Origin of the sequence: Pukyongiella litopenaei, assembly GCF_003008555.2 — a bacterium.
Lineage (GTDB): Bacteria > Pseudomonadota > Alphaproteobacteria > Rhodobacterales > Rhodobacteraceae > Pukyongiella > Pukyongiella litopenaei.
The window spans coordinates 2348028-2795417 of record NZ_CP027665.1 but is presented as its reverse complement, the minus strand read 5'-3'; the positions used below and the strand labels follow the sequence as shown (position 1 = coordinate 2795417).

Sequence of the window (447390 nt, the reverse complement as noted above, 5' to 3'; positions counted from 1 at the left end):
TTTCGGATTCCGTGCTAGGATCGCCGGGCAATGTGATCACATGCCGCCCGGGTCCGAGCCGGTGCAAGGGCCTCGGACTCCCCGGTAATCATGGCCGGGGCCATGTTCCGTCCGGGCCATTCCCCGCATTGCACGGTCGTTATTTCAGCGAGGTCATTTATCATGAGTAATTCAACGCATCGGGACGGCGATATTTCCAGGCTTCATCCCGTGGTTCGCGACAAGGTGCAGAAGATCCGCGCGCAGCTGCACAAGGAAAAGATTCCCTTCGAGGTGTTCGAAGCCTGCCGCACACCGCAGCGGCAGGCGGCGCTTTACGCCCGGGGCCGGACCCGGCCCGGCACCAAGGTCACCTGGGTCGGACCGTGGAAATCGATCCACCAATACGGGCTGGCCGTGGATTTCGTGCTGTGCCCCGGCGGCAACTGGAGCTGGAACGACAAGGGCGCCGAGGCGGCGCATTGGAAACGCATGCACGAACTGGCCGAACAGCACGGGATGCAGCCGATCCGCAACAGCAGGGGGCACCTGGTCGAGAAACCGCATATCCAGCTTGCGGGCGTGTCGGCGGGCGATCTCTACCGGGGCAACTATCCCGATGGCGGCGACACCGCCTGGGCCGAATACCTGGCCGAGATGATCGACAACTGGTCGGGCCCGACCGTCCCGCCGCCGAAACCGGCGCTGGCACCGGAACCGCCGGGCCTGCCCGACGACATCGTCGCCGGAATGGAGGCCGAGGCCGACGCGGCGGGGCTGGGCACGGATATCGTGGCCGCCAAGGCCGCCGCCGCCATCGAGGCCGCCGAGGCGGATGCGCGGTTCCAGCGGCTGCACGCCTTCGTCCGGCTGTGGGAGGGTGACAGCTTCGTCGATCATCCCGAGGACAAGGGCGGGCCGACGAAATACGGCATCACCCAGGCGACGCTGGCCAACTGGCGTGGCCGGGATATCGACGCGGGCGACGTGCGCCGGCTGACCCGCGAAGAGGCCGACGCGATCCTGCGCGCCAACTACTACAACATCTGCCGCTGCGGCGAGATGCCGGAACGCACGGCGGCGGTGGTCTATAACGGCGCGGTGCTGCACGGCCCGAGGCGCAGCATCGAGTTCCTGCAAAACGCGTTCAACGATCTCGGCATGACCGTGGATGGCGCACCGCTCGAGGTGGATGGCGATATCGGCCGCCTGACCATCGCCGCCGCCCGCCAGACCGATGCCGGCGCGCTGGCCAAGGCCTACATGGACATCCAGGACACCTATTTCCGCCAGTTGTCGAATTTCGACACGTTCGGCGCCGGGTGGCTGAACCGCCTGGCGGCGCTGCGCGATTTCGTGTCCTCGCTGCCGCAAGGGGCGGGCAAGCGCCCGAAGACCACGATGGAGATCTCCGACCGCAAGCGCGATCCCGACCTGGATACCGGCAAGCTGCTGGGGGCAGTCCTGGCCGGGGCCGACACGGCTTCGGGCGGCAAGACGGCCCGGCGCGCGGCGCTGGCCAGCGTGCTGGAGGCCGTGCTGGACAATGCCGGATCGGGCGGCGACAGCCGCGACCGCACGCGCCGGACATTGCTGCGCGTTCTCGTCAAGCAACTGACCGACGAAACCCCCGCACCGGCCCCGGCGGATGGCAGCGGCGAGAAACCGCCGCTGACGCCGGTGAACGCCGCGCTGGGCGACACCATCGGCTATGCGCTGGACGGCAAGAAATCGGTGATCGGCGTCGTCGGGCTGGTCCTGACCGTGCTGCTGCCGAAAATGGGCCTGCCGGCGACGGCGGCCAACCTGATCATCGACAACACGCCGATGCTGATCACGCTGTTGGCCACCTTCACCGGCTGGGGGTTCCTGGGCAAGATCGACAAGGCCATCGCCGCGGCCACGAAAGCGTCGGGCTGACCGGGGAAGCCCTGTCACTCTGGCCTGTCACTCTGGCCTGACAGACCGGCCCCGGCCCGAAATGTCAGTCGCCGATATCCATCGACAGGGCATGGATACGGCCGACGATGTCGGGGCCGAGCGCGTCATGCACCGCCCGGTGCCGTTGCAGGCGGCTCTGCCCGGCAAAGGCGCTGGCGCGGATGCGCAGGTTGAAATGGCTCTCGCCGCCCTCGCGGTAACCCGCATGGCCGCGATGGCTTTCGCTGTCATCCACGATCTCGAGTTCGCGCGGCTCGAACGCGGCCTGAAGCCGTGCGCGCATGTCGTTTGCTATCGCCATATGTCTGCTCTGTCCTTCTGCTTCGGGTGACGATTTTTTCGCGCCGCCCTCTTCTATCTCGCGCCGCATAGATTAAACTCCGGCTTCCGAGTCGAACAGGGGCCCGAAATGACACGACCAGATCCATTCGGTTTCGATATGTCCGTATCTTCCGCAAAGAAGAAGAACCCGCGCGGGCGGCGTTCGATGTCGGGCGCATCGGAGACATCGGTCCGCGTCTGCGATCACGACGGCTGCAACGAAGCGGGCAAGTTCCGCGCGCCCAAGGCCCCGGACGTGCTGGATGATTTCTTCTGGTTCTGCCAGCAGCATGTGCGTGAATACAATCAGAAATGGAATTTCTTCGACGGCACCACCGAGGCCGAACTGAACGCGCAGATGTCCAAGGACAAGGTCTGGGAACGCCAGACCCGGCCGCTGGGCGACCCCGAGGCGCGGGCTTGGGCGCGGCTGGGCATCGAGGACCCGCATCAGGTGCTGGGTGAGAAGGCGACCCAGAACCCCGGCCGCAGCGCCGGACGCCGCCTCCCGGCCACCGAACGCCGGGCCATCGAGATCCTCGAGGCCGAGGACCGCTGGACCAAGACCGAGATCCGCCGTGCCTACAAGAAGCTCATCAAGGTCCTGCATCCCGACATGAACGGCGGCGACCGCAGCCAGGAGGAACGCCTGCAAGAGGTGGTCTGGGCCTGGGATCAGGTAAAGATCAGCCGCAATTTCAAGGACTGACGGCCACCGCCCCGGTCAGGTTTCACTCGTTTCGCCGGAATGGCGGCTGGCGGGTTTTCACGGCTGGTCGCGGAACAGGCAGATCGGGCTGGTCCAGACCCGGTTGCCATCCTCCGGCGTCGCACGGATCCGGACCGGCGTGTCACCGGTCGCCGCGACAGCCACCCATTCCCGAAACGTGCCGCGGTGTCACGGGCCGGAGATGCTCACAGCGAAACGGCGGGCGGGCGGCCCGAAATGATATCGGCCAGAACGCGGCTGGTGCCGCAGGCCTGTGTCCAGCCATTCGATCCGTGGCCGATGTTGAGATAGAGGTTTTCATGGCCGCGCTGACCGACGATAGCCGGCCCGTCCGGCGTCATCGGCCGAAACCCGCACCACTGGCTGGCGGTCCCGTAATCCGCCGCGCCCGGAAAGATTGCACTGGCCCGGCGGGCAATGGCCGCCAGCGCACCGCTGTCCAGCCGCGGGTCGTGACCGGCCAGTTCCGCCACGCCCGCGACGCGGATCCGGCGGCCCAGGCGGGTGATCATCAGCTTGCTGTGTTCGTCCATCACCGACGACCGCGGCGCGCGCGCCTCATCGGTGATCTCGGCCGTCAGAGAGTAGCCCTTGACCGGATAGATCGGCACGTCGATCTTCAGCGGCCCCAGCAGCTCGGGCGCGCGCGATCCGGTGGCAATGACAAAGCCGTCCGCCTGCAGCACCTCGCCCCGGTCCGTGCGCGCCGCGCTGATCCGGCCGCCGGACTGTTCGAGCGCGGCGATGCAGTTGCCGAAACGGAACGAACACCCCAGGGATTTCAGCCGCGTGACGAGCTGCTCGGTGAACAGGCGGCTGTCGCCGGTTTCGTCATCGGTCAGGTGAAGCCCGCCCGCAAACGACGCCTCGGCGACGGCCAGTGCCGGTTCCACCTCGGCGATCTCGCCGGGACCCAGCAGCCGGTGCGCGATCCCCAGTTTCCGCAGGACCTCGGCCGACCGCCTGCCACCGGCCAGTTCGCTGTCATCGGCGAACAGCTGCAACACGCCGAGCGAGGCGTGATCATAGGCAAGGCCCAGCTGGTCCCGCAACTCGACGAGACAGGCCTTGCTGTAATGTGCCGAACGCTGCATGCGTTCCTTGTTCGCGGCGAACCGGGCAGCGGTGCAGTTGCGCAGGAATGCGGCCAGCCAGCGCCACTGCGCCGGATCGAGGCGCGGCCGAATGCGCAGCGGGGCGCCCTGGACGAACATCCAGCGCAGCGCCTTTTGCGGCATCCCCGGCGCGGCCCATGGCCCCGCGAAACCCGGACAGACGCCGCCGGCATTGCCAAAGGACGCCCCTTCGGCCGGGCCGGGGTTCTGATCGACCACCGTGACCTGGTGGCCGTCCTGCACGAGATACCAGGCAGTGGTGACACCGACAACACCCGCGCCGATGACGAGGATCCGCATCCCGTCCTTCCTAGAAGGTGCCGGGATAGCTGCCGCCATCCATCAGCAGGTTCTGACCGGTCATGAAGCCGGCCTTGTCGCCACAGATCCACGCGAACAGCGATCCGAGCTCGTCCGGGCGGCCATAGCGACCCGCCGGATTCTGCCGCGCCCGGCGCGCCCGGATTTCCTCGAAACTGCCTTCGCCCGCCTTGACCAGCCCTTCGATGTGATCGGCCTGCGCTTCGCTGTCGAAGATGCCGGGCAGAATGTTGTTGATGGTGACGCCATGCGCGATCGTCTGGCGCGCGAGACCGGCCACGAACCCGGTCAGGCCGGACCGCGCCCCGTTCGACAACCCCATCTCGACCTGCGCGACCTTCACCGAGCGCGAGGTGATGTTGACGATACGGCCAAAGCCGCGCTCCATCATGCCATCGACGGTGAGACGGATCATGCCGATCGGCCCCAGCATCATGCGGTCCAGCCCGGCGACCCAGTCGTCATGCGTCCAGTCGCGGAAATCGCCGACCGGCCAGCCGCTCGCATTGTTCAGCAGGATATCCGGCGCCGGACAGGCCGCCAGCGCCGCCGCCCGCCCCTCATCGGTGGTGATGTCCGCGACGACGTAACGCACCGGAACCTCCAGCCGCGTCGACATCTCGCCGGCTGCCGCGGCCAGGGCGGTTTCGGTCCGGCCCGCGATCGTGACGCGGGCACCCTCGGCGGCGATGGCCTCGGCGCAGGCACGGCCAAGCCCGCGGCTGCCGCCGAATATCAGCGCCTGTCGCCCGTTCAGTCCCAGATCCATGCAATCACTCCTCTGTTCGTGCCGCGGTTACCGGCGGATCCCGGCGTGCAACGCGCACCAGAACGGATTGCGCGGCACTGCCTTGGCCCAGCCGCGATGTCCGGCGGTCGGCGGTCAGGACATTGGGATTTCCGTTCTGTTCGACGCCCGAGCCGTCGGTGCCGGGCGCATACCATGATCCCGTCGGCATGATGGCAACACCTTGGCGAAGACCGCAATCCTCGTCGAGGCGCGCCAGACAGGCGCCGCGCCCGTTGAACACCCGCACGATATCGCCATCCCGAAGACCACGCGCCGCCGCATCGCCGGGGTTCAGGCTGATCGGCGCGGGCGCATTGTGCCGGCGCGCCTGGTAGAGCTGGCCATGCAGCTGTTTCGCAGGCTGGGACGACAGCAGATGCAGTTCATCGGGCGCGGCGGCACCCAGCCATTCCTCCGGTTCGATCCAGGCGGGCCTCGGCGGGCAGTCTTCGTCATACCCGAACCCCGCGATGGTTTCGGAATACAGCTCGATCCGGCCACTGGGCGTGCCCAGCCGATTGGCTTCGGGATCGCTGCGAAAACGCTCCAGCAGAATCTCGGGTTCGTCGGGGGCGGGCACATGGAAATGCCCGGCCCGGCGCAAACCGTCATAGTCGGGGGCGTCTATGCCATCGCGCGCGGCGCGTGTCCGGGTTGCCGACCACAGATGGCGCAGCCAGGCCTCTTCGTCGCGGCCCTGCGTGAACCGGTCGTGACAGCCCAGGCGCCGGGCAAGCTCGGCAAAGATGGCGTAATCGTCACGGCTTTCGCCGACCGGTTCGATCAGTTTGGGCATGAAGAACACGAAAGGGTCGCGGGACGATCCGCCGATATCGTTGCGTTCGAGCGTCGTCGTCGCGGGCAGCACGATATCGGCGCGTTGCGCCGTTGCGGTCCACCACGCGTCATGCACGATCACCGTGCGTGGACGTTTCCACGCGGCCTCCAGCCGGTTCAGGTCCTGGGCATGGTGGAACGGATTGCCGCCGGCCCAGTAGATCAGGCGGGTATCGGGATATGTGCCGCGCCGGCCGTTGAATTCGAAGGTTTCACCGGGGCGTTCCAGCATGTCGAGAACCGAGGCCGCCGGGATCGACGATGCCGCGGGATTGGCAAGCCCCGGCATCGCCGGCACATATCCGCGCCGCGCCGACATGCCGACGCCGTTCAGCGACCCGAAGCCGAAGCAGAACCCACCACCGGGAAGGCCGATCTGCCCCAGCATCGCCGCCAGCGCGATCAGCGCCCAATAGGGCTGTTCACCGTGGCGGGCGCGCTGCAGCGACCATGCGGCTGTCAGCATGATCCGGCCCGAGCGGACGATCCGCCACAATTCCCGCAGGCTCCCGACCGGGACCCCGGATATCCCGGCGGCCCATTCCAGCGTCTTGGGCTGATTGTCGTCCGCGCCGCGCAGATAGGCGATGAACCGGTCGGCCCCGACCGTGTAGCGGTCGAGAAACGCGCGGTCGGCGCGATCGTCGCAGAGCGCCTCATGCGCGAGGGCCAGAATCAGGGCCGTGTCGGTATTTGGCAGCGGCTGGATCAGCAACGCATCGATGCCCGGCGGGATGTCCGCCGAGATGGGAGAGATGATCACGAAGCGAACGCCGCGATCCGCCGCGCGGCGAACCAGCTCTGGCATATGGTGATAGCCCGCCCCGCCGGAGGTGACGCGCCAGTTCTTCGGGTTCAGCCCGCCGAACGCGATGAGCGCGTCGCTGTGTTCGGCAATCGAGTCCCAGCCCGTCGCGGCATGGGATACCGCCGAGGCGTCGCCCAGCACATGAGGCAGAAGGGCGGCGGCGGCGCCCCAGCTGTAATTGCCCGACTGGTCGGTGAACCCGCCCGCGGCGGCCAGAAAGCGGCGGACCTGGGTCCGCGCGTGGTGAAAGCGCCCGGCGCTCGACCAGCCATAGGATCCGCCGAACACCGAGGCCGCGGGATGGTCGCGATAGACCGCCTCCAGCTCCGATGCGACTAGATCGAGCGCGGTGTCCCAATCCACGGGCACCATGTCTTCGCATCCGCGTCCGGCGCCACCGGCCCCGGCGCCCCGTTCCAGGCAGGATCGGCGGACATGCGGTCGCCGGATGCGCGCCCGGCCATAGGCCAGCTCCGGCCAGGCCCCGATCATGTCCGGGTCCGCCCCACCGCCCGGCCAGGGGCGCGCTTCGGTCAGGCGGCCGTTCTCGACGACCGCCTCGAAGGCGCCCCAATGGCACAGGCTGGTGGCGACCCGCCGCTGCATCAGGCGACGAGGCGCCCGAGCTGGACATCCAGACCGTATTCCCGGTCCAGTTCGAGCGCGCGGAACACGTCGATGCCGCGTTGCAGGGCGGCGCCGTCCATCGGCTTCAGCGGCTTGCGCAGCGGCCCCGACGGGAGACCGACCACCTGCATCAGCGACTTGATCGCGACCGGGTTGATCGCCGAATAGGCGAAATGCAGCATCGGCAGGTTCCTCAGATAGGCCTCGCGGAAGGCAAACGCGTCCTCGCCGCCCGCCCAGGGGGTGGAAATCGCCGCCATCGCGCGCGGTATGATGTTGCCCGTCATGTTCGCGGTGCCATGCCCGCCCAGCGACATGGTCGGAACGATGAGACCCAGGTTGGGCGAACAGCAACACATCACCGACATGTCCTTTTTCGCGGCGCAGACCTGCGCCACCTGGCCGACGCGCGTGGTCGATTCCTTCAGCACCGCCATGTTCGGGTGATCGGCCAGCCGCAGGAGGTTGTCCCAGTGCAGGTCGGTCTTGACCCGGGGCGGGTTGTTGTAGAACCCCATCGCCAGTTCGGTGCTGTCCAGCACCTCGCGGACGTAATCCTCGATCGCGTCATTGTCCGCGCAGATATAGGCGGGCGCTGCGATGATCGCGCCGTCGCTGCCCTCGTTCTTCGCGAACCGGACGAGATCGATCGTCGCCTGCGTGTTGTTGCCGGTGCAGCCATGCCAGACCTGCATCTTGCCGGTCTTCATCCGGGAGGTTTCCGAGATGATCATCCGGCGTTCCTGCTGGTCGAGCATCGACACCTCGCCGGTCGAGCCCATGATGAGCACGGCGCTGGTTCCGTTTTCCTCATGCCAGCGCATCAGGGTGCGGAACCCCTCGATATCTACTGAGCCGTCGGCATTCATCGGGGTCACGAGGGCAACGAAGGAACCGATAGGTTTATTGGTCATCTTAACCACCATTTTGAAAGAGTTCGGGAGAGAGGTATTTCGGCAGCCCCAGGATGATGTCCGGGAACCACAGCGACAGCACCGCCACCAGCACGGTCAGCACGCAAATCGGCAGCGCGGCCCACATCGCCGCGCCGATCCGCACCTCGCCGATCTGGGCCGCGATGAGAAGACAGATCCCATAGGGCGGCGTGATCAGCCCGACCGACAGCACGATCACGGTCAGCACGCCGAGATGCACGGCGTTGAACCCCGCCAGCGTGCCCAGCGACTGGATGATGGGAAGAAAGATCAGGATCGCCGAAATGGGGTTCAGCACCATCCCGATCAGCAACAGGAACCCGATCAGCATCAGCATGATGCCATACCGATTGTCGGTTACCGAGGTGATGAAACCGGTCACGATCTCGGCCGCGCCCAGATAGGCGATCAGCCAACCGAAGATCCCGGCGCCCGCCACGGTGAAGAGCGGCACCGCGAAATCGACCGTTCCGCGCGCCAGCAGGGCCGGAAATTCCCGCAACGGCACATCGCGATAGACCACATAAGTCAGGAACAGCGCCCAGAGCACGGCGATGATCGAGCCTTCGGTCGGCGTGAACACACCGCCGATGATCCCGCCGAGCACGAGCACCGGGATCATCATCGGCGCGATCCCCTTGATCAGCGCCCAGCCGAGGCTGCGAAAGCCGGGGAACGGATTGGCGGGATACCCGTGCCGAAGCGCCTGGATGTAGGTATAGCCCATCATCAGCACCCCGACGAGAACGCCCGGCACGACACCGCCCAGAAACAGCGCCCCGATCGACACGTTGCCGAACGCGCCATAGATGATCAGGATGATCGAGGGCGGGATGATGACGCCCAGCGTCGATGAGGCGGCGGTCAGCGCGACGGCAAAGGCCGGGTCGTAACCGGCCTTTTTCATCGCCGGTATCAGGATCGAACCGACGCTGGCGGTATCGGCGGCGGCAGACCCCGACAGGCTGGCGAACACCATCGACACAAAGACGTTCACATGGCCCAGCCCGCCGCGCACATGGCCCACCGTGGCATCGGCGACCGACAGCAGCCGCCCGGTGATGGACCCGGCATTGAGGATGCGCCCGAGGAACATGAAGAACGGGACCGCGAGCAGCGTGAAACTGTCGATGCCGGAATACATCTGGTTCACCGCGGACGCCAGCGGCAGCCCTTCGACCAGCATGACCGCGACCGACGAGATGATGAGCGCGAAACCGATATTGACCCGCAACGCGATCAGCAGAAAGAAACTGCCCAGCAAGAGGACGAGCGGGTTCATTCCGTCTCTGCCTCCGTTTCGGGGGGGACGCCGCCGGTTGCGAAAATCACCGCATGTTCGATCGTGTAGAGCGCCATCAGCGCCCCCGACACCGGCAGCGCCAGGAACAGCCAGAACATCGACAGGCCGAGCGAGGGGATCACCGCCGTCGACCGCAGCGAGGCGAGCTGCCAGCCGGGTATGACCAGCACATAGATGACGACCGCCGCCGCGACGATGCCCAGCGCCGCCAGCGGTCTCGTAATGACCGTCCAGCGTTCGGGCAGGATGTCGACGCTGTAATGGGCGTGGCGACGCAGGGCGACGGCGGCGCCGACGAAGATCAGCCAGGTGAACAGCAGCTGGGCCAGATCAAGGGTCCAGATCGCGGGCAGCGACAGCAGCGCCCGCCCGATGACCTGGTAGGCGACGGTGACGATCAGCAGGAAGAAGCCGATGGACAACAGTATTTCGACCAGCCGTGTCACGGCATCGCAGAACCGGACGAGCATGGCAATTCTCCGGGTGGCCGGTCGCCCGTTCGGGACGACCCTCAGGTGAACGGGCCCGGCGCGATCGCTGTCACGCGGCGGGTGCTGTCCGCGGCTAGTCGGAAGCGGCGGACTTGATGATCTGGTATTCCTCGACGAGATCGAGATCCTGGGCCAGCTGTTCCTGAACCGGTTCGAGGATCGCGATGAATGCCTGCTTGTCGGGCCGCGTCACCGCCACGTCATGTTCGGACACCAGCCCGTCGACCAGTTCGGAATCGTATTTCTTGGCCATGTCGATGCCATGATGGTTGGCATCCTGCGCAACGTCCCAGACCAGTTTCCGGAGATCCTCGGGCAGCCGGTCCCAGGATACCTGCGACATCGAGGTGTGGTTCACCTGGATCGTGTGCCCGGTCAGCGCGAGGTTCGGGGCTACCTCGTAGAGCTTCGATCCGTCATAGCCCGGCAACGAGCTTTCCATCGCCTGGGCAACCCCGGTCTGCATCGCGGCGTAAAGTTCGCCCCAGGAAACCGTCACCGGCAACATCTCGAGCGCGGACCAGACCGCGGCATCCATCGGTGTCGGGGGGGTCCGCATCTTCAGCCCCTTCAGGTCGCCCGGCCCGTTGACGGCGACACCATCGGTCGCCACGTTTCGCGTGCCCGACGCGCCCAGCGCCAGCAGTTTCAGACCTAGGCCGCGCTCCTCGTAAACCTGTTCGAAATGCTCGAAGATCGGCTGGTCCGGCGCGAGAACGGCCTTCATCTTGTCCATGCTGTCAAAGATGTAGGGCATGGTGAAGATCGCGTATTCCGGCACCTGCTGGACCGCGTTGCTCGTCGTCGATACCATCAGGTCGATGGTCCCGAGGCTCATCTCGCTCATCACCGCCGGATCCTGGCCCAGCTGGCCGGCGTTGAAGACGCGAACCTCGATCCGCCCGTCGCTCTGCGCTTCGAGCTGTTCCTTCATGTAGTCGGCGATGTCGTTGTAGGGATGCGGCGACTGGACCAGCGTGTGAATGCGCAGGGTCACATCTGCCGCAAATGCCGGCGCCGCCAGCAATGCCGCCGTTGCGGCCGAAACGAGAAGTCGAGCGAAGCCTGTCATCCGAGAGCCCATCCTTGGAAGGTTGCTTGAATGCCATACATCTACAACCCGCCGACCCATGAGACAAATTAGATTATCTCTCCTTGGCATAAATGAATGTTATGGCTCAGATGGCCACGACATCCTCCATCCTGGCGATCGTCGCGATCATGCGGTCGCGAAACATGGCCCCCGCGCGCGACAGCGTCTGGTTCGCCGGTTTCAGCACATGAAAATCAAACGGCACGACCGGGGTGAACGGCACCCGCACCAGCGCATCGCCAAAGCTGATCGGCGTCAGCGGATCGACGATGGCAACGCCGATGCCGGCCGCACTCAGCGCGCAGGCGGCAAAGGATGGCTGGCTTTCGATGATGACATCGGGAACGGCGCCCACATCGGAAAATGCGCGGTCGACATGCCTGCTGGCCAGCGATTCACGCGTCAGGGCGACCATCGGCACCCCGTCCAGGTCACCCGGCCCCAGTTCGGACCTGCCGGCCAGCGGGTGGTCCGGCACCATCACGCAGACGCAATGCGTGCGAAACGACGCCAGGATCTCGATATCCTGCCTCGCACCCTGGACCTGCGCGATCCCCAGTTCATACTGGCGCGACGCCACCAGGTCGATGACGCGCGGCGACGTGTGGACGTTATGCGTGACCCGCACCCCTTCGAACGCGCGGACAAAACCGCTGAGCACGGCGGGCAGGATCCGGAAGCTGACCATCGGCATGGTCGCGACACGCAGATCCGCCCGCCGCAGCTGCCGGATTTCGGCCGCGACCCGTTCCAGCCGCTCCATGCCGTAATACATGCGTTCGACCTCGCCATAGAGCTCCATCGCCTCGCGTGTCGGCAGCAGCTTGCCCCCCCGCCGTTCGAACAGCGCGAACGATACCGAATGTTCGAGATCGGCGATCAGCCGGCTGACCGCGGGCTGGGTCACCCCGATCGCCCGCGCCGCGGCCGTGATCGATCCGTATTGCATCACGGCCCGGAAGGCCTGAACCTGTCGTTGCTTCATCTGCGTCTCCTGCCGGGTCCGCCACACCGTCCTTCGACCGGCACGCGGCGGCCGCGGCGGGATCGGTCCTTTCGTGGTGCCCGGCTCATGCAAGGTGTTTCCAGATCAACCGGATATACACAATGGTGATCGATCGGCCAAACGGGCCGTATCTACCCATATGCGGGCGGTGCGGATCACACTGGCCAGCGGTTTTCTCCGAAAGAACAGGCGCGGCGGATCCCAACGCGTGTCATTCACTGCCCGGCGATTTACCTCATCCGGCCCTTCCGATAGGTTGCCCCGGAACCAGGGGACGGCCGGAGACATCATGGCGGAACGGTCAAAGAAGGAACCGAAGGTCGATTCCACGCTGTCCAAGGGATTGTCCGTTCTCGAGAACCTGGCGCGGGCCCGGCGGGCCAAGGGTGTGACCGAACTGGCCAGGGAACTGGGCCTGACCAAGTCCAACACGTTCCGGCTTTTGCAATCGCTGTGCCGGCTCGGCTATGTCCGCCAAGAAACCGGGGGCGGCTATGCCGCCACGCTAAAGATGTGGCAGGTGAGCCGCGCCAGCGTCGACACCCTGAACCTGCGCGAATTCGCGGCGCCCGAAATGGCCTACCTGGCGTCAGAGACCGGCGAAACCATATATCTGGCGGTGCCGGAACAGTTGTCGGTGGTCTATATCGACAAGATCGACAGCCGCAAACCGATCCGGACCTGGAACCCGATTGGCGGGGCCGCGCCCATCCATTGCGTGGGCACCGGCAAGGCCATCCTTGCCGCCGATTATGACCGGCTGCGCGACAAGCTGGTCGAACCGCTGCCGTCCCATACCGACCGGACCCTGACCACGCTGAATGCGCTGGACGCCGATATCGAACGATCCCGCGCGCGGGGCTATGCGCTGGACCGGGGCGAGTTCCGCGACCGGATCTACAGCTTCGGCGCCGCGATCCTGCTGCCCGATGGCGAACCGGTGGGGGCGCTGGGCATTTCCGTTCCGAACGTGAACCTGCCTGATGGGGGCGAGGACCGGTTCGGCGCGCTGCTGGCCCATGCCGCCGAAGCGGTGTCACGGAAACTGAACCGCGCCTGAGCCTCACCGTTTCGCGTCGGCAAAGGCAACCGGGCCACCCTGTTGTTCCCAGGTCGAGAACCCTTCCCTGAGATGGGCGGCGTCGAACCCCATCTCCGCCAGCGTGACCGCCGTCAGCGCCGAACGCCAGCCCGAGGCGCAATGCAGGACGAATTTCCTGTCCTGGCCAAACACCTCCTTGAAATAGGGGCTGTCGGGGTCGACCCAGAATTCGATCATGCCGCGCGGCGCGTGAAAGCTGCCCGGGATGAACCCGCTGCGCTGGCGTTCACGGATATCGCGAATGTCCACGATCACGACATCAGGGTCATCCAGCATCGCTATCAGATCTCGGGTTTCGATCTCTTCGATCCGCGCGCGAGCGTCGGATACCATTTCCGCAGATGTTTTCCTGAGCCGGGCCATGCCTCGCCTTTGTGCTGTTATATGGAACATTCTTTCCGATATTGACACCGACACGGGCTTGCCGCAAGTAATCATCCGCAGACCCGACGCCAATTTGGCCCGCTCAGAAGGACTGGCAGGAATGACACGATCCGACCCGATCTCGCTGTGGGATGCCACGGCCGCCGAACAGGTTCGCGACGCAGATTTCGCCGGAACGGCGCCGGTCGATGTGGCCATCGTCGGCGGCGGATATACCGGGCTGTCGACGGCGCTGCATTGTGCCGAGGCCGGGCTGCGGGCGCATGTGCTGGAGGCGCGGTGCCTGGGCTATGGCGGGTCGGGACGGAACGTGGGGCTGGTCAATGCCGGTATCTGGCTGCCGCCGCGTCAGGTTCGCGAGAAGCTCGGGCGCACCTACGGCCCGCGGTTCCTCGACCGGTTTTCGAAGGGACCGCAACAGGTCTTCGACCTGATCGAGAAGCACCAGATCCGCTGCGAAGCCAGCCGCAACGGCACCATCCATGCCGCCCATGCGCCCTCGGGGCTGCGCGATCTCCAAGCCCGGCAAAAGGAATGGGCGGAAATGGGCGAACCGGTCGACCTGCTGGATCGCGCGGAAACCGCGCGGCATGTGGGAACGGACGCGTTTTGCGGCGGGCTGCTCGATCATCGCGCGGGAACCGTGAATCCGATGGGCTATTGCCGCGGCCTGGCACGGGCGGCGGTCGGCGCGGGCGCGACCGTCAGCACCGGCGTCACGGTTACCGGCCTGAAGAAGGACGCCGGCGGCTGGATCGTCGAAACCGACCACGGGCACATCGTCGCCCGGGCGGTGGTGATCGGCACCAACGCCTATTCCGATACGCTCTGGCCGGGGCTGGATCGCAGCTATACCACCATCCATTTCTTTCAGCTGGCAACCGCGCCGCTGGGCGATCGCATCGCCGGGATCCTGCCGGGGAAACAGGGGCTGTGGGATACCGCGCCGGTCATGTTCTCGCTGCGGCGGGATGCGCAGGACCGGCTGATCATCGGCAGCATGGGCCGGCTGATCGGATCGGCGGAGAGCGGGCTGTCGCAACGCTGGGCCCGCAAGCAACTCGCGCGGCTGTTCCCGGCGCTCGGGCCCGTGACCTTCGACGAGGCCTGGGACGGCCGCATCGCGATGACACCGGACCACCTGCCCCGCATCCATGTGCTGGATGACAACCTCTATACGCCGATTGGCTACAACGGGCGGGGGATCACCACCGGCACCATCTTTGGCCAGGGAATGGCCGGGCTGCTGACCGGCATGGACGCCGCGGACCTGCCATTGCCCGTGACCGGGATGTCCGCCGTCGCCACCGCGCCGCTGATGTCCCGGTTCTACAACATCGCGTTCGCCGCGAACCAGTTCGCAAAGGGTCTCTGAGGCCGATGGACCGCCGCCCGATCCGCGTGGGTGTCGATATCGGCGGCACCTTTACCGACGTGGCGCTGGAGCATCCGGGCGGTCTCGCCACCTGCAAGGTGCTGACGGATTATGCCCAACCCGAGCGCGCGATCCTCGACGGGATCGAAACCGCCGCCGCGCAGGCCGGGATCGCGCCGACCGCGATCGTGCAGGTGATCCACGGCACCACGCTGGTCACCAACGCGCTGATCCAGCGGCGCGGGGCACGCACGGCGTTCATCACCACCGAAGGGTTCCGCGACGTGGTGGAAATGCGGTCGGAAAACCGGTTCGAACAATATGATCTGAACCTCGAGCTTCCGACACCGCTGGTGCCCCGCAAGGACCGGTTCACCGTCCGCGAACGGATCGGCCCCGGAGGCGAGGTGCTGCTGGCGCTCGACCCCGCCGAGGCCGAAGCCATGGCCCGGCGTATCGTCGAGGGCGGATACGAGGCCGTCGCCATCGGGTTCATGCACGCCTATGCCAATGACAGCCACGAACGTCTGATGCAGGCCGCGCTGAGCCGGATCGCCCCCGACCTGTCCAGTTCGATCTCGTCGGTGGTTTCGCCCCGGATGCGCGAACTGCCCCGCTTCAACACCGTGATCGCCAATGCCTATGTGCAGCCGCAGGTCGCGGCCTACCTGCGCCGCCTGGCGGACCGGCTGCGCGGGGCCGGTATCGCGGCGCAGGTTTTCATGATGCATTCTGGCGGCGGCCTGATCCCGATCGAAACCGCTGCCGATCAACCCGTGCGATTGCTGGAATCCGGTCCGGCGGGCGGCGCGATCTTTGCCGCCGAATTTGCCCGGTCGCACGGGATCGACAAGGTGCTGTCCTTCGACATGGGCGGCACCACGGCCAAGATCTGCCTGATCGAGCACGGCACTCCCAGAACCGCCAACACGTTCGAGGTCGCCCGCACCTACCGGTTCAGGAAAGGCTCGGGCATGGTGGTTTCGACGCCGGTGGTCGAGATGGTGGAAATCGGCGCGGGCGGCGGGTCGATTGCCTGGATCGACGCGATGGGCCGCATCCAGGTCGGGCCGCGATCCGCGGGCTCCGAACCCGGCCCCGCCTGTTACCAGCGCGGCGGCACCGACCCCACGGTGACCGATGCCAACCTGGCGCTGGGCAGGATCGACCCCGACAATTTCGCCGGCGGCGCGATCCCGCTCTCCGCCGAAAAATCCGAAACCGCGCTGGGCTCGAGGCTGGCCGGGATCCAGGGCATCACCGTGCCCGAGGCCGCCTTTGGCGTGACCGAGATCGTCGACGAGAACATGGCCAATGCCGCCCGCGTGCACACGGTCGAGAACGGCCGCGACATCGAGCATTTCACCATGATCGCCTTTGGCGGCGGTGCACCGCTGCATGCCTGCCGGCAATGCGAGAAACTGGGGATCGAGCGGCTGCTGATCCCGCCGGGCGCCGGCGTGGGATCGGCAATCGGGTTTCTCAGGGCGCCGTTCAGCTACGAGGCGACGCGCGGGTTGTTCCAGAAACTGGCCGATTTCGACGCGGTCGCGACGAATGGCGCGCTGGGATCGATGGAGGCCGAGGCCCGCGCCTTTGTCGAGGCGGGCGCCGGCACTGCGGCGACCCACACCCGCCTCACCGCGTTCATGCGCTATTCGGGCCAGGGCTGGGAAATCCCGGTCCCGCTGCCGCACAGGGTGTTTTCGCCGGGTGACGCGCATATGATCGCAGATGCGTTCGAACAGGCCTATCGCACGCTATTCGGCCGCGTCATCGACGGCCTGGCGGTCGAGATCACCAACTGGTCGCTGGTCGTCGCCACGACCCTGCCCGACCCGGACCCGGTCACGCGGCTCGACGGCGATGCAACCGCCGGGGCCACGCGCCGCCGCCGGTTCTACGACGCCGCGCTGCGCGAGGCGGTCGAGGCGCGCGAGATCGATCGCGCGGCGATGGGACCGGGCGTGGCGGTCGACGGCCCCGCGGTGATCGTCGAGCGTGAAACCGCGACCGTGGTCACCTCGGCCTTTCGCGCGGTCGGCCAGCCCGATGGCTGCCTGCTGCTGCTGAGGAAAGGAGCCACCGCGTGAGACCCACCGGCATCGACTATCAGATCATGTGGAACCGCCTGGTCGCCGTGGTCGAGGAACAGGCGACCACGCTGATCCGCACCGCGTTCTCGACCTCGGTGCGCGAAGCCGGCGACCTGTCCGCCGGGCTGTTCGACCGGCAGGGACGGATGATGGCGCAGGCGGTGACCGGCACGCCGGGCCATGTGAACGCGATGGCCGAAAGCGTTCCCCATTTCATCCGTGAAATCGGGATGCAGAACATCCACGACGGCGACGTGCTGATCACCAACGACCCGTGGATGGGCACCGGCCACCTGCATGACTTCACCGTCGTGACGCCGGTGTTCCGCGCGGGCGTGCATGTCGGGTTCTTTGCCGCGACCGCCCATGTGGTCGATATCGGCGGGCGCGGCTTTGGGCCGGATGCGGGCGAGGTCTATGAGGAAGGCCTCCTGATCCCGATCACCAAATTCGCCGAGCGCGGCGTGGTCGACCCGCTGCTGATCCGGCTGATCCGCGCGAATGTGCGCACGCCGGACCAGACCGTAGGCGACCTGTATTCGCTCGCCGCCTGCAACGAGGCCGGCAACCGGCGGCTGCAGGCGATGATGACCGAATTCGGCATCGCCGATCTGGACAGGCTGTCGGAATTCATCATCGAGGCCAGCCGCAAGGCGACGCTGGCGGCGATTTCCCGGGTTCCCGCCGGTATCTACCGCCATTCGATGACGGTCGACGGCTATGACGCGCCGGTCGACATGGTGGTGACGCTCGACATATCCGCCGATCGGATAACCGCCAATTTCACCGGCACTTCGGGGATGAGCCGGTTCGGCGTGAACGTGCCCGAAGTCTATACCCGCGCCTATGCGTGTTACGGGCTGAAATGCGCCATCGCGCCGGAGGTGCCGAACAACTCGGGTTCGCTGGCCCCGTTCGAGATCACCGCACCCGAGGGGTGCATCCTCGCCGCACGGCGCCCCGCGCCGGTATCGGTGCGCCATGTCCTGGGCCATCTAGTCCCGGACGTGGTGCTGGGCGCGCTGCATCAGGCGCTGCCGGGGACGGTGCCCGCCGAAGGGGCCTCGGCGCTGTGGAACATCCAGATCTCGGCGCGCGCCTCCGATCCCGCAAGCGGGCTGGCCGGGGCCGAGGTGCTGATGTTCAACTCGGGCGGGACCGGCGCGCGCCCCGGAGCCGACGGGCTGTCGGCAACCGCCTTTCCCTCGGGCGTGTCGACCATGAGCGTCGAGGCCACCGAACATGTCGGCCCGATCACGGTCTGGCGCAAGGATCTGCGGACCGGGTCGGGAGGTGCCGGCGCTCGGCGCGGCGGGCTGGGCCAGGTGATCGAAATCGAGGCGCGGCAGGGCTATGATTTCTATTTCAACGCGATGTTCGACCGGATCGACCATCCGGCCCGTGGCCGCGAAGGCGGCGGTCCGGGCGGCGCGGGAAAGGTCGGGCTCGCCGATGGCACGCCGCTGAGATCCAAGGGCCGGCAGTTCATCCGCAACGGCGAACGGCTCAGGCTGTGCCTGCCGGGCGGTGGCGGCTATGGCGACCCGCGCAGCCGCGACCGCGCGGCGGTGGCCGCCGATCTCGAGGCCGGGCTGATCACCCCCCGGCAAGCCGGTGACGACTACGGGTATGACGGCTAGCGGCTGCGCCTAGAGGCCCAGCGCCTGCCTGCGCTCCTCGGCAAAGCCCTGCACCACCCGGTCGGCGATCAGCGCCAGGATCGCCATTGCCGCCCCGGCCGAAATCCCCAGCCCCACATCGGCCTGCCCCAGCGCCAGAAAGATCGACTGCCCCAGCCCCGTCGTGCCGATCAGCGCGGCGATCACCAGCATGGCAAAGGCATAGAGGATGGTCTGGTTCAGCCCCAGCAGGATCGACGGCGCCGCATAGGGCGCGCGCACGTCGCGCAGCATCTGCCAGCCGGTCGCGCCCGCGGCGGTCGCGGCCTCGATCATCTCGGGCGGGGTCGAAACCAGCCCGTGGCGGGTGTAGCGGATCATCGGCACGACCGCATAGGCGCAGATCGCCAGGAACGCCGAGAACTCGCCGATCTGGAAGAACATCAGCACTGGGATCAGGAACACGAACAGCGGGATGGTCTGCAGCATGTCGCAGACCGGGCGCATCAGCTTCCATGCCAGCGGGCTGACCGCGCAGAGCAGCCCCAGCCCTCCCCCGGCCACGGCGCAGGCAAACACCGCCGCGCCCGACAGGTAGAGCGACAGCAATGCCCGGTCCCAGAGCCCCGAGACCAGGATGGTCGCCAGCAGGATCAGCGACAGCACCGCCAGCCGCCACCCGCCCGCGACCCGGCCCAGCGCCGCCGTCCCCACCAGCACGAAGGGCCAGGGCAGTTCGGCGATGCCGGTTTCCAGAATCCCCGCCCCGATCACCACCATCAGCCCCGCGGTCAGCGAGACCCGCCAGGCCACCAGCGCCCCGATCGCGACCGCCGCGGCCAGCAATCCCGCGCTCATCGCCGGGGTCCAGGCGAAGCCCCAGGTAAAGGGCAGCACCGCCTGATCCAGCCCGATCCTGAGCGGCAGCAGCCCATAGAACATCGCCGTGTTCTTGATCGCGTCCAGCGCGGCACCGTTGGCGGCCGTGAACGCGCTCAGACCGCTGTCCACCCGATCGGCCAGCGGGGTCAGCCACGCGAAATCGCCCGGCGCGGGCAGGTGCTGCCAGAAGACCAGCGTCAGGACCGCCGCCAGCGCCGCGAGACCCAGCGACACCCGCCCGTCGCGGGGCTCCCACTCGGTCGCCAGCACGCCGCTCATCCGGTCGATCACCACCGCAAAGACGACGATCACCAGCCCGGCCAGCAGCGAGGCGCCGAACTGCGCCTTGCGCATGGTCAGCAGGACCTCCCAGCCGATGTCGTTGAACCCGCCGATCACCGCGGCGATGATCACCATCGACAGCGCCGCCATCAGGCATTGATTGACCCCGACCATGATCTGCGGCGCGGCCGAGGGGATCTCGACCTGGAACAGCTGCTGGGCGCGGGTGCCGCCGGTCATCACCGCCGCTTCCTTGATCTCGGGCTCGACCCGTTCGAGACCCAGCAGCACGTTGCGGGCCATCGGCGGCGCGGCATAGATCGCGCTGGCGATCAGCCCCACCACGGGGCCAAAGCCGAACAACAGCAGCAGCGGCGTGAGATAGGCAAAGGTCGGCACGGTCTGCATCACGTCCAGCACCGCCTGCACCGCCGGGCGCAGGCGCGGCCATTCATTGGCCAGGATACCGATGCCACCGCCGATCACCAGCGCCAGCGGCACCGACACCGCCACCAGCGCCAGCGTGTTCATGCTCTCGACCCAATAGCCCGAGGCCAGAACGAAGCCGAGGCCGAGAAAGCCCAGCGCCGCCATCGACGCGCCGCCCAGATACCAGCCCAGCGCGGTGACAAACCCGATCACCAACGGCCAGGGGGTCGCACCGAGCGCGAGGTTGGCCCAGTCCATCGGATACCGCATCAGGGCCGAGAACAACCGCGCCGCAGGCTTGATCGCCTCGAGCAGCCAGGTCACACCGGTCCCGACCCAGTCGGTCGCGGGCAGGCTCCACGCGGCGGGCCATTTCACCAGCCACGGCGCGACCGGCTCCAGCGCCAGGCACAGCGCCCCCGCCAGCAGCGCCACCAACGCTGCCTGCGCCCCGACGCCCGGCCGCGTTGCGCGCGGGTCCGGCCGGGTCATGCCTCCTCGACCTGCAGCGCGGCGGCGAGATCGGCGGGATGCACGGTGCCGACGCACTGGCCCGCCCTATCCCAGACCGGCACCGGCTGGTAGAGATCCATGCAGCGCGCCAGCGCGGCGTCGAGCGTCATGTCGGGCCGCAGGCCGGGATCGTCGGGGCCCCGTTCGCCGTCGCCGGCCTGCATCACCGATGCCACCCGCGCGTGCTGCCCCTTGGCCACGTCACGGGAAAACTCGCGCACATAATCGTCCACCGGTTTCAGCACGATCTCGGCCGGCGTCCCGATCTGCACGATCCGCCCGTCGCGCATGATCGCGATGCGGTCGGCCAGTTTCAGCGCCTCGTTGATGTCATGGGTGATGAAGACGATGGTGGTCTTCAGCTTGGTCCGGATGGCCAGGAATTCGTCCTGCAACTGCCGCCGGATCAGCGGGTCCAGCGCCGAGAACGGCTCGTCCAGGAACCAGACCTCGCAATCGGTGACCAGCGACCGGGCGATGCCGACCCGCTGGCGCTGCCCCCCCGACAGCTGGCGCGGATAGTGATCCTCGCGCCCGTCCAGCCCCACCAGGTCGATCACCTGCTGCGCCTTGGCCCGCCGCGCCGCCCGCCCGATGCCCTGCACGCGCAGCGGATAGGCGACGTTGTCGGCAACCGTCATATGCGGAAACAGGCCGAAATGCTGGAACACCATGCCCAGTTTCCGGCGGCGCAGCTCGATCAGGCGCTGCCGGCCGGCCCGCATGATGTTCTCGCCGTCGACCAGCACCTCGCCGGCCGTGCCCGGCAGCAGCTGCGAGATACAGCGGATCAGCGTGGACTTGCCCGACCCGGACAGCCCCATGATCACGAACAATTCGCCTTCGCGGACCTCGAACCCGGCATCCTGCACCGCCGGGACGAACCCGTCGGCCTGCAGGTCGGCGGCGGCGCGGGCGGCATCGCCCCCCGCCCTGTCCAGTGCCGTGGCCAGCGCCGTCGCCAGCGCCCGGTCGGCACCGGCCCCGAACACCTGCCACAGGCCGCGGCAGGCGATGGCCGGATTGTCGCTGCCGCTCACCGGAGCGGGCTCACCTGGTCGCGGCATCCACGACCGGGCGCCACTTGTCCTCGTTATCCGACATCCAGCGGGCGACCACCTCGTCGACAGCACCGCCATCGACATCGATCGCGCCCATCATCGGCTGCTGGTCCCCGACCGCGAGCTGATAGGCCGCGAGGATCTCATAGGCCGCCGGCCATTTCTCGGCGAAGCCCGCCCAGCCGGCCTTGAAGATCCGCGACGGCGCGAAATCGCAGTCATGGGTCGCGTTGGGGTTCGACCCCCAGCCCGGATCGTTGAAACACGCCTCGTTGCCGACCGGAAGATCGACGAATTTCACGTCATAGGCTGACATTGCCCAATGCGGCTGCCAGAAGGTGATCAGCAGCGGCGATTTCTTCTCGGTCGAGGCGCGCAATTCGGTGATTAGCGCGCCTTCGGACCCGGCCGGCACCGCCTTGAACGGCAGGTCGAACCCGGTCATCCGGTCCGCGCCCGGCGTGCCCCAGTCGGCGGGGTAATCCACCAGCCGCCCCATCGGAATGGTTTCGGCGGTGGCAAAGACCTGGGCGCAGTCGCGCAGCGCGTCGAGCGCGGGCAGCCCCGGGCACAGATCGGCCACATGCGCCGGATAGGCGATGCCTTCGCGTGCCTCCAGCCCCAGGTCGCCGATTTCGACCACGGTGCCCTCAGCCACCTTCTTGGCATATTCCTCGGACACGTTCGACGACCAGATTTCCAGCGTGGCGTGGATGTCGCCATCGGCCAGCGCCTGGAACTGGTTCATCATCCCCGCGGTCACATAGTCCACCTGATAGCCGGCGGCCTCGAGCATCTCGCCCGCGACATGGGTGGTCACATGCTGACCGGTCCATTCATTGATCGCCAGCTTGATCGGCTCGTCCACCGCGCCCATCTCGGCGGCCTGGACCGCCCCGGCCAGACCCCCGGCCATAACAGTGACGGCCAGCCCCGTTCCATAGCGTTTCATCGCCTTACTCCCCGTATTGATCTTGTTCGCCCGGAGTATTCGGGAAATCCCGTCTGCTGTCACCCGGATTATCCGGCTTTTGTGGACAGAAACACCCGAAAAGACTAAGCTCGGAACATCTTTTGATTGAGTATTCCTGTCGCAGGTTATTGGTGCGATGAATTCGAACGGGCATGATCCGCCGGTGCTGGAAACATCGGAAGGCGGCCAGTCGCTGACAAGCCGCATTGCGGCCGTCGCCTTTGCGGATGTCGCCGATTATTCACGGCACATGGCCGATGACAGCGTCGGCACCATCAGGCGCTGGGCGGCGCTGCGCGAAGATATCCTGCTGCACGAATTGCGCAAGGCCGGTGGCCGCTACGTCTCGAGCGCCGGGGACGCGATGCTGACCGAATTCACCTCGGCCACCAGCGCGGTGAACTGGGCCGTCGCGGTGCAGACCCGGCTGCGCGACCGCCCGGCATCGGACCGCGACCTGCAACTGCGCATCGGGATCAATATCGATGACGTGGTGGATGACGGCGACACGCTGCAATCGGACGGCGTGGTGATCGCCGCGCGCATCCACCAGATCGCCGCCCCGGGTGAAATCGTGGTGACCCAGATGGTGCGCGACATCGTGCGCGGCCGGATGCCGGTCACGTTCCGGGACCGGGGCGCGCCGTTGCTGAAGAACATCAAGCGCACGCTGCGGATCTATACGGTCGAAACCCGCGACGGCGACGAACAGCTGACCCGCCCCCATGCGTCCTGGACATCGCGCCCGACGATCGCGGTGCTGCCGTTTCACGATCCGTCCGGGCCGGACGATGACCGGTATTTCGGCGAAGGCATCACCGAGGACATCATCACCGGGCTGTCGCGCAGCCGCGCCATGTTCGTCGTGGCGCGCAATTCGACCCTGCACATCGCCCAGAACGGCAAGGGCTATCGCGCGATCGCCAGCGAACTGGGGGTCCGCTACCTGCTGACCGGCTCGATCCGCCGGGCCGCGAACCGGCTGCGCATCCATGCCGAGCTGGTCGAAGCGGACCACAGCCGCGCGCTGTGGGCGTCGAATTTCGACGGCGCGGATGCCGACCTGTTCGACTTCCAGGACAGGATCGTGTCGGGCATCGTCTCGGAAATCGAACCGCAGGTGATCGAAACCGAGATCGCGAACCTGGGCAACCGCCCCACCGACAGTCTCGACGCCTATGACTGCGTGCTGCGGGCGATGTCGGGGATCTATACCGGCGAACGCGCCGGTTACGCGTCGGCGCTGAACATGCTGGACCGGGCGATCACGCTCGATCCGGCCTATGCGCAGGCCCATGCCAACCTGGCCTGGACGCTGAATTTCTGGATCACCGACCGCCACAGCACCGACCCGGCGACCGACCGCGACCGGGCGATCCGCCATGCCCGCAAGGCGGTGAACCTGGACCCGGATGACGCGTTCAGCCTGGCCATCCGCGCCCATATCCTGTCCCTTCACGAAGGCCACCCGCATGAGGCGCTGGACCTGCTTGAAGACGCCCTGCGGCAGAACAGCAACCTGCCGCTGGCCTGGGCATTGAGCGCGGTCAGCCTGTGCTATATCGGCGATGCCGAAGAGGCCCGCGACCGCCTGCTGAACGTGTGGCGGCTGTCGCCCTTCGATCCGATGAACTATTTCTTCTGGTCCGCCGCCGGCCTGGCCGAACTCGTGGCCGGAGACTATGCCGAGGCCAGCCGCTACCTGTCCAAGGCGCATCTGGCCAAACCGAACTTCGTGGCGGCGCTTCGGCTGCTCTCGGTCGCACAGGCGCTGGATGGCGAGATCGAAAGGGCACGGGCGACGGCGCGGGACTATCTGCATCTCGACCCGGATTTTTCGATTTCACAATTCATGAGCCTGTACCCGGTCGAACAGACCGAACATCGCGAACGCCTGATCCTGGGCCTGAGCCAGTCGGGATTGCCCAAGTAACCGGCGCCGAGGGGTGGCGCGCGGCAATCCGGATATCAACGCGCCCCATGGCACAGTTCTTGAACCGCCAATTGCAGGAAGGAGATTTGACATGACGACGTTTGATACATCCGCCGGACGATCGGCTTCGCCGGGGCTGGGACTGGGATTGGGTCTGGGATTGGGCGCATCGCGCGGGCTGGGGCTGGGGCAGAGCAACGGGTTGGGGCTCGGGCTGGGCCTCGGGTTGGGCAACGGGTTGGGGCTGGGCAACGGGTTGGGGCTGGGCAACGGTCTGGGGCTGGGTCTGGGTCTCGGCAACGGGCTGGGGCTTGGCAGCGGGCTGGGACTGGGCGACACGCCCTATCCGCCGGGGGCGATCCCCGAGGGCGCGGGTGGCGGCATCGGGCTGATCCGCAGCTATTACGGCACGCCGATCGAACTGGCGCTGCTGCCCTGGGCGCTGGATTTCACACCCGACAATGCCGGCAACCAGCCCTTTCCGCTCGAATTCATCATCAACCCCTACCAGCCCGGAAGCCCGCCGCTGGAATGGCGGACCGAGGACTGGGACCCGGCGCTGCGGTTCTGGTCGCTGCCCTTCGACCCGCATCTGGGCGAATGGCTGCGCGCCGCCGACCGTTCGGAACCGGCGACGCTGGCGGCGCTGGAACTGGCCGGGGAATGGGAGAAATGGCATCCCACACGGATCAACCCCCTGGCGCTGGGCTGGCTGGAACGGTCTGACCTCGACTGGAATATCGGTCTCAACAGCCCGGCCGATGCCTTCCAGAGCATCAGTGACGAAATCGCGGCGCTGAAGGTCTATATGGAAAACGACCGCCAGAATTATCTGGTCGAGGCGGATGTGCAGGCCGACGGGATGCCCGCCTACCTGATCCATTTCTGCCAGATCAACGCCTGGGAACACCCGCGCACGCTGGAGCTGATCAACGTGGGCCTGTCGATGGCCAACGTGGTCTACATGGCCTACAAGGCCCATTACAAACGGGTGCGGCCGTCGGTGCTGTGTCCCGGCCTGACCGTGCCGTTCGGGCCGCCCTCGCATCCGGCCTTTCCCAGCGGTCATTCCTTCACCGCGCATTTCCTGTCGCTGCTGCTGCTGGAGATACCCGGGCTCTACTGCCGCTACGGCGTGCAAAAGTCCAACGCAGCGCCACCGCCGCCGCTGGTCGAGCCGGGGTCCGGCGCGCTTTTGCGCAAACCGATCTGGTCCGACCTGAACGGCGACGGGCCGATCCCGTCGCCGCTGCTGGACATCGCGCAGCGCATGGCGGTAAACCGGGAACGGATCGGCGTGCATTACCCGTCCGACAGCTATGGCAGCCGCCACCTGGCCGCCGGGCTGTGGGATGCGCTGATCAACCGGCCGGGGCAGCAGAACCCCGCCGCCACCGGGCCGATCGCCTGCCCGACGCTGCAAACGGTGCTGCAACAGGCCAAGGCGGAATGGCCGGTGCCCGATCTCTGGGTCTGAGGCCGGACGCGCGGGGATCAGACCCCGCCCACCAGCAGGCCCAGGTTGTTGTCACCCGCCACCAGGTCGGCCAGCGCCCGCGGGGTGCCGGGCAGCCCATCGGTGCCGGTTACGGCGCAGGCCAGCCCGGCCGCCGGGTCGGTATTGGCGCGGTCGAAGGGGCAGGAAAGCTCTACCAGCAGGAACGCCACTTGCGGCGCCACCTCGAATTCCGCCAGCGCATCGGTCAGGATGTCGTCAGGCAATACGAGGCTGTCGCCCGGCGCGATCGGGTTGGCGATCGTGAACGTGACGAGGGCCGCCCAGACAATCGACGCGCTGTTTTCCCAATCGGCCGAACCAGGACCGATGGCCAGTCCCACCCAGGCCCGCAATTTGATCCCGGTTGCCGGAAACTGCCCGCGATTGCCGATCTCGAAGGGCTCGGCCATGGTCCAGTCCATGTCCGCGCCAAAGTGCAGCGAGACCGGGCGATAGCTGCCGGGGCCGTAGCGCACCGGCCCGGCCTCGGTCGTTTCGCTCTCGGGACGGCGGTCGCGAATGTAGATATCCACCGGCGGCGCAAGGCCGGGGCCATGCTGGATCTGCGTGGGGTCGCCCGGGAACATCCCCTGCGCCTCGAACGCCCAGCGCACCACCTTGTGCGCCACCCCGCCCTGCCAGGGCACCGGGGTCGGCGCCGGTTGCGGGGCCGAGCCCTCCGGTTGGTGTGGCACCGGGATCAGTTCGCCATCCCCGCCAGCGAGGGACCAGATCTGCGATTGGGTCATGGTCAGGCTGACATCCTCCATGCCCAGTTCCAGCGCCTCGGCCCGCGACGGCGACTGCGCCAGCCCGGCAATGGCGCGGATCAGCAGGAACAGGGTCACCGCCGCCGCCCGCCGCCGCACGAGGTGATCGGGGTCGCCCGCCGCGTTCAGCGTGTCGCCACCCAGCGCGCGATACAGCCGGAACACGGTCGTGGACAGGATCTGTTCGCTCAGATAGCCCTTGGTCACCCCGCAGCGACCGGGCACTTGTTCGATCACCGCCCGGTTCAGGTAGCCATACCAGCCCCAGCCCTGCAGCGGCGAACGGTCATGGCGGCGCGGTGCGAACACGAAGGGATAGGTAAAAAAGCGCATGTCCGCGTTCACCCCGCGGCGCGGGTCGGCCAGCCGCGAGGTGGGATCATGGGCCACCGCCGCCAGCGCGTCGCCGGGGCTGTGCGCGAAATCGAACTCCAGCTGCCCGATCCGCGCCGCCAGCAGGTAATGCCCCGCCTCGTGCAGCATCCAGCGCCCGGAGGCGGCGATCCCCAGCGGCTGCGCCCATTGTTTGCCCGGCGACCCGGCCGGCCGCGCCCGGCGCGCCAGGTCGGCCAGCGCCAGGTTCAGGTTGATGAACGGCAGTTCGTCGGCCGTCGTGCAGTCATAGGCCACCTGGGCGTTCACCGTGTTGCCGCTGCCCCCCGGCCCCGGCGTGATCCCGGCGCGGTAGAACACCTGCAGTTCCTGCTGCGCCCGCACCACATAGGTTGACGGCGGCAGGCCGAATTCCGCCATCAGGTCGAAGAACGCGCGCGCGTTGTAGAACGCGCTGATCGCCGAGAAATCGTCGCGCCGCGGCTGCGGGTTCCCTGTGCCGTCGAGATCCACGACCTTCGTGGCGTTCCCGTCGGTATCCGTATGCACGAGACGGGGGCATTGCCGCACCCGGAACCCGGTATCCTTCAGTATCGCGTTCACATGGCCCGAGATGCGGCGGTATTCGCGAAACTCGTCCAGCACCGGATCGGGTGCCGCCGGGCGGCGTCGGCTGAACCTGTAGCGCGCGCCGGCCTTCTTGACGAACGGGCTGTCCGCGGGGGTGCGCACGAATACCTTGGCCTCACCCACCGCGTGCGACACCAGCGGGCAATGCCGGATGTGACGGGCCGTGAAATCGTCGCCCTCGGCGGTGAAATCCAGCCGTGTTTCCAGTCTCAGGCTCGGCGGGTTGATCCCCACCGCGCCGCGCGCCCTGCCAATCGTCGTGACAGTGAAAGGTTCCCCGATCAGCCCGGCCGTATCGGCAAAGTGGATCTCGTCTGTGCTCAGGGTGCCGGGCTCGACCGGTGCGGTCGCCTCGATCCGGGCCCGGCCGTAACCGTCTTTCAATGCGCCAAGCATCCGTCCGAGGGTATCGAACAGAACGGTGCGTTCCGACACGCTGATCCCGGCCGCGATCTCGGACAGGCTGATTGTGCCGGGCTGCGGCAGTTCGGCGGTCAGCGAGCGGATGGTGACCCTGAACCCGCCGCGATCGCGCGGCGACACCTGCATCGGCACCCGCAATCCCACATTGGGCGACAGCAGGACGCCCAACGGGGTTTCCGCCGCCACCATCACCACCGTTGCCGGCAATTCGTGATCGGATTCCCGCGACAGGTTCCACGATGCCAGCGGTGGCGGCAATCCGGGTGAGGTCTCACCCACCGCGGGCCAGACCGGCAACCAGTTCAGAATGTCACCAGCCGCCAGCGCCGCCGCCCATCCCGCCGGAAGGTTCAGCGGCATCCCGGCTGATGCCATGAAGGTCGTCAGCCTGTGCAGGTAACGCGACGCCGCCAGGGCCAGCTTGTCATTGGGATCGTCGCCCACCGGATACTCGGCCACATAGGGCGCGGTCCAATGCGCCACCAGCCGCGAATTGCGGCCCGATCCGGGATACTGGTCTTCGACGCGCAGCCAGTGCGGCGCGGTGGCGGGATCGTCATAGGGCGGAAGCGGCCAGTCAGGGTCGTCATCGGACATCGAGACATCCTTTCGAAACGGGCGATGCAAACGGCATGGCAACAGGCATTGAAATCAATGCCCCGATCCTACACGAAAATGCCGATTCCCGACAGGTCGGCTCAGAACGCCAGCCCGGCGAACACCAGCGCCAGCCCGGCCAGCCCCGCCGCCAGCCGCGCGGGCAGCGCGCGAAACCCGATCAGCCCATAGCTGATCAGCGTCAGCCCCGCACCGATCCGCACCGCCGCGAACAGGGCGGCAACGGGCATCTCGGCCAGTTGCAGCAGCTCCGGGTTTGCGACCATGCCCAGCGGGATCACATAGAGCCCGACCCCCAGCGCCATCGCGCTGGTCGCGACCCTGATCCAGTTCTCGCCGATCATGCCCGCGGCGATGAACACCGCGCCGCAGACCGGCGGCGTGATCGTGGACAGAAGCGCGAACCAGAACACGAACAGATGCGCCTGCAACGGCTCCAGCCCCTGGCTGATCAGCGCAGGCCCGGCAACCGATACGCAGATCACATAGGCCGCGGTCGTGGGCACCTCCATGCCCAGCACAAGGCAGGCCAGCGCGGTCAGCAGCAGCGACGCCCAGAGCATCCCGCCGGATCCGGACAGGATCAGCGAGGTGATCTTGACCCCCAGCCCGGTCACCGCCAGCACGCCGATCACGATCGACGCGCAGAAGATGATCGCCGCGATCATCGACACCTGCCGCGCGGCGGTCAGCAGCGCGGTCACCAGCCGGGCGGCGATCTCGGCCCGTGTCAGCCGCCCCTTGCGCCCCACGAACAGCAGCGCCGTGCCGGAAAGTATCGCCATGCAGGCCGAATACTGCGCGGTGTAACCCGCCCCGAACATGCCCCAGAGCAGCACCGTGAAGGGGACCAGGAAAAAGGCCGAGGTGATCACGACATCACGCGCGCCGGGGCGATCTTCGGGGGCGATGCCGCGCAGTTCGACGCGGCGGGCCTGGGCATTGATGCCCATCCAGACCGCGAGGAAATAGAGCAACGCGGGCAGGATCGCGGCGGCGACGATCCCGGTATAGGGAACCCCGGTCAGTTCGACCATGACAAAGGCCCCGGCTCCCATCAGCGGCGGCATGATCTGCCCGCCCGACGAGGCCACCGCCTCGACCGCCGCCGCCAGCCGTTTCGGATAGCCCAGCCGGGTCATCGCCGGCAGGGTGATCGCCCCGGTCGAGGCGACATTGGCCGAGGCCGACCCCGAGATCGACCCGAACAGCGCCGACGAGATCACCGACACCTTGGCCGCGCCGCCGGTCAGCCGCCCCGCCGCTGCCGCGGCCACGTTCATGAACCCCTGCCCCGCCTCGCCCGCGTTCAGCACCGCGCCGAAGATGACGAAGATCGCCACCACGCCCACGGATACGGCGGTCAGGCTGCCCCAGATGCCGCCTTCGGCGATGGTCATGGTGCCCAGGAAACTCGCCAGCGGCGTGCCGGAATGGCCGAACTCACCGGGTATGTGCTGCCCCCATATGGCATAGGCCAGCGCCGCCACCGCGACCAGCGGCAACGGCCAGCCGATCGCGCGCCGGGCGGCTTCGATCACCACCGCCAGCAGGGTGACGGCCACGGCGAACTGGAACCCGCCCTCGAGAAACCCGTACTGGTCGCCCAGCCGGTCGTGGTTCAACGCCACCCAGATCGCCGCCGCCATGCCCAGCGCCGCCAGAACCGCCCCCGACGCCCGCACCGCCGGCGAGCCGGCCGGCAAGACCAGCACGAAGGGCAGGACAAAGGCCAGGTGCAGCGGCCGGCTGACCAGGTTCGGCACCAGCCCCCAGAAGATCAGCCCGAGGTGATAGAGAACCAGCGCGGCGGCCAGGACGATCCAGGCCGCCCGCACCGGGCCGCGCGCCGCAACCGTATCCGTCATGTGGCCCGGATTACTTCTGCCCGTCGGTCAGGGTGAACCCGGCCTCTTCGTAATAGCGGACGGCGCCGGGATGCAGCTTGCCCGAAATATTGGCCATCAGCGCCTCGTCCACACCGTTCCACCACGGCGCGGCCTCGGCCATCGCCGCCCGGCCTTCCCAGAAGGTCCTGGTCAGCGCATAGGCGGTGTCGTCATCCATCCTGGTGGTGGCAAAGGCGACCACCGGCAACGAGGTGGTCTGGATGTCGGTCTCCTGCCCCGCATAGGTGCCCGCCGGGATCACCAGCAGCGCCCGCTTGGTCATCTCGATCTGTTCATCTGTCAGCGACAGCACCGTGACCCCGGTCGAGGCGGCGGCCTCGATCACGTTCGGCGCGGGCCAGGACCCGGCGGTGACGAAGCCGTCGATCTGGCCGTTCTTCATCGCCGGGACCGCCCCCGACAGTTCCACATCCGCGATCTGCACCTTGTCCATCAGCCCGAACAGGTCGAGATATTTCTCGCCTTCGCGCGCGCCGAACGACCCCTTGCCCAGCAGGATCGTCTTGCCGTCCAGGTCGTCGATCGAGGCCACGCCGGAGTCTTTCGACATCACGAAATGCATGGTCAGCGACGGGATCGGGAACAGGGCGCGGATCTCGTCAAAGGCCGGATCCCCCTTGCCCTCGAACATCGCCTTGCCCTGCTGGGCCAGCCCGACCAGCGCCGGCGGCGTGGTGAACACATAGTCGCCGCCACGGGCGCGCACCTCCATCACGTTCTGCACCGAGCCCTGGCTTTCCTCGACCGTGACGATGATGTCTCCATCCGAGCCCGCCTTCATCGCCTCGGCGATCTGCACGCCCATCTGGTAATAGGACGAGGTCGATTTCGCCGACTTGTAGGTGACGCGCGTTTCCGCCGCGAGCGGTCCGGCCGCCAGCCCCAGCGCCATCGCTGCTGTGAATGTCGCACAGATGAAATGTCGCATTGTTACTCCTCCGCGAATCCGTAACTGCATGGGCTACATGGGTGGCAGATCGGCCCCCGCAAGAAAAGGAACAATTCCCCGCAACAGCGCGGCTGGCAGCCTGCAGGAGGCGCCGGTAGCGCTGGCAACTCGCCAATGAGTTGTGATAAGGGGACGCCGACGATGAAACATCGGACGACGAAGCCGGAACCGCCTGATTTCAGGGCGATTCGCAGCCACAAGGATTGAAGGGTCCACATGATCAGCCAAGAACAAGAAAACGTGGCGCGTGGGTCGCTGCTGCTCAGGACGATGCCCGAGGCGATCGCACGGGAACTGCTGCAGGCCTCCTCGACGCGCAGCTTTGAACGCGGTCAGACGATCTTCATGCAGGGGGAACCGGCCCGGTGCATCCATGTCGTGCTGGACGGCTGGATGAAACTGTTCCGGATCGCCCCCAACGGCAACGAGGCGGTGGTGCATGTCGGCGCGGCCGGCAGCAGCTTTGGCGAAGCCGTGGCAATCCGCGACCAGGATTACCCGGTTTCGGGCGAGGCGGTCACGGATTGCACGCTGCTGCAGATCCCGGCGCGGGCGTTCACCTCGCTGATGATGAACCGCCCCGAGATCTGCATTTCTGTCATGGCGGCGGCGTTCCAGCACCTGCATGACCTCATCGGCCAGCTGGAGCAGATGAAGGCCAAGACCGGCGCCCAGCGCGTGGCCGAGTTCCTGCTGAAACTCGCGCCCTGCGACCAGGGCAGCTGTGTCGTCACCCTGCCCTATGACAAGATCCTGATCGCCGGGCGGCTGGGCATGAAGCCCGAAAGCCTGTCGCGGGCGTTTTCCAAGCTGCGGTCGGTCGGCGTGCGGATCACCAAGAACCACGCCGCCATCGACGATATCGAAAGACTGCAGTATTATTCCGACGAAGACCCGGCAATGGCCTGGAACAAGGCGCTATGACCCGGTTTGAACGGGTGATCGCGACGATCGACGCGGCCAACGCCGCCGATCCTGACCGGTCCGAGGGCACACCGGCCGCGCTGCTCTACGGGCAGCGCATGACCGCCGAGCTCGAACGGCTGTTTCCCGATGCGTCCGAACCGCTGCGGATCGCCGCGCGGGGCCAGCACATCGAACGCTGGGTGCTGAAACGCGCCGACTATCCCGAAGGCCGTGCCGGGTATCTCGGCTGGCGCAGCGACCTGGCCCGGCACCATGCCGAACGGGTTGGCGCCCTGATGGCCGATGCCGGGTATGACGCCGCCGACATCGAGGCCGCGCAGCGCATGTTGCGCAAGGAGGGGATCAAACGCGACCCCCGGGTTCAGGCGCTCGAGGACGTGATCTGCTTTGTCTTTCTGAAATGGTATTTCGCGCCGTTCTCGCAGACCCAGGACCCCGCGAAACTGGACCGCATCGTCGCCAAGACCGCGCGCAAGATGTCAGCCGACGCACGCGGGCGGGTGCTGGCCGAGTTCGACCTGCCGGAGCAGCTCGCCGCCGCGTTCAGAGCGTGATCGCGATCAGATAGAGCACCAGCAGCACCACGCAGAAAACACCCAGCGCGATGCCGAAGCCGCGCGCCCAGAACGGCGCGGCGGCCAACCCCAGATAGCGGGCAAGGATGACCCGCGCCTTGGCCCAGGCCAGTATCAGGATGGCCGCGCCCGCCGCCGGCTGCCATGCGGGCGGGATCGCGCTGACCGCCAGGGCGGTGGACCCGAGGCTGAGCGCGATCAGCGTCGCCCAGGCGCGTATGAGATCGGACATTGTCATCGCAGCAGGTAGATCACCGGGAACAGCAGCACCCAGATCAGGTCGACCATGTGCCAGAAGGCGCTGCCCACCTCGATATTGCGCGCGTTCGCCTTCCACGCCACCAGCAGCAGGATCAGCACGCCCGCGACCACATGGGCCGCGTGAAACCCCGTCAGCAGATAGTAGAAGGTGTAGAACGGATGGGTATCCCAGGCGATGCCCCGTTCGGCCTTGTCGGCGTATTCGGCCCCCTTGATGACCAGGAACAGCACCCCCAGCGCCGCCGCCGCGACCAGGGCTGCACGGGCGCGGAGCAATTGCCCGCCGGCCAGCAGCGGCCCGGCGATGGCGGCGAGAAACCCGCTGGTGACCAGGACCACGGTGTTGATCCCCGCCCCGGTGCGATGCAGCGCGTCCTGCGCCGCGGCAAACCCGGCGGGATCGGTCAGCCGGACAGCCATGAAGGCCGCCAGCCCGGCACCGAAGACCAGCAATTCGCTGACGATGAGCACCCACATCATCAGGTCACCGGGCAGTTCGTCCAGCGCCCCGGGTTCGGTCATGTCGCTCATGCGCCCACCAGTTCCCGATAGATCTGCGGCAACGCCTCGGTCAGCCGGTCCGGATGCGGGATCACATGGAAGCCGCCGCGCCCGAACAGCCGGGGAAACCAGCTTTTCGCGCGGCGGTCGACGGTGACGCCGAACACCGAATGGCCCGCGCGGCGCGCCTCGCGCACCGCCATGGCGGTATCCTCGATACCGTGGCGGCCTTCGTAGTGGTCCAGATCGTTGGGTTTGCCGTCGGTGATCACCAGCAGGAGCCGGCGTTTCTTCGACTGTTCCGCCAGCCCGGCCGAGGCATGGCGCACCGCCGCGCCGAGCCGGGTGTAGAACCCCGGTCGCAATCCGCCGATCCGGTCCTCGACCGCCGCGCTCATCGGTTCGCCGAACCCCTTGCATTGCTGGATATAGACGCGATCGCGTTTCAGCGACGAAAAGGCGTGGATGGCGAAATCGTCGCCGCAGGCGTCCAGCCCCCAGCCCAGCGCCGCCAGTGCCTCGCGCTCGATATCTATCACCGCGCGGCCGTCGACCGCGCTTTCGGTCGAGCGGCTGACATCCAGCAGGATCGACACCGCGAGGTCGCGTGCCTGCGGCACCGCCTGCCGCCAGATCCGGTTCGATCCCTGCCCGTTGGCGCGGATATCGGCCTGCGCGCGGACCACCGCCTCCATGTCCAGCTCGTCGCCGTCGAGACTGGCGGGAACGAACACGCGGCCCGGCCGCAGCGCCTCGAACTGGCGCTTGACCTGCCGGATGCGCCGCTGCGCGCGCGGGTCGGCGCGGAACGAAGGCACCTCGTCGCCCGGCTCGGCGGCCGAATAGAGCACCCGGACGTGATCGGGCAGATAGACCCCGGCGCGGGCGTCCCATTCGGGATAGGTGGATTTGCCGGCCAGCCGTTCGCGGTCCACGTCCTCGGGCGCGAGGTCGAGATGCAGCTTCAGCCGCGTGGCCGGCGCCTTGGAAATCTGGCCCAGCCCGATCTCGTCCTGGTCGTCGGCGGCCTTCTTGGCATTGTCGGGGTCGTCGTCATCGACCCGGCGGTTCAGGTTCAGGAACTCGGCCCAGCTCAGGATCGCCTCGAACTTGTGCAGGATCAGGCTGTCGGCGCGTTCGGCCTGGTCGGCCTGCCGCCGCCGGGCGCGGTGGGTCTTGTCGCTGCTTTCCTCGGGGGTGCCCTCGGTGTCGCGGCTTTCCACCGTATCGGCGGCGGAAAAGGTCATCTCGCGCAGGTCCGGCCAGAGCGGCACCGGCTGGAACGGCTGATAGCCGCGCGGAGCCCGCGCCGCGCCGGGATCGGCGGCCAGCGACCGCGCCAGCGCGGGCAGCGGCGCGGGATCGCCCAGCGCCTGGGCGACCAGCGCCTCGATCGCCGCCTCGTATCGCGGCAGGCCCGCGCTCCGGCGGCGCCCGTGCAGGCAGGCGGCACAGAGCGTGTCATGCAGCCCGCGCAGACCCGGAGCCGCCGCCAGCGTGGTCTCGGTCATCGCGCGGGCGGCGACGATCGCGGCCAGATCGGCCTGCAACAGATCATCGGCCGGAGGCGGTGACGCGGGCGCATGGGCCGCCGCCGCGGCGAGCCACAGATAGAGCGCGCCATTGGCCCCGCGGGTGGGAAACACCGCCAGCCGTTCGGGCAGGCGCAGGCATTCACCGTCGAAACTGGCACGCGGGACGATCTCGGCCTCGGTGCCCAGCCGGCGCAGGAAACTCAGCCGGTGGCGGCTGAGTTCAGGCGACACGGCGCGCAGTTCGACCGACGGCGCGCCGCCCAGGCCGCGGAAGAACACCGCCAGCCGGCCCGACAGTTCGGACAGGTCGACGCCGGCATCCTCATATTGCGCGGGCGCGTCCAGCCGGCTGGCAAAGGCATGCCACAGCTTGCCGACGGTTTCCTCCGGCTCCCACGGTTCGATGTCGAGATCGCGCACCGCCATGGATCACCCGTAGACAGCCGTCACCAGGTCGAGCAGCCCGCGTTTGACTTCGGCATCATCCGTGAGCGGCTCGATCATCGCCGCCTCGATGGCGCGTTCGACACCCATGCCCTGCGCGATCAGCGTGGCGGCATAGACCACCAGCCGGGTCGAAACGCCTTCCTCGAGGTCCTGGCCCTTGAGCGCACGCAGCTTGCCCGCCAGCCGGACCAGCGATTTGACCTTGTCCGCGTCCAGCCCGCTTTCGCGCGCCACCACGGCAATCTCGGCCTCGGGCGCGGGGAAATCGAATTCCATCGCCACGAACCGCTGCCGCGTCGACGGTTTCAGCGTCTTGAGGATGTTCTGGTAACCGGGGTTGTAGGAGGCCACGAGCATGAAGCCGGGCGCGGCTTCGAGTTCCTCGCCGGTGCGGTCGATCGGCAGGATGCGCCGGTCGTCGGTCAGCGGGTGCAGCACCACGGTCACGTCCTTGCGGGCCTCGACCACCTCGTCGAGATAGCAGATCGCGCCTTCGCGCACCGCCCGCGTTAGCGGCCCGTCCACCCACACGGTTTCGCCGCCCTTGAGCAGGTAGCGCCCGATCAGGTCGGCCGCCGACAGGTCGTCATGGCAGGCCACGGTATAGAGCGGCCGGCCCAGCCGTGCCGCCATATGGGCGACGAACCGGGTCTTGCCGCAGCCCGTCGGCCCCTTGAGCAGGACCGGCAGGTTGTTGGCACTCGCCGCCTCGAACAGGGCACATTCGTCCCCCTGTTCGAGATAGAAGGGGGCGTCCGCCGCCCCCTCCGTCAGGTTCGCATAAGCGTTCATTCCGGTCACTCCGCCGCTACATGGTCAGGGTCGTTTTCGAGCCGTTCACGTTCGAGACGACCCGGCCGCACCACTTCCTTGCGCGGCACGAAGATCGCGTAGAGGAACAGCAGCACACCCAGCAGGACCACCAGCCCGGCACCGAAGCGCATCCAGTAGAACACCGCGATGCTGTCCTGCACGTCCATGTAGTAGTCGCCCACCACGCGCTGCATATGCGTCTGCACGGTCCCGGCGAAGGTCAGCGTGAAGGTCATGAACACCATGCCACCCGCCATCAGCCAGAACGACGCCATGTTCAGCACCTGGTTGTAGGGATCGCGGTGCTTCAGGATCGGCATCGCGTAGGAGAACACCGCCAGGTTCAGGCAGACATAGGCGCCGAAGAAAGCCAGGTGCCCGTGCGCGGCGGTGATCTGGGTGCCGTGGGTGTAGTAGTTCACCCCGTGCAGCGTGTGCAGGAAGCCCCAGATCCCGGCGCCGAAGAAGGCCAGCACGGCACAGCCGAGGCTCCACAGCAGCGCGGCCTTGTTGGGATGGTCCCGGCGGCCCTTCCAGACCATGACGAAGGCAAAGCTCATCATCGCGAAGAAGGGGATCACCTCGAGCGACGAGAAGATCGAGCCGATCCACTGCCAGTATCCCGGCGCGCCGATCCAGTAATAGTGGTGCCCGGTGCCGAGGATGCCCGAGAACAGCGCCGCAGCGACGATGACATAGAGCCATTTCTCGACGATCTCGCGGTCCACGCCGGTCAGCTTCAGCATCAGGTAGGCCAGGATCGACGCCATGATCAGTTCCCACACGCCTTCGACCCACAGGTGGATCACATACCACCAGTACAGCTTGTCGAGGCTGAGGTTGGCCGGGTTGTAGAAGGCGAACAGGAACAGCAGCGCCAGCCCCCACAGGCCCAGCAACAGGATGTTGCTGATCGCGGTCTTGCGGCCCTTCAGCACCGTCATCGAGACGTTGTAGAGGAAAATCAGCGCCGCAACGACGATCCCTGCCTTGACCCATTTGGGCTGTTCCAGGAACTCGCGGCCTTCCTTGCCCAGCAGCCAGTGGCCTTCGAACAGGTTGAACACATAGGTGAGCACCACGCCCAGCGTGCCGACCACCAGGATGATCAGCTGCAGATAGGCCAGCGTCGGCGAATGGATCTCGCGTTCGGCCTCTTCCGGGATCAGGAAATAGGCCGCCCCGAAGAAGCCCAGCAGCAGCCAGACGACCAGGCTGTTGGTGTGCAACATGCGGATGATGTTGAACGGCAACAACTCGGACAGCGTGTTCGGCATCACATAGACGAAGCCGGCCAGCAACCCGCCAAGGATCTGGATCGCGAACAGCCCCAGCGCAACGGCGAAATAGGCATAGGCGATCTTTTGTGATTCGTATTTCATCGGTTCTCTACCTTCCTCAGCCCGCGTCGTTGGGCGGCCAGCCCTGGGCGTCGATTGTATTGGTCCAGAGCAGGAAATCGCTCAGGGCGCGGTATTCCTCGTCGGACAGGTCGAACAGGGGCATCTGCCGGCGGCCCTCGATGCCGGTGGGCATTGCCTGCATCCATGCCTTGAGCGTTTCGAACGCCGCATCGGGATCGTCCTCGACCCCCCAGCGCGCCATCACGTTCATCAGTTCCGGCGCGAAATAGGCGCCTTCACCCATGATCGAGTGGCAGTTGATGCAAGCATGCCGTTCCCAGACATGCTTGCCCTTGATTACGCTTTCGGTCAGCCCCTCGGCATCGGTCGAGGTGGTCACCATGTAGCGGTGCGAATGGGCGGTCAGGCCCACGAATATGATGATGAAGAACAGGGACCCGCCGAAAAAGATGTTCCGGGCCATGCTCTTGGTCATGACTTCGCGCATTGCGCTCTCCTTTTGCGCTGCGTGTGTGATGTGATTTCGCTACGCCCCGTGGGGGGCAGTCGCCTTAACTAAAGTCAAGATCGGCGTTTTTCGCCCGCCATCAGCGGGTTGCGCCGGGTGGCCGGGCATCAGGCGGCGGCCCCCTGTTCGCGCGGCGGGCGCGGGGTGCAGATGATCGGCCCCAGCGCGGTCAGAAACAAGGTGAATCCCGCGATCCACAGCGCGCCGGCGCCCAGCATCAACGGGAAATACAGATCACCCGCCAGTTCCGATCCCAGCCAGCGAATCAACGCCGCCGCCGCGACCAGCGCATAGGCGACCGCGACCGGGCGCGGCGCCACCAGCGCGCGCCCGGAATGACCGAGGATCGCGCGGCTCATCACCGCCAGCGTCATGCCACCGACCGCGCCGATGCCCAGAATGTGCAGCGCGCCGACCTCGCTGCCATATCCCAGCGCCGCCAGCCCCCATGTCACCAGCCCCGCGCCCAGGAACGCGATACCCAGGTGCAGCGACCAGAGAATCGGCTGGTTCCAGGTCCAGCGCCCGGCCCAGGTGGCGAGGCGGGCGAATTGCAGCAGGCCCGCGATCACCGCGACCGCGCCGGTCAGTGCCGCTGGCGCCTGCGCCAGCAGCAGCACCGGCACGGCGGCGACCAGCAGCACGGCGGGGCGTTCGACGGCCGGGTGGCTGACGGGCCAGCGGGCCTCGTCCACGCCCGCGCGTTTCATCGCGTTGCGGGTAAAGGCCGGGGTGACGCGTCCGCCCAGCACCGCGATCATCGCGCACAGGCCGAACAGCCCCGCGCGCATGCCCGTCGCCAGCGTATCCCCGGTCAGGCCGGTCCATTCCAGATGGACCAGCAGGTTGCCGACCCAGATCAGGGTGATGAAGGCCAGGAACACCATGTTCTGCGGCTTGGGCCGGCGCACCAGCTGCAGCGCGATCTTGAACGCCAGCAGCGGCAGGAACGCCAGGTCCGCAACCGCCACCAGGACCGGCGGCAGGTAGCCGGCGAACCAGACCGCGATCCGCCCCGCCAGCCACAGCCCGGTGGCCAGCGCGATGAACCGCTGCGGCGCGGACCGGGCGCCGGTCCAGTTCGGCACCGCGGTCAACAGGAACCCGCCCAGCGCCGCGGTCGCATAGCCAAAGATCATCTCATGCCCGTGCCACAGATGCGGCGGCACCCCGAAGGGCAGGCCGGTCACCAGGCCGCCGGACGCGTGAATGCCCAGGTAGAGTTCCCAGACCAGCAGCGAAAACACCGCATACAGGCCCGCCGCGCCGAAAAAGGCGCGAAAGCCTTCGGAAAACACCGTTTTCATGACCGACATCCTCATGTCTTTGCCGGGGCGGGGGCCTTGCGCTGCCGCCGCTTCAGCACCGGGCAGGTGCCCGGATCGTTCATCACCACCTGGCAGCGCAGGCACAGGACGCATTCGTTCGGGTTGATCCGCCCGATCGGGTCGATCGCGCCGACGGTGCATTTGGTTTCGCACAACCGGCATTCGCGGCCGCATTGCGGGCGGCGGTGCAGCCAGTCAAAGACCTTGAGCTTGGCGGGTATCGCCAGCGCGGCCCCCAGCGGGCACAGGTAGCGGCAATAGAACCGCTCGATGAACAGCCCCGCCGCCAGCAGCGCCAGCACGAACAGCACAAAGGGCCAGGCCCGGATCATCCGCATGGAAATCGCGGTCTTGAACGGTTCGGCCTCGGCCAGTTTCAGCGCCAGTTCCATCGAATAGAACGACAGCGCCAGGATCGCCACGAACAGCGTGTACTTGATCATCCACAGCCGTTCATGCACCGCGTGCGGCACCGCAATCTGCGGCACGCCCAGCCGCCGCGCGGCGGCGTTGGACAGCTCCTGCAGGGCGCCGAAGGGGCAAAGCCAGCCGCAGAACACGCCGCGCCCCCAGAACAGCAGCCCCAGCGCCACGCCCGCCCAGAGGGTGAAGATCACCGGTTCGATCAGGAAGGTTTCCCAGCGGAACCCGGTCAGCAGCGATTGCAGGAATGCCACCACCTGGACCACCGACAGCTGGCCGTTCAGCCCCCAGCCCAGCCAGACCAGCGTGATCGTCAGAAACCCGAGCCGCAGCCGCATCCACAGCGCCGGATGGCGGACCAGCTGCTCCTGGAACAGCAGGATCAGCGTCAGCAGCCCCATCATCGCCAGCACGCTCAGCACCAGTGGCCATTTGCGTTCCCAGGTCTGCTGCCACAGCGGCGCGGCCTCGGGCGGCGGCGGCAGGATATAGGTTTCGGGCAGCGCGTAGGGAACCGGCAGGACAAAGCTCACGTCGCCGCCATCCGACGCCGGGCGCGATGCAGTCAGTTCGAGCGTGAACGGCCGCGCCGCGTCGAACCCGTCGGCGGGGATGCGGAACAGGCTGCGCTCCTTCAGGTCGGGCGCCAGCGCGATGGCCAGCTCGTCGACGCGCACATAGCCCTCGTCGGTCAGCGCGATGCGGTTGCCGTCCTGCACCAGCGTCAGCCGGTCGAACACGCCGGACCGCCGCCAGCCGGTGCCGCGGTGGGAATAGAGACCGCGCGACCCGACGAACAACACCACCTCGCCCGGCCCCAGCGTTCCGACCGCGCGGCTGAACTGCTGCTGGCCCAGGATGTTGCGCCCGATGGTGGGCGGGTCGATCAGGGCCAGCCACAGCTCGACGAACGGGCCGTCGCCGTCGGGGATCGGCGTCTTGGCGCCGTCCAGCCGCGCGCCGGCATCGCTCATCGACATCCGCGCATGGGCCAGCGCCCCCTCGGCCTCGAGTTCGGCCCAGGTGCGCGGCTCGAAACCGATTCGGTCGATCCCGCCGCCGGGCAGCAGACCCCGGCCGATGGCCAGCGTGCGCGCCGTGCGCAGGATCGAATCGCGAATCACGCCGGTCGACACCGTGGCCCGCGAGATGATGTCGGGCATGTCCGGGCCGTCGCCGCCATCGCCGGCCATCAGGTCGACCCCGGCAAAACCGCCGACGAACCGGGCGATATCCTCGTCGGACAGGCCAAGCGTCAGGATCGGCTCATTGTGCCGCATCAGCCGCGCGCCCGCGATCCGGCCCGAGGGATCAACCGCCACCAGCACGTCCAGCGGCCGGCCGGAATATCCCACGGAACGGGCGATTTCCCAGGTCGAACCGATATAGCCCGCGGCCTCGCCGTCGGCCCACACGGTCCAGCCCGGCGCCGCGCCCTCTTCGCGGGTCAGTTGCAGCGGCGGTTGCAGCCCGAACAGCCCGGCCGCGATTTCGGCCGTGGGCACGCTCGGCGCGATTTCGACGCTGAAATCGGACGGCAGTTGGTCGGCCGTGGCGGGCTGGAAGGCAAGACAGGCGGTCACCGCCCATAGGAACAAGGCGATACAGCCTGAAACCGGGTTTGTGGCGCGCGAGATCATGCTGCGTTCTTGCGCGGCGGACGATCCGAAAGCCTTGATTGAAGTCAAGGTGCGGCCGCGCGAAATGATTCAGGTTCCCCCTGCCTCACCAGCGAACGGAGTATTCCTGATGAATCCCACGAAAGCCAAACGACGCACAGCGCTTCTTGCAAGCGCCGCTGTCGCCTTGGGTCTTGCCGTCGGCCCCGTTTGGGCGCAGGACAGCACGGCCGAACAGGCGGAAAACAGCGACATCAAGGAACATGCCACCACACCGGGTGATATGTATGTGCCTTCGATGACGACCTTGGGTGAAATCCGGGTCGAGATACCGGGCCGCAAGCCCGGTGATCCGGTGATGACGCCCGCCGAGTTCCAGAAGGCCACGACGCTCTATTTCGAACGTTGTGCCGGCTGTCACGGCGTGTTGCGCAAGGGCGCGACCGGCAAGGCGCTGACACCCGACATCACCCGGGAACGCGGGTTCGAGTATCTTCGGGATTTCATCACCTTCGGTTCGCCGGCCGGCATGCCCAACTGGGGCACCTCGGGCGACCTGTCCGAGGAAGAAGTGGACATGATGGCACGCTATGTGCTGCTCGAGCCGCCCGCGCCGCCGGAATTCGGCATGAACGAGATGCGCGCCAGCTGGAAGGTGCATGTCGCGCCGGAAAACCGGCCCACCGAGAAGATGAACGACTGGGACATCGACAACCTGTTCTCGGTCACGCTGCGCGACGCGGGTGAAATCGCCCTGATCGACGGCTCGACCTACGAGATCAAGACGGTGATCCAGACCGGCTATGCGGTGCATATCAGCCGGATCTCGGCATCGGGCCGCTACCTGTTCGTGATCGGGCGCGACGCCAAGATCAACATGATCGACCTGTGGATGGAAAACCCGGACACGGTGGCCGAAATCAAGATCGGCGCCGAAGCGCGTTCGGTCGAGACCAGCAAATACGAAGGCTATGAGGACAAATATGCGATCGCCGGCGCCTACTGGCCGCCGCAATTCGTCATCATGGACGGCGACACGCTGGAGCCGCTGCGGATCAAGTCCACCCGCGGCATGACCTATGACGAACAGACCTATCACCCGGAACCGCGCGTGGCCGCGATCCTGGGGTCGCACTACAAGCCCGAGTTCCTGGTCAACGTCAAGGAAACCGGCAAGATCATGATGGTGGATTATTCAGACATCGAGGCCCTGAAGATCACCGAGATCAACGCCGAACGGTTCCTGCATGACGGCGGGCTGGACCTCAGCAAACGGTACTTCCTGACCGCGGCCAACGCCCGCGGCAAGGTCGCCGTGGTCGACACCAAGGAAAGCAAGCTGATCGCGGTCGTCGAAACCGATGGCGAGACGCCGCATCCGGGCCGGGGTGCCAATATCAACCACCCGACCTACGGGCCGGTCTGGGCCACGTCCCACCTGGGCGACGACACCGTCGCGCTGATCGGGACCGACCCCGAAGGCCACCCGGAGAACGCCTGGAAGATGGTGCACCAGCTCTACGCGCTGGGCGGCGGGTCGCTGTTCGTCAAGACCCACCCGGAATCCGAGCATCTCTATGTCGATGCGACGCTGAACCCGGATGCCGAAACCTCTGGTTCGGTCGCCGTGTTCAAGGTCGCAGACCTGGCGCAGGAGGAACCGGAATACACCGTTCTGCCGATCGTGGAATGGGCCGGGATCGCCGAAGGCCAGCCCCGCGTGGTGCAGGGTGAATTCAACCGCGAAGGCAACGAGATCTGGTTCTCGGTCTGGAACAGCGCCGACCTTGAATCGGCCATCGTGGTGGTGGATGACAAGACGCTCGAACTCAAGCATGTGATCAAGGACGAACGCCTTGTCACGCCGACGGGCAAGTTCAACGTCTACAACACCCGGACCGACACCTACTGAGGCCATGCCTCGCCCCGGGGGCCGGCCTGTCCGGCCCCCGGTTCACCCCGACACGACACGCCAGGCAGCCAGGGAGCCACCCGCATGTCCACCAATGGCAAGGTTTATCTGATCGGCGCCGGACCCGGCGACGCGGAGCTTCTGACGCTGCGCGCGCTGAGGATGCTGAAGGAAGCGGACGCGGTGGTCTATGACCGGCTTGTCTCGCCCGAGATACTCGACCTTGCCCCGGCGACCGCGCAGATGATCCCGGTGGGCAAGGCCCCGAACTGCCACACGGTCCCGCAGGACCGGATCAACGAAATTCTCGCCGAACTGGCCGCGCAGGGGCTGACCGTCGCGCGACTGAAGGGCGGCGACCCGCTCATCTTCGGGCGCGGCTCGGAAGAGGCCGCTTATCTGACCGAACGCGGTCTCGCGGTGGACTATGCCCCCGGCATCACCGCCGCGCAGGGCACCGCCGCCGCCACCGGCGTGCCGCTGACCCATCGCGGCCTGGCGACCGGCGTGCGCTATGTGACCGGCCATCGCGCGGCCGACCAGCGCCTCGACCTGGACTGGAAGAGCCTCGCCTGCCCCGACACCACGCTGGTGGTCTATATGGGCGCGGCCAACATCGCCGAGATCGCGCTGCGCCTGATGGGCGAAGGCATGCCCGCCGCGCTGCCGGTGATGGCCATTTCCGCGGCAACCACGCCGCGCGAGCAACGGCTGGTCTCGCGGCTGGACCAGATCGGCGTCGACATCAGCGCGATGCCGATGCGCGCGCCGGTCCTGTTCGTGATCGGCCATGTCGTTTCGCTCTATCGCGACGACACCGCCAGGCCCCTGCCGCGGGTGCTGACCGAACCGACGGTGATGGCCGGTGAATAGGATCCTGATCGGCCTCCCGTTGCTGGCAGCCGGCGCCGTCGCGGCGGCCGGCATCGCCGCGACGGAAAAACCGGACGCGGCCGCGCTCGAGCAGCTGGTGCTGCAGGATTGCGGGTCGTGCCACGGGCTGTCGCTGAAAGGCGGGCTGGGCCCCGACATCCGCCCGGACGCGCTGGCGCATTACGATGCCGACACGCTGGCCACCGTCATCCTCGACGGCATCCCCGGCACCCCGATGCCGCCCTGGCGACCGCTGTTGTCCGAGGCCGAGGCCGCCTGGATCGTCGAATATCTGCTGACCGGAGATACCGAATGAAACAGCTCATCCTTGCGGTGACGCTCGCGCTCGCCGCCCCGGCGACGGCGCAGCCCACCGGCGACCTGGGCCTGATCGTGGAACGTGCCAGCGGGTCGCTGCTGGTGGTGGACCAGTCCGACCGCGCCGCGCTGGGCCGGATCGAGGGGCTGGGCGACCTGTCGCATGCCTCGCTGGTCTATTCGCCCGACGAACGCTTTGCCTATGTCTTTGGCCGCGATGGCGGGCTGACCAAGGTGGACATCCTGGAACAGGCCGTGGTCAACCGGGTGATGCAGGCGGGCAATTCCATCGGCGGGGCGATTTCCGACGATGGCCGCCTGGTCGCGGTCTCGAACTACGAACCTGGCGGGGTGCGGATCTTCGACGCCGACACGCTGGACATGGTCGCCGATATTCCCACCGGATCGAAAACCATCGGGCTGGTGGACATTCCCGGCCGCCGTTTCGTGTTCACCCTGTGGGACGAGGGTGAAACCTGGATTGCGGACCTGTCGGGCGGAACCCCCGAAATCACCCGGATCGAGGGCATCGGGGACCGCCCCTATGACGCGCTGGTGACGGCGGACGGACGGACCTATATCGCCGGGCTGTTCGGTGCCGACCACCTGACCGCGCTGGATCTGTGGCAGGACGCGCCGCAGCCGCGCCCGATCCTGCCGGGCTATGCGGCGGGCCGCGAGGACCTGCCGGTCTACAAGATGCCGCATCTCGAAGGCTGGGCGCTGGCGGGGCAGGATTTCGTGCTGCCGGCGGTCGGCCAGCACGAGGTGCTCTGGGTCGATGCCCGCAGCCTCGAAGAAACCGGGCGCACCGCGACCCACGGCCAGCCGGTCTTTGCCATGGCGCGGCCGGACGGGCGGCAGGTCTGGGTGAACTTCGCCCATCCCGACAACGACACGATCCAGGTCATCGACAGCGTGACCAAGCAGGTCGTGCACCAGTTTGCGCCCGGTCCCGGCGTGCTGCACATGGAGTTCACCCCGCGCGGTCACGAGGTCTGGTTGTCGGTGCGCGATGCCGGCAAGGTCATGGTCTACGACACGCAGAGCTTCGAGAAGCTGCGCGAGATCGACGCCGAAAGCCCCTCGGGCATCTTCTTTACCGCGCGCGCGCACCGGACGGGGTTGTAATCCGATGGAAGGCGTAAGCGATCCGATCGACCAGGCGCTGCTGAACGACTGGCAACGCGGCTTTCCGGTCGAATCCCGGCCCTTTGCCAGCCTGGCCCATGCGCTGGGGGTCGGCGAGGCCGACGTGATCGCCCGGCTGGAGCATCACCGGCAGACCGGGCGCATCACCCGCGTCGGCGCCACCTGCGCGCCCAACACCGTGTCGGCCAGCACGCTGGCGGCGGTGGCCGCACCCGACCACCGGATCGGCGAGATCGCCGAGGTGATCGGCGCGCAGCCCGGGGTCAATCACAACTACCAGCGCGAACATGACTGGAACCTCTGGTTCGTGGCCACCGGCCCCGACCGCGCCCATGTCAACGCGACGCTGGCGCGGATCAGGGCGCTGACCGGGCTGCGCGTGCTGGACCTGCCGCTGGTGCGCCCGTTCAACGTCGATCTCGGTTTTACCCTGAAGGGGCAGATCGGCGGCGCGGCGCCGAAACCGCCGGTGGACATCGCCGCGTTCCGGCCCGACGACCGGCCGCTGCTGCAGGCGCTGACACGCGGGCTGCCGCTGCTGCCCCGCCCCTTTGCCGAACTGGCCGGCCAGCTGGGCATGACCGAGACGCAGGTGCTGGACCGTGTGCGCGCGCTGGTCGCGGCCGGGATCGTCTCGCGGCTGGGCGTGATCGTGCGCCACCGGGCGCTGGGATGGCGGTCGAACGCGATGGTGGTCTGGGACATGGACCACGACACGATCACCGCCGCCGGCCCGCTGCTGGCTGCGCAGCCGGGTATCACCCTGTGCTATGAACGCGCGCCTGTTCCCGGTGTCTGGACCTACCGGCTCTATTCGATGATCCACGCCCGCAGCCGCAAGGACGCGATGTCGGTCCTGACGCGGGTCTGCACCCTGCCCGAGTTTCGCGACGTCCGGCACCAGGCGTTGTTTTCGCTGCATTGCTTCAAGCAAACCGGCGCGATGGTGGCTGCCTGCGCGCCCGAGGCCAAGAGGATCGCATGACCCCCGACGACACCGACCGGCGCATCCTGAACCACCTGCAAGAGGGGTTTCCCATCGCGACCGACCCGTTTGCCGTGGCCGCCGCCGAACTGGGGCTCGAGGAATCCGACCTGATCGCCCGGCTGCAGGCCATGCGCGACGCGCGGATCATCACCCGGTTCGGCCCGTTCTTCGATGCCGCGGCGCTGGGGGGCGATTTCTGCCTCTGCGCGATGGAGGTGCCCGAGGACCGGTTCGACGCGGTCGCCGGGATGGTCAACGCCCGGCCCGAGGTGGCGCATAACTACCGGCGCGACCACCGGCTGAACATGTGGTTCGTGCTGGCCACCGAGACGCCCGAGGAAATCGACCGCGTGGCAAGGGACCTTACCGGCCAGACCGGCTGCGAGGTGCTGTGCTTTCCCAAGCTGCGCGAGTTCTTCGTCCGGTTCCGGGTGGCGGCATGATCATCGACGCAACCGACCGCCGCATCATCGAGGCCACGCAGGCGGGGCTGCCGCTGGTCCCGCACCCCTATGCGCAGATCGCGCGCGACCTCGGCCTGAGCGAGACCGACCTGCACGACCGCCTGCGGGCGATGCAGGACAGCGGCATCATCCGCCGCATCGCGGTGGCGCCGAACCACTACAAGCTGGGCATGACCGCCAATGGCATGTCGGTCTGGGACGTGGCCGACGACCGCATCGCGGACCTGGGCCAGAAGGTCGGCAATCTCGATTTCGTCAGCCATTGCTACGAACGCCCGCGCGCCCTGCCCGGCTGGCCCTACAACCTGTTTGCAATGCTGCACGGGTCGAGCCGCGCCGAGGTCGAGACGCTGCGGGACCAGGTCGCCGGCCTGCTGGGCGATGCCTGCCGGGGGCACGACATTCTCTATTCGACGCAAATCCTGAAAAAGACGGGGCTGCGGCTCCGCCAGAACAAGGCCTGACCCCATGTTCCGCATGACCGAATACATGCACCAGCTGGCGCATCCCACCCCGGTCCGCACGCGCCGAGGATCGGGCGCGGTCAAACCGGTGGTGATCTGGAACCTGACCCGGCGCTGCAATCTGCGCTGCCGCCACTGCTACACGGTATCGGCGGATGTGCAGTTTCCCGGCGAACTGACCCATGAACAGGCGATGGCCAATGTCGAGGACATGGCCCGGTTCGGCATCTTCGCGCTGATCTTGTCGGGCGGCGAGCCGCTGGACCGGTTCGATTTCTTCGACATCGCCCGTGCCGCGCGGCCGCATACGCGGATGCTGGCGCTGTCGACAAACGGCACCAAGATCCACGGTGAAAACGCCGACCGGATCGGCGAGATCGGGTTCGACTATGTCGGCATCTCGATCGACGGGATCGGGGCGACCAATGACTGGTTCCGCGGCGTGGACGGCGCCTTTGACGAGGCCGTGCGCGGGGTGCGCGAATGCAAGCGGCGCGGCATCAAGGTGGGACTGCGGTTCACGCTGACCCGTGACAACGCGGCGCAACTGCCCGACCTGCTGAAGCTGTGCGACGACGAAGGTGTCGACAAGTTCTATCTCTCGCACCTGGTCTATGCGGGCCGGGGCGACAAGAACCGGGGCGAGGACGCGGTGCACGACCACACCCGCGCCGCGATGGACCTGCTGATCGACCGGGCCTGGGGCGATGTGCAGGCGGGGCATCCGCTGGAAATCGTGACCGGCAACAACGATGCCGATGCGGTCTACATGCTGCGCTGGGCCGAACGGCATTTCGACGCCGCGCGGGTGGCCAACCTGCGCGACCACCTCGAGGCCTGGGGCGGCAATTCCTCGGGCCTGGGCGTGGCCAATATCGACACCCAGGGCAATGTGCACCCGGATACCTACTGGTCCGACTACACCGTGGGCACCATCAAGGATACGCCGTTCTCGGATCTGTGGACCGGCGACGACCCGATGCTGGCGCAGCTGCGCCGCCGCCCGCGCCCGCTCAAGGGGCGCTGCGGGGCCTGCGCGTTCCAGTCCGTCTGCGGCGGCAACACCCGTATCCGGGCGCTGCAACTGACCGGCGACCCCTGGGCCGAGGACCCGGCCTGCTACCTGTCCAACGCCGAGATCGGCGTGAGCGGCGATGCCGACCGCCTGACCACCACTCCTTTCCGGGGCAAGAGACATGATCCGGCTCATCAGTTTTTCTAGCGCGCTGCTGTTGGCGGCGAGTGCCGCCATCGCCGATCCCGCCGCCATCTACCGCGACAACTGCGCCGACTGCCACGGGGCCGGCCGGCTGGGCGGCATCGGCCCGGCGCTGATCCCCGAGACGCTGAAACGGATGCGCGGCCCGAAGATCGAGGCGGTGATCGCCGACGGACGGCCCGCCACGCAGATGCCCGGCTTTGCCGATACGATGGACGAGGCGGCCATCACCGAACTCGCCGCCTGGCTGAAAACCCCGCTTGATGCGGTGCCCGACTGGGGGCCTGCGCAGATCGCGGAAACACTGACGCCCGATCCCGGCTATGTCGCCGCCGACGCCCCGGTATTCGACGCCGACCCGATGAACATCACGCTGGTGGTGGAAACCGGCGATCATCATGTCAGCGTGCTCGACGGCGACACGTTCGAGGTGCTGGACCGGTTCGAGACCCCCTTTGCCGTCCATGGCGGGCCCAAGTTTTCGCCCGACGGACGGTTCGTGTTCATCATGTCGCGCGACGGCTGGGTGCAGAAATACGATATCTGGTCGCTGCACCAGGTGGGCCGCGTGCGCGCCGGTCTCAACAGCCGCAACATCGCTATCAGCCGCGATGGCAAGCACCTGGCGGTCGCCAATTACCTGCCGATGGCGCTGACGCTGCTGTCCACCGCCGACCTGTCGGTGGAAAAGGTGATGCCGGTGATCTCCAAGACCGGCATGCACAGCCGGGTATCGGCGGTCTACCAGGCGCCGCAGCGCGACAGTTTCATCCTCGCGCTCAAGGACGCGCCCGAGATCTGGGAGGTCGCCACCGACCCCGACGCCGAGCCGGTCTATGAGGGGTTCGTCCATTCCCGCGAAAAGGACATGGTCGAGGCGATCCCGTCATCCGAGGGGCTGTTCGCGCGGCGGCGGATCGAGATTGCCGAACCGCTCGACGATTTCTTCTTTACCGACGATTACCGCCACCTGATCGGTGCCGCGCGCGACGGGGCGCGCGGTGTCGTGGTGAACCTGAACGTGGGCCGCGAAATCGCGGAACTGCCGCTGCCGGGGATGCCGCATCTGGGATCGGGCATCAGCTGGGAACTCGACGGGCGCCGGGTGATGGCCACGCCGCATCTGAAAGAGGGCAAGCTGTCGATCATCGACACCACCGACTGGACCGTGCTGAAAACGATCGACACGCAGGGGCCGGGGTTCTTTCTGCGCAGCCACGAAGACAGCCCCTATTTCTGGGCCGACGTGTTCTTTGGCCCGAACCGCGACCTGATGCATGTGATCGACAAGCAAAGCCTCGAAATCGTCCGCACCCTGCGCCCCGAACCCGGTGCGACCGTGGCGCATGTGGAGTTTACCCGCGACGGGCGCTATGCTCTGGTTTCGGTGTGGGAGGACGATGGCGCCGTGATCGTCTATGACGCCAACACGCTGGAAGAGGTTCGCAGGCTGCCGATGCGCAAGCCATCCGGGAAATACAATGTCTTCAACAAGATCACCTTTTCAGAAGGCACCAGCCACTGATCTGGCCACTGACCGGGCCACCGACCCGGTGGCCGTGATCGTCAGCCACGGCCAGCCGTCCGAACCGGACCCGCCCGAGGCGGAACTGGCCGGGCTTGCCCGCCAGGTGGCGGCGTTGCTGCCGGGGCGCGACATCCGCAGCGCCACGCTGGCAAAACCCGGCGCGCTCGACGCGGTGCTGGCCGATGCCGGGCCCGCCCCGCTGATCTATCCGCTGTTCATGACCGATGGCTGGTTCACCCGGTCGGCCCTGCCCAAACGCGTCGGCAATCCGGCAGCGCATATCCTCGCGCCGTTCGGCGCCGATCCGTCACTGCCGGCGCTGGCCCGCGACATTCTCGCCGAAACGCTCGCCGGCCGGGGGTGGCGGGCGGATGACACCTGCCTGGTGATCGCCGCGCACGGATCGGGCCGCAGCCGCAACTCGGCCCGCGCCACCGAAGCCTTCGCCGAGGCGCTGGCGGCATTGCTGCGGTTCCGCGAGGTCCGGCTCGGCTATGTCGAGGAACCGCCCTATCTGGGCGACGTGGTGTTCGACACCGGCGCGCAGGCGATCTGCCTGCCCTTCTTTGCCGCGTCGGGCGGCCATGTGCAGGAGGACCTGCCCGAGGCGCTGAACCTCGCCGGTTTCCCCGGCGCGCGGCTCGACCCGCTCGGGATCCATGCGCGGGTGCCGCAACTGATCGCCGCGGCGCTGGCCCGCGCCATGCAGGAGCAAGCAGCATGACCACAGACCCCACGTCCCACCGCCAGAGCGGCTGGCCCTTCGGCAAGCTCTATGCCCTGCTCTATGTGTTCACCGCCGGGGCGGTGGCGATCAACCTGTTCATGCTGGGGCTGATGTGGCAGGCGCTGGGCCTGCCCGCCATTTCGCCCGTCGCCGCGATCTTGCTGGCGATCCCGCTGGGACTGCCCGCCAACTGGCTCGTCACCCGCTGGGTGCGCGGGATGATGGACGAGGCCGACGGGGTGAAATGAAAACGCCCCGCCAGATCGGCGGGGCGCTGTGAACATGGTCTGGAGCGGTTCGTAACCGGTTCATGACGTGTTCCTACTGGAACGTCTTGAGGTAGGCGATCACGTCGGCGATATCCTGTTCCTTGCGCAGACCGGCAAAGGACATCTTGGTGCCGGGCACCACGTCCTTGGGCTTGGTCAGATAGGCGCCGAGGGTTTCCTCGTCCCAGACCAGTCCTTCCTCGGCCTTGGCCTTCATCCCGTCCGAATATTTGAAATCGGCGTTATGCATGGCGTTGGCGCCGATGATGCCGTTCAGCACCGGGCCGACCTTGTTCTTGGCGTCCTCGCCAACCGCATGGCAGGCCTTGCACTTCTTGAATACCTTCTCGCCCTTCTCGGCGTCGCCCTCGGCAAATGCCGGCGCGGCCAGCGCGAGAACGAGTGTAGCAGAGCTGAGGATGTGTTTGATCATGTTGGTTTCTCCTGTAGCTGTTCCAGAGTTTCTAGTCTTGCACCCGAAAAGGCAAGCAGGGTTTGCCCGGCTTCCTCCTTGGACAAAAGACACAACGCGGTCGACAATCCATCGGCCACCGCGGCACGATCGGCCGATACTGCGACCAACCCGTGTTTGGGCGCACCCGAGGGGGCGCGCGGATCGAGAATATGGCCCTGATTTGCCCCCAGCAGCGTGCCTTCGGGCGCGGATGTGGCCAGCGCCCGGTCGCGCAGCGCCACCCGGTTCACGATCCGGCCATCGGGCCGGGCGATGCCGGCGGTCCAGTCCGCCCCGTCGGCGCGACGGCCCAGTGCGGCAATTTCGCCCATGTCGACCAGGACGTCATGCAGCCCGCGCCCGCGCAGCAGCGCCGCGATTCGGTCGGTCACGAAACCCTGGGCGACACCGTTCAGCGTCAGCGCCATGCCGGGGGCGAGCCGGACCGACCCGGCATCGAATCGCACCTCGTCCCAGCCCACCAGCGCCCGCGCCGCGTCCAGTTCGCCCGGCGTGGCCGCGCGACCCTGCGCGGCGGTCCGCGCCCGCAGCAGCCATAGCGGTTGCAACGAGGGATCGAAGGCACCGCCCGAGGCCGCGTTCAGCGCATCCGACAGGCTGAGCACCTCGAGCAGCTCCGGGGCCGGGGACTTCAGGATGCCGGTGGCGTTGAGCTGCGACAGCTGGCTGTCGGTGACATAGAGGCTGAAGATGCGTTCCAGCCGCGCCAGTTCGCGTTCGACCGCGTGAAACGCCCGCCGCGCCCCGGTATCGTCCAGCCCGACCAGAACCATGCCGGTCTGCGCGCCCATCGCCCGCCCGCGCCATCGCGCCACCGGTGTCGAGGCGGCGGCGGGCAGACCGGAGCAGCCCAGCGCGGCGGCCGAGATGGTCAGGAAACGACGGCGAGAGGTCAAATGTGGTCTAGAACAGGTCATGCGGGTGTCTCCAACGGCGTATCGAGATCGACGGGGGCCAGCGCCGCATCGTCGGGAATGTCGTCGAGCCGAACCGACGTGCCGCCATAGCGGGCGATGAAGGCAGTGGCGGCGGCCTCGTCGGCAAAGGGCACGATCTCGGGCGCGCCCATGCCGCCCGCGACACCGGCCCCGATCACGAAATGGGCCGCGCCGGCGTCGATCCAGTTCTCGGCCCCCGGGTCAGCCCAGTTCGCGGCCACGCCCATGTCGCTGACATAGATCGCGGTGATCTCGGCATCGCGTTCGGGGCTCTTGAGATAGGCCACCAGATCGCGCACCTGCGCGAAATAGATCGGCACCGGCAGACCCTTGAGATGGATCTGCCCCTTGGGTCCGCCATGTTCGGCCACGTTCATCTGGCAGAAATGGCTGAGCGCATCCTCGGTCAACGGGACCGGGTCGGGCGCTTCGGCGACCTCCTCGCGGCAGGCGGTCAGCGCCAGCAGGGCACAGAGCAGCAGGCGTTTCATGGCTCGACCCTCGCAAAGACATAGCGCGCGGCGGCCAGCGCCAGCACCGGCCAGAGGACCAGCGACAGCGGCGCGGCCCAGGCCGGCAGCGCATGCGCCGCCCCGGTCAGGCCCGTCGCCATCGCCACGCCATCGGACGCGGCGACGTTCCACAGCCTGAAGGCATCGGCGGGGTTGGCGGCCATGACCCAGGGGAATACCGACCGGGTGAACCAGCCGCCCGCGTCCCAGACCACCGCGCCCAGCAGGCCCAGATCGTAGAGCACGACGAAAACCAGCCACAGCCCAGCCCCGAGCCCCGCGGCCCCGGCCGTCGATCCGGCCAGCGCCGAGACCAGGTAGCCCAGCGCCAGGAACGCGGCGCCGAGCAGGATCGAAGTCAGCACCAGGCGCGCCAGCGCGGCCAGGCTGGCGGCATCGGCACCGCCATAGGCGGCCGCCACCGCGCCGGCGGCGCCGAACCCGACGATCATCGCGATCGCCAGCGCGGCCAGGTGGGCGGTGAACTTGCCCAGCAGGATCTCGGCCCGGCTGACCGGGTAGGACAGCAGCAGGCCCAGCCCGCCGCGTTCGGATTCGCCGGCAATGGCATCGAACCCCATCATCAGCGCCAGCAGCGGCGCCAGGTAGACCGACAACGTGGTCATCGACGCCACCGACACGGTCAGCATGTTGACGCCCAGCGTCCCCGTGGGCGCGCTGCCTGCGAAACTCAGCGCCAGCGCGAAGAGCAGCATGATCCCGGTCGCCAGGATCAGCCAGCGGTTGCGCCGGGTGATGGTGAACTCGATCCGGGCAACGGCGAGGATACGGGTCATCATTGCGCCTTCTCCCCCGAATAGTGGCGGTAGAGGTCTTCCAGCCGCGGCGGATGCATCTCGATATCGGCCACCGCCTCGCCCATCGCGGACAACCGGCGCAGTTCGGCCATCTTCGCCTCGGGCGCGCAGAGCAGGTCGACCGACGCGCCGTTGACGCGGGTGCCGCCGGTTTCCGCCGCGATCCGTTCGGCGGCGTCGGCAGGGTCGGCGGCGGCGCGCACGCGCAGCCGGGTCGGCAGGCCCGCGCGCAGCGACAGGTTTTCCAGCGTGTCATCCGCCACCAGGCGCCCGTCGCGCAGGATCGCGATACGGTCCGTGCGCGCCTCGACTTCGGTCAGGGTATGGCTCGCGATCAGCACGGCGGTGCCCTGCGCGGCCATCTCGTCGATGATCGCATAGAGCTCATGGCGCGAGATCGGGTCCAGCCCGCTGGTCGGCTCGTCCAGCAGAGCCAGCGCCGGGCGGCCCAGCAGCACCTGCGCCAGCCCCAGCCGTTGGCGCATGCCCTTGGACCAGGTGCCGATGCGCCGGTCGGCGGCCTGCGCCAGCCCGACCCGGTCGAGCAGGCCGGCCACTGGCGCGGTCCCCTCCCCGGCCAGCCGCGCGAACAGCGACAGCTGTTCCCGCCCGGTCAGCGCCTTGTGGAAGGCAACCGCCTCGGGAAGATAGGCGGTCATCGCGCGGGCCCGGGTGCTGCCCGGGGCGGCACCGCCGACGGTTATGCGCCCGTTACTCAGCGGGATCAGGCCCAGCACCGCCTTCATCAGCGTGGATTTGCCCGCGCCGTTATGACCCAGCAGTGCGATGCGCTGGCCCGGCGCGGCGCGCAGGGTCACATCCTGAAGCACCGGCAGCCGCCCGCGCAGCTTGCCCGCACCCTCGATCAGCAGAACGTCATCCATGAGCGTCCTCCTCTTCCGGCCAGACCGGCGGCGTCACCGGCTCCGGCCGCATCAGCGGCGCCCCATCGGTCACCCCTCCCGGCAGCAGCGCGGGAAAGGCCGATTGCGACCAGCGCACCAGCTGCACCGCGGGCGAGCCCAGCAGCAGCTTGGCCGCGGGCTGGGTCCACAGCACATGATCCATCGCGTCATTGGGCCGATAGGGCACATCAGCGATGCCGTCGCCGTCGAGGTCATAGGCGGCAAAGTCGCTCCAGTAATTGCCGCGCCCGTCCTCGGACCATTCGGCCCATTTGGTGGAAACGTATTTCACCTGCGTGCGGTTGCCGACAAAGGCATTGCCGGTGATGGCGTTGTCCTGGCTGCCGGCGGTGAAATGGATGCCGATCTCGCAGCCTTCGAACCGGTTGCCGGCGAACCGGTTGCGGTTGGCGTTGTAGAGGAACGCACAGCGGTTGGCCCCGTTCACCACGATGTTCCCGGTGATCTCGGAGTGATTGGCATAATTCAGCATGATGCCGTGTTCACGGTCATCCACCGACAGGTTGTTCGCCACCTTCACCCGTTTGGAAAACATCACCGCATAGCCCAGGTCGTTGCCGATCGAGATATTGCCGGTGACCTCGGACTGGTTGGCATACATGTAATGCACGGCAAAGCGCAGGTCGCGGAACCGGTTGTCGCGAAAGATGTTCCGCTTCGACGAATTGACGAAGATCCCGTCCCGACCCCAGCGCACATCATTGCCCTCGACCACCGCGCCGGGGGCGTTCCAGACATAGATGCCGTTGCCGCGGTCGTTCATCCGGCGGTCCTGCCGGCCGTCGATCCGGTTGGCGGCAACCCGCGCGTCAAGCGCGCCGTGAATGTCCACGCCATAGAGATTGCCGGTCAGGCGGTTCTGTTCGATGACCGCGCGGTCGGCACCCTTGAGCAGCCGGATGCCGGAATCGATGCCCTGGTGGTCCGATCCCGACCCGATGATGGTCAGCCCGCGCACGGTCACGTCCGGCGCGGTGACGGTGATCACGCTGCCCGTGCCGCCGCCGTCGAGCGTGGCCGCGCCGCCGCCGTCCAGCACCAACGGCCGGTCCAGCGAGACCGGCCCGTCATGGATGCCGGGGGCCAGGCGCAGCGTATCGCCCGGCGCGGCCCGGTCCAGGTAGTCGGCGATGGCCCCCGGTCGCGCGGGCACGTCCCATTGTGCCGCCCCGAGGGGCAGCGCAACGGCGCAGAGCGCGAGGATCAGGGGCCAGCGCATCGGGTCTAGGCCGAGCGGGGCTCGACCAGCATCCGCCCGCGCATCTCCATATGCAGCGCATGACAGAACCACTGGCAATAGAACCAGTGCACCCCCGGCCGTTCGGCCTTGAACGTGACCGAGGCGGTGGCCTGCGGCGCGACCTCCATGGCGACGCCGTAATTGGCCATGCAGAAACCGTGGGTCACGTCATCCACATCGTCCATGTTGGTGACATAGACCGTCACCTCGTCACCCTGGCGCACGGTGAATTTCTCCATCGAGAATTCCGGCGCCACCGAGGACATGTAGACCCGCACCTTGTTGCCGTCGCGGATGACCTCGTCATGGCCCCAGTCGAGATCGACGCCGTCGGCCTCGGCCTGTTTTCGGGCGTCCTCCCACATCGGGTCGGCGCGATCCCAGACATTGACCGGGTTCACGATATCGGCGCGCACGATGATGCTGTCATGCGGTTCGGCAAAGGTCGGGCCGTCATGCACGACGCGCAGTTCATCCTCGCTCAGGTCGATGATCTGTTCGTTCTCGGGCTTCAGCGGGCCGACATTGAGGAACCGGTCCTTCGAGAACTTGTTCATCGAGATCAGCCACTTGCCGTCGGCTTCCTTGGTTTCGCCCATCGAGGTCGAGTTGTGACCCGGCTGGTAATGCACGTCGATCTTCTGTTCGATCGGATCGACCTCTTCCCCGGCATAGGCGCGTAGCGCCTTGTCGATGTTCCATTTCACGATCTGGCTGTCGAGGAACAGCGTGGTAAAGGCGTTGCCCTTGCCGTCGAAGGCGGTGTGAAGCGGCCCCAGCCCCAGCTGCGGCTCGGCCACGATGCACGACCGCGGATCGGCGTCGCCGTCGAACAGCGCATCCACCTTCTCGACATCGATCACCGACACCGTCGGCGACAGTTTGCCGTTGATCATCACATGCTTGCCATCGGGGGCGGTGTTGCAGCCATGCGGGCTGTTGGGGATCGGGATGTAGCGGGTGAACTGGCTGCCCGCGTCCTTGCGCCCATCGACCACCGGAACGCCGTTGAGTTCCTGGTATTCGCCCGCGGCCACCGCTTCCTCGATCGCCTTGATGTTGAACACCACGACGTGATCCATCTCGTTGGCGGTCATCTCGGCCAGGTTCATCCCCATTTCCGAGTTGTAGGAGGTCGAGAACGCGTATTTGCCCTGGTAATCGCAGTCGGTGTTGTCGAGGTTGCCCGACACGATCACCTGCCAGGCGACCTTCATCTCGTCACCGTCGATGGCGGTGAAGATGTTCACATACTCCTCGGGCTTGTCGAGGATTTGGCCGTCATTGACCAGCGGCGCCTCATGTTCGCCATTGGCAAAGACATAGCCGGTGCGCGGATATTTCTGCGGCCGCATCCCGTGGATGTCATGGGCGTTGGGGATCTCGATGATTTTGTCGCATTTCATCACGTCGCAGCGCACCCGCGCGACGCGGGTGTTGGCCTTGTCGTTCATGAACAGGTAGCGCCCGTCATAGGTGCCATCGGTGAACGACATATGCGGGTGGTGGAGGTCGCCATTGTCATAGGTAACCTTGCCATGCGCGGCCAGGAACGCCTTGGTTTCTGGCAACAGCCCCTCGGTCAGCACCTTGAGGCTTTCGTTGGTCTGGCCCCAGCCGGTGGCCGAGCAGCGGTTGAACACCGGCACCCGCATCAGTTCGCGCATCGACGGGAACCCGAGAATGCGCAGTTCGCCGGTCTGGCCCGAGGACCAGAACCCGTAATACTCGTCCAGTTCGCCGGGTTCGAGATTGATCTTGCCCGCGGCGCGGGCCGAGCTGCCCTCGCCGTTCAGCAGCGCGCCGCCGACCCCGGTGCCTGCCAGCACCGCGCCGGTGGCGGTGGCACCCAGCATCCCGCGGCGTGTCAGCGCCAGTTTCTTGAAAGCTTCCGACATGTCCCATGTCCTCCTTTACGGTTTCGTTCCCCCGGTCGCCGTCTGCGGCTGGGCCTTTCTGAGCCGGTCGGGCGTCACCTTGCCGACGGCGGCGCGGCGCTTCAGCTGCCGGATCACCACCGGGCATTTCGCCTCGGATTGATAGAGCACCTGGCAATGCAGGCAGTTCACGCATTCGTTCGGGTTGATCTCGCCGGTCGGGTGGATCGCCTGCACCGGGCATTCATTGGCGCAGGTCTGGCAGGGGCTGCCGCATTCCTTGTAGCGCTTCAGCCAGTCGAACATGCGGATCCGCGCGGGGATCGCCAGCGCGCCGCCCAGCGGGCACAGGTAGCGGCAATAGAACCGCTCGACGAACAGCCCGGCCACGATCAGCAGCAGCGCGAACACCACAAAGGGCCAGTCGCGGACGAATTTCAGGATGATCGCGGTCTTGAACGGCTCCACCTCGGCCAGCTGTTCGGCCATCGTCATCGACACCAGAGAGGTGCCGAACAGCCCCAGGAAGATCATGTATTTGATCGGCCAGAGCCGTTCATGCAGCCCCCAGGGCAGTTCCCATTGCGGCACTTTCAGCGCGCGGGCGATCTGGTTGGTGATTTCCTGCAACGCGCCGAACGGGCACAGCCAGCCGCAATAGGCCCCGCGCCCCCAGAACAGCAGCGCGGCGGCAATGGCAAACCACTGGATGAACACCAGCGGGTCCATCAGGAACGCGTCCCATGTGAACCCGGTGCGCAGGCTGCCCGCCAGCGCCAGCAGGTTGACCACCGACAGCTGCGCGTTGGCATACCAGCCGATGAAGACCAGCGTCACGGTCAGGAAACCCATCCGGAACCAGTAGAACAGCCGCGCATTGGCGGTGGCCTGGAACTGGAAGAAGAACACGCCGGTCAGCACCATCAGCATGACGCCCAGGGCGGCGATTTCCACCACACGGTCGCGCCAGATCCGCTGCCACAGGGCCGCCTTGGCCGCCGCCTCGTCGGCGGGGTCGTCCACCAGCGGCGGCGCCGCGGCCGCGACCGGCAACAGATAGCTTTCGGGCAGCTTGTAACCCAGGTCGAAGGTCAGGAAGGTCTTTTCCACCGCGCCCACCGCCCGCTGCGCGAGAAGCTGGACCCGGAACGGCGCCGTGGGATCGAACCCGATATCGGCGGGTATCTTGAAGATATCGAGCTCGGTGAAGCTCGGCGCGTCCGGCGCGGCCACCTGGCGCAGGCGCTTGTGCTGCTTGTCGGTCCAGCGCACGGCGGTGTCGCCCTGGATCAGCTGGATCCGGTCGAACAGGCCGCCGCGCACATAGCCCGAGCCCTTGAAGGAATACTTGCCGCGCCCCAGCAGCAGCAGCGCCTGTTCGCCCTCGCCCAGCCAGCCGGTCAGGTTCCGGTATTCCTCGTCGCCCAGCAGGCTGCGACCGATGGACGGCACGCTGACCAGCGCCGCGTGCATGTCGATATAGGTATCGTCGGGCGCGCCCTTTTCCGGGCGTTTCGCGGCGCGGTCATCGCCCGAGGCCTCGAACGCCGCGTTGATCTGGCCCACATCCAGAGTCAGCCGCCGGATCGAGCCGTCGCCCGACAGGGTGGCCCAGTCGGCGATATCCGTGCGGGCCAGGTCGATTTCGCGTTTCGGCCCCTGCGCCACGTTCTGCGCCAGCCCGCCCAGCCCCAGCGCGCGGGCCACCTTCAGCCCGGCGCGCACGAGGCTGTCGTCGATGACCATGATGGTGACCGTGGCCCCGGAGATGATGTCGAGGTCATGCGCACCGCCTCCGGTGGCCGCCTCGGCCTTGAGATCCAGCCCGGCATAACCTTCGGTCAGCTCGACCATGCGCGCATTGGGGATGCCGATCAGCACGATCGGTTCGGAATGGGCCACCAGCTCGACCCCGGTCAGCACCGCATCGTCGTCTATCGCGGCGACCACATGGATCGGCTTGCCGGAATAGCCGGTGGTGCCGACGAAATCCGAGGTCAGGAACGCCCATGCAATGGTCTCGCCGCCGCGCAGCACCGGCGCCACGGGCACGTCGTTGCGTATCGGGCCGAACCCGTCGGCGCCCTCGGCGAACAGCGCCGGGTCGAGATCGGGCAGGAAACTGGCCAGCGTATCGGCCTGCAGGGGCAGGGCCGCGAACAGGGCCAGCAAGAGGCCGAGTATCGGGCGCAGGACGGTCGCAAGCCCATGCCGGGCGCCATTTGTCAGAGAACGGGGAATGCTCATAGCCTGTCGTCTCATCCGGGCCGGGCCGGCGGCACGATCGGGATCAGCGGCACACCGGGAATTCACGAAACGGGGATCCGCAACAGCGGGCGAATCCGTTCCCGTCCAGCCTAACGGCTGCGGTCACGACCGGATTTGACGATAGTCAAGACGACCGCACCGGTCAATCAGGATCCGGTCGCGCCGGTCCCGTCCATGCGCTCACCGGCGGCCTCGTCATCCTCGGCGGGCAGGTCGTGCACCGCCCAGCGGCGATCCTCGCCCGGCGGGGGCAGGTCCGCTTCGGGCACGACCAGGTGCAGGTGCATCTTGGCGATGAAATAGGCGGTCACCGGCGCGGTGAGGAACAAAAACAGCGAGATCAGCAATTCGTGCAGGCTGAGATAGCCATACGCCGCCACCGAGTAGAGCATCGAGGCGATCAGAACCCCGCCCACGCCCAGCGTCGTCGCCTTGGTCGGCGCGTGCAGCCGCGACATCGGGTCGCCCAGCTTGATCAGCCCGTATGACCCGACCAGCCCGAAAAAGCCCGAGATCAGCAGGGAGGCGGCGATCAGAATTTCCAGCAGCCAGTGCATGTCCGCCTCACTCGATGATGTTGCCGCGCAGCACGAAACGCGCATAGGCGACGGTTGAGACAAAGCCCAGCATGGCGATGATCATGCTGGCCTCGAAGAAGATCGTGCTGTTCACCCGGATGCCGTAAAGCACGAGCAGGGCAATGGCGTTGATCACCATCGTGTCCAGCGCCAGCACCCGGTCGCCGATATGTTCGGCGGTCCCGATCTTCCAGAGGTTCATCAGGATCCCGATGGTGAAACAGGCAAAGGCGAAATAGAGGGCGAAGGTGATCATTCGAATATCTCCATCAACCGGCGCTGGTATCGTTCGGTGATCTCGTCGCGCACCACGTCCGGGTCGGGCGCGTGCAGGCAGTGGACCAGCAGGCTGTGCCCTTCGGCGGACAGGTCGCAGGACACGGTTCCGGGGGTCAGGGTGATCGTGCCGGCCAGCGCGGTGATCGCCTCGGGCGTGCGCAGTTCGAGCGGCACGCAGATCAGCGCCGGGCGCAGGTCGCGGTTGCGCCGGAACAGCACCAGCTGCGCCACCACGATATTGGCCACGATGATGTCGAAGATCGCGATGAGGATATACTCGGCACATTTCAGGGGCTTGCGCAATACCGGCCGGTCCGGCCAATAGGGACCGGTGAGAAAGGGGATCACGCTCCCCAGCAGAATCCCGAACAGCATCGAGTTGAGCGACAGGCGGTTGACCAGCAGCTGCCACACCAGGAACAGCAGCAGCGTCATCAGCGGGTGCGGGAACAGGCGTTTGAGCAGGCGCATGGTCACGGTCCCTTCAGCACGGCGTCGATATAGCCGGTCGGGTCATAGAGCTGCTCGACCGTGGCCGCGGCATAGGACGACATCGGCCCGGCCAGCACCGTCAGCAGCACCAATGCGCCCAGCAGAGCAAACACCGCCACAAAGGGCAACCCCGGCGCGCGCGGGCCGGGGTCGGCCGCCGCCACGTCGTCTCCGGCCGCCTCGGCATCGAGTGCCAGCCCCAGCGCCGCGTCATGGGGTTTCCAGAACAGCAGCGATCCGACCCGGCCCAGGCCGATGATCGCCACCAGCGACATGACCAGCAGCACGGCCCAGATCAGCCGCATGTCGGGATCCGCGCGCGCCGCGTCCAGAACCAGCAGCTTGCCGATGAAGCCCGACAGCGGCGGCATCCCGGCCACGGCGATGGCCCCGGCAAAGAACAGCGCCGCGATCAGCCCGCCCTGCGGCATCGGTGCCGTCGGCTCCAGCCCGTCGCCCCGGCGTTCGATCACCAGGTCGGCGACCAGGAACATCAGCGCCGTGGCAAAGGTCGAATGCACGACATAATAGAGCGCCGCCGCCGTGGCCTGCGGCGTGAACAGGGAAATCGCGGTCAGCAGCGTCCCCATCGACCCGATCGCGGCAAAGGCGGTCATGCGGCTGACCTGCCGCGCGCCCAGGATGCCGACCATCCCGACCACCAGCGTCAGCAGCGCCGCCGGCAGCAGCCACTCGCCCACCAGCCCGGCGGTGACCCCGAGATCGGGCGGAAACACCAGCGTGTAGAACCGCAGGATCGCGTAGGCGCCCACCTTGGTCATGATCGCGAACAGCGCCGCCACCGGCGCGGGCGCGTTGGCATAGCTCGCCGGCAGCCAGAAATGCAGCGGCAGCACCGCCGCCTTGATGGCAAATACCAGCAGCAGCAGAACCGCGCCGACCCGGATCAGGGCGGTGTCCTCGGCCGGCAACTGGCCGATCTTCACCGCCAGGTCGGCCATGTTCAGCGTCCCCGTCACCGAATAGATCGTGCCCAGCGCGAACAGGAACAGCGTCGATCCGAGCAGGTTGTAGACCACATATTGCACCCCCGCGCGCAGCCGCGCCGAGCCGCCGGAATGGATCATCAGCCCGTAGGACGCGATCAGCAGCACCTCGAAGAACACGAAGAGGTTGAAGGCATCGCCGGTCAGGAACGCGCCCAGCACGCCCATCAGCTGGAACTGGAACAGGGCGTGGAAATGCCAGCCGCGCGCGTCCCAGCCGGAACCGACCGCATGAAGCAGCACCACCAGCGCCAGCAGCGCCGTCAGCAGCACCATCATTGCCGACAGCCGGTCCAGCACCAGCACGATGCCAAAGGGCGCGGGCCAGTCGCCCAGTTCATAGACCTGGATCGCGCCGCCCGCCGCCTGCCAGGTCAGCACCAGCGCCACCGCCAGCAGGACAACGGTGCCGCCGATGGAAAAGATGCGCTGCAGGTCCAGGTGGTGCCGCAGCACCATGATGATGAACGGCGCCAGCAGCGCCGGCAGCACGATCGGAAGGATGATCAGGTGGCTCATGCGCCGTATCCTTCCTCGGTCTCATCGGACAGCTCGTCACCGCCATCGGCGGCGATGTCGATACGGTCGGTGCGGGCGGACAGATAGGCGCTCAGCGCGATCATCACCACCAACGCGCTCATGCCAAAGGAAATCACGATCGCGGTCAGCACCAGCGCCTGCGGCAGCGGGTCGGTATAGGCCTTCGCGCCATCATGCAGCACCGGCGGCAGGTTGACCGCCAGCCGGCCGGTCGCGAACAGGAACAGGTTCACCGCGTAGGACAGCAGCGACACCCCCAGGATCACCGGAAAGGTGCGCTGCCTCAGCACCAGGTAGACGCCCGTGGCGGTGAGCACGCCGACGGCGCTGGCCAACAGCAGTTCCATGCTCAGCCCTCCGTCCCGTCGTGCAGCGCGTCATCGCGCGCAGGGTTGATATCCATCGCGTGGAGCTGGTCCCGGTGCGGCTGCCATGCGTAGCGGGCGAGGCTTTCCAGCGCCAGCGTGACCGCCCCCAGCACCGCCAGGAACACGCCGAGGTCAAAGAACATCGCCGTGGCCCATTCGATCTTTTCCAGCCCCGGCGGGTAGAGGTAGCCGAAATCCGAGGTCAGGAACGGTTTCTCGTTGAACCATGCGCCGATCCCGGTGACGGCGGCGACCAGGACGCCCGAGCCGATGATGCCGTGGAACGGGTAGCGCTGCCGCGCCGTCGCCCATTCATAGCCGCTGGCCATGTATTGCATGATCACGGCGATGGCCACGATCAGCCCGGCGATGAACCCGCCGCCCGGCGCGTTGTGGCCCCGGAAGAAGATATAGGCCCCGACCATCAGCGCGATGGGCATCATCACACGGGTGATCACCACCATCATCAACGGATGGGAATCACCGGCCAGCGGCGCGTCGGGCTTGCGGTTCAGCAGGCGCGCGCGCACCCGGCTGCCGAGGATCGCCTCGGTGATCGCGTAGATCACGATGGCGGCGATGCCCAGCACGATGATCTCGCCGAACGTGTCGAAGCCCCGGAAATCCACCAGGATCACGTTCACGACATTGTCGCCGCCACCGCCCTTGTAGGAATTCGCCAGGTGGAACCCCGAAATCGACGGAAAGGCGAAATCGCGCAGCATCAGCGCATAGATCAGCCCGCCCGTGCCCGCCCCGGCCCCGATCGAGATGACCAGGTCGCGCAGGCGGCGCCCGGAGGAACTCTCGCGCGGGGTTTCGCGCGGCATGAAGTTCAGCGCCAGCAACAGCAGGATGATCGTCACCACCTCGACCGAGATCTGCGTCAGCGCGAGGTCGGGCGCCGAGAGATAGTTGAAGGTCATCGACACCATCAGCCCGGTGACCCCGATCAGCACCAGCGACAGCAGCCGGTTGCGGTGGAACACCACGATGGCCAGCGCCGATCCGACCAGGCAGATCCAGCCCGCCACCAGCAGCCAGTGCATCGGCAGCGCCGTGCGCGTCGGCAGCCCGATCGCGCCGGTGGCATAGCCATAGCCCGCCAGTGCCAGCGTGAACACGACGAAGATCGCCGCGTAGCGGGTCAGGGATCCGTCATGCAGCGCGTCGGTGACGGCAGCGCTCAGCCGGGTCAGCCGCGCGATGGCCGCGTCATAGATGGCCTTGGCCTCCGGGCGCGGCGCCGCGAGCCATGCCCGGTTCAGCCCGCCATGGCCCGACAGCAGCAGCAGCCCGCCCGCCACCGCGATCGCCGACAACAGCAGCGCCGCGTTCAGACCGTGCCACAGTTTCAGGTGCACATGCGGCGCGTGCCCGCCGGTCACCGCATTGGCGGCGGTCTCGACGATGCCGCCGGCGAACAGCATCGGGAACAGCCCGATCAGCACGACCAGCGTGGCGAGAAAGGCAGGCGGCAGCCACATCCCCGCCGGCGGGTCATGCGGATGCGACGGGTAGTCATCGCGCACCGGCCCGAGAAAAACATGCGCCACATAGCGGAAGGAATAGGCCGCCGAGAACGCGGCGGCCAGGGTCGCCACCACCGCCACCATCAGCGGGTGCAGGAACAGATGCGTGTGCAGCGCCTGCTCGAGCATCATTTCCTTGGACAGGAACCCGTTGAGCGGTGGTATCCCCGCCATCGACAGGGACGCCACCGTGGCGATCACGAAGGTGACCGGCATCAGCCTGCGCAGCCCGCCCAGCAGCTTCGCGTCCCGGGTGCCGGCCTCGTGATCGACGATCCCGGCGGTCATGAACAGCGCCGCCTTGAAGGTGGCGTGGTTGAGAATGTGGAACACCGCCGCCACCGCCGCGTATTCGGTGCCGAACCCCAGCAGCATCGTGATCATGCCCAGGTGGCTGACGGTGGAAAAGGCCAGCAACGCCTTCAGGTCGTCCTTGAAGAAGGCAATCACCGCGGCGATCACCATCGTGACCAGCCCCGTGGTGGCCACCAGATAGAACCACGCTTCGGTCCCGGCCAGCACCGGCCACAGCCGCGCCATCAGGAACAGCCCCGCCTTCACCATCGTCGCCGAATGCAGGTAGGCGGATACCGGCGTTGGCGCGGCCATCGCGTGCGGCAGCCAGAAATGGAACGGGAACTGCGCCGACTTGGTGAACGCGCCCAGCAGGATCAGTATCAGCGCCGGCAGGTAGAGCGGGCTGGACTGCACCAGCTCCTTCTGCGTCAGGATCACGCTCAGGTCATAGCTGCCGGCGATATTGCCGAGGATCAGCATCCCCGCGATCAGCGCCAGCCCGCCGCCCCCGGTGACCGCCAGCGCCATGCGGGCGCCCTGGCGCCCTTCGGGCAGGTGCCGCCAATACCCGATCAGCAGGAAGGACGACAGCGAGGTGAGTTCCCAGAACACCAGCAACAACAATATGTTGTCGGACAGGACGATCCCCACCATCGCGCCCTGGAACAGCAGCAGATAAGCATAGAACTGCCCCATCGGGTCCTGCCGCGACAGGTAGAACCGCGCATAGATGATGATCAGCAGTCCGATCCCCAGGATCAGCCCGGCAAACAGGAACCCCAGCCCGTCCAGAAAGAAATTCGCGTTCAGCCCCAGCCCCGGCAGCCAGTCGATCCGCGCGGTAACCGTTTCGCCGCGAAAGACGGCGGGCGCGTTCAGCAACAGGCCGATCAGCGCGATGAGCGTCACCGTGCCTGCGGCCGATGCCGAGGCCGTGCGGCCCGCGCGGACCAGCAATGCCGGAAAGACCGCTCCGATAAAGGGAAGAGCCGCGATCAGGAACAGGGACAAATGGGCAGCCTCCATTTCTTCGGCAGGGGGGAACACATCCGCCCTGCGTAAGCAATTTTTGACCGCTGTCCAACCCTGTCGGGCAAGAATTTGTCGTTGATCGTCGGCGGATCCCCGCAACCGGCGATGCTGACGCGGTTGTGATTGCCGCCGGCGTCGCCGGTGCGGCATGGTGTGGGCCAACCGCCGCAACCCGGTCGATGCCCGTGCCCGCCGACACCCGCCTCCTGATCGCCCCGACCACGCGCCGCGCGGTGATTCTGGCTGGCGCCGCGGCGCTGGCCGGTTTCGGCTGGCAGGCGCTGGCCCCCGACCGGCCACCGGCACCGCCGTCGATCGACCCGCAGGCAGCGCATCAGCGGGCGCTGGCCGGGGATCTGCTGCTGGTCGACATCCGCCGCCCCGACGAATGGCGCGCTACCGGCATCGGCGCGGGGGCGCGGCCGGTCGACATGCGGCGCGCGGATTTCATCGAAACGCTCACCGGGCTGGCCGGGGGCGACAGCGCCCGTCCGGTGGCGCTGATCTGCGCACGCGGCGTGCGCTCGGCGCGGCTGGCACGGCGCCTGAAAGCCGAAGGCTTCACCCGGGTTCTGGATGTCTCCGAGGGCATGGCGGGCTCGGCCGCCGGCCCCGGCTGGCTGGCGCGTGGCCTGCCGGTGGCACCGCCGACCGGCGCGGGCAATCCGTGATCCGGCTGGCGGCCCTGGCCTGCGCGGCGCTGCTCGCGGCAGGGGTGGCAGGAGGGGCTCAGGCCGGGTGCGGCGCCCGCCCCGACCCCTGCCGGATCGCGGGCGGCGAATACCACGCCGCATTGCCGCCGGGCGGCGGACCGGCGCCGCCCGTGGTCCTGTTCCTGCACGGCGCGGGCAGCACCGGCGCCGCGGTGATGCGCAATGACAGCCTGGTGAAACCGGTGCTGGAACGCGGCTATGCGGTGATCGCGCCCACGGGGTCGCGCCGGTTCGGCGGCGGGGCCGGGCGCAGCTGGAATTTCTATCCGGGCTGGGACGGGCGCGACGAAGCCGCGTTCCTGCACGCAACCGTCGCGGATGCCGCCGAACGGATGGGCACCGCACCGGACCGGGTGCTGCTGGCGGGGTTTTCGGCGGGCGGGTTCATGGTCACCTACCTGGCCTGTTCGAGCCCCGGCGCCTTTGCCGCCTTCGCGCCGGTATCGGGCGGGTTCTGGCGGCCGCACCCGGCGGGCTGCGCCGGGCCGGTCCGGCTGTTCCACACCCATGGCTGGCGCGACACCACCGTGCCGCTCGAGGGCCGCTTCCTCGGCGGCGGCCGCTATCAGCAGGGCGATATCATGGCCGGGCTGGAGATCTGGCGCCGGGCCAATGGCTGCGCCGACCAGCGCCCGGACGGGTTTGACGAAACCGGCATCTTCCTGCGCCGCCGCTGGGACAGCTGCGATCCGGGCAGCGCGCTGGAACTGGCGCTGTTTCCGGGCGGTCACATGGTGCCGCGCGGCTGGGCCGACATGGTGCTGGACTGGTTCGAGGGGCTGCCCCCGCCCCCGTGACCGGCGCCAGCGCTATTCCGCCGCGCTGACCGATGCGCCGCCGTCCAGCGCCTGCCTGAGCCCGGCGCGGCAATGCCGGGCCGCCCGCGCGATCGCGGGCGGGCGCAGGTCCTCGCGGGTGCCCAGCCAGCGCGTGGCCTCTATCCGCGCCCCGCTGAGCGCCGACAGCGGCACCGCCAGCACCAGGCTCAGCGCGATCGGCAGCAGCCAGAGCGACACCAGCCCCGCGACCATCCCCGCCAGCAGCACGACACCGCCCACGGTTTCCAGCGCGTGGCATTTGACCAGATCCTGCAGGCTATAGCGGCCACCGTCGCGCGCCTGCGGCTTCCAGCCCCGCTGCAACCCCAGCAGCGACCGGAACACGGCCACCATCTGCTGCACCATCAGGACCGGCGCATAGGCGACCGACAACACCAGTTCGACCAGCACCGACAGCGCCAGCCGACCGGGGCCGCCATAGTCCGAGACCCGCGCACCGCTCAGCGGCAGCGCGACCAGCCCCAACAGCTTTGGCATCAGCAGCATCGCATAGACCAGCAGGATCATCAGGAACGCCCGCGTTTCGGTCATCGCGGGCCAGTCCGGGAACAGCGGGTTGGTGTCGCTGAAATAGCGCAGCACGCTGGCATCCCCGCCCTGCCCGATCAGCGCCCACATCACCAGCAGCGCGAACCAGACCGGCGACATCAGATAGCCCACCGCCCCGTGCAGCAGGTGAAACCGCGACATCGACGCAAAACCCTGCGCCCCCAGTAGCCGGATATGTTGCAGGTTGCCGTGGCACCAGCGCCGGTCGCGCAGGATATGGTCGATCAGCGTCGCCGGGGTTTCCTCGTAGGATCCGGCTATGCGCGGCAGGAACCGCACGCCCCACCCGGCGCGGCGCAACAGCCCGGCCTCGACGAAATCATGGCTCATGATCTCGGACCGGCGCCCGCGCAGGCCGCGCAGCGGCGGCAACCCCGCGCAGGCGGCAAAGGCGCGGGTCCGCAGGATCGCGTTGTGACCCCAGTAATTGCCGTCATGCCCGCCGATCCGGGCCAGCCCCTCGGCCAGCACCGCGCCATAGACCCCGTTGGCGAATTGCTGCATCCGGGCGAACACGGTCTGCGCCCCGATCAGGTGCGGAAAGCTCTGGATCAGCCCGGCGCCGGGATCGGCGGCCAGCGCATCGGCTAGCCGCGCCACCGCGCGGCCGGTCATCAGGCTGTCGGCGTCGAGCACCAGCATCGCGTCCCAGTCGCCGCCCCAGCGCCGCACCCAGTCGGCGATGTTGCCCGCCTTGCGGCCGGTATTCTCGGTCCGGCGGCGGTAATGGATGCGCAGCCCCGGTGACAGCACCATCAGCGCGCGCAGGCTGTCCTGTTCCTTGGCGGCGGTGTCGGGGTTGCGCGTGTCCGACAGCACGAACATGGCATAGTCGTGACGGCCACCGCGCGCGCGCAGGTCCTCGAGCATGGATTGCGCATTGCCCAGCACGTCCCAGGGCTGTTCGTCGCAGACCGGCAGCAGCAGCGCGACCCTCAGCGGCGGCACCGCCCCCTGCGGCAACGGACGCTGCGGCCGGCGTCCGGCGCGTGCCAGCGACCACAGCCCCAGCAGCACCGTGCCGACCGACAGCGCCAGCCAGAACACGTTGAACCCGACCAGCGACAGCAACAGCGCCTCGACCCAGGTCAGCCCGCGGTCGGAAAACCAGTCATGCATCACCCACAGCAGCAGCGCGGTGGCCGCCACCGCCGGCGTGAACGCGGCGATGCGCCAGCGCCGCTGGCCGGCGATACGCTGCGGCCCCGGCGCGTGGCCATCGCGAAAGCGGGCATGGAAATCCTGCTCGGGCATCGGCAACGGCGCGTCGGGGGGCATCATGTGCAGGTCGTTTCTCATCTCGTCCACCGGTAGAGCCAGACCTCGGAGGCCGGCATGTCGCCGCGGCGCAGTTGTGCCCGCAATTCGACATGGTCCCGGTCTCCGGGTTCGAAGCGGAACGCCAGCCGCAGACCGCCGGTTTCCGGGTTGCGTTCCAGCACGCCCGGGCCGGGGTCGACCTGAACCGACGAAATCAGCGCGTCGAGCGTATCGGGGTCTTCGTCCAGCAGCGGGTGCGGTTCGAATTCTACCATGACCACGCGCCCCCCGGACAGGCCCGCGCCCATGCGCGTATCCATCACCCGCGGCAGGCCGTCGGCCAGCGGCGCGCGGTCGCACCAGGTCAGGCGATAGGCCAGGTCGACCCGCTGCCCGGCCGCATAGGGCGTGCGCGGGCGCCAATAGGCGACGATGTTGTCATAGATTTCCTTGTCGGCCGGGATCTCGACCAGCGTGACCGCCCCGTCCCCCCAGTCGCCCCTGGGTTCCACCCACAGGCCCGGGCGGCGGTGATAGAGCGATTCGAGGTCGTGAAAATCGCCATAGCGGCGCGACCGCTGCATCAGCCCGAACCCGCGCGGGCCCCGGTCGACGAAGGACGACACCTGCAACGCCCGCGGGTTGGCCAGCGGCCGCCACAGCGTTTCGCCCGCGCCATTGGCGATCAGCAGCCCGTCGCTGTCATGCACGGCGGGCCGGAAATCGTCGAACCGGGTCCGGTCGGTGGCATCGAACAGGAACATCGAGGTCAGCGGGCCGATCCCCGCATGGGTCAGGTCCACGCGCGGGAACAGCGTCGCCTCGACCTCCATCACGCAGGACGGGCCGGGCGTGATGTCGAACCGGTAGGCGCCGGTGACGGACGCGCTGTCCAGCAACGCGTGAACAACCATGTTGCGCTGTCCCGGCGCCGGGGTCTCCAGCCAGAACCGGGTGAATTCGGGGAATTCCTCGCCATCGGGATCGCCGGTTTTCAGCGCCAGCCCGCGCGCCGACAGGCCATAGGCCTGCCCGATCCCGATGGCGCGGAAATAGCTGGCGCCCTGGAAGACGCAGAACTCGGTCTTCTTGCCCGGCAGGTCCAGATCGGTGCGCAGCCGGAACCCCGACCAGCCGAGGCTGTCATCGGGGGCGAGGTCGGGCATCTCGACCTCGGTCCCGATCTTGAAGCGGCCGAGATCGAACGGCACCGGCGCGGTGGCCCCGTCCTGCACCGTGTCGATCTGCACCGGGCGCGGAAAATAGAGACCGGGGGCAAAGAAATCGACCTCGTAGGGCCTGTCGGTGCCACGCCACAGCGACCGGTCGGTGCGAAACCGCAGCGCCCGGTATTGCGGGTAGGTCAGGTCCAGCCAGTCCTGCGGCACCGTCGCCCGCGGCGCGTAATCCTGCCCCGCCAGGTCACGGGCCAGCGCGATCACCGTGTCGCGGCTGAACCCGGTTCCGGCCCGCAGGGGCCCCGTCATCGCCAGTGCCGTCGAACTGGCCAAAAAAGCGCGTCTCGTGAATGTCATGCCCGCCTGCTCCGCCAGGGTTGGGATTTGAACCAGCCGGCGGTGTAGGCCACCGCCGTAATCATCGCGAACCCGGCCAGGTTCACCGCCGACACGGTCAGGTTGTTGCGGCCGACCACGTCGAGCACGGCCCCCAGCAACTGCGCCAGCGCCATCGAGAACACGAACACCGCCAGCGATTGCTGACCGACCTTGGTGATGATCCTCAGCAGGAACCGCGCCGCCGTGCCGCCATGGGCCGCCGCGTGGGTCAAGCGTTGCCCGCCCTGCCCCGCCGCGACCCAGCCGAGATAGGCCAGCGACAGGAAATGCAGGTAGCGCAGCAGCCCCTGTTCGGTCTTGTTGCGCAGCTCGCCGGTCAGCGGCCAGGTCTCGCGGATCGCGCTGGCGAGATCGGCATTGGCCGCCCCCAGCCAGGTCAGCGCCTTGAACGACCCGAACGGCGCCGACAGAATGACGAAGGCGGCACAGATCCAGATCAGGGTTTTCGACACCGGCGGCGCGGGCAGCCAGCCACGCATGAAGGCAAAGCCGGTAAAGAACAGCAGCTGCCAGCCGAACGGGTTGAAGAACCATTGCCGGTCCGACCACGGCTCGGCCGGCAGCGGCAGGCGGCCCAGATTGGCGACCAGCCAGACCGCGACGCAGGCCACCGCAACCAGCCACGGGCTGACCCGCGCCAGCGCCATGACCACGGGCATCATCGCCAGCACCACCAGGTACATCGGCAGGATGTCGAAATAGTTGGGCACATAGCTCAGCGTGAACAGCCCCACCATCTGCGGCGCCGGATCGTCAAAGAAATGCTGCAGGTTCAGCGACGACACATAGCTCTTGTCGAACGCGCCGGTCAGGTCGAGCGCGGCCATCGAAGCGGCCACGAAGAAGAACAGGCAGATATGCGCCCAATAGACCTGCCAGACCCGGAACACGACCCGCGCCGTCCCCATCAGCCAGCCCTGCCGCGCGAAACACCCGCCAAAGGCGATGGCCGAGGCCATGCCGGAACAGAACACGAAAATCTCGGCGGCATCGGAAAACCCGAACCGCGCCGGGATCCAGTTCGCCCAGCGGTTGGACGGGATATGCGCGACCAGGATGATGAACATCGCGATCCCCCGGTAGAAATCGAGCCGTGGATCGCGGCGCGACGCCACCGACGCCACGGATGCCACCGGCGCGGCTCTGCGCTCCGGGGCTTCGGCGGCGGTTGAAAATCCCGCTGCGGCTGCAACCGTTGCCGTCTGGTTCAGCATTCCCTCAGCATACTCCTTGATGTGTTGTTCCGTCTGGCCGGCGGGTTACTGGTCGAATCACTGGGCCGGGATATCGAGCGCCGCGCCACGGCCCGCCGCGATCATGTCGCGCCGGGCATGGGCATAGCCGTCATCCCGTGAACGGCGGCGGGACCGGTCGTTCAGGATGGCCTCGGCGGCATCGAACTGTCCTGCCCGGATGCCCGCATCTATGGTCATGCGTTCGAACAGGTCGCGCTGGGCGTGACTGCCCCCCACCCGCTGCATGTCGCCGCGCGCGGCGGAAAGATGCGCAAAGGCCGACGCGAACCGGCCCTCGGCAAAGTCGCGCAGCCCCGCCGCCGCCGCCCGGCCCGGATGCGCCATGTTGCGCCCGGTCCGGGTATCCGACCTCGCGGCATCGCGGCCGATACGCCGGATCAGCCGATGCGCCGCCGCGTCGCGGCTGTCGCCGTTCAGCGCGAGCAGGTAATGCAGGTCGGCAAAGATCAGGCATCCGTCCTGCGTCCGCGTCTCGGCCAGATCGGCCAGTTCCTGCCAGCGGTCGGCGACATCGACGCCTTCGAGGTCCAGCCGCATCAGCAGCGCGGTCGCGTTGGCGATATCGCGGTAGTCGTCGGTGCGCTCGGCCCGGATCTCGCGATCGTAGAGCGCCAGAACGGCGTCGATCCGGCCCAGGTCGAGATACATCAGCGCCTTGTGCCAACAGACGTGGAACCGGAAATTGTTGCAATGCGCCCAGGCGCCTTCGCGGCCCTCCAGCCAATCGAGCCCGCGCCGCGCACAGCCGGTCATGTCATGCACATGGGCTACCGCGTGCAGCCCCCAGGCATCGTCGGGCGCCAGCCACAGCGCATGGCGGCCCGTGGTTTCGGCGCGGGCGTAATCGCCGGTTTCCTCGAGCGAAAACGCGTGGCACCCGAGCAGATAGCCATAGCCGGGATGGGACCGGTCATAGGCCGGCAGCACCCGTTCAACCGACCGGCGCATCCCCGTCGCATCGCCCAGCACAAAGCGGATCGCATGGCCCAGCTTCATCGCCAGTGCATCGCCGGGATCGGCGCGCAACACCTGTTCGAGCCGCTGCACCGCCGCGCCGGGATGGCCACCGATCCAATCCGCCAGCGCATCGATATAGAGCCGTTCGCGCGGCAACACCGCGCCCTGCCGCTCGATCCGCTGCGCGCGGGCCAGCGCCGACACCGCGTCAGCCACCAGTTCGCGCCGCCCCATCAGCATCAGGAACAACCCCTGCACCGCCTGAGCCAGCGCAAAGTCCGGGTCCGTACGCAGCACCGCGCCCAGATGTTCGGGGGTGCATGCCGAATGGGCCAGAAACCCCTGCATCGTCGCATTCCAGGCGGCGATCGCGGCGGGGTCGCTCAGGCTGGTCGTCTGGCCATAGAGGTCGTGGGACATACCGGCTCGGTTCCTGCATCTGTCGGTTTCGCTGCGGCTGCAGCATTGACGTCAACTGCATTAACAGACTGCGCGGAAAGGGAATATCACATCCTTTCGTGCTCTCGTATTGGTGACCCCCCGTGTGCCCGCGATGGGAAGAACTTTGCCGATGGCCCAGCCAGATCGGCAAGGTTTCGCACGGATGCCTCAGATCCGGCCGTCATAGGCCCGCGATCCGATCCCGGCGGCGATCACGGTGAACCGGTCTGATTCGAGCGCCCGGCGCAACGCGGCCCGCAAACCGCCCCGGTCCCGCACCGAAACGCCGTGCCCGCCCAGCGCGCGGGCCAGCGCGGGCAGGTCGTGGCCGGGAAAATCGACGCCCGCATTGCGCAGCTGCCGTTGCCGCTGTTTCAGTTCGATCAGCGCCAGGCTGTCATCGACGAACACCACGAAGATCGGCGCCACGCCCAGGTCCGCCGCCGTCGCCAGTTCGCCCGCCACCATCATAAACCCGGCATCGCCGGAAAAGCTGACCACCGGGCGGGCGGGCGCGGCCAGCTTCATCCCGATTGCCAGCGGCACCGCGCAGCCCATGGTGCAGAACCCCGAGCTCTGCACCAGCCCGCGCGGTTCGGTGCAGCGCCACATCTGCGACAGCAGGATCCGGTGCGCGCCGCTGTCGGCGCTGGCCAGCGTGTCGGGCGGCAGCACCGCCCGCGCCTCGGCGATCACCGCGGCGGGCCCCCAGTCGTCATCCGCCGGGAACGCCGCCGCCAGCGCCGCCCGCACCCGCGCGGGCTCGCCGCCCGGCCAGGTGGCGCGCGGCGCGACCCCGTGGCCCAGCGCATCGAGCGCGGCGCCGGTATCGGCAACGAAGGCCAGCCCCGCGCGGTGCATGCCGTGATCATTCGGCTCGGCGGCGATGTCGATCACGCGCTGGGTGTCGGGATCCCAGGCATCGCGCCACCCGGACCGCATCTCGATCGGGTCATAGCCCAGCGCCAGCACCAGGTCGGCGGCGCCCACCAGCGGCAGCAGGTGCCGGTCGGCCAGCGGCGACAGCCCCGCCCCGCCCAGGCACAGCGGATGGTCCTCGGGGAGGATGCCCTTGGCCTTGTAGGTGGTCACGAACGGCACGCCGAACCGCTCGACGAAACCGCGCAGCGCCGCCCCGCAGCCATCGCGCAACGCATCCAGCCCGATCAACGCCAGCGGCCGGTCGGCCCGCGCCAGCCAGTCCCGCGCCTGATCCAGCGCCGGGCCATGCGGAGCGGCGGCGGCCTCCGGGGCGATCAGGGGCGCAGGCGGCGCGGGGGCGTCCGCCGCGCCGATCGGCACGTCGATATGCACCGGCCCCTGACGCGGGCGCAGCGCGATCCGCACCGCCTTGTCGACGATCAGCGCCGCCCCGCCGGGGCTCAGCCGGAACGTGGCCTTGGTCACCGCGCCCAGCACCGCCTTGTGATCCACCACCTGGTGGGTGTAGCGCAGCGCCTCATCAGCCTCGACACATCCGCTGAGCACGATCATCGGCACCCGGTCCTGCATCGCGTTGGCCACCACGTTGACCGCGTTCAGCACCCCCGGCCCGATGGTGCCGACGAGGATCGCGGGCGCGCCGTCGCGGTGATGCACGCCCTCGGCGATGAACCCGGCGGCGTTCTCGTGCCGCGCGAGGTGGAACCGGATGCCCGCCGCTTCGAGCGCATCCACAAGCGTCAGCACCTCGCCTCCGGGCATTCCGAACGCATGGCGGCAGCCCGCGGCATACAGCCGCCGCGCGAGGACATCCGCGGCACGCAGGGGTTCAGATCTCATCCCGGTCCTTTCCTGCCAATGTCGCCGATCATGCCGCACCGCCCGCCATCGGCAAGGGCACTCACACCCATGTGACCACCATCCGGCGCTTGTAACCCCGCCCGGAGCGCTTAGAACGGCGGGCATGGACAACATGCAGCTTCCCCTCACCCGCGACCTCGTCCTGATCGGCGGCGGCCACGCGCATGCGCTGGTACTGCGGCGCTGGGGCATGAACCGGCTGCCCGGCGCCCGGCTAACGGTGATCTCGCCCGAACCGATGGCCGCCTATTCCGGCATGTTGCCGGGCTATGTCGCCGGTCATTATGCGCGCGCGGCGCTGGATATCGACCTGGTGCGGCTGGCCCGCTTTGCCGGGGCGCGGCTGGTTCTGGGCGCGGCGACCGATATCGATCTCGCCGCGCGGCAGGTGACGGTGCCGGGACGGCCTCCGGTCGCCTTCGACATCTGTTCGATCGATGTGGGGATCACCTCGGCCATGCCGGACCTGCCGGGCTTTGACGACCATGCGGTTCCGGCCAAGCCGCTGGACCGGTTCGCCGACAGCTGGCGCGCGGTGATCGGGGGCAGCACCCCGGTGCAGGTGGCCGTGATCGGCGCGGGCGTTGCCGGGGCCGAACTGGCCATGGCGATGGCCCATGCGCTGCGCGCGCGCGGACGCAACGGGCAGGTCACGCTGATCGACGCCGCCGGTGCCCTGCCGGGGCTGGGCGCACGGGCGGCGCGGGCCGTCCGCGACGGGCTGGCCGCGCAGGGCGTCACGCTGATCGAGCGGACCGGCGCGACGGCCGTCGAACCCGGCGCCGTCCTGCTGGCCGATGGCCGCCGGGTCGAAGCGGATTTCGTCACCGGCGCCGCCGGCGCGCAGCCGCATGGCTGGCTGGCGCAGACCGGGCTGGTGCTGGAAAATGGCTTCGTCGCGGTGGACGACCGCCTGCAAACCAGCGATGCGGCGGTGTTCGCCGCCGGGGATTGCGCCCATATGACCACCAGCCCGCGCCCCAAGGCCGGGGTCTATGCGGTTCGACAGGCGCCGGTGCTGTTCGAGAATCTGCGCGCGGCGCTGTCGGGGGGACGGATGCGGCGCTATCGGCCGCAGCGGGACTATCTGAAACTGATCTCGCTGGGCGACAAGGCGGCCGTCGGCGAACGGTTCGGCCTGGTGAAAAGCGGCCCGGCCATGTGGCGCTGGAAGGACCGGATCGACAGCAGGTTCATGGACAGGTTCCGCGACCTGCCGGTGATGGGCCTGCCCGATCTGCCAGAACCACGCGCGCAGGGCATGGAACAGGCCCTGGGCGGCAAACCCCTATGCGGCGGCTGCGGGGCCAAGGTCGGCCGCGGCGCGCTGCGCGCGGCGCTGGTGCCGCTGGCGACCGGCGCCCACACCGACATCACCCCGTTGCCGGGCGACGACGCGGCGCTGTTGCACACGGGTGGCGCGCGGCAGGTGCTGAGCTCGGACCACCTGCGGGCCTTCATCGACGATCCGGTGGTGATGGCCCGGATCGCCGCCGTCCATGCGCTCGGCGACATCTGGGCCATGGGCGCCGCGCCGCAGGCTGCGACGGCCAACCTGGTCCTGCCCCGTCTTTCGGCGGAGTTGCAGGAACGCATGATGCGCGAGATCATGACCGCCGCCACCGGGATCATGCGCGGCGCGGGTGCCGAGATCGTCGGCGGCCACAGCTCGGTCGGGGCGGAACTGACCATCGGCTTCAGCGTCACCGGCCTGTGCGGGCACGAACCGGTCACGCTGGCCAAAGGACGTGCGGGCGACGCGCTGATCCTGACCAAGCCGATCGGCACCGGCGTGGTGATGGCCGGTGAAATGGCCGGGCGGGCACGCGGAGATCACGTCGTCGCGGCGCTGGAACAGATGGCCAGACCCCAGGCCGAGGCCGCGCGGGTGCTGGCCGGCGCCCACGCCATGACCGACGTGACCGGGTTCGGCCTCGCCGGGCACCTGCTGAACATCTGCGAAGCATCCGGGACCGGCGCGGTGCTGTGCCCCGAGGCGGTGCCGCTGCTCGACGGGGCGGCGGATCTGTCCGCGCAGGGGGTGCGCTCATCGCTCTGGGCCGACAACCGCGCGGCGGTGCCATCCCTGCCCGATGGCGGCATCGCCGAGTTGCTGTTCGACCCGCAAACCGCAGGCGGGTTGCTGGCCGCCGTGCCGCGCGGCGAGGTCGATCGCATCCTGGCCGCGCTGCACTGGCTGGGCTTTGCCGCCGCCCGGATCGGCGCGCTGACCGACGGGCCGCCCTATCCGGTTACGGGGCCGCTGCCGGCATAGGCGGTGACCGCCGCCTCGATCCGCGCGGCGGCCTCGTCCAGCCCCGCCGGGTCGAGCCGTGCGACCGGGATCCGTTCGAGCACCTCGGCCCCGATGGCGCGGCGCGATTTCTCATAGGCCGGGTCGTAATGCTCGACCATGAGCGCCCGGGTCAGCCCGGTCTTGTCACCCGCCGCGATCCGGTCGAACCACCCGTCGATCACCGCCCCGCCCCGATGCGCCTTCAGCGGCGCCAGCCGTTGTTGCAGCCGCGCCGTATCCGACAGGATGTCGTCATAGGCCCGCGCCAGATACCCGGTCCGCGCCTCCAGCGGCGCGGCGATTTCGATCCGCGGCGCGGATTTCATCGCCGACCACAGCGACGGCGGAATGATCCGCGCCCCGATCTTGCTCGATTCCGCCTCGACCACGACCGGGCGGGTCGGGTCGAGATCATGCAGCGCCACCGCCAGGGCCGTCTCGAACGCTTTCTGCGCAGGCTGCGGCGCCGGCATCTCGCCCAGCAGCGACCCGCGATGCCCGGCGAGCCCTTCGAGATCCAGCACCTGGACGCCGCGCGCCGCCAGCAGGCCCAGCAGCTCGGTCTTGGCGGTCCCGGTATAGCCGTCCAGCAACAGCAACCGGTGCGGCAGGCAGTCGTCATAGAGCGCCCGGTTCACCAGCCGCCGGAAACTGCGATAGCCGCCGCGGATCACCCCCGGGCGCCAGCCGATCTGACCGAGCATCCAGCCGAACGCCCCCGACCGCTGACCGCCGCGCCAGCAATAGACCAGCGGCCGCCACCCGCCCTCGTGATGCGCCAGCGGACCGGCCACATGGTCGGCCGCGTTGCGAAACACCAGCGCGGCCCCGATCTTGCGCGCCGCAAACGGGCTCTGCTGCTTGTAGATGGTGCCGACCTCGGCCCGCTGCGCATCGTCCAGCACGGGCAGGTTGATGGCGCCGGGCAGATGATCCTCGGCATATTCCGACGGGCTGCGCACGTCGATCACGGTGTCGAACCCGTGGCGGAACAGATCGGAAAGCGAGTCGAATGTCTGCAACATGCCCCGGTCTAACCCGTGGACCCCGACAGAGAAAGCACCACCTTTCCCGCCGCCACGCAGCGGCAGGCGCCAGGTCACTTCTGACCTGCCCGCCGCGAAATCCCTCACCATGATGTAGGGTCTGCCCAGCCCTGAAGGAGCAGGCGAAGGCGAAAGAGCCGTTTCACCGAGGCGCAGATCATCGGGATGATCAAGGAACAGGAGGCGATCTACCTCGACGAGATCACTGACGGCTTCCGGGCCCGCAGGGTCGTCAAAAACTGGATGGCATTCTACAACGCCGAGCGACCCCGTTCCGCGCTTGATCGGCAAACGCCGGACGACGCATATTGGACCGGCGTGGAAGAGCAAGAAGCAGCATGAAACCTAAATCCGATACACCTTAGCAAAGCCGCAAAACTGTCCGGAAAGGTGGGACCGCTTCACTTTGTGATCCTCAATGCCAAATCGCACCTCGCGCCATCCTGTCTGTCTCCAACCGCAGCGCTGACCTCCACAGCGGTGTTTTCATGAATGGCGCGTCGTCGAAGCGCGACTGGCTGGCGTGATCGATGCGGAACAGGAAGAACGGGGCGATCATGCCGAAGATGCGACCGGGATGTCCGACCAGCGCTTGACCGCTCTTGGTCAGGCGGAACTCGCCCTTGTAGTGCCGGCCGAGCTTCATCGCGATCATCAGGTTGTGCAGGATTTCAAGCGGCGGGAAATCCCATTCGTTAAGCACCTTGTTGACGGCCATCAGATCTGCCTCGGTATGGCCGGGCCAGTCGAACTCGGCTGCCGCCCAATGCACGAACACCCGCTTGAACGCCTTGGTGGGTGTCAGGGGAATGCCGCCGTGCTCGCCGATCCAATCGATGGTCTTCTCGATCCCACGCACCAGGGGCGAGAAAGCCAGCGCCGGGTCGGCATCGTCGATCTCCCGAAACGCGCTCACCTGAAATCTCCCGCGCGAACCAACGAATGCGGCCGACGATGTGGATTTCGTCGGCCGTTCGTTCACAGGGGCTGTAGACGGGATTGTCGGAGATGACGCGCACAGCGGGCGGGTCGCTGTTGGGGATGTGCTCTAGCCGCTTGGCCACCAGCCCCATGCCGTCGTCCAGCACGAAGATGCCGGGCGGGTTGGGGGTGCAGCGGGCCATGTCGACCAGCACCGTGTCGCCGTTCAGGAGCGTCGGCGCCATGCTGTCGCCCTCCACATGCATGATGCGCAACTGCGAGGGGCTGGCGCCGAGGCTGCCCTTTATCCAGGAGCGGCGGAAGTGATAGGCGCGGCCGGCTGTGTCCTCGTGCTTCTGAACCACCGCGCCGCCGACACCCTCGGCGCCGGGCTGGGCCTCAATAGCTCATCGCCGCCTGCACCGCCCGTTTCCAGCGGTCATTGGCGGTTTCGCGGTCGGGTTCGCTCATCGCGGGCACGAATTGCCGGTCCAGCGCCCAGGTCGCGGCAAAGCCCTCGGCATCCGGGTAGACGCCCGCCTGCATCCCCGCCAGCCACGCCGCGCCCAGCGCGGTGGTTTCCTGCATCACCGGCCGGTCGACCGGGGCGCCGAGAATGTCGGCCAGCGCCTGCATGGTCCAGTTCGACGCGCTCATCCCGCCATCGACGCGCAGCACGGTATCGGCCTCGGCCCCCCAGTCGGCGCGCATCGCCTGCCACAGGTCGCGGGTCTGGAACGCCACGCTCTCCAGCGCCGCGCGGGCGAATTCGGCCGGGCCGGAATTGCGCGTCAGCCCGAAGACCGCGCCGCGGCAATCGGGCCGCCAGTAGGGCGCGCCCAGCCCGGTGAACGCGGGCACGATGGTCACCGATTGCGCCGGATCGGCCTTGCGCGCCAGATCGCCGCTCTGGTTCGCGGCCTGCAGCACGCCCAACCCGTCGCGCAACCATTGCACCACCGCGCCGGCGACAAAGATCGACCCTTCCAGCGCATAGGCGCGTTTGCCGTCCAGCTGGTAGGCGATCGTGGTCAGCATCCGGTTCTGCGAGGTCACCGGCGCGTCACCGGTGTTCAGCAGCGCGAAACAGCCCGTGCCATAGGTGGATTTCATCATCCCCGGCGAGAAACAGGCCTGCCCGATGGTGGCCGCCTGCTGGTCACCCGCCACCCCGCGTATGGATATCGGCCCGCCCAGCAGCTCGGGTTCGGTCTCGCCGAACTCGGCGGCGCAATCGCGCACCTCGGGCAGCATCGACATCGGCACGCCGAGCAGGTCGCAGATCTCGGGGCTCCACCGGCCCTCGTTGATATCGAACAGCAGCGTGCGCGCGGCATTGGTGGCATCGGTCGCATGCACCCGGCCGCCGGTCAGCCGCCAGATCAGAAAGCTGTCGATCGTGCCGAACAGCAGCTCGCCGCGATCCGCTCGCGCCCGTGCGCCATCGACATTGTCCAGGAACCACTTGACCTTGGTGCCCGAGAAATAGGGGTCGAGCAGCAGGCCGGTGGCGGCGGTGACGGCCGGTTCGTGGCCGGCGTCGCGCAGCGCGGTGCAGATATCGGCGGTGCGGCGGTCCTGCCAGACGATGGCCCGGTGCAGCGGCCTGCCCGATGCGCGATCCCAGACCAGCGTGGTTTCACGCTGGTTGGTGATGCCGATGGCGGCGATCCCCTCCGGTCCGATGTCCCGCGCCTGCAGGACCTCCCGGCAGACCGCGACCGTGGTTTCCCAGATCTCTTCCGCGTCATGTTCGACCCAGCCCGCCGCCGGGAAATGCTGGGTGAACTCGCGCTGCGCCACGCCGGCAACCTTCATGGCGCCGTCGAACAGGATCGCCCGGGTCGACGTGGTTCCCTGATCGATGGCCAATATATGGGCCTTTGGTGCGGTCATCCCCGTTCCTCCCGTTTCCGCGATCCCGGCAGAGCCTAACCCGCCAGCCGGTCCGGGTTCCAGCCCTACATGCGAAAGGGTCTTGTTTCCCGCCTGTTATCGGCCAAGACTGTCGCGACAACGCAGGGAGATACATCCATGAAACACTTTGCCAGGCTGGCCGCCGTCAGCGCCCTTGCCCTGAGCGCCGGGATCGGCGCGGCCCGGGCCGAGGGCGGGATCACCGTGGCGATGCAGCTCGAACCGCCGCATCTGGATCCGACCAGCGCCGCCGCGCAAGCCATCGATTCCGTCGTCTATTCCAATATCTTCGAGGGCCTGACCCGGTTCATGGGCGATGGGTCGGTCGTGCCCGGCCTGGCCGAAAGCTGGGAGATCTCCGATGACGGGCTGACCTATACCTTCAGCCTGCACGAAGGCGTGACCTTTCACGACGGCACCGCGATGGATGCCGAAGACGTGGTGTTCAGCCTCGACCGCGCCCGTGCCGAGGACAGCGTGAACGCGCAGAAGGCCCTGTTCGACGGGATCGAGAGCGTCGAGGCGGTGGATCCGGCCACGGTCCGGATCACGCTGGCCGAACCCAACGGCAACCTGCTGTTCAACCTGGCCTGGGGCGACGCGGTGATCGTGGCGCCCGAGAGCATCGAGACCATCAAGACCAACCCGGTCGGAACCGGCGCGTTCAGGTTCGCCAACTGGGTGCAGGGCGACCGGATCGACATCGAGAAGAACCCCGATTACTGGGGCACGCCGGCGGTGCTGGACAAGGCGACCTTCAAGTTCATCTCGGACCCGACCGCCGCCTTTGCCGCGATGATGGCCGAGGATATCGACGCGTTCGCCGGGTTCCCCGCCCCCGAGAACCTGCCGCAATTCGAAGCCGACCCGCGGTTTCAGGTTCTGGTGGGGTCGACCGAAGGCGAAACCATCCTGTCGATCAACAACAAGCAGCCGCCCTTTGACGACATCAAGGTGCGCGAGGCCATCGCCCACGCGATCGACCGGCAGGCGATCATCGACGGGGCCATGTTCGGCTATGGCACCCCGATCGGCACCCATTTCGCGCCGCACAACCCGGCCTATGTCGATCTGACCGGGACCTCGGCCTACGACCCCGAGAAATCGAAGGCGCTGCTGGCCGAGGCCGGGCTGGCCGACGGGTTCGAAACCACGCTGCACCTGCCCCCCCCGTCCTATGCCCGCCGTGGCGGCGAGATCATCGCCGCGCAGCTGGCCGAGGTGGGGATCAAGGCCGAGATCATCAATGTCGAATGGGCGCAATGGCTGGAATCGGTGTTCCGGGGCAAGAATTTCGGCCTGACCATCGTCAGCCATACCGAACCGATGGATATCGGCATCTACGCGCGGCCGGATTACTATTTCCAGTATGACAACCCGGATTTCCAGGCCCTGATGGACACGCTGAACCGGACCACGGACCCGGACAAGCGCACCGGGCTGCTGCAACAGGCGCAGACCGTCATCGCCGAGGATTTCGTCAACGGCTACCTGTTTCAGCTTGCCAATCTAGGTGTCGCCAAGGTTGGGCTCGAGGGTCTCTGGGCCAACGCGCCCACGGCGGCCATCGACCTCACCGCGGTGAGCTGGGCACAGTAACCCGCGCCCGCGACTGGACCGACAGGCCCCCGCCCCGGCGGGGGCCTGTTTCGCACCCCACCCGGCCCGCGCAAGGCGCGAAAACCGATTCATCCCGAAACCGAAACAGGTTAACGTCGCTGCGATGCTGCGCTATTCACTCAAACGCCTGCTTTCCCTCGTCATCAGCCTCGCGGTCGCGTCGCTGGTGATCTTCTTCGTGATCGAGGTGGCACCCGGCGATCCGGCCAGCTTCATGCTGGGGATCAACGCCCAGCCCGACACGGTGGCGGCGCTGCGGTCGGAGCTCGGGCTCGACGTGCCGAAATGGCAGCGCTATCTCGACTGGCTCGGCGGGATGCTGACCGGCGACTTCGGGACCTCCTACACCTATCGCACGCCGGTATCCGACATGGTGGCGGAACGGGTGAAGGTTTCCCTGCCGCTGGCTCTCTATGCGTTGACCCTGTCCACGGCGCTGGCCTTTCCGGCCGGTATCTATGCGGCGGCCCGGCGCGGGCGCCCCGGCGACATGGCGGTGATGGGCGCGACCCAGCTGGGCGTGGCGATCCCGAATTTCTGGTTCGCCATGATGCTGGTTCTGGTCTTCGCCATCAACCTGCGCTGGTTCGGGGCCGGCGGCTTTCCGGGCTGGGACAACGGGGTCTGGGCCGGGCTTCATGCCCTGACCCTGCCCGCGATCAGCCTGGCGCTGCCGCAGGCCGCGATCCTCGCCCGCGTCATGCGGTCGTCGCTGATCGACATACTGGGCGAGGATTTCATGCGCACCGCCCGCGCCAAGGGGTTGAGCCGCCGGCAGGCGCTGTGGCGGCACGGCGTGCGCAACGCGCTGATCCCGGTGCTGACCATCATCGGGCTGCAATTCTCGTTCCTGCTCGCGGGCGCGATCATCATCGAACAGGTGTTCTACCTGCCGGGACTGGGACGGCTGGTGTTCCAGTCGATCTCGTCGCGCGACCTGATCGTGGTGGAATCGGTGGTGATGCTGCTGGTCTTTGCGGTGATCGTGGTCAATTTCCTGGTCGATCTCGCCTATGCAGTGGTCGACCCGCGGCTGAGGGCGCGCACATGATGAGCCGGAACCTCCTGATCGGCGGCGCCCTGTCGTCGCTGGTGCTGCTGGCGGCGCTGCTGTCCTTTGCCTGGACCCCGTTCGACCACGCGGCCATGGACATCCCCGCCAAGCTGCAGCCGCCCGGCGCCACGCACTGGTTCGGCACCGATCATTTCGGGCGCGACATGTTTTCGATGATCATGGTCGGCGCCCGCACCTCGATCACCGTGGCGCTGGTGGCCGTCGGCATCGGCATCGCGCTCGGCGTGCCGCTGGGTCTGGCGGCGGCGGCGCGGCGGGGCAGCTGGCTGGACGAACTGATCATGCGCGGCAACGATCTGGTCTTTGCCTTCCCGTCGCTGGTCATCGCCATCCTGATCACCGCCGTGTTCGGCGCGGGCGCGGTGAATGCCATCATCGCCATCGGCATCTTCAACATCCCGGTCTTTGCCCGCATCACCCGCGGCGCGGCGCTGAGCCTGTGGGAACGCGATTTCATCCTCGCCGCGCAGGTGGCGGGCAAGGGCAGCGCCCGGATCTCGGCCGAGCATATCCTGCCCAATGTGCTGAACCTGCTGATCGTGCAGGGCACCATCCAGTTCTCGCTGGCGATCCTGGCCGAGGCGGGGCTGAGCTATGTGGGCCTCGGCGCCCAGCCCCCGACCCCCAGCTGGGGCCGGATGCTGGCCGACGCGCAGACCATGGTCGGGCTCGCACCGCACCTGGCGCTGGTGCCGGGCGTGGCGATCATCCTCACCGTTCTGGGGCTGAACCTGATGGGCGACGGGCTGCGCGACTGGCTCGACCCACGGCTGCGGGTGGCCCGGACATGAGCCTGCTCGAGATCAGCGACCTGAACCTGTCGATCCTCGGCACGCCGATCCTGCGCGACATGTCGCTGACGGTGGCGCCCGGCGAAATCGTGGCCGTCACCGGCGAAAGCGGATCGGGCAAATCGATGACCGCGTTCACTGTGATGCAGCTCCTGCCGCCCTTCGCCCGGACAGCCGGCAGCGTGCGCCTGTCGGAGACCGAACTGCTGGACGCCTCCGAACCCGACATGTGCGCGATCCGGGGCCAGCGGGTGGGCATGGTGTTCCAGGAACCGATGACCGCGCTCAACCCGGTCAGGACGATCGGACAGCAGGTGGCGGAAACCATCCTGGTGCACAAAGCGATGTCGCCCGACAGGGCGGAAGAGCGCGCGCGCGAGGTCCTCGACCGCGTGGGCCTGCCCGCCGACCGCTTTCCGCTCACGCGCTACCCGCATGAACTGTCGGGCGGCCAGCGTCAGCGCGTGGTGATCGCGATGGCCATCGCGCTGCGCCCCGAACTGCTGATCGCGGACGAACCCACCACCGCGCTCGACGTCACCACCCAGGCGCAGATCCTCGACCTGCTAAAGGGGCTGGTGGCCGATTTCGGCATGGGCCTGCTGATGATCACCCATGATCTCGCCGTGGTTGCCGATATGGCCGACCGCATCGTGGTCATGCGCCACGGCGAGGTGGTCGAAACCGGCCCCACACGGCAATTGTTGGCGGCGATGAAACATCCCTATACGCGGATGCTGTTCGAGGCGTCGAACCATCAGGTCGCGCTGCCGCCCCTGCCCGAACCCGCGCCGCTGCTCGAGGTCAGGAACGTCGTTCGCGACTACCGCCTGCCGCGCAGAAAACTGCTTGCGCCCGCGGGCCATTTCCGTGCCGTGAACGGGGTCAGCTTCACCCTCAACCGGGGCGAACGGCTGGGGCTGGTGGGTGAATCCGGCTGTGGCAAATCCACGCTCACCCGCGCGCTGCTCGGGCTCGAACAGGTGCAGGGCGGCGAAATCCTGCTGGATGGCGAGCCGGTCTTTTCCGGGCACCGGCCCAACCTCGCCGTGCGGCGCAAGATGCAGGTGGTGTTCCAGGACCCGTTCGGATCGTTCAACCCGCGCCACCGGGTGGACCGGCTGGTGACTGAACCCTTTCACCTGCTCGACGATCCACCTAAGGGGGCAGACCGCCAGCGCGTGATCGACGAGGCGCTGACCGCGGTGGGGCTGAAACCGGCGGACGCGCTGAAATACATCCACGAGTTTTCCGGCGGCCAGCGCCAGCGCATCGCCATCGCTCGCGCCCTGATCATCCGCCCCGACCTGATCCTGTTCGACGAGGCGGTGAGCGCGCTCGACGTGTCCGTCCGCGCCCAGATCCTCGACCTGCTGGCCGAGCTGTGCGCGGCCTATGCGCTCACCTACCTGTTCATCTCGCATGACCTGTCGGTGGTCCGCACCGTCACCGACCGGGTGCTGGTGATGAAATCCGGCGAGATCGTCGAACAGGGCGACACCGAAACCGTCTTCACCGACCCGCAACACCCCTATACACGCGACCTGATCGCCGCCGCGCCGGTGCTGCCCGATCGCGAAAGCCTGAAAAGGATGGCCTATCATGACTAACGCTCTCTGGTTCGACCCCGCGCTGTGCCTGATCGGAGGCCAGTGGACGGCGCCCGCCGACGGGCAGACCCTGCCACTGGTCAACCCGTCCGACGGATCCGAGATCTGCCGGATCGCCCGTGGCGGGGCCGACGATGTCGATGCCGCCGTGGCCGCCGCGCAGACGGCCCGCGACGGCGACTGGGGCCGGATGACCGCGACCGAACGCGGGCGCATCCTCACCCGGATCGGGCAGCTGGTGCTGGACCGGGTGGAGATTCTGGCCGCGCTGGAGGCGGCCGATGTGGGCAAGCCGCTGACCCAGGCCCGGGCCGACGCGGTGGCGCTGGCCCGCTACATGGAATTCTACGGCGGCGCGGCCGACAAGGTGATGGGCGAGACCATTCCCTATCTCGACGGCTACACTGTCTATACCCTGCGCGAACCGCATGGCGTCACCGGCCATATCGTGCCCTGGAACTACCCGATGCAGATCATCGGGCGCTCGGTCGGCGCGGCGCTGGCGATGGGCAACGCGGCGGTGCTGAAACCCGCCGAGGAAGCCTGCCTGACCGCGCTGGCCTTTGCCCATCTGGCGGTCGAGGCCGGGCTGCCCGCCGGGGCGCTGAACGTGGTGCCGGGGCTCGGCGCCGAGGCGGGCGCGGCGCTGTCGGGCCATCCCGGCATCCAGCATGTCAGCTTTACCGGATCGGTCGCCACCGGGGCGCTGGTGCAGGCGGCGGCGGCCCGCAACGTGGTGCCGGTGACGCTGGAACTGGGCGGCAAGTCGCCCCAGCTGGTATTCGACGATGCCGACCTCGATGCCGCCCTGCCCTTTCTCGTCAACGCGGGCATCCAGAACGCGGGCCAGACCTGTTCGGCCTCGTCCCGGATCCTGGTGCAGCGCGGGATCTATGACGCGGTGCGCGACCGCATGGCGGCGGCCTATGGCGAGCTGACGGTGGGGCCCGCCACGGATGACCTGCGCGTGGGGCCGCTGATCTCGGACCGGCAGAAGGACATCGTGCAGGGGTTCCTCGACCGGGGCAGAGATCTGACCGTGGCCGGGCGCGGCGTGATCGCCGATCACGCCCCCGACACCGGCGCCTATGTCCGCCCCACCCTCTTTGCCGATGTGCGCCCCGACCATCCGCTGGCGCGGGACGAGATTTTCGGCCCGGTGCAGGTGATGATCCCCTTCGACGACGAAGCGCAGGCGCTCGAGATCGCCAATGGCACCGAATACGGGCTGGTCGCCAGCATCTGGACCCGCGACGGCGCGCGGCAGATGCGGCTGGCCCGCGCGCTGCGGTCGGGCCAGGTGTTCATCAACAATTACGGCGCGGGCGGCGGGGTCGAGCTGCCCTTTGGCGGCATTGGCAAATCCGGCCATGGCCGCGAAAAGGGGTTCGAGGCGCTCTACGGCTTTTCGCAGCTCAAGACCGTGGCTGCGTTGCACGGATAGGGGTCAGGGCCGCAGCGGCACCCGGCCCCGGTCGGTCAGCAGCCAGCACGCGCGGCCCTCGAACACCGCCGGATGCAGCGGGCGGCCATAGCCCGCCCCGCCATCGAGATCGACCCGGTTGCCGAAATGCTGCGGCGCGTCCAGCGCGGTGTGGCCATGCACGACCAGCCAGGGATGCGGCGTGCGATGCGAGAGAAACGGCTCGCGGATCCAGATCAGGTCATCCTCGACCTGCAGGTCCAGCCGCACATTGGGATAGATCCCGGCATGGACGAACAGCAATTCGCCCGCCTCGACAAAGAGCGGCCGGTTTTCGAGGAAATCCACATGCGCTGCCGGCACTGCCGCGCGCGCCGCCGCGACCACCACCGGGTCGGGGTCGTCGGTCAGTCCGGTCACGCCATAGGACCGCAGCGTTTCCGCCCCGCCAAGACGCCGGTTGGCCCAGGTCAGATTCGAGCGGATATTGGCATCGCGGGTTTCGCCCAGCCGCAGGAAGTTCAGGAACAGGCGGTCATGATTGCCCCGCAGGACATGCCAGTTCCGCCCGGCCGCCGCGCCCTGTGTCAGACGGTCGATCACGCCGCGGCTGTCCGGTCCCCGGTCCACGAGATCGCCCAGGATCACCACCTCGGCGGCGTCACCGCCATCCCGCGCGATCAGCTCCAGCGCCCGGTCCAGCGCCCCGAGCTGGCCGTGCACATCGCCTATGGCATAGATCGGTCGGGACATCTGCGGGCTCCGGCGTTGCGTGGCGGCCCCCGGGACACACCGGGACAGGCCTGCGACACTCAGTATCGCCAATGACCAGCGGGCGCAAAGCGTGACGGCGAGGGCAATCCGGGTTTCCGCGAAAACGCCCGCGTCACGCCCTGCAAACGGAAACGGGCCGCCGGTTGCCCGGCGGCCCCGGTGCTGCGCGGCGCTCAGGCCACGTCGAAGGCCAGCGGCTTGATCTGGCGGAACATGCCCGTCCCGCAGAGCTTTTCTATGACCGGCGCCGGCACCGGCTCATCCACATAGAGCAACGCGATCGCCTCGCCGCCCGCCTTGGCCCGGCCGAGGGTGAAGTTGGCGATGTTGACGCCGTTTTCGCCCATGGTCTGCCCCAGCGTGCCGATGATGCCCGGCACGTCCTCGTTGGTGGTGTAGAGCATGTTGGCCCCGACCTCGGCATCGATGTTGATGCCCTTGATCTGGATGAACCGCGGCTTGCCGTCGGTGAACACCGTTCCGGCGATGGACCGTTCGCGGACCTCGGTCACCACGGTGACCTTGATATAGCCCTCGAAGGCGCCGGATTTGTCCTGACTGGTGGTCGAGATCTGGATACCGCGTTCCTTGGCCACCACCGGGGCGGACACCAGGTTCACGTCCGGGTTCGATTTCTTCATGATCCCGGCCACCACCGAACAGTTCAGCGCGTCGAGGTTCATTTCGGCCGCCGCCCCGTCATAGAGGATGTTGATCGCCTTGATCGGCTCATCGGTCATCTGCCCGATGAAGCTGCCCAGATGCCCGGCCAGCTTGACCCACGGCCCCATCACGCGGGCCTCCTCGGCGGTCACCGACGGCATGTTCAGCGCGTTGGTCACGGCCCCGGTTAGCAGGTAATCCGACATCTGTTCGGCCACCTGCAGGGCGACGTTTTCCTGCGCCTCGGTGGTGGCCGCGCCCAGATGTGGCGTGCAGACCACGTTGGGCAGATCAAAGAGCGGGTTGTCCGTGGCCGGCTCGACGCTGAACACGTCAAAGGCGGCGCCCGCCACATGGCCCGATTTCAACAGGTCGGCCAGCGCCTCCTCGTCCACCAGCCCGCCACGGGCGCAGTTGACGATCCGCACGCCCTTGCGGGTCTTTTCCAGCGCCTCGCGGGACAGGATGTTGCGGGTCTGGTCGGTCAGCGGCACATGCAGGGTGATGAAATCGGCGCGCGACAGCAGGTCGTCGAGCTCGACCTTTTCCACGCCCATCCGGGCGGCCTTTTCATCGCTCAGGAACGGGTCATAGGCCAGCACCTTCATCTTCAGGGCGCGGGCACGTTCACAGACGATGCCGCCGATGTTTCCGGCGCCGATCACGCCCAGCGTCTTGCCGGTCAGTTCCACCCCCATGAAACGGGATTTCTCCCATTTGCCGGCATGGGTCGAGGCGCTGGCCTCGGGGATCTGGCGGGCCACCGCGAACATCATCGCGATGGCATGTTCGGCGGTGGTGATCATGTTGCCGAACGGCGTGTTCATCACGATCACGCCCTTTTTCGACGCCGCGTCCTTGTCCACGTTGTCGGTGCCGATCCCGGCGCGGCCGATCACCTTGAGCCTGTCGGCATGTTTCAGGATGGTCGGCGTCACCTTGGTGGCCGAGCGGATGGCAAGTCCGTCGTAATTGCCGATGATCTCGGCCAGCTTGTCCTTGTCCTTGCCCACATCGGGCAGGAAATCCACGTCGATGCCGCGGTCGCGGAAGATCTGCACGGCGGTTTCGGAAAGCTTGTCGGAGACGAGCACTTTGGGAGCCATGTTTCTGGTCCTTCTGAGAAATCGGGGACAGGCGGGCGGCCCCGCCTGCTGTCAGGTCATTCGGGATCGGGCAGGGCTGGGCCCGCCCCGGTCAGGCGGCTTCCGCCTGCGCGGCGATCTCGGCGCGATAGGCCCAGTCGATCCAGGGCAGCAGCGCCACGACATCGGCTGTTTCCACCGTGCCGCCGCACCAGATGCGCAGGCCCGGAGGCGCGTCGCGATAAGCGCCGATATCCAGCGCCACGTTCTCGGCCTCCAGCCGCTTGGCCACCGCCTTGGCGAATACCGCCGGGTCGGTGATCGCCGGGTCAGTGAATTTCAGGCAGACCGAAGTGTTCGACCGCGTGGCCGGGTCCGTCGCCAGGTTGTCGATCCAGTCGCGCGCCGCGCAGAAATCATGGATCGCCTGCGCATTGGCATCGGCCCGCGCGATCAGGCCCGCGACGCCGCCGACCGAGCGCGCCCAGTCCAGCGCGACGAGATAATCCTCGACCGCCAGCATCGACGGCGTGTTGATCGTCGCCCCGGTAAAGATACCCTCGATCAGCTTGCCCGCCTTGGTCAGGCGGAAGATCTTGGGCAACGGCCAGGCCGGGGTATGGCTTTCCAGCCGTTCGACCGCGCGGGGGCTGAGAACCAGCATTCCGTGCGCGGCCTCGCCGCCCAGAACCTTCTGCCAGCTGAAGGTGGTCACATCCAGCTTGTCCCAGGGCAGGTCCTGCGCGAACGCGGCGCTGGTGGCGTCGCAGATGGTCAGCCCGGTGCGGTCGGCGGCGATCCAGTCGCCATCGGGAACGCGCACGCCCGAGGTGGTGCCGTTCCAGGTGAACACCACATCACGGTCGAAATCGACCGATGCCAGGTCGACGATCTCGCCGTAACCGGCGGTCTTCACCACCGCGTCCAGCTTCAGCTGCTTGACCACATCGGTGACCCAGCCCGCGCCGAAGCTCTCCCAGGCCAGCATTTCCACGCCGCGTGCGCCGAGCAGGTTCCACAGCGCCATCTCCACCGCGCCGGTATCCGAGGCGGGCACGATGCCGATCCGGTAATCGGCGGGGATGCCGAGAAGCTCGCGGGTGCCTTCGATCGCCGCTTTCAGCTTGTCCTTGCCGATGGCGGCACGGTGGCTGCGGCCCAGCGCGGCACCGGACAGGCGGTCAAGCGAGAATGTGGGGGGCTTGGCACAGGGGCCAGAGGAAAAACGCGGATTGGCCGGCCGCGTCGCCGGTTGCACAGTAGTCATGTCTGCTACCCTTCCAGATACATGCCCCTCGTTGGGGAGGGGTGTCCCACGGATGCAGGTAGCGGTCGGCGCGGGTGGTCACAAGCCGGAAAATGCACCATCCGCGCCGCATGGGATCATATTTGCGACATCGCTGTAGCCGATCGGAAACCGCGTGCCCCGATCAGCCGGTCAGCTGCCCAGCCGCCGCAGCAGGTCCAGCGACGGCTGCCCCGTCGCCGGCAGCCCGAGGCTGCGCTGGTAATCGGAAATCGCCGCCTCGGATTTCGACCCGATCACCCCATCGGCCCCGCCGGTATCGTAACCCGCCGCGGTCAGCCGCCGTTGCAGGTCCTTGCGGTCGTCCAGCGTCATGCCCTGGGCATCGGCGCCGAACGGTGTCTTCAGCGGCCCGCCCCCGGCGATCCGGTCGGCCAGGTGGCCGACGCCCAGCGCGTAGCTGTCTGAATTGTTGTATCGCTTGATGACCTGGAAGTTCCGGAACACGGCAAATTTCGGCCCCGGCACCTGCGGCTGGATCACCGCGACCGGCGTCCCCGACCTGGCCGCCGCCGATCCGACCTCGCCGCCCCAGGGCTGGCCGGGCACCCAGCCCGAACGTTTCAGGTAGGCCGCGGTCGAGGCCAGCGCATCGGCGGGGTTTTCCGACCAGATGTCGCGCCGCCCGTCGCCGGTGAAATCCACCGCATAGGCGAGATACGAGGTCGGAATGAACTGGGTATGGCCCATCGCGCCGGCCCAGCTGCCCACCATGTTGCCGGGCGTGGTGTCGCCCGACTGCAGGATCTTCAGCGCCGCGATCAGCTGTTTTTCAAAGAACGACCCGCGCCGCCCGTCATAGGCCAGCGTGGCGGTGGCCGAGATCACCGGCACGTCGCCGCGCCGTTCGCCATAGCGGCTCTCGAGCCCCCAGACCGCGGTGACGATATGGCGATCCACGCCATAGCGGCTCTCGATCTGCCGCAGCAGGTTTTCGTGGCGTCTCAGCGCCGCGCGCCCCTTGGACACCCGTTCGTCCGAGGCGGCAATGGCGAGATAATCCTCCAGCGTGCGGGTAAACTCGGTCTGGTTCCGGTCGCGTTCGATCACGTCCGGCAGGTAGCCCGCCCCGCGAAAGGCCCGGTCCAGCGTGGCCTGGCTGATCCCCTGCGCCCGCGCGCGCGGCTGAAACCCGGCCAGCCAGGCGTCGAACCCCGCATTGGGCACCGGCCGCATGCTGGTCTGCGACCGCGTGGTGGCCGCACCGCCGCCGCCGCATCCGGAGACCCCGGTCATGGCCACGGCTGCCAGCCCCAGCGCCATCGTTCGTCTGTTGATGATCATCTGCCCGCCCTCTGTTTTCGGCTTTGCGACAGCTTATCCGAATGGGCACCCGCCACAAGATGCCGGTGCGTGCGACAGCAAAGACCCGCCGCGCGGCGGTGGTGTCGAAAATCTGCCTCTCTGCCCCGCATGGCCGTCATTCGCGGTTCCAATCCATCGCAAGCTGCCCCAAATCTAGCACATGCAGGATTCGACACCCAACAACGTGATCGGAGTGGACGGCGGCGGCACCTCGTGCCGGGCCGCGCTGGTGCTGGACGGGCAGCGCCACGAGGTGCAGGCGGGCGCCGCCAATGCCACCACCGATCTCGACGGAACCATCCGCACCCTTCGCGATGCGCTGGCGCAGCTGCGCGGCGCGACCGGGATCAGCGGCGACCGGCTGCAGGCGCTGCCCGCCTATCTGGGCCTTGCCGGGGTGCTCGATCCCCGCACCGGCGACCGGATTGCGGCGGCGCTGAACCTGTCGCGGGCGCAGGTCGGGGACGACCGGCGAACGACCGTGACCGGGGCGCTCGGCGGCGGGGACGGGGCGGTGGCCGGTCTCGGCACCGGGTCCTTCATGGCCCGGCAGACGGGGGACCGGCTGCGGCTGATCGGCGGCTACGGGTTGACCATGGGCGACGAGGCGTCCGGCGCCTGGCTCGGGCGCGGGCTGCTGTCCCACACGCTGCATGCGCTGGACGGGCTGATCCCGCATTGCCCGCTGACCGACGCGATCGCCGCCGAATTCGGGGATGCGGTCGAGATCGTCCGGTTTGCCAGCACCGCGGGCGCCGCCGATTTCGCGGGCCTCGCCCCGCGGGTGATCGCGGCGGCAGAAAATGGCGACGCAACGGCGCTGACGCTGATGCGGGCGGGGGCGCGCTATGTCGAACAGGGCCTGCACGCGATGGGCTGGCAACCGGCGGAACCGGTCTGCCTGACGGGAGGCGTCGGCCCGCATTACGCGCCCTACCTGGCCGACGATATCGCCAATGCGCTTCGCGACCCGGCGGGCACCGCGCTCGACGGGGCGCTGCGGCTGGCGGCCGGGATCGGGGACGCGCCGTGACCGGGCGGGAACGGATCGCGCTCACGGGGGCAGAGATCTTCGACGGCGAGCGGATACATCGCGGCCGGGCATTGCTGCTGGATGGCGATCATGTGGCCGCCATCGCGGATGAGGTGCCCGGCGGCACCGAAACCCGGCGACTGGACGGCGGCATCCTGTCGCCCGGTTTCGTCGATCTTCAGGTCAATGGCGGCGGTGGCGTGATGTTCAACGACGCGCCCACGGTGGAAACGCTCGGGGTCATGGCGGAGGCCCATGCGGGGCTCGGCGCGACCTCGATCCTGCCGACGCTGATCACCGACCGGCCCGATATCACCCGCGCGGCCATCGCGGCAGTGCGGGATGCACGGGCCGAGGGGGTGGCGGGCATTGCCGGATTGCATCTGGAGGGGCCGCATCTGTCGCTGGCCCGCAAGGGCGCCCATGACCCGGCGCTGATCCGTCCGATGCAGGCGGACGATCTGGACCTGCTGCTGGCGGCCGCGCGGCAGGTGCCGGTGCTCAAGGTGACCATCGCCCCCGAGAGCGTGACGCCCGCACAGAAGCGGGCGATGGCGGAGGCCGGTATCCTGCTGTCGCTCGGTCACAGCGATGCCGGGTTTGCCGCCTGCGCCGATGCGGCCGGGCATGGCGTGCGCTGCGTCACCCACCTGTTCAACGCCATGAGCCAGCTGGGCAGCCGCGAGCCGGGGCTGGTCGGCGCCGCGCTGGAATGCGGGGCGCTGTCGGCCGGGCTGATCGCCGACATGATCCATGTGCATCCGCGAACCATCGCCGCCGCGCTCCGCGCCAAGCGAGGTCCGGGGCGGATATTCCTGGTCAGCGACGCGATGGCCACGGCGGGGTCGGAGATCGCCGCCTTTACCCTCAACGGCCGCGAGATACGCCGCGCCGATGGCCGGCTGACGCTGGCCGACGGCACCCTCGCGGGCGCGGACCTGGACCTGGCGCGCGCGCTGCGCAACGTGATGGCCGCCACCGATGCCGACCTGCCCCGCGCCCTGGCGATGGCAACGGCGATCCCGGCGGCGCTGATCGGCTGCGACGACCGGATCGGGCGGCTGGTGCCGGGTGCCCGCGCCGATATCCTGCACCTGTCGGACGATCTGCGCCTGCGCGCGGTCTGGCGGGGCGGCGCGCCGCTCTGACAGCGGTTTCCCCGGCGCCGGTTGCGCCCTATACCAACGCCAGACTGTCCTCATGCCCGGAGCCGCCATGTTCGTTGCCACCCTGATCACCGCCCCTGCCCGTCCGGCGCTGGACCTGGCCCTGGCCGAATCGCTGCGCAATGCGTGGGGCGGCGGCGACGTGACCTGGCTGGCCCCGGACGAGGCCGCCGAGTTCACCCTGCCGGCCCGCCCGGACAACCTGTGGCATGTCTGGGAGGATCTGCAGCGGCTGGGCGTGGATCTGGTGGTGCAGCCGCAAGACGGGCGGCGCAAGACGATGCTGCTGGCCGACATGGACAGCACCATGATCGAACAGGAATGTATCGACGAACTGGCCGACGAGGCGGGCGTAGGCGACCGGGTCAGGGACATCACCGCCCGCGCGATGAACGGCGAACTGGATTTCGAGGGCGCATTGATCGAACGGGTCGGCCTGCTGCGCGGGCTGGACACGGGCGTGATCGACCGGGTGCTGGACCAGCGCATCACGCTGATGCCCGGCGGGCACGAACTGGTGGCGACGATGAAGGCGCGGGGCGGTCACGCCGCGCTGGTCTCGGGCGGGTTCACCGCGTTCACGCAGGCGGTGGCGTCCCGGCTGGGCTTCGATGAAAACCGCGCCAACACGCTGCTGGTGGCCGATGGCCGGCTGACGGGCGAGGTCGCCCGCCCGATCCTCGGCCGCGCGGCCAAGGTCGAGGCGCTGGACGCGATCACCGCGCGGCTGGGCCTGTCGCAGACCGACGTGATCGCCGTGGGCGACGGCGCCAACGATCTGGGCATGTTGTCGCGCGCGGGCACCGGGGTGGCGCTGCATGCCAAACCGGCGGTGGCCGCGCAATGCGAGGTGCGCATCAACCACGGCGACCTGACCGCGCTGCTGTTCCTGCAGGGCTATGCCAAAGAGCAGTTCGCCGGCGCTGCGGCCGCCTGATCAGAACAGGTCGAGCCGCACCGGGTTCATGGCCCAGTAGACCCGCGCGGCCTGCAACAGCCGCGCCGTCGGATCGGAGCGGGCCGCGGACGGCACCTGCATGCCGTATTCGGCGCTCGCCGCCTCCAGCGCGCCCAGCGTGGCCGGGCCGATCTGGCCATCGACCGCCACGGTCTGGCCGACCTCGTTCAGCACCATCTGCATGGCGCGGTTCACCGCCTCGGCCGGCAGCGACTGCAGCGTCTCGCGGGCCTTTTTCGCGGCGCCTTCATCGGTCAGGCCGACCGCCTTGGCGGCCCGCACCGCCGCATCCGCCGGGCCGCGTCCGGGCACGTCGCCCTTGCCGATGATGATGGCGCCATTGGCCCCGCCCCAGCCGTCGCCGCGTTCTAGCGCAAGGTCATACCAGCGCAGCGCCTCGACCGTGTCGCGCCCGCCGACCTGGCCGCGCAAGATCATCCGCGCGATATTGGCCGGCGCCGTCGGATGCCCGCCCTCGGACGCGGCCTGGAAATAGCCCAGCGCCCTGTCATAGTCGGTCGGGTTTCCATCCAGCCCGTGCAGCGCCACGAAGCCGAGGTTGTTGTAGCCATAGATATCCTCGCGCAGTTCCGAGGCGCGCAGGTATCGCATCCCGCGTTCGGGGATGTAGTGGTCGGTGTCCCTGGTCAGGAAATAGACCCCCAGTTCGTTCATCGAAAAGGTATGGCCCAGTTCGACCGCGCGTTCGAGCAGTTCGAAACCGCGCTTGCGTTCGGTCTCGGTTTCGCCTTCGCGCATCAGCCGCTTGCCCAGCCGGTGCAGCGCATAGGGGTCCTGCTGGGCGACGCCCTCTTCGAGCAGCGCGAGCGCCAGTTCCGGATCATGAGGGATCCCGGTCACGTCGCGGTCCAGCCGATCGGTGTCCAGCAGCACCGACAGCGCGTGTTTGGCCCGCATGTGTCCGGCGTCGGCGGCGGCGCGGAAATTGTCATAGGCCGCGTCGAACTGACGGGCAGCCTGTTGCAGGCGGCCCAGCTGATAGCGGAACCGCACGACATCCGGGTCACGCTGCAGCGCGGCCTCGCAGATCGGCAGGCCTCTGCGCAGATCCAGTTCGTTGGGCAGGCGGAACACGCCGACCCCGTCGAGATCCAGCGTGTCGCCCGCTTCGAGATCGCAGGCATCCAGCGTCAGCTCCAGCGCCACCGAAACCAGCCGGGACGGACCGGAACCGGGCGTGACCTCGATGGTGAACCGGTCGCTCATGCTGCGGTCGGTGACATCCAGCGCGCGTATATCCGCGATCTCGGGCGCATAGGTCACCATCCCGTCCCGTTCCGGGTCGTTCAGCGCGACCACCCCGTTTGCGGGGGCCTCCACCAGCCGCGCCGCGCCGATGGGCTGGCCCAGTTCCGCCGCGATCGCCGCGTCCAGCGACACCGCGCGGTCGAACCGGCCGGCATAGGAGACCGCAACCGGTGCCGCGTCGGCCACGGGATCCGGCGTGGCATCGGAGGCGGGATCCGGCGTGGCATCGGAGGCGGGATCCGGCGTGGCGTCAGGGGTCAGCTGGGCGAGATGGAACGGACGCACCAGCGTCGAGCTTTCCCACGGAACCTGCCGGCCCTCGGTGGCGGTATGCACCCGTTCGCGAATCAGCGGGAACAGCTGCTGGATGTTTTCGGTGGGCGCCTCGCGCGCGATGCTCAGCACCGCCGAGGTATAGGGGCTGTTCTGGCCGATCTCGCCGTCCATCGCGGTGGCGCCGGGCGAGGTCGAATAGGCCACGATCGAATTGATCGGGGTGCGAAACACGTCGAACCCGACGCGAGTCTCGAACAGGTTGGCATCCAGGTCGGCGGCCAGACGGATGTTCTCGAACGGGTTGTCCCGGCAGGAATCGAGGATCGCCAGATGCGCCGCGCCCCGCGCCGCCAGGGTGTCGATCACCCGGTCCAGCGTCATGGTTTCCAGCGGCACGTCATAGATGCTCTCGAATTTCGCATCCACCGGCAGCAGATAGTTGCGCCGGCCGATCTGGATGCCGTGGCCGGCATAATAGAACACCACATCCGCATTCTGCGGGATGTTCAGGACCGCGGTCCGCAGCAATTCCTCGAATTCCCGCTTTTCCAGGTCGAACCCGTCGAAGACGTTGAACCGGAACTCGCGCAGCAGAGCGGCGATGTCTTCGGCATCCTTGCGCGCATTGCCCAGGTCGGCAACGTTCTCGTAGTCCTGGTTGCCGATCACGATGGCGATCTTGGGATGCGCGGCGGTGCCCGGCGCCTCGGCTCCGGCGCCTGCCGGGAAGATATGGGTCAGGCCGATCAGGGCGACAGCGGCGGCCGCCCCGCGAAACCTGTTCATTCGATGTCCGATCGTCATCGGCTTACCTGCCGCCTAGCCCCAACTGGAGCCGCCACCATCATCACCGCCGGTGCCCGAGTCACCGCCCGAGTCGCCACCGGAATCACCGCCGGCATCACCACCAGCGTCACCGCCGGAATCACCGCCGGCACTACCACCGCCGCCGCCGCCACCGTCACCGCCATTATAGCCGACGCCGGCACCGCCCGCACTCGTGCCGCTGCTGCCACCGGTGCTTGCGCCTGAACTGCCGCTGGAACCACTGCCAGTGCCGCTGCCGGCGGACACTTGCGCGGCGGGCTCGGGCGGCTGCGGAGGCGTGCATCCCGCCAGGACAAGAAGCGCCCCGAGGGTCGAATAAACTAGGCTCCGCAACATGACGGGTTCTCCTGCAAATTAGTCAAAAAAACGAATCAAGCATGCTTATTTTAGCGGCAAGGCCCGAATCAAGTCTACACGGCACCGCGCCGGGGCGGTCGCAAATGGGCGTTGCTTTATTTAACAATCATGTTAAATAGAGACATGACGACTTTGCCCAAGCTGTTCTCGGCGCTTGCCGACGACACCCGCCTGTCGATTGTCGAACAGCTGATCCAACGCGGCGAATCCCCGGCCGGCGGCCTGATCGCGGGGCGCGGCATGACCGGGGCGGCGATCTCGCGCCATCTCAGGGTGTTGCGCGAGGCGGGCCTGGTCACGCGGCGCGCAGAGGGAACCCGGCGGCTCTATTCCGCCAACCCCGACGGGTTGCGGGCGATTGCCGACTGGACCCGGTCGCGCCGCGCATTCTGGGAAACCAGCCTCGACCGGCTGGAAGCGGTGATATCGGAGACCGACCACACATGACAGACCTGCATATCGAAAGAGATCTCGCGGTGGCGCCCGACACGCTGTTCGCCTGGGTCACCCGAACCGAGAACCTGCTGCGATGGTGGGGTCCCGAAGGGGTTCATGTGCCGGACCATGAGCTGGACTTCACCCGCACCGGGCCGTGGTTCTCGGTGATGGAGAACGGCGAAGGCCAGCGGTTCAAGGTCTCCGGCCATGTCACCCATGTGGACCCGCCCCGGTCGGTCGGGTTCACCTGGGGCTGGCATGACGACGACGACCGGCGCGGTCACGAAAGCCATGTCACGCTGAGTGTCGAGGCCTCGGACAAGGGCGCGCGGCTGATCCTCGATCACCGCGACCTCGCCGACGGGGAAGCGGGCGACAACCACGAACGGGGCTGGACCTCGTCCCTGCGCAGGCTCGAAGCCCTGCTCTGAGTCCCGCCCCGGGCCCCGTGATCTGAAGTTTCATCAAGGAGGAAGGACGATGCCACAGTTTCTGTATGTCTATCACGGCGGCGGCAAGCCGGAGACCCCGGAGGACGGAGCAAAGGCCATGGCCGCCTGGCAGGCATGGATGGGCGGCATGGGGGACGCGCTGACCACGCCCGGCGCGCCGGTCGGGCTGTCGAAAACCGTGACCGGCGCGGGCGTGACCGGCAATGGCGGCGCCAATCCGGCCTCGGGCTATTCGGTGGTCGCGGCGGACGATCTCGAAACCGCCTGCGAAATGGCCAAGGGCTGCCCGCTGGTGGTCGATGGCAGCGGCTCGGTCGAGATTGCCGAGATCATCGAAATGTAGGGTCAGCCCAACGCGGCGGCGGGGCGGATCGACCCGCAGGCCATGCCCCGCCGGTTCAGCAGCGGCGCGTTCAGATAGGCGCGCGCGGCGGGGCTGGCGGGGTCGATCACGCCCAGACCGGCGAGGATCGCGGTGATCGCGCATTCGCTGGCGCGGGTCGCGCCATCGGTGATCTTCACCGCGACGCCCAGGCGCTTTTCCGGCAGGATCGCGGTGAACACCGCCTCGGCGCCGGTCTTGACCGCGGCGCGGCCCTCCATCGCGCGCATCAGCGCGGTGCAGGCGCGGCCTTCGCCCGCCACGAGATCGGGATGCGCGATCATCGCCCCGGTCAGCTGCGCCGCGGCGGTGCTGGCCCGGTCCGACCGGTCATGCGCGCTGGCGAACCGGGCCATCGCCCGGGCGAGCCCGTGCAAGGTGGTCGCGAAATTGGGGGCCGAACACCCGTCGATGCCATAGCCGGGACTGTCCTCGCCGGTCGCGTCCTCGAAGGCGGCCAGCGCCGCCTGCTGCACCGGGTGGTCGATCTCGACATAGTCCGGCCCGGCCCCCATATGCGCCGCCAGCGTCAGGAACCCGGCATGTTTGCCGGAACAGTTGTTATGCACCTGGCACGGGCGCTCATGGGCCCGGATCAGCGCGTCGCGGGCGGACAGGTCGGCCGGTTCCTGCGGGCCGCAACGGAAATCGGCATCGCCCAGCCCCAGCCGGTCCAGCCATGCCGACACCCTGTCGGTGTGGATCGCCGCGCCATTATGCGAGGCACAGGCCAGCGCGAGCTGCTCGGACCCCAGCCCGTATTTCGCCGCCGCCCCCGAGGTGACCAGCGGCAGCGCCTGGATCATCTTGCAGGACGACCGCGGATAGATCACCGTGCCCGGATCGCCCCAGGCACGCAGGATGTCGCCATCGGCACCGCAGATCACCGCATGGCCCGAATGCAGGCTCTCCAGCAGATCGCCGCGCCAGATTTCCACCATCGGAACCGGTTCGCCCAAGATATCACCTCACGGTTCGGAGAAGTCGGGGCTTTCGCCCTTTCGCTGGACTTGAAAACTAAGCTAGACTTGTGCAATCGGCAAGCGAGGGGCGACCGCGAACAGACGGGTGTCAGAACCCGCAACCCGCCCCGGAACTGAGGCAATGGACGGTCTGGAGGCTGGACTGATGGTATCGAAATTCGGCTGCACGCTGGCGGCCCTGTGTGTGGCCGGGCTGGCCACCACCGCAACCGCACAGGACAAGCAGGGAACGAGCACGAACAGGGTCGCGGCCAAGACCGACTGGAGCGTGTTCGTCGAGAAGGATCCGACCGAGTGCTGGAGCGTATCGGCGCCCAAGAGCACCAAGAACACCCGCGGCGGCCGCGAGGTCGCGGTGCGGCGCGGCGACATATTGCTGTTCGTGTTCTACCGCCCCAAGGACAAGGTAAAGGGCCAGATCGCCTTTACCGGCGGCTATCCCTTCGCCACGGGGTCGACCGTCAACATGAACATCTCGGGCAACAGTTTCGAGCTGTTCTCGGACGGCGAATGGGCCTGGCCCGCCACGGCGACGGATGATGCCAAGATCATCACCGCCATGAAACGCGGGGCCGAGGCGGTGCTGACCGCGCGGTCGGCGCGCGGCACCCAGACCAGCGACACGTTTTCACTGCTGGGCTTTACCGCCGCGATCGAGGACGCCGAGAAACGCTGCAACCAGTAACCCGCCCGGCCTGACACCCCTCCCCTGCCCCGCCGGGGTAGAAAGGCTTGGACGGGAAGGTCTGGACGGGAAGGTCTGGGCGGGAAGCTGGGGGCGGGATACGTTTTTTCGTTCAAATCGGCCGCGGTTTGCCCTATATGACCGTCTTCACCGCAACGGTAGGCCGCGCCATGACCCAAACCGCCCCGATCACGCAGGATGTCCTGACCATCCCGCGCAAGCTGCCCGATGGGCCGGTCAACCTTGTCGGCATGACCCGCGAGGCCATGCGCGAGGCGCTGATCGCCACGGGCACCCCCGAAAAACAGGCGCGGATGCGCGTGGGCCAGATCTGGCAGTGGATCTATCAGTGGGGCGTGCGCGATTTCGCGGCGATGACCAACCTGGCCAAACCCTATCGCGCCCTGCTGGGTGAACGGTTCGTGATCGAGGTGCCCGAAATGGTCAGCCGCCAGGTCAGCGCCGACGGCACCCGCAAATACCTGGTCCGCATCGCCGGCGGCCACGAGGTCGAGGTGGTCTATATCCCCGAAGAGGATCGCGGCACGCTGTGCGTGTCGAGCCAGGTGGGCTGCACGCTGACCTGTTCCTTCTGCCACACCGGCACGCAGAAACTGGTGCGCAACCTGACCGCCGGTGAAATCGTGGGCCAGGTGATGATGGCGCGCGACGACCTGGGCGAATGGCCGGTGCCGGGCCAGCCCAAGGACGAAACCCGCCTGCTGTCCAACATCGTGCTGATGGGCATGGGCGAACCGCTCTACAATTTCGACAATGTGCGCGACGCGATGAAGATCGCGATGGACCCCGAGGGCATTTCGCTGTCGCGCCGCCGTATCACGCTGTCCACCTCGGGGGTGGTGCCCGAGATCGCCCGCACGGCCGAGGAAATCGGCTGCCAACTGGCGATTTCCTTTCACGCCACCGATGACGAAACCCGCAACGTGCTGGTGCCGATCAACCGGCGCTGGAACATCGACGCCCTGCTGCGGGCGCTGGCCAGCTATCCCAAGGCGTCGAATTCCGAACGCATCACGTTCGAATATGTGATGCTGGACGGGGTCAATGACAGCGACGACGACGCGCGTCGGCTGATCGCGCTGATCCGCGAACACGGCATTCCCGCCAAGATCAACCTGATCCCGTTCAACGAATGGCCCGGCGCGCCCTACAAACGGTCGTCGAACAACCGTATCCGCGCCTTTGCCGACATCATCTACAAGGCCGGCTATGCCAGCCCGATCCGCACCCCGCGCGGCGAGGATATCATGGCCGCCTGCGGGCAGCTGAAATCGGAAACCGAACGCGCGCGCAAATCCCGGCGGCAGATCGAGGCCGAGGCCGGCCTCGACCGCTGAACATCGGGCGCCCCGGTCCGGCGCCCGTTTCAGCGTCTAATTCAGCGGCCGGGAATTTCCGCGCGCGCCGGTGCCATTTTCCAGCCGTCGATCACCTCGACCGCCTCCTGCGCCGAGTCCACGAACCGGAACAGGTCGAGATCCTCGTCCGAGATGGTCCCGGCATCGGCCAGCGCCTCCCAGTTGATGATCCGTTCCCAGAACGTGCGGCCGAACAGCAGGAACGGAACCCGCTCCATCCGCCCGGTCTGGATCAGGGTCAGGGATTCGAACATCTCATCCATGGTGCCGAACCCGCCGGGAAAGACGGTGATGGCGCGGGCGCGCATCAGGAAATGCATCTTGCGGATGGCGAAATAGTGGAAGTTGAAACTGAGATCGGGCGTGACATAGCCGTTGGGCGCCTGTTCATGCGGCAGCACGATGTTCAGGCCGATCGACACCCCGCCCGCATCCGCCGCGCCGCGATTGCCCGCCTCCATCACGCCGGGACCGCCGCCGGTCACGATGATGTTGTCGCGATTGCCGCTGGCGACCGCGCGTTCGGTCATCAGCCGCGCGAACAGGCGGGCCTCGTCATAGAAACCCGAAAGCTCCGCCAGCGTTTGCGTGCGGGCGCTGTCGCGGTTCGCAGGTTCCGGGATACGCGCGCCGCCGAACATGACCACGGTGCTTTCGATGCCCATCTCGTCCAGCAGCAGCTGCGGCTTGAGCAGTTCCAGTTGCAGCCGCACCGGGCGCAGTTCGTCCCGGCACAGGAAATCGTCATCGGCAAAGGCCAGCCGGTAGGCCGGTGCGCGGGTCTGCGGCGTATCCTGAACATGCCGCGCCGTGTTCCGGTCCTCATGGGCGTCGCGGAACGGGCTCAGGCGGTCGTCTCTCATCGGTTCAATCCTTGCTTGCGCGTTGCCTCCAGCCCTATAGGTTCCGCCTGACCAAGACCAGTAGCGGCGGGGGCCGGGATGATCGAACGGGCAGAGATCGATGCGGCGGCAGAGCGCATCGCGCAACATGCGGTGCGCACCCCGGTGATGATGCTGGAACACCCCGCCCTGCCCGGCCCGGTCGAGATGAAACTGGAACTGGCCCAGCATACCGGCAGCTTCAAGGCACGCGGGGCGTTCAACACGCTGTTGTCGCAAGAGGTCCCCGTGGCCGGGGTGGTGGCGGCCAGCGGCGGCAATCACGGCGCCGCCGTGGCTTTTGCCGCGCGCGCGCTGGGCCATGCCGCGCATATCTTCGTCCCCGAAATGGCCGGTGCCTCGAAAATCGCGCTGATTCGCGAAACCGGCGCCGACCTGACCGTGGTGCCCGGCGACTATGCCAACGCGTTGCAGATGGCGCGCGACTGGGAGACCCGGAGCGGCGCGATGCAGATCCATGCCTATGATGCGCCGGCAACGGTTGCCGGACAGGGTACGCTGGCACGCGAATGGGAAGACCAGGGGCTGCGGGCCGACACCGTCCTGATCGCCGTCGGCGGCGGTGGCCTGATCGCCGGGGCGATGGCCTGGCTGCGGGGCGCGCGCAAGGTTGTGGCGGTCGAACCGGAAACCTCCTGCGCGCTGCATGCCGCGCTGGAGGCAGGCCATCCGGTCGATGTCGATGTCTCCGGCATCGCCGCCAATGCCCTCGGCGCCCGGCGGATCGGCGATATCTGTTTCGGCCTCGCCCGGGCCCAGGGCATCGCGTCGGTTTTGGTGCCGGATGCCGCCATCGCCCAGGCGCAGGCCCTGCTCTGGCGCGGGTGCCGGCAACTGCCGGAACCGGCCGGGGCAACCGCGCTGGCGGCGCTGCTCTGCGGCGCCTACCGGCCCGAACCGGGGGAACGGGTGGCGGTCCTGGTCTGCGGCGGCAATGTCGAACCGGACCCGCTGCGCCCGTGACCCGCGACCTGCCCGCCCGTTTCCGGCCGGGCGCCGATGCTGCGCGTTGCGCGACTGTCCCTGCCGGTCTATAGGCGACCGGAACAGCCGCAACTGCAGGAAGGGATACCCGATGTCGAACGCCCAGCTTGAAACCGCCATCGAAGCGGCATGGGAGGCCCGCGACACGATCAGCCCCGCCACCACCGGCGAGGCGCGCGAGGCGATCGAGGATACGCTCGATACGCTGGACAGCGGCAGGCTGCGGGTCGCGGAACGGCAGGCCGACGGGCAATGGCACGTCAACCAGTGGGCCAAGAAGGCCGTGCTGCTGGGGTTCCGCCTGAAGGACATGGAAATCCAGCCCGGCGGCCCGCAGGCCGGCGGCTGGTGGGACAAGGTGGACAGCAAATTCGCCGGCTGGGGTGAAAACCAGTGGCGGGCCGCGGGCTTTCGCGCGGTGCCCAACTGCGTGGTGCGCAGATCGGCCTATATCGCGCCGGGCGTGGTGCTGATGCCGTCATTCGTCAATCTCGGCGCCCATGTCGATGAGGGCACCATGGTCGACACCTGGGCGACGGTCGGATCCTGCGCCCAGATCGGCAAGAACGTGCACCTGTCGGGCGGCGTCGGCATCGGCGGCGTGCTGGAACCGATGCAGGCCGGCCCGACCATCATCGAGGACAATTGTTTCATCGGCGCGCGGTCCGAGGTGGTCGAGGGCTGCATCGTGCGCGAGGGCTCGGTCTTGGGCATGGGCGTGTTCATCGGCCAATCCACCAAGATCGTGGACCGCGAAACCGGCGAGGTCATGTATGGCGAGGTGCCGCCCTATTCCGTCGTCGTCGCCGGCTCCATGCCAAGCAAAAACAACATCAGCCTCTACTGCGCGGTGATCGTGAAGCGCGTCGACGAAAGAACCCGGTCGAAAACCGGCATCAACGAGCTTCTGCGTGACTGACCGCAAACCCAGGAAACCGTCGCGCCAGCAGGTGTTCACCCTGCTGGTGCAGATCGGCCGCAAGGACGGCGACGGCCTGCCCGCCGATGCCACCGGCGCGGCGCTGATGTGCTATGCCTCGGGCGTGGACGAGGCCGAGGCCGTGCGTGAAACCGTGGCGATCCTGAAACAGGCCGATACCGCGCCGCTCGATGTGACCGGATATGGGACGCTGGCCGAACGCGAAGCGGCCGGTCACGACATCGGCGACGAGGAACGCGGGCTGATGGACCGGGCGCTGGCGGAAAACGCGGTGATCGTGGCACAGGTGACCCCGTTCTTCGGAGAGGCCGGCGCGGCCGCGGACTAGTTCACGCGGCCGAACCACTTGCGATAGATATCGTCATAGGTGCCGTTTTCACGCAGCGCCAGCAGCGCCCGGTTGACATCCTCGACCAGCGGGCTGCCGGTCGGAAACAGGATGCCGTAGTTTTCGCGCCGGAACACCGGGCCGACCATCTTGGCCCGCCCGGCCCCGGCATGGGTCGCGTAATAGGACAGGACCGGCGCGTCGAACACGACGGCGTCGATCTTGCCCGCCTCGAAATCGGCCAGCAGCTCGTCCAGCGTTTCATAGTCGTCGAACCCGATCTCGCGCCGTTGTAGAAAGGCGGAAGCGGTCGAGTCGCGGATCGTCGCGACCTGCTTGCCATAGAGATCGTTGACCGAATTGACCGACCCGCTGATCGCCTCGACCGTCATCACCGATGAAATCCGCGCCACGAAGACCGATACGATGAACAGCGACGACACCACCAGCACGACCCCCAGCAGCCGCCCCAGCAGCGTGCGCGGCATCCGTTCCTCGAACCCGCCATTGACCACCAGGTTGAGCGCCCACCAGAAGGACGGGAACCAGGCCTCGCGCGATGGCCGGTCGAAATAGGGCTGCGCCTTGCGTTCAAAGACCCACATCAGCATCCCGCCGCCCAGCAGCAGGACAAAGGCGATGCCGATGGCCCGGAACAGTTCGGCCGACAGCACCGCCCGCCAGATCGGGATCGGGCGGTCCGAGTCGCTGCTGACCATGATCTGCAGGCCGGATTCGAAAATCGGCTGGGTAAAGTCCATCACCGATTCCCGCGCCGACGTGATCGAGATATTGGCGATCGCCATGTCCGCGCTGCCATCCTGGACCGCGGTCAGCATCCCGGAAAACAGCTCGACCCGGTTCAGTTCGGTTTGCCAGCCCAGCGCCTCGGACAGCGCGGCCAGAAGCTCGATCGAGAACCCGGTATCCACCCCGTTCTCGACCTGCGAAAAGGGCGGGCGGGTTACCGTGGACACGGAAAGCGTCTGGGCCCGGGCAGAACCGGCCAACACCGCCACCAGGACCCCGATACCAAGGATCAGTCCGAAAAGTTTCTGCATGTCCCCCAAGGCCCACCGAAAGCCGAATGTTCCCGTCTGATCCGTCGGTGCATGATGTTGCCCGCACAGGTCAAGGTCAAACCCGGCGATCGCGGCAACCTGTACCCGGAACGCACCGCGTTTCGGGCTTGTCGCCCAGCCGGTTTCGGCCCAAACCGGTGACGCGCACCCAGCACGAGGAAAAGACGCCATGACCGCCACGGACCCCGCCCGCCTGACCGCCGACCTGATCCGCTGCCCCTCGGTCACACCTGCCGAGGGCGGGGCGCTGGTGCTGTTGCAGGAGTTCCTGGAACGGGCCGGGTTTGCCTGCACCCGCGTGGATCGCGGCGGGGTCTGCAACCTGTTCGCGCGCTGGGGCGAAAAAGGCCATGCGCGCAGTTTCGGGTTCAACGGGCATACCGATGTCGTCCCCGTGGGCGATGAAGCCGCCTGGACCGTCGACCCGTTCGCCGCCGAGGAACGCGACGGGCGGCTTTACGGGCGCGGGGCGACCGACATGAAATCGGGCGTGGCCGCTTTTGCCGCGGCGGCGGTCGATTTCGTGCGCGACACGCCCCCTGACGGCGCGGTCATCCTGGCCATCACCGGCGACGAGGAAGGCGACGCGATCGATGGCACGGTCGCGCTGCTCGATCACATGGCCGCCACCGGCGAGGCGATGTCGGTCTGCCTCGTGGGTGAACCGACCTGCCCCGACCGGATGGGCGAGATGATCAAGATCGGTCGGCGCGGTTCGCTGACCGCCCGGTTCACCGTGACCGGAGTTCAGGGCCATTCCGCCTATCCCCACCGCGCCCGCAACCCGCTGCCGGCGATGGTGCGGCTGATGGACCGGCTGGCCAGCCACGACCTGGACACCGGCACGGATCATTTCGACGCCTCGACGCTCGCGGTCGTCACCGTCGACACCGGCAACCCCGCCAGCAACGTGATCCCGGCCCAGTGCCGGTCGACCGTCAACATCCGGTTCAACGACGCCCATTCCGGCGAGACCCTGACCGGCTGGCTCCGCGACGAAGCCGCCGGCGTGGCCGCAGACTTCGGTGTCGATATCGCCGTGGACGTGTCCATCTCGGGCGAAAGTTTCCTGACCCCGCCGGGGGCGTTGTCGGACCTGGTCGCCGCCGCGGTCGAGGCGGAAACCGGGGTCACGCCGGTCCTGTCCACCTCGGGCGGCACCTCGGATGCGCGGTTCGTCAAGGATCACTGCCCGGTGGTCGAGTTCGGGCTGGTGGGAAAGACCATGCACCAGGTGGATGAAAGCGTGGAAATCGCCCAGATCCACCAGTTGAAAGCCGTCTATGCCCGCATCCTGCGGGATTACTTTGCCTGACGGCGCCCGGCCGTTCGCGCGGCTGTCCGGCGGCTGTCCGGCGGCGTATTTTTCACCATGACGCGCTTGCGCACCCATGCTAGGGCGAAGACATGACAAGGATCCCGACCAAGCCGGAAATCCTCGACTGGATCGCGGCCAACCCGACCCTGACCTCCAAACGCGACATCGCCAAGGCCTTCGGGATCAAGGGGGCCGCGCGGATCGACCTCAAGCGGCTGCTGAAGGAACTCGAGGCCGAGGGCCATCTCGAAAAGCGCAAGCGCAGCTATCGCGACCCGGACCGGCTGCCGCCGGTCAGCGTATTGCAGATCAAGGCGCCCGATGGCGATGGCGACCTGTTCGCCCGCCCGCTGGAATGGCATGGCGAAGGGGTCGAACCGCTGGTGCTGGTGATCCCGCGCGCATCCGACCCGGCCCTGGGCGAAGGCGACCGGATCCTGGCCCGGCTGACCCCGGTGCAGGAGGCCGATCATAATTACGAGGCCCGGCTGATCCGGCGCATCGGCACCAATCCCAAACGCGTGCTGGGCGTGTTCCGCAAGGGTGCCGAGGGCGGGCGTATCGTGCCGATCGACAAATCCGCCAGCACCGAATGGCTGGTGGCCGACGCCGCCCGCCACGGTGCCAAGGACGGCGAACTGGTCGAGGCCGAACAGGCCGGGCCGCGAAATCGGCTGGGCCTGCCCAAAGCCCGGATCGTCAACCGGCTGGGCGATCCCTCCGCGCCAAGGGCGGTGTCGCTGATCGCCATCCACCAGCATGGCATTCCCGACGATTTTCCCGACGCGGTCATTGCCGAGGCCGATGCCTGCAAACCCGCCGGGCTGAAGGGGCGCACCGACCTGCGCGACCTGCCGCTGATCACCATCGACCCGGCGGATGCGCGCGACCATGACGACGCCTGCTATGCCCAGCCCGATGACGACCCGAACAACCCCGGCGGGCATGTGATCTGGGTCGCGATCGCCGATGTGGCCGCCTATGTGCGCCCCGGTTCGGCGCTGGACCGCGAGGCGCGCAACCGTGGCAATTCGACCTATTTCCCCGACCGGGTGGTGCCGATGCTGCCCGACCGGCTGTCAGGCGATCTGTGTTCGCTGCACGAAGGCGTTCCGCGCGCCTGCATCGTGGCGCGGATGCGCATCGATGCCGAGGGTATGCTGATCGGTCACGATTTTCACCGCGCGCTGATGCGCTCGGCCGCCTCGCTGCATTACGGCGAGGTGCAGGACGCGGTCGACGGCACCCCCAACGACCGCACCGCGCCGCTGCTCGACCCGGTGCTGACGCCGCTGTTCGCCGCCTATGACGCCCTGAAACAGGCGCGCGCCCATCGCCAGCCGCTGGATCTGGACCTGCCCGAACGGCGGATCGTTCTGGGCGAGGACGGCAAGGTGCAGTCGGTCGCCTTCCGCGACCGGCTGGATGCGCACCGGCTGATCGAGGAATTCATGGTGCTGGCCAATGTCTGCGCCGCGCAGACGCTGATCGCCAGACGCTCGCCGCTGCTGTTCCGGGTGCACGAGGAACCGTCGCCGGAAAAGCTCGACGCGCTGCGCGAAACCGCCCGGGCGGCCGGCCTGACGCTGGCCAAGGGGCAGGTCCTGCAGACCCGGCACCTGAACGCGCTGCTGAACGCCGCCGCCGGGACCGACGATGCCGAGCTGATCAACATGTCCACCCTGCGGTCGATGACACAGGCTTATTACAGCCCCGAGAATTTCGGACATTTCGGTCTGGCGTTGCAGCATTATGCCCATTTCACCTCGCCGATCCGGCGCTATGCCGACCTGGTGGTGCACCGGGCGCTGATCGCGGCCCATGGCTGGGGCGGAAACAGGGACGGGTTGCAGCCCGACGAGATCGACCGGCTGGAGGACACCGCCACCCATATCTCGGATACCGAACGCCGGTCGATGATGGCCGAACGCGACACCACCGACCGCTATCTCGCCGCCTACCTGTCGGAACGGGTGGGCAACGAATTTACCGGTCGGATCAGCGGCATCGCCCGCTTCGGCGCCTTTGCCAAGCTCGACGAGACCGGCGCCGACGGGCTGATCCCGATCCGGTCGCTGGGGCGCGAATATTTCCATTTCGACCGCGAGGCCGGCACGCTGATGGGGGCCGATACCGGGCTGACCATCGGCATCGGCCAGCGGGTCACCGTGCGGCTGGCGCAGGCGACGCCGGTGACAGGCGGGCTCGAACTGGAGCTGCTGTCGGTTGACGACAAGACGCTGCCGCGCGGCCCGACACCGGCCCGGCGGAAAGGAGGCCCGCGACGCGGCACCACCGGCGCCAGGCACAAGGCCGACAAGCTGAAGCGCAAGCTCAGGCGGCGGCGGTAACCCGCCCCGGCAGCGGCCCGGTCACGAGACATCTTGCCCGGACCGGATGCTGGCGTAACATGGCGGCGAGGAACTGAGCGGGATCGCACCCATGAATGACCGGATCGGCATCGCGTTGGCCGTGACCGTGCTGGCCACGGGCGCACAGGCAACACCCACCGCCGTCGCCCCTCCGTCAGGGGCCGGGACTCCGGCGGCATTGCTGCTGGCGCAATCCCCGCGCCCGGTGGCCCGGCCGGAGATCGTGATGACGACAACCGCAACCACCGACCAGGCAGGCGGCGGATTTGGCGACTGGCTCGCGGCCTATCGCATCCACGCGCAGCAACAGGGCATCGACGGCGCGACGCTGGACCGCGCCCTGCCCGGCCTGAGCTATGACGCCGAGGTGATCCGCCGCGACCGCCGGCAATCGGAATTCACCAAGACGATCTGGGACTACCTCGACACCGCCGTATCCGATGCGCGGGTCGCCAACGGGCGCAAGGCGGTGGCGGCGAACGCCCGGACGCTGGCGGCGATCGAGGCGAAATACGGCGTGAACCGGCATATCGTCGCCGCGATCTGGGGGCTGGAAAGCGCCTATGGCAGCTATCGCGGGACCGACAGCACGCTGCGGTCGCTGGCCACGCTGGCCTATGATTCCCGCCGTGGCGCGTTCTTCGAGGAACAGCTGACCGAGGCGCTGCGGATCCTGCAATCCGGCGCGGTGGCCCCGGAAAACCTGCGCGGTAGCTGGGCCGGCGCGATGGGCCATACCCAGTTCATGCCGACATCGTGGCGCGATCACGCGGTCGATTTCGACGGCGACGGCCGGCGCGACATCTGGGGCGACGACCCGGCCGATGCCCTGGCCTCGACGGCCGCCTATCTGAAGAACCACGGCTGGGTGAGCGGCCAGCCCTGGGGTGTCGAGGTGGTCCTGCCCGAAGGCTTCGATCACCGGCAGGCCGATCGCCGGATCCTCAGGACGCCCGCCGAATGGGCCGCGCTCGGGGTGCTGCCACCCGATGGCAGGACGCCGGACAGCGATGATGCGGCATCGGTGCTGCTGCCCGCGGGCGGGAATGGCGCGGCCTTCATGATCTTCGGCAACTTCGAGGTGCTGGAAAGCTACAACACCGCCGACGCCTATGTGATCGGGGTGGGCCACCTGGCCGACCGGATCGCCGGCGGGCCGCCGATCCATGGCGGCTGGCCCCGTGGCGACCGCGCGCTGACCTATGACGAACGGATCGAATTGCAGGAGCGGCTGACCAGCGCCGGGTTCGACACCGTCAAGATCGACGGGCGCATCGGCCCGCTGACCATCGACGCGGTGCGCGCCTACCAGGTCGCCACCGGCCTGATGCCGGACGGCTATGCCTCGCCCCGGCTGCTCGACAGCCTGCGCTGACACGGCCACCGGGGTCAGGCCAGCCTGACTTTTCCGCGCGCGCATGCGTGCTAGACTTCCGTCATTGCTCGCGAATCAGATTGGAGAAACCGATGGCCGACAAGGGTCTTACGGAAAAGGACAAGAAGAAGATCGAGGTCCAGCTGAAGGACATCAAGAAGTTCATCAAGACGATCGAATCCATGGGCGGCGAGGTGCCCAAGCCGCTGAAGAAGTCGCTGAAACACCTGGAAACCGCGCTGAACACCGGCAAGGACCTGGCAAAGGCGGCGGAAGAGGCCAGCCGCGACCTGAAGGCCTATGAAAAGGACCTGATGAGCGCCTGCAAGACCGTGGACCAGGAAATGCAGATGGTCTGCGAGGCAAAGGTCGCCCGCAAGTGGCAGGCCCGCAGCGTGAAATGGACACTGGACCCGAAGAACGAGAAAAGCGTGATTTCGAAGTTCATCAAGAAAACCGTGCAGCGCTACACGCCGTCGGTGATCTGCAAACACTGGGATTACTGCGCCAAGACCGAAAAGAAGGCGGCGGCGAAGTAACGGCCCGGCCGACCCGCGCCTAGCGGGACGCGGCCATCAGGGCGCGGGCGCGGGCGCGGCCCAGTTCGATCCGGCAGGACCGGATGGCAATGCCCGTGCCCGATCCGCCGCCATAGGTCGCGCCGATGAACTCGCAATGGGCATCGCGATAGGCGCTCCACGCGGCCTGCCCCGCCTCCAGAGCCCTGACCGCGACGTCCCGGCCGGTGGTCTGATCCAGTTCCCGTGCCGACGCGGTGGCAAACCCCAGCGCAGAGGCAACGACACCGTCCACGGTCTCCTCGACCTTTGCCAGACAATCGGCGATTTCGATCTGGCTGCTGCCGCCGCACTCCATGTCCGGGCTCGCCATCGCCCCCACGGGCAGCGCCCACACGGCCAGCGCCGCGACCGACGATACAGGTTTCATCCGCAATCCCCCGTCTCTTTCCGGGCCGATCAGCCCGGGCTCATGCCGCGCAGCCGTTCGGACCGGCGGCGCAGGAGTTCGACCACGCTCAGCAATGCGATCGAGATCGCGACCAGGATCGTCGCGACCGCGAGTATGGTGGGCGAGATCTGTTCGCGCAGGCCCGTGAACATCTGCCAGGGCAGCGTCTTCTGCCCCGCCGAGCCGACGAACAGCACCACCACAACCTCGTCGAAGGAGGTGATGAAGGCAAACAGCCCGCCCGAGATCACGCCGGGCAGGATCAGCGGCATCTGCACCCGGAAAAAGGTCGTCACCGGGTTTGCGCCCATATTCGCCGCGGCCCGCGTCAGCGACCGGTCGAACCCGACCAGGGTGGCGGTGACGGTGATGATGACGAACGGGATGCCCAGCGCCGCATGGGCCAGCACCACGCCGAAATAGGTGCCCTGCAACCCGACCCGCGAATAGAAGAAATACATGCCGGCGGCCGATATGATCAGCGGCACGATCATCGGCGAGATCAGCACCGCCATGATCGCGCGGCGGAACGGCACATGGGGCTGCGACAGCCCGATCGCGGCCAGCGTCCCGAAACAGACCGACAGCAGCGTCGCCATCGGCGCGATCAGCAGCGAATTGCGCAGCGCGTTCTGCCAGTCCGCGTTGGAAAAGAAGTCGCGGTAATGCTTCAGCGAATAGCCATCGGGATCGAACCGCAGCATTTCCGGCGTGAAGGTAAAGAAATCCTGGGCGTTGAAGCTCAGCGGCATCACCACCAGGATCGGCGTGATCAGAAAGATGAAGATCGCCCCGCAGATGCACAGGAAACTGTATTCCCACAGCACCTGCCCCGGCGTGAGATAGGGCGCCAGCCCGTCGCGATACCGGCCCTGCCAGATCCAGTAGGCGAACCAGCCGAAGAACCAGCCGAACAGCGCGCCGACCACCGCGCCCGACAGACCGGCCATGGCGAACCCGGTGCCGAGAAACGCGGCCAGCACCACCCATCGCACCCGCCGCTCGCTGCTCTCGGGCAGGCGCGTGACGACAAAGCCGATCACGGCCAGCAGCACCGCACCGATAACGACCCCGGCGCCACCGTTGCCCTGCGAGGTGCCGACGAACAGACCCGCGACACCCCCGGCGGCGGCGCAAACGGCGGCGACAAAACGGCCGGAGCGCTTTTCGATCGTGGTCAGCTTCATGGCCCTATCCCAGCTTCACGTTGTCGATGCCCACGATCTTGTCATAGGCCCAGTAGAGGATCAGCACGACCACCAGCAGGATCGTGCCCAGCGCCGCGGCCAGCCCCCAGTTCAGCGATGTCGAGACATGGAACGCGATCTGGTTCGAGATGAACACGCCCTTGGTGCCGCCGACCAGTTCCGGGGTGATGTAATACCCGATCGACAGGATGAACACGAGGATCGAGCCTGCGCCGATGCCCGGCACCGATTGCGGGAAATAGACCCGCCAGAACGCGGTCCAGTTGGTCGCGCCCATCGACTTGGCCGCGCGCAGATAGCTGGGCGGGATCGTCTGCATCACCGAATACATCGGCAGGATCATGAATGGCAGCAGGATATGGGTCATCGCCACGATGGTGCCGAACTGGTTGTTGATCATCACCAGCCGGCTGGCATCGTCCACCAGACCCAGCCAGACCAGCGTGTCGTTGATCACGCCCTGTTGTTGCAGCATCACCTTCCAGGCCGATGTGCGCACCAGCAGCGAGGTCCAGAACGGTAGCAGCACCAGGATCAGCAGCAGGTTGGCCTTGCGCGAGGGCAGGTTGGCCAGCAGCCAGGCCACCGGGTATCCCAGCGTGATGCAGCACAGGCAGATGATCAGCGACATGAACATGGTTCGCGCGAAGAGCGTGAAATAGATGCGCTCGTTCTCGGGGCGCAGTTCGGGCCCGTCCGGCGTCTTTTCCATATCGACGGCATTCAGGAAATAGCCGTTGGTGTAGCGCGGCGAATAGGACTGGATGGTGCGCCAGATGCCGGGGTCGCCCCATTTGTCGTCCATATCCAGGAACTTGTCCCTGAACGGCCCGTCGGCGGCGATATCCCATTTCTTGACCTTGCGCCCGGCCTTGCGGAACAGCGAGGAAATGCCGGGGTTCTCATAGTTCAGGCGCGACCCGACGCGGGTGTGCATCTTGGCCTCTGCCGCGATCTGCAGGTCCTCGGCCAGCGCGGCATAGACCGGTTCGCCGGGGGCCTCGCCGCTGTCGGCATCCCAGTCGGCCAGCGCGACCACGGTGCGCGGCAGCGTATCGGACACGATCTGGTTTTCCAACGACCGGAACAGCATGTCGGCGATCGGCAGCAGAAAGGTCAGCAGCACGAAGACCAGCAGCGGCGCGATCAGCGCCAGCGCCCGCATCTTCTGCATCCGCAGGGCGCGGCTGAGGCTGCGTTTGAGCGGCGTCCCGTCGGCGGCCAGAACCGGGCCGGTCTCGCTGGCGTCGCTCATTCAGCGCCCTCCACCACGATGATCACGCTGTCGGCGCTGCGGCGCCGGATCTCCGCGACTTTCTGGTATTCCGGGTCGTGATAGGCGGCCCTGGCCGCCGCGTAGGTCGGGAACTCGATCACGACATGGCGGTCATGGCTCTCGCCCTCCGGCACATCGGACGGGCCGCCCCGGACAACGAACCGGCCGCCCAGCCTCTCGAGGATCGGCGTGTCCAGCCGGATATAGTCCTTGTAGGCCTCAGGATCGGTCACGGTGATATGGCCGATGATGTATCCTTTGGGCATGGGTGTCTCCTGCCGGTCGCGGGGGTCGGAACGGGCCAAGATCGGCCCGCCCCGCTGTCATGCTCGGATAGGTTTACTGCGCCAGCCACGACTGGAACTTGGCGTTCAGGTCGTCGCGGTTGTCGGCCCACCATTCGTAGTCATAGATATGGGTGTTGCCCGCATTGGCCGGGTCGGTCGGCATGTGCGGCGCCATGTCGATGCCCAGGTCGGCATGCTGCCCCACCAGCGGCGCCGAGGATTTCCGTGCCGGCCCGTAGGAGATGAACTTGGCCTGGTCCGCCAGCCGCTGGGTGTCGGTGGCAAACTTCAGGAAATCCATGACGCGGGCATGGCGGTCGGCGGGCAGGTTCGCGGGCACGACCCAGCCGTCGAGGTCAAAGCTCTGCATGTCCCAGAGCATCCCGATCGGCTGGCCCTGTTCGGCAATCGCCGAGAACAGGCGGCCGTTATAGGTCGAGCCCATCACCACCTCGCCATCGGCGAGTAGCTGCGGGGTTTCGGCACCCGCAGACCACCAGACGACGCTGTCCTTGATCGTGCCGAGCTTGGCCAGCGCGCGGTCGACGCCCTCGTCGGTGCTGAGCACGTCATAGATCTCGTCCTTGTCGACACCGTCGCAGTAGAGCGCCCATTCCAGGTTGTCGATCGGGCGTTTCTGCAGCGCGCGCTTGCCGGGGTATTTCTCGAGGTCGAACACGTCGCAGACACTGCTGGGCGGCGTGTCGCCCACCATGTCGGTGCGATAGCCGAAGGTGGTCGAATAGACGATCTGCGGCACGAAACAGTCGCTGACCAGCAGGTCGCCGAAATCCTCGGATGCCGATGTGCCGTCGGGTGCGGCGGCCAGCACCGCGTCATGGTCCAGTTCCTCGATCAGGCCTTCGTCGCACATGCGCATCGCGTCCGATGCAACCGCATCGACGAGATCCCAGGTGACATTGCCCGCCTCGGTCATGGCCCGCATCTTGGCGGTCGCCTCGGCAGAGCTTTCGTCCCAGACCACCTTCACCTCGGGATGCATCTCGAGATAGGGCTCGACATAGGCCTTGACCTGGCTGGCCTGATAGGCACCGCCCCAGCTGACCAGCGTCATCTCGTTGGCCATCTCCTGGGCAAAGGCCGGAGCACACAGCGCCGTGCAGGCCGCCAGTGCAGCTATGGGTTTCTTGTACATCTCATACTCCCTGTATTGATTTTCACTTACCACCGCGCGGGGCCGTTCAGGCATCCAGCGCGCGGCAATCCTCGGGCAGCCAGCCGATTTCGATCTGCTGGCCGGGTTTCAGACGGTCCACGTCGGGCGCGTTGCGGGTCTTGATGACGAATTCGTCATTGCCCGCCACCTTCAGCCGGGTGCGGAAGATGTCGCCCATGTAGATGAACTCCAGCACTTCCGCCTTCAGCGTATGCACGCCGTCCTGCAGGCGGTCGCGATTGTATTCCACCCGTTCGGGGCGAATCGACACGCGGGTGCGTTCGCCGGGCTGGCTGACATTCACCGGCTTGCAGTCGATCAGTTCGCCATCGTCGAGCTGCACCACGGCCACGCCGCCGTTGATTTCCCGGACCACGCCTTCAAGCGTGTTGTTTTCGCCGATGAACTGGGCGACGAAACTGTTCTCGGGCGCCTCGTAGAGCTGGTCCGGCGGGGCGAGCTGCTGGATCACGCCGTCGTTGAACACGGCCACCCGGTCCGACATGGTCAGCGCCTCGGTCTGGTCGTGGGTCACATAGACCACGGTGATGCCCAGATCGTCGGCGATGCGCTTGATCTCGAACTGCATATGCTCGCGCAGCTGCTTGTCCAGCGCGCCCAGCGGTTCGTCCATCAGCACCAGCTCGGCCTCGAACACCAGCGCCCGCGCCAGCGCGATACGCTGCTGCTGGCCGCCCGAGAGCTGCGCCGGGCGCCGCCCGCCGAACTCGCCCATCTGCACCATGTCCAGCGCGCGCCGGACCTTCTGCTCGCGCTCGGATTTGCCCAGCTTGCGCACTTCCAGCGGGAAAGACAGGTTCTCGGCCACGGTCATATGCGGGAACAGCGCGTAGTTCTGGAACACCATGCCGATCCCGCGCTTGTGCGGAGGGATGTTGTTGATCGACACGCCGTCCAGCCGGATATCGCCATGGGTGGCAGTCTCGAACCCGGCCAGCATCATCAGGCAGGTGGTCTTGCCCGATCCGGACGGCCCCAACATGGTCAGGAACTCGCCCTTGGGCATCACGAGGTTGAGATCTTTGACGACCAGCGTCTCGCCGTCATAGCTTTTCTGAACACGCTCGAATTCGACGAACGCTTCCGGGTTTCCGGTTTCGGCCAAAAGGCGGCTCCCCTGTTATTATCGTGCGGTTGCTCCGCATCGTCTGTGGGTGAGTGTAAGCACAGCAAAGGGCATGGTTGCAACCGGATCGAATATCGCGGCCAATTCCGGGGGCCGCAGAGGCACGGGGGTCGCATGATGACCGGCCCACTTGACTGGCCCCGCGCGGCCGCCGCACGACCTGGCAACCAGATGGAGACATGTCATGCCAGCCACCGCATTACCCTTCGAAACGGACGAGTATGCCACCCGGATCGCCAGGACGCGCAGGGCGATGGACCGGGCCGGGTTGCAGGCGCTGGTGATCAGCGATCCGTCCAACATGGCATGGCTCACCGGCTATGACGGCTGGTCCTTCTATGTGCATCAGGCGGTGGTGCTGCCGGCCCGGGGCGACCCGATCTGGTGGGGCCGGCGCCAGGACGCCAACGGCGCCCGGCGCACGGTCTGGATGGCTGGCGACAACATCCGGTCCTATGCCGATCACTATGTGCAGTCGGCCACCTGCCACCCGATGGAAGATCTCGCGCGGCTGCTGGCCGATTGCGGCCTCGGGTGGGCGCGAATCGGGGTCGAGATGGACAATTACTATTTCACCGCTCGCGCCATGGCGGTGCTGACCAGGGAACTGGAGGGCGCCCACTGGCGCGACGCCACGGGGCTAGTGAACCGGCAACGGGCGGTGAAATCCGCCGCCGAACTGGCCTTCATGCGCAAGGCGGCGGCAATCTCGGAAAAGGTAGTCGACGGGCTGCTGGAACGGGTCGAGCCCGGCCTGCCGAAAAACGAACTGGTCGCCGAGATCTACCGCGACGCGATCCGGGGCACCGGCGAGGCCTGGGGCGATTATCCGGCCATCGTGCCGCTGCTACCGTCGGGGGCCGATGCCGCCGCGCCGCACCTGACCTGGGACGGGCGGCCCTTCGAGACCGGGGCGGCAACCTTCTTCGAAATCTCCGGCTGCTATCGCCGCTATCACGCGCCGCTCTGCCGCACCGTGTATCTGGGCTCACCGCCCGATCATATCCGCCGCGCCGAGGCGGCGCTGGTCGAGGGACTGGAGGCGGGCCTGCAGGCCGCGCGGGCCGGCAACCGCGCCTGCGACATCGCCGCCGCCCTGGCCGCGCCGCTGACACGGGCCGGGATCGAACGCGGCGCGCGCTGCGGTTATCCGGTGGGGCTGAGCTATCCGCCCGACTGGGGCGAACGCACCATTTCACTGCGCGACGGCGACGAAACCGTGCTGGAACCGGGCATGACCTTTCACTTCATGCCCGGCCTGTGGATGCAGGACTGGGGGCTCGAGATCACCGAAACCATCCTGATCCGCGACAGCGGACCGGCCGAAACCCTGTGCGACCGACCCCGAAAGCTGTTCGTCAAACCCTAGGCCGCGGATTGCAGCAGCCCCTGCGCGGTGACCGCATCCAGCGTTTCGTCCAGCGCCTTGCGCGCGCGTGCGACCAGTTCGTCGATCTCGGCCGGGGTGATCACCAGCGGCGGCGATATCACCATCCGGTCGCCCACATGGCGCATCACCAGGTCGTTGGCGAAACAGCGTTCGCGGCAGATCAGCCCGACCGTCCCGGCACCGGCGGCGAACCGGGCCCGCGCCGCCTTGTCCGGCGTGAGCGCGATCGACCCCATCATGCCGACGATCCTGGCCTCGCCGACCAGCGGATGATCGGCCAGGCCCTCCCAAGCGGCCCGCAGATGCGGCGCGGCCACGTCGCGGACATGGTCGATCACCTTTTCCTCTTCGAGGATGCGCAGGTTCTCGAGCGCCACCGCCGCGGCCACCGGATGCCCCGAATAGGTATAGCCGTGATTGAATTCGCCCCGCGCGATCACCTCGGCCACCTCGTCGCAGACCATCGACCCGCCGATCGGCGCATAGCCCGACGACAGCCCCTTGGCGATCGACATGATATGGGGCCGGATACCCAGCGTCTGCGACCCGAACCAGTTGCCGGTGCGCCCGAACCCGCAGATCACCTCGTCGGCGATCAGCAGGATCTCGTACTTGTCGCAGATCCGCTGGATCTCGGGCCAGTAGCTGTCGGGCGCGACGATCACCCCCCCTGCCCCCTGCACCGGCTCGGCGATGAAGGCGGCGACGCGGTCCTCGCCCAGTTCGAGGATCGCCCGTTCCAGTTCCCGGGCGCGGGCGATGCCGAATTCCTCGGGGCTCATGTCGCCCCCTTCGGCCCACCAGTCCGGCTGCGGGATATGGTGAATGTCGGGGATCGGCAGGCTGCCCTGTTCATGCATCGGAACCATGCCGCCCAGGCTGGCCCCGCCCATGGTCGAGCCATGATAGGCGTTCTCGCGGCTGATGATGATGTTTTTCCGCGGCTTTCCCTTCACCGACCAGTAATGGCGCACCATGCGGATATTGGTGTCGTTGGCCTCAGACCCCGAGCCCGCGAAGAAGACGTGGTTAAGGTCGCCCGGCGCCAGTTCGGCCAGCTTTGCCGCCAGCGCTATGGCCGGGACATGGGTGGTCTGGAAAAAGGTGTTGTAATAGGGCAGTTCGCGCATCTGGCGGGCCGCCGCCTCGGCCAGTTCGTCGCGGCCATAGCCGATATTGACGCACCACAGCCCGGCCATCCCGTCGAGGATCTCGTTGCCGTCGCTGTCGGTCAGGAACACGCCGCTGGCGCGGGTGATGACGCGCGCGCCCTTGCCGGCCAGTTCCCCGCCCGCGGTAAAGGGGTGCATGTGATGCGCCGCATCCAGCGCTTGCAGGTCTTCGGTGGGCAGATGATTGGTGATGACGGTCATGGCACGGCTCCTTCGGCGATTTCGCCCATAATATGATCAAATTTTCCAGCGTCAATCGAATCAGTTCGGGCCGGTCAGCACCGCGGCCACCTGCTCCATGCCGTCCTCGACATCGCTGACGATCGCGCGGGCGGCGGCGGTTGCATCGCCATCCGCCAGCGCCGCCATCAATTCCTTGTGGCGGTCGGGCAGGTTCTGGGTGCCGAACCGCCCGCAGACCACCCGCAGCGACGGCCCGAACCGCAGCCAGAGCCGGTCGGTCATTTCCGCCAGCACCGGGGCCTGCGCCTGGGCATAGAGCACCGCGTGGAACTGGTAGTTGCGCCGCAGGTATCCGGCCACATCCCCGGCGGCAATGGCATCGTCGAGCCGGGCATCAATGCGCGTCAGCTCGTCGATCACCGCCGGTTTGACATGCCGGGACGCGCGGATAACAAGTTCACTTTCCACGGTTTTTCTGAGAAACAGGAGCTGGTCCAGATCCCCCGCGCTCAGCGTGGGCACGCTGACCCGGCGGTTGCCCTGAAACGCCAACGCCCCGTCCGAGATCAGCCGGCGGATCGCCTCGCGCACCGGCGTCATGCCGGCGCCCAGCGCCTCGGTCAGCCCCTGGATCGTCACCGGCTGGCCGGGGATCAGGTCGCCGAACAGGACCTGTTCGCGCAGGCGCCGATAGACCTGTTCATGGGCCGGCGCGGGCCGTGCCGCGGGTGTTTTAGGTTGCTGTGTCACGGTTTCCATTTGCCCTCCGATCGCAGGGGCGGACCGCTGCCGCCCAGCCCGGCGCCAACGGCTCTTGCCTGTTTTCCACTTGCATGTGAACATATCCGCTATTGCCGAAACAGGCAAAACTTGATCAAATAATTATGCCGGGACACACCCGGCCCAACCTGGGAGAAACCAACAGGATGAAAACCGGAACGCTTTGCCTGACCGCCACGCTGGCACTGGCCGCCGCCACCGCCGGCGCCGACGAGGTGCGGGTCTACAACTGGTCCGACTATATCGACGAAGAGCTGCTGGAGAAATTCGAGACCGAAACCGGCCTCGATCTCGTCTATGACGTGTTCGACAGCAACGAGGTCCTGGAAACCAAGATGCTGGCCGGCGGATCCGGCTATGATGTCGTGGTGCCCACCGGCACCTTCCTGCAGCGCCAGATCAGCGCCGGCGCGTTCCAGAAGCTGGACAAGGACCAGCTGCCCAACCTCGTCAACATGTGGGACATGATCTCGGAACGCACCGCCCAGTACGATCCGGGCAATGAATACGCGATCAACTACATGTGGGGGTCCACCGGGCTCGGCCTGAACATCGCCAAGGTGAAGGAAGCCCTGGGCGAGGACGCCCCGCTGAACAGCATGGACCTGGTCCTCAAACCCGAGAACATGGAAAAGCTGGCCGCCTGCGGCGTGCATTTCCTCGATTCGCCGTCCGAGATCATCCCGATGGCGCTGAAATACATCGGCGAGGACCCCGACAGCCACGATGTCGACGTGATCGGCAAGGTGGAAGACGTGCTGATGGCGGTCCGCCCCTATGTGCAGAAATTCCATTCGTCGGAATACATCAACGCGCTGGCCAATGGCGACATCTGCGTGGCGATCGGCTGGTCCGGCGACGTGCTTCAGGCACGCGACCGCGCCGACGAGGCCGGCAACGGGGTCGAGATCGGCTATTTCGCCTTCAACAGCGGATCGCAGATGTGGTTCGACCAGATGGCGATCCCGGTCGATGCGCCCAACCCGGACGGGGCGCATGTGTTCCTGAACTTCATCATGGATGCGCAGAACATGGCCGCCGCGTCGAACTATGTCTACTACGCCAACGGCAACAAGGCATCGCAGGAGTTTCTCGACGAGGAGGTGATTTCCGACCCGGCGATCTACCCGGACGAGGAAACGATGGCGAACCTCTACACCACCACCCCCTACGCACCCAAGGTGCAGCGGGCGGTGACCCGGCTCTGGACCAAGATCAAGTCCGGCACCTGAGACGACACGCGGAAGGCGGGCCCTGTGCCCGCCTTTTTGATGCCAAGGAAGGAGCCGCCTTTGCCAGCCGACATCTTTGCCCCCTGGGATGATCCCGCAGCCAGCCCGCTGATCCGGTTTCGGAACGTCACCAAACGGTTCGGCGACTTCACCGCGATTGATGATCTTTCGATCGACATCTTCGAACGGGAGTTCTTTGCCCTGCTCGGCCCTTCGGGCTGCGGCAAGACGACGATGATGCGGATGCTGGCCGGGTTCGAAACGCCGACCGAGGGCGTGATCGAACTGGACGGGCGGAACATCGCGCCGGTGCCGCCGAACAAGCGCCCCGTGAACATGATGTTCCAATCCTACGCGCTGTTCCCGCATCTCAGCGTCTGGGACAACATCGCCTTCGGGCTGCGCCGGACCGACATGGCCAAGGACGCCATCGCCGCGCGGGTCGAGGACATGCTGAAACTGACCCGGCTGGAACGGTTTTCGCGCCGCAAGCCGCACCAGATCTCGGGCGGCCAGCGGCAGCGGGTGGCGCTGGCGCGATCGCTGGCCAAGGCGCCCAAGCTGCTGCTGCTCGACGAACCGCTGGGCGCGCTGGACAAGAAACTGCGGCAGGATACCCAGTTCGAACTGATGGATATCCAGGAATCCACCGGGACGACCTTCGTGATCGTCACCCACGACCAGGAGGAAGCGATGACCGTCGCCAGCCGCGTCGCGGTGATGGATCAGGGCCGCATCGTCCAGGCCGCCCCGCCCGCGCGGATCTACGAGGAACCGAATTCGGTCTATGTCGCCGATTTCATCGGCGAGGTGAACATCATCGACGGCAACGCCGCCTACCAGGGGGACGACAGCTATCGCATCGACTGGGCCGAAGGCCTGGAGCCGCTGACGGCGCATTCCGGCCGCCGGATCGAAAGCGGGCGCTGCCATCTGGCGATCCGTCCCGAAAAGATCGCGATTTCCGCCGAACGCCCCGCGGATGCCGCCAACGCGGTGCAGGGCAAGGTGCATGACATCGCCTATCTGGGCAATATCTCGACCTATCACGTCGCACTGCCGGGCGGTCAGCTCATCAAGGCCCAGACCGCCAACAACCGGCGGATCGCGCGGCGCAGTTTCACCTGGGAAGACCCCGTCTGGCTGTCCTGGACCGCCACCGCCGGCGTCCTGCTGGCCGAGTGATGCGGCGGTTCCTTCTCATCGCGGTGCCCTATCTGTGGCTGCTGGCGCTGTTTCTGGTGCCCTTCTTCATCGTGCTGAAGATATCGCTGTCGGATACGGCGCTGATGCGCCCGCCCTACCTGCCGCAATTCGACTGGGCCACCGGCATCCGGGCCTTCGTGAAGGACCTGGATTTCGAGAATTTCTGGTTCCTGACCACCGATGCCCTCTATTGGAAGGCCTATCTGAGCAGTCTCAGGATCGCGCTGATCTCGACCGTGCTGACGCTGCTGGCCGGATATCCCATCGCCTATGCCATGGCCCGCGCCCCCGAGGAATGGCGCCCGACGCTGATGATGCTGATCATCCTGCCCTTCTGGACCAGTTTCCTGATCCGGGTCTATGCGTGGATGGGGATCCTGTCGAACGAAGGGTTCCTGAACCAGTTCCTGCTGTGGACCGGGATCATCTCCGAACCGCTGACGATCCTGAACACCAGCACCGCGGTCTATATCGGCATCGTCTATACCTACCTTCCGTTCATGGTCCTGCCGATCTATGCCGCGCTCGAACGCATGGACGAATCGCTGAACGAGGCGGCCGAGGACCTGGGCTGTTCGCGGCTGTCCGCCTTCTGGCTGGTCACCGTGCCGCTGTCGCGCAACGGGATCATCGCCGGGTCGTTCCTGGTGTTCATCCCGGCGCTGGGTGAATTCGTGATCCCGTCGCTGCTGGGCGGGTCGGGCACGCTGATGATCGGCAAGGTCCTGTGGGAGGAATTCTTCTCGAACCGGGACTGGCCGGTGGCCTCGGCGGTGGCCGTGGTGCTGCTGCTGATCCTGATCGTGCCGATCGTGCTGTTCCAGCGCAACCAGCAGAAGCAGGCGGAGGCCGACCAATGAGGCGGCTGAGCTGGTTCAACACCGTTTCGCTGACGCTGGGATTCGCGTTTCTCTACATCCCGATGATCATCCTGGTCATCTACAGCTTCAACGAAAGCAAGCTGGTCACCGTCTGGGCCGGGTTCTCGACCAGGTGGTATGGCGAACTGATGCAGAACGAAGCGTTCCTGAACGCCGCCTGGGTCACGCTGAAGGTGGCGGTGTTCTCGTCGTCCATCGCCACGGTGCTGGGCACGATGGCGGCCTATGTGCTGGTGCGCGGGGGCCGTTTTTTCGGGCGCACGCTGTTTTCCGGCATGATCTATGCGCCGCTGGTGATGCCCGAGGTGATCACCGGTCTGTCGCTGCTGCTGCTGTTCATCGGCATCGGGCTGGACCGGGGCGTGCTGACCATCGTGCTGGCGCATACCACCTTTTCGATGTGTTATGTCTCGGTCGTCGTTTCGTCGCGGCTGGTCACGTTCGACCGGTCGCTGGAGGAAGCCGCGCTGGACCTGGGCTGTTCTCAGGCCGAGGCGTTCCGGCTCGTCACCCTGCCGATCATCGCGCCGGCGGTGATCTCGGGCTGGCTGCTGGCCTTTACCCTGTCGCTCGACGACCTGGTGATCGCGTCCTTCACCTCGGGCCCCTCGGCCACCACCCTGCCGATCAAGATCTTCTCGGCGGTGCGGCTCGGCGTCAGCCCGGAAATCAACGCCTTGTCGACCATCCTGATCGGCATCGTCACCGTCGGGGTGATAACCGCCTCGCTGGTGTCCAAGCGGCGCAGCCTGCGCCTGCAGAGCGAAGAACGGGCCGCAGAACGGGCGCAATGAGGCGTATCTTTCCTGACTATGCCTACGGGCCGGGGCCACGCGGCAATTGCTGGTGGGACGACACCGCACCCGCGCCCGACTGGCCGACGCAGGCGGAATCGGACCGGGTGGACGCGACCATCATCGGCGCCGGGTTCACCGGGCTCTCCGCGGCGCTGGCACTGGCCGAAGCGGGTGCCACGGTCGCCGTGCTTGAGGCGGGACCACCCGGCTGGGGCGCGTCGGGCCGCAATGGCGGCTTCTGCTGCCTGGGCGGTTCGCGGATCTCGGAACGGGCGCTGGCGCGGCGTGCGGGCCGCGCCAGCGCGGCCGCCTATTGGCAGGCCGAGCATGACGCGGTGGATCGCGTGGCCCGCGTTCTGGCACGTTACGACATCGATGCCGACACCCATTCGCAGGGCGAAACCATCCTGGCCCACCGGCCACGGCACATGGCGCGGCTGCGCCGCCAGGCCCGGACCCTGGCCGCCGAGGGGCAACCGGCGCAGGTTACCGAACGCGAGGATCTCGTGGCGCAGGGGATGGGCGGGCCGTTTCACGGTGCGCTCACCCTGCCGGTGGGTTTTGCCCTGAACCCGCGAAAATACCTGTTCGGCCTTGCCCGCGCGGCGACCGCCGCCGGCGCCCGCCTGTATCAGGACAGCCCGGCAACCTCGCTCCTGCGCGACGGGGCCGGATGGCGGGTGACGACACCGCGCGGCAGCATGGCCGCCGATCAGGTGCTGGTCGCCACCAATGGCTATTCCAGCGAGGATCTGCCCGACTGGCTGTCCGGGCGCTATCTGCCGGCGCAATCCGCGGTGATGGTGACCCGCCCGCTGCGCGATACCGAGCGTGCGGCACAGGGCTGGACCAGCGGCCAGATGGCCTATGACACCCGCAACCTGCTGCACTATTTCCGGCTGATGCCCGATGGACGGTTCCTGTTCGGGATGCGCGGCGGGCTGCTCTCATCGCCCCGCGCCGATGCGGGCAACCGGCAGCGGCTGCGGCGGCATTTCGACGCCATGTTCCCCGCCTGGCGCAACGTAGAGGCGACACATATGTGGGCAGGTTTCGTGTGCATGACGGCGGCACGGACACCCTTTGCCGGGCCGGTGCCCGACCGCCCGGGCCTGTTCGCCGCGCTGGGTTTTCACGGCAACGGGGTGGCGATGGGCAGCCATGCCGGGGCGCTGGTGGCCGAGGAAATGGCCACCGGGCGTGCCGCACCGGACTGTCCCGACGTGATACGCCGACCGCCCGGCCGGTTCCCGCTGGGCCGGTTCCGGCGCCTGCTGATGCCACCGCTTTACGCCGGGCTGGCGTCTACCGACCTGTGAACGGCGGCGTTGACAACGGGCAGGCCGTGCCGCATCCCGGTCCCGGTTCGGGGTGAAGGGTTGAGACATGAAGATTGCGATGATCGGCACCGGCTATGTCGGGCTTGTTTCCGGTGTGTGTTTTTCGGATTTCGGCCATGACGTGATCTGCGTCGACAAGGACCCCGGCAAGATCGAGATGCTGCGCGCGGGCAAGGTTCCGATCTACGAACCAGGTCTCGACACGCTGATGGCGCGCAATGTCGACGCGGGCCGGTTGTCGTTCACCGGCGATCTGGCCTCTGCCGTGGACGGGGCCGATGCGGTGTTCATCGCCGTCGGCACCCCCACCCGGCGCGGGGACGGCCATGCCGACCTGAGCTATGTGATGGATGCCGCGCGGGAAATCGCTGCCGCGCTGACCGGCTACGCGGTCGTGGTGACGAAATCGACCGTACCGGTGGGCACCAACCGGCAGGTTCGCGAAACCATCGCCGGGGCCAGCCCGGGGGCCGATTTCGACGTTGCCTCGAACCCCGAATTCCTGCGCGAAGGCGCGGCCATCGACGATTTCATGCGCCCGGACCGGATCGTGGTCGGGGTCGAAAACGACCGCGCGGCCGAGGTGATGGCCGACATCTATCGACCGCTCTATCTGCGCGATTTCCCGGTGCTGACCACCGATCTGGAAAGCGCCGAGATGATCAAATACGCGGCCAATGCGTTCCTGGCGACCAAGATCACCTTCATCAACGAAATCGCCGCGCTGTGCGAACGGACCGGGGCGGATATCAAGAAGGTCAGCCAGGGCATCGGGCTCGACGGCCGGATCGGCAACAAGTTCCTTCACGCCGGGCCCGGCTATGGCGGGTCGTGTTTCCCCAAGGATACCCGTGCGCTGGCGCGGATCGGACAGGACCACGGGCTGCCGATGCAGATCACCGAAACCGTGATCAAGGTGAACGACGAAACCCGCCGCCGCATGGTGGACAAGGTCATGGACCTGTTCGACGGCCGCGTCGCGGGCCGCACGATCACGGTGCTCGGGGTCACGTTCAAGCCGAATACCGACGACATGCGCGAGGCGCCGTCGCTCACCGTGGTGCCCGCGCTCATCGGGGCCGGCGCCCGGGTGCGGGTCGTCGATCCCCAGGGGCGGCGCGAGGGCGAGGACCTGCTGCCGGGCGTGACCTGGTTCGACGATGCCTATGAGGCAGCACAGGACGCCGATGCGGTGGTGATCCTGACCGAATGGAACGAGTTCCGGGCGCTGGACCTGAAGCGGCTGGCAACCCGGATGGCCAATCCCGCGATGGCGGACCTGCGCAACATCTATTCCGCCCAGGATGCCCATCGCGCGGGTTTCACTCATTATGTCTCCGTGGGGCGACAGGACCAGATCGCCGAGGCTGCGAAAATCGCGACAATAATCTGAGGCCGGTCTTGCCGCGGGCAGCACCCGTGTCGCGCCGCAATCGTTGCTACGGTTGCCGCAACGCGGTGACATCGGTCGCCTGCACGACCTGCCCGTCCTCCAGGATCAGCACCGCGCTGCCGTCCCGGATCTGTGTCTCGGTTACCCGGCCATAGAACTGGGCGGCGGATGTCGCGATGATCTCTCCGGCCGCGTGGCTCTCGACGGAAAAACTGTAGGTGCCATGGGCCAGCGGCTGGCCGTCCGATGCCACCCCGGCCCATTCGACCGGGTCGGACGATACCGGGATCGCAAGCCGCTGGACCTCTCTTCCATCACTGTCGGCAACGATCAGAAAAGCCTCCTCGGCGCGCGGATCGGGGTTCGGCGACACCGTGATCGGAACGCCCCGGAATCCGGCCACCGCCGGCACCCGCGCCTCCATGCCGACCCACCCGGCCAGTTCCGCCAGTTGCGAGAACCCCGGCGACCCGGCCAGCCTGGCCAGCGTGTCGTTGGTCTGGACCTGCTGTTCGACCATCGAGAACTGCGCCAGCTGCGCCGCGTATTCGGTCGAATCGATGGGTTCGAGCGGGTCCTGGTAACGTGCCTGCGCCGTCAGCATCTTCAGAAAGGTTTCGAAATCCGATGTCAGCGCAGGGCGCGCGCCGGTTTCGGATCTGGTCTGGCTACCGGCCTGCGCCGCCTGGACCGGTGTAGCTGCATCCATTGTCATACCCTCATATCCACGCCGGACGACATCGCGACGCGGGCGACCGGAATCGCGGCGGAACTCTCGGCTCCGGTCACCGTACTCTGGTCATGCGGGCGAAATCTGTCGTCCTGACCCTGTTTTTCAGCATCCCCGCCAGAAAACTCGAACCCGGTGCTGTCATAGCCCAGACGCTGGAACTCGGACGCGAGTTGATCGGAATGGCGGCGCAGCAGGTCAATCGTCTCCTGCCGCTCTGCGAATATCTGCACGGTCACGCCCTGCTCGGACGGCATCAGCGACATCCGGACCCGGCCCAACTCTTCAGGGCTCAGCGCGATCTCGAACATCCTGTTGTGGTTCCGCGCGGCGACCTCGACCACGGTTTCGAACCGGAACGGCGCATGGCCCGCCCGGGTTGGCGGGGCATCGCTCGTCGCCGGTCGCACCCGCTGGCCGGCGGCATCAGCGGCCTCGGTCACGCCACGCAGCTCGAGGCCCGGCAAGTCGTCGGCCGGGGCAATATCACTGTCGCCGATGCGGCTGAAAATCCGGTGCAACGTGTTGAAATCCGGCGCTTGCGCGGCACCAACCGGTCGTGACGCCAGCGCGTCAGCCTGACCGGCAACTGGCGTGTCAGGCAGACGCAAGCGGAGCCGATCCGTGTCCGCCACCCAGGGTTTCGCACTGATAGTGTCCGTATGACGCGCCGGGGCACCTGTAGCCAACTGCGCGGAACCATCGGCCTGGTGCGTCACGGTCTGGCCGGTGGCGCGACCCACGCCGTGATCGACGGGCGGTGGCGTCACGCCTTCCTCCGCGCGGCTCACCGATGGGCGGGCGTCAGCCGGCGCGGCACCAGCGGCAGCAACGATCTCGGCCACCGAACGGATGGCAGGCCTTGCCGCCGTTTCCGGGCGGTCCCCGATTTCAGCCTCAGCCCCGATTTGCGTGTCGGTGTCCTGCCCGGCCGGTTGCCGTTGCAGATCCCCGGCGTCAGGCGCGGGGCGAACATCGCGGATCTCACCCGTGTCGGGATCGCGCGCCCCGTCATCCGCACACTGATCTGCGGCGTCGGGGGCTTCGGCAACCTGCACCTCGCCGTCCGTCAGGCCCGGCAGGTCCGCCGCCTCTGCCTCCGGCATGTCGTTCCCCGCGTCTTTCTGACGAGACAGAACAGACCCGAAATCCTCGCCTCGCGGCCCCTCGCCACCGGCCCGGGCCCGCGGTGCGGGTCCGGACGCGATCATCTCGGCCACGGCACTCAAAACTGGATCAGTCACGATCGGTCACCTGTTCGTTTCGGGTTCGCCCACCATTCGGCAGAGCGGTTACGTTTTTTTTAACCGTGGGCAGGCAGTTTCGGAAAAATCGCAGCAATTCGAGGAATCGCACATGATCCCGGCATCGATATCGCCACCGGTCCGAGCGCCCCACCACAACGGCAACACCCCGCGCATGGCCGATCCGCTGAAGGACGCGGCCATCGACCTGGAGGCCGCGTTCCTGACCGAAATGCTGAAATCGGCGGGGTTCGGCGAGCAACGAAAGAGCTTTGGCGGCGGCGCCGGAGAGAGCCAGTTCGGTACTTTTCTCGTGCGTGCCCAGGCCGAACAGATCGCCCGCAGCGGCGGCATCGGGCTCGCCGAATCACTCTACCGGGCATTGCTGGAGGCAGAAAAATGACGCAGGCGGACCCCGACAACCGGATCGAGCAGCTGGACACCCTGCTCGATTGCGAACGCGCGGCGCTGATCGCGGGCGATTTTGCGCGCCTTGAACGGCTCGTCAGCGAAAAGGAAAACCTTGTCGCACAGATCGACGTGACGCAGGCGCAGCCCGGCGACCTGCCGTCTCTGCGCGAAAAAATGGCGCGGAACCAGGACCTGCTGACCGGCGCGATGGAGGGCATCCGCGCCGTTGCCCGACGGCTGTCGGACCTTCAGCAAGCCAGGAAGGGAACCGATGTCTACGACGGCAAAGGCCGGAAAACGCATCTTTCCGCGCGGGTCGCATCGTCCGTCGAAAAACGCGCATGACGCGGGATTTGCCGAAAATTCGAGCCATTCACACCTGCGCTCTTAGCATTCCATTAGCACATGGCGGTCATCGTGACCGGGCACCTCCGATGAGGTGGCGCGGCCCCGGCACACCGGCGCCGCAAGTGTCAGAAAGACGTTCGGTCCGTCCACAGGGGGCGGGATGAAACCGGGCGAAACCGCCCAAGTCTGAAGGAAACATGCTATGTCCAGCATTCTGACCAACACCAGTGCGATGGTCGCACTGCAAACCCTGAAATCGATCAACACCGATCTGGGCAAGACCCAGAACGCGATTTCGACCGGCAAGGACGTTGCCAGCGCCAAGGACAATTCCGCGATCTGGGCGATTTCGAAAGTGATGGAATCGGACGTGTCTGGCTTCAACGCGATTTCGGATTCGCTGGCACTGGGCGAATCCACCGTCGCCGTGGCCAGCGCCGGGGCGGAACGGATCGCCGACATCCTGACCGACATGAAGGACAAGGTGATCGCCGCGAACGGCGAAAATGTCGACCACGCCAAGCTCGAGGCCGAAGTCAATGAAATGAAGCTCGAGATCACGTCGATCATCAAGGGGTCGCAGTTCAACGGCAAGAACCTGCTGAACACCGCGGGCGGCGACATGACCGTCCTGTCCTCGCTCGACCGCGACGCCGCCGGGGCGGTCACGACCGGAACCATCACCGTGAAGTCGGTGAATTTCGAAGCCGGCCTGGACCTGACCACCGTGGTCATGACCGACGCGACCACGGCAGCGGCGTCGATCGACGACATCGAGGCGCTGATCCAGACGGCGGTTGACGGGGCTGCGGCGCTTGGTGCGTCCGCCAAGCGGATCGAGGGTCAGAATGTCTTTGTCGGCAAGGTGATGGATGCGATGAAATCGGGCATCGGCACCCTGGTCGACGCGGATATGGAGGCGGCATCGGCCCGCCTGCAGGCCCTGCAGACGCAGCAGCAACTGGGTGTCCAGGCGCTGTCGATCGCCAACCAGGCACCGCAGACGATCCTGTCGCTGTTCCGGTAAACACCCTGACCGGGGGGCAGCGAATGCCCCCGGTCGCTCCAGCTCACAGCTTGATCGAGGCGCAAATTGAACATCCGGACCCAAGCCATGCAGGCCTATTCGTCGGCAGCCACGCCCACGCGAACCGAACGCGACAGGGAATACGAAGCCGTTGCGAAGATCACCCATCGTCTTCGCGCCGAAGCCGACAGGACACCGGTCGATTTTCCGGCCCTGGCCGAAGCGCTGCATGACAACAAGAAGCTGTGGCAGATCTTTGCGACCGATGTGTCGGATGCCGCGAACCCGTTGCCGCAGGATCTGAAGGCCCGGATTTTCTATCTGGCGGAATTCACCCATCAGCACACGAGCGAGGTCCTGGCCCGCCGCGGCGATGTCGCCCCGCTTCTGGACATCAATACCGCGGTCATGCGCGGCCTGCGCGGCGGAGCGGCCTGACATGGGTGGCCTGATCCTGAAACTGGCCCCGAAAGAGCGGGTTCTGATCAACGGGGCCGTGATCGAAAACGGCGATCGACGCGGCCGGCTGGCGATCATCACCCCGGAGGCGAACATTCTCAGGCTGCGGGATGCGATCCACCCCGAGCAGGCCAACACACCGGTTCGTCGCGTCTGCTATGCCGCACAGCTCATCCTGTCCGGCGACAGCCCGGCCGAACCGGCCAGAATGTCGCTGCTTCGGTCGATCGAGGAACTGAGCCAGGTGTTCACCGATTTCGACAGCAGAACTTCGCTCGCCGAAGCCACCGACGCCCTGCTCCACGACCAGTATTACAAGTGCCTCAAGGCGCTCCGGCGGCTGCTGCCGAGGGAAGAGCGCCTGTTCGCCTTGCGTCCGACATGACCTTTGCACCGGTTGTCGCCGGCAGCGGGCTGGTGGCCTGGCGGTTTCTGACCCGGACCTATGACGCGCAGATCGATACCTACGCCAGGTCACCCGCGGTTACACGCGACACCGGGTATTTTCTGGAAAAGATCACCGAGGTCTCCACCGCCGCCGACCTCGTGGCGGATCGCCGGCTTCTGCAGGTCGCTCTTGGCGCCTTTGGCCTCCAGGACGATATCGACGATCGCTATTTCGTAAGGAAGATCCTCGAAGACGGAACGACGAGCGACGACGCCCTGGCCATTCGGCTCACCGACCAGAGATACCGCGATCTGAGCGACGCGTTCGGCTTTGGACCGGGGCAATCACCGAACACCGGCGACATCGGCGCAATGACCGATCTCGCCGATCGTTTCCGGGTGCAGATGTTCGAAGCGGCGGTCGGCGAACAGGACAATGACATGCGGGTCGCGCTTTATGCACAACGCGAACTGGCGGAACTGGCCGCGGACGCGGTCAGCGAAGAAACCAAATGGTACACGCTGATGAGCCTGCCGCCGCTGCGCAACATGTTCGAAACGGCGCTGTCCCTGCCGTCGTCCTTCGGCCAGCTGGATATCGAAAAGCAGATGGAAATCTTGCGCGACAAGACAGCCGGTGTGCTGGGCGACAACACTGTCAGCCAGTTTTCAGACCCGCAGAAACTGTCCGATTTCACCGACCGCTTCCTGATGCAGGCCCAGATCCGCGATGCCCGCCAGGCCGCGTCACCACAGGCCGTCGCGCTGTCACTGCTGCGCGCCAACCAGGCCTAAACCGGACAGAGGCCGGGCACTGTTGCCCCCCAATCGACACAGCCGGAAACTTCACTGGTCATCGTGCCTGTCCAGAACATCGCCGGATCGTTGGTCCCGTGAATGGTCGTGCCAGGTCCAGGTGCACCGGCCCATCACATCGAACACATGCGTTTCCCGGGCCACATGATCACAGATACGGACCGCGTCAGAACCACGCGCCTCGGCCTCGCGGCTCCGGTCCCGACACGGTCATTCGTCCTGACGCGCCAGGTTGGTGATCAGAACATCCGCGACGCTGTCACCCAACTGCATCTGAGCCACCTCGAGCAGTGCGGTCCTCAACAAGCCCAGGGTCTCGGCCTTCGTGAACCGCCCGTCAAAGCCGCCCATGTTGGCGTGATCGAACAGAACCCGCAGGAATGCGTCCCGCAGCTTGGGCTCCTGCCGGTAGATCCACTCTCGCTGACCGGTCCCGGCTTCGAGACTCAGTGAAATCACCACCAGCGCATCGACGCCATCGCCCTCGATCACGGGGATGACGAACTGATTGTTCAACTTGACGAATTCCGTTTCGCCTTGCTTGGTGTCCTTGCCCTGCGCATCCGCGCGCTCGACCCCGGGTTTCGCGCCATTCGGCGGCGGCGCGCCCATCCAGTACGCGGCTCCCATTCCCGCCGAGGTTCCGACGAGCGCAAGCATGAGAGGGAGGATCCTGGAAAACATGATCATGCCTAGAACGGGAGCACCACATCCAGGATCTGCTGGCCGTATCGCGGCTGCTGCACATCCGTGATCTGCCCCCTGCCCCCGTAGGAAACCCGGGCGGATGCAATCTTGTCATAGGTGATTTCGTTCTGGCGCGAGATATCCTGGGGACGAACGAATCCGGACACCAGTAACTCGCGCAGCTCGAAATTGACCCGCAATTCCTGCGAGCCGGAAATCGACAACACCCCGTTCGGCAGAACATCGACAACGGTGGCGGCGACGCGCAGCGTGAGCTTTTCCTTGCGCTTGACGGACCCTTTTCCGTTGCTCTGGCTTTTCGAACCGATCGTCACCGCCTCGGCCATCGACGCCCCTGCGGGCAGGTTCTGATCGACCCGTTGCGGAAGCCCGAACAGTTGCGGGATCTCCAGTTCCTCGGTTCCGTTGCGCGCCCTGGCGCTGTCATTCGAGATCTCGGCCTTTTCGTCGATCTCGATCACGACCGTCAGAATATCGCCCTTTTTCATCGCGCGCCGATCCCCGAGCAGCGATTGCTGGCCCCCGCTCCACAGCGACGACCGGTCCACCGCGCGGTGCGGCTGCGCGTGCATCGGCAACCCCGGCCACAGCATCGCCACATGTTCCGGCGTCTGCTGGTTGGCGGAGAAACTGGGCGGCTTGCCGAGATGATCCATGCGCCCGCAGGCGGACATGGCCAGCATGGCGATCAGAAATGTTGCCGTCTTTTTCATCATTCCACCTCGATGGATCCATCGGCCGTCACCCGCCCGAAAACCGTCGTGCGCGAGCTCAGGTTCATGACCCGCAGCATTTCGCCCTCGGCGCCGCGGCCCAGTGCCCGCCCTTCGACCACGATCCGCAGCCCGCCGCGCAGGAAGACCAGCGGCACGATGTCGTTGCGACCGACGAGCGCGGGTTCGGCCGTCTGCGCGACCAGGATCGGCCGGCCGGCATAGAGCGTGGTCCGTGCCTCGCGCCCGATCACGCGATCGGGATCGTCCACGGCCCCGGCAAAGGTTTCGGGCACAACCCGGATATCGGCCGGCCCGATGATTTCCCTGGCCCGGATGGTGCGCGCCGGCACCACCGTTTCGGCGACCGCCGGCAGCGCGGCGAGGATCAGCATTGCGGCCAGCCTTGTCATCACCGGACCTGCGTAGTGGCGGCCATCATCTGGTCGGCCGCGGAAATGACCTTGGCATTCATCTCGTAGCCGCGCTGGGCCTCGATCAGTTCGGTCACCTCGCGCACGGCATCGACCGAACTGTTTTCGAGATACCCCTGCCGGAGCGTCCCCAGCCCGTCCTCGCCGGGCGTCGCGGAAAGGGGCGGCCCCGAAGCTTCGGTTTCACGGAAGAGATTGCCGCCCAGCGCCTCGAGCCCCTTGGCGTTGCTGAACCCCGACAGGGTCAACTGGCCCAGGGATTCCCCTTCCGCGCTGTCCGAGAAATAGGCGAAAACCTCGCCGTCGCCATTGATCGAAATGCTGGTCGCGTCGGACGGGATCACGATCTCGGGCGCGATGGCAAAGCCCTCGGAGGTGACGATCATGCCATCGGCGGAACGCTTCAGGCTGCCATCACGGGTATAGGCCGCATCGCCCGATGGCAGCAGAACCTCGAGATACCCCACCCCTTCGATCGCGACATCGAGATCGTTGCCCGTCGCGCTCAGCGCCCCCTGTTCGAGATGCACGGTCACCGCAGCGGGGCGGACCCCCAGCCCGATCTGGACCCCGGTCGGCAGCAGGGTGCCGTCGCTCGCGCTGATCGTGCCTGCCCGCGATGCCTGCTGATAATGCAGATCGGCAAATTCGGCGCGGCGCGCATTGTAGCCGGTCGTGTTCATGTTGGCGAGGTTGTTGGAGATGGTCTCGACCCGCAATTGCTGGGCCAGCATCCCGGTGGCGGCGATTTTCAGTGCGCGCATGGTATCCTCCTGTTCAGATCGTTACCGGACAAAGACCTTGACCGCCTGGCGGATCCGTTCGTCCTCGGCATTCAGGAAACTCTGCCCCAGCTCATACCCGCGCTGGATCTCGACCATCCGCGCCACTTGCAGGATCGGATTGACGTTGGACCCTTCCAGGAAACCCTGGAGCAGCCTGATATTCTCTGCGGGTTCGGTGCCGCCATCGGCCCGGAACCTGACCCCGTCCTCGCGGACCAGCCCCATCGGATCGCCGGGAACCACGACCCCGACCTGCCCGATCGTGCCGTCCCGGTTGCTGATGGTCCCGTCAAAGGCGATACGCAGCCCGGTGCTGTCCGGCGGCACGATGATCGGCGCGCCGCCGGCGTCCAGAACCCGATGGCCATCGGCATTGACGAGCTCGCCGAACGCATTCGGAGCGAAGCTGCCCGCCCGGGTCAGCCGCTCGCCGCCCGGCGTTTCGATCAGGAAATACCCGTCGCCTTCGATGGCGAGATCGAACGCCCCGCCGGTTTCGGTGAGGGCCCCCTGCGCGCGCGACGTGTTGCGAATATTCGCCTCGGCCATCGACAGCGACGACCGGCCCTCCCCGGCATCGACATATTCCGAGAACACCAGGCCCTCCTGGCGATACCCGGTGGTCGCCGCGTTGGCGATGTTGTTGGCGACGACGCGCATTTCGTCGATCAGGCCCGACTGGCGCGACAGCACCACATATCCGGCGTTTTCCATCAGGTGCCCCCCGCGATCGCCGGGATGACATGACCGTCGAAGAATGCCAGCAGCATCTGCGTCATGTAGCCCATGGTCGCCCAGAACACGATCACGATCGCCGCGAGCTTGGGCACGAATGTCAGCGTCATTTCCTGGATCGAAGTCAGCGCCTGGAACAGGCCGATCACCAGCCCGGTGACGAGCGCGACCGTCAGCACCGGCGTCGACATCATCACCGCCGACCACATGCCCTGGCGCAGGGTGTCATAGAACAGGCTTTCGCTCAGCATGTCACACCGGCATCCGCAGGATTTCCTGGTAGGCCTCGACCACCTTGTTGCGGACCGTGACCACGGTTTCGACCGCCAGTTCGGTCTGGGCCAGCGCCAGCACCAGCGAATGCGGATCCGCATCGCCGGTCATCGACTGCATCGCCCGGGTTTCGCCCTGCGCCATGGTCGCGGCGAAATCCTGCGCCATCGCCGATGCGAGGCCGAACGGCGAAGAGGACTGGCCGCCGGGTTCGGTGGCCGGGCGCGCCGACGCATAATGCCGGGCGGCGGAAAGGCTGCTGACATCCATTCTGGAGCTCCTTATTTGCGCAGAAGTTCGAGCAGCGACGACGACATCTGTCGGGTCTGGTCGAACATCTTGAGATTGGCTTCGTAGGATCGCTGCGCCTCGCGGGCATCGGCGATCTCGATCATCAGTTTCACGTTCGAGCCGGAATAGTGACCGGTCTCGTCGGCAAGCGGATGCGACGGGTCGAAATGGCGCGCCAGTTCCGACCGGTCCAGCCGCACCCGGCCCACCGACACGTTGGCGGTGCCGTCCCTGGCGGCGGTTTCGAACGCCACCAGCTTGCGCCGGTAACCGGGCGTGTCCGCGTTCGAAATGTTCTCGGACAGGTGCCGCAGCCGTGTCGCCTGTGCCTGCAGCGCGCTCGCGCTTACCCCGAGGGCCTTGGAAAACTCGTTCATGATGCCGCCCCGACCTAGCCGCGCCCGAGACTGGTGCGCAGGATGTTCAGGGACGACCGGTAGATGGCAACGGCGCGATCATGCTCGCGCTTGGCCTCGACCGATTTCATCATCTCCAGTTCGACGGAAACCGTGTTCCTGTTCGGATCTTCGGCGGTTGACGATGCCTGCGGCACCCGAGCGGCCCCGGAGCGCACGGCGCCGTGCAGATGGCCCGCCCGGCTCGACCGCATGGCGGTGCCCAAACTGGTGCCCAAACTGGTGCCGGCCAGATGATCACGAAATGTTCCGATATCGCGGGCCTTGTAGCCGGGCGTGTCGGCATTGGCGATGTTCGCGGCGATCACCGCCTGGCGTCGGGCGGCATGTGCAGCCTGCGCGCCGGCGGTTCGGAATATGTTCAAATCGGCATGCATCGGGGTTCTTCCTCGATCGGTTTCAATCAAGGCTTAACCCCGATTCGTTTAGAAACGGTTTTCAGAAAAGGACGGGATATTCGCCATGAACGCGGGCTTCGATCTTCTCGCGCAACAGATTTCCGAACTCGGCCTGGGCAAATCCGCCGGGCGCGTTTCGTCGGTTCGGGGGGGAACCATCGGGCTGGCGGGCCTGGCCGACCATGTCGGTGTCGGCGACCGCGTGCGGATTCGCAGGCAGTCGGGCCCGCCCCTGGACGGGACCGTGATCCGGATCGCGGATGGCGATGTGAGCCTCCTTCCCGATGGCGGCACCGATGCGGTCGCGATCGGCGATGCAGCGGTCCGGCTGGACAGGCGGACCTTTGCGCCGGGCGATCACTGGATCGGCCGGATCGTCGATGCCGAGGGCGCGCCGCTCGATGACATGCCGCTGTTTCGCGCAGGCCCCGCGCGCCCGCTCGAAACCGCGCCGCCGCCGGCCGCGGGCCGGGCCGCGCTGGGAGACCGGCTGTCGACCGGGCTCGCGGTCTTCAACACCGTCCTGCCGATTGCATCGGGCCAGCGCATGGGGCTGTTCGCGGGGTCGGGGGTCGGGAAATCGACGCTGCTGGGCCAGTTGGCGCGCGGCATGGCCGCCGATGTCGTGGTTGTCGCCCTGATCGGCGAACGCGGGCGCGAAGTGAACGAGTTCATCCGCCACACGCTGGGGCCGGACGGGTTGCGGCGCTCTGTCGTTGTTGCCGAAACGTCGGACCGGCCCGCCACCGCGCGCCGGCGCTGCGCCTGGGCGGCGATGGCCGTGGCCGAGCATTTCCGCGACCAGGGCCGGAGCGTCCTGCTGCTGGTCGATTCCGTCACCCGCTTTGCCGAGGCGCATCGCGAGATCGCCACCGCGTCGGACGAATTGCCCGCTTTGCGGGGCTATCCGCCGTCGCTGGTCCCCCTGATCACCGCGCTGTGCGAACGCGCCGGGCCGGGACTGGAGGGGGCGGGAACGATCACCGCCGTTTTCAGCGTCCTGGTGGCCGGATCGGACATGGATGAACCGGTCGCCGACATCCTGCGCGGCGTTCTCGACGGCCATGTGGTGCTGGAGCGCGCCATCGCCGAACGGGGCCGGTTTCCGGCGGTCGATGTGGGGCGATCGGTGTCGCGCTGCCTGCCCGATGCGGCAACCGACGAGGAAAACCAGATGATCGGACAGGTGCGCCGGCTGCTGGGACTCTATGAACGCACGGAAACCATGATCCGCGCCGGCCTCTACAGCGAAGGCACCGACCCGGAACTGGACGAGGCGGTGCGTCTCTGGCCGGATCTCGACGCGTTCTTTGCCCGCCGGGAAACCGGCGGTATCGGCGACAGTTTCGACCGGCTCGGGGTGCTTCTGCGCCGGATGCGAAACCGGCCCGACCCGCATCCCGGCTGACACCCACCGGCCCGACCCTGCCACGGGCGGGCAAGACCCCGCGACGGCCGGTCAGGCCAGGAACCCGGCGAGATCCTCTGACGCCACGACATGGCAATAGATCATGTTGATGATCTCCAGTTCCCGCCGGTGCAATTCGTCCGTTGCCGCCGCACAGGCATCGTGGACCACCAGCACCTCGAAACTCTCGTCGGCCAGCGACCGGACGGTCGAACTGACGCATTGGTCGGTGAAGATGCCCGCGACGATCACATGGGTGATGCCGATATTGTGCAGCATCAACCGCAGGTTGGTCCCGGTCAAGGCGCTGTCCGTCGTCTTGGTCACGACGATCTCGTCGCCCCTGGGGGTCAGCGCGTCGACGATCTGGCTGTCGTCGCGGTTCTTCGGCAGCAGGAGGTAGTTGAAACCCGGCTTCTTCTGGCTGAGCGAGCGGTCGCGCCCGTCCTCGGTCTGGCAGGCGATGCGGGCAAACATGACCTCCAGCCCCGCACCGCGCGCCCAGTCCAGCAGCCGCGCCGTGTTCGGGATCACCGCGGTATTCATCCGGTCGAAGAACGGCTGCCAGCGGGCGGCCTCGGCCGGATCGTCGGGCGGCTCCAGATAGGTGTTCTGGATGTCGATCACCAGGAGCGCCGTCCGGCGGCGGTCGAGCACGATATCGGCCGGGTCCTCGGCGGTCTCGTAGTAGAAGCTGCGAAAGGCTGTCTTCCAGTCGCTCATGTGGGTCCCCCCGCGTTCACGCCCCGATCCTGTCCCCGATACTGTCCATATAGGCCTGTCCCAACCGCGCCGTGGTGGCGGCAAAGCCGGGCGCGAGCGCCTGTGGCTCGGGCGCTTCGATATGGCTGCCGATCCACGCCAGCAGCGCCATCCGGCGAAGCATCACGAACGTGTCGATCTCGGCTTCCTCGGCAGCACTCAGCCCGCGCACCGAACGATAGCCGCGCACCCATGCGGCCTTGAGGTCGGGGATTCGCGGATCGTCCTCGATGAAGCTGATGCTGGCCGCGAAATCGTAGAGGAACCAACCCCAGCCGCAATCGTCGAAATCGATCAGCCGGGTGCCGTCCGGGCCGATCAGCAGGTTCGCCAGCCGCATGTCAGCATGGATCAGGTTGAACCGGTCGGCGGTCTTGCCAAAGGCGGTCAGCCGGTGACAGATGGTCTGCTCGACCCGTTCCAGCACCTCGGCCACCTCGGGCGTCACCTCGGGGGCATCGCGCCAGTCGCCCCAGGTCGGTGAGGTGCCGAACACGGCCGTTTCATCCCAGGTCAGGCGTTCGAACCGGTCGGGTTTTGGCCAGCTCAGCACATGGTCATGGCAGCGGGCCGCGATCGCGCCAAGCTCCTCGAACCCGCCGGTCATGTCGCCGCTTTCATCCGGGGCGTCGCCTTCGACGAAATGAAACAGCACCATGTATCTCGGCGCGTCCAGCCCGTCGATGCGCCCCTGCTGGATCGGATCGCCGTTCTTGCCGACATGAAAACCCGGCGTTGCCACCACGCCCGCCCCGGCCAGCGCCTGCAGCCAGCCCAGTTCGCATTCGATCGCCCGGTGGGTATGATAGTTCTCGCGATGGATGCGCAGCACCGATCTGTAGCCGCCCGGCGCCTCGACCAGGTAGGTCGCGTTCTCGGAGACGTTGATCAGGCGCGCGCTGGCCCCGTCGGGCATGTCCCACAGCGACAGTGACAACCGGGCCAGCCTGTCGAGATGGCCCAGCAATTCCTTCAGCGGCATGTCAGATCCGGACATCGAAACCTCCTCGCCGCCGTCAGATTTCCTGGATCGCTTCCAGCGATTCGGGAATGATCTGGCCGCCATCCACCACGATCTGCTGGCCGGTGATATAGCCGGCCTCGTCCGAGGCAAAGAACAGCGCGGCGTTGCCGATATCCTCGACATCGCCGAGACGTTTCAGCGGGATCGACGCGGCCATGGTGTCCAGGTAGTCCTGCCCGAGATCCTGAAGACCCTCGGTATAGATGTTGCCCGGCATCACCGCGTTGATCGTCGTGTTGTAGCGCGACAGCTCCATCGCCGCCGTCTTCAGGAACCCGAGCTGGCCGGCCTTGGACGCGCCGTAATGCGACCAGCCGGGATAGCCCGTGACCGGCCCCGTTATCGACGAGGTCAGCACCACCCGGCCCTTGCCAGCCTTGTCGAAATGCGGGATCGCGGCCTTCACGCACAGGAAGGACGACCGCAGGTTGGTGGCCATCACCTGGTCCCACTCGGCGGGGTCCATGTCCACCATCTTGGTCTGCGGGAACGCGCCGGCATTGGCGCAGACCACGTCCAGCCCGCCCTGCGCGGCGGCGGTGCTGTCGACCATTGCCCTGACCGATGCCCAGTCGGACACGTCGCAGACCTCGTAGCGCACGTCGCCCTCGATCCCGGCGGCGGCGGCGCTGAGATCGGCCTCGCCGCGCGCGGCGATGGTGACCCTGGCGCCCTGGCGGGCAAAGACGGTGGCGATGCCCCGGCCGATCCCCTTGGACCCGCCGGTGACGATGACGCTTTTTCCCTTGAGTGACGTAAGCATGATGACCTCCCGATTTCGTGCTTGTGTTTGGCGTATGTTCAGTTCCGTGCGGCGCGGGCTTCCCTGTTGACGCGGACCAGCCAGGCGACTGCAAAGACGGCGAGGATCAGCAGGAACGACCCCACCACCGACATCACTCCCAGTGTCGGCACCAGCGGCGAATAGCCCGACACCATCTTGGCGTAGAGCCATTCCGGCAGCGTCGAATCCGCGCCGGTGGTGAACAGCGACAGCGGAAAGTTCCCCCAGCTCAGCAGAAAGGCGAACAGGCCCGCCGAGAGCAGCCCCGGCATCAGCAGCGGCAGGGTAATCTCGCGCAGGATCGTCCAGGTCCCCGCCCCCATGTCGCGCGCCGCCTCCTCCAGTGCCGGGTCGAAGCCGTAGGCGCGGATCGACACGATCAGCGTCGCGATCGGCGCGATCCAGACGAGATGCGCGACAACGGCGGTCTTCCAGCTGGGGATCACCCCGAGCGAGTTGAACCACATCAGCAGCGCCAGCCCCAGCACGGTCTGCGGAAAGAAGATCGGCAGCAGGATCAGTTTCTGGAACGTGCTTCGATAGCGCCAGTCATAGCGGGCAAAGGCCAGCGCCCCGAAGAATGCGACCACGACCGAAATGACCGTGACCAGGACGGCGACCGACAGCGAGGTTGTCAGCAATTCGCGCACGGTGCTGCTCTGCACCGCGTCGGCATACCACCTGGTCGAGTAGCGTTTGATCGGAAAGCTCAGGTAGCGGGCCCGCGACACCGAGGCGAAACCGACCGAGACCAGCGGCAGGTAGAGAAAGGCGATGACCAGCAGGCCATAGGCATAGAGCACGATCCGGGTCGAACGGCTGGTCGGCATCAGCGCTTCCTCCCCATGATCGCGTCCAGATCGACCCTTGAGACACCGAACAGCGCCAGCCCGCCGATGATGACGATCAGGATCATCGACAGCGACGACCCCAGCGGCCAGTTCTGCCCGAAGGTGAAGGCGGTTTCGATGTCATCGGCGATGGCGATCACCGCCTGGCCGCCGAGGATCTTCGATTCCGCCAGCGCCCCGGCGGCCAGCACGAAACTCAGCAGCGATCCCACCACGATGCCGGGGGCCGCCAGCGGCACCTCGATCTGCCACAACACCTGCCAGCGCGTCGCGCCGAGATCATAGGCGGCCTGCCGGGTGTCGTCGGGCACCATCGAGATCCCCTGCGCCAGCGGGAACAGCATGAAAGGCAGGTAGACATAGACGAGGCCGAAAACGATGATCGGAACCCCGTAGAGCGGGCTGTCGAAGCCGATGCCGGTCCAGGCCCGGACATGCCCTTCGATCAGGCCGCCCTTCATCAGCGTCAGCACCCAGCCGAACAGCCGGATGTTCTCGGACACGAACAGGCTCATGACCACGGCAATGGTCAGAACCAGCGTGAACCGCCCGAAAACCTTGGCCATCCCGTAGGCGAGCGGCCAGCACAGCACGAGCAGGATCAGGGTCGAGGCAAAGGCCATCCCCAGCGACCACAGCAGCGACTTGTAGTAACCTTGGGCGAAAAACACCGAATAGGCCGAGAAATCGGGCGTGTTCGCCAGCGAAAAGACCTTTGGCGGCATGATCGAGAACAGCGCCACGACCACCAGCGGCGCGAGGAACGACGCCACCAGCACCACCGACAGCGGCAATGCCGAGAGGAACCCCAGTCTGCTGTCCAGCGATTTCATGACGCGTCCCGGATGAAATGGGTGTTGGCGGCATTGAAACCGACGGTCACGTCCTGGCCTTCGCGAATGTCGAAACGATCCTCGCGCAGCTTTTCGACCGTCACCATGCCCTCCGGGGTCTCGATTTCGTACTGGATCCGCGACCCCAGCGCGTATTCACCGTGCAGCACCCCGCCCAGCATGAAATCGAACGGCGTCGCGCTGTCGGCGATGCGCATGTATTCCGGCCGCACCATCAACAGGCCGTTGTCGTCGTCACCCACCCCGTCCAGCGTGGCACCGGGCGCGATCTGCAACGCCGCGCTGTGCAGGCCGCCATTGCGGGCGGCGACGGGGAACAGGTTCACCTCGCCCATGAATTCGGCCACGAAACGGCTGACCGGCGTGCTGTAGATTTCATCGGCCACGGCGATCTGTTCGAACCGGCCGGCCTTCATGATCGCGATCCGGTCCGACATCACCATCGCCTCTTCCAGCGAATGGGTGATGTAGACAAAGGTCTTGCCGGTCCGCGCGTGAAGGTCCTTCAGTTCCTTTTCCAGCGTCTTTCGCAGCCGGTAATCCAGCGCCGACAGCGGTTCGTCGAAAAACAGGATCTCTGGATCGAAGGCCAGCGCCCGCGCCAGCGCGACGCGTTGGCGTTCGCCCCCCGAACACTGGGAAATCCGTTTGTCGTAATAGGATTGCGGCAACCGCAGCAGTTCCAGCAATTCCTCGGCGCGCGCGCGCCGCGCCGCCGGGGCAACCTTGCGCAGCTTCAGCGGGAACTCGATATTCTGCCCTACCGTCATGTGCGGAAACAGCGCCAGCGACTGGAACACCATGCAGGTCGGGCGCAGGTTGGCCGGCGTTCCGTCGATGCGGTCGTCCCGCAACCAGATCTCGCCGTCGGTGACATCGTCCATCCCGACCAGCAACCGGATCAGGGTCGACTTGCCGCTCCCGGACGGGCCGACGATGGTAAAGAACTCGCCCTCGTGGATATCGAGGCCGATATTGTCGAGGGCGGTGAAGTCGCCGAATTTCTTGACCACGCCACGCAGGCGCAAAAGTGCCGTGGAGACCATGCTCTCGCCTTACAGAATTGGAACACGCGGATCGAAACCCCGGGCGCGGGCGCCCGGGGTCGCGGGCGTCACGAACGACGTTCCTGCGTGTAGATGTCGATCAGCGTGTCGTAGGAAGACACGACATCATAGTCGAGCGACCGCGCCATTTCATCGGCGAGGCTGTCCATCTGGATCGCGTCGAGCTCTTCCTCGTCAAACTGCGCCATGACCTCCGGGTTGCCCATCTGGCTGACCGGGTTGTAGGTCCCTTCGGTAAAGGCCACGGCCTTGGAAATCTCCGGGCTCTGGACGAACTCGAGGAAATCCTCGGCCAGGTCGCTGGGATCGGGATTGTTCACCGCCGAGGTCAGCTCGACCCAGACCACGCCGCCCTTGCCGTCGACCGGGCCCGAATTCGGGGTGATCGCACGCACATTGGTCGCGCCGTCATAGCGCGCCGGCGAGGCGGTATAGGTGCCACCGGTGAAATAGGCGTCGATTTCGCCGTTGATCAGCGCGGTGTTCATCGCCACCAGGTCATCCGTCAGCAGCTTTGCCCCGCCAAAGATCGCCTTTGCGGTCTCGCGGAACTTGTCCACATCCGCGCCCTCGATCGGCGCAAATGGGTTCAGCCCAGCGGTCAGGCACATGTGGATCACGTTCCAGTTGTCATAGGTCAGGACGCCATAGCGGCCGCTCATGTCGGGATCGAGAAACAGGTTCCAGCCCTGGTCCTCGGCCGTTTCGCGGCTGATCACATCGGTGTTCACGACGAAACTGAACGGCCCGTAGCGCTGCGGCATCCCGATCAGTTCGCCATCATCGGCAAAGGCCAGCGGATATTCGGCGAACTCCGGCAGCATCTTGTCGAAATAGGGCGCGAACCGGTCCTTGTTGAGCGGCTTGATCAGCCCCTCGGGATAGAGCTGGTCGCGTGCCCAGGGCTGGTTGACGTTGATCAGGTCCCAGACCGACGTTTCGCCGGCCCGCAGCTTGTTGATCATGTCGGGGTCGGATGTGCCGCTCTCGGCGCGCACCGTCGCCCCCGAATTGGCGCCGCGAAACGGGCCCAGCACCTGGTCCGAGTTGTAGCCTTCCCAGCACAGGATGTTCATCCGGTCATTGCGCGCCGCAAAGGCGGGGCCCACCGGTCCGGCGGCGGCCAGGCCGGCCAGCGCCGCGGAGCGGCCGACGAACTGTCTTCTGGATAGTCCTTTGGTCATTGTCTTTACCTCCTGTCGGTTATGTCCTTGGCGGGGGTTTTCCCTCTTGCTCTTGCGCCCCGGTCAGCCGGAGCGGCCTTCGATCCCGTCGAGCACCTCGGTGATGCGGTCCCTGGCGCGCGTCATTTCCTCGACGGTCCCGGACATGAACACGCGGCCCGACGCGCCCATCATCTGGACGTCGTTGATCGTCGCGCCGGGTGCGACCTTCTCGGCCTCGTTCGCCGCGACGCAGGCAAAAAGCGCCGGGGTCATCTCGTAGATCAGCAGCGCCACCCTCGGCACCAGGATCGACCCGTCGCGCGAGCGGTTGAGTATGATCGCGTGCTGGTCCGAGAGATCCTCGATGATGTCGTGATACAGGACCTTCGGCGCGAGCTGGTCGCCGGGCCGCGCCCCGATCCCGTTCAGGATCGCCGCGCCCGCCGCCTCGAGATCGGCCATGTCGTCGGAATGCAGCTCGAGCAGGCCGAACTGGCGTTCGGTGAACAGGATGCCCGGCTCCATGTCGGGGGCGGTCTTGAGCGCAAGGTCGGTGATCCGGTGAATGCTCAGGGCCGGGGCCACTTCGATGATCAGTGAATTCTGACCCCGGAACGGCGGATAGGCGCGGGCGCGCAGGGGCGAGGACAGGTAGGCCGCGAATTGCGGCTGCAAATCCTCGATCGGCAAGTAGACGCGTAGCTCCGTCATCTGCGGTTACCTTCTTCCCCTGCGGTTTCGCCGGTTACTTCGCCGTCGCGGCGGAGAAATGCTTGCCCAGGTCCGCATGCGGGCGCGGAATGACATGCACGGCGGTCACTTCGCCGACCTGGCTGGCGGCCTCCGCGCCGGCCTCGGTCGCGGCCTTGACCGCGCCCACGTCGCCGCGGACCACGACCGAGACCAGCCCGCCGCCGACCTCGTTGCGGGCGACGATTTCGACATTGGCGGCCTTGACCATCGCGTCCGCGGCCGACAGCGCGGGCACATATCCCTTGGTTTCGATCATACCGATTGCCAGATTTGCCATGGTTGGTTTCCTCATGAGTTGACTTCGTTCGTTTCGTCGATTGAGCCGATGATCAGGGCATCGACCGGGGCGGTCCTGCCGGTGAAATAGCCTGCCGCCACCGACCCCTGGGTGATCAGCACCGCCTCGCCGGTGTTGCAGCCCAGCGGATCGAACGCGATCAGCCTGCCGCCACCGTCGGTTTCAACCTCGAGCAAGGCACCCGGCGGCAGCGACGCGACGCGGCGCGACGACCAGATCTTGCCTATGACGCGACCCTGAATCATCTCTCAGTCCTTTCGATCCTGATGCCCCGCCGCCGCGCCTCGTCGCGCGCAAGCGGCGTCAGCCGGCTGCGGGCCGAGATCCGAAGGCTGCGCGCGGCATTGCCGAGACCGGCAATGTCGCGTTCGGTGATCAGCGCTTTGTCGACCGTCTCGGGTGCGGCCCGGGGCGGCCCCGTGACCACCGGCACCGGCATAGACACCGGCACGGGCACTGCCCCCGCCAGCCGGAAGACGATCTCGCCACGCGACACCCGCGCCGCGAAATCCGGGTCGGAGGCGCGGCGCACCAGGTCCTGCGCGAAACCGGTCAGATCGGCGCTGGACGCGATGCGCACCTGTTCGGTCTCGGGCCCGGCCGGGCGCGGCTCGGCCATGAGCGCAGAGATTTCCTCGCGCAGGATCGCGCGAATCTCGTCCCGAAGGCTGGACATCATGCTGCTCCCGCATCACGCAAGGCGCTTTCCGCCGCAGTCCGGGCATTGCGGACATCGGCCTCGGTTCCCGCGAGGTAGAGCCGCCCGTTGGCCCCGATCATCCGCATGTCGATGAGCTTCACATCCGCTTCCTTCTCGGCCTCGTTGCAGGCGAGAATGGCATAGGCCGCGGACTGGCATTCCAACAAGTAGATGCTGTCCCCGCCGATCACCATGGACCCCAGCTTGTTCCGGTTCATCAGGAACGCGTGCTGGTCGCCGATATTGGTCACCAGTTTCGACGCGAGGATTCTGGGCGGCGCGACATCGCTGGCGGTCTTGCCGAGCGTTTCCAGGATGGCCGCCGCGCCGGACTGCACCTCGGCGGTCGAATGCGAATGGAACTGAAGCGTGCCGAACTGGCGCTCGACCACCAGAAGCCCCGCGCGCACATCCGCGCTCTTCAGCACGGTGTCGGTCAGCGCCTCGACATCGAGGCCCGGCGCAATCTCGACGATCTGCGCCGCCATGCGCAGCCGCGGCAGCGTCCCGCGCATCCAGGTCGAGATATAGGCCAGGGTCTGCGGCTGAAGCTGGTCGATGAAGATGGACGCCCGCAGGTCGGTCATTTCAGCTCTCCCCGCAGGCTGCGCAGTTCTTCCAGGATCAGCTGGCGAAGATCGTCGCGGCCAAAGCCGCCCGGCGTGGCAGAGCGGTCGGGCGCCACCTCGTGGCCCGGCACCGGCGCCGGTGCGGATCCCGTCGTCAGCGCATCGAGATCGATCCCGTCGAGATCGGCGGGCACGTCCTTGCCATAGGCGACCTGTGTCCATTGAACCAGGTGCTGCGGGCCCAGGTTTTCGCCGATCGAGGACCGGCCGGCAAAACCGGTGCCGATGGTGAACGAGGGCGGCAGATGGGTGGCAAACCCCGCGGCACCCTGTGAACAGGGCGCGTTCACCACGACGCGATAGACCGGCACCTCCTGCGCAAAGGCCGCCAGCCGGGCCCCGTCCTCGCCGTGGAAGGCGGCGGAATGACCGGCACCGCGTCTCGCGGTGTGGCGGGCAAAGGTCAGCGCCTGCTGGAAATCGACCGCCGATGTCAGTGTCAGCACCGGGCAGAGCTTTTCCCTGAACAGCAGATCGTCCTGGCCCGGCGCGGCCACGACCGGCACCAGCACGCGGGCCGACGGCGCGACGCGGATGCCCGCCCGCTCGGCGATCCATGCCGCGCTCTTGCCGATGGCCTCGAGGGTGAAACCCTCGCCGCCGAACAGGTATTCGCGCAGCCGCGCGGTATCGGCCTCGTTGCAGACATGGGCGCCGGCCGAACGCAGCGCGCGTTCCATGTTGCCGCGGTTGCTGTCGAGCGTCAGCACCACGCTTTCATTGGTGCACAGGATCGAGTTGTCGAAACTCTTGCTTTCGACCAGGCAGCGGGCGGCGGCATCGACCCCGGCGGTCGGGTCCACATAGGCGACCGCATTGCCCGGCCCGACGCCCAGCGCCGGGTTGCCCGAGGAATAGGCCGCGCGCACCATCGCGGTGCCGCCGGTGGCGACGATCACGTTGATCCGGTCCGACGACATGATGTCCTGCACCAGCGGAACCGACGGCTCTTCGACGCATTGTATCAGCCCCGAAGGCGCCCCGGCCGCTTCGGCCGCCTCGGCCAGGTGCCGCGCCGCCGCGGCGGATACCGCCTTGGCCACCGGGTGCGGGCTGAGAACGATGGCGTTGCGGCTCAGGATCGCCAGCATCGCCTTGTAATAGACGGTCGCGACCGGGTTCGTCGCCGGCGCGAGGGCAAAGACCACGCCCGCCGGCTTCGGCAATTCGACGATCTTGCGCGCCGCGTCGATCCGCGGCGTCACCAGATCCATGTCTCGGTAATAATCCAGCAGATCGTGGGTGCAGAGCCGGTTCTTGATCGCCTTGTGCTCGACCACGCCAAAGCCGGTTTCGGCGACCGCCTGATCGGCGAACTCGTCGGCCTTGGCATGGCCCGCACGCGCCACCGCCTCTGCAATCTTCAGCACCGCCTCGCGGCTGAAACTCCTGTAGTAGCGCGCGGCCCAGGCGGCGCGGCCCACCTTCATCCGCGCGCTCGAAAGCGCACGATCGGGCATGTCCAGCCTCGGGGCTTCGATCGTCACCTGTTCGTTCATGCCACCCGCCTGCCAGGTTTCAGGAGTTGCCGTGCCCGGGGCATGGACGCGTCGAACCGGTCGAGGATTTCCTCGCAGAGACCGACATCGAGCACGACCCCCGGCTTGAACTGGAGGACGCGCTTGTCGAGCGACGAGAAGATCGCCCAGACCCCGTTTTCATAGAGCGCGCGCGACACCGCCACGGCGCCTTCGGGGTGATCGAATTCCAGCCCCAGAACCACGCCGCGCTGGCGCACGCCGACAAAGATGTCGCTGTGCCGTTTCATCATCTCGGCCATGCCCCGGGCAAAGAACTCGGCCACGAAATGCACGTTCGAGATCACTTCGGGCCGTTGCAGCATCTCCAGGACGTGATGCCCGACCAGGCAGCCCAGCTCGGCGCCGCCCGAGGTGCTGATATGCGCCGCGCCGTCCTCGACCAGCCAGCGCCCGCACTCCTCGGTCACGAGGCAGGCGCTGATCGGGTAGATGCCGCCGCCGAGCCCCTTGCCGCAGACGAACATGTCCGGCGTCAGGCCATAGCCCTGCCAGCCCCACATGACGCCGGTGCGCATCAGGCCGGTCTGCACTTCGTCGGCGATGAATTTGGTGCCGTATTTGCGGCAGAGATCCTGGCAGGTCTTCAGATACCCGTCATGGGGCATCGGGAACCCGTAGGTGGCGGGAATGGTCTCGACGATGAACGCGGCCACATCCCCCGCCTTCAGCACATCCTCCAGCGCATCGGCGTCGTTGAACGGCACCTGGATGAACTCGTCGGGCCGGTCGGCCAGGAAGATCTTGGAAAACCGTTCGTCGCCGGTCGCGACCGACAGGCCTGAATGGCCGTGATAGCCCTTGATGATCGACACGATCTTCTTGCGCTGGGTCGCGTAGCGGGCGGTCTTGAGCGCGATCTCGACCGCCTCGGCGCCCCCGGCCCCGAAGATCGCGTATTTCATGTGCGGCGCGGTCTTGACCAGTTTCTCGGCAAAGGCCGCGCGCGCGACCGACGGGAACCAGTGGTTGCCCATGTCGAAGTAATCCAGCCCGGATTTGAGAACCGAGACCAGTTCGGGGTGGCGGTGCCCGAAATTGTAGGTGCCGCCGTTGAGATGAAGGTCGATCAGGCGTTTGCCCGACATGTCGTAGAGGCAATAACCCTCGCGCCGGTCGATCACCATCGGCGTGCCCGCCTCGGTCCAGAAACTGACCTTTCCCGGATTCCAGTACTCGGCAGCTTTGCGAAGGAGATCCTCCTTCGAGTCAAAAGCGAAATAGCCGTAGTTGAACACGTGATTCCCCTTTGCAGTCGGGAGGAAGCTAGCATGCAATTTTTGTCTTACAACATTTTTTGACTGCTTTCGGTCATTTTTTGCCTAGTTTTTTGCGACCACCCACGATAGGGATCAAAAAGACGGCACGGCAGAAAATCACGATGTCCAAGAAATCCAGACGCCATGACCAGATCCTCAGGCTCGTCGAGGCGAACCCGTCCATTCGCGTGACCGAACTGGCGGCCGATCTGGGGGTCTCCAGCGAAACCGTCCGCCGCGACCTGACCGAACTGGACGAAACCGGGCGGATCAAACGCACCTATGGCGGCGCTGTGCGCACGACCTCGTTCGAGCCCGCGCTGGCGGAACGGCTGAAGCTTCATATCGAGGCGCGGGAGACAATCGCCCGCATCGCGGTCGCGCGTCTCGGCGATGCCGACAGCCTGTTCATCGGCGGCGGGGCGACGACGCGGCTGTTCGCCCGCGCGCTCCGCGGCATCGACAGGCCGCTCACCGTCCTGACCCCGGCGGTCAATCTGGTGACCGAATTGGCGCAGAACCCGCTGATCCAGGTCATGTCCCTGCCCGGCATCGTCGAACCCAACGAAGGGCTGGTCTATGGCGCGGAAACCATCAAGTGCATAAAACAGTTCCGCACCCAGGTCGCGGTGATGGGCGCCTCGGGCGTCGACGAAGACGGGGTTAGCGAGGCGCTGCTGAACTCGGCGCAGGTCTATTCGGCCATGATCGAGGCCGCGGACCGCACCATGATCCTGGCCGATGCCTCGAAATTCAACTCCAGGTCGCTGCAGCAGATCATCGGCTGGAACGACGATGTCAGCCTGATCGCCGAACGGGAACCACCGCCGGCGCTGCGCGACGCGATCCGGAAAAGCGGCGCTGAGATGATCACCGGATCCTGACACCGGCCGGGGCTGCCCCGGCACAGCCGCATCGCGACCGGCGCGAGGGAGGCGCCCAGACTGATGACTGACACCCCCGGCCACGGGTCCAACCGCTGGAAACGTTTCGACGACTGGGACGACCGCCCGCTCCGGCGGGACCAGTTCGCCGTCGAGGATCCGGAGAACGGCTTTGCCGCCTTTGACGGTGCCGCCGACCCCAGGCCGGGCCTGACCTTTGCCGACGGACGGGTGGCGTCGATGGATGGTGTCGCCGCCGAAGATTTCGACCTGATCGACGCCTTCATCGCGACCTATCACATCGACCCGGACATCGCCGCAGAGGCGATGGCGATCCCGTCATCGCAGCTGGCCCGCATGCTGGTCGACATGAACGTGCCGCGCACCGATCTGACCCGGCTCGCCCGCGGTCTGACGCCGGCCAGGCTGGCCGAGACCGTGGCACAGCTCAACGCCATGGAGATCGCCTTTGCCTATTCCAAGATGCGGGCCCGGCGCACGCCGGGAAACCAGGCCCATGTGACCAATGCCAAGGACGACCCGCTGCAACTGGCCGCCGACGCCGCCATCGCCGTAGCACTCGGCTTTGACGAGATCGAAACCACCATGCGGGTCGCGCAGAATTCGTGGTCGAACGCGCTGGCCTGCTGCGTGGGTGCCGCCGTCGGCCGGGGGGACACGCTGTTCCAATGTTCCAGCGAGGAAGCCGAAGAGCTCGAGATCGGCATGAGCGGTTTCACCTCCTATGCCGAAACGGTTTCGGTCTACGGCACCGAGAGCGCGTTCGTCGATGGTGACGACACGCCGTGGTCCAAGGCCTGGCTCACCGCCGCCTATGCCTCGCGCGGTATCAAGATGCGCTGCACCTCGGGCGCGGCGGCCGAGTTGCTGATGGGCTTTCACGAAGCCAAGTCCCTGCTCTACCTCGAAGCCCGCTGCCTGTGCCTGCAACGCGGCATGGGCGCCCAGGGCACCCAGAACGGCGGGATCGACGGCGCCCCGCTCGCCGCCTCGATCCCCGGAGGCGTGCGCGAAATCCTGGCCGAGAACCTGCTGGCGGTGTGGCTGGATCTCGAATGCGCCTCGGGCAACGACGCGCGCCATTCGGAATCCGAGATGCGGGTCGCGGCCAAGGTGCTGCCCTTCCTGATCGGCGGGTCGGACCTGATCTGTTCGGGGTTCGGCAGCATCCTGAAATACGACAATTCGTTCAACCCCTCGTCCTTCAACGGCGAGGAGCTCGAGGAATTTCTCGTTCTCCAGCGCGATTTCGAGGCCGATGGCGGCCTGACCGCGATCGGCGGGGACGCGGCGCTCGATCTCAGGCGGCGGGCCATCGACGCCCTGTCGCATGTGCTGCGGGATCTCGGGCTCGCGCAGGCCAGCGACGCGATGAAACGCTCGGTCGCGGTCGCCTCCGGCTCGAACGAAACCGACAGCTTTTCGCCGCGCGACGTGGCGGTGATCAGCACACGGATCCGCGAGGCGGGCATTTCGGTTCTGGATGTGATCCGGTCGCTGCACCGAGGCGGGTTCGTGCCCGAGGCGGAAAACCTGCTGTCGCTGGTCAAGCTGCGCGTCTCCGGCGACTACCTGCAGACCTCGGCCATCATCCGCGACGGCCGCGTGCTGAGCGCGGTCAACGATCCGAACAATTACACCGGTCCGGGGTCCGGGTACCGGCTGACCGAACATCGGCGCCGGGAACTGGCCCAAATCCGTGGCGTGCTCGACCGCGACGAGGTCCTGCGCGCCGAGGCGGCCAGCGAAATCCGCGAGGCGCGCGCGATCCGGTATCGGACCATGGGCCCCGCCACGGCCGGCACCGACCCGCAAGAGATCGTCGTCGGCATCAGCCCCGCCTTCGGCACCCGGATCTTCCGGACCCTCGCCGGGCACCCGCTCAGCGCCGTGCTGCGCGCGCTGCGTGCGGGCATCGAACAGGGCGGCGGCCGGATGCGGATCGTCCGGCTCCTTCATACCGCCGACACCTCGTTTCTCGGGCTCAGCGCCGCGCGGCTGTCGGGGTCGGGCGTGGGCATCGGCATCCAGTCCAAGGGCACCGCCGTGATCCACCGCGCGGATCGCCTGCCGCACAACAATCTCGAACTGTTCTCGAACGCGCCGATCACCGGGCTCGACCATTACCGGGCGATGGGGGTCAACGCCACGGTCTATGCGCGCGGCGCATTGCCCGAACCGGTGGTCGTGCCCGCGACGGGCGACGCGCTCGGCGCGCGGTTCCACGCCCGCGTCGCCCTGACCTATGCGATCGAAACCTCGATGACCGAAGACGACGCCGCGCCGGAGACCGTCGAGATCACCTTTCTGGAGGACCGCGCATGAGCGACCACCGCCCGACCGCCCGCGACTATCCGCTGGCCGAAACCGCGCCCGACCGGGTCACCGGCAGCCGGGGCAGGACGCTGGACGAACTGACGCTGCAGCGCGCGCTCAGCGGCGAGATCGGCATGGAGGATCTGCGGATCACCGCCGGCGCATTGCGGGCGCAGGCGGATGTCGCCCGCTCCGTCGCCCGCGACGCGCTGGCTGAAAACTTCGAACGCGCGGCCGAGATGACGCGCCTGCCACAGGACGAGATCATGGCGATCTACGAATTGCTGCGCCCGGGACGGGCCCGGTCGCGCGACGATCTCGCCGCCGCGGCCGCACGCCTCAGGACCGAGTTCGACGCGCCACGGCTGGCCGCCTTTGTCGACGAGGCCGCCGGGCTCTACCAGAAACGCGGACTGTTCCGCACGCGATACTGACCGCGCAAACCTCGCAACGGGAGACCGACATGCTGCTTGATGACAGGGTGGCCTTCGTCACCGCCGCCGGGTCCGGCATCGGTGCCGCCGGTGCGCGGGCGCTGGCCCGCGATGGCGCCCATGTGGTCGTCACCGACCGGGACCGGCGGGCCGCCGAAACCGTTGCCGCCGCGATTCGGCAGGCGGGCCACCGGGCCGAGGCGCTGGCGCTCGACGTGACCGATGACGCCGCCCTGCGCGCGGCCATCGCCGGCACCGCCAAGCGCCACGGGCGGCTCGATATCCTGCATTCCCATGCCGGCCTGCAGATCGAAGGCAGGCTCGAACAGGTCACCGCTGACGAGATGGACGCCTCATGGGCGCTCAACGTGCGGTCCCATTTCGTCGCGGCACAGGCGGCGCTGGCGCCGATGCGCGCCCGCGGCAAGGGCAGCGTCATCATCACCTCGTCCAATTCCGGCGTGCAGTATGACCGCGAAATGATCGCCTATTGCACCACCAAACACGCCGTGCTGGCGATGGCCCGGCAGATGGCGGCGGATTACGCGCATGAGAACATCCGCTTCAACCTGCTGTGCCCCGGCTTCATCGACACCCCCTTCAATCGCGGCTTCGAGGCGCAGATGGGCGGGCGCGACAAGCTGGAGGACTATGTCTCGACCGCGATCCCGATGGGGCGGTTCGGCACGGTGGACGAGATTGCCGAGGGCATCGTCTATCTGGCGTCGGACCGGTCGTCCTTCATGACCGGCCATGCGCTGGTGATCGACGGGGGCGAATCCGTCTGAGCCCCGGCGCGTTGCAGATCGTGCTGTTTCCGTCGATCCAGCTGTGTATTCTGGTTGTCGCGGTGAACATGCTGGGCGACTGGCTGCGCGATGCGCTGAACCCGAAACTTCGATAAGGGACCGTGCCGATGTCTTCGCTCTTGATACAGAATGTCCGCATCATGGACGGCGAAGCCGCCGATATCCTGATCCGGGACGGTGTCGTCTCGCGGATCGCGCCGGGTATCGAGGCCCCGGACGTGCCGGTCGAACCCGGCGGCGGCCTTATCGCCATTCCCGGCCTCGTCGATGCCCATACCCACCTGGACAAGTCGCTGCTGGGCTGGCCCTGGTACAAAAACGATGTCGGCGGGGCGAGCCTGACGGCGATGATCGAGAACGAGCGCAACATGAAGAAATCGCTCGGCCTCGACCCGCATGTGCAGTCGATGCGCCACGCGCTGAAGACCGCCGCGCTGGGCACCACGCTGATCCGCAGCCATGTCGACATCGACACCGATGCCGGCCTGCGCGCGATGGAAGGGGTGATGGAAACCGCCGCCCGGCTCGCCGATGTGGTCGAGATCGAGACCGTCGCCTTTCCCCAGTCCGGGCTGATGATCCGCGAAGGCACCGCCGAACTGATGGACCGGGCGCTGGCCATGGGCGCCGACCTGGTCGGCGGGCTGGACCCCTGCGGCGTGGATCGCGACCCCAAGGGCCATCTCGACACCGTTTTCGGGCTTGCCGACAAGCACGGCAAGGGCATCGACATCCACCTGCACGAACGCGGCGAACTCGGGATGTTCTCGATGGACATGATCCTCGACCGCGCCGCGGCGCTGGGGATGCACGGGCTGGTGACGATTTCCCATGCCTTCTGCCTCGGGATGCCGGATTTCCAGCGTGTCGAGGCGATGCTCGAACGGCTGGCCGCGCTGGATGTGCGCATCATGACCACGGCGCCGACCTCGTCGCCCGCCCCGTTGGTGAAGCAGCTCGACGCGCATGGCATCCGCATCGGCGCCGGCAATGACGGCATCCAGGACACCTGGGGCCCCTACGGCAACGGCGACATGCTGGAGCGGGCCAAGTTCGTCGGCCTGCGCAACAACCTGCGCATGGATGCCGAGGTGAAACGCGCGCTCGACATCTGCACCGGCGGCGGTGCCGAGGCGATGGCCAGGCCGCGCCGCGCGCTGGAGACCGGCGCGCCGGGCGACGTGGTTCTGGTCGCGGGCGAAACGGTGGCCGAGGCGGTCGTCACCCACGCCCCGCGCAAGCTGGTGGTCAAGGGCGGGCGCGTCACCGCGCGCGACGGCGCCACCCTGGTCGCGGCCCCATGACCCGGTTCGCCGACATCCCCCTCGGCACCCGCCCGCGGGGCCGCTGGGCCATCGCGGCGCGCTGGCTGGTGGCCGATACGCCATCCGGGCGCCGTCTCGTCCGCGATGGCGAGGTGGTGATCGACGGCGACACCGTGATCCATGCGGGCAACCGCTTTGGCGGCGATGTCGCGGCGCGGTTCGACATGGGCGAGGCGCTGGTCGCGCCGGGCTTCGTCGATCTCGATGCGCTGTCGGATCTCGACACCACGCTGCTGGCCTATGACAACTGGCCCGGCGAACGGAAGGGGCGGGTCTGGCCGCGCTCCTATGTCGAGCGCGGCCCCTACGAGATGTATACGCCCGGGGAACTGGCGTTCCAGAAACGCTATGCCTTTGCCCAGCTCCTGCTGAACGGGATCACCACGGCGGCGCCGATCGCCTCGCTCTTCTACCGGGAATGGGGCGAAACGGCGGCCGAGTTCGAGGCCGCGGCCCGCGCGGCGCAGGATCTCGGGCTGCGCGTCTGGCTCGGCCCCGCCTACCGGTCCGGCGGCATGGTGGTCGAGGCCGATGGCCGGATCACCGCCGAATTCGACGAGGACCGGGGGCTGCGGGGGCTGGCCGAGGCCATCGCCTTTGCGGAACGATGGCAGGGCCACGGGCTGGTCAGCCCGATGCTCGCCCCCGACCGGGTCGAGACCTGCACCGAACCCCTGCTGAGACGGACGATGCGGGCGGCGGAGGATCTGGACTGCCCGGTGCGCCTGCACATGGCGCAGGGCATGATGGAGCTGGACACGGTCCGCGCCCTTCACGGCAGGACCGCGCCGGACTGGCTCGGCGGGCTGGGGCTGCTGAGCCCCCGCCTGCTGGCGCCGCACGCCACCGTCGCGACACCGGACGACCTGCGCCGCTACGCCGATGCCGGCGTGACCGTCATCCACTGCCCGCTGGTCAGCGCCCGCCACGGCAGCGCGCTGCGATCCTTCCGGAAACTGCGCGACATGGGCATTCGCGTCGCCATGGGCACCGACACCGCGCCGCCCGACATGGTGCTGAACATGGCGGTCGGCATGATGATGTGCCGCATCGCGGAAAACGACATCGCCGCCTGCACGGCAGCGGAGTTCCTCGACGCCGCGACGCGGGACGGGGCCGCCGCCCTGGGCCGCGACGATATCGGCGTGCTGCGCGCCGGCGGCAAGGCGGATATCGCCGTCTTCGACCTGGCCGATCCCGCGATGGCGCCGACCATCGACCCGGTGCAGACGCTGATCCTCGGCGCGACCGGCCGCGTCACCCGCGCCACCATCGTCGACGGGCGCCTGTCGATGCGCGATGGCCGGGTCGCCGGGCTCGACATGGCCGGGGCCCGCGCCCGGGCGCAGGCCCAGTTCGACGGGCTGCGCGCCCGATACCCCGACCGCACCGCCGGGCATCCCCCGGTAACCGAAATCTTCCCCCCCGCCTATCCGCCCCTCGACACACAACAAACGTGAAAGGGCCCGGAACCCTCCGCATCGGGTGATGCGTGTTTCCCCTCTTGTCGCATGGCGGTTGATCCGCCCACCGGAACAGGCGGAACCGCGTGGGTCACGCTGCGGCCCGGTGGCGGCCGCAGCCGGTGGCATCCGGCGGCACAATATGTCGCAGGCTTTCCCGGCAAGCCTGCCGAAAGACCGGTTGTGGCTGGCAGGCCAAAGGCTATGACAGGCTGAACCGACCTTTTTCCCGCATCAAGGAGACGACCATGCGTACTGGCGCAAAACTTCCCGATGTCACATTCCGCACCCGCGTTCGCGACGAATCCGTCGGCGGACCGAACCCCTATCGCTGGCAGGATGTCACCACCGGCGATCTCTTTGCCGGCAAGCGGGTTGTCCTGATCGGCCTGCCCGGCGCGTTCACCCCCACCTGCTCGACCCGGCAGCTGCCCGGCTTCGACGAACAGGCGGGGGATTTCCGCGCCGAGGGCATCGACGAGATCTATTGCGTCTCGGTCAACGACGCCTTCGTGATGAACAAGTGGGCCGAACATCTGGGCCTGAAGACCATCAGGATGATCCCCGACGGCTCGGGCGAACTGACCCGCAAGCTGGGAATGCTGGTGCGCAAGGACAACCTGGGCTTTGGCCTGCGGTCGTGGCGCTATGCGGCGGTGATCGAAAACGGCACCGTCCGGGCATGGTTCGAAGAGCCGGGCCTGTGCGACAACGCGCCCGACGATCCCTATGGCGCCTCGACGCCCGAGGCGGTTCTGGACTGGCTGCGGACCGCGCAGACCGCCGACGCGGCCTGAACCGGCATCCGGGCGGGCGGCTGTCGCGGCCCGGCATGATCGACCACGCGGCCGGCGACATCGGGTTCGCCGGCCGCGCGCTTCAGGCGGATGTCGCGTCCCGCCTGCCGCGCCAGAGGATGAACAGGCCGGACAGCACGATCAGGCCCGAGCCGACCAGCATCGACGCGCTCAGGCTCTCGCCGAAGAACGCGATCCCGAAACCCACGCCGAACAGCAGGCGCGAATAGCGGAACGGCGTGACCGCCGATACCTCGCCGGTGCGCATCGCCGTCATCAGGCAGGAATAGCCCACCACCCCGGCCAGCACCGCCGCCGCCAGATGGCCCCACGCGCCGGTCGCGGGCACCACCAGGGGCGCACCCTGCCAGGCCGAGTAGATCGCCCCGGCCAGCACGATCGCCAGGAAACCGTAGAGCCCCAGGATGCGCGTGCTCAGCGCGATCGGCGCCGCGCGGCTGGCCAGGTCGCGCCCGGCAAAGCCGATCATGCCCAGCACCGCCAGGATCGACAGCGCGGAAAAGCTGTCAGTTCCCGGCTGCACGATGGCCACCACGCCGACCAGCCCGGTGACGATGGCCAGCCACCTGCGCCAGCCGACCCGTTCGCCGAACACCAGCGCCGCGCCGGCAACGACGACCAGCGGCGTCGCCTGCAGGATCACGGTCGCGGCCGACAGCGGCGTCAGCGCGATCGCCAGCCCGTAGAACAGCCGGCCGACGATCTCGAACACGGCGCGGATGCGCATCGGGCGCGACAGCACATCCGGATCGAACAGCGCTTCGCCGTTGAACCGCGCCAGGGTGGCGAACACCGCCGCGCCGCCCAGCCCGAACAGGATCAGCACCTGCCCGATGGGCACGGTGATCGACGCCGCCTTGAGAAAGGCGTCCTCGATCGCAAAGGCGGCCATCGCCGCGACCATCCAGATGCTGCCCAGCAGGTTGGCCCTGCCATCGGTCCTGATGCCAACCGTCATGGATCCGCCCCTCGTTCCCCACGCCCTTAGAGCGATTACGGACGGGCCGGGCAAGACCCGTTTGCGGCCGCCGGGGCGGGCCGTGATCCGCGTTCAGGGATCGATCACCGCACCGGGAAAGTGTTTCTCGCGCCGCGCCTGCAGGTTCAGGTCGATCTCGCGCAACAGGCCCTCGCGGCGCAGCCGCGTGACCAGTTCCGGGCTGGCGGCGGCAACCTCGTCGAAAAAGGCCCGCAGACCGGCCTCGCCTTCGCTGCGGGCGATCCGATCCAGCAACGCGTGCAGCGTCGCCCCGTTTTTCGCCGCCGGCGGCAGCTCGGCGCGATACGCGCCCCGGTCCAGCCGATATTGGAACGCGGCGATCCAGGCCTCCCAGTCCCCGGCATGACGATGACACAGCGCCAGCGCCTCCCCGGCCTCGGCCTCGCCGGGGTTCATCACATCGCCCTGGAACGCGTTGTGGATCCGGAACGCGATACCGTCGAGCCCGGTGCGCAGAAACACCTTGCCCGCGACGTGGCTGAGAAAGCCGCCGGTGACGAAGGTTCCGAAATTGGGGTAGAGCCGCGCCACGGTGGGCCGCCGTTCGGGCCCCGGCGGGATGAACGCCTTGAACATCCCCTCGCTGCCCGCCAGCGCCTCCATCGGACGCATGCGCGCGGTCAGCGTCCCCGGCGGCAGCGCCGCGAGCGCCGCCGCGACACTGGCCCCGGGCGCCAGGAATTCATCCACGTCGATATGCGCCAGCCAGTCGACCTCGGCACGGCGGGCATAGGCATGGGTGGCATTCACGCTCTGCCGGACCTGGTGCTTGTTCGGCCGCCCCCCGCGCCGGCGCCACCACCGGTCGTCGCACTCCGTCACCCGCAGCTTGGGATGCGCCCCGAGCACCTCGCGGGCCGGGTTGGGAGCGTCGAGATAGAGGTAGATCCGGTGCGCCCCCAGGTCGAGATGATAGGCCGCGAAGTCGAGAATTGCCCGCGGCGATGCCTTGATCGTCGCGACCACGCCCCAGCGGGGCAGGTTCGGCTCCGGGCTCAGGTCATCATCTCCTTGGTGGCCGACAGGCGCAGCTCCGGATAATCGCGTTCGATCCGGTCGATATCCCATTGCAGGCGCGTGAGATACACCACGTCCCCGTCATGGTCATGGGCGATATGCTGCTTGTTGACGGTCATGAACCGGTCCAGCGCCGCCTTGTCACCCGTCACCCACCGGGCCGAGGTGAATTGCGACGCCTCGAACCGCACCGGCAGCCCGTATTCCAGTTCGATCCGGCTGGCGAGCACCTCGAATTGCAGGGCGCCGACCACGCCGACGATATGGCCCGCCCCGATGGCCGGCTTGAACACCTTGGCCGCGCCTTCCTCGGCGAACTGCATCAGCGCCTTTTCCAGGTGCTTGGCCTTCATCGGATCGCCCGCACGCACGCCCTGCAGCAATTCGGGGGCAAAGGACGGGATGCCGGTCACCCGCAGCGCCTCGCCCTCGGTCAGCGTGTCGCCGATGCGCAACTGCCCGTGGTTCGGAATGCCGATGATGTCGCCCGCCCAGGCCTCTTCGGCCAGTTCCCGGTCGGCGGCCAGGAACAACACCGGGTTCGACACCGCCATCGGCTTTTTCGATCGCACATGGGTCAGCTTCATGCCCCGCCGGAAATGACCCGAGGCCATGCGCAGGAACGCCACGCGGTCACGGTGCTTGGGATCCATGTTGGCCTGCACCTTGAACACGAAACCGGCCACCTTGTTCTCGTCGGGGGAAATCTGCCGCGGCTGGGCGCGCTGCGGCTGCGGTTCGGGGCCATAGGCGGCAATGCCGTCCATCAACTCCTTCACCCCGAAGGAGTTGATCGCCGAGCCGAACCAGATCGGGGTCATGTGACCCTCCAGCACCGCCTGCGGATCGAGCCGCGGCAACAATTCGCGCGCCATCTCGACCTCTTCCAGCAGCGTATCCAGCAGATGCGCCGGCACATGTTCGGCCAGCTTTGGATCGTCCAGACCTGCAATCTCGATGCTCTCGGCCACCTTGTTCCGGTCGGCCCGGTCCATCAGTTCCAGCCGGTCCCGCAGCATGTCGTAGCAGCCGATGAATTCGCGCCCCTGCCCGATGGGCCAGCTGGCCGGCGTCACGTCGATCGCCAGCATCTCCTGGATCTCGTCGATGATCTCGAACGTGTCGCGGCTCTCGCGGTCCATCTTGTTGCAGAAGGTCAGGATCGGCAGATCGCGCAGGCGGCAGACCTCGAACAGCTTCCGGGTCTGGCTTTCCACCCCCTTGGCGCCGTCGATCACCATGATCGCCGCGTCCACGGCGGTGAGCGTGCGATAGGTGTCCTCCGAGAAATCGCTGTGCCCCGGCGTGTCCACGAGGTTGAACCGGAACGACCCGAAGTCGAAGGACATCGCACTGGCCGATACCGAGATGCCGCGGTCCTTTTCCATCTGCATGAAATCGGACCGGGTCCGGCGGGCCTCGCCCTTGGCGCGGACCTGCCCCGCCATCTGGATCGCGCCGCCGTAAAGCAGGAACTTCTCGGTCAGCGTCGTCTTGCCCGCATCCGGGTGCGAAATGATCGCAAAGGTGCGGCGGCGGGCGATTTCCGGCGGCAGGCCGGGGCGATTGGGAACGGCGTCGAGCATGACCGCGCGTATAGGTCGGGGCCGGTCCGCACGCAAGATCGACAAACCGCCGGCACCGTCAAATATGGCCCGCGTGGGCGGATATCACAGCGAGGCGGCCGCCCGGCTCGCCTGATCGTAGAGCCCCGACAGCGCCCGCAGATGGGCCGCGACCTCGCGCAGTTCCGCGCCGGCGATACCGGTTCCCGACAGCACGTCCGTCAGGCACTGGTCACGGACCTCGCGATAGCGGTCGCACAGGTCCCGCCCATCGCCCGAGGTCGAATAGAACACTTCCTTGCCGCGCTTGTCCGAGGCCAGCAGACCCAGCCTGAGCAGCTTGCGCAGCGCATAGTTGACCGTATGCGTATCCTCGATGTTGAGCAGGAAACAGATATCCGACAGCCGCTTTTCGCGGCCCCGGTGATTGACGTTGTGCAGCACCAGGATTTCCAGCGGCGACATATCGGGAACGCCGGCCGCGCCCATGCAGCGCTGCACCCAGCGGTAAAACGCGTTGTGCGCGATGATCAGCCCGTATTCGAACTCGGACGCCTCCCATCCCTCGCCTTCCGCCAGATGGCGCGAGGACACGATGCGACGGGTATTCTCTGCAGGCTTGGCCACCCGAACAATCCCAACATTTTGCCAGTATGATACCGCCAAATTGACCGCGAAAGCCGCCGAGATCAAGCCGTCGCGGCCCGTCCCAGGACAGTCGCCAGCCTCCGCAGCACCATTTCGAAACAGCGGCAATACTCGATATCGTCGAATCTCGGCTCTGCGGCCAGAACGCGTTTGCGGGCCGCCGACATCAGCGATCCGTTGCCATAGAGCGGGTGCACCTTGCCGGTGCGCTGCATGTGGGCATAGGCTTCCCCGGCTTCGTGGACCAGGCGCCGGCACAGGCGCGCCCGCGCGCTGGCGGGCACATTCAGCAGCGCCCGCGCGGCGCAGCTTACATCGCCATGCATCAGGGGCCGCATCACGCGGCCCCGCCAAGATCCAGCCCGGCAAACGGACCGGGCCCATAGCGGGCCGAGACCTGGGCCACTTCGATCCGCAGCGGTCCCGCGTCCCGGTCGGCCTCGATCTGCGCCCCGGGATAGGTCCAGCGCGTTTCGCCGACGCTGGCTTCGCGCAGCACCCGGCCATCGCCCATGACCCGCACCAGATACTCCTCGCGCTCTTCGCCCAGCGGGATCTCGCGCAGGTCCCAGCCGTCCCCGTCGATGCGGCTGCGGCGAATCCAGCTGACGCGGCGGCCATCGCTGACGGACCAGCTCTTGAGGTGGCAGGGGGCGTAGGGCCGCAATCCGTTGCCGTCAAAGGCCTCGACCTTGTGCACATAGGACGGATCGTCATATCCGCGCCGCGCGGGACCGATGCGATAATGGCGCGCGATCCGGCGCTGGTTCGCCTTCAGGCCGATCTGCTGCGGCTTGCCATCGAGCAGCACGAACCAGGATCCCTTGGGCCAGGTCTCGGGCATCACCCCGTCGCTCCCGGCCTGCCCGCGCAGACGCCCGCTCAACAGGTAGCTGTTGGTGGCAATCAGATCGGCGCTGCGGAACTGGAACACCTCCCACCGCCCGCTGGACCCGTCACCGATGGCGGCCAGGTTGGCGCCATTCAGGATCGCCGCCGCGTTGCGGGATTCCAGCGCGCCGTTCATCAACCTCACCTGCAACGCCGGGCCTTCGTCCCAGCGTCCGGACGGCGCCCACCCCAGGGGCGACTGCGTGACACCGACGACCGACCGCGATGCGATGATCTCGTCCAGCGCATAGTTTTCGTCCGACGCCGACGCATACAGCGCCACGGTGCCCGGCCACGGCCGCGCGGTGACCGCCAGATAGGGTGCGTGCGGCACTTCATCACCGCTGAGCAGCGGCAGATCCATGAACAGCGGCCGCACCGGCACCGGCGCGACAAAGGGCTTCACCGGGGGCAGGTGCTCGGCCATGTCGGACGGCGTATAGACCGCCGGTTCGATCCTGACCGCGTCCAGAACCTGCATTTCCGCCTGCTCGACGCGGTCGACGCGGTAGAGCCCGGCGCCGTCCTCGTTCGCCAGTTCGACCACATCGCCGGCCCCGATCTCCAGCAGCGATGGCGGCAGCGCAAATCTGGCCGTGTCCCTCGATACCCGCGCCTCGGCCAGCCAGCGTTCGACCACCACGCGACCCTCGGCGCGCGTCATCGACAACGGGATCTCGCTGGTGGACACGGCGTGGGTGGCATCGTCGGCCAGCACGGCCTCTTCGGCCACCACCTCGTGATCCGCGCCCGACTGGACGAACCGCAACCGCACGCGCCCGGACATTTCCGCCTCGGCCGCCCGCGACCGGTCGATCAGCCCGTCGGTCTCGCCGGTATCCGCCAGACTGCCTTCGGGTATCCGGATTGCCCCGCGGCCGTCCCGCATCCAGAACCGCAGCACACCGTCCCGTTCCACCGCATCGAACGCATAGCGCAGCATCAGCGGTTGCAGCCCCGCCCGCGCCGCCTCGACCCGGTCCACCACATATCCCCGCACCGCCCCGTAGAGGCGTGAGGTATCGACCTCGCGCAGCCCCGAACGCCGGCAGACCTCGTCCACCACCGACGCCAGCGTCCGCGTTCCGACCCGCCCGTTCAGCCAATGGCCGCGCCCATAGTTGATGCCGTCGCTCCACAGCTCGGTATTGTTCGGAAACGACGGGAACGGACGCGCGTCCCAGGCCCAGACATAGGCATTGTCCAGGTCGATCATCCGGCCGTCATAGACATCTGATCGCGGGTTGTTCGACGACCGCAGCCAATAGCCCAGCATCGCCCGCAGATAGGCAATCTGGATCAGGTCGTCGCGCGTGCCGTTCGAGTATTTCGGCAGCTTGGATTCCGACGATTTCGGATCGAGGAACTTGTTCGGCTGGTTGGTGCCCCTGTCGACCGCCGCGCAGCCGAGTTCGGTGAACCAGATCGGCTTGGACTGGGGAACCCACGCCGTCGGTGTCTTCTTCCGCTTGCCGCCAACCCTTTCGTGATGCCGGTTCGACCACCATCCGCGCAGATCCTTGTAGCGCCAGATCCAGGGCTCCCCGTGTTCCTCGTCGGTGATCGGCGTGCGGATCTGCGCCGCTTCCGCCTCCGGCGAATGGTAGAACCAGTCGAACCCCTCGCCGCCCTCGATATTGGCCTCGAGATAGGCGACCTCGTGGATGTTTTCCCATCCCGCGCGCAGATCGGCATGATCGTCGCCTTCGCGCCAGTCCGACATCGGCATGTAATTGTCGATACCGACGAAATCGATATTGTCATCGGCCCATAGCGGATCGAGATGAAAATACCGGTCGCCGCTGCCGTCCTGCGGCTGATACCCGAAATATTCGGACCAGTCCGCCGCATAGCCGATCTTCACATCGGCCCCGAGCAGCTTGCGCGCCTCCGCCGCGATCTGCCGCAGCTGCGCCACCGCGGCAAAGCCATCGGCGCCACGGATCTGGGTCAGGCCGCGCATCTCAGACCCGATACAGAACGACGCGACACCGCCCGCCGCCGCGCACAGCGCGGCATAGTGCAGTATGAAACGCCGGAACCCCCATTCTTCGGGGCCGGAATAGACCACATGCCCATCCTGCACCGCGAAATCCGCGGCCGTTGCGGCGCCAAAGAACGCCGCCACCTCGGCATCCGCCTGTGCGGTTCCGTCCACCGACCCATCGGTTCCCGGCGCCTTCGAAAGCGTGATCCGCCCCCGCCATGGCAGCTTGGCCTGCTCATCGGCGCCGCTCCAGGGATCGGGCAGCCCGTTGCCGCTCATCTGGTCCATCAGGATGAACGGATAGAACATCACGCGCTTGCCTTGCGACCGCAGATGCCGGATCGCCTCGACCACCGATGCGTCCGTGGGCGTGCCGCCATAGATCGGCCTGTCATTCTGCCGGGCTATCTCCTTGGCCGTGCCGCGCGAAACGCCCGAAACCGTCCAGGGCATGTTTTCGCCATCGAACTCGGCCTTCGCCACCTTCGGCTCCAGCACGCATTCCCCGCAACGCAGATCACCGCCGAACCAGGATACCACCATCGACACCGCGTCACAGCCGGGCAGCTCCTCCGCCAGCGTCTCGGCCGACGCGACGAAATCGGGTTTGCCCGAGGGCGAGTTCAGATTGGCGGCCCACCGGCTTCCCGGCCCGTCGGAGTAATAGACCGGCGTCGTCGCAAGGCTGTATTCCCCGGTGCCGGGGATCAGCGCCACGCCCTTCACGATCCGGGCCAGGTCCACATCGTACTCCCGTGCGCCGGGCTGTTCCGCCCGCACCACCTCGAAGGAAAACTGCGGCACCCTGTTGCCGAACCGCTCGAGCCCGAGATCCTCCATCACCACATAGGCGGTGCCGCGATAGGCCGGCACCCTGCCCGTGCCCTCGACCGCCTCGATCACCGGATCGGGAAGCTGGTTCTTCGTGCCGCGATAGACGCGCATGTTCAGATCGTCGCGCGCCACCTCTTCGCCATCCGCCCAGACCCGGCCGATCGACGCCACTTCGCCCTCGCATACGGCGATGGCGAGAGAGACCGAATAGCTGTAGCTCGTCGTCGCGGGCTGCGATCGGGATCCCTTGCCACCGCCACCGCTGGTGGTCGTCGTTTCCTGGAAATCAGAGGCCCAGATCACCTGGCCTCCCACCCTCATCCTGCCATAGACCTGCGCCAGCGGCGCCCCGTCGCCCGCCTGCGTCAGCCGGAACTTGTCGACCTTGCCGGTCTCGATCGGTTCGCTCCCCGATCCGAGCAGCCGTTCGTCGATCATGCGCCCCGCGACGGCCCCGACCGCGCGCCCGATGATGGCCGTCGAAAGCCCCGCCACCGTGCCCCCGATGGAACCGCCGATTGCCGCGCCGGCGGCTGCAAGAACAATGGTTGCCATCAGCAAACCTCCTTGGGAAATTCGAACACAGCGACGATGCGCCGCCGCCACGGTCCGCTCAGCGGGCTTTCGACCACGCCGTGACCGGAATAGGCGTGGATGAAACTGGCATCCTCCCCGGTCCGCGCGACGATCCCCAGATGCTTGGCCACGCCCCCGGCGCGCATCCGGAACAGGATCACGTCGCCGCACCCGGCCACCGAGCCGGCCTCCCGTTCGACCAGGTGCCGCCGCGCCGCCTGCCACAGCCGCTCCTCGCCCTGCGGCTGCGACCAGTCCATGGTATAGGCGGGCACGGCCTCGGGTTCCTCACCGACCAGTTCGCGCCAGACGCCGCGCACCAGCCCCAGACAATCCGTCCCCGCCCCGCGCAGGGCGGCCTGGTGGCAATAAGGCGTGCCGATCCAGCCGCGCGCCACGCGCACGATATCCTGCCGCCCCGCATTCATCTGAGGCTGCCGCCGGTATTCGCCCCGCTCTGTTTGGGCACCGCCATCATCCAGTCTTCGTCGGGGATGTCGGGAAATCCCTGGAAATTGACGAGGTTGTTGAACTTCAACCGGCAGGTCTCCATCCGCTTGTCGCAGCCCGTGTCCAGCCGGACCACATCGCCCGCCCTGATCTCGGCGCGCAGCGGTTCCCACAGTTCGATCACCCGCTGCCCCGCCTCGACGCGGTCGCGCTTGATCAGCCCCCACAGCCCCTCGGCGGCGCCGGACTGCATGGTCAGCCGGCCGCGCGCGAACCAGCCGACCTCGAAGCCGTCAAGACTGTCCCACCGGAACACCCGCCCGCCGTCGATGCCATCGACCGTGCGCTGGTCGAAATAGCCGGGCGTATCCAGCCTGAACCGGCAATTGCCATCGCCCAGCACCGCCGTGCACGGGCGCTGGTAAACCCGCCCCACCGGCCGGTTCAGCATCTCGGTCAGACCGCGCAGCTCGGCCTGAAACGCACCACCTGCCCGCTTGATTTCACCGATGGACCCGCGAAACTGCAGCCAGCGCATATGCGGCGCGGCCCAGTTCACGATCCAGGCCTCGACCTGCGCCCCGTCGAAACGGCCGGCCTCCACATCGGCCTCGCTTATCGAGGCGTCGCTCAGGGCACCGATGGCTTCGGAATTGTCGACCGCGAGCCCCGTCCCCTGCTGCAGGGCCATCGCCGTCAGGCCGCTGTCCGCCTTGAACCTCGTTCCGGCAAATTCCAGATCGCGGTCGTGATCGGTGAACCCGAATGTTGCGCCATCGGTGCGGGCAACGGTCCAGCAGCGGCAGACCGTGGTCAGGCCGGATTGCAGATGCGCCTTCAGTTCTTCGTTCAGCCCCGCCATCAGACCCGCACCTCCACGACCGGCACGCTTGGCACATCCCCGGCCTGAAAACTGGCGACGCTGGTCTGGATACGGTCCGTGTCAAACCGCACCGGCACATCGAACTCGAACCCGGCCGTGATCTGCATCGTCGCCGCCGGCGGATGCGAAAAGGCGATCAAGCCCGTGGTCAGATCCACGTCGAATTCGACGCCCTCGCGCATCTCGTCCTGTTCGACGCCGACGCGCACGGTGCCCTCAACCGGTTTGACGATCGGGCGATCATAGCTGACGCCCCCCGAACGATAGGTCTTGGTCAGGGCAAAGGTGGATGTCTGCCCGTCCGCCACCGCGATTACCTGATCCCGGAAATCGACCTCGGCCGAGGCCTTGCCCGACTTGTAGTCGGACCAGTCCTTCCAGCGGAACCCGTACATCTGCCCCTGCCGCGCCTCGAAGAAGGCGATCAGGGTTTCGACGTCGTCCAGCGACCGCATCCCCACGCCCGCATCATAGCGCCGCCGCGAATGCGCCCAGGGCGTGTTACGCTCCTCGAACCCATTGGCCAGGGTCACGACATCGGTGCGGCGTTCCGGTCCCCCGATCGACCCGAAACTCAGGCTGGCCGGGAATCTCACCTCGTGAAAACTCATGTCCCCTCTCCTTCTTGCTGCTCAGCGGTTCCGGTTGCCGCGCCCCAAAACGCGGCTCATCTGCGCCGCGATCTGCCCCTGGCTGCGCCGGAAACCCTCGGCGTCAGGGGTCGAGATGTTCATCACCACCTGCACCGGCCGCCCGCCGCCCTGGCTGCGCACACCGAGCCGGCCATCGGCGCCCCGCGCCAATGGCATGATCGCTTCCGGCCCGGCTTCCCCCATCAGGCCCATGCCGCCGCGCATCGGGAACGCCACCGGCCCGCTGACGACACCGCCATTGGCAAAGGGCATCACCCGGCCCTGCGAAAAGCTGCCACCATCGGCAAAGGGCAACAGGCCGGACACGATGCCATTCACGCCCAGCGCCAGCATCCCGCCGAGATGGTTCGCCACCGGCTTGACCGCGGCCGAATAGGTGGTCTGGATCATCGACCGCGCCACCGTTTCCAGCGCGTCCGACAGTTTCATGCCGTCGAATGCGACACCGTCGAACGCGCGCCGCAACCCTTTCGACAGACCGCGCTCGAGCGTGGCGGCATCGCGCCCGGTGCCGGCAAAGGCTTCGCGGATCCGCCGCAGTTCGGCGTCGAACCCCGCCGCCATGCCCGCCGCCGCACCCAGGCTGTCGCCCAGCGCATCGGCACGGTCCTCCAGTTCGGACATTCCCTCGCCATCATGCATCCTGCACTCCTTCCTTGAGATCGGGATAGGCGGCGATCAACGCCTCCAGCCCGTCACGGTTCAGCGGCGCCAGTCCCGATGCCTGCCCCAGCATCAGCCGCAACTCGGCGGGCGTGAGCGACCAGAACGCGTCGGGCGTCAGCCGCAGCCCCTGCATCCCGGCCCGCATCAGCGCGGGCCAGTCGAACCGGTTCATGTCTCGCCGGGCAGCATGAAGGCTCGCGCCAGCAACTCCGCCGCTGCCCGTGCCGCCGCCATCGGGCCACCCTCGATCTCCGCGCTCAGCAGATCGCCGCGTGCGATGTCATGCCCGCCGCCACGCAACCCCGCGACCACCAGCGCCAGCACATCACCGCTCGAAAACCGCCCGCTCTCGAAACGTTGCACCAGGTCGACCAGCGTGCCGGTCGCCAGGTCCTGTTCGAGCTCGGCCAGCGCGCCCAATGTCAGCTTCAGCACCCGCCGGTTGCCATCGACTACCAGCGCAACCTCGCCCCGCCACGGATTGATCATGGCTCAAAGCGCCGTGAAGCTCAGCGCGCCCGCGCTCGCCAGCGACATCTCATAGGTCGCTTCGCCATTGTGGCTGCCGGCATATTCGATCGACGTGACCTGGAACGGCCCCTCGACGATCCCGAAATCGGGGATGATCACCTGGAAATCCGGCGTTTCCCCGTCAAAGAACAACTGCCGCGCGCGTTCATCCGTATCCGCATCGCGGAACACGCCCGACCCCGAGATCGAGGCCGACCGCACGCCCGCCCCTCCCAGCAGCTCGCGCCAGCCGCCCTGGCTGTCCAGCGTCGTCACGTCCACGCTTTCAGCGTTGAAACTCACTCGCGTGGCGCGCAGCCCCGCGATCGTCTGGAACTGGCCATCGCTGGTCATGTCCACCTTCACCAACAGATCCTTGCCGTTCTGGGCACCCATAGCGTTTCTCCTGGATATCGTTGTCAGTCGTCTTCCACATGCGCGCGGAACCGCAGATCGATCCGCCGCACCTGCCCCGCCCGGCCGCTGCGCCGGGCGCTGGCCCGCTCGAACCAGAGCCCCGCGAGCCGTCCCCGGCCCAGTTCCAGATCACCGGCCGCAAGCGTATCGGTGATCGCCGCCGCGATGCCCTTGGCGCTGCAAAATCCCGCCTCGGTCGACACGACCGACACCGTGAAGCGATGCGTGGCCGCCGGCCCGCTCGCGTCCGATGCATCGCGCACCTCCTCGGGGCCGAGGCTCACATAAGTCCGGGGCAGATCCCCCGACGGCAACGCGTCGAACACCGCCGTTCCGACCAGCGCCTGCAACGCGGCATTCCCCAGCAACCGCTGGTAGACGGCCCTCTGCAGGGATGCGGACATGCCATAGCTCATGCCGCCACCTCCTCATCCGCGAAACAGGTCAGGTAACGGCCGGCCGCGCCCGCGTCGGCCACCGCCCGGATCGTGAACAGGCGCGCCCCGAGGCGGAACCGCTGATCGGGCAGCGGCCGGGCCAGCGAGCCCACCGGGGCCGCCCGCACCGTGATCCGATACCCGACCTCGGATACGGTCCCTCCCCCCGCCGACCGCTCGCGCCCGGTGCGCGCCGTGAGCTCTGCCCACAACGTGCCCAGCGCCACCCAGTCGCGGGAAAACCCACCCGCCCCGTCGGGCTGGCTCATCGGTGCCTCGAGCACCAGCTGCCGGTTCAGCCTGGGCGCCTTCATTGCAGCACCCCGACGCTGACCCGCAGCGGACGATACCGTTGCAGCAGGCTGGTCACGCCGAACGGCATGCAGCCATAGCCCAACGCGGTCTCGTCCCGGTATTCATAGTAATGCGCCGCCAGCAGCAGCACCGCCTGGCCGAGATCGGCCGGCAGCCCGCCCCAATCCGCCGCCATGCCCGCCAGCAGGCCGACGCGCACCGATCCCCCCGGCGGGATCGACGGCAGGTGACCCGACACCGGCCGCAGCACCGGGCGTTCCGCATCCCGTTCCAGCCGGAAGGTCGCCGGGACGACCGGCGTTTCGGCGCCCCCTCCATCCACGACCGTCACCGCCGTCACGGCCTGAACCGGCGTGACCGGCAATCGCTGGCCCGCCGCGTCGCGCCAATGGTTCAGGGTCCAGCCAAAGGCGCGCTCGATCAGCACCTTGCCGGTGCGGGCCTCGACAGCGGCGATGGCCGCCCGCAGAAACCCCTTCAGCACATCGTCCTGCAGCCCGTCCTCGCCGAACCCGGTGCCCAACCGCAAATGCGCCTTGAACCGGGCCACCGGCAGGGCTGCGTCCGGTATGGCGGTCTCCTCGATCAACATCATCCTGTCACTCCGCAATCTGCGCCCCCTCCGGGCCGTGGTCGTTCCTGGGTGTCGGCGGGCGCGCGCCGCTCCACGTCGCTCGGACGGAGGGGAGCAGCTAGACAACATGGAGTCCCATCTCGGAGACGCACGCCCGCCACGGGACCGTTTACCGGCCCCGCATCCGGCGCCCTCAGGCGGCGCCGAATTTCAGCAGCTTGATCGCGGCAAAATCGCTCACGTCACCGCCCACGCGCTTGGTCGCGTAGAACAGCACATGCGGCTTGGCGCTGAACGGATCGCGCAGCACCCGCAGGTCCGGACGCTCGGCCACGGTGTAACCGGAGGCGAAGTCACCAAACGCGACCGAAAAGCTGTCGGCGGCAGGGTCCGGCATGTCCTCGGCGATCACCACCGGATAGCCCAGCAGGCGCGCCGGTTCACCGGCAGCGAGACCGTCCGACCACAGGAACCGGCCGTCATTGTCCTTCAGCTTGCGCAGCGCGCCCGCGGTCTTGGAATTCATGACAAAGCAGCCATTGGCGCGGTATTGCGCGTCCAGCGCATATACCAGATCGATCACCGCATCGCCGGTCACCACCCCATCGATACCGGTGGGCACATAGCCGATATTGCCCCAGGTCCAGACATCGTTGTCCACCTTGGCATGGCTCAGGAACCCGCGCGGCTTGTCCACGCCATCGCCAGTGACAAAGGCCTCGGCCTCGGCACGGGCAAACCGGTCGGCGATCCGTCCGGCCAGCCAGCCCTCGATATCGAACGCACTGTCATCCAGCAGGCGCTGCGATGCCTTGGGCAGCGCGCTCAGCTCATGCAGCGGGATCGAAATCCGGTCGATCTGAGGGGTGCCGGTTTCGGTCCGGGCATCGGTCTCGGTGGCCCAGCCGGCACCGGCGTCGGAATGGTCCACCAGCACGTCATAGGACGTCGCCTCCACATGCACCACCGATGCGATCGCACGGATCGACACCGCCGATTTCAGCACCGACTGGACGGTTTCCGAGGTCTGCGGATCGACCAGGAACCCGCCATCGCCATTGACGGCGGTGGACATCGACTTGGCATCGACCTCCAGCCCGCGCAGCGCATCGTCATCGCCATTGCGCAGATAGGCGTCGAACGCCTTCTGATGCGGCGCGCCGGTATCCGCCTCGGCGGCCAGATGCGGACGCGCCGCGATTTGAGATTTGCGATCCAGCATGGTCAGCCTCTCTTCCGTTTGCTGAAGTTTCGATTTCATGTCGTCCTGAAAGCCCTTGAACTCGCTCACAAAGCCGGCAATCGCCTGTTTGACTTCCTGAACCGCGGGCACAGCCCTCCCGCCCAAGGCCGAAATTTCGGTCCTGCTCATCGGCACATCCCTCTGGGGTTGATGTTGAGGTTTGGTATTCGGCGCCTAACCGCGCGCCAGCTCCAGCCGCGCGCCCGAAAGCGCCGCCGCCAATTCACGCAGGGCATCGTCGGCGCCGGGCGTTTCGCCCTTTGCCGCCACCCGCGCACTGGGCAGCATCGGAAAGGTCACCAGAGACACTTCCCAAAGCTCCAGTTCCTGCAAGAGCCGCCGGCCCTTGTCGTCTTTCGCAGCCCGCTTGGTGCGATAGCCGATCGACAGCCCGTCGATCGCACCCGCCGCAACCAGCGCCGCCGCCTCGCGGCCCAGACGCGTGCTCTCCAGAAGGCGTCCCTTGACCCACAGGCCGCGATCGTCCTCGCGGACCTCGTCCCAGACCCCGATCGGCTGCGCCGGGTCGTGCTGCCACAGCATCTTCACCTTGCGCCCCGCCGCGCCCAGCGCCGTCAGCGATGCGGCATAGGCGCCCTTCTGCACGAGGTCGCCCCCCTGGTCGGCCACACCGAACAGGCTCGCATAGCCCTCGATCGCGGCATCCGCGCCCAGGGTCAGCCCCTCGCCGGCACGGGCGAATTTCGTTTCCAACCCGGTTTCGTAGCTCATTGTCATCTCTCCCGTCTTGCTTGCCGTTCCGGGCTCATCCCGCCGCCGGGCCGGCCATCAACACCATCCGCACCGCCTGCGTCAGGATCGCCGCCGCCACGCCGTAAACCGCCAGCCACAGCCGTCTTTCCAGCCGCTCCATCAACTCTTCCAGCCGGTCGAGCCGGCGGTTGAGGTTCTCGTGATGGATTGCGCTGACCCGTTCATGGGCGGCAAGCCTCAGTCCCGGCGCGCATTCGAACGTTTCGAACCGCCCCCGCAGGTCATCCATCGGCCCCGCCTTCCGGCAATGCCGGCAGGCCCAGGATCGCCCGTTTCTCGGCGTCGGTCAGGAATTCCGCCGCCGCAACCCGCGCCCATTGCGCGTCACGCTCGGCCGCGAGTGCGGGCACCTGATCCAGATCCGGCTTCAGTTCCAGCGCCTCGCCGGCATAGCCCGACAGCCAGTCCGACAGCGCCGCCGCCACCCGCGTCGCCAGCGGCAGCACCGTGAGGCGATAAAAAGCCCGGTTGGCCTCCTGATAATTGGCATAGGTCGCGTCCCCCTGGATGCCCAGCAGCATCGGCGGCACGCCGAATGCCAACGCGATTTCCCGCGCCGCGGCATCCTTGGTCTTCTGGAACTCCATGTCGCTGGGCGAGAACCCCATCGGCTTCCAGTCCAGACCGCCTTCCAGCACCATCGGCCGCCCCGCATTGCGGGCGCCCTGGTAATTGGCGGCAATCTCGTCGGACAGGCGGTCGAACTGTTCCTGCGCCATCACGCCCTGCCCGTCCGCGCCTTTCCAGACCAGCGCGCCCGACGGCCGCGCCGCGTTGTCCAGCAACGATTTCGACCAGCGCGACGCCGCGTTGTGGACATCCACCGCCGTCGCCGCCGCCTGCATCGGCGCAAAGCCGTAGTGATCGTCCTGTGGATGGAAACTGCGGATATGGCAGATCGGAGACAGCGCCCCGGAGGCATCGAACCGATGCTTGCGCGCGCCGACGCTGTATTCATAGGCCACCGGCCAGCCGTCACGCCCGGGCACCACCTTCATCCGGTCCGACCGCAGCACATGCAGCTCGACCGGAACGCCACCCTCGCCGCCCACCGCCTCGACATAGGCATCGCCCGACAGCAACAGCTGTCCGAACAGCGCCTCCAGCAACTCGGCGCGCCCCTGGGCCGGGTTCGGCCGGGTCACCAGCGACAGCAGCGGATGCGTCTCATAGCGGCGCTCGCGGTCCTGCAACACCAGCGGCAGGGCCGAGGCCGCCTCGGCGATCAGCTTGACCGACCGGAACCCCACCGGGTTGCCCGCGAACCCGGTGCGGGTCAGCGACGCGGTGTCGCGCGCGCTCCACGCAACCCGGCCCGCGCCATGCCAGGCAACCACCGGCCCGGTGGCGCTCGCCTTGGCTTCCGGCGCGCCCTGCCCGGCTCCGCGACGCAAGAAATCAAATACCATTCCCGATGCTCCTGTGTGATCCCCACGGCCCGCCAAAGCCGCCTTCCGGCCCTTCGCGAACCCTTTTGCCTGCAATTCCGGAAGATTTCCGAAAGCCACCGCGCGGCGCTTTCGCAACACCCCGACCGGGTGTGTTCAGAGGGCGCGCACCCGCGGCCTCTTCCACGCCGCCGCCGGCGCGATCATCAGGTCGTGCAGCGCCCAGACCAGCGCGTCCACGCGGTCGGGCGATCCGGCACCTTCGAACCCGCGCAGCGTCATCAGGCACATCTGGTCCTCCAGATCGCCCAGGCCCGCCGCGTGCCGCACCCGGCCCTGTTCATAGAGCGCCGCGACCGGCTCGGCCCGCGCCACCTTTCCGCGACTGGCGTGAACCGCGCGATAGGGCACCAGCGGGTCCACCTGCCGCAGCACCTCCTCGACCAGCCGCCCGCCCTGGTTGACCTCGGCCACCAGCCGGTCCGCGCCGTGACGCTGCATCGCCGCCACCGCCGCGCGGGCCCAGCCCAGCGGGCCCTTGCCCTGCACCGTGCAATCCTCCAGCACCCAGGCGCGCCAGTTCTGCGGCGGCCCCTGCATCTGCACCCCGGCCACCACGATGCCACAGGCATCCGCGCCCGCGCCGCTGCTCACCGCGGGGTCCAGCGCAACCACGACCCGGTCCAGCGCCGGGACCCGTTGTCCCTTTGCGGCTTCCAGCATCGCCCCGGTCCACAGCGCCCCTTCGGCCTCGGCCACCAGCACCCCATCCAGCTCCTGCCGCCCCAGCCGCGTTCCGGCATAGCGCGCGCGCACTTCCCTGAGGAACCCCGCCGCCAAGTTCGCGCGGTTCGCCTCGGTGGGCGCATGGGTGGTCACCGTCGATGCGGCGGCCAGCAGATCCTTGAGCAGCGCCACGTTGCGCGGCGTCGTGGTCACGCAGACCTGCGGGTGCTCGCCCAGCCGCAACGCGAATTGCAACATGTCCCAGGTCTCCCCGGCCTTCTTCCACTTGGCCAGCTCATCGACCCAGGCGGCATCGAATTGCGGCCCTCGCAGCCCCTCGGGATCCTGCGCCGAAAACACCTGCGCCTCGGCACCGTTGTCCCAGATCAGCTTGCGCTCCGACGCCTTCCAGACCGGCCGCCGGTCAGGCGGCGAACAGGCCAGGATACCGCTGTCGCCCTTGATCATCACCTCGCGCACCTGGTCATAGGTCTCGCCCACCAGCGCGACCCGCCGCGCATGGCCCCGGTCCAGCGGCCTAGCGCCCTCGACCTGCGCGCGCACCCATTCCGCCCCGGCGCGCGTCTTGCCCGCGCCGCGCCCGCCGAGAATGACCCAGGACCGCCAGTCTCCCGCCGGCGGCAGCTGGTGCGGCAATGCCCAGAACTCGAACAGGAAAGGGAGAGCGCATAGCTCTCCCTCGCTGAGTTCATTCAGGAACGCGTCCTCCGCCGTGGCACCTGCGGAGGCGACCAAGGCGGCACCCGATCTCAAATCGAGCCTGCACAAGGTCGAGCGCGTATCCGCCGCGCGCAATTCCGGCCTGTCGGTGTTGCTGTTCGACAAAACACTCCTCCACCTTCTGGCAGGATCGGATCAGACCAACGGTCTGCGCCACCTGCCGGCTGCTGCCTGTGATATCCGCTTCCTCCCCGTTCTCGAGCTGCCGTTTCAGGTCTTGCGCCATCTGCCGCAACTCGCGAATCGAATTCTGCAGCGACTGAAGCAACTCGGCCGTCTGCGAAACCCGCTCCTCCGGGGTAATCAAAGTCATGTCTGCTCTTTGACCTCATGCGAGAGTGATCTCCGCACGAGAGAAATGAAAAACGGCCGACGGGAGGTCATCCCGCGGCCGTTCACCCACTTCTTCTAGCTTGACACAACCTATACGCGAAACCGCGCGACGAGTCAAGCGGAAACGCAACAGGCGCAACGGTTAACCGTCCGCCATGGTTGAGAAAATCTTAATCGCTTGCCCGCTGTGCCTCGATCTCGCGCCATTTGGCGACATTGCGATTATGCTCTTCCAGCGTTTCGGCAAAGGCATGGCCCCCGCTGCCATCGGCCACGAAAAAGACATAGGACGTGCTGTCCGGATCGGCCGCCGCCTCCAGGCTGGCCTGTCCGGGGTTGGCGATCGGTGTCGGCGGAAGGGCCGGAATGACATAGGTGTTCCAGGGCGTTCTGGTGCGCAGCTCGCTCTGCCGCAGCCCACGGCCCAGCACCGCCTTGCCCTTGGTGATACCATAGATCACCGTCGGGTCGGTCTGCAGCCTCATGCCCTGCTCCAGCCGGTTGACGAACACGCTGGCCACCGCTCCGCGTTCCTCCGGCACCCCGGTTTCCTTTTCGATGATCGAGGCGAGGATCAGCAACTCCTCCGGCGTGCGCAGCGGCAGCCCCTCGGCGCGGCTCTCCCAGGCCGAGTTCAGACGCAGCTGCTGCGCCTCCTGCATCTGGCCCAGCAGCGCCGCGCGATCGGCACCGGCCGTCACCTCGTAGCTGTCCGGCGCCAGCATCCCCTCGGGCGGCACCTCGTCCACATCGCCGGCCAGGAATTTCGCCGCCTTGAGCCCCTCGGCCACCTGCCAGCTCGTCACGCCTTCGGCCATCGCGATCCGGTACCGGGTATCGGGCTCCGCGCGTTTCTCGGCAAAGACACCCGGCTCGTCCTCGGCCAGGGGATCAAAGGCGGCAACCTCGGCGAACTGCCCCGTTTCCGGATCGAGATCCCGCAGCTGGGCGGTCACGCGCGTCACCCCGATCCGATAGACGATCTCGGTGCCACATGTGCTGGCGCCACCACGGGTCACGGCATCGACGATCTCCTCCATCGACGCCCCGGCCGGCACCAGGAAACTGCCCGCCTTCAGCCTGCCGGCCTTGTCGTCATAGTCGGCGCCAAGCCGAAAGATCATGCCGTTCGTGATCGCGCCCTGCGCTTCCAGATCACGGCTGACTGCCTTCATGTTGCTGCCGCGTTCGACACGCAGGCAGATCGCCGCATCGAGCGGGCCGGTCGTTTCGTATTGGCGCTGCCCCCAGAGGATCAGCCCGCCCAACAGGAACAGCCCGACGATCAGCAGCGTCAGCGTGTTCGACGCAATGCTGCGCCACATCAGCTGGCCTTTCCAAACAGGACGCTCGCATTGGTGCCGCCAAAGCCGAACGAGTTTGACAACGCGACATTGATTTCGCGTTCCCTTTTCGCGTTCGGCGCCAGGTCCACCGGCGTTTCAACCGCCGGGTTGTCCAGGTTGATCGTCGGCGGCGCGACCTGATCGCGAATCGCGAGGATCGAAAAGATCGCCTCGATCGCGCCCGCCGCGCCCAGCAGGTGGCCGGTGGCGGATTTGGTCGAGGACATGGTGACCTTGCCCGCGGACTGGCCCAGCAGCCGTTCGACCGCCGACAGTTCGATCACGTCGGCCATGGTCGATGTCCCATGCGCGTTGATATAGTCGATATCCGCCGGTTCCAGCCCCGCATCGGACAGCGCCGCGCGCATCGACCGTTCGCCGCCGTCGCCGTCTTCGCTCGGCGCGGTGATGTGATAGGCGTCCCCCGAAAGCCCGTAGCCCAGCACCTCGGCATAGATTTTCGCACCGCGCGCCTTGGCGTGTTCGTATTCCTCCAGCACCACGACACCCGCGCCCTCGCCCATCACGAACCCGTCGCGATCGGCGTCATAGGGACGGCTGGCAGCCTGCGGATCGTCAGCCCGCTTGGTGCTCAGCGCCTTGCAGGCATTGAACCCGGCAATGCCGATTTCGCAGATCGCGGCTTCGGCGCCGCCGGCCACCATCACGTCGGCATCGCCATACTTGATCAGGCGCGCGGCATCGCCGATCGCATGTGCCCCGGTCGAACAGGCGGTGACCACGGCGTGGTTCGGGCCCTTGAAGCCGAACCGGATGCTCACCTGGCCCGAAATCAGGTTGATCAGCGCGCCGGGAATAAAGAACGGCGACACGCGCCGCGGTCCCTTGTCGCGCAGCAGCAGCGTGGTTTCGGCAATCGAATCCAGCCCGCCGATCCCCGACCCGATCATCACGCCGGTGCGCAGCCGGTCTTCTTCGGCCTCGGGCGTCCAGCCGGCATCGTCCACCGCCATCTGTGCCGCGGCGACACCGAACAGGATGAACTTGCCCACCTTGCGGCGCTCCTTGGCTTCCATCCAGTCGTCGGGGTTGAAAGATCCGTCGCCACCATCGCCCGTCGGCACTTCGCACGCATAGGTGGTGGCCAGCCCGGACGCATCGAACGAGGTGATCGGCCCGGCGCCGGATTGTCCGTCCAGGATGCGAGCCCAGCTTTCCTCGACACCGCTGGCCAGAGGTGTCACCAGCCCCAGCCCCGTAACAACCACTCTGCGCATCAACTGCCCCTTCAGCGTTTTCCTTGAACACTGCTCATATCAAGCTGTAACCCGCCGGGGCAAGTGCACAAAGCCTTGACGGTCAGCCGTTTTCGGCCATCTTTTGCCCGCCCCGTCCCACGGCTCGCCATTCGACCGCTACCGGAACCCGGCGACCGGTTCGGGTTCAGGCCGCGCGACGGCCAGCGCCTCACCCAGCGTGAAATCCCTGCGGAACAGCGCCCGCCCGATCAGCACGCCCGAGATGTTGTGCACATATTTGAGCCTGGCAATGTCATCGACGCTGCGCACCACGCCGGATGCGATCACCGGCGTGCGCGCCCGCGCGGCCAGCCCCGAGATCAACCCCAGAGGCGCTTCGATTTCCTCGACATCCGCGTCGATGTCGGTGACGATGATCCCGGCCAGGGGGGCCTCGTCAAAGGCGGCGATGAAGGTATCCGGTGCAAATGCGCTCGCCCTGCGCCAGCCCTCGGTCATCACCTGCCCCTTCCAGACATCGACCGCCAGCACGATCTGGTCCGGGTGGCGCCTGGCCAGGTCGCTGACAAGGTCGGGCTCGATCGCCGCCAGCGTGCCGATCACGATCCGCCCGGCGCCCCGGTCGATCCAGTGCTCGACATGCTCGCGGCTGCGGAACCCGCCGCCCAGCTGCACGGGAATGCCGGCGGCGCGGATGATCCCGTCGACCAGCGCGGCGTTGTCATCCCGGCCATCGACCGCGTCGAGGTCGGTCAGGTGCATCCATTCGGCCCCGGCGGCGGCAAAACCATGCGCGGTTTCGACCGGGTCCACATGCCAGATCGTCGCCGCATCCAGCCGTCCCCGGTCCAGCGTCACGCAACGCCCGCGCTGCAATTGCATTGTCGGATAGATCAACATGACCTTGCCCCCTCGCTGATGGTCACATGGGTCGATCATAGCACAGATACGCGGGCGCGGGCGGCGATCCACGCGAATTTGACACCGCCTGTCCCGATTGCCGGGTGACGCCCCGCCGCGTCGCTCAGATCCAGCCGGGCGGCCCGTCGCGGCGCAGCAACAGCACCGAATCGCCGTTATGGTCCGTCTCGCGCATACCGCGATACCCCAGCCGCGCGGCGACATGCCGGGACGCGACATTGTCGGTGTTGACCATCGCGCAGAGCGGCCCCGGCATCACCCGGTCGAACCAGTCATGCGCGGCCCGCACCGCTTCCAGCCCCAGCCCCTGGCCCTGGGCCTCCGGTGCGAGCACCCAGCCCGCTTCGGGGCAGGCGTCGAAATCCTCGCCCAGATCGCGGCCGCCGTGGAAAAACCCGGTTTGCCCGATCATGCGGCGGCTTTGCCGGTCGACCACGGCCCATTGGCCGAACCCGGCCATCGCCCAGTGACCCGCGTTTTTCGTGAAGGCATCCCACGACCGGGCGCGGCTGCGCGGCCCGCCGGTGAACCGGGTCGTTTCCGGCAGGGTCCAGATCTCGGCAAACCGGTCGAAATCCTCGGGCCGCATCCCGCGCAGGGTCAGCCGGGCCGTGTTGATGCCGGGGATGCTGCGCATCATGATCGCGAACGCTCCTGTCCCGGTGGGGTCTATACCTGATTCCGCAACGAAAGGTTAGCGCGGCCCGGGCGAAAACGAAAAACGGCGCCCACCGGGGCGCCGCTCTGAATCCGGTCCTGTCCGGGAAGGATCAGGAGGCTTCGGTGATGAACTTGACCGCATCGCCAAAGGTCTGGATGGTCTCGGCGGCGTCGTCGGGAATCTCGATGCCGAACTCTTCTTCGAAGGCCATCACCAGTTCCACGGTATCAAGGCTGTCGGCGCCCAGATCGTCGATGAACGAGGCGGCTTCGGTCACTTTGCCTTCTTCAACACCCAGGTGCTCAACAACGATTTTCTTCACGCGGTCTGCGACGTCGCTCATGTCGGTTCCTCATTCCATTGCGGGCATTCCGCCCATTGCTGCCCGGACCCGCCTGGGCCGGACGTATTCGCCCGCAGCGGGCAGTTGATCCCGGGATCGCCGGGGAAGGTGCACCGGAGCACACGGCCCGGCCACCCAAACATGCGCCGCCTATAGCACACAAGCCCCCTTTGGCAAACGCTTTCGCATCGGCACGGCCCGCGCGATCATGCGACACCATTTCGCTACCGCTGACAGATAGGAAGCCCGCGGTCGCCCGACAATGGCGAGGCGCGAAAACGGCACGGGTGACGCGGCGCGACCGGGGCGAAACAACCAGCCTTGCCAGGCGGTTACATCATCGCCATGCCGCCATTCACATGCAGCGTGCTGCCGGTGACATAGCCCGCCTCGGGACTGGCCAGATAGAGCACCGCGGCGGCGATCTCGTCGGGTTCGCCCATCCGGCCGGCCGGCACCTGGCCCAGGATGCCCGATTTCTGGTCGTCGGTCAGCTTGTCGGTCATCGCGGTGGTGATGAAACCCGGCGCCACCGCGTTCACGGTGATGCCCCGGCTCGCCACTTCGTAGGCCAGCGATTTCGACATGCCGATCATGCCCGCCTTCGAGGCCGCGTAATTGCCCTGCCCCGGATTGCCGGTCGCCCCGACGACGGACGAGATGTTCACGATCCGGCCCCAGCGCGCCTTCATCATGCCGCGCAGCACCCCGCGGCACAGTTTCATCGTCGCGGTCAGGTTCACGTCGATCACGCTCTGCCATTCCTCGTCGGACATGCGCATGAACAGGTTGTCGCGGGTGATCCCGGCATTGTTGACCAGAATGTCGACCGACCCCAGCGCCTCGGCCGCCTGTTTCGGCAACGCCGCCACGGCGTCGGCGTCGCTCAGGTTGCAGGGCAGCACATGGGCGCGGTCGCCCAGTTCGTCGGCCAGCGCCTGCAGCGGCTCGACCCGCGTGCCGGACAGGCCCACCGTCGCGCCCGCATCATGAAGGGTCCGCGCAATCGCGCCACCGATACCACCCGACGCCCCGGTGACCAGCGCCGTCTTTCCGTTCAGATCGAACATGTCCCGTCTCCCTGCCACGCTCCGGCGGCATAGCTAGTGTTTGACACCCCTGCGGGATCTACCCCGCAGAAAATCCGTCCCGCCTCAGCCCAGGTCCGCCGCCGCGGCCTGCGCCTCGTCAGGCGTGCCCACCGCGCGGCTGGCGATTGCCCGGTCGATCTTGCGGATCATGCCCGACAGCGCCTTGCCGGCGCCGATTTCCCAGGCTTCGGTCACACCCTGCGCGGCCATGAACATCACGCTTTCGCGCCAGCGGACCGACCCGGTGACCTGCTCGACCAGCAGCGCCCTGATCTCGTCGGGGTCGCTGACCGGCGCCGCCCGCACATTCGCCACCAGCGGCACCGCCGGCGCACTGATTTCCACCTCGGCCAGCGCCCCGGCCATCACATCGGCGGCAGGCTGCATCAGCGCACAATGAAACGGCGCGCTGACCGGCAACATCACCGCCCGTTTCGCGCCCTTTTCCTTGGCGATCCCGGCGGCGCGCTCGACCGCGGCCCGGGTGCCCGACACCACGACCTGCATCGGGTCGTTGTCATTGGCGGCCTGGCAGACCTCGCCCTGCGCCGCCGCGTCCGCCACCGCGCGCACATCCTCCAGCCCGAGGCCGAGAATGGCCGCCATCGCGCCCTCGCCCACCGGCACGGCCTCTTGCATGGCCCGCCCGCGCGTGCGCAGCAGCCGCGCCGTATCGGCGATCGACATCGCGCCCGCCGCGGCCAGCGCCGAATATTCGCCCAGCGAATGCCCCGCCACGAAATCCGCCGCGTCGATCCCGACCCCTTCGGCCTCGAGCGCCCGCATCGCGGCAAGCGATGTCGCCATCAGGGCCGGCTGTGCATTCTGCGTCAGCGTCAGATCGGCGATGTCGCCATCCCAGATCAATGCGCTCAGTTTTTCGCCCAGCGCGTCGTCAACCTCGTCGAAAACAGCCCTTGCCGCGGGATAGGCGTCGGCCAGCGCCCGGCCCATGCCGATGGTCTGCGCGCCCTGACCGGGAAAAACGAATGCCCTGCTCATCTGCCCTCTCTTGATCCCAGAGTTTCTGACCCGGCATAGCCCGCAGGACACCAAAGGGCAACGCCCGGCTCCACCGTTCCAGGCCCCGGCGGGGCAGCCGGTTCCCGCAATTGCCGCTTGCCGTGCTTCCCGCGACACCTTGCCGAACACGAATTGTGCGCCTGCACGCAACGCCGCCGCTTGAGCCTGACGCCATCGTCCATATCCTGACAGGCAACGGACAGGAGCGACGCGTTCATGGGTTTGCACAACACCGCCGCGCAATACGGGAGCCTCGCGAGGGCGCTGCACTGGCTGACCGTCCTGATGATCCTGGCGATCATCCCGCTGGGCATCGTCGCCAATGACGCGGCTCACGCGGTGCGCGCGCCCGGCGCCACGCCCGGCGCGCAGGACCTGGCGCGGGCAGCGATGCTGTTTTCCCTGCACAAGACGCTGGGCGTGGCGATTTTCCTGACCGCCCTGCTGCGCGTCGCCTGGGCTGTGGCCCAGCCAAAACCGCGGCCGCTGCACCCGGACCGGCGGGTCGAGACCTGGCTGGCCGAGACCGTGCACTGGCTGCTCTATGGCTCGATCCTGCTGGTGCCGCTGGCGGGCTGGGTCCACCACGCCGCCACGACCGGTTTCGCGCCGATTCTCTGGCCGCTGGGGCAGTCGCTGCCCTTCGTCCCACGGAACGATGCTCTGGCGGCGCTCACCGCCGGGCTGCATGTGGTGCTCGAGCGGGTTCTGGTCGTCGCCATCCTGCTGCATGTGGCCGGCGCCCTGAAACATCACCTCATCGACCGCGACGACACTTTGCGACGGATGCTTGCAGACCGGGGCGATCTACCGGTGCCACCGAACGGGCAGCGGAACCGGCTCGTCGCTCCGCTTTCGGCACTGGCGGTCTGGGCGGTCGCGGTCAGCATCGGGGGCGGGCTGGGGCTCTATTCCCCTGCCGGGCGGTCGGCAGCGTCAGGCGCGCCCGCCCCGGCCCTCGCGCCCTTGCGTTCGGACTGGCAGGTCGAGGAGGGGCTGCTGTCCATCACCGTGACCCAGCTTGGCTCGGCGGTCGAGGGAAGGTTCGCGGACTGGACCGCGGCGATCCGCTTTGACGACCCGGCCGCGCCCGGCCCCGCGGGGCAGGTCACGGTGCAGGTATCGATCCCGTCGCTGGCGCTGGGGTCGGTCAGCGCCCAGGCGCTCGGCCCCGATTTCCTGGATGCCGAACGCCACGCCACCGCCACCTACGAGGCCGCGCTGTTCCGGCGCGAGGCCGGCTATGTGGCCGAGGGGACATTGGAGCTGAACGGCAACCAGATGCCGCTGACGCTTCCGTTCGCGCTGACCATCGACGGGGACAGGGCCGTGATGACCGGCCAGGCCACGCTGGACCGGCGCGATTACGGCATCGGCGACGGCATCCAGGACGAAAACACGCTGGCCTTCGCCGTGCAGGTTTCGGTGGCGCTCACGGCCCGGCGCGGGGGCTGAGCCGTCCCGCGCCGCGACCGGACGTCACTCCTGCGCCTTCAGCTCGGCGTTGATGACGATACGCACCCGGTCCGAACCGATCGGGACGAACGTGCCCATGTTCCACTCCGACCGGTTGATCTCGGACACGGCGGTTATCCCCAGCCATGTGCCCTTGTAGAAATCGAACACCTGACCGACGGGATGCGGCCCGATATTGTGCAGCGTCACGTCGAAGGTCGCCGGTTTGGTCACGTCCTTTATGGTGAGATCCCCGGTCACCCTGGCATTGCGTTCGCCGGTCTGCTCGACGGCGGTCGAGACAAAGCGGATCTCGGGATAGTTCTCGACATCGAAGAACGTGCCGCCGCGCAGGTCGTTGTCGAACATCTCGACCCCGGTGACGACGCTGGCCACGGGGATCACGAAATCGGCGCTGGCACCGGCGACATCGCCTTCGGAATAATGCAGCGTGCCGGTAAACTCGCCGAACTCGATCGATTGCTCCGAGAACCCGGCGTGGTTGTAATAGACCCGCACCTCGGTATGGCCGGGGTCTGCCTGCCAGCTGGCCGCATGGGCCGCCGGGATACCGGCCAGAGGCAGAACCGCCAGGGCTGCGGCTGTCAGTGTGGTTTTCATGGTCGCGGTCGTCATGGTCGCGTCTCCTGTCTTCGCGCTCGGCTGTGGTGCCAGATTTCACCACCGGCAGGCTGCCATGCAACTCCGTGTCTGCCCACAGCGCCTGTGACGGCACGAACAGCACCGGCGCCCGCCGCCCGTCTGCCCCTTATCCCTTGCCCCTTGCCCTGCGCGGCCAAGCGTGTATATGGGGCCATCCTTTCGCATCCATGTGAACCGCGCAGTCTCTCGTGGCGGGGCCGCGAAAGGGATCTGGCCCCACCTTTGAAATGCGCCTTGATAGAAACAGGAGTAAACATGCCGCTTTACGAGCATGTCATGATTGCCCGCCAGGACCTGTCCAACACGCAGGCCGAGGGTCTCATCGAACATTTCGGCGCCGTCCTGACCGACAATGGCGGAAAGCTGGTCGACCAGGAATACTGGGGCGTCAAGACGATGGCCTACAAGATCAACAAGAACCGCAAGGGGCATTATGCCTATCTGCGCACCGACGCACCGGCGCCGGCCGTGCAGGAAATGGAACGCCTGATGCGGCTGCATGACGACGTGATGCGCGTGCTGACCATCAAGGTCGACGCCCACGAGGAAGGCCCGTCGGTCCAGATGCAGAAGCGCGACGAGCGCGACGGCCGCCGCGAGCGCCGCTGAGAACCCGAGGAAAGGACACCAAACCATGGCTGCAAAACCGTTTTTCCGCCGCCGCAAGGTCTGCCCCTTCTCGGGAGACAACGCGCCCAAGATCGACTACAAGGACACCAAGCTGCTGCAGCGGTATATCTCCGAGCGCGGCAAGATCGTGCCCTCGCGTATCACCGCCGTATCGGCCAAGAAGCAGCGTGAACTGGCTCGCGCCATCAAGCGCGCCCGCTTTCTCGCCCTGCTGCCCTACGCCGTGAAATAAGGAGCAGGACCGATGCAAGTCATTCTTCTGGAACGTGTCGCCAAGCTGGGACAGATGGGCGATGTCGTCGACGTCAAGCCCGGCTACGCCCGCAACTTCCTGCTGCCGCAGGGCAAGGCGCTGACCGCCTCCGACAACAACGTGGCGCAGTTCGAGGCGCAGAAGGCGCAGCTCGAAGCGCGCAACCTGGAATCCAGGAAAGAAGCCGAAGCGCTGGCCGAGAAGCTCGACGGCCAGCAGTTCGTGGTGATTCGCTCCGCCTCGGACGCGGGTGCGCTCTATGGCTCGGTCACGCCACGTGACGCCGCCGATGCCGCCACCGAAGCAGGCTTCTCGCTCGACCGCAAACAGGTCGCGCTGGCCCGCCCGATCAAGGATCTGGGCCTGCACGACGTGCATGTGAACCTGCACCCCGAGGTCGACGTGGTGATCAAGCTGAACGTCGCCCGCTCGGAAGAAGAGGCCGAGCTGCAGGCGTCGGGCAAGTCGATCCAGGAACTGGCCGCCGAGGAAGAGGCCGCCGCGGAATTCGAGATCGCCGAACTGTTCGACGATATCGGGAGCGCCGCCACGGACGACGAGAACCTTGCCCCCGCCGCCGAAGCGGTGGCCGAGGACGAGGCCGGCGACAGCACCACCAACGCCTGATCGGCGCTGCCTGTGCAACAGGGGGCCGCGCGGCACACCGCCGCGCGGCCCTTTTCCATTGGCGATCCTTTGCCGGTATCGGGGTCGCGGGCGGCGGGGTCTTGTGCCCGGCGGCGCGGTGGCTAGGCTGTCGGACGCCGCCGAAACCGAAACCGGATACCCCGATGACCCTTCTTTCGCGCCGCAGCCTTCTGGTCCTGCTCCCCCTCGCGCTCGCTGCCTGCGGCGATGCGGATGTCGCGTCCCGCAACAAGATGCCCGACCCGGTCGAGCCCGCGCTCTATCCGAACGAAACCCCGGAACTGCGCAAGAAGATCAACCGCTGGGCCGACCATTACGAGGTGCCGCGGCCGCTGGTGCACAAGGTGGTCATTCGCGAAAGCACGCACCGGCCCAGGGCGGTGAACCGGCCCTATTACGGGCTGATGCAGATCCTGCCGGCGACCGCCCGGTCGATGGGGTTCAGGGGCAGCCCCGGGGACTTGCTGGACGCCGATACCAACCTGCAATTCGCGGTGAAATACCTGCGCGGGGCGTGGCTGCTGTCGGATGGCAGCTACGATACCGCCGTCAAGCACTATTCCCGCGGCTATTACTATGAAGCCAAGCGGCGCGGGATGCTGAAGGAAACCGGCCTGCGGCCCTGAGCCGGGGTTCGGGAGGTTCGGGGGGGGGGAGTCCGGGGGCGCTGCCCCCGTCGCGGCAGGCCGCGACTCCCCCGGGATATTTCCGGCAAGAGGAATACGGGGCCGCGCGATACGGCCCCGCCGCGGTTTCAGTCGTCGCTGCCGATCAGTTTCCAGATCACGGCGCCGACGGCACCGCCGATCAGCGGCGCCACCCAGAACAGCCAGAGCTGCGCGAGCGCGGGCCCCTCGGCGAAGAGCGCCACCCCGGTGGAGCGCGCCGGGTTCACCGACGTATTGGTCACCGGGATCGAGATCAGGTGGATCAGGGTCAGCCCGAGCCCGATGGCGATCGGGGCGAAGCCCGCCGGCGCCCCGGCCGAGGTCGCGCCCAGAATGATCACCAGGAACATGGCGGTCAGCACGATCTCGATCACCAGCGCCGACATCATCGAATAGCCCTGCGGCGAGGCCTCGCCATAGCCGTTGGTGGCGAAGCCGCCGACACCGGCAAAGCCGGGCGCGCCCGAGACGATCACATAGAGGACCGCCGCCGCCGCGATGGCGCCGATCACCTGCGCGATCCAGTAGGGGATCAGTTCCCTGCCCTCGTGCCGGCCGGCAATGACCAGCCCCAGCGTAACCGCCGGGTTGAAATGCCCGCCCGAGATGTGGCCGACGGCGAAGGCCATGGTCATCACCGTGAGACCGAAGGCCAGCGCCACGCCGAGCCAGCCGATGCCGACATCGGCGACACCGGCGGCCAGCACGGCGCTGCCGCACCCGCCCAGCACCAGCCAGAATGTGCCGAAGAATTCGGCCAAGAGTTTGTTGGTCATCGTCTGTCTCCCGCAATGATACGCGAGGAAGTTACCACAACATCCTGCGTTGCCCTAGAATATTTGGTATGTGGCCGGTTCCCGGCACCCAGCCATGGCGTCCGCGCCGGGGCGCGGGGCCGGCAATCTGCTATTCCGCTGTCATCTGGCGATGCTATGGTTGAGGCATCCAACCGACTGATGACGGGAGACCTGCCGTGCCACATCATCTCAATCGCCGGTCCTTCCTGGCCGGAAGCGCGGGGCTGATTGCGCTGCATCCGTTCTCGGCCAATGCCGCCGCCAACCAGGCGCATCTGCGGCTGATGGAAACCACCGACCTGCATGTGCATGTCTTTCCCTATGACTATTACGCGGACAAGCCGCGCGACACGGTGGGGCTGTCGCGCACCGCCTCGATCATCCGCGACATCCGCGCCGAGGCGACCAATTCGCTGCTGCTGGACAATGGCGATTTCCTGCAGGGAAACCCGATGGGGGATTACATCGCCTATGAGCGCGGGATGAAGGACGGCGACATGCACCCGGTGATCGCCGCGATGAACGCGGTCGGTTTCGATGCCTCGACGCTGGGCAATCACGAATTCAACTACGGGCTCGATTTTCTGATGAAATCGCTCGCCGGGGCCGGGTTCCCGGTGGTCTGCGCCAACATCGCCAGAGCACAGGGCGCCGATCCGCGCGGCGACGACACCCTGCTGCCGCCCTATGTCCTGCTCGACCGCGACCTGACCGACGGGGCCGGGGAAACCCACCCGATCCGCATCGGGCTGATCGGGTTCGTGCCGCCGCAGGTGATGAACTGGGACCGCCGGCACCTCGACGGCAACGTGCAGGCCCGCGACATCCTGCAGGCCGCCCGCGCCTTTGTGCCCGAGATGAAGGAACGCGGCGCCGATATCGTCATCGCGCTGTCCCATTCCGGCATCGGCGACGCGCAGGAAACCGAGGGCATGGAAAACGCCTCGACCCCGCTGGCGGCGGTCGACGGCATCGACGCGGTGATGACCGGGCACAGCCACCTTGTGTTCCCCTCGTCGACCTATGACGGCTTTGACGCGGTGGACGTGGCCGCGGGCACCATCCATGGCAAACCCGCCACGATGGGCGGGTTCTGGGGCAGCCACCTGGGCCTGATCGACCTGGTGCTGGAACGCGACGGCACCGGCTGGCGGATCGTCGGCCATGAATCGGCCGCGCGCCCGATCGCCCGGCGCAACGAGGACCGGTCCTGGACCGCGCTCGTGGAGGACGATGCCGAGGTGCTGGCCGCGGTGCAGGCTGACCATGACGCGACGCTGGCCTATGTGCGCCGCGCGGTCGGCAAGACCGACGCGCCGCTGCACAGCTATTTCGCGCTGGTGGCGGACGACCCCTCGGTCCAGATCGTGTCGATCGCCCAGAGCTGGTATATCGGCGAGATGCTCAAGGGCACCGAACACGAGGGCCTGCCGATCCTGTCGGCCGCCGCCCCGTTCAAGGCCGGGGGCCGGGGCGGTCCGGACTATTACACCGACGTGCCCGTGGGCGACGTGGCGATCAAGAACGTGGCCGACCTGTATCTCTATCCCAATACGGCGCGGGCGGTGCGGGTGACCGGCGCGCAGGTCAAGGACTGGCTGGAACGCTCGGCGGGTATCTTCAACCAGGTTAATCCCGGCGCGGCGGACCAGGCGCTGCTGAACCCGGCCTTTCCGTCCTACAATTTCGACGTGATCGACGGGGTGAGCTATGAGATCGACCTGAGCCAGCCATCCAGGTTCGATGTCGATGGCGCGGTCGTCAACCCGGACGCGAATCGCATCGCCAACCTGACATTCGAGGGCGCGCCGATCGACCCGGAGGCCGAGTTCATCATCGCCACCAACAATTACCGCGCCAGCGGCGGCGGCAAATTTCCCGGCACCGACGGCACCACCGTCTTTGAGGGTCCCGACACCAACCGCGACGTGATCGTCCGCTATATCGTCGAAAAGGGCACGATCAGCCCGCGTGCCGACGGCAACTGGCGGTTCGCGCCGCTGGACGGCGCCACCGTGCTGTTCGACACCGGACCGAAAGCGGCCGATTATGCCGAGGACGTGCCGGGCGTTTCGCTCGAGGCGGCGGGGGACGGGCCGGACGGATTTGCGCGCTATCGCATCCGGCTGTGAATGCGCAGACGCCGCACGAGCGCCGGATTTCCCGCATAGGGGGAAAATTTGAGAGATTCTCTCGTTGTGCGACAGAAGATTCGCCTTATGTGAATTCCGTTGCCAGCTTTCGCTGGGTTATGCAATATGACCTCGTCACCGGTGGTGTTACTTCGCGTAAACAAGGCGCGAGTGGACCGGATACTGCGGAGCCACTGAGAAAGACGCTACGCGGATGGAGGGGTACGGAACAGAGGTAAGACATGAACACTATTGATTCTGTCGTGGGCAAACGTATTCGGGCATCGCGCAGGGCGCTGGGAATGAGCCAGGCCGATCTCGGCCGGGCAATCGGCGTTCGTTTCCAGCAGGTCCAGAAATACGAAACCGGCGCCAACCGGGTCAGCGCATCCCGCCTCTGGGCGATTGCCGATGTTCTCGGCGTGGACGTGACCCAGTTTTTCGACGGAATCGAACCGGTCGTCGCCAGCGGTGTCGGCAAGGACGCCCGGACACGGGACACGATGAGCTATCTGTCCGATTCCGAGAAACTCGAACTTGTCGAACTGTTTAGCGCATTGCCGTCATCGCAACGACAGGCCGTTCTGGCCATTATCCGGTCCATGGCCGATTCAGAAGCGCACGCGGCGCTGGCCGCTGTCACCTGACAGGCCACGCCGGCCCGGGAGGAGAGGAAGACGTGAAGCTGATCGATCTGAGCGCGCTGCCGGACGCTGACCAGCATGCGGAAGAGTTCCTCGACGAACTCTGCCAGACGCTCGAGTTTGACTTTGCCTCTTATGCCACCGCCAACCCGGTGAATGGCGATGTTCAGGGTTATGCGAACTATCCCGAGAACTGGAAACGGCATTACGCCAAGCGCGGTTACCATCATTTCGATCCGACGCTCTATCGGTCGGTGCGCAGCATTGCGCCGGTCGACTGGAACCGATTCGATCACGACGACAAGTTTCGCAAGGTGTTCCGCGACGCCTGCGATTTCGGCATTTCCGAACGCGGCCTGACGGTTCCGGTTCGCGGGCCCTTCGGCGAATGCGGCCTGCTGAGCGTGACCCGAGACTGTTCGCAGGACGAATGGGACAAGCTCAAGAAAAACGTCATGGGCGACCTGCAGGTTTCCGCCGTTCACCTGCATGACAACGTGATGCAGGCGGGCGTCCTGACCAAGGTCATGTCGATGCCTTCGCTGTCGTCGCGCGAAGTCGAGATACTGCAATGGGTCGCGGTGGGCAAATCGCAGCAGGATATCGGCGACATCCTGTCGATTTCGCACCGGACGGTCGAGGTTCACCTGAGGTCCGGCCGGGAAAAGCTGGGCGCGCTGACAACGCCGCAGGCCGTCGGGCGTGCGATCGGGCTCAACCTGGTGATGCCCGGCTGAGGTTGCGCAGGCCCCTGATCCCTGTGCTGGCCCCTGTGCATACCCCTGCGAATGCGAGATTTTTCGCCGCTACGGGAATCCCCCAATAGATCGTTTTCTTGGCATCTGTAGTTTCGATTGCAGAAAAAAACTAAAGGGAACGGCAATGATTATCACGATTGATGCGCTGAACAGGCACAGATTTGCGCCTGTTCTCGACGAAATGTATCGCTTGCGAGCCAGGGTCTTCCAGGATCGCCTCGGATGGGATGTGGACGTCAAGGACGGCAAGGAAATCGACATTTTCGATAACCTCGACCCGGCCCATGTCGTTTGCCTGGATGACGATGGCGATGTGGTGGGCTGCATGCGCCTGCTGCAGACGACCGGTCCGCATATGCTGGCCGATGTGTTCCACAGCATTCTCGATGGCGAGGCCCCGCTGCGCAGCGCGCAGATCTGGGAAGCGACCCGGTTCTGCGTGGACACGGTCAAGCTGACCGGCAGCCGCAAACGCAACTCGATCTCCTATGTCACCTCCGAAGTGATGATCGGCGCCTTCGAATACGCCCAGAAGGCCGGGATCCTCGACGCGGTGGCCGTGATCGACCCGGTCATGAACAGGGTCCTGAAACGGTCGGGGAATGCGCCCTATGACTATCTGGGCACCCCCAAGCCGATGGGCAAGGTGACCGCGATGGCGGCGCTGATGGACTGTTCCGACGAACGCATCGCCAGCATCCGCGAATTCGCGGGGATCGACCACGATGTCTTTGCCAGCGAAGAGGACGTACTGAAACGGTTCTCGCGCCGGGCAGGCCCGTCGCGTTCCGGCGACAACGACGCGCCGGCGGCCGAGCTTCGCGAGTATTTCGCGCAGCAGCTTCGCGAAGCATCCAACGATGACGAGGCGCGCGCGGTGCGTCGCCTGATGACCGCCGTCACCGAACACCTGCCCCAGGAAGCGCAGGACGCCCTGAGACGTATCGCCTGACCCCGTCAGGCGCTGCGGACCACCACGAACACAAAAGGACCAGACGACCCACCACTCCACACGACCAACGACCACAATACCCGAGCCGCACACACACTCACACACACACCCGCGCGCTCACCACGACATACTAGATACTACCCACGACCCACTACCACACACGAACGACCCACACTCACACACCAAACCACAAAGAGCCGCCCCGTTCGGGGCGGCTCTTCTCGTTTCGCCGCGATCCTGAAACCGCGCGTTGCCCGTGTCGGGTTATTCGTCTTCCAGCGCCTCGACCGCCTTTTGCAGGTCATCCTTGCCGACTTCCTTTTCGGCGACATCGGCCAGTTCGAACGCGTAGTCGACGACCTTGTCCTCGAAGATCGGCGCGCGCAGCTGCTGCTGCATCTGCTGGTTCTGCTGCACGAATTCGAAGAACTGGCGTTCCTGCCCCGGATATTGCCGGGCCTGGTTCATGATCGCCTGGGTCATTTCGGCGTCGGACACTTCGATCTCGGCCTTCTGGCCCAGCTCCGCCAGCAACAGCCCCAGGCGCACGCGGCGCTCGGCCAGCTTGTTGTGGTCGTCGGACGGCTCGATCTCGCCGTGATCATGGCCTTCGACATCCGGGTTCTCGTCATGCCACAGCTGGTGCGCGATCTGCTTGGCCTCGGTTTCCACCAGGCTCGGCGGCAGGTCGAAGGACACGACCTCGTCCAGCCGGTCCAGCAGCGCGCGTTTCATCACCTGGCGGGCGGCACCGGCATATTCGGCTTCGAGCCGTTCGCGGATCTGGCCCTTGAGCGCGTCGAGATCCTCGGCGCCGAATTTCTTGGCCAGCTCGTCGTCGATCTCGGCGGCGACCGGTTCCTTCACCTCTTTCACGGTGCAGGTGAACACGGCCTCTTTCCCGGCCAGGTGCTCGGCCTGGTATTCTTCGGGGAAGGTGACGGTGACCTCTTTCTCCTCGCCGGCCTTCGCACCGACCAGCTGCTCCTCGAAACCGGGGATGAAGCTGTTCGACCCCAGCGCCAGCGGGTAATCCTCGGCGGACCCGCCTTCGAAGGCCTCGCCATCGACGCGGCCGACAAAGTCCATCACGACCTGGTCGCCGTCCTTGGCTTTCGATCCCTTGCGGCGCGCCTTGAAGTCCTGCGCGGTCTCGGCCAGGTTGCCCAGCGCCTCGTCCACGGCCGCGTCATCGGCCTTGACCACCATCTTCTCCAGGCTCAGCGCCTTCAGGTCCACCTCGGGGATGGCCGGCAGCGCCTCGTAGGACATCTCGACCTCGACATCGTCGCCTTCCTTCCAGTCCTCGTTGGTCATCTTGACCTGGGGCTGCAGGGCGGGACGGTCGCCGCTGTCCTCGAAATGCTTGCTCATGGCGCCGTCGATGGATTCCTGCATCGCCTCGCCCATCAGCCGCTGACCGAACTGCTTTTTCAGCAGGGCCATCGGCACCCGGCCCTTGCGAAAGCCCTTCATCTCGATTTCGGGCTGCGCCTCGGCCAGCTTTTCATTCACCTTCTCGTCCAGCTCGGCGGCTGTGACGGTGATCGCGTAGCCGCGCTTCAGACCTTCGTTCAGCGTCTCGGTGACCTGCATGTGATTTCCCCAACGGATTCGGGCGCGCCGGGGCGCGCTGACAACATTCCGGGGCCTTCTATGGCCCCGCAGGCGCGTGCGCAAGGGGCTTTCCGGCGCGACCGGCACGCGGAGCCCCGAATCGAAACACGCCCCGCAAAGGGGGCGTGTCCGTGACGTTTTCGCAGCAACGCGGGATATCAGAATTTCCAGCGCGCGCCGACCAGGATCGCGTCGATATCCGCGTAATCCGTGCCCGGCTCGGAATATTCGTGGCGGCGGTAGCCGAGGTAGAACTGGGTGTTCAGGCTGTCCACCTGCTGGTTGATGCCGATGCCATAGGCGGTGGATTCCGAACCGCTGACCACGAAGTCCGACCCGCGATAGTAATCCACCGCGAACGAGGTCGCGCCCGCTGCCAGCCAGTCGGCCTCGTAGCCGACCTTGCCATAGCCATAGCTGCCGCTGTTCTTGCGGCTGCCGCCGGCGACGGTGAACACCAGGCCAGACTGCAGCTTCACGTTGAACGACCCGATGGTGTCGTCCACGTTCGGGCCGCCGGTTTCGGGGTCGCGGCGCGAAAAGCCGATCGCGCCGGTCACCTCGGTGCCGTTGAAGTCGTTGGCATAGCGCAGCGCGACGTCGTAATACTCGTCGTTGTTGGTCTTCGAGAGCACTTCCTTGCCCCAGGCCGCCGACAGCGAGAAACCGGCAAAGGACGGGGTGTCATAGCGGATACGCGCGCGACGGCCGCCGTCGAGGCTGGTGAACGCGTCGGAGATGCTCACGCCCGACAGCGCCCCGTTGGGGCCGCGGAACAGGAAATCGCCGGCAAAATCGGGGATGCCGTTATAGGTGGTCATGCCGTTGGAGCCGAGATCCGCATTGGCAACGCCGTCCGTGGCCATCGACCCCTGGCCGGCCGAGATCTTGCCCCAGCTGTTGGAGGTATAGGCAAAGTCGATCTTGCGCAGCTTGGTGCGGTCCCACTCGGCCCCGTTGGGCGTGAAGGTCTGGCTGACACCGTCGGACGACCGCAGGCCCAGCGCGGTTTCGAAGTTGAACGAAAACTCGCCGCCGGCATCGGGCTGCCGCACCCACAGGCCGACGCGGGTGTTGGAATGGGCGTTGTCCACCCAGGTGTTCTTGCGGTCCTGCCCGTCATCGACGGACTGGTAGGCCGGGCTGAACTGGCCATAGATCTTGACCGAACCCCCGGTGGCGTTCTCATATTTCAGCTCGGCGGCTGCGGGGAGCGCCAGGGCAGCGGTTGCGGCAACGGCAAGCGGTGCAACTAGTTTCTGGGTCATGTGATTTCTCGTCTTGTTGTGGGGGCCGAGCCCCCGGGGGGGAGGAAGACTGTGCTTCTCCTAGATACAACCAGAACTGGCACCGAATGCACAGAGACCGAACGCCACGTCACGAATTCACTGGCAAGAAGACGCCGGACCGAAACCGGCCTGGCCCGCCCGGCGTGGCCTCAGGCGGTGCGGCTCAGCCGCTCTTCCAGTATGTCGAACGGAACACCGGGTTCATCCTTGGCGCCGCGAATGACCAGCGATGTCTTGACGCTGGCCACGTTGGGGGTGGTCAGCAATTCGCCGGTCAGGAAACTCTGGAACGTGCTCAGGTCGGGCGCGACGCATTTGAGGATGAAATCCACCTCGCCGTTCAGCATGTGGCATTCGCGGACCAGCGGCCAGGCGCGGCACCGGTCCTCGAACGCGACCAGTTCGGCCTCGGCCTGGCTGTCCAGCCCGACCATCGCAAAGACCTGCACCTCGAAGCCCAGTTCGCGGGCATCCACATCCGCGTGATAGCCGCGGATCAGGCCGTTCTCCTCGAGCGTGCGCACCCGCCGCAGGCAGGGCGGCGCGGAAATGCCGACACGCTTGGCCAGTTCGACATTGGTCATGCGCCCGTCGCCCTGCAGTTCGGCCAGAATTTTCCGGTCAATCGGATCCAAACGTGTGACGACCATGCGATGCCCCTGTTTCTTTGCGTTTCTTATAGCAGCGCCGCGAACGTGCGCAATAATGTTTCGCCCCAATGCGGCACCGCGGCATGGGCCTGATCGAATCGGGGTTTAAGCCGCTATGCGCGGTGTCTATACCCCACACTCGGCGGACCTCTCCGCCGGTTGTCGAGCGGAGAAAAACATGGCTGAATCGCGTCACACCAGGGTTCTGATCATCGGTTCGGGCCCGGCCGGATACACCGCCGGCGTCTATGCCGCGCGGGCGATGCTGGAACCGGTGCTGGTGCAGGGCATCGAACCGGGCGGGCAGCTCACCACCACCACCGAGGTCGAGAACTGGCCCGGCGATACCGAGGTGCAGGGCCCCGACCTGATGGTGCGGATGCAGGACCACGCAAAAGCGATGGGCTGCGAGGTGGTTGGCGACATCATCACCGATCTCGACCTGTCCGGGCGTCCGTTCACCGCCACCGGCGACAGCGGCACCGTCTATAGCGCGGACGCGGTGATCCTGGCCACCGGCGCGCGGGCGAAATGGCTGGGGCTCGAGAGCGAGGAGAAATTCAAGGGCTTCGGCGTCTCCGCCTGCGCCACCTGCGACGGGTTCTTCTATCGCGGGCAGGAAATCGTCGTCATCGGCGGCGGCAACACCGCCGTGGAGGAGGCGCTGTTTCTCACCAATTTCGCGTCCAAGGTCACGCTGGTGCACCGCCGCGACGAGCTGCGCGCCGAAAAGATCCTGCAGGACCGGTTGCTGAAGAACCCCAAGATCGAACCGCTGTGGTTCCACACGCTCGAGGAGGTGGTCGGCACCGAAAATCCGCTGGGCGTCGAGGGCGTCAGGGTAAAGCATGTCGAAACCGGCGAGATCACCGAGATCCCGGCCAAGGGCGTGTTCATCGCCATCGGCCACGCGCCGGCCAATGAACTGGTCAAGGATGTGCTGGAAACCCACATGGGCGGCTATGTGAAGGTCAAGCCGGGCAGCACCGAAACGTCGATCCCCGGCGTGTTCGCCGCGGGCGACCTGACCGACCATGTCTATCGGCAGGCCGTGACCAGCGCCGGCATGGGCTGCATGGCCGCGCTGGACGCGGAACGGTTTCTCGCCGAACAGGACGGCTGAGCCGCAAACGTCCCGCATTCTGGCAAAAACGCGTCATTTCGGCCCGATTTTCCTGATCGGGTCGAACTTGTCTTGAATCCCCGCGTCCCGAGCGACTAACCCCGCACCAGATAACGCAGCGGGCAATCGGTCCGCGATCCCGACGAGAGACCCAGATGCAAATTCCCAATCTTGCCCCGATCCCCGAGCTTTTCGTGTCCTACGAGAGCGCGCAGAAACTCAAGAGCGAAGCCGCCGACCTGAAGAGCCACGACCTGTCGCCGCGGCAGATCTGCGACCTCGAACTGCTGATGAACGGCGGGTTCAACCCGCTCAAGGGGTTCCTGGGCCAGGAAGACTACGACGGCGTCGTCGACAACATGCGGCTGGCCGACGGCACGCTGTGGCCGATGCCGATCACGCTGGACGTGTCCGAGGATTTCGCCGAGGGGCTGACCCTGGGCGAAGACATCGCCCTGCGCGATCAGGAAGGCGTCATTCTCGCCACGATGACCGTCACCGACCGCTGGACCCCGGACAAGTCGCGCGAGGCGGAACAGGTGTTCGGCGCCGATGACGACGCGCACCCGGCGGTGAACTACCTGCACAACACGGCCGGCAAGGTCTATCTGGGCGGCCCGGTGGTCGGCATCCAGCCGCCGGTGCATTACGATTTCCGCGCCCGCCGCGACACCCCGAACGAGCTGCGCGCCTTTTTCCGCAAGGTCGGCTGGCGCCGGGTGGTGGCGTTCCAGACCCGCAACCCGCTGCACCGCGCGCACCAGGAACTGACCTTCCGCGCCGCCAAGGAAGCGCAGGCCAACCTGCTGATCCACCCGGTCGTCGGCATGACCAAACCCGGCGACGTGGACCATTTCACCCGCGTGCGCTGCTACGAGGCGGTGCTGGACAAATACCCCGCCTCGACCACCTCGATGTCGCTGCTGAACCTGGCCATGCGCATGGCCGGCCCGCGCGAGGCGGTCTGGCACGCGATCATCCGCCGCAACCACGGCTGCACCCATTTCATCGTCGGGCGCGACCATGCCGGACCGGGCAAGAACTCGGCCGGCGAGGATTTCTATGGCCCCTATGACGCGCAGGACCTGGTGCGCGAACACCAGCAGGAAATCGGCATCGAGATGGTCGATTTCAAACACATGGTCTATGTGCAGGAACGCGCGCAATACGAACCCAATGACGAAATCGCCGACAAGGACAACGTCACGATCCTGAACATCTCGGGCACCGAACTGCGCCGCCGCCTGCGCGAAGGCCTGGAGATCCCCGATTGGTTTTCCTTCTCCGAGGTGGTCGAACAGCTGCGCAACCGGTATCCGCCCCGGTCCAAGCAGGGCTTTACCGTGTTTTTCACCGGCTTTTCGGGGTCCGGCAAATCCACCATCGCCAACGCGCTGATGGTCAAGCTGATGGAAATGGGCGACCGGCCGGTGACGCTGCTCGATGGCGACATCGTGCGCAAGAACCTGAGCTCCGAGCTGGGTTTCTCGAAGGAACACCGCGACCTGAACATCCGCCGCATCGGCTATGTCGCCTCGGAGATCACCAAGAACGGCGGCATCGCCATCTGCGCGCCGATCGCGCCCTATGCCACCACCCGCCGCGCCGTGCGCGAGGAGATCGAAGCCTACGGCGCCTTTGTCGAAATTCACGTCGCGACCACCATTGAGGAATGCGAACGCCGCGACCGCAAGGGGCTCTACAAGCTGGCGCGCGAGGGCAAGATCAAGGAATTCACCGGCATATCCGACCCCTATGACGTGCCGGAAAACCCGGAACTGCGGGTCGAAACCGAAAACGTGGAGGTCGACAACTGCGCCCACCAGGTGCTGCTCAAGCTCGAATCCATGGGGTTGATCGCCGGCTGAACCGCCTGCCGCAACGTCACCCTGATGCCCGGAAACATCGCGTTTCCGGGCATTTTTCATGGGGCATTGGCAAGCGGGGCGATGTTTTGGCACTCTGACGCCACGACGTACCAGCCAAGAGGCCCCCCATGACCCGGATTTTCCTGTTCCTGATCCTGCCCCTCACCCTGCTCGCCGGTTGCGAACCGCCAGTGCCGCCCGAACCGATCGCGGATCAGCAGATCTATCAGCAGGCGATCCCGTCAGAGCCGAGCGAACCCGCGGTCGAAAACCCGGTCGAGGAATAACCCCGGCCGGCGACCCGGCACTCAGAGCGACGCGCGCAGCGCCCGGGCTGCCCGCGCCTCGACATCGCAATAGGTTGCGGCGGTTTCCTTTGCCGCCCGCAGCGCCGGCAGGATGCGGTCGAAATCGTCGGCACCCAGGCTGCGGATCGCGTTTCGCATCTCGTTGCCCGTGGTGCAGATCACCATCGCCGCCGGGTCGATGAAATCGCCGATATTCGGGCAGCCCCAATAGATCGGCACGGTGTCGCACAACAGCGCGTCGATCAGCTTCTCCGAGAAATAGTTCTGCTGCCGCACGTTTTCGATCACCACCGAGAACCGGAACGGCGCGAGACCGTCCGCCTTGGTCTCGAACGGGGTATAGCCCCGTCCCATCACCGCCACGTCCAGCGCCTCGGCCTGCACCATCGCGACCATGTCATGGCGCAGCTTGTGGCCGGGGTGATCGCGCTTGGCCGAGGCGATCAGCGACATATGCGCGGTCTTGGTCAGGTCGAGATCGCGCCAGTCCGGCACCCATGTGGTGCCGTAGGGCAGGAAGATCCCGTTCGGAATCCGGCCCAGGAACTCCCGGTCATAGCTGAACACGCGAAAGAACCGGCGATGGGTCAGCCGCAGCAGCCGCAGGTGGCGGCCATGCATGATGTTGGGTTCGACCACCATCATCGACACATGCGCCGGGCATCCCCAGCGCGGCTGGACGTGCATCGCGGTCCGGGGATAGACGATCAGGTGGTCGTCACGCCCCATGTCGCCGACGCATCCGCCATCGAGCCGCGCGGGCCGGCCCAACGGCCAGTTCAGCCGGTCCAGCGGCTGGTGCGGCAGGTCTCCGCCCAGCCGGCTGCCATAGGGCAGAACGGCAATCGCGGGCGCCTCAGCCATCGGGCAGATCCACGCTGCCGCGCATCAGCACATAGCCCTGCCCGGCCACCTTCACGCCCTCGGGCGCATCGGCGGACCCGATCCGGGTCACCCGCGCCTGGCCGGGCCGGCCCATCCAGTGCCCCTGTTCGGCGATGAAACTGTCCCCGGCCATCAGCCCGTGCCGCCACAGATAGGCCGCCATCGCGCCGGTGGCCGATCCGGTGAACGGGTCTTCGGGCGGGCTGGGCGGCGCCATCAGCAATCGAGAAAACGTATCGCCCTCGCCGGTTGCGCCTCTCAGCGTCACCAGGAACGGCTCGAGCATGTCCGTGCTGCCATATCCCGCCTCGGCGGCCAGGTCGCGCAGGGCGCCGACATTCAGCCGCGCGGCGCGCAGATCCGCGTGATCGCGCAGCAGGGTGATGCAGAATGGCAGCCCGGTCGAAACGAATTGCGGCGGCGCGGCCACCGCATCGGGCGGCAGGCCGACACAGCGTGCCACGAGCGCCGGATCGGGGCTGGCGCCGAATTGCGGCGCCATCTGGGTCATCTCGATGTCGCCGCCGTCCAGCACCACGGGCACCAGCCCGGCGGCGGTTTCGAGCACCACCCGGCCACCCGCGACCAGCCCCCGGTCGCGCAACGCGGCAACCGTGGCGAGCGTGGGGTGACCGGCAAAGGGAATTTCCCGGCTGGCGAGAAAGTAGCGCACCCGCATATCGGCCACGTCCGACGGGCCGGTAAAGGTGCATTCCACCAGCGAGGTCTCACGGACGAACCCCATGCAGGTGTCGTCGTCCAGCGCCGCGCCGCCATGCACGACGGCGCAGCCGTTGCCGCCGAAGGGGCGGCTGGAAAAGGCATCGACCCAGTCGAAGTCGAACCGGCTCAATGCACGGCGACCGGCTTGTAGTCATGCTGCCGGGCCAGCGCGAAGGCCAGCTTGCGATCCGCCACCAGCGCCAGCTGGTTCCCCTCGGCGTCATGCACCGCATAGAGGTGATGGCGGTCCCCGGCCTGTTCGCGCAGGTCGCTGGGCAGCTGGTCCACGTCCACCGTCTTGACATAGACGATGGGGCGGCCGCCGAAATCATGGTCAAACGGTGTGTTCATGGCTCACCCTTTCCTGATGTTGATCTTCTGCACCACGGCTTCGGGCACCGCGCGGGTCAGATCGACATGCAGCAGACCGTTTTCGATCACCGCCTCGCCCACCTCGACCCCGTCGGCCAGCACGAACATGCGCTGGAACTGCCGGGCGGCGATGCCGCGGTGCAGGAAAACCCGGCCGTCGGCATCGTCGTTCTGGCGGCCGCGGATCACCAGCTGGCGATCCTCGACGGTGATCGACAGATCGGATTCGGCGAACCCGGCCACCGCCAGCGTGATGCGGTAGGAATGGTCCGAGGTCTGTTCGATATTGAACGGCGGATAGCCGTCGGCGCCGGATTTCGCGCTGCGTTCCAGCAGCCGTTCCAGTTGCTCGAACCCCAGCATATGCGGGTATGCGCCAAGAGTCAGCTTCGACACGTTGTTCGTCCTTTTCAATTGCAAGCGACGGTGCGGCGCGGCCCCGGATGCGGCAACCGCGCAAGGGAAATATGGGGGCAATTCGGCCTGTCCACAAGGTCTAGGCGAACCGCCCGCCAATGCGTTAATCTCCTGGATACAGGATCACAGAGTCGAATCACCCGGATGAACGCACCTTCGGACGTGCCGATGAAAACAGACGAGGTGCTGGCGGTGGAGCTCGAGGTGTTCCGCCGTCAGCACCGCGATCTGGACGAGGCCATTCACGCGCTCCAGGAACGGGGCACGGGCGACCAGCTGACCATCCGGCGGCTGAAAAAGCAGAAGCTGCGCCTGAAGGACCAGATCGCGGTCATCGAGGACCGGCTGACCCCCGACATCATCGCCTGACTGCCACCGCCGAAATCATTGCCAGCACCCGCAATCCGGCTATAGTGCCCGCTCTTTGAACGGCGTGGACAGGGGCTCGGCATGGGCGAGGTATCGGTAGGCATCATCATGGGCAGCCAGTCGGACTGGCCGACCATGCGTGAAGCGGCGTCCATTCTCGACGAGCTGGGCATTGCCCACGAGGCCCGGATCGTATCGGCGCACCGCACGCCCGACCGGCTGTGGGATTATGGCCGCGCGGCGGCGGATCGCGGGCTGAAGGCGATCATCGCGGGGGCCGGCGGCGCGGCGCACCTGCCCGGCATGATGGCGTCGAAGACACGGGTGCCGGTGATCGGCGTGCCGGTGCAGACCCGTGCGCTGTCGGGGGTCGATTCGCTCTATTCCATCGTGCAGATGCCACGCGGTTTCCCGGTCGCGACCATGGCGATCGGCGCTGCGGGCGCGGCCAATGCCGGGCTGATGGCGGCGCAGATCCTCGCGGTTTCCGACCCGGCGCTGGCCGAACGGCTGGACGCCTGGCGGGCCGCGCTCTCGGCCTCGATCCCGGAGGAGCCGCGGGATGAGTGAACCGCTGCAACCGGGCGCCGTGATCGGCATTCTGGGCGGCGGCCAGCTGGGCCGGATGCTGTCGATGGCCGCGGCCCGGCTGGGGCTGCGCTGCCATGTGTTCGAACCGGGGGCGAACCCGCCCGCGGCGCAGGTGGCCGACCGGCTGACCACCGCCGGGTATGACGACCACGCCGCGCTGCGCGACTTCGCCGCCTCGGTCGATGTGATCACCTATGAATTCGAGAACATCCCCACCGACGCGCTGGACCTGCTGGAAAAACTGCGCCCGATCCGTCCCGGGCGCGAGGCGTTGCGGGTCAGCCAGGACCGGCTGACCGAAAAGACCTTTCTGCGCGACCTGGGGCTGGCCACCGCGCCCTATGCCGACGTGACCGATGCCGCCAGCCTGCAAAGGGCGATCGACGCGATCGGGCGCCCGGCGATCCTGAAAACCCGGCGCTTCGGCTATGACGGCAAGGGCCAGGTCCGGCTGGACCCCGACAGCGATCCGGCGGCCGCGCTGGCCGACATGGCCGGCGCACCGGCGGTTCTCGAAGGCTTCGTCCGTTTCGACCGGGAAATCTCGGTCATCGCCGCGCGTGGCCTGACCGGCGAGGTCGCCTGTTTCGACCCCGGCGAAAACGTCCACAAGGACGGCATCCTGCACACGACCACCGTCCCCGCGCAGCTGCGCCCCGGCCTGCGGTCCGACGCGATCCTGCTGGCCGCGCGTATCCTCGGCGCGCTCGACTATGTCGGCGTGATGGGGGTCGAGCTGTTCGTGACCGATGCCGGGCTGGTGGTCAACGAGATCGCGCCACGGGTGCATAATTCGGGCCACTGGACCCAGAATGGCTGTGTGGTGGACCAGTTCGAACAGCATATCCGCGCGGTGGCGGGCTGGCCGCTGGGCAATGGCGCGCGACATGCGGACGTGGTGATGGAAAACCTGATCGGCGACGACATGGACCGGGTTGCCGACCTGGCGCGCGACCCCGACGTGGCGCTGCATCTCTATGGCAAGACCGAAACCCGGCCCGGCCGCAAGATGGGGCATGCCAACCGCGTCATCCACCGCTGAGCGGGGCCGGACCAGCCCGCCCCGCACCACCATCGCAACACCGGGTCAGTCCGGCGGCGGACCGGCGCAGAACCGGGCCGCGACGTCGCCCTGCATATAGGCCACGCGGCCCCCGGCGATGGTCGCGGCGACCCGCCCGTCGGCCTCGTCCAGCAGAACCAGGTCGGCGCGCAGCCCCGGTGCCAGCCGGCCGCGATCGGACAGGTCCAGCAGGCGCGCGGGCCCCTCGGAGACCAGCGCCCAGGCCGCGGCGAAATCCAGTGTGCCGCTGTCGGCCAGTGCCAGCGCCGCCCGGCGCGGCGACGGATAGTGATAATCCGAGGCCAGCGCGTCGCACAGCCCCGCCGCCACCAGATCCCGGGCGCTGACATTGCCCTTGTGCGACGCACCGCGCACGAGGTTCGGCGCCCCCAGGATGATGCCGCTGCCCTCGGCCCGTGCCGCCTCGGCGGCCTCGGCGGTCTCGGGGAACTCGGCGATGCGGACACCCCGCGCGGCCCAGGCGGCACGGTCCTGCGCGGTCCGGTCGTCATGGCTGCCCATGCGCACCCCCTGCGCCGCCAGCCGGGCGCAGAGCGCATCCAGCGCCGCCGGCACCTCGGCTCCACGCGCGTGCAGCGCCTGCAGCATTTCGAGATGCCGCTCGGGGTTGCGCCCCGCCTTCAGCGCCTGCCCGGCCAGCCGCGGCGGCCTGCGCCCGGCGGCCAGCCGGTCATGCGGCAGGTGGTCGTTGAACACCACATAATCGATGCCCCAGCCCGCCAGCCGCGCCGGCAGCGCCGCAAAATCGTCGAGCAGGTGGGTCTCGAGCCGCAGCTGCGGGATCAGATCGGTCACCACATGCGCCCGCGCCTGCGCCAGCCCGGCAAAGAAACGCGCGGCGAATTCCGGCCCGCGCAGCCCGCCTTCCCAGCTGTGGAACTGCGCCAGCACCGCCGTGGTGATGCCGTTGGCGGCCAGCTCCGCCCCGGTGGCGATCACACCCTCCTCGAGCTGCGTCATCGCCCCCCGGCGCGGGGCGACGTGGCGTTCGAACCCGTCGCCATGAAGATCGACGATGCCGGGCAACAGCAGGAACCCGGCCAGGTCGACCGCGCGTCCGACCGGCGCCCCGGCGATCACCCCGTCGGCGATCGTCAGCCGCGCCGGGACCAGCCCCTGCCCCGGCAGCAGCACCCTGGCCCCGGCCAGATCGCAGCGCAGTGCTGTCATTGGCCCGGCCCCGCGTCGCATTCGGACCCCGCGCATTTTTCCGCGATCAGGTCCTCGACCGCCTGCAACCAGGTCAGGTCGGGCGCAAACCGGCCGGTTTCGATGAAATGCAGGGCTTCGGCCATGACCCGGGGATTGTTCATCATGAACGTATGCGTCACCGGCAGCACGATATGCCCGGCCATCCCGACCACCCGGGTCGATGCGACCGAGACCTTGCCATCGTCGGGGCCGGGGATCAGCGATGAAAACCACGGGTTCAGCGACCGGTCGCCGGCGATAACGCCCAGCGGGAAATCCACCGCCGGAAGCCGGCGCGGCAGGCTGTCCGGCCCGGTGCCGAGCTGCTGGCCCGCCGGTCCGTTGAGCAGGCCGAACACCTCCCAGTCGTTCAGCGCGTCCACCAGTTCGGTGCCCTGGTTGGGCGGCGCCAGCATCACCACCCGGCCCAGCCGGTCGGGCAGCCCCCCGGCCAGCCAGTAGCGGATCAGGATGCCGCCCATGGAATGGCTCACGAAATGCACCGTTTCCCCGGCCCCGCAGCGCGTCATCGCGTGTTCAGGCACCGTGGCGAGCGCCGGGATGGGCAGGTCGGTCGACGGGTAATCCGGGCTCACCACCGTGTAGCCACGGGCGCGATAGACCTCTTCCATCACCGCAAAGGACGCGTCCGTGCGCGCCAGGCCATGCAGCAGCACGATGCAATCCGCCCGCGCGAGGGCGGGCCAGAACAGCAGGAACAGGGCAAGCAAGCGCATGGGCCCCGAATACGCCGGTTCGGCGGGCAATGAAAGCTCAGGATCGGGCCGCGGGGCGGGGAGCGGGGCGCGACGACAGCGCGATGCCGCCAACCACCAGGGCGGCGCCGATCACGAACCGCAGCCCCACCGTTTCGCCCAGCAACGTCACGCCGCCGATGACCGCCAGCGGCGGCACCGACAATTGCACTGTCGCCGCCATCGCCGGTTGCAGCCGGGGCAGCACCGCATACCACAGCGCATAGCCCAGCCCCGAGGTGACCGCGCCGCTCAGCACCGCCAGCAGGATGCCCGCCCCGGTGATCCCGGCCCCGGCCACCAGCAGCGCCAGCGCGGTCACCGGCAGGGCGAGGCAGAAATTGGCCGCGGTCGCGGCCAGCGGATCGGGTTCGCCCCGGCCCGCCAGCGTGTAGATGCCCCAGCCCAGCCCGGCCGCCGCCATCAATGCCGCGCCGCCGACATCGACCAGCGCCCCGCCGCCCGGCCACAGAACGACCGCCAGGCCGGCCAGCGCGACGCCCGCCCCCGCCAGTTGCGGCACCCGCAGCACGGTGCCGCGCGCCGCCGAGATCGCCAGCATCGACATCTGCACCACGCCGAACAGGATCAGCGCCCCCGCCCCCGCATCCAGCGTGAGATAGGCGCTCGAAAACCCCAGCATGTAGAGCGCCAGCGACCCCGCCCCGATCAGCCGTTTTTTTCCGGTCAGTATCAGCGTGCGACGGCGGATCAGCACCAGCGCCACCAGCATCGCCGCACCGGCTGCCGTGCGCACCAGCGCAAAGGCACCGGGATCGGCATGGCCGCTCTCGACCGCGAGCCGGTTCAGCAACGAGTTCGACGCAAAGGCGCACATGGTCAGGACGGTGAGCAGGATCAGGCGCATGAGGTTTCTCTACCGCCCCGTCATTCGCCGCGAAAGAGACCTTCGGCCCTGGGCGCCCGGATCGCGGGGACAGCCGGGGGTCATGGTCCGGTGGGAATGTTCGGGGGCCACCGCCCGCCGGCCTGTCACGCCGGCGCCGAGAAGGCCGGCGGGTAGATCAGCGCCTGCTCCGGCGCATCCGTCCCCGGCCCCGCCAGCAGCGTGTGGGATATCGGGTAGGGCGAGTTGAGCCGCGCGGCCCGGTCGAGGGAAAACCCGCGTGCGCCATACCAGCCCGGATCGCCCAGGACCACCACATGGGCGTCCTTTTCGGTGGCCCAGGCCAGCGCACGGGCCACCAGTTCGGTGCCGATCCCCCTGCCCTGCATCCCGGGCGCCGCCGCCATCGGGGCCAGGCACAGCCAGCCCTGCGGCGCGACCATCCATGACAGCGCCGCGTAACCGATCGCGGTTGCGCCGTCTTCACCCGGCTGAACGGTTTCCCAGGCCAGGTCCCGCGCGGCGCGCAGATCCTGCACCAGATCGGCCTCGGTCCCGTCCGGGAACGCATCGCGCAGCAGCGCATCGGCGGCGCGGACCGTCAATGTCCAGAGGGCTTCGGCATTCCGGGGCAATGTGGCCTCCATTGCGGGGCAGGTCGCCAGAATAGCGCCAAATGCCGGACAAGGCAAAACCCCCCGAAACGCGAAAAGGGCCGCACGCGGCGGCCCTTTTGCAATGTTCGAGCGGCGTCGGCTTACATCATACCGCCCATGCCGCCCATGTCGGGCATGCCGCCGCCGGGGGCGCCTGCGCCTTCCTTCTGCGGCTTGTCTGCCACCATCGCTTCGGTGGTGATCAGCAGGCCGGCGATCGAGGCGGCGTCCTGCAGCGCGGTCCGCACCACCTTGGCCGGGTCGATCACGCCGAAGGCGAACATGTCGCCATATTCGTCGGTCTGGGCGTTGAAGCCAAAGCTGGCGTCGCTCGCTTCGCGGATCTTGCCCGCAACCACCGACCCGTCGACACCGGCGTTCTCGGCGATCTGGCGCAGCGGCGCTTCCAGCGCCTTGCGCACGATGCGGATGCCGACGCTCTGGTCGTTGTTGGCGCCTTCGAGGCCTTCCAGCGCCTTGCCGGCCTGGACCAGCGCAACGCCGCCGCCGACGACGATGCCTTCCTGCACGGCCGCGCGGGTGGCGTTCAGCGCGTCATCGACACGGTCCTTGCGCTCTTTCACCTCGACTTCGGTCATGCCGCCGACGCGGATCACGGCAACACCGCCGGCCAGCTTGGCCACGCGTTCCTGCAGCTTTTCGCGGTCGTAATCCGAGGAGGTTTCCTCGATCTGCTGACGGATCTGGGCGACGCGGGCCTCGATCTCGGCCTTTTCGCCAGCGCCGTCCACCACGGTGGTCTCATCCTTGGTGATCGACACTTTCTTGGCCGAACCCAGCATGTCCATGGTGACGTTTTCCAGCTTCATGCCCAGGTCTTCGCTGATGACCTGGCCACCGGTCAGGATGGCGATGTCCTGCAGCATGGCCTTGCGGCGATCGCCGAAGCCGGGTGCCTTGACGGCGGCGATCTTCAGGCCGCCGCGCAGCTTGTTGACCACCAGGGTGGCCAGCGCCTCGCCTTCGACATCCTCGGCGATGATCAGCAGCGGCTTCTGCGACTGGATCACCGATTCGAGCAGCGGCACCATCGGCTGCAGCGACGAGAGTTTCTTCTCGTGCAGCAGGATCATGCAGTCTTCCAGCTCGGCGGTCATCTTGTCGGCGTTGGTCACGAAATAGGGCGACAGGTAGCCACGGTCGAACTGCATCCCCTCGACCACGTCGGTCTCGGTTTCCAGGCCCTTGTTCTCTTCGACGGTGATGACACCTTCGTTGCCGACCTTCTGCATCGCGTCCGCGATCTGACGGCCGATTTCTTCTTCGCCGTTGGCCGAGATGGTGCCGACCTGTGCAACCTCGTGGCTGTCCTTGACTTCGCGGGCAGCGGACTTGATCTCGTTGACGACCTTGGCGGTGGCCAGGTCAATGCCGCGCTTGAGATCCATCGGGTTCATGCCGGCGGCAACCGATTTCAGACCTTCGCGCACGATGGCCTGGGCCAGAACGGTTGCGGTGGTGGTGCCGTCGCCGGCTTCGTCATTGGTGCGCTGGGCCACTTCCTTGACCATTTGCGCGCCCATGTTCTCGAACTTTTCTTCCAGTTCGATTTCCTTGGCGACCGACACACCGTCCTTGGTGATGCGCGGCGCGCCGAAGGATTTGTCCAGAACCACGTTGCGGCCCTTGGGGCCGAGGGTCACCTTGACCGCGTCGGCCAGGATGTTGACGCCCTTGAGCATGCGGTTGCGGGCATCGGTATCGAACTTGACGTCCTTGGCAGCCATGTTGCTGTCTCCTAGAATTTCTGTGAACTGTCAGCGATATGGGTCGGCAAGCCGCTCGGGCTTACGCGATGATCCCCATGATGTCGCTTTCCTTCATGATCAGCAGCTCTTCGCCGTCGAGCGTGACCTCGGTGCCCGACCATTTGCCGAACAGGATCTTGTCACCCGGCTTGACAGCCATCTCGATCAGCTCGCCGCTGTCCTTGCGCGCGCCTTCGCCGCAGGCGACAACTTCGCCTTCGCTCGGCTTTTCCTTGGCGGTGTCGGGGATGATCAGACCGCCAGCGGTTTTCTCGTCGCTCTCAACGCGGCGCACCAGCACCCGGTCATGAAGCGGTTTCAATGCCATCTTTGCAGCTCCTTGAGGCTCAAAGTTCGTTTTCTTCAGGCCCCCGCACCTGTTGCAGGGGCCATTAGCACTCATCTCAACCGAGTGCTAACGGCGCATAGCTAGGCAGCTCGCCCGCGGCTGTCAACGGAGATCGGCGAAAAAAACACGCCGCGGCGCAGCATCATCCGGGCCCGCCATCGCGCGACCAGTCGGCCAGCCCGCGCGCGCCCGAGCCGGTGAGCGCATAGATGCCGGTTCCGACCCGTTCGAACCAGCCGTAATGATTGTCGCGCATCAGGCGGGTGGCGGTGGCGACCCCGGTTGCGCGGGCAACCGCCGCGCCCTTGCTGGCGCCATGTTCGGCCAGATGCGCGGCGCAGGCCAGCGCGTCCTGGCGATAGCCGGTGACGATGCCGCCCCGCACCGCGCCGCCGGTGTTCGGATCGCCGCGCAGCCGGTCGAATTCGCGCAGCAGCCGCGCCGTCCGCTGGCTCGACTTGCGCGGTGCATAGCGGCCGGGGTCACAGACCACCTCGGCCCGGCCATCGGGCCGCACGGTGATCAGCCCCAGCCCCAGCCGCCGGCACAGCCGGGTGTTGTCCCTGAGCATCCGCCGCGCCGTCCGCCCCGCCGGGCGCGGCACCGCGACATAGACCGCATCGGTCACCGCCAGCCGCGCCACCGCCTGGTGATAGAGCGAAAGCGTGAACCGCAGCTTGAGTTCGACGATCACCGGCGGCTCGTCGCCCCGGCAGGCCACCACGTCCGCCGCGCCGACCTCGCCCTTGACGACATAGTCCTGCCGCTCCAGCAGCGCCTTGACGGGCGCGTATAGCTCAACTTCGTTCATGCGCGGGCCTGCCTGTCATGGGTCCGGACGGCGCGAACCGGCATCGGATGCCGGCCGCCGGTGGCGCCCATCATGGCCGAACCGACCGGAATGGAAATACCTAGTGATTGTCGGGCGGGGCGGATCGCGCTTCCTTGGCGAGACAGGCGATGCCGGGCGATGTCAGGGCGTTCAGGAACGCTTCGAGATCGTCCAGATCGGACGGGGACAGGCCCAGCGGCCGAATGCGCGGGTCCTGGCCGGGTGCGCCGGGACCGCCCGCATCGTAAAACTCCAGCACCGCGCGCAGGGACGCCAGGGCACCGTCATGCATGTAGGGCGGCGTCAGCGCCACGTTGCGCAGCGACGGCGTGCGAAACCGCCAGCGGTCGGCGGGCGTTTCGGTTACTTCATAGCGGCCCAGGTCGGCTTCGCGCGGCGCCGAAACCGACATGATCCGGGCGAAATCCACCTCGTGCACCACACCCGGCGCGACCTGCACCGGCGCGGTGGCGGGCGGGTGCTGGCGGACCTGTTCGCGCATCCAGCCATAGCCGGTGTCGTGGAACAGGTTGTCGGTCAGGATCGCGCTGTCGGCGCCCACCGGGTGGCAGGCGGTGCAGCCCGCCGCGCCGGAAAAGAGCGCAAAGCCGCGTTTCGCGGGCTCGGTCAGCGCGGTCTCGTCGCCGCCATAATACCAGCGGTCGAAATCGGACCCGCCCGCGACCAGCGACCGCTGATAGGTGGCCAGCGCCATGCCCATCCGGTCCAGCGACGCCGGCGCGGCAAAGGCCGCATCGAACAGCCGGCGGTATTCCGGCATCGCGTTGATCCGGGCGATCACCCGTCCCGCCGAGGGGTTGGCCATCTCGTTGCGCGCGACCAGCGGGCCGATGAACTGGGTCTCCAGCGCATTGTCGCGCCCGTCATGGAACAGCGGGTCGTGAAAGGCCACGTTGATCAGCGTCGGGGCGTTGCGCTTGACCGACCGGCCCTCGACCCCCACCGCGGTTGCAAGCTCGCGATTGACGAATGCCTGTTCGGGAACGTGGCACATGGCGCAGGACATGGTGCCGTTGATCGACAGCCGCCGGTCAAAGAACAGCTTGCGGCCCAGCGCGATCTTCCCGGCGCTGGGCGGATTGTCGGCCGGGTGCGGGATCGGCGGCAGGCCGGGTTGCGGGGCGAGACTGCGGGCCAGCGCGCGCGCCTCCCACCCCGCCGCGTCTTCGGGGCAGGTTGCCGGATCGACCAGCGGCAATCCGCCCCCGGCGGGGTCATGGCCCGTGGTCCCGCCGGCCCAGGCGGGACAGACGGCGAGCGCCAGCACCACGAACGGCCATCCGATGCGCATCTATCCGGTGCCTTCCTCTTGCAGCAGGGTTTCGACATCCGACATCAGCAATCGCGGATCGATCAGCCCCAGCCCGTAGATGTTGCGGATCTGCCCCTGGCGGTCGACCAGATACATGCGCAGCACATGGTTGATCGTTTCCTGGTCGCCGGAGCGGTTCACCACCTGCCCGAAGCCGTCGAGGATCGGTTGCAGCGCCGCCTGGTCCGGGGCCGTCAGCACCTGCCAGGGCAGTTTCCTGTCCGCATCGCGGTCGATCGAGATGGGATAGGCAAAGGCGCCTATCGCCTCGACCGTGTCGCGCTCGGGATCGAAACTGATCGTCATCAGCTGGACCTCGTCGCCGAGACCGGGGACGCCGAGGCTCGCCTCGTGGATGTCGAACAGCACCGACATCGCCAGCGGGCAGCCGCCGATATCGCCGCAGGAGAGATAGACGAAACTGACCAGCGTGATCCTGTCCCGCATCAGATCGGACAGCCGCGACAGGTTTCCGTGGATGTCGAGCAGCTCGCCATCCGGCGCGGGTTTGATCCGCAGCAGGTCATAGCTGCCCGGCGCGGGGGGGTCGAACTCGAACCCCTCGGCGGTGGGGAACCGGGCGGCGAATCCCGCCGGCGGCGACGGCGGCCGGGTGTCGAGAACGACCCAGCCCGCCGCCCCCGCCGCGGCCAGAGCCATCGCCGCCAGAGCTGTCTTCAACGCCATCGGGATCTCCCTGTTTCGCGGTGCGGGATGCCGGACCGGACGCGCCGCCCCGGCATCCCGGGCGCCTACGACGTGTAGAGGGCCGAACTGCCGAAGCGCATGATATGCGCCCGTCCCAGCTTCAGCTCGTAGAAGTCGACGGAATAGTCCTCGGTCAGCTCGGTGCCGTCCCAGCTATAGGCCTTGAGATACTGTTCGTCGTCTTCGCCCTTCTTGTCCCATTGCGACAGCAGCGACGAGGTATAGTAGACGCGGCTGCCGTCCCAGCTCTGGCTGACCATGTTGACCTGCCGTCCGATCTGCTTTTCGTAGATCTGGCTGGGATTGTGGGGATCGGAGATATCGAAGAGCCGGGTCTTGCCGTCCATGAACGAGTTGACCCAGAGCGTCTGGTCATCGGCGGCGATCGAGATGTCGACCGGCAGCGGGATATCGGCGGGATTGCCGATATCGGCCACCTCCTTGGCCTGCCATTCGCCGCCGTCATCCTCGTAGATCAGCCACAGTTTCGAGGTCAGCGCCGCCGAGGTGAAGGCATAGTTCGCATTCGCCCCCCAGGGGAACCGGATTTCCAGCGGGGCGCCGGGCACGTTGAACACCTTTTTCGGTTGCCGCGTGTGCAGGTCCCATTGCACCACGGTGTTGCCAAAGCGTTTCATCGCCTCGCCATCCTGCAGCATCTGGCCGAAATCCATCATGTAGTTCGACCAGCCGGTGAAGGACGAGGTCAGCATGATGTTCTTGCGGATCAGCGCCCGGATGTCATAGCCGAACCCGTCCGCGACCGCGTCGCCGACCGCTTCGGCCCCCTGCATGTCTTCGGCCGTCGGGTGCCAGTAGGTGGCGAGGTAATCGCCCTCGTCGCTGTATTCGACCAGCGCGGTGCGCCCGCCGTGATCGCCGTCGTTCGACAACCCCGAGATCATCATCCGGCCGGGCAGCGCAAAGAACGTATGCGGGCCGACGACACCGCCCGAATCCTTCACGAAAGTGTCGATGGTCTTGTGCAGCTTCGGGGTCGAAGGATCGGAATGGACATCGAAGATGAAGATCCGGTTGGTATCGAGCCCGCCGGTCCAGAAATAGCGCCGGTCGGAGTTGAACCCGCCGTGATGCGCCTCGTTGCGGCCGCCGACCGACACCGAGTTGATCACCTGCCCACGCGTGGACGAATCGGGGCGCGCGTCGATGGTGACCAGCTTGTCCTGCTCATCGCCCATCCCTTCGACCCCGAGCGTCCAGACATAGATGAATTCCTCGGTCCCGGTGATCTTGGGCATATAGGGCGACTGGCAGGTTTCGTCCGCAAAGGCGCGGAACGGGCTGCCGCCCAATACCATCGCCGACGCCGCCAGCGTGCTGAATTCCCGTCTGTTCATGTTCATCTCCTCCCTTGAACGTGAATGATGTCAATGCGCTCCGACCCGGCCCTCCCGTGCCGCGGCCGGAGCCTCGGTATTCGTGGTTTCCGCCTCGATGAACGAACAATGCTGGATCGCCGCCGCCGCGCGCGCCGCCTCGGCGGTGAGCACCGGCAGGATCCGGCTGTTCATCATCGGCGTGATCCGGCTCGACGGGCCGACCAGCCCGATGCTGAAGATCGCGCCCAACCGGTCGATGTCGATCGGCACGGCGATACTGGCGACCCCGTCCTCCATGTCGCCGTCGCAGATGGCATAGCCGTGATGCCGCACCTGCTCGATCTCGCGCGCGATCTGGTCCGGATCGGTGATGGTGTTCCGGTTGAACCGCACCGGATAGGGTTCGACCAGGTCGTCGCGCAGTTCCGGCGCGATGAACGCGGCGATCACCTTGGCGGCCGAACAGGCATGGGCCGGGCGCGGGCCGAGACCGGGATAGATATAGGATTGCGTCGGATCGGTCGGCACCTCGATATGGACCAGATCGACGCGCCCGCCGCGATAGCGGGCGAGAAACGCGGTTTCACCGAGTTCCTGGACCAGTTTCAGCATCATCGCCGATGTCGCGTTGATGACATGCGCATCCGATTTGCCGGTCAGCGCGATTCTGACGAACCGCATCCCCAGCACATAGCGGTTCTCGCCATCGACCGTCTCGACAAAGCCGCAATCGACGAGCGAGGTGATGTTGCGGTAGATCGTGGCCCGCGGCAGCCCGGTCAGTTCCGCCAGCTCGCGCACGCTGGGCGGGCTGGCCGCGCCGGCGATGGCCTCGAGAAGTTGGATCTGCCGTTCCTGCATCGACCAGGGATTCCCGCAATTCGGACAGTCGTATCATATGATGAGAAGCGGCACGACGCAACATTTCCCTGCGACCTCCTGCCACACCCCGTCCCCCGCCCGGGCGATTGACGGTGTTGCCGGCGCGCGCGCGGGTCGCGTCAGGCCTCCAGCCGCGCCACGTCGACAAGCGCCGTATGCGCGCTGCTGCCCTGCCCGAGGCGCGATGTGCCGACATCGCGTGTCAGCACGTTTGGGTTGCCATGCGGGTCGATATTCCCGCCCGGATCGCCATACCAGGCCCCCGTGGGCAGGGCGACGACACCCTGCCGGATATCCCGCGACACGCGGGCGCGGGCACGACAGGCACCGCGGGCGTTGAACACGCGCACGAGATCGCCGGTTTCTATGCCGCGCGCGGCGGCGTCTTGGGGATGGAGGATCAGGATTTCCGGCCGCGCGCCCTCGACATCGGCCAACGCACTTTCGAGCTGGCTGTGAAGCTTGTCGCCCGGCTGCGGCGACACCAGATGCAGCGGGGTCGCGGGCGTGGCGGCCCCGAGCCATTCGGCCGGCGGCAGCCAGACCGGGTGGCCCGGACAATCGTCATAGCCGAAACCGTCGATCGTTTCCGAGAAGATCTCGATCCTGCCGGACGGCGTGCCGAGGGGGGCGCGGTCCGGGTCTTCGCGGAACGGGGCGAACAGCGTCCGGTTGGGGCCGTCCGACCGGATCGGCAGCCGGACCCAGTTCTCTGCCTTCAGGGTTTCCAGATCCGGGATCTCGACGCCCTGTTCAGCGCCGCAGGCCCTGTATTCCGCGTAGAGCCGGGCGATCCAGTCCTCCGAACTCAGCCCCTCGGTATAGATATCGCCGGCGCCGAGACGCGCGGCAAGGCCGGCAAAGATGTCATAATCGTCGCGCGCCTCGTGAACGGGCGGGATCAGCCGGGGCATGTGAAACAGGTAATCGTCGAGATTGGACCGGCCGATATCCTCGCGCTCATAGGGCGTCGTGGCCGGAAACACGATATCGGCGCGTTTCGCCGTCGCGGTCCACCACGGTTCGTTGACGATGATCGTCTCGGGGCGCTGCCATGCCTCGTGAAGCGCGTTCAGGTCCTGGTGATGATGAAACGGGTTGCCGCCGGCCCAGCAGATCAGCCGGATATCGGGGAAGGTGTCGCGCCGCCCGTTGAAATCGTAGCGCTGGCCGGGGTTCCGCAGCATGTCGCCGATCCGCGCGACGGGGATCACCCGGGTGACCGGGTTGGTGAGCTGCGGAAGGGTCATGCCGCGCAGCCCGATCAGCGACTTGCCGACACCGCCGATCGCGCCATAGCCATAGCCGACACCGCCGCCGGGGAGCCCGATCTGGCCCAGCATCGCCGCCAGAACGGCCGACATCCAGTAGGGCTGCTCCCCGTGTTCGCCCCGCTGCAACGACCAGGCGACGGTGATGAAAGTCCGGGTCGTGGCCATGTGGCGCGCCGTTGCGCGGATGGTTTCGGGATCGACCCCGCAGAGCGGCGCGGCCCATTCGGGGGTCTTGGGGCAGCCGTCGCTTTCCCCCAGCAGGTAGGGCCGGAACCGGTCATATCCGACGGTATAGCGGTCAAGGAAGTCGTGGTCGGCCAGCCCTTCGGTTTCGATCACATGGGCGAGCGCCAGCATCAGCGCCGTGTCCGAGGCGGGACGCAGCGATATCCAGTCGCACCCCTCGGGCGCGTCCGACCGCTGCGGGCCGATATTGATGCAGCGAATGCCGCTGGCGGCGAAGCGGTCGAACCAGCCGGCCGTTTCGTGTTCGGTGATGCCTCCCATGCTGACCTGGGCATTCTTGGGGTTGATGCCGCCGAACATGACCAGCGTTTCGGTGTGGTCGTGGATGGTCTGCCAGCCGTCCTGGTGCTCGTAGAGCAGCTTCAGGAAATCCACGCCGAAGACATGCGGCATGATCGACTGCGCACAGCCGGTGGAATAGCTGCCGAACGAGGCGACATAGCCGCCGATGCTGTTGAGGAACCGGTGCACCTGGCTTTGCGCGTGGTGGAACCGCCCGGCCGAACTCCAGCCGTAGGACCCGCCGAATATCGCGTCGTTCCCATGGGTGCGGCGCACCCGGTCGATGTCCTTTGCCGCGATATCGAGCGCCTCGTCCCAGGGCAACTCGACGAAATCCTCGCTGCCCCGCCCCGCCGCGGTGCGGTGTTCCAGCCAGCCACGGCGGATGGACGGGCGCGCCACCCGCGAGCGGTGGTGCACCGCCGCCGGCAGGATCTCGGGGATACGCGGCGGTTGGGGATCCCCGGAAAACGGGCGGGTCGCGACGATCCGGTCCCCCGCCACATCAACCTCGAACGCGCCCCAGTGGCTCGACGTGACCCGTGTCAGCCGTGTCGCCTCATCTGTCATCGTCACCTCGCCCAAACCGACAGAACGGCCCGCCCCGGAACCGGGTCGCGCCTGTCATCCCCGGCGACTATGCGCGCAGTTTCCGGTGCCGCCAAGCGTGCGAATACAAGGCGACACCGGGATTTACGCCGGATCGCCCGGTCAGAACCGGTATGCGAGCTTGATGTAGATCGAGTTCACGTCGACATCGCCCCCCGAGGTTCCGATATTCTTGAACGACTGGAACTGATATTCGCCGCCCAGGGACAGGGTGTCGGTCAGCTGCCAGTCATATCCCAGGCCCAGCACATAGCTGTCGCCATCACCATCCAGGAAGCCCCCCAGGCCGTCGATATTGCCATAGGCATAGCCGATACTGCCGTAGAGAAAGCCACTGCCGACTTCCCGGCCCGCGATGAGCTTCAGGCGACCGATCTGGTCCAGCGTCGCGGTATTGCCGGTATTGGGGTCCACCACCGTGACATCGGCAAAATCATACTGGAATTCCGGGCCGAGATACCAACCGCTTCCAACGGCCCAGAGGTAACCGAGGGTCAGACCGCCGATGACGCTGTCATTGTCGAAATTGCCGAGATTCAGGCTGAAATCGCCATAGGTATACCCGATCTGGCCACCGACATAGCCGCCTTCCCAGAATGATGTGCCCTGAGCGTGAATCGGGGATGCCGCTGCAAGAGACAGCAGGGCAACGGCTGCCAGCTTCTTCATGATTCTACTCCTTGTTCAGGTCGACACGAGGCTTGTCTGAACGATCCGCATGCGAACACAACGGTCCGTGACCGGGATGTTTTGTGGACCCACCAGAGCGGTCAGGCCTCCATCATAACACAGCACGGGCCATTGCAACACGGGCACGGCCGATATTCGGCGTTCCGGCGTTCCACCGCCTGTTCCCGGCGCCCATTGCCCCGGCGCCGGAAACGGGGATCCGGCGGCCCCGCCCCGCCCCGCATGCGGGGTGCACGGCGACGGCAGGACCGTGAGGACCGGCCGGTTTCCAAAGTCATCGCATGGCCGGCGGAGCCAGGCCGGCGTCTATGACAGGGAAACGCAACGCCGGGGCGGCTGGTTGACAAGGTTCGGCCCAAAGCAATACCGATGGGCTCGCAGGGTTCGTCGTGACAGGCGGCAACCGGTGCGTGGGCGGTAACCAGGTGGCGGACACACATGAGCGAGACCCATTCCTTTTCCGTCCGCCCCGGTGAGACATACCAGCTGCGTATTCGCCTCTGCGCAGGCGACGGGATGCCCCACGACTGGGTGACCGAGATCGGGTTGCTGTTTCTTTCGGCGGATGACCGCAAGGTGACGGCCGACCTGTTCTGCCAGACCAGATCGCTTCCGCATGCCGACCCGTGCCGGGTAGAAACGCTGCCAGCGCCGGCAGGCTCGGACCGGCAGCGAAACGCGGGCACGGCATCGCGTTACCTTGTCGCGCCACCGGATGCCGACCGCCTGGAGATCACGTTGCCCGAGGGCGTCGTCGCCGAGGTGCTGGAGCTTGCCCCGCTTGACCTGTTCTGGCCACGCGAGGCAGGGCAGTTGATCGCATCCCTGCAGAAAACGGCGGCAGAGCGCTGGCAGGACTTTGCGTCGGAATATGGAGCATCGGCGGACCATCCCGCCCGAACCCTGCTGCGCGACGTGCCCGTCGAACAAGCGCGCGTGCTGGCACGCTGGCATAGCGCCACCGGCGACTGGGATGCGGTTCTGGCAGAGTTGGAAGGCAGTGCTGACGCGGATGATTACGATCTCCGCATGGCGCGGCTCCGGGCCGCGAACGGTGCGACGGCGCGGGTCGGGTTCATCGGATCGGCGCGGCTGCGCGAACGGTTGGACGGGTTCTGTCACGTCGTCTGGCTGCGCGAGACCTGTTGCGACACCCAGATCGCGATGCTGGATCTGGACCTGATCCTGATCGAGACCGTGAATGACAGCGCACCGGGTGACTGGTCGCTGGCCTTCAGCAGCCTGACGGGTGCCTTGCCCGAAGCCGGAAAACGGCTGTTCGAACTTGCGGACACTGCCGGGATTGACACCCGGATGGTGGTCACCACCAGCCCGTCTGCCGTTCACATGTGGCGCGAGGCGCTGGATCGGACGTCGGCCGTCACCGTCGAAGGCGCACGCGACTGGTCCGGCCTTCCGAGGACACCGGTCGTTGTTCCCCGCAGCACCGACCCCACTGCCTGCAGCCCGTTTTCCCTGCAGGGGCGGAACTGGGATCGGGTGCTGGTGCCTGCCGGATCCGATCTGTTCCAGTTTCCCGATTTCGCGGATTTCTTCGACAAGGCGGGCGACGACACCTGCCTGATCGCCGAATTCCGCTATCAATTCGTGCCACGCTCCCTGCAGGTGCGAATGCCGTCGCGGCAACTGGCCATGGCGTCGGACCTGTCACGGCATCAGCAACGAATGCTGATGCAGCACGCGGGGATCGTGATCATACCGGGCACCAGCCTGCGCACCATGGGAGAGCTGGAGGAACTCGCGCTCGATGCGATCGCATCGGGGGCGATCCCGGTGATGTTTGGTGACCCGCCCGGCGAAAGCACGATCCTCAACGCCCTCGACCGGATATTCGCACCTGTCGATCTGATGCGCCTGCGCCTGACGTTCAGGGCGCTCTGGCTCCGCGAACGGCGATGGCTGGCATTGTATCGCGACGTGATGCGCCATCATGTCTGGACGGCGGACCATGCGTCCGCCATTCTCGGCGATGCTGCCGCCTCGGCCGTTCCGCAACGCCCCCTGCGCGGCACTGCCGTCGTGCCCACTAAACGCATCTGGTTGCTGCCCGACATCCTCGCCACGTTCCGCCGCCAGACCTGGCCCGATCGCGAACTGATCGTGGTCATGAACACCGATGAAGCGATCGATCTGCCCGATCTGCACGAGAACGAGCATGTCTACTTTCTCAGTGAAAGCGCCAATATCGGGGAATGCCTCAATCGCGCCATCGCCGCCGCAACGGGCTATTTCTGGGCCAAGATGGACGATGACGATTTCTATTCCAGCTTTTACCTGGAGGATCTCGCCTATTACTATCGCGCATCGCAAGCGGATGTCTGCGGGCGTTTGAGCCCGATCTTCTATTTCGAAGAACCGGACGAAACGGCTTTTGCACAGCATCGCTCCTGCCCCAGCTTCTTCGTTCCTCAGGATCACTTCCATGTTTCGGGTGCCTGCCTGTCCGCGATCAGGAATGGCAGAATTCCGGCGTTTTCCCCGGTCGCCCGCAACGCCGCCGATACAGATTGGCAGGACCGTGTTTGCACCAGCAATGCACGATATGTCTGTGCAAACACCAGCAGCATCGTGGTCTTCCGGTCAAAGGACGACTCCCGTCACACATGGAAAGTCAGCCGCCAACTCAGGGGTCGGTTTCAGCCCCTCTATTCGGGTGCCGACAATTCCATGCTGGATTGTCTCCCTGACCCAGGTTCATATCGACCATCCGAGCGGGGGCCGCAACAGAACGCGCCAGCAATGGATCAAAGCGGCATGAAATCGCAGAGTTGCGCGACAGGAACCATAAAATGAACCCCGCCTCCGAACAGAAGCCCAGGGCGCTGCTTGTCGTCGGAACCGGGCACAGCGGCACCTCGCTGACGATGCAGGCGCTGCAGAAACTGGGGGCCTATGTTCCCGATCACACGGTCCCGCCCAGCGAGGCGAACCAGCGGGGCACCGGGGAAGACACCCGCATTCGCGACCTGATGAACGGCGTCTGGCGCGCGCTTGGCGACTTCATCACCTTCCGGCCCGGCGGGTGGCGCGAGAACACCGACGTGCACAAGGCCCAAGCGGCCCTGGCCACCTATCTGCAGGAAGAAACCAGGCGGGCGAACGGTCGGCTACTCGCCATCGAGTTCCCCCTGGCTGCCGTTTTCCTGCCGCTCTGGCAGAGGGCAGCAGAGACGGTCGGAGTGGAACTCCGATTCGTATGGGCCACGCGCGACATTCTGGAAACGCTCCACTCGTTTGACATGGCCTGTGGAACGCGGTCCGACCTCGCCCAGGCCCGCTGCCTGCAGCGCCAGTATTACACGCTGCGCGATGCGCCCGACGATACGGTCATCCTGCCGTTTGAAAGATGGCGATCGGATCCGCACGGTGCCTTGTCGCAACTGGCCGGGCTGGCCGGGCTGCCCGAACCCGAGGCGCAGGGCGACGAGGTGTTTCATGCAAAGCTGGACCGCGCCACTGCCGAGCCCATCGAGGTATCGAATGTCCTTGTCGATCTCTCGGACAGGATCGCGCAATCAGGCGACAAGACCCTCCGCGCCGGTGATCTGAAAGATGCCCGGCTCATGCTTTCCCTGGCCAAGGCGATGAGAGAAAGCAGATTTTTCCAGAACGAATACGGACCCGAGGGAAAGATGAAGGCAAGCCCTGAAGACAGCGACATGATGCTGCGACTTTCCGCCGTGCAGGAAACCCTGAAAGGCGAAGATGCCGCCGATGAACTGGCAGAGATCATGAACGCGTTGCGTGCGGAAGCGGACAGGACGGCACAGACCGCCGCGCCGCAGACAGGCGGGAACGGCGAGGTGGATCAAAAGGTCCAGTTCGCGTTGCAGGGGCTCGACCAGCTCACGCGCGGTCTGCAGCAGGAGCTGCAAAATGCCAGAAAGACCATGACCCGGATGCAGACCGATATCCAGCAACTGCAGGCGCGCAACAGGTCGCTGGCCGAAGAGAACCGGACGCAGAAGGCGGAACACGACAAGACCCTGCGCGACGAGCGCGCAAAACATCGGGATGCGTTGCAGGCGGCGAAAGCGGATGCAGCCACAAACCGTGATGCCTATCGAACCCTTACCGAGGCCTATGACAATCTGGAAACCCGGCTGGAGGCGCGTTTCAAGGCACGGCTGACACAGGCTGAGATCCAGATCACCGATCTGAACCGGCGCACCGAGAATATGAAGAAACAGGTCGAACGCGAAGCCAAGCAGGCGCAGCGCCAGGCCGCGCAGGCGCACCGCAAGGCGCTGGACCAGATCTACCAGAGCCGGTCCTGGCGGATCACGGCTCCGATCCGTGCGGTGACAGGCAGGTTTCGGCCGGGGTCCGGCGGGGGTTGATGGCGCGGCGGGATAAGGCCGCGGCGAACCCAAGGTGAGCCGCCGATCGGTGTGAGAGGCGCTGTCCCAACCTGTCTCACGAGCAGATCGCAACATCCCGGCGGCTGACCGGTATTGATGTTTGTCTGACGCAGATCTCTGATCGCGTCTGCGGGCATCCCGATCCCATCGGCAGGTCTGCAAGCTCTGGATTTCGCGGTGCTGCGTGCCGCTGCCACGGCGGTTTGCGAACTGGGCAAGGGTCATTTGCGACGGGTGGCTTTTGTCGCGGTTGCGGCACTGTCCGTTGCATCCACCAACCTCGAACCCCGATTACATCGGAACAACTTTAGCCAAGGGTTGAAAATGACCGGTGGTCATAATAGCTGCCGCCGGTGGTCATCTGGAGATCTGACATGAATGGCAATGGAAAATGGGCGCTGGTCACCGGCGCGACAGGGGGCCTGGGCGCCGAGTTCGCGGCACAGCTCGCGGCACGCGGCTACAACCTCGTCCTGTCGGCAAGGAAACAGGACGCCCTGGAGATACTGGCCGCAGACATCTGAACCAAATACCGGGTCAACGCTGTTGTCGCCGGGCATCATGAATACCGGGTTCCTGTCCGTCTCGGGCCACAAGCCCAGCGCGATGCTGCGCTCGACCATGCTCGCGCCCGCGCAGACCGCCGCGATCGGCATCAAGGCGATGCTGAAGGGCCGGCGCAGTGTCATCGCCGGCGGAATGAACCGGCTGACAGCATTTTCATCGCGCCTGATGCCGCGCGGGGTGATGCTGCGGATGATGGGCCGTTCGCTCCGCAACGCCAGCTGATCCGATGGTGCGATATGCCACCGGCGCCGAGGACAAGGCAGCGCGGCAGCAGGACATCCTGACGGCCGCGCTGGACCTCTACCTGCAGGACACCCGCCGCCTGCCGTCGGTGGCGGCCATAGCCGCGCGGGCCGGGTTGGCCAAAGGCACGGTGTATCTCTATTTCGACAGCAAGGAACAGATATTCGTCACGCTCCAGGTGCGGGAATGGCGGGCCTTCATCGACCGGGTGAACCGGTTCTTCAGGTCGGCGCCGGGGACGCCAGAACAAAAGGTGGCCGGTTTCATCGCGCAGTTGGCCGGGCATATCGTGGCGAACCCGTCGCTGATGCGCCTTGATTCGATGGGCTACGCGCTGCTCGCGCCCAATCTGTCCGATGACAGGCTTCTCGAGTTCAAGCTCCGGTTCGCCGAGATCCTCGAGAACACCGGCCACGCGGTGGAAGAGGCGCTGGCGCTGCCCTCCGGCAAGGGCGTCGGCCTGCTGATCGCCAGCTTTGCGCTGACCCGGGGGCTGTGGCAGATCGCCGATCTTCCCGCGACCGTGCGGAGCGCCCCGGATTTCGCCCCGCACCCCTTTGCCCGCCTGGAGCTTGGCCCCGACCTGCTGCGCGCCCTCACCGATTACTGGCGCGGCGCCTGGCGCGCGTTTCCCGCGCCCGAGGCGCCGGACCCCGCCGGGTTTGCCTGATCCCGGCACCGGCATTGCCCTCGCGCAGGTTCAACCGCGAACGGACCATCTGATGGCCGCGCCTGCGTTCATCTGCGCATGTATTGCGAGGTATAGGGGGTCAGGCGGTGGTCATGTTCGCGGCGGCTGACTTCGGTGATCTTGCGGATCAGCTGCGGCACCGCCGGATGGGTGACGCGGCCCTTGCGGGTGACGACGGACCACAGTCCGACAATGTCGAAATCGATCGGGATGCGCTTGAGAATGCCGAGCGCCAGCATGTTGCGCACCGTGCCGCCGGTCGTCAGCAGGATCAGGTCGCTTTCGGCCACGGCGTCGCGCAGAGCGGCGATGTTGTGGCTGTTGATGACGATCAGGTCCCGCGCCTGATCCGCCCCGCCGAGAAAACGGGCAATGGCATCGGCAACCTCGGCGGGAAAATGGGTCCCGGCAAAGCGATACCGCGCGAGATCTTCCGGCACGGGTCTGCGGATTTTCAGGATCGGATGACCTGACCGGCAAAACGCGCCGCCCTTGTGCGGCGGCATTTCGACATAGTCGAATTCACCGGAATTGCCGGGCAGATCGCGGACATCGCCGACCATCAGGTCGAGCGCCTCGTCGCGCAGTCCGGGCAACAGTTTCACGGTTTCGTCGATGACGAGGTCGAGCTTCACATCGGGGTTGGCGTGGTGCCATTCGGCGATGATCGGGCCGGCGAGGCTGGTCGAGAACGTCGCCGTCATGCCGACGCGGACATGCCCGCTCTTGCCGGCGGCGAGATTGGCCAGTTCCTGGTCCAGGTTGCGGGCCTCGAACAGCACGCGGTCGACCCGGTCCAGGATGCTCCGCCCGAACGGGGTGAGCCGGACCGGCCGTTCCGATCGTTCGATCAGTTGCGACCCCAGCCGGTCCTCGAGCGCGCGAATCGAGTTGCTGAGCGCCGGCTGGGTGATGCGGGCCAGTTCCGCGGCGCGGCCGAAACTGCCTTCGCGTGCAACCAGCTGGAAGTGCTGCAACTGGGTGAGATTCTGCATTTTCCGCCCTTCCCGCAGCTTTCTGACGCAACGTCGGATCGGCCCGCCGGGTCCGGCGGCGCAACGATTCCGGCGGGTTAGCCTGAATTATTCACATCACGAATGTAAAATCAAGAAATGTAAATTTGTTTGAATGTTGGTTCTGCGACAGCCTGTGCGCACAGGACAACCCGCAAGGGTTACAGGAGGACATATGAAGATTATCAGGACACTCGTGGCCGCCGGCGCGCTGACTGCCGGCCTCACCATCGCCGCGCAGGCCGAAACCGTATTGAAACTGGCGACGGTGGCACCGGAACCGACGCCCTGGGGCGCGCAGGTGAACCGCCTGGCGGAAGCGATCGCCAAAGAGAGCGACGGGCGGCTCAGGGTCGAGCCCTATTTCAACTCGCAGCTCGGCACCGAAAACGACACGCTGGCGCAGCTGGCGCGGGGCCGGATCGAACTGGGCCTCTACACCATCAGCGCCGGGGCGCAGCAGGCACCCGAGGTCGGGCTCATGCAGCTCTACGGCTTCTTCGATTCCAACGACCAGCGCGCCTGCGTGCAGGACAACCACCTGACCGACGAGCTGCGCGCGCGGCTGGGCCCCAAGGGCGTCTATTTCGGCACCTGGGCCGAGGTCGGCAACGGTTTTCTGATGTCCGACCGCGAGATCACGAAAGCCGAGGACGTGCAGGGCCTGAAGGTCGGCATCTCGGTCAACAAGATCAACACCGAATACTGGAAGGCGCTGGGGGCGAACCCGGTGCCGGTCAGCCCGGGCGAAGCGGCCTCGGCGGCGTCGACCGGCCTGATCGATTTCTACCCGACCGTCTACACGTTCTACATCCCGTCGGGGTTCAACAAGATCTACCCGATCGTGAACGAATACAACTACAGCAACGGGCCGGCCATGTTCGCCATGAGCCAGCGCGTGATGGACAAGCTGAGCCCCGAGGACCAGGACGCGGTGAAACGGGCCTTTGCGGGTTTCAACTCGAAACAGGTGATGGACGAGGTGTTCGGCTTCGAGGACAAGATGCGCGAGCTCCACACCTCGGGCGGCGGCAAGATCGTCGAGGTCAGCGCCGAGCAGGCCGCCACGTTCCGCGACAAGCTGCCGCCGTTCTGGCAGGCGATGGCCGCGGAATACGGCGAGGACGGTGCCGCCATCCTGAAACTGATGGAAGACGGCAAGGCCGCCTGCGGCTCCTGACCTCTGTCGAACTCTGACGGACGGGTGCCGCCACCGGGCGGCGCCCGGAAGCAAGAGGACCCTTCGCCATGACATCCAATACCGTACCTACGGCCGTGACACGGTTCCTGAACGGCTGGCACCTGCTGGAACGCTGGATCGCCGTGATCGCCTTTACCCTGATCGGCGCCCTGATATTCGCCGATGTCGCGGGCCGCGAGGTGATCGGGCCGGTCGGACAGACGCTCGGCTTCGAGATGGGATCAACCGGCATCTACGGATCGGGCAAGATCGCCCTGTTCATGCTGGTGATCGGCGCCTTTTCCGGCCTCGGCATCAGCGTCGCCACCGGCACCCAGATCGTCCCGCGCGTGGCCTTTGGCTGGGTGCCCGAACGCTGGGGACCGGCGATCGACCGTCTGGCCAACGCGCTGAGCGGCGCGCTGTTTCTCGCGGTGGCCTATTACGGATACGTCTTCGTGGCCGCGTCACGCGATATTGGCACGGTGATGCCGGGGCTCGACTGGCCGGTCTGGATCATCCAGAGCGTGATCCCCCTGGGCTTTGCCTCGGCCGGCCTGCGCTATGTCTTCTTTGCCATCTGGCCCGCCACTGCCCCCGCCCGTGAGGAGATGCCGGAATGAGCGCGCTCGGTCTTCTTGCCCTGATCACGTTGCTGCTGGTGCTGCGCCAGCCGCTGACCATCCTGCTGATCGCCGCCATCGCCTATGTGCATCTGGTCTGGGGGCACGGCTATCTCGACTACATCGTCGAGGACATGTGGACCTCGCTCAACAAGGAGCTGATCCTGTCGGTGCCGCTGTTCCTGCTGTGCGGCGCGGTGATGACCGAGGGCAGCGCCGCCCGCAGGCTGGTGCGCATCGTCCGGGCGCTGACCGCGCCCACCCGCGGCGGGCTGGGCGTGGCGGCGATCATCAGCTGCGCCGTCTTCGCGGCGATTTCCGGCTCGTCCATCGTGACCATGATCGCGGTGGGATCGGTTCTCTACCCGGCGATGAAGGAAGCGGGCTATACCAATCGCTTCGCGCTGGGCACCGTGGTGTCGGGCGGCACGCTGGGGATCATCATCCCGCCGTCGATCCCGCTGATCCTCTACGGGCTGGTGACGGAAACCTCGATCGTCGACCTGTTCCTGGCCGGCGTGATGCCGGGGCTGGTGCTGATCGCGCTGATGGCGCTGTATGCGGTCTGGGCCAACCGCCATCAGCCGGCGCAGCGGATGGACTGGGCCGAACTGGGCACCGCGCTGCGCGAAGGCATCTGGGCGGCGCTGTTCCCGGTGATCCTGCTCGGCGGGATCTACTCGGGCTATTACTCGCCCACCGAAAGCGCCGCGGTGGCGCTGGTCTATGCGCTGGTGATCGAGTTCTTCGTGCATCGCGAGATGACCCCGAAGATGTATTTCAACGTGGTCACCGAAACCGCCAAGCTGGGCGGCGCGCTGTTCCCGCTGATCGCGGTGGCGCTGTCGCTGAACCTGATCCTGACCGAATACCGGGTGGCCGCGCAGATCGTCGACCTGGCCAGCGCCTATATCGACAGCCCCATCGCCTTCATCCTGGTGGTGAACCTGATCCTGCTGGCGGTCGGCGCCTTCATGACCACCAACGAGGCCATCCTGATCCTCGGTCCGATCCTGATGCCGGTGGCGCAGGCCTATGGCTTCCACCCGGTGCATTTCGGGATCATCATGATCGTGAACCTCGAAATCGGCTATCTCACGCCGCCGGTGGGCCTGAACCTGATGGTGGCCATGGTCACCTTCAAGCAGAAATTCGGCGAACTGGTGATGGCGGTGCTGCCCTATATCGGCGTGATGATCATCGGGCTGATCCTGATCACCCTGCTTCCGTGGCTGTCGCTGGGGCTGCTGTGAGCGGGGCAGGCGAAAAAATGAATGGAAAGGTTGCTGACATGAACGTGGCACAGGATTTCTACTCGGCCGAGGAAACCGCCCGCCTGCGGGCGCAGGTCACGGTGTCGAAGCTGCTCGAATGCGGCGATGTCGCGCGCTGGTGGTGCACCCATATCGCCGAGGCGATGCCGACGGCGGTGATCCAGAGCCCCCGCCCGCCCGCGCCGCTGGGCCAAGCGTCCGAGCCGCGCCTCTTCGACATCATGGCTGAAACGGACCTGGGCCGGCTCAGCCTGCGCGACTTCCTGCACCATCCCGAAAGCGGTGCGCGCGGCTTTGCCGTGATCAAGGGCGGCCAGGTCCTGGCCGAGGCCTATCCCGGCATGCGCGCCGATGCCTCACATCTCTGGGCGTCCTGCGCCAAGCCGCTGGCGGGGCTGATGATCGAGCACCTGATCGAGGATGGCGCGATCGACGAAAGCCGCGGCATCGGCGACTACCTGCCCGCGCTGCGCGATACCGACTGGCATGACGTGGCCGTCCGCGACGCCCTCGACATGACGCCGGGCATGGATTGCGAGGAAAACGACGTCACCCGCAGCGATCCGTCCTCGATCGCGATCCGGGCGTTCCTGGCCGAGTTCAATGCCCCCCATGGCGGGCGTGTCGAAACCCTCCTGGAGGTGCTGCAGGCGAGCCGCCGTTCCGACACGCCGGGCGCGAAATTCGAATATGGCTCGCCCTGCACGCAGGTGCTGGTGCTGCTGGCCGAGGCGGTTTCAGGCCAGCCCTGGTCCGAGATGTTCCGCGCGCGCGCATGGTCGCATGTGGGCGCCGAGGCGGCGCTGCAGGTCCATCTGTCGCCCGACGGGGTGGCGCTGGCGCATGGCGTGGTGTCCAGCCGCCTGCGCGATCTCGCGCGGTTCGGCATGCTGTTCACGCCGGGCTGGAACCGGGTGGCGGACAGGCAGGTCGTCAGCGGCGACACCCTGCGGCGGATCCAGACCGGCACCCGCGACCGGTCCTTTTTCCTCAACGGCCATGACGGCCCGGTGTTCATCGACCGGTTCGGCGACGACACCATGCTGGGCAATGCCCGGCAATGGGACTGCATCTGGCCGGACGGGGATCTCTACAAGGGCGGTTTCATGGACCAGGGGCTCTATGTCTCGCCGTCCAGGGACGCCGTGATCGCGTATTATTCGACCACCCCCAACATGCAGATGACCCGTTATCTGCGCCCGATCGCAACCTCGGGTCTGCTTGACTGACCCGCACCCAGGAAAGGACGACAGGATGACCGTTCATGTCCCCGCCAAGCGGCTGGAAATGACATTGGAAGACCGTCTGACCCAGGACGAAGGATGGGTCTACATGACAGGCATGCAGGCGCTGGTGCGGCTGCCGATCCAGCAGCGCAAGCGCGATGCGGCGGCGGGGCTGAACACCGGCGGCTACATCTCGGGCTACCGGGGTTCGCCGATGGGCACCTATGACATGAGCCTGTGGCAGGCCGAGGCGGCGCTGAAGGCCCATAACATCGTCTTTCAGCCGGGGCTGAACGAGGACATCGCCGCCACCGCCACCTGGGGCGCGCAGCTCGTGGGGCTGTTCCCCGGCGCGAAGGTGGATGGGGTGTTCTCGATCTGGTACGGCAAGGCGCCGGGCCTGGACCGGTCGATGGACCCGATCCGGCACGCCAATCTCGCCGGCACCAACCCCCGGGGCGGCACGCTGCTGCTGGTGGGCGACGATCACGGCGCGAAATCCTCGACGCTTGCCTGCTATTCTGACCTGAACTTTGCTTCGCTCGGCGCGCCGCTGCTGGCGCCCGCCAATGCGCAGGACGTTCTGGACATGGGCCTCCACGGAATCGCGATGAGCCGCTATGCCGGCACCCTTGCCGGGATGAAGCTGGTGACCGACGTGGTCGAGGGCGGCGGCTCGGTCCATGTCTCGCCCGACAGCCCCCGGATCGTGCTGCCCGAGGGCGAGGTGCCGGACAGCTCGATCAAGCCCTTCGTTCCGGTGGCCGAACAGGAACGGCTGCTGTGGGACGTGAAGCTGGGCAAGGCGCTGGCCTATGCCCGCGCCAACGGGCTGAACCGGCAGGACGGCCCCGACGAGGCCCGTATCGGCATCGTCGCCGCGGGTAAGGCGTGGCAGGACCTGTCGCAGGCGCTGGCCGGGCTGGGCTATCGCGACGGCAAGATCCGCGGCCTGCCGGTCAAACGGCTCAAGGTCGGGATGGTCTGGCCGCTCGATGCCGGGGCCATCCGCGATTTCGCCAGCGGGCTCGACACGATCATCGTGGTCGAGGAAAAGCGGCCGCTGCTCGAAGACCAGATCCGCGCAATCCTCTACGGTTCGGACATGGCCCCGCGCATCGTCGGCAAGACCTTTGCCGGGCAGGCCTATGCGCCGGATGCCGCCGACTGCGCCTTTCCCAATGCCGGTGAGATCGACCCCGGCCAGATCACCCGCGTTCTGGTGCGGGTGGCGAACGAAACCGATCCGGCCTGCGGGTTGTCGCTGCCGAACCGCCCCGAAGCGCCGGTCGCGCTCGGGGCCGGAGCGATGCGGCTGCCGTCCTTCTGCGCCGGTTGCCCGCATGGCCGCTCGACGCAGGTGGTCGATGGCAGCCGCGCGCTGGCCGGGATCGGCTGTCACACGATGGCGATGCTGCGCGACCCGATGAAGACCAACTCGGTCAGCCACATGGGCGGCGAAGGGGCGATGTGGCTGGGCCAGTTCCCATTCACGGATGAAAAACACGTCTTTGCCAACATGGGCGACGGCACCTATTTCCACTCGGGCCTGATGGCGATCCGGGCGGCGGTCGCGGCTGGCGCGCCGATCACATACAAGCTGCTGCATAACGGTTTCGTCTCGATGACCGGCGGGCAGCCCCATGACGGCGAGATCAACCCCGAACAGATGGTGCGCCAGCTCAGGGCCGAAGGGGTCGAGCGGATCGCGCTGGTGGCCGACGAGCCGGAGAAATACGACGGCAAGGACCTCGGCACCGGCGTCACCGTGCATCCGCGCACCGAACTGGAACTGGTGCAGAAGGAGCTGCGCCAGAAACCCGGCGTGACCGTCATCATCTATGACCAGCCCTGCGCCACCGAACGCCGCCGCCTGCGCAAGCGCGGCAAATGGGCCGATCCGGACAAGCGGGTCTTCATCAACCCCGAGGTCTGCGAAGGCTGCGGCGATTGTTCCACGGTCTCGGCCTGCATGGCGATCGAGCCGCTGGAGACCGAGTTCGGGCGCAAGCGCAAGATCAACCAGTCGTCCTGCAACAAGGATTTCTCCTGCGTCGAGGGGTTCTGCCCGTCCTTCGTCACCGTCACCGGCGCCACCCCGCGCAAGGTGCGGCGCGACGCGGCGGTGATCGAGGTCGGCCACCTGCCATTGCCCGCCACCCGCACCATCGACGGGTCGTGGTCTATCCTGGTTTCGGGCATCGGCGGCGCCGGCGTGGTCACCGTGGGTCAGACGCTGGCGGTGGCGGCCCATGCCGACGGCTATTTCTCGTCCAATCTCGACATCACCGGGCTGGCGCAGAAATACGGCGCGGTCCACAGCCATATCAAGATCGCCACCCGCCCCGAGGACATGCGCGCCACCCGGATCGCCGCCGGCGAGGCGGATGCGCTGATCGGCTGCGACCTGGTGGTCGCGGCGGGCGACGAGGCGCTGTCCAAGCTGACCGCGGGCAAATCCGTGGCGGTGACCGACCGGACCGTGGTGCCGACCTCGGAGTTCTCCAAGAACCCCGACTGGCAGCTGAACGGCGACGAGCAGTTCCAGCGTATGACCCGCGTTTTGGGCGATGACGCCCGGGCGCTGGACGCGCAGGAGCTGGCCGAGGCGGTCATGGGGGACCGGGTCTTTGCCAACATGGTGCTGATGGGCGCGTGCTGGCAGCAGGGCGGCATCCCGATTTCCCTGGAGGCGATCCACCGCGCCATGGAACTGAACGGCGTGGCCGTCGACCGCAACAGGCAGGCCTTCAGCCTGGGCCGGCTGGCATTTGCCGAGCCTGACGCCGCGCGGCGGCTGATGGGCGATGACGCGCCGGTCCTGCTCGAGGCGCACCGGCCCCCCTCGCTGGACGAGGTGGTGGCGCGCCGGATCGAGGAACTGACCGCCTACGGGAACGCCGCCTTTGCCCGTCGCTATGCCGACCGCATGGCCGAGATCCGCGCGGCCGACCTGCCGGCGGCCGCCCAGATGGCGGTGGCACGCGGGCTCTACAAGCTGATGGCGGTCAAGGATGAATGGGAGGTGGCGCGGCTCTATTCCAAGCCCTCGTTCCGCAAGACGCTGGAGGAGACCTTCGAAGGCGACATGGAACTGACCTTCCATTTCGGGGCCTGGCCATATGGCGGCACCGATCCCAGGACCGGCAAGCCGGTCAAGGGGCCGGTCAGGGGCAAGACCGCGCTGCGGTTCTTTACCTGGATGAACCGGCTGCGGGCGTTGCGCGGCACGCGGCTCGACCCGTTCCGCAACAATGCCGAGGCCAGGCTCTCGCGCCGCCTGCTGGCCGATTATCACGACGATATCGACCTTGCCCTGGCCAACCGGGGCACCGGCGCGGCCGAGGCGCTGACCGAGCTGCTGGACCTGCCCGAACATATCCGCGGCTACGGCCATGTGCGCGAACGCCACGCCGCCGCGGCGCAAACCAAACGCGACGCCCTGCGTGCTGCCATTCTGGGCGCGCAGTCCGAAGCTGCCTGAGAGGAGACAACCGAGATGAAACTGCGATCAGACAGGGTGACGGTCGGACCGATGAACACGGGCGTGCGCGCGTTGTGGCGGGCCACCGGCACCGCGCCCGAGGAATTCGGGCGCCCGATCATCGGTATCGCCAATTCCTTTACCGAGATGGTTCCCGGCCATGTGCACCTGCAGGCGCTGGGCCGGCTGGTGGCCAAGGAAATCCGCGCCGCGGGCGGGGTGCCCAAGGAGTTCAACACCATCGCCGTCGATGACGGCATCGCCATGGGGCACGAGGGCATGATGTATTCGCTGCCCTCGCGCGAGATCATCGCCGACGCGGTGGAATACATGGCCAACGCCCATGCGGTCGACGCGCTGATCTGCCTGTCGAACTGCGACAAGATCACCCCGGCGATGCTGATGGCGGCGAACCGGCTGAACATTCCCACCATCTTCGTGTCCGGCGGGCCGATGGAATCGGGCAAGTTCGACTATCGCGGCAAAACCCGGCGCATCGACGCCATCGACACGATCTATGTCGCCGGGGCCCCGGACGCCACCCAGGCCGAAATCGACGCGGTCGAAGAGAGCGCCTGCCCCACCTGCGGCTCCTGCGCGCTGATGGGGACGGCAAACTCGATGAACTGCCTGACCGAGGCGCTGGGGCTGGCGCTGCCGGGCAACGGCACCATCGTCGCCACCCATACCGACCGCGAGGACCTGTTCCGCAAGGCCGCGCATCGGATCGTCGGGATGGCCCATGCCTATTACCGCGACGGCGATGACAGTGTCCTGCCGCGCGCGATCTGTTCCCGCGAGGGGCTGGAAAACGCGGTGCGCATGACCATGGCAATCGGCGGCTCGACCAACACGATCCTGCACCTGCTGGCCGTCGCGCAGGAATCCGGGGTGGATTTCACCATCGACGATTTCGACCGGATCAGCCGCGAAACCCCCTGCCTGTGCAAGGTGTCGCCCTCGGCGCATGAGGTGTTCATCGAGGACATGCACCGCGCCGGCGGCGTTATGGCGGTGGTCTCCGAGTTGCTGAAGGCGGGGCTCTACAACCGCGACAACCCCACCGCGCTGGGCAAGCCGGTGGCAGAATACGCGGCGGAATGGGACATCACCGATCCCGCCAACGACGAGGCGCGCAGGCTGTTCTCCGCCGGGCCCGGCGGCATCCGGTCGATCCGCGCCTTTTCCCAGTCCAGCCGGTTCCGCGAACTGGATACCGACCGCGCAACCGGGGTCATCCGCGATGCGGACCACGCCTTTACCGCCGAAGGCGGGCTGGCGGTCCTGCGCGGCAACCTGGCCCCCGACAGCTGCGTGGTCAAAAGCGCGGGCGTGCCCGAGAACCTCTGGCAGTTCCGCGGCACCGCCATCGTCAGCGAAAGCATGGAGGAGGCGCTGGAAAAGATCCGCAACGGCACCGTGCAGGCCGGTCACGTCGTGGTGATCCGCCATGAGGGGCCGCGCGGCGGGCCGGGAATGCGCGAGATGCTGACGCCGACGGGGATGCTCAAGGCCGTGGGGCTGGGCGACAAGGCGGCGCTGATCACCGACGGGCGGTTCTCGGGCGCGACCTCGGGGCTGTCGGTCGGCCATGTGTCGCCCGAGGCGGCCTCGGGCGGCGTGATCGGGCTGGTCGAGGATGGCGACCCGATCGAGTTCGACATCCCCAACCGCCGGGTGCACCTGGACGTGAGCGACGAGGAACTCGACCGCCGTCGCGCCGAGATGAACGCCCGCGGCGACAAGGCATGGCGGCCGGTGAACCGGGTCCGCCAGGTTTCGACCTCGCTGCGGATCTTCGGGCTGATGGCCGCCTCGGCCGACAAGGGCGGCGCGCGCGACACGGAAAAACTGGACCGGCTGGAACGCGCCGCGATCAAGGCGTGACGGTGAGAGGATAAAGGCAATGACCAGAACGGTAACGCTGGCCCGGCCCCTGCCGGTGCCGGAAATCGAGATCGGCGGCGAAGCGGTCGAGTTCCTGCCGGTTGCCGCGCCCGGCGAGGTTCCGGACCGGGCCGAGGTGCATTGCACCACGTCGCTCGACCCGCTGCCCGCCGAGGCGATCGCGGCGCTGCCCGGCAGGGTCGGCCTGATCGCCAATATCGGTGTCGGCGTGGACAATATCGACCTCGCCGCCGCCGCGGCGCGCGGCATCGCGGTGTCGAACACGCCGGTTGTGACCGAGGACACCGCCGATCTGGCCTTTGCCCTGATCCTCGCCGCCTGCCGCCGTATCGGACAGGCCGAGCGGTTCCTGCGTGGCGGTCAATGGGCCGCGTCCGGCACCGCGCCGCCGCTGGGCGGCCGGGTGCATGGGCGGACGCTGGGGCTGGTGGGGTTCGGCGCCATCGCCCAGGCGGTGGCCCGGCGGGCGCGCGGGTTCGACATGGAGGTGCTCTACTGGAACCGCACCCGCCGGCCCGAGGCCGAAGCCACCACCGGCGCGGCCTACCAGCCCGACCTGGATGCGCTGATGGGACAATGCGATATCCTGTCGGTGCATACCGCGCTCAGGCCGCAGACGCGCGACCTGATCGATGCGGACCGGCTGGACAAGGTCCGCAGGGGCGCCGTTCTCGTCAACACGGCGCGCGGCGGCATCGTGGATGAGGCGGCGCTGGTTGCGGCGCTCGAGGACGGCCGGCTCGCGGCCGCCGGGCTCGATGTGTTCGCGGCGGAACCCGAGGTAGATCCCGGTCTGCTGGGGCGCGACGACGTGGTCCTGACCCCGCATATCGGCAGCGCCACGGATGCCTGCCGGGCAGACATGGCGCGGCGGCTTCTCGCCAATGTCACCTCGTTTCTCGAACATGGCCGGGTCATCGACCCGGTGCAGCCCGGCTGAGGACGGGCCGCCACGCAACCGCTGTCGGAGTATCGCAATGCCCACACTGAATCTCGTTCCCGTCTCGGTCGGGGATTATCGGCGCATCGCCGAACGCAAATTGCCGCGTTTCCTGTTCGACTATGTCGATGGCGGCGCCTATGGCGAGGTCACGCTGGCGAGGAATGTCGCCGATTTCGCCGGGATCGTCCCCCGCCAGCGGGTCATGCGCGATGTCTCCTCGGTGGAGACCTCCACCCGCCTCGCCGGGACCGATTGCGCCATGCCGCTGGCGCTGGCGCCGGTGGGCATGGGCGGGATGCTGGCCCGGCGTGCCGAGATCCAGGCCAAGCGCGCCGCCGATGCCGCCGGGGTGCCGTTCACGCTGTCGACCGTGTCGATTTGTTCGCTCGAAGAGATCGCCGCCGTGTCCGACCGACCGTTCTGGTTCCAGCTCTACATGCTGCGCGACCGGGGCGTGGTGACCGAGATCCTCGACCGGGCATGGGCGGTCGGCGTGCGCACGCTGGTCTTTACCGTGGACCTGGCCGTGGTCGGCGAACGGTATCGGGACATCCGCAACGGCATCGCGGGCGGCACCGGCCGCTGGGGCCAGCTGCGGTCGGGGCCGCTGTCCTACCTGTCGCATCCGCGCTGGCTGTGGGATGTGGGCGTGACGGGCAAACCGCATACATTCGGCAATCTCGCCGCCTATGTGCCCGCCGCCACCAACCCGACCCAGTATCGCGAATGGGTGGGCCGGCAATTCGACGCCTCGGTGACCTGGGAGGATATCGCCTGGCTGCGCCAGCAGTGGAAGGGCCAGCTGATCATCAAGGGCGTGCTGTCGCCCGAGGACGGCATCGCGGCGGCGCGGGCCGGGGCGGACGCGGTCATCGTGTCGAACCATGGCGGGCGCCAGCTTGACGGGGTGGCCTCGTCGATCTCGATGCTGCCGCAGCTGCGCGAGGCCGTGCCCGACACCGTATCGGTCCTGATGGATGGCGGGGTGCGCAGCGGGCTGGACATGTTCCGCGCGGTGGCGCTGGGGGCCGATGGCGTGATGATCGGGCGGCCCTGGGCCTATGCGGTGGCGGCCCGCGGCGAGGCCGGGGTCAGCGCCATGCTGACGGCCTTCGCGCGCGAGATGTCGGTGGCGATGGCGCTGTGCGGCGTCACGTCGGTCGCCGACATATCCCGCGACCTCGTGGCGCTGGAGGGCGACAACCGCTGACCGCGCCGCCGGGCGCGTGCAACCGGTTCACCGGAGGGGACGCGCCCGATTGCAGCACGCTCTGCCGGGGCTGGCGGCAGGCCCGTCACGCCCCCGCAGGGCCGCGCCCACACAGGAAAGGGAAAGACCCGATTTCACCGGGGGTTGTGCGGCGCAGGGCTGCCCATCCCCGTTTCCGGCCCTGTTTCCATGCAGACGAAAGAGCTTGGCGAGACCGTTGGCGCGGCTATAGTTCCGGCCAGCGTAATCTGGGGAGCATGTCCAATGATCAGACCAGCAATCGCAAGCCTCGCGGCATTCGCCATCCAGACCGCGGCTCCGGCCCTTGCACAAACCAGCGACGAAGCGCTTGCCAAGGACCTGGCAAACCCGATCGCCTCGTTGATAAGCGTGCCGTTTCAATACAATTTTGACGACAATATCGGGCTGCAGGACACGGGGCACCGTTCGACCCTGAACGTGCAGCCGGTGATCCCGATCTCGCTCGGCCCGAACTGGAACCTGATTTCCCGGACCATCGTGCCGCTGATCTGGCAGGAGGACGTGGTCCCGGGGACCAGCCAGTCGGGCATGGGGGATATCGTTCAGAGCTTCTTTTTCTCTCCGGCGCAGCCAACCGAAGGCGGGGTGACCTGGGGGGTCGGGCCGGTGTTCCTGCTGCCCACGGCGACGGATGGCCTGGGCGCCGATCAGTTCGCGGCCGGGATCACGGGCGTTGCCCTGCGCCAGACCGGGCCATGGACCTATGGCATGCTTGCCAATCATCTCTGGGATGTCGGCAGCGGGTCGGTTCCGATCAGCGCCACCTTTGCCCAGCCGTTCCTGAGCTACACCACCCCGACCGCGTGGAGCTTCACGCTGCAGGCCGAGGCGACCTATGACTGGGAAACCGACCAGGCGTCGGTTCCGATCGGGGCGATCGTGACAAAGGTGGTCAAGATCGGCAACCAGCGGGTGAGCGTCGGCGGCGGGTTGCGCTATTGGGCGGAAGGGCCCGACAGCGGCCCCGAAGGCGTGGCCGTGAGGCTGATCGCGACGCTGCTTTTTCCGAAATGACCGCGCAGGTGCGCGGGCACCTGCGCGTCATCCGATAACCGCCAGTTTCCGGCAAATGCGCAATCCCGCGCATCGGCGGTCACGGACATCGCGCCCGTGACCGCCCGGAGGCGCACAAGGGCCGGTTAGCCCCTGCTCAGCCCATCGTGCATCGCATCAAGAAACTCGTGAGCGGATGCAGGGTCGGAGAACATGGGCGACCAGCGCAGGTCGCCCTTCCTGATCTCCTCGTCGGCCTCGTAGACCACGTTCCCGTCCTTGATCGTCACCGTCACCTTGAGACTGTCCAGGGTTTCGGGATCGACCGCCGTCGGGTCGTCGGACAGCACCACGAGATCGGCGATCTTGCCGGGTTCGATGCTGCCTTTCCGGTCTTCCTCGAACTGCTGCCAGGCGGGCCAGATCGTCATCGCCTTGAGCGCCGTCAACACGTCGACGCGGTGGATGGGGCCGAGAATGTCGCCCGACCGGGTCCGGCGGGTGACGGTGGCGTCGAGAATGCGCATGCTGTCGGGAAAGGCCACCGGCGCGTCGTGATGCGTCCCGAACATCAGCCCCCGCTGCCGGACCCAGCCCACGGGCGAGATGTTGTCGGCATTGACCGGCCCGACCGTATGATCGCGGTGCCAGTCACCCCAGTAATAGGTGTGCATCGGGAACAGCGACATGAACACGCCCAGGTCCCGGTAGCTGTCCACCTGGTCCTCGCGCATGAACTGGCCGTGGATCAGGACGGGGCGGTTGCCCGGATCGCCGTATTTTTCCTTCGCGACCCCGATCGCGGTGATCAGCATGTCGGATGCGCCCTCGCCATTGGCATGGGTGATGACCTGGAGGCCGCGTTCGTAACACCAGTTCACCGCATCCTGGACCTGCTCCATCGTGACGGCGGAATAGCCCGCATAGCCCGCCGGGTAGTCGCCCACCGGGTCGTAATAGGGCCGGTCGCGCAGCGCGGTGAAGCCCTGGGGCGACCCGTCGATGGTCAGCTTGCAGCCGCCGACACGGACATGGCCGGTATAGTCCTTCGAAGCATTGGCCTCGATATAGTCCTTCGATTCCAGTACGTCGGGAAAGGTGATCACATCGACCGGCAGTTCGCCCGCCGCATCGATCGCCTTGAGCGCCTCGACGATGCCGGCCGAGGCCCGGCCATCCTGCGCGGTGGTGTAGCCGAAGCTCGCCCACATCTCGGCGCCCGCCTTGGCAAAGGCCGCGACCCCGTCGGGGCCGAGCTGCGACAGCAGCGGAACCAGCACCGTGAAGAAGGCGTATTCCTCGAGCACGCCGTTGGGTTCACCATCGGCGTTGCGCTGGATCACCCCGCCGTCGGGGTTCTCGCTGGACGCGTCGATGCCGGCCAGTTCCAGCGCCTTCGAATTGGCGACGCCGAGATGCCCGGACTGGTGAACGATCACCACCGGAACCTCGGTGGACACGGCATCGAGATCTTCGCGCGTCGGATGCCGCAATTCGGTCAGCTGCGCGTTGTCATAGCCAAAGCCGACGATCATCTTCACCTTGTCGACGACATCGGCATGTTCCCCGGCCCAGGCGCTCAGGCTGTCCTGAAGACTGGCGATATCGGTGATCTCGCCATCCGGCGGCGCCAGCAGGTTTGCCGACAATGCCTGAAGCCCGCCCATCACCACATGGCCGTGGCTGTCGACGAAACCCGGTATCATCGTGCGCCCGGCAAGGTCGAAGACCTCGGTCGCATCGCCCTGATGTGCCGATACCTTCGACAGCGCCCCCACGGCGAGGATCAGGCCGTCTTTCACGGCAACGGCCTCGGCCTTGGGCTGGGTGTCGTCGATGGTCAGAATCGGACCGCCCGTATAGATCGTGTCGGCAACCTCTTGCGCCGCTGCCGTGCCAGCCAGAAACATCGCACCACCAATAACCGCGGTCTTGCATGAACGGGACATCATCTTGAGTGTTCTCCTGAAAGTGGCATCTGGGCGCCCGGGGGTCGGGAGCGATCCGTATTGACGGCCCGTGACCTCCGGACGGGCGATCCGGGCAAAGCGACGTTGCCAGCCTTCCCGGTTGCAGTGTCTGCAACATCAACACCGTGGTCAACGGCGAAGGCGGGGCAGACCGCCATCGCCTGCCCCGCTGTCATCCGCGATCCGGAACCGCCGCCGCAGGTTGCGGACCCGCCCGCCTCCGGCCGTGATAGCGCCCCGTCCGGCGGCTGGGGAATATCCCGGTTTCGTGATCCCATGGTGGTTTCCCCATATGGTTTCGCCCGTGTCGGAATGATCGGCGGGCAGCCGGGGACGACAGGTCGAACCTTATGCGCGGAAAACGGATCGGGCAAAGGGCGATGCCCCGGCGCGGCGATCCCGATGACGCGACCGCCCACCGCCCGCGTTTTCCGGTTTCAGGTGCGCCTGCCGAGCCAAAGGAACCGGTACTGAAATCACTTGAGAATCGGCTCGACAGGACACCTGAAGGGTTTTAGCCTGCGAGGGTGACAATCTCTGTCGGGCTTGCGAGGTGCGGATGTCCTTTTCCAAGGCACAGGATCTGATCCGCCTCGCGCAGCTGGCCGCGTCGCGACGCACGGGTATCAGCCTCGAGGAGATCTGCGCGGAGTTCGGGGTCTCGCACCGCACCGCGCAACGCATGACCGATGCGCTGGAACAGACCTTCGGCAACGTGGATGCCACCGATGGCGCGGATCGCAAGCGGCGCTGGCGGCTGGTCGATCCCGGTCTGTCGCGGCTCCAGCTGCGCCACGAAACCGGCGTCGAAGCGCTCGAAATCGCCGCGCGCACGGCGGAAACCGAAGGCCGGCTGCGCCACGCGCGGGCGCTGGACGAGTTGCGCGACGGGATGCTCGTGCGGGTTCCGGCGCGGGCGCGGATCGAGGCGGATGCCGAGGCCGTCCTGGCCGCCATGGGACAGGTCACCCGGCCGGGCCCGCGGGTCGGGGTGGCCCCCGGCATCCTCGACGCGATCATAGAGGCCCTGCGCGGCCCGTTCCGGCTGCGGGTCCGTTACAGCGACCGGGCCGAAAAACGCATTCTGGAACCGCATGGGGTGTTGCTCGGCCACCGGACCTACCTGGCCGCCCGCGATCCGGCCAGGGCCGACGAGGTGCGGAATTTCCGCATCGACCTGATCCACGAGGCCGAACCCCTGAACGAGAGCTTTGCCTTTCAGGACGGGTTCACCATCGCGAATTATGCCGCGCAGGCGTTCGGCGTCTGGCAGGATCCGGCGCAGTTCGGCGAGGTGATATGGCGGTTTGCGCCCGAAGCCGCCGAGCGCGCGGCGGGCTTTCGCTTTCACCCCAGGCAGGAACTGGAGCCACAGGATGACGGCAGCCTGATCGTGCGCTTCCACGCCGCCGGCTGGCTGGAGATGGCGTGGCACCTGTATCAGTGGGGTGACAAGGTGGACGTGATCGCCCCCGAGGCGCTGCGAACCATGGTGGAGGGACATCGCCGGTCCGACTTCGCCGCGATGCCATGATCTGAATTCCGAAGGTAGGACCCATGCCCGACAGCCTGACATTCACCACCCTCAAGGACAAGCAACGCGCCATTCGCGCCGGGTTCCCCGAGACCATGGGGCTGCGCGTCCACCGCGCCATCAGCTGGATCGGCCGCGCCGAGACTTGCGGTGCGGATGACGATGCACGCTTCATCTTCCTCTGGATCGCCTTCAACGCGGCCTATGCCGACGAACAGGAATTCCAGTCCATCCCGCAGGGCGAGCGGGCGGCGTTTCTCGATTTCTTCGGGCGGCTGTGCGCGCTGGACCGGGATCAACGCATCTACAAGGCGGTCTGGCATCAGTTTTCCGGGCCGGTTCGGCTGCTTCTCGAGAACCGGTATGTCTTCAACCCGTTCTGGCAGCACCATAACGGCATCGACGGGTTCGACGACTGGGAAGACCGCTTCAGGTCGTCGGCCCGTGCCTTCGCGCAGGCCTTTCAGTCCGGCGACAGCGCGCGGGTTCTGAGCTTCGTCTTCGACCGCCTCTATGTGCTGCGCAACCAGCTGGTGCATGGCGGCGCGACCTGGAACAGCGGCGTCAACCGGGCACAGGTCCGCGACGGCGCCGCGATCCTGGCCTTTCTCATGCCGATCTTCATCGACCTGATGATGGACAGCCCCACCGAAGATTGGGGCCGACCGTTCTATCCCGTGATCTCCTGAGACACCGGCCCCGATCGCCCCATGCGCGCGGCACCGTCACCGGGGTCCGCAACCGAGACGCCCCGGCACCCGGTCAATGGCCGATCATCCATTTGTAGCGCGTGGGCCGTTCCTTGGGTTTCCCGATCTTGCACATCGGGCAGCCGCATCCGGCCAGGTGTTTCTTGTTCACCACCCGCGGTTCGCTGCCGCTTTTTTCCGAACGCGACATGTAACCGCGCAAGGTCGAGTTCATCAGGTTGAGGCCGGGCAGCGCCACCTTGCGCTGGCTGGGCTTCGCGCAGCAGGGACAGCTGATTTCGCTCGCGGCATCAACGATCGTGTTCCAGGTGTCAAACACGCCGCACTCGGTGCATTCATAGGTATAGATGGGCATCCGAATTTCTCACTTTCTTGGGTTTCGGTCCGCGACCGGCCGGGGCATTGAATGGGGGGTTAGAGAAGGCCTTCGAGGATCAGGAAGCCGGGTATCCAGCCCGTCACGATGCCGGTCAACAGCGTCACCACCGCCGTCGCCCGCAGGATCGGCCGCTGCAAGGCGAGCAGCAGGAAATACATGAACCAGAGCACCGCCCAGAGCGCCCAGTTGAGCCCCATCCAGAAATCCAGCGTGGTCTCGGCGGTCGCCAGCGCCCTGAGCGCGACCGGAACGACCGTGACCGAGACGAACAGGCTGAACCAGCCCAGCCCGCGCCCGTCCACCGCGACGAGGCGGTTGTAGGCCACCCAGAAATAGGTTGTCGCGAACAGCAATGTCAGCGAACCGGCCCGGACCGACCCGGCATCCGCCGCGCTGCCGAACACCGATGCGAGCCCGACCAGCAGGGCCACGACCCCCGACACGATGTTGATGACGACGATTTCGCGATCCTCGATCTTGCCGGATAGCCAAAGGCCGTTCAGGAAGAGGACGACTCCGACGTAAAGTAATAGAAAGCCAAGCACTTTTTTGTTCCTCGTCGTTGGGTTCAGCGGCCGGAAAGCCAATCCGGCCGCATGCGCTCTTGCCCGGGTTCGACGGCGTCAGCTGGTCCTTGCCACGTCGGCGCCAGAGACCTGTTTGGCCGGCCCGGCCGATCCCGGATTTATGTCGAAATCGAAGATCGCGGTCGGGATCGCGAGCGTGGCACAGACGTTGGGGATATCGACGATGCCGGCGATGCGTCCTTCCACCGGCGCAGTGCCCAGGATCATGTAGGCCTGTTCTCCGGAATAACCGAATTTCTTCAGGTATTCTATGGCATTGAGGCAGGCCCGGCGATAGGCGACATGGGCATCCAGATAGTATTGCTCGCCGGTATGCTCGTCGACGGAGATCCCTTCGAAGATCAGGTAATCGTCGAAATGCGGGTCGATCGGGCTGGGCTTGAATATCGGGTTGACGACATTGTATTTCGCCATGCCCCCCTTGATCACGTCGACGCTGATATCGATCCAGCCGGCCATTTCGATGGCACCGCAGAACGTGATCTCGCCGTCCCCCTGCGAGAAATGGATATCGCCCATCGAAAGCCCGGCACCCTTCACATAGACCGGGAAATAGACCTTGGAGCCGCGCGACAGGTTCTTGATGTCGCAATTGCCGCCATGTTCGCGCGGCGGCACCGTGCGCCATGCCTCGGCGGCCGCCACGCTGGCCGCGTCACCGCTCATCTGTCCCATCAGCGCCGTGTCCGAGAACGGCAGCGCGGCCAGCGGCGGCACCCGGTCGGGATCGGTCGCCACCAGTTCGGCCTCGCGCCGATTGGCTTCGTCCAGCAGCTTGCGGTCAGGCAGGCATCCGATCAGGCCCGGGTGAATGATGCCGGGATATCGCACGCCGGGAATGTGCCGCGAGGTGGTGTAGATGCCTTCGAAATCCCAGCAGGACTTGCTGGCTTCGGGATAATGTTCGGTCAGAAAGCCGCCGCCATTCTCCTTGGCAAAGAGGCCGTTGAACCCCCATTCGGAATCGGCCTTGGCACCAAGGTCGAGAATGTTCACCACCAGCAGGTCGCCCGGCTCGGCCCCCTCGACCCCGAACGGGCCGCTCAGATAGTGGACCCGCGTCAGGTCCACGTCACGGATGTCGTTGGCGCTGTCATTGTTGCCGATCTGGCCGCCGGTCCAGTCGTGGCATTCCACGCGAACCGTTTCATTGGGTTTCAACATCTCGACAAACGGGATATCCGGATGCCAGCGGTTGTGGGTCTTGATGTCGTGGTCTTCGGGGGCCTTGTTGAGGTCGACTTCAAATACTGTTCTTGGCATGTCGTTCATCTCCCTGGGTAGGCCGGGGCGGAAAATTCGCACCCCGTGGCTGGTGATCCGGTACGATCTGCGTGAGGTCTGCGCGGATAGGAGAATCTCTAGCAACGCCGTGTAATCGCTCTGTGCCCGGAGAGCCCCGGCATTGTAATCTTTTGTAACCAAAGGCTAGTCTGACATACAGATTTTCGGGGCCGGATATGGTCTTATCTGTTTGTTTTTGCGCGATTTACCCCTCGCGCACGGCACATGTATCAGCGCCGTCCTCACGACAGCCCGGACATCGACGGCCCTTTACATCGTCTTACCAGTCGACTTGACAGAGGAGTTTGGAATACGCTTGCCCCATGGTAGGGAGACGGCGCTCGAACAGGGTCTTGGTCGTCGATGACGATCGTGGCATCTGCACCTTTCTCAAGCGGTTCCTCGGCGACGAAGGCTTTGTCGTAAAGACCGCGGATGAAGGGCGGAAGATGCGCCGCGCGCTTGCGGATGACGCCTTCAACCTGATCCTGCTCGATCTGGGGTTTCCCCGGGGCGAGGACGGCGTGACCCTGGCACGGCAGCTGCGCGTTCAATATGATTACCCGCTGATCATCATCTCCGGCAAAAACACCACGATCGACAAGGTCGTGTGCCTCGAACTCGGTGCGGATGACTATGTGACCAAGCCCTTCGAGCCGCGCGAATTGCTGGCGAGAATGCGAACCGTGATGAGACGGTATTCCGGGCGCGTCGATCCGGGGCCATCCCGGGACCAACAGGACGCGTTCCTCAGCTTTGCCGGCTGGAAGCTGGATCTCGACCGGTATCACCTGAACGCGCCGACCGGCCAGCGGATCCGGCTTACAGGCCGTGAATTCGAAGTCCTGCGCGCGCTCGTGCAACGCCGCGGGCGGGTTCTGACACGCGAGCAGATCCTGGATATCGTCGCCAACCGTTCATGGTCCCCCTACGATCGCAGCGTCGACGTGCTGATTGGCAAGCTTCGCCGCAAGCTGGGCGACCAGGCCAGCAACGCACAGCTGATCAAGACGGTGCGCGGTGTCGGCTATGTGTTCGCGCCCTCAAACAGGTCCGGCCTGCACGCCGCTGGGCAGGAATAGCGTCATGGTCGTGCCCTGACCGGGCGCCGTTTCGATCCCGATCCATCCGCCATGGGTATGCGCGAAATTCTCGACCATCGTCAGGCCAAGCCCGTTTCCATCGCCGCGTTTCTTGGTCGTGAACAGCGGCTCAAACGCGCGCGCACGCACGTCGCCTGACATGCCGGTTCCGGTATCCGCAACCGAAATCGCGACGAACCGGCCCGCCGCGTCGCCGGTTCCGTTCGCCGCAGGCGCTGAACCGGCATCGTGGTTTCGGGCCGTGATGGTCACGGTTCCACCGCTTTCCATCGCATCGCGCGCATTCAATGCCAGGTTCAGCAAACTGGTTTCGAGCAACCCGCGCGACACGGTCACAGGGTCGATCCGGTCCGGCACCTCCAGGCGGGCGTCCCAACCCTGACCCAGCGTCCGGCGCAGCATCACCAGGAACCCCTGCAGCATCTCGACCAGGTCGATCGGATGGTCCCGATCACCCGGTCGCGCACCGAGGTTGAGCAGGCGGGAGGTCAGTTCCCCGCCGGTCAAGGTCGCGGTGATCGCTTCGCTGACCAGTTCGGAAAACTCGGGATGCGCCCGTCCGATCCGTTCCTCGAGCAGGCGCAGATTGCTCAGCAATACCGCCAGTATGTTGTTGAAATCATGGGCGACACCGCTTGCCAGTTGGCCGATCACCTCCATGTGCTGTTTCTGGCGCAGCCGTTCCTCGCTCAGCTTCCGCGCGGTCAGCAGCTGTTTGCGCTCGAAACACCGGTCCAGCGTCGACAGCACTTCCTCGATATGGAACGGTTTGGAGAGATAGTCATAGGCGCCGGCCTGCAACGCCTGGATCGCGGTATCGACGGAAACAAAGGCCGTGATCATCAGGCACATCAGGTCGGGGTCGATCCGGCGCAGTTCGCGCACGACATCGAGACCGTCACCGCCGGAACCGAGCCGGATGTCGACGAGGGCCACCGCGATGTCGTTTTGCTCGACGGCCTTCAGGGCGGATGTGACGCTGTCGGCACACAGGACATCGTAATTCTCGAGTGTCAGCAAGCGCCTCAGGCTCTCCGAGAAATCGATGTCGTCATCGACGACGAGGATCATGCGCCGCCCGGTCACGGCTCGGGCGCCCCCGCGCGCGGCAGGCGGAACTGCACCGTCGTGCCGGTTCCGCTTTCGCTGGTGACCCTCACGGTTCCGCCCATGTGCTCGATGATGCGCCGGACCAGAGGCATCCCCAGGCCTACGCCGAAGGCGTTGGTGCTGAACAGCGGCTCGAAAATACGGCGGCGAACATCGTCAGTCATACCGATCCCTCTGTCGGTCACATCCAGGACAACCTCGTCACCTTCGGAAAACGTCGCCACCCTGATCGGGGCATCACTCGTCGCGAGATCGCAGGCCTGGGCGGCATTGTTCAGGATGTTTACGAAGGCTTGCCTCAGCCGCTCGCTATCCGCCAGAACCGCGCTTTCCGACCCCAGCTCAACGACGATCCGCGCCCGCAATGCCGGGTCGATATCCGCCAGGGCCCGCGTCACCCAGCCGTCCAGTTCGATCTCTATCGCATAGAATGAATAGTTCCGCGAAAAATCAAGAAGATCGTCGATTATCTTGACACAGCGCCATGCGTTGCGCTGCAGCCGATCCAGTTCGCCCAGGGTTTCCGCCTGGGTCCCGGTCACCGAACGGCGCAGCAGGTCGGCGGAATTCACCAATGTTCCCAGGGGGTTTCTCAGTTCATGGCTGACCGTCGCGGTAACCTCGCCGATGGCGGCCAGGCGTTCGTTTGCCGCCAGGTCATTCTGCGCCTTCTCCAGTTCCTCCAGCGAGATCAACAGGTCCCGCTCCGCAAGTTCGCGGCTCTCATGCGACAGCACGATCCACCAGGTTCCGACCGCCAGCAACGGCAGCAGGGCCAGGAACACGCCGAAGAGGATCAGGCTGCTGTCGAGATGCGTCGATGCCGGGTCCGGCTCGATCAGTCGATAGGTGATCAGGATCGCCGCGGCGACGACCACGGAAAGCGCCAGGAATATCCCGCCCGCCTTGACGAGCCGCTTGAACGTGTTGGGGGCGATCTTGGCCCTCAGCCCGCCCGTGCTGGTCCCGAAATCCGTTCCCACCGCGACCTGCGGCGACTTGCACATGTCGTGGCAATGCGCCTCGAGGCTGCAGCACAGGGAACAGACCGGGCGCTGGTAGAAGGTGCAGTGGGCCATGTCCGGGCGTTCATATTCGAACCCGCACAACTCGCAGCGAACATTTGCATCCCCGGGCCCGGCCAGCGCCACCGAGGGACGGGCAATGTAATAGCGCCCGCCGGTCAGGACGCCGATCAGCACCGCCGTGAGCAAGGCGATGAAAAATGCCATCGGCGCGGCATAGGCCTGGGCAAGCTCACCGAAAAACCCGGCAAAGACGAAGAACGCGGCCAGCGAGGCCAGCGCCATCGCGCCACATCCCACCGGGTTGAAATCGGGCAGATAGGCCCGCTTGAATTCGGTGAATGACGGGCTGATGCCGAGCGGCTTGAGGATCGCGAGATCGGCAAAGATGGCGCCGACCCAGGCCGCCGCAATGACCGAGTAGATTGCAAGCACCACCTCGAGCGTGTCGAACACCCCCAGCATCATCAGCAGGAGCGAGATCATGATGTTGAACAACAGCCAGACGACGCGGCCGGGGTGATAGAGCGTCACCCGCGAAAAGAAATTGGACCAGGCCAGGGAACCCGCATAGGCGTTGGTTATGTTGATCTTGACCTGCGAGATGATGACGAAGATCGTGGCCGCCGCCAGCACAAGCCCCGGATCGGCAAAGACGTATTCATAGGCCTGGATATACATGTGGACCGGTTCCAGCGCGGTTTGTTTGGGTTGGCCGGCCGAAATGACCAGCACCGCGAGAAAGCTGCCGAAGAGGATCTTCAGCCCGCCGACCAGTATCCAGCCGGGGCCGGCGAGAATGACGGCCGCCCACCAGGCGGACCTGTTCTTCCGGTTCTCCTCGGGCAGGAACCGCAGGTAATCCACCTGCTCGCCGATCTGGATGGAAAGGGCGAACAGGATCCCAAGCGCGCTGCCGAATGACAGGATGTTGAACGCGCTCCCGCCCTCCTGCGTGCCGATGAACCCGGTCCACCGCCGGATCGTCTCCGGGTCTTCGTAGAGGATGTAGGCGAACGGCAGCAGCTGCATCGCGACCCAGACCGGTTGGCTGACCAGCTGAACGCGGTTGATCATGGTAACGCCCATGAAGGTGATCGGAATGATGACGATGGACGAGATCAGGTAGCCGACGACCAGCGGAATTCCCGCCAGCAGCAACAGGGCCTGCGCCATGATGGCGCCTTCGAGCGCGAAGAAGATGAACGTGAACGTGGCATAGACGAGCGACGTAATCGTCGAGCCGATATACCCGAACCCCGCGCCGCGCGTCAGCAGGTCCATGTCGATATTGTAGCGGCTGGAGTAATACGCGATCGGGAAACTGGCGATGAAGATGAACACGATCGCGACCAGGATCGCCGGAAAGGCATTGGCAAAGCCGTGGCTCAGCGTGATCGCCGCACCGATTGCTTCGAGCGCGAGAAAGGATATGCCGCCAAGCGCGGTGTTCGCGATGATGAAGGGGGACCATTTGCGAAATGACCGCGCCGCATATCGCAGCGAATAATCCTCGAGCGATTCATTGGCGATCCAGGAGTGATACGACCGAAGCAGCGGAGAATGCGTGTTCTTCAATACAAGACACCTCCTGGCAAACCGCCGATGCTGCCGGATCCGCTCTGGCCGGTCTCACGACTTCGGACCTGTTCCCTCCCACGCCGCGCCACGCCGACGCCACCCGGCGAGGGTGGCGTCGTGGTTCAGCATAATTCCGATGGTATTGGAAAACCGGAACCGGTTTCAATCTGCCTGACAGGCTCGGGCAACCGGGCGATTTCGACCCTTGGCGCGGGTCGGCCCGCGTCAGCCCACCGCATCCGCCCGCGCCTGATAGGTCATCGTCCGCGCCACGGTTTCCGTCGGGCGCTTCTCGCCCGCGAGCACCTCGAAATCGAGCTGGTTTTCGGCGGGCACCAGTGGACAGGTGACGAAATTCGTGAAGGCGCAGGGCAGCGCGACCGCATAGTTGAAATCGATCCAGTCGATGCGGCTGTTTTCAGCGTCGGTGAATTGCAGTTCGACGACGCGGCCGGCCCCGTAGGTGACCGGACCGCTGGTCTGGTCGCGGACATGCGCGACCGGCTGGATGCCGTTCGGGGTATCCTTGCCGATGATCACCAGGTCATAGCGTTTGCCATTCCGCTCGAACGCGAAGGTCCCCATGCGCGGGGTGGTTTCGCGGACGCCGGCCTCGACCGTCTCGGCCTCGTAATCGACGCGCGCGGTCGGTGTGAACACGCCGGGAATGCGCCATGCCGGGTCATAGTCGAACGCGGTCACACCGGCATCCTCCGGGCGCGTCGCCCGGTTCGGGTCGCGCACGCGGACCGCGAATAGCCGTTCGCCGTCATCCCTGGTGCGCACGATCGTTTCGACCTCGTTCACGCCGGAATAGACCGGCACGCTGTCACCGTGACCATAGGTCTGGTTGCGTCCCGGAACGATCTCGACCGGGCGGTCCGGATATGCACCGTTCACCGACAGGCTCGGTCCCTCGGCGGGCGGCGTGAACATGACCCGCCCGTCCCTGACCGACCAAAGTCCGGGCAACAGGTCGAAACGGACATCGCGGTCGTTCTCTTCCAGCCAGTATTGGGCAACCAGCGATGTCCAGCCATAGGGGCGGAACATCGTGGCGACATGGGCATAGCGCCATTCGCGCCACTGGCCTTCCAGATGTTCTTTCGTGGGCATCTTCGTCGTCCTTTCAAAGAAGTTCGGGGGTCGGCTTGCGCCTGGAAACTCGGCGGCTAGCGGCCGGTGATCTCGTCCAGAAACTCGAGCACGCCACGCCAGGACCCGCGATCGGCCCCGGCATTGCCCGACGGCGTGCCGCCGCTGGTATAGGGCACCTTGGAAACTGGATGCTCGCGGGCAAGCTGCGTGGTCGGCACGAAGGGCAGGTTGATCGCGTGACCGGCGTCGTCGAAATCCAGGTGGCGGACCAGATGCGGATGGCCGTGCCGGCGCAGGGTCGATACCACCATGCGGGAATACAGGCTGGACGGCCAGGCCCGGTCGTCGCGGCCCGAGATCAGCAGCACCGGGCCGGTGATGTTCTCGACCGGAATGCGCGCGCGCGCCGCGAGGTCGCGATCCTTCAGCCCCTCGAAGAAAACCGAATGGTGGCGGTCGGGCGGGGCATCGCCCGCCCAGGGGTGCCAATGCACCGCCGCGTTGTCCTGCCACAGGTGGGGCAGCGCCGCGCCGCCCCGTGTCCAGGTCACCCCGTGCCAGCCGCCACGCGCGGGATCGCCCGCGCCCTGCGCGCCGTGGACCATTGCGCCGGGCACATAGGCGATCACGGCAGAGACGAGATCGGGGAATGTCGCGCCCATCAGCAGGGCCAGTTCGCCGCCGCGCGACTGACCGCTGACCGCCACGAAACCGTTGCGGGGGGACAGGGTCCGCCGCACCCAGCCGAGCCCGGTTTCGAGGTATTCGAGCGGCGTTTCGGTGATATAGGGCGAGAGACCCGGCGCCTTGAAATAGCCGAGCGCAAAGGCCTGGTAGCCACGCGATGCCAAAAGCGCGCCGCGCGGTTCGTTGATGCCGCCGCCCGAACCGTTCAGGACCACGACAACCGGATGCGGACCGGGCCCGGCCGGGGTGAACAGCGTGCCCACCAGCCCTTCTTCGCGGATCTCGCGCCGCGTCACGCCCGGTGCCGCGAAACGCTGGATCAGCTCGGCCCCGGCGCGGCGACCATCGGCGGTCTCGGCGGTCAGCGTGGTCACGAGGGGCTGCATGACATCGTCGGCAAAGATCTCGTCGCCCGCGCCGCCCGAGGGATGCTGACCCCATAGCAGGCCCATCGGCGAAACCTCGGCATAATCGCCGCCGACGGGGGCGTCACGGGTCAGATCGACCACCCCCTGCGCGTCGGCCAGACAGGTCACCTGGCTGTCCCAATCGCTCCCGCCCGATCGCCGCGTGCGGGCGGAGATTGCGACCAGTTCGTCGAGGGCAAGCCCGGTGACCACGATCCGGCGTTCCTCGTCGATCAGACCGTCGGCGGGGACAATCGACAAAACGGGGTCGGAGGCGGGATTGGTCGTCATACCGTGTGTCACCTGTTCGGGTCGGGTGGTTGAATGATCCTGCGGCATCACCGGTCCTCCGTGCCACGCATGGCGGCGAGATAGCCGTCGAGCCGGCGTTCGAAATCTGCGTCCAGCGCGGCATCGGGCGGCAACCCGCCCCCGCGCGGCCAGTATCCGCCGCCCCCGGTCCAGTCGCGCCGAAGCCCGGCAAGCCCGGACCGCCAATCGGTTTCCCGGCCCGCCGCATCGGGATCGAACGCGACGAGGAACACGCCGCGCCCGGCCGGGTCGCCCCGGCCGCCGCCCGCGACACCGGCCATGAGTTCGACCACCAGACCCAGCAGCGACCCGACCTGCCCGCCGCGCGGCAGCAGCGCGGCAACCTCGGCGGCGACGCGGGTCGGCCGCCCCTGGCCATCCAGGGCGATCCCCTCTGGCAACGGGCTACCATCGGCGCGGGCCTCGCGGATATCGGCCATGGTGCAACTGCTGGTGGCGGCATCGATGACCACGCGGTCCGCGCCCTGCCCGATGGCAAATGCCAGCGGGTTGGTGCCGATCACCGGGCGCGTGCCGCCATGCGCCGCAACGAATGGTGGCCCCTCGGCACCCGCGAGGCCGGCAAGGCCCGCATCGGCGAGATGACGCACGAAGGGCGCGAGCCGGCCGAACCCGCGAACCCCGCGCAGGAACACGGCCGCGACACCGAAGCGCCGGGCCGCCGCCGCCAGATCCAGCGTGGCCGTCGCCACCGCGAGCGGCGCGAAACGGCCCGAACAGTCGAGCCAGCGCAGGGCCTGCATGTCCGCACCCATCTGCGGCGGGCGCAGATCGGGCGTCCATTCCCCGAGCATGGCAATGCCAAAACGCGGCTGGCCCAGCGCATCGGCCTCGATCAGCGCCGAGGCGGCCAGCCGTGCGGCCGGACCGCCACCCAGCGCCGAGGACAACCGGTCCACCGCATCGACGGCCGCGATCATCGCCGCTCTCCCCGGCCTGCGCCACCGCCGCGGATTTCGCTTTCCGACAGGTAGCCCAGCGTCATCAGGCGCTCGATCAGAAACTCCCGGCTGTGGCGGATATGGTCCGTTTCTATCGCCGCGGCGCGGTCGCCGTCGCCCGCTTCGATCGCGTCGACCAGCGCGGTATGTTCGTCGGAATGCTCACCCGCCTTGACCGAGAAATCGATGGCAAAGCGCAACAGGCGCTCGAGCTCGTCGAACAGGCCTTCCGACAGGGTGACAAGACGCTTGTTGCGGCTGCATCGGGCGATGGCCAGATGAAACCGCCGCGCGACCTGCTGCATCGCACCCACATCCATCGGCGCCGCATATTCGGCCACGATCCGGCGCATCCCGGCGATGTCGTCCGGCCCGGCATAGCGTGCCGCCTGCCGCGCCATATGCGGGCCGATGGCCGCCCGCAGGTCGAGGATCTCGTGGACCGCCTGAAAGGTGATCGCCGCGACCCGGTAACCGCTGCGCGGCAGGATCGTGACCAGCCCGTCGGCGGCGAGCCGCTGCATGGCGTCGCGCACCGGCGTTTTCGAGACCCCGTAACGGCGGGCGATCGCGGCCGCGTCCAGCGTCGCGCCCGGCGCGATCTCGCAGCGCATGATCTCCTGGCGCAGCGCCAGATGGATGCGTTCGGATACGGTGACCGGGGCAGTCGCGGCGGCAGTCGCGGCCGGGCTGGTATCAACCGGTGTCATGTGCGTGTGACCCCCCTGCCGCCGTCAATGCTTGGCCCAGGGCACGAAACGCCGCTCCAGCGCCTCGATGGCGAGGATCGTGAGATAGCCCATGACCGAGATCACGACGATGCCGACGAACATCCGCGACACGGCAAAGGTCTGCCACGATGCCCAGATGAAGAAACCGACACCGCTGCGCGCGCCCAGGAACTCGGCCGCTGCAATGATGATGTAGGATGACCCGGCGGCCAGTTTCAGACCGGTAAAGATGCTTGGCAGCGCAGCCGGCAGCGCAAAACGGCGAAAGGTCTGGAAACGGGTGGCGCCGGCGTTTTTCGCGACATCCATGTAGATCTGCGGCATCTGCATCACCCCGCCCATGGTGTTGTAGAAGGTCAGGAAGAACACGCCGATGGCGATCAGAACGAATTTCGAGGCATCGCCAACACCGAAGATCAGCAGGATCAGCGGCAGGATCGCGATCTTCGGCACCGGGTAGAGCGCGGCAAAGATCGGCCCGAACAGCCGGCGCACCGGCCGTGACAGGCCCAGGACGAGGCCCAGGACGATCCCCGGCACCGCCCCCATCGCATAGCCGACCCCGATCCGGCGCAGCGTCGCCCCGATATGGTCGAAAAGCTCGAGGCTCACCACCATGCCCCAGGCGGTTCCGGCAATCGCGCTCGGCGCAGGAAAGAAACGCTGGTCGATCAGGTTGAACCGGCTCGACAGTTCCCAGAGCAGCAACAGCAGCAACGGGCTGAAATAGGAGGCGAAACGATACACCCGTTCCCGCCGGGCCGGCGCCTTGAGCCGCCGCAGCTCGTCTTCGGTAAGGGCTCTGGATGTCGTCATGTCAAACCTCTCCCGGTGCGGCCAGCAGGTTCCAGACCTCATAGGTCATGTCCCAGAACCGCTTGTCGCGCCGCATCTCGACCACGTCGCGCGGCCGTTCGAACGGCACTGTCAGTTCGGCCACCAGCCTGCCCGGGCGCGGCGACATCACCAGCACGCGGTCGGCCAGCGTCAGCGCCTCGTCGACGCTGTGCGTGATGAAGACCACCGTCTTGCGGGTCGCCCCCCAGATCCGCAGCAACTCCTGCTGCAGGACCAGCCGCGTCTGTTCGTCCAGCGCGCCGAACGGTTCGTCCATCAGCAGGATCTCGCGGTCTTCGGCCAGCGCGCGCGCCACCGAAACCCGCTGTTTCATGCCGCCGGACAGCTGGTGCGGCCGGGCCCTGGCGAAATCTCCCAGCCCGGTCAGCGCCAGCAATTCACCGACCCGCGCGTCCTGCTGCGCGCGGGGAACGCCCTTGAGGCTCAGCGGCAGGGCGATGTTCTCGGACACCGTCAGCCAGGGCAGGACCGAGGCCTCCTGAAAGACCATGGCCGGGGGCATGGCACTGTGCAGTTTCACATCGCCGCTGAGTTGCTGTTCGAGATCGGCAAGCACGCGCAGCACGGTGGTCTTGCCGCAACCGCTGGGCCCGACGATGCAGACGAATTCGCCCTGCGCCACCGAGAAACTGAAATCCGACACCGCCACCGTCACCCGGTCGCCTTCACTGTCGTAAAAGGCCTTGGTCAGGCGGTCGACCTCGATCATGGGCCGCGCCACCGCTGCCGCGGCCGGGCGGGCCGATTCAAGCGCAACCGCCATTACGGCTTGCTCGCGACGAGATCGTTGGCGCGTTTCAGCAGATCGCGCCGATAGACCGCGTCGATATCGGCGTCACCCTCGTATTCCAGCGCGCCGCGGGCGCGGAAAAACGCCTCCTGCTCGCGCACCGAAGCCATGTCGATGGCCCCGTCCTGCGACCGGATCGTGTAGGGGATACCGCGCAGGGTCTGGGGTTCGGTCCCGGTGTACTTCGCCACGATGTCGACGATCCCGTCATCCGTCCAGCCGCCATTGTCGAGCAGCCGGGCGGCCTTGAGATAGCCCGCCATGAACCGCACCACCGCATCCTCGTTGTCGGTGACGAAATCCTGGTTGAACGCGATCAGGCCAAGCTCGGTGCCAAAGGTATGATCCTCGACCAGCCGGCGGCCCAGCCCTTCCTGTTCGAGCTTTCCGGCAAAGGGTTCGATGCTCCAGCCCGCTTCGAGCGCGCCATTGGCAAAGGCGGCGGCGGTGGCCGGCGGCGGCAGATAGACCGCCTCGACATCGTCGATCGTCAGCCCGCCCTTCTCGAGCGCCTTGGCGACCGAATACATGCCAAAGCCGCCGGGACCGGGGATGCCGACGCGCTTGCCCTTGAGATCGGCAACGGTCCGGATCCCGTCGTCCCATGCCGCCTGCGAGACCATGAAGGGCGACGGCGACGGGACGGTGTCGGGCATCCGGGCCAGGGTGGCGATGATCGAAACGGTCGCGCCGCGGCTGAGCGCGTTGAACAGGCCCGCCCCCCATGTCGCACCGCCGGTTTCGATATTGCCCGACGCAAGCATCTGGATCGTCTCGGCGGTATTGCCCTTGGGCGACAGCGTCACGTCGGCCCCGAATTCATCGAAGAACCCCATTTCCTTGGCAACGAAGAACGGCGCGTAGTCGGCAAACGGCGAATAGAGAAATTCTATGTTGGGCCGATCCCCGGCCCCGGCGGGCAGCGCGAAGGAGGAAATCAGGGTGGCGGCAGCCCCGGCTGCCAGTAGATCACGACGGCTGATGGACGACATGTGCGAAACTCCTCATTCGCAAGTTGAACTCTCCGGCACGGGTAACCTACATCTGATGTATCAGTTTGGCAATCTGATATCTCATATCTCAGAACGGCTATGTCACGGAGGGTGAATCTGCGCGAGTCAGGGCGGTTTCGCAGCACCCGGCGTTGACCGGATGCAGCCATTTGGGGTGCCGCCGCGCCAGCGCGGACGGCATCCGCCCTGCGGAGCCGCCTTCCGTCATTGCGTCGCCATGTGGGGGTTACGGCTGCGGCAGGGGCGGCTGATACCGGTGTTCGCGGGCGGGCATCATGCCCGCGCCTGCGGCGCTTGCAGCCGCAACGCCCGCTGACCGGTCATCACCGGTCGCTCAGACAAACAGCTGGCTGCGCAGCCCGGTGGCCGGTGATTTCGGCTGGCTGAAACTCACCCCTGCCTCGAGATGTTTCAGGTGTTCGTCCATCTCGGTCACGAGGCGTTCGGCATCCCCCGCCTCGAGCGCATCGACGATGGAGCCATGATCGTCCTTGGCGCAGTTCGAGGCCTCGCCCGTCCCGTACAGCCCCAGGATCAGGGTCGTGCGCATGGTCAGCTCGGCCAGAATACGCTCGAGCACCGCGTTGCCGGCCACCCGCGCGATATCGAGATGGAAGGCCCGCGAAAGGCGCAGTTCCTCGGGCTGGTTGCCGGCCGCATGGGCGCGCACCTCGTCGCTGATATTCTGACGCAGGCGCGCGATTTCATCAGCCGACGCGCGCCCGGCCGCCTGGCGGGCGATGGTCCGCTCGATCGCCCGGCGCGCCTCGAAAACATCCTGCGCCTCTTTCGGCGTCGGCGAGCTCACGAAGGCACCGCGGTTCGGGCGCAGTTCGACCACATGCTGCGCCGCGAGCGATGCCAGGGCACGCCTGACATTGGCCCGGTTGCACGAAAACAGCTGGCTCAGCTCCTTCTCGCCCAGCTTGGTTCCCGCGGGCAGCCGCTGCTCGGCAATCGCGTCGATGACGGCAGCGATGATCGTTTCTTCTACCGATTCGCTCATCGGGGTCCCTGTTTGCTGATGGGCATACTGATGTAAGGCCCCGGCAATCCGTTGACAATCCGATAGAAACAAATGCCTTGCCAGATGTCATCTATTATTGTTAACAATTTTTGATAACGAAGGAGGCCGAATGAACATTCTCGTAGTGAATCCGAATTCCACCGAATCGATGACCCGGAAAATCGTCGACTCTGCCAGGCAGGCGGCCAGCGCGGATGTCACCATCACCGGCGCGACCGGAACCGGCGCCCCGGCCAGCATCGAAGGACATTACGACGAATCCATGGCTGTTCCCGCCCTGCTGGCCTGCGTTCAACGCGCCGAAGACGCGGGCGTCGACGGCATCGTCGTCGCCTGTTTCGACGATCCGGGCATCGGCGCCTGCCGCGAAATCGCGACCGGCCCGGTGCTGGGCATCTGCGAGGCCGCCGTGAAGGCCGCCAGCATGCTCGCGACCTCGTTCACGGTGGTCACGACCCTGCCCCGGTCGGTGCCGGTGATCGAACACCTGATCCACGGCTACGGGCTGTCGCACCAGTGCCGCAAGGTCCGCTCGGCCGCGATCCCGGTGCTTGCGCTGGAGGAACCGGAATCGAACGCGCGCGAGAAGGTCCGCGACGAGATCCTGCGCGCCATCGAGGAAGATCACTGCGAAGCCGTCGTGCTGGGCTGCGCCGGCATGGCCGATCTCACCGCATGGCTGAGCGAGGAGACGGGCATCCCGGTCATCGACGGGGTCAGCGTGGCGACGCGCATGATCGAGGCGCTTGTCGGGTGCGGGCTGAAGACCAGCAAGATCAACGCCTATTCCCGGCCCAACCAGAAGTAACGCAACGGAGGAGGAGACCATGACGGCAACGGAGTCAAAACCGGACAATGTCTTCGAGCCGCACAGGGATCATGTGCGGCATATCGAGGACAAGGCCATCGGCGAGGAAAGCCTCGCCCCCCAGGACACGCGGATCATGGACCCCTGGTCCTACCTGTTCGCCTGGCTCGGCGGCTGCGTCTCGATCGGGACCTTCACGGTCGGGTCGGGCCTGGTTGGCACCCTGAACCTGTTTCAGACCTTCGTCGCCATCGCGATCGGCTGTACCGTGATCGGCATCGCGCTGATGATCAACGGTCAGGCCGGGCATAAATACGGCATCCCGTTCATGGTGCAGGCGCGGTCGGCCTTCGGGTTCACCGGCACCCGCATTCCGGCCCTGGTCCGGTCGGTTCCGGCCATCGTCTGGTTCGGTTTCCAGAGCTGGATCGGCGCCGGCGCGCTGAATCTCGTTTCGGCGACGCTGTTCGGCTATGACAACATGATCGTCTTCTTCGTCGGCTTCCAGTTCCTGCAGATCGGTCTGTCGGTGCTGGGTTTCCACGGCATCAAGTGGCTCGAGAATATCGGCTCGGTCTTCATCATCGGGTCGCTGATCTACATGTTCTTCAGCGTCATCAACAAATATGGCGAGGAAATCTCGGCCAATCTCGTCAATGTCGAAGGCACCTGGGGCGCGCCGTTCTGGGGGGCGACGATGCTGTTTCTGGGCGTCTACAGCACGATGATGCTGAACGTGTCCGACTATTCGCGCGAACTGCGCCGCGACGTGGGACCGGTGCGGCAGGTGGTGATCTATGCCAACTCGATCCTGCCCGCGACGCTGTTCATGGGGCTGATCGGGCTGATGGTGTCCGGCGCCACCGGCGAGGTCGATCCGATCAAGGTGTTTTCCAGCGCGGTCGACAACAAGCTGCTGCTGGTGATCACCCTGCTGTTCATCGCCTTCGCGCAGGTGACGACCAACATCCTCAACAACGTCGTGCCGCCGGCCTATGCGCTGATGGACGTGTTCAATATCAGGTTCAAGACCTCGGCCGTGATCGTGGGCCTGCTGGCCTTTGCGACCTTCCCCTGGGAACTGGTCAAGGACGAATCGGCGGCCGGGCTGAACCTGTTCATCCAGACCTACTCGGCCTTCCTCGGACCGATCTTCGCGATCCTCGTGGTCGATTACTTCGTGCTGCGCAAACAGACGCTCGACCTCGACAAGCTCTATGATGCCGAAGGCCCCTACAAGGGCGTCAACTGGGCCGCCGTGATCGCGATGGCGCTCGGGGTGGCGGCGGCGCTGACCTTCTCGGGCGTGTCCTGGTATGCGAGCCTGCTGCCCGCCGGCATCAGCTACTACCTGCTGATGCAGCTGATGCCGGGCGCGCGGCGGTTCCTCGACAGCTGAGGCGCACAACACCACCACATGGGCCCGCCGATCGGCGGGCCCATCTGCGTTGCGGCCCGCGCGGGACAGGCGGACCGCCAGAGCACCGCCAGAACACGGCCTGCGCCGCGGGATCGATCTGAACCGGATTTGGAATGGCAGGGGCAGCAGGGTTCGAACCCGCGACCTACGGTTTTGGAGACCGTCGCTCTACCAACTGAGCTATACCCCTGCAGGACGGGCCTGATCTATGCCAGCACAGGTTCGGGGGCAAGGGAAAACTGATCCCGCGACCAGACGTTCCCATGCCCCTGCCGATGGTCTAAGAAACGGAATGCGAGGGGTGCGGGTATGAGTTTGCGAAAGAAGATTGCCGACAGCGAAGGTGTCCTGAACTGGGTCGCCCGGCGCGTCGCGTCCTATATCCGCATGGTCCACCGCACCGGCACATGGCGCCGCATCGGCTACGAGCCGCTCGACGCGCTGCTGGACCAGGGCGAACCGGTGATCGTGGTGCTCTGGCATCAGCGGCTTGCGCTGTCGCCCTATTTCTTTCCGCTCGACAAGGGCCAGATCTGTTCGATCACCTCGGCGGCGCGGGCTGGCAGCATGGTGGGCCGGGTGCAGAAGCTGTTCGGCATGGACACGATCGCCATGTCCAGCCACAAGCGCCACGTCGCGCTGTCGCGCGAGGTGCTGGGCAAGATCAGGCAGGGCATCTCGATCGGCATCGCCGCCGACGGGCCTCGCGGGCCGGAACGGATTTCCTCCACCGTGCCGCTGGTCTGGGCGCGCAGCTCGGGCAAGCGCGTCTTCGTGATCGCCTGTTCCGCCCGCCACGGCACCGAGGCCGGCACCTGGGACAGGATGCTGCTGCCACGGCCCTGGACCGACGGCGTGTTCCTCTGCCGGGAATGGACCGAAACCGTCCCCCGCAAGGCCGATGACGCCGAGATCGAACGGCTGCGGGTCAGTATCGAAACGCTGCTGAACGAGATCACCGCCGAGGCCGACCGAATGGTCGGGCGGGAACCGTGGGTGCCGGCGGGCTAGGCCACGCGCGGACGGTTCGGTAACCGCCGCGGGCATGGCCTGATGCAAACCCGGGCTACCCGTCTCGCCCCGGTTCGTTCGGATCGTTCGAGAACAGGGCGATCTTGTTGCCCTGCGGGTCGCGCAGGTAGCCGACATTGGCTGCGGGTGGCGGTGGTGCATCGCCCTGCATGAGGATCGGCAAGTGAGAACTGGCCTTCGCCATTTTCCACAACTGACCTGGAGACCTCGAAAGTCTCAATAAAACAGGGCTCACTGAACAAAGATCGACACAAGTGTCGGTCGCTACGAAACCAGGGTCTCTTTTTCGAACCGAACCTGGGCAGAAAGAACACTGTGCGCGAGATCTGTTAGCCTGTCGACCAAGGCTGACATTTCCTTTTTGGAAAGGAGACCCCCGCCATGCAGAATGCCGCTCCTTTGGTCATATGCGTCAAGCCAGTTTTTGATTTCCGCTTGTAGACCGAGTCGCTCAAACAGCCTTCTGAACCCCAAGCGCACTTTGTAACCCTTGAGATTCCGCAATTGTTCCGCGATCTCATTTCTTTCCTTCTCATTGAGATCCGATGACTGAGACGTGAAGTCCGCCAATTTATCCAGGAATTTCTTCTGTGCTGAACTCCAGCGTCCACCAGAATCGGACAAATGCTCCACCGACGCTACAACAAGCGCCAAACGAGCAATTTGGTCGCCCGTGGCCATCCCGTGATTGAAGTTTCGAATCGCTGAAATGCAGGTGTCAGACATATTCTTTGCAAATTCAAAATTCTCAACAATACGTTCAGAGAGCTTTTCGATCTTGTCTACAACCGTAAGCCTTCCTCCGCTCACTATGCCTCTGACAAGACTTGAGTCTGCCTGATAGAATGCAATGCCGTGCTTGGTCATCTGATATTGATACCCATGGTCAACTATTGGCTGGTAAACTGCCGGACTCAACCAGCCAGAGGATTCCCCCAAATCATCTCTACTTAGGTTTACGCCTGTATTGATCCCGGCTCTTCTCTCAAAGAACGTCAATTCAATGGCCTTGCAAATACCTACCGCGCTTTCATATGCCCCCTCTCTATCCAATGGCGTCTTGAGTCTGAACTCCATCCAGCGCATTCCGGAAATTTCGTCTTCTTCTTTGCACGCGACCAGTTCTGCCAGCTGTCCAGAAAATTCAACCTGAATGTGAGGCTGATCCGTTGCCAATTTGGACAAATAGCGAATGATATAGAGAAATTGCGGGTCATCGGCCAAAGTGGGCTTCACCAGTGGACCGTTTGGATCTCCCGGAGATTTCGGCATCATTGATCCCCCTTCCCGTGACGCTAGAAACCTCACCTGTCACAGTCAACAGATCCCGGGTCGCACACGCGGCAAACGTCAGCTTCGTCCGCCCGGCAGACTTCGGAGCGATGTCATAGAAAAGGCCGCCCCGATCGGGGCGGCCTTCATAATTTTAGGGGTGTGGGCTCTCATTGCTCCTTCGGAGCAACTGCCGCCCACTGGCCAGAGTTTTCTGACGAAAACCCGGCCTTACTCGATGATCTTGGAAACAACCCCTGCTCCAACCGTGCGGCCGCCTTCGCGGATGGCGAAGCGGAGGCCGTCTTCCATCGCGATCGGCGCGATCAGTTCCACCGTGAAGCCCACGTTGTCGCCCGGCATCACCATCTCGGTGCCTTCCTTCAGCGACACCGTCCCGGTCACGTCCGTGGTGCGGAAGTAGAACTGCGGGCGGTAGTTGCCGAAGAACGGCGTGTGGCGGCCGCCCTCGTCCTTGGTCAGGATATAGGCCTCGGCCTCGAACTTGGTGTGCGGGGTCACCGAACCCGGCTTGCACAGCACCTGGCCGCGCTCGACGCCGTCACGGTCGACGCCACGCAGCAGCGCGCCGATGTTGTCGCCGGCCTCGCCGCGGTCCAGCAGCTTGCGGAACATCTCGACACCGGTGCAGGTGGTCTTCTGGGTGTCGCGGATGCCGACGATCTCGATCTCGTCGCCCACGTTGATCACACCGCGTTCCACACGGCCGGTCACAACCGTGCCGCGGCCCGAGATCGAGAACACGTCCTCGATCGGCATCAGGAACGGCTGGTCCACCGCGCGCTCGGGCGTGTCGATATAGTCGTCGACCGCCTGCATCAGCTCGCGGATCTTGTTCTCGCCGATCTCGGGGTTGTTGCCCTCCAGCGCCGCCAGCGCCGAGCCGGCCACGATCGGGGTGTCGTCGCCCGGATACTCGTAGCTGTCCAGCAGCTCGCGGATCTCCATCTCGACCAGTTCCAGCAGTTCCTCGTCGTCGACCTGGTCCACCTTGTTCATGAACACCACGATCTTCGGAATGCCGACCTGGCGGCCCAGCAGGATGTGCTCGCGGGTCTGCGGCATCGGGCCGTCAGCGGCCGAACACACCAGGATCGCGCCGTCCATCTGCGCGGCACCGGTGATCATGTTCTTCACATAGTCCGCGTGGCCGGGGCAGTCCACATGCGCATAGTGGCGCGCGTCGGTCTCGTATTCCACATGCGCGGTCGAGATCGTGATCCCGCGCGCCTTCTCTTCCGGAGCGCCGTCGATCTGGTCATAGGCCTTGAAATCGCCGAAATACTTCGTGATCGCAGCCGTCAGCGTCGTCTTGCCGTGGTCAACGTGACCGATCGTGCCGATGTTCACATGCGGCTTCGTGCGTTCAAACTTTTCCTTTGCCATGTCCTTTGGCGCCCTTTTTCAGATGGTGGGTCTCAGATGGTGGGCCCGAGCCGGGCCCGGTGGGTAACCTGCGCGCGCGACATATTGGGTTCGCAGGCAAAAATCAAGCGCATCCTGAGCCTGACGGGACCTGTCCGGCGCTATCCCGGCGTGGCCGTCCCGGCGGCGGCGGCGCGCGCGTCGCGGTCGTCGAACCAGCCGCGCTGCTCATGCTGTTCGACCAGCCACTCCTCGATCTCCCTGACCGCGTTGAAGGCCAGCCCGTCGATCTGTTCCTGCTTGGTGCGTTCGCGGCCCGACCCCTTCCAGAACGAGGCTTTGGTGGTGTCCTCCAGCGCGGTGATCTGGTGCACCTTCGAATTCAGCTTGCCGCCCGCCGCGTCGTCCCAGACGGTCACGTTGATGATCAGCGCCGAGCGCGGGTTGTAGAGCACGGGTATTCCCGGCGGCGCCAGCATGTAGCCCTCGACCGAGACCCCGAAGTGATAGAGCTGGTCGCCCTCGTAGCGCCCGAACCGCGCATCGACCGCGCGGGTCAGCGCATCGACCCATTCCTGTTCGGTCGCATCCCGCGAAATCGGCCCCTGCTGCATCTTGGAGGCGACCACCACGTTGTGGCCCAGCCGGAAATCGCCCAGCGGCACCGGGGTGCCCGAAATGGTGTTCCCGGAAGGGGCGCAGGCGGTCAGCAGGGCCAGCCCCGCCAGCAGGAATATTGTGCGGATCATCGCGTCACCCGGATACTGTGTCTGGCGGTGTCGATAGCCCGGCGGTGGCGGTTCTGCAATTCACGGCTCACCCCGAAAAGCGCATGTTGCGCGGGAAGCCGCGCGGGGCCTTGCGCCCGGTGGCGGCGCGTTTGCCCAGCCAGTCGGTCATGTCCGGCTCGTGCCGGGTCTTGCCGCCGCCCATCGGCCATTTCAGCCCGTCCGCCCAATCGAAGGTGGTCACGTCCGACAGCCCGCCATCCAGTTCCAGCGCCCCCTGTCGGCCGCGGGCCATGTTGTATTTCTGCAGCCGCACGCCCTTGCCCCGGCCCATCTCGGGCAGTTCGGCCAGCGGGAAGACCAGGAACTTGCCGTTCTGGGACACGACCGCGACATGGTCGCCCGCGACCGGGCAGCAGACCAGCGCGCGTTCGTCGTCCTTGACGTTCAGCACCTGCCTGCCGGTCCGCGTCTGCGCGAGCACGTCGGCCTCGCCCACCACGAACCCGTTGCCGGCCGAGGAGGCCACCAGCAGCCTGCGGCCGGGGTCGTGCACGAACAGGTCGACGATCTCGGCCTCATTGGGCAGATCCACCATCAGCCGCACCGGTTCGCCCATGCCGCGCCCGCCGGGCAGGTTGGCGGCGCCGAGCGTGTAGAACCGCCCGTTCGACCCGAACAGGAGCAGCCGGTCCGTGGTTTCCGCGTGAAAGATGAAACGCGGCCCGTCGCCATCCTTGAATTTCAGGTCGCGGCTCAGGTCGATATGGCCGGTCATGGCGCGGATCCAGCCCATCCGGGAACAGACCACCGTGATCGGTTCGCGGTCGATCATCGCCTCGATCGGCACGTCCTCGGCCTCGGCAGCTTCGCCGAAACCCGTGCGCCGCGCGCCATTTTCGTAATCCTTGCCAAAGGTCTTGCGGGTTTCCCGCAGCTGTTCCGCGATCCGGGCCCATTGCAGGTCGGTGCTGTCCAGCAGGTCTTCGAGCGTGGCGCGCTCTTCCATCAGCTCGGACTGTTCGCGCAGCAGTTCCAGTTCCTCCAGCCGCCGCAGGCTGCGCAGGCGCATGTTCAGGATCGCGTCGACCTGCAGTTCCGACAGCTCGCCGTCGCCCGGCGGCGGCGACCGGTAATCGGCCTCGGACGTGGCGCGCACATGTTCACGGCCCCAATCCTCGCGCATCAGCGCCGCCTTGGGGTCGTCGTCATATCGGATGATGTCGATCAGCCGGTCGAGGTTGAGAAAGGCGACGATGAAACCTTCGAGCACTTCGAGCCGGTGGTCGATCTTGCCCATCCGGTGCCGTGACCGGCGCAGTAACACCTCCTGCCGGTGGTCGAGGAAGGCGCGGAGCACCTCCTTCATCGAACAGACTTTGGGCGTCACGCCGTCGATCAGCACGTTCATGTTCAGGCTGAACCGCACCTCCAGGTCGGAGTTGCGGTAGAGCATGTTCATCAGCACCTCGGGATCGACATTCTTGGACCGCGGCTCCAGCACCACCCGGATGTCGTCGGCGCTCTCGTCGCGCACGTCGGCCAGGATCGGCACCTTCTTGGTCTGGATCACTTCGGCCAGTTTCTCGATCAGCTTGGATTTCTGCACCTGGTAGGGAATTTCGGTGACCACGATCTGCCACTGGCCGCGGCCCATGTCTTCCCGTTCCCAGCGGCAGCGCAGCCGGAACGACCCGCGCCCCGTGCGATAGGCCTGGGCGATGTTCTCGGGCGGCTCGACGATGACCCCGCCGGTCGGAAAATCGGGGCCGGGCACGAAATCCAGCAGCTTGTTGTCGCCGGCATTGGGATATTTGATCAGATGCAGGCAGGCATCGCACAGCTCGGCGATGTTGTGCGGCGGGATGTTGGTGGCCATGCCCACGGCGATGCCCGCCGCGCCATTGGCCAGCAGGTTGGGGAACTGCGCCGGCAGCACCACCGGTTCGCGAAGCGTGCCGTCGTAATTGTCGCGGAAATCGACCGCGTCCTCGTTCAGACCCTCGAGCAGCGCCTCGGCCACCACGGTCATCCGCGCCTCGGTATAGCGGCTGGCGGCCGGGTTGTCGCCGTCGATATTGCCGAAGTTGCCCTGCCCGTCGACCAGCGGGTAGCGGACGTTGAAATCCTGCGCCAGCCGCGCCATCGCATCATAGATCGCGGCATCGCCATGGGGGTGGTAGTTGCCCATCACGTCGCCCGAGATCTTGGCCGATTTCCGGAACCCGCCGGACGAGTTCAGCCGCAATTCCCGCATCGCGAACAGGATTCGCCGGTGGACCGGCTTCAGCCCGTCACGCGCATCGGGCAGCGCCCGGTGCATGATCGTCGACAGCGCATAGGTCAGGTAGCGTTCCCCGATCGCCCGGCGCAGCGGTTCGGAGATTTCCACCGGATCTTCGGAGGGCTTCATGTTGGGGTCATCGACGGTGTCGCTCATAGATGATGTGATACGCTGCCACCTGCGGCAGGTAAAGCCGCCGACAGGGGTTTTGCGCGATCACGCCACCGTGACTTTGGGGGAACGAACCCGCCTTGTTCCCACAATATCCGAATCGCCCGCTGTGTTATGGTAGCCTCCCATCTGGCGATACAGGTAATCCTGCAAACGGAGGGCGCGATGAAGCGCTTCATATTCCTCACGTTCGCCGTTCTGGCTTGGGTGTTCTTCGAGCTGAGTGGCGGGACCGACTTCGAACCGCGCAAGCAGCGGGTGGCCGAGGCCGACGCGCCCGCGGCCGCACCCGTGGCTGACAGCGCGGGCGAAACCCGGCGCTCGGCGCTGGCGGACCGGCAGCGGCGGGACATGAACGACGGCGAGAGCGATGCGGCCCAGGTGGCGCGGCTGGACACGTCCGACACCCCGCCGGCCACGGTTGACCGGGCGGCGCTCGAGGCCGCGGTCCAGGCGGCCCTTGGTGAGGATACAGGCGAGGATACCGGCGAGAATACAGGCCCCGACGCCGCCGCGACCGACCCCGAGGTCAGCGAAACCGACATGGCGCGGGTCCGGGCGAGCCTGACACAAGGGCTGAGCCTGTTCGACGACGGCCAGGCTCCGCAGACGCTTCAGCTCGCGTCGCTGTCCGACGGCGCCGCATCGCTGACCGAGGCCGCCCCCGCGCCCGATCCGGCCGACATCCCCGCGCCCGCCGCCACGTTCGAACAGCCGCCCCGCGACATTCGCGAGGTGATCGGAACGAGGGTCAACATGCGCGACGGGCCGGGCACCATCTATCCGGTGGTCGCGCGGATGCGGATCGGACAGCAGGTCGAGGTGATGAGCGATTCGGGCACCGGCTGGCTGCGCCTGCGCACGATCCCCGACGGCCAACCCGGCTGGATCGCCTCGTCGCTGATCTCGAAACCCGCCAACTGACGCGCTCCCGGTTTCTCGACGGCGCCGCCCGCGGCGCTTGCGCCACCGATGCGCCCGGTCCAGAAAGAACCGGGGCAGCAGGGGGCGCGCGTGACCGGAAAATCCATCCTCATCACCGGCTGTTCGTCCGGCATCGGGCAGGACGCCGCACGCACCCTGAAGGGACGCGGCTGGCGTGTCTTCGCCGCCTGCCGGCAGCAGGCCGATTGCGACCGGCTGCGCGATGAAGGCTTTGAAAGCCCGCGCATCGACTATACCGACGGCACGACCATCGCGGCCGGGCTGGCGCAGGTGCTGGAGGCAACCGGCGGCACCCTGGACGCCCTGTTCAACAACGGCGCCCACCAGCTGGCGGGGCTGGTCGAAGACCTGCCGACCGAGGGGCTGCGCGCCATCTTCGAGGCCAACCTGTTCGGCTGGCACGACCTGACGCGGCGGGTGATCCCGGTCATGCGGGCGCAGGGTCACGGGCATGTCGTGCAATGTTCGTCGGGGCTCGGGCTGGTGGCGATTCCCTGGCGCGGCGCCTATGTGGCGACGAAATTCGCGCTGGAGGGGCTGAGCGACACCATGCGCGCCGAACTGCGCGGCACCGGCATCAGCGTGGTGCTGATCGAACCCGGCCCGATCACCACCCTGTTCCGGGAAAAGGGCATTCCCTATTTCGAACGATACATCGACTGGCGCAACTCCCCCCGCCGCGTGGACTATGAGGCCCGGCTGTTGCCGCGCCTCTACAATGGCTCCGGCCCGGACCGGTTCGAACTGCCGGCAAGCGCGGTCACCGCGAAGCTGATCCGCGCCCTGGACAGCACCGCGCCCGCGCCGCGCTATTATGTGACCACCGCCACCTATATCGGCGGCTACCTGCGGCGCATCCTGTCCAGCCGGATGATCGACCGTATCGTGACGCGGATCTGAAAAACCGAATCGCCTTTCCCGCCCGTTCACGCTAGACCGGCGCGGCAACTGACGTGGCGAGGACATCCATGGGCGATCCCCTGTTCATACTGGCCCTGGTGGCCGCACTGGCCGTGGTCGTGGTGCTGATGATCGGCATCGGCGGCTTTGCCAAGGGTGGCGAATTCAACCGCAAATACGGCAACAAGCTGATGCGGCTGCGCATTGCCGCGCAGGCGGTGGCGGTGCTGCTGATCCTGCTGTTCGTCTGGCTGCGCGGCCAGGGAGGCCAGTAACCGATGGTCGTGCTGAACAAGATCTACACCCGCGGCGGCGATGCCGGCGACACCGCCCTGGGCAATGGCGACCGGGTGGCCAAGAACGCGGCCCGCGTGTCGGCCTATGGCACCTCTGACGAGCTGAACGCCTTTGTCGGCGTGGCGCGGCTGCAGGCTCCGGAGGACACCGACGCGGCGCTGGCGCGGATCCAGAACGACCTGTTCGACCTCGGTGCCGATCTCTGCCGCCCCGACATGGATCGCGACGCCGAGGCCGAATACCCGCCGCTGCGCATGGTGCAATCCCAGGTCGACCGGCTGGAAACCGAAATCGACGCAATGAACGCGGGGCTGTCGCCACTGCGCAGTTTCGTCCTGCCCGGCGGCAGCGCGCTGGCGGCCCATCTGCATGTCTGCCGCACGGTCGCGCGGCGGGCCGAACGGCTGGCGGTGGAACTGGCCGCGGCCGAGCCGGTCAACCCGATTGCGGTGAAATATCTCAACCGTCTCAGCGACTGGTTCTTCGTCGCCGCCCGCGCCGCCAATGACGGTGGTGCCGGCGATGTGCTGTGGGTGCCCGGCGCGAACCGCTGATCCGGCTCAGCGGGCGTCGGCGGGCTCCACCGGCGCCATAGCTCATGGGCCATGCGCTCGGGGCCGGTCCGGGGATCGTCCGGAGAGCGCTCGAACACCGCCCCCTGGCGCGGGCGCCGCCCCAGCGCCGCACCGCGAAACCGCCCGACATTCGGCGATCCCCCGGATCCCCTGCCCCGCGACCTTCCGAAACACTACGTCAGATGGCGCTAACACGAACTTTTTCGCTGTTTTCCGCTGAATCGCGGCGCTATCTACGGGCCATTGAGTAACTCCGAGTCGCCAGCCGGCCCGGTCAACGAGGAGATCCGCCGATGAAGGTGCTAGTGCCTGTGAAGCGCGTGATTGACTATAACGTGAAGGTTCGCGTCAAGGCGGACGGGAGCGGCGTCGATCTTGCGAATGTGAAGATGTCGATGAACCCGTTTGACGAGATTGCCGTCGAAGAGGCGATCCGCCTGAAGGAAAAGGGTGTCGCGAGCGAAATCGTGGCGGTCTCGATCGGCGTCAAGCAGGCGCAGGAAACGCTGCGGACCGCGCTGGCGATGGGCGCCGACCGCGCCATCCTGGTCGTCGCGGCCGACGACGTGCATACCGACATCGAACCGCTGGCGGTGGCCAAGATCCTCAAGGCGGTGATCGACGAGGAACAGCCGGGGCTGGTGCTGGCAGGCAAGCAGGCGATCGACAACGACATGAACGCCACCGGGCAGATGCTGTCGGCGCTGCTGGGCTGGTCGCAGGCCACCTTCGCCTCCGAGGTTGGCATCGACGGCGATCACGCGCTGGTCACCCGCGAGGTTGATGGCGGGCTGCAGACGATCAAGGTGAAGATGCCGGCCATCGTCACCGTCGACCTGCGCCTGAACGAGCCGCGCTACGCGTCGCTGCCCAACATCATGAAGGCCAAGAAGAAGCCGCTGGACGAGAAGACCGCCGCCGATTACGGCGTCGATGTCACCCCGCGCCTTCAGGTGGTGAAAACCGAGGAACCGGCGGAACGCGCCGCCGGGATCATGGTTGGCTCGGTCGACGAGCTGGTGGAGAAACTCAAGGAAGCGGGGGCTGTATAATGGCTGTTCTTCTTCTTGCCGAGGTGAGCAATGGCGAGCTGTCCCTGGACGCGACCGCCAAGGCGGTCACCGCCGCGAAACAACTGGGTGACGTGACCGCGCTCTGCGCCGGCGCCCATGCCGCCGCCGCGGGCGACGCCGCCGCGAAGATCGACGGCGTGTCCCGGGTTCTGGTCGCCGAGGATGCCTCGCTGGGGCACCGGCTGGCGGAATCGACCGCCGCGCTGATCGCGGGGCTGGCCGGGGACTACGACCATATCGTGGCGCCCGCCACCACCGACGCCAAGAACGTGATGCCGCGGGTGGCCGCGCTGCTGGACGTGATGGTGATCTCGGATGCCTCGGGCGTGGTCGATGCCGACACGTTCGAACGTCCGATCTATGCGGGCAACGCGGTGCAGACGGTGAAATCCACCGACGCCAAGAAGGTGGTCACGATCCGCACCTCGACCTTCGACGCGGCCGGTGAACAGGCCGCCGCCCCGGTCGAGACCGTGTCGGCCGCCGCCGATCCGGGCCTGTCGGAATGGGTCGAGGACAAGGTGGCCGAATCCGACCGCCCCGAGCTGACCAGCGCCGGGATCGTGGTCTCGGGTGGCCGCGGCGTGGGCTCGGAAGAGGATTTCGCGCTGATCGAGAAACTGGCCGACAAGCTGGGTGCCGCCGTGGGCGCGTCGCGGGCCGCGGTCGATTCGGGCTATGCGCCGAACGATTGGCAGGTGGGCCAGACCGGCAAGGTGGTCGCCCCCGACCTCTACATCGCCGTGGGCATCTCGGGCGCGATCCAGCATCTCGCCGGCATGAAGGACAGCAAGATCATCGTCGCCATCAACAAGGACGAAGAGGCGCCGATCTTCCAGGTCGCCGATTACGGCCTCGTGGCGGACCTTTTCCAGGCCCTGCCGGAGCTGACCGAGAAACTCGGCTGAGAAACCGCTGACGAACGAACCGAAGCAAGGCCCGCCGCAACGGCGGGCCTTTTTTTGTTTTGGCCTGATCCACCCGCCCTACCGGGCCAGCACCTCGAGCAGCTGCGCGGCGATGCGGCGATGCGTGGCCGGGCCGATCATCCGCGCGGCGACCGGCGCCTGCATCGGGGCGAAGCTCATCTGTTCCAGTTCGCCCGCCGGGCCCGCAGCGGTGACCGCGATCTCGACGACACCGGATGCCAGCGGGCGCAGCGCATCGACCATGTCGGCGGTCACCGCCACCGGGTCGCCCTGACCCGGCGTCGGCCGCAGCCACATCAGCAGCGTATCGCCCCCCAGGTCATGCAGCAGCGCGCGAATGCGCAGGTCCCAGCTGTGCGCCAGGTCGCCGCGTATCTGCGCAAAACGTTGCGGCGACAGCCGGTACAGGCACTCCAGCGCGTGGTTGCAATAATTGAACTCGGTAAAATCGACCTCGGGATAGAGATCGGTCAATGCCTGCGTCGGCTGCAGGAACCGGTCGTTGCGGCGGGGATGCACGCGATAGAACCGGTTCGAAAGCCCCGCCAGCCCCGGCACCTGCAACACCCGGCGCTCGGCACCACGGGCCACCGCCAGCAGGTCGCCGTCGCGGCCGATCGCATCGAGCCCCGCATGCAGGCAGCCCAGATTGACGCAATCCCGGCCCGATGCGCGTTCGAGCAGCGTCACGAAGGGCTGCGCCACGAAACGGCCATAGGTTTCGCTGCCGCCCAGAAAGGCCAGGTAGGGCCGATCCAGATCGCGGCGCGGCCCGCGGCAGTGCAGTTTTGATACCCCGTAATGGCACGGGGGGTCGTCGGACGCGGTTGCGCCCCTTTCCTCGAAGCCCATTTCCAGCCCACCAATGTTCTCACCCGCGATCAGGCTGGACCGGGAACCGTTGCGATTCGGCTAATGGTGGAATTTGCGACAAAATTGCGCCGTCCGGGCCTCTTGGCGGCCCCGATCCGGGCCGGTATGGTCGGCACGATCAAGGCGGAACGCAGCGCGGAAGGCGGGACCATGACCATTGAAAAGATCGGCGTGATCGGGGCGGGGCAGATGGGCAACGGCATCGCCCATGTGATGGCCCTGGCCGGCTATGAGGTGCTGTTGACCGACATCAACCAGCAGGCGCTGGACCAGGCGCTGGAAACCATTCGCCGCAACCTGGCCCGGCAGGTCGGCCGCGGCCTGGTGCCCGAGGCCGACATGGAGGATGCACTGGGGCGTATCGGGTCGACGCTGAAACTGACCGATCTCGGTGCCACCGACCTGGTGATCGAGGCCGCGACCGAACGCGAAAGCGTCAAGCAGGCGATTTTCGAGGATCTGCAGCCGCATCTGCGGCCCCACACCATCCTGACCTCGAACACGTCGTCGATCTCGATCACCCGGCTGGCCAGCCGCACCGACCGGCCCGAGCGCTTCATGGGGTTCCATTTCATGAACCCGGTGCCGGTGATGCAGCTGGTCGAGCTGATCCGGGGCATCGCCACCGATGAAGAAACCTACCGCGCCTGTCTCGGCGTGGTGGAACGGCTGGGCAAGACCGCCGCATCGGCCGAGGATTTCCCCGGTTTCATCGTCAACCGCATCCTGATGCCGATGATCAACGAGGCGGTCTATACGCTCTATGAAGGCGTCGGCAACGTGAAGTCGATCGACCAGTCGATGAAGCTGGGCGCCAACCATCCGATGGGACCGCTGGAACTGGCCGATTTCATCGGGCTGGACACCTGCCTGGCGATCATGAACGTTCTGCATGACGGGCTGGCGGATACCAAGTACCGGCCCTGCCCGTTGCTGACGAAATATGTCGAGGCCGGCTGGCTCGGCCGCAAGACCGGGCGCGGGTTCTACGACTATCGCGGCGACGAACCGGTGCCGACGCGCTGAGCGGCGGCCCTGACGACGACCCCGGCGACGGACGCGGCGCGGAACGGCGTGAGGGGGCCAGCCCCCTCTTGGCCCGTGCCGGGCCAATTCACCCCCGGGATATTTCCGGCAAGAGGAAGGCGGGGCCGCGGAGGGCTCAGGCGGCGGGTTTGCCCAGCGCGAGCGTGTGTTCGCGCAGCCAGGCCATGAACCCGCGCGGATCGGTCTGCAGCGGTTTCATCTGTTCGTCGGTCAGCGGCTGACCGATCACCGGCGCCTGCGGCTTGTTGCACGACCGCACGATTTCATGCAGCAGCAGCCCCTGGCGCAGGACCGGGGAAAGCTGGCAGGCGATCTGGTAGGCGCGCGAATTGCGTCCGGGAAAGAAGATCGGCACCACCCGCGCGCCGGACCGGCGGATCAGCTGCGCGGTGAACACGTTCCAGTCGCGTTCGACCGGCGGCCCGAACCAGCTGTCCGACGACATCACCACGCCCGAGGGAAACAGCGCCACCACGCCGCCCTGCTTGAGATGCGACATCGCGTTGGCGCGCATCTCGACCATCTTGCGCTGCGCATCCGGGTCATGCGGGAACGGCACCGGGATCATGAACGAGGTCGCCGCCTCGTCGAGGCCGGTCAGCACGGTGCGGGTCAGGATGCGGTAGTCGTCCCGCACGCGGCCGATCAGATCCGCGAAGATCATCCCGTCGACCATGCCATGCGGGTGGTTGGCCACCACCACCACGGGGCCGTCCGTGGGGATATTGGCCAGCTGATCCGGCGGGGTCACCAGGTCGATGCCCATCACGTCGAGCGCGCCGCGCCAGAATTTCTGGCCGCGGTAATCCGCGTTCTTCTTTTCGAAGGCGCTGACCATGCGCAGGATCGTCAGCTTGCCGGTGAGCCATTCGATCGTCTTGATCGCCCGGGCGGTCCAGGGATCGTCGAATGAATTGGCATAGGTAAGGGTGCGGCGATCATAGATCTCGCCCGTCGATGCCGCGGGCTGTTTTCCCAGCCCAGTGCTCTGTTCCCGTGCGGTATCCGCCAAAAGTCCGTTTCCGTTCCTCACGCCTGGCGCGGGCGTTCAGAAGCCCTCGCCGAACCTGTCCGCGACCAGCGCCTCCAAGGCATCCGCCAATGGTTCAGCATCCGGTCCGGACGTCCGCACGTCAATAGTCGTTCCCTTCGATGCTGCCAACATTAAAAGACCCATGATGCTGTCGCCCGAGGCGGACATTCCGTCGCGCGAGACCTCGGCCTGGGCGTCGAAGCCGGACACAAGTTCGACCAGCTTGGCCGAGGCGCGGGCGTGCAGCCCCTTTTCGTTCACGATCTTCATGCTGCGTTCAGCCATGGATGGTTCCGCCCCTCAGACCGGCCGAATGATACGGGAGCCGAGATAGAGCCGGCCCTTTTCGACCGCGCGGTGCAGCGCCTCGTCGACCGGCCTGTGCCGGTTGTGCACCAGTTCCAGCAGCGCCGGGACGTTGGCACCGAACAGCATCCGGCGCTGTTCGCCCGCGCAGGCATTCATGCTGAGGTTCGACGGCGAGCCGCCATAGAGGTCGGTCACCACCACGACACCGTCGCCGGTGTCGACCGCGTCCGCGGCCGCGCAGATCTCGGCCTGTTTGGCGCCGCGGTCGTCGTCGGTCCCGATCCGGACCGCCGCGATACCCGGCTGCTCACCCAGCACATGCAGCGCCGTGGCGCGAAATTCACGCGCCAGCCCGCCATGCATTACGACAACGATTCCAATCAATCCGGCCTCTTATCCGCCACACGTCCGCCCTGCAGCCGTTCTTCGAGCTCCCGATGCCTAATTGACACCTGCTGACCTTGCTCTGCAAGGGCCATTGCCAGCGCCTCGGCCAGCGCGACCGAACGGTGCTGGCCGCCGGTGCATCCAAAGCCGATCGACAGATGGGCCTTGCCCTCTTCGCGATAGGCGGGCAACAGCAGCTGCGTCAGGTCCAGGACCCGCTCGAAGAACGGCGCGAACCGCGCATCGGCGCGCACATGCGCCGCCACCGCCGCGTCCCGCCCGTCGAGATCGCGCAGGTCGGGCTGCCAGTAGGGATTGGCGAGGAACCGGCAGTCGAACACCATGTCGATACCGCGCGGCAGGCCCCGCTTGTAGGAAAAGGACTGCACCGTCACCGCCAGCGCCGGGCCGGATGCGGGCGCCAGCCAGCGTTCGATCTCGGCGCGCAGCTGGTGCACGTTCAGATCGGAGGTATCCACCAGGATATCGGCACGGCCGCGAATGTCCGACAGCAGGCTCAGTTCGCGCGCGATCCCGATGCCGGGAGATTCCGCCGGCGCCATCGGATGCCGCCGGCGCGTCTCAGAGAACCGGCGCAGCAACACGTCCTCGCGGCAGTCGATGTAGAGCACCGTGAGCTCGGTGCCGGGCCGCCGCGAAAGCCGGTCGATCATGTCCAGCAGGCCCGCGGTCGAGAAATCGCGGTTGCGCGTGTCGATGCCCAGCGCCAGCGGCCGGTTCGGCGCCGGCCCGTCCAGCAGCCGGGGCAGCAGGTTCAGCGGCAGGTTGTCGATGGTTTCAAACTGCAGATCCTCGAGCACATTGATCGCGGTGGACCGCCCCGCCCCCGACGGGCCTGTCACCAGGATCACCTGCGCCTGCCTGCCGCCAATGCTATCGGTCATCATCCCACCGCCCCGCCTTGAGATACTGCACCAGTGCCGGCGCGAAATGTGGGCCATCCACCCGGAAAAGCAAGGGCAGTCTGCAACCGAGCAGGACAGTGGTGCGCGGATGCGGCAGCCGGTCGGTTTCGGTTCGCTCCAGGTCGGCCACCAGCACCACCGGCGCCGAGCCCAGCGCATCGGCCCGCAGGATGCCCACGCCGCGCGCCTCGATCAGCCCCGCGGTCGCCTGCGGCGCCGTGGCGATCACCTGTCCGGCGTCGCGGGTCAGCCAGACCCGGTCATCGGCCACCAGCGCCGCCCCGAGCCCCATCATCGCGAGCGCGAGCGCCGATTTCCCGCTGCCCGATCCACCCCGGATCAGCACCGCGCGGGCACCCACGGCAACGCAGCTGGCATGCACCATCAGCGGTTCGACGGGCTCTGCCACCGGTCAGACCGGCAATCCGACCACGAACCGCGCGCCCAGCGGGTCCGAGGCGATATCGGCCATGGTCGGTTCGATGTTCTCGGCCCAGATGACGCCGCCATGCGCTTCGACGATCTGTTTGCAGATCGCCAGCCCGAGGCCGGAATTGTTGCCGAAATGCGCCTCGGGCCGCTGCGAATAGAACCGGCGGAATATTTTCTTCGACGCGCCCTCCGGGATGCCGGGGCCGGTGTCCTCGACCACCGCCAGAACCCGGTCGCCGCGCCGGCGCACCCAGACCCGGATCGCGTCGCCCTGCTCGCAGAACGACATCGCGTTGGCGATGAGATTGGCAAAGACCTGCGCGAGCCGGGCCTCGAGGCCATGCACGGGGATCGGCCCATCCGGCATATCGGTGATGAAATCGATGCCGGCGGCGCGCGCCTCCTGGCCCAGGTGCCGGTTCAGCCGGTCGAGCATCTCGAGCAGATCGAACTCGGCCTTGTCTTCCCGGACCAGTTCCGCATCCAGCCGCGAGGCGTTGGAGATGTCGCTCACCAGCCGGTCGAGGCGGCGCACGTCATGTTCGATCACCTCCATCAGCCGCTCCCGCTGCTCTGGCCGGTCGACCCGGCGCAGGGCACCGACGGCGGATTGCAGGCTGGCCAGCGGGTTCTTGATCTCGTGGGCGACATCGGCGGCGAATTGTTCGTTTCCGTCGATCCGGTTGTACAGCGCCGAAACCATGTCGCGCAATGCCCGGCTCAGCCGGCCGATCTCGTCGCGCCGGGCGCCGAGGTCGGGCAGCCGGATCCGGCCCTTGCGCCGCGGGTCGCCACCGGTGTTCCGGCCGGCCTCGGCCGCCTCGGCCAGATCGGCCAGCGGGTTGGCGATGGTCGAGGCCAGCACCAGGCTGAGCCCCACCGACACCAGCAGCGCGACAACGAACATCTGCAGCACGCGTTCGCGTTCCTGCCGCGACACCGCATCGACGGTGCCCGCCGGACCGGCCAGCGCCAGGACACCCGCCGACCCGTCCGGCAGCCGGACCGGGGCCAGCGCGGCCATGACCTTGCCGCCGATGCCGTCAAGCCCGGTTTCGACCCGTGTTCCCGCCTCCAGAACCGGCCCCAGATAGGGTTGCAGTTGCCGGTCGATCGCATCAGGCGGCGACCCTGCCCGATCCGGCCCCGTCACGCCCGGCGCCGGCCACAGCGCGGCGGCCACGTCATTGAGCGGCGTTGCCGGAGAGACCGGTGCGACGCGATCGCCATGCCGCCGCCCCAGCACCGAACCGGTTCCCGACAGCACCAGCAGATCCGTCCCCCGCGGCAGGTCCAGGGCCGCCAGCATCGCCCCCGCCCGGTCGCCCGCCGCGCCATAGGCGCTGGCGATCAGTTCCGCATCGGCGGCGAGGGCACCGGCCTTGAGCTGCACCAGGCTTGCGCGTGACGTATCGAGCAGGAACATCCCCGCCACCATGACGTTCAGCCCGATCAGGTTGACCGCGACGATGCGGCGAACCAGCGGCGAGGCGCGGCGGCGCAGCGCAGCGGCAGGCCCCGGCCAGAGCCGCGCCCATCCGTTGCGAATTACCGCGGTCCCGATGTCCCGAAGGGTCATCCGGCCACACCGCGGTCAGCCTTCGTTGAAACGATAGCCGACCCCGTAAAGCGTTTCGATGGCGTTGAAATCCGGGTCGGCCGCGCGCATCTTCTTGCGCAGTCGCTTGATGTGGCTGTCGATCGTGCGGTCATCCACATAAACCTGATCGTCATAGGCCACATCCATCAGCTGATCGCGGGATTTCACGAAACCGGGGCGCTGCGCCAGCGCCTGCAGCAACAGGAACTCGGTCACCGTCAAGGCCACGTCGGCGCCCTTCCAGCTGACCGCATGGCGCAGCGGATCCATCACCAGCGGCCCGCGTTCCATCACCCGCGCCCCGGTTGCGGCCTCGCCGCCGTCGATCACATCCTGCCGGCGCAGGATGGCGCGTATCCGTTCCACCAGAAGCCGCTGCGAAAACGGTTTCTTCACATAATCGTCGGCCCCCATGCGCAGGCCCAGAACCTCGTCGATCTCTTCATCCTTCGAGGTCAGCAGGATCACCGGCATCCCGGTGCGCTGGCGCAGGCGCTGCAACAGGTCCATCCCGTCCATGCGCGGCATCTTGATGTCGAGCACCGCGAGATCGGGCAGCCGCCGGGAAAAGGCATCATGCGCCGCCTGCCCGTCGGTGTAGGTCTCCACCTCGAACCCTTCGGCCTCGAGGGTCATCGACACCGAGGTCAGAATGTTCCTGTCGTCATCCACCAATGCAATCTTCGGCATGTCGTCTGCCCCGTCTGCCAGCGCGGCCCTCGCGATTCGGTTCCATCGCGACCAGTCATGGCAGCAACCCGTTAGCAATCACTGAAAATCCGCCCGGCGCGCCGACCTATGGTTGCGCAAACGGCCCATGGTTGCGCTAACCCGGCCTGTTCAGGCCTCGGCGCTACATGATAAGACCCGGCCAACGGCCCCACCCGGGGCGCGGCCAGGAGCTAGGAACGCATGACATCCGGAAGGGTCAACCCGAAATTCCGCCTCGAAGACCAGGGCATCGCCGGGCTGGGCGAAGTTCACTACAACCAGATGGCCCCGGCGCTGGTCGAAGCCTCGATCAAGCGCAACGAAGGCACGCTGGGCAATGGCGGCGCGCTGCTGGTCACCACCGGCAAGTTCACCGGCCGGTCGCCCAAGGACAAGCACATCGTGAAGACCGACAGCGTTGCCGACACCGTCTGGTGGGACAACAACGCCGCGATGTCGCCCGAAGGCTTCGACACGCTCTATGGCGACATGCTGGAGCATATGAAGGGGCGCGACTATTTCGTTCAGGACCTCGTGGGCGGGGCCGATCCGGCCCATGCGATCAACGTGCGCATGGTCACCGAACTGGCCTGGCACGGGCTGTTCATCCGCACCATGCTGCGCCGGCCGGACCGCGAGGATCTCGAGGATTTCGTCGCCGATTTCACGGTCATCAACTGCCCCAGTTTCCGCGCCGACCCCGAGCGGCACGACTGCCGCAGCGACACCGTGATCGCGATGAATTTCGACCGCAGGCTGATCCTGATCGGCGGCACCGAATACGCGGGCGAAAACAAGAAATCGGTGTTCACGCTGCTGAACTACCTGCTGCCGGAAAAGGGCATCATGCCGATGCACTGCTCGGCCAACCATGCCCATGGCAACCCGGTCGACACGGCCGTGTTCTTCGGGCTCAGCGGCACCGGCAAGACCACGCTGTCGGCCGATCCCGAACGCACGCTGATCGGTGACGACGAACATGGCTGGTCCGACCGCGGCACCTTCAACTTCGAAGGCGGATGTTATGCCAAGACCATCGGGCTCGACCCCGAGGCCGAGCCGGAAATCTATGCCACCACCTCGAAATTCGCCACCGTGATCGAGAACATGGTGTTCGACCCGGAAACCTACGAACTGGATTTCAAGGACGATTCGCTGACCGCGAACATGCGCTGCGCCTATCCGCTGCACTATATCTCGAATGCCTCGGCGGATGCGCTGGGCGGGCATCCCAAGAACATCATCATGCTGACCTGCGACGCCTTCGGCGTGCTGCCCCCGATCGCGCGGCTGACCCCGGCGCAGGCGATGTATCATTTCCTGTCCGGCTTCACCTCCAAGGTCGCGGGCACCGAGCGCGGCGTGACCGAGCCCGAGCCCACTTTCTCGACCTGTTTCGGCGCGCCGTTCATGCCGCGCCGCCCCGAGGTCTATGGCAACCTGCTGCGCGAAAAGATCGCCCGCCACGGCGCCACCTGCTGGCTGGTCAATACCGGCTGGACCGGCGGCGCTTACGGCACCGGGTCGCGGATGCCTATCAAGGCCACCCGCGCGCTGCTGACCGCCGCGCTGGACGGCTCGCTGGCAGAGGCCGAGTTCCGCAAGGACCCGAATTTCGGCTTTGACGTGCCGGTGGCCGTTCCTGGCGTGGCCGAGGTGCTGCTGGACCCGCGCCGCACCTGGGGCGATCCCGAAGGCTACGATGCGCAGGCGGCCAAGCTGGTGCAGATGTTCGCGGACAATTTCGAACAATACCTGCCCTTCATCGACGAGGACGTGAAGGCCGCCGCCATCGGCTGAGCCTGTCCGGTCTTTCCGGCAACGCCCCGGTTGACGCCGGGGCGTTTTCCGTTCTGCCGCAACGTTTCCGTTTGTCAGGCGCGGCACCGGTGCAATCCTCGCCCGGTCCCAAGGAGGCAGCGCACATGGAACCGGACTCTGTAACCATCGACCAGCCGGGCCATCCGCTGGCCGCGCGGCTGTTCCGTCCCGACCGCCCGCCGCAGGCGGTGGCCGTGCTGAACGGGGCGGTGGGCGTGCCGCAAACCTATTACCGCCATTTCGCCACCTGGCTGGCGCAGGCGCGCGGCATCGCCTGCCTGACCTATGATTATCGCGATTTCGGCGCCTCGGCCTCGGGGCCGTTGCGGCAATCTCGCACGTCGCTGGCCGACTGGGCCTTTGACGACCAGCAGGCGGCCCGCGACCATCTGGCCGGCCTGTTCCCCGGCCTGCCGCTCTGGGTGATCGGCCATTCGCTGGGCGGGTTCGGATTGCCCGGACAGGCCCGGCTCGAGGACATCGACCGGGTGATCACCGTGGCCAGCGGGCCGGTGCATCACCATGACCATCCCTGGCCCTATCAGGGGCTGGCGCGGGTGCTGTGGTTCGTGGCGGGGCCGGTGCTGACCCGCGCCTGCGGCTACATGCCCGGACGGTATGTCGGTCTGGGCGCCGACCTGCCCCTCGACGTGTTCCGGCAATGGAAACGCTGGTGCACGACACCGGGTTTCTATTTCGAGGATCCGACCCTCGAACCGGGGCGGCTGGATGCGGGCGCGCTGACCTGCCCGCTGCATATCGTGGCCCTGGCCGACGACGACACTATCCCGCCGCCCGCCGTGCAGCGGCTCGAAACGCTCTATCCGAATGCGCAACGGCGGTTCGATGTCCTCGATCCGGGCGATTTCGCGCTGGGCAAGGTGGGCCATCTCGCCGCCTTTGCCCGCCGCAACGCGGCACTCTGGCCCGCCCTGATCGACGGTCCTAGCTGAAAAACAGCCCCCGCCGCACCAGGTTCAGCCCCGCGAGCAGCAGCACCAGCAGCGTCGCGCGGCGAAACCTGGTCTGGTCGATGCGGTCATGCAGCCGCCCGCCCAGCCACATGCCCAGCATCGCCGGAATCACCAGCGCCACCGAAAAGGGCAGCGTTTCGGCGTTCAGCACCCCCGATCCGACATGCGCGATCATCAGCGCCACGGCGCCCAGGCAATAGACCACGCCCTGCACCCGCATCTGGTCGGCCTTCGGCGTGTTCAGCGCGGTGAGATACGCCACCGTCGGCGGCCCCCAGATCCCCGAGAACCCGCCGATGGCCCCGGCAAAGGCGCCGACCGCGGCCTCGATCCGGGCCGACGGCGCGGCGAGATGGAACCGGATGCCCAGCAGCTGGAGCAGCACGAACAGCGTGACCGGCACCCCGATCAGCAACAGCATCACGTTCACCGGCAACACCCGGACCAGCTGGGCGCTGGCCAGCAGGAACACGCCGCCCACCGACAGGAACAGCGCGAAACGCCGGGTCGAGGCCAGCGCCGCCGCCGGTCCCTGCCGCAGCGCCTGCGCGGCATTGGCCACCAGCGTCGGCAGGATCAGCCCGGCCAGCGCCAGTTCCGGCGGCAGGATCATGCCCAGCCCCGACACGACGATCATCGGCAGCGCGAAGCCCACCAGCCCCTTGACCGTTCCCGCCACCAGGGCGATCCCGAAGGCCAGCGCCAGTTCTACCGGCGAAAGAGAAGACATGATCCCGATCATTCCGCCCTCTTAGCCATGCGCGCGGCCGCCTGCATCAGGAAACTGAGCCGCACCAAGCCGCGCGGCGGCAATCGGGCGGAAAATGTCACGCAACATTAAAACCACAGCGGCAACCGGTGCGCATTTATGTTGCGCTGCAACTGCAAAATAGCTAGGCCGGTGCGGACCCGGAAAAGGACGTGATTCATGCCGCATGATGGACAGGACCAGACGATGACCAGCCAAGCCCCGACCTCCGCGATTCTGCCCGACCTGCTGACCCTCACCGGTGCCGCGATCGCCCCCGCCGAGGCGGTTCTGAAACAGGCCCGCGACAGCGTGCGCGCGATGGTGACGGTCGATGGCAAGGTCTCGGGCGCGGCCCTGGAAGCCAACCAGTCCGCCGCGCACGGGCTGGCCTGGCTGGCCACCTATGTCGAATCCCTGCGCCAGATGCAGACCTGGGCCACCCGCCTGTCCGGGCAGGACAGGTTCGGGGAAACCGAACAGCTTCTGCACCAGATCGCCTTCGGCGAATACCTGCACCAGATCGCCGGCGGCATCCCGATGAACCAGGGCGAGGTGGTGCGCCTGCAGGAAATGGGGCTGGGCTGGGACGCGCTGGCGGGGTTCCAGTGCGCCGAGGTGCAGACGCTGATGACGCGGGGCAATTCGCCGGCCGCGCGGACCCGGCTGGTCGAGCTGATGCAGGAACAGGCCGCCAACATCACCTTCGGCGCCAGCGGGCTGGACGTGGAACTGGAGATGATCCGCGAACAGTTCCGGCGCTTCGCGGTCGAAAAGGTCGAACCCTACGCCCATGACTGGCATCTCAAGGATGAACTGATCCCGATGGAGATCATCAACGAGCTTGCCGAGATGGGCGTGTTCGGCCTGACCATCCCCGAGGATCACGGCGGGTTCGGCCTGTCCAAGGCCTCGATGGTGGTGGTCAGCGAGGAACTCAGCCGCGGCTATATCGGTGTCGGATCGCTCGGGACCCGGTCCGAGATCGCGGCCGAGCTGATCCTGTGCGGCGGCACCGACGCGCAGAAGGCTCAATGGCTGCCCCGGATCGCCAGCGGCGAGATCCTGCCCACCGCCGTCTTTACCGAGCCGAACACCGGGTCCGACCTGGGATCGCTGCGCACCCGCGCGGTCAAGACCGGCGACGGCTACGAGATCACCGGCAACAAGACCTGGATCACCCATGCGGCGCGCACCCATGTGATGACGCTGCTGGCGCGGACCGATCCGGCCACCACCGATCACCGCGGCCTGTCGATGTTCCTGGCCGAAAAGACACCCGGCACCGACGACGATCCGTTCCCGACACCGGGCATGACCGGCGGCGAGATCGAGGTGCTGGGCTATCGCGGCATGAAGGAATACGAGCTCGGGTTCGACGGCTTCGCGGTCAAGGGCGAAAACCTGCTGGGCGGCGAAGAGGGCAAGGGCTTCAAGCAATTGATGGAGACCTTCGAATCGGCCCGCATCCAGACGGCGGCCCGCGCCATCGGCGTGGCGCAGGCGGCGCTGGACGTGGCGATGCAATATGCGCAGGACCGCAAGCAGTTCGGCAAATCCCTGATCGAGTTCCCGCGCGTTTCGGCCAAGCTGGCGATGATGGCGGTCGAGATCATGATCGCGCGCCAGCTGACCTATTTCAGCGCCTGGGAAAAGGATCACGGCCATCGCTGCGACCTGGAAGCCGGGATGGCCAAGCTGCTGGGCGCCCGCGTGGCCTGGGCGGCGGCCGATAACGGGTTGCAGATCCACGGCGGGAACGGGTTCGCGCTGGAATACAAGATCAGCCGCATCCTCTGCGACGCGCGCATCCTCAACATCTTCGAGGGCGCGGCCGAGATCCAGGCCCAGGTGATCGCGCGGCGGCTGCTGGGCTGACCCGGTGCGCGGGCTCGCGGTCGCGGCGGCGGCCCTGCTGGCGCTCGCGGGCTGCCTGCGCGACGAAACCGTGGCCGGCTACGGCGCGGCGGACCGGGACTGGCGGCTGGCCGAGATGGACGGGACCGATTTTGCCGGAACCGCCACGCTGCGTTTTCCCACGCGGGGCCGGATCGCGGGGCTTGCGCCCTGCGGACCCTGGCAGGGCCGGATGGTCACCCCCTACCCGTGGTTCGAACTGGACGCGGTGCAGACCGCATCACCCGGTTGCGGCACCGACATCGTCCTGGCCGCGCTGGCGGAGATGAGCCTGTCCGAAGTGTCCGGCCCGGTGCTGATCCTCAGCAACGGCGCCGGGCGCATGATGGTGTTCAGGTCCGACGGCTGAACGCCTCGACGAACCGCGCCCGCGCCTCGGGCAGCGGGTGATTGCCCAGGGCCGGGGCCAGCCGGTGGGTCAGGAAATAGCCGGTCGTGCCCAGCCCCCGCGCCACCTCGGCATCCGGCGCCGGACCCTGCCCCAGCAGGCAGGGCGGCAGCGGCAGCATCCGGCCGGCCCAATCCCCGGCCCCGTCCTCGGTGGCGGCGCGGCCGGATTTCGGCGAGACATAGACCAGCCCCTCGGTCCGTCCGGTCACCGCGCACCGGGACAGGTCCAGCCCGAAGCCGGTGGCCCGCAGCAGCGCCAGTTCCCAGTTCAGATAGGCCAGCGGCCAGATCTCGTCATCGCCCAGCAGGTCCAGCAGCCGTTCGGTTTCGCGGTAGAGCCGGGGATGCGGTTCCCGTTCCGGCAGGCTGAAGGACAGCAGCGCGGTCACCGCGTTCAGCCCGGCCAGCGCCAGCCGCCCCGACAGCGCCGCCGCGGCGCGGCTGCGCAGCGGTTCGGCGCGGAAGCTGCCGAGATGGTCCTCGAGCCGCGCCTGCCAGTGCAGGTCGAGCTGTGCCCCCGGCTGCAGGATCGGCGCCAGCTTGCGGCTGGCCCCGCCGCGCACCACCCCGGCATGGCGCCCGCGGCTCTCGGTGAACATCTCGATGATCGCGGCGGTTTCACCGTGGCGGCGCATCGACAGCAGGATGCCCTGATCACGCCAGTCGATCATCGGCTCAGCCCAGCCCGTCCTCGTCCAGCAGGTGGCGGCCCTGCCGGTCCTCGACCTCGATCACCCACAGGTCCGGGTCGAACCCGCGCTGGCGCGAGATGGCGGCATCCACGCCCGGCTCGGCCCCCGAGGCCAGCTCGGCCCAGACCCGGTCGCCCGACATCAGGTCGAAACTGCGCTGGAAGGCGGCGGCCTGCCCGTCGAGCGTGTTGAGCTTGACCAGCACCGCGCCGGCCGAGTCATCGCCATGGGCGGTGACGAAGGCGGGGATCCCGCGCAGCCGCAGGCGCGCCAGGTAGGCCTTGACCCAGAATTCGGTGGCGAGCCGGGTCATGGACCCACCCGGTGCCGCCCGGCGTGGCCGGTGCCGGCGCGCGCGGGCGGCGTGGGAGCCTCCGGCGGGGATATTTTTAGCAAGAGGAAGGGGCGCGCGCGCAAGATCAGGCCCCATCGCGGAAATCGAGGCCCATCTCGGAATAGCGCTCGGCCTCGTCGAGCCAGTTCGGGCGCACCTTGACCTGCAGGAACAGGTGGACCTTGCGGTCGAGGAAGGTCTCGAGCTCGGCGCGGGCGGCCTGGGACACCGCCTTGATGGTTTCGCCGCGCTTGCCCAGCACGATGCCCTTGTGGCCGTCGCGGGTGACATAGATCACCTGGTCGATGCGGGCCGACCCGTCCTTGCGCTCCTGCCAGTTCTCGGTTTCGACGGTCATCTGGTAGGGCAGTTCCTGGTGCAGCCGCAACGTGAGTTTCTCGCGCGTCATTTCGGCGGCGATCATGCGCATCGGCAGGTCGGCGATCTGGTCCTCGGGATAGAGCCAGGGGCTTTCGGGCAGTTCGCCGCCCAGCCAGCGTCGCAGATCGTCCACCCCGTGCCCCCTTTCCGCCGAGATCAGGAATGTCTCGGCAAAGTCGAACCGGTCGTTCATGTCGCGGCTCAGCGCCAGCAGGCTTTCCGCTTTGACCCGGTCGATCTTGTTGATCGCCAGCGCCACCTTGCGGCCCTGCGCCACCTCGGCCAGCCCGTCGAGGATACGGGTGACGCCATCGGTGATGCCGCGATGCGCCTCGATCAGCAGCACGATCACGTCGGCATCCGCGGCCCCGCCCCAGGCGGCGGCGACCATGGCGCGGTCCAGCCGGCGGCGCGGGCGGAACAGGCCCGGCGTGTCGACGAAGACGATCTGGGTCTCGCCTTCGATGGCCACGCCACGGATGCGGGCGCGGGTCGTCTGCACCTTGTGGGTGACGATGCTGACCTTGGCCCCCACCATGCGGTTGAGCAGCGTGGACTTGCCTGCGTTGGGCTCTCCGATCAGGGCGACGAAACCGGCGCGGGTGGTCATGGCTGGCGATCCTCTGGCGTGGGGTCCCGGGCGTCCTGTCGCGCCCTGCGGCCAATTGATCTAGCGGATTTGCGCCCGCAGGACCAGAGCCCTGTTGCCGATGCGCCAGCCTGCGGCGGTCACCGGCAGGGGCGTTGCGATAGCGGCTGGTCAAAGCCGGGAATTGTCATAAAGTTGTCAAAAATCGGACGGGTATGGGTCACAATCACCAGCGCCATCCCATGCGCCCCCGCGACAGCGCGGCGCATGGCGGTGACGCGACATGCCGAGGGACCGATGAAGACAGACATACCACATCACGCACGCGCACCGCATTTCTGGGAGGCGGTGCTGTCGCTCGTCTCGCTGGTTCTGGGGATCAGCGTCTCGATCGTCCTCTATGGGCTGGACCCGCAGGTGCCGATGCTGCTGGGGGTGCTGGTCGCCAGCCTGATCGCGCTGCGCTGCGGGTTCAGCTGGCAGAACATCCAGAACGGCATGGTGCGCGGCATCGCCAATGCGCTGCCGGCGATGATCATCCTGATGATCGTCGGCATCCTGATCGGGGTGTGGATCCTCGCCGGTGTCGTCCCGACGCTGATCTATTACGGGCTGCAGATCCTGGCCCCCGAGATATTCCTGCCCGCGGCGGTGGTGATCTGCGCGATCACCTCGCTGTCGACCGGCACCAGCTGGGGCACCACCGGCACCATCGGCGTCGCGCTGATGGGGATCGGGGCCGGGCTGGGGTTTCCGCTGCCGCTGGTCGCGGGCGCGGTGCTGTCGGGCGCCTATTTCGGCGACAAGATGTCTCCGTTGTCGGACACCACCAACCTCGCCCCGGCGATGGCGGGAACCGACCTGTTCACCCATATCAAGCACATGACCTACACCACCGGCGTGTCGATCACGCTGACGCTGGTGATCGAGGCGGTGCTGAGCCTGCGCTACAGCGGCGATGGCGGCGATCTCGAGCGGATCCAGACCATTCTGACCACGCTGGACGACAGTTTCATGATCAACCCGGTGCTCCTGCTGCCGGTGCTGGTGGTGCTGGTCGTGTCCTACCGCAAGATGCCCGCGATCCCCGGCATCGCCCTCGGCGTGATCGCCGGGATCGTCTGCGCGGTCGGGTTGCAGGGGGCGAATTACGACCAGATCGCCAATGTCGCCTTTGGCGGCTTCAGCGCGGATACCGGGGTCGAGGACGTGGATTCGTTGCTGTCGCGCGGCGGGCTGGAATCGATGATGTACACGATCAGCCTGATCATCGTGGCGATGATGTTCGGCGGCGTGATGGAGCGGACCAACCAGTTGAAGGTGATCGCCGACCGGATCCTGGCCGGGGCGAAATCGACCGGGTCGCTGATCGTCTCCACGGTCCTGACCTGCATCGGCGCGAACCTGATCCTGTGCGACCAGTACATGGCCATCGTCATGGGCGCGCGCAGCTATGCCGAAGCCTATCGCGAACGCGGGCTGGCCCCCGAGAACCTGTCGCGCGCGGTCGAGGATTCCGCCACCGTCACCGCCAACCTGGTGCCGTGGAACTCGGGCGGCGCCTACCAGGCGGCGACCCTGGGCGTGGCGACGCTGGCCTATCTGCCGTTCAACTTCTTCTGCTGGCTGTCGCCGATCGTCACCATCGTCTTCGGCATGATGGGCTGGACCATCTGGCGCATCGACCCCGATGAGCCGGAAGAACAGCCCAGCACCGTTGCCGCGGGCTGAGGCCGGCGGCGGGCAGACGCCATCGGTTGACCGGTGCGCGGCATCCGCTTACGGCTGGGTCCGATGGCGACCCGTTGCGGGCGCGAACCGTAACCGATGGGGACCGCGATGAGGCTGGTGAAACGCGACTGGGTGCCGGAACATTGCGAAACGCTGGTGCAGTCCATCGCCGGGGAAACCGCACAGGCGGGTTCGGCGGCGCTGCTGGCGCGGGTGCAGGCGCTGGCCGGGCGCAGCCGCGAGATCCACGACCGCGACTGTTTCAATCTCAACCCGGCCACCAACGTGATGAACCCGCGGGCCGAGGCGCTGCTGGCCTCCGGGCTGGGGTCGCGCCCGTCGCTGGGCTATCCCGGCGAGAAATACGAAACCGGCCTGGAGGCCATCGAACAGATCGAGGTGATCGCGGCCGAGCTGTGCGCCGAGGTGTTCGACGCCGATCATGCCGAGATCCGGGTGCCGTCGGGGGCAATCGGCAATCTCTACGGGTTCATGGCCACCTGCCGCCCCAGCGACACCATCATTGCGCCGCCCGCCGCCATCGGCGGACATGTCACCCACCATGCGGACGGGTGCGCCGGGCTCTACGGGCTGACCACCCTGCCCGCGCCGGTGGATGCAGATGGCTACAGCATCGACCTGGCGGGCCTGCGCGACCTGGCCCGGCGCGAACGGCCCCGGCTGATCACCGTGGGCGGATCGCTCAACCTGTTCGAACACCCGGTGGCCGGGATCCGCGAGATCGCCGACGAGGTGGGCGCAAAGGTGCTGTTCGACGCGGCGCACCAGTGCGGGGTGATCGCGGGCGGGGCCTGGCGGAACCCGCTCGATCACGGCGCGCACCTGATGACCATGAGCACCTACAAGAGCCTTGGCGGCCCCGCCGGCGGCCTGATCGTGACCAACGAGGCCGGGATCGCGCAACGGCTGGATGCCATCGCCTTTCCCGGCATGACCGCCAATTTCGACGCCGCGAAATCGGCGGCGCTGGCGGTCACGATGCTGGACTGGCGCGACTGCGGCGCCGCCTATGCACGGGCGATGATCGACCTGGCGGCGGCGCTGGCGCAGGCACTCGACGACCAGGGCATTCCCGTCTTTGCCCGGGCGCGCGGGTTTACGCGGTCGCATCAGTTCGCGGTCGAGGCGGCGCGCTGGGGCGGCGGACAGGCGGCGGCGCAGAAGCTGCGGCGCGCCGGGTTCCTCGCCTGCGGGATCGGCCTGCCGGTCGATCCGGTTCCCGGCGACATGAACGGCCTGCGCATCGGCACGCCGGAACTGGCGCGCTGGGGCGTGACAGCGGACCATGCGCCCGAGCTGGCCCGCCTGATCGCGCAGGCGCTGGACAGCGACAACCCCGACAGCCTGATGTCCGAGGTCACCGCGCTGCGGCACCGGTTCGACAGGCTGCATTTCGTGATCTGAAACCGCCCGGTCTCGCCGCCGCTTCAGGTGGCGCCGTCCACGTTGCCTTCGAGCCGTTCCAGCAGGGCGGCGGCGGCGGCCTGTTCGGCGCGACGCTTGGAATTGGCGGTCGCGCGGGCCTCCTGGCCCCCCGCCAGCCGGGCGGCGATGGTAAAGACCGGCGCGTGATCCGGCCCGGCGCGATCCACCTCGACATAGGCCGGGGGCTTCATGCCGCGCGCCTGCGCCCATTCCTGCAGCGCCGTCTTGGGGTCACGCGCATCGGCCTCGACCCGGGCGATGCGGTCGCCCCACAGCCTCAGCACCATCGCCTGCGCCGCCGCGAGCCCCGCATCGCGATAGACGGCGGCGATCACCGCCTCCATCGCGTCGCCCAGCAGCGCCTGTTTGCGCCGCCCGCCCGACATCATCTCGGAGCGGCCCAGTTTCAGCACCGCGCCGAGGTCGATCTCGCGCGCCACGTCGGCACAGGTTTCCTTGCGCACCAGCGCGTTGAACCGGGGCGCGAGCTGGCCCTCGGTCGCGCCCTTGTCATGGTCCAGCAGCGCCGTGGCCATCACCAGCCCCAGCACCCGGTCGCCCAGGAACTCGAGCCGCTGGTTGTCGTCGCGGTTCGGCGATGAATAGGACCCGTGGGTGAGCGCCCGCACCAGCAGCGCGGGGTGCTCGAACTCGTGGCCGATCCGCGCCTGAAACGCCGTCAGATCGGCCGACAGCTTCATTTGATCGCCTTGAAGAACCGGTCGGAGCGCCAGGTCCAGAAATACAGCATCGACCGGCCCGCGGACGAGAACATCACCCGGTCGGCGCGGCCGATCAGGTTTTCATAGGGCACGAACCCGACCCCGCCCGCCGCCTGCGGCAGCCGGCTGTCCGACGAATTGTCCCGGTTGTCGCCCATGAAGAAATAATGCCCCTCGGGGACGAGGTAGATGCCGGTATTGTCCGATGCCTGGTTGCCGATGTTCAGGACCGCGTGTTCGACCCCGTTCGGCAGCGTCTCGATCTGCCGCGACTTCAGGCAGGCCGCGCCTTCGCCGACGGGGCCGTTTTCGCAGCGCGGACGCAGCCGCTGGGGGCCCTGCGGGGCATAGGTTTCCTCGAACTCGCCCGCATCGGCCATCTGCACCGGCGCATCGTTGATATGCAGCACGCCGCCCTTGACCTGGATCCGGTCGCCCGGCAGGCCGATCAGCCGCTTGATGAAATCCCGCCCCGATACCGGGTGGCGGAACACCACCACGTCGCCGCGTTCCGGATCGCCGCCGAACAGGCGCGTGTTGTCGCCCTTGAAGGCGCCGCAGACATCCTCGGCATCGATGTTGATGCCGATGCCGGGCATGATCAGCGACGGGCACGAGGCATAGGAATAGCCATAGGCCATCTTGTTCACGAACAGGAAATCGCCGATCAGCAGGGTTTCCTTCATCGACCCGGACGGGATCCAGAACGGCTGGAAGAACAGCGTGCGGAACACGCCCGCGATCAGCAATGCGTAAACGATGGTCTTGATCGTCTCGACAATCGCGTTGCCCTGTTTCGTGGCTTTCGACGCCATGCTGCTCTCCGGTCTGTTCTTGTTTGCCGATGGTTTTTCGCTACATGCTGGGCGCGCGCCAGCGAGTCAAGGTCGCGCGGCCCGCGCATCCGCGATGGGGCGCGCCTCGATCACCACGATCGCCTGCGCCCAGGGGTGGTCGTCGGTGAGCGTGACATGGATGATCGCCTCGTGGCCCGGCGGGGTCATCGCGGCCAGCCGTTCGGCCGCCCAGCCGGTCACCTCCATCACCGGCTGGCCGGTGCGCAGGTTCGAGACCGCCATGTCCTTCCAGGCGATCCCCATCCGCAACCCGGTGCCCAGCGCCTTGGAACAGGCCTCTTTCGCGGCCCAGCGTTTGGCATAGGTGCCGGCGGTGTCGGCGCGGCGGTCGGCCTTGCGCCGTTCGACCTCGGTGAAGACACGGGTGCGGAACCGGTCCCCGAACCGGTCCAGCGTGCGCTGGATACGGTCGATATTGGCCAGGTCGGTGCCGATGCCCAGGATCATTGCGCGGGGTCCTCTTCCTCGCCGGTGACGTAATCGCCAACATAGCCCATCCAACCCATGATCCAGCCACCCAACTCACCCGCCTTGCCGGACCAGTCCACCTCGGCGACGCTCACCCCCGCCTCCCTGGCCTTTTCATAGGCGGCGCGCGGCGCATCGCTCATGCTGGCCCAGATTTCCGATTGGCCGGGAAGATCCTCGTAGTCGGGGATCAGTTCGCGGATCATCGCGGAGCAGTCGAAATCCGCGATGGCCTCGGCCCGGGCCGCATCCGGATCGGTCTCGGCGGCGAGTGCGGCTTCAAGCCCGGCCATGTCGGCCGCGGTGTCGCAGGCATCCTGCACCTCGAGCGCCAGTGCTCCGGCAATGACGGCAATGCCGACAACCGGGATCGCCTCGCCGCCGACCGAGGCGATGTTGCGGACAGCGCCGCGCTGAACGCGGCGGCTGACCTTTTCCGCCGTCTCGCGCCCGATCTTGCGGGCGGCCTTACGCCGGGCGAGCTTTTCACCTGACTCGCGGGCGGCAACGGTCGAGATACCGATCGCGTTCAGTGCCGTCGAAGCGGCAGTGTAGACACCGGTGACAGTCAGCGTCGCAACATTGAAGGCCAGCGAGGCGACAAGCGCCAGCACCGCGAAAAACGCGGCAAAACGGCGGATCAGGCGAAACGGGAAGGCGAGCAGCCGGACAAGCGGGGACATGCGGGCCTCAGGCGCTGCGCGCCTCGTCCATCAGCCGGCGCATTTCGGCAATGGCCGGGGTGAGGCCGCGGAAAATCGCCTCTCCGATCAGGAAATGTCCGATATTCAGCTCCTTCACCTCGGGAAAGGCAGCGACCGGCTGCACCGTGTCATAGGTCAGCCCGTGCCCGGCATGCACCTCCAGCCCCAACCCATGCGCATGGGCCGACATCCGGCGCAGTGCCTCGAGTTCGGTGTCGCGTTCGTCGAACCGGCCCTCGGCATGGGTGTCGCAATAGGCGCCGGTGTGCAGTTCGACCACCTGGGCGCCGATCCGGTGGGCGGCGTCGATCTGGCGCGGATCCGCGGCGATGAAGATCGACACCCGGCAGCCCGCATCCCGCAGCGGCGCGATGAAATGCGCCAGCCGGTTTTCCTCGCGCGCCACGTCCAGCCCGCCCTCGGTGGTGCGTTCCTCGCGCTTTTCCGGCACGATACAGACCGCGTGAGGCTTGTGCCGCAGGGCGATGGCCTGCATTTCATCGGTGGCCGCCATCTCGAAATTGAGCGGCACCGTCAGCACCTCCATCAGCCCGTCGATATCGGCGTCGGAGATATGGCGGCGGTCTTCGCGCAGATGCGCGGTGATGCCGTCCGCACCCGCCTCCTGCGCGATACGCGCCGCGCGCAGCGGATCGGGATAGGCGCCGCCGCGCGCGTTGCGCACGGTGGCGACATGGTCGATATTCACACCCAGCCGCAGTTGCTTGTCGGTCATCGCCTGCTCCTTCCTCGCATGCCCAGCCCGACCCTAATCCGCTTTGGGAACGCCGTCAGCCTCGATTTCGGCCCGCTGCTTGATCGCCTCGAACTTGGCCTTGATCTTGTTCTTGCGCCGCGTCTGATAGGCCCGGATCACCGGCACCGACAGGTAATAGGCGATGGTTCCGGCAACCATGCCCGGCAGCAGCCCGCCGACCAGGTAGGGAAAGAACACCTCGTCATAGAACAGGTGCAGGCCCTGCCAGTCGGCATCGCGGTCGGTGAACATGGCGATGAAATTGTCGCGCAGGTCGCGGCCGGCATCGACGAACTTGCCGCCGAAGGACCGGTGGGTCCGGTCGTCGAATTCGGTTCCCAGCAGGAAATGACCGGTCTGCAGCGAAATCAGCCCGATCGGCACATAGGTCAGCGGATTGCCGAAGAAGGTGGACATCAGCGCCGCCAGGATATTGCCCCGCAACAGGCGCGCCACCAGGAAGGCGACCAGGAAATGCAGCCCGTAGAACGGCGTGAACGTGGTGAACACCCCGGCCCAGATGCCGCGCGCGATGCGTTCTGGGCTGTCTGGCAGCCGGCGCAGCCGGTGCTTCACATACAGGAACGCCCGCGTCCAGCCGCCACGAGGATACAGGAAATCGGCCAACGTGCGCAGGACGGACCGGCGGTCACGGCGTCGGAAAACCACTGCCCAGCCCCTCCTGCCCGGTTTCGCCCGGCCAGACCGTCACGGCTGCGCGACGGGGGCCTGTCCCTCGTCCGCCGTGGCCAGTCCGGCGAGGTCACGCCCACCCGTTTCGCGATAGCGGTCGATCGAGGCCACGTCGCTTTCCGCCTCCAGTGCCAGCATCAGCGAATGAAGCTGCTCGGCATCCCTGAGTTCCACGTTGATCATGAGGCGGAAATAGTCCGGTTTGCGGTCGACGAATTCGAGGTTCGAGATATTGGCCTTCTTCTCGCCGATCAATGTGCAAATACGTCCCAGCACCCCGGCATCGTTGCCGATGGTCACATCCAGCGTGGTGCCATAGACCGCCGGATGCGTCCCGGCATGCCAATGCAGGTCGACCCAGCGGTCCGGCTGGTTCTCGTATTCCGACAACCGGTCGCAATCGATGGCGTGAACCACGACCCCCTTGCCCCGGTAGGTGATGCCGACGATGCGTTCGCCCGGCAGCGGCTGGCAACAGGTGCCGCGCTCGAAGCTCTGGCCCGGTTCCAGCCCCACCACCGCCCGTCGCGCCGGGATCTGGTCGCCCTCGTCACGGGCGAGATCGGGATAGACCGCCTGCACCACGTCATGCGCCGTCAGCTCGGCGCTGCCCAGCCGCGCCAGCAATTCCTTGCTGTCGCTCAGGCGCAGATGCTTGGCGGCGGTGTCCAGCACCTTGTCGGTAGCCTTGCGGTCCACATGTTCAAAGGCCGATCGCGCCAGTTCCCGCCCGAGTTTGACAAAGCGTTCCCGGTCCATTTCCCGCAGCGCGCGGCGGATCGCGGCGCGGGCCTTGCCGGTCACCGCGATCTCCAGCCACGAGGCCTGCGGGGTCTGCCCCTCGGCGGTGATCACCTCGACCGACTGGCCGTTTTTCAGCCGCGTCCACAGCGGCACCCGGATCGTATCGACCTTGGCGCCCACGCAGGCATGGCCTATGCGGGTGTGGATGGCATAGGCGAAATCGATCGGCGTCGCCCCGCGCGGCAGTTTCACCACGTCGCCCTTGGGGGTGAAGCAGAACACCTGGTCGGCATAAAGCTCCAGCCGCAGGTTCTCGAGGAAGTCCTGGTGGTCCTCCTCGGCGTCGAACTGTTCCGACACCGTCGACAGCCATTTCGCCGGGTCCACCGCAAACGGGTTCTCGGCGCGTTCGCCATCCTTGTAGGACCAGTGCGCCGCCACGCCGGTTTCGGCCACCTCGTGCATCTGCTGGGTGCGGATCTGCACCTCGACCCGCTTGCCGTCGCGGCCGGAAACGGTGGTGTGGATCGACCGGTAGCCGTTCGATTTCGGCTGGCTGATGTAATCCTTGAACCGCCCCGGCACCGCGCGCCAGCGCTGGTGGATCGCCCCGAGCGCGCGATAGCAGTCTTCTTCGCTGCCGGTGATGATGCGGAACCCGTAGATGTCGGACAGCCGGGAAAAGCCCTGGTCCTTTTCCTGCATCTTGCGCCAGATCGAATAGGGTTTCTTGGCGCGCCCGAACACCTCGGCCTCGATCTCGGCCTCGGCCAGTTCGAACCGCATGTCGCCGGTGATCCGCTGGATCACGTCGCCCGATTCGCGCTGCAACGTGATGAAGCGGCGCATGATCGACGCGCGGCCTTCGGGGTTGAGCACGCGGAAACACAGGTCCTCGAGCTCGTCGCGCATCCACTGCATCCCCATGCGGCCCGCCAACGGCGCATAGATATCCATCGTCTCGCGCGCCTTCTGCACCTGCTTTTCCGGGCGCATCGACTTGATCGTGCGCATGTTGTGCAGCCGGTCGGCCAGCTTGACCAGGATCACGCGCAGATCCTTGGACATGGCCATGAACAGCTTGCGGAAGTTCTCGGCCTGCTTGGTTTCGTTGCTGTTGATCTGCAGGTTGGTCAGCTTGGTCACGCCATTGACCAGCGCGGCGACCTCTTCGCCGAACCGGCTGGCCACCTCGCCGTAGCTGGCCTGGGTGTCCTCGATCGTGTCGTGCAGCAGCGCGGTGATGATCGTGTCGTCGTCGAGATGCTGTTCGGTCAGGATCGCGGCGACGGCGACGGGGTGGCTGAAATAGGGCTCGCCGGAATGGCGGAACTGACCGTCATGCATCTCGCGGCCATAGTAATAGGCAGCGCGGATGCGATCCTCGTTGGTCTTGGGATTGTAGTTGCGGACAAGGGCAATCAGGTCGTCAGCAGAAATCATCCCGTCCGCATCCCGTGTCGCGGCCTGCTCAGCCCTGTCCCTGGGCCTCCATGAGCTGGCGCAGCAGCATTTCCTCGTCCATGTCGTTTTCGGCCGGCTTGTCGGATTCGGCCCCCATCAGCAGGGCCATCTGATCGTCTTCCGGTTCGTCGACCTCGATCTGGGTCTGGTTGCTTTCGATCAGCCGTTCGCGCAGATCGTCCGCGCCCTGGGTCTCGTCGGCGATCTCGCGCAGCGACACGACCGGGTTTTTGTCGTTGTCGCGGTCCACGGTGATCTCGGCACCAGCAGAGATCTCGCGCGCCCGATGGGCAGCCAGCATCACCAGTTCGAACCGGTTCGGAACCTTGTCAACGCAGTCTTCGACGGTTACGCGGGCCATGCGCGGCACTCCACAGTTTTTTCATCCGGAAAGCGGGTTCTAATCCCGAATCTTTCTCTTGACAAGCGAAGAATCCGCGGCCTCCGGATCAGATCGGCCGCACCGCGTCACGGTCCGCCGCCGGCAGCGCCGCGCACATCCGCGCAACGCTATGTCCGGTCAGCGGATGGGTCCAGCCCGGCGCGACATCCGCCATCGGCACCAGCACGAAGGCGCGGTCCTGCAGGCGCGGATGCGGCAGGATCAGCCGGTCGGGCGTCGCCCGGACCTGCGCCTCGGCGGGCAGGTGCCGCCACCGGGTCTGGACGGTGGCGTCGGGCAGCACCCTGTCACCATAGGCCACCAGGTCGAGATCGAGCGTGCGCATCCCCCAGCGCCGCGCCCGCGCCCGGCCGAACCGGGCCTCGATCCCGTGCAGCGCCGTCAGCAACGCCCCCGGTTCCATCGCGGTTTCGACCGCCACGACCGCGTTGACATAGTCCGGCCCCGCCCCTGCCGGAAAGCACGGCGTGGCAAAGAAACGGCTCAGGCCGCGAATCGAAATGTCAAGACCTGCCATGGCGGCAACCGCCCGGCCCAGCGTCACCACCGGCGACCGGTCGCCGAAAGGCAGGTTTCCCCCTAGCGCGATTATGCCGGATGACATGGAAATGACCGAAATTGACAGACTACGAACATATATAGCCCTTGCTATACGACCCAGTTTACTTGATCATCCTTCAACCGCCTCGCCGATCCTATTTTCACACTCACGGACCATTTTGGCAAAGCGGTTGTGTCGAAAGGGATATTTGATGTTTTACAAGGACGAACGGCTCGCGCTGTTCATCGATGGCTCCAACCTCTATGCTGCAGCAAAGGCCCTGGGCTTCGATATCGACTACAAGCTTCTGCGCCAGGAATTCATGCGCCGGGGCAAGCTTGTTCGCGCCTTCTACTACACCGCCCTTCTGGAAAACGACGAATATTCGCCGATCCGGCCCCTGGTCGACTGGCTGCACTATAACGGGTTCACCATGGTGACCAAGCCGGCCAAGGAATACACCGACAGCATGGGCCGCCGGAAGGTCAAGGGTAACATGGATATCGAACTGGCGGTGGACGCGATGGAACTCGCCCCGCGGGTCGATCACATCGTGCTGTTTTCCGGCGACGGGGATTTCCGGCCGCTGGTGGCCAGCCTGCAGCGCCAGGGCGTGCGGGTCTCGGTCGTCTCGACCATCCGCAGCCAGCCGCCGATGATTGCCGACGACCTGCGCCGGCAGGCCGACAATTTCATCGAGCTCGAGGAACTGCGCGACGTGATCGGCCGGCCGCCGCGCGATCATGGCGAACCGCGCAGCGTGGCCAACGGCTGAGTATTAGCCGCCGGCCTGATCGTTCATGGCATTATGCCGGTCGATGATGGCGGGCGGCCAGGTGCTCTTGATATAGGCCAGCACGGCGAGGATTTCGTCCTCGTCCAGAACATCCCCGAACCCGGCCATGCGGCTCTTGTAGCCGTCGCCCACCAGACGTTCGGTTCCCAGCGTGGTGATGGCAACAAGCTGCCCGTCGGGGTGATGCCAGGTATGGCCGGTCTGGTCATGGGGCGGTGCCGGCAGATATCCCTCGGCGTCGCGTTCGCGCCAGTTGGCCTGCCCCTGCAACCTGTCGCCGTGGCAGCTGGCGCAATAGTCGCCATAGACCTGCGCCCCCTGCGCCACCGCATCGGCATCCCGGTAGGGCAACAGCCCCTGCGCCTGCGCGCCCGGCCGCAGCAGCCAGGCCGCGCCCGCCACCACCGCCACCACGCCAAGCCCGATCGCCATACCCGTTCTGTTCATTGTCGCCCTCTGCAATCATCGGTTCGGGCGCTTGGTGGCAGCTTCCCGCGCTGGAAGGTCCAGTCACGACCGCGTGACCGTTCTCACCAGTCGACCACGGTGAAATAAACCATCACGCCCTTGTCCTTCTTCTCGAACTCTCTCGGATCGGCCCAGACCTTGATCGAGAACTTGGCCTTGGTGTCGTATTTGGGATCCAGCACCCATTGCGTGATCGGGATGGTCAGCGAAGGCACACCCGCACCGGGTTTTTTCGCCGACCACTTGGCTCCCGCCTTGGGCATCTTCGAGACTGTGGGTCCAACGTCTTTCTTCTTTTTCTTGTCCAGTTCCTTTTTCAACTGATCGGCAAGAAACTGCACCACTTTCTTGTCCACCGACTTGATCTCCTTGCAGACGTTCTTGACCACCTCCTCTTCGATCTTGTCGCCGACCTTGTCCGGCTTGATCGCGCGCCCCGCCTTCCTGGCGATCTTCTTGCATTCGGCTTCCATCTTCTTCTTGGCCGCTGCGGGTATGAGATCGGGCATATTGCAATCTCCTAAAGGTTCAAAAAAGCGGCCAGCGCCCGAAACCCTGCGGGACATGTGGCCAGCGTCAGTCTAGCACAGCTGCGCCGGGATCGAGTAATCCGGTTCCCCGAACCTTTCGCGGTAACGCCATGTTGCCCATGGCTGGACCCTGACCGCCCGAAAGCGTATCGGTGGCCGCGAAGAAGGAGACTGATATGACCAAGTCCCCCCTCACCCTCTATCTGGCCGCGCCGCGCGGGTTCTGCGCGGGCGTCGACCGGGCCATCAAGATCGTCGAGATGGCGATCGAGAAATGGGGCGCGCCGGTCTATGTCCGTCACGAGATCGTGCATAACCGGTTTGTCGTGGACGGGCTGCGGGCCAAGGGCGCGGTTTTCGTCGAGGAACTGGACGACTGCCCGGTCGACCGCCCGGTGATCTTCTCGGCGCATGGGGTGCCGAAATCGGTCCCCAACGAGGCCGCCCGCCGCGACATGGTCTATGTCGACGCGACCTGCCCGCTGGTCTCCAAGGTCCATGTCGAGGCCCAGCGCCACGCGGATAGCGGGCTGCAGATGATCATGATCGGCCATGAAGGCCACCCGGAAACCATCGGCACGATGGGTCAGCTGCCCGATGGCGAGGTGCTGCTGGTCGAAACCGTGGACGACGTGGCAAGCGTGCGGGTGCGCGACCCCGACCGGCTGGCCTATGTCACGCAGACGACGCTGTCGGTGGATGACACCGCCGACATCGTGGCCGCGCTCAGGGCGCGGTTCCCGGCGATCATCGGCCCGCACAAGGAAGACATCTGCTACGCCACCACCAACCGCCAGGAAGCGGTCAAGGCGATGGCCCCCAGGGCCGATGCGATGCTGGTGGTCGGCGCCCCGAACTCGTCGAACTCGCGGCGGCTGGTCGAGGTCGGCGCCCGCGCCGGATGCCCCTATGCGCAGCTGGTGCAGCGGGCGGACGATATCGACTGGCGCGCGCTCGAAGGTATCGGCAGCATCGGCATCACCGCCGGAGCCTCGGCCCCTGAAACGCTGGTCGACGAGGTCATAGACGCCTTTCGCGCCCGGTTCGACGTTACGGTGGAACTGGTCGAGACCGCCACCGAGAACGTCGAATTCAAGGTGCCGCGCGTGCTGCGGCAACCGGCCTGAGAGGAGGCCCGAATGACACCGCAATTCCTGCTGACCGCGTTCGTGGTGGTGCTGGCCCCCGGCAGCGGCGTCATCTACACGCTGGCAACGGGCCTCGGCCGGGGCCGCAGGGCCGCGTTCTGGGCGGCGCTGGGATGCACCATCGGCATCCTGCCGCACCTTCTCGCGGCGGCGATGGGGCTGGCGGCGGTGCTGCACGCCTCGGCGCTCATGTTCCAGATCGTCAAATTCGCGGGCGTGGCCTATCTGCTCTATCTCGCCTGGCAGATGCTGCGGGCGCACGGAGCGCTGTCGGTATCGGCGCAGGACCGGGTCGAACCCGGCTGGATCATTGCCCGGCGCGGTGCGCTGATCAATCTCCTGAACCCCAAGCTCTCGATCTTCTTTCTCGCGCTGCTGCCGCCGTTCCTGTCGGGCGACCCGGCCACCGCAACGCGGGAAATGGCCGGCCTGGGCGCGGTGTTCATGGGTCTCACCTTTGCGGTGTTCGCGCTTTACGGGATCTTCGCCGCCCGCGCCCGGACGCTGATCCTGGGCAGCGAACGGGTGATGCGCTGGCTCAATCGCGGCTTTGCCGGCATCTTTGCCGCGCTGGCCGCACGGCTGGCGCTGGAACGCGCGTGACCGCCCATGGCTGAGCTGTTCGCCTATACCGACGGCGCCTGTTCCGGCAATCCCGGCCCCGGCGGCTGGGGTGCGCTGCTGCTGGCCCGGCAGGACGGCACCGTGCTGCGCGAACGCGAACTCAAGGGCGGCGAGGCACAGACGACCAACAACCGGATGGAACTGCTGGCGGCGATCAACGCGCTCGAGGCCTTGGGCCGCCCGGCCAAAATCACCGTCGTGACCGACAGCACCTATGTGAAAAACGGCGTGACCGGCTGGATCCACGGCTGGAAACGCAATGGCTGGAAAACCGCCGCCAGGAAACCGGTGAAGAATGCCGAGCTGTGGCAGCGGCTGGACGCGGCGCAGGCCCGCCACCAGGTGACCTGGGAATGGGTCAAGGGCCATGCCGGCCACCCGGAAAACGAACGCGCCGACGAACTGGCCCGCGCGGGCATGGCCCCGTTCAAGACCGGCCGCAAATGACCCTGCTGACGCTGCTCGATTTCGGCGCGGTCCTGATCTTTGCACTGACCGGCGCGCTGGTGGCCAGCCGGGCGCAGCTGGACCTGGTGGGATTTGCCTTTGTCGCCTGCCTGACCGCCGTGGGTGGCGGCACGGTGCGCGACCTGCTGCTGAACCGCGACCCGGTGTTCTGGATCGGCGCGCCTTCCTACATCCTGCTGGCCACGGCGGCAGCCATCGTCGTGTTCTTCACCGCGCACCTGGTCGAAAGCCGCTATCGCTGGCTGCTCTGGCTGGACAGTTTCGCGCTGTCGATCGCCGTGGCCGCCGGTGCGGGCGTGGCGATGCAGCTGGACCAGCCGCCGGTGATCGTCGCGCTGATGGGCGTGACCACCGGCTGCATGGGCGGCCTGATGCGCGACGTGGTGGTCGGCGAGGTGCCGCTGGTGCTGAAACATGGCGAGCTTTATGCCACGGCGGCGCTGGCCGGTGCGCTCACCGCGCAGGTGGTGGCAACCGCCGGCGCGGGCAGCTATGCGGCCCTGCCCGCGGGCGCGGCGGTCTGCTGGGCGCTGCGGGCGGGATCGCTGGCCTTTGGCTGGTCGCTGCCCGCCTACAAGAGCCGCCCGCCCCGGCACTGACCGCACCGGCACGGGGTCGCGCATGCCCCCCTGATCTCGCGAATGCCCCTTGCAATCCCGCCCCGCTTCGGGTCTGTTTGATCCAGTCCAAACCGTCGCCCCGTCGTTTTCCACGGCGGGGCGCCAGATTTTCACGGGTTGCGTGCCATGGAAAAAATCCCGATGACACCGGCGGGCTTCGCCGCGCTGGAATCCGAACTCAAGATGCTCAAGTCCGAGGAGCGTCCCGCCATCATCAAGGCGATTGCCGAGGCGCGCGAACACGGCGACCTGTCGGAGAATGCCGAGTATCATTCCGCGCGCGAAAAGCAGTCCTTCATCGAGGGCCGGATCAAGGAGCTCGAGATGATCATCGGCCGCGCCGAGGTGATCGACCCCACCCGCCTGTCCGGTTCGATCAAGTTCGGCGCCACGGTGACGCTGATCGACGAGGACACCGAGGAAGAAAAGACCTGGAAGATCGTGGGCGAGCACGAGGCCAGCATCGAAAACGGGCTGCTCAACATCAAGTCGCCCATCGCCCGCGCCCTGATCGGCAAGGAAGAAGGCGACAGCGTCGAGGTCCGCACGCCGGGGGGCGAACGGTCCTACGAGGTGATCCGCATCCTGTTCAGCTAGGGTTTCCACCGTGCCCGAAACGCCCCGGAAGTCGCACCTGTCAACCGCGTTGGGGGTGTATGACCGCGCGCCGCGCCAGCCTGTCACCGGATATGAGGCGGCGGCGGCGCTGCTCAGCCTCGCCTGGCTGGGGCTGACACTGGCGCTGGGGCTGGTGCCCGCGCCGGATGCGGCCGGGTATGTCGTGGCCGTCCTACCGCTGGGGCTGATCTGGATCACCGCGCTGGCCTTGCGGCACGCGCGCGAAACGCAGGCCGAACTGGACCGGCTGCGCGCCGTCGTCGATGCGCTGCGACAGACCCACCTGCTGCAACGGCAGACCAGGGCCGCCGGAGGCGGACCGGCGACCCGGACCACGGCGGCAGCCTCACCCGCGCCGGAGCCCGCCGCGGCGGGGGATGCCGCGATACCGGCGACGGATGGTGCGGTGGCCGAACAGGGGGCGCTCGCGCTCGATCCGCCGGCCCCGCCACCGGTGCCTTTGCCCGCCGACGATTTCCTGCGGGCGCTGAATTTCCCGGAATCCGCCGCCGATGTCGACGGGTTCGCCGCGTTGTCACGCGCCCGGCGCAACCGCGTCGCGGCGCAGCTGCTGCAGGCGGCCGAGGATGTGCTGACCCTGCTGTCGCAGGAAGGCGTCTACATGGACGACCTGCGCCCGGATACCGTCCGCCCCGAGATCTGGCGCCAGTTCGCGCAGGGCCAGCGCGGCCCCGCCGTATCGGCGCTGGGCAGCGTCCGCGACCCGGACACGCTGGACCCGGTTTCCGCGCGGATGAAGGCGGATCCGATCTTTCGCGACGTGGCGCATCATTTCCTGCGGCTGTTCGACCGGATGCTGGCCAATCTCGAACCGGTGGCGACCGACGGGGAACTGGTGGAACTGGCCAATACCCGGACCGCGCGGGCCTTTATCCTGCTCAGCCGGGTGGCCGGGGCGTTCGACTGACCGGCAGGCGCATCCGGGTCGCGCCGGAAAATCCGAACACATGGCGCAGCGGGCCGATCCGTTCGCTGCCGACCGCCTGGAACCCGAAACGTTCATAGAGCGCCCGCGCCCGCGGGTTGCTGTCGATCACGTCCAGCTGCACTGCCTCCAGCCCGCGCGCCGCCGCCTCGCGCATCACCGCATCGAGCAGCGCCGTCCCCACGCCCATTCCGCGCGATGTGGCATCGACGCACAACCCGTCCATCTGGAACACGCCCGGTTCCAGGTCGCGTTCGAACACCGACAGCAGCGCCCCCCGCCAGAGCGCGCCGAACCATCCATAGACCGCCGCCAGATCCCGCAGCGTCCCGCCCACCAGCCCGCCCCGGTCGGTCTTGAACCCCGCAAGCCCCACCAGCGTCCCGGCCGCGTCCCGCGCCGTGATCGCGAATTGCGGGTAGAGCACCGGTTCGAGGAACCGCAATGCCCGGTCCTCGGGGCCCAGCACGCGCCCGAGCTTGGCCGAGAATGCCTGCCAGAACAGCCGCGTCGCCACGGGGCGTTCCGCTTCGTCGAACCCGACCGAGATCGTGACCGCCATCGCTCAGAGCCCGTAGCTGCCATAGGGAATGAACCGGACCGGGTCGCCGGGGCGGACATGGCGTTCGCCATCCTCCAGTTCGACCAGCCCCTCGGCCCAGCTCAGCCCGCTGATGCGGCCCGAGCCTTCCGACGCGAAAACCTCGGCCCGCCCGTCGCGCATCCGCGCCCGCAGGTATTCCCGCCGTCCCGGCTTCTTGCGCTTTTCGAACCCGGCGGGCGTCTCGAACCCGACCGGGTCGCGCCAGCCCGCGCCCGCCAGCAGCCCCAGCGCGGGGCGGGCGAACACCAGCGTGCAGACCATCGCCGCGACCGGATTGCCGGGCAGCCCGAACACCGGCCTGCCCTGCCACAGGCCCAGCGCCAGCGGGCGGCCCGGCTTGATCGCGATGCGCCATCGCTGCATGGCACCGGCATCGCGCAGCAAGGCGCTGACATGATCCTCGTCCCCCGCCGAGGCGCCGCCCGATGTCAGGATTGCATCCGCCCGCGCCGCCGCATCGTCCAGCCGCGCGCGCAGCGCCGCGCGATCATCCCCGACACGGCCCATGTCAACGGCATCGAACCCGAACCGCGCCAGCATCGCCAGCAGCATCGGCCGGTTGGCATCGTGGATCTGCCCCGGACCGGCCTGCGCCCCCGGTTCGACCAGTTCGTCGCCGGTGGACAACACCGCCACCCGCAGCCGCGCACGCACCGGCACCGCCCCGATCCCGACCGCCGACAGCAGCGCCGCATCCGCCGGGGTCAGCGCCCGCCCCGCCCGCAGCGCCACCTCCGCGGCCCGGATGTCCTCGCCCGCGCGGCGAGTATTCGCGCCGCGTTTCAACGGGCCGCGAAAGGCGATCTCGCCGTCGCCCACGGTCACGTCCTCGTCCAGGATCACCGTGTCCACGCCGTCAGGCAGCGCCGCGCCGGTCAGGATGCGGATCGCGGACCCCGCCGGAACCGGGCGATCGAAGCGCGGACCGGCGGCGGCGCGGCCCTCGATCACCGGCAGGCGATGCACGCCCTCGGCGACGGCACCGGCAAACCCGTAGCCGTCCACCGCCGCGTTGGGCAGCGGCGGGTTCGACCGCAGCGCGGCCACATCCTCAGCCAGCACCCGGCCCGGCGCCGCGAAGGGCGTCACGGTTTCGATCCCCGTCACCGGCCCCAGCCGGTCGCGCAGCAGCGCCAGCGCCTCGTCGACCGGGGTCCAGTCGACACCGGCGGGCAGGGCGAAACAATCGTTGCGCAGGGGCGGCGGTTCGATCATGCGCAGCCATGCCCCCGCTGGCCGGGCGCGGGCATCAGGCCCACGTCGGACAGGATGAAATCGGCCACGCCGACGGTATCGTCGAGATCGAACACCGGGCGGTCGAGATCGAGCGGCGCGTCACTGGCCACCGCGCGCACGGTATCGTCGCCGGGCGCGATCAGCGGATTGCCGGTGGCGGCGCGATGCGCCTCGACCTTGGGGTGGCCGTCGCGCTTGTAGCCCTCGACCAGCACCAGGTCGACCGGCGCCAGCCGCGCCAGCAGCGCCTGCAATGGCGGCTCGGCCTCGTCGCGCAATTCATGCATCAGGGCGAAGCGGTTGCGCGAGGCCAGCAGCACCTCGGTCGCCCCGGCCACGCGGTGCCGGTGGCTGTCCTTGCCGGGCTGGTCCACGTCAAAGGAATGATGCGCGTGCTTGACCGTGGACACGGTGAAACCGCGCCCGGTGATCTCGGCAACCAGCCGCTCCATCAGCCCGGTCTTGCCCGCGTTCTTCCAGCCCACCACACCGTATATTCTCATTCCCGTGCCTCCAGCAGCGCCGCCGCGCGGGTCAGGTCGTCGGGCGTGTTGACGTTGAAGAACGGATCGACCGCGCCGGTGGGGAACTCGGCGATCCGGGCGCCATGGGGTTCGGTCCACAGGACCACCTTGCGCAAACCGCCCTCCAGCGCGGCGCGCAGATCGTCGCGCAGCGCCACCGGCCAAAGCCCGAATGTCGGGTGCCGCACCTGCCCGCGCGCCGGGTCGGGTGTCGCCGCCAGCGCCAGCGGATCCGCCATGCCCTCGGAGGCCAGCAACAGGCGGGGCACCAGGTCGCAGGGAAAGAACGGCGTGTCGGCAGCGGCGGTCACGATACGATCGGCGCCCTGCCCTGCGGCCCAGTCGAGCCCGGCCAGCACGCCCGCGAGCGGCCCGGCGAACCCTCCCACCGTGTCGGCGATGACCGGCAGGCCGTAACCGGCAAACCGGGCCGGATCGCCATTGGCATTGAGCGCGAGCCCCGCCACCTGCGGCGCCAGGCGGTCGATCACATGCGACAGGATCGTCCGGCCGCCGAGCCGCAGCAACCCCTTGTCGCCGCCGCCCATCCGGCGGGCCTGCCCGCCGGCCAGCACCACCCCCAGGGGTTGTTTCATGCGCGGCCTCCTGCCTGTGGGGTCCATCGGATCATGCGCGCGCGCCCTTGCGGCGGTGCCTGTGGTCCTCGTCCTCGACCGCGCCGGGGTCCACGTCGCGCAGCAGCCGTTCGGCGCCCGACAGGCAGACGAACCGCCGCCCGCGCATCCGCCCGATCACCGTCAGGCCGACCTGGCGCGCAATCTCGACGCCCCAGGCGGTGAACCCGGACCGCGAGGCCAGCACCGGGATGCCCATCATCGCGGTCTTGATCACCATCTCGGATGTCAGCCGCCCGGTGGTATAGAGGATCTTGTCCGCCGCGCCTTCGCCCGTATGCAGCATCCATCCGGCGATCTTGTCCACCGCATTGTGACGGCCCACATCCTCCATGTAGACCAGCGGGCGGTTTTCCCGGCACAGCACGGTGCCGTGGATCGCGCCCGCCTCGAGATAGAGCGAGGGCGTCCGGTTGATCCGCGCGGCCAGGTCATAGAGCCAGGAGCTGCGCACCTGCACCGCGGGCAGCCGCACCTGGTCGAGCCCCTCCATCATGTCGCCGAACACGGTGCCGACGGCGCAGCCGCTGGTGCGGGTCTTGCGCCTGAGCTTGTCCTCGTAGGAGGTCTGCCGCGCGGTGCGCACCACCACGGTTTCCAGGTCGTCATCGTAATCGACGCCGGTGATCTCGTCGTCGTCGCGCAGCATCCGCTGGTTGCGCAGGAACCCCAGCGCCAGGTATTCGGGATAGTCCGCGATGGTCATCGCGGTGACGATCTCCTGCCCGTTGAGGAATATGGTCAGCGGGCGTTCCTCGACCACGCGGATACGCGCGGGCGCGCCGTCATGGTCCACGCCATCGACGGCACGGGTCAGGCGCGGCGCCGCCGGATCCGGGGCGATGACGTAATCCGCCACATCGCGATTGACGGCCAATTGCAACCCCTTCCGATCACGGCTACTGCGAACGGGAGCAGTCTAGGATCAAGCGATGCCGGCCTCCACCGCAAAATCATTCTTCTGGAAAGCGGTCCGCGATTCGATTCCCTTCGTCTTCGTGGCGGGGCCGTTCGGGCTGCTGTTCGGCGTGCTGGCGACCGAGGCCAATCTGGACCTGCTGGCGACGATGGTGTTCACCACCACCGTGTTCGCCGGCGCCGCGCAGTTCACCGCGCTGCAGGCGCTGAACGACCATATGCCGACCCTGATCGTCATCATCTCGGCGCTGGCGGTGAACCTGCGAGTGGCGATGTATTCCGCCGCGCTGACGCCCTGGCTGGGCAACGCGCCGTTCTGGCAGCGGGCGCTTGCCGCCTATTTCACCGTCGATCAGTCCTATGCGCTGTCGGTGGCGCAGTACGAAACCCGCCCGGACATGTCGATACCGGAACGCATGGCCTATTTCTTCGGCACCGTGGCGCTGATCGCACCGCTCTGGTATCTCTGCACGCTGGCGGGCGCGCTCCTGGGGGCGCGGATACCCGAAAGCTGGGCGCTGGACTTTGCGTTGCCGATCGCCTTTCTGGCGATGATCGCGCCGATGCTGCGAACGCCGGCGCATGTGGCCGCGGCGCTGGTGGCGATCGTCACCGCCCTGCTTGCCGCCGGCCTGCCTTACAATCTCGGTCTGCTGGTCGCCGGGCTGGCCGGCATGATGGCCGGGGCGCGGGTCGAAGCGGCCGCCGAACGCCGGGCGGGCGTGGCATGACCGGGACCGCCACCATCGACACCGGGGTCTTGTGGACCGTCATCGCCGCCCTGGCGGTGGGCAGTTTCGCGCTGCGGTTCGTCTTCATCGGCCTGGTCGGCAACCGCCCGATGCCCGCCTGGCTGCTGCGGCACCTGCGCTATACCGCCGTCGCGATCCTGCCGGCGATGGTCGCGCCCCTGGTGGTCTGGCCCGCCGCCACCGGCGGGCAGCCCGATGCCGCACGCCTGGCCGCCGCCGCGACGACCATGGCCGTGGGTCTGTGGACGAAAAACGTGCTCGCCGCGATCCTCAGCGGCGCCGGAATGCTCTGGGCGCTGCAGTGGCTACTCGGCTAGGGCCGCGTCCTGCGCGAGCCTGCGGTCGCCCTCGGCCAGCGCCTTTTGCAGATCGGGGCTGTCATCCTCGTGATATTCCTCGGTCCTGACGCCGGGCAGGCTGCCGAACTGGCGCATCAGCCGCTTGGGCGAGAACCCGCCCCGGACCTGTTCGAACCCGGGCACCTTCTGCAACAGCTGCGCCGTGGCGTTGGAACAGAACGCCCCCGCCACCGCCCCGTTGGACAGCGCCAGCCGATAGGCGGTTTCCGCCTGCTGTTGCGTCACCTCGACCGACTGGATCACCACATGATGGGTCGACCGCGCATGGGCCCCGCGATAGGCCTGTTCGATCGCCGGGGAGATGCCAAAGAGCACGTCGTTGCGCTCGGGCACGACCGAGGCATAGAACGAACCGGCGGGATCGAAGATCACCCGCTCGGAGGCCGAGATCATCAGCGACGAATGCGCCCCGCCGCCGGTGCGGTTGTTGATCATCGTATAGAGCACCAGCTCGGGCGGGCCGGGATCGGTATAGCGCACCCTGGCGATGGTTTCGTCATCGGCATAGGGCTGTTTGGTCGCGCAGGCCGACAGCATCGCCAGCGCCGCGAGCAGGCACAGGAAAACACGCACGACGGGGAACCGGTCTCAGGTGATGAAAATCGCCATCAGGACCAGCAGGATGAGGATCAGCGTCACCACCCACACGGTTGCCTTGACGAAGCCGTTGAAGGTCTTGCTCTGTTCGGTGATGTCCATTTCGCCGTGCTTGAACTCAGCCATAGTCGGTCAGCCCCTGAATAACGTGTCCCGGGCTGGATAGAGCATTTGAAAAACGCTGTCACCCGTCATTTGTCCTCGCCCGCCCTGCCGCCGAGGTCCAGCACCGAGCAGCCGGGCCAGCCATAGCCCCAGCGCCAGGGCAGGCCGGAACAGGGCGCGCCGCCGAACCGCACCGCCATGAACATCGCCCCCGCGATGGCGCCAAAGGCGGTGTCCACCTGCGCCGGGGCGACGTCGTATTCCGCCGCCATCTCGGTGCGCCGCGCGGCGCCGGTATCGGTCACGCAGGCCTGCAGGGCCCGATCCGCCGCCAGCCGCGCGTCATAGCTGGCGGCGGGATCGGCGGCGCCGCCCGCGTCATGGTAGGCCCGGTCATGGGTGACGCAGCACGGTTCCCATGGCGGGGCGGCCTCAAAGGTGTCGGCGAAACCGGGGAACGTTCTCGCCACCAGCCGCCAGACATCGGACAAGCCGCCCGAACAGCCATCGGTTTCGAACGGCGCCAGCGCCGTGTCGGGCCCGGCGATCCGGTCCATCAGCGCCCGGTGCGCGGGCATTTCGACAGCCCGCGACACCGCGCCGTCCTGCGCCCAGGCGGCACCGGTGGCACCGGCGGCACTGGCCGCCCCCAAGGCCAGCAGCAGCGCCCCGGCGATCCCGTCACGGCTGGTCATCGCGCGGCGCCTTCACGTTCATGTCCAACCCCAGCTGCTGCGACAGCCACAGTGCCAGTCGCTCGGCGCTGTTCAGCCCCGCCCGCGCCTCGAGCACCTGCCGGGCCAGCGCCGGCTGATCGGTGATCAGCCCGTCCGCCCCCATCGAGATCATCTGCGACATCTGCAGCGGATCGTTCACCGTCCAGACATAGAGATCCTTGCCCGCCGCCTCGACCATGCGGGCCAGGTGCACGCTGGCGGCCCCGGTGTTCACGGCGATGAAATCACCCTGCAACCCGGCGAGATCGCCCACGGCGGTGGCGGCCAGCACGCCGGTGCGCCAGCCGGGGCGCAGCGTCAGCATCTTCTGCACGGCGGGGTATTTCAGCGACATGGTGGCGATCCGGTCCTGCATGCCCAGTTCCTCGACGATGCCGATCACCCGGTTTTCCAGATCCACGTCATGGCCGTAATATTTCAGTTCGATCAGCACGTTGGCGCGCCCCCTTGCCGCCGCCAGCACATCGCGCAGCAGCGGGACGCGCTGATCGGCATAGGCCGGGTCGAACCAGCTGCCGATGTCGATGCCGGCAAGATCGTCCATCGTCGCGTCCCAGATCTTGAGGTCGATGCCCGAGAGCTTCATGAAATCGCTGTCATGCATCACCACCACGCGGCCATCGACGGTTTCCTGCACGTCGATCTCGACCCAGTCGGCACCGTCGGCAATCGCCTGTTCGACCGAGGCCATGGTGTTTTCCGGCCGCAGCCCGGCGGCGCCGCGATGGGCGATCACCACCACGTCATCCTCTGCCGTGACCCGCTCCAGCAGCTTGTCACCGGTCCAGAACGCCAGCGCGACCAGCACCCCGAGCGCAACCAGCACCACGCCGCCCCGGCGCCGCAGCCCGCCGGGCGACCGTGCCGCATCGGGCAGCGGCGCGGGCCGTTCCGCGAAATGGCGGTCGAACAACGCCGCCAGTGCCGCCAGCGCCAGCCCCGAGATCATCGTCGCGGCCAGCGCCCACAGCCCGGCGACGATCAGCGCCAGAGCCAGCGCGACCCGCAGCCCGTTGCCCGGCGACAGCGGCACGAGGTTCAGGACCACCCCGGCCACCAGCCCCGGCAGGACCATCAGCACCGTGCGCACCAGCAGCCAGAGCACGATCTCGATCTTCAGGCCGGTGCGTTTGCCGCGCATCCGTGCCGCGCTCGCGGCAAAGGCCGCAACGGGCGGAGTGTCCGCGAACAGCACCAGGTGCAGCGCCAGCGCCCAGGATGACAGGCGCAGCAGCAGCACCACCGCCAGCGCCAGCAGCAGCACGGCCCCGATCCCGACCGCGGCCAGAAATTCGGGCGGATGGGTGGACAGGTAATAGTTGATGTCATAATCGCCCAGCAGCCACAGCGCCGCCGCCCCGCCGACCGCGAGAAACGGCAGCGCGATCAGCAGCACGCGCAGCAGGAACACGCCCGCGAAGACCAGCAGCGGGCGCAGCCGCGACAGGATCACGCCCAGCGCCGCGCGCGCCGTCGCCAGCCGGTCGCCGGTCTCGAACCGCAGCAGCGCCGCCAGCGCCGCGAAGATCAGCACCTCGGCCACCAGCAGCAGGCTGGCAATGCCGATGGTCACCACCATCCCGCCGGGGGTGAAGATGTAGGCGGCGATGTCCTGGTCGGTCAGCGCGCTCTGGTTCGACAGGGAAACCGCGAGATTGACCAGCAACGCCAGCACCGGCGCGATCACCGCGTAGACGGCCAGCCGCATCACCAGATAGACGCCGCCGAACAGCCAGCGCCGCGCCCAGGCGACACCGTAGGCGTGGCGGACAGCTTGCATCGGCGTCATCGGCACCTCCCTGGTCACGCCCTGATTGAACGCGACCGCCGCGCGGACGGCAAGAGGCGAGTGTCAGTCTTTTTCCGGATCCGCCTCGAGATCCGCCGCCAGCCGGAACCCGATCCGGGTGGCCGGACCGCCATCGGCCGCCCGCGGCAGGGCGCGCAGCATGACCGACAACTGGCTGACATGCTGGATCAGCTGCATCCGCGACCCGTTGGCGTCGCTGCCGTAGAAGGTGACGATATCGGGGTCGAAATAGCCCATGCCCGCGATCCGCAGCACCCCGGCATTGTCGCCGGCAAAGCCCATCGCGACCTCGTGTTCCGCGTCGAGCTGCTTTTCGAAATTCTGGATGTAGAGGATCAGCCGCTCATAGGCCCATTGGGCCGGGCTCTTGCTGACAACCGGCTTGCGCAGCGCGTCGGGCACGCCATCGGGGCCGGTGTTGCTGTCCGGGTCGCAATGCACTTCGCGCATGCGTGGTATCGCGGCCGCCTCGGCATATTCGGCGGCGGTGCTGATCGTGTCGTCCATCTCTACTCCTCCTTGCGCCGGTAGAGCCAGGCGCCGTCATCGCGCCGGGTCCGGTCCACCAGCCCACCCAGATAGAGATGGTTCACATGCGCCACCGCTTCAACCAGTGCCAGCCCGTATTCGCCGTCACCGATGGTGCGCTTGAACAGCGGCGCAAAGCAATCGGCGGCCGAGCGCGGTTCATCCAGATACCGCAGCAGCCGGCGCAGCGCGCCGTGATGGTTGTCGATCAGCTGCCGCAGCCGCGTCGGCAGGCCGGTAAAGGGCAGCTTGTGCCCTCCCAGCACCAGTTGATCGGCGCGGGCCAGCGGGCGAAACCGTTCGCAGGCCTCCAGCCAGCCCGCCAGCGGGTCGGCCATCGGCTCGGTGGCATAGACACCGATATTGGGGCTGATCGACGACAGGATCTGGTCGCCCGAGATCACGAGATTGTCATCCCGGCTCCAGAATGTCGCGTGATCGGGCGCGTGGCCATTGCCGAGATGCACGTCCCAGCGGCGGTCGCCCATCTCGATCACGTCACCCTGCCCGATGCCGGTGAACCCCAGCGGCATCGGCGCCACGATATCGGCATAGTTGAAGGGCCGTTCGCCCGCCCGCCTCGCGTGGATCGCCGGGTCCATGCCCGCGCTGCGCCAGTAATCCAGCGTTTCGGGCGTCGGCACTGCCTGTTCGTCCAGCAGCAGCATCCGGGCAAACAGCCACGAGGTGCGGGTGCAGACCAGTTCGGCCCCGAATTCCGCCTGAAGCCAGCCCGCCAGCCCGACATGGTCCGGATGGTGATGCGTCACCACCACGCGCCTCACCGGGCGCCCGCCCAGCGGGCCGTCCATGATCTGCCCCCAGATCCGGCGCGTGGTCTTGGTCGCCATGCCGGTGTCGATCACCGTCCAGCCGTCGCCATCGTCCAGCGCATAGACATTGACGTGGTCCAGCCGCATCGGCAGCGGCAGGCGCAGCCACAGCACCCCCGGTGCGACTTCGATCGCGCCACCGGTTTCGGGCGGCGTTTCGTGGGGGTAGCTCAGCCCCCGCCTGGCCGAAGCGGCACCGTCCAAGGCTCAGCCCCCCAGGTCTTCGACGCTCAGGGCATAGATCTCGCCGGCCCCGGATTGCGCATGGGCCAGCAGGCCCGCGTGATCGGGCAGCAGCCGGGCGATGAAGAACCGCGCCAGTTTCTCGCGCGCGCCACCGCGATCGGCCAGCGCCGCCTTGAGATGGAAATGACCGCCCAGCACGCGGGCAAAAGCGCGGGCATAGGGCACGGCACCGGCAAAGCGGTCGTTCATGTCATCCTGCGCCACCAGCCATTCGGTCGCCTCGCGCATCGATTCGGCCGCCTCCCAGACCGGGCCGGCCAGGTCCGGCAGGTCCGCGCGCGCGCCTTCGGCATGGCTTTCGATCTCGTCCAGCAGCCGGGCGGCGGCCTCGCCCCCATCCATCATCTTGCGGGCGACCAGGTCCATCGCCTGGATGCCGTTGGTGCCTTCGTAGATGGCGCAGATACGCGCATCGCGCGACAGCTGCGCGGCGCCGGTTTCCTCGATATACCCCATGCCGCCATGCACCTGCACGCCCAGTTCGGACACGGCAATCCCGGTTTCCGACCCGTTGATCTTGGCAATCGGCGTCAACAGCGCGGCCCGCGCGGCCCAATCCGCGTCGCCGGTGGCGGTCTGCATGTCGGTCGCGGCGGCACAGGCCAGCATGATCGACCGCGCGGCAAAGGTCTCGGCCTTCATCGTCAGTAGCATCCGCCGCACATCGGCATGGTCGATAATGGCCCCGGTCGCATCGCCCGCGGGCGCGGTGCGGCCCTGCCGGCGCTCCAGCGCATAGGCCAGGGCATGCTGGCAGGCCCGTTCGGCCACGCCGACCCCCTGCCCACCGACGCCCAGCCGGGCATTGTTCATCATCGTGAACATCGCCGCCATGCCGCCATGTTCCCGCCCGACCAGCCAGCCGGTGGCGCGATCATATTCCATCACGCAGGTGGGCGACCCGTGAATGCCCATCTTGTGTTCCAGGCTCACCACCCGCAGGCTGTTGGCCTGGCCCGGTTTGCCATCGGCATCGGGAATGAATTTCGGCACCAGGAACAGACTGATCCCCTTGGTGCCGGGCACGCCGTCGGGCAGCCGCGCCAGCACCAGGTGGCTGGTGTTCTCGGTGAAATCATTGTCGCCCCAGGTGATGAAGATCTTCTGACCCGAGATCGCATAGGTCCCGTCGCCATTGGGCTCGGCCTTGCTCGACAGCGCCCCCACGTCCGAACCGGCCTGCGGTTCGGTCAGGTTCATGGTGCCGATCCACTCGCCCGCCAGCAGCTTGGGCAGGTAGAGCGCCTTGAGCTCGTCGCTGGCATGATGCTCCAGCGCCTCGATCTGGCCCTGCCCCATCAGCGGCGCCAGCTGCAGCGCCAGGCAGGCGGCCGACATCATCTCGTTGACCGAACTGGCCAGCGCCACCGGAAGGCCCATGCCGCCATGTTCGGGATCGGCGCTGATCCCGACCCAGCCGCCTTCGGCAATCGCGCGGAACCCGTCGGCGAAACCGGGCGAGGTGCGCACCACGCCGTCCTCGAGCGCCGCCGGGCTCAGATCGCCCGCCCGGTTCAGCGGGGCCAGCACGTCATCGCACATCCGGCCGGCCTCGGTCAGGATGGCGCGGGCCATGTCGGCATCCGCCTCGGCGAAACGGTCGGTCGCGGCGATCGCGTCGAAGCCGACGAGATGGTCGAGAATGAACTGGTAGTCGGCAACAGGAGCGCGATAGGTCATGGCTGGTGTTCCTCGCTTGGGGCGGCCCGGGGATCGGACGCGCGGCAGCGTCGCCTGGGGACGGTATTGAATCTGATGGCCTTCATATGTGAAACCCCCCGGGCTATTGGCAATCAAAACGCGGCGTCATTGACATGACCGACATGACTGGCGGGGGTCGCCCCCGCACCGAGATCCTCCCTGCCTCCCCCGCCGGCACCGCCCGCGCGGCGGCATTGCTGCGCGCCGGTGACATCGTGGCCTTCCCGACGGAGACAGTCTACGGGCTGGGCGCGGACGCGCGCAACGGCCAGGCGGTGGCACGGGTCTTCGAGGCCAAGGGCCGCCCCGCCTTCAACCCGCTGATCGTGCATGTGGCCGACACCGGGGCGGCGCGACGCCACGTCGTTTGGTCCGATCTCGCCGACCGGCTCGCCGCCGCCTTCTGGCCCGGCCCGCTGACGCTGGTGCTGCCGCTTCGCGAAAACCACGGCATCTCGCCGCTGGTGACGGCGGGTCTCGACACGCTGGCGGTCCGGGTGCCCGCCCATCCCGCCGCCCGGGCCCTGCTGGCCGGTTTCGACGGGCCGGTCGCGGCCCCCTCGGCTAACCCCTCGGGCCGGATCAGCCCGACCGATGCCGGCCATGTGCTGGCCGGGCTCGACGGCCGGGTCGCCGCGGTGCTGGATGACGGCCCCTGCCCGGTCGGCCTGGAATCCACCATCGTCGGGCTGGCCGACACGCCCGCCCTGCTGCGCCCGGGCGGCCTGCCCGCCGAAGCGGTGGAACAGGCGCTGCACCAGGCCCTCGCCCGCCCCGCCACCGACGATACGATCAGCGCGCCGGGCCAGCTGAGCTCGCATTATGCCCCCGGTGCCAGCGTCAGGCTGAACGCAAGAACCGCGCGGCCGGGCGAAGTGCTGCTGGGGTTCGGCGCGACCGATTGCGACCTGAACCTGTCGCCATCGGGCGACCTGCACGAAGCGGCCGCCAATCTCTTCGGACACCTGCACCGGCTCGACGCGATGAACAAACCGATCGCGGTCACCCCGATCCCCGATCACGGGCTGGGCCGGGCCATCAACGACCGGCTGCGCCGCGCCGCCGCGCCGCGCGAGGACTGACCCCAGCTTCCTCTTGCCGGAAATATCCCGGGGGAGTCGCGGCCTGCCGCGACGGGGGCAGCGCCCCCGCCCGCATCGCCGCTCAGGCGTGCCCGGCGCTGGCCGACAGCGTCAGCGGGTCGACCCCGAGCGTCGCCAGCGCCGCCACCCATTTCTCGTCATCGGGCACCGCGAACACCAGCTCCTGATCCGCCTCGGCGGTCAGCCAGCCATTCAGCCCGATCTCGGCCTCCAGCTGCCCCGGCCCCCACCCGGCATAGCCCAGCGCCATCAGCGCGCGCTCCGGGCCGCGCCCGTTGGCGAGATCCTCCAGCACGTCCAGCGTCGCGGTCATCGAGAACCCGCCGCCCACCTCCAGCGACTGCAGGCTCGACCGGTAGTCGGAGGAATGCAGCACGAACCCCCGCGCGCCCTCGACCGGGCCGCCGAAATGGATGGTCATGTCCTCCGACCCCGGCCCGCGCGCGATCTCGAGCTGCTCCAGCAGATCCGACAGGCGCACGTCCAGCACAGGCTTGTTCACGATCAGGCCCATCGCGCCCTTGAGCCCGTGATCGCACAGGAACACCACCGAATGCTCGAACCGCATGTCGCCCATGCCGGGCATCGCGATCAACAGCTTTCCGGTCAGGTCCATCATGGCGCGGGGGTCTCCTTGCTGGCGGGTCCGGCACCAGCATGGACCCGCCCCGGCGCCCACGCAAGGGCACAGCGGCAACAGGGCGCGGCCGCGACCCGATGCTGACCGGAACGTGACTTGGCAAGCGCGGCGCGATCGCCCATCTAGTCTGCATGTTCAAACCCGGTCTCGCCCTCGCCGCGCTCTGCGCGACGCTTCTGTTTCCGCCCCTGCCATCCGCGGCGCAGACGCGGGTGGCCGACGTGATCCGGCTGGACATCCTCGATGGCGGCCCGACCGGGCGCGGCACCTTGCTGGCCGCCGTGCGCCTGACGCTGGCCGACGGCTGGAAGACCTATTGGCGCGCGCCGGGCGACGCGGGCATCCCGCCGCGATTCGACTGGCGGCGGTCGCGCAACCTGGGCGGCGTCTCGATCACCTGGCCGGCCCCCGAGGTGCTCGACCAGGCCGGCATGCAGGTGATCGGCTATCGCGGCGGGCTGGTGCTGCCGCTGGAGGTCACCCCCGCGCAACCCGACCGGCCGGTGCGCCTGCGCGGCCGGGTGGAGCTGGGCATCTGCCGCGACATCTGCATCCCCGGCACGTTGAAATTCGATCACCAGCTGGACCCGCAGGCGCCGCGCAGCCCCGCCATCGCCGCCGCGCTGGCCCGGCGCCCCTATTCCGCCGCCGAGGCCGGGGTGACCGGCGCCACCTGCCAGCTGGCGCCCACCGCGCAGGCCGGCACCATGCGGCTCGATGCCCGGATCGCCATGCCGCCCGCGGGCGGGCATGAGGTGGCCGTGATCGAACCCGGCGCGCCGCACCTGTGGGCGGTTGTCACCGGCACAAGGCGCGACGGCGACCACCTGGAGGTGACCGGCAACATCGCCTCCGCCTCGGGCGGCGCCTTTGCGCTCGACCGGTCGGCCCTGCGGTTCACCGTTCTGGGCCGGGATCACGCCGTCGACATCCGCGGCTGCACCTCGCGATGACCCGCCGGCGCCACCCGACCTGGCCGCGCCTCGGCGCCCTGGCGGTGGTCCCCCGCAACGGACAGGTGCTGCTGGTGCAGCGCTGCAACCCGCCCGACGCGGGGCTGTGGGGGTTTCCCGGCGGCCATGTGGAGCCCGGCGAAACCGCCCATGACGCGGCCGCCCGCGAGCTGCTGGAGGAAACCGGGGTCGAGGCCGCACCCACAGGCTACCTGACCAATATCGACGCGATCCGCTATCGCCCGGACGGGACCGTGGCGTCGCATTACCTGCTGGCGGCGGTGCTCTGCACCTATCTGCGCGGCGAACCGGTGGCCGCGGACGATGTCAGCGATGCCCGCTGGGTCGGGCCGGATCAGCTGGCCGGCCTGCCCACCAGCACCCATGTGGCCGAACTGGCGGCACGGGCGACACGGGCGCTGGGACGGGACCGGGCTTAGCCTCCCGACGCCATGCCCACACGCCGGTAGCGCAGCGCCGCGACCAGCCAGACCAGCAACAGCATCAGCACCGCGCCCGCGAAAAACAGCGCCAGCGCCGCCTGCATCGGCGCCAGCCCCGGCAGGTCCGGCAGCACCCCTGCCATCACGGGCGGCAGCGCATCGGTGACGGCGGTCCAGCCCACGGTCGCCGCCAGCCAGCCCAGCACCAGCAGGCCCGCCAGGCGCACGGGCAGGCGCAGGCCGCCCGGCGAGGCGCGCAGGGCCCGGCGCATCGCCGCCAGCGGGCGGGCCACGTCCTGCTGGATCGCGATCAGCGCCGGCACCACCACCAGCACCAGCAACATGCCAAACCCCAGGCCATAGACCAGCGTGATCACCGTCGGCTTGAGGAACTGTGCCTGCTGCGACCGCTCGAACAGAAGCGGCGCCAGCCCCAGCACCGTCGTCATCGTGGTCAGCATCACCGGGCGCAGCCGGTCCGCCGCCCCGTCGATGATCGACGGGACCAGCCCCCGGTCCCGCGCGTAATCGTCGATCGTGGTCACCAGAACGATCGAGTCGTTGATGATGATCCCGGTCATGCCCAGCAGCCCGACCACCGAGAACATGCTGAGCGGCACGTCCCATTGCGCGTGGCCCCAGATCGCCCCGACCAGCCCGAAGGGAATGATCGCCATGACCACCAGCGGCCGGGTCCAGCTGGCAAAGACCCAGGCCAGCACCAGGTAGATGCCGGTCAGGCATAGGGTCAGGCCGGTGCGGGCGTCCTGCAGGAACTCGTTTTCCTGCTCGGACAGGCCGGACATGCGCCAGTCGACCTGCCGGCGGCTGGCAATGTCGGGCAGGATCTCGGCCTGCAACGCCTGCAGGATGGCCTCGGCGCGGACCGGGTCGTCCTCGGAGATGTCGCCGGTGACCGAAATCAGCCGCAGCCCGTTTTCCCGCTGGACCTGCGAGAACCCGGTGCGCCGGGTCACGGTGACGATATCCGACAGCGGCACATAGGCCCCGCCCGGCGCGCGCAGGTAGGTGCGTTCGAGGAAATCGGCGGTCTGTTCGCTTTCGGGCAGTTCCACCCGGATCACGGCGCTGCGCGTTCCGTCCGGATACTTGGCCGCCTCGATCCCGCCCAGCCGGGCCCGCAGGTCGCGGCCCAGCGCGTCGATGGTAAAGCCCATCGCGCGACCCTGCGGGGTCAGGTCCAGGATCAGCTCTTCCTTGTCATAGGACAGCGAATCCTCGACCCCCGACACTTCGGGATAGCGCAGCAGCGCGGTCTGCAGGTCGTTGCTGGCCTCCTTGAGCGACTGGACACCGGCACCGTGGAACTGCACGTCCAGCGCATCGCCCCCGGGCCCCGACCGCCAGCCCCGGAACGCGACCACCTCGGTCATCGGGTGGGCGCGGACCGCATCCTGCAGTTCGGCGACAAAGGCGAAACTGGAATAGGGGCGCAAATCGGCGTCGATCAGTTCGATCGTGATACCGCCCAGCAGGTCGGTATCCTTGCTTTCGACCCCGGTCAGCGGCGGCCAGGTGTTGCCGCCGACCTGGGTCATCACGAAATCGATCGGGTTGCGGCCATAGCGTTCCTCATAGGCGGCGCCCAGCGCTTCGGTGGCGCGCTGCATCTCGTGCATCATGGCCAGCGAATCGGCATGGCTCGCGCCTTCGATCATGGCGAAGTTGCCGGTGACGGTGCCCCGTTCGGGCGCGTTGAAGAACCGCCACGGCACGTCGCCGCGAATGAACAGCGCCGCCTGCCCCGCCAGCAGCGCCAGCGCCCCGGCCAGCACCGCGTAGCGCCCGCGCACCACCCATGCCATCAGCCCACGGAACGGGTGATCGCGGACCCAGCGAAACCCGCGATTGACCACCCGGTTGGGCCAGTCATACCAGTGTTCCCTTGCCGAATGGGCGATGGAATGCGCCATGTGGTTGGGCAGGATCAGGAAACACTCGACCAGCGAGGCCAGCAGCACCGCGATCACGGTGAACGGAACGTCGCCGATCAGGGTGCCGAACCGGCCGCCGATGAATGTCAGTCCGAAAAAGGCGATCACCGTGGTCAGCGTGGCCGCCAGCACCGGCATCGCCATGCGCCGCGCGGCATTTTCCGAGGCCGCCATCGGGCTCTCGCCCAGCCTGCGGGCGCGGAAATCGGCATGTTCGCCCACCACGATGGCATCGTCGACGACAATGCCCAGCGTGATGATAAGGCCGAAGAGCGAGATCATGTTGATGGTCAGCCCGGCGGCATACATCAGCGCGATGGCCGCGAACATGGCCACCGGGATCCCCGCCGCCACCCAGATCGCGATCCGGGCGTTGAGAAACAGGAACAGCAGGCAGATCACCAGCACCAGCCCCATCAGGCCGTTGTCCAGCAGGATGTCGAGCCGCGCCGAGATCGCCTCGGCGCGGGTGCGGATCAGGTCCACCGTCACGCCCTGCGGCAGGCTGGCCTGCATCTCGGCGGCCACCTGTTCGACCCGGCGCTGGACCTTGATCGCGTCGCCCTGATCGGAACGGTCCACCCGGATCGACATCGCCGGATGCCCGCCGACATAATAGCTGCGCTGGCGGTTCACGCTCTCGACCCGCACCTGCGCCACGTCGCCGATGGTCAGTTTCGAGCCGTCCGGGTTGGACCGCAGCGCGATGCCCGCGATGTCGTCGGCGCGTCGTTTCTCGGACCCGGTGCGCACCCGCGCATTGGCCCCGCTCACGTCACCGGCGGGGTCGGTGCGGACCTCGGCGCCGATGGCGGCGGCGATCTCGCGCATGGTCACGTCATTGGCGATCAGGTTGACCGAGGGCACCTCGACCACGGTTTCCGGCGCCGACACGCCGCGAATGGTGGTCCGCGTGACCCCGGCGGCGAACAGCCGCGTCACGAGTTCATCGGCGAACTGGCCCAGCTGCTCGGGCCCGATCGGCCCCGAGATCACCACATCGGTGACCCGGTCGCGCCAGGCCATGCGCCGGACGGACGGGTCCTCGGCATCCTCGGGCAGCGTGGTCACCGCATCCACCGCCGCCTGCACGTCGTCGGTGGCCTGCCCCATGTCCCAGCCGGGCTCGAATTCCAGCTCGATCCGCGCCGATCCCTCGCGCGAGACGGATTCGGAGGACGCGACCCCGTCGATCACCAGCAGCGACGGTTCCAGCGCCTGCACGATAGCGCTGTCCACGTCCTCGGGCCCGGCCCCGTCCCATTCGACGCTCACGCGCACCGTCTGCACGATCACGTCGGGAAAGAACTGCGTCCGCATGTTCGGGATCGCCGCGACGCCCAGCACCAGCAGCACCAGCAACAGCAGGTTGGCCGCGGTGCGGTGGCGGGTGAAATAGGACAGCAGGCCGCCGGCGGCGGACGGTATCGGGCGGACCATGGCCGCCTAACCTCCCATCCGCGATTCGAGCCGCGTCACCAGCCCCTCGGGCACCTGCGACTGCTCCAGCTGGTTCAGCACCCGCGCCTTGGCCTCGGGCGGCAGGCGTTCGCTGGATTCGACGAAGGCCACCAGCCGCGCGCGGCGTTCGGCGCTGAGTTCCAGCATCGCCCCGGCCGCATCGGCCCCTGTCGCGGCCTGTTCGCGCAGCGGCCTGACCCGGATGCCCACGCCCAGCAGCGGGGTGCGGCCGATCACGATCTCGCGGCCCTCGAGCCCGTCGCCGCGCAACAGGACATCGTCGCCCTGCCGCCGCAGCATCGTGACCGGGATCGCCTCGAGCCGGTCGTCCGGCCCCACCGCCAGAACCGTGCCCGAGGCGTCGAGCGCCGAGGCAGGCAGGCGGACCACCCGCTCCAGCGCCGGTTCCTCGACCGATACGGTAACGAAATCGCCGGGCTTGAACCCGGCGGCGTTCTCGAGACGGGCAAAGACCAGGCGGCCCGACTGCCCCTCGCCCGCGGCGGCACCGTCCCGGCTGAGCCGTCCGCGCGCCAGCAGGTCGGTGCCGGTCACGTCGAGCGATGCCTCGACCTGCGCCGGGATCAGCCGGCCATCGGGGTCCAGCAACCGGGCATATTGGGCGGTCGACACCCGGATCGCCACGTCCAGCGCCATCGGATCGACGAGCATCGCCAGCTTTTCGTTGACCGAGACCAGCCGCCCCTCGACGAGGGTCACGTCGCTCAGCGTGCCGTCAAAGCCGGCCGTCACCACGGTGTCGTCGAGATCGCGCTGCGCCGCGTCCAGCGCGATGCGCATCCGCGCCAGCCGGGTCGCCGCCTGGTCGATCCGCGCCTCGGCCTGGGCCAGCGCCTGCCGGCGCGACAGCACCGTGGCGCGGGCCTGCGCCGCGACCAGTTCCGCGCCCTCGACCAGCGCCGCCGTCCCGACCCCGCGCGACTGCAGATCCTGCTGCCGCTGCAACGCCCGCTGCCGCAAATCCGTCTGCGCCACCGCCGCGTCAAGCTCGTCACGCGCCAGCGCCAGCGACCGCTCTGCATCGCGCTCCTCGGCCTCGGCATCCATCAGGTCGGCGCGGGCGCCCTCGAGCGCCGCCTGCGCATCGGCGGGGTCGATGCGCAGCAACACCTCGCCGGCCCGGACCGTGCCGCCCTCGTCGAAATTCTCGGAGAGCGCGATCACCCGCCCGCCGGCGGCGGCCCGCAGCTCCAGCGAACGCCGGCTCTGGATCTCGCCGAAGGCGCGCATCTCGGGCACCACGGTTTCCATCCGCGCGGCCCGCACGGCGACGGTGAACACCCGCTCCTGCGCCGCCGGCGGCGACCGGTCGGCATTCATCCGGTCCTGCAGCGCGGACATCACCGTCGTGCCGGCATAGATCAGCAGGGCCAGCGTCAGCGACGCCAGCAGGATGCCGATCAGACTTTGGCGCAGAAACCGCATTCAGGATCACCCGCGAACAAACTAGCATGAATCGTAGCGTCAGCGTGAAATTTGCCAAGCCACAAGGGTGTTAACGCACCAGGCGCCTATTTCCGTCGAAATTTCTCGCGGGTTCTTTCCATGAGGCGCGGCATGATCTCGACAAAGTTGCAGGGCCGGTGGCGATAATCGAGCTGCGCGGCGAGGATCCCGTCCCATCCGTCCTTGCAGGCGCCGGGGCTGCCCGGCAGGGCGAACAGGTAGGTGCCGCCCGCCACCCCGCCGGTGGCGCGGCTCTGCACCGCCGAGGTGCCGATCTTGTCCATCGAGATCAGCGTGAACACGGTGCCGAAGGCGTCGATTTCCTTTTCATAGACATCGCGATGCGCCTCGACGGTCACGTCGCGACCGGTCAGCCCGGTGCCGCCGGTCGAGATCACCACGTCCACGGTTTCGTCGGCGATCCAGCTGCGCAGCTTCGTCGCGATCTCGGTCCGTTCGTCGGGCAGGATCGCCCGGTCGGCCAGCCTGTGCCCGGCGGCGGTCAGCCGGTCGACCAGCACCTGCCCGGACCGGTCGTCCTCCAGCGACCGGCTGTCGGAGACGGTCAGCACCGCGATCCGCACCGGGATGAAGTCCTTGTTTTCGTCGATGCGCGACATCGTTCAAGCCCTTTCAAGAAATGCCAGCCGCAGCGCCAGCGCCGCGAATATTCCGCCGCTGACATAGCCCAGCCAGCGCCCGCCCTCGGCCAGCCGCCGCCCGGCGCCGCCCGCGAAGACACCCACCTGCCCGTTGATCACGAACCCGCCCAGGGCCAGCACCGCGCCGAAGATCAGGAACTGCCCCAGGATCGGCCCCGCCGCCGGGTCCACGAATTGCGGCACGAAGGCAAGCACGAACAGAATCACCTTGGGGTTGGTCAGGTTCACCGCCAAACCGGTCCGGAACGCGCCGGCCACCCGCATCCGCGCCCCGGCGGGCGCGCCGCCGGTCCCGCGTCTCACCGCCAGCCAGGCCAGCCACAACAGGTAGGCCACGCCGATCCAGCGGATCGCGTCGAACGCCCAGGGCAGGGCCGCGACCGCCGCCCCCAGGCCCAGCCCGGCCAGGGTGACATGGACCACGCCCCCCGCCGCGATGCCCGCGCTCGCCGCCCAGGCGGCGCGCGGCCCCGCGCGCAGCCCCAGCCCGAGACAGAACATCATGTCGGCTCCGGGCGTCAGGTTCAGCGCCAGCGCGGCGGGCACGAAGGCGATCAGGACCGCGGGGTCGATCATCACCCGATCTCGAACCAGTTCGGGGTCGGACCCAGGTTGACGACCTCGCAATCCCCGATCCGTCCCCGCGCGCCCCAGCTTTCGTGGATATGGCCGCACAGGGCCAGTTCAGGCCCGATCCGGGCGATGGCATCGCGGATCGCCGTCGAGCCCAGCGACAGCCCGGCCGAGGTCCGGTCGGCAATCCCCTTTGGCGGCGAATGCAGCACCAGCAGATCGGCCCCGTCGCAGCGTGCCAGCATCCCGGCGGCGGCGTCTTCGGACATGTCGCAGGACCAGTGTCCGAACGGGGTTTCCGGCACGGCACAGCCCAGCCCGAACAGCCGCACCCCGTCGATCTCGCAGCCGTCGCCATGCAGGACGGTCACCCCGTCCGGCGCGGCGGCGGCAAGCTCGCTGGCGCTTTCGGCATTGCCCGGCACCAGCACCATCGGCGCCGACATGCCCGCCAGCATCGCCATCGCGTCACCCAGCCCCTGCCGCATGTTGCAGTAATCGCCCGCGCCGATCACCAGATTGGCCCCGGCACTGGCCTCGACGATGGCGGCGGCGCGGTTGCGGGCCATGTGCAGGTCGGAAAAGGCAAGGATCTTCATGTCGCCCCCCTCAGCCGGGCCTTCAGTTCGAGCAGGTCGGCCCAGGCCTCGCGCTTGGCATGGGGCTGGCGCAGCAGGTAGGCGGGGTGGAACATCGGCAGCGCCGGGCGGCCAAAGGCCTCGGTCCACTGCCCCCGCAATCGCGTGATCCCGCGCCGCCCCAGCACCGCCTGGCACGAGATATTGCCCATCAGCACCAGCAGCTCCGGCGCGGCAAGCTCCACATGCCGCGACAGGAACGGGGTCAGCATCGCGATTTCCTCGGCCTGTGGATCGCGGTTCTGCGGCGGCCGCCAGGGCAGGACGTTGGTGATATAGACGGTCTCGGCGCGGCTCAGCCCGATGGCGTCCAGCATCCGGTCGAGCAACTGCCCCGCCCGCCCCACGAATGGCCGGCCCTCGCGATCCTCGTCGCGGCCCGGCGCCTCGCCGATGATCATCACCCGCGCGCCGGCCACCCCGTCCGAGAACACGAGGTTGCGCGCGCCCTTCCGGAGGTCGCAATGGTCATAGGCCGCCAGCGCCGCCTGCAAGGCCTCGAGCGTGCCGGCCGCCGCCGCCCGCGCCTTTGCCTCGGCCACCGGATCGACGGCGTCCGCCACCATCGGCATGCCCGCGGCGGCCGCCTCGGTGCGGACCGCGGGTTTGGCCCGCGCCTCCAGTTCATAGCGGTTCACCGGCACATCCCCGATCGCCTCGGTCACGCCCAGTTCGACCTGCCAGTCCAGCAGCGCCCGCGCGGTGTGATAATCCTGATATGTGTCCGGCATCGAATCCATGCCCCCACTCTACCCACACCGCCGCCAAGGAAAAGCCGAAGCGGTGATGGATTGCCGCTTGCCCGCCGGGCGCGCAGGCGGAACGATGACGGCAACCATTGCCGGGACCGTCCTGATGCCCCGCCTGTTGCGCCTGTGCCTGTTGCCCGCCTGGCTGCTGATCGCCTGCCTTTTGCCCGCCCAATGGGCCGGGGCGCAGCAATTCGGCGTGCCAAAGCCCGGCGCGCTGGGCCGCTGCCCGGCGGGCACGCTGCAATGCGGGCTGCGCAACTGCTGTCCGCTGGGATATCGCTGCGCCTTTGACGGCAATTGCATACCGCCGGGGGCCAGCTATTGCGGCGGCGGCCGCTCCTGCGGGCCGGGAGAACACTGTATCGATGGCGGGCTGCGCTGCGCGCCGGTGGGGTCGGTCAGATGCGCCACCGGCCGGGTCTGCCCGCCCGGCACCACCTGCGGGCGGGACGGCAGCTGCGTCGGACGCCGGGAAACCGTCTGCGGCAGCGGCACGGTCTGCCCGGCGGGATCGACCTGCCTGCCGACAGGGGGCTGCACGCGGCCCGGAGAGTTCCTCTGCGAAACCGGGTCGCGCTGCCGCGCCGGGTTCAGATGTTCGCTGATCCGGGGCTGCGTGCCGCAAAACGCGGTGGATTGCGGCTATGGGCGCTGGTGCCGTCCGGGGCAGCTCTGCCTCGAAGATGGCGGTTGTTCGCCGGTCGGCGCCACCCGCTGCCCCGGCGGCACCATCTGCGAGGCCGGTTTCACCTGCACCGGTGATGGCGGCTGCATCGAAACACCGCCGCGCGGGGACTGAGCGGCGGTTGCCCAGCCCGCGCGCCCTTTCTATAAGCAGGGCGATTGCCACCGCCGGAGCGCGCCCATGAGTTTCGCCCATCGCCACCTGCTGGGGATCGAACCGCTGTCGCCCGGCGACATCACCGCCATCCTGGATCTCGCCGAAACCTATGTCGATCTGAACCGCTGCGCCGAGAAACATTCGGACGTGCTGGCCGGGCTGACCCAGATCAACATGTTCTTTGAAAACTCCACCCGCACCCAGGCCAGTTTCGAACTGGCGGGCAAACGGCTGGGCGCGGACGTGATGAACATGGCGATGCAGACATCCTCGGTAAAGAAGGGCGAGACGCTGATCGACACCGCGCTGACGCTGAACGCGATGCATCCCGACCTGCTGGTGGTGCGCCACCCGCAATCGGGCGCGGTGGATCTGCTGGCGCAAAAGGTGAACTGCGCGGTGCTGAACGCCGGCGACGGGCGGCACGAACACCCGACCCAGGCGCTGCTGGACGCGCTGACCATCCGCCGCGCCAAGGGCCGCCTGCACCGCCTTTCGGTGGCGATCTGCGGCGACATCGCCCATTCGCGCGTGGCCCGGTCGAACCTGCTGCTGCTGGGCAAGATGGAAAACCGCATCCGCCTGATCGGGCCGCCGACGCTGATGCCATCGCAGATCTCGGAATTCGGCGTCGAGGTCTTTGACGACATGGCCGAGGGGCTGGCGGATGTGGACGTGGTGATGATGCTGCGGCTGCAGCGCGAACGCATGGATGGCGGGTTCATCCCCTCGGAGCGGGAATATTACCACCGCTACGGGCTGGATGCCGAAAAGCTGGCGCTGGCGAAACCGGACGCGATCGTGATGCATCCCGGCCCGATGAACCGGGGCGTCGAGATCGACGGCACACTGGCCGACGATATCAACCGGTCGGTGATCCAGGAGCAGGTGGAAATGGGCGTGGCGGTGCGGATGGCGGCGATGGAACTGCTGGCCCGCAACCTGCGTGCGGCGGCGGCATGACCGATCCGCTGCAGGTCCGCGCCGGGGAACGCGGCGTCATCCGCCTCTTTGCGCTCGACCTGCCGCCGGAACAGGTGACATTCCTGCGCGAACCGGGCGCGCTTGCGCAGGTTCTGGGTGTGCCGGCGCTGGACGAGGCGCAGGCCGACATCCTGACCCCGGCGGATCTGGGCGATATCGGCCTGTCGGGCTATCTCGTCGACGGTGCCGGCGTGCCGCCCGGCCAGATCGCCCCCGACGCCGCCCGGCTGGATGCCCGGAAACGGCCGGTGCTGGTGCTGCGCAGCCGCGCCTTCGACGCGGCGGCGACCATCGCGCCGGCGCCGGGGGTCCGCCTGATCGGCACCTATGGCGAAACGCTGCCCGACTGGGGCGGCGCCGAACCCATCGCCAGTGCCAGCGCCCGCCCCGCCCCGGTATCGCCGCGTGCCCGCCGCGACCGCGCCCGCCGGATCGGCGGCTCGGTCTTTGCCGTGGTCATGCTGGTGCTGGCCGCCATCCTGCTGATGGTTCTGTTGTGAAGGACACCCAAGTGACCGAGATCCTGTTCACCAATGCCCGCCTGATCGACGCCGAGGCCGGAACCGATGCGACCGGGTGGCTGCGGGTCCGCGACGGGCGGATCGACGCCTGCGGCACGGGCAACAGGCAGGGAACCGACGCCCCGCCCGCGCAAAGCGTCGATTGCGGCGGGCTGTGCCTGGCGCCCGGCATCGTCGATATCGGGGTGAAGGTCTGCGAACCGGGCGAACGGCACAAGGAAAGCTATCGCTCGGCCGGGCGGGCGGCGGCGGCCGGGGGTGTCACCACCATCGTCACCCGCCCCGATACCTCGCCCGCGATCGACAGCCCCGAATCGCTGGAATTCGTCACCCGCCGCGCCCAGGCCGATGCGCCCGTCAACGTGCGGTCGATGGCGGCCCTGACCAAGGGCCGCGAGGGGCGCGAGATGACCGAGATCGGGTTCCTGATGGACGCCGGCGCCGTGGCCTTTACCGATTGCGACCGGGTGGTGCGCGACACCAGGGTGTTCGCCCGCGCGCTGAGCTATGCGCGGTCCTGCGGGGCGCTGGTGATCGCCCATCCGCAGGATCCCGGCCTGTCGGCGGGCGCGGCCGCCACCGCGGGCAAATTCGCCTCGCTGCGCGGGCTGCCCGCGGTCAGCCCGATGGCCGAACGCATGGGGCTCGACCGCGATATCGCGCTGCTGGAGATGACCGGCGCACGCTATCACGCCGACCAGATCACCACCGCCCGCGCCCTGCCCGCGCTGGAACGGGCCAAGCGCAACGGCCTGGACATCACCGCCGGGGTCAGCATCCATCACCTGACCCTGAACGAACTGGACGTGGCCGATTACCGCACCTTCTTCAAGGTCAAGCCGCCGCTGCGCGCCGAGGATGACCGGCTGGCCGTGGTCGCGGCGCTGCGCGACGGGCTGATCGACGTGATCAGTTCGATGCACACGCCGCAGGACGAGGAAAGCAAGCGCCTGCCCTATGAAGAAGCCGCCAGCGGCGCGGTGGCGCTGGAAACGCTGCTGCCGGCGGCGCTGCGGCTGGTCCATGCCGACCAGATCACCCTGCCGGCGCTGTTCCGGGCACTGGCGCTGAACCCGGCGCGGCGGCTGGGGCTCGATGCCGGGCGGCTGGCGCCGGGGGCGCCCGCCGACCTGGTCCTGTTCGACCCGGACGCGCCGTTCGTGCTGGACCGGTTCGCGCTGCGGTCGAAATCCCGGAACACGCCCTTCGACGGCGCGCGGATGCAGGGCCGGGTGCAGGCCACCTATGTGGCCGGAACCGAAATCTACCGGAGAAACTGATGCCCCCGATCGACACATCCGCCGCGCAACTGCTGCTCTGGGCCCTGGTCGGATACGGGCTGGGGTCGGTCCCGTTCGGCCTGGTGCTGGCCCGCGTCATGGGGCTGGGCAACCTGCGCGAAATCGGTTCGGGTAATATCGGCGCCACCAACGTCCTGCGCACCGGCAGCAAGAGCGCAGCCGCCCTGACCCTGCTGTTCGACGCCGGCAAGGGCGCGGCGGCGGTGCTGCTGGCACGGATATTCGCAGGCGAGGACGCGGCGCAGCTGGCCGGGCTGGCGGCCTTTCTGGGCCATTGTTTCCCGGTCTGGCTGGGCTTTCGCGGCGGCAAGGGCGTGGCCACGTTCCTCGGGATCTGGCTGGCGCTGGCATGGCCGGTGGGCGTGGCCTGCTGCGCCACCTGGGCGGCAACCGCGGCGGCAACCCGCATCTCCTCGGCCAGCGCGCTGATGGCGGCGGTTTCATCGCTGCTCTGGGCGCCGGTTCTGGGCCATGGCGCGGCACTGGTCCTGGCCGCGGTTCTGGCCGCGCTGGTGCTCTGGCGTCACCGCGCCAACATCGACCGGCTGAGGGCGGGCACGGAACCCCGGATCGGCCGATCGTCCTGATCGGAGCGGATTTGAAATTCGGGAAATTTCTCGTTTCACGATGCATAGTTGCGGGACTTTTGCCTGAGACGTGACTGCCCTTTTCCCACCGGCGTCAAGCCGCATGGGCGATCTCAGTGGTGCTGAGAGTTGAGAAGCGGATCGTGAGGACGATGCGGATGTGGAATTCAATCGCCTGGCGGACAAGTCAGTGGCGGAAGATCAGCCTGAGAAGTCAATACCTTGTCACCGATGCGGCGCCGTCAGGCCTTGCCGCATCTCGTGACGAATCGCAAGGATTGACGCACCGACGACGATTGCTGCGCCTGACAATAGTGCCATTCCGGGCGTTTCGTCGAAAACGAACATACCCACCGCCGCCGCAATGACGAAACGAATGTAGGGTACCGGCGCGAGCGCGCTGGCCTCACCGACGCGATAAGCCTCGATCGTCAGCAACATCCCCAAGGCACCAAGCAGACCCGTCAGGCAGACCAGCGCTGCATCGCGCAAGGCAAGCGGCTCCCAGAGAAACAGGGCAACCGGTGCCGACCCAATCGTCGTGACAACTCCGATCCAGATCATGATCGTGATAGTATTCTCGGTTCTACCCAGCAGCCTGTTCAACACAACGATGACCGCGCCACCGGCGGCTGCAATCAGGCCGATACCAACCCCCGAGATCGAAACATCCGTGATCGGGCCGACGGCTATCACAATGCCGGAAAAACCAAGGATCGTTGCGGCCCAGCGGACCCGCCCAACGCGTTCACCAAGAAGCGGTGCAGCAACGGCGACCACGAACAGCGAAGTCGCGAAAGTGAGCGTTGTCGCAAGCGCCAGGTCAAGCATTCGAAAACTGGAATAATACAGCCACCACATGATCAAACTGGTCAGGCCCCGGAAGACATGCAGAACAGGCCGCGATGTTGCAAGGCGTCCCCTGTCACCCATCCGACAGATGATCACGAGAGACAGTGCAAGCTGTGACACGGATCGGAAGAACACGATCTGCGCTTCGTTCGCCACAGGTGACGTGATCCGCACGAGGGTCGCCTCAAGGGTGAACAGGACGGCGGCAAAGGCCAACAGGGTCGCACCGCGCAGATTATCTGCCATGTCGAGCCCGATATGGGCTTTCGAAGATTTCAGGGGCATGTCATGTGCTGGAGGAGATTAGGGCCGGAGCGAATTTCCCTGCAAGATAATCCAGATAGGCTTTGGGGTCGTTCGGCTTCGCGCCGATGGACTTCAGGATATCGCCTCTGCTGCGTGCCCGGCCATGACGCCAGACCAGTTCACAGAGTGCCTCGCGCAGCACGGCTGTGTTTCCCTTGTCAATTTCGTGCCGAATATCGGGCCGTGACACATCAAAATGCGCCATGATCTGAGCCGCTGTAATGTTGCCGATGGTGTATGTCGGGAACGATCCGATATTTCCCGAAGACCAATGCACATCCTGAAGGCACCCCAGGTCGTCTCCCGGCACCGTCAAACCCAGATCCCTCTCGACAGCGGCATTCCAGACACCGGGGATGTCCACCACGTCCAACGAACCATCCATCAATGCCATTTCGATGTCGACGCGCAACATGATATGGAGATCATAGCCCAGTTCATCGGCTTCCACGCGAATGAAGCCGGGTTCGACCCTGTTTACCGCCGCCGTGAACTCGGCTTCGGTCACATCGGCAAGTTGATCGGGGAAAGTGTCGCGAAGCCTTGCAAAGTTCTGCGCCCAGAACGCGCGGCTGCGGCCCACGTGGTTTTCCATGAGACGCGACTGGCTTTCGTGCATGCCGAAGCTTGCTCCTGCCACCGCATAAAGCCCGATCATGTCGGTGACATGTGCGGTTCTGGTCAACGCCGCGTCCACCCCCAGTTCGTACAATGCATGACCGGTCTCGTGGATCGAACCAAAGATCGACATTGGCAGGTAGTTGCGTTTCCAGCGCGAGGCAATTCGAACATCGTTGCGGGAAAAGCTGATCTCGAACGGATGCACCGTGGTGTCGAGACGGCTTCGGTCGTCATCCAAACCGAGCATATGTGCGGTTTGCTGCGCAAAAGCCTTCTGGCCCTCTACTGGGTAATCCCGATACAGAAAATCGGTACGCGGCTTGGATTGGCCAATGGCCGCATCGAGTATGGGCAGGATGCCGGCCCGAAGCTCCTTGAACAGAGATCCTAACGACGCTGCGGTCTCGCCCGGTTCGTAAATTGCGACCATCGCGTCATAGGGATGCTCCCGATACCCTAACGCCGCCGCCTGTTCCCGTGCCAAGGTGACTGTCCGTTCGAGATAGGGCCGGAACATCGAGAAATCTGCCGCCTTGCGCGCTTCGGTCCAGGCCGCTCCCGCCAATGAGCTATGCTCAGCCTGCGCGCGCAAGAGATCGGCAGGAATACGCTCGTGATGGGCAATCGCAGCCTGGACGGCCTCGGCGGCACGGCGCTCGGAATCGTCTGGATCCAGCCCGGATGTCCGTTCCAGCGCAGCAGCAACCGCATCGCGCATCTCCGGGGCGAGGATCATCGTTCTGGCCATGCCCTTGAGTGTCGCGATCTGATGACCCCGCGTTTGCGCACCGCCTTTGGGCATCATGGTCCGCGCATCCCAGTTCAGAACGTTCACCGCACAGAGCACATCGTTCAAGCGAGCCACAAGAGCATTCAACTCACTCAAGCCGCGTCCTCCCGATCGACGCCACCGTCGTTCAGATGGCACGCCACAGATCGCCCTGACCCGACCTCGGTCAAGCGTGGGATTTCGGCCCGGCAACGCGGCCCGGCAAACGGACAGCGCGGATGGAAGGCACAGCCGGGTGGCGGATCGATTGGCGACGGAATTTCACCCTTGATAGGATGGAAATCCCGCCGCCCGGTCCCAAGTGTCGGAACCGATGCGAACAGAGCCTGCGTATAGGGATGCTTGGGGTCGGCATAGAGCCGTTCCGCACTGGCAAGCTCGACTACGCGTCCAAGATACATGATTGCAACCCGGTCGCAGACATGGCGTACGACGGAAAGGTCGTGGCTGATGAAGAGTGCGGTAAGCCCAAGCGAACGGCGCAGGTCGAGGAATAGATTGAGCACCTGAGCCTGGATCGACACGTCGAGCGATGCAACCGCTTCGTCCAGAACCAGCAGATCGGGCTGCATGGCAAGCGCGCGGGCAATGGCGATCCGCTGTCGCTGGCCACCCGAAAACTGGTGCGGCAGACGGTCAGCATAGTCGCCCTGCAAACCCACCTGCTCCAGAAGGGCCCGCGTTCTGGTACGCACTTCCGATGCAGGAACAAGCCCGTGTGTACGCGGCCCTTCCGATATAGTCTCGCCGACCTTCATACGGGGGTTGAGGCTCGCAAATGGGTCCTGATGGATCATCTGCACCCTCGTTGTCAGCTTGTTGACATGGTCTTCGCGTCCATCTGCAACCGGCTTGCCGTCCAGTGTGACACGCCCCTCGGTCGGAGCGTAGATACCAGACACGATGCGCCCGAGCGTGGATTTGCCACAACCGGATTCGCCGACGATCCCCACGACCTCGCCACGAACCACGTTCAGTGACACGTCGTTGACGGCATGGACCGCGCCGCCGGTGCGGCGGCCGCCAAGGCGTTCGGCCAGTTTCTCGGCCAGGGTAGGCTTGAGTGCAAATCGCTTGGAAACCCGGGTCATTTCAAGAAGCGGCGCGGTCATTTTGGCTCCTCGGGGAAATGGCACAAGACCGTGTGATTTCCGAAGCGAACGAGTGGCGGCACAGTGGCGCATTCCCCGCTTGAACGAGCACAACGATTGCGGAATGCACAACCCGAAGGCAGATGCGACAATTGCGGCGTCGAACCGGGGATCTGCGGCAGATGGGTGCCAGGTGGGTGCTGGGCCGGCACGGAATCGAGCAGACCTCGCGTATAGGGATGGCGCGGCTGTCCGATCACCTCCTGCGCGGTACCGCGTTCGACGATCTTGCCGGCATACATCACACAGATGTCGTCCGCGAGCGAGGATACCACGGCAAGATCATGCGTGATCCAGACGATTGCGGTATGTGTCTCGTCGGCGAGGCGACGTACCTCGGCCAGGATCTGGCCCTGGATCGAAACATCCAGCGCCGTTGTTGGCTCATCAGCGATGATGACGGCCGGACGGTGCAGCAGCGCAGTTGCAATAGCCACGCGTTGCCGCATACCGCCGGACAACTGATGCGGGTACGCGGCAAGCCGTTCTTCGGGGGACGGGATACCCACCTTGCCAAGCGCATCCCGCGCACGCTCCAGCGCCTTGGCCTTGGACATCCGTTCATGCACGCGGACAGCCATCGCCATCTGATCCCCGATCCGCAAGACCGGGTTGAGTGTCATCATCGGATCCTGGAACACCATCGACACCTTGCGGCCCCGCATCGAACGCATTTTGTCCGGGGACAGGCTGCGCAGGTCCGTACCCTCGACCATAATCCTGCCACCGGTTACGCGGCCCGGTTCATCGATCAGGCCCAGTATTGAAAACCCGGTGACGGATTTGCCTGATCCGCTTTCCCCGACAAGCCCCATGATGCGGCCGCGATCGACGGAAAAGCTGACGTCGCTGACAGCGGTCACGGTGCCGCGGCGCGTATCGAAACGCGTAGTCAGTTCCTGGACATCAAGTGCGGCGCTCATCGCGCATGCTTTGGATCGAGGATGGTGCGGACCTGGTCACCGACCAGATTGATAGCGACAACAGTGATCATCAGAAAGATCCCCGGATAGATGGATAGCCAGTAGCGATCGGAATGGATGTATTTGAACCCATTCGAGATGAGCGAACCGAGCGACGGCTCGGTCAGCGGAAGGCCCACACCCAGGAAGGACAATGTCGCTTCAAGTGCGATGGCCGATGCCACTTGTACCGTCGCCACCACGATCAGCGGCGGCAGGACATTGGGCAGAAGATGCCTGAACAGAACCCGCCAGGTCGGAAGCGGAGTTGCCCGCGCGGCTTCGATATAGTCCTTGCCGCGCTCGACCGTTGCCGCACCGTGCGTTGTACGCGCAAAATACGCATATTGTGCCACGACGAGAGCCAGAATGATCTGGATGACGCCTTGCCCAAGCACCGCAACCAGAACCAGCGCCAGAAGGATTGCCGGCATGGAAAGCTGCAGATCGACGATCCGCATCAACAGTGATTCCACACGTCCACCGAAATAGGCCGCTGTCAGCCCGACGGAAATGCCGAAGAAGAGTGCCAGCGCGCCGGCCGACAGGCCGATGGTAAAGCTGGTGCGCAGCCCGTAAAATATCGCGGACAGCATGTCTCGTCCGGCATTGTCGGTTCCCAGAACATGGACATAGCCACCGCTTCCCGTTTCGCCTGGGCGCAGGAAGGCATCCAGCCAATCCAGCATCGCCATGTCATATGGATCCTGCGGGGCGACAAGCGGCGCGCCGAAGGCCAGAACGAGAAGCGTGACGATCACAACAAGCGCGCTCACGGCGACCTTGGAGGCCCGGAAGTCGGACCAGAAATGCTTCAGTCGAACGGCACGCGTTTCGATCGGCGCGGCGGGTTCGTCCGCAGTCGTGGCAACAGTGCTCATCGCGAGCCTCCCAGCCGAACACGTGGATCAAGCCGGGCGTAGACGATGTCGACGGTGAAGTTGATGATGACGAACAGGATGACGACGAGGATCAGGTAGGTGACCATCACCGGGCGATCGAGCTGCAGGATCGAATCGATGATCAGCTTGCCAACCCCCGGCCAGTTGAACACGCTTTCGGTGACCACCGCGAAGGCCAGCGTCGATCCAAGCTCGAGCCCGAACACGGTGACGATCGGAATCGAGATGTTGCGCAAGACGTGCCGCAGGACGATCTGCCGGTCCGGCAGCCCCTGCGCACGGGCAAATTTGACGTAATCGGTCTGCATCGCCTCGACCATCCCGGCGCGGGACAGCCGGATCAACAACCCCATCTTGAAGAGCGACAGGTTGAGAGCGGGCAGGATCACGTGACTCCAGCCATTTGCGGTGGCAAGCGAGGTGGAGATGCCAAAAAGCGTCCCCACATCACCACGTCCGCCAGAAGGCAACCATCCAAGCTCGACCGCAAAGCCCATGATCAGCAGCATGCCAATCCAGAAGGTCGGCACAGAGAAGCCCAGGATCGACAAGGCCATGATCGTCTTGGCCGCGAAACTGTTAGGACGGTACCCGGCATAGACACCGGCAGGAATACCGATCACGGTCGCGATCGTGATCGCGACAAACACCAGCTCGAGCGTCGCGGGAAGTCTGGAAAACACCAGCCCCGTTACAGACGTGTTGTAGACCATAGATTGACCGAGATCTCCCTGCACGACATTGGAGAGAAACGTGAAATATTGTCGCCATAGGGGCTGGTCGAGGCCGTATTGCCGGATCAGGTTCTCGCGAATCTCCGCCGTCGCCCCGGGATCTATCATTACGTCGATCGGATTGCCGATGGCATAGACGCCAACAAAGACGATGATCGACATCGCAAACACGACGACGATCGCCTGCAAGAGCCGACTGATGACAAATCCGAGCATGTGACCTCTCTGAAAGCAGGAGCGGGCACCCCGGACCGGGGCGCCCGTTACGGTTTACTGCTCGCCGACCGGCGAGATTTCATACGCTCTGGTTTCCTGATCGACACGCGGCGTGAAGGTCAGCTTGTCCGCATTGGCGGCCCAGACGGACTGCAGGATCACGGTCGGGATCAACGCCCGGTCTTCCATCGCGATCAACGAGGCTTCTTCATAGATCTTGCGACGTTCTTCGGGATCGAGCGTCTGGGTTCCGCGAACAAACACCTCGTCGAACTCAGGGTTGGAATAGCCGGTACGGTTGAAGTTTCCAAACCCCTTTTCAGGATCCTTGCTATGGATCATCGCTCCGTAGGTATAGGCGGCCTCACCTGTAAGGGTACCCCAGGCAGACATCGCCATCGTGTATTCCTCCTTGGCGGCAGCCGGGAAGAACACCGTCCCGTTGAGCGCCTGTGCGTTCACGGTCAGACCCAGGCGCGACCACATCTGTGCCAGCGCCTCGCATACGACGGCATCGCCAGGAACCCGGTTGTTGGTGCAGGTGAAATCGACTTCGAACCCATCCGGATAACCTGCATCGGCAAGAAGTGCGCGCGCCTGCTCGATATCGTATTCCCTCTCGCCCAACTCATTGGTGTAACCGAAAAAGCCCTCGGGCATCAGCTGGTTCGCCGGTGTACCCAGCCCCTCGAGCACGACGTTGACGAGCACGTCACGGTTGATCGCCAGATCGAGTGCCTTGCGAACTCGCAGATCCTGAAGCGGGTTGCCTTCGACTTCCTCGCCATTCACGCGGATAGGCTGAGGCTCTTCATCTTTCACCGAAGGCTGAACGTTCAGAATGTAGACCGAATCCGATATGAAGGTCTCGACTTCGGAATTGTTCTTCATCGAAACATAGTCAGTCGCCGGGACGTAGTTGATCAGGTCCACCTGCCCCGAACGCAATGCAGCGACGCGTGCAGCATCATCCGGAATCTCCTTTCGCACGACCCGTTCCCACGGGGTCTTGCCCCGCCAATGGTCCTCGTAGCGCTCCAGCACCAGATCGCCCTTCGGCTCCCATGACACGAACCGATACGGACCGGTCCCGATCGCGGCATCACCGGCATTGAACTCCTCGTTGCCGACGCCTTCGCCGGTTTCAGAAGGCACGACAAACAGGCGCGTGAAGTCGTTTGGCAAGGCCGGTGCAATGCCTTTTGTCTTTACGCGCAGCGTGTAGTCGTCGATCACCTCGACCGAATCCACGTATTTCGTGTAGAGCGTCATCGACATCGGGCCGGTGACTTCGGGAATGCGTTCGATCGAGAACTTCACGTCTTCGGCAGTAAAGGGCGTGCCATCGTGGAATGTGACGCCTTCGCGCAGCTTGAAGTCCCAGGTGGTGTCGTCGATAGGCTCCCAGCTTTCGGCAAGTCCCGGCTTGAGTTGAAGCGTTTCATCGACATCGACAAGCGTGTCGTAGATGTGGCGCAGCGCTTCGGCCTGACTGCCAAGCGTCGACCAGTGCGGGTCGATCGAATCAGGACCTGCACGCAGGCCGATAACCAGTTCCTGCGAATACGCCGCAGGCGCCAAACTCAGCAACAGCGCGGTGGCGACCCCCGTATTGAATGTATGTCTGAACATGGTTCCTCTCCGTCGTAATGTTATACTTGCGTGATACACTACGGGGGCATTCGGCCGAATTCGTCAACATAATTCTTCGATTTCAGCAACAAATGACCCCTGATTTCACCAGTCTGAGTAACAAAGGTGCTTGAGCGAACAACCGTTATCCAACAATGATACAGTATGGAGCATGACAAGACACAGATCGGTAACACGTTCGAGAGACTGGCGCGCGCGATCGACAAGACGTCTTCGGTCTCGGTCTCGGTCCAGCTTCGTGGTGCGCTGGAGTACGGAATCGCAACAGGTGACATTTCGCCCGGCACACGTCTGCCGTCAGTACGGCAGCTGGCGAGCCATCTGGGGCTGTCTCCCGTCACCGTGAGCAATGTCTATGCTGCGCTGCAAGAGGCCGGCCACGCCCAGGGACGGGTCGGAACCGGGACCTTCGTTGTCGATGGCGGTGTGTTGCGACATCATGCGAATTCACTCCGCGAGATCGAAAGGCGGATCAGCGAACTGGTCTGCCTCGGAGCCGAAGTTGGCCTGTCGCGAGCGGAACTTGCCTACCGCGTCTCGGCCGCGGCAGCACGTTCCGGACCGGTCCGCGTCCTCATGTTGGGAACATTTCAGGATGCAACCCAAGCCTATGCCGACGACATTCGGCCCTATCTGCGCTCCGGCGACGATATCATCGCATTTACAACCGAACGATTGGCGCGGGACCGGCCTGAGGGTATCGACCTCGTCGTCACCCCCCTCACGCTGCGCGTCGAGGCGCAATCTCATTTTCCGGACCTTCCGGTTGTTGGCATTACGCTCATCCCGAAAGAGGAAACACGGATCGCGCTGGCGGCGATCTCTCCCCAGGCCGAGGTCGCGATCGTGTCGTACTTTCCCGAGTTTCTGCCGGTCATGCGGGCAGCGATCCTGCGCTTTGCGCCACATGTGACCCGGTTCGGTTCAGCCGTCTGGAAGGATGACAATGCCGATGCCCTGATCGCACGCGCGAACGTGGTAATCCACTCCACCGGCACCGAGGATTTGCGAAGCAACATGCGACCTGATCAGACCGCCATCGAATACAGACACACGCCGGACAGCCACGCCATTGAAACCGACCTTCTGCCGGCGATCGACGCCTGCCGTGGCCGGGCAACAGACCAAAAGGGGCAAACCAATTGAAAATTTCCGAAAGTAACTGGTTCGAGATCGAAAAGTACCTGGAAACAGATGACCGCTGCATCCTGCCCCTTGGCTCAACCGAGCAACACGCATATCTGTCCCTGTCGGTCGATTCGATCCTGTCGGAGAAGGTCGCGACCGATGCCGCAGAGCCGCTGGGCGTGCCGGTCTTTCCCGCGATCGCCTACGGGCTTACTCCGTATTTCATGGCCTTTCCCGGCACGGTGTCGCTCAAGCTCACAACCTATGCATTGCTCCTGCGGGACATTCTGGACAGCCTGTACTCCACCGGATTTCGCCGTATTCTCATTGTCAACGGACATGGCGGCAACAGCCCGGTCCAGCCCGTCACCATGGAATGGATGGAGGCGCATGAAGGCGCCCGCTGCCGATTTCACGACTGGTGGCGTGCACCGAAAACTTGGGCCTGCGTTCAGGAAATCGACCCGGTCGCCTCGCACGCGTCATGGATGGAGAATTTTCCCTGGACCCGACTTCCGGGCCGCGACCTGCCAGACGAGCAAAAGCCCTTTGTGCCCTTCGACCGCCTTCGGGATCGTAACGCCGCTGCAGTTCGTGACCTGATCGGAGATGGCAACTACGGCGGGGTCTATCAAAGACCCGATGCCGACACCGAACGGCTCTGGGCCATCGCCGTGGACGAGACGCGTGCCCTGCTTGAGGGCGACTGGGCATGAGCGAACCGCTTCTGATCTGGGGCGCGGGGGCGATAGGCGGCATCCTTGGCGCCTATCTCGCCCGCGCCGGTCATGCGGTTCATATGGTCGATATCGTCGAAGATCATGTCAACGCCATGCGCAGTAACGGCCTGCACATCGAAGGGCCGGTTGAGACCTTCACCCAAGTGTTGCCGGCCAGTACGCCAAGCGAACTGAAGGGGCAGTTTTCCCGCGTGATCCTTGCGGTCAAGGCCCATCACACCGAAGCGGCGCTTGACATGCTGATGCCGCATCTGGCCCCTGGCGGCTATGTTGTCTCGGCCCAGAACGGCCTGAACGAGATTGTCATCTCTGAGCGGATCGGAGCGCAGAATACGGTGGGCTGTTTCGTCAACTATGGCGCCGATTGGCTGGAACCGGGCCGCATTCTCTATGGCAACCGGGCCGCCGTAGCCGTCGGTGAACTTGCCGGTCCCGTCATCGACCGCACTCGCGACGTTCATCGGTTGTTGTGCATTGTCGAACCGGAGGCGGTTCTTACGGACAATATCTGGGGGTATCTCTGGGGCAAACTGGGCTATGGCGCATTACTCTTTGCAACGGCCCTCACACCGCTATCGATGTCGGAGGCAATGGCGCATCCCAGTCACCGGCCCGTCTACCGGGAACTGGGCCACGAGGTTATGTGCCTCGCCAATGCGCAAGGAATTCGCCCGCTCGGATTCAACGGGTTCGATCCGGATGCGTTCCTGGCAGCAGATCGTGAGGGGATGGATGCATCGCTGGCCGCGATGATCGAGCACAATCGTCATACCGCCAAGACACATTCGGGCATCTGGCGGGATCTGGCGGTGCGCAAACGACGCACCGAGGTCGACGCGCAGGTCGGCCTGCTTGTCGAGCTTGGTCACCAGCTTGGCTTGAAGGTTTCGACACTGTCCCGGCTCGTGGAATTGATCCACGACATTGAGGAAGGCCGACGCACACAATCTGTCGAGCTTGTCGATCTCATGGTGCCAACATGCAGCTGAGTTTCGAGGGCCGTGTCTTTGCCGTCACCGGGGCGGCCCAGGGAATCGGTCGCGCCATCGTCACCACGTTGGCGCAGGCGGGCGCATCCGTTGCGGCGATTGACATCGACGCGGATGGCCTTGCCCCCGTGGCGGAATATGCAACCACCCATCGCGCCGATCTTGGCGGCCGCGAATCTGCACACGCGGCCATCGCCGAAATACAGGCCCGGCATGGCCGTATCGACGGGCTCGTGACCGCTGCTGGCGGGGTCCGGGGTCAGGTGGGCCGCCCGATCGAGGACATATCGGAAGCCGATTGGAACACCGTCTTCGCGGCGAATGTCGATGCCGCTATGTGGTGCTCTCAAGCAGCCGCACCGGGAATGAAGGCGCGTGGCTGGGGGCGGATCCTGACGATTTCATCTGGGGCGGGCCTGAAGCCAAGCTTGACGGGTATCCAGGCCTACGCCTCGGCCAAACATGCGCTGGTCGGCCTGACCCGACAACTCGCCCTGGAACTCGGACCACATGGGGTGACGGTAAACTCGGTGGCCCCGGGGTTCGTGCTGTCGAACCCGGCGACCGAACGCCAATGGGATGCGTTCGGGCTGGACCGGCAAAAGCAGATCGTCGAGGGCATTCACATGCGCCGGCTCGGTCGCGCCGAGGATATCGCGGATGCCGTCGCTTTTCTTGCATCGGATCGTGCCGGTTGGATCACCGGGCAGATCCTGTCGGTCGATGGAGGCCACGCATGAGCGAACCATATGATTGGGACGAAGCGACATGGCGCGCCACGGTGGGCCAAGTTCGCGCCGGACGTAACCTGAAACCCCCGACATGGCCCGGCGGCGCGCGATGTGCCGTGGCGCTGTCCTTTGACAGCGATCACGAAACCAACGAATTGCGCGATGGTGGCCTTTCACCTGCGCGTCTGTCCTGGGGGGAGTTCGGCGCCCGACGCGGCATCCCGCGCATTCGCGCGGCGCTCGGAAAGCATGGTTTCAAGGCCAGCTTCTTTGTCCCCGCAGTTTCGGCCTTGCTTCATCCCGATGAGCAGCGCGAACTGATACAGGACGGTCATGAGATCGGACTGCATGGCTGGATCCACGAGGTCAACTCCCGTCTCGACGCGGCGACAGAGCGGAACCTGATGTTGCGCGCCGCCGACACATTGGAAAACATCACCGGGAACCGTCCCGTGGGCATGCGCACCCCGTCCTGGGACTACAGCCCCAACACGCTGGCGATCGCCCGCGAGATGGGGTTGCTCTATGACAGTTCACTTTTTGCCGACGATGATCCCTACGAGATCATTGCGGACGGCACGCCCACCGGCATCGTCGAACTGCCTGTTGAATGGATCCGCGACGATGCGGTGTATTTCATGATGAACCGTTTCGGGGCTCAGCGACCCTATACCCCGCCCGAGGCCGTTCTCGACATCTTCTCCCGCGAATTCGAGGGTGCCTATGACGAAGGCGGTCTGTTCCTGTTGACCATGCATCCACATGTTATCGGCTACCGCAGCCGCATGTTCATACTCGAACAGCTTCTCGACCGTATTTCAGCCAAAGGCGATTGCTGGGTCGCCACACATGCCGAAATCGCGCTGCACTGCGCCCGCACGGCGGGACTGAAAGGACAAACATGACCTATGCTCTTGCCGTACACGGCGGTGCCGGAACCATTCTGAAATCCAGGATGACTCCCGGGCTCGAAGCCGCCTATCACGTCGGGCTGGCCCGCGCGCTCGAAGCCGGGCAGGCGATCCTGAAACAGGGTGGCGGGGCAATCGACGCAGTGACGGCGGCGGTGTGCGCTCTTGAGGACGAACCACTGTTCAACGCCGGTCGTGGGGCTGTATTTACTGCCGATGGCAAGCAGGAGATGGATGCAGCCATAATGGACGGCGAGACACGCCAGGCTGGCGCCGTCGCTGGACTCTTCGGCCCACGCAATCCCATCCGCGCCGCCCGCTCTGTCATGGAGCGGACCGAGCATGTCATGCTGATTGGCGACAATGCACTGCGGATTGCGCGGGATGCGGAGCTTCCCTTTGAAGACGCGTCCTATTTTTTCACTCAGGCCCGTTGGGACGCCCTGCAAGAGACCCTGAAGATGCGCGCCAATGGCGAACAGGACGACGACCCCGCTCGCCGCCACGGCACTGTCGGGGCTGTGGCTCTGGACGCAAACGGTCACATCGCCGCGGCCACGTCAACAGGCGGCATGACCGCCAAGGCACCGGGCCGGGTAGGCGATACACCCTTGATCGGTGCGGGCACCTTCGCCGACGATTCGACCTGCGCAGTGTCGTGTACCGGGCATGGTGAAATATTCACCCGATGGACCGCCGCAGCTGAAATCAGTGCACGGATGCGGCATCTCGGTGAAACCGTCGATCAGGCGGCGGAACATGTCGTGATGAACGATCTGGCACCAAATGACGGATCGGGCGGCGCGATCGCGATCGACGCAAACGGACGGATCGCGATGCCGTTCAACTGTGAAGGAATGTATCGCGGCTCGGTCGGAAGCGATCTAGCACTCTGCACATCGATCTACGGCTGATACGCGCGTGGCGAGGCAAGTTCTGAACAGATACCTTCGGGGGCGACAGCAATAGAGCCTGATCAAGACACTTACCCGTCTTTCCAAAGCCTCACTTTCGAGATCGACCACGCGCGACAGGTAGCATCGCCCACCCCTGAACTTCACGAACATCTCGGCCAACCAGGTGTTCTCGCGACTGGTCTAAAAATAGTGGATCGGGTTCGCCAGTGTCTTGGCCGAAGATTGCACACCCGCTATGCCCGCTCAAGCTCATCGCCTTGTCACCGTCGACAGGCAGCATGGTAACCACCATCTACCGTGTCAATGAGCGTTCGAAACTGACGCGGTTTCAGCGTTTGAATTTGACCCACCCTATGTGGCGCAAAGCCCCCAGACGGGTCGCCCTCAAACAGCGAGTCCGTCTGGGGGCATTCCATCAAAACCACCTGCTCTTTTCTCCGCACTTTTTGTGCGGATGTTAACGAATACAGGTGGGTCAATTTTATTCGCTCATGACCCACCTAAGTGGGTCAATTTTGCATGCTGATTCACACCCCTGAAAACCGGATCGTTTTAGGCTGGAGTTTTCAGATAAGCTCTCCTAGCTGGAAGAAGAGCGAAAACACATGATGACAACGAGATAAACCTCCATATCCGAACTGTTCCACGGCTCTATTCAGGCAACGGCGAACCGGTAGTGGCGAACAGGCAACCGAAGCACCAAGAGATTGCCTCAAAGTGGCGGCGGGTTGATGTGTTGATCGGGCTAGGCACGCCCCGTCGGGACGCGAAACCACAGATCGGTGTTCTTGAACACACCTGTTTGCTTTCCTAACCGGACCGGCGCAACAGTTGTTTCTATCCGGCATGCAGGAGAAACGGCGATGTCCTTTCTGATCTCGAACTGGCAGTTCTGGGCGCTTCTCGCCGCGATATTCGCGGCGCTGACCGCAATTTTTGCAAAGCTCGGCGTCAGCGACATCGACCCCGACCTGGCAACGTTCATCCGCACGATCATCGTGATGATCACCCTGGGAGGTCTGGTCTGGGCCACCGGCAAAGCGCAGGGGCTGGACGGGGTGCAGCCCCGCACCTGGGGTTTCCTGGTGCTTTCCGGGCTGGCTACCGGTGCGTCCTGGCTCTGCTATTTTCGGGCAATGCAGCTTGGGGACGCGTCCAGAGTGGCCCCGGTCGATAAGCTGAGCGTGGTGTTTGTCGCCCTCATCGCGGCGGTGTTCCTGGGCGAGAAACTCTCTGCCGCGGGCTGGGGCGGGGTGGCCCTGATCGCATCCGGCGCGATTGTCCTCGCCATCGCTCCGTAAGGGTCAATAGCTGTAATCGGCGTAGATCCGGGTCAGGTCGCCATCCCAGTCACCATGGTAGCGGTCCAGCAATTCGTCGGCCGGCACCGTGCCAGTTTCCAGACTGTCCTTCAGCGCGTTCAGGAAATGGGTCTCATCGGGCACCAGCCCGCCCGCGCCGGGACGCGCCCGCGCCTTCAGCCCGGCATCGGCCAGCGCGACGACCTCGCGGGCGAGGTCGTGCATCTTCAGCCCACCCACCTCGGCCTGCATCCCGTCCTTGCCGGCGGCCACGCGCAGCGCCTCGCGGGTTTCCGCATCCCAGCCCCTGACCAGGTCCCAGGCGGCATCCAGCGCCCCCTGGTCATAGGTCAGCCCGACCCAGAAGGCGGGCAACGCACATAGCCGCCGCCACGGCCCGCCATCGGCGCCGCGCATCTCGATGAACTTCTTGATCCGCGCCTCGGGAAACAGCGTCGTCAGGTGATCGGCCCAGTCGCTGATCAGCGGCGTCTCGCCCGGCAGCGCCGGCAATTCGCCGTTCAGGAAATCGCGGAACGACTGGCCCAGCGCATCGATATACCGTCCGTCGCGATAGACGAAATACATCGGCACATCGAGCGCGTAGTCGACCCAGCGTTCGAACCCGAACCCGTCTTCGAAGACGAACGGCACCATGCCGGTGCGGTCGGGATCGAGGTCGCGCCAGATGCGCGACCGCCAGCTCTTGAAGCCGTTGGGCCGGCCCTCGAAGAAGGGCGAATTGGCAAAGAGCGCAGTGGCAACCGGCTGCAGCGCGATCGCCACGCGCAGCTTCTGCACCATGTCGGCCTCGGACCCGAAATCGAGATTGACCTGAACCGTGCAGGTGCGCCGCATCATCGACCGGCCCATGGTGCCCACCTTCTGCATGTAGGCATCCATCAGCTTGTAGCGCCCCTTGGGCATCAGCGGCATCTGCTCATGGGTCCAGATCGGCGCGGCGCCGAGCCCGATGAAGCCCACGCCGATTTCGTCGGCGATGTCCCTCACTTCGCGCAGATGCTCGTTCACCTCGTCGCAGGTCTCGTGGATGGTCTCCAGCGGCGCGCCGCTCAGCTCGAGCGCCCCGCCCGGCTCCAGCGAAACATTGGCCCCGTCCTTTTCCAGGCCGATCAGGTGCCCGCCCTCGCGCAACTCCGCCCAGCCATGCCGGTCGCGCAGCCCTTCCAGCACCGCCACGATCGACCGCCTGCCGTCGAAGGGCAGCGGTTTCAGCGTGTCCTTGCAATAGCCGAACTTCTCGTGCTCGGTGCCGATGCGCCAGGCGTCCCGCGGCTTGCATCCCGCTTCGAGATAACCTGCCAGCTGGTCGCGGTGTTCGATCGGTTCGCCGCCGGACTGGGGAATGGACATGCGCGGGCCTCCCGGTTTGCCGTCCCCGCACGACTGACCGAGCGGCGACGCGGTGTCAAGCAAGCGCGGCGCAATCGCCGCGGGCCGGCGGGCCGGCCCCGCGCCGGGCTCCTACCCCCCGGCGCCGCCCCGGACCGCGACCTGCCGGTCCGGGCGCTGCCACAGCCGCACCCGTGAACCGGCCCGGTCACGGTCGCGGATCAGGGTCTCGATCTGCAGCCCCGGCAACGCCGAGAACACGTCGAACAGCGCCTCTGCCCCGTCTGCCGTGATCGGAACGAAAATCTCGGGCCGCCCGCGCTGGCACAGCACCCAGACCGGCGGGTGCGACCGGGGGTCGTAATCCAGCGCGGCCAGATCGGCCACGTCGACCGAGCCACCGCCGAGCGGGCCGAAATACACCACCCGCCCCTCGTCCACCTGCACCAGCCCCGGTCCGCCGCCGCCGAACCGGAACCGCGCCCGCTGCACGCCGGCCAGCACCAGCGCCGCACCGGCCAGCACCACGATCCAGCCGACCCAGCCCAGCAGGCCGCCCGGCCCGGCGACCCAGCTGGTGCCCAGCGCCAGCGCCGCGCCCCCGGCCAGAACCTCGCGCCACCGCCACAGCGCCGCGCGGGCCTCGGGACGTATCAGGCTCACCGCCAGTCCCCCAGCGCCGACTGCCACAGGGTCAGGGCCGCCACGGCGGCGGTATCGGCACGCAGGATGCGCGGTCCGAGACTGACCGCATGGGCAGATGGCAGCGCCGCGAGCCGGTCGCGCTCCGCCTCGGAAAACCCGCCTTCCGGACCGATCAGGATCGCCCAGGGCCCCGGCGCACCGCCAGCGAAGTGGCCCGTCAGGGCCGATGAGCGGCCCGCCAGCGCCTCGTCGCAGAACATGATCCGGCGCTCTGCGGGCCAGTCGTCCAGCAGCCGGTCCAGGCGCTGCAGGCCGGCCACCTCGGGCACATGGGTGCCGCCGCATTGTTCGGCGGCCTCGATGGCATGGGCCTGCAACCGGTCCTGCCGGATACGCTCGGCATTGGTGAACCGGGTCTGCACCGGCATGATCCGGGCCACCCCCATCTCGGCGGCTTTCTCGACGATGAAATCGGTGCGCGCCTTCTTGATCGGCGCAAACAGCAGCCACAGATCCGGCGGCAACCGCAGCGGCGCGGTCTGCTCCGCGGCCACCAGCACGCCGCCCCGTTTCCCGGCCTCGGCTACATCGGCGCGCCATTCGCCATCGCGGCCGTTGAACAGCGAAACCTGCGCCCCGACGCCCAGCCGCATCACCCCGAACAGGTAATGCGCCTGGTCGCGCGACAGCGGAACCGATTGCCCCGCCCCCAGCGGGTGATCTACATAGAGCCTGACCTTCGCCACCATGAAAGCCTACATATGCAAGGGCAATCCCGGACACCAGAGAAGACCGAGACCGCGCCGGTCGCCGATGCCGCCGCCGGCAACTGGGTCGACCGCCATGCCCCGCCGACGCTACGCCCCTATCTGCGCCTGTCGCGGGCGGACCGGCCGATCGGCACCTGGCTGCTGCTGATCCCCTGCTGGTGGGGGCTGGCGCTGGCGATCCTGGCCGACCAGTCGCCGCGCTGGGGCGACCTCTGGATCGCGCTGGGCTGCGCGGCGGGCGCCTGGCTGATGCGCGGCGCGGGCTGCACCTGGAACGACATCACCGACCGGGATTTCGACAGGCGGGTGGCGCGCACGCGGTCCCGGCCGATCCCGTCGGGCCAGGTGAGCGTCACCCAGGCGCTGGCCTGGATGATCGCACAGGCGCTCATTGCCTTCGCCATCCTGCTGACCTTCAACGGCACCGCCATCGCGCTGGGCATCCTCGCGCTGCTGCCGGTGGCGGTCTACCCGTTTGCCAAGCGGTTTACCTGGTGGCCGCAGGTCTTTCTCGGGCTGGCCTTCAACTGGGGCGCGCTGCTGGCATGGGCCGCCCATGGCGGGTCGCTCGGGCTTCCGGCGCTGCTGCTCTATGTCGCGGGCATCGCCTGGACACTGTTCTACGACACCATCTATGCCCACCAGGATACCGAAGACGATGCGCTGATCGGCGTGAAATCGACCGCCCGGCTGTTCGGCGACGACACCGCGCGCTGGCTGAAATACTTTCTCGCCGCCACCGTGGCCCTGATGGCGCTGGCGGTGATTCGCGCAGCGCTGCCGCAGGCCGGGGTGATGGCGCTGGTGATCGCCCTTGCCGGCCCCTGGGCGATGGGCTGGCACATGGCGTTCCAGCTGCGGGGCTTCGATCACACCGACCCGGACAGGATGCTGCGCCTGTTCCGGATGAACCGCGACACCGGCATGATACCGCTGTTCTTCTTCGTGATCGCGCTGCTGGTCTGATTGAACACCGGCACGCTGGGGGCTAAGACGGATCGACCGACCAAGGACTCACCTGCCTCATGCGCCGCAATCCGACCCTGTTCGCCCTCCTCGCCTTTTTGTTCGCCGCCGCGCTGTGCCTTGCCGGCGCGGCCGTCGCGGTGTCCGTCGTCGAGGACAAGACCGAGATCAACATACGCGAGACGCTGGACCTCAACGGCCATGACTGGGCCGAGGTCGAAGCCGACGGGCTGCGCGTCATCCTGACCGGAACCGCTCCCGACGAAGCGTCGCGGTTCCTCGCGCTCAGCAGCGCCGGCGAAAACGTGGATGCCGCACGGATCATCGACGAGATGGATGTCGTGCCCGGCACCGAGGTGGCGCCGCCGCGTTTCTCGGCCGAGATCCTGCGCAACGCGGACGGCATCTCGATCATCGGCCTGATCCCGACCCGGACCGACCGCAACCGGCTGAACCGTCGGCTGGCCGAGATTGCGGGCGCCGGAACGGTGGCCGATTTTCTCGAATCCGCCGATTACGCGGTGCCGCCCGGCTGGGACGCGGCGATGGATTTCGCGCTGACCGTCCTGGACCGGATGCCGCGCTCGAAAATCTCGGTCTCCGCCGATACGCTGATGGTGTCGGGCATGACCGACAGCGCCGAGGCCAAGGCGGAACTGGAGGACGAGCTGTCGCGCACCGCCCCGCCGCAGCTCAGGCTGACGCTCGACATCTCGTCGCCGCGCCCGGTGATCACGCCGTTCACGCTGCGGTTCCTGATCGACGAGCGCGGCCCGCGCTTCGATGCCTGTTCGGCCGATACCAAGCTGACGCGCGGGCGCATCATCAAGGCCGCCACCGCCGTCGGCATGACAGGCGATCCCGACTGCACCATCGGGCTGGGCGTCCCGTCGCCGAACTGGGGCACCGCCGCCGAACTGACGATCGCCGCGCTGGCAAAGCTGGGCGGCGGGCACCTGACGATGGCGGATGCCGAGATATCGCTGACCGCCGCGCAGGGCACGGACCCGGACCAGTTCGACCTCGTGGTGGGCGAGTTGCAGACGGCGCTGCCGCCGGTTTTCGCGCTGGATGCCGTCCTGCCCGAGCCGGAAGTCACCGGCGCGGGCGACGGCCCGCCCGAGTTCACGGCCACGCTCAGCCCCGAAGGTCTGGTGCAGCTGCGCGGGCGTGTCGAGGATGAAACCCAGCGGCTGATGGCCGACAGCTTTGCCCGGGCGCAGTTCGGGTCGGACCGTGTGCATATGGCCGTGCGCGTGGTGCCCGGCCAGCCCGAGGACTGGGCGGTGCGGGTGCTGGTCGGGCTCGAGGCCCTGGCCGAGCTCCTGAACGGTTCGGCCACCGTGACCCCGGACAGCGTGACGCTGCGCGGCGCCAGCTACGATCCCGACGCCGATGCCAGGCTGTCGCGGCTGCTGGCGGCCAAGCTGGGCGATGTCGGCGGCTTCTCGCTCGAGATCGCGACCCGCGATCGCCCGATCCCGCAGGACGCGCCGCCCGATCCCGAACTGTGCGAGGCACAGATCATCGAGACCCAGCAGAACCAGAAGATCGCGTTCGAGCCCGGGTCCGCCACCATCACCGAGGATTCGCTCGGCACCATGAACCGGATCGCCGACATCCTGTCGGATTGCGGCGAGATCCGGCTGGAAATCCAGGGCCATACCGACAGCCAGGGCCGCGAGATCATGAACAAGGAACTCAGCCAGTCCCGCGCCCAGTCGGTGCTGAACGAACTGCGCGCGCGCCGGGTGCTGACCTCGTCCTATGCCGCGGTGGGCTATGGCGAAAGCCGCCCCATCGCCGATAACGGGACCGAAGAGGGCCGCGAGGCGAACCGCCGGATCGAGTTCCACCTGATACGCCCCGAGCCGATCAAGGAAGAACGGACCACGCTGGAGGAAGTCGCCGCCGAAGCCGCATCCGGACAGGCCGCCGATGCGGCCCCCGAATCGGACCCGGAAACGACATCGGAAACGGCAGAGGGCACCGGTGAAGACGGTGGTGAAACGGCGACAGGCGGGGATGCGGATACTGCCGCGGGCGACAGCGAAGAAGGCGACGGGGACGGAACGGAGAACGCGACCAATGAGCAGAACTGATTTCATCATCGCCACGGCGGCGATCCTGTTTGTCGCCTTTGTTCTGGGCTGGTTCGCCAACTGGCTGGTGCACCGGTTCACCCGGGTCAGCGCCCGCGACGTGAGCGAGCTCGACCGGATCAGCCAGGAGCTTCACGAAGCCGAGGAAACCCGCGACGAGGCGATCACCTACCTTCAGCAACGCGAAGCGGAACTGTCCAACAAGCTGCACCAGACCGAGGCCGAACTGAACGCCACGATGGACGGGTTGCGCGATGCCCGCGCCGAGGTCGAGGAGCTGCGGACCCAGCTTCAGCGGGCCAAGACCGGCGCCTGAGCGGTATCGCGGGGGCCGCGCGCGCGGACCGGCCGCCCGTCACCAGCGGGTCAGCGCGGTTTCGTCCTCATCCCTGGCCGCGACCCATTCGGCCCCGTCCCCGGTGATTTCCTTTTTCCAGAACGGCGCCCGCGATTTCAGGTAATCCATCAGGAAATCGGCGGCCTCGAAGGCGGCGCGGCGATGGGCCGCGGCGGTGGCGACCATCATGATGGCGTCGCCCGGCGCCAGCCGCCCGTGGCGATGGATCACCAGCACATCTCCCAGCGACCAGCGCTCCTGCGCCTGCCGCGCGATGTCGGCGATCGCCCGTTCGGTCATGCCGGGATAATGTTCGATCTCCAACGCGGTCAGCCCGCCCCCCGGCAGATCGCGCACCACCCCGGTAAAGCTGACCACCGCGCCCATGCCGGACAGGCCGACGGAAAACGCGGTGAGCTCGGCCCCGGGATCGAACGGCTCCGGCTGGACGGCCACGCGCACCGGCCTCAGCCCCCGGTCATCGGCGGAAAGAAGGCGACCTCGCGCACGCCGGCCAGCGGCGCGTCGAAATCTCCAAGCTCCTGGTCCAGCGCCACCCGCAGCGCCGACAGGTCGGCAAAGGCAGCCGCGTAGCGGTCTTCGCGGCCCCGCAATTCCTCGACCAGGTCGGCAACCGTGGCGGCATCGGTGTCGATGCGTTCCCGCGGCAGGCCGATCCGTTCGCGCACCCAGGCGAAATACAGCACATCCATCATCGCGTTTCCTTCAGATGCGGCAGCGCCTTGCGGAAGTAGTCCCACCCGGTGAGGAAGGTGAGCGCCGCCGCCAGCCACAGCAGCCACAGGCCGATCCGCCCGGTCCAGTCCATCGCCGCCAGTTTCCAGCCCAGGCCCAGCGTATCCTCGCCCTGCCCCGACAGGATGTCGCTGACGACAAGCGGGTCCAGCCCTTCGGCGGCCAGCGACAGGTAATGTTCGAAGATGCCCTGCGCGAACAGGACCGAGATGGCGACCATCTGCGCGGTGGTCTTCCACTTGGCCAGGTTGGTCACCTTGAGCGTGCCCGACACATTGCCCAGGAACTCGCGCAGCCCCGATACGAACACCTCGCGGAAGACGATCACGGTGGCGGGCAGCACCAGCCAGGGCGACATCGACGAATAGCCCACGATCACCATCAGCGCGATCACCACCATCGCCTTGTCCGCGATCGGGTCCAGCATCGCGCCGAGCCGGGTTTCCTGTTTCCACGCCCGCGCCAGGTAGCCGTCGATCCAGTCGGTGATCGACGCGCCGAGGAACAGCAGCAACGCGAACCAGTCCGCGTAGGGCCGGTGGAAATACAGGAACATCACGGCCAGCCCCGGCGCCGCGATCAGGCGCAGGACGGTGAGCATATTGGGCAAGGTCCATTTCATGGCTCGGAGCCTACATCGGGCGCGGGGCAGGTGGAAGCGGCAGCGCGGGAAATCCGCCGGTTCCCGGCGGATGCCTCCGGCGGGAGTTTGCCCGGCAAGATGAAGGGACGGACAGCGCTCGGTTCACCCCCGGTCGTGAAAGAAGTCGTGGATGGTTTCGGCCAGCCGGTCGGAGATCCCGTCGACCGCCTTGAGATCGGCCAGGTTGGCGCGGCTGACCGCCTTGGCGGAGCCGAAATGCGCCAGCAGCGCGCGTTTGCGCGAGGCGCCGACCCCCGGCACCTCGTCGAGCGGCGTGGCAGCGATGGATTTGGACCGCCTGGCCCGGTGCGTGCCGATGGCGAAGCGATGCGCCTCGTCCCGCATCCGCTGCACGAAATAGAGCACCGGGTCGTTGCGGCGCAGCGCGAACGGGTGGTGGCCGGGGCGGTGGAATTCCTCCTTGCCGTGATCGCGGTCGACGCCCTTGGCGACACCGATCACCGGGACATCCGACACGCCATGTTCGGCGAGGATCCCCGAGACCGCGCTGACCTGGCCGGCGCCGCCGTCGATCAGCAGCAAATCGGGCCATGTGCCGCTCTCGCGGTCCGGGTCTTCCTTGAGCAGGCGGGCGAACCGGCGGGTCAGCACTTCTTTCATCATCCCGAAATCGTCGCCGGGGGTCAGGCTGTCGCCACGGATGTTGAACTTGCGATAGGCGTTTTTCATGAACCCCTCGGGTCCGGCGACGATCATCGCGCCGACCGCGTGGGCGCCCTGGATATGCGAGTTGTCATAGACCTCGATCCGCGCGGGCGGCGCGTCCAGCCCGAAGGCGTCGGCCACGCCGCGCAGCAGTTTCGCCTGGGTGGCGGTTTCCGCCATGCGGCGCCCCAGCGCCTCGCGGGCGTTGCGCAGCGCACCGGCGACAAGTTCGGATTTCTCGCCCCGCTGCGGCACCAGCAGGTCGACCCTGTGCCCGGCCTTCTGGCCCAGCGCCTCGGCCATCAGGTCGGCATTCTCGATCGCATCCGACAGGATCACCTGCCGGGGGGGCTCGTGGGTATCGTAGAACTGGCCGAGAAATGCCTCCATCGCCTCGGCCGCCGAAACATCGGCCCCGGCACGCGGGTAGAAATCGCCATTGCCCCAGTTCTGCCCGGCACGGATGAAGAAGACCTGCACGCAGGCCTGCCCGCCCTCCAGGTGCAGCGCGACCACATCCGCCTCGGTCACGCTGCGCGGGTTGATGCTCTGGCTGCTCTGCACGCTGGTCAGGGCGCGGATCCGGTCGCGCAGCGCGGCGGCGCGTTCGAATTCGAGCGCCTCGGAGGCCGCCTGCATCTGCGCGGCCAGGTCCTCCTGCACGCGGGTCGAGCGGCCCGACAGGAACCGTTCCGCATCGCGCACCGACGCGGCATAGTCCCCGGCCGAGATCTCGCCGGTGCAGGGCGCCGAGCAGCGCCGGATCTGGTAGAGCAGGCAGGGGCGCGTCCGGCTCTCGAAAGTGACGTTGGAGCAGTTGCGCAGAAGAAACGCCTTTTGCAGCTGGTTCAACGTGCGGTTGACCGCGCCGGCGCTGGCGAAGGGGCCGAAATACCTGCCCTTGGGTTTGCGCGCGCCGCGATGCTTGCGGATCATCGGAAAGTCGTGGTCGCCGGTGACCAGGATCTCGGGGAAGCTCTTGTCGTCGCGCAGCAACACGTTGTATTTCGGCTTGAGCTGCTTGATCAGGTTCTGTTCCAGCAGCAGCGCCTCGGTTTCCGTGCGCGTGGTCAGGAACATCATCGACGCGGTCTGGGCGATCATCCGCGCGATGCGCCCGCTATGGCCATGGGGCCGGGCATAGCTGGACACCCGCGCCCGCAGGTTGCGCGCCTTGCCGACATAGAGCACCCGGTTCTGCGCATCCAGCATCCGGTAGACGCCGGGCGAGCCGTCCAGCGTCTTCAGGTAGTCCTGGATCAGCGCATGGCCGGTCGGGTGGGCGTTCGTATCCGTCATGTCCGAGAGATATGATTCTCTGGCCCGCGCTGCAATCTCGGTCCCGGCGATGCAAGCCCGAACAAATCCACCGTTTCTGTGGATAAGTCCGATGATAACTTATGGGTAGTCCGAAATTCTCGTTACATCCGGCAGGCATCGTCGCATTGCACAATTTTTGGGCGCCACCCCAACCCCTTGATTCCAAATGACAAAAAATTCACTCACTTGCAAGTCTTTGAAAACAAAGGCGGAAAGTCACAGAAATGTAACCATCCCGCGACCGGTGCAAAAGTCGGGTCGGATACCCGTCTATTCGACGCCCAGAACATCGGGTGTCTGCCAGCCGAGATGCTGCCCGCCATCGGGGCAGATCAGCTGACCGGTCACCGACGGCGCGTCGAGCAGGAACCCCAGCGCGGCGGTTATGTCGGCGGGATCGGCGCCGCGGCCGAGGACGGTTCCGGCCCGCTGGGCGGCGAAATGGCCGGCGCTCTGGCGCGCGCCGCGCAGGGTCGGGCCGGGGCCGATCGCATTCACCCGGATTGCGGGCGCCAAGGCCTGCGCCGCGGTGCGGGTCATCGCCCAAAGCCCCATCTTGGCAATGGTATAGCTGGTGAATTCCGGGGTCAGCTTGCGCACCCGCTGGTCGATCATGTTCACGATCAGACCGGTGGCAACCGGCTCTCCACCCGCGTCGCGATCGGGCGCCAGCCCCTGCGCCGCCATCGCCTGCGTCAGCACGAACGGCGCGCGCAGGTTGCTTTCGATATGCCGGTCCCAGCTGTTGCGCGTGGCGCTGGCATAGGTGTCATATTCGAACACCGACGCGTTGTTGACCAGGCAGGTGACCGGACCGCCCAGCGCCTGCGCCGCCTGCGGCAGCAACGCCCGGCTGCAGGTTTCGTCCAGCAGATCGCCCGGAAGCACCGCCGCACCGCGTCCCATCGCCCGGATTGCCGCCGCCGTCTCCTCGGCCCCGTCGCGCGAGGTGGCATAGTGGACGGCCACGTCGAAGCCGCGCCCGGCGAGATAGAGCGCCATCGCCCGGCCCAGCCGCTTGCCGGCGCCGGTGACCAGCGCCCGCATCATTTCAGGATCGCCAGGATATAGACCACATAGAGCACGGTCAGCACCACGCCCCATCTGCGGGTAATGTCCCGGCCGAAATAGACAAAGGGGATCAGCAGCAGCGACACCGCCAGCATCACCCATAGGTCGAATTCGAGGAACTCGGGATCGACCCGGATCGGCCCCACCAGCGACGCCACCCCGATGATCCCGAGCAGGTTGAAGATGTTCGACCCGATCACGTTGCCCAGCGCCACATCCGCCTGCCGCCGCAGCACGGCCATGACCGTCGTCGCCAGTTCGGGAAGCGAGGTGCCCAGCGCCACCAGCGTCAGGCCGATCACCGCGTCGCTGATGCCGTAGGTGCGCGCGATCTGGCTGGCATATTCGATCAGCAGGTTGGCGCCGACGGGCAGCGCGATCAGCCCGAGCAACAGATACAGCGCGATGCGCCAATACGGCATGTCCGGGTCGGCTTCGTCGATATCCTCGAGATCGTCATGTTCACCCGCGCGCTGATGCCTGCGCGCGGTGCGAAAGGCATCGGTCAGCACCACGACGAGCGCCCCCAGCAGCAGCAGCCCGGCCAGCTTGTCGAACACGTCGCGCGTGGCCAGCGCGATGAACAGCAACGACGACAGGATCATGAACTGATAGGTCCGGCGGGTGTTGCATTCGCTCGTGTGCAGGGTCGCCATCATGGCGGGCAGCCCCAGCACCAGCAGGATGTTGGCGGTGTTCGACCCGATCACGTTGCCCAGCGCGATGCCCGGCAACCCGTCCATCACCGCCTTGATCGAAATCAGCAGCTCGGGCGCCGAGGTGCCGAAGGCCACGATGGTCAGGCTGACGATGAGCGCCGGAACGCCCAGCCGCAGGCTCAGGTTCACCGCGCCGCGCACCAGCAGGTCGCCGCCCAGCAGCAGGATGCCGAGACCGAGACCGCTGAGCAGCCAGGCATGCAGGATCGGTCCGCTCATCCCCGCCGCCCCTTCCCGCAGGGGCAGGGTCCGCTGCCGATCCGGAACCGCCCGCAATTCGGGCAGCGCACCGAAGACAGCCGGTTCGATCCCGGCAGGCGCAAGCGCCCGAACATGGCCAGCACGGCCATGACCACCAGGAACAGGGAGACGATCTTGAGGATCACATCACAACCCGAACTGCGCGTAGGCCGCGCGTTCCTCGATCCCGGCCAGCGCGTCCTGCGCCAGTTGCGCCCCGAACCGCGCGAACCACGGACGGCGGGGGCCATAGCGCCGGATCCGCACCTTTTCGCCGTAACGTTCCTTCAGCTTCGGCGTCAGATGCCCGATGCCGTCGATCAGCCCCAGCGTGCAGGCGCGCCGCGCCAGCCAGATATCGCCGTTGAACAGGTCGGCCTTTGCATCGAGCCTGGATGCGCGGCGCGTCTTTACATGGGCGATGAAGTTGTCGTGAATGTCGCCGAGGATCACCTTCAGCCTGGCGACATCCTCTTCGTTTTCCGGGCGGAACGGGTCCAGCATGGATTTCGATTTGCCGGCGGTATGCACCCGCCGTTCGATCCCCTGGCGGGCCAGGAACACATGCGCCCCGAACCCTGCCGAGATCACGCCGATCGACCCCAGCACCGAGTTTTCGTCGGCCCAGATGTCGTCGGCGGCGCAGGCCAGCCAGTAGCCGCCCGAGGCGGCCACGTCCTCGACAAAGGCGTGGACGGGGATGTCCTTTTCCTCGGCGAGACGGCGGATTCGCGCCGCGATCAGCGCCGACTGCACCGGCGATCCGCCGGGCGAGTTGATCTCGAGCGCCACGGCGGCGGGCTTGCCGCGCCGGAACGCCTTTTCGATGGCCGGGCGCAGCGCCTCGTCGGTCAGCGCCGCGCGGCCGCCGACACCGATGGCCCCGGCGAGACGGATCACCGCGACCGTGGGCGGCTTGTTCAGGAAAGGCAGGCGAAGGTCCATGCGCTCAGATGTAGAGTGCGCCACGCGGTCAAACAAGACACGCCCCAAACTGATTTTCCGCGCATCCGGTTTCCGCCGGGTCGCGGGCAAAATTGCAACGGTGTCAACTGCGCAACCGCCAGCCCGTCCTGAAGATCCACCAGATCACGGCGAGGTTCAGGCAGGTGAAACCGGCGATGGCGACGAGGCTCAGCGCGACCGGAACGTCGGCCAGCCCGTAGAACGACCACCGGAACCCCGAGATCAGGTAGACCACCGGGTTGAACATGGTGATGGTCTGCCACAGCGGCGGCAGCATCGAGATCGAGTAGAACGACCCGCCAAGGAACACCAGCGGCGTGACGATCAGCAGCGGCACCAGTTGCAACTGCTCGAAATTGCCGGCCCATATGCCGATGATGAACCCCAGCAGGGCAAAGCTGAGGCAGGTCAGGATCAGGAACAGCACCATCGCCACCGGGTGCTGCACCTCGATATCGACAAAGAAATTGGCGGTGACCAGGATCACGACCCCGATGAACAGCGCCTTGGTCGCCGCCGCGCCCACATATCCCATCACGATTTCCAGGAAATTCACCGGCGCCGACAGCAATTCATAGATGGTGCCGATGAATTTCGGGAAATAGATGCCGAACGCTCCGTTCGAGATCGACTGGGTGATCACCGACAGCATCACCAGCCCCGGCACGATGAAGGCGCCATAGCTGACGCCGTCGACCTGCTGGATCCGGCTGCCGATCGCCGCGCCGAAGACCACGAAATAGAGCGAGGTGGACAGCACCGGCGACAGGAAGCTCTGCATCAGCGTGCGAAAGAACCGGGCCATTTCGAACCGGTAGATGGCTGCGACCGCGGACCAGTTCATTGCCGTGCCTCCGGCTGGCCGCCCGCGACGAGGCCCACGAAGATATCTTCGAGGCTGCTCTGGCGGGTCTGCACGTCACACAATGTCAGCCCGGCGGCGGCGATGTCGTTCAAGAGCGCGGTGATGCCGGTGCGCTCGGCCCGCGTGTCATAGGTGTAGATCAGGCTCTGCCGTTCCGCGCCCAGGTCGAGCGCATAGCCGCTCAGGGTGTCGGGCAGGGTCTCGACCGGGGCCGACAGCTGCACCTCGATCTGTTTCTGCCCCATCCGCCGCATCAGGCTGGCCTTGTCCTCGACCAGCAGCAGCTCGCCATGGTTTATGACGCCGACACGGTCGGCGATAGCCTCGGCCTCTTCGATGTAATGGGTGGTCAGGATGATGGTGACGCCATCGGCCTTGAGCTCGGCCACGGTGTCCCACATGTCCTTGCGCAGCTCGACATCCACGCCGGCGGTGGGTTCGTCCAGGAACAGGATGCGCGGGTCATGGGCCAGCGCCTTGGCGATCAGCACGCGCCGTTTCATGCCGCCCGACAGCGCCTTGATCGGGCTGTCGCGCTTGTCCCACAGCGACAGCCGCCGCAGGATGGTTTCGATCCGGGCATCGTCGCGGGGACGCCCGAAAAGGCCGCGCGAGAACCGCACCGTGTTCAGCACCCGCTCGAACGGCTCGAGCGAGATTTCCTGCGGCACCAGCCCGATCAATGAGCGCGCCGCGCGATAGCCGGTGACGCTGTCGTGACCGTCCACCGACACGCTGCCCGAGGTGGCGTTGGTGATCCCGCAGACGGTCGAGATCAGCGTCGTCTTGCCCGCGCCGTTGGGGCCGAGCAGGGCGAGGATCTCGCCCTGCTCGATATCGAGCGTGACGCCCTTGAGCGCCTCGAACCCGCCCTCGTAGGTCTTGCGCAGGTCGCGGATGGAGAGGATTGCAGACATGGTCGGGCCGCCGCTCAGCTTCGGCCGGTGATTTTCTTCAGCCAGCCCGTCTTGGCGCCGCTGTCCTCGCCGCCGCTATCGGCCTCGCCCCCGGCTGCATCCCCCGCGTCTTCTTCGGGCGGGGCGAAATGCGCCTGGAGATTGGCAAAGAACTGGTCGGCCATCTTCTTGGCAAAACCGTCGATGATCCGGCTGCCCAGCTGCGCCAGCTTGCCGCCGACCTTGGCCTCGACATCATAGGCCAGCAGGGTGCCGTCACCGTCGGGCGTCAGCGTCACCGATGCGCCCCCCTTGGCAAAGCCGGCAGCGCCCCCCTTGCCTTCGCCGTCGATGGTCAGGCTCTGGTTTTCCACCATGTCCGACATGGTGACCTGCCCCTTGAAGGTCGCCTTGACCGGTCCGACCTTCTGCGTGACCACGGCGGCATAGCCGTCACCGGGCGATCCGGTCACCTCGGTCGCACCCGGCACGCAGGCGCAGAGCACATCGGGATCCAGGATCGCGGCATAGACGGCGGCGGGGGGTGCCCCGATCCGCTTTTCATCACTCATCTTCATCGGGTGGCTCCTCCCTGGCGGCCATGTTCCCGATCTGTAGCCGCTTCGCGGCACGGGGCCAAGGGCAACGGCGCATCAGCGGTTGCGCCGGGGGATTTCACGGTTCGCGGTCCAGTCGAACGTGCCGCTGTCGCGTTCCTCCACCGCCTGTTTCCAGCCCCGGCTTTCCGCCCGTTCCTTGAAATGGATCCCCTCGGGCGAATGGCGGGTGATGCCGTCAAAGATCGTCGCCAGCCGCTGGGTCTGCATCAGCCCGGTCTGTTCGATCGCCTGGTTGATCACCATTTTCTGCATCGCGAGCTGGTTGACCGGCACCGTCGCCATCCGGCCGGCCAGCTCCTCAACCGCGTCGTCGAGCCGCTCCGCCGGCACCGCCTTCAGAACCAGCCCCATATCCGCCGCCTCGCGCCCGGTGATCTTGTCGCCGGTGAACAGCATCCGCTTGGCCCGTTCGGCCCCCAGCCGATACACCCACATCGCCGTGGTCGGGCAGCCCCAGACCCGCGCGGGCATGTAACCGATCTGCGCATCCTCGGCCATGATCGTCATGTCTGCGCACAGCGCGATGTCCGACCCGCCCGCCACCGCAAAGCCATGCACCTTGCAGACCACGGGTTTCACCGCCCGCCACAGCGACATGAAATGCTGGGTGTTGGCCCACATGAACCTGTAATCCCTGACCGGGTCCCAGGGCATCGGCTGGGTCGCCTCGCCCGACCCGTTGCCCTCGGCATAGAAGGTCAGGTCATAGCCCGCGCAGAAGGCCGGGCCATTACCCGACAGGACCATCACATGAACCCGGTCATCGGCATCGGCGCGCGACACCGCGTCGGCCAGCGCGACCGGCAGTTCATCGTCGATCGCGTTCATCACCTCGGGCCGGTTGAGCGTGATCCGCCCGATCCGCCCGTCCCGTTCATATTCTACAACGGCCATCGTCACCTCTCCTTGTTGCCGGTCCACTCTGGGGCAGGAACGGCGGGGCGGACAAGCCGGTGTTCAGCGGCCATCGGGCGGTTCAGGATCGCCGCGTCGGTGCAGGCGCAAAGCAAAAGGCCCCGCCGCTTCCGGCAGGGCCCTCTGGTGCGTTTGCGCCGCGCTCAGTCGATCAGCGGCAGCAGCTTGTCCAGAGACTGTTTTGCATCGCCATAGAACATCCGCGTGTTTTCCTTGAAGAACAGCGGGTTCTCGATCCCCGAATAGCCGGTGCCCTGCCCGCGCTTGGACACGAAGACCTGCTTGGCCTTCCAGCATTCCAGCACCGGCATCCCGGCGATGGGGCTGTTGGGGTCGTCCTGCGCGGCCGGGTTCACGATGTCGTTGGACCCGATGACGATCGCCACGTCGGTATCGGGGAAATCGTCGTTGATCTCGTCCATTTCCAGCACGATGTCATAGGGCACCTTGGCCTCGGCCAGCAGCACGTTCATGTGGCCCGGCAGGCGGCCGGCGACGGGGTGGATGGCGAAACGCACCTCCTTGCCCCGCGCCCGCAGCTTGCGCACCAGTTCGCTGACCGATTGCTGCGCCTGCGCCACCGCCATGCCATAGCCCGGAATGATGATGACGCTGTCGGCCTCGTTCAGGGCCTGCGCCACGCCGTCGGCCTCGATCGCGACCATTTCGCCCTCGACCTCCATCTGCGGACCGGTGGTGCCGCCGAAGCCGCCCAGGATCACCGACACGAAATGCCGGTTCATCGCCTTGCACATGATGTAGGACAGGATCGCACCCGACGAGCCCACCAGCGCGCCGGTGACGATCAGCAGGTCGTTGCCGAGCGTGAACCCGATCGCGGCGGCGGCCCAGCCCGAGTAGCTGTTGAGCATCGACACCACCACCGGCATGTCGGCGCCGCCGATGCCCATGATCAGGTGATAGCCGATGAACAGCGCCAGCAGCGTGATCGCCACCAGCCACAGCATCACCGGCCCCGCGTCCGCCACATAAAGCACCGCGAGGATGGCCGAGATCCCGGCGGCGGCCGCGTTCAGGACATGGCCGCCGGGCAGTTGCGCCGGCTTGCCGTCGATCCTGCCGGCCAGCTTGCCAAAGGCCACGACCGATCCGGTAAAGGTCACCGCGCCAATGAACACGCCCAGCACGACCTCGATCTGAAGCATGTTCAGTTCGGCCGCCGTCTTGTGGGTCAGGACCTCGGCAAAACCGCGGAACACGGTGTCGGCGCCCTGGCTCAGGGCGCTGGTGACGCGGCCCAGTTCGATCTGGGCGTTGAAGCCGACGAAAACCGCGGCGAGGCCGACCAGCGAATGCATCGCGGCGACCAGTTGCGGCATCTCGGTCATCTGCACGCGCTGCGCGATGACCCAGCCCCCGGCACCGCCGACCGCGATCAGCACCAGCGACAGGAACCAGTTGCCCGATCCCGGCCCCATCAGCGTGGCCAGGACGGCCAGCGCCATGCCGACGATACCGTACCAAATCGCGCGTTTGGCGCTTTCCTGCCCGCTCAGCCCGCCCAGGGCGAGGATGAACAGGATCGCGGCGACCACATAGGCAGCAGTGGTGAAACCCATTTCCATCACCCTTTCCTTACGATTTCTGGAACATGGCCAGCATCCGGCGCGTGACCAGGAAACCGCCGAAAATGTTGACACCGGCCATCAGCACCGACAACGCCGCCAGCAGCAGCACCAGCCAGTTGCCGGATCCGATCTGCATCAGGGCGCCGACGATGATGATCGACGAGATCGCGTTGGTGATCGCCATCAGCGGCGTGTGCAGGCTGTGGCTGACGTTCCAGATCACCTGGAAGCCCACGAACACGGCCAGCACGAAGACGATGAAATGCGACATGAAACTGGCGGGCGCCACCGCGCCAACCAGCAGCAGGGCCAGCCCGCCCGCGGCCAGCATGGTGACCTGGCTCTTGGTCTGCGCCTTGAACTCGGCCAGTTCCTGCGCCTTGCGCTCTTCCGGCGTCAGTTCCTTCGGCTTTTCCTGCGGCCGCGCGGCGATGGCCTGCACCTTGGGCGGCGGCGGCGGATAGGTGATTTCCTTGTCATGGGTGATCGTCGCGCCCCGGATCACGTCATCCTCCATGTCATGGTCGATGACGCCGTCCTTTTCCGGGGTCAGGTCGGTCATCATGTGGCGGATATTGGTGGCGTAGAGCGTCGAGCTCTGCGTTGCCATCCGCGACGGGAAATCGGTATAGCCGACGATGGTCACGCCGTTTTCGGTGACGATCTTTTCGTCGGGCACCGTCAGTTCGCAATTGCCGCCGCGTTCGGCGGCGAGGTCCACGATCACGCTGCCGGGCTTCATCGCCTCGACCATGTCGGCGGTCCACAGCACCGGCGCGTCCCGGTTCGGGATCAGCGCGGTGGTGATGACGATATCCATCTCGGGCGCCAGTTCGCGGAATTTCTCGAGCTGCTTCTCGCGAAACTCGGGGCTCGACGGGGCGGCATAGCCGCCGGTCGCGGCGCCATCCTGCTGGGATTCCTCGAAATCGAGATAGACGAATTCGGCACCCATCGATTCGATCTGCTCGGCCACTTCGGGGCGCACGTCGAACGCGAGGGTGATCGCGCCGAGGCTGGTCGCCGTGCCGATCGCGGCCAGACCGGCCACGCCGGCGCCGACGATCAGCACCTTGGCGGGCGGCACCTTGCCGGCGGCGGTCACCTGGCCGGTGAAGAAGCGGCCGAAATTGTTGCCCGCCTCGATCACCGCGCGATAGCCGGCGATATTGGCCATCGAACTCAGCGCATCCATTTTCTGCGCCCGCGAGATACGCGGCACCATGTCCATGGCGATGGTGGTCGCCCCGCGCGCGGCGGCCTTTTTCAGCAGCTTCTCGTTGGACGCCGGATAGAAGAACGAAATCAGCGTCTGGTCGGGCTGCAGGCGTTTGACCTCGGTTTCCGTGGGCGGGCGCACCTTGGCCACCACGTCGGCGGCCTTGAACAGGGCGGCGGCGGTCTTGACCACCTCGACCCCCGCGGCCTCATAGGCGGCGTCCGAGAACCCGGCAGCCGCACCGGCGCCGGTCTCGATCAGGCAGTCATGACCTAGCTTCTGAAGCGCCTGCGCGCTCTCAGGCGTCATCGCGACGCGATTTTCACCCTCGAAGACTTCCTTCGGTGTGCCGATTTTCACGCTGAGATCCCCCTTGCCACCCGCCATGGGCGTTCATCTGGTTCCGCTTGCAGGTGCTCCACCTAGCTTGCAAGCCCTGTTTTCGCAAGTATGCCGCAACTGCAGCATGGCCTGCACGAGATTTTCGACAAGAATCCGGCCGCCGTGAAGCAAAAAAGTTACAGCCAGCGTGGAACGTCACGTTCGAAACGTGCGTAGTCGGCGCGGAACTGGCGGCGCAGGCGGTTTTCCTCGGGGATGATGAACCGCCTTTCGATCACCCAGACGAACATCGGCACCAGCACCAGCGACGGCACCGCGTCGAACCACAGCAGGAGCCCGGCCAGGATCAGGGCATCGGCCAGATAGATCGGGTTGCGCGAGCGTTTGTAGATGCCGGACCGGACCAGCCGGGCGGGGTCACCATGCGGGTGAACCGTGGTGTGCTGGCGCCGAAGCTCGGCCAGGGCCAGCGCGGCCAGTACCAGCCCGCCGCCCACAAGCAACCCGGCCAGCAATCCGGTCACGGGATGATCGAGGCTCAGCCCCAGCGGCCGGTAACGCGCCTGCGTCCAGCCCATCAGGATAAAGGCCAACAACCAGGCGGGCGGGATATCGAGATGCTTCATGGCGCCATATTCCGCAATCATTCCGGCGATGCAAAGTGACGGAACGGCGCATCTTGCCCCGCCCGCCCCCGCCGCTAGGCTGCGCGACAACCGATCAGGGGAGGAACGGCATGGAACTCAGCGGCAAACACGCATTCGTCACCGGCGGCGGCACCGGCATCGGGCTGGCCATCGCCCGCGCATTGGCCGCCGATGGCGCAAAGGTGACGATCACCGGCCGCCGGCAAGAGGTGCTGGACGCGGTCGCCGGTGGCAACATCACCGGGCTGGCCATGGATGTGCGCGACGAAGAGGACGTCGTGGCCAAGATCGCCGCCGCGGTGGACCGCAACGGCCCGGTGCAGATCTGCATCGCCAATGCCGGCATCGCCGAGGGCCGCGCCCTGCACAAGACCACGCTGGACTTCTGGCGCAACATGATGGCCACCAATCTCGACGGTGCCTTTCTGACCATCCGCGAATGCCTGACCTCGATGCACCAGACCGACTGGGGCCGGGTGATCACCATTTCCTCGATGGCCGGGCTGCGCGGGCTCAAGGGCGCGCCCTGCTATTCGGCCACCAAGCACGGGCTGATCGGCCTGACCCGCGCGCTGAGCGAGGATTACATGGGCAAGCCCATCACCTTCAACGCGATCTGCCCGGCCTATGTGGACACGCCGATCGTCGGCCAGAACGTCGCCTCGATCACCGAACGCACCGGGATGAGCGACGACAAGGCGATGGAACTGATGGTCGGCGCGAACCGCCACGGGCGGCTGATCGCCCCCGAAGAGATCGCCGCCGCCGCGATGTGGCTGGTCGGCCCCGGTTCGGGCAGCGTCAACGGCCAGGCCATCGAGATCGCCGGCGGGCAGCTCTGAGCCGCGCGGATCAGGCGCCGGACACCAGCTTCAGCCCGACGATCCCCGCGAGGATGAGCGCGACACAGCCCAGCCGTGCCGCCGTTGCCGGCTCGGCCAGGAACAGGATGCCGAAGATCACCGTGCCCAGCGTGCCGATCCCCGTCCAGATCGCATAGCCGGTTCCCAGCGGGATCGTGCGCAGCGCGAGGCCGAGCAGCACGAGGCTCACGATCATCGACGCCGCCGTCAGCGCGGTCGGCCAGACCCGCGTGAAACCGTCGGTGTATTTCAGGCCTACCGCCCAGCCGACCTCGAACAGGCCGGCAAGACCCAGCAATATCCACGCCATCGGCGATCCCCTCCGGTTGTTTCGGTCCTCAACGACATTGCGCCAACAACCTTGCACCGGGCCGGTCCGGGTCGGCAATGGGCCCGGCGCGGATCGCGGATCGGGGTAACGCCCCCGCGAACCGCCACGCTTGCCCGGCTCCGGCAAAGCCGGTAAGGCGAGCCCATGCTGGATGACGCCGACGAGATTCACCCGCTCTTTGCCGGTGCCCCGCGCACGACCGGCTTTCGCAAGCTGCGCAAGCGCATCGTCCGCCAGACCCGCGAGGCGATCGATCAATATGGCATGATCGAACCCGGCGCCCGGTGGCTGGTCTGCCTGTCCGGAGGCAAGGACAGCTATACCCTGCTGGCGGTGCTGCACGAACTGAAATGGCGCGGCCTGCTGCCGGTCGACCTGCTGGCCTGCAATCTCGACCAGGGCCAGCCGGGATTTCCCGCCACGGTGCTGCCGGAATTTCTGGAAAAGATGGGCGTGCCGCATCGGATCGAATACCAGGACACCTATTCGGTCGTCATGGACAAGGTTCCGCAGGGGCGCACCTATTGCGCGCTGTGTTCCCGGCTGCGGCGCGGCAATCTCTACCGAATCGCCCGCGAGGAAGGATGCTCGGCGGTGGTGCTGGGCCATCATCGCGACGACATCCTCGAGACCTTCTTCATGAATCTCTTTCACGGCGGGCGGCTGGCGACGATGCCGCCCAAGCTGGTGAACGAAGAGGGCGACCTGTTCGTCTATCGCCCGCTTGCGCATGTGGCCGAGGACGACTGCGCCAGGTTCGCGGCGGCGATGGACTATCCGATCATTCCCTGCGATCTCTGCGGCAGCCAGGACGGGCTGCAACGGCAACAGGTCAAGGCGATTCTCGACGGTTGGGAAAAGACCCGCCCGGGACGGCGGCAGGTGATGTTCCGGGCGCTGATGAACGCGCGGCCATCGCATTTGCTGGACCCGGAGCTGTTCGATTTCGCCGGGCTCGAGCGCAACCGGGTCCAGCCCCGGACCGACAGCGAAATTCCGCTTCTGCGTTAACCGAAGGGTCAGATACCGGGCCTAAGGTCGGCGGGGTGCAGTTGCACCAAGCATCGAAAGGCCCCGCCATGCGGAACCCGGTTTCCCGCCGCCTGAAACGGCTCTGCCAGCAGATCGCCCCGGCCCTGACCGGCCCGCCGGCGCTCGCGTTCCTTCCCGCGCTGACACTGGGCGCCTTCTGGTGGGGCGGCGAACATGCGCTGCTGGCGGTGGCGCTGGGCCTACCGCTCGCGCTGCTGGCGCTCGGGGCCGGGGGCGCCCCGGCCATCGCAACCGAACCGCGCGACCGCGCAACCGGCCTGATGCTGCGGGACGAATTCGACCGCGAAACCGAAAATCTATATGAACAAACCATGAACTCCGGGCTGCGGTCGAGCTGTTTCGTGGTCGAACTGGACGAGTTTCGCGAGTTTTCCGCGCGCCACGGACAAGAGGCGGCGGACCAGGTGCTGCATCGAACCGGTGAACGGATCCTGTCGGCGCTGCGCCATGGCGACATCGTCGCGCGCACCGGCGACAGCCGTTTCGCGATCTGCCTGACGCCGGTGCGCCAGCTCGATCTGGAAACCTGCATCGCGCTGGCGGGCCGCATGCAGGCCGCGGTCGAGGAACCGGCACCGCTCGGCGGGCTGACGGTCTATGTCTCCTGCTCGATCGGGTTCTGCCTGCGCAACCGCGCGCCGGGGGACAGCGCCGCCGACTGGCGCCAGGCCGCCGCCGCCGCCCTGAACGAGGCGCAGCAGACCGGCCCGTCGGCGATCCGTGCGTTTTCGGCCGAGATGCAGCAACGCCGGCGCGAACGGTCCGATCTGCGCGACGACGCCGCCGCCGCGCTCGAAACCGGACAGATCCGGCCCTGGTTCCAGCCGCAGATCTGCACCGATACCGGCCGCATTACCGGGTTCGAGGCCCTGGCGCGCTGGACCCACCCCGCCCATGGCATGGTGTCACCCGACCGGTTCCTGCCCGAAATGGAACAGGCCGGGCTGCTGAGCCGCCTGGGGCAGGTCATTCTATACCACGCCTTTACCGCGCTCAAGGCATGGGACTGCGCCGGTGTCGACGTGCCCCGGGTCGGGATCAATTTCACCACCGCCGAACTGCGCGACCCCGGCCTGCTGGACCGGATTGGCTGGGAACTGGACCGGTTCGACCTGACCCCGGACCGGCTCGCGGTCGAGGTGCTGGAATCGGTCGTCTCCGATTGCGACGACATCGTCGCCCGCAACATCGCCGGCCTGGCGGAACTGGGCTGCCGCATCGACCTGGACGATTTCGGCACCGGCAACGCCTCGATCGCGGCGATCCGCCGTTTCGCGGTGTCGCGGATCAAGATCGACCGGTCTTTCGTGACCAAGGCCGATCGCGACCCCGATCAGCACCGGCTGCTGGGCGCGATCCTGACCATGGCCGAACGGCTGGGCCTGGAAACGCTGGCCGAAGGCGTCGAAACCGTGGGCGAACACGCGCTGCTGGCGCAGCTGGGCTGCGATCATGTGCAGGGCTTCGGCATCGGCCGGCCGATGCCCTTTGACCAGACCCTCAACTGGATCGCGGCCCATCGCAACAAGCTGAACCCGACACCGCAGATCAGCCGCAGCGCACGCTAGCCCCCAGCAGCCCCGCAGCAACGCGGCAGCCGGCGCGGCGCGGGTGGCGGCGGCATCGGTCCGGGCCCGGATCGCGCCGCCGGGCGGGTGCCGGCAGGTCAATTCCGGCGGCCCGGCAGGCGGGCCGGGCCACGCCCGGCCCCCGCGCAATCCCTGATACGCCAGATGGGCGCCCCGCCGGGCGGGGCACGGCCCGATGCAGGGCCCGGGCCTGACGGCCACGCGGCCCGGAATCCGCTTGACCTTTGCGGCTGCACTCTGTTGAACCCCCTCCAATCGTTTCATGCACAAGGTGGCAGTCCCCGATGGACGATCAGAACAAGAACCTCATCCTTGCAACCGCGCTCAGTTTCGCCGTGATCCTCGTGTGGTTCCTGCTGTTCCCGCCACCGGAACAGGCCCCCGGCCCCGAAACGGCACCGGAACCGGCGGTTGCCGAACAGGTTGCAGGCGACACCGCCACCGCGCCGGCGGCGGCACCCGCCACCGATACCGGCCCGGTCACCGGCACCGCGGACGAAGCCACCGTCAACGCCCCGCGCATCGATATCGACACCCCGCGGCTGGCCGGGTCGATATCGCTCATGGGCGGTCGGATCGACGATCTGTCGCTGAAGGACTACTCCGTTTCGCTGGACGATCCGGCCAAGGTCACGGTGTTGTCGCCGGTCGGCACGCCATCGGCCTATTACGCCCTTTACGGCTGGGCGCCCGGCAGCGGGCTGCAACCGGGTGACGTGCCGGGCGCGAACACGGTCTGGACCGCCGAGGAAGGCGCGGAGCTGACCCCCGACAGCCCCGTCCTGCTGCATTGGGACAATGGCAACGGCCTGATGTTCCGCCGCCAGATCGCGGTGGACGACAATTTCATGTTCACGGTCACCCAGTCCGTCGAGAACACCGGGCAGGGGCCGGCCAGCCTCGCCCCCTATGGCCTGCTGGCCCGCCATGGCGTGGGCGAAGACGGCGACCTGCCGGGGCTGAAGAATTTCTTCATCCTGCATGAAGGCGTGGTCGGCATGGCCGATGGCCAGCTCGAAGAGATCGACTATTCCAAGATGCGCGATTTCGAGATCGACCCGCGCGAAGGCGCGCAGGCCGAGGTCATGCAGGTCACCGAAAACGGATGGATCGGGTTCACCGACCATTTCTGGATGTCCACGCTCGCCCCCGAACCGGGCAGCGCCTTCCGCGCCGTGGCCAAATATGATGCGAACCGCAAGATCTACCAGACCGAGGCGGTCCTGCCCACGCTGACCGTCGCGCCCGGAGAAAGCACCGAGGTCAGCACCCGCCTGTTCGCGGGCGCCAAGGAATGGGCCACGATCCGGTCCTATGAGCGCGCCGGCATCGAAGGGTTCATCGACAGCATCGACTGGGGCTGGTTCTTTTTCCTGACCAAGCCGATCTTCTGGCTGCTGCACGAGATCCACAAGCTGATCGGCAACATGGGCTGGTCGATCATCGGCCTGACGCTGATCATCAAGGCGATCCTGTTCCCGCTGGCCTACAAATCCTACGTCTCGATGGCGAAGATGAAGGAATTGCAGCCGAAAATGGAGGCGCTCAAGGAATCCTGCGGCGACGACCGGCAGAAGATGCAGCAGGGGATGATGGAGCTCTACAAGAAGGAAAAGGTGAACCCGGCCGCGGGCTGCCTGCCGATCCTCCTGCAGATCCCGATCTTCTTTTCGCTCTACAAGGTGATCTTCGTCACCATCGAACTGCGCCAGGCGCCGTGGTTCGGCCCGTTCCGCGACCTGTCGGCCCCGGATCCGACCTCGATCATGAACTTCTTCGGCCTAGCCCCCTGGGCCGGACCCGAGCCCGGCACGATCCTCGCCATGCTGCTGATCGGCATCCTGCCGCTGCTGCTGGGCATCTCGATGTGGCTGCAGCAGAAACTGAACCCGGCACCCACCGATCCGACCCAGGCGATGATCTTTGCCTGGATGCCGTGGGTGTTCATGTTCATGCTGGGCGGCTTTGCCAGCGGGCTGGTGGTCTACTGGATCGCCAACAACACCATCACCTTCACCCAGCAATACCTGATCATGCGCAGCCAGGGCTACAAGCCCGACCTGCTCGGCAACATCAAGTCGGGCTTTCAGCGCAAGCCGAAACCGGACGAGAAATGACCGCCACCGTCACCGCGCTGTGGCGGCACCCGATCAAGGCCCTCGGCCGGGAAGAGATCGACAGCGCCGAGCTGACCACCGGGCAGACCCTGCCAGGTGATCGTCTTTGGGCGGTCGCGCATGAACGGTCCGCGGCGCAGCCGGGCGATTGGGCGCGCTGCCTGAATTTTATCCGCGCGGCATCGGCGCCCGAACTGATGGCGGTGACCGCGCGGTCGCTGGATGACGGCCGCATCGCCCTGTCCCACCCGGACCGGCCCGACATCGCCCTGCACCCGGAACGGGACGCCACGGCGCTGGTTGATTGGGTGCGCCCGCTGATCCCCGAGGGGCGCGCGCAGCCGGTCGCCGTCCTGCCCGCGCCGCAGACGCGCGGCTTCACCGACAGCAGCACCCCGTCGGTGTCCCTCGGCAACCTGGCCAGCCATCGCGTCATCGAGGACAGGCTGGGCCGCGACCTGTCCATCCACCGCTGGCGCTGCAACCTGTGGATCGACGGCGCCGCCCCGTGGGAAGAATTCGACTGGATCGGGCGCTCGCTGCGCATCGGCACGGCCGAGGTGAGCGCCTACAAGCGGATCGAACGCTGCCTGGCGACCGCCGCCAACCCGGCGACCGGGAAACGGGACGCGGACACGCTGGGAGCGCTGAAATCCCTCGGCCATCAGGATTTCACCATCGCGCTGCAGGTGACGAAACCGGGGCGGATCGCGCGCGGCGATACGGTGGAAATCCTGTGACCGCCCTGCCCTTTCCCCTGGCGGACCCGCCCGATACCGCAGAGGCCGAACGCGGGCGCAAGCTGTTCGCGGGCCAGTCCGAGTTTCTCAAGGGCGTGGTCGCCATGTCCGGCCTGCCGCCCGCCGACCGGCTGGAGATCTGTTTCGCGGGCCGGTCCAATGTCGGCAAATCGAGCCTGATCAACGCGCTCACCGGCACGCGCGGGCTGGCGCGGGCCTCGAACACGCCGGGGCGCACGCAGGAAATCAACTTTTTCACGCAGGGGCCGGATCTCTACCTTGTCGACCTGCCGGGATACGGGTTTGCCAACGCGCCCCTGCCCGTGGTCGAGAAATGGCAGCGGCTGCTGAAACAGTATCTCTCGGGCCGGCCCAGCCTGCGCCGTGCATTCGTGCTGATCGACGCCCGCCACGGGGTGAAACCGGTGGACGAGGAAATCCTGTCGCTGCTCGACCGTTCGGCGGTCACCTTTCAATGCGTGCTGACCAAGGCCGACAAGGTGAAGGAAAAGGAACGCGACCGGGTGCTGGCCCAGGTGCGCGCCGCCCTGGCCAGACACCCGGCGGCCTATCCCGAGATGGTGCTGACCAGTTCGGAAAAGGGTGACGGGATCGCCACGCTGCGCAGCATCATCGCGGGGCTGGCCTAGACCGCCCTTGCAGGCGGGCATGCGCCCGTGCAACCAGACGGACGGGACTGACGAAGAGATGAAGAAACGCGACATGAACCGCGACTGGATCGCCGCCGCCGCCACCCTGTCGAGCGCCTTGCCCTATCTGCAACGCTATGACGGCGCGATCGTGGTGATCAAGCTGGGCGGCCACGCGATGGGCAGCGACGAGGGCATGGAGAGCTTTGCCCGCGACATCGTGCTGATGCAGCAGGTCGGCGTAAACCCGGTGATCGTGCATGGCGGCGGGCCGATGATCAACGCGATGCTCGACCGGCTGAACATCAGGTCCGAGTTCGTGAACGGCAAGCGCGTGACCGATGCCGCCACCGTCGAGGTGGTCGAGATGGTGCTGTCGGGGCTGGTCAACAAGCGCATCGTGCAGGCGATCAACGCCCAGGGCGGCCGCGCGGTGGGCCTGTCGGGCAAGGATGCCGGCCTGATGACCTGCGACATGACCGACCCGGCGCTGGGTTTCGTCGGCACCCCCTCCGAGATGAACCCGGCGCTGATGCATACGCTGTTCGAAAACGACATGATCCCGGTGATCGCGCCGCTGGGCGGCGGCCGCGCGGGCGAGACCTTCAACGTCAACGGCGACACGGCGGCGGGTGCGATCGCCGCCGCGCTCAAGGCCGACCGGCTGCTGCTGCTGACCGACGTGGCCGGCGTCAAGGATGGCGACGGCGCGGTGGTGACCGAACTCAAGGCCGCGCAGATCCGCGCGATGACCGCCGACGGCACCATCGCGGGCGGCATGATCCCCAAGACGGAAACCGCGCTCGGCGCGCTGGATGCCGGGGTGCGCGCGGTGGTGATCCTCGATGGCCGGGCGCCCAACGCGGTGCTGCTCGAGCTGTTCACCGATCACGGCGCCGGATCCATGATCCGCCCCGACTGACCCGGCTGCCCCGCCTGGCCCACCTGACCGGGCTTGCGCCGCGCGTGATTCCGCCCCACGCTCCGGCGCATGGAACACGAAGCCATTTTGCGCCTGGGCATCTTTCTGGGCCTGTTCGCGGTCTTCGCCTGCGCCGAGGCGCTGGCACCGCGGCGGGCGCGGACCTGCCCGCGTTCGCGCCGGTGGATCACCAACGTGACCATGTCCGTGATCAATACGCTGACCCTGCGGCTGATGGCGGTGGCGATGCCCCTGCTGGCCATCGGCGCGGCCCTTGACGCCGGGCGCAATGGCTGGGGGCTGCTGAACCGGCTCGACTGGCCCGGCTGGGCCGAACTGCTGCTGGCGGTGCTGGCGCTCGATCTCGCGCTCTGGGCGCAGCACCTGCTGACCCATAAATGGCCGCTGCTGTGGCGGTTGCACCGGGTGCATCACGCCGACCGCGACATGGACGTGACCACCGCGATCCGGTTTCATCCGGTCGAGATCGCGCTGTCGATGCTGGTCAAGATCGGGCTGGTCTACCTGCTGGGCGCCGATGCGCTGGCGGTGCTGCTGTTCGAGATCCTGCTGAACGGCACCGCGTTGTTCACCCATGCCAACCTGGCGCTGCCGCGCCGGCTGGACGCGGTGCTGCGGCTGGTGATCGTGACGCCGGACATGCACCGGGTGCACCATTCGCGGCGCCGGGTCGAACATGACAGCAATTACGGCTTTGCGCTGTCGGTCTGGGACCGGCTGTTCGGCACCTATCGCGCCCGGCCCGACCACGGCCATGACCGGATGACCATCGGGCTGCACTGGCAGGACGACCGGCCGGCGCGGCTGGACTGGAGCCTGACCCTGCCGTTCCGCGACCCCTGAGCGGCGGCGGGGCTCAGCCCTCGATCACCCGCGCCTCGTCCACCAGCATCACCGGGATACCGTTGCGGATCGGGAATGCCAGCCCGGCCGCCCTGGACACCAGTTCCTGCCGCCCGGCATCGTAGGACAGGGTGGTATGCGTGCGCGGACAGACCAGCGCCTCGATCATGTGGGGGTCGAACCCGGCTTCGTTCATTGCGGCATCTCCTCGCTTGTTCCGCCCCGCAGGGCGAATTCGATCAGCGTGATCAGTGTTTCCCGTCGGTCGGACAGCGTCGGCGCCTCGAGCAGCGCCTGCTTGTCCTCGGGTTCGAAACTCAGCAGCATCGACAGCGAATTGATCAGCAGTTCGTCCTGCGCATCGCGGATGGTTTCCCAGTCGGTCGAAAGCTGCCGGGCGGCGAAATAGCGTTCCAGCAACGCGGTCAGGGCGGCGCGATCCAGCCCCGGGTCCTTTTCGGCCCGTCCGAGATCACGATCGAATGGCGGCCAGTCCACCGCACACCGCCGATAGGGCGCGAAGCCGTCGGTTTCCTCGCGGATGCGGAACCGCGAGATACCGGTCAGCGTGACCAGATAGCGCCCGTCATCGGTTTCCGAAAACTGCGTCACCCGCCCGGCACAGCCGATATCATGCAGCGGCGCCCCGCCGACATCGACGCCGTCCGGCACGGGCAGCGGCTGGACCATGCCGATGATCCGGTCCCGCGTCTTCAGGCAATCCTCGAGCATCTGCAGGTAACGCGGTTCGAACAGGTGCAACGGCAGGCGGGCGCGCGGCAGCAGCAGCGCACCCGGCAGCGGGAACACCGGCAAGGTGTCCGGCAGATCGGCGGCCAGCATCATGGGTCGCAGTCTAGCGCCGAAGCCCCGTCAGGCAAAGATCATCGAACTGAGCCGCCGCCGGCCGTTCAGCGCCACCGGATCATTGGGCTTGAGCGCCTCGAAGATGGTGAAGAGCTGCGTCTTGGCCGCGCCGTCATTCCATTCTCGGTCGCGCCGGAACAGGTCGAGCAGCTGGTCAACCGCCTCATCGACGCGGCCCGCGGCATGCAGCGCGGTCGCCAGGTCGAACCGGGCCTGGAGATTGCCGGGCTCGGCCTCGACCGCGGCGAGCAAATCGCCCAGCGGGCCCGCATCCGCGGCCTGCCGGGCCAGTTCGATCTGCGCATGGGCGGCTTCCAGTTCCGCCGATGACGAAATCTCGGCCGGAGCGCCGTTCAGGATCGCCTCGGCCTGTTCCAGATCGCCCAGCGCCACATGGGTCCGCACCAGCCCGCCATAGGCCGCCGCGTTCGCCTGATCCTGCGCGAGCACCGCGGCAAAGGCCTGTGCCGCCTCGACGGCGGCACCGTCGGCGAGCAGCGTTTCCGCCTGTTCGATCACCTGCGCGATCTGGTCGCCCGGCGCTTCGCCTCCGGCCATCTTGACCACCCGGTCGATGAACGCCTTGATCTCGGACCCCGGCAGCGCGCCCTGGAACCCGTCCACCGGCTGGCCCTGGAAAAAGGCGAACACGGTCGGGATCGACTGGATCTGAAGCTGCCCGGCGATCATCTGCGCCTCGTCCACGTTCAGCTTGACCATCCGGACGGCACCCTTGGCGGCGCGCACGGCATCCTCGAGCATCGGGCCGAGCTGCTTGCACGGCTCGCACCACGGCGCCCAGAAATCCACGATCACCGGCTGCTCACGCGAGGCCTCGATCACGTCTGCCATGAACGCGGCTTCGGTCGTGTCCTTGATGAGTTCCGCATCCCCCGCGGCGGTCCCCTGCAATTCGATCATCTCTGGCTCCTTCGAATGTGGCCTCTATATGGCTTGCCCGGCTGCGGAAACCAAGGGGCAAGCGTCGGTCACAGGTCGAACGTGGCAAAAACCGGCGCGTGGTCGCTGGGTTTTTCCCAGCCGCGGGCGTCGCGCAGGATGCGGCTGGAATGGCCCGCGCCGGCGATATCGGAGGTGGCCCAGACGTGATCGAGCCTGCGGCCCTTGTCCGCCGCCGACCAGTCGCGCGCGCGATAGGACCACCAGCTGTAGAGCTGGCCGTCGGGAATATCCTGCCGGGTGATATCCACCCAGCCCCCGGCGTCCTGCGTCTGGCCGAGCTGCTCCACCTCGACCGGCGTGTGGCTGACAACCTTCAACAGTTGCTTATGCGACCAGACATCGTCCTCGCGCGGGGCGATGTTCAGATCCCCGACCAGGATCGACCGCTGCGGGCGGTCGGCGTGAAACCAGTCGCGCATCCCGGTGAGGTAGTCGAGCTTCTGGCCGAATTTCTCGTTCACCTCGCGGTCGGGCACATCGCCGCCGGCCGGGACATAGAAATTGTGGATCACCACACCGTTTTCCAGGCGTCCCGCGACGTGGCGGGCATGGCCCAGCCCGGCGAAATCCCGGTCGCCCGCGTCCTCGATCGGCAGCCGCGACAGGATCGCCACGCCGTTATACCCCTTTTGCCCCCGCGCCAGCAGGTGGGTATATCCCAGCGCGGCAAACCCCTCGCGCGGGATCTTGTCCACCGGCGATTTGCATTCCTGAAGGCAGAGCACGTCGGGGGCCTCGTCCTCCAGCAGCTTCAACACGATGGGTTCGCGCAGGCGGACCGAGTTGATGTTCCAGGTGGCGATGGTGAAGGGCATGGAAATCTCCGCTATGTCCGCCGCGCCGCGCCTGCGTCAGGCACGACACCCGGCGACCGGCAATGACAGACCCGCCGCGCCAGCCGGCCGGCGGGTCCTGCGATGTCGTGGGGCGCTGCCCGCGCCCGGCGCGTCGGGCAGCGCGGCGGCGCCCGTCAGCCGACGACGTTGTAGCCGCGGCTGCGCATGCAGCTCTTGACGATATTCGCCCGCTGCTGGTCGTTGTTGATCGCATTCGATGTCAGGCCGACCAGCGCGCCCACGGCGGCGCCCTTGCCGATATTCGAGCCAGTATCCTCGACGATGGCCGCGGTGGCCGCGCCGACGCCGGCGCCGATCGCGGCCTGGCCCGCGGACCCGCTGTCCAGGACCGGCTTGCTCGCGGCGAGCTGCTGGCACTGGGCCAGGTCATTGTTGTAGTTCGGGCCGACCGGCCCGTCGATGATCGGCTGATAATTGGCACCGGTGTCGGTGCAGGCGGCCGTCAATCCGAACAGCGCCCCGGCTGCAAGTGTCATCACGCGCTTCATGTTTGGTCCTCTGCTGGTCCTCTGTCGTCGATTTCCGGGCGCGCATGCGACCCCCGCGCGTCACGCCCGCTCCGTGGTCTTTCTCGATGTGGTCTTCTTCGATGCAGCATCGCAGTCCGGCACCGGCGACTTCAAGCGAAAAACGCATATCCGGCCCCGCCGGCAGCGCCCGGGGGGCGCTGGCTCCGCGCACAAGGTCTGGACTTCTGACCCACCTTGCCGCAGTGTCGCGGCGATTTCACGGGTGACGGCACGGGGGGAAACACATGGCAACCGGCAGGAACATCCTCACCTGGTTCGACGGCAGCTGGCACGACGGCGACGTGGCGGTGATATCGGCGGCCGATCACGGCGCCTGGCTGGGATCGGGCGTGTTCGACGGGGCGCGTTCCGTCAACGGGCTTGCCCCCGATCTCGCCCCCCATTGCGCGCGCGTGAACCGTTCGGCCGAGGCGCTGATGCTGACCCCGACCGTCAAAACCGCCGACATGGTCGACATCGTGCGCGAGGGGCTGACGGCCTATGACCCCGCGGTCGCGGTCTATATCAGGCCGATGTACTGGGGCATCGACGGCGATGGCACGGCCATCGTTCCGCAGGCCGGCAAGACGGGGTTCGCCATCTGCCTCGAAGAGATCCCGATGGCCCCCGCCGATGTCACCGCGACGCTGGGGCGGACGCGGTTCCACCGCCCGGTCATGGAGGACGCGGTGGTCAACGCCAAGGCGGGCTGCCTCTATCCCAACAACGCGCGGATGCTGGTGGACGTGCGGTCGCGCGGGTTTTCCAACGCGCTGGTGGCCGATGCGCTGGGCAACGTGGCCGAAACCGCCACCGCCAATATCTTCATGGTCCGGGATGGCGAGGTGTTCACCCCGATCGCCAACGGCACCTTCCTGTCGGGCATCACCCGGGCGCGGCATATCTCGAACCTGCGCGCCGACGGGGTAACGGTGCATGAATGCGTGCTGGGCTTCGAGGATTTCGAAGCCGCGGACGAAGTGTTCATGTCCGGCAACATGAACAAGGTGACACCGGTGACGCGGTTCGAGGACAGCTCGTATCAGGTGGGGCCGGTCACCCGGCGGGTGCGCGAGCTCTACTGGGACTGGGCCGCCTCGGCCGGATAATCCCGTTGCCCGGACCCGGCGCATCGGGCATGGTCGCAGCAAAAGGGGCAAGATCATGCGCAAGTTCCTGGTGGTGCTGGATGACAGCCGCGAATGCCTGAACGCGATGCGGTACGCCGCGATGCGGGCAGCGCATACCGGTGGCGGGGTGCAGGTCCTGTCGATCATCCCGCCCGATGAATTCAATCACTGGATCGGCGTCGCCGAGGTCATGCGCGAAGAGGCGCGTGAACGCATCCACGCCCATTACGAAGTCTTTGCCAAGTGGATGAGGGATCGCCAGAAGGTGGACCCCGAACTGGTCATCCGCGAGGGCGAAATGGTCCCCGAGATCATCGCGCAGGTAAAGGACGACCCGGAAATCGGCGTGCTGGTGCTGGGGGCGGGGACCGACCGCAAGGGGCCGGGGCCGCTGGTGTCGCAGCTGTCGCGCAGTTCCGGGTCGCTGCCGATCCCGATCACCATCGTGCCGGGCGATCTGAGCAAGGAAAAGCTCCAGGCGATCACCTGATATCGCCGGCCATCTGCCGCCTCACCGGCGGTTACGCGGTCAAGGCTCGCCAGATCATCGACCCGCTTTGTGTCATCCCGGCAAAGCCGCGGATTGGGGTCGGCATCGCCCGAAACCGCCCCTGGCCATGATGCGCAAATCCCCGTTGCCCGGGCGGCGAAGAATTAGAATCATTCCAAAACTTGACTTCACCCCGGCCGGGGCGCATATCGGCTGCATATTGCGGAGGCAAACCTGATGTTCATCCAGACCGAATCGACCCCGAACCCGGCGACGCTGAAATTCCTGCCCGGCCAGACCGTGCTCGAGGCGGGAACCGCGGATTTTCCCAGCGCCGACACGGCCGGGAAATCGCCGCTGGCGACGCGGATCTTTGCGGTCGACGGCGTGACCGGCGTGTTCCTGGGCAATGATTTCGTCACCGTCACCAAACGCGACAGCGTGGACTGGGATCACATCAAACCGGCCATCCTCGGCGCGGTAATGGAGCATTACCAGTCCGGACAGCCGGTGATGAGCGGCGACGGCGCGGTGGCCTCGGGCCATGCCGATCACGACGGCGAGGATGCCGAGATCGTCAGCCAGATCAAGGAATTGCTGGACAGCCGGGTCCGCCCGGCGGTGGCCCAGGATGGTGGCGACATCACCTTTCACGGCTTTGAACGCGGCGTGGTCTACCTGCACATGCAGGGCGCCTGCGCCGGCTGCCCGTCCTCGACCCTGACGCTGAAGATGGGGATCGAAAACCTGCTGCGCCACTACATCCCCGAAGTGACCGAGGTGCGCCCGGTGGTCGCCTGACCCCGGCCCGGGCGATGACCGCGCCGCTCATCCTCGGCTTCGACTGTTCGGCCGCGCATTGCGCGGCCGCGTTGCTGTCGGGCGACCGCGTGCTGGCGGACCGCCTGGAGCCGATGAAACGCGGCCAGGCGGAACGGCTGATGCCGCTGCTCGAAGAGGTACTGGCCGAAACCGGCACCGGCTGGCGCGACCTGTCGGCGCTGGGCGTGGGGGTCGGGCCGGGCAATTTCACCGGTATCCGCATCGCCGTTTCCGCCGCCCGCGGGCTGGCGCTGGGGCTGGGCGTTCCCGCGGTCGGGGTGACCGGGTTCGAGGCGCGGGCGCTGCTCGCGCCGGGGGCCTGCGTGGCGGTGCCGGGGATGCGCGACCAGGTCTGGCTGGACGGCGCCCCTCCCCGGCTGGTTCCCGAACACGAAGCCCGGGCAGAGGCGGCCGCCGCCGGGTGCGCGCTATGCGCCGATGCCAGCCCCGCCGGGCTGGCCGGGGCCATCGCCCGGATCGCGGCAACCCGCCATGGCCCGGAGACCGAACCGCCGGCGCCGCTCTATGCGCGTCCCGCCGATGCCGCACCGTCGCGCGAGGCGCCGCCGGTCCTGCTGGATTGACTGGATTGACCGGCGTGATCACGCCCGCGCAGATGGCCCGGCTGCATGCCGTAGCGATGCCGCCGTCGCGCCCGTGGTCGGAACGCGAATTCGCCGACCTGCAGGCCGCCCCCCATTGTTTCGCGGCCGGGGACGCGCGGGCCTTTGCGTTGGCGCGGGTGATCGCCGACGAGGCCGAATTGCTGACCATCGCCACCGATCCGGCGCTGCGCCGCCGGGGGCTGGCGCGGGCCTGCATGGGGGCCTGGCAGGCCGCGGCGGCCCGGCGCGGCGCCACCCGCGCCTTTCTCGAAGTGGCCGCCGACAACCATGCCGCGCGCGCGCTCTACGCGGCCTGCGGCTATGGCGTGGCCGGGCAGAGGCGCGGCTATTACCGGCGCGCGGGCGGCGGTTCGGTCGATGCGTTGATCCTGGAACGCCCGCTGAGCTGACCCCACGTCCGCCGGACCGCCGCACCCAAAAAGCTGTTGACCCTTTGACCCGGCTGCGTCCTTATTTGAGTAATCCGGCGCCCTTGCGCGTCCGGCCCGGTCGCTGGCCGGGACAAAAAGATAACCAACGGGAGACCCGAAATGACGATGATGAAATCCCTGATGGGCGCGGCGGCCGCGCTGGCGCTGAGTGCGGGCGCCGCGCTGGCGGAACCGGCGCTGATCTTCGACCTGGGCGGCAAGTTCGACAAATCCTTCAACGAGGCCGCGTTCAACGGCGCCCAGCGCTGGGCCGAGGAAACCGGCGGCAGCTTCCGCGAGATCGAACTGCAATCCGAGGCCCAGCGCGAACAGGCGCTGCGCCGCTTTGCCGAGGCCGGGGCCAATCCGATCGTCACGATGGGGTTCGCGATGGCCGATCCGCTGAGCACGGTCGCCCCCGATTATCCCGACACGAAGTTCGTCGTGATCGATGTCACCTGGCTCGACGCGCCCAATATCCGGCAGGTCGGGTTCGCCGAACATGAAGGGTCCTACCTGGTCGGGATGCTCGCCGCGATGGCGTCGAAATCCGGCACGGTCGGGTTCATCGGCGGCATGGACGTGCCGCTGATCCGGCATTTCGGCTGCGGCTATGCCCAGGGGGCCAAGGCGGCCAATCCCGACATCAACATCATCGCCAACATGACCGGCACCACGCCCGCGGCCTGGAACGACCCGGTGAAAGGGTCCGAACTGACCAAGGCGCAGATCAGCCAGGGCGCGGACGTGATCTATGCCGCCGCCGGGGGGACCGGAGTCGGGGTGCTGCAGACCGCGGCCGACGAGGGCATCCTGTCGATCGGCGTGGACAGCAACCAGAACCACCTGCATCCGGGCAAGGTGCTGACCTCGATGCTCAAGCGCGTCGACGTGGCGGTCTACAATGCCATGAAAGCCGGCGAGAACGTCGAACCCGGCGTCTTCGTGCTGGGGCTGGCCGAGGACGGTGTCGGCTATGCCGTTGACGAAAACAACGAATCGCTGATCACCGATGACATGAAGGCCGCCGCCGAGGACGCGCGCCAGAAGATCATCGACGGCGAGATCAGCGTGGTCAGCTATTACGAGAATGACAGCTGCCCGGTGCTGAACTTCTGATCGCCTGATCGGCGGGGCGGCCACCGGGTGGCCCCGCCGACGTGACCGGCGTGACGCTCACCCGGCCCTTGCGGGTTATCCTCGCCCGGGCAATGGCGATCGAGCGGACCGCCCCGGCCGGAAAGGACATGCGATGACTGCTCCCGCCATCGAGCTGAAGGGCATTTCCAAGGCCTTCGGGCCGGTTCAGGCCAACAAGGATATCTCGATTTCCGTCGCGCCGGGCACGATCCACGGGATCATCGGCGAAAACGGCGCGGGGAAATCCACGCTGATGTCGATCCTCTACGGTTTCTACAAGGCCGACGCGGGCGAAATCCGGATCCATGGCGAGAAGACCGAGATCCCCGACAGCCAGGCCGCCATCGCCGCCGGGATCGGCATGGTGTTCCAACATTTCAAGCTGGTCGAGAACTTCACCGTGCTGGAAAACATCATCCTGGGCGCCGAGGATGGCGGGTTGCTGCGCCCGTCGCTGGCCAAGGCGCGGCAGACGCTGATCGAGCTCGAGAAGGAATATGGGCTGAACGTCGACCCCGACGCGGTGATCGAGGATCTGGGCGTGGGGATGCAGCAACGGGTCGAGATCCTCAAGGCGCTCTACCGGCAGGCCGATATCCTCATCCTCGACGAACCCACCGGCGTGCTGACCCCGGCCGAGGCCGATCAGCTGTTCCGCATCCTTCACCGGCTGAAGGAAGAGGGCAAGACGATCATCCTGATCACCCACAAACTGCGCGAGATCATGGAGGCCACCGACACGGTGAGCGTGATGCGGCGCGGCCAGATGACCGCGACCGTGAAAACCGCCGAAACCAGCCCCGAGCAGCTGGCCGAACTGATGGTCGGGCGCAAGGTGCTGCTGCGGGTGGACAAGGCCCCGGCCAGCCCTGGCGCGCCGATCCTCGAAATCGAAGGGTTGCGGGTGGTGGACGAAGACGGGGTGGAACGCGTCAAGGGCATCGACCTGACCGTGCATGCCGGCGAGATCGTCGGCATCGCCGGCGTCGCGGGCAACGGCCAGTCCGAACTGCTCGAGGTGCTGGGCGGAATGCGCCCGGCCACCGGCACGATCCGGCTGAACGGGTCGCCGCTGGCGCTGGATGGCGCCGGCGCGGACGGGCAGGCGCGGCGCGCGCAGCGGATCGCCCATGTGCCCGAGGACCGCCAGCGCGAAGGCCTGATTATGGAGTTCCACGCCTGGGAAAACGTGGCGTTCGGCTATCACCACGACCCGTCCTACCAGCGCGGCCCGCTGTTGATGAACAACGCGGCCCTGCGCAGCGACACCGATGCCAAGATCGAGAAATTCGACGTGCGCCCGGCCGATGGCTGGCTGACGGCCAAGAATTTCTCGGGCGGCAACCAGCAGAAAATCGTCGTCGCCCGCGAGATCGAACGCAACCCCGACCTGCTGCTGGTGGGCCAGCCCACCCGCGGCGTCGATATCGGGGCGATCGAATTCATCCACAAGCAGATCGTCGCCCTGCGCGACGCGGGCAAGGCGGTGCTGCTGGTCAGCGTGGAACTGGAAGAGATCTTTTCGCTGTCCGACCGCATCGCGGTGATGTTCGACGGTCACCTGATGGGCGAACGGCTGCCCGCGGAAACCGACGAAAAGGAACTGGGGCTGCTGATGGCGGGCGTCAGCGGAGAGGCAGCATGACCGGCACGGGGGCTCAGTGATGGACAAGATGCCGAAATGGGCCGACGTGGTCCTGATCCCGCTGATTTCGCTGATCCTGGCCGCGATCCTGTCGGCGCTGGTGATCCTCGGCATCGGCGAAGACCCCTGGGCCGCGGTCAAGCTGATGGTCTCGGGCGCGCTCGGCTCGACCTATGGCTGGGGCTATACGCTCTACTACGCGACCAATTTCATGTTTACCGGGCTCGCGGTCGCGGTCGCGTTCCATGCCCGGCTGTTCAATATCGGCGGCGAAGGTCAGGCCATGCTGGGCGGGCTGGGCGTGGCGCTGGTCTGCCTCTACATCCCGTGGCCGCACTGGACCCTGGCGCTGATCGCCGCCTGTGCGGGCGCGGCGCTGTTCGGGGCCGCCTGGGCCGCGATCCCGGCCTATCTGCAGGCGCGGCGCGGCAGCCATATCGTGATCACCACGATCATGTTCAACTTCATCGCCGCGGCGGTGCTGAACTACATGCTGGTCAACGTGATGCGTCCGCAAGGGTCGATGGACCCGGCCAGCGCCCGGTTTCCCGAAGCCGTCCACCTGCCCACGCTGCACGAGATCCTCGCACCGTTCGGGATCGGGTTTTCCAAGGCCGCGCCAGCGAATTTCAGCCTGATCGTGGCGGTCGCCGCATGCATACTGGTGTGGGCGCTGATCTGGCGCACGCGGCTGGGCTACGAAATCCGCGCCTATGGCCATTCCGAGACCGGCGCGCGCTATGCGGGGATCTCGCCCTATCGCATCACCATGATCGCGATGCTGATCTCGGGCGGGCTGGCCGGGCTGATGGCGATCAACAACGTGATGGGCGAAGCCGAACGGCTGGTGCTGAACGCGACCGAAGGCGCCGGGTTCATCGGCATCGCTGTGGCGCTGATGGGGAGGTCGCACCCGTTCGGCGTGTTCCTCGCCGCGATCCTGTTCGGGTTTCTCTACCAGGGCGGGGCCGAACTGGCGCTGTGGACCAGCATCCCGCGCGAACTGATCGTGGTCATCCAGGCGCTGGTGATCCTGTTCACCGGCGCGCTCGACAACATGGTGCGGATGCCGCTGGAACGGCTGTTCCTGCGCCTGCGCAAGGGGCGCGAGGCATGACCGGAGCGACGCCCCGCCTGCCCGGCTTTCCCGCCGCCGCTGCCATTCTGCCGGGCTGCGCCTGCGTCTTTGCCGCGCGGAAACCGGCCAGATCGGAGCCCTGACCAATGGATTTTCTCGCCTCGATCATTCCCGTTCTCGACAGTTCGATCCGGCTGGCGACACCGCTGCTGCTGGCCTGCCTGGCCGGGCTCTATTCGGAACGTGCCGGGATTTTCGACATCGGCCTCGAAGGCAAGATGCTGGCGGCGGCGTTCTTTTCCGCGGCGCTGGCGGCGATCACGGGGTCGGTCTGGCTGGGCCTGCTGGCGGGGATCGCCGCGTCGCTGGTGCTGGCGGCCCTGCACGGGCTGGCCTCGATCACCTTTCGCGGCAACCAGCTGATTTCCGGCGTGGCGGTCAATTTCCTCGCCGCCGGGATGACGGTCCTGGTGGCACAGGACTGGTTCGCCCAGGGCGGCCGCACGCCGTCGCTGATGGGCGGCGGGCGCTTTGCCCCGATCGACCTGCCGCTGGCTGACGCGGTCAGGGATGTGCCGGTTCTCGGGCCGCTCTATTCGGACCTGCTGTCGGGCCATTCCATTCTGGTCTATGTGGCCTTTCTCGCGGTTCCGGCGACATGGTGGATCCTGTTCCGCACCCGGTTCGGCCTGCGCCTGCGCGCGGTGGGCGAAAACCCCGCCGCCGTGGACACCGCCGGGGTTTCGGTGGTGGGGCTGCGCTATGCGGCGGTGATGATCTGCGGCCTGCTCTGCGGCATTGCCGGCGCCTACCTGGCGACGGCGCTGCAGGCCGGTTTCGTCAAGGACATGACCGCCGGGCGGGGCTTCATCGCGCTGGCGGCGCTGATCTTTGCCAAGTGGCGGCCCTGGCATGCGATGTGGGCCTGCCTGCTGTTCGGGTTCCTGCAGGCGGTAGCGCTGCGGTATCAGAATATCGACCTCGGCGGCGTGGTGATCCCGGTGCAGGTGATGGATGCGCTGCCCTACATACTGACGGTCGTGATCCTGGCCGGTTTCGTCGGCAAGGCGATCCCGCCGCGCGCGGGTGGCGAACCCTACGTCAAGGAACGCTGATCCCCCGACAGGCCCATATCGATCACGATTTCATGTCGTGATTGCTGCAGGGCAGCATGGGCAGTTGATTTCGGGGGGCGGTCCGTCCTAACAGGACATATGCAAATCTACCTACCCATCGCTGAGGTTTCGGTAAATGCCTTCCTGCTCCTCGGACTGGGTGGCATGGTCGGAATATTGTCCGGCATGTTCGGGGTCGGCGGCGGGTTCCTGATGACGCCGCTGCTGTTCTTCATCGGCATTCCCCCCGCCGTCGCGGTGGCGACCGAGGCCAACCAGATCGTGGCATCGTCCTTTTCCGGCGTGCTGGCGCATTTCAGGAAACGAACCGTCGATCTGCGAATGGGTGTCGTGCTGCTGATCGGCGGCCTGATCGGCGCCGCGCTGGGCGTGGTCGTGTTCAACTATCTCAGGAGCATGGGCCAGGTCGATCTGCTGGTGCGGCTCTGCTACGTCGTCTTTCTCGGCGTGGTCGGCGCGCTGATGTTCGTCGAAAGCCTGAACACGATCCGCAAAACCCACCGCGCCGGCGCCGCAATCGCCAGCGCGCGGCGCCAGCGCACCTGGGTCCACGCCCTGCCCTTCAAGATGCGGTTCCGCACCTCGGGGCTCTATATCTCGGTGATCCCGCCGCTGCTGGTCGGGCTGCTGGTCGGGATCCTGGCCGCGGTGATGGGCGTCGGCGGCGGTTTCATCATGGTGCCGGCGATGATCTACATCCTGAACATGCCGACCAAGGTGGTGGTCGGCACGTCCCTGTTCCAGATCATCTTTGTCACTGCCTTTACCACGATGCTGCACGCGACCACGAACTATACCGTCGACGTGGTGCTGGCGGTGCTGCTGCTGGTGGGCGGCGTGGTCGGCGCGCAGATCGGCACCCAGATCGGCGTCCGGATGAAGGCCGAGCAGCTGCGCATCCTGCTGGCGATCCTGGTGCTGGCGGTCTGCGGCAAGCTGGGGCTGGACCTGCTGCTGCAACCGGCTGAACTGTTCTCACTCGGCACGGGAGGGCATTAGGCGATGATACGCCGCTGGCTGGCTCTCGTTCTGCTGGTTCTGCCCGTCGCCGCCGCCGCCGAAGAGGTGGTGCTGGGGTTGAGCCAGGACAGGGTGTCGATCAACACCAATTTCGACGGCTCCGAGATCCTGATCTTTGGCGCGGTCAAGCGCGAAGCCCCGATCCCCACGGATGCGCCGCTGCAGGTGGTGATCACCGTGGCCGGCCCATCCCATCCGCTGACGGTGCGGCGCAAGGCACGCCAGTTCGGGATCTGGGCCAACAAGGACGCGGTCGAGGTAGATGCGGCGCCCAGTTTCTATGCCGTCGCCACATCCGCCGGCTGGAGCGACGTTCTGAGCGATACCGAGGACCTGCGCTACCGGATCAGTGTCGACCGCGCGATCCGGTCGGTGGGCGCGCCGCAGGAGGTCATGGACTCCGAGAGCTTTACCAGGGCGGTGATCCGGATCAATCGCAATGCCGGGCTCTACCAGCAGCTCGAAGGCGAGGTATCGCTGGACGAGCAGACCCTGTTCCGGACCGCGATCAGGCTGCCCGCCAACCTGACCGAGGGCGACTATGCCACGCGCATCTTCCTGACCCGCAACGGCAAGGTGATCTCGCATTACCAGACCATGATCGACGTGCGGAAGGTGGGGCTGGAACGGTGGCTGTTCACCCTGTCGCGCCAGCAGCCGATGCTCTACGGGCTGATGTCGCTGGCCATCGCCATCGCCGCCGGCTGGCTCGCCTCTGCGGCATTCCGCCTGCTGCGCGAAAGCTGACCCGCCCGCCGCGCCGCGCCGGGATCCAGCCGCACCCCCTGCAAAAAAGGCCGGGCACGAGGCCCGGCCAGTCCAACAGGGAGGTACATGTCATCACCCGGACATGCGCGGGATCGGTTCACCGCGAGGTCGCGGTCAATCTGCTTGTTTTCTCCATTCCATGTTACTCAACCTTGCCGTGTCATGCAACCAAACGATACCCGCCCGATTCCGTCACCAGCAGGCGGGCGTTGGACGGGTCCGGCTCGATCTTCTGGCGCAGGCGGTAGATATGGGTTTCCAGCGTGTGCGTGGTCACCCCGGCATTGTAGCCCCAGACCTCGTGCAGCAGCACGTCACGCGGGACCACGCCATCGGAGGACCGGTAGAGGAATTTCAGGATGTTGGTTTCCTTCTCGGTCAGGCGGATCTTGCGATCGTCTTCTGTGATCAGCATCTTCATCGCCGGTTTGAACGTGTAATGCCCCAGCGTGAACACCGCGTCCTCGGACTGTTCGTGCTGGCGCAGCTGGGCGCGGATACGGGCCAGCAGGACCGGGAACTTGAACGGCTTGGAGACATAGTCGTTTGCCCCGGCATCGAGGCCCAGGATGGTGTCGGCATCGCTGTCCTGCGCGGTCAGCATCAGGATCGGCGACTTGACCCCCTGCTTGCGCATCAGCTTGCACAGCTCGCGCCCGTCGGTGTCGGGCAGACCGACGTCGAGAATCACCAGATCGTAGAGCGCCTCTTTCACCCGCTCCATCGCCGCATGGCCGGTATCGGCCTCGAAGACATCGAAATCCTCGGTCATGACCAGCTGTTCGCTGAGCGCGTCGCGCAGGTCGTCGTCGTCATCGACAAGCAGGATCTTCTTTAGCTGAGCCATGGTTGCCCTCCGTTGCTGACTGAAGAAATGTGAGCGAAACACGATCGCGGCAAGGAATGATGCAAAACCTTCACGCTGACGTGTCCGGCACGGGGGATTTGTTTCACATTGCTGCAAAAGCACCCTAACTAGGCCGAGATGACACTGAACCCGGATATCCACGAATTGCTGGCACGCGCGCGTGCCGATCTGCGCATGGGGCTGCCGGTCATACTGTCCGGCAACGAGAGCGCGGTGCTGGCCTGTGCGGCGGAGACCCTGTCGCGCGACCGGCTGGGCGACCTGAACGCCATGCGCGTGGCCGGGGCGGACCCGGTCCTTGCGATCACCGCGCGCCGGGCCGAGACGCTCAAGGTGCGGGCCTATGACGGCGACCTTGCCAGGGTCCTGCTTCCGGCGGATGCCGACAATGCCTGGATCCAGGCGGTCGCGGATCCCGCCGACGATCTGAGCAACCCGATGAAAGGCCCCCTTCAAAGCATGCGCGACGGCGGCGCGGACCTGCACCGGCTGGCCATCGCGCTGACCAAATCGGCACGGCTGCTGCCCGCGGCACTGTGCCTTCCGGTGGCCGCGCCGCGCGATTTCGCGGCCAGCCACGGGCTGACGCTGATCGACGGGGCGCAAGCCGCCCCGCTTCTGGACGAACGCAGCCCGCTGCACCCGGTGGCGGCGGCGCGCCTGCCGATGGCCGCCTCCGAGGCCGGACGGCTGCATATCTACCGCCCCGAGGATGGCGGGGAAGAACATTACGCGGTCGAGATCGGCCGCCCCGACCGGTCCGCGCCCGTGCTGGCGCGGCTGCATTCGGCCTGTTTCACCGGCGACCTTCTGGGCAGCCTGAAATGCGATTGCGGGCCGCAGCTGCGCGCCGCGCTGGCGCAGATGGGGGCGGAAGGCGCGGGCGTGCTGCTCTATCTCAACCAGGAAGGCCGGGGGATCGGCCTGGTCAACAAGATGCGGGCCTATTCGCTGCAGGACCAGGGGTTCGACACCGTGGAGGCGAACCACCGGCTGGGGTTCGAGGATGACGAGCGCGACTTCCGGCTCGGCTCGGACATCCTCAGGGCGATGGGGTTTTCGTCGGTCCGGTTGCTGACCAACAACCCGGCCAAGATCGCGATGATGGAAAGCACCGGCATCACGGTGACCGAACGGGTGCCGCTGAAAGTGGGAGAAACCGCCCATAACCGCGCCTATCTCGCCACCAAGGCCAGGAAATCGGGACATCTGCTGTGACACCGGGCGACATGGTGCTGACGTCGGGGGGGCTCCGGTTCCGCGGGCGGCGTTTTCCCTGTTCGATCGGGCGCGGCGGCATCGCCGCCGATAAGCGCGAGGGCGATGGCGGCACGCCGGTCGGGTGGCATCGGATCGTGGGGCTGCTCTATCGCCCCGACCGGCTTGCCCGCCCGGCCCCCTGGGCGCTGCCGATCGGGCCGCGCGACCTGTGGTCGGACGATACCGGGGATGCGGCATACAACCGGATGGTCCGCGCGCCCCATGTGCATGGCCATGAACGGCTGCGCCGCGCCGATCCGCTTTATGACCTGGTGATGCTGACCGACTGGAACTGGCCGGACGCGGTGCCGGGGCGCGGATCGGCCATATTCCTGCACCAGTGGCGGCGGCCGGGCTATCCGACCGAAGGCTGCATCGCGTTCCGCCGCGACCATCTGCGCTGGATCGCCGCGCGGGCGGCACCCGGCACTCGGCTGTTCGTACCGGTCATGCCGGGGCGGTAGCGCTCCCGCCCGCCGTCGCGGCCCTGCGGGCCGCTCCACCGGTTGGGCCGGGCGCCGCGCCGTGCCGGCGCGGCGCGGTCACGCCCGGTCCTTGCTGATCCGCTCTCCGAAAATGGCGGAGCCCACCCGCACATGGGTGGCACCCAGCGCGACGGCGGTTTCGAAATCACCGCTCATCCCCATCGACAGGCCCGTCAGCCCGTTGCGTTCGGCGATCCGGGCCAGCAGGGCGAAATGCAGGCTGGGTTCCTCGTCGACGGGCGGAATGCACATCAGACCCCGAACCGGCAGGTCCAGCGCGCGGGCCTCGGCAATGAACGCATCGGCGTCGCCCGGCAGAATCCCCGCCTTTTGCGGTTCTTCCCCGGTATTCACCTGGATGAACAGATCCGGACAGATCCCGCGGTCCTGCGCCAGCCGCGCCAGCGTTGCCGCCAGTTTCGGCCGGTCGAGCGCGTGGATCGCGTCGAACAGGTCCATCGCCTGGCGGGTCTTGTTGGTTTGCAGCGGGCCGATCAGGTGCAGCTGGACACCGTCGAACCGGTCCCGGAACCCGGGCCATTTCCGCGCCGCTTCCTGCACCTGGTTTTCGCCGAAGACCCGGTGCCCCTGTTCCAGCACCGCCTGCACGCGGTCGTCGGGCTGGCGCTTGGACACGGCGATCAGCGTGACCGCGCCGGGGGCGCGGCCGGCGCGTTCGGCGGCGGTGTCGATGCGGGTCTGGATTTCGGTCAGCGGCATTGTGGTGTCCCCGGACATGGTCGCGTTCTGCGCGGCAGGAGAACACCAGTTGGCCGGAAAAGAAAAGGGCAGGCCCGAAGGCCTGCCCAATATCACGCAGATGCGTGGTTCAGCTTAGAAGCTGAAATACACACCGGCCTGAACCGTGGTGTTGTCGTTCGACGACTCGCGTGCGCCTGCTTCGAAGGACACACCGCCACCCAGGTCGTAGGAGTAGTGGATACCGTAGCCGGTGCCTTCGCGGTTGTTCGAACCTGCGACGCCGTCACGGTTGTCGCCACGGCCGGCGGCCACGTCACTGGCGGACACGGCGTCTTCCTGGGTCACATATGCGACCAGGTTGCCGGCTGCGCCGATGTCGACATTGCCGTAGAGGCCGTATTTGTCGATGCCGTCGTTGTCGGCATAGGCCAGACGGACACCGAAGATGCCCAGGTCACCCGAGACGGTGAGGAGCAGCTTGTCTTCCCACATTGCGCTCGAGTCCTGGTAACCGATTGCTGCGGTCCAGTCGCCGAAGGTGTAGGCCAGGTTGATCGCGGTGCGATCGACGCCGGCGTTGTTGCGCAGGGCATAGGTTTCGTTGTCCTGGCTGTACGAGATGTGGCCGCTGAAGCCGCCTGCCGAGTACAGAACTTCAACACCGTTGGCGCCGAAGCCGGCCGACGAATATGCGTCCCAGTTGAACGATTCGCCGTTCACGTTGGTGACCAGCGATTCGAAGCCTGCGCCGTCGATGCCGATGCCGGCGGTGCGGGTTTCAAGATACAGGCCCGGCGTGTTTTCGAGCGCGCCGATGATGTTGCCGACACCCAGGGTGAAGCCACCGGAGGTCACATAGAAACGTGCGCCGTTGAAGACTGCGCCGCCGCCAACGGAGATCTCGTTGGGCGTGATGACGCCGTCGCCGTTGACGTCGCTGAAGGTCGGTGCACCCGAGGCGCCAGCGTTGTCACGGCTTTCGGCCTGTGCGCGGAAGCGGGCACCGAAGGTCACACCGTTGTCGGTTTCGGTGGTCATGTCCACCTGCAGACGCAGACGGCTGGTCAGGGTGGTCGAGGACACACCGTTGACGGCCGAATCGTTGGCTTCGTTATAGTCCAGACCGAAGCGGCCATAACCGCTCAGCCGAACGTCCGCAGCTGCGACGCTTGCGGTCGCGACCAGTGCGGTCGTAGCGAAGAGAATCTTTTTCATTTTGCTTCCCTCGGTTTCAATCCATACGCCCAAACCGGAGAATCCCGGCGTGGGTATGGCAAGGGGTTTCGCTCTTTCGGCCCCGTCTTGGCAAGGGTTGCGACCAGCCGCCGGGGAAACCGGCCCCGAATGGTGCAGCTTTGCCACACCCGCCACCTCCTGCCCCTGCGTCACCCGCACGCAGGCATCCCCACCCGCCCCGGCACAGGTCGGGACAACGTTCAGACAATGGCCTTGCCCCACCGGGCCTGCTTGGGTAGGAGTTTGCGGAACGATGCGCTGCGGAAACGCCAGATGACACCCAGAATACTGCTCAAGGCGGCACTCATATTTTCACTTTGCGCGGCGGTTTCGGCCTGCGGCGGGCGGCGCACGGGCGGCGGTCCGGTCGGAGAGGCCCCTCCGGGCGGGCTGGAGACCAACAACCGCGGAACCGCCGGTGGCAATTACGAAAAATCGTCGATCTGGGACATCTTCGGCCCGTCCAAGGGAGACCAGACCGTCAATGTGAACCGGTATATCTGGGCGGCGACGCTGGATGTGCTCGATTTCCTGCCGGTTCAGGATGTCGATCCGTTCACCGGCGTGATCATCACCGGCTATGGCACGCCCCCCGGCGGCGGGCGGTCCTATCGCGCCACCGTGCATATCAAGGACCCGGCGCTGGATGCGCGGTCGCTGAACGTTTCGCTGCACACGCGCAACGGACCGGCCAGCGCAGGCACCACCCGCGCGGTCGAGGATGCGATCCTGGCCCGTGCCCGGCAGATCAGGATCGGCGACAGCAAGCTCTGATCCCGGCGCCGCGAAACAACATCGGCAACAAGCTCTGGCAACGCGCCGGAAATCGCACTATCACCACGCCGGGCCACGCGCCCGGCGTTTTCAGTCAGGGTCAACCAGGGGACCAGCACCGGTATGTCGTGTTACACCGCCTCCGAAATCGAAGCGAAATGGCAGCAGGCCTGGGACGAGGCCGGGCTCTTTGCCGCGCGGCGCGACGAAAGCCGCCCGAAATACTATGTGCTGGAGATGTTCCCCTATCCCTCGGGGCGCATCCACATGGGCCATGTGCGCAACTACACGATGGGCGACGTTGTGGCCCGGCACAAGCTGGCGACCGGCCACAACGTTTTGCACCCGATGGGCTGGGACGCGTTCGGCATGCCGGCCGAAAACGCGGCGATGGCCTCGGGCGGGCACCCCAAGGACTGGACCTACCAGAACATCGCCGACATGCGCGCGCAGATGAAACCGCTGGGGCTGTCGATCGACTGGTCGCGCGAATTCGCCACCTGCGATCCCGAATATTACGGACAGCAGCAGGCGCTGTTTCTCGACATGCTCGACGCCGGGCTGGTCTATCGCAAGGCCGCCGTGGTCAACTGGGACCCGGTGGACATGACCGTTCTGGCCAACGAACAGGTCATCGACGGCAAGGGCTGGCGGTCGGGCGCCGAGGTGGAACGGCGCGAACTGACCCAGTGGTTCTTCCGGATTTCCGACATGGCGGGCGAACTGCTCGACGCGCTGGACGGGCTGGAAAACTGGCCCGCCAAGGTGCGGCTGATGCAGGAAAACTGGATCGGCAAGAGCCGCGGCCTGCAGCTCGGCTTCGACCTGACCGCGCCCGCCTGCGGCCATGACGCGATCGAGGTCTACACCACCCGGCCCGACACGCTGATGGGCGCCAGTTTCATCGGCATCTCGCCCGATCACCCGTTGTCGCGGGCGCTGGAAGCGGAAAACCCCGAACTGGCGGCGTTCAACGCGCAGGTGCGCAAATCCGGCACTTCCGAGGAAGCGCTGGAAAAGGCCGAGAAGCTGGGCTTCGACACTGGTCTGAAATGCCGTCATCCGCTGAACCCGGATTGGGAACTGCCGGTCTGGGTCGCGAATTTCATCCTGATGGACTATGGCACCGGGGCGATCTTTGCCTGCCCCGCGCATGACCAGCGCGACCTGGATTTCTGCCGCAAATACGACCTGCCGGTGATCGACACCTTCCTGGCGCTGGACGATCCGAAGCCGGTCGGAAACACGGCCTTCGTTCCGCCGAAAACGGAAAAGGTTCAATGGGTTGACCATTTCGCGGGGCTGGACGTGGCGACCGGAGAAGAGGCCGTCGACGCCACCATCGACTATGCCGCGAAACACGGCTGGGGCGAAGGCGTGACCAAATACCGCCTGCGCGACTGGGGCCTGTCGCGGCAGCGCTACTGGGGCTGCCCGATCCCGGTGGTGCATTGCGAGACCTGCGGCGTGGTGCCCGAGAAAAAGGAAAACCTGCCGGTCCGCCTGCCCGACGACGTGAGCTTCGACAAGCCCGGCAACCCGCTCGACCGGCATCCGACCTGGCGCGACTGCGCCTGCCCGTCCTGCGGGGCGGCGGCGAAACGCGAAACCGACACGATGGACACGTTCGTCGATTCGTCGTGGTATTTCGCCCGCTTCACCGCGCCGCGCGCCGAAACCCCGACGCGGATGGACGACGCCGAATACTGGATGAATGTCGACCAGTATATCGGCGGCATCGAACACGCGATCCTGCACCTGCTCTATTCACGGTTCTTCGCCCGCGCGATGCGGATCACGGGACACCTGCCCGCCAGCGCGATCGAACCGTTCGACGCGCTGTTCACGCAGGGCATGGTCACGCATGAGATCTATCAGACCCGCGACCACAACGGCCGCCCGGTCTATCACCTGCCCGAGGACGTGACCGACGGCAGGCTGGCCGACGGCACCCCGGTCGAGATCATTCCGTCGGCCAAGATGTCGAAATCGAAAAAGAACGTGGTCGATCCGGTGTCGATCATCTCGTCTTACGGCGCCGACACCGCGCGCTGGTTCGTGCTGTCCGACAGCCCGCCGGAACGCGACGTGGAATGGACCGCCTCCGGGGCCGAGGCCGCGCACAAGCACCTGACCCGTGTCTGGAACCTCTGCGACCGCATCGGCCGGATCGACCGCGACGCGCCGGGCGATGGCGATGACGCGCTGCTGCGCGAGATGCACAAGACCATCCATGACGTGACGCTGGGGGTCGAGAGCTTCGGCTTCAACGCGGCGATCGCAAAGCTCTATGCCTTCACCAACACCCTGTCCAGGGCCGCGGCCTCCTATCCGGTGATGCGCGAGGCGATCATGACGCTGGCCCAGCTGATGGCGCCGATGACCCCGCACCTGTCCGAGGATATCTGGCATCACCAGGGGGGCGAGGGCCTCTGCGCCGCGGCCCCCTGGCCGCAGGCGGACCCGGCGATGCTGATCGAGGACACGGTGACCATGCCGATCCAGATCAACGGCAAACGCCGCGCCGAGATCAGTGTTGCCAAGGCGCTGTCCAGGGACGAGATTGAAACCATCGCGCTGGAACAGGACGCGGTGCGGAAAGCGTTGAACGGGGCGGAGCCGAAAAAGGTGATCGTTGTGCCGGGCCGGATCGTGAATGTCGTTGTCTGACCCGCATCCCGGCCGCCGCAAGGCGCTGGGCCTGCTCGCGTTGGCCCCGGCACTGGCGGCCTGCGGGTTCACCCCGGTCTATGCGCCGGGCAGCACGGCCAGCACCCTGCGCGGCCGGGTCGAGGTCGCCCCGCCGGAAACCGCCTCAGCCTATCTGCTGGTCGAAGAGCTCGAAGACCGGCTGGGACGCGCCGCCACCCCCGCCTACCGGCTCGGATTCGTGCTGAGAACGGACCAGCAGGGACAGGCGATCACCGCCTCCAGCGAAATCACCCGCTACAGCATCGTCGGCCGGGTCGCCTATGAGCTGCGCCCGATCGGCAGCGATAATGTGCTGGCCTCGGGCAAGGTCCGCAACTTCACCGGCTATTCCGCCACCGGATCCACCGTCGAGACGCTGGCCGCGGAACGCGACGCGACGGCGCGACTGATGAGCATTCTGGCCGACCAGATCGCGGCGCAGCTCTACGCCACCGCGGATCTCGGCACATGAAACTGTCGCCGCGCGAGACCGATCGCTACTTTGCCGCGCCCGATCCCACGCGCGCCGGGCTGCTGATCTACGGCGCCGACGCGATGCGCGTGGCGCTGAAACGCCAGCAGGTTCTGGCGGCCCTGCTGGGGCCGGGCGCCGAGGAGGAAATGCGCCTGACCCGCCTGCAGGGGCCGGACCTGCGCAAGGATCCGGCGGCCCTGACGGATGCGGTCAAGGCGGTGGGTTTTTTCGCCGGCGCCCGCGCGGTTTTCGTCGAACAGGCACAGGACATGATCGCCCCGGCGGTCGAGGCCGCGCTGGACGACTGGCGCGACGGCGATGCGCAGATCGTGGTGGCGGCGGGATCGCTGCGCAAGGGCTCGGCCCTGCGCAAGCTGTTCGAGACACGCCCGGATTGCCTCGCCGCCGCGATCTATGACGATCCCCCATCGGCCGACGAAACCCGGCGGCTGCTGACCGCGGCGGGGATCGCCGAGCCGGGACGCGAGGAAATGGCGCGCCTGATGCAGCTGGCCGGCGACCTGGGGCCGGGCGATCTGGCCCGCTTCGTCGACAAGCTCGGGCTCTACAAATACGGCGATGCAACGCCGCTCAGCCTCGCCGATATCGACGCCTGCGCCCCGGCATCGACCGAGGCCGCGCTGGACGATCTGCTGAACGCGGTCGCCGAATCGCGCAGCGGTGAGATCGGAACGCTGGTCCGGCGCCTGCAGGCCCAAGGCACCAATCCGACTGCGCTGTGCATCGGCGCCACCCGGCATTTCCGCACGTTATACACCATGGCGGCCGATCCCGGCGGCCCGTCGCAGGGTATCGGGCGGCTGCGCCCGCCGGTGTTCGGTCCGCGCCGCGACACGCTGCTGCGGCAATCGCGCCGCTGGACCGCGGCCAAGCTGGAAACGGCGCTGGCGGCGCTGACCGACACCGACCTGGCCCTGCGCTCGGCCGGGCAGGCCGCCCCGGCAATGGCGCTGGTCGAACGGACGCTGATCCGGCTGGCCATGCTTGCACAGGCCCGCTGATCCGGCCTGTTGATCGCCGGGCCAACCGGTCTAGATTGGCCGCAACCGACAGCAGGGGAAAATTCATGTATCAACTGATTGGCCATCCGCATTCACGGGCGTTCCGGGTGCTCTGGTTCCTCGAAGAGGCCGGGCTGCCCTACACGCTCGACCCGGCCTCTCCGCATAGCGACGCGGTCACCGCGCACAACCCGTCGGGCAAGGTGCCGGTGCTGATCGAGGACGGCGTGGCGCTGACCGATTCGACCGCGATCCTGATCTATCTCGCCGACAGGCACGGGGTTCTGGCCCACCCGGCGGGCACGCTGGAGCGGGCCCGCCAGGATGCGCTGACCCAATGCCTTCTGGACGAATTCGACGCCACGCTCTGGACCGCCGCGCGGCACAGTTTTGTGCTGCCCGAGGATCGCCGCCTACCCGCGATCAAGGACAGCCTGAAATGGGAATTCGCCCGCAGCCTCGCCCGGATGGCCGACCGGTTCGACGGCCCGTTCCTGCAGGGCGAAACGATGACCATCGCCGACATCATCGCCACCCATTGCCTGAACTGGGCCTATAGCGCGGGCTTTCCGGTCGAGAGCGACACGCTCAAGGCCTATAGCAAACGGATGCGGGCGCGCGATGCGTTCACACGCGCCGCGGCGGCGGGGGCGGGCTAGAGCCGCAGCCACCGCGCGGCGGCACGCCCGGCCCAGCGCCCGGTCGCCAGGCAGCCTGTCAGCAGGTAGCCCCCGGTCGGGGCCTCCCAGTCCAGCATCTCGCCGGCGCAGAACACGCCCGGACAGGCCGTCAGCATCAACCCGTCATCGACCGCCGCGCCGCGCACGCCTCCGGCGGTCGAGATCGCCTCGTCCAGCGGGCGCGGGCCGGCATGGGCGACGGGCAGCGCCTTGACCAGCCGCGCCAGCGCCGCCGGGTCAGCAGGCAACGGGCGGCCGAATTCCTGCAGCAGCGCGGTGCGGACCGGCCCCGGCTTCAGCGCGCGGCGGAGGTGATTCGACAGGCTGGCCTTGCCGCGCGGGCGCGACAGGCGGCGCGCGATCTCGGCCTCGGGCAGATCCGGGAACAGGTCCAGCAGCAGCGGCGCCCCTTCGCGTACCGCCCGGAACACCGCATAGATGCCGCCGCCTTCCAGCCCGCGCCCCGAGATCACGAATTCGCCCCGCGACCGCGAGGCCCCGGCAAGCAGCGCAACGCCCTTGACCGGTTCCCCGAACAGCGGCGCCATATGCGCCGACCAGGTCACGCACAGCCCGGCATTGGCCGGGGCGAACGGCGCCAGCGTCACGCCCGCGCGTTCCAGCACCGGCGCCCAGCTGCCATCCGATCCCAGCCGCGACCAGCTCGCCCCGCCCATCGCCAGCACGGTGGCATCCGCCCGGACCCGCTGCACGCCGTCCGGCGTCGCGAACAGCGCCGCGTCATCGTCCCAGCCCTGCCAGCGCCAGCGGGTGCGGCGTTCGACGCCCAGGGCATCCAGCTCGGACAGCCAGGCCCGCAACAGGGGCGACGCCTTCATCGCCACCGGGAACACCCGCCCGGTGGAACCGACAAACAGCTCCTGCCCCAACCCGCGCGCCCAGTCCTGCACCGCATCGGCGCCAAAGGCCGCGATGATCGGGCGCAACCAGCCCGCCGCATCGCCATAGGCGGCCATGAACGGGCCGGGATCTTCGGCCCGGGTCAGGTTCAGCCCCGACTTGCCCGCCATCAACAGCTTGCGGGCGGGTGACGGGCGGGCCTCGGCCAGCAGCACGGCGGCGCCGGCCCGCGCCAGTTCCCCGGCGGCCATCAACCCTGCCGGTCCCGCCCCCACGACCAGCGCGCGGGGCTTTTCGCCGCCCGCCTCCGGCGGCATCATCCTGTCAGCCATGCCCGATCCGATCTGTCCCCTCTGCGGTCGCCCGATACCGCCCGATGCCAGGCAGAGCCTGCACCATCTCGTGCCCAGGTTGAAAGGCGGGCGACGGGGCGACACCGTGTGCCTGCATGATATCTGCCATCGCGAGATACACGCCACCCTGACCGAAAGTGAACTGGCGCGCGACTATTCCACCGTCGAGGCCCTGCGCGCCCATCCCCGGCTGGCCCGGTTCATCGCTTGGGTCCGCAAACGCCCGCCGGGTTTCACCTCGCGGGTTCCCGGAAAGCGGCGCAACCGGCGCTGACCGGCGCCCGCATCCGGCCACCTGCGTCCAGAATCCGGCCAGCATCCGACCCGTCCGGGCCGTGCGGATGTTGCAATGACGCCGCGTCTGTCTCCCAAGGTGTCGCATGTGACGTGATGTTGCGGTTGCCGGGCTTGACGGGCAACATAGTTCCGGACCAAGCAACACAAGCCCCAGCCGCGCGGATGCCTGCCCCGCGTGCCCCATAGCCAAGGAGCCCGGACATGTCCGAGATTGAACGCGAAGCGATGGAATATGACGTTGTGATCGTCGGCGCGGGGCCGGCCGGTCTTTCGGCGGCGATCCGGCTGAAGCAGCTCGACGGCGATCTGAACGTGGTGGTGCTGGAAAAGGGCTCGGAGGTCGGCGCGCATATCCTGTCGGGCGCGGTCCTGGACCCGTGCGGGCTGGACGCCCTGATCCCGGACTGGAAGGACAAGGGCGCGCCGCTGAACGTGCCGGTCGCGAAAGACAATTTCTACATGCTGGGCGAGGCGGGCAAGATCCGCGTGCCCAACTGGCCGATGCCGCCGCTGATGAACAATCACGGCAACTATATCGTCAGCATGGGCAATGTCTGCCGCTGGATGGCCAAACAGGCCGAGGCGCTGGGGGTCGAGGTGTTCCCCGGCATGGCCTGTTCCGAACTGGTCTATGGCGACACTGGCGAGGTCAGGGGCGTGGTCGCGGGCGAATTCGGCAAGAACCCCGATGGCACCCCCGGACCGTCCTATGAACCGGGCATGGAACTGCACGGCAAATACGTTTTCCTGTCCGAAGGCGTGCGCGGCAGCCTCGCCAAGGAGGTGATCGCCAGATACGATCTCTCGGCCGGCAAGGAGCCGCAGAAATTCGGCATCGGCATGAAGGAAATCTGGGAGATCGACCCCGCCAAGCACCGCGAGGGCACCGTGACCCATACGATGGGCTGGCCGCTCGGGTCGAATGCGGGCGGCGGATCTTTCGTCTACCACCTTGAAAACAATCAGGTTTATGTGGGCTTCGTGGTCCACCTGAACTACAAGAACCCGCATGTCTTCCCCTATATGGAATTCCAGCGGTTCAAGCATCACCCGATGATGGCGCAGCTGCTCGAAGGCGGCAAGCGCGTGGCCTATGGTGCGCGGGCGATCTCCGAGGGCGGATACCAGTCGATGCCCAAGATGGTGGCGCCGGGCGTGGCGCTGCTGGGCTGTTCGGTGGGCATGGTCAACGTGCCGCGCATCAAGGGCAACCACAACGCGATGCTGTCCGGCAAGGCGGCGGCCGAAGCCGCCTATGCCGCCATCCAGGCCGGGCGCAGCGCCGACGAACTGACCGCCTACGAGGACGAGGTCCGCACCGGCGCGATCGGCCGGGATCTGAAAAAGGTCCGCAATGTCAAACCGTTCTGGTCGAAATGGGGGCTGATCCCGTCGCTGGTTCTGGGCGGGTTCGACATGTGGACCAATACGCTGGGCTTTTCGCTGTTCGGCACCATGCGCCACGGCAAGACCGACGCCGCGGTGACCGAGGAGGCCAGCAAGCACAAGCCGATCGACTATCCCAAACCCGACGGCAAGCTGAGCTTCGACCGGCTGACCAATGTCAGTTTCTCCTTCACCAACCACGAGGAGGAACAGCCCTGCCACCTGCGGCTGGCCGATCCGGACCTGCCGATTTCGGTCAACCTGCCGAAATACGACGAACCGGCGCAACGCTATTGCCCGGCCGGGGTCTACGAAGTGGTGCGCGAGGATGGCAGCGATCCGCGCTTTGTCATCAACTTCCAGAACTGCGTCCACTGCAAGACCTGCGACATCAAGGATCCCAGCCAGAACATCAACTGGGTCACCCCGCAGGGCGGCGACGGGCCGAATTACCCCAATATGTGATCGAAAAACCCCTGCAATGGCGGCGCCGGGGCGGCCCCGCCATTGCGCGTGGAGCAGGGAACGCCTAGCTTGCACCCGATGCAAGTCACGAGGCCGGTTTTGCCCCACATGTTCTACCAGACCACCGCCGCCGCGCTGCTGACGCTTTCGCTGGCCCTGCCCGCCCCGGTGCTGGCGCAGTCGGGCTCGGGCGCCTACCTGGCCGGGCGGCACGCGGCCTTTGTCAGCGACTTCGCCAATGGCGACCGGTATTACGCGCGCGCGCTGAGCTATGACCGTGACAACCCGTCGCTGATGGAAAGCGTCGTGGTGTCGCGGCTGGCGCTGGGCGAGGTGAACAAGGCGGTGCCGATCGCGCAGCGCATGGAGGAGCTGGGGCTGCAAAGCCAGCCGGCGCATATGACGGTGGTGGCCGATCTGGCCGCGCGCGGCGAATACGAAGCGATCCTGTCCCGCGACCCGGAAACGGTAGGGGTCGGACCGCTGGTCGACGGGCTGATCGCCGCCTGGGCGCATCTGGGGGCCGGGTCGGTAGCCCAGGCGCTGGAACAGTTCGACAAGGTGGCCGAGGATGACGGCCTGCGCAACTTCGCGCTCTACCACAAGGCGCTGGCGCTGGCCTCGGTCGGCGATTTCGAAGGCGCCGAGGCGATCTTTGCCGCCGACGAGGACGGCATGATGGTCAGCGGTCGCGCCGCCATCGCGCGCGCCGAAATCCTGTCGCAGCTGGAACGCGACGGTGACGCGCTGGCGATGCTGGACCGGGTGTTCTCGAACACCACCGACCCGTCGCTGGCCGATATCGTGGCCCGGTTGCAGGCGGGCGAGGCGCTGCCCTTTACCCAGGTCCGCGATGTCCGCGACGGCATGGCCGAGATCTTCTTTGCCATCGGCCAGGCGCTGCGCCGCGAGGCCTCGCCCGATTATGTGCTGGTCTATGTCCGGGTCGCGTCGTTCCTGCGCCCCGACCATATCGACGCGCAACTGCTCGGCGCCGAGTTGCTGGACGGGATGGGCCAGTATGACCTGGCGGTCGAGACCTACAAGAAGATCCCGACGGACAGCCCGGATTACTACGCCGCCGAACTGGGCCGCGCCGACGCGCTGCGCCGCGCCGACAAGGTCAACGCCGCGATCGAGGTCCTGGAAAAGCTGGCGCGCGAACATCCCGAACTTGCGATCGTGCATTCGTCGCTCGGTGACATGCTGCGGCAGCAGGAAAACTACGGCGAGGCCGCACGGGCCTATGACCGGGCGGTGGACCTGACCGAAGCGGACGACCCGTCGATGTGGTTCCTGCTCTATGCCCGCGGCATCTGCCACGAACGCGAAAGGAACTGGGAACAGGCCGAATCGGATTTCCGCACCGCGCTGGAGTTGAACCCGGACCAGCCGCAGGTGCTGAACTATCTCGGCTATTCGCTGGTGGAAAAGCAGATCAAGCTCGACGAGGCGCTCGGGATGATCGAACGCGCGGTCGCCGCGCGGCCCGACAGCGGCTATATCGTCGACAGCCTGGGCTGGGTGCTCTACCGGCTGGGCCGCTACGACGAGGCGGTGGGCCACATGGAAACCGCCGTTTCGCTGATGCCTGTGGACCCGGTGGTGAACGACCACCTGGGCGATGTCTACTGGGCCGTGGGCCGCAAGCGCGAGGCCGAATTCCAGTGGAAACGCGCCCTGTCCTTCATCAAACCGGACGACACCGATGGCGAGGCCGACCCGGATCGCATCCGCAGCAAGCTCGAGATCGGGCTGGACGCGGTTCTGGCCGGGGAAGGAGCCGAGCCGCTCAAGGTGGCCAATGGCTCCGACTGACACCGGCGCGCCGACCCCTGCCCGACAGTCCGAATTCGCACCGGCCAAGATCAACCTGACCCTGCATGTCACCGGCCGCCGCGCCGATGGCTATCACCTGCTGGATTCGCTGGTCGTGTTCGCGGACCTGGGCGACCGCGTGGCCGTCGCGCCGGACACGGGCCTGTCGCTGACCGTCACCGGGCCGATGGCCGGCGGCGTTCCCACCGGGCCCGACAACCTGGTGCTGCGCGCGGCGCGGCTGGCCGGGGTGACCGGCGCCGCGATCACGCTCGACAAGCACCTGCCGGCGGCGGCCGGGATCGGCGGCGGCTCGTCGGACGCCGCCGCCACGCTGCGCGTGTTGCGTGACCGCCTCGGCGTGGCGATGCCCGCTCCGCTGGCGCTGGGGGCCGATGTGCCGGTCTGCCTGGCGGCGCGAACCGCGCGGATGCGCGGGATCGGCGAAAACGTGGAGCCCGTGTCCGGCCTGCCCCCCCTGCCCGCGGTTCTGGTCAATCCCGGCGTCTCGGTCGCCACGCCCGATGTGTTCCGCCGCCTTTCGCGGCGCGATGGCTCCGCGATGGACGATATTCCCGCCTTTGCCGACGCCCGCGCCTGCGCAGACTGGCTGCGCGGGCAGCGCAACGATCTCGAAGCCCCGGCCCGGGCCCTGGCCCCCGGCATCGGCACTGTGCTGACCGCGCTCGGCGACAGCGGTGCCGCCTTGGTCCGCATGAGCGGGTCCGGCGCCACCTGTTTCGGGCTGTTCACGGACACGGCCACGGCACGGCAGGCCGCCGGCCAGATCGCCGCCGCCAACCCCGGCTGGTGGGTGCGATCGACGATACTGGGGGCCGCGCATCACGACCCGGCGGATCAGCCCATCGAACTGTAGGCGGTCTTCTTGGTCCGCATCCTGCGGCCATCGCTGCGGTAGCTCCAGACCGCCAGCCAGATGAACACGCCGCAATAGGCGAACCCCAGCGCCAGCACCAGAATGCCGGGGAAATGACCGACGGTTGCCCGTTTCACGAAAACGTCCAGACCCGTGGCCGGGACGGGATGCACCAGCAGCTTGCCCAGATAGGCCAGCATCTGGATCAGGAGCAGCCACAGATAGGATCGCCGGATCCGGCGCCCGACCGCCGTCAGCATCGAGACATGGTAGCGCGGCCGCCAGTAATCCTGCGCGAGCGTTTCCTGCCAGCCCTCCTCCATGTGCAGGTCGCCGTCATGCAGCATCGGCGCAAAGAAATGGGTCTCCATCCAGCGGCAGCGGGCGCGCCAGACGTTGAAGTAACGATAGCGCCGCGCCTCGAGCGCGAGGAAGAACAGCAGCAGCACCCCGACCAGAACCAGCGGCAGCGGCGACGCGCCGGGGCTGGAAAACGTGATCGACAGCGCCACCCCCAGCGTGACCACCGCCCAGTTGGTGGTGGTGTCGAGCCGCGTGCGCCAGATCGTCGACCGATAGACCTCGCCCCGGTAGAGATGGGCGACGGCCCCGATCTCGGCGGCGCTGAGCGCCTTTCGCGGTTCGGCTTCCTGCTGGCCCGGTGCTTGCGACATCCTACCCTCTGTTCAACGGCACCCCGATGAATTTTATTGCACGGCGCAGGAGACCGGTCAAAGCCGGCCGCCACAAAGCTTGTGTGAAATATGGTAACTTCCAGACTCAGAATTGACGCAGGTCAAAGTTGGCCGAACCCTCAATTGTGACAAGGACGTCTGAGCCAGCCCAGTATCGGAGCAGCCCGTTGAGTGAATCCAGCCCCTCCCCCGGCCTCTACAAGGCCCGCGAGCCTATCTTTCCGCGTCGGGTGTCCGGTCCGTTCCGCACCCTGAAATGGTGGATCATGGGCGTCACGCTGGCGATCTATTACCTGACGCCGTGGATCCGCTGGGACCGCGGCCCCAGCCTGCCCGACCAGGCGGTGCTGCTGGATATGGCCAACCGGCGGTTCTATTTCTTCTGGATCGAGATCTGGCCGCATGAATTCTATTTCGTGGCCGGTCTGCTGATCATGGCCGGGCTGGGGCTGTTCCTGTTCACCTCGGCGCTGGGCCGGGTCTGGTGCGGCTATGCCTGCCCGCAGACGGTCTGGACCGACCTCTACATCCTCGTCGAACGCTGGATCGAAGGCGACCGCAACGCGCGACTGCGGCTGCACCGGCAAAAGAAGATGGATTTCCGCAAGTTCCGGCTGCGGCTGACGAAATGGGCGGCCTGGCTGCTGATCGGGCTGGCCACCGGCGGCGCGTGGGTATTCTATTTCGCCGACGCACCGACGCTGGCGCGCGACCTGGTCACCGGCAACGCCCACCCGGTCGCCTATACCACGATGGCGGTCCTGACCTTCACCACTTTCTTCTTCGGCGGGATCGCGCGGGAACAGATCTGCATCTATGCCTGCCCCTGGCCGCGCATCCAGTCGGCGATGCTGGACGAGGATACGCTGATCGTCGGCTACCGCGAATGGCGCGGCGAGCCGCGCAAGCACAGCGCCGAGGTCAAGGCGGGGGCCGAACAGGGCGATTGCATCGACTGCATGGCCTGCGTCAATGTCTGCCCGATGGGGATCGACATCCGCGACGGGCAGCAGATGGAATGCATCACCTGCGCGCTGTGCATCGACGCCTGCGACGATGTGATGGAACGCATCGGCAAGCCGCGCGGGCTGATCGACTACATGGCGCAGTCGGACGAGGTGCGCGAACGCGCCGGCGCGGAGCCGCGCAACGTCTGGAAACACATCCTGCGCCCGCGCACGATCCTCTATACCGCGCTGTGGTCGCTGGTGGGCGTTGCGCTGCTGTTCGCGCTGTTCATCCGGGCCGATATCGAAATGACCGTGGCCCCGGTGCGCAATCCGACCTTCGTCACCCTGTCGGACGGCTCGATCCGCAACACCTATGACGTGCGGCTGCGCAACAAACATGGCGAGGACCGCCTGTTCCGGCTGTCGGTAAAGGGCGATCCGACCCTGCGGATCCAGCTCGAAGGCACGCCATACGATTCGGTCACCGTGCCGGCCAACGCCGCGCATCTGCAGCGGGTCTATGTCGTCGCCCCGCAGGGCTCGGCCCCGGCCAGCGGCGGACTGACCGATTTCCGGTTCTGGATCGAGGACCTGACCAATAGCGACCGCGCCCACAAGGACACCGTGTTCAGCGGAAAGGGCAGCTGAGATGGCACAACGTGAATTCACCGGGCGTCACGCGCTGCTTCTGTTCGGGGGCGCCTTTGCCGTGATCATCACCGTCAACATCGTGCTGGCGGTCAGCGCGGTGCGGACCTTCCCCGGGCTGGAGGTCAAGAACTCCTACGTCGCCAGCCAGCAGTTCGACGACCGGCGCGACGCGCAGACGGCGCTGGGCTGGTCCGTGCGGGCCGAGGCCCAGGACGGCCGGGTTTTCCTGTCGATCACGGATGCACATGGCAACCCGGTCGAAGTCGCCCGGCTGAACGCGACACTGGGGCGCGCCACCCATGTGCGCGACGACATCCGGCCCGATTTCGTTTTCGACGGGACCGAATACAGCGCCCCCGCCACGCTCGGCGCCGGCAACTGGAACCTGCGCATGGAGGCGACGGCCCGGGACGGCACCGAATTCACCCAGCGCGTGGTGCTGCATGTGAAGGACTGACGCCGATGACCGCCGCCCTGCCCCGCCCCGCCCCTGCCGCAGCCTGTCCCGGCTGCGCCGCCATGCCCGGCGGGGTTGCGGATGTGGCGGCCCCGGCGCCCGGCGACGACGCCATCGCCCTGTCCCTGCCGACGATCCACTGCCAGGGCTGCATCGCCGCCGTCGAACGCGGCCTGGCCGCCCATCCCGGCGTGCGGTCCGCGCGGGTGAACCTCACGCTCAAACGCGCCCGCATCGAGACCGACCCCGGCGTGACCGCCGCCGACCTGGTCACTGTGCTCGACGGTCTCGGCTACGAGGCGCATGAACTCGACAGCGGGACGCTTGCCGCCACCCAGATCGATGCCCAGGGCCGTGCGCTGCTGCTGCGGCTGGCGGTGGCGGGTTTCGCGATGATGAACGTCATGCTGCTGTCGGTGTCGGTCTGGTCCGGCGCCGGCGACGCGACCCGCGACCTGTTCCACTGGATCTCGGCCGCGATCGCCTTTCCGGCGATTCTCTATTCGGCCCAGCCGTTTTTCCGCAGCGCATGGTCGGCGCTCTCGGTCCGGCGGCTGAACATGGACGTGCCGATCGTGCTGGCGATCGGCCTGGCGCTGGTCACCTCGCTCTGGGAAACCACGCTGTCAGGCGAACACGCCTATTTCGATGCGGCGCTGGCGCTGACCTTCTTCCTGCTCGCGGGGCGCTATCTCGATCACCGCACCCGCGTCGCGGCGCGCTCGGCGGCGTCGGAACTGGCCGCGCTCGAAGTGCCACGCGCATCCCGGCTGCGCGACGGGACCGAAGAAGAGGTCGCCATTGCCGACCTGGCCGTCGGCGACCTGCTGCGGGTGCGCCCCGGCGGGCGGATGCCGGTCGATGGCGAGATCGTCGAAGGCCGGTCCGAACTGGACCGGTCGCTGCTGACCGGCGAAACCGTGCCGGTTGCCGCCGAACCCGGACAGCGCGTGAGCGCGGGCGAGGTCAACCTGACCGGACCGCTGGTGATCCGCGCCAGCGCGGTGGGCCGTGACAGTTCGCTGCACCGGATGGCCGACCTGGTGGCGGTGGCCGAATCCGGGCGCGGCAACTACACGCCGCTGGCCGATGCGGCGGCCCGGCTCTACGCGCCCGGCGTGCATATCCTGTCGGCGCTGTCCTTCCTCGGCTGGCTGGCCTGGTCGGGCGACCTGAGGGTGGCGCTGAACATCGCCGCCGCCGTGCTGATCATCACCTGCCCCTGCGCGCTGGGGCTCGCCGTGCCGGCGGTCACCACCGCCGCGTCGGGCAGGCTGTTCCGGCGCGGGTTGCTGATCAAGCACGAAACCGCGCTCGAGCGGCTGGCCGACGTGGACACGGTGGTGTTCGACAAGACCGGCACCCTGACGATGGGCATGCCCGAACCGCTGGCGCTCGACACCCTGCCGCGTGCCGATCTTGCCGTGGCACTGGCACTGGCCGAAGGCTCGGCCCATCCGCTGTCACGGGCGTTGGCCAGCGCGGCCCGCGCCCGGGGCGTCAGCCCGGCGCCGGTGACCGATATCGCCGAACGGCCCGGCTACGGCACCGAGGGCCGGCTCGACGGCCGGCCCGTCAGGCTGGGCCGCGCCGCCTGGCTGGGCGCCGAGGCGGGGCCGGAAACCGCCACATGGCTGGCCATCGGCGACGCGCCAGCGCTTGAAATCCGCTTCCGCGATGCCCTGCGCCCCGGCGCGGCGGACCTGGTGCAGGCGCTGACGGCGGCGGGCAAACAGGTGCTGCTGATCTCGGGCGACAGCGACCGCGCGGTGGCGGCGCTGGCCGACCGGCTTGCCATCGCCGACCGGACCGCCGGCGCCCTGCCCGCCGACAAGGCCGCGCGGATCGCCGCGCTCGCCGCCGAGGGGCGCAAGGTGCTGATGGTGGGCGACGGTCTGAACGACACCGCCGCGCTCGCGTCGGCGCATGTGTCGATCTCGCCGGCCTCCGCGCTCGACGCGGCGCGCGTGGCCTCCGATATCGTGCTGCTGGGCAACGACCTCTCGCCCATCGCCGATGCCTGCGAAACCGCCGGGACGGCCACCCGCCGGATCCGCGAAAACTTCCGTATCGCCACCGCCTATAACGTCATCGCCGTGCCGCTGGCGGTGGCCGGGCTGGCGACACCGCTGGTCGCGGCCTTGGCGATGTCGGCCTCGTCCCTTACGGTATCCCTGAACGCTTTGCGGCTGAGGTGACGTGATGTCGATCCTGTCCTACCTGATCCCGATCTCGCTGGGCCTCGGCGCCCTGGGCCTGGTCGCCTTCATCTACACGGTGCGCTCGAACCAGTATGACGACCCCGAAGGCGACAGCCGGCGCATCCTGACCGGCGAATGGGACGACCACCCCAAACCCTGACCGCGCCTTCCTCTTGCCTGAAATATCCCGGGGGAGCCGCCCGCAGGGGCGGCGGGGGCAGAGCCCCCGGATCACCCGGCCAGACAGGACGCGGCGCCCTGCGACCCCATGAAAAAACCCCGCGGCAAACCGCGGGGTTTTCATTTCGTATCCGGATCGGATGCCGTCAGCCGTGCTTCTTGCCCTTCAGCGGCGCCCACAGCCGTTTGTTGGTCAGGTAGAGCAGCACCGACATGATCGCCAGCAGCAGGACGCCGACGAACCCGGCCTGCTTGCGGGCCATCATCTTGGGCTCCGCCGCCCACATCAGGAACGCGGACACGTCCTCGGACAGGTGATGCAGGTCGTTGGCATGACCGTCGGCGAATTCGACCTGTTCGTCGAACAATGGCGGCGCCATCGAGATCCAGCCGCCGGGAAAGGCGGTGTTCTCATAGAGGATCGTGCCGGCCTCTTCCTTTTCCTCACCGGTATAGCCGGTCAGGATCGACGCGATGTATTCCGCGCCGCCCATGCCCTTGACCAGCTGGTTGATGCCCAGCCCGTAGGGGCCGTGGAACCCGGCCCGGGCCTTGGCCATCATCGACAGGTCCGGCGCGCCGGCGGCAGTATTTTCCGGAAAGTTATCCGTGGGCTTGGCCGGGCGGAAATCGTCCAGCTCCGCGTCGAACACCTCGAAATTGTCGCTGGCATAGGCCCGCATCTGGTTCTCGGGCAGGCTCGGGCCGCCCTCGTCGCTCAACGTGCGCAGCGGCACATATTTCAACCCGTGACAGGCGGAACAGACCTCGGTGTAGACCTGCAGCCCGCGCTGAAGCTGGTTGATGTCATAGGTGCCGAAGGGGCCTTCGAAGGAAAAGGCGAAGTCTTCGATATGCTGCTCTCCGCCGCCTGCCGCGAAAGACGCGGCAGGGGTCAGGGCGAGGGCGAATGCGGCACCGATTGCGGTTTTCTTGAACATTGGTCCCGTTCCCTTTCTCATTCGGCCGGCGTGGCGCCGGACGCCTTGCCGTAATGCGCCTCGAAATCTTCTTCGACGGTGGCCGGCGGCGTTTCCGGTTTCTCGATCACGCCGAGGATCGGCAGGATGACCAGGAAATAGGCGAACCAGTAGGCGGCCCCGATCAGCGCAAAGCTGGCATAGGGTTCTTCCGCCGGCATCGCGCCCAGCCACATCAGCACCACGAAGTCGATCACCAGCAGCGCGAACCACCATTTGAACATCGGGCGATACTTGCCTGACTTGACCGACGAGGTGTCGAGCCACGGCACCAGGGCCATCACGAAGATGGCGCCGAACATGGCGATCACGCCAAAGAACTTGGCATCGACGATGCCGCCGGTCAGGAACGACGCGATCTGCACCACCCACACGTCAGAAGTGAACGCACGCAGGATCGCGTAAAACGGCAGGTAATACCATTCGGGCACGATATGCGCCGGCGTCACCAGCGGGTTGGCTTCGATGTAGTTGTCCGGGTGGCCCAGGTAGTTCGGCATGAAACCCACGACCGCCCAGAACACGGTGAGGATCACCGCCAGCGCGAACAGGTCCTTGATGACGAAATAGGGCCAGAACGGCACGGTGTCCTTCTCGGCCTCGGCCTTGGACCCGCGGCGCACCTCGACCCCGGCGGGGTTGTTGTTGCCGGTCGAGTGGAAGGCCCAGATATGCACCGCCACCAGCGCCGCGATGACGAAGGGCAGCAGGTAATGCAGCGAGAAGAACCGGTTCAGCGTGGCATTGTCCACCGCCGGTCCGCCCAGCAGCCAGGTCTGCAGGCCTTCGCCGATGAACGGGATCGCGCCGAACAGGCCGGTGATCACGGTTGCGCCCCAGAACGACATCTGACCCCAGGGCAGAACATAGCCCAGGAACCCGGTTGCCATCATGCACAGGTATATCAGCATGCCGATGATCCAGGTGATCTCGCGCGGGGACTTGTATGAACCGTAATAGAGGCCGCGGAAGATGTGGATATAGACGGCGACAAAGAACAGCGACGCGCCGTTGGCATGCAGGTACCGCAGCATGTAGCCGCCGTTCACGTTGCGCATGATATGTTCGATCGATGCGAACGCCATGTCCACATGCGGGGTGTAGTGCATCACCAGAACGATACCGGTGACGATCTGCAGAACCAGGCAGAAGGCCAGGACGATGCCCCAGATCCACCACCAGTTGAGATTCTTGGGGGTGGGGATCATCAGCGTGTCATAGGCCAGCGCCACGATGGGCAGCCGGCTGTGCAGCCATTTCTCGAAGCCGCTCTTGGGCTCGTAGTGATCGTGCGGAATTCCGGACATTACAAAGCCTCCCTAGCCAAGCTTGATCGTGGTTTCATCGAGGAACTCGGCGACCGGGATCGGCAGGTTCTCGGGGGCCGGGCCCTTGCGGATGCGCCCGGCGGTGTCGTAGTGCGACCCGTGGCAGGGGCAGAACCAGCCGTGGAACTCGCCCGCGCCGTCACCCAGCGGCACGCAGCCCAGGTGGGTGCAGACGCCCATCATGACCAGCCATTCGCTGTCGGTGCCCGGCTCGGCGCCCGGCGGCAGCAGGCCGCGGTTGATGTCGCTGGCATCGGCATCGGCCGGCAGGTTCGCGTTGCGCGCGTTCGAGTCGGGCAGTTCGCTGACATCGACCTCGTTGGCCCAGTCGATCTCTTCCTGGGTGCGGCGGCGGATGAACACCGGTTTGCCCAGGAACTTGACGCTGATCTGGGTGCCCGGTTCCACATCGCCGACATCGACCCTGATCGACGACAGCGCCTGCACGTCGGCCGACGGGTTCATCTGGTTGATCAGCGGCCAGACGGCGGCCCCTGTGGTCACGACACCTGCGCCGGCTGTGGCGTAGTAGAGGAAATCTCTCCGGGTGCCTTCGTGGTCTTCTGCGTGGGACACGAGGTTTTCTCCGATTGCTGCGCCCGCGAGGGGCAAACATGCGAACGCGCCGCGAAAAACGGCGATCATGCGTGGGTTACTAGCGGCAAGGCGGAGTTTCGTCCAGCGGTCAAAGTCGCACACCGGGGCGCATCTGGCCCCGCTGTCACAGTTTTATGCCCTCGCGGTCCCGGTTCAGGCCCCGGGCGGGCGCGTGGCCTGCATCGAGGGGCGCGAATCGAACCCGGCGAACCAGTCCGCCAGCGCGCCGCGCCCGCGCCGCCAGTCCCGGTCGCCATGGCGGAAATCGACATAGGCCAGCGCACAGCCCGCCGCGATCTGACCCGCGTTGAGCGCCCCGGCCAGATGGCCGATCCAGCGGCGGTTCAGCGCCTCGCAGGCGCGGTCTATCTTGGCCCATTGGCCCTCGGTCCAGTCGTCGAAACGGATCGCCTCGGGGCGCATCCGCGATTCGTAGACCATCAGCAGCGCCGCATCGAGAATGCCGTCGCACAGCGCCTCGAGCGTCCGGATCTCCCATTGCCGCGCGCCGTGACCGTAGAGCCCCGCCCCGGCCCGGTCATCGAGAAAGGCGCAGATCACCCGGCTGTCGAACAGGGTCGGGCCGTCGCCGCGTTCCAGCGCGGGCACCTTGGACAGCGGGTTCTTGGCCAGCAGTTCGGGTGCCGGCGCCAGCGGCGTCGTCGCCGCCGTGACCAGGTCGACATCGTCCAGCTGGCCGGTCTCGTGCAGCAGCACCATCACCTTGCGCACATAGGGCGATGTGGGGCTGTAAAAGAGCTTCATTCCTGCGTCCTCCCGTCGGGCGTGGTTCACCGGGCGGCCGATCAGGCGCCGGTTTCACCCAGATAGGCTTGCAGCGCGGGCGGCGGATTGTCCAGCAGAGCCGCCGTTTCGCGCGGCGGCTCGGCCCGCCCCTCGGCGACCAGCACGACCTGGTCGGCAATCCGCCGCGCATCGCCCGGATCGTGGCTGACCATCAGCAGCGTGGCGCCGGTTTCCGCCACCAGCTCGGCGACCAGGTCCAGCATCTCGGCCTTCAGCGCCGGCCCCAGCGCGGCAAAGGGTTCGTCGAGCAGCAGCAGCGGCCGCCCCTGGACCAGCACCCGCGCCAATGCCGCGCGGCTCTGCTGCCCGCCCGACAGGGCCGCCGGTTTCCGCCCCTCCAGCGTCGCCAGCCCGACCCGCGCGATCGCCTCGCGCACCTGGCGGCGCTGCCGGTCGTCCAGCCGCAGGTCGGGATCCAGCCCGAGCCCCACATTCGCGGTCAGGTCGAGATGCGGAAACAGGTTGCCATCCTGGAACAGCATCGCCACCGGACGCGCCCCCGGCGCGGCGGCGGTGATGTCGCGCCCGTTCCACAGCACCCTGCCCCGTTCCGGCGGGCGGAACCCGGCGATGGCTTCGATCAGCGTGGACTTGCCCGCCCCCGACGGGCCGATCACCGCGACCCGGCGCCCCGGCTCGATCGCCAGATCGGCGCCCAGTGTGAAATCGTCGTTGCGGATCGTGACCGCCTCAAGCCTCAGCATGATACCGCCCCCCGCGATCCAGCAGCCAGAACGCCGCCATCGACAACACCAGCAGCAGCAGCGCCGCGCCCGCCGCGGCCTCCATCCGGTAGGCGCCCATCAGGCGATAGACCTGCAATGGCAACGTCGCCCGCCCGGTATCGGCAAAGAGCGCGATCACACCGAGATCCCCCATCGACAGCGCCGCGCCCAGCCCGGCGGCAAACCCGATCTGCGGTCGCAATCCCGGCAGCATCACCCGGCGGGCGAACGGCCAGCCGCCCATGTTCAGCGACAGCGCCAGCCGCCCGTGCCGGGCGACGATATCGCGGGCGCGCGGCACCAGGATACGCAGGGCAAAGGGCAGCGCCATCAGCGCGTTGACCGCCGCCGTGACCGGCAGCGCTAGCGCAAACGGGTTCGCGACCGGGTTGATCAGGATGAACAGCCCGGTGCCGATCACCAGCGGCGATACCGCCATGCCCAGCAGCCCGGCCATCTCGACCCCGCGCGCCCGGCCCATCGCCACGCTGGCCGCCATCGGCAGGGCCAGCACCAACAGCAGCACGGTGCTGGCCGCCGCCACGACAATCGAGGTCAGCGCCGCGGCAACCACGACGCCGGGCAGCGCGAGCAGCCCCGGCAGGCCGCGCAGCACCACCGCCGCCAGCGGCAGGATCAGAAACAGCGCCGCCACCGCGATGACCGCCGCATCGAGCAGGCGCAGGCCGGTGCGGTCGGCGTCCCAGCGCTGCACCGGGCGGCCCAGCCCGGCGCCGAACCCCTCGCCGCGGGCCGCGCGCAGCGCCGCCAGCGCCGCCGCCCCGGTCAGCAGGATCTGGATACAGGACAGCAGCGCCGCGCGCGCCAGGTCGAAGTCGAAATGGAACGCCTGATAGATCGCCAGTTCGATCGTGGTCGCCCGCGGCCCGCCGCCCAGCGTCAGCGCCACGGCAAAGCTGGTCAGGCAGATGGCAAAGATCACCGCCAGCGCACCGGGCGCCACCCGCAGCAGCATCGGTCGTTCGAGCAGCCGGCCGATGGCACGCGGACCGGCCCCCAGCTGCGCCGCCAGCCGGAACCGCTCGGCGGGGATTTCCTGCCAGCCCTGCAGGATCAGGCGGGTGGCCAGCGGCAGGTTGAAGAAGACATGCGCCAGGACCACCCCGTGCAGCCCGTAGATCGACACCGGGTCGACCCCGGCCCAGCCCAGCGCCGCGTTGACCCAGCCATTGCGGCCGAACACCGCCACCAGCCCCAGCACCGCGACGATCACAGGCAGGATGAAGGGCGCGCCCAGCAGCGTGATCAGCACCCGCCGCCCGGCAAAGCGCCGCCGCGCCAGCGCCCGCGCGACCGGCACCGCCAGCGCCACGCTGATCGCCGCCGACAGCGCCGCCTGCACCAGCGTGAACCGCACCGCCGCCCAGTCGGCCGCGGACAGCCCCGCGCCGGGTTCGGCGCGCAGGAACACGGCAACCAGCGCCCCCAGGATCAGCGCGGCGACCGCCGCCGCCGCGCCCAGCCCCGGTGCCGCGCTTACTGGCTCAGCGCGTCCAGCCACTCGGCCAGCGCCTCGTCACGCATCGCGGCAGCGCTGTCCACGGGGGCCAGCAGCACCCTGTCCGGGGCCGGCAGGTCGCCGAACCCCTCGGGCAGCCCGGCCTCGGGCACCACCACCGGATACATCCAGTTGGTGGTCGGGATCGCCGACTGGAACGCCTCGGTGACCATGAATTGCAGGAATGCCCCGGCCAGGTCCTTCTGGTCCGAGGAGGCCAGCACACCCGCCACCTCGATCTGCGCCAGGTGGCCTTCGTCGAACATGGCGGCCGCTTTGCTGGTGTCCTCTTCGGCGATCACATGATAGGCGGGCGAGGTGGTATAGGACAGCACCATGTCGGCCTCGCCTTCGAGGAACAGGCCATAGGCCTCGGACCAGCCCTTGGTCACCGTCACGATATTGTCGGCCAGCCCGTCCCAGATCGCCCTGGCCTCGTCGCCATAGGCGGCCTTGACCCACAACAGCAGGCCGAGGCCGGGGGTGGACGACCGCGGGTCCTGGATCACGATCTTGAGGTCGCTGTCGGCCAGGGCGCGGAAATTCGCGGGCGCGTCGCGGTCGGCATTGTGCACGAAGGCGAACAGCCCCCAGTCATAGGGAACGAAATGCGGATCGGTCCAGTCCACCGGCATGTCATAGTCCGCGGTCACCGCGTGTTCGGCGAACAGCCCGGTTTCGGCCGCCGCCGCGATCAGGTTGGTGTCGAGCCCCAGCACCACGTCGGCATCGGTTCGCTCGCCCTCGAGCTTGATCCGCGCCAGCAGCGCCGCACCGTCGCCGGCGCCGACGAATTTCAGGTCGCAGCCGCAGGTTTCCTCGAACGCCTTTTCGACCACCGGGCCCGGCCCCCAGTCGGAGACGAAGCTGTCATAGGTATAGACGGTCAGTTCCGGTGTTTCGGCGACGGCCGCCGATGCGGCCAGCATGCCCGCAGCGAGTGCTAGGTATTTCATGGCATCCTTCCTCTCGCGGCGACAGGTCAGGTCGGATGTCATCTCCGGGGTCCTTCCCTCCGCCAGTGCTAACTGGTTCAGGTTCAACGGGTCCGCGATGCGCGTCTCAGCCCGAAGGCTCCCCGAGGTGGCAACCGCTGTAAGCGGCCAGCGGTCGATGTGCAAGGTCAAAGCCCTTGAGGCGACCCGCCCGCACGGCTAGGAACGCCCCGACGAACAGGAGCCCAGCCCATGTCTCTCAACAGCTTCGGCCATCTCTTCCGCGTGACCACCTGGGGCGAAAGCCACGGGCCCGCCCTCGGGGCGACCGTGGACGGCTGCCCGCCGGGAATCGAGATCGACGCCGGGGCGATCCAGCACTGGCTGGACCGGCGCAAACCGGGGCAGAGCCGGTTCACCACCCAGCGGCGCGAACCCGACGCCGTGCAGATCCTGTCGGGCGTGTTCGAAGGCCGCACCACCGGCACGCCGGTGCAGCTGATGATCGAAAACACCGACCAGCGGTCCAGGGATTACTCGGACATCATGGACAAGTTCCGTCCGGGCCACGCCGATATCACCTATTGGCAGAAATATGGCATCCGCGACTATCGCGGCGGCGGCCGGTCCTCGGCGCGGGAAACGGCGGCGCGGGTCGCGGCGGGCGGGCTGGCGCGCGCGGCGCTGGCAAGGCTGGCGCCCGGCCTCACGATCCGCGGCTACATGGTGCAGGTCGGACCACACCGGATCGACCGCGCCCGGTTCGATGCCGGGCAGATCGAACAGAACCCGTTCTGGTGCCCGGACGCGCAGGCGGCCGCGGACTGGACCGGCTATCTGGACGGGCTGCGCAAATCCGGCAACTCGGTCGGCGCGGTGGTCGAACTGGTGGCCAGCGGCGCCCCTGCCGGGCTGGGCGCGCCGGTCTATGGCAAGCTCGACACCGACCTTGCGGCGGCGATGATGTCGATCAACGCGGTCAAGGGGGTCGAGATCGGCGAAGGCATGTCGGCGGCGGCGCTCACCGGCGAGGACAACGCCGACGAGATCTTCATGGGCAATGACGGCACCCCGGTCTATTCCAGCAACCATGCCGGCGGCATCCTCGGCGGCATCTCGACCGGGCAGGACATCGTGGTGCGGTTCGCGGTCAAGCCGACATCGTCGATCCTGCGCCCGCGCAGGACGATCACGAAATCCGGCGAGGCCACCGAGATCATCACCCGGGGCCGGCACGATCCCTGCGTCGGCATCCGCGCGGTGCCGGTGGGCGAAGCGATGATGGCCTGCATCCTGCTGGATCACCTTCTGCTGCATCGCGGCCAGATCGGCGACGCGGGCGGCCGGATCGGATAGGCCATGCCGGGCGCAGAGGCTGCTGTCCGGCCCGGGCGGCAGATCGCGCCAGCCAAGGAACGCATCGGCGAACACACGTCTTGGTTCGGCAAGGCCCGTTCGCTCGGGATCGACCCGCGATGCGAACGCTCCTAGGCCTGGTGCCTGGCCAGGCTGAACGCCAGCAGTTCGGCGGTTTCGGACAGGTGGCTGTCCCGGTCCGTTTCGGGCACATCCAGCAGGAATTCGATGACCGAATATCCGATCTCGACCGTCAGGCGCAGGGTCTTGCGCAATGCGTCTTCGGGAAGGCCCGGAAATGCCAGTGCGACCGTGGCCATCAGGTCATCGGTGGCCATCTCGTGCGACCGGGTCCGCACCGCGCACAAGGCCGGCGAGGCATAGAGCGCCTTGGTGATCCAGTGACCGCCGGGGGTGTTCTCGGTCAGGATGAGCTGCGCTTCCATCGCATGTCTGATGACGGCCACCAGGTCGTCATCGGCGGAAAACCCGTCGAAAATGCCGCGCATCATGGCGTTCTGCTGCGCCATAAGCCGCTGGCCCAGCTCGCTCATGATCGCATGTTTGTTCGGGAAATACCGGTAGAGCGCCGGGGGGGTCAGCCCCGCCTTCTTGCAGATCAGGTTGGTTGACAGGTTCTCGAAGCCGACCTCGTCCAGCAGGTCGCCGGTCGCCGCGAGAATGGATTCGATGGTGTCCCGCGCCCGTTTCTGGGATGGCGTCCGGCGGCGGTTCAGGTCGGTTTTCATCGACGATTTCCCTAGCATGACGGGCTGAACGGGGCCCATCTGTCCACGATCCCGCCCTCATCATAGACCGCGATGTCGCCGAACTGGAGCATGACCGACTCGCTTTGGGTCGGCCGCAGGAACACGAAATCGTCAACCTCGAGGGCGAGACCCGGACCGGCATTCAGAAGCTCCTGATTGGAGCTTCGTCCGAATGTCGCATTATATGAGAGCCCGGGCGGGTCCACCGGTGTCGCCTTCCAGTAGCCGCCGTGAATGAACACCGCCCCGGACCGGTTCCTGTTGAACATCCGCATGATGCCATCGAGCGGCTCAAGCACCGGGGTCTGCATCCTGTCGCTGACCTTGAGCGCCGGTGTGGCGATGAACAAGGCCGGCAGGAAGCCCGCCAGCAGGTCGGTGTCGAAATCGCTCGGCTTGACCAGCGCGGATCCGACCGTCACCTCGTTCGCCAGGCAATCCGACCGATGCATCCTGAATGTCGGGCTGCCCGCAGCGTTCCGGATCGGCAGCGATGCCGCGTCACGGCCCAGCACCTCGCGGGCAAGGTCCAATGCGCCCCGGTAGCGCGCGAAAGACCTGGCAATGTGGCGGTCCCGCAGCCCCAGTAGCGCCGGGATTTTCGAAAGATGGGCGTCATACCCCATGAAGCCCGCAAATCTCAGCACGCGGCAGGATTTCAACCAGTCCAATGCGGCCCGCAACGCGTCGCCAACCTGGAAACCGCCACGATGCAGGCCGACGTCAATCTCAAGGCAGATATCCAGCACCCGGCCCCGGGTTTGGGCGAATGCCGCATATTGCTGCAGGCGGGGCAGCGTATCGATCAGCCAGGTGACGGCATCCGCAACAGGCGGGGTATCGGCGTAATGCCGGGCCATTGCCGCAACCGGCAGCGGCTTGCCCAGCAATTGCTCGGCCTGCGGGTCCATGCGCGCAATCTCACCCAGCATCAGCGCATTGAACGTCATGTATCTGCGCGTCGCCATGGTTCGGGAAACCAGTGTCAGCAGTGCCGGCACCGGCAGCGACTTGGACGCCAGCCGCAACGCCACGCCGTCGGGCAGTTGCCCCCGAAGGCAGTCCATGTTGGCAAGCAGCCGCCGCCTGTCCAACACCAGGACAGGCTGCACGATGCCGGCGGCACGCAATGCGTCCTGGAGCCCCAGGAAATAGGCGTCGCGCGCCGCGTCATGTTTTCCCCTGACCACCATCGATTGCCCGCCTGTTCCCGCTGTCAGGTGCCGGTTGCGGTTCGCACCAAGGTTGCAACCAGCACGCCCAGATAGTTCCCGACCGCATAGCCGATGACGGCAATCGCAATGCCGGGGATCAGCAGCTCGCGGTTCTTCAGCGCGCCGGCAATGACCGGAATGAACGGCACCGACATGATCGACGCGCAGGCCGCGACAAGATAGGTGTCCCGGTCGATATCCGCCAACCGGCACAAGAGCAGCAGCACGACCATCGTGCCAATCAGGATCGATGCGAAGTAACCGCCCAGCGCCCAGTTCATATCGGTCAGGACCGCCGTGTCCAGCATGGTGCCCGAGGTGAGGCAGAAGACCAGTATGAGATACATGCCGAGGTGAAAGCCCGTGCGCCTGCGATGCAGCGCCGGCAACAGGGATCCGATCATGCCAAGCGTGGTGATCGACAGGATCGTCGCCGTCGAGGACCAGCCGGCCGGAAACAGGCCCGAGATGACCAGCGAAATCACAACGACGATGGCCGATGCGGCAAGCACCACGAGCGAGCCCGCCATGTAGCGGCGCTGGATCAGGCACAGGTAGCCGGAGGCGCTTTCGCTGGCGATATGCTCGATCCCGCTGGCCGACGCGACATCGGAGGCGCCGGAGAAGACATAGGGGCGCAGCACCAGCCCGGCCAGACGCTGGCCAAACACCATCACCACCAGCATGAAAAACGCCGAATAGACGATGTCGTAGGTCACCATCGTCAGAAACGTGTCCTGGTCCGCGCCGATAGCCGTCTTGACCGCCGCCAGGTTGACGCCGCTGCCGGTATAGGCCCCGGTCGCCATGCCGGCAACCTGCCACACAAGATCGACCGACCCCGCAAAGAAAAACGCGGCGGCAAAGCTGGCCAGACACACCGAGACCAATGCCAGCCCCATTGCCTTCAGCGCGCCCCCCGAGTCCCGCAGCGCGGTCCTCAGGCTGGTCGAAAAGATGATCAGCGGCAATGCCAGGGCCACGCTCACCTCGGAGACCGTGGTCTGGAGCGACCTGAAGGCGTCGTTCTGGAACAGCGCCGTCCCGCTGAACAGGGCGGCGATGAACATGCCCAGGGCAAAGGTCAGGATGACCACCCCGATCCGGTCGAGGACATCAATCCGCTGGCAGAGGCCGATCAGGATGGCGGGAAGAACGAACATCAGCACGGCAAAGAGCATGATCCTGGTTTCCTCGTTGTTTGGATCACCCCGCCCGGGGCCGCGAGAGGCAGCACGGCTCAGGCCCCGGTGAAAAGGTGGTCGAGATGCGCATTGAGCATGCGCCCTTCGGGATCGAGCTCGCGGCGGATCGCGTTGAAATCGTCAAAGCGGGGATAGAGCGCCGCCAGGTCGTCGCGGCCCAGCGAATGCAGTTTTCCCCAATGCGGCCGCCCGCCATGTTTTCGAAAAATCGGCTCGAGTTCCGAAAAGAAATGGCCGATCTTCTCGTCATGGGCGGCGTGGACCGCAACTGACATGCGCGGGCCGTCATTGAACGGGCTCAGCCAGGCATCATCCTGGGCAACGCGGCGCACTTCCATCGGGAAATACTGATCGGGATCACCGTTCAGCAGGGCGGCCACCTCGCGGACGGCCTTCATGCCGTTCTCCAGCGGGATGTGGTATTCCATCTCGTTGAACTTGATCTGGCGGGACGAGGTCAGCAACCTCCAGTATGCGCCGTTTTCCTGTTCGACCACGCCACGCGGGGCGAGACGAAGAAAGGCCTGCCGGCGCAGCCACGGCGCCCATCCGGCGTGGTCGCGCAGGGCGCGCAGCGAGTCCAGAAACCCGTTGGCATCCAGTTCCTGCCGGTCCGTATCCACCTCGCCCTCGTAAAGGTCGTGGATGACCTCTGCCCCCAGCGGCACGTTCGGCAGGAGGAAGAATTCGTAGTTCCGGTGCGTTTCGAATTTCCGTTCCGCATCCGCGAGCAGGTCTTCGGTCTTCTGCACCACCGTCCGCTGGCTGAGGTTGTAGGTCTCGACGAGCTGCAATTCATAGCTCGAGACGATCCCCAACGCGCCAAGAGACACTTTCGCCGCGGCAAACAGATCTGCATCGCTGTCGCGGCTGATCTCGCGCAGCGAACCATCCGGCGTCACCATCCGCATCGAGACGACATGGTCGTGAATTGCCGTCAGCCTGGCCCCGGTGCCATGTGTCGCCGTCGCAAAGGAGCCGGCAAATGTCTGCACGTCGATATCCGGCAGGTTGGTCAGGCCGAGCCCCTCGTCGGCCAGCAGACGCGCGCCATGACGCAGCCTTGTGCCCGCCCGGATCCAGGCGCGCCGGCTGTTCCGGTCGGTCTCGACCAGCCCCGCCAATCGGCCAAGATCGACGATGGTATCGTCCGTCGGCACCAGCCCCGTGAACGAATGGCCGCTGCCGACGGGGCGCAGCCGTCCGCTGCTGTTAGCGACCAGGTCGACCAGCTCGTCCTCGTCCTGCGGCACGGCGATCTGCCGGGGTGTCGCCTGCTGAAGCCCGGACCAGTTCGACCAGCGTTCATCCCCGTCCGAAATCGCGGGTGCCGCGCCGAAATCGTCACGCATCCTGTCCCGGCTCGCCCAGCCCGCATAGCGGACACTGGGAACCGCCGCCCCGGCGGCAACGGCCGCGACAAGCGCCTTTCTGCGGGTGATGTCCATCATGCGCCTCCGGTCTTCATGAACGCGATCAGTCCCAGGAACTCGTCATCGGAACAATCGTTGCATAGACCCATCGCGGGCATGTCCCGATACCCCTGCCGGGTTGATCTGAGCAGCGCCTGCATGCCGCCGCGCAGGGTTTCCCGCGCCTGCCAATCGGCCATGTGACCGGTCAGTGGCGCACCGCTTCCATCAACGGAATGGCAGGCCCGGCAGGCCCGGTCGTAGATTTCCGCCAGTGCCGCGTCAGCAGGCGACGCGTCGTCAGCAAACGCGATCTGCACCGATGTCGGAGGCGCAACCGCACCAGCGCCCCCAAACAGACCAACGGCCGAATATGCAGCGACACCCGCAACAGCCAGAACAATAGCGGCCAGCCATTTTCGGTTCGTCTTCATGCCGCCCCTCCAAACGATAACTATCACTATTCATCGTGATATCGCATGTCAATATCGGCATGATTTCGACGCCAGCGCACGCATTTGCATGAGAATATTCGCACCATCCTGAACTTCACCTGTGAGCGCCCCCGGCTCTGTAGTGAGCAGATTTGCCCCGATCACGCCGACAGAAACGCGCCCTCAGAACCGAACGGAATTATGGCTCACAACCATTCACGCTCGTGGACAAGATCCTCGGCGTTTCGCCAAGACAGCAGAAATCAGGCGCACGGCATCACCGCCTGTCGGATGACCTTGCGGTTTGTTCCGACGCGGCGAAACGGGTTCGGGTTCGTCATGGACAGGCGCCACGAACACACCCTCCCCGTTTCATCTTGGTCGTCGCAGACCAAGCCCGGCGGTAGGCGACGGCATGTCCAGCTCTATCCGGATACGATCGAGTGACGCCTGTGTAACGGGTATCCGCGTCAAATACTCTGGAAGAAAACGCCGGAGGTAAGTAACCGCGCAGGCTGTCGCTTCCGCGCGGTATTCCTCCGTGATGACACCATGATACCCGTAGGACAGCGACCATATCCCGTCCATTGCCGCAGCCGACATCTCGAGCCAATGCGGCAGATCCGGCATGTTCTGGATGTCGAAATACGCCTCGAACATCCGGGCGCGGCTGCGGGCAAGCCGGGCGTTTCCGATGAAATCGGCACTTCGAACAGCAGCTGACACCCCTGCCCCCAGAAACAGGCGCAGGGCCGCCGGTCGGCTGTTCTGAAACTCCGCCGCAGCCTTGTGCTTCATATCGAGAAGCTCCTGCCAGGATTGCGGCTCCGGGTCGGTGAGCGGCCGGATCGAGCGCTCGTAAATCTCATCGTTGAAACGAAGCGCCAATGCCGCATAAACGGCGTTTCTGTTCGGGAAGAAGTAGTAGACCGATGCCAGCGAGATCTCAGCCTGTTCTGCTATCTGGGCGAGGCCGATATCCTCGTCACCACTGTCCGACAGCAATTTTTCGGTCACATCGAGAATGCGATGATAGCGTTCGATCCCGCGCCGGCGCATCGGCCGGTTCTGCGTCAGTTCGGCCAGTAGATCTCGTGAGTCACTCAAAGTTTGGCTCCCTCCAGACGCTGCACCAACCTAAAGGGTGAGGTTCCACGCCACAAGTTTGCAGTCAATCGAGGCCCGGGTGCGTGTGAATGTCACGCCGGAGAATGCCGCCGGCCTACTGCCGCATCCAGTTGGCCCAAACGCCCCGCCAGTCACAGGTTCGCTCGGGCACTTGGGCAGACCAGTGACGATAGAGGTGAAGGCCATCGAGGTTCTCGAACCCAACGGTGAACTGGCAGAAATCCACGCTGCGGGCCAGCGGCTCTGCACCGGTCTTGTTGAAAACGCCGTACGGCATGTGTCCGAGGTGATCAGTTCCGGCCCTCGGACTTCGTCTGGACTGAGAATCTCAAGACAGGGTTCCACACGACTTTCGGCTATGGTGAACCCGGCACGTTGACTGGCTGGATCCTCACTCCGGGTGGCGAGGTGTTCTCAACCCCGCCGTCTCACCACCATCGACCGGCAGGACAGCACCATTTACATACGAGGACTTTTCCGACACCAGCCAGGCGATCACCTCGCCCACCTCCTCCGGCCGGGCAATCCGGCCCGCCGGGATGCGCAGCTCCAGTTCCTGCCGCCGACGGTTATCGGAAAGCACATGACTCATCATCCGCGTCCCGATCTGCCCCGGGCAGACCGCGTTGAACCGGACGAGATGCCCCAGCTCCAACGCCAGTGCCTGGGTCAACCCGATCACCGCGGCTTTGGAGGCAGTATAGATCGCCAGCTCTTCCTCCCCGGCTTTGCCGGCGATGGACGAGACATTGACCACGGCCCCCCGCCCCGCGATCAGCCCACCCAGAGCAAGCCGCGTCATCAGGTAGACGCTGCGGGCATTCACGTTCATCACCTCATCCCAGTCGGCAAGGCTCGTCTCGGCAAAAACGTGACGCCGACCCAGCCCCGCATTGTTCACAAGACCCGCGATTTTTCCATCGCCGAGTTCCAGCGCGCGATCGACCAGCGTGCTGCAGCTCTCTTCGACCGAGACGTCTGTCTTATGAAACTGGATGCGCTCATGCGCCGCCGCCAGCGCCGCCCCGGCCTCTGCATCGCGACCGGCAATCAGAACCGCGCGACCCTCGATGGCCAGGATTTCCGCCGCCGCCCGTCCGATGCCATGAGTTCCGCCCGTCACAATGATCATCTCATATCCTTCCCGGCCCCATCGCCAGCGCGTGGGCTTTCCCAGCCCTGCAAGCCCATCAATCTAATATATCATAATTGATGCCCGCGGCACGCTCATATCGCACATAACGTGGATTTACTCAGGTATTTCTCGGGAAGGCGCCAAAATATTGCTGGTTTTTTGTTCGCTGAACAAAGATGATTGGCGTCATGATATATCCGAATCAATCCGGGGGCATCATGGACGCGCTGGCCAACGATATTGCGGCAATCGAAGCAGAGCGCGTCTTCCTGTCGGACCTCGCCTCGGGCGCCGAAGTGATCCGGGATCAGTGGGGTATCCCACATGCCAGAGCCCTGAACACTTCCGATCTCTTCATACTGAACGGATATATCCACGCTCAGGACCGGATGTGGCAGATGGAGGCCGCCCTGCGCCGAGGTATCGGCCGCCTTGCCGAATGGACCGGTCCCTCCGCATTGCCGGCTGACAGACTGGCACGCCAGCTGGGTGCCGAGGCTGCAGCAAGGCGGGACTTCGCGGCACTCAACCCCGAAACCAGGGCGATGCTGGAAAGCTATGCGCGCGGCGTGAATGCCTGGATCGACGCTGGCGGCACGGCGGCAGAGTACAAATTGATGGGCGAAAGGCCGATCCGCTGGGAACCCTGGTTCTCGGTCGCCGTCATGCGTCAGCGCGGGATCCTGATGGGGTCGGTCTGGTTCAAACTGTGGCGCGCCGCGGCGCTCGGCACAGTGGGCGCCGCAGCCGTGCCACTGCTGCGCTATGATGACAACGGCCCGGAGCGGTACATCGTGCCGCAGGGCCCGGAGGGTCGCCGCCTGACCGCGACACTGGAAGAACTCGCACCCGCAATCGAAGCTCTTTCGGGCTTCGGGCCAGAGGACGGCACCGTCGGCGGCTCGAACAACTGGGCGATCGCCGGAGCGCGGACGGCCACGGGCATGCCTTTGGTCGCGGGCGATCCGCACCGGCAGTACGAGATTCCGGGCATGTATACCCAGCTGCATCTGACCGGCCCCGAATTCGATGCTATCGGCCTCACGGTTCCCGGGGTCCCCGCCTTTCCCCATTTCTGCCATACCGAAAATGTCGCCTGGTGCGTGACCCACACCTTTGCGGATCTTCACGACCTCTATGTCGAGGAATTCTCGGACGGCGGTGCGACCTTTCGCACCGAGAATGGCCCCGGGGAAACAGTCACGAGGCAAGAGACCATCTCGGTCCGCGGCGCGGCCAGTGAAACCATCACCGTCCATGAAACCCGCCACGGCCCGGTGATCGCCGGAGACCCGGCCACCGGCAAGGCCTTGGCGCTCAAGTCGGCGCAGCTCTATGACACCGATCTTTCGCTCAACTGCCTCTTGCCGATGATGACAGCCCGCTCGCTCGACGAATTCTATGACCATTGCAAGGGATGGGGCGTGATCGACCACAATGTGGTCGGCGCTGACAGGGACGGCCATATCGGTGTGCTGGTCCGCGCAACTGTGCCCGAACGCGACCGGATCAACGGCTGGTTGCCGGTTCCCGGCTGGACCGGGGAACATGAATGGCGTGGCTATATACCGTTCGAACGGATGCCGCGCGAGCTGGACCCCGCAGCGGGCTACGTCGTCACGGCAAACAACCGGCCTGTTCCCGAGGATCACCCCGACTACATTGCGACCGACTGCCACCCGAGCACCCGCGCGAGCCGCCTCGCCGCCCGAATCGAGCGGCTCCCGGGGCTCACTGCCGGGGACATGCAGGACTTCCTGCGCGACACCGACAGCGAACCGGCGCGCGAGATCGCCGCGAGAATCGTCGGCGCGGGGGATGGGCCGCTGGTTGAGATGCTGGAAACCTGGGATGGGCGGATGGATCCGGGTCTTACCGCGCCGACGATCTATTATACGATCCGGCAAGAGATGACCCGCATCCTCGTCCGCCGCTCTGGGCTCGACAAGGCATCAACCCATGTCGCCGCCTCGCCCGCGCCAGGCATACCCGCGCTGAACCAGCTTTGGTGGATCCTGCCAAACCTGCTGCGGGAAAACGACACGTCCCTTCTCAATGGCGTAAATTGGGACGATGTAATCCGCGAGGCCATCGCCACTGTCTCGGCCAGGGAGCAGCCCCAGCCTTGGGGCGTTGCGCACCGGCCGGTTTTCATCCACCCGCTTTCGCATATTTTCCCCGAAGATCCGGGCGTTGCCCCGCCCAGCTCGGATCCGACCGGCGGCGATGGTGACTGTGTGCTTGCGACCGGTGGCTTCCCCGACTACGGCACACGATCCGTCTATGGTCCCGTCGCCCGCTACATCTTCGATCTCGCCGACTGGGACAACAGCCGCTGGATCGTCTTGCACGGCACGTCCGGCCACGCGGGCAGTTCGCATTACTCTGACCAGAACCCGCTCTGGGCGCGGGGCGAAATGGTGCCGATGGCCTATTCCCCCGCCGCAGTTGCAGCCCATGCCACCGCTCGCACGAGGTTCGAACCTGCCTGAGATCACATAACCCCAACCACAGAGAAGGCCGGAGCAACCGACAGCCGGCCCGGACACCCGGAAACCGACAACAGGGAAACCAGATGAAACACTTCACCAGCAGAAAAGCCCTCGGCGCGCTGCTCTCCGCCACGATTCTGACCTCAGCACCACTCGGAACTGCTCTCGCACAGGAGCCGAAAGAGGGAGGGACCATCATCTACGCCAACAACTCCGGTCCCGGTCAACTCGATCCGCAGATGGCAGCGAGCCTCGTGGAACTGGAAGTGCTCGCCCACGTCATGGAAGGTCTCGTCTCGATGGACGAGAACTATTCGGCCAAGCCGATGCTGGCCGAGAGCTATGAAATCTCGGACGATGGCAAGACTTTCACCTTCAAGCTCCGCCAGGGCGTGAAGTTCCACAACGGGCAGGAGATGACCTCGGAAGATGTGAAAGCGACCTATGAGCGCTATGCCGAGGTCAGCCCCGGCAAGGGTACGCTGGCCGACGTGAAAGAATACCGAACGCCCGACCCCTACACTTTTGTCATTGAACTCAACAACCTGAACGCGGTCTTTATCGACCAGCTCAAGACCCCGGTCTATCCGCTCTACATCATGCCCGCCTCGCAGCGGAACGCGCCTCCGCGCGAGATCGAGGTGATCGGCACTGGACCGTTCAAGCCGGGCGAATGGGTGAAGGACAGTCACCTCATCATCGAGAAGAACGCCGATTATCAAGCGCGCGAGGACAGCGACGGGCCGAGCGGTTACGTCGGCAAGAAGACGGTCTATGTCGATGCCGTGCGTTACAACTTCCTGCCCGAGGCCAATGCCCGCGTCGCGGCGATGCAGACCGGCGAGGCGGATATCACAACGTCGTTGCCACTCGACCTGGCCAAACGCCTGGAGGGAGCCGAGGGCGTCGAACCGGTCACCGTCTTCCCGTATTGTCAGCAGTATCTGATCGTGCATTCCGGCCAGGCACCAACCGACAACCGGTTGATCCGCCAGGCGATCCGCACCGCAGCCGACGTCGATGACCTGATCCTCGCCAGCGGCGAGGCGGCCAACAAGAATTTTTCGATGGTCTACCCCGGTGGCGACTACTTCATCGGTGAGGAAAACGCCGGCTGGTATGATGCGGGCGATCCGGAGGCAGCCAAGACACTTCTGGAAGAAGCCGGCTACAAGGGTGAGCAGATCCTGCTCCAGACCAACACCAACTACGACTACATGCGGGATTCGATCATCGTTCTTGGCGAACAGCTCAAGGCGGCGGGGATGAACGTGAAACTCGATGTGACCGACTGGACCACCAATGCATCGAATCTGCAGTCCGGGAACGGCGGATGGAACGTCTCGACCACGTCGTTCTGTTCCAACCCGATCCTGGGGCCGCAGCAGTGGGAGACGATGATCTACAACTTCCCGCATATCGAGAACAACGAAAAGCTCGATACCGCCTATGCCAAGTTCTACAGTTCACTGGCACTGCCGGACCGCGTGGCGGCCTGGAAGGACATCGAGGCCGAGGTGCTGGAAGGTGCCTACATGATCAAGGTCTCTGATCGCGGCTCCAATCGGGCGCTCGCAACCGACCTGAAGGGTTTCCGCCCCTACAACATCAACACCTTCTGGGACATGTGGCTCGACCGCTAACCTGAAGCCAGTCCCGGAGCGGGCGGGTGACCGCCCGCTCCCAATCTATGACTTCCCCGAGCAGGAGACGTCCCGCATGTCACGACTCATCGTGTTCCGTATCGCGCAGGCGATCCCGGTGATGCTGGTGGTGGCGGTCCTAACCTTCCTGCTGATGCATATGCTGCCGGGCGACCCGGCAACGATCATCGCGGGCGACATGGCAGACAAAGATGCCATCGCGCAGGTCCGCCGCGACCTCGGGCTCGACCAGCCGGTTGCCGTGCAACTCTGGCTCTGGGTCACCAACCTGCTGCAGGGCGATTTCGGCAGATCACTGATGCTGAACCAGCCGGTGATCGAGGCCTTCTTCGAACGCCTGCCGGTCACACTTTCGCTCGCCCTCGTGGCCTTCATCATCACCATCCCCGTCGGCATCGTTCTGGGCGTCGTGGCAGCCGTATGGCGAGACACATGGGTCGACAGCGCGGTGATGGTGCTGGCTCTCGTCGGCGTGTCAGTTCCCAATTTCTGGATCGCGATCCTCTCGGTCATTCTCTTCTCGGTCACTCTGGGTTGGCTCCCCTCCGCCGGGTATGTGCCGTTGCACGAGGATTTCAGCCGCTGGCTCGCCTCTCTGATCCAGCCGGCCGTGGTGCTGGCACTGTTCCAGATCGGCTACCTTGCCCGGATGACCCGCTCGGCCATGCTGGAGGTGCTCGATCAGGATTACATCCGCACCGCCCGCGCCAAGGGGGTCTCGGTCCGCGTCACGATCATGAAGCACGCCTTCCGCAACACGCTGATGCAAGTGGTCACGGTCTCGGGCTACATCCTTTCGCTTCTGATCGGTGGTTCGGTGGTGATCGAGCAGATCTTTGCATTGCCGGGCATCGGACGGCTTCTAGTACAGGCGATCATGGCCCGGGACTATCCGGTGGTACAGGGAACCATGCTGCTGCTCGGCTTCGCCTTCGTCCTTATCAACATCGTGATCGACCTGATCTATGCCTATGTCGATCCTCGGGTCCGCTATGACTGACGCCGCGACGTCCTCGCCCCTCGTCGCAGATGACATCTCGCCGGGAGCCGCGCGCCGCCGCATCCTGTTGCGGCGCCTCTGGCGGCACCGGTCGTTTCGCATCGGCGCCGGGATCGTGCTGGTGATCGTGATACTGGCCGCTGCCGCACCGCTGGTAACGAACGGAGACCCGACCGCCATGTCGCTCCGGGAACGCTTCTCGCCTCCCTCGGCCACGCATCTTTTTGGCACCGACAATTTCGGGCGCGACATCTTTACCCGTGTTCTCTACGGCGCCCGGATATCGCTCTGGATAGGCTTCGCCTCGGCACTTCTGGCTGCGGCCGGCGGGGCGATGGTCGGCATGGCTTCGGCGTGGTTCCGCACGGCTGACGGCGTGATCATGCGAATTATGGATGCGCTTCTCGCGTTCCCCGCGATCCTGCTCGCCATCGGCATTAACGCAGCCCTTGGCCCACAGGTCTCGAGCGTCATCATCGCGCTGGCAGCCGCCTACGTCCCGCGAATGGCCCGAATCGTCCGCGCCTCGGCCCTGGTCATCCGCGAACTCGATTACGTCGATGCGGCGCGTGTCAGTGGTGCGGGCAGCGGACGGATCATTTTCAGGCATATTCTGCCGAACTGTCTCGCACCGCTGCTTGTCTCGTTCACCTTCGTGTTCGCCTACGCGATTCTCGCCGAAGCCGCGCTCTCTTTCCTCGGGATCGGCCCGCCACCACCGCAACCTTCCTGGGGCAACATCATCGCCGAAGGCCGCGACTACTCCGTCGAGGCCTGGTGGATCATGCTCTTCCCCGGCCTTGCAATCAGCCTCTCCGCTCTCGGCATCAACCTGCTCGGAGACGGTCTGCGCGACGTGCTCGACCCCCGGCTCAAGATCGAGGCATGACCATGCTGGATGTCAGGAACCTCACAGTCGATTTCCGGGTAGACAGCGGCTGGATACGCTCGGTAGACGACGTGAGCTTTTCTCTCGACACGAAATCGAGCCTCGGGATCGTGGGTGAGAGCGGGTCGGGCAAATCCGTTACCGCGCTGTCGATCCTGCGCCTGCATGCGGAACGGAACACGCGGATATCGGGACGGATCGACTTCGACGGACAACCCCTGCTGGAAATGCCCGAGAAGAAACTGCGCGAATTGCGCGGCCGCGACATCGCGATGATCTTTCAGGACCCGATGCATTCGCTGAATCCGGTTCTGAATATCGGTGAACAGATCGGCGAGACCTTGCAGATACATCAAAGGCTCGACGGCCCTGCCGCCGAGAAGGCCGCGATCTCACTGCTCGACATGGTGCGAATCCCGGATGCCAGGCGCCGGATCACCGATTATCCGCACCAGCTGTCGGGCGGGATGCGCCAGCGGGTGATGATCGCCATGGCCATCGCCTGCCGCCCTCGCCTCCTTATTGCCGACGAACCGACAACAGCCCTCGACGTCACCGTGCAGGCGCAGATCCTGGAGCTACTTCGGGACCTGCGAGAGGAAATCGGCATGTCCGTCATCCTGATTTCCCACGACCTTGGCCTCGTCGCCGAATTCGCCGAGCGGGTACTGGTGATGTATGCGGGCGAATTGGTCGAGGATGCCGACGCACGCACCATCTTCAGGCGTCCGGCTCATCCCTATTCCGAAGGCCTTCTTCGCGCAATCCCCTCTGCGGATCATGACACCGACAGACTTTTCGCCATTCCCGGCCGGATCCCCGATCCGGGCAATCGCCCGACCGGATGCAACTTCGCTCCGCGCTGTACGATGGCGCAGCCTTCTTGCTCTGCCGAACCGCCACCGCTGGAGAACTTCGCCTCCGACCACCGAATCCGCTGCCCCATCCGCATGGATGCGCGAGGGACCGTCACATGAAGGATCTCGAAACCACAGGCCCGATCATCCGCGTCCGCAACCTGAAGCGCGATTTTAGGGTGGGCTCCCGTGGCAAAGGCAAAGGCGTCCTTCGTGCCGTCAACGATGCCAGTTTCGATGTGATGCCGGGCGAAACGCTGGGGGTTGTGGGCGAAAGCGGCTCGGGCAAATCGACCATCGGGCGGATGCTCGTGGGACTGCTGCCTGCCACCGGGGGCGAGATCGAACTGTTCGGGGAGACGATCACCGGCTCCCATGGGAAACGGGCGCTGGCCAAGGTCCGGCACCGTTTGCAATTCGTCTTTCAGGATCCGCACGCGGCAATGAACCCTCGAATGCGGATCTCGGACGTGATTGCCGAGCCAATCGACATCCAGGGCGGCTGGTCCCGCAAAGATCGTGCCGACCGGGTGGCGGAACTTCTCGAACTCGTGGGCCTTTCGGCCAGCTTCGCGGACCGTTTCCCGCATGAATTCTCGGGCGGGCAAAGACAACGGATCGTGATCGCCCGGGCGCTGGCGCTCGATCCGGATTTCATCGTCTGCGACGAGGCCGTGGCCGCGCTCGATGTTTCTATGCAGGCGCAGGTGATCAACCTTCTGATGGATCTTCAGGATCGGCTGGGCCTGTCCTATCTGTTCATCGCCCACGACCTCGCCGTGGTGCGGGCCGTCTCGACCCGTATCGCAGTGCTCTACGCCGGTGAGATCGTCGAACTGGCCGAAAAGCGCGAACTCTACGAGAACCCGAAGCACCCCTATACACAAGCCCTCCTCGCCGCCATCCCACGTCCCGAGGTCAGCTCCCGCAAGCCGCCGATCCGTGGCGAAGTGCCGAGCATACTTGACCGGCCCGACGGCTGCACCCTCTGCCCGCGTTGCCCCATGGCCTTCGACCGCTGCAGGACAGCGGCCCCCGCCCTGCGCGAGGTAGCGCCGGGGCATCGCGTGGCCTGCCACCTCTACGATGGAGACTGAATCAATGACGGAACTCGCATGGCTGACCGCCGCACAAGCTGTGGCGATGTTCAAACGCAGAGAGATATCCCCGGTCGAATATCTCGACGCCCTGCTTGCCCGGGCCGAGGCGCAGGCGGACCGGCTGAACCCCTTCTCCTTCGTCGCCGCTGAACGGGCACGGGACGAGGCAAAAGCCGCGGAAGCCGCGTTGACGGGCGGGGATCTGGGGCCCTTGCACGGGCTGCCGGTCCACGTCAAGGACCTGCTCCGCACCGAGGGAATACCGACGGAATACGGCTCGGCGGTCCATGCAGGGAACATCCCGGAAAGCGACGACGTATTGGTCACCCGCCTGCGCAAGGCTGGAGCGGTGATCTTTGCGAAATCCCACACACCGGAATTCGGACACAAGGGTCAGACCGACGGACCACATTTCGGAACCACCCGCAACCCGTGGGATACCAGCCGCTATGCCGGTGGATCCTCTGGCGGAGCGGCCTGCGCGGTGGCCGCCGGGCTCGGCCCGCTCGGCCTCGGGACCGATGGCGCGGGTTCGATCCGGATCCCGGCAGCGGCCTGTGGAACCGTAGGGCTCAAACCCTCACCCGGCCTCTTTCCCTACCAGGAGGCGGTCGACGCCTTTTTCGGCTACGCCGCAGCCGGGCCGCTCTCCCGCACCGTCGAGGACGCGGCGCTGATGGTCGGTGCCCTCGCAGGGCCCGATCCCCTCGACCCCTGGTCGCTCGCCGCGCCGCCTCCAATCGCCACCCTGACCGGCGCGACACTGTACGGACTCCGCGTGGGCTTTATTGAAAGGTTCCACAACCGCCTGCTCTCGACCGAGGTCGCCGCCAATACCCGCGCCGTGCTGGACGCGCTGACCGCTCGTGGTGCGCATGTCGAGGAGGTAACCGACAAGATCGACTGGATCGAGTATGAAGGCCGGGTCATGTACCAAGCCAACATCGCCGTCGCAGGCGATCCTTATGTGCCAAAGTTCGGCGAGCAGATGGATCCGGTCTTCCTCGGCTTCATCGAGCGCGGCAGGGGTTTCAGCACCGATGAGTACCGCAGGGCCCAGATCGCCCGAACCCGGCTCTACCGCCGGGTTCAGAAACTCTTCAACCGCTACGATGTGATCGTGACGCCGACGGTGACCCGCACAGCCCTTGCCGCCGATTTCGATGCGCTGGACGGTCAAGTCATCGTCGAAGGCGAGGAGAACGGCCTGACCCGGGTTGGCATGTCGCCCTATTGCTATCCATTCAACCTGACCGGCAACCCGGCACTTGCCATCCCCTCCGGTTTTGCGTCGGATGGGCTGCCGACCTCGGTACAATTCGTCGGCCGCTGGTACGACGACATGAACCTTCTCGCCCTTGCCGCGATGATCGAGGAGGACAGACCGTGGGCCGGGAAAACCCCACCGGGTCTCTAATGGATCAGCGACGGCGGGTTTCGGCCTGAACCGCTGCGGCTTTCTCGTACTCCATCAGATGCTGGCGCAGATTCTTCCCGCCCTCCAACAGATCCATACGGATCGCTTCACGCAGCGTGTAGGCATCGCGCGCCCGAAGCGCATCGAGCACGTTAAGGTGCTGGTGCCGCTCGGAATAGGTCGGGTGGGCATTCGGGTAGAGTTCGCTGAGTAGCGGACCAATTCGGATCCAGAGGCCTTCGAGAACCTCTGTCAGGGTCGGCATACCGGACCGGGTATAGAGGCCGAAGTGAAAGTCAAAGTTCATCTGCAGCGCTGTTTGCCAGTCACCGTTTGCCTCTGCTGCCACCAGAGCCTTGTGGGTCGCGGCAAGTTCGTCGATCACCGTATCATCGATATGCGGCAACGCGCGCTCCGCAGCCAGAGGTTCGAGTTGCAGGCGAATATCGCGGATCTCGGTATATTCGGCGAATGTCAGGCGGCGAACTCGAATATAGTAGCGCGGCCGGATCTCGATGGCGCCCTCGTGGGCGAGCTGGAAGAGCGCTTCGCGCACCGGTGTCTCAGAGGTTCCCATCTGCTGAGCGAGGTTGCGCACCTTGAGGCGTTCATGCGGCTTCAATTCGGCCCGCATCAACGATTGTCGTAGCTTCGCATAAACGATCTCGGACAGCGACAAGGCGTCCTGCTCGGCCCCCGAATCTACCCTCACCTCGCCCATAGCTTCTCCGCCAACGCTCCAAATCGTTTTCGCCAGACTCACCGCATCGCGCGGCCAGATAAACGTTTCAAGTCCCTTCCTCCACCGGCAGACAGGTTTGTGCCTCCTCCCGGCGATCCGCCCTGCCGAACCCAGCTCACCCGCATGGAATCGGTCAATTGATACAGGTTTCGGCCTGGCCCCCTATTGATATATCATAAGAACGGCAGCGGGTAGAGATTTCGGAGGTTTTAGTCAGGTTTTCGACAAAATCCGTCATTGATACTTGATTGCACGCGGCATCTGATATATCAAATTCAGGGATTCGCAGCACAGCCGAAAGAGCGCCGATGACACATCGCTCCAACGTGAACTACGCGGTCCTTGAGGACCGGGCGAAGTTCATCCGCACTGAAACCGTCAGACTGACACGCATTGCCGGAGCGGGACATTACTCCTCTACCTTCTCCTGTGCAGAGATTCTCGCCGCGCTCTACTATGCCCAGATGCGGATCGAGCCCTCGAAACCGAACTGGCCCGACCGTGACCGCTTCGTCATGTCGAAGGGTCACGCCGCCATCGGCCTCTACCCCGTTCTCGCGGATCTGGGATATTTCGATCCATCGGAGCTCAACACCTACACGCGGCTCGGGTCGAATTATGGCGATCACCCGGACATGAAGAAGGTCCGCGGCCTCGACTTTTCCTCGGGCTCGCTTGGCCACGGGCTTTCGGTCGGCGTCGGTATGTCACTGTCCGGACGCCTTCAGGGGCGCGACTATCGGACCTACGTCATGCTGGGAGACGGCGAGATATCGGAAGGTCAGATCTGGGAGGCAGTGATCGCCGCCGGACATTTTCAGCTCGGCCACCTGGTGATCCTGCTCGACCGCAACGGTCTGTGCATCGACGGCCACACCGAGGACATCATGGGGATTGAACCGGTACATGAACGCTTCGCGGCCTTCGGCTGGGACGTCCAGCGCGTCGATGGCCACGACCTGCCCTCGGTAATGGGCGCCTTCGACAACCTGCCCGCTGGCACCACGGGCAAGCCGCAGGCCATCGTCTTCGACACAGTAAAGGGACGCGGGGTGAAGCGGATGGAGATGTCGCTCGACTGGCATGTCGGGAACCTCGTCGGCGAGGATTATGACGACGTCATGAAGGAACTCGAAGCCGGACTAATGCCCATCGAGCCGGAGCCCGCAGAATGACAACCGAGATGCAGAACGAGGCAGAGATCTTCCGCGGCACGACAGAGGGCGCGACGAGGTTCAAGGACCACCGCTCGGTGCGCGGCACACCGAAACAAGGCATGCCCGCCTTCGTGCTGGGCGAAGAACTGGCCGAGATGGCGAAGACCGATGAACGGATCGTCGTGGCCACCGCCGATCTCGCTTCAGCCAACCGAACCAACGACTTCAGGGACGTTCATCCCGAGCGTTTCTTTGATTTCGGCATTGCCGAAAAGAACATGATCACCGCCGCTGCCGGTATGGCTGCTTGCGGCCTCGTCCCTTATGTCGCCACCTTTGCAAGCTTCGCCGCTATCCTGGGTGCCGAACAGATTCGCACCGACTGCGCCTATCCGAAAATGCCGGTGCGGGTGATTGGAACACATTCGGGCATGTCGATGGGCTTCTACGGATCATCGCATCACGCGCTCGAGGATCTCGGGATGCTGCGGGTGATGGCCGACCTTACGGTGATCTGCGCGACCGACGCAAACCATCTGCGGGCGGTGCTGCGAAGATCCGTCGATCACCCTGGAGCGATGTACATCCGCCTTGGCCGGGGTCGCGACCCGCTGGTCTACGACACCATACCGGATGTGGAGATCGGCAAGGCGATCCGCCTGCGTGAAGGCAAGGATCTGACCATCATCGCCACCGGCAGCGAGGTGCGCGCGGCGCTCGATGCAGCCGAGGTGCTCGCCGCCGACGGCACTACGGTTCGCGTCGTCGATATGCATACGATCAGCCCGCTGGACCGATCCGAAATCGAGGCCGCAGCACGGGAGACCGGGGCGATCATGACGGTTGAGGAGCACAACATCACCGGTGGGCTCGGCAGCGCCGTGGCCGAGGTACTCGTGGACCTGCCCCGCCTGCCTTTCCTGAAACACGGCGTGCCCAACCGTTACGTCGAGGTCGGACCGCCTGCGGCGCTCTATGACAAATACCGGCTCGACGCCCCGGGCGTGACCGCTGTCGCTCGGGAGTTTGTCGCAACACATGGCTGAAGCCATCTTTCGACCAGCGAAAGATAGCCGAATAAATTGTGGTTAAATTCAGGCGTTGCGGTTCAGTCTTTCCTGGTCACCGTGGCGCAAATCTCTTTGCCTCGTCCATATTTTCTGCTGCATTTCTATAAGGTTAGCAGAGCTTGAGCCGAAGGATGAGGAAAAAAGTTTTCAGTTGCAGCATTCTATTTCCCTCACTAGGCTAAAATTAGCAATATAGATTTCAGAAAACAAGGATCCGACATGAGGAGCAATGCAAAGGACCGCGCCCTGCGCGAACGCGCGGCGCAGGTCATTCCCGGCGGCATGTACGGCCACCAGTCGACCATCCTCATGCCCGAGGGTTTCCCACAGTTCTTCACCCAGGCCGAGGGCACGCGAATCTCCGATGCCGATGGCAACACCTACATCGACTTCATGTGCGCCTTTGGGCCGAATCTGTTAGGCTATCAGCACCCCGAAATCATGACTGCGATCCAGCGCCAACAAACACAGATCGACACCTCGACGGGCCCTTCTCCGCTGATCGTCGATCTTGCCGAGGCCATGGTCGACATGATTTCGCACGCCGACTGGGCGATGTTCTGCAAGAACGGTTCGGACGCCACCACCATGGCGCTGATGATTAGCCGGGCCCACCGCGACAAACGCAAGGTTCTGGTCGCGACAAATGCCTACCACGGCTCGCTTCCCTGGAGCACGCCGCGCCCCGGCGGGGTGCTGGCAGAGGACCGCGCCCATCTCATCTATTTCGACTACAACGACCCGCAGGCTCTGACTGACGCGGTAAAGCAGGCCGGCAACGATCTCGCCGGCATTTTTGCTACGCCCTTCCGGCACGACACTTTCACCGATCAAACCCTCCCTGACGCCGAGTACGCCCATACCGCCCGAAGACTGGCTGACGAACATGACGCGCTCCTTGTTGTGGATGATGTACGCGCGGGATTCCGCATGGCTCGCGACTGCTCATGGGAAACCATAGGCGTCCGCCCGGACCTCTCGGCCTGGGGCAAGGTCCTGGGCAACGGCCAGCCGATTTCCGCATTGCTCGGCAACAACAGGGCGCGCGAGGCAGCCTCCAGAATCTTCGTTACCGGTTCCTACTGGTTTTCCGCCGTGCCTATGGCAGCAGCCCTCGAGACCGTGCGGATCATCCGCGAGACCGACTATCTCGACCACATTCAGAAGATCGGCGCCCTATTCCGAAACGGCCTCGTTGAGCAGGCGAAGGGATTCGGCTTCGACCTCCGCCACACCGGCCCAGAAACCCTGCCGATGGTCCTCTTCGACGACGATCCCGATTTCCGCCTCGGATACGCCTTCTGCGCCGCCGCGTTGAAGCGGGGCGTCTATCTCTCCCCCTACCATAACATGTTCATCAATGCGGCGATGACCGAAGCGGACATCGCCGAAACCCTCGAGGCGACGGGCGCCGCTTTCGAGGAGATCAAGCAGAACCGTGACAGTATCCAGCCATCGCAGCTTCTGATGGCCATGGCGGAGCAAAAGCGGCCGACAACCATGCGCCAATAGGGAGCAAACCAACGATGTCTTACCACCTACGCAGAAAAGGTCTCGCCGCCCTGATGATTGCCGGGAGCGCGCTGACCGCCCCACAACTTGTGGCACAGGAAAGCGATACGCTGGTAATCGCACGCTCAATGGACGTGAACTCGCTCGACCCGAGCCGCGCCTTCTGCGACACCTGCCAGTTCTACCTCACGGCAGTCTATGAAACGCTCGTGACACTCGCCCCGGACAACCAGTCACTGGTACCGAACCTCGCCGAAAGTTGGGAGATCAACGACGATTTCACTGAATTCACCTTCACCCTCAAGGACGCGACTTTCGCAGACGGCTCACCGGTCGAGGCCTCGGACGTGATCTGGACGTTCAACCGCCTGAAGAACGTAAAAGGGTCTCCCTCGTTTCTGATGGACGGGCTGACCGGCGCCGAGGCGCTGGACGCCAGGACGGTGAAATTCACCGTGGACGCGCCGAACTCGGAATTTCTCAACAAGGTTTCGGCGCCCTACACCGGCATCATCAATGCCGAACTGGCCGAGGCCAACGGCGCGATCTCCGACGAGAGTGCCGCCGAGGCGGACAAGGCAGAACCGTGGTTTCTCGCCAATTCCGCGGGTTCGGGCCCGTTCAAGCTGGCGACCTACTCGCCCGAGGCCGAATTGCGACTGGCCCGGAACGATGACTACTATGGCAAGACCCCAGCCTTCTCAGAAGTCGTCGTGACCCAGGTTCAGGACGCCGTCAGCCAGGCGCAGGCGCTTGAGACAGGGCAGGTCGACATTGCCATGCAAATCGACGCAGACACCGCGCAATCAATCCGCTCACCCGATGTCACGACCGAGGTCATACCCTCCTACAACTTTGTCTATATCGGCTTCATCCCGGGTGCGAAGGGCATGGACGACATACTGACCCCCGAGGTACGCGACGCCCTCGCCTCTGCAATCGACTACGACGGGATGCTCGATTTCACCGTCGGCGGCAACGGCAAGAAACAGGCCGCGCCCATTCCGAACGGCTTTCCGGGCACTGCCGGGCTGACCCCACGCACGCAGGACATCGAGAAGGCAAAGAAGGTGCTGGCCGATGCAGGCCTGTCCGACCTCAAGCTGGTTGCGGGATATCCCAACGACAACATCTACGGCGTCGACTTCAACATCATGATGCAGAAGGTTCAGCAGGATTTCGCCGCAATCGGGGTGGAACTGGAACTGAAGCCTCTAACCTGGGCTGTCTGGCGCGACGAATTGGGCGCGGGCGAATGGCCGGTGACCGCGATCTACTACGCCCCCGACTACTACGGCTCGGGCCAGTACATCGCCTATTTTGCCATGATCGAAGGTCACCCCTGGGTCGGTCGCGCCAGCGTCGGCAAGCCGGATCTGGTGGTGAACCCTGCCGAGTCCGATCTCTACGCCAAGGCGCTCGCCTCCTCGGGCGAGGAGGCCGAGGCCGCCTATCAGAAACTCGGCGAAGAAATGATGAAAGACGCGATCATTATCCCGCTCGTTTCCCCGAATCTCGTGCTGGCCTACCGGAATGACGTTTCCGGGGTAAGATACTCTGCCTGCTGCAACCTGCCGCTGGCCGAAATCTCACGGAACTGAGGACGGATGCTCGCCTACATCGTCAGACGGCTGATCGCTATTCCCTTTCTGCTGTTGGGCGTGGCGAGCGTCTCCTTTGTTCTCGCACAAATGACCAAGGGCGACCCGCTGGCCGCCCTTGTTCCCGAACGGATGATGTCGAACCCCGAGGTCGTCGCGGCGGTGAAGGCGCAGTGGGGCCTCGATCAGCCACTGCCTGTCCGCTATCTGACGTATATCGGCAATCTCCTGCACGGAGACCTCGGAACCTCCTTTGCCACCCGCCGCCCGGTCGTTGTCGATATTGCCGAACGCCTGCCGGCAACGTTGGAACTGGTGATCGCCGCGATGATCGTCGGGACCGCGCTCGGCCTGTCGCTGGGGCTCGTTTCGGCGCGTTTCCGAGGGACCGCAACGGATGGAATATCCCGCATCTTCGCTCTGGTGGGGTCTTCCCTTCCGATCTTCTGGTCGGGTCTCATCCTGCTCTACATCTTCTCGGTGCGTTTCCAGATTGTCCCGGGAACCGGCCGCCTGCCTCCCCGGGTGACCCCACCTGCGAACCATACCGGTTTCTACACGATCGACGCGCTCATTGCCGGAGACATCACTCTCTTCTGGCAGGCGCTGGCACATCTCGCGCTTCCCGCTTTTGTCCTGGGCTGGGCTGTCACCGGGATCATCACCCGGATCGTTCGCTCTTCTCTGATCGAGGGGCTGAGCCAGGACTACGCCCGCACCGCCCGAGCCAAGGGCGCTTCCGAGCGCACCGTACTCATTGGCCACGCATTGCCGAATGCGATGATCCCGTTACTCACGATCCTCGGTTTTACCTTCGCCTATCTGATCACCGGCGCGGTCCTGACCGAAGCGATATTTGCCTGGCCCGGCATCGGCTCCTATGCGGTGCGCGCTGCCGCCTCGCTTGATTATCCGGCCATCGGGGGAGTCACCATCGTGGGTTCCGTGGCCTTCCTGCTGGCAAACCTGCTGACCGATATCGCCTATGCCTGGGCGAACCCGCGGATCAAGGTGCACTGATATGGCGATGATGCCCCCAACCATCGCCAGGTTGCCCCGACGCCGCCGCTTCGGGGGCAGCCGCGACCTCTGGCATCGGTTGCCGGTCACCGCGAAGATCGGCGCGCTGATGCTGCTCTTCTGGATCGTCTCCGTCCTGACCGTCAGCGTCTGGCCGCTCGACGACCCGCTCGCCATGGTCGGCCGTCGCTTGCAGCCCCCATCCGCCGGACACTGGCTGGGCACCGATGCCCTCGGCCGCGACGTGTTTTCGCGGACAATGCACGGGGCGATCTGGTCAATCCCGATCGCTTTCCTGGTTGTGACCTGCGCGGTGGTGATCGGCTCCACCCTCGGTGCCTTGGCGGGCTTTTTCGGAGGCTGGTCCGACAGCATCATCATGCGGCTGGTCGACGTCACGGTCTCATTCCCGCCGATCCTGCTCGCCATGGCAGTGGCCGCCGTCCTCGGGCCGGGACTGGCCAACGCTTCGGTGGCCATGGTCATCGTCTGGTGGCCGATCTACGCCCGGCTGATGCGCGCACAGGTTCTCGAGAAACGCGAGAGCGAGCACGTCGAGGCCGCCGTCGCCGGTGGCGCCGGACGATTCCGCATCCTCGGCGTCCACATCCTCCCGCTATGCTGGGCGCCCACGCTCATCAACGCGACGATGGACTTCGGCCAGGTTGTCCTCCTCGCCGCCTCGCTCAGCTTCATCGGCCTCGGGGCAACACCACCGTCGCCGGAATGGGGATCGATGATCTCCGAGGGAGCCACCCGATTTTACTCCTGGTGGATTGCCTTCGGACCCGGCATGGCCATCCTTTCGGTCGTGCTCGCAACCTCATTCCTCGGTGACGGCTTGCGCGACGTCTTCGACAGGAGGAGCGCATGACCGTGCCCCTCCTCGACATTCGCGACCTGCGCATCTCGTTCCATGGTCCCGGCGGCACATGGGCCGATGCACTTTGCGGCATCGACCTGTCGCTCGAACCCGGCAAGGTACTCGGCATCGTGGGCGAGAGCGGATCCGGGAAGTCCATCGCGATGATGGCCTTCCTCCAGCTTCTGCCGCGCAGCGCCCGCGTGCAAGGCAGCGCCAGGTTCCGCGGCGAAGAGCTGATTGGCATGCCGGCCTCCCGTATCCGGCAGATCCGGGGCAAGGCGATCGGCTGCATCTTCCAGGACCCGCTGTCGGCCTTCAACCCGGTGAAGACGCTCGGCGACCAGGTGGCCGAAGCGATTCGGCTGCACGACCGCTCGATCTCGAAACGCGCGGCCCTGAAAGAAGCGGAACGACTCTTCGAACTGGTTGCGATCCCACAGCCCGCCCGCCGGGTCCGGCAGTACCCGCACGAGTTCTCCGGCGGTATGCGACAGCGGGCGATGATTGCCATGGCGTTGGCCAACAAGCCCGACCTGCTGATTGCGGACGAACCCACCACAGCGCTCGACGTAACGGTGCAGGCTCAGATCCTCGACCTTCTGAGTGACCTGCGGCAAGAATTCGGGATCGGCATGGTCCTGATCACCCATGACCTCGGCGTCGTTGCCGGTATCGCGGATGAAATCGCCGTCATGTATGGTGGCAGCGTGGTCGAGCGCGGCCCCGCCGACCCGATCTTCTACGAAACCTCGCATCCCTACACCGCCGGCCTGATCAGCGCTGTTCCCACGCTCGACGGCAGCGGGTCGCTGAAACAGATCGAGGGCACGCCCCCCTCCATCTTCTCGCGGCCCAAGGGTTGCGCCTTTCACCCGCGTTGCGGCCGTACAGGCGCCCCCTGCAGGGTCGAACCACCGCGCCTCGCACCACATGGCGCGACCGCCTGCGCCTGTCACTTCCCGCTGACGCCTGCCTCCGCGGCGGTCAATTCATGATACAGCCCGTACAGATCACTTGGCCCAACTGGATGATGTTCGTGTTGGGCAATCTCTCCAGGCATCCTGTTGTCACAACCGCACCAAATACGTTGGGGAAGGCAACCGGGTGGAACCGTGTCACTATTCCGTTGCAAGTCCACATCGCCGACCCGCCGCATAGGTTCGACAAGCTACGCAAGGCACTGAATGACGTGGTAAAGGACTTCACCGATCCGCACAAGAATACCGCTGCTGCACTTGTCGCCGCATTTCTCGACGGGAAACCCGCGTGACAGAAGCAGCCGAAACCACCACCCCTCCAGTCCTGTCCGTCCGCGACCTGGTCAAGGAATTCCCGCTGCGCAGCGGGATCTTCGGGCGGATCACCGGCGCGGTTCAGGCGGTTTCAGGTATCAGCTTCGACATCCGACCGGGAGAGACCTTCGGCCTCGTCGGCGAATCCGGTTGCGGCAAGTCCACCCTAGGACGCAGCATCCTGCGGCTGATCGAGCCGACCTCCGGTCAGGTGATACTTGCCGGCAAAGACGTGACCGGTGCCGATGAAACCGAATTGCGGCAACTCCGCTGCGAAATGCAGATCGTTTTCCAGGACCCAATGGCCTCGCTGCATCCCCGGATGACGATCCGTCAGATTCTCGAGGAGGGGCTTCGGCTGGCCAACCTGGACCGCCCCGCACTCGGCACCCGGATCCACGAGCTGATCGACATGGTACGCCTGCCCGCCGACACGGCGGACCGGTACCCGTTCGAATTGTCGGGCGGACAGCGCCAGCGCATCGGCATCGCCCGCGCCTTGTCGCTTCGACCAAAGCTGGTGGTGCTGGATGAACCCGTTTCCGCCCTTGATGTGTCGATCCAGGCCGGCGTTCTGAACCTGCTCGAGGAACTCCAGCGAGACCTGGGATGCGCCTATCTCTTCGTTGCCCACGATCTCGGCGTAGTGCGACACATCTCGCACCGCGTAGCGGTGATGTATCTCGGCAAGATCGTGGAACAGGCGCCCGTCGACATCCTCTTTTCACATCCCATGCATCCATACACCAAATCGCTCCTGTCAGCGATCCCGCGTCCTGACCCTCGGATCGAACGAACACGGCAGCGGATCGTCCTGAAAAGCGACCTCCCGTCACCAATTGAACCGCCGTCCGGCTGCCGGTTCCATACACGCTGCCCCGCTGCGACCGGGATCTGCCTGAGCGATGAGCCAAGGCTCCAGGCACCCGCCGAGGGCCGTGGCCTAGTAGCCTGCCATCATCCCGATATCCGATGATATGGGACCAAAATGGACCCATCTCGGAATGAAAGGGGTCCGTACCGCTCTTGCCGCGCAAAACCTGCGCCTATCCGGCGTGGAGCACATCACTATGGCAATGCATGCAATCGCGAGCAAAGCCCATCAAGGGAACTCTCGGGAAGGCGCTTTTTTCTTGTGCAGTGCTCCAATCTTGCGATCAAACGCCGGCCTGATCACCCCGCGAACGCCCGTCAGCGAATGTTGTCGAGAAATATTCCCGCCAACTGGACAGTTTGCAGATCATTTGACCCAACATGTGGGGGAAATGGCACCGGGTGCAGCATTCTCATTGCATATGTCGCTTGTTACATGAAAGGCAAAGGGCCGTCCGAATGGCCGCATTCAGAACAACAAACAATCGGAACGGAGGTACCCAATGACAATATTCCATCACCATGCGCCGCGTGTGGCCGCGCTTCTCGCCTCGGGCTCAATGCTGGCATCGGTGGCGACCGGGGCCCTGGCACAGGATTACGATGCGGACGCCATCATCAATATCGGTTCGCTCTACGAGGCGCAGAACCTCGACAATATCGCCGGCGTGCAGGGGGTTCACCAGGCGCTCTATGCCAACAGCTACGAGTCGCTGTTCCTGCTGAACGATGCCGGCCAGGTCGAAAACCT

The 447390-nt window shown here is 66.6% G+C and carries 443 protein-coding genes, 1 tRNA gene, 2 pseudogenes and 1 riboswitch (1 of these 447 cut by a window edge); of the genes and pseudogenes, 194 read left to right on the top strand and 252 right to left on the bottom strand.

Annotated features, from left to right (window positions below; translation table 11 throughout):
- Nucleotides 1–162: 162 nt before the first annotated feature.
- Nucleotides 163–1899, top strand: a complete 1737-nt coding sequence (locus tag C6Y53_RS13910; RefSeq protein WP_211299391.1) for a glycosyl hydrolase 108 family protein — start codon at nt 163–165, stop codon at nt 1897–1899.
- A 64-nt stretch (nt 1900–1963) separates the two neighbouring features.
- On the opposite strand, the gene C6Y53_RS13905 is transcribed toward C6Y53_RS13910, so the two are convergent.
- Entirely contained in the window at nt 1964–2221 is a 258-nt protein-coding gene (locus C6Y53_RS13905) for a BolA family protein (protein WP_106472971.1), read from the bottom strand.
- A 108-nt stretch (nt 2222–2329) separates the two neighbouring features.
- Between C6Y53_RS13905 and C6Y53_RS13900 the strand changes: the two genes are divergently transcribed.
- A complete protein-coding gene (locus C6Y53_RS13900; protein ID WP_106472970.1) occupies nt 2330–2950 on the top strand; it encodes a J domain-containing protein in 621 nt (206 codons plus the stop codon).
- A 206-nt stretch (nt 2951–3156) separates the two neighbouring features.
- Here C6Y53_RS13900 and C6Y53_RS13895 read toward each other — a convergent pair whose 3' ends face one another.
- The 8 genes from C6Y53_RS13895 to C6Y53_RS13860 all read right to left on the bottom strand — a co-directional run bounded on the left by C6Y53_RS13895 (nt 3157) and on the right by C6Y53_RS13860 (nt 12276).
- Nucleotides 3157–4386 (bottom strand): D-amino acid dehydrogenase, encoded by a 1230-nt coding sequence (locus C6Y53_RS13895; RefSeq protein WP_106472969.1) that lies wholly within the window; start codon nt 4384–4386, stop codon nt 3157–3159.
- A 10-nt stretch (nt 4387–4396) separates the two neighbouring features.
- On the bottom strand, nt 4397–5176 hold the full coding sequence (locus C6Y53_RS13890; RefSeq protein ID WP_106472968.1) for an SDR family oxidoreductase: 780 nt from the start codon (nt 5174–5176) through the stop codon (nt 4397–4399).
- 4 nt (nt 5177–5180) lie between these two features.
- On the bottom strand, nt 5181–7448 hold the full coding sequence (locus C6Y53_RS13885; protein WP_106472967.1) for a molybdopterin-dependent oxidoreductase: 2268 nt from the start codon (nt 7446–7448) through the stop codon (nt 5181–5183).
- The gene (locus C6Y53_RS13880; RefSeq protein WP_106472966.1) at nt 7448–8383 is read right to left on the bottom strand and encodes a dihydrodipicolinate synthase family protein; all 936 of its coding nucleotides are present in this window, start codon (nt 8381–8383) and stop codon (nt 7448–7450) included. The genes C6Y53_RS13885 and C6Y53_RS13880 overlap by 1 nt, the downstream gene beginning before the upstream one ends.
- Nucleotide 8384: 1 nt before the next feature.
- The gene (locus tag C6Y53_RS13875) at nt 8385–9686 is read right to left on the bottom strand and encodes a TRAP transporter large permease (RefSeq protein ID WP_106472965.1); all 1302 of its coding nucleotides are present in this window, start codon (nt 9684–9686) and stop codon (nt 8385–8387) included.
- Complete coding sequence (locus C6Y53_RS13870; RefSeq protein ID WP_106472964.1) at nt 9683–10177, bottom strand: TRAP transporter small permease; 495 nt, start codon at nt 10175–10177, stop codon at nt 9683–9685. The genes C6Y53_RS13875 and C6Y53_RS13870 overlap by 4 nt, the downstream gene beginning before the upstream one ends.
- 94 nt (nt 10178–10271) lie before the next feature.
- Nucleotides 10272–11270 (bottom strand): TRAP transporter substrate-binding protein, encoded by a 999-nt coding sequence (locus C6Y53_RS13865; protein WP_211299390.1) that lies wholly within the window; start codon nt 11268–11270, stop codon nt 10272–10274.
- 106 nt (nt 11271–11376) lie between these two features.
- Nucleotides 11377–12276 (bottom strand): LysR substrate-binding domain-containing protein, encoded by a 900-nt coding sequence (locus C6Y53_RS13860; protein WP_149615531.1) that lies wholly within the window; start codon nt 12274–12276, stop codon nt 11377–11379.
- 310 nt (nt 12277–12586) lie between these two features.
- Between C6Y53_RS13860 and C6Y53_RS13855 the strand changes: the two genes are divergently transcribed.
- Nucleotides 12587–13357, top strand: a complete 771-nt coding sequence (locus C6Y53_RS13855; RefSeq protein ID WP_106472961.1) for an IclR family transcriptional regulator — start codon at nt 12587–12589, stop codon at nt 13355–13357.
- Nucleotides 13358–13360: 3 nt separating this feature from the next.
- On the opposite strand, the gene C6Y53_RS13850 is transcribed toward C6Y53_RS13855, so the two are convergent.
- On the bottom strand, nt 13361–13762 hold the full coding sequence (locus C6Y53_RS13850; RefSeq protein ID WP_106472960.1) for a rhodanese-like domain-containing protein: 402 nt from the start codon (nt 13760–13762) through the stop codon (nt 13361–13363).
- A gap of 121 nt (nt 13763–13883) precedes the next feature.
- Here C6Y53_RS13850 and C6Y53_RS13845 point away from each other — a divergent pair, with 121 nt between their 5' ends.
- From C6Y53_RS13845 to C6Y53_RS13835, 3 genes are read left to right on the top strand one after another with little or no spacing between them, the layout of a single operon-like run.
- On the top strand, nt 13884–15158 hold the full coding sequence (locus C6Y53_RS13845) for an NAD(P)/FAD-dependent oxidoreductase (RefSeq protein WP_106472959.1): 1275 nt from the start codon (nt 13884–13886) through the stop codon (nt 15156–15158).
- A 5-nt stretch (nt 15159–15163) separates the two neighbouring features.
- A complete protein-coding gene (locus C6Y53_RS13840; protein WP_106472958.1) occupies nt 15164–17251 on the top strand; it encodes a hydantoinase/oxoprolinase family protein in 2088 nt (695 codons plus the stop codon).
- Nucleotides 17248–18894 carry a hydantoinase B/oxoprolinase family protein gene (locus C6Y53_RS13835; protein ID WP_425300296.1) on the top strand — a complete coding sequence of 549 codons (1647 nt, stop codon included), beginning with the start codon at nt 17248–17250 and terminating at the stop codon, nt 18892–18894. The genes C6Y53_RS13840 and C6Y53_RS13835 overlap by 4 nt, the downstream gene beginning before the upstream one ends.
- Nucleotides 18895–18903: 9 nt before the next feature.
- Here C6Y53_RS13835 and C6Y53_RS13830 read toward each other — a convergent pair whose 3' ends face one another.
- The 3 genes from C6Y53_RS13830 to C6Y53_RS13820 are packed head-to-tail and all read right to left on the bottom strand — an operon-like array spanning nt 18904 to nt 22992.
- Entirely contained in the window at nt 18904–20958 is a 2055-nt protein-coding gene (locus C6Y53_RS13830) for an ABC transporter permease subunit (RefSeq protein ID WP_106472957.1), read from the bottom strand.
- Nucleotides 20955–22019: a quaternary amine ABC transporter ATP-binding protein gene (locus C6Y53_RS13825; protein WP_106472956.1), complete on the bottom strand. Its 1065-nt coding sequence runs from the start codon at nt 22017–22019 to the stop codon at nt 20955–20957. Before C6Y53_RS13825 ends, C6Y53_RS13830 begins: the two co-directional genes overlap by 4 nt.
- Nucleotides 22020–22029: 10 nt before the next feature.
- Nucleotides 22030–22992: an ABC transporter substrate-binding protein gene (locus C6Y53_RS13820; RefSeq protein ID WP_106472955.1), complete on the bottom strand. Its 963-nt coding sequence runs from the start codon at nt 22990–22992 to the stop codon at nt 22030–22032.
- A gap of 157 nt (nt 22993–23149) precedes the next feature.
- Here C6Y53_RS13820 and C6Y53_RS13815 point away from each other — a divergent pair, with 157 nt between their 5' ends.
- Together C6Y53_RS13815 and C6Y53_RS13810 are read left to right on the top strand one after the other, a co-directional pair.
- Complete coding sequence (locus tag C6Y53_RS13815; protein ID WP_106472954.1) at nt 23150–24946, top strand: adenylate/guanylate cyclase domain-containing protein; 1797 nt, start codon at nt 23150–23152, stop codon at nt 24944–24946.
- A 91-nt stretch (nt 24947–25037) separates the two neighbouring features.
- A complete protein-coding gene (locus tag C6Y53_RS13810) occupies nt 25038–26423 on the top strand; it encodes a phosphatase PAP2 family protein (RefSeq protein ID WP_106472953.1) in 1386 nt (461 codons plus the stop codon).
- 17 nt (nt 26424–26440) lie between these two features.
- Here the strand turns inward: C6Y53_RS13810 and C6Y53_RS13805 are convergent, their stop codons facing one another.
- The 3 genes from C6Y53_RS13805 to C6Y53_RS13795 form a co-directional block, all read right to left on the bottom strand.
- Entirely contained in the window at nt 26441–29197 is a 2757-nt protein-coding gene (locus tag C6Y53_RS13805) for a hypothetical protein (protein ID WP_106472952.1), read from the bottom strand.
- Nucleotides 29198–29298: 101 nt separating this feature from the next.
- Nucleotides 29299–31086, bottom strand: a complete 1788-nt coding sequence (locus C6Y53_RS13800) for a TRAP transporter permease (RefSeq protein ID WP_106472951.1) — start codon at nt 31084–31086, stop codon at nt 29299–29301.
- Between the two features lie 10 nt (nt 31087–31096).
- Nucleotides 31097–32056 (bottom strand): TAXI family TRAP transporter solute-binding subunit, encoded by a 960-nt coding sequence (locus C6Y53_RS13795; protein WP_106472950.1) that lies wholly within the window; start codon nt 32054–32056, stop codon nt 31097–31099.
- 237 nt (nt 32057–32293) lie between these two features.
- Between C6Y53_RS13795 and C6Y53_RS13790 the strand changes: the two genes are divergently transcribed.
- Both C6Y53_RS13790 and C6Y53_RS13785 read left to right on the top strand, forming a co-directional pair.
- Complete coding sequence (locus tag C6Y53_RS13790; RefSeq protein ID WP_106472949.1) at nt 32294–33001, top strand: Crp/Fnr family transcriptional regulator; 708 nt, start codon at nt 32294–32296, stop codon at nt 32999–33001.
- Nucleotides 32998–33558 (top strand): DUF4202 domain-containing protein, encoded by a 561-nt coding sequence (locus C6Y53_RS13785; protein WP_106472948.1) that lies wholly within the window; start codon nt 32998–33000, stop codon nt 33556–33558. The genes C6Y53_RS13790 and C6Y53_RS13785 overlap by 4 nt, the downstream gene beginning before the upstream one ends.
- On the opposite strand, the gene C6Y53_RS13780 is transcribed toward C6Y53_RS13785, so the two are convergent.
- From C6Y53_RS13780 to C6Y53_RS13745, 8 genes are all read right to left on the bottom strand, one after another.
- Nucleotides 33548–33811, bottom strand: a complete 264-nt coding sequence (locus C6Y53_RS13780; protein WP_244614841.1) for a nitric oxide reductase F protein — start codon at nt 33809–33811, stop codon at nt 33548–33550. The two genes, C6Y53_RS13785 and C6Y53_RS13780, sit on opposite strands and share 11 nt — an antisense overlap.
- A gap of 2 nt (nt 33812–33813) precedes the next feature.
- The gene (locus tag C6Y53_RS13775; RefSeq protein WP_425300295.1) at nt 33814–34371 is read right to left on the bottom strand and encodes a cytochrome c oxidase subunit 3; all 558 of its coding nucleotides are present in this window, start codon (nt 34369–34371) and stop codon (nt 33814–33816) included.
- Nucleotides 34368–36302 (bottom strand): nitric oxide reductase activation protein NorD, encoded by a 1935-nt coding sequence (locus tag C6Y53_RS13770; protein ID WP_106472946.1) that lies wholly within the window; start codon nt 36300–36302, stop codon nt 34368–34370. Before C6Y53_RS13770 ends, C6Y53_RS13775 begins: the two co-directional genes overlap by 4 nt.
- 3 nt (nt 36303–36305) lie before the next feature.
- Nucleotides 36306–37115 (bottom strand): CbbQ/NirQ/NorQ/GpvN family protein, encoded by an 810-nt coding sequence (locus C6Y53_RS13765; protein ID WP_106472945.1) that lies wholly within the window; start codon nt 37113–37115, stop codon nt 36306–36308.
- 5 nt (nt 37116–37120) lie between these two features.
- On the bottom strand, nt 37121–38518 hold the full coding sequence (locus tag C6Y53_RS13760) for a cbb3-type cytochrome c oxidase subunit I (protein ID WP_106472944.1): 1398 nt from the start codon (nt 38516–38518) through the stop codon (nt 37121–37123).
- A gap of 16 nt (nt 38519–38534) precedes the next feature.
- The gene (locus C6Y53_RS13755) at nt 38535–38987 is read right to left on the bottom strand and encodes a c-type cytochrome (RefSeq protein ID WP_106472943.1); all 453 of its coding nucleotides are present in this window, start codon (nt 38985–38987) and stop codon (nt 38535–38537) included.
- Between the two features lie 128 nt (nt 38988–39115).
- The gene (locus C6Y53_RS13750; protein ID WP_342212765.1) at nt 39116–40315 is read right to left on the bottom strand and encodes an NnrS family protein; all 1200 of its coding nucleotides are present in this window, start codon (nt 40313–40315) and stop codon (nt 39116–39118) included.
- A gap of 11 nt (nt 40316–40326) precedes the next feature.
- Nucleotides 40327–42399, bottom strand: coding sequence for a NosR/NirI family protein (locus tag C6Y53_RS13745; protein ID WP_106472941.1), 2073 nt, complete (start codon nt 42397–42399; stop codon nt 40327–40329).
- A 109-nt stretch (nt 42400–42508) separates the two neighbouring features.
- Here C6Y53_RS13745 and C6Y53_RS13740 point away from each other — a divergent pair, with 109 nt between their 5' ends.
- The 11 genes from C6Y53_RS13740 to C6Y53_RS13690 all read left to right on the top strand — a co-directional run bounded on the left by C6Y53_RS13740 (nt 42509) and on the right by C6Y53_RS13690 (nt 52271).
- Nucleotides 42509–44290 (top strand): nitrite reductase, encoded by a 1782-nt coding sequence (locus C6Y53_RS13740; protein WP_106472940.1) that lies wholly within the window; start codon nt 42509–42511, stop codon nt 44288–44290.
- A gap of 84 nt (nt 44291–44374) precedes the next feature.
- A complete protein-coding gene (gene cobA / locus C6Y53_RS13735) occupies nt 44375–45163 on the top strand; it encodes a uroporphyrinogen-III C-methyltransferase (RefSeq protein ID WP_106472939.1) in 789 nt (262 codons plus the stop codon).
- Nucleotides 45156–45479, top strand: coding sequence for a c-type cytochrome (locus C6Y53_RS13730; protein ID WP_106472938.1), 324 nt, complete (start codon nt 45156–45158; stop codon nt 45477–45479). The genes cobA and C6Y53_RS13730 overlap by 8 nt, the downstream gene beginning before the upstream one ends.
- Entirely contained in the window at nt 45476–46612 is a 1137-nt protein-coding gene (locus C6Y53_RS13725) for a cytochrome D1 domain-containing protein (protein WP_106472937.1), read from the top strand. The genes C6Y53_RS13730 and C6Y53_RS13725 overlap by 4 nt, the downstream gene beginning before the upstream one ends.
- 4 nt (nt 46613–46616) lie before the next feature.
- Entirely contained in the window at nt 46617–47618 is a 1002-nt protein-coding gene (ahbB, locus tag C6Y53_RS13720; protein ID WP_106472936.1) for a siroheme decarboxylase subunit beta, read from the top strand.
- A complete protein-coding gene (locus C6Y53_RS13715) occupies nt 47615–48064 on the top strand; it encodes an Lrp/AsnC family transcriptional regulator (protein ID WP_106472935.1) in 450 nt (149 codons plus the stop codon). Before ahbB (C6Y53_RS13720) ends, C6Y53_RS13715 begins: the two co-directional genes overlap by 4 nt.
- Nucleotides 48061–48549 (top strand): siroheme decarboxylase subunit beta, encoded by a 489-nt coding sequence (gene ahbB / locus C6Y53_RS13710; RefSeq protein ID WP_106472934.1) that lies wholly within the window; start codon nt 48061–48063, stop codon nt 48547–48549. The genes C6Y53_RS13715 and ahbB (C6Y53_RS13710) overlap by 4 nt, the downstream gene beginning before the upstream one ends.
- A gap of 4 nt (nt 48550–48553) precedes the next feature.
- Nucleotides 48554–49771 (top strand): heme d1 biosynthesis radical SAM protein NirJ, encoded by a 1218-nt coding sequence (gene nirJ, locus C6Y53_RS13705; protein WP_106472933.1) that lies wholly within the window; start codon nt 48554–48556, stop codon nt 49769–49771.
- A complete protein-coding gene (locus C6Y53_RS13700) occupies nt 49746–51293 on the top strand; it encodes a cytochrome D1 domain-containing protein (RefSeq protein WP_106472932.1) in 1548 nt (515 codons plus the stop codon). The genes nirJ and C6Y53_RS13700 overlap by 26 nt, the downstream gene beginning before the upstream one ends.
- 28 nt (nt 51294–51321) lie before the next feature.
- Nucleotides 51322–52020, top strand: coding sequence for a CbiX/SirB N-terminal domain-containing protein (locus tag C6Y53_RS13695; RefSeq protein ID WP_244614839.1), 699 nt, complete (start codon nt 51322–51324; stop codon nt 52018–52020).
- Entirely contained in the window at nt 52017–52271 is a 255-nt protein-coding gene (locus C6Y53_RS13690) for a hypothetical protein (protein ID WP_106472930.1), read from the top strand. The genes C6Y53_RS13695 and C6Y53_RS13690 overlap by 4 nt, the downstream gene beginning before the upstream one ends.
- A gap of 73 nt (nt 52272–52344) precedes the next feature.
- On the opposite strand, the gene C6Y53_RS13685 is transcribed toward C6Y53_RS13690, so the two are convergent.
- The 14 genes from C6Y53_RS13685 to C6Y53_RS13620 form a co-directional block, all read right to left on the bottom strand.
- A complete protein-coding gene (locus C6Y53_RS13685; RefSeq protein WP_106472929.1) occupies nt 52345–52725 on the bottom strand; it encodes a c-type cytochrome in 381 nt (126 codons plus the stop codon).
- Nucleotides 52722–53684 carry an FAD:protein FMN transferase gene (locus tag C6Y53_RS13680; protein ID WP_211299389.1) on the bottom strand — a complete coding sequence of 321 codons (963 nt, stop codon included), beginning with the start codon at nt 53682–53684 and terminating at the stop codon, nt 52722–52724. The genes C6Y53_RS13685 and C6Y53_RS13680 overlap by 4 nt, the downstream gene beginning before the upstream one ends.
- The gene (locus tag C6Y53_RS13675) at nt 53681–54196 is read right to left on the bottom strand and encodes a nitrous oxide reductase accessory protein NosL (protein WP_106472927.1); all 516 of its coding nucleotides are present in this window, start codon (nt 54194–54196) and stop codon (nt 53681–53683) included. The genes C6Y53_RS13680 and C6Y53_RS13675 overlap by 4 nt, the downstream gene beginning before the upstream one ends.
- Complete coding sequence (locus tag C6Y53_RS13670) at nt 54193–55014, bottom strand: ABC transporter permease (RefSeq protein WP_106474113.1); 822 nt, start codon at nt 55012–55014, stop codon at nt 54193–54195. Before C6Y53_RS13670 ends, C6Y53_RS13675 begins: the two co-directional genes overlap by 4 nt.
- Nucleotides 55014–55919 carry an ABC transporter ATP-binding protein gene (locus tag C6Y53_RS13665; protein WP_106472926.1) on the bottom strand — a complete coding sequence of 302 codons (906 nt, stop codon included), beginning with the start codon at nt 55917–55919 and terminating at the stop codon, nt 55014–55016. The genes C6Y53_RS13670 and C6Y53_RS13665 overlap by 1 nt, the downstream gene beginning before the upstream one ends.
- On the bottom strand, nt 55912–57180 hold the full coding sequence (locus C6Y53_RS13660) for a nitrous oxide reductase family maturation protein NosD (RefSeq protein WP_106472925.1): 1269 nt from the start codon (nt 57178–57180) through the stop codon (nt 55912–55914). The genes C6Y53_RS13665 and C6Y53_RS13660 overlap by 8 nt, the downstream gene beginning before the upstream one ends.
- Before the next feature lie 5 nt (nt 57181–57185).
- Nucleotides 57186–59099 carry a TAT-dependent nitrous-oxide reductase gene (gene nosZ / locus C6Y53_RS13655; protein ID WP_106472924.1) on the bottom strand — a complete coding sequence of 638 codons (1914 nt, stop codon included), beginning with the start codon at nt 59097–59099 and terminating at the stop codon, nt 57186–57188.
- 15 nt (nt 59100–59114) lie between these two features.
- Nucleotides 59115–61325, bottom strand: a complete 2211-nt coding sequence (locus C6Y53_RS13650; protein WP_106472923.1) for a NosR/NirI family protein — start codon at nt 61323–61325, stop codon at nt 59115–59117.
- A gap of 167 nt (nt 61326–61492) precedes the next feature.
- A complete protein-coding gene (locus C6Y53_RS13645) occupies nt 61493–61903 on the bottom strand; it encodes a Na+/H+ antiporter subunit G (RefSeq protein WP_106472922.1) in 411 nt (136 codons plus the stop codon).
- Between the two features lie 7 nt (nt 61904–61910).
- Nucleotides 61911–62180, bottom strand: a complete 270-nt coding sequence (locus C6Y53_RS13640; protein ID WP_106472921.1) for a K+/H+ antiporter subunit F — start codon at nt 62178–62180, stop codon at nt 61911–61913.
- The gene (locus C6Y53_RS13635) at nt 62177–62674 is read right to left on the bottom strand and encodes a Na+/H+ antiporter subunit E (RefSeq protein WP_106472920.1); all 498 of its coding nucleotides are present in this window, start codon (nt 62672–62674) and stop codon (nt 62177–62179) included. The genes C6Y53_RS13640 and C6Y53_RS13635 overlap by 4 nt, the downstream gene beginning before the upstream one ends.
- Before the next feature lie 2 nt (nt 62675–62676).
- Nucleotides 62677–64221: a monovalent cation/H+ antiporter subunit D gene (locus C6Y53_RS13630; RefSeq protein ID WP_106472919.1), complete on the bottom strand. Its 1545-nt coding sequence runs from the start codon at nt 64219–64221 to the stop codon at nt 62677–62679.
- The gene (locus C6Y53_RS13625; protein ID WP_106472918.1) at nt 64218–64589 is read right to left on the bottom strand and encodes a Na+/H+ antiporter subunit C; all 372 of its coding nucleotides are present in this window, start codon (nt 64587–64589) and stop codon (nt 64218–64220) included. Before C6Y53_RS13625 ends, C6Y53_RS13630 begins: the two co-directional genes overlap by 4 nt.
- A gap of 2 nt (nt 64590–64591) precedes the next feature.
- Nucleotides 64592–67450 carry a monovalent cation/H+ antiporter subunit A gene (locus tag C6Y53_RS13620; RefSeq protein WP_106474112.1) on the bottom strand — a complete coding sequence of 953 codons (2859 nt, stop codon included), beginning with the start codon at nt 67448–67450 and terminating at the stop codon, nt 64592–64594.
- Nucleotides 67451–67650: 200 nt separating this feature from the next.
- Here C6Y53_RS13620 and C6Y53_RS13615 point away from each other — a divergent pair, with 200 nt between their 5' ends.
- A complete protein-coding gene (locus tag C6Y53_RS13615) occupies nt 67651–68142 on the top strand; it encodes a rhodanese-like domain-containing protein (protein ID WP_106472917.1) in 492 nt (163 codons plus the stop codon).
- The gene (locus C6Y53_RS13610) at nt 68139–68981 is read left to right on the top strand and encodes a CE1 family esterase (protein ID WP_244614838.1); all 843 of its coding nucleotides are present in this window, start codon (nt 68139–68141) and stop codon (nt 68979–68981) included. Before C6Y53_RS13615 ends, C6Y53_RS13610 begins: the two co-directional genes overlap by 4 nt.
- A 12-nt stretch (nt 68982–68993) precedes the next feature.
- Here the strand turns inward: C6Y53_RS13610 and mdoH are convergent, their stop codons facing one another.
- From mdoH to C6Y53_RS13585, 5 genes are all read right to left on the bottom strand, one after another.
- Nucleotides 68994–70871: a glucans biosynthesis glucosyltransferase MdoH gene (gene mdoH / locus C6Y53_RS13605; protein ID WP_106472916.1), complete on the bottom strand. Its 1878-nt coding sequence runs from the start codon at nt 70869–70871 to the stop codon at nt 68994–68996.
- Nucleotides 70868–72367: an OpgD/OpgG family glucan biosynthesis protein gene (locus tag C6Y53_RS13600; RefSeq protein WP_106472915.1), complete on the bottom strand. Its 1500-nt coding sequence runs from the start codon at nt 72365–72367 to the stop codon at nt 70868–70870. Before C6Y53_RS13600 ends, mdoH begins: the two co-directional genes overlap by 4 nt.
- Nucleotides 72364–73623, bottom strand: a complete 1260-nt coding sequence (locus tag C6Y53_RS13595; RefSeq protein WP_106472914.1) for an OpgC family protein — start codon at nt 73621–73623, stop codon at nt 72364–72366. The genes C6Y53_RS13600 and C6Y53_RS13595 overlap by 4 nt, the downstream gene beginning before the upstream one ends.
- 57 nt (nt 73624–73680) lie before the next feature.
- On the bottom strand, nt 73681–75042 hold the full coding sequence (locus tag C6Y53_RS13590) for a tetratricopeptide repeat protein (protein WP_106472913.1): 1362 nt from the start codon (nt 75040–75042) through the stop codon (nt 73681–73683).
- 189 nt (nt 75043–75231) lie between these two features.
- The gene (locus tag C6Y53_RS13585) at nt 75232–76845 is read right to left on the bottom strand and encodes a thiamine pyrophosphate-binding protein (RefSeq protein WP_106472912.1); all 1614 of its coding nucleotides are present in this window, start codon (nt 76843–76845) and stop codon (nt 75232–75234) included.
- A 124-nt stretch (nt 76846–76969) separates the two neighbouring features.
- Here C6Y53_RS13585 and selD point away from each other — a divergent pair, with 124 nt between their 5' ends.
- Nucleotides 76970–79141, top strand: a complete 2172-nt coding sequence (gene selD / locus C6Y53_RS13580; protein WP_106472911.1) for a selenide, water dikinase SelD — start codon at nt 76970–76972, stop codon at nt 79139–79141.
- Here selD and mnmH read toward each other — a convergent pair.
- Entirely contained in the window at nt 79111–80187 is a 1077-nt protein-coding gene (gene mnmH, locus C6Y53_RS13575; RefSeq protein WP_106472910.1) for a tRNA 2-selenouridine(34) synthase MnmH, read from the bottom strand. The genes selD and mnmH overlap by 31 nt on opposite strands.
- Before the next feature lie 186 nt (nt 80188–80373).
- On the opposite strand from mnmH, the gene C6Y53_RS13570 reads away from it, so the two are divergent.
- Entirely contained in the window at nt 80374–80550 is a 177-nt protein-coding gene (locus C6Y53_RS13570; RefSeq protein WP_149615530.1) for an integrase core domain-containing protein, read from the top strand.
- A gap of 73 nt (nt 80551–80623) precedes the next feature.
- Here the strand turns inward: C6Y53_RS13570 and C6Y53_RS13565 are convergent, their stop codons facing one another.
- From C6Y53_RS13565 to glpK, 3 genes and pseudogenes are all read right to left on the bottom strand, one after another.
- Complete coding sequence (locus C6Y53_RS13565) at nt 80624–81124, bottom strand: hypothetical protein (RefSeq protein WP_211299388.1); 501 nt, start codon at nt 81122–81124, stop codon at nt 80624–80626.
- Nucleotides 81125–81209: 85 nt separating this feature from the next.
- Nucleotides 81210–81494, bottom strand: a pseudogene (locus C6Y53_RS13560) (S24 family peptidase); the annotation flags it as partial.
- Between the two features lie 34 nt (nt 81495–81528).
- Nucleotides 81529–83025 carry a glycerol kinase GlpK gene (gene glpK / locus C6Y53_RS13555; RefSeq protein ID WP_106472909.1) on the bottom strand — a complete coding sequence of 499 codons (1497 nt, stop codon included), beginning with the start codon at nt 83023–83025 and terminating at the stop codon, nt 81529–81531.
- Nucleotides 83026–83163: 138 nt separating this feature from the next.
- On the opposite strand from glpK, the gene C6Y53_RS13550 reads away from it, so the two are divergent.
- The 5 genes from C6Y53_RS13550 to C6Y53_RS13530 all read left to right on the top strand — a co-directional run bounded on the left by C6Y53_RS13550 (nt 83164) and on the right by C6Y53_RS13530 (nt 89586).
- Nucleotides 83164–84645: an ABC transporter substrate-binding protein gene (locus C6Y53_RS13550; protein WP_106472908.1), complete on the top strand. Its 1482-nt coding sequence runs from the start codon at nt 83164–83166 to the stop codon at nt 84643–84645.
- Between the two features lie 124 nt (nt 84646–84769).
- Nucleotides 84770–85717, top strand: a complete 948-nt coding sequence (locus tag C6Y53_RS13545; protein ID WP_106472907.1) for an ABC transporter permease — start codon at nt 84770–84772, stop codon at nt 85715–85717.
- The gene (locus C6Y53_RS13540; protein ID WP_106472906.1) at nt 85717–86532 is read left to right on the top strand and encodes an ABC transporter permease; all 816 of its coding nucleotides are present in this window, start codon (nt 85717–85719) and stop codon (nt 86530–86532) included. The genes C6Y53_RS13545 and C6Y53_RS13540 overlap by 1 nt, the downstream gene beginning before the upstream one ends.
- The gene (locus C6Y53_RS13535; RefSeq protein ID WP_106472905.1) at nt 86529–88142 is read left to right on the top strand and encodes an ABC transporter ATP-binding protein; all 1614 of its coding nucleotides are present in this window, start codon (nt 86529–86531) and stop codon (nt 88140–88142) included. Before C6Y53_RS13540 ends, C6Y53_RS13535 begins: the two co-directional genes overlap by 4 nt.
- Entirely contained in the window at nt 88135–89586 is a 1452-nt protein-coding gene (locus tag C6Y53_RS13530) for an aldehyde dehydrogenase family protein (RefSeq protein ID WP_106472904.1), read from the top strand. The genes C6Y53_RS13535 and C6Y53_RS13530 overlap by 8 nt, the downstream gene beginning before the upstream one ends.
- 3 nt (nt 89587–89589) lie before the next feature.
- Here C6Y53_RS13530 and C6Y53_RS13525 read toward each other — a convergent pair whose 3' ends face one another.
- From C6Y53_RS13525 to C6Y53_RS13510, 4 genes are all read right to left on the bottom strand, one after another.
- Nucleotides 89590–90318, bottom strand: coding sequence for a metallophosphoesterase (locus C6Y53_RS13525; RefSeq protein WP_106472903.1), 729 nt, complete (start codon nt 90316–90318; stop codon nt 89590–89592).
- A gap of 194 nt (nt 90319–90512) precedes the next feature.
- Entirely contained in the window at nt 90513–92108 is a 1596-nt protein-coding gene (gene serA / locus C6Y53_RS13520) for a phosphoglycerate dehydrogenase (RefSeq protein WP_106472902.1), read from the bottom strand.
- 91 nt (nt 92109–92199) lie between these two features.
- Nucleotides 92200–93354 (bottom strand): phosphoserine transaminase, encoded by a 1155-nt coding sequence (locus C6Y53_RS13515; RefSeq protein WP_106472901.1) that lies wholly within the window; start codon nt 93352–93354, stop codon nt 92200–92202.
- A 171-nt stretch (nt 93355–93525) separates the two neighbouring features.
- Nucleotides 93526–94677, bottom strand: a complete 1152-nt coding sequence (locus tag C6Y53_RS13510) for a lytic murein transglycosylase (protein WP_106472900.1) — start codon at nt 94675–94677, stop codon at nt 93526–93528.
- A 181-nt stretch (nt 94678–94858) separates the two neighbouring features.
- Here C6Y53_RS13510 and C6Y53_RS13505 point away from each other — a divergent pair, with 181 nt between their 5' ends.
- The 3 genes from C6Y53_RS13505 (at nt 94859) to serB (ending at nt 97834) form a co-directional block, all read left to right on the top strand.
- Nucleotides 94859–95731 carry a glucosamine kinase nucleotide-binding domain-containing protein gene (locus tag C6Y53_RS13505; RefSeq protein WP_106472899.1) on the top strand — a complete coding sequence of 291 codons (873 nt, stop codon included), beginning with the start codon at nt 94859–94861 and terminating at the stop codon, nt 95729–95731.
- Entirely contained in the window at nt 95728–96879 is a 1152-nt protein-coding gene (gene nagA / locus C6Y53_RS13500; RefSeq protein WP_106472898.1) for an N-acetylglucosamine-6-phosphate deacetylase, read from the top strand. Before C6Y53_RS13505 ends, nagA begins: the two co-directional genes overlap by 4 nt.
- Before the next feature lie 67 nt (nt 96880–96946).
- A complete protein-coding gene (gene serB, locus C6Y53_RS13495; protein ID WP_106474110.1) occupies nt 96947–97834 on the top strand; it encodes a phosphoserine phosphatase SerB in 888 nt (295 codons plus the stop codon).
- On the opposite strand, the gene C6Y53_RS13490 is transcribed toward serB, so the two are convergent.
- Nucleotides 97835–100186 carry a caspase family protein gene (locus C6Y53_RS13490; RefSeq protein WP_244614837.1) on the bottom strand — a complete coding sequence of 784 codons (2352 nt, stop codon included), beginning with the start codon at nt 100184–100186 and terminating at the stop codon, nt 97835–97837.
- Nucleotides 100187–100708: 522 nt separating this feature from the next.
- Between C6Y53_RS13490 and C6Y53_RS13485 the strand changes: the two genes are divergently transcribed.
- Genes C6Y53_RS13485 through C6Y53_RS13475 form a run of 3 tightly spaced genes read left to right on the top strand, consistent with a single transcriptional unit; the run spans nt 100709 to nt 101818 of the window.
- Nucleotides 100709–101032: an ArsR/SmtB family transcription factor gene (locus C6Y53_RS13485; protein ID WP_106472895.1), complete on the top strand. Its 324-nt coding sequence runs from the start codon at nt 100709–100711 to the stop codon at nt 101030–101032.
- Nucleotides 101029–101454, top strand: a complete 426-nt coding sequence (locus tag C6Y53_RS13480) for an SRPBCC family protein (protein ID WP_106472894.1) — start codon at nt 101029–101031, stop codon at nt 101452–101454. The genes C6Y53_RS13485 and C6Y53_RS13480 overlap by 4 nt, the downstream gene beginning before the upstream one ends.
- Nucleotides 101455–101503: 49 nt before the next feature.
- Nucleotides 101504–101818: a YciI family protein gene (locus C6Y53_RS13475; protein ID WP_106472893.1), complete on the top strand. Its 315-nt coding sequence runs from the start codon at nt 101504–101506 to the stop codon at nt 101816–101818.
- A 2-nt stretch (nt 101819–101820) separates the two neighbouring features.
- Here C6Y53_RS13475 and C6Y53_RS13470 read toward each other — a convergent pair whose 3' ends face one another.
- Complete coding sequence (locus C6Y53_RS13470) at nt 101821–102816, bottom strand: asparaginase (protein ID WP_106472892.1); 996 nt, start codon at nt 102814–102816, stop codon at nt 101821–101823.
- Between the two features lie 145 nt (nt 102817–102961).
- Here C6Y53_RS13470 and C6Y53_RS13465 point away from each other — a divergent pair, with 145 nt between their 5' ends.
- Together C6Y53_RS13465 and rlmN are read left to right on the top strand one after the other, a co-directional pair.
- Entirely contained in the window at nt 102962–103525 is a 564-nt protein-coding gene (locus C6Y53_RS13465) for an invasion associated locus B family protein (protein ID WP_244614836.1), read from the top strand.
- Between the two features lie 170 nt (nt 103526–103695).
- Nucleotides 103696–104883: a dual-specificity RNA methyltransferase RlmN gene (rlmN, locus tag C6Y53_RS13460; RefSeq protein WP_106474109.1), complete on the top strand. Its 1188-nt coding sequence runs from the start codon at nt 103696–103698 to the stop codon at nt 104881–104883.
- 41 nt (nt 104884–104924) lie between these two features.
- Here the strand turns inward: rlmN and C6Y53_RS13455 are convergent, their stop codons facing one another.
- Nucleotides 104925–105767, bottom strand: coding sequence for an LOG family protein (locus tag C6Y53_RS13455; protein WP_106472890.1), 843 nt, complete (start codon nt 105765–105767; stop codon nt 104925–104927).
- Between the two features lie 78 nt (nt 105768–105845).
- Between C6Y53_RS13455 and C6Y53_RS13450 the strand changes: the two genes are divergently transcribed.
- The 3 genes from C6Y53_RS13450 (at nt 105846) to C6Y53_RS13440 (ending at nt 108058) form a co-directional block, all read left to right on the top strand.
- Nucleotides 105846–106769: a threonine/serine dehydratase gene (locus C6Y53_RS13450; RefSeq protein WP_106472889.1), complete on the top strand. Its 924-nt coding sequence runs from the start codon at nt 105846–105848 to the stop codon at nt 106767–106769.
- Nucleotides 106770–106881: 112 nt separating this feature from the next.
- Nucleotides 106882–107709, top strand: coding sequence for a 2,3,4,5-tetrahydropyridine-2,6-dicarboxylate N-succinyltransferase (dapD, locus tag C6Y53_RS13445; RefSeq protein ID WP_106472888.1), 828 nt, complete (start codon nt 106882–106884; stop codon nt 107707–107709).
- Nucleotides 107702–108058 carry a hypothetical protein gene (locus C6Y53_RS13440; protein ID WP_106472887.1) on the top strand — a complete coding sequence of 119 codons (357 nt, stop codon included), beginning with the start codon at nt 107702–107704 and terminating at the stop codon, nt 108056–108058. Before dapD ends, C6Y53_RS13440 begins: the two co-directional genes overlap by 8 nt.
- On the opposite strand, the gene C6Y53_RS13435 is transcribed toward C6Y53_RS13440, so the two are convergent.
- Complete coding sequence (locus tag C6Y53_RS13435; protein ID WP_106472886.1) at nt 108055–109119, bottom strand: transporter substrate-binding domain-containing protein; 1065 nt, start codon at nt 109117–109119, stop codon at nt 108055–108057. The two genes, C6Y53_RS13440 and C6Y53_RS13435, sit on opposite strands and share 4 nt — an antisense overlap.
- 190 nt (nt 109120–109309) lie before the next feature.
- Between C6Y53_RS13435 and dapE the strand changes: the two genes are divergently transcribed.
- The 4 genes from dapE to C6Y53_RS13415 all read left to right on the top strand — a co-directional run bounded on the left by dapE (nt 109310) and on the right by C6Y53_RS13415 (nt 114744).
- Complete coding sequence (gene dapE / locus C6Y53_RS13430; protein ID WP_106472885.1) at nt 109310–110455, top strand: succinyl-diaminopimelate desuccinylase; 1146 nt, start codon at nt 109310–109312, stop codon at nt 110453–110455.
- A 92-nt stretch (nt 110456–110547) separates the two neighbouring features.
- Nucleotides 110548–112809, top strand: a complete 2262-nt coding sequence (gene rnr / locus C6Y53_RS13425; RefSeq protein ID WP_106472884.1) for a ribonuclease R — start codon at nt 110548–110550, stop codon at nt 112807–112809.
- Between the two features lie 91 nt (nt 112810–112900).
- On the top strand, nt 112901–114205 hold the full coding sequence (locus C6Y53_RS13420) for a lytic murein transglycosylase (protein WP_106472883.1): 1305 nt from the start codon (nt 112901–112903) through the stop codon (nt 114203–114205).
- 92 nt (nt 114206–114297) lie between these two features.
- On the top strand, nt 114298–114744 hold the full coding sequence (locus C6Y53_RS13415; protein WP_106472882.1) for a hypothetical protein: 447 nt from the start codon (nt 114298–114300) through the stop codon (nt 114742–114744).
- 19 nt (nt 114745–114763) lie between these two features.
- On the opposite strand, the gene C6Y53_RS13410 is transcribed toward C6Y53_RS13415, so the two are convergent.
- The 6 genes from C6Y53_RS13410 to C6Y53_RS13385 form a co-directional block, all read right to left on the bottom strand.
- Nucleotides 114764–115153: a lysozyme inhibitor LprI family protein gene (locus C6Y53_RS13410; protein WP_244614835.1), complete on the bottom strand. Its 390-nt coding sequence runs from the start codon at nt 115151–115153 to the stop codon at nt 114764–114766.
- Nucleotides 115154–115182: 29 nt separating this feature from the next.
- A complete protein-coding gene (locus tag C6Y53_RS13405; RefSeq protein ID WP_106472881.1) occupies nt 115183–116361 on the bottom strand; it encodes an ABC transporter permease in 1179 nt (392 codons plus the stop codon).
- A 4-nt stretch (nt 116362–116365) separates the two neighbouring features.
- Nucleotides 116366–117637, bottom strand: coding sequence for an ABC transporter permease (locus C6Y53_RS13400; RefSeq protein WP_106472880.1), 1272 nt, complete (start codon nt 117635–117637; stop codon nt 116366–116368).
- Entirely contained in the window at nt 117634–117924 is a 291-nt protein-coding gene (locus tag C6Y53_RS13395) for a DUF1330 domain-containing protein (RefSeq protein WP_106472879.1), read from the bottom strand. The genes C6Y53_RS13400 and C6Y53_RS13395 overlap by 4 nt, the downstream gene beginning before the upstream one ends.
- A 73-nt stretch (nt 117925–117997) precedes the next feature.
- Complete coding sequence (locus C6Y53_RS13390) at nt 117998–119101, bottom strand: extracellular solute-binding protein (protein ID WP_106472878.1); 1104 nt, start codon at nt 119099–119101, stop codon at nt 117998–118000.
- Between the two features lie 46 nt (nt 119102–119147).
- Nucleotides 119148–120248: an ABC transporter ATP-binding protein gene (locus C6Y53_RS13385; RefSeq protein ID WP_106472877.1), complete on the bottom strand. Its 1101-nt coding sequence runs from the start codon at nt 120246–120248 to the stop codon at nt 119148–119150.
- A gap of 205 nt (nt 120249–120453) precedes the next feature.
- Between C6Y53_RS13385 and C6Y53_RS13380 the strand changes: the two genes are divergently transcribed.
- The gene (locus tag C6Y53_RS13380) at nt 120454–121638 is read left to right on the top strand and encodes a M24 family metallopeptidase (protein WP_106472876.1); all 1185 of its coding nucleotides are present in this window, start codon (nt 120454–120456) and stop codon (nt 121636–121638) included.
- On the opposite strand, the gene C6Y53_RS13375 is transcribed toward C6Y53_RS13380, so the two are convergent.
- Nucleotides 121635–123032 (bottom strand): aspartate aminotransferase family protein, encoded by a 1398-nt coding sequence (locus tag C6Y53_RS13375; RefSeq protein WP_106472875.1) that lies wholly within the window; start codon nt 123030–123032, stop codon nt 121635–121637. The genes C6Y53_RS13380 and C6Y53_RS13375 overlap by 4 nt on opposite strands.
- A 60-nt stretch (nt 123033–123092) precedes the next feature.
- The gene (locus C6Y53_RS13370; RefSeq protein ID WP_106472874.1) at nt 123093–123773 is read right to left on the bottom strand and encodes a GntR family transcriptional regulator; all 681 of its coding nucleotides are present in this window, start codon (nt 123771–123773) and stop codon (nt 123093–123095) included.
- A gap of 167 nt (nt 123774–123940) precedes the next feature.
- Here C6Y53_RS13370 and C6Y53_RS13365 point away from each other — a divergent pair, with 167 nt between their 5' ends.
- From C6Y53_RS13365 to C6Y53_RS13340, 6 genes are all read left to right on the top strand, one after another.
- On the top strand, nt 123941–125026 hold the full coding sequence (locus C6Y53_RS13365) for a polyamine ABC transporter substrate-binding protein (RefSeq protein WP_106474107.1): 1086 nt from the start codon (nt 123941–123943) through the stop codon (nt 125024–125026).
- 39 nt (nt 125027–125065) lie between these two features.
- Nucleotides 125066–126211, top strand: coding sequence for an ABC transporter ATP-binding protein (locus C6Y53_RS13360; RefSeq protein WP_425300362.1), 1146 nt, complete (start codon nt 125066–125068; stop codon nt 126209–126211).
- Nucleotides 126211–127092 (top strand): ABC transporter permease subunit, encoded by an 882-nt coding sequence (locus C6Y53_RS13355; RefSeq protein ID WP_106472872.1) that lies wholly within the window; start codon nt 126211–126213, stop codon nt 127090–127092. Before C6Y53_RS13360 ends, C6Y53_RS13355 begins: the two co-directional genes overlap by 1 nt.
- Entirely contained in the window at nt 127089–127907 is an 819-nt protein-coding gene (locus tag C6Y53_RS13350; RefSeq protein ID WP_106472871.1) for an ABC transporter permease, read from the top strand. The genes C6Y53_RS13355 and C6Y53_RS13350 overlap by 4 nt, the downstream gene beginning before the upstream one ends.
- A complete protein-coding gene (locus C6Y53_RS13345) occupies nt 127904–129229 on the top strand; it encodes an NAD(P)/FAD-dependent oxidoreductase (protein WP_106472870.1) in 1326 nt (441 codons plus the stop codon). The genes C6Y53_RS13350 and C6Y53_RS13345 overlap by 4 nt, the downstream gene beginning before the upstream one ends.
- A gap of 67 nt (nt 129230–129296) precedes the next feature.
- Nucleotides 129297–130643 (top strand): UDP-glucose dehydrogenase family protein, encoded by a 1347-nt coding sequence (locus C6Y53_RS13340; RefSeq protein ID WP_106472869.1) that lies wholly within the window; start codon nt 129297–129299, stop codon nt 130641–130643.
- Nucleotides 130644–130689: 46 nt separating this feature from the next.
- Here C6Y53_RS13340 and C6Y53_RS13335 read toward each other — a convergent pair whose 3' ends face one another.
- A complete protein-coding gene (locus C6Y53_RS13335; protein ID WP_211299387.1) occupies nt 130690–131352 on the bottom strand; it encodes a flagellar hook capping FlgD N-terminal domain-containing protein in 663 nt (220 codons plus the stop codon).
- 2 nt (nt 131353–131354) lie between these two features.
- On the bottom strand, nt 131355–132617 hold the full coding sequence (locus C6Y53_RS13330) for a flagellar hook-length control protein FliK (protein WP_149615529.1): 1263 nt from the start codon (nt 132615–132617) through the stop codon (nt 131355–131357).
- Between the two features lie 112 nt (nt 132618–132729).
- Between C6Y53_RS13330 and C6Y53_RS13325 the strand changes: the two genes are divergently transcribed.
- The 6 genes from C6Y53_RS13325 to C6Y53_RS13300 all read left to right on the top strand — a co-directional run bounded on the left by C6Y53_RS13325 (nt 132730) and on the right by C6Y53_RS13300 (nt 136044).
- Nucleotides 132730–133020 carry a rod-binding protein gene (locus C6Y53_RS13325; protein ID WP_211299386.1) on the top strand — a complete coding sequence of 97 codons (291 nt, stop codon included), beginning with the start codon at nt 132730–132732 and terminating at the stop codon, nt 133018–133020.
- Complete coding sequence (locus tag C6Y53_RS13320) at nt 133017–133373, top strand: flagellar biosynthesis protein FlgN (protein WP_106472866.1); 357 nt, start codon at nt 133017–133019, stop codon at nt 133371–133373. Before C6Y53_RS13325 ends, C6Y53_RS13320 begins: the two co-directional genes overlap by 4 nt.
- A gap of 205 nt (nt 133374–133578) precedes the next feature.
- The gene (locus tag C6Y53_RS13315) at nt 133579–134403 is read left to right on the top strand and encodes a flagellin N-terminal helical domain-containing protein (protein WP_106472865.1); all 825 of its coding nucleotides are present in this window, start codon (nt 133579–133581) and stop codon (nt 134401–134403) included.
- Nucleotides 134404–134490: 87 nt separating this feature from the next.
- Nucleotides 134491–134841: a flagellar biosynthesis regulator FlaF gene (gene flaF, locus C6Y53_RS13310; RefSeq protein WP_342212764.1), complete on the top strand. Its 351-nt coding sequence runs from the start codon at nt 134491–134493 to the stop codon at nt 134839–134841.
- Between the two features lies 1 nt (nt 134842).
- Complete coding sequence (gene flbT, locus C6Y53_RS13305; RefSeq protein ID WP_106472863.1) at nt 134843–135247, top strand: flagellar biosynthesis repressor FlbT; 405 nt, start codon at nt 134843–134845, stop codon at nt 135245–135247.
- Nucleotides 135244–136044 carry a DUF1217 domain-containing protein gene (locus C6Y53_RS13300; protein WP_106472862.1) on the top strand — a complete coding sequence of 267 codons (801 nt, stop codon included), beginning with the start codon at nt 135244–135246 and terminating at the stop codon, nt 136042–136044. Before flbT ends, C6Y53_RS13300 begins: the two co-directional genes overlap by 4 nt.
- Nucleotides 136045–136275: 231 nt before the next feature.
- Here the strand turns inward: C6Y53_RS13300 and C6Y53_RS13295 are convergent, their stop codons facing one another.
- From C6Y53_RS13295 to C6Y53_RS13255, 9 genes are read right to left on the bottom strand one after another with little or no spacing between them, the layout of a single operon-like run.
- Nucleotides 136276–136725, bottom strand: coding sequence for a flagellar basal body-associated FliL family protein (locus C6Y53_RS13295; protein ID WP_244614834.1), 450 nt, complete (start codon nt 136723–136725; stop codon nt 136276–136278).
- Between the two features lie 32 nt (nt 136726–136757).
- Nucleotides 136758–137486, bottom strand: coding sequence for a flagellar basal body L-ring protein FlgH (gene flgH, locus C6Y53_RS13290; RefSeq protein ID WP_425300289.1), 729 nt, complete (start codon nt 137484–137486; stop codon nt 136758–136760).
- Nucleotides 137486–137899 (bottom strand): flagellar basal body P-ring formation chaperone FlgA, encoded by a 414-nt coding sequence (gene flgA, locus C6Y53_RS13285; RefSeq protein WP_106472860.1) that lies wholly within the window; start codon nt 137897–137899, stop codon nt 137486–137488. The genes flgH and flgA overlap by 1 nt, the downstream gene beginning before the upstream one ends.
- Entirely contained in the window at nt 137899–138684 is a 786-nt protein-coding gene (gene flgG, locus C6Y53_RS13280; RefSeq protein WP_106472859.1) for a flagellar basal-body rod protein FlgG, read from the bottom strand. Before flgG ends, flgA begins: the two co-directional genes overlap by 1 nt.
- A gap of 21 nt (nt 138685–138705) precedes the next feature.
- Nucleotides 138706–139419, bottom strand: a complete 714-nt coding sequence (locus C6Y53_RS13275; protein WP_106472858.1) for a flagellar hook-basal body complex protein — start codon at nt 139417–139419, stop codon at nt 138706–138708.
- Complete coding sequence (locus C6Y53_RS13270; protein WP_106472857.1) at nt 139419–139691, bottom strand: flagellar biosynthetic protein FliQ; 273 nt, start codon at nt 139689–139691, stop codon at nt 139419–139421. Before C6Y53_RS13270 ends, C6Y53_RS13275 begins: the two co-directional genes overlap by 1 nt.
- Before the next feature lies 1 nt (nt 139692).
- Nucleotides 139693–139983, bottom strand: coding sequence for a flagellar hook-basal body complex protein FliE (fliE, locus tag C6Y53_RS13265; RefSeq protein WP_106472856.1), 291 nt, complete (start codon nt 139981–139983; stop codon nt 139693–139695).
- Between the two features lie 11 nt (nt 139984–139994).
- The gene (gene flgC, locus C6Y53_RS13260; RefSeq protein WP_106472855.1) at nt 139995–140381 is read right to left on the bottom strand and encodes a flagellar basal body rod protein FlgC; all 387 of its coding nucleotides are present in this window, start codon (nt 140379–140381) and stop codon (nt 139995–139997) included.
- A 14-nt stretch (nt 140382–140395) separates the two neighbouring features.
- A complete protein-coding gene (locus tag C6Y53_RS13255) occupies nt 140396–140797 on the bottom strand; it encodes a FlgB family protein (RefSeq protein WP_106472854.1) in 402 nt (133 codons plus the stop codon).
- 85 nt (nt 140798–140882) lie between these two features.
- Here C6Y53_RS13255 and C6Y53_RS13250 point away from each other — a divergent pair, with 85 nt between their 5' ends.
- Nucleotides 140883–142226 (top strand): FliI/YscN family ATPase, encoded by a 1344-nt coding sequence (locus C6Y53_RS13250; RefSeq protein ID WP_106472853.1) that lies wholly within the window; start codon nt 140883–140885, stop codon nt 142224–142226.
- A 51-nt stretch (nt 142227–142277) separates the two neighbouring features.
- On the opposite strand, the gene C6Y53_RS13245 is transcribed toward C6Y53_RS13250, so the two are convergent.
- From C6Y53_RS13245 to C6Y53_RS13180, 14 genes are all read right to left on the bottom strand, one after another.
- Nucleotides 142278–142949, bottom strand: a complete 672-nt coding sequence (locus C6Y53_RS13245; RefSeq protein WP_106472852.1) for a cysteine hydrolase family protein — start codon at nt 142947–142949, stop codon at nt 142278–142280.
- A gap of 16 nt (nt 142950–142965) precedes the next feature.
- Complete coding sequence (locus tag C6Y53_RS13240; RefSeq protein WP_211299385.1) at nt 142966–143985, bottom strand: phosphotransferase enzyme family protein; 1020 nt, start codon at nt 143983–143985, stop codon at nt 142966–142968.
- Between the two features lie 19 nt (nt 143986–144004).
- Nucleotides 144005–144775, bottom strand: a complete 771-nt coding sequence (gene fabG / locus C6Y53_RS13235) for a 3-oxoacyl-ACP reductase FabG (protein ID WP_106472850.1) — start codon at nt 144773–144775, stop codon at nt 144005–144007.
- Nucleotides 144776–144813: 38 nt separating this feature from the next.
- Nucleotides 144814–145626 (bottom strand): ABC transporter permease, encoded by an 813-nt coding sequence (locus C6Y53_RS13230; protein WP_106472849.1) that lies wholly within the window; start codon nt 145624–145626, stop codon nt 144814–144816.
- The gene (locus C6Y53_RS13225) at nt 145626–146480 is read right to left on the bottom strand and encodes an ABC transporter permease (protein WP_106472848.1); all 855 of its coding nucleotides are present in this window, start codon (nt 146478–146480) and stop codon (nt 145626–145628) included. The genes C6Y53_RS13230 and C6Y53_RS13225 overlap by 1 nt, the downstream gene beginning before the upstream one ends.
- Nucleotides 146477–147547, bottom strand: a complete 1071-nt coding sequence (locus C6Y53_RS13220; RefSeq protein WP_106472847.1) for an ABC transporter ATP-binding protein — start codon at nt 147545–147547, stop codon at nt 146477–146479. Before C6Y53_RS13220 ends, C6Y53_RS13225 begins: the two co-directional genes overlap by 4 nt.
- Before the next feature lie 68 nt (nt 147548–147615).
- The gene (locus C6Y53_RS13215) at nt 147616–148752 is read right to left on the bottom strand and encodes an ABC transporter substrate-binding protein (RefSeq protein ID WP_106472846.1); all 1137 of its coding nucleotides are present in this window, start codon (nt 148750–148752) and stop codon (nt 147616–147618) included.
- A 63-nt stretch (nt 148753–148815) separates the two neighbouring features.
- Nucleotides 148816–149445 carry a microcompartment protein gene (locus C6Y53_RS13210; RefSeq protein ID WP_106472845.1) on the bottom strand — a complete coding sequence of 210 codons (630 nt, stop codon included), beginning with the start codon at nt 149443–149445 and terminating at the stop codon, nt 148816–148818.
- Nucleotides 149446–149479: 34 nt separating this feature from the next.
- The gene (locus C6Y53_RS13205) at nt 149480–149764 is read right to left on the bottom strand and encodes a BMC domain-containing protein (RefSeq protein ID WP_106472844.1); all 285 of its coding nucleotides are present in this window, start codon (nt 149762–149764) and stop codon (nt 149480–149482) included.
- Nucleotides 149765–149775: 11 nt separating this feature from the next.
- Nucleotides 149776–150030, bottom strand: coding sequence for a EutN/CcmL family microcompartment protein (locus tag C6Y53_RS13200; protein WP_106472843.1), 255 nt, complete (start codon nt 150028–150030; stop codon nt 149776–149778).
- A complete protein-coding gene (locus C6Y53_RS13195; protein WP_149615528.1) occupies nt 150027–150461 on the bottom strand; it encodes a hypothetical protein in 435 nt (144 codons plus the stop codon). Before C6Y53_RS13195 ends, C6Y53_RS13200 begins: the two co-directional genes overlap by 4 nt.
- Entirely contained in the window at nt 150461–151072 is a 612-nt protein-coding gene (locus C6Y53_RS13190; RefSeq protein WP_106472841.1) for a BMC domain-containing protein, read from the bottom strand. The genes C6Y53_RS13195 and C6Y53_RS13190 overlap by 1 nt, the downstream gene beginning before the upstream one ends.
- Complete coding sequence (locus C6Y53_RS13185) at nt 151069–152613, bottom strand: aldehyde dehydrogenase family protein (RefSeq protein WP_211299384.1); 1545 nt, start codon at nt 152611–152613, stop codon at nt 151069–151071. The genes C6Y53_RS13190 and C6Y53_RS13185 overlap by 4 nt, the downstream gene beginning before the upstream one ends.
- Nucleotides 152610–153890, bottom strand: a complete 1281-nt coding sequence (locus C6Y53_RS13180; RefSeq protein WP_106472840.1) for a class-III pyridoxal-phosphate-dependent aminotransferase — start codon at nt 153888–153890, stop codon at nt 152610–152612. Before C6Y53_RS13180 ends, C6Y53_RS13185 begins: the two co-directional genes overlap by 4 nt.
- A 143-nt stretch (nt 153891–154033) precedes the next feature.
- Here C6Y53_RS13180 and C6Y53_RS13175 point away from each other — a divergent pair, with 143 nt between their 5' ends.
- The 7 genes from C6Y53_RS13175 (at nt 154034) to C6Y53_RS13140 (ending at nt 161960) form a co-directional block, all read left to right on the top strand.
- Nucleotides 154034–154795 (top strand): DeoR/GlpR family DNA-binding transcription regulator, encoded by a 762-nt coding sequence (locus C6Y53_RS13175; RefSeq protein WP_106472839.1) that lies wholly within the window; start codon nt 154034–154036, stop codon nt 154793–154795.
- Between the two features lie 63 nt (nt 154796–154858).
- Nucleotides 154859–157141: a propanediol/glycerol family dehydratase large subunit gene (locus tag C6Y53_RS13170; protein WP_106472838.1), complete on the top strand. Its 2283-nt coding sequence runs from the start codon at nt 154859–154861 to the stop codon at nt 157139–157141.
- Nucleotides 157138–157566 (top strand): diol dehydratase small subunit, encoded by a 429-nt coding sequence (locus C6Y53_RS13165; RefSeq protein WP_106472837.1) that lies wholly within the window; start codon nt 157138–157140, stop codon nt 157564–157566. Before C6Y53_RS13170 ends, C6Y53_RS13165 begins: the two co-directional genes overlap by 4 nt.
- 29 nt (nt 157567–157595) lie before the next feature.
- A complete protein-coding gene (locus C6Y53_RS13160) occupies nt 157596–158354 on the top strand; it encodes an SDR family NAD(P)-dependent oxidoreductase (protein ID WP_106472836.1) in 759 nt (252 codons plus the stop codon).
- Nucleotides 158355–158482: 128 nt separating this feature from the next.
- The gene (locus C6Y53_RS13150) at nt 158483–159679 is read left to right on the top strand and encodes an amidohydrolase family protein (RefSeq protein WP_106471857.1); all 1197 of its coding nucleotides are present in this window, start codon (nt 158483–158485) and stop codon (nt 159677–159679) included.
- Nucleotides 159676–161160, top strand: coding sequence for a chlorohydrolase family protein (locus C6Y53_RS13145; protein WP_106472835.1), 1485 nt, complete (start codon nt 159676–159678; stop codon nt 161158–161160). Before C6Y53_RS13150 ends, C6Y53_RS13145 begins: the two co-directional genes overlap by 4 nt.
- Nucleotides 161161–161411: 251 nt before the next feature.
- The gene (locus C6Y53_RS13140; protein ID WP_106472834.1) at nt 161412–161960 is read left to right on the top strand and encodes a peroxiredoxin; all 549 of its coding nucleotides are present in this window, start codon (nt 161412–161414) and stop codon (nt 161958–161960) included.
- Between the two features lie 82 nt (nt 161961–162042).
- Here the strand turns inward: C6Y53_RS13140 and C6Y53_RS13135 are convergent, their stop codons facing one another.
- The 21 genes from C6Y53_RS13135 to C6Y53_RS13035 all read right to left on the bottom strand — a co-directional run bounded on the left by C6Y53_RS13135 (nt 162043) and on the right by C6Y53_RS13035 (nt 180291).
- A complete protein-coding gene (locus C6Y53_RS13135; RefSeq protein ID WP_106472833.1) occupies nt 162043–162939 on the bottom strand; it encodes a DMT family transporter in 897 nt (298 codons plus the stop codon).
- Nucleotides 162940–163032: 93 nt separating this feature from the next.
- Nucleotides 163033–163947: a glycosyltransferase family 2 protein gene (locus C6Y53_RS13130; protein WP_244614833.1), complete on the bottom strand. Its 915-nt coding sequence runs from the start codon at nt 163945–163947 to the stop codon at nt 163033–163035.
- A 29-nt stretch (nt 163948–163976) separates the two neighbouring features.
- Nucleotides 163977–165584, bottom strand: coding sequence for a peptide chain release factor 3 (locus C6Y53_RS13125; RefSeq protein ID WP_106472832.1), 1608 nt, complete (start codon nt 165582–165584; stop codon nt 163977–163979).
- Nucleotides 165585–165668: 84 nt separating this feature from the next.
- Complete coding sequence (locus C6Y53_RS13120; RefSeq protein ID WP_106472831.1) at nt 165669–166190, bottom strand: winged helix DNA-binding protein; 522 nt, start codon at nt 166188–166190, stop codon at nt 165669–165671.
- 62 nt (nt 166191–166252) lie between these two features.
- Nucleotides 166253–166549, bottom strand: a complete 297-nt coding sequence (locus C6Y53_RS13115; protein WP_106472830.1) for a DUF7742 family protein — start codon at nt 166547–166549, stop codon at nt 166253–166255.
- A complete protein-coding gene (locus C6Y53_RS13110; protein ID WP_106472829.1) occupies nt 166549–170478 on the bottom strand; it encodes a baseplate multidomain protein megatron in 3930 nt (1309 codons plus the stop codon). Before C6Y53_RS13110 ends, C6Y53_RS13115 begins: the two co-directional genes overlap by 1 nt.
- On the bottom strand, nt 170478–170927 hold the full coding sequence (locus C6Y53_RS13105) for an NlpC/P60 family protein (protein WP_106472828.1): 450 nt from the start codon (nt 170925–170927) through the stop codon (nt 170478–170480). Before C6Y53_RS13105 ends, C6Y53_RS13110 begins: the two co-directional genes overlap by 1 nt.
- Entirely contained in the window at nt 170924–171811 is an 888-nt protein-coding gene (locus tag C6Y53_RS13100) for a DUF2163 domain-containing protein (protein WP_106472827.1), read from the bottom strand. Before C6Y53_RS13100 ends, C6Y53_RS13105 begins: the two co-directional genes overlap by 4 nt.
- Nucleotides 171811–172443 carry a DUF2460 domain-containing protein gene (locus C6Y53_RS13095; protein ID WP_106472826.1) on the bottom strand — a complete coding sequence of 211 codons (633 nt, stop codon included), beginning with the start codon at nt 172441–172443 and terminating at the stop codon, nt 171811–171813. Before C6Y53_RS13095 ends, C6Y53_RS13100 begins: the two co-directional genes overlap by 1 nt.
- Before the next feature lie 21 nt (nt 172444–172464).
- Nucleotides 172465–173127: a phage tail tape measure protein gene (locus C6Y53_RS13090; protein WP_106472825.1), complete on the bottom strand. Its 663-nt coding sequence runs from the start codon at nt 173125–173127 to the stop codon at nt 172465–172467.
- Nucleotides 173120–173323 (bottom strand): rcc01693 family protein, encoded by a 204-nt coding sequence (locus C6Y53_RS13085; protein ID WP_106472824.1) that lies wholly within the window; start codon nt 173321–173323, stop codon nt 173120–173122. The genes C6Y53_RS13090 and C6Y53_RS13085 overlap by 8 nt, the downstream gene beginning before the upstream one ends.
- Nucleotides 173320–173640, bottom strand: a complete 321-nt coding sequence (locus tag C6Y53_RS13080; protein WP_106472823.1) for a gene transfer agent family protein — start codon at nt 173638–173640, stop codon at nt 173320–173322. Before C6Y53_RS13080 ends, C6Y53_RS13085 begins: the two co-directional genes overlap by 4 nt.
- Before the next feature lie 3 nt (nt 173641–173643).
- The gene (locus tag C6Y53_RS13075; RefSeq protein ID WP_106472822.1) at nt 173644–174057 is read right to left on the bottom strand and encodes a phage major tail protein, TP901-1 family; all 414 of its coding nucleotides are present in this window, start codon (nt 174055–174057) and stop codon (nt 173644–173646) included.
- Between the two features lie 23 nt (nt 174058–174080).
- Nucleotides 174081–174494, bottom strand: a complete 414-nt coding sequence (locus tag C6Y53_RS13070) for a DUF3168 domain-containing protein (RefSeq protein ID WP_106472821.1) — start codon at nt 174492–174494, stop codon at nt 174081–174083.
- Nucleotides 174491–174829, bottom strand: a complete 339-nt coding sequence (locus C6Y53_RS13065) for a phage head closure protein (protein WP_106472820.1) — start codon at nt 174827–174829, stop codon at nt 174491–174493. Before C6Y53_RS13065 ends, C6Y53_RS13070 begins: the two co-directional genes overlap by 4 nt.
- Nucleotides 174826–175425, bottom strand: coding sequence for a head-tail connector protein (locus C6Y53_RS13060; protein ID WP_106472819.1), 600 nt, complete (start codon nt 175423–175425; stop codon nt 174826–174828). The genes C6Y53_RS13065 and C6Y53_RS13060 overlap by 4 nt, the downstream gene beginning before the upstream one ends.
- A 172-nt stretch (nt 175426–175597) precedes the next feature.
- Nucleotides 175598–176776, bottom strand: coding sequence for a phage major capsid protein (locus C6Y53_RS13055; RefSeq protein WP_106472818.1), 1179 nt, complete (start codon nt 176774–176776; stop codon nt 175598–175600).
- Nucleotides 176777–176821: 45 nt separating this feature from the next.
- Nucleotides 176822–177379, bottom strand: coding sequence for an HK97 family phage prohead protease (locus tag C6Y53_RS13050; RefSeq protein WP_106472817.1), 558 nt, complete (start codon nt 177377–177379; stop codon nt 176822–176824).
- Nucleotides 177380–177413: 34 nt separating this feature from the next.
- On the bottom strand, nt 177414–177650 hold the full coding sequence (locus C6Y53_RS13045; RefSeq protein WP_106472816.1) for a GTA head formation protein, RCAP_rcc01685 family: 237 nt from the start codon (nt 177648–177650) through the stop codon (nt 177414–177416).
- The gene (locus C6Y53_RS13040) at nt 177643–178830 is read right to left on the bottom strand and encodes a phage portal protein (RefSeq protein ID WP_106472815.1); all 1188 of its coding nucleotides are present in this window, start codon (nt 178828–178830) and stop codon (nt 177643–177645) included. Before C6Y53_RS13040 ends, C6Y53_RS13045 begins: the two co-directional genes overlap by 8 nt.
- Before the next feature lie 135 nt (nt 178831–178965).
- Complete coding sequence (locus C6Y53_RS13035; protein ID WP_483251942.1) at nt 178966–180291, bottom strand: DNA-packaging protein; 1326 nt, start codon at nt 180289–180291, stop codon at nt 178966–178968.
- Between C6Y53_RS13035 and C6Y53_RS21040 the strand changes: the two genes are divergently transcribed.
- Nucleotides 180269–180688, top strand: a complete 420-nt coding sequence (locus C6Y53_RS21040; protein WP_211299543.1) for a hypothetical protein — start codon at nt 180269–180271, stop codon at nt 180686–180688. The two genes, C6Y53_RS13035 and C6Y53_RS21040, sit on opposite strands and share 23 nt — an antisense overlap.
- Nucleotides 180689–180779: 91 nt before the next feature.
- Here the strand turns inward: C6Y53_RS21040 and mltG are convergent, their stop codons facing one another.
- From mltG to fabD, 7 genes are all read right to left on the bottom strand, one after another.
- A complete protein-coding gene (gene mltG / locus C6Y53_RS13025; protein ID WP_106472812.1) occupies nt 180780–181934 on the bottom strand; it encodes an endolytic transglycosylase MltG in 1155 nt (384 codons plus the stop codon).
- Nucleotides 181934–183193: a beta-ketoacyl-ACP synthase II gene (fabF, locus tag C6Y53_RS13020; protein WP_106472811.1), complete on the bottom strand. Its 1260-nt coding sequence runs from the start codon at nt 183191–183193 to the stop codon at nt 181934–181936. Before fabF ends, mltG begins: the two co-directional genes overlap by 1 nt.
- Nucleotides 183194–183331: 138 nt before the next feature.
- Nucleotides 183332–184075 carry a 1-(5-phosphoribosyl)-5-[(5-phosphoribosylamino)methylideneamino]imidazole-4-carboxamide isomerase gene (locus C6Y53_RS13015; protein WP_106472810.1) on the bottom strand — a complete coding sequence of 248 codons (744 nt, stop codon included), beginning with the start codon at nt 184073–184075 and terminating at the stop codon, nt 183332–183334.
- Nucleotides 184076–184199: 124 nt separating this feature from the next.
- A complete protein-coding gene (locus C6Y53_RS13010) occupies nt 184200–184736 on the bottom strand; it encodes a GNAT family N-acetyltransferase (protein WP_106472809.1) in 537 nt (178 codons plus the stop codon).
- A 130-nt stretch (nt 184737–184866) separates the two neighbouring features.
- On the bottom strand, nt 184867–185100 hold the full coding sequence (locus tag C6Y53_RS13005) for an acyl carrier protein (protein ID WP_106472808.1): 234 nt from the start codon (nt 185098–185100) through the stop codon (nt 184867–184869).
- A 332-nt stretch (nt 185101–185432) separates the two neighbouring features.
- A complete protein-coding gene (gene fabG / locus C6Y53_RS13000) occupies nt 185433–186170 on the bottom strand; it encodes a 3-oxoacyl-ACP reductase FabG (protein WP_106472807.1) in 738 nt (245 codons plus the stop codon).
- 84 nt (nt 186171–186254) lie between these two features.
- Nucleotides 186255–187193 (bottom strand): ACP S-malonyltransferase, encoded by a 939-nt coding sequence (fabD, locus tag C6Y53_RS12995; RefSeq protein ID WP_106472806.1) that lies wholly within the window; start codon nt 187191–187193, stop codon nt 186255–186257.
- A 237-nt stretch (nt 187194–187430) separates the two neighbouring features.
- On the opposite strand from fabD, the gene C6Y53_RS12990 reads away from it, so the two are divergent.
- On the top strand, nt 187431–188669 hold the full coding sequence (locus C6Y53_RS12990; protein WP_106472805.1) for a cytochrome b/b6 domain-containing protein: 1239 nt from the start codon (nt 187431–187433) through the stop codon (nt 188667–188669).
- A 24-nt stretch (nt 188670–188693) separates the two neighbouring features.
- On the opposite strand, the gene C6Y53_RS12985 is transcribed toward C6Y53_RS12990, so the two are convergent.
- Nucleotides 188694–189305 carry a YceI family protein gene (locus C6Y53_RS12985; RefSeq protein ID WP_106472804.1) on the bottom strand — a complete coding sequence of 204 codons (612 nt, stop codon included), beginning with the start codon at nt 189303–189305 and terminating at the stop codon, nt 188694–188696.
- Between the two features lie 282 nt (nt 189306–189587).
- Here C6Y53_RS12985 and rpsF point away from each other — a divergent pair, with 282 nt between their 5' ends.
- The 4 genes from rpsF (at nt 189588) to C6Y53_RS12965 (ending at nt 191489) form a co-directional block, all read left to right on the top strand.
- Nucleotides 189588–189941: a 30S ribosomal protein S6 gene (gene rpsF, locus C6Y53_RS12980; protein ID WP_106472803.1), complete on the top strand. Its 354-nt coding sequence runs from the start codon at nt 189588–189590 to the stop codon at nt 189939–189941.
- A gap of 25 nt (nt 189942–189966) precedes the next feature.
- Nucleotides 189967–190194, top strand: coding sequence for a 30S ribosomal protein S18 (gene rpsR / locus C6Y53_RS12975; RefSeq protein WP_008328567.1), 228 nt, complete (start codon nt 189967–189969; stop codon nt 190192–190194).
- A 12-nt stretch (nt 190195–190206) separates the two neighbouring features.
- Nucleotides 190207–190842 (top strand): 50S ribosomal protein L9, encoded by a 636-nt coding sequence (gene rplI, locus C6Y53_RS12970; RefSeq protein ID WP_106472802.1) that lies wholly within the window; start codon nt 190207–190209, stop codon nt 190840–190842.
- A 164-nt stretch (nt 190843–191006) separates the two neighbouring features.
- Complete coding sequence (locus C6Y53_RS12965) at nt 191007–191489, top strand: lytic transglycosylase domain-containing protein (protein WP_106472801.1); 483 nt, start codon at nt 191007–191009, stop codon at nt 191487–191489.
- Nucleotides 191490–191617: 128 nt separating this feature from the next.
- On the opposite strand, the gene aqpZ is transcribed toward C6Y53_RS12965, so the two are convergent.
- Nucleotides 191618–192307, bottom strand: a complete 690-nt coding sequence (aqpZ, locus tag C6Y53_RS12960; RefSeq protein WP_106472800.1) for an aquaporin Z — start codon at nt 192305–192307, stop codon at nt 191618–191620.
- A gap of 197 nt (nt 192308–192504) precedes the next feature.
- Here aqpZ and C6Y53_RS12955 point away from each other — a divergent pair, with 197 nt between their 5' ends.
- The 4 genes from C6Y53_RS12955 (at nt 192505) to C6Y53_RS12940 (ending at nt 196814) form a co-directional block, all read left to right on the top strand.
- Nucleotides 192505–194460 (top strand): bifunctional 2',3'-cyclic-nucleotide 2'-phosphodiesterase/3'-nucleotidase, encoded by a 1956-nt coding sequence (locus tag C6Y53_RS12955; protein WP_106472799.1) that lies wholly within the window; start codon nt 192505–192507, stop codon nt 194458–194460.
- A gap of 242 nt (nt 194461–194702) precedes the next feature.
- Nucleotides 194703–195107, top strand: a complete 405-nt coding sequence (locus C6Y53_RS12950) for a helix-turn-helix domain-containing protein (RefSeq protein WP_106472798.1) — start codon at nt 194703–194705, stop codon at nt 195105–195107.
- 32 nt (nt 195108–195139) lie between these two features.
- Entirely contained in the window at nt 195140–195841 is a 702-nt protein-coding gene (locus tag C6Y53_RS12945) for a LuxR family transcriptional regulator (RefSeq protein WP_106472797.1), read from the top strand.
- 145 nt (nt 195842–195986) lie between these two features.
- Nucleotides 195987–196814 carry an acyl-homoserine-lactone synthase gene (locus tag C6Y53_RS12940; RefSeq protein ID WP_106472796.1) on the top strand — a complete coding sequence of 276 codons (828 nt, stop codon included), beginning with the start codon at nt 195987–195989 and terminating at the stop codon, nt 196812–196814.
- Between the two features lie 264 nt (nt 196815–197078).
- Here the strand turns inward: C6Y53_RS12940 and tig are convergent, their stop codons facing one another.
- The 3 genes from tig to C6Y53_RS12925 all read right to left on the bottom strand — a co-directional run bounded on the left by tig (nt 197079) and on the right by C6Y53_RS12925 (nt 200370).
- On the bottom strand, nt 197079–198410 hold the full coding sequence (tig, locus tag C6Y53_RS12935) for a trigger factor (RefSeq protein ID WP_106472795.1): 1332 nt from the start codon (nt 198408–198410) through the stop codon (nt 197079–197081).
- A 179-nt stretch (nt 198411–198589) separates the two neighbouring features.
- Nucleotides 198590–199699, bottom strand: a complete 1110-nt coding sequence (locus tag C6Y53_RS12930) for a porin (RefSeq protein WP_106472794.1) — start codon at nt 199697–199699, stop codon at nt 198590–198592.
- Between the two features lie 170 nt (nt 199700–199869).
- Nucleotides 199870–200370 (bottom strand): Lrp/AsnC family transcriptional regulator, encoded by a 501-nt coding sequence (locus C6Y53_RS12925; RefSeq protein ID WP_106472793.1) that lies wholly within the window; start codon nt 200368–200370, stop codon nt 199870–199872.
- A 178-nt stretch (nt 200371–200548) separates the two neighbouring features.
- Here C6Y53_RS12925 and trxB point away from each other — a divergent pair, with 178 nt between their 5' ends.
- From trxB to C6Y53_RS21035, 3 genes are all read left to right on the top strand, one after another.
- Nucleotides 200549–201493: a thioredoxin-disulfide reductase gene (trxB, locus tag C6Y53_RS12920; protein ID WP_106472792.1), complete on the top strand. Its 945-nt coding sequence runs from the start codon at nt 200549–200551 to the stop codon at nt 201491–201493.
- A 155-nt stretch (nt 201494–201648) separates the two neighbouring features.
- Nucleotides 201649–203361, top strand: a complete 1713-nt coding sequence (locus tag C6Y53_RS12915; protein WP_106472791.1) for a bifunctional sulfate adenylyltransferase/adenylylsulfate kinase — start codon at nt 201649–201651, stop codon at nt 203359–203361.
- A gap of 128 nt (nt 203362–203489) precedes the next feature.
- On the top strand, nt 203490–203648 hold the full coding sequence (locus C6Y53_RS21035; RefSeq protein WP_211299382.1) for a hypothetical protein: 159 nt from the start codon (nt 203490–203492) through the stop codon (nt 203646–203648).
- A gap of 21 nt (nt 203649–203669) precedes the next feature.
- On the opposite strand, the gene C6Y53_RS12910 is transcribed toward C6Y53_RS21035, so the two are convergent.
- From C6Y53_RS12910 to C6Y53_RS12895, 4 genes are read right to left on the bottom strand one after another with little or no spacing between them, the layout of a single operon-like run.
- The gene (locus tag C6Y53_RS12910) at nt 203670–204533 is read right to left on the bottom strand and encodes a glycosyltransferase family 10 domain-containing protein (protein WP_106472790.1); all 864 of its coding nucleotides are present in this window, start codon (nt 204531–204533) and stop codon (nt 203670–203672) included.
- On the bottom strand, nt 204526–205407 hold the full coding sequence (locus C6Y53_RS12905; RefSeq protein ID WP_106472789.1) for a PhzF family phenazine biosynthesis protein: 882 nt from the start codon (nt 205405–205407) through the stop codon (nt 204526–204528). Before C6Y53_RS12905 ends, C6Y53_RS12910 begins: the two co-directional genes overlap by 8 nt.
- On the bottom strand, nt 205404–205628 hold the full coding sequence (locus tag C6Y53_RS12900) for a DUF1150 family protein (RefSeq protein WP_106472788.1): 225 nt from the start codon (nt 205626–205628) through the stop codon (nt 205404–205406). Before C6Y53_RS12900 ends, C6Y53_RS12905 begins: the two co-directional genes overlap by 4 nt.
- Nucleotides 205629–205631: 3 nt before the next feature.
- The gene (locus C6Y53_RS12895) at nt 205632–206045 is read right to left on the bottom strand and encodes an Hsp20 family protein (protein ID WP_106474102.1); all 414 of its coding nucleotides are present in this window, start codon (nt 206043–206045) and stop codon (nt 205632–205634) included.
- A 165-nt stretch (nt 206046–206210) separates the two neighbouring features.
- Here C6Y53_RS12895 and C6Y53_RS12890 point away from each other — a divergent pair, with 165 nt between their 5' ends.
- From C6Y53_RS12890 to C6Y53_RS12880, 3 genes are all read left to right on the top strand, one after another.
- Complete coding sequence (locus C6Y53_RS12890; protein WP_106472787.1) at nt 206211–206435, top strand: YdcH family protein; 225 nt, start codon at nt 206211–206213, stop codon at nt 206433–206435.
- An 81-nt stretch (nt 206436–206516) separates the two neighbouring features.
- Nucleotides 206517–207005: a 5-(carboxyamino)imidazole ribonucleotide mutase gene (purE, locus tag C6Y53_RS12885; RefSeq protein WP_106472786.1), complete on the top strand. Its 489-nt coding sequence runs from the start codon at nt 206517–206519 to the stop codon at nt 207003–207005.
- On the top strand, nt 206998–208068 hold the full coding sequence (locus C6Y53_RS12880; RefSeq protein ID WP_106472785.1) for a 5-(carboxyamino)imidazole ribonucleotide synthase: 1071 nt from the start codon (nt 206998–207000) through the stop codon (nt 208066–208068). Before purE ends, C6Y53_RS12880 begins: the two co-directional genes overlap by 8 nt.
- 45 nt (nt 208069–208113) lie before the next feature.
- Here the strand turns inward: C6Y53_RS12880 and C6Y53_RS12875 are convergent, their stop codons facing one another.
- The 13 genes from C6Y53_RS12875 to C6Y53_RS12815 form a co-directional block, all read right to left on the bottom strand.
- The gene (locus C6Y53_RS12875; RefSeq protein WP_106472784.1) at nt 208114–209280 is read right to left on the bottom strand and encodes an alpha-D-ribose 1-methylphosphonate 5-triphosphate diphosphatase; all 1167 of its coding nucleotides are present in this window, start codon (nt 209278–209280) and stop codon (nt 208114–208116) included.
- Nucleotides 209277–210038: an alpha/beta fold hydrolase gene (locus tag C6Y53_RS12870; protein WP_106472783.1), complete on the bottom strand. Its 762-nt coding sequence runs from the start codon at nt 210036–210038 to the stop codon at nt 209277–209279. Before C6Y53_RS12870 ends, C6Y53_RS12875 begins: the two co-directional genes overlap by 4 nt.
- Nucleotides 210039–210075: 37 nt before the next feature.
- Nucleotides 210076–210924, bottom strand: a complete 849-nt coding sequence (locus C6Y53_RS12865; RefSeq protein WP_106472782.1) for a DMT family transporter — start codon at nt 210922–210924, stop codon at nt 210076–210078.
- Nucleotides 210925–211049: 125 nt separating this feature from the next.
- The gene (locus tag C6Y53_RS12860; RefSeq protein ID WP_244614832.1) at nt 211050–211538 is read right to left on the bottom strand and encodes a GNAT family N-acetyltransferase; all 489 of its coding nucleotides are present in this window, start codon (nt 211536–211538) and stop codon (nt 211050–211052) included.
- A 122-nt stretch (nt 211539–211660) separates the two neighbouring features.
- Complete coding sequence (groL, locus tag C6Y53_RS12855) at nt 211661–213307, bottom strand: chaperonin GroEL (RefSeq protein WP_106472780.1); 1647 nt, start codon at nt 213305–213307, stop codon at nt 211661–211663.
- 61 nt (nt 213308–213368) lie between these two features.
- Entirely contained in the window at nt 213369–213656 is a 288-nt protein-coding gene (gene groES / locus C6Y53_RS12850) for a co-chaperone GroES (RefSeq protein ID WP_106472779.1), read from the bottom strand.
- Nucleotides 213657–213819: 163 nt separating this feature from the next.
- Nucleotides 213820–214488 carry a DUF2161 domain-containing phosphodiesterase gene (locus C6Y53_RS12845; RefSeq protein WP_106472778.1) on the bottom strand — a complete coding sequence of 223 codons (669 nt, stop codon included), beginning with the start codon at nt 214486–214488 and terminating at the stop codon, nt 213820–213822.
- A gap of 100 nt (nt 214489–214588) precedes the next feature.
- A complete protein-coding gene (locus C6Y53_RS12840; protein WP_106472777.1) occupies nt 214589–215821 on the bottom strand; it encodes a cytochrome-c peroxidase in 1233 nt (410 codons plus the stop codon).
- Nucleotides 215822–216529, bottom strand: coding sequence for an SCO family protein (locus tag C6Y53_RS12835; RefSeq protein ID WP_106472776.1), 708 nt, complete (start codon nt 216527–216529; stop codon nt 215822–215824).
- A 65-nt stretch (nt 216530–216594) separates the two neighbouring features.
- Nucleotides 216595–217908, bottom strand: a complete 1314-nt coding sequence (gene mtoX, locus C6Y53_RS12830; RefSeq protein ID WP_106474101.1) for a methanethiol oxidase — start codon at nt 217906–217908, stop codon at nt 216595–216597.
- A 30-nt stretch (nt 217909–217938) separates the two neighbouring features.
- A complete protein-coding gene (locus C6Y53_RS12825) occupies nt 217939–218751 on the bottom strand; it encodes an IclR family transcriptional regulator (protein ID WP_106472775.1) in 813 nt (270 codons plus the stop codon).
- Between the two features lie 140 nt (nt 218752–218891).
- Nucleotides 218892–221144 carry a molybdopterin-dependent oxidoreductase gene (locus C6Y53_RS12820; protein ID WP_106474100.1) on the bottom strand — a complete coding sequence of 751 codons (2253 nt, stop codon included), beginning with the start codon at nt 221142–221144 and terminating at the stop codon, nt 218892–218894.
- 141 nt (nt 221145–221285) lie between these two features.
- A complete protein-coding gene (locus C6Y53_RS12815) occupies nt 221286–221852 on the bottom strand; it encodes an outer membrane protein (RefSeq protein ID WP_106472774.1) in 567 nt (188 codons plus the stop codon).
- Nucleotides 221853–222311: 459 nt separating this feature from the next.
- Here C6Y53_RS12815 and C6Y53_RS12810 point away from each other — a divergent pair, with 459 nt between their 5' ends.
- From C6Y53_RS12810 to C6Y53_RS12790, 5 genes are all read left to right on the top strand, one after another.
- Nucleotides 222312–224687 carry a glycosyltransferase family A protein gene (locus C6Y53_RS12810; protein ID WP_149615527.1) on the top strand — a complete coding sequence of 792 codons (2376 nt, stop codon included), beginning with the start codon at nt 222312–222314 and terminating at the stop codon, nt 224685–224687.
- Entirely contained in the window at nt 224684–226234 is a 1551-nt protein-coding gene (locus C6Y53_RS12805; protein ID WP_106472772.1) for a hypothetical protein, read from the top strand. Before C6Y53_RS12810 ends, C6Y53_RS12805 begins: the two co-directional genes overlap by 4 nt.
- Nucleotides 226235–226629: 395 nt before the next feature.
- Nucleotides 226630–226779, top strand: coding sequence for an SDR family NAD(P)-dependent oxidoreductase (locus tag C6Y53_RS12800; RefSeq protein ID WP_106472771.1), 150 nt, complete (start codon nt 226630–226632; stop codon nt 226777–226779).
- Between the two features lie 82 nt (nt 226780–226861).
- A complete protein-coding gene (locus C6Y53_RS12795; RefSeq protein WP_149615526.1) occupies nt 226862–227044 on the top strand; it encodes a hypothetical protein in 183 nt (60 codons plus the stop codon).
- Nucleotides 227045–227048: 4 nt separating this feature from the next.
- A complete protein-coding gene (locus C6Y53_RS12790; protein ID WP_106472769.1) occupies nt 227049–227735 on the top strand; it encodes a TetR/AcrR family transcriptional regulator in 687 nt (228 codons plus the stop codon).
- Between the two features lie 68 nt (nt 227736–227803).
- On the opposite strand, the gene C6Y53_RS12785 is transcribed toward C6Y53_RS12790, so the two are convergent.
- Nucleotides 227804–228751 (bottom strand): LysR family transcriptional regulator, encoded by a 948-nt coding sequence (locus C6Y53_RS12785; RefSeq protein ID WP_106472768.1) that lies wholly within the window; start codon nt 228749–228751, stop codon nt 227804–227806.
- 193 nt (nt 228752–228944) lie between these two features.
- On the opposite strand from C6Y53_RS12785, the gene C6Y53_RS12780 reads away from it, so the two are divergent.
- From C6Y53_RS12780 to C6Y53_RS21280, 9 genes are all read left to right on the top strand, one after another.
- Nucleotides 228945–229949 carry a TRAP transporter substrate-binding protein gene (locus tag C6Y53_RS12780; RefSeq protein ID WP_211299381.1) on the top strand — a complete coding sequence of 335 codons (1005 nt, stop codon included), beginning with the start codon at nt 228945–228947 and terminating at the stop codon, nt 229947–229949.
- 68 nt (nt 229950–230017) lie between these two features.
- Nucleotides 230018–230572 (top strand): TRAP transporter small permease, encoded by a 555-nt coding sequence (locus tag C6Y53_RS12775; protein WP_106472766.1) that lies wholly within the window; start codon nt 230018–230020, stop codon nt 230570–230572.
- Nucleotides 230569–231825, top strand: a complete 1257-nt coding sequence (locus C6Y53_RS12770; RefSeq protein ID WP_106472765.1) for a TRAP transporter large permease — start codon at nt 230569–230571, stop codon at nt 231823–231825. The genes C6Y53_RS12775 and C6Y53_RS12770 overlap by 4 nt, the downstream gene beginning before the upstream one ends.
- A 38-nt stretch (nt 231826–231863) precedes the next feature.
- On the top strand, nt 231864–233075 hold the full coding sequence (locus tag C6Y53_RS12765) for a serine hydrolase domain-containing protein (protein WP_211299380.1): 1212 nt from the start codon (nt 231864–231866) through the stop codon (nt 233073–233075).
- Nucleotides 233076–233100: 25 nt separating this feature from the next.
- On the top strand, nt 233101–236556 hold the full coding sequence (locus tag C6Y53_RS12760; protein WP_106472763.1) for an indolepyruvate ferredoxin oxidoreductase family protein: 3456 nt from the start codon (nt 233101–233103) through the stop codon (nt 236554–236556).
- A 15-nt stretch (nt 236557–236571) separates the two neighbouring features.
- Nucleotides 236572–238443: a dihydroxy-acid dehydratase gene (gene ilvD / locus C6Y53_RS12755; RefSeq protein ID WP_106472762.1), complete on the top strand. Its 1872-nt coding sequence runs from the start codon at nt 236572–236574 to the stop codon at nt 238441–238443.
- A gap of 19 nt (nt 238444–238462) precedes the next feature.
- Nucleotides 238463–239404 carry a 2-hydroxyacid dehydrogenase gene (locus tag C6Y53_RS12750; protein WP_106472761.1) on the top strand — a complete coding sequence of 314 codons (942 nt, stop codon included), beginning with the start codon at nt 238463–238465 and terminating at the stop codon, nt 239402–239404.
- Between the two features lie 37 nt (nt 239405–239441).
- Nucleotides 239442–240617, top strand: coding sequence for an L-lactate dehydrogenase (locus C6Y53_RS12745; protein ID WP_211299379.1), 1176 nt, complete (start codon nt 239442–239444; stop codon nt 240615–240617).
- 264 nt (nt 240618–240881) lie between these two features.
- A complete protein-coding gene (locus C6Y53_RS21280; RefSeq protein WP_106472760.1) occupies nt 240882–241673 on the top strand; it encodes a hypothetical protein in 792 nt (263 codons plus the stop codon).
- 125 nt (nt 241674–241798) lie between these two features.
- Here the strand turns inward: C6Y53_RS21280 and C6Y53_RS12735 are convergent, their stop codons facing one another.
- Nucleotides 241799–243604 (bottom strand): amidohydrolase, encoded by a 1806-nt coding sequence (locus C6Y53_RS12735; protein ID WP_106472759.1) that lies wholly within the window; start codon nt 243602–243604, stop codon nt 241799–241801.
- 577 nt (nt 243605–244181) lie between these two features.
- On the opposite strand from C6Y53_RS12735, the gene C6Y53_RS12730 reads away from it, so the two are divergent.
- Nucleotides 244182–245156, top strand: a complete 975-nt coding sequence (locus C6Y53_RS12730) for a helix-turn-helix transcriptional regulator (protein WP_106472758.1) — start codon at nt 244182–244184, stop codon at nt 245154–245156.
- A gap of 23 nt (nt 245157–245179) precedes the next feature.
- Nucleotides 245180–245845, top strand: a complete 666-nt coding sequence (locus C6Y53_RS12725; protein WP_106472757.1) for a HEPN domain-containing protein — start codon at nt 245180–245182, stop codon at nt 245843–245845.
- Between the two features lie 73 nt (nt 245846–245918).
- Here C6Y53_RS12725 and C6Y53_RS12720 read toward each other — a convergent pair whose 3' ends face one another.
- From C6Y53_RS12720 to fmdA, 3 genes are all read right to left on the bottom strand, one after another.
- Complete coding sequence (locus tag C6Y53_RS12720) at nt 245919–246221, bottom strand: FmdB family zinc ribbon protein (RefSeq protein ID WP_106472756.1); 303 nt, start codon at nt 246219–246221, stop codon at nt 245919–245921.
- Nucleotides 246222–246280: 59 nt separating this feature from the next.
- Nucleotides 246281–246790, bottom strand: coding sequence for an AmiS/UreI family transporter (locus tag C6Y53_RS12715; protein ID WP_106472755.1), 510 nt, complete (start codon nt 246788–246790; stop codon nt 246281–246283).
- A 78-nt stretch (nt 246791–246868) separates the two neighbouring features.
- Nucleotides 246869–248095, bottom strand: a complete 1227-nt coding sequence (fmdA, locus tag C6Y53_RS12710; RefSeq protein WP_106474098.1) for a formamidase — start codon at nt 248093–248095, stop codon at nt 246869–246871.
- 374 nt (nt 248096–248469) lie between these two features.
- Here fmdA and C6Y53_RS12705 point away from each other — a divergent pair, with 374 nt between their 5' ends.
- Nucleotides 248470–249198: a winged helix-turn-helix domain-containing protein gene (locus C6Y53_RS12705; protein WP_211299378.1), complete on the top strand. Its 729-nt coding sequence runs from the start codon at nt 248470–248472 to the stop codon at nt 249196–249198.
- On the opposite strand, the gene C6Y53_RS12700 is transcribed toward C6Y53_RS12705, so the two are convergent.
- From C6Y53_RS12700 to C6Y53_RS12655, 10 genes are all read right to left on the bottom strand, one after another.
- Nucleotides 249160–250305 carry a sensor histidine kinase gene (locus C6Y53_RS12700; protein WP_106472753.1) on the bottom strand — a complete coding sequence of 382 codons (1146 nt, stop codon included), beginning with the start codon at nt 250303–250305 and terminating at the stop codon, nt 249160–249162. The two genes, C6Y53_RS12705 and C6Y53_RS12700, sit on opposite strands and share 39 nt — an antisense overlap.
- On the bottom strand, nt 250302–252932 hold the full coding sequence (locus C6Y53_RS12695; RefSeq protein ID WP_106472752.1) for an ATP-binding protein: 2631 nt from the start codon (nt 252930–252932) through the stop codon (nt 250302–250304). The genes C6Y53_RS12700 and C6Y53_RS12695 overlap by 4 nt, the downstream gene beginning before the upstream one ends.
- A gap of 228 nt (nt 252933–253160) precedes the next feature.
- Entirely contained in the window at nt 253161–254051 is an 891-nt protein-coding gene (locus C6Y53_RS12690; protein WP_106472751.1) for a DUF1684 domain-containing protein, read from the bottom strand.
- 56 nt (nt 254052–254107) lie between these two features.
- A complete protein-coding gene (locus C6Y53_RS12685) occupies nt 254108–255418 on the bottom strand; it encodes an acyl-CoA thioester hydrolase/BAAT C-terminal domain-containing protein (RefSeq protein WP_106474097.1) in 1311 nt (436 codons plus the stop codon).
- A 47-nt stretch (nt 255419–255465) separates the two neighbouring features.
- Nucleotides 255466–256380 (bottom strand): Ldh family oxidoreductase, encoded by a 915-nt coding sequence (locus C6Y53_RS12680; protein WP_106472750.1) that lies wholly within the window; start codon nt 256378–256380, stop codon nt 255466–255468.
- On the bottom strand, nt 256377–257111 hold the full coding sequence (locus C6Y53_RS12675) for a GntR family transcriptional regulator (RefSeq protein ID WP_106472749.1): 735 nt from the start codon (nt 257109–257111) through the stop codon (nt 256377–256379). The genes C6Y53_RS12680 and C6Y53_RS12675 overlap by 4 nt, the downstream gene beginning before the upstream one ends.
- 24 nt (nt 257112–257135) lie before the next feature.
- Nucleotides 257136–257948 (bottom strand): ABC transporter permease, encoded by an 813-nt coding sequence (locus C6Y53_RS12670; protein ID WP_106472748.1) that lies wholly within the window; start codon nt 257946–257948, stop codon nt 257136–257138.
- Nucleotide 257949: 1 nt separating this feature from the next.
- Complete coding sequence (locus tag C6Y53_RS12665) at nt 257950–258753, bottom strand: ABC transporter ATP-binding protein (RefSeq protein ID WP_106472747.1); 804 nt, start codon at nt 258751–258753, stop codon at nt 257950–257952.
- Nucleotides 258753–259772 (bottom strand): ABC transporter substrate-binding protein, encoded by a 1020-nt coding sequence (locus C6Y53_RS12660; RefSeq protein ID WP_106472746.1) that lies wholly within the window; start codon nt 259770–259772, stop codon nt 258753–258755. Before C6Y53_RS12660 ends, C6Y53_RS12665 begins: the two co-directional genes overlap by 1 nt.
- Before the next feature lie 355 nt (nt 259773–260127).
- Nucleotides 260128–260799 carry a GntR family transcriptional regulator gene (locus C6Y53_RS12655; RefSeq protein WP_106472745.1) on the bottom strand — a complete coding sequence of 224 codons (672 nt, stop codon included), beginning with the start codon at nt 260797–260799 and terminating at the stop codon, nt 260128–260130.
- Nucleotides 260800–260929: 130 nt separating this feature from the next.
- On the opposite strand from C6Y53_RS12655, the gene C6Y53_RS12650 reads away from it, so the two are divergent.
- Nucleotides 260930–261628, top strand: a complete 699-nt coding sequence (locus tag C6Y53_RS12650; protein WP_106472744.1) for an aspartate/glutamate racemase family protein — start codon at nt 260930–260932, stop codon at nt 261626–261628.
- Nucleotides 261629–261647: 19 nt separating this feature from the next.
- Entirely contained in the window at nt 261648–263027 is a 1380-nt protein-coding gene (locus C6Y53_RS12645) for an NCS1 family transporter (RefSeq protein ID WP_244614831.1), read from the top strand.
- A gap of 135 nt (nt 263028–263162) precedes the next feature.
- Here C6Y53_RS12645 and C6Y53_RS12640 read toward each other — a convergent pair.
- Nucleotides 263163–263238 (bottom strand) — tRNA-Trp (locus C6Y53_RS12640).
- Nucleotides 263239–263357: 119 nt separating this feature from the next.
- On the opposite strand from C6Y53_RS12640, the gene C6Y53_RS12635 reads away from it, so the two are divergent.
- Nucleotides 263358–264059 carry a lysophospholipid acyltransferase family protein gene (locus C6Y53_RS12635; RefSeq protein ID WP_106472742.1) on the top strand — a complete coding sequence of 234 codons (702 nt, stop codon included), beginning with the start codon at nt 263358–263360 and terminating at the stop codon, nt 264057–264059.
- A gap of 55 nt (nt 264060–264114) precedes the next feature.
- Here C6Y53_RS12635 and C6Y53_RS12630 read toward each other — a convergent pair.
- From C6Y53_RS12630 to C6Y53_RS12610, 5 genes and pseudogenes are all read right to left on the bottom strand, one after another.
- A pseudogene (locus C6Y53_RS12630) lies at nt 264115–264207 on the bottom strand (VOC family protein); the annotation flags it as partial.
- A 137-nt stretch (nt 264208–264344) separates the two neighbouring features.
- Nucleotides 264345–265355: a hypothetical protein gene (locus tag C6Y53_RS12625; protein ID WP_149615524.1), complete on the bottom strand. Its 1011-nt coding sequence runs from the start codon at nt 265353–265355 to the stop codon at nt 264345–264347.
- A 228-nt stretch (nt 265356–265583) separates the two neighbouring features.
- On the bottom strand, nt 265584–266759 hold the full coding sequence (gene tuf, locus C6Y53_RS12620) for an elongation factor Tu (protein ID WP_106472375.1): 1176 nt from the start codon (nt 266757–266759) through the stop codon (nt 265584–265586).
- A gap of 140 nt (nt 266760–266899) precedes the next feature.
- Nucleotides 266900–267487, bottom strand: coding sequence for a hypothetical protein (locus C6Y53_RS12615; RefSeq protein ID WP_106472740.1), 588 nt, complete (start codon nt 267485–267487; stop codon nt 266900–266902).
- Between the two features lie 67 nt (nt 267488–267554).
- Complete coding sequence (locus tag C6Y53_RS12610) at nt 267555–269906, bottom strand: DNA topoisomerase IV subunit A (RefSeq protein WP_106472739.1); 2352 nt, start codon at nt 269904–269906, stop codon at nt 267555–267557.
- Between the two features lie 180 nt (nt 269907–270086).
- Here C6Y53_RS12610 and C6Y53_RS12605 point away from each other — a divergent pair, with 180 nt between their 5' ends.
- The 6 genes from C6Y53_RS12605 to C6Y53_RS12580 all read left to right on the top strand — a co-directional run bounded on the left by C6Y53_RS12605 (nt 270087) and on the right by C6Y53_RS12580 (nt 274619).
- Entirely contained in the window at nt 270087–270845 is a 759-nt protein-coding gene (locus tag C6Y53_RS12605; RefSeq protein ID WP_244614830.1) for an SH3 domain-containing protein, read from the top strand.
- A gap of 90 nt (nt 270846–270935) precedes the next feature.
- Nucleotides 270936–271766, top strand: a complete 831-nt coding sequence (locus tag C6Y53_RS12600; protein ID WP_244614829.1) for an SDR family NAD(P)-dependent oxidoreductase — start codon at nt 270936–270938, stop codon at nt 271764–271766.
- Nucleotides 271767–271834: 68 nt separating this feature from the next.
- Entirely contained in the window at nt 271835–272041 is a 207-nt protein-coding gene (locus C6Y53_RS12595; RefSeq protein WP_106472737.1) for a twin transmembrane helix small protein, read from the top strand.
- Nucleotides 272042–272044: 3 nt separating this feature from the next.
- A complete protein-coding gene (locus tag C6Y53_RS12590) occupies nt 272045–272617 on the top strand; it encodes a cob(I)yrinic acid a,c-diamide adenosyltransferase (RefSeq protein ID WP_106472736.1) in 573 nt (190 codons plus the stop codon).
- 314 nt (nt 272618–272931) lie between these two features.
- Nucleotides 272932–273690 (top strand): electron transfer flavoprotein subunit beta/FixA family protein, encoded by a 759-nt coding sequence (locus tag C6Y53_RS12585; RefSeq protein ID WP_106472735.1) that lies wholly within the window; start codon nt 272932–272934, stop codon nt 273688–273690.
- Nucleotides 273690–274619: an electron transfer flavoprotein subunit alpha/FixB family protein gene (locus C6Y53_RS12580; RefSeq protein WP_106472734.1), complete on the top strand. Its 930-nt coding sequence runs from the start codon at nt 273690–273692 to the stop codon at nt 274617–274619. The genes C6Y53_RS12585 and C6Y53_RS12580 overlap by 1 nt, the downstream gene beginning before the upstream one ends.
- Nucleotides 274620–274697: 78 nt before the next feature.
- Here the strand turns inward: C6Y53_RS12580 and C6Y53_RS12575 are convergent, their stop codons facing one another.
- Nucleotides 274698–275492, bottom strand: coding sequence for a DUF6473 family protein (locus C6Y53_RS12575; protein WP_106472733.1), 795 nt, complete (start codon nt 275490–275492; stop codon nt 274698–274700).
- A gap of 171 nt (nt 275493–275663) precedes the next feature.
- On the opposite strand from C6Y53_RS12575, the gene C6Y53_RS12570 reads away from it, so the two are divergent.
- On the top strand, nt 275664–276539 hold the full coding sequence (locus tag C6Y53_RS12570) for a 3-hydroxybutyryl-CoA dehydrogenase (protein WP_106474095.1): 876 nt from the start codon (nt 275664–275666) through the stop codon (nt 276537–276539).
- Nucleotides 276540–276675: 136 nt separating this feature from the next.
- Here C6Y53_RS12570 and C6Y53_RS12565 read toward each other — a convergent pair whose 3' ends face one another.
- From C6Y53_RS12565 to C6Y53_RS12535, 7 genes are read right to left on the bottom strand one after another with little or no spacing between them, the layout of a single operon-like run.
- Complete coding sequence (locus C6Y53_RS12565; protein ID WP_106472732.1) at nt 276676–277572, bottom strand: lysophospholipid acyltransferase family protein; 897 nt, start codon at nt 277570–277572, stop codon at nt 276676–276678.
- A gap of 36 nt (nt 277573–277608) precedes the next feature.
- Nucleotides 277609–277878, bottom strand: a complete 270-nt coding sequence (locus C6Y53_RS12560; protein ID WP_106472731.1) for an HPr family phosphocarrier protein — start codon at nt 277876–277878, stop codon at nt 277609–277611.
- A 15-nt stretch (nt 277879–277893) separates the two neighbouring features.
- Nucleotides 277894–278286 (bottom strand): PTS sugar transporter subunit IIA, encoded by a 393-nt coding sequence (locus C6Y53_RS12555; RefSeq protein ID WP_106472730.1) that lies wholly within the window; start codon nt 278284–278286, stop codon nt 277894–277896.
- On the bottom strand, nt 278283–279194 hold the full coding sequence (rapZ, locus tag C6Y53_RS12550; RefSeq protein ID WP_211299377.1) for an RNase adapter RapZ: 912 nt from the start codon (nt 279192–279194) through the stop codon (nt 278283–278285). Before rapZ ends, C6Y53_RS12555 begins: the two co-directional genes overlap by 4 nt.
- Nucleotides 279184–279624 (bottom strand): HPr kinase/phosphorylase, encoded by a 441-nt coding sequence (locus C6Y53_RS12545; RefSeq protein WP_244614828.1) that lies wholly within the window; start codon nt 279622–279624, stop codon nt 279184–279186. Before C6Y53_RS12545 ends, rapZ begins: the two co-directional genes overlap by 11 nt.
- Before the next feature lie 3 nt (nt 279625–279627).
- Nucleotides 279628–281226, bottom strand: a complete 1599-nt coding sequence (locus tag C6Y53_RS12540; RefSeq protein ID WP_106472728.1) for an ATP-binding protein — start codon at nt 281224–281226, stop codon at nt 279628–279630.
- A gap of 15 nt (nt 281227–281241) precedes the next feature.
- Nucleotides 281242–281937, bottom strand: coding sequence for a response regulator transcription factor (locus C6Y53_RS12535; RefSeq protein ID WP_106472727.1), 696 nt, complete (start codon nt 281935–281937; stop codon nt 281242–281244).
- Between the two features lie 222 nt (nt 281938–282159).
- Between C6Y53_RS12535 and C6Y53_RS12530 the strand changes: the two genes are divergently transcribed.
- Complete coding sequence (locus C6Y53_RS12530) at nt 282160–283758, top strand: phosphoenolpyruvate carboxykinase (protein WP_106472726.1); 1599 nt, start codon at nt 282160–282162, stop codon at nt 283756–283758.
- A gap of 125 nt (nt 283759–283883) precedes the next feature.
- Complete coding sequence (locus tag C6Y53_RS12525) at nt 283884–284732, top strand: alpha/beta hydrolase family protein (protein ID WP_106472725.1); 849 nt, start codon at nt 283884–283886, stop codon at nt 284730–284732.
- On the opposite strand, the gene C6Y53_RS12520 is transcribed toward C6Y53_RS12525, so the two are convergent.
- Entirely contained in the window at nt 284725–285483 is a 759-nt protein-coding gene (locus tag C6Y53_RS12520; RefSeq protein WP_244614827.1) for a sulfite exporter TauE/SafE family protein, read from the bottom strand. The genes C6Y53_RS12525 and C6Y53_RS12520 overlap by 8 nt on opposite strands.
- 198 nt (nt 285484–285681) lie before the next feature.
- On the opposite strand from C6Y53_RS12520, the gene C6Y53_RS12515 reads away from it, so the two are divergent.
- Complete coding sequence (locus tag C6Y53_RS12515; protein WP_106472723.1) at nt 285682–287379, top strand: acyl-CoA dehydrogenase family protein; 1698 nt, start codon at nt 285682–285684, stop codon at nt 287377–287379.
- 4 nt (nt 287380–287383) lie between these two features.
- Entirely contained in the window at nt 287384–287767 is a 384-nt protein-coding gene (locus tag C6Y53_RS12510) for an META domain-containing protein (protein ID WP_106472722.1), read from the top strand.
- Here the strand turns inward: C6Y53_RS12510 and recO are convergent.
- The 3 genes from recO to era all read right to left on the bottom strand — a co-directional run bounded on the left by recO (nt 287751) and on the right by era (nt 289825).
- Nucleotides 287751–288476: a DNA repair protein RecO gene (recO, locus tag C6Y53_RS12505; protein WP_106474093.1), complete on the bottom strand. Its 726-nt coding sequence runs from the start codon at nt 288474–288476 to the stop codon at nt 287751–287753. The genes C6Y53_RS12510 and recO overlap by 17 nt on opposite strands.
- A 7-nt stretch (nt 288477–288483) precedes the next feature.
- On the bottom strand, nt 288484–288813 hold the full coding sequence (locus C6Y53_RS12500; RefSeq protein ID WP_106472721.1) for a DUF1491 family protein: 330 nt from the start codon (nt 288811–288813) through the stop codon (nt 288484–288486).
- Between the two features lie 106 nt (nt 288814–288919).
- Complete coding sequence (gene era, locus C6Y53_RS12495) at nt 288920–289825, bottom strand: GTPase Era (RefSeq protein ID WP_106472720.1); 906 nt, start codon at nt 289823–289825, stop codon at nt 288920–288922.
- A gap of 276 nt (nt 289826–290101) precedes the next feature.
- On the opposite strand from era, the gene nhaC reads away from it, so the two are divergent.
- Entirely contained in the window at nt 290102–291535 is a 1434-nt protein-coding gene (nhaC, locus tag C6Y53_RS12490; protein ID WP_106474092.1) for a Na+/H+ antiporter NhaC, read from the top strand.
- Nucleotides 291536–291643: 108 nt separating this feature from the next.
- Nucleotides 291644–292960 (top strand): serine hydroxymethyltransferase, encoded by a 1317-nt coding sequence (locus tag C6Y53_RS12485; protein WP_106474091.1) that lies wholly within the window; start codon nt 291644–291646, stop codon nt 292958–292960.
- A 23-nt stretch (nt 292961–292983) separates the two neighbouring features.
- On the opposite strand, the gene rnc is transcribed toward C6Y53_RS12485, so the two are convergent.
- From rnc to folK, 9 genes are all read right to left on the bottom strand, one after another.
- Entirely contained in the window at nt 292984–293682 is a 699-nt protein-coding gene (rnc, locus tag C6Y53_RS12480) for a ribonuclease III (protein WP_106472719.1), read from the bottom strand.
- Complete coding sequence (gene lepB / locus C6Y53_RS12475; protein ID WP_106472718.1) at nt 293679–294518, bottom strand: signal peptidase I; 840 nt, start codon at nt 294516–294518, stop codon at nt 293679–293681. The genes rnc and lepB overlap by 4 nt, the downstream gene beginning before the upstream one ends.
- Nucleotides 294519–294584: 66 nt before the next feature.
- Nucleotides 294585–295007, bottom strand: coding sequence for a holo-ACP synthase (gene acpS / locus C6Y53_RS12470; RefSeq protein ID WP_106472717.1), 423 nt, complete (start codon nt 295005–295007; stop codon nt 294585–294587).
- Entirely contained in the window at nt 295004–295711 is a 708-nt protein-coding gene (locus C6Y53_RS12465) for a hypothetical protein (protein WP_106472716.1), read from the bottom strand. The genes acpS and C6Y53_RS12465 overlap by 4 nt, the downstream gene beginning before the upstream one ends.
- A gap of 7 nt (nt 295712–295718) precedes the next feature.
- Complete coding sequence (locus C6Y53_RS12460; RefSeq protein WP_106472715.1) at nt 295719–296468, bottom strand: pyridoxine 5'-phosphate synthase; 750 nt, start codon at nt 296466–296468, stop codon at nt 295719–295721.
- Between the two features lie 33 nt (nt 296469–296501).
- Nucleotides 296502–297158, bottom strand: a complete 657-nt coding sequence (locus tag C6Y53_RS12455; RefSeq protein ID WP_106472714.1) for a DUF2062 domain-containing protein — start codon at nt 297156–297158, stop codon at nt 296502–296504.
- Between the two features lie 39 nt (nt 297159–297197).
- Nucleotides 297198–299369 (bottom strand): RelA/SpoT family protein, encoded by a 2172-nt coding sequence (locus C6Y53_RS12450; protein WP_106472713.1) that lies wholly within the window; start codon nt 299367–299369, stop codon nt 297198–297200.
- Between the two features lie 28 nt (nt 299370–299397).
- Nucleotides 299398–299751 (bottom strand): DNA-directed RNA polymerase subunit omega, encoded by a 354-nt coding sequence (rpoZ, locus tag C6Y53_RS12445; RefSeq protein WP_106472712.1) that lies wholly within the window; start codon nt 299749–299751, stop codon nt 299398–299400.
- 88 nt (nt 299752–299839) lie between these two features.
- The gene (gene folK, locus C6Y53_RS12440; protein ID WP_106472711.1) at nt 299840–300397 is read right to left on the bottom strand and encodes a 2-amino-4-hydroxy-6-hydroxymethyldihydropteridine diphosphokinase; all 558 of its coding nucleotides are present in this window, start codon (nt 300395–300397) and stop codon (nt 299840–299842) included.
- A 148-nt stretch (nt 300398–300545) separates the two neighbouring features.
- On the opposite strand from folK, the gene C6Y53_RS12435 reads away from it, so the two are divergent.
- Entirely contained in the window at nt 300546–301109 is a 564-nt protein-coding gene (locus C6Y53_RS12435; protein WP_106472710.1) for a LabA-like NYN domain-containing protein, read from the top strand.
- Nucleotides 301110–301112: 3 nt separating this feature from the next.
- On the opposite strand, the gene C6Y53_RS12430 is transcribed toward C6Y53_RS12435, so the two are convergent.
- Nucleotides 301113–301577, bottom strand: coding sequence for a c-type cytochrome (locus C6Y53_RS12430; RefSeq protein ID WP_106472709.1), 465 nt, complete (start codon nt 301575–301577; stop codon nt 301113–301115).
- Nucleotides 301578–301660: 83 nt separating this feature from the next.
- Nucleotides 301661–302164, bottom strand: a complete 504-nt coding sequence (locus C6Y53_RS12425) for a hypothetical protein (RefSeq protein WP_149615523.1) — start codon at nt 302162–302164, stop codon at nt 301661–301663.
- A 140-nt stretch (nt 302165–302304) separates the two neighbouring features.
- Here C6Y53_RS12425 and ispH point away from each other — a divergent pair, with 140 nt between their 5' ends.
- From ispH to C6Y53_RS12395, 6 genes are all read left to right on the top strand, one after another.
- A complete protein-coding gene (gene ispH, locus C6Y53_RS12420; protein WP_106472707.1) occupies nt 302305–303255 on the top strand; it encodes a 4-hydroxy-3-methylbut-2-enyl diphosphate reductase in 951 nt (316 codons plus the stop codon).
- Between the two features lie 12 nt (nt 303256–303267).
- Entirely contained in the window at nt 303268–303879 is a 612-nt protein-coding gene (locus C6Y53_RS12415; RefSeq protein ID WP_106472706.1) for a LysE family translocator, read from the top strand.
- 6 nt (nt 303880–303885) lie between these two features.
- Entirely contained in the window at nt 303886–304347 is a 462-nt protein-coding gene (gene rnhA / locus C6Y53_RS12410) for a ribonuclease HI (RefSeq protein ID WP_106472705.1), read from the top strand.
- Nucleotides 304344–304967: a trimeric intracellular cation channel family protein gene (locus C6Y53_RS12405; protein ID WP_106472704.1), complete on the top strand. Its 624-nt coding sequence runs from the start codon at nt 304344–304346 to the stop codon at nt 304965–304967. The genes rnhA and C6Y53_RS12405 overlap by 4 nt, the downstream gene beginning before the upstream one ends.
- 147 nt (nt 304968–305114) lie before the next feature.
- Complete coding sequence (gene greA / locus C6Y53_RS12400) at nt 305115–305585, top strand: transcription elongation factor GreA (RefSeq protein WP_106472703.1); 471 nt, start codon at nt 305115–305117, stop codon at nt 305583–305585.
- 10 nt (nt 305586–305595) lie between these two features.
- Nucleotides 305596–306534, top strand: coding sequence for a hypothetical protein (locus tag C6Y53_RS12395; RefSeq protein WP_106472702.1), 939 nt, complete (start codon nt 305596–305598; stop codon nt 306532–306534).
- Here C6Y53_RS12395 and C6Y53_RS12390 read toward each other — a convergent pair.
- Genes C6Y53_RS12390 through C6Y53_RS12370 form a run of 5 tightly spaced genes read right to left on the bottom strand, consistent with a single transcriptional unit; the run spans nt 306506 to nt 310434 of the window.
- The gene (locus tag C6Y53_RS12390) at nt 306506–307114 is read right to left on the bottom strand and encodes a GNAT family N-acetyltransferase (protein ID WP_106472701.1); all 609 of its coding nucleotides are present in this window, start codon (nt 307112–307114) and stop codon (nt 306506–306508) included. The two genes, C6Y53_RS12395 and C6Y53_RS12390, sit on opposite strands and share 29 nt — an antisense overlap.
- Nucleotides 307115–307117: 3 nt before the next feature.
- Nucleotides 307118–308371 (bottom strand): molybdopterin-binding protein, encoded by a 1254-nt coding sequence (locus C6Y53_RS12385; protein WP_106472700.1) that lies wholly within the window; start codon nt 308369–308371, stop codon nt 307118–307120.
- Nucleotides 308368–308895, bottom strand: coding sequence for a molybdopterin-guanine dinucleotide biosynthesis protein B (gene mobB, locus C6Y53_RS12380; RefSeq protein ID WP_106472699.1), 528 nt, complete (start codon nt 308893–308895; stop codon nt 308368–308370). Before mobB ends, C6Y53_RS12385 begins: the two co-directional genes overlap by 4 nt.
- The gene (gene mobA / locus C6Y53_RS12375) at nt 308892–309512 is read right to left on the bottom strand and encodes a molybdenum cofactor guanylyltransferase MobA (RefSeq protein WP_106472698.1); all 621 of its coding nucleotides are present in this window, start codon (nt 309510–309512) and stop codon (nt 308892–308894) included. The genes mobB and mobA overlap by 4 nt, the downstream gene beginning before the upstream one ends.
- Before the next feature lie 31 nt (nt 309513–309543).
- Nucleotides 309544–310434, bottom strand: coding sequence for a formate dehydrogenase accessory sulfurtransferase FdhD (locus tag C6Y53_RS12370; RefSeq protein WP_106472697.1), 891 nt, complete (start codon nt 310432–310434; stop codon nt 309544–309546).
- A gap of 49 nt (nt 310435–310483) precedes the next feature.
- Between C6Y53_RS12370 and C6Y53_RS12365 the strand changes: the two genes are divergently transcribed.
- Entirely contained in the window at nt 310484–311200 is a 717-nt protein-coding gene (locus tag C6Y53_RS12365) for an AzlC family ABC transporter permease (protein WP_106472696.1), read from the top strand.
- Nucleotides 311197–311538 carry an AzlD domain-containing protein gene (locus C6Y53_RS12360; RefSeq protein ID WP_106472695.1) on the top strand — a complete coding sequence of 114 codons (342 nt, stop codon included), beginning with the start codon at nt 311197–311199 and terminating at the stop codon, nt 311536–311538. Before C6Y53_RS12365 ends, C6Y53_RS12360 begins: the two co-directional genes overlap by 4 nt.
- Here C6Y53_RS12360 and C6Y53_RS12355 read toward each other — a convergent pair.
- The 7 genes from C6Y53_RS12355 to C6Y53_RS12325 form a co-directional block, all read right to left on the bottom strand.
- Nucleotides 311527–312153 carry a hypothetical protein gene (locus C6Y53_RS12355; RefSeq protein WP_244614826.1) on the bottom strand — a complete coding sequence of 209 codons (627 nt, stop codon included), beginning with the start codon at nt 312151–312153 and terminating at the stop codon, nt 311527–311529. The two genes, C6Y53_RS12360 and C6Y53_RS12355, sit on opposite strands and share 12 nt — an antisense overlap.
- A gap of 15 nt (nt 312154–312168) precedes the next feature.
- Nucleotides 312169–312303 (bottom strand): aa3-type cytochrome c oxidase subunit IV, encoded by a 135-nt coding sequence (locus C6Y53_RS12350; RefSeq protein WP_106472694.1) that lies wholly within the window; start codon nt 312301–312303, stop codon nt 312169–312171.
- Between the two features lie 65 nt (nt 312304–312368).
- Entirely contained in the window at nt 312369–312977 is a 609-nt protein-coding gene (locus tag C6Y53_RS12345) for a hypothetical protein (protein WP_244614825.1), read from the bottom strand.
- Entirely contained in the window at nt 312964–314808 is a 1845-nt protein-coding gene (locus C6Y53_RS12340) for a glycerophosphodiester phosphodiesterase family protein (RefSeq protein WP_106472693.1), read from the bottom strand. Before C6Y53_RS12340 ends, C6Y53_RS12345 begins: the two co-directional genes overlap by 14 nt.
- 63 nt (nt 314809–314871) lie before the next feature.
- The gene (locus C6Y53_RS12335) at nt 314872–315336 is read right to left on the bottom strand and encodes a DUF6173 family protein (RefSeq protein ID WP_106472692.1); all 465 of its coding nucleotides are present in this window, start codon (nt 315334–315336) and stop codon (nt 314872–314874) included.
- Nucleotides 315337–315338: 2 nt separating this feature from the next.
- Nucleotides 315339–316394, bottom strand: coding sequence for an MBL fold metallo-hydrolase (locus C6Y53_RS12330; protein WP_425300279.1), 1056 nt, complete (start codon nt 316392–316394; stop codon nt 315339–315341).
- 3 nt (nt 316395–316397) lie between these two features.
- Nucleotides 316398–318116, bottom strand: a complete 1719-nt coding sequence (locus C6Y53_RS12325; protein ID WP_106472691.1) for an acyl-CoA dehydrogenase — start codon at nt 318114–318116, stop codon at nt 316398–316400.
- A gap of 134 nt (nt 318117–318250) precedes the next feature.
- Here C6Y53_RS12325 and C6Y53_RS12320 point away from each other — a divergent pair, with 134 nt between their 5' ends.
- Nucleotides 318251–319219 carry an L-threonylcarbamoyladenylate synthase gene (locus tag C6Y53_RS12320; RefSeq protein WP_425300278.1) on the top strand — a complete coding sequence of 323 codons (969 nt, stop codon included), beginning with the start codon at nt 318251–318253 and terminating at the stop codon, nt 319217–319219.
- 82 nt (nt 319220–319301) lie between these two features.
- On the opposite strand, the gene C6Y53_RS12315 is transcribed toward C6Y53_RS12320, so the two are convergent.
- A complete protein-coding gene (locus C6Y53_RS12315; protein ID WP_106474086.1) occupies nt 319302–319856 on the bottom strand; it encodes a YqgE/AlgH family protein in 555 nt (184 codons plus the stop codon).
- A gap of 155 nt (nt 319857–320011) precedes the next feature.
- Here C6Y53_RS12315 and C6Y53_RS12310 point away from each other — a divergent pair, with 155 nt between their 5' ends.
- Both C6Y53_RS12310 and C6Y53_RS12305 read left to right on the top strand, forming a co-directional pair.
- Nucleotides 320012–320833, top strand: a complete 822-nt coding sequence (locus C6Y53_RS12310; protein WP_106472690.1) for a protein-disulfide reductase DsbD domain-containing protein — start codon at nt 320012–320014, stop codon at nt 320831–320833.
- Entirely contained in the window at nt 320830–321273 is a 444-nt protein-coding gene (locus tag C6Y53_RS12305; protein ID WP_106472689.1) for an NUDIX hydrolase, read from the top strand. Before C6Y53_RS12310 ends, C6Y53_RS12305 begins: the two co-directional genes overlap by 4 nt.
- Here the strand turns inward: C6Y53_RS12305 and C6Y53_RS12300 are convergent.
- The 6 genes from C6Y53_RS12300 to C6Y53_RS12275 all read right to left on the bottom strand — a co-directional run bounded on the left by C6Y53_RS12300 (nt 321270) and on the right by C6Y53_RS12275 (nt 328763).
- Nucleotides 321270–324671: an efflux RND transporter permease subunit gene (locus C6Y53_RS12300; RefSeq protein ID WP_106472688.1), complete on the bottom strand. Its 3402-nt coding sequence runs from the start codon at nt 324669–324671 to the stop codon at nt 321270–321272. The genes C6Y53_RS12305 and C6Y53_RS12300 overlap by 4 nt on opposite strands.
- 6 nt (nt 324672–324677) lie before the next feature.
- The gene (locus C6Y53_RS12295; protein ID WP_106472687.1) at nt 324678–326138 is read right to left on the bottom strand and encodes an efflux RND transporter periplasmic adaptor subunit; all 1461 of its coding nucleotides are present in this window, start codon (nt 326136–326138) and stop codon (nt 324678–324680) included.
- An 86-nt stretch (nt 326139–326224) separates the two neighbouring features.
- Nucleotides 326225–326779, bottom strand: coding sequence for a molybdenum cofactor biosynthesis protein B (gene moaB / locus C6Y53_RS12290; RefSeq protein ID WP_106472686.1), 555 nt, complete (start codon nt 326777–326779; stop codon nt 326225–326227).
- Nucleotides 326780–326782: 3 nt separating this feature from the next.
- The gene (locus tag C6Y53_RS12285) at nt 326783–327397 is read right to left on the bottom strand and encodes a LysE family translocator (protein WP_106472685.1); all 615 of its coding nucleotides are present in this window, start codon (nt 327395–327397) and stop codon (nt 326783–326785) included.
- Nucleotides 327397–327993, bottom strand: a complete 597-nt coding sequence (locus C6Y53_RS12280; protein WP_106472684.1) for a metallophosphoesterase family protein — start codon at nt 327991–327993, stop codon at nt 327397–327399. Before C6Y53_RS12280 ends, C6Y53_RS12285 begins: the two co-directional genes overlap by 1 nt.
- Entirely contained in the window at nt 327990–328763 is a 774-nt protein-coding gene (locus C6Y53_RS12275; protein ID WP_106474085.1) for a uracil-DNA glycosylase, read from the bottom strand. Before C6Y53_RS12275 ends, C6Y53_RS12280 begins: the two co-directional genes overlap by 4 nt.
- Before the next feature lie 94 nt (nt 328764–328857).
- On the opposite strand from C6Y53_RS12275, the gene C6Y53_RS12270 reads away from it, so the two are divergent.
- The 5 genes from C6Y53_RS12270 to plsY all read left to right on the top strand — a co-directional run bounded on the left by C6Y53_RS12270 (nt 328858) and on the right by plsY (nt 333018).
- Entirely contained in the window at nt 328858–329583 is a 726-nt protein-coding gene (locus C6Y53_RS12270) for a scavenger receptor class F, member 2 (RefSeq protein ID WP_106472683.1), read from the top strand.
- Nucleotides 329584–329649: 66 nt separating this feature from the next.
- On the top strand, nt 329650–330588 hold the full coding sequence (locus tag C6Y53_RS12265) for an aspartate carbamoyltransferase catalytic subunit (protein WP_106472682.1): 939 nt from the start codon (nt 329650–329652) through the stop codon (nt 330586–330588).
- On the top strand, nt 330585–331109 hold the full coding sequence (locus tag C6Y53_RS12260; protein ID WP_106472681.1) for a hypothetical protein: 525 nt from the start codon (nt 330585–330587) through the stop codon (nt 331107–331109). The genes C6Y53_RS12265 and C6Y53_RS12260 overlap by 4 nt, the downstream gene beginning before the upstream one ends.
- Before the next feature lie 11 nt (nt 331110–331120).
- On the top strand, nt 331121–332410 hold the full coding sequence (gene pyrC, locus C6Y53_RS12255; protein ID WP_106474084.1) for a dihydroorotase: 1290 nt from the start codon (nt 331121–331123) through the stop codon (nt 332408–332410).
- On the top strand, nt 332410–333018 hold the full coding sequence (gene plsY, locus C6Y53_RS12250; RefSeq protein WP_106472680.1) for a glycerol-3-phosphate 1-O-acyltransferase PlsY: 609 nt from the start codon (nt 332410–332412) through the stop codon (nt 333016–333018). The genes pyrC and plsY overlap by 1 nt, the downstream gene beginning before the upstream one ends.
- A gap of 225 nt (nt 333019–333243) precedes the next feature.
- On the opposite strand, the gene C6Y53_RS12245 is transcribed toward plsY, so the two are convergent.
- From C6Y53_RS12245 to C6Y53_RS12215, 7 genes are read right to left on the bottom strand one after another with little or no spacing between them, the layout of a single operon-like run.
- Nucleotides 333244–334155 carry a DMT family transporter gene (locus tag C6Y53_RS12245; protein WP_244614824.1) on the bottom strand — a complete coding sequence of 304 codons (912 nt, stop codon included), beginning with the start codon at nt 334153–334155 and terminating at the stop codon, nt 333244–333246.
- A gap of 1 nt (nt 334156) precedes the next feature.
- Nucleotides 334157–335683 (bottom strand): carboxypeptidase M32, encoded by a 1527-nt coding sequence (locus C6Y53_RS12240; protein WP_106472679.1) that lies wholly within the window; start codon nt 335681–335683, stop codon nt 334157–334159.
- Entirely contained in the window at nt 335680–336699 is a 1020-nt protein-coding gene (locus tag C6Y53_RS12235; protein WP_106472678.1) for an ABC transporter ATP-binding protein, read from the bottom strand. Before C6Y53_RS12235 ends, C6Y53_RS12240 begins: the two co-directional genes overlap by 4 nt.
- Complete coding sequence (locus tag C6Y53_RS12230; RefSeq protein ID WP_106472677.1) at nt 336696–337661, bottom strand: ABC transporter ATP-binding protein; 966 nt, start codon at nt 337659–337661, stop codon at nt 336696–336698. The genes C6Y53_RS12235 and C6Y53_RS12230 overlap by 4 nt, the downstream gene beginning before the upstream one ends.
- Nucleotides 337658–338581, bottom strand: a complete 924-nt coding sequence (locus tag C6Y53_RS12225; RefSeq protein ID WP_106472676.1) for an ABC transporter permease — start codon at nt 338579–338581, stop codon at nt 337658–337660. The genes C6Y53_RS12230 and C6Y53_RS12225 overlap by 4 nt, the downstream gene beginning before the upstream one ends.
- Nucleotides 338578–339552, bottom strand: a complete 975-nt coding sequence (locus tag C6Y53_RS12220) for an ABC transporter permease (RefSeq protein WP_106472675.1) — start codon at nt 339550–339552, stop codon at nt 338578–338580. The genes C6Y53_RS12225 and C6Y53_RS12220 overlap by 4 nt, the downstream gene beginning before the upstream one ends.
- Nucleotides 339553–339606: 54 nt before the next feature.
- Nucleotides 339607–341184 carry an ABC transporter substrate-binding protein gene (locus C6Y53_RS12215; protein WP_106472674.1) on the bottom strand — a complete coding sequence of 526 codons (1578 nt, stop codon included), beginning with the start codon at nt 341182–341184 and terminating at the stop codon, nt 339607–339609.
- 165 nt (nt 341185–341349) lie between these two features.
- Between C6Y53_RS12215 and C6Y53_RS12210 the strand changes: the two genes are divergently transcribed.
- The 7 genes from C6Y53_RS12210 (at nt 341350) to C6Y53_RS12180 (ending at nt 347922) form a co-directional block, all read left to right on the top strand.
- On the top strand, nt 341350–342351 hold the full coding sequence (locus tag C6Y53_RS12210) for a GntR family transcriptional regulator (protein ID WP_106472673.1): 1002 nt from the start codon (nt 341350–341352) through the stop codon (nt 342349–342351).
- The gene (locus tag C6Y53_RS12205) at nt 342348–343049 is read left to right on the top strand and encodes a creatininase family protein (RefSeq protein ID WP_106472672.1); all 702 of its coding nucleotides are present in this window, start codon (nt 342348–342350) and stop codon (nt 343047–343049) included. The genes C6Y53_RS12210 and C6Y53_RS12205 overlap by 4 nt, the downstream gene beginning before the upstream one ends.
- A complete protein-coding gene (locus tag C6Y53_RS12200) occupies nt 343046–344062 on the top strand; it encodes a ketopantoate reductase family protein (RefSeq protein ID WP_106472671.1) in 1017 nt (338 codons plus the stop codon). The genes C6Y53_RS12205 and C6Y53_RS12200 overlap by 4 nt, the downstream gene beginning before the upstream one ends.
- On the top strand, nt 344053–344802 hold the full coding sequence (locus C6Y53_RS12195; RefSeq protein ID WP_106472670.1) for an SDR family NAD(P)-dependent oxidoreductase: 750 nt from the start codon (nt 344053–344055) through the stop codon (nt 344800–344802). The genes C6Y53_RS12200 and C6Y53_RS12195 overlap by 10 nt, the downstream gene beginning before the upstream one ends.
- Complete coding sequence (locus C6Y53_RS12190) at nt 344799–345698, top strand: polysaccharide deacetylase family protein (protein ID WP_106472669.1); 900 nt, start codon at nt 344799–344801, stop codon at nt 345696–345698. The genes C6Y53_RS12195 and C6Y53_RS12190 overlap by 4 nt, the downstream gene beginning before the upstream one ends.
- Nucleotides 345695–346618, top strand: a complete 924-nt coding sequence (locus C6Y53_RS12185; protein WP_106472668.1) for an isoaspartyl peptidase/L-asparaginase family protein — start codon at nt 345695–345697, stop codon at nt 346616–346618. Before C6Y53_RS12190 ends, C6Y53_RS12185 begins: the two co-directional genes overlap by 4 nt.
- 866 nt (nt 346619–347484) lie before the next feature.
- Nucleotides 347485–347922: an EamA family transporter gene (locus C6Y53_RS12180; protein ID WP_106472667.1), complete on the top strand. Its 438-nt coding sequence runs from the start codon at nt 347485–347487 to the stop codon at nt 347920–347922.
- Nucleotides 347923–347925: 3 nt separating this feature from the next.
- On the opposite strand, the gene C6Y53_RS12175 is transcribed toward C6Y53_RS12180, so the two are convergent.
- The 3 genes from C6Y53_RS12175 to C6Y53_RS12165 form a co-directional block, all read right to left on the bottom strand.
- Nucleotides 347926–349296 carry a glutamate--cysteine ligase gene (locus C6Y53_RS12175; protein WP_106472666.1) on the bottom strand — a complete coding sequence of 457 codons (1371 nt, stop codon included), beginning with the start codon at nt 349294–349296 and terminating at the stop codon, nt 347926–347928.
- Nucleotides 349297–349407: 111 nt separating this feature from the next.
- Nucleotides 349408–349938, bottom strand: coding sequence for a hypothetical protein (locus C6Y53_RS12170; protein ID WP_106472665.1), 531 nt, complete (start codon nt 349936–349938; stop codon nt 349408–349410).
- The gene (locus C6Y53_RS12165) at nt 349935–350669 is read right to left on the bottom strand and encodes a 16S rRNA (uracil(1498)-N(3))-methyltransferase (RefSeq protein ID WP_106472664.1); all 735 of its coding nucleotides are present in this window, start codon (nt 350667–350669) and stop codon (nt 349935–349937) included. The genes C6Y53_RS12170 and C6Y53_RS12165 overlap by 4 nt, the downstream gene beginning before the upstream one ends.
- Before the next feature lie 12 nt (nt 350670–350681).
- Here C6Y53_RS12165 and ubiA point away from each other — a divergent pair, with 12 nt between their 5' ends.
- Genes ubiA through C6Y53_RS12150 form a run of 3 tightly spaced genes read left to right on the top strand, consistent with a single transcriptional unit; the run spans nt 350682 to nt 354074 of the window.
- Entirely contained in the window at nt 350682–351656 is a 975-nt protein-coding gene (ubiA, locus tag C6Y53_RS12160; RefSeq protein WP_106472663.1) for a 4-hydroxybenzoate octaprenyltransferase, read from the top strand.
- 59 nt (nt 351657–351715) lie between these two features.
- A complete protein-coding gene (locus C6Y53_RS12155) occupies nt 351716–353758 on the top strand; it encodes an OmpA family protein (protein WP_106472662.1) in 2043 nt (680 codons plus the stop codon).
- Entirely contained in the window at nt 353745–354074 is a 330-nt protein-coding gene (locus C6Y53_RS12150) for a hypothetical protein (protein WP_106472661.1), read from the top strand. Before C6Y53_RS12155 ends, C6Y53_RS12150 begins: the two co-directional genes overlap by 14 nt.
- Nucleotides 354075–354113: 39 nt before the next feature.
- Here C6Y53_RS12150 and C6Y53_RS12145 read toward each other — a convergent pair whose 3' ends face one another.
- The 14 genes from C6Y53_RS12145 to C6Y53_RS12080 all read right to left on the bottom strand — a co-directional run bounded on the left by C6Y53_RS12145 (nt 354114) and on the right by C6Y53_RS12080 (nt 367548).
- Complete coding sequence (locus C6Y53_RS12145; RefSeq protein WP_106472660.1) at nt 354114–354557, bottom strand: molybdenum cofactor biosynthesis protein MoaE; 444 nt, start codon at nt 354555–354557, stop codon at nt 354114–354116.
- Nucleotides 354558–354562: 5 nt separating this feature from the next.
- Complete coding sequence (moaD, locus tag C6Y53_RS12140) at nt 354563–354808, bottom strand: molybdopterin converting factor subunit 1 (RefSeq protein ID WP_106474082.1); 246 nt, start codon at nt 354806–354808, stop codon at nt 354563–354565.
- Complete coding sequence (gene pgsA / locus C6Y53_RS12135) at nt 354808–355473, bottom strand: CDP-diacylglycerol--glycerol-3-phosphate 3-phosphatidyltransferase (RefSeq protein WP_106472659.1); 666 nt, start codon at nt 355471–355473, stop codon at nt 354808–354810. The genes moaD and pgsA overlap by 1 nt, the downstream gene beginning before the upstream one ends.
- A gap of 123 nt (nt 355474–355596) precedes the next feature.
- Nucleotides 355597–357459 carry an excinuclease ABC subunit UvrC gene (gene uvrC / locus C6Y53_RS12130; protein ID WP_106472658.1) on the bottom strand — a complete coding sequence of 621 codons (1863 nt, stop codon included), beginning with the start codon at nt 357457–357459 and terminating at the stop codon, nt 355597–355599.
- 291 nt (nt 357460–357750) lie between these two features.
- A complete protein-coding gene (locus C6Y53_RS12125; RefSeq protein WP_106472657.1) occupies nt 357751–358530 on the bottom strand; it encodes an SDR family oxidoreductase in 780 nt (259 codons plus the stop codon).
- Nucleotides 358527–359489, bottom strand: a complete 963-nt coding sequence (locus C6Y53_RS12120; RefSeq protein ID WP_106472656.1) for a calcium/sodium antiporter — start codon at nt 359487–359489, stop codon at nt 358527–358529. The genes C6Y53_RS12125 and C6Y53_RS12120 overlap by 4 nt, the downstream gene beginning before the upstream one ends.
- Before the next feature lie 168 nt (nt 359490–359657).
- Nucleotides 359658–360455 (bottom strand): S49 family peptidase, encoded by a 798-nt coding sequence (locus tag C6Y53_RS12115; protein WP_106472655.1) that lies wholly within the window; start codon nt 360453–360455, stop codon nt 359658–359660.
- A 103-nt stretch (nt 360456–360558) separates the two neighbouring features.
- Nucleotides 360559–361320 carry an ABC transporter permease gene (locus C6Y53_RS12110; protein WP_106472654.1) on the bottom strand — a complete coding sequence of 254 codons (762 nt, stop codon included), beginning with the start codon at nt 361318–361320 and terminating at the stop codon, nt 360559–360561.
- Nucleotides 361317–362258, bottom strand: a complete 942-nt coding sequence (locus C6Y53_RS12105; protein ID WP_106472653.1) for an ABC transporter ATP-binding protein — start codon at nt 362256–362258, stop codon at nt 361317–361319. The genes C6Y53_RS12110 and C6Y53_RS12105 overlap by 4 nt, the downstream gene beginning before the upstream one ends.
- A 14-nt stretch (nt 362259–362272) precedes the next feature.
- On the bottom strand, nt 362273–362815 hold the full coding sequence (locus C6Y53_RS12100; protein ID WP_106472652.1) for an SRPBCC family protein: 543 nt from the start codon (nt 362813–362815) through the stop codon (nt 362273–362275).
- A gap of 75 nt (nt 362816–362890) precedes the next feature.
- The gene (locus tag C6Y53_RS12095) at nt 362891–363751 is read right to left on the bottom strand and encodes a crotonase/enoyl-CoA hydratase family protein (RefSeq protein ID WP_106474081.1); all 861 of its coding nucleotides are present in this window, start codon (nt 363749–363751) and stop codon (nt 362891–362893) included.
- A 164-nt stretch (nt 363752–363915) separates the two neighbouring features.
- On the bottom strand, nt 363916–365358 hold the full coding sequence (locus C6Y53_RS12090; protein WP_106472651.1) for an NAD(P)(+) transhydrogenase (Re/Si-specific) subunit beta: 1443 nt from the start codon (nt 365356–365358) through the stop codon (nt 363916–363918).
- Between the two features lie 10 nt (nt 365359–365368).
- Nucleotides 365369–366940 carry a Re/Si-specific NAD(P)(+) transhydrogenase subunit alpha gene (locus C6Y53_RS12085; protein WP_106474080.1) on the bottom strand — a complete coding sequence of 524 codons (1572 nt, stop codon included), beginning with the start codon at nt 366938–366940 and terminating at the stop codon, nt 365369–365371.
- 158 nt (nt 366941–367098) lie between these two features.
- A complete protein-coding gene (locus tag C6Y53_RS12080; RefSeq protein WP_106474079.1) occupies nt 367099–367548 on the bottom strand; it encodes a methyltransferase family protein in 450 nt (149 codons plus the stop codon).
- A 110-nt stretch (nt 367549–367658) separates the two neighbouring features.
- Here C6Y53_RS12080 and C6Y53_RS12075 point away from each other — a divergent pair, with 110 nt between their 5' ends.
- Nucleotides 367659–368411 (top strand): SDR family NAD(P)-dependent oxidoreductase, encoded by a 753-nt coding sequence (locus C6Y53_RS12075; protein WP_106472650.1) that lies wholly within the window; start codon nt 367659–367661, stop codon nt 368409–368411.
- Between the two features lie 10 nt (nt 368412–368421).
- On the opposite strand, the gene C6Y53_RS12070 is transcribed toward C6Y53_RS12075, so the two are convergent.
- Nucleotides 368422–368742 (bottom strand): DMT family transporter, encoded by a 321-nt coding sequence (locus tag C6Y53_RS12070; protein ID WP_106472649.1) that lies wholly within the window; start codon nt 368740–368742, stop codon nt 368422–368424.
- A 165-nt stretch (nt 368743–368907) separates the two neighbouring features.
- On the opposite strand from C6Y53_RS12070, the gene ttcA reads away from it, so the two are divergent.
- The 7 genes from ttcA (at nt 368908) to C6Y53_RS12035 (ending at nt 376698) form a co-directional block, all read left to right on the top strand.
- Nucleotides 368908–369774: a tRNA 2-thiocytidine(32) synthetase TtcA gene (gene ttcA, locus C6Y53_RS12065; RefSeq protein ID WP_106472648.1), complete on the top strand. Its 867-nt coding sequence runs from the start codon at nt 368908–368910 to the stop codon at nt 369772–369774.
- Nucleotides 369775–369842: 68 nt separating this feature from the next.
- The gene (locus tag C6Y53_RS12060) at nt 369843–371384 is read left to right on the top strand and encodes a putative bifunctional diguanylate cyclase/phosphodiesterase (protein ID WP_106472647.1); all 1542 of its coding nucleotides are present in this window, start codon (nt 369843–369845) and stop codon (nt 371382–371384) included.
- Nucleotides 371385–371689: 305 nt separating this feature from the next.
- A complete protein-coding gene (gene yidC, locus C6Y53_RS12055; protein WP_106472646.1) occupies nt 371690–373522 on the top strand; it encodes a membrane protein insertase YidC in 1833 nt (610 codons plus the stop codon).
- Entirely contained in the window at nt 373519–374262 is a 744-nt protein-coding gene (locus C6Y53_RS12050; protein WP_106472645.1) for an MOSC domain-containing protein, read from the top strand. Before yidC ends, C6Y53_RS12050 begins: the two co-directional genes overlap by 4 nt.
- Nucleotides 374259–374912 carry a ribosome biogenesis GTP-binding protein YihA/YsxC gene (gene yihA / locus C6Y53_RS12045; RefSeq protein WP_211299376.1) on the top strand — a complete coding sequence of 218 codons (654 nt, stop codon included), beginning with the start codon at nt 374259–374261 and terminating at the stop codon, nt 374910–374912. The genes C6Y53_RS12050 and yihA overlap by 4 nt, the downstream gene beginning before the upstream one ends.
- A 58-nt stretch (nt 374913–374970) precedes the next feature.
- Nucleotides 374971–375834, top strand: a complete 864-nt coding sequence (gene argB, locus C6Y53_RS12040) for an acetylglutamate kinase (protein WP_106472644.1) — start codon at nt 374971–374973, stop codon at nt 375832–375834.
- Between the two features lie 69 nt (nt 375835–375903).
- Nucleotides 375904–376698 carry a sterol desaturase family protein gene (locus tag C6Y53_RS12035; protein WP_106472643.1) on the top strand — a complete coding sequence of 265 codons (795 nt, stop codon included), beginning with the start codon at nt 375904–375906 and terminating at the stop codon, nt 376696–376698.
- 13 nt (nt 376699–376711) lie between these two features.
- Here C6Y53_RS12035 and C6Y53_RS12030 read toward each other — a convergent pair whose 3' ends face one another.
- The 5 genes from C6Y53_RS12030 to C6Y53_RS12010 all read right to left on the bottom strand — a co-directional run bounded on the left by C6Y53_RS12030 (nt 376712) and on the right by C6Y53_RS12010 (nt 379861).
- Nucleotides 376712–376894 (bottom strand): Trm112 family protein, encoded by a 183-nt coding sequence (locus C6Y53_RS12030; protein ID WP_106472642.1) that lies wholly within the window; start codon nt 376892–376894, stop codon nt 376712–376714.
- Entirely contained in the window at nt 376891–377544 is a 654-nt protein-coding gene (locus tag C6Y53_RS12025) for an LON peptidase substrate-binding domain-containing protein (RefSeq protein WP_106472641.1), read from the bottom strand. Before C6Y53_RS12025 ends, C6Y53_RS12030 begins: the two co-directional genes overlap by 4 nt.
- 27 nt (nt 377545–377571) lie before the next feature.
- The gene (locus tag C6Y53_RS12020) at nt 377572–378486 is read right to left on the bottom strand and encodes a thioredoxin family protein (RefSeq protein ID WP_106472640.1); all 915 of its coding nucleotides are present in this window, start codon (nt 378484–378486) and stop codon (nt 377572–377574) included.
- Nucleotides 378487–378554: 68 nt separating this feature from the next.
- Nucleotides 378555–379343 (bottom strand): exodeoxyribonuclease III, encoded by a 789-nt coding sequence (locus tag C6Y53_RS12015; RefSeq protein WP_106472639.1) that lies wholly within the window; start codon nt 379341–379343, stop codon nt 378555–378557.
- Between the two features lie 155 nt (nt 379344–379498).
- Nucleotides 379499–379861, bottom strand: coding sequence for a glycine zipper family protein (locus tag C6Y53_RS12010; RefSeq protein ID WP_244614823.1), 363 nt, complete (start codon nt 379859–379861; stop codon nt 379499–379501).
- Nucleotides 379862–380139: 278 nt separating this feature from the next.
- On the opposite strand from C6Y53_RS12010, the gene C6Y53_RS12005 reads away from it, so the two are divergent.
- The 11 genes from C6Y53_RS12005 to C6Y53_RS11955 all read left to right on the top strand — a co-directional run bounded on the left by C6Y53_RS12005 (nt 380140) and on the right by C6Y53_RS11955 (nt 390138).
- A complete protein-coding gene (locus tag C6Y53_RS12005; protein ID WP_106472637.1) occupies nt 380140–381003 on the top strand; it encodes a branched-chain amino acid aminotransferase in 864 nt (287 codons plus the stop codon).
- Between the two features lie 55 nt (nt 381004–381058).
- Nucleotides 381059–381514, top strand: coding sequence for a universal stress protein (locus tag C6Y53_RS12000; RefSeq protein WP_106472636.1), 456 nt, complete (start codon nt 381059–381061; stop codon nt 381512–381514).
- A 237-nt stretch (nt 381515–381751) separates the two neighbouring features.
- Nucleotides 381752–382315 (top strand): NifU family protein, encoded by a 564-nt coding sequence (locus C6Y53_RS11995; RefSeq protein WP_106472635.1) that lies wholly within the window; start codon nt 381752–381754, stop codon nt 382313–382315.
- Between the two features lie 14 nt (nt 382316–382329).
- Nucleotides 382330–382920 carry a tRNA (adenosine(37)-N6)-threonylcarbamoyltransferase complex dimerization subunit type 1 TsaB gene (tsaB, locus tag C6Y53_RS11990; RefSeq protein WP_106472634.1) on the top strand — a complete coding sequence of 197 codons (591 nt, stop codon included), beginning with the start codon at nt 382330–382332 and terminating at the stop codon, nt 382918–382920.
- 14 nt (nt 382921–382934) lie between these two features.
- Nucleotides 382935–383351, top strand: coding sequence for a GNAT family N-acetyltransferase (locus C6Y53_RS11985; RefSeq protein ID WP_342212782.1), 417 nt, complete (start codon nt 382935–382937; stop codon nt 383349–383351).
- Between the two features lie 141 nt (nt 383352–383492).
- Nucleotides 383493–384491, top strand: a complete 999-nt coding sequence (locus tag C6Y53_RS11980; RefSeq protein ID WP_106472633.1) for a BMP family lipoprotein — start codon at nt 383493–383495, stop codon at nt 384489–384491.
- A 133-nt stretch (nt 384492–384624) separates the two neighbouring features.
- Entirely contained in the window at nt 384625–386157 is a 1533-nt protein-coding gene (locus C6Y53_RS11975) for an ABC transporter ATP-binding protein (RefSeq protein ID WP_106472632.1), read from the top strand.
- Nucleotides 386158–386176: 19 nt separating this feature from the next.
- Nucleotides 386177–387274: an ABC transporter permease gene (locus C6Y53_RS11970; RefSeq protein WP_106472631.1), complete on the top strand. Its 1098-nt coding sequence runs from the start codon at nt 386177–386179 to the stop codon at nt 387272–387274.
- Nucleotides 387275–387381: 107 nt separating this feature from the next.
- The gene (locus tag C6Y53_RS11965; RefSeq protein WP_106472630.1) at nt 387382–388350 is read left to right on the top strand and encodes an ABC transporter permease; all 969 of its coding nucleotides are present in this window, start codon (nt 387382–387384) and stop codon (nt 388348–388350) included.
- Nucleotides 388351–388449: 99 nt separating this feature from the next.
- A complete protein-coding gene (locus C6Y53_RS11960) occupies nt 388450–389370 on the top strand; it encodes a sulfite exporter TauE/SafE family protein (protein ID WP_106472629.1) in 921 nt (306 codons plus the stop codon).
- Nucleotides 389371–389373: 3 nt separating this feature from the next.
- Nucleotides 389374–390138, top strand: coding sequence for a TIGR02186 family protein (locus tag C6Y53_RS11955; protein ID WP_106472628.1), 765 nt, complete (start codon nt 389374–389376; stop codon nt 390136–390138).
- A gap of 181 nt (nt 390139–390319) precedes the next feature.
- Here the strand turns inward: C6Y53_RS11955 and C6Y53_RS11950 are convergent, their stop codons facing one another.
- The gene (locus tag C6Y53_RS11950; RefSeq protein ID WP_106472627.1) at nt 390320–391006 is read right to left on the bottom strand and encodes a response regulator transcription factor; all 687 of its coding nucleotides are present in this window, start codon (nt 391004–391006) and stop codon (nt 390320–390322) included.
- Nucleotides 391007–391144: 138 nt separating this feature from the next.
- Here C6Y53_RS11950 and ribA point away from each other — a divergent pair, with 138 nt between their 5' ends.
- Together ribA and C6Y53_RS11940 are read left to right on the top strand one after the other, a co-directional pair.
- Nucleotides 391145–392245 carry a GTP cyclohydrolase II gene (gene ribA / locus C6Y53_RS11945; RefSeq protein ID WP_106472626.1) on the top strand — a complete coding sequence of 367 codons (1101 nt, stop codon included), beginning with the start codon at nt 391145–391147 and terminating at the stop codon, nt 392243–392245.
- A complete protein-coding gene (locus C6Y53_RS11940) occupies nt 392242–392751 on the top strand; it encodes a L,D-transpeptidase family protein (RefSeq protein WP_106472625.1) in 510 nt (169 codons plus the stop codon). The genes ribA and C6Y53_RS11940 overlap by 4 nt, the downstream gene beginning before the upstream one ends.
- Before the next feature lie 78 nt (nt 392752–392829).
- Here C6Y53_RS11940 and C6Y53_RS11935 read toward each other — a convergent pair whose 3' ends face one another.
- Nucleotides 392830–393492, bottom strand: a complete 663-nt coding sequence (locus C6Y53_RS11935; protein WP_106472624.1) for a YggS family pyridoxal phosphate-dependent enzyme — start codon at nt 393490–393492, stop codon at nt 392830–392832.
- A 114-nt stretch (nt 393493–393606) separates the two neighbouring features.
- A complete protein-coding gene (locus tag C6Y53_RS11930) occupies nt 393607–394689 on the bottom strand; it encodes a porin (RefSeq protein WP_211299375.1) in 1083 nt (360 codons plus the stop codon).
- A 294-nt stretch (nt 394690–394983) separates the two neighbouring features.
- Here C6Y53_RS11930 and C6Y53_RS11925 point away from each other — a divergent pair, with 294 nt between their 5' ends.
- The 5 genes from C6Y53_RS11925 (at nt 394984) to C6Y53_RS11905 (ending at nt 400331) form a co-directional block, all read left to right on the top strand.
- Entirely contained in the window at nt 394984–395484 is a 501-nt protein-coding gene (locus tag C6Y53_RS11925) for a DUF3576 domain-containing protein (protein WP_106474075.1), read from the top strand.
- A 123-nt stretch (nt 395485–395607) separates the two neighbouring features.
- On the top strand, nt 395608–398154 hold the full coding sequence (gene leuS, locus C6Y53_RS11920) for a leucine--tRNA ligase (protein WP_106472623.1): 2547 nt from the start codon (nt 395608–395610) through the stop codon (nt 398152–398154).
- Nucleotides 398141–398647 carry an LPS assembly lipoprotein LptE gene (gene lptE, locus C6Y53_RS11915; RefSeq protein ID WP_106472622.1) on the top strand — a complete coding sequence of 169 codons (507 nt, stop codon included), beginning with the start codon at nt 398141–398143 and terminating at the stop codon, nt 398645–398647. Before leuS ends, lptE begins: the two co-directional genes overlap by 14 nt.
- Nucleotides 398644–399672 (top strand): DNA polymerase III subunit delta, encoded by a 1029-nt coding sequence (gene holA, locus C6Y53_RS11910; RefSeq protein WP_106472621.1) that lies wholly within the window; start codon nt 398644–398646, stop codon nt 399670–399672. The genes lptE and holA overlap by 4 nt, the downstream gene beginning before the upstream one ends.
- Before the next feature lie 65 nt (nt 399673–399737).
- A complete protein-coding gene (locus C6Y53_RS11905; RefSeq protein WP_106472620.1) occupies nt 399738–400331 on the top strand; it encodes a glutathione S-transferase family protein in 594 nt (197 codons plus the stop codon).
- Here C6Y53_RS11905 and C6Y53_RS11900 read toward each other — a convergent pair.
- Nucleotides 400328–401545: a TIGR03862 family flavoprotein gene (locus C6Y53_RS11900; protein ID WP_244614821.1), complete on the bottom strand. Its 1218-nt coding sequence runs from the start codon at nt 401543–401545 to the stop codon at nt 400328–400330. The two genes, C6Y53_RS11905 and C6Y53_RS11900, sit on opposite strands and share 4 nt — an antisense overlap.
- Between C6Y53_RS11900 and C6Y53_RS11895 the strand changes: the two genes are divergently transcribed.
- The 4 genes from C6Y53_RS11895 to C6Y53_RS11880 all read left to right on the top strand — a co-directional run bounded on the left by C6Y53_RS11895 (nt 401544) and on the right by C6Y53_RS11880 (nt 406409).
- Nucleotides 401544–401840 carry an HNH endonuclease family protein gene (locus tag C6Y53_RS11895; RefSeq protein WP_106472619.1) on the top strand — a complete coding sequence of 99 codons (297 nt, stop codon included), beginning with the start codon at nt 401544–401546 and terminating at the stop codon, nt 401838–401840. The genes C6Y53_RS11900 and C6Y53_RS11895 overlap by 2 nt on opposite strands.
- Before the next feature lie 224 nt (nt 401841–402064).
- Nucleotides 402065–403714 carry an electron transfer flavoprotein-ubiquinone oxidoreductase gene (locus C6Y53_RS11890; protein WP_106472618.1) on the top strand — a complete coding sequence of 550 codons (1650 nt, stop codon included), beginning with the start codon at nt 402065–402067 and terminating at the stop codon, nt 403712–403714.
- Between the two features lie 108 nt (nt 403715–403822).
- Nucleotides 403823–405532: a tetratricopeptide repeat protein gene (locus tag C6Y53_RS11885; RefSeq protein ID WP_211299374.1), complete on the top strand. Its 1710-nt coding sequence runs from the start codon at nt 403823–403825 to the stop codon at nt 405530–405532.
- Nucleotides 405519–406409, top strand: a complete 891-nt coding sequence (locus tag C6Y53_RS11880; protein ID WP_106472616.1) for a 4-(cytidine 5'-diphospho)-2-C-methyl-D-erythritol kinase — start codon at nt 405519–405521, stop codon at nt 406407–406409. Before C6Y53_RS11885 ends, C6Y53_RS11880 begins: the two co-directional genes overlap by 14 nt.
- Here the strand turns inward: C6Y53_RS11880 and C6Y53_RS11875 are convergent.
- Nucleotides 406391–407083 (bottom strand): DUF2270 domain-containing protein, encoded by a 693-nt coding sequence (locus C6Y53_RS11875; RefSeq protein WP_106472615.1) that lies wholly within the window; start codon nt 407081–407083, stop codon nt 406391–406393. The genes C6Y53_RS11880 and C6Y53_RS11875 overlap by 19 nt on opposite strands.
- 188 nt (nt 407084–407271) lie before the next feature.
- On the opposite strand from C6Y53_RS11875, the gene ccoG reads away from it, so the two are divergent.
- From ccoG to ccoS, 4 genes are read left to right on the top strand one after another with little or no spacing between them, the layout of a single operon-like run.
- Nucleotides 407272–408702 carry a cytochrome c oxidase accessory protein CcoG gene (gene ccoG / locus C6Y53_RS11870; protein WP_106472614.1) on the top strand — a complete coding sequence of 477 codons (1431 nt, stop codon included), beginning with the start codon at nt 407272–407274 and terminating at the stop codon, nt 408700–408702.
- A 1-nt stretch (nt 408703) separates the two neighbouring features.
- A complete protein-coding gene (locus tag C6Y53_RS11865; protein ID WP_106472613.1) occupies nt 408704–409162 on the top strand; it encodes a FixH family protein in 459 nt (152 codons plus the stop codon).
- A 5-nt stretch (nt 409163–409167) separates the two neighbouring features.
- A complete protein-coding gene (locus C6Y53_RS11860; RefSeq protein WP_106472612.1) occupies nt 409168–411360 on the top strand; it encodes a heavy metal translocating P-type ATPase in 2193 nt (730 codons plus the stop codon).
- A gap of 4 nt (nt 411361–411364) precedes the next feature.
- The gene (ccoS, locus tag C6Y53_RS11855) at nt 411365–411523 is read left to right on the top strand and encodes a cbb3-type cytochrome oxidase assembly protein CcoS (RefSeq protein WP_106474073.1); all 159 of its coding nucleotides are present in this window, start codon (nt 411365–411367) and stop codon (nt 411521–411523) included.
- Between the two features lie 166 nt (nt 411524–411689).
- Here ccoS and C6Y53_RS11850 read toward each other — a convergent pair whose 3' ends face one another.
- The 7 genes from C6Y53_RS11850 to thiB all read right to left on the bottom strand — a co-directional run bounded on the left by C6Y53_RS11850 (nt 411690) and on the right by thiB (nt 418455).
- On the bottom strand, nt 411690–412484 hold the full coding sequence (locus tag C6Y53_RS11850) for a cytochrome c1 (RefSeq protein WP_106472611.1): 795 nt from the start codon (nt 412482–412484) through the stop codon (nt 411690–411692).
- A 17-nt stretch (nt 412485–412501) separates the two neighbouring features.
- Nucleotides 412502–413830 carry a cytochrome b gene (petB, locus tag C6Y53_RS11845; protein ID WP_106472610.1) on the bottom strand — a complete coding sequence of 443 codons (1329 nt, stop codon included), beginning with the start codon at nt 413828–413830 and terminating at the stop codon, nt 412502–412504.
- 12 nt (nt 413831–413842) lie between these two features.
- On the bottom strand, nt 413843–414427 hold the full coding sequence (petA, locus tag C6Y53_RS11840) for a ubiquinol-cytochrome c reductase iron-sulfur subunit (protein WP_106474072.1): 585 nt from the start codon (nt 414425–414427) through the stop codon (nt 413843–413845).
- Between the two features lie 174 nt (nt 414428–414601).
- Entirely contained in the window at nt 414602–415213 is a 612-nt protein-coding gene (locus C6Y53_RS11835; RefSeq protein ID WP_106472609.1) for a glutathione S-transferase, read from the bottom strand.
- A gap of 41 nt (nt 415214–415254) precedes the next feature.
- Nucleotides 415255–415959: a thiamine ABC transporter ATP-binding protein gene (locus C6Y53_RS11830; protein WP_106472608.1), complete on the bottom strand. Its 705-nt coding sequence runs from the start codon at nt 415957–415959 to the stop codon at nt 415255–415257.
- Nucleotides 415946–417502 carry a thiamine/thiamine pyrophosphate ABC transporter permease ThiP gene (locus C6Y53_RS11825; RefSeq protein WP_106472607.1) on the bottom strand — a complete coding sequence of 519 codons (1557 nt, stop codon included), beginning with the start codon at nt 417500–417502 and terminating at the stop codon, nt 415946–415948. The genes C6Y53_RS11830 and C6Y53_RS11825 overlap by 14 nt, the downstream gene beginning before the upstream one ends.
- On the bottom strand, nt 417478–418455 hold the full coding sequence (gene thiB, locus C6Y53_RS11820; protein WP_106474071.1) for a thiamine ABC transporter substrate binding subunit: 978 nt from the start codon (nt 418453–418455) through the stop codon (nt 417478–417480). The genes C6Y53_RS11825 and thiB overlap by 25 nt, the downstream gene beginning before the upstream one ends.
- A gap of 37 nt (nt 418456–418492) precedes the next feature.
- A riboswitch (TPP riboswitch) is annotated at nt 418493–418590 on the bottom strand.
- 96 nt (nt 418591–418686) lie between these two features.
- Between thiB and aroC the strand changes: the two genes are divergently transcribed.
- Complete coding sequence (aroC, locus tag C6Y53_RS11815; protein WP_106472606.1) at nt 418687–419790, top strand: chorismate synthase; 1104 nt, start codon at nt 418687–418689, stop codon at nt 419788–419790.
- A 131-nt stretch (nt 419791–419921) separates the two neighbouring features.
- Here aroC and C6Y53_RS11810 read toward each other — a convergent pair whose 3' ends face one another.
- From C6Y53_RS11810 to C6Y53_RS11775, 8 genes are all read right to left on the bottom strand, one after another.
- A complete protein-coding gene (locus tag C6Y53_RS11810) occupies nt 419922–420539 on the bottom strand; it encodes a TetR/AcrR family transcriptional regulator (RefSeq protein ID WP_211299373.1) in 618 nt (205 codons plus the stop codon).
- An 11-nt stretch (nt 420540–420550) separates the two neighbouring features.
- Entirely contained in the window at nt 420551–421753 is a 1203-nt protein-coding gene (locus C6Y53_RS11805; RefSeq protein ID WP_106472604.1) for an alanine racemase, read from the bottom strand.
- 23 nt (nt 421754–421776) lie between these two features.
- Complete coding sequence (locus C6Y53_RS11800) at nt 421777–422955, bottom strand: DUF819 family protein (protein ID WP_106472603.1); 1179 nt, start codon at nt 422953–422955, stop codon at nt 421777–421779.
- A 59-nt stretch (nt 422956–423014) separates the two neighbouring features.
- Nucleotides 423015–424427, bottom strand: coding sequence for a D-arabinono-1,4-lactone oxidase (locus tag C6Y53_RS11795; protein ID WP_106472602.1), 1413 nt, complete (start codon nt 424425–424427; stop codon nt 423015–423017).
- Nucleotides 424427–424825 carry a c-type cytochrome gene (locus tag C6Y53_RS11790; RefSeq protein WP_106472601.1) on the bottom strand — a complete coding sequence of 133 codons (399 nt, stop codon included), beginning with the start codon at nt 424823–424825 and terminating at the stop codon, nt 424427–424429. The genes C6Y53_RS11795 and C6Y53_RS11790 overlap by 1 nt, the downstream gene beginning before the upstream one ends.
- 372 nt (nt 424826–425197) lie before the next feature.
- Nucleotides 425198–425932, bottom strand: a complete 735-nt coding sequence (locus C6Y53_RS11785) for a TetR/AcrR family transcriptional regulator (protein WP_149615522.1) — start codon at nt 425930–425932, stop codon at nt 425198–425200.
- A 115-nt stretch (nt 425933–426047) separates the two neighbouring features.
- Nucleotides 426048–426230: a hypothetical protein gene (locus C6Y53_RS11780; protein WP_106472599.1), complete on the bottom strand. Its 183-nt coding sequence runs from the start codon at nt 426228–426230 to the stop codon at nt 426048–426050.
- Between the two features lie 114 nt (nt 426231–426344).
- Nucleotides 426345–427085 carry an SDR family NAD(P)-dependent oxidoreductase gene (locus C6Y53_RS11775; RefSeq protein ID WP_106472598.1) on the bottom strand — a complete coding sequence of 247 codons (741 nt, stop codon included), beginning with the start codon at nt 427083–427085 and terminating at the stop codon, nt 426345–426347.
- Between the two features lie 221 nt (nt 427086–427306).
- On the opposite strand from C6Y53_RS11775, the gene C6Y53_RS11770 reads away from it, so the two are divergent.
- From C6Y53_RS11770 to C6Y53_RS11740, 7 genes are all read left to right on the top strand, one after another.
- Nucleotides 427307–429580, top strand: a complete 2274-nt coding sequence (locus C6Y53_RS11770) for a penicillin acylase family protein (RefSeq protein ID WP_211299372.1) — start codon at nt 427307–427309, stop codon at nt 429578–429580.
- Between the two features lie 83 nt (nt 429581–429663).
- Entirely contained in the window at nt 429664–431223 is a 1560-nt protein-coding gene (locus C6Y53_RS11765; RefSeq protein WP_106472597.1) for an ABC transporter substrate-binding protein, read from the top strand.
- 76 nt (nt 431224–431299) lie between these two features.
- A complete protein-coding gene (locus C6Y53_RS11760) occupies nt 431300–432244 on the top strand; it encodes an ABC transporter permease (protein WP_211299371.1) in 945 nt (314 codons plus the stop codon).
- Nucleotides 432237–433133 carry an ABC transporter permease gene (locus C6Y53_RS11755; RefSeq protein ID WP_106474068.1) on the top strand — a complete coding sequence of 299 codons (897 nt, stop codon included), beginning with the start codon at nt 432237–432239 and terminating at the stop codon, nt 433131–433133. The genes C6Y53_RS11760 and C6Y53_RS11755 overlap by 8 nt, the downstream gene beginning before the upstream one ends.
- Complete coding sequence (locus C6Y53_RS11750; RefSeq protein ID WP_106472596.1) at nt 433130–434110, top strand: ABC transporter ATP-binding protein; 981 nt, start codon at nt 433130–433132, stop codon at nt 434108–434110. Before C6Y53_RS11755 ends, C6Y53_RS11750 begins: the two co-directional genes overlap by 4 nt.
- Nucleotides 434107–435087 carry an ABC transporter ATP-binding protein gene (locus C6Y53_RS11745; protein WP_106472595.1) on the top strand — a complete coding sequence of 327 codons (981 nt, stop codon included), beginning with the start codon at nt 434107–434109 and terminating at the stop codon, nt 435085–435087. Before C6Y53_RS11750 ends, C6Y53_RS11745 begins: the two co-directional genes overlap by 4 nt.
- A 4-nt stretch (nt 435088–435091) precedes the next feature.
- On the top strand, nt 435092–436507 hold the full coding sequence (locus C6Y53_RS11740; RefSeq protein WP_106472594.1) for an amidase: 1416 nt from the start codon (nt 435092–435094) through the stop codon (nt 436505–436507).
- A gap of 4 nt (nt 436508–436511) precedes the next feature.
- Here C6Y53_RS11740 and C6Y53_RS11735 read toward each other — a convergent pair whose 3' ends face one another.
- Nucleotides 436512–437228 carry a GntR family transcriptional regulator gene (locus tag C6Y53_RS11735; RefSeq protein ID WP_106472593.1) on the bottom strand — a complete coding sequence of 239 codons (717 nt, stop codon included), beginning with the start codon at nt 437226–437228 and terminating at the stop codon, nt 436512–436514.
- A gap of 329 nt (nt 437229–437557) precedes the next feature.
- Between C6Y53_RS11735 and C6Y53_RS11730 the strand changes: the two genes are divergently transcribed.
- The 10 genes from C6Y53_RS11730 to C6Y53_RS11685 form a co-directional block, all read left to right on the top strand.
- Nucleotides 437558–438424, top strand: coding sequence for a transketolase (locus C6Y53_RS11730; protein WP_106472592.1), 867 nt, complete (start codon nt 437558–437560; stop codon nt 438422–438424).
- Entirely contained in the window at nt 438421–439452 is a 1032-nt protein-coding gene (locus C6Y53_RS11725; RefSeq protein ID WP_106472591.1) for a transketolase family protein, read from the top strand. Before C6Y53_RS11730 ends, C6Y53_RS11725 begins: the two co-directional genes overlap by 4 nt.
- Nucleotides 439453–439695: 243 nt before the next feature.
- Complete coding sequence (locus C6Y53_RS11720) at nt 439696–440988, top strand: aminotransferase class III-fold pyridoxal phosphate-dependent enzyme (RefSeq protein ID WP_106472590.1); 1293 nt, start codon at nt 439696–439698, stop codon at nt 440986–440988.
- A gap of 14 nt (nt 440989–441002) precedes the next feature.
- Nucleotides 441003–442589 (top strand): ABC transporter substrate-binding protein, encoded by a 1587-nt coding sequence (locus tag C6Y53_RS11715; protein WP_106472589.1) that lies wholly within the window; start codon nt 441003–441005, stop codon nt 442587–442589.
- A 6-nt stretch (nt 442590–442595) separates the two neighbouring features.
- Entirely contained in the window at nt 442596–443609 is a 1014-nt protein-coding gene (locus C6Y53_RS11710; RefSeq protein ID WP_106472588.1) for an ABC transporter permease, read from the top strand.
- Nucleotide 443610: 1 nt separating this feature from the next.
- A complete protein-coding gene (locus C6Y53_RS11705) occupies nt 443611–444483 on the top strand; it encodes an ABC transporter permease (RefSeq protein WP_211299370.1) in 873 nt (290 codons plus the stop codon).
- Nucleotides 444480–445469 carry an ABC transporter ATP-binding protein gene (locus C6Y53_RS11700; RefSeq protein ID WP_106472587.1) on the top strand — a complete coding sequence of 330 codons (990 nt, stop codon included), beginning with the start codon at nt 444480–444482 and terminating at the stop codon, nt 445467–445469. Before C6Y53_RS11705 ends, C6Y53_RS11700 begins: the two co-directional genes overlap by 4 nt.
- On the top strand, nt 445466–445744 hold the full coding sequence (locus C6Y53_RS11695; protein ID WP_106472586.1) for a hypothetical protein: 279 nt from the start codon (nt 445466–445468) through the stop codon (nt 445742–445744). The genes C6Y53_RS11700 and C6Y53_RS11695 overlap by 4 nt, the downstream gene beginning before the upstream one ends.
- The gene (locus tag C6Y53_RS11690; protein ID WP_244614820.1) at nt 445741–446742 is read left to right on the top strand and encodes an ABC transporter ATP-binding protein; all 1002 of its coding nucleotides are present in this window, start codon (nt 445741–445743) and stop codon (nt 446740–446742) included. The genes C6Y53_RS11695 and C6Y53_RS11690 overlap by 4 nt, the downstream gene beginning before the upstream one ends.
- A 400-nt stretch (nt 446743–447142) precedes the next feature.
- Nucleotides 447143–447390: the start of an ABC transporter substrate-binding protein gene (locus C6Y53_RS11685; RefSeq protein ID WP_106472584.1), read on the top strand. It continues 1255 nt past the right edge of the window; only the first 248 of its 1503 coding nucleotides appear in the window; the start codon lies at nt 447143–447145; its stop codon lies off the right edge, out of view.

Bases quoted from the DNA above. Each gene is read 5' to 3' on its own strand.
- C6Y53_RS13910 (WP_211299391.1), top strand. From the start codon at position 163: ATGAGTAATTCAACGCATCGGGACGGCGATATTTCCAGGCTTCATCCC.
- C6Y53_RS13905 (WP_106472971.1), bottom strand. From the start codon at position 2,221: ATGGCGATAGCAAACGACATGCGCGCACGGCTTCAGGCCGCGTTCGAG.
- C6Y53_RS13900 (WP_106472970.1), top strand. From the start codon at position 2,330: ATGACACGACCAGATCCATTCGGTTTCGATATGTCCGTATCTTCCGCA.
- C6Y53_RS13895 (WP_106472969.1), bottom strand. From the start codon at position 4,386: ATGCGGATCCTCGTCATCGGCGCGGGTGTTGTCGGTGTCACCACTGCC.
- C6Y53_RS13890 (WP_106472968.1), bottom strand. From the start codon at position 5,176: ATGGATCTGGGACTGAACGGGCGACAGGCGCTGATATTCGGCGGCAGC.
- C6Y53_RS13885 (WP_106472967.1), bottom strand. From the start codon at position 7,448: ATGCAGCGGCGGGTCGCCACCAGCCTGTGCCATTGGGGCGCCTTCGAG.
- C6Y53_RS13880 (WP_106472966.1), bottom strand. From the start codon at position 8,383: ATGACCAATAAACCTATCGGTTCCTTCGTTGCCCTCGTGACCCCGATG.
- C6Y53_RS13875 (WP_106472965.1), bottom strand. From the start codon at position 9,686: ATGAACCCGCTCGTCCTCTTGCTGGGCAGTTTCTTTCTGCTGATCGCG.
- C6Y53_RS13870 (WP_106472964.1), bottom strand. From the start codon at position 10,177: ATGCTCGTCCGGTTCTGCGATGCCGTGACACGGCTGGTCGAAATACTG.
- C6Y53_RS13865 (WP_211299390.1), bottom strand. From the start codon at position 11,270: ATGACAGGCTTCGCTCGACTTCTCGTTTCGGCCGCAACGGCGGCATTG.
- C6Y53_RS13860 (WP_149615531.1), bottom strand. From the start codon at position 12,276: ATGAAGCAACGACAGGTTCAGGCCTTCCGGGCCGTGATGCAATACGGA.
- C6Y53_RS13855 (WP_106472961.1), top strand. From the start codon at position 12,587: ATGGCGGAACGGTCAAAGAAGGAACCGAAGGTCGATTCCACGCTGTCC.
- C6Y53_RS13850 (WP_106472960.1), bottom strand. From the start codon at position 13,762: ATGGCCCGGCTCAGGAAAACATCTGCGGAAATGGTATCCGACGCTCGC.
- C6Y53_RS13845 (WP_106472959.1), top strand. From the start codon at position 13,884: ATGACACGATCCGACCCGATCTCGCTGTGGGATGCCACGGCCGCCGAA.
- C6Y53_RS13840 (WP_106472958.1), top strand. From the start codon at position 15,164: ATGGACCGCCGCCCGATCCGCGTGGGTGTCGATATCGGCGGCACCTTT.
- C6Y53_RS13830 (WP_106472957.1), bottom strand. From the start codon at position 20,958: ATGACCCGGCCGGACCCGCGCGCAACGCGGCCGGGCGTCGGGGCGCAG.
- C6Y53_RS13820 (WP_106472955.1), bottom strand. From the start codon at position 22,992: ATGAAACGCTATGGAACGGGGCTGGCCGTCACTGTTATGGCCGGGGGT.
- C6Y53_RS13815 (WP_106472954.1), top strand. From the start codon at position 23,150: ATGAATTCGAACGGGCATGATCCGCCGGTGCTGGAAACATCGGAAGGC.
- C6Y53_RS13810 (WP_106472953.1), top strand. From the start codon at position 25,038: ATGACGACGTTTGATACATCCGCCGGACGATCGGCTTCGCCGGGGCTG.
- C6Y53_RS13805 (WP_106472952.1), bottom strand. From the start codon at position 29,197: ATGTCCGATGACGACCCTGACTGGCCGCTTCCGCCCTATGACGATCCC.
- C6Y53_RS13800 (WP_106472951.1), bottom strand. From the start codon at position 31,086: ATGACGGATACGGTTGCGGCGCGCGGCCCGGTGCGGGCGGCCTGGATC.
- C6Y53_RS13795 (WP_106472950.1), bottom strand. From the start codon at position 32,056: ATGCGACATTTCATCTGTGCGACATTCACAGCAGCGATGGCGCTGGGG.
- C6Y53_RS13790 (WP_106472949.1), top strand. From the start codon at position 32,294: ATGATCAGCCAAGAACAAGAAAACGTGGCGCGTGGGTCGCTGCTGCTC.
- C6Y53_RS13785 (WP_106472948.1), top strand. From the start codon at position 32,998: ATGACCCGGTTTGAACGGGTGATCGCGACGATCGACGCGGCCAACGCC.
- C6Y53_RS13780 (WP_244614841.1), bottom strand. From the start codon at position 33,811: ATGTCCGATCTCATACGCGCCTGGGCGACGCTGATCGCGCTCAGCCTC.
- C6Y53_RS13775 (WP_425300295.1), bottom strand. From the start codon at position 34,371: ATGAGCGACATGACCGAACCCGGGGCGCTGGACGAACTGCCCGGTGAC.
- C6Y53_RS13770 (WP_106472946.1), bottom strand. From the start codon at position 36,302: ATGGCGGTGCGCGATCTCGACATCGAACCGTGGGAGCCGGAGGAAACC.
- C6Y53_RS13765 (WP_106472945.1), bottom strand. From the start codon at position 37,115: ATGAACGCTTATGCGAACCTGACGGAGGGGGCGGCGGACGCCCCCTTC.
- C6Y53_RS13760 (WP_106472944.1), bottom strand. From the start codon at position 38,518: ATGAAATACGAATCACAAAAGATCGCCTATGCCTATTTCGCCGTTGCG.
- C6Y53_RS13755 (WP_106472943.1), bottom strand. From the start codon at position 38,987: ATGCGCGAAGTCATGACCAAGAGCATGGCCCGGAACATCTTTTTCGGC.
- C6Y53_RS13750 (WP_342212765.1), bottom strand. From the start codon at position 40,315: ATGAAAACGGTGTTTTCCGAAGGCTTTCGCGCCTTTTTCGGCGCGGCG.
- C6Y53_RS13745 (WP_106472941.1), bottom strand. From the start codon at position 42,399: ATGATCTCGCGCGCCACAAACCCGGTTTCAGGCTGTATCGCCTTGTTC.
- C6Y53_RS13740 (WP_106472940.1), top strand. From the start codon at position 42,509: ATGAATCCCACGAAAGCCAAACGACGCACAGCGCTTCTTGCAAGCGCC.
- cobA (WP_106472939.1), top strand. From the start codon at position 44,375: ATGTCCACCAATGGCAAGGTTTATCTGATCGGCGCCGGACCCGGCGAC.
- C6Y53_RS13725 (WP_106472937.1), top strand. From the start codon at position 45,476: ATGAAACAGCTCATCCTTGCGGTGACGCTCGCGCTCGCCGCCCCGGCG.
- ahbB (WP_106472936.1), top strand. From the start codon at position 46,617: ATGGAAGGCGTAAGCGATCCGATCGACCAGGCGCTGCTGAACGACTGG.
- C6Y53_RS13715 (WP_106472935.1), top strand. From the start codon at position 47,615: ATGACCCCCGACGACACCGACCGGCGCATCCTGAACCACCTGCAAGAG.
- ahbB (WP_106472934.1), top strand. From the start codon at position 48,061: ATGATCATCGACGCAACCGACCGCCGCATCATCGAGGCCACGCAGGCG.
- nirJ (WP_106472933.1), top strand. From the start codon at position 48,554: ATGTTCCGCATGACCGAATACATGCACCAGCTGGCGCATCCCACCCCG.
- C6Y53_RS13700 (WP_106472932.1), top strand. From the start codon at position 49,746: ATGATCCGGCTCATCAGTTTTTCTAGCGCGCTGCTGTTGGCGGCGAGT.
- C6Y53_RS13690 (WP_106472930.1), top strand. From the start codon at position 52,017: ATGACCACAGACCCCACGTCCCACCGCCAGAGCGGCTGGCCCTTCGGC.
- C6Y53_RS13685 (WP_106472929.1), bottom strand. From the start codon at position 52,725: ATGATCAAACACATCCTCAGCTCTGCTACACTCGTTCTCGCGCTGGCC.
- C6Y53_RS13680 (WP_211299389.1), bottom strand. From the start codon at position 53,684: ATGACCTGTTCTAGACCACATTTGACCTCTCGCCGTCGTTTCCTGACC.
- C6Y53_RS13675 (WP_106472927.1), bottom strand. From the start codon at position 54,196: ATGAAACGCCTGCTGCTCTGTGCCCTGCTGGCGCTGACCGCCTGCCGC.
- C6Y53_RS13670 (WP_106474113.1), bottom strand. From the start codon at position 55,014: ATGACCCGTATCCTCGCCGTTGCCCGGATCGAGTTCACCATCACCCGG.
- C6Y53_RS13665 (WP_106472926.1), bottom strand. From the start codon at position 55,919: ATGGATGACGTTCTGCTGATCGAGGGTGCGGGCAAGCTGCGCGGGCGG.
- C6Y53_RS13660 (WP_106472925.1), bottom strand. From the start codon at position 57,180: ATGCGCTGGCCCCTGATCCTCGCGCTCTGCGCCGTTGCGCTGCCCCTC.
- nosZ (WP_106472924.1), bottom strand. From the start codon at position 59,099: ATGTCGGAAGCTTTCAAGAAACTGGCGCTGACACGCCGCGGGATGCTG.
- C6Y53_RS13650 (WP_106472923.1), bottom strand. From the start codon at position 61,325: ATGAGCATTCCCCGTTCTCTGACAAATGGCGCCCGGCATGGGCTTGCG.
- C6Y53_RS13645 (WP_106472922.1), bottom strand. From the start codon at position 61,903: ATGCACTGGCTGCTGGAAATTCTGATCGCCGCCTCCCTGCTGATCTCG.
- C6Y53_RS13640 (WP_106472921.1), bottom strand. From the start codon at position 62,180: ATGATCACCTTCGCCCTCTATTTCGCCTTTGCCTGTTTCACCATCGGG.
- C6Y53_RS13635 (WP_106472920.1), bottom strand. From the start codon at position 62,674: ATGCGCCTGCTCAAACGCCTGTTCCCGCACCCGCTGATGACGCTGCTG.
- C6Y53_RS13630 (WP_106472919.1), bottom strand. From the start codon at position 64,221: ATGAGCCACCTGATCATCCTTCCGATCGTGCTGCCGGCGCTGCTGGCG.
- C6Y53_RS13625 (WP_106472918.1), bottom strand. From the start codon at position 64,589: ATGGAACTGCTGTTGGCCAGCGCCGTCGGCGTGCTCACCGCCACGGGC.
- C6Y53_RS13615 (WP_106472917.1), top strand. From the start codon at position 67,651: ATGCCCGTGCCCGCCGACACCCGCCTCCTGATCGCCCCGACCACGCGC.
- mdoH (WP_106472916.1), bottom strand. From the start codon at position 70,871: ATGAGAAACGACCTGCACATGATGCCCCCCGACGCGCCGTTGCCGATG.
- C6Y53_RS13600 (WP_106472915.1), bottom strand. From the start codon at position 72,367: ATGACATTCACGAGACGCGCTTTTTTGGCCAGTTCGACGGCACTGGCG.
- C6Y53_RS13595 (WP_106472914.1), bottom strand. From the start codon at position 73,623: ATGCTGAACCAGACGGCAACGGTTGCAGCCGCAGCGGGATTTTCAACC.
- C6Y53_RS13590 (WP_106472913.1), bottom strand. From the start codon at position 75,042: ATGTCCCACGACCTCTATGGCCAGACGACCAGCCTGAGCGACCCCGCC.
- C6Y53_RS13585 (WP_106472912.1), bottom strand. From the start codon at position 76,845: ATGAGATCTGAACCCCTGCGTGCCGCGGATGTCCTCGCGCGGCGGCTG.
- selD (WP_106472911.1), top strand. From the start codon at position 76,970: ATGGACAACATGCAGCTTCCCCTCACCCGCGACCTCGTCCTGATCGGC.
- mnmH (WP_106472910.1), bottom strand. From the start codon at position 80,187: ATGTTGCAGACATTCGACTCGCTTTCCGATCTGTTCCGCCACGGGTTC.
- C6Y53_RS13570 (WP_149615530.1), top strand. From the start codon at position 80,374: ATGATCAAGGAACAGGAGGCGATCTACCTCGACGAGATCACTGACGGC.
- glpK (WP_106472909.1), bottom strand. From the start codon at position 83,025: ATGACCGCACCAAAGGCCCATATATTGGCCATCGATCAGGGAACCACG.
- C6Y53_RS13550 (WP_106472908.1), top strand. From the start codon at position 83,164: ATGAAACACTTTGCCAGGCTGGCCGCCGTCAGCGCCCTTGCCCTGAGC.
- C6Y53_RS13545 (WP_106472907.1), top strand. From the start codon at position 84,770: ATGCTGCGCTATTCACTCAAACGCCTGCTTTCCCTCGTCATCAGCCTC.
- C6Y53_RS13540 (WP_106472906.1), top strand. From the start codon at position 85,717: ATGAGCCGGAACCTCCTGATCGGCGGCGCCCTGTCGTCGCTGGTGCTG.
- C6Y53_RS13535 (WP_106472905.1), top strand. From the start codon at position 86,529: ATGAGCCTGCTCGAGATCAGCGACCTGAACCTGTCGATCCTCGGCACG.
- C6Y53_RS13530 (WP_106472904.1), top strand. From the start codon at position 88,135: ATGACTAACGCTCTCTGGTTCGACCCCGCGCTGTGCCTGATCGGAGGC.
- C6Y53_RS13525 (WP_106472903.1), bottom strand. From the start codon at position 90,318: ATGTCCCGACCGATCTATGCCATAGGCGATGTGCACGGCCAGCTCGGG.
- serA (WP_106472902.1), bottom strand. From the start codon at position 92,108: ATGGCTCCCAAAGTGCTCGTCTCCGACAAGCTTTCCGAAACCGCCGTG.
- C6Y53_RS13515 (WP_106472901.1), bottom strand. From the start codon at position 93,354: ATGACTACTGTGCAACCGGCGACGCGGCCGGCCAATCCGCGTTTTTCC.
- C6Y53_RS13510 (WP_106472900.1), bottom strand. From the start codon at position 94,677: ATGATCATCAACAGACGAACGATGGCGCTGGGGCTGGCAGCCGTGGCC.
- C6Y53_RS13505 (WP_106472899.1), top strand. From the start codon at position 94,859: ATGCAGGATTCGACACCCAACAACGTGATCGGAGTGGACGGCGGCGGC.
- serB (WP_106474110.1), top strand. From the start codon at position 96,947: ATGTTCGTTGCCACCCTGATCACCGCCCCTGCCCGTCCGGCGCTGGAC.
- C6Y53_RS13490 (WP_244614837.1), bottom strand. From the start codon at position 100,186: ATGAACAGGTTTCGCGGGGCGGCCGCCGCTGTCGCCCTGATCGGCCTG.
- C6Y53_RS13485 (WP_106472895.1), top strand. From the start codon at position 100,709: ATGACGACTTTGCCCAAGCTGTTCTCGGCGCTTGCCGACGACACCCGC.
- C6Y53_RS13480 (WP_106472894.1), top strand. From the start codon at position 101,029: ATGACAGACCTGCATATCGAAAGAGATCTCGCGGTGGCGCCCGACACG.
- C6Y53_RS13475 (WP_106472893.1), top strand. From the start codon at position 101,504: ATGCCACAGTTTCTGTATGTCTATCACGGCGGCGGCAAGCCGGAGACC.
- C6Y53_RS13465 (WP_244614836.1), top strand. From the start codon at position 102,962: ATGGACGGTCTGGAGGCTGGACTGATGGTATCGAAATTCGGCTGCACG.
- rlmN (WP_106474109.1), top strand. From the start codon at position 103,696: ATGACCCAAACCGCCCCGATCACGCAGGATGTCCTGACCATCCCGCGC.
- C6Y53_RS13455 (WP_106472890.1), bottom strand. From the start codon at position 105,767: ATGAGAGACGACCGCCTGAGCCCGTTCCGCGACGCCCATGAGGACCGG.
- C6Y53_RS13450 (WP_106472889.1), top strand. From the start codon at position 105,846: ATGATCGAACGGGCAGAGATCGATGCGGCGGCAGAGCGCATCGCGCAA.
- dapD (WP_106472888.1), top strand. From the start codon at position 106,882: ATGTCGAACGCCCAGCTTGAAACCGCCATCGAAGCGGCATGGGAGGCC.
- C6Y53_RS13435 (WP_106472886.1), bottom strand. From the start codon at position 109,119: ATGCAGAAACTTTTCGGACTGATCCTTGGTATCGGGGTCCTGGTGGCG.
- dapE (WP_106472885.1), top strand. From the start codon at position 109,310: ATGACCGCCACGGACCCCGCCCGCCTGACCGCCGACCTGATCCGCTGC.
- rnr (WP_106472884.1), top strand. From the start codon at position 110,548: ATGACAAGGATCCCGACCAAGCCGGAAATCCTCGACTGGATCGCGGCC.
- C6Y53_RS13420 (WP_106472883.1), top strand. From the start codon at position 112,901: ATGAATGACCGGATCGGCATCGCGTTGGCCGTGACCGTGCTGGCCACG.
- C6Y53_RS13415 (WP_106472882.1), top strand. From the start codon at position 114,298: ATGGCCGACAAGGGTCTTACGGAAAAGGACAAGAAGAAGATCGAGGTC.
- C6Y53_RS13410 (WP_244614835.1), bottom strand. From the start codon at position 115,153: ATGAAACCTGTATCGTCGGTCGCGGCGCTGGCCGTGTGGGCGCTGCCC.
- C6Y53_RS13405 (WP_106472881.1), bottom strand. From the start codon at position 116,361: ATGAAGCTGACCACGATCGAAAAGCGCTCCGGCCGTTTTGTCGCCGCC.
- C6Y53_RS13400 (WP_106472880.1), bottom strand. From the start codon at position 117,637: ATGAGCGACGCCAGCGAGACCGGCCCGGTTCTGGCCGCCGACGGGACG.
- C6Y53_RS13395 (WP_106472879.1), bottom strand. From the start codon at position 117,924: ATGCCCAAAGGATACATCATCGGCCATATCACCGTGACCGATCCTGAG.
- C6Y53_RS13390 (WP_106472878.1), bottom strand. From the start codon at position 119,101: ATGTACAAGAAACCCATAGCTGCACTGGCGGCCTGCACGGCGCTGTGT.
- C6Y53_RS13380 (WP_106472876.1), top strand. From the start codon at position 120,454: ATGCCAGCCACCGCATTACCCTTCGAAACGGACGAGTATGCCACCCGG.
- C6Y53_RS13375 (WP_106472875.1), bottom strand. From the start codon at position 123,032: ATGACCGTCATCACCAATCATCTGCCCACCGAAGACCTGCAAGCGCTG.
- C6Y53_RS13370 (WP_106472874.1), bottom strand. From the start codon at position 123,773: ATGGAAACCGTGACACAGCAACCTAAAACACCCGCGGCACGGCCCGCG.
- C6Y53_RS13365 (WP_106474107.1), top strand. From the start codon at position 123,941: ATGAAAACCGGAACGCTTTGCCTGACCGCCACGCTGGCACTGGCCGCC.
- C6Y53_RS13360 (WP_425300362.1), top strand. From the start codon at position 125,066: ATGCCAAGGAAGGAGCCGCCTTTGCCAGCCGACATCTTTGCCCCCTGG.
- C6Y53_RS13355 (WP_106472872.1), top strand. From the start codon at position 126,211: ATGCGGCGGTTCCTTCTCATCGCGGTGCCCTATCTGTGGCTGCTGGCG.
- C6Y53_RS13350 (WP_106472871.1), top strand. From the start codon at position 127,089: ATGAGGCGGCTGAGCTGGTTCAACACCGTTTCGCTGACGCTGGGATTC.
- C6Y53_RS13345 (WP_106472870.1), top strand. From the start codon at position 127,904: ATGAGGCGTATCTTTCCTGACTATGCCTACGGGCCGGGGCCACGCGGC.
- C6Y53_RS13340 (WP_106472869.1), top strand. From the start codon at position 129,297: ATGAAGATTGCGATGATCGGCACCGGCTATGTCGGGCTTGTTTCCGGT.
- C6Y53_RS13335 (WP_211299387.1), bottom strand. From the start codon at position 131,352: ATGGATGCAGCTACACCGGTCCAGGCGGCGCAGGCCGGTAGCCAGACC.
- C6Y53_RS13325 (WP_211299386.1), top strand. From the start codon at position 132,730: ATGATCCCGGCATCGATATCGCCACCGGTCCGAGCGCCCCACCACAAC.
- C6Y53_RS13320 (WP_106472866.1), top strand. From the start codon at position 133,017: ATGACGCAGGCGGACCCCGACAACCGGATCGAGCAGCTGGACACCCTG.
- C6Y53_RS13315 (WP_106472865.1), top strand. From the start codon at position 133,579: ATGTCCAGCATTCTGACCAACACCAGTGCGATGGTCGCACTGCAAACC.
- flaF (WP_342212764.1), top strand. From the start codon at position 134,491: ATGCAGGCCTATTCGTCGGCAGCCACGCCCACGCGAACCGAACGCGAC.
- flbT (WP_106472863.1), top strand. From the start codon at position 134,843: ATGGGTGGCCTGATCCTGAAACTGGCCCCGAAAGAGCGGGTTCTGATC.
- C6Y53_RS13300 (WP_106472862.1), top strand. From the start codon at position 135,244: ATGACCTTTGCACCGGTTGTCGCCGGCAGCGGGCTGGTGGCCTGGCGG.
- C6Y53_RS13295 (WP_244614834.1), bottom strand. From the start codon at position 136,725: ATGCTTGCGCTCGTCGGAACCTCGGCGGGAATGGGAGCCGCGTACTGG.
- flgH (WP_425300289.1), bottom strand. From the start codon at position 137,486: ATGAAAAAGACGGCAACATTTCTGATCGCCATGCTGGCCATGTCCGCC.
- flgA (WP_106472860.1), bottom strand. From the start codon at position 137,899: ATGACAAGGCTGGCCGCAATGCTGATCCTCGCCGCGCTGCCGGCGGTC.
- flgG (WP_106472859.1), bottom strand. From the start codon at position 138,684: ATGCGCGCACTGAAAATCGCCGCCACCGGGATGCTGGCCCAGCAATTG.
- C6Y53_RS13275 (WP_106472858.1), bottom strand. From the start codon at position 139,419: ATGGAAAACGCCGGATATGTGGTGCTGTCGCGCCAGTCGGGCCTGATC.
- C6Y53_RS13270 (WP_106472857.1), bottom strand. From the start codon at position 139,691: ATGCTGAGCGAAAGCCTGTTCTATGACACCCTGCGCCAGGGCATGTGG.
- fliE (WP_106472856.1), bottom strand. From the start codon at position 139,983: ATGGATGTCAGCAGCCTTTCCGCCGCCCGGCATTATGCGTCGGCGCGC.
- flgC (WP_106472855.1), bottom strand. From the start codon at position 140,381: ATGAACGAGTTTTCCAAGGCCCTCGGGGTAAGCGCGAGCGCGCTGCAG.
- C6Y53_RS13255 (WP_106472854.1), bottom strand. From the start codon at position 140,797: ATGCATGCCGATTTGAACATATTCCGAACCGCCGGCGCGCAGGCTGCA.
- C6Y53_RS13250 (WP_106472853.1), top strand. From the start codon at position 140,883: ATGAACGCGGGCTTCGATCTTCTCGCGCAACAGATTTCCGAACTCGGC.
- C6Y53_RS13245 (WP_106472852.1), bottom strand. From the start codon at position 142,949: ATGAGCGACTGGAAGACAGCCTTTCGCAGCTTCTACTACGAGACCGCC.
- C6Y53_RS13240 (WP_211299385.1), bottom strand. From the start codon at position 143,985: ATGTCCGGATCTGACATGCCGCTGAAGGAATTGCTGGGCCATCTCGAC.
- fabG (WP_106472850.1), bottom strand. From the start codon at position 144,775: ATGCTTACGTCACTCAAGGGAAAAAGCGTCATCGTCACCGGCGGGTCC.
- C6Y53_RS13230 (WP_106472849.1), bottom strand. From the start codon at position 145,626: ATGCCGACCAGCCGTTCGACCCGGATCGTGCTCTATGCCTATGGCCTG.
- C6Y53_RS13225 (WP_106472848.1), bottom strand. From the start codon at position 146,480: ATGAAATCGCTGGACAGCAGACTGGGGTTCCTCTCGGCATTGCCGCTG.
- C6Y53_RS13220 (WP_106472847.1), bottom strand. From the start codon at position 147,547: ATGGTCTCCACGGCACTTTTGCGCCTGCGTGGCGTGGTCAAGAAATTC.
- C6Y53_RS13215 (WP_106472846.1), bottom strand. From the start codon at position 148,752: ATGACCAAAGGACTATCCAGAAGACAGTTCGTCGGCCGCTCCGCGGCG.
- C6Y53_RS13210 (WP_106472845.1), bottom strand. From the start codon at position 149,445: ATGACGGAGCTACGCGTCTACTTGCCGATCGAGGATTTGCAGCCGCAA.
- C6Y53_RS13205 (WP_106472844.1), bottom strand. From the start codon at position 149,764: ATGGCAAATCTGGCAATCGGTATGATCGAAACCAAGGGATATGTGCCC.
- C6Y53_RS13200 (WP_106472843.1), bottom strand. From the start codon at position 150,030: ATGATTCAGGGTCGCGTCATAGGCAAGATCTGGTCGTCGCGCCGCGTC.
- C6Y53_RS13195 (WP_149615528.1), bottom strand. From the start codon at position 150,461: ATGTCCAGCCTTCGGGACGAGATTCGCGCGATCCTGCGCGAGGAAATC.
- C6Y53_RS13190 (WP_106472841.1), bottom strand. From the start codon at position 151,072: ATGACCGACCTGCGGGCGTCCATCTTCATCGACCAGCTTCAGCCGCAG.
- C6Y53_RS13185 (WP_211299384.1), bottom strand. From the start codon at position 152,613: ATGAACGAACAGGTGACGATCGAAGCCCCGAGGCTGGACATGCCCGAT.
- C6Y53_RS13175 (WP_106472839.1), top strand. From the start codon at position 154,034: ATGTCCAAGAAATCCAGACGCCATGACCAGATCCTCAGGCTCGTCGAG.
- C6Y53_RS13170 (WP_106472838.1), top strand. From the start codon at position 154,859: ATGACTGACACCCCCGGCCACGGGTCCAACCGCTGGAAACGTTTCGAC.
- C6Y53_RS13165 (WP_106472837.1), top strand. From the start codon at position 157,138: ATGAGCGACCACCGCCCGACCGCCCGCGACTATCCGCTGGCCGAAACC.
- C6Y53_RS13160 (WP_106472836.1), top strand. From the start codon at position 157,596: ATGCTGCTTGATGACAGGGTGGCCTTCGTCACCGCCGCCGGGTCCGGC.
- C6Y53_RS13150 (WP_106471857.1), top strand. From the start codon at position 158,483: ATGTCTTCGCTCTTGATACAGAATGTCCGCATCATGGACGGCGAAGCC.
- C6Y53_RS13145 (WP_106472835.1), top strand. From the start codon at position 159,676: ATGACCCGGTTCGCCGACATCCCCCTCGGCACCCGCCCGCGGGGCCGC.
- C6Y53_RS13140 (WP_106472834.1), top strand. From the start codon at position 161,412: ATGCGTACTGGCGCAAAACTTCCCGATGTCACATTCCGCACCCGCGTT.
- C6Y53_RS13135 (WP_106472833.1), bottom strand. From the start codon at position 162,939: ATGACGGTTGGCATCAGGACCGATGGCAGGGCCAACCTGCTGGGCAGC.
- C6Y53_RS13125 (WP_106472832.1), bottom strand. From the start codon at position 165,584: ATGCTCGACGCCGTTCCCAATCGCCCCGGCCTGCCGCCGGAAATCGCC.
- C6Y53_RS13115 (WP_106472830.1), bottom strand. From the start codon at position 166,549: ATGCGGCCCCTGATGCATGGCGATGTAAGCTGCGCCGCGCGGGCGCTG.
- C6Y53_RS13110 (WP_106472829.1), bottom strand. From the start codon at position 170,478: ATGGCAACCATTGTTCTTGCAGCCGCCGGCGCGGCAATCGGCGGTTCC.
- C6Y53_RS13105 (WP_106472828.1), bottom strand. From the start codon at position 170,927: ATGAATGCGGGGCGGCAGGATATCGTGCGCGTGGCGCGCGGCTGGATC.
- C6Y53_RS13100 (WP_106472827.1), bottom strand. From the start codon at position 171,811: ATGGCGGGGCTGAACGAAGAACTGAAGGCGCATCTGCAATCCGGCCTG.
- C6Y53_RS13095 (WP_106472826.1), bottom strand. From the start codon at position 172,443: ATGAGTTTTCACGAGGTGAGATTCCCGGCCAGCCTGAGTTTCGGGTCG.
- C6Y53_RS13090 (WP_106472825.1), bottom strand. From the start codon at position 173,127: ATGCATGATGGCGAGGGAATGTCCGAACTGGAGGACCGTGCCGATGCG.
- C6Y53_RS13085 (WP_106472824.1), bottom strand. From the start codon at position 173,323: ATGAACCGGTTCGACTGGCCCGCGCTGATGCGGGCCGGGATGCAGGGG.
- C6Y53_RS13080 (WP_106472823.1), bottom strand. From the start codon at position 173,640: ATGATCAATCCGTGGCGGGGCGAGGTTGCGCTGGTAGTCGATGGCAAC.
- C6Y53_RS13075 (WP_106472822.1), bottom strand. From the start codon at position 174,057: ATGGGTGCCCAGAACGGCAAGGATCTGTTGGTGAAGGTGGACATGACC.
- C6Y53_RS13070 (WP_106472821.1), bottom strand. From the start codon at position 174,494: ATGAGCTATGGCATGTCCGCATCCCTGCAGAGGGCCGTCTACCAGCGG.
- C6Y53_RS13065 (WP_106472820.1), bottom strand. From the start codon at position 174,829: ATGAAGGCGCCCAGGCTGAACCGGCAGCTGGTGCTCGAGGCACCGATG.
- C6Y53_RS13060 (WP_106472819.1), bottom strand. From the start codon at position 175,425: ATGATGTTGATCGAGGAGACCGCCATACCGGACGCAGCCCTGCCGGTG.
- C6Y53_RS13055 (WP_106472818.1), bottom strand. From the start codon at position 176,776: ATGAGCAGGACCGAAATTTCGGCCTTGGGCGGGAGGGCTGTGCCCGCG.
- C6Y53_RS13050 (WP_106472817.1), bottom strand. From the start codon at position 177,379: ATGAGCTACGAAACCGGGTTGGAAACGAAATTCGCCCGTGCCGGCGAG.
- C6Y53_RS13045 (WP_106472816.1), bottom strand. From the start codon at position 177,650: ATGGATGACCTGCGGGGGCGGTTCGAAACGTTCGAATGCGCGCCGGGA.
- C6Y53_RS13040 (WP_106472815.1), bottom strand. From the start codon at position 178,830: ATGGTATTTGATTTCTTGCGTCGCGGAGCCGGGCAGGGCGCGCCGGAA.
- mltG (WP_106472812.1), bottom strand. From the start codon at position 181,934: ATGTGGCGCAGCATTGCGTCGAACACGCTGACGCTGCTGATCGTCGGG.
- fabF (WP_106472811.1), bottom strand. From the start codon at position 183,193: ATGCGCAGAGTGGTTGTTACGGGGCTGGGGCTGGTGACACCTCTGGCC.
- C6Y53_RS13015 (WP_106472810.1), bottom strand. From the start codon at position 184,075: ATGTTGATCTATCCGACAATGCAATTGCAGCGCGGGCGTTGCGTGACG.
- C6Y53_RS13010 (WP_106472809.1), bottom strand. From the start codon at position 184,736: ATGATGCGCAGCATCCCCGGCATCAACACGGCCCGGCTGACCCTGCGC.
- C6Y53_RS13005 (WP_106472808.1), bottom strand. From the start codon at position 185,100: ATGAGCGACGTCGCAGACCGCGTGAAGAAAATCGTTGTTGAGCACCTG.
- fabG (WP_106472807.1), bottom strand. From the start codon at position 186,170: ATGTTCGATCTGAACGGAAAGACGGCGCTGGTCACCGGGGCGTCGGGT.
- fabD (WP_106472806.1), bottom strand. From the start codon at position 187,193: ATGAGCAGGGCATTCGTTTTTCCCGGTCAGGGCGCGCAGACCATCGGC.
- C6Y53_RS12990 (WP_106472805.1), top strand. From the start codon at position 187,431: ATGGGTTTGCACAACACCGCCGCGCAATACGGGAGCCTCGCGAGGGCG.
- C6Y53_RS12985 (WP_106472804.1), bottom strand. From the start codon at position 189,305: ATGACGACCGCGACCATGAAAACCACACTGACAGCCGCAGCCCTGGCG.
- rpsF (WP_106472803.1), top strand. From the start codon at position 189,588: ATGCCGCTTTACGAGCATGTCATGATTGCCCGCCAGGACCTGTCCAAC.
- rpsR (WP_008328567.1), top strand. From the start codon at position 189,967: ATGGCTGCAAAACCGTTTTTCCGCCGCCGCAAGGTCTGCCCCTTCTCG.
- rplI (WP_106472802.1), top strand. From the start codon at position 190,207: ATGCAAGTCATTCTTCTGGAACGTGTCGCCAAGCTGGGACAGATGGGC.
- C6Y53_RS12965 (WP_106472801.1), top strand. From the start codon at position 191,007: ATGACCCTTCTTTCGCGCCGCAGCCTTCTGGTCCTGCTCCCCCTCGCG.
- aqpZ (WP_106472800.1), bottom strand. From the start codon at position 192,307: ATGACCAACAAACTCTTGGCCGAATTCTTCGGCACATTCTGGCTGGTG.
- C6Y53_RS12950 (WP_106472798.1), top strand. From the start codon at position 194,703: ATGAACACTATTGATTCTGTCGTGGGCAAACGTATTCGGGCATCGCGC.
- C6Y53_RS12940 (WP_106472796.1), top strand. From the start codon at position 195,987: ATGATTATCACGATTGATGCGCTGAACAGGCACAGATTTGCGCCTGTT.
- tig (WP_106472795.1), bottom strand. From the start codon at position 198,410: ATGCAGGTCACCGAGACGCTGAACGAAGGTCTGAAGCGCGGCTACGCG.
- C6Y53_RS12930 (WP_106472794.1), bottom strand. From the start codon at position 199,699: ATGACCCAGAAACTAGTTGCACCGCTTGCCGTTGCCGCAACCGCTGCC.
- C6Y53_RS12925 (WP_106472793.1), bottom strand. From the start codon at position 200,370: ATGGTCGTCACACGTTTGGATCCGATTGACCGGAAAATTCTGGCCGAA.
- trxB (WP_106472792.1), top strand. From the start codon at position 200,549: ATGGCTGAATCGCGTCACACCAGGGTTCTGATCATCGGTTCGGGCCCG.
- C6Y53_RS12915 (WP_106472791.1), top strand. From the start codon at position 201,649: ATGCAAATTCCCAATCTTGCCCCGATCCCCGAGCTTTTCGTGTCCTAC.
- C6Y53_RS21035 (WP_211299382.1), top strand. From the start codon at position 203,490: ATGACCCGGATTTTCCTGTTCCTGATCCTGCCCCTCACCCTGCTCGCC.
- C6Y53_RS12910 (WP_106472790.1), bottom strand. From the start codon at position 204,533: ATGGCTGAGGCGCCCGCGATTGCCGTTCTGCCCTATGGCAGCCGGCTG.
- C6Y53_RS12900 (WP_106472788.1), bottom strand. From the start codon at position 205,628: ATGAACACACCGTTTGACCATGATTTCGGCGGCCGCCCCATCGTCTAT.
- C6Y53_RS12890 (WP_106472787.1), top strand. From the start codon at position 206,211: ATGAACGCACCTTCGGACGTGCCGATGAAAACAGACGAGGTGCTGGCG.
- purE (WP_106472786.1), top strand. From the start codon at position 206,517: ATGGGCGAGGTATCGGTAGGCATCATCATGGGCAGCCAGTCGGACTGG.
- C6Y53_RS12880 (WP_106472785.1), top strand. From the start codon at position 206,998: ATGAGTGAACCGCTGCAACCGGGCGCCGTGATCGGCATTCTGGGCGGC.
- C6Y53_RS12875 (WP_106472784.1), bottom strand. From the start codon at position 209,280: ATGACAGCACTGCGCTGCGATCTGGCCGGGGCCAGGGTGCTGCTGCCG.
- C6Y53_RS12870 (WP_106472783.1), bottom strand. From the start codon at position 210,038: ATGCGCTTGCTTGCCCTGTTCCTGCTGTTCTGGCCCGCCCTCGCGCGG.
- C6Y53_RS12865 (WP_106472782.1), bottom strand. From the start codon at position 210,924: ATGCGCCTGATCCTGCTCACCGTCCTGACCATGTGCGCCTTTGCGTCG.
- groL (WP_106472780.1), bottom strand. From the start codon at position 213,307: ATGGCTGCCAAGGACGTCAAGTTCGATACCGATGCCCGCAACCGCATG.
- groES (WP_106472779.1), bottom strand. From the start codon at position 213,656: ATGGCATTGAAACCGCTTCATGACCGGGTGCTGGTGCGCCGCGTTGAG.
- C6Y53_RS12845 (WP_106472778.1), bottom strand. From the start codon at position 214,488: ATGAACGAAGTTGAGCTATACGCGCCCGTCAAGGCGCTGCTGGAGCGG.
- C6Y53_RS12840 (WP_106472777.1), bottom strand. From the start codon at position 215,821: ATGCGCATCGGATGGCCGTTCGTGGTGCTGGCGCTCGCCGTCTGTCCC.
- C6Y53_RS12835 (WP_106472776.1), bottom strand. From the start codon at position 216,529: ATGGCGTTGAAGACAGCTCTGGCGGCGATGGCTCTGGCCGCGGCGGGG.
- mtoX (WP_106474101.1), bottom strand. From the start codon at position 217,908: ATGAACAGACGGGAATTCAGCACGCTGGCGGCGTCGGCGATGGTATTG.
- C6Y53_RS12825 (WP_106472775.1), bottom strand. From the start codon at position 218,751: ATGCAGGAACGGCAGATCCAACTTCTCGAGGCCATCGCCGGCGCGGCC.
- C6Y53_RS12820 (WP_106474100.1), bottom strand. From the start codon at position 221,144: ATGACAGATGAGGCGACACGGCTGACACGGGTCACGTCGAGCCACTGG.
- C6Y53_RS12815 (WP_106472774.1), bottom strand. From the start codon at position 221,852: ATGAAGAAGCTGGCAGCCGTTGCCCTGCTGTCTCTTGCAGCGGCATCC.
- C6Y53_RS12810 (WP_149615527.1), top strand. From the start codon at position 222,312: ATGAGCGAGACCCATTCCTTTTCCGTCCGCCCCGGTGAGACATACCAG.
- C6Y53_RS12805 (WP_106472772.1), top strand. From the start codon at position 224,684: ATGAACCCCGCCTCCGAACAGAAGCCCAGGGCGCTGCTTGTCGTCGGA.
- C6Y53_RS12800 (WP_106472771.1), top strand. From the start codon at position 226,630: ATGAATGGCAATGGAAAATGGGCGCTGGTCACCGGCGCGACAGGGGGC.
- C6Y53_RS12795 (WP_149615526.1), top strand. From the start codon at position 226,862: ATGCTGCGCTCGACCATGCTCGCGCCCGCGCAGACCGCCGCGATCGGC.
- C6Y53_RS12790 (WP_106472769.1), top strand. From the start codon at position 227,049: ATGGTGCGATATGCCACCGGCGCCGAGGACAAGGCAGCGCGGCAGCAG.
- C6Y53_RS12785 (WP_106472768.1), bottom strand. From the start codon at position 228,751: ATGCAGAATCTCACCCAGTTGCAGCACTTCCAGCTGGTTGCACGCGAA.
- C6Y53_RS12780 (WP_211299381.1), top strand. From the start codon at position 228,945: ATGAAGATTATCAGGACACTCGTGGCCGCCGGCGCGCTGACTGCCGGC.
- C6Y53_RS12775 (WP_106472766.1), top strand. From the start codon at position 230,018: ATGACATCCAATACCGTACCTACGGCCGTGACACGGTTCCTGAACGGC.
- C6Y53_RS12770 (WP_106472765.1), top strand. From the start codon at position 230,569: ATGAGCGCGCTCGGTCTTCTTGCCCTGATCACGTTGCTGCTGGTGCTG.
- C6Y53_RS12765 (WP_211299380.1), top strand. From the start codon at position 231,864: ATGAACGTGGCACAGGATTTCTACTCGGCCGAGGAAACCGCCCGCCTG.
- C6Y53_RS12760 (WP_106472763.1), top strand. From the start codon at position 233,101: ATGACCGTTCATGTCCCCGCCAAGCGGCTGGAAATGACATTGGAAGAC.
- ilvD (WP_106472762.1), top strand. From the start codon at position 236,572: ATGAAACTGCGATCAGACAGGGTGACGGTCGGACCGATGAACACGGGC.
- C6Y53_RS12750 (WP_106472761.1), top strand. From the start codon at position 238,463: ATGACCAGAACGGTAACGCTGGCCCGGCCCCTGCCGGTGCCGGAAATC.
- C6Y53_RS12745 (WP_211299379.1), top strand. From the start codon at position 239,442: ATGCCCACACTGAATCTCGTTCCCGTCTCGGTCGGGGATTATCGGCGC.
- C6Y53_RS21280 (WP_106472760.1), top strand. From the start codon at position 240,882: ATGATCAGACCAGCAATCGCAAGCCTCGCGGCATTCGCCATCCAGACC.
- C6Y53_RS12735 (WP_106472759.1), bottom strand. From the start codon at position 243,604: ATGATGTCCCGTTCATGCAAGACCGCGGTTATTGGTGGTGCGATGTTT.
- C6Y53_RS12730 (WP_106472758.1), top strand. From the start codon at position 244,182: ATGTCCTTTTCCAAGGCACAGGATCTGATCCGCCTCGCGCAGCTGGCC.
- C6Y53_RS12725 (WP_106472757.1), top strand. From the start codon at position 245,180: ATGCCCGACAGCCTGACATTCACCACCCTCAAGGACAAGCAACGCGCC.
- C6Y53_RS12720 (WP_106472756.1), bottom strand. From the start codon at position 246,221: ATGCCCATCTATACCTATGAATGCACCGAGTGCGGCGTGTTTGACACC.
- fmdA (WP_106474098.1), bottom strand. From the start codon at position 248,095: ATGCCAAGAACAGTATTTGAAGTCGACCTCAACAAGGCCCCCGAAGAC.
- C6Y53_RS12690 (WP_106472751.1), bottom strand. From the start codon at position 254,051: ATGCCCACGAAAGAACATCTGGAAGGCCAGTGGCGCGAATGGCGCTAT.
- C6Y53_RS12685 (WP_106474097.1), bottom strand. From the start codon at position 255,418: ATGACGACCAATCCCGCCTCCGACCCCGTTTTGTCGATTGTCCCCGCC.
- C6Y53_RS12680 (WP_106472750.1), bottom strand. From the start codon at position 256,380: ATGATCGCGGCCGTCGATGCGGTGGACCGGTTGTCCTCGGCGCTGGGT.
- C6Y53_RS12675 (WP_106472749.1), bottom strand. From the start codon at position 257,111: ATGACACCGGTTGATACCAGCCCGGCCGCGACTGCCGCCGCGACTGCC.
- C6Y53_RS12670 (WP_106472748.1), bottom strand. From the start codon at position 257,948: ATGACGACATCCAGAGCCCTTACCGAAGACGAGCTGCGGCGGCTCAAG.
- C6Y53_RS12665 (WP_106472747.1), bottom strand. From the start codon at position 258,753: ATGGCGGTTGCGCTTGAATCGGCCCGCCCGGCCGCGGCAGCGGTGGCG.
- C6Y53_RS12660 (WP_106472746.1), bottom strand. From the start codon at position 259,772: ATGTCGTCCATCAGCCGTCGTGATCTACTGGCAGCCGGGGCTGCCGCC.
- C6Y53_RS12655 (WP_106472745.1), bottom strand. From the start codon at position 260,799: ATGAGCGAATCGGTAGAAGAAACGATCATCGCTGCCGTCATCGACGCG.
- C6Y53_RS12650 (WP_106472744.1), top strand. From the start codon at position 260,930: ATGAACATTCTCGTAGTGAATCCGAATTCCACCGAATCGATGACCCGG.
- C6Y53_RS12645 (WP_244614831.1), top strand. From the start codon at position 261,648: ATGACGGCAACGGAGTCAAAACCGGACAATGTCTTCGAGCCGCACAGG.
- C6Y53_RS12635 (WP_106472742.1), top strand. From the start codon at position 263,358: ATGAGTTTGCGAAAGAAGATTGCCGACAGCGAAGGTGTCCTGAACTGG.
- C6Y53_RS12625 (WP_149615524.1), bottom strand. From the start codon at position 265,355: ATGATGCCGAAATCTCCGGGAGATCCAAACGGTCCACTGGTGAAGCCC.
- tuf (WP_106472375.1), bottom strand. From the start codon at position 266,759: ATGGCAAAGGAAAAGTTTGAACGCACGAAGCCGCATGTGAACATCGGC.
- C6Y53_RS12615 (WP_106472740.1), bottom strand. From the start codon at position 267,487: ATGATCCGCACAATATTCCTGCTGGCGGGGCTGGCCCTGCTGACCGCC.
- C6Y53_RS12610 (WP_106472739.1), bottom strand. From the start codon at position 269,906: ATGAGCGACACCGTCGATGACCCCAACATGAAGCCCTCCGAAGATCCG.
- C6Y53_RS12605 (WP_244614830.1), top strand. From the start codon at position 270,087: ATGAAGCGCTTCATATTCCTCACGTTCGCCGTTCTGGCTTGGGTGTTC.
- C6Y53_RS12595 (WP_106472737.1), top strand. From the start codon at position 271,835: ATGGGCGATCCCCTGTTCATACTGGCCCTGGTGGCCGCACTGGCCGTG.
- C6Y53_RS12590 (WP_106472736.1), top strand. From the start codon at position 272,045: ATGGTCGTGCTGAACAAGATCTACACCCGCGGCGGCGATGCCGGCGAC.
- C6Y53_RS12585 (WP_106472735.1), top strand. From the start codon at position 272,932: ATGAAGGTGCTAGTGCCTGTGAAGCGCGTGATTGACTATAACGTGAAG.
- C6Y53_RS12580 (WP_106472734.1), top strand. From the start codon at position 273,690: ATGGCTGTTCTTCTTCTTGCCGAGGTGAGCAATGGCGAGCTGTCCCTG.
- C6Y53_RS12575 (WP_106472733.1), bottom strand. From the start codon at position 275,492: ATGGGCTTCGAGGAAAGGGGCGCAACCGCGTCCGACGACCCCCCGTGC.
- C6Y53_RS12570 (WP_106474095.1), top strand. From the start codon at position 275,664: ATGACCATTGAAAAGATCGGCGTGATCGGGGCGGGGCAGATGGGCAAC.
- C6Y53_RS12560 (WP_106472731.1), bottom strand. From the start codon at position 277,878: ATGGCTGAACGCAGCATGAAGATCGTGAACGAAAAGGGGCTGCACGCC.
- rapZ (WP_211299377.1), bottom strand. From the start codon at position 279,194: ATGACCGATAGCATTGGCGGCAGGCAGGCGCAGGTGATCCTGGTGACA.
- C6Y53_RS12540 (WP_106472728.1), bottom strand. From the start codon at position 281,226: ATGACCCTTCGGGACATCGGGACCGCGGTAATTCGCAACGGATGGGCG.
- C6Y53_RS12535 (WP_106472727.1), bottom strand. From the start codon at position 281,937: ATGCCGAAGATTGCATTGGTGGATGACGACAGGAACATTCTGACCTCG.
- C6Y53_RS12530 (WP_106472726.1), top strand. From the start codon at position 282,160: ATGACATCCGGAAGGGTCAACCCGAAATTCCGCCTCGAAGACCAGGGC.
- C6Y53_RS12525 (WP_106472725.1), top strand. From the start codon at position 283,884: ATGGAACCGGACTCTGTAACCATCGACCAGCCGGGCCATCCGCTGGCC.
- C6Y53_RS12520 (WP_244614827.1), bottom strand. From the start codon at position 285,483: ATGTCTTCTCTTTCGCCGGTAGAACTGGCGCTGGCCTTCGGGATCGCC.
- C6Y53_RS12515 (WP_106472723.1), top strand. From the start codon at position 285,682: ATGCCGCATGATGGACAGGACCAGACGATGACCAGCCAAGCCCCGACC.
- C6Y53_RS12500 (WP_106472721.1), bottom strand. From the start codon at position 288,813: ATGACCCGGCTCGCCACCGAATTCTGGGTCAAGGCCTACCTGGCGCGC.
- era (WP_106472720.1), bottom strand. From the start codon at position 289,825: ATGACCACCCGCGCCGGTTTCGTCGCCCTGATCGGAGAGCCCAACGCA.
- nhaC (WP_106474092.1), top strand. From the start codon at position 290,102: ATGAAGACAGACATACCACATCACGCACGCGCACCGCATTTCTGGGAG.
- C6Y53_RS12485 (WP_106474091.1), top strand. From the start codon at position 291,644: ATGAGGCTGGTGAAACGCGACTGGGTGCCGGAACATTGCGAAACGCTG.
- rnc (WP_106472719.1), bottom strand. From the start codon at position 293,682: ATGAAGCTGTCGGCCGATCTGACGGCGTTTCAGGCGCGGATCGGCCAC.
- lepB (WP_106472718.1), bottom strand. From the start codon at position 294,518: ATGGCGTCGAAAGCCACGAAACAGGGCAACGCGATTGTCGAGACGATC.
- acpS (WP_106472717.1), bottom strand. From the start codon at position 295,007: ATGATCCTGGGCATCGGCACCGACCTGGCCAATATCGACCGTATCCAG.
- C6Y53_RS12465 (WP_106472716.1), bottom strand. From the start codon at position 295,711: ATGTCCCCGCTTGTCCGGCTGCTCGCCTTCCCGTTTCGCCTGATCCGC.
- C6Y53_RS12460 (WP_106472715.1), bottom strand. From the start codon at position 296,468: ATGACCGACAAGCAACTGCGGCTGGGTGTGAATATCGACCATGTCGCC.
- C6Y53_RS12450 (WP_106472713.1), bottom strand. From the start codon at position 299,369: ATGATTTCTGCTGACGACCTGATTGCCCTTGTCCGCAACTACAATCCC.
- rpoZ (WP_106472712.1), bottom strand. From the start codon at position 299,751: ATGGCCCGCGTAACCGTCGAAGACTGCGTTGACAAGGTTCCGAACCGG.
- folK (WP_106472711.1), bottom strand. From the start codon at position 300,397: ATGTCATCCGGCATAATCGCGCTAGGGGGAAACCTGCCTTTCGGCGAC.
- C6Y53_RS12435 (WP_106472710.1), top strand. From the start codon at position 300,546: ATGTTTTACAAGGACGAACGGCTCGCGCTGTTCATCGATGGCTCCAAC.
- C6Y53_RS12430 (WP_106472709.1), bottom strand. From the start codon at position 301,577: ATGAACAGAACGGGTATGGCGATCGGGCTTGGCGTGGTGGCGGTGGTG.
- C6Y53_RS12425 (WP_149615523.1), bottom strand. From the start codon at position 302,164: ATGTCCCGCAGGGTTTCGGGCGCTGGCCGCTTTTTTGAACCTTTAGGA.
- ispH (WP_106472707.1), top strand. From the start codon at position 302,305: ATGACCAAGTCCCCCCTCACCCTCTATCTGGCCGCGCCGCGCGGGTTC.
- C6Y53_RS12415 (WP_106472706.1), top strand. From the start codon at position 303,268: ATGACACCGCAATTCCTGCTGACCGCGTTCGTGGTGGTGCTGGCCCCC.
- rnhA (WP_106472705.1), top strand. From the start codon at position 303,886: ATGGCTGAGCTGTTCGCCTATACCGACGGCGCCTGTTCCGGCAATCCC.
- C6Y53_RS12405 (WP_106472704.1), top strand. From the start codon at position 304,344: ATGACCCTGCTGACGCTGCTCGATTTCGGCGCGGTCCTGATCTTTGCA.
- greA (WP_106472703.1), top strand. From the start codon at position 305,115: ATGGAAAAAATCCCGATGACACCGGCGGGCTTCGCCGCGCTGGAATCC.
- C6Y53_RS12390 (WP_106472701.1), bottom strand. From the start codon at position 307,114: ATGGCGGTCACGATCTCGGTCGGGTTCGACGAAGCGGAACGCCCCGTG.
- C6Y53_RS12385 (WP_106472700.1), bottom strand. From the start codon at position 308,371: ATGATCGAACCGCCGCCCCTGCGCAACGATTGTTTCGCCCTGCCCGCC.
- mobB (WP_106472699.1), bottom strand. From the start codon at position 308,895: ATGAGAATATACGGTGTGGTGGGCTGGAAGAACGCGGGCAAGACCGGG.
- mobA (WP_106472698.1), bottom strand. From the start codon at position 309,512: ATGAAACAACCCCTGGGGGTGGTGCTGGCCGGCGGGCAGGCCCGCCGG.
- C6Y53_RS12365 (WP_106472696.1), top strand. From the start codon at position 310,484: ATGCCGGCCTCCACCGCAAAATCATTCTTCTGGAAAGCGGTCCGCGAT.
- C6Y53_RS12360 (WP_106472695.1), top strand. From the start codon at position 311,197: ATGACCGGGACCGCCACCATCGACACCGGGGTCTTGTGGACCGTCATC.
- C6Y53_RS12350 (WP_106472694.1), bottom strand. From the start codon at position 312,303: ATGGCTGAGTTCAAGCACGGCGAAATGGACATCACCGAACAGAGCAAG.
- C6Y53_RS12345 (WP_244614825.1), bottom strand. From the start codon at position 312,977: ATGACCAGCCGTGACGGGATCGCCGGGGCGCTGCTGCTGGCCTTGGGG.
- C6Y53_RS12340 (WP_106472693.1), bottom strand. From the start codon at position 314,808: ATGACGCCGATGCAAGCTGTCCGCCACGCCTACGGTGTCGCCTGGGCG.
- C6Y53_RS12335 (WP_106472692.1), bottom strand. From the start codon at position 315,336: ATGGACGACACGATCAGCACCGCCGCCGAATATGCCGAGGCGGCCGCG.
- C6Y53_RS12325 (WP_106472691.1), bottom strand. From the start codon at position 318,116: ATGACCTATCGCGCTCCTGTTGCCGACTACCAGTTCATTCTCGACCAT.
- C6Y53_RS12320 (WP_425300278.1), top strand. From the start codon at position 318,251: ATGACCGACATGACTGGCGGGGGTCGCCCCCGCACCGAGATCCTCCCT.
- C6Y53_RS12315 (WP_106474086.1), bottom strand. From the start codon at position 319,856: ATGGACCTGACCGGAAAGCTGTTGATCGCGATGCCCGGCATGGGCGAC.
- C6Y53_RS12310 (WP_106472690.1), top strand. From the start codon at position 320,012: ATGTTCAAACCCGGTCTCGCCCTCGCCGCGCTCTGCGCGACGCTTCTG.
- C6Y53_RS12305 (WP_106472689.1), top strand. From the start codon at position 320,830: ATGACCCGCCGGCGCCACCCGACCTGGCCGCGCCTCGGCGCCCTGGCG.
- C6Y53_RS12300 (WP_106472688.1), bottom strand. From the start codon at position 324,671: ATGGTCCGCCCGATACCGTCCGCCGCCGGCGGCCTGCTGTCCTATTTC.
- C6Y53_RS12295 (WP_106472687.1), bottom strand. From the start codon at position 326,138: ATGCGGTTTCTGCGCCAAAGTCTGATCGGCATCCTGCTGGCGTCGCTG.
- moaB (WP_106472686.1), bottom strand. From the start codon at position 326,779: ATGTCGCGCATCGACGAAAACAAGGACTTCATCCCGGTGCGGATCGCG.
- C6Y53_RS12285 (WP_106472685.1), bottom strand. From the start codon at position 327,397: ATGATCGACCCCGCGGTCCTGATCGCCTTCGTGCCCGCCGCGCTGGCG.
- C6Y53_RS12280 (WP_106472684.1), bottom strand. From the start codon at position 327,993: ATGAAGATCCTTGCCTTTTCCGACCTGCACATGGCCCGCAACCGCGCC.
- C6Y53_RS12275 (WP_106474085.1), bottom strand. From the start codon at position 328,763: ATGCCGGACACATATCAGGATTATCACACCGCGCGGGCGCTGCTGGAC.
- C6Y53_RS12270 (WP_106472683.1), top strand. From the start codon at position 328,858: ATGACGGCAACCATTGCCGGGACCGTCCTGATGCCCCGCCTGTTGCGC.
- C6Y53_RS12265 (WP_106472682.1), top strand. From the start codon at position 329,650: ATGAGTTTCGCCCATCGCCACCTGCTGGGGATCGAACCGCTGTCGCCC.
- C6Y53_RS12260 (WP_106472681.1), top strand. From the start codon at position 330,585: ATGACCGATCCGCTGCAGGTCCGCGCCGGGGAACGCGGCGTCATCCGC.
- plsY (WP_106472680.1), top strand. From the start codon at position 332,410: ATGCCCCCGATCGACACATCCGCCGCGCAACTGCTGCTCTGGGCCCTG.
- C6Y53_RS12245 (WP_244614824.1), bottom strand. From the start codon at position 334,155: ATGCCCCTGAAATCTTCGAAAGCCCATATCGGGCTCGACATGGCAGAT.
- C6Y53_RS12235 (WP_106472678.1), bottom strand. From the start codon at position 336,699: ATGACCGCGCCGCTTCTTGAAATGACCCGGGTTTCCAAGCGATTTGCA.
- C6Y53_RS12230 (WP_106472677.1), bottom strand. From the start codon at position 337,661: ATGAGCGCCGCACTTGATGTCCAGGAACTGACTACGCGTTTCGATACG.
- C6Y53_RS12225 (WP_106472676.1), bottom strand. From the start codon at position 338,581: ATGAGCACTGTTGCCACGACTGCGGACGAACCCGCCGCGCCGATCGAA.
- C6Y53_RS12220 (WP_106472675.1), bottom strand. From the start codon at position 339,552: ATGCTCGGATTTGTCATCAGTCGGCTCTTGCAGGCGATCGTCGTCGTG.
- C6Y53_RS12215 (WP_106472674.1), bottom strand. From the start codon at position 341,184: ATGTTCAGACATACATTCAATACGGGGGTCGCCACCGCGCTGTTGCTG.
- C6Y53_RS12210 (WP_106472673.1), top strand. From the start codon at position 341,350: ATGGAGCATGACAAGACACAGATCGGTAACACGTTCGAGAGACTGGCG.
- C6Y53_RS12200 (WP_106472671.1), top strand. From the start codon at position 343,046: ATGAGCGAACCGCTTCTGATCTGGGGCGCGGGGGCGATAGGCGGCATC.
- C6Y53_RS12195 (WP_106472670.1), top strand. From the start codon at position 344,053: ATGCAGCTGAGTTTCGAGGGCCGTGTCTTTGCCGTCACCGGGGCGGCC.
- C6Y53_RS12190 (WP_106472669.1), top strand. From the start codon at position 344,799: ATGAGCGAACCATATGATTGGGACGAAGCGACATGGCGCGCCACGGTG.
- C6Y53_RS12185 (WP_106472668.1), top strand. From the start codon at position 345,695: ATGACCTATGCTCTTGCCGTACACGGCGGTGCCGGAACCATTCTGAAA.
- C6Y53_RS12180 (WP_106472667.1), top strand. From the start codon at position 347,485: ATGTCCTTTCTGATCTCGAACTGGCAGTTCTGGGCGCTTCTCGCCGCG.
- C6Y53_RS12175 (WP_106472666.1), bottom strand. From the start codon at position 349,296: ATGTCCATTCCCCAGTCCGGCGGCGAACCGATCGAACACCGCGACCAG.
- C6Y53_RS12165 (WP_106472664.1), bottom strand. From the start codon at position 350,669: ATGGTGGCGAAGGTCAGGCTCTATGTAGATCACCCGCTGGGGGCGGGG.
- ubiA (WP_106472663.1), top strand. From the start codon at position 350,682: ATGCAAGGGCAATCCCGGACACCAGAGAAGACCGAGACCGCGCCGGTC.
- C6Y53_RS12155 (WP_106472662.1), top strand. From the start codon at position 351,716: ATGCGCCGCAATCCGACCCTGTTCGCCCTCCTCGCCTTTTTGTTCGCC.
- C6Y53_RS12150 (WP_106472661.1), top strand. From the start codon at position 353,745: ATGAGCAGAACTGATTTCATCATCGCCACGGCGGCGATCCTGTTTGTC.
- moaD (WP_106474082.1), bottom strand. From the start codon at position 354,808: ATGGATGTGCTGTATTTCGCCTGGGTGCGCGAACGGATCGGCCTGCCG.
- pgsA (WP_106472659.1), bottom strand. From the start codon at position 355,473: ATGAAATGGACCTTGCCCAATATGCTCACCGTCCTGCGCCTGATCGCG.
- uvrC (WP_106472658.1), bottom strand. From the start codon at position 357,459: ATGACGGATACGAACGCCCACCCGACCGGCCATGCGCTGATCCAGGAC.
- C6Y53_RS12125 (WP_106472657.1), bottom strand. From the start codon at position 358,530: ATGATGCGGGCGCTGGTCACCGGCGCCGGCAAGCGGCTGGGCCGGGCG.
- C6Y53_RS12120 (WP_106472656.1), bottom strand. From the start codon at position 359,489: ATGAGCGGACCGATCCTGCATGCCTGGCTGCTCAGCGGTCTCGGTCTC.
- C6Y53_RS12115 (WP_106472655.1), bottom strand. From the start codon at position 360,455: ATGGACCTTCGCCTGCCTTTCCTGAACAAGCCGCCCACGGTCGCGGTG.
- C6Y53_RS12110 (WP_106472654.1), bottom strand. From the start codon at position 361,320: ATGAACTGGTCCGCGGTCGCAGCCATCTACCGGTTCGAAATGGCCCGG.
- C6Y53_RS12105 (WP_106472653.1), bottom strand. From the start codon at position 362,258: ATGTCTGCAATCCTCTCCATCCGCGACCTGCGCAAGACCTACGAGGGC.
- C6Y53_RS12100 (WP_106472652.1), bottom strand. From the start codon at position 362,815: ATGAAGATGAGTGATGAAAAGCGGATCGGGGCACCCCCCGCCGCCGTC.
- C6Y53_RS12095 (WP_106474081.1), bottom strand. From the start codon at position 363,751: ATGGCCGTTGTAGAATATGAACGGGACGGGCGGATCGGGCGGATCACG.
- C6Y53_RS12090 (WP_106472651.1), bottom strand. From the start codon at position 365,358: ATGGAAATGGGTTTCACCACTGCTGCCTATGTGGTCGCCGCGATCCTG.
- C6Y53_RS12080 (WP_106474079.1), bottom strand. From the start codon at position 367,548: ATGAAGCATCTCGATATCCCGCCCGCCTGGTTGTTGGCCTTTATCCTG.
- C6Y53_RS12075 (WP_106472650.1), top strand. From the start codon at position 367,659: ATGGAACTCAGCGGCAAACACGCATTCGTCACCGGCGGCGGCACCGGC.
- C6Y53_RS12070 (WP_106472649.1), bottom strand. From the start codon at position 368,742: ATGGCGTGGATATTGCTGGGTCTTGCCGGCCTGTTCGAGGTCGGCTGG.
- ttcA (WP_106472648.1), top strand. From the start codon at position 368,908: ATGCTGGATGACGCCGACGAGATTCACCCGCTCTTTGCCGGTGCCCCG.
- C6Y53_RS12060 (WP_106472647.1), top strand. From the start codon at position 369,843: ATGCGGAACCCGGTTTCCCGCCGCCTGAAACGGCTCTGCCAGCAGATC.
- yidC (WP_106472646.1), top strand. From the start codon at position 371,690: ATGGACGATCAGAACAAGAACCTCATCCTTGCAACCGCGCTCAGTTTC.
- C6Y53_RS12050 (WP_106472645.1), top strand. From the start codon at position 373,519: ATGACCGCCACCGTCACCGCGCTGTGGCGGCACCCGATCAAGGCCCTC.
- argB (WP_106472644.1), top strand. From the start codon at position 374,971: ATGAAGAAACGCGACATGAACCGCGACTGGATCGCCGCCGCCGCCACC.
- C6Y53_RS12035 (WP_106472643.1), top strand. From the start codon at position 375,904: ATGGAACACGAAGCCATTTTGCGCCTGGGCATCTTTCTGGGCCTGTTC.
- C6Y53_RS12030 (WP_106472642.1), bottom strand. From the start codon at position 376,894: ATGAACGAAGCCGGGTTCGACCCCCACATGATCGAGGCGCTGGTCTGT.
- C6Y53_RS12025 (WP_106472641.1), bottom strand. From the start codon at position 377,544: ATGATGCTGGCCGCCGATCTGCCGGACACCTTGCCGGTGTTCCCGCTG.
- C6Y53_RS12020 (WP_106472640.1), bottom strand. From the start codon at position 378,486: ATGATCGAATTGCAGGGGACCGCCGCGGGGGATGCGGAACTCATCAAG.
- C6Y53_RS12015 (WP_106472639.1), bottom strand. From the start codon at position 379,343: ATGCCCTTCACCATCGCCACCTGGAACATCAACTCGGTCCGCCTGCGC.
- C6Y53_RS12010 (WP_244614823.1), bottom strand. From the start codon at position 379,861: ATGACACTTGCAGCCGGGGCGCTGTTCGGATTGACGGCCGCCTGCACC.
- C6Y53_RS12005 (WP_106472637.1), top strand. From the start codon at position 380,140: ATGGCAACCGGCAGGAACATCCTCACCTGGTTCGACGGCAGCTGGCAC.
- C6Y53_RS12000 (WP_106472636.1), top strand. From the start codon at position 381,059: ATGCGCAAGTTCCTGGTGGTGCTGGATGACAGCCGCGAATGCCTGAAC.
- C6Y53_RS11995 (WP_106472635.1), top strand. From the start codon at position 381,752: ATGTTCATCCAGACCGAATCGACCCCGAACCCGGCGACGCTGAAATTC.
- tsaB (WP_106472634.1), top strand. From the start codon at position 382,330: ATGACCGCGCCGCTCATCCTCGGCTTCGACTGTTCGGCCGCGCATTGC.
- C6Y53_RS11980 (WP_106472633.1), top strand. From the start codon at position 383,493: ATGACGATGATGAAATCCCTGATGGGCGCGGCGGCCGCGCTGGCGCTG.
- C6Y53_RS11975 (WP_106472632.1), top strand. From the start codon at position 384,625: ATGACTGCTCCCGCCATCGAGCTGAAGGGCATTTCCAAGGCCTTCGGG.
- C6Y53_RS11970 (WP_106472631.1), top strand. From the start codon at position 386,177: ATGGACAAGATGCCGAAATGGGCCGACGTGGTCCTGATCCCGCTGATT.
- C6Y53_RS11965 (WP_106472630.1), top strand. From the start codon at position 387,382: ATGGATTTTCTCGCCTCGATCATTCCCGTTCTCGACAGTTCGATCCGG.
- C6Y53_RS11960 (WP_106472629.1), top strand. From the start codon at position 388,450: ATGCAAATCTACCTACCCATCGCTGAGGTTTCGGTAAATGCCTTCCTG.
- C6Y53_RS11955 (WP_106472628.1), top strand. From the start codon at position 389,374: ATGATACGCCGCTGGCTGGCTCTCGTTCTGCTGGTTCTGCCCGTCGCC.
- C6Y53_RS11950 (WP_106472627.1), bottom strand. From the start codon at position 391,006: ATGGCTCAGCTAAAGAAGATCCTGCTTGTCGATGACGACGACGACCTG.
- ribA (WP_106472626.1), top strand. From the start codon at position 391,145: ATGACACTGAACCCGGATATCCACGAATTGCTGGCACGCGCGCGTGCC.
- C6Y53_RS11935 (WP_106472624.1), bottom strand. From the start codon at position 393,492: ATGCCGCTGACCGAAATCCAGACCCGCATCGACACCGCCGCCGAACGC.
- C6Y53_RS11930 (WP_211299375.1), bottom strand. From the start codon at position 394,689: ATGAAAAAGATTCTCTTCGCTACGACCGCACTGGTCGCGACCGCAAGC.
- C6Y53_RS11925 (WP_106474075.1), top strand. From the start codon at position 394,984: ATGACACCCAGAATACTGCTCAAGGCGGCACTCATATTTTCACTTTGC.
- leuS (WP_106472623.1), top strand. From the start codon at position 395,608: ATGTCGTGTTACACCGCCTCCGAAATCGAAGCGAAATGGCAGCAGGCC.
- lptE (WP_106472622.1), top strand. From the start codon at position 398,141: ATGTCGTTGTCTGACCCGCATCCCGGCCGCCGCAAGGCGCTGGGCCTG.
- holA (WP_106472621.1), top strand. From the start codon at position 398,644: ATGAAACTGTCGCCGCGCGAGACCGATCGCTACTTTGCCGCGCCCGAT.
- C6Y53_RS11905 (WP_106472620.1), top strand. From the start codon at position 399,738: ATGTATCAACTGATTGGCCATCCGCATTCACGGGCGTTCCGGGTGCTC.
- C6Y53_RS11895 (WP_106472619.1), top strand. From the start codon at position 401,544: ATGCCCGATCCGATCTGTCCCCTCTGCGGTCGCCCGATACCGCCCGAT.
- C6Y53_RS11900 (WP_244614821.1), bottom strand. From the start codon at position 401,545: ATGGCTGACAGGATGATGCCGCCGGAGGCGGGCGGCGAAAAGCCCCGC.
- C6Y53_RS11890 (WP_106472618.1), top strand. From the start codon at position 402,065: ATGTCCGAGATTGAACGCGAAGCGATGGAATATGACGTTGTGATCGTC.
- C6Y53_RS11885 (WP_211299374.1), top strand. From the start codon at position 403,823: ATGTTCTACCAGACCACCGCCGCCGCGCTGCTGACGCTTTCGCTGGCC.
- C6Y53_RS11880 (WP_106472616.1), top strand. From the start codon at position 405,519: ATGGCTCCGACTGACACCGGCGCGCCGACCCCTGCCCGACAGTCCGAA.
- C6Y53_RS11875 (WP_106472615.1), bottom strand. From the start codon at position 407,083: ATGTCGCAAGCACCGGGCCAGCAGGAAGCCGAACCGCGAAAGGCGCTC.
- C6Y53_RS11865 (WP_106472613.1), top strand. From the start codon at position 408,704: ATGGCACAACGTGAATTCACCGGGCGTCACGCGCTGCTTCTGTTCGGG.
- C6Y53_RS11860 (WP_106472612.1), top strand. From the start codon at position 409,168: ATGACCGCCGCCCTGCCCCGCCCCGCCCCTGCCGCAGCCTGTCCCGGC.
- ccoS (WP_106474073.1), top strand. From the start codon at position 411,365: ATGTCGATCCTGTCCTACCTGATCCCGATCTCGCTGGGCCTCGGCGCC.
- C6Y53_RS11850 (WP_106472611.1), bottom strand. From the start codon at position 412,484: ATGTTCAAGAAAACCGCAATCGGTGCCGCATTCGCCCTCGCCCTGACC.
- petB (WP_106472610.1), bottom strand. From the start codon at position 413,830: ATGTCCGGAATTCCGCACGATCACTACGAGCCCAAGAGCGGCTTCGAG.
- C6Y53_RS11835 (WP_106472609.1), bottom strand. From the start codon at position 415,213: ATGAAGCTCTTTTACAGCCCCACATCGCCCTATGTGCGCAAGGTGATG.
- C6Y53_RS11830 (WP_106472608.1), bottom strand. From the start codon at position 415,959: ATGCTGAGGCTTGAGGCGGTCACGATCCGCAACGACGATTTCACACTG.
- thiB (WP_106474071.1), bottom strand. From the start codon at position 418,455: ATGAAATACCTAGCACTCGCTGCGGGCATGCTGGCCGCATCGGCGGCC.
- aroC (WP_106472606.1), top strand. From the start codon at position 418,687: ATGTCTCTCAACAGCTTCGGCCATCTCTTCCGCGTGACCACCTGGGGC.
- C6Y53_RS11810 (WP_211299373.1), bottom strand. From the start codon at position 420,539: ATGAAAACCGACCTGAACCGCCGCCGGACGCCATCCCAGAAACGGGCG.
- C6Y53_RS11805 (WP_106472604.1), bottom strand. From the start codon at position 421,753: ATGGTGGTCAGGGGAAAACATGACGCGGCGCGCGACGCCTATTTCCTG.
- C6Y53_RS11800 (WP_106472603.1), bottom strand. From the start codon at position 422,955: ATGCTCTTTGCCGTGCTGATGTTCGTTCTTCCCGCCATCCTGATCGGC.
- C6Y53_RS11795 (WP_106472602.1), bottom strand. From the start codon at position 424,427: ATGGACATCACCCGCAGAAAGGCGCTTGTCGCGGCCGTTGCCGCCGGG.
- C6Y53_RS11790 (WP_106472601.1), bottom strand. From the start codon at position 424,825: ATGAAGACGAACCGAAAATGGCTGGCCGCTATTGTTCTGGCTGTTGCG.
- C6Y53_RS11780 (WP_106472599.1), bottom strand. From the start codon at position 426,230: ATGCCGTACGGCGTTTTCAACAAGACCGGTGCAGAGCCGCTGGCCCGC.
- C6Y53_RS11775 (WP_106472598.1), bottom strand. From the start codon at position 427,085: ATGATCATTGTGACGGGCGGAACTCATGGCATCGGACGGGCGGCGGCG.
- C6Y53_RS11770 (WP_211299372.1), top strand. From the start codon at position 427,307: ATGGACGCGCTGGCCAACGATATTGCGGCAATCGAAGCAGAGCGCGTC.
- C6Y53_RS11765 (WP_106472597.1), top strand. From the start codon at position 429,664: ATGAAACACTTCACCAGCAGAAAAGCCCTCGGCGCGCTGCTCTCCGCC.
- C6Y53_RS11760 (WP_211299371.1), top strand. From the start codon at position 431,300: ATGTCACGACTCATCGTGTTCCGTATCGCGCAGGCGATCCCGGTGATG.
- C6Y53_RS11755 (WP_106474068.1), top strand. From the start codon at position 432,237: ATGACTGACGCCGCGACGTCCTCGCCCCTCGTCGCAGATGACATCTCG.
- C6Y53_RS11750 (WP_106472596.1), top strand. From the start codon at position 433,130: ATGACCATGCTGGATGTCAGGAACCTCACAGTCGATTTCCGGGTAGAC.
- C6Y53_RS11745 (WP_106472595.1), top strand. From the start codon at position 434,107: ATGAAGGATCTCGAAACCACAGGCCCGATCATCCGCGTCCGCAACCTG.
- C6Y53_RS11740 (WP_106472594.1), top strand. From the start codon at position 435,092: ATGACGGAACTCGCATGGCTGACCGCCGCACAAGCTGTGGCGATGTTC.
- C6Y53_RS11735 (WP_106472593.1), bottom strand. From the start codon at position 437,228: ATGGGCGAGGTGAGGGTAGATTCGGGGGCCGAGCAGGACGCCTTGTCG.
- C6Y53_RS11730 (WP_106472592.1), top strand. From the start codon at position 437,558: ATGACACATCGCTCCAACGTGAACTACGCGGTCCTTGAGGACCGGGCG.
- C6Y53_RS11725 (WP_106472591.1), top strand. From the start codon at position 438,421: ATGACAACCGAGATGCAGAACGAGGCAGAGATCTTCCGCGGCACGACA.
- C6Y53_RS11720 (WP_106472590.1), top strand. From the start codon at position 439,696: ATGAGGAGCAATGCAAAGGACCGCGCCCTGCGCGAACGCGCGGCGCAG.
- C6Y53_RS11715 (WP_106472589.1), top strand. From the start codon at position 441,003: ATGTCTTACCACCTACGCAGAAAAGGTCTCGCCGCCCTGATGATTGCC.
- C6Y53_RS11710 (WP_106472588.1), top strand. From the start codon at position 442,596: ATGCTCGCCTACATCGTCAGACGGCTGATCGCTATTCCCTTTCTGCTG.
- C6Y53_RS11705 (WP_211299370.1), top strand. From the start codon at position 443,611: ATGGCGATGATGCCCCCAACCATCGCCAGGTTGCCCCGACGCCGCCGC.
- C6Y53_RS11700 (WP_106472587.1), top strand. From the start codon at position 444,480: ATGACCGTGCCCCTCCTCGACATTCGCGACCTGCGCATCTCGTTCCAT.
- C6Y53_RS11695 (WP_106472586.1), top strand. From the start codon at position 445,466: ATGATACAGCCCGTACAGATCACTTGGCCCAACTGGATGATGTTCGTG.